The sequence below is a fragment of the Cribrihabitans neustonicus genome (genome assembly GCF_048820895.1).
Classification (GTDB): domain Bacteria; phylum Pseudomonadota; class Alphaproteobacteria; order Rhodobacterales; family Rhodobacteraceae; genus Cribrihabitans_A; species Cribrihabitans_A neustonicus.
In genome coordinates this window covers 332,745-781,278 of sequence record NZ_JBMERQ010000002.1, presented here as the reverse complement: position 1 = coordinate 781,278, position 448,534 = coordinate 332,745, and the positions used below count along the sequence as shown (strand labels likewise).

Sequence of the window (448,534 nt, the reverse complement as noted above, 5' to 3'; positions counted from 1 at the left end):
GATGCGCCCCATCCGCAAGCGACTTCACAAAGGCCAGCACCTCCTCGGTGGACTTGCCCTGAGCGATCTGGCCCACGATCGCGCTGCCCACCACGGCGCCATCCGCGACCGAGGCGATCTTCTCCGCCTTCTCCGGCGTGTTGATGCCGAAGCCCACGATGATCGGCAGATCCGTCGCCGCCTTGATCCGCGCCACTTCAGGCCCGACATCGCCGGCCTCGGCTTCCGCGGCACCGGTGATGCCGGTGATCGAGACATAGTAGACAAAGCCCGAGGTGTTCTGCAGCACCTTGGGCAGGCGCTTGTCGTCGGTGGTCGGCGTCGCCAGCCGGATGAAGTTCAGCCCCGCCTTCTGCGCCGGGATGCACAGCTCGGCATCCTCCTCCGGCGGCAGGTCGACGACGATCAGCCCGTCGATGCCTGCGGCCTTCGCGTCATCGAGGAACTTGTCGACGCCGCGGTTGTAGATCGGGTTGTAGTACCCCATCAGCACGATCGGCGTGCTGTCGTCGCCCTCGCGGAACTTGCGCGCCAGCTCCAGCGTCCGCTCCAGCGTCATGCCGGCATCCAGCGCCCGCTGCCCCGCCAGCTGGATGGTCGGCCCATCCGCCATCGGGTCGGTGAAGGGCAGGCCCAGCTCGATGATGTCCACGCCGGCGCCGGGCAGCCCCTTCACCACCTCCAGCGAGCTGTCGAAATCGGGATCGCCCGCCATCACATAGGTGACAAAGGCTTTCCGGCCGGCGGCGTTCAGTTCGGCGAATTTGGCGTCAATGCGGGTCATGTCCGGACCTTTTCGAAGTTTCCGCTCAGATGTGCCGCATGTTGGACAGGGAATCAATCCCGCCCCGCCCGCCGTGGCCCCGCGCCTCAGCCGTCGAGCGGAATATGATAACGCAGGGTCACCGTATCGACGCCAGGATTGTCGTTTGCGGTGGAGGCGTTGGATTTGTGCGACAGCGCCAGCGACAGTGCCCGCCCGTTCAGGAACCGCTTGCCCACCGCCAGCTGGCTGCGGATCTCGAAGGTAGAGCCGAGATCATTCAGATCGACGCTTTCGGAATAAACGCCCGGCATCACGCTGGCCTCGACAAACCAGTCCCGGCGCAGGTCCCAGACGCCGCTCACCCCAGCCCCGAAGAACACATCGCCGCTGTCCTGCACGTCAAAGGCGGCCCCCACCCGCGCCGACAGCACCCGCCCCTCATAGAACGGCCGGTGCATGTACTCCACACTCGCCAGGGCGCCATCCTCGGCACCCGCGCGGGAAAAATCGGAATAGCCCAGGCCCAGGATGACTTCCTGCGCCGCGGCGGGCGCGGCAAATGCGGCAGTCAGGACCGCTGCCGCTACAGCAGTGCGTTTCATTCGGCGTCCCTCGCAAAACTCTCTCTTTTACTTGCACTTATTCCAAATTTCCGCGTTTCCAAGACACGCCTGCCAAATTCCCCGTTACGGCGGCGGTGCAGCAAGGCGATTAGATCCGCTCCCCGCGCTTCGCTCCCGCCCCCCCCACAGCCGCCTTGCACCATGCGCCAATGCTGCCTAGAAGCAGCTCCCAAGTGGCATCAGGAGGCCGGAATGGGCTTTAAAATGGGAATCGTCGGCCTGCCCAACGTGGGTAAGTCGACACTGTTCAACGCGCTGACCAAGACCGCCTCGGCGCAGGCGGCCAATTTTCCGTTCTGCACGATCGAGCCGAACGTGGGCGAGGTCGCGGTGCCGGATGCGCGTCTGTACAAGCTGGCGGAGATCGCCAAGTCCAAGCAGATCATCCCGACCCGGATGACCTTCGTTGACATCGCGGGGCTGGTGAAGGGCGCTTCCAAGGGTGAAGGCCTTGGCAACCAGTTCCTCGCCAACATCCGCGAAGTGGACGCTATCGCCCATGTGCTCCGCTGCTTCGAGGATGGGGACGTGACCCATGTGGAGGGCCGGGTTGACCCGGTCGCCGACGCCGAGGTGATCGAGACCGAGCTGATGCTCGCCGACCTCGAAAGCATCGAGAAGCGCCGCGCCAACCTCGTGCGCAAGCTCAAGGGCAACGACAAGGAAGCTCAGCAGCAGGACCGCCTCCTCGCCGCCGCGCAGGCGATGCTGGAAGACGGCAAGCCCGCCCGCCTCGTCGAGGTCGGCGCCGAGGACGCCAAGGCCTGGAAGATGCTGCAGCTCCTGACCACCAAGCCGGTGCTTTACGTCTGCAACGTTGGCGAAGCGGAATCGGTCGAGGGCAACGAACATTCCGCCAAGGTCGCGGAAATGGCCGCCGCCGAGGGCAACTCCCACGTGATTATCTCCGCCCAGATCGAGGAAGAGATCAGCCAGCTCGACGCCGAAGAAGCGCAGATGTTCCTCGAGGAGATGGGCCTCAGCGAAGCCGGTCTCGACCGCCTGATCCGCGCGGGCTACGAGTTGCTGCACCTGGAGACATATTTCACCGTCGGACCGAAAGAGGCCCGCGCTTGGACCATCCGCACCGGCACCGCCGCACCGCAGGCGGCCGGCGTCATCCACGGCGACTTCGAGAAGGGCTTCATCCGGGCTGAGACCATCGCCTATGACGATTTCATCGCCTGCAACGGTGAGCAGGGCGCCAAGGAAGCCGGCAAGATGCGCGCCGAGGGCAAGAGCTACGTGGTGAAGGACGGCGACGTGCTGCACTTCCTTTTCAACACCTGAGCCAGCGCTATCTGCCATGAATCACCGCCCGCCGGCCCGCCCCGGCGGGCGGCTTGCGTCTGATATCCCTGCCTCTGTTCGCCGGCCCCGCTGCCCTGCGTCAGAAATTCCCCGCGACAGATTCGCCGCATGCGCTACTATCACAGGGGCGGCCGCTGGGTGCGGCCATTGCACAGGGACCCAGAAACAGGCAGCTTCGCGATGGAAAAAGACAGAAGCATCAACGTCCTCGGCGGACCGCTGGCCAGTTGCTCGGCTGACCCGCTCACCGGTTTTTTCCGCGACGGCCATTGCAACACCTGCGCCGAGGACATGGGCAGCCACACCATCTGCGCGGTAATGACGGCGGAATTCCTGGCCTTCTCCAAATATGTCGGCAACGACCTTTCCACCCCGCGCCCCGACCTCGGCTTTGCCGGGCTGAAACCGGGCGACCGCTGGTGCCTCTGCGCCGCGCGCTTCCTGCAGGCCGCGGACGAAGGCTGCGCGCCGCGGGTGCATCTGGAGGCCACCCACGCACGGGCCCTGGAGGTTGTGCCGCTTTCGGTGCTGCGCAGTTACGCTATGGCCAATCCGGCCTGAGACCGGCTGCGGGCAGTTATCGCCCCGCTCCACATTCTTTAGATCGCGACACGGGCTCCGCAGCCGGAAGCAACCTTGGCTGCCGCCAGCGAGATCCGCGATTTGCCCCCAAGCGCGGAACAAGGCCGAAGGCCGCCGCGCATCGCCGGCGCTCCCCCTCGCGGCGGCGACGCGCGGCTTCACGCACTCAGTGCCGGGTCACAGGCTCTTGCAACCCGGCCGCCCGCCCCCGCTCAGTCCTCGAAGGTGCGCCCTTCCTCGGTATCGGACATGTCAAAGCCGAGGTGCTTTGCCACTGTGTAGACGTCCTTGTCGCCGCGGCCGCACATGTTCATCACGATGATATGGTCCTTCGGCAGCTCCGGCGCGATCTTCATCACGTGCGCCAGCGCATGAGAGGGCTCCAACGCCGGGATGATGCCTTCCATCGCGCAGGAGAGCTGGAACGCTTCCAGTGCCTCCTTGTCGGTGATCGAGACATACTTTGCGCGGCCGGTCTCATGCAGCCAGGAATGCTCCGGCCCGATGCCCGGATAGTCGAGCCCGGCGGAAATCGAGAAGCCCTCGAGGATCTGCCCGTCTTCGTCCTGCAACAGATAGGTGCGGTTGCCATGCAGCACGCCCGGACGGCCGCCGGTGAGCGACGCACAGTGCTGCATCTTCTCGTCCACCCCCTTGCCGCCGGCCTCGACCCCGATGATATTCACCGACTTGTCGTCGAGGAAGGGGTAGAACAGCCCCATCGCGTTGGAGCCGCCGCCGATCGCCGCGATCACCGTGTCGGGCAGGCGGCCTTCGCCCTCCTGCTCCGCCAGCTGCCAGCGTACCTCCTTGCCGATCACCGACTGGAAGTCGCGCACCATCGCCGGGTAGGGATGCGGGCCCGCCACCGTGCCGATGCAGTAGAACGTGTCGCGCACGTTGGTCACCCAGTCGCGCAGCGCATCGTTCATCGCATCCTTCAGCGTGCCGCGGCCAGAGGTCACCGGGATCACCTCGGCGCCCAGAAGCCGCATGCGGAACACGTTCGGCGCCTGGCGGCGCACGTCATGCGCGCCCATGTAGACCACGCATTTCAAGCCGAACTTGGCGCAGACGGTGGCGGTGGCCACGCCGTGCTGACCCGCGCCGGTCTCCGCGATGATGCGGGTCTTGCCCATGCGCCGCGCCAGCAGGATCTGACCCAGCACGTTGTTCACCTTGTGCGCGCCGGTGTGATTGAGCTCGTCGCGCTTCAAGTAGATCTTGGCACCGCCCAAATGCTCCGTCAGCCGCTCGGCGTAGTAGAGCGGGCTGGGACGGCCGACATAATGCTTCCAGAGGTCATCCATCTCGGCCCAGAAGGACGGATCGTCCTTGGCGCGGTTGTATTCCTCTTCCAGGCTCAGGATCAGCGGCATCAGCGTTTCGGAGACGAAACGTCCGCCAAAGATGCCGAAACGGCCATTCTCGTCCGGCCCGTTCATGAAGCTGTTGAAAAGATCGTCGGCCATGGTTCTTGCCCTTCTGTCGCTCCCTCCTGTCCTAGTGCGCAAGGGCGGCAAGGGCAAGCGAGGCATTGCGGGATGTCCTGGCGGGCAGCCCCCGCCGCGGCGCGGCTAAACGGAGATTACCGGAGCAGGCCCTTGCGCCGATTTCACGAAGGCTTCAATGAGGCCTGCGTCCTTCTGCCCCGGCGCGCTTTCCACCCCCGACGAAACATCGACCTGCCGCGCGCCGGTCATCCGCACCGCCTCAGCCACATTGTCCGGGGTGAGCCCGCCCGCCAGCATCCAGGGTTTCTGCCAGTATTTGCGCCCGGCCAGCAGCCGCCAGTCGAAGGCGAGCCCGTTGCCGCCGGGCAGCGCCGCACCCTTGGGGGGCTTGGCATCGATCAGCAGCTGGTCGGCCACGGCCTCGTAAGCCGCGATCTGCTGCAGGTCGTCCGCATCCGCGATCCCCACTGCCTTCATCACCGGCAGCCCGTAACGGGCGCGCACTTCGGCCACCCGTTCGGGGCTTTCCTTGCCGTGAAGCTGCAGCATGTCGAGCGGCACCGCGGCGGTGACCGCGTCCAGTTCGGCGTCGCTGGCATTGACCGTCAGCGCCACCTTGCACAGCCCCGCGGGCGCCTCGGAGGCCAGAGCCGCGGCCTCGGCGATCTCCAGATGGCGCGGGGATTTCGGGAAAAAGACAAACCCCGCATAGGCGGCTCCGGCCGCGGCGGCGGCCGCGACATCCGCCTGCGTGCGCAAGCCGCAGATTTTGACCCTGATTGCATCCATGGCCGTCAGCGTCCGCCGCTCAGCTGGTCTCGTCCAGGAGCGCCAGAACCTCGTCCTTGCCCTCGTGCTGGCGCCGCTTCAGCTTCTTCACCTCACGCGACAGCTTCTTGGCCTCGCGCGCCTTTTGCGCCGCCTCGCGGCGGTGCTTGTGCTCGCGGATCCACTCCCAGAGGAAGCCAAGCACCAGCCCGGCCGCGACCCCGCCGAGCACAATCACGAAGATGGGCAGCGCCACCGTCATATTGAAGCCGAACAGCTCGGCCAAAGCGGCGGGCATCAGTTTCAGTTCGACGATCGCGCGGTTGGCTACCGCCACCGACACCAGCACCACGGCGAGCGCCCCCAGAATTGCATAGCGAATGTAACGCATCAGGCCTTCCCGTTCAGCCGGTCCCGCAACAGCTTGCCTGTCTTGAAGAACGGCACGTGTTTTTCCTCGACATGAACCGTCTCGCCGGTGCGCGGGTTGCGGCCCACCCGGGCATCCCGCTTCTTGACCGAAAACGCCCCGAAGCCGCGCAGCTCCACCCGGTCGCCGCGCGCCATGGCATCGGTCACTTCCTCGAACACCGTGTTGACGATCCTCTCCACATCGCGCTGATACAGGTGCGGGTTTTCATCTGCAATCTTCTGAATCAACTCAGAGCGGATCATGTGTTGTCTCCTCCGGAACACCGTTGCCACTGGCTAGTTCTCTGAGAGTATAGGGAAAATTCCCGCAAGGGGGAGAGAAAACCGGCACGGGCAGCGGCAATTTGCCCGGGCGCGGCGGATTTTTCGCCGCAAGGGCGCCATGAGACGCGGCTTTCCGGACGGCGGCAGTCGGGGTCCGCGCGGGAAAGAACGCTTGATTCGGAGGATCAGAACCACCCCCCTTCCCCGCCTCCACACCATGGGCCGCGCATCTCCGGCGCGCGCGGGGGCGATGCGGACGGGTGTGATTGGCAGTTTATGTCTGCAAAGTCCGCAGACCCTCTAAAGGAACCGCCCAGCATCAGCCAAATCGCCGCCGCGTGGGGGCGCGCCGGCCATGCGCGGCGGCCTTCGGCCTTGTTCCGCGCCGGGCGGCATGCGCCTCAGGGTCCGGGTTTTGCGCAGTGCAGAACGCCTGCGTGACGAATGCCCCCACACAAAAAAGCCCCGCAGTTTCCTGCGGGGCTTTCGATTGTCAGCCGTAAGGCCGGGGAGCTTAGTCGCCCGACTTCAGCGCGGCGCCCAGGATGTCGCCCAGCGATGCGCCGGAGTCCGAGGAGCCATACTGTTCCACAGCTTCTTTCTCTTCCGCGATCTCGCGGGCCTTGATCGACAGGCCCAGTCGGCGCGACTTGGAGTCGACGTTGGTGACGCGCACGTCGACCTTGTCGCCAACCGAGAACCGCTCGGGACGCTGCTCGGCACGGTCGCGGCTCAGGTCCGAACGGCGGATGAAGGACTTCATGCCTTCGTATTCCACCTCGATGCCGCCGTCTTCGATGGCGGTCACGTTCACGGTGATCACGGAGCCGCGCTTCACGCCGCCCACGGCTTCGGCGAACTTGTCACCGCCCAGGGCTTTGATCGACAGCGAGATACGCTCTTTCTCGACGTCCACTTCGGAGACCACGGCCTGAACCACATCGCCCTTGCGGTAGTTCTGGATCGCATCCTCGCCGCGCTCGTCCCAGGACAGGTCGGAGAGGTGAACCATGCCGTCGATGTCGCCGTCGAGGCCGATGAACAGACCGAATTCGGTGATGTTCTTGACTTCGCCTTCGACCTGGGTGCCTTCCGGGTGGGTCTCAGCAAAGACTTCCCACGGGTTGCGCATGGTCTGCTTCAGGCCCAGGGAGACGCGGCGCTTGGCGCTGTCGATCTCCAGCACCATGACGTCCACTTCCTGCGAGGTGGAGACGATCTTGCCGGGGTGCACGTTCTTCTTGGTCCAGGACATCTCGGAGACGTGGACCAGGCCTTCGACACCGGGCTCCAGCTCAACAAATGCACCGTAATCGGTGATGTTGGTGACGCGGCCCTTGTGGACCGAGGAGAGCGGGTACTTGGCGCCCACCAGATCCCACGGGTCTTCCTGCAGCTGCTTCATGCCGAGGGAGATGCGGTGGGTTTCCTTGTTGATCTTGATGACCTGAACCTTGACGGTTTCGCCGATCGACAGGATCTCGGAGGGGTGGTTCACACGGCGCCAGGCCATGTCGGTGACGTGCAGCAGGCCGTCAACGCCGCCAAGGTCAACAAACGCACCGTATTCGGTGATGTTCTTGACCACACCGTCGACCGCCTGGCCTTCGGACAGGTTGCCGATGACTTCGGCGCGCTGCTCGGCGCGGGACTCTTCGAGGATCGCACGGCGCGACACCACGATGTTGCCGCGGCGGCGGTCCATCTTCAGGATCTGGAACGGCTGCTTCAGACCCATCAGCGGGCCTGCGTCGCGCACGGGGCGCACGTCAACCTGCGAGCCGGGCAGGAAGGCCACGGCGCCGCCGAGGTCGACAGTGAAGCCGCCCTTGACGCGGCCGAAGATCGCGCCTTCGACGCGCTGATCGTCTGCGTAGGCTTTTTCCAGGCGGTCCCAGGCTTCTTCGCGGCGGGCCATCTCACGGGAGATGACGGCTTCGCCGCGGGCGTTTTCTGCCGAGCGCAGGAAGACTTCCACTTCGTCGCCGACTGCGATTTCAGCAGCTTCGCCGGGGTTTGCGAATTCTTTCAGATCAACGCGGCCTTCCATCTTGTAGCCGACGTCGATGATGGCCTGGCCGGCTTCGATCGCCAGCACTTTGCCTTTGACAACCGAACCTTCGTCCGGAGTGTCCATTTCGAAGCTTTCGTTCAGGAGGGCTTCGAATTCCTCCATCGATGCGTTTTGAGCCATGAGGTCTCAGGTTTCCTTTTCAAACGGTTTTTCTGGCCGGGCGGTTGTCTCCACCGGTCTCGATTCAGCAGTGCAGGGCGTGGCCCGGAACCCATCTGATCAAACAAACACAAAGGGCCGAGGTGTTCCCCAGCCCTGCTCAGATGCGCCATCCGGACGTTGGCCGCCCATGTACTGACAGCGCGCTGTGTAAGTGGATTCTGGGCCTGAGGCAAGCCCCTTGCGGGACCTGCACCGGGCTTGGGCGGGCTTACGCGATCTCGGTCACGAAGCTCTCGCGGGGTTTGCGGACCTTGGGCAGCGGCAGCAGCCAGTCGCCCTCTTCCTGGCGGTGGCCGAGCGGCAGGAGCAGCACCGACCGCAGGCCCTTTTCGCGCAGGTTCAGGATCTCGTCCACTTTCTCCGGATCGAAGCCCTCCATCGGGGTGCTGTCCACCTCCAGTTCCGCCGCCGCCGCCAGCGCGAAGCCAAGCGCGATATAGGCCTGGCGGGCGGCGTGATCGTGGTTCACCCGTGCATCACGCGGCAGGTACATCGCCTTGAGGTTGGCGTAGTAGTCCCACAGCATCGGGTTGTCGCCGCGCTCTTCTTCCATCTGCCGGGTGACCGCGTCGATGCGCTCTTCGCTGTAGTTGTCCCAGGCCGCAAACACCAGAAGATGCGAGCCGTCGGTGACCTGCGCCTGGTTCCAGGCCACTTTGCGGATCTCGCCGCGGATTTCCGGATTGGTGATCACGAACAGCTCGAACGGCTGCGTGCCGCTTGAGGTCGGCGCCACGCAGATCGCCTCGATGATCTGATCGACCTTCGCCTGCGGCACCGGTTTGGACGGGTCCATCTTCTTGGTGGCGTAGCGCCAGTTCAGCTTCTCGATCAGCGTGCTCTTGGTCATCCTGCGGTCCTTTCGCGGCCCTCTGCGGCCTGTCTCCGGGGGTGGTATAGTTTTGTGACCGGAGATATATTGAGAACCGAAGCCGATACAAGAAGGCACATTTCTGACCCCCGGTATCAAGGAGGGAACCATCATGTCTGAAGCGCAGTGCCCGGAGTGCGGCCGCATCAACGAGGTCCTGTCCCGCGTCGGCGACCGCTGGAGCGTGCTGGTGGTGATTTCCCTCGCGCAATACGGCGTCTTGCGCTTTAACGCGCTGAAGCGGCATCTCGGCATCTCCCAGCGGATGCTGAGCCTCACCCTGCGCGAGCTGGAGCGCGACGGGCTGGTGAGCCGCACCTACCACCCGACAATCCCGCCCAAGGTGGAATATGCGCTGACGCCGCTCGGCGAATCCTTCCGCGAGCCGGTGCGCGCGCTCGGCCTCTGGGCGCTGGAGAACCTGCCCGAAATCGACGCCGCCCGCGCCCGCTATGACGCCGCCGCGGCTGAGACAGCGTGACGCGCGGCGCCGCCGTTAGCCCTGCGGCCGCGGGTGGCGCTCCCAGATACCGGCATCGCGCGCCAGCATCGCCGCCTCCGCCGCATCCAGGCGGGCGGCGGCGGCCTCCGGATCGCGGCTGCCGCCCGCCCGGGTCCAGAGTCTCAGCGCCGAGGCCGGGCTCCACGGCAGGCAGGCCGAGGCCAGCCAGCGCCGCAGGGGCGGCGGCAGGGCATCATAGGCTTGCATTGGACTGCCCTCCCGCCGGCGGCGCTTCAGGCGCGAGTTCAGATTGCGCCGGGGCTTGCGGTCAGCCATCGCGCCGCTTTCCTGTACGGCCCGGCAAGGCGGTGACCGGCCATCCACTGTTCTTCACCCCACACCCTCAATGTTATATCATATCACTGGCTGGACGCAGAGATAGCGATGTATCCGGCAACCTGCAAGCCCGGGGACGGGCGCCCCGGGGAAGCAGCCGCCTTCGCGCCTTGCCGGGCGCGGCGGCGGCGCTATCACCGGCTTAGCGGCGAGAGTCCACCACTTCCTTGGCCTTGGCCAGCGCCGCCTCGATGCTGAGTTCGCTGGTGTCGATCAGCACCGCGTCCTCGGCCGGCCTCAGCGGCGCCTCTGCCCGGTTCATGTCGCGGTCGTCGCGCGCCTTTACGTCCGCAAGCACCTCCGCCAGCGAGATTACCCGGCCCGCCTCGCTCAGCTCTGCATGCCGCCGCTTGGCGCGCACCTCGGCGCTGGCGGTGACAAACAGCTTCACCTGCGCATAGGGGCAGATCACCGTGCCGATGTCGCGCCCGTCCAGCACCGCGCCGCCCGCGCGGCGGGCGAAGGCGCGCTGGAAATCGGTGAGTGCTGCGCGCACCGCCGCGATCACCGCCACCTTGGAGGCCGCCTGCGCCACCTCCGCGCCGCGCAGGTCAGGCCGCTCGAGGTCCTCGGGCGTGAGCCCCTCGGCCGCCGCCACCGGTGCAACCCCGTCCAGCATCTTCGCGCCGACCGCACGGTAGAGAAGCCCGGTGTCGAGGTAACTGAACCCGTAATGCGCTGCGAGCGCCCGCGACAGCGTGCCCTTGCCCGCCGCCGCAGGCCCGTCAACCGCGATGGTGAAACTCTCGCTCATGCCCGCTCTAGCTTGGCGCCCAAGCCGCCCATCAGACTCTCGAAGATCGGAAAAGAGGTTGCAATCGGGCTGCCGTCATCGACCGAAACCGGGTTCTGCGCGCCCATGCCCATCACCATGAAGGACATCGCGATCCGGTGGTCGAGGAAGCTCTCGCAGGTTGCCCCGCCCGGCACGCCGTCGATGCCGAGCCCGGTGACTTCCCACCAGTCCTCGCCCTCCTCGACGGTGACGCCGTTGGCGCGCAGCCCCTTGGCCATCGCGTCGATGCGGTCGCTCTCCTTCACCCGCAGTTCCTTCACGCCCGCCATCATGGTCTTGCCGTCCGCGAAGGCCGCGACCACCGACAGCACCGGGTATTCGTCGATCATCGAAGCGGCCCGCTCCGGCGGCACCTCGATGCCCTTCATGTCGGGGGAGAACTTCGCCCGCAGGTCCGCCACCGGCTCGCCGCCTTCCTCGCGCGGGTTCTCGAAGGTGAGATCCGCACCCATGTCCTGCAGCGTGTAGAACAGGCCCGCGCGGGTGGGGTTGAGGCCGATGCCCGGCACCAGAACGTCCGAGCCCGGGGTGATCAGCGCAGCACAGACCGGGAAGGCGGCCGAGGACGGATCGCGCGGCACCGCGATCACCTGCGGCTTCAGCTCGGGCCGGCCGGTGAGGGTGATGACCCGGCCCTCGTCGCTGTCCTCCACGGTGATCTCGGCGCCGAACCCGGCCAGCATCCGCTCGGTATGGTCCCGGGTGGCTTCCTGCTCGATCACAACCGTCTGGCCCGGCGCGTTGAGGCCCGCAAGCAGCACCGCCGATTTCACCTGCGCCGACGGCACCGGCACGGTGTAGCGCACCGGCACCGGGTCGGCGGCGCCCACGATGGTCATCGGCAGCCGCCCGCCGGTGCGCCCCACGGCCTGCGCGCCGAACAGCGCCAGGGGATCGGTCACCCGCGCCATCGGCCGCTTGTTGAGGCTCGCATCGCCGGTGAAGGTCGCAGTGATCGGCGAGGTTGCCATCGCCCCCATGATCAGCCGCACCCCGGTGCCTGAGTTTCCGCAATCAATGACATTGCCCGGTTCGGCAAAACCACCGACGCCGACGCCATGCACCGACCAGCTGCCGCCGCCGTGGTCCACCACTTCTGCGCCGAAGGCCTGCATCGCCTTGGCAGTGTCGAGCACATCCTCGCCTTCCAGCAGGCCGGAGATTTTGGTCTCGCCCACCGCCATTGCGCCCAGGATCAGCGAACGGTGCGAGATCGACTTGTCGCCCGGCACCTCGGCCACGCCGGTCAGCGGGCCGCAGCGGCGCGAGGTCATCGGGATCGGGGTGCCATGGCCGGACATGCGGGCCTCCTCTCTGTCTGCTCGAGAAAGGCTGTTAGCGCATGACGGCGCCTTCGTCCACGGCTTCCTCAGCGACGGCCGGCAACGCACTGATCACGGCCTTGTCCGAGACCCAGCGCAGCCGCAGCGCGCTCCGCCATCGGACGGCCGCGTGCAGCCACCCAGCGGTGGAGGTTTTACGCCCCGCTCCGCGGATCGCGGGGGCATAAGCTGCCGGAACCCTATCCGCGCGCGGGGAGCGCAGCGCGCCGGTCCCTGATACGGCCCCTGATACGGCCGGCGGCCTTCCCTGCACAGGCGGACCCGGGCTCCCCGGCGTTGGCCGGCAGCACTGCGAAGGTTAGCCCAGGCGGCGGAAGGTCAGGTAATGCGGCGTGCGGCCCTCGCGCAACGCCTTCTGCTCGTAGCGGGTGGAGATCCAGTCCCCCCAGGGCTTGCGCCAGTCCTGCGGGCCCTCGGCCAGCCACTCGAACCCCGCTTTCGGAACCTCCTCCAGCGTCTGGCGCACGTAGTCGGGGATGTCAGTCGCGACGCGGAAGATCGCCCCCGGTTTCAGGCAGCGCGCCAGCGGTTCGAGATGCTCCGGGGTCACAAAGCGGCGGCGGTGGTGGCGCTTTTTCGGCCAGGGATCGGGATAGAGCAGGAAGGCGCGCGAGATCGAGGCTGCCGGCAGAACATCCATCAGGTCGCGCGCATCACCGGGGTGGATCGCAATATTCTCCGCCCCCGAATTGCGGATCTTGCCCAGCAGCATCGCCACCCCGTTGATGAACGGCTCGGCGCCAATGATGCCCGCCTGCGGGTTGCCGGCCGCCTGATGAACCAGATGCTCGCCGCCTCCAAAGCCCACCTCAAGCCAGACCTCCCGGCCGCCAAACAGCGCTTCAAGGTCGAGCGGAGTGCGCTCCGGGTTCTCGTCCCAGCCAACCGCGCCGGGGCTCAGCTCGGCGAGGTCTTCGTCCAGATAGCGCTTCTGACTGTCCTTCAGGGTCTTGCCTTTGAAGCGGCCATAGAAGTTACGCCAGGGCGCGCCGCTGGCGTGTTTGCCCGCGGCATTGGCGCGGGCGGACTGGATGCCGGTCCGAGTGCCGGTCTGGGGATCTGGGCTGGGCTGGGCGCCACGGGGCTTCTGGTCGCCGGACATGCGTCTGGCCTCCTGTTCCGGTCATCTGTGCAAGGCTGGCCGCTCCTGTGCCGCAGGACGGGCGGCGGGTCAAGCCGGGAGCGGCGGCAAGGCCCCGCAGGTCAGCGGTGCCGACGCAATGTTTCGCGCACGAAACAACCGGTCAGCACCGCTGACCGGTTCCGCCGCGCCGCAAGGCGCGGCGCCCGGCCCAACCGGTGGCGGGGCGCCCGCAAGGGCGGACTGGCAGACGGGCGGGAGCCCCTTGCCTCATACGGCGAGTCGCCCGTGCCGGTTAGGCCCGGGACGCCTTCCACACCGGCCCCGAAGCCTGCCGTGCCGCCCGTTGCCCTGCATACTGCGGACCAGACAGCCTTCGCGGCGCAAATAGAAAAGGGGCGCGCCCGGCGGGCCGCCCCTTTGCGTGGATCCGGGCCGGAAACCGCCGGCTCAGACCGCCTTTTTCAGCGCCTCGACCAGGTCGGTACGCTCCCAGCTGAAGCCGCCGTCGGCCTCAGGCTCGCGGCCGAAGTGGCCGTAGGCGGCAGTGCGCTGGTAGATCGGCTTGTTCAGCTCAAGATGCGAACGGATGCCGCGCGGGGTGAGGTCCATCACCCGGTCGATCGCCTTCTCGATTGCCGCCGGAGCGACCTCGCCGGTGCCGTGGGTATCGGCGTAGATGGACAGCGGCTTGGAAACGCCGATCGCGTAGGAGAGCTGAATGGTGCATTTTTCGGCCATGCCTGCCGCCACCACGTTCTTGGCGAGATAGCGCGCGGCATAGGCCGCCGAACGGTCCACCTTTGTGGGATCCTTGCCGGAGAACGCCCCGCCGCCATGCGGAGCCGCGCCGCCATAGGTATCCACGATAATCTTGCGGCCGGTCAGGCCCGCGTCGCCATCGGGCCCGCCGATCACGAAGCGGCCGGTCGGGTTCACGTGCCACTCGGTGGCCGCGGTCAGCCAGCCCTCGGGCAGCGATTCGCGGATGTAGGGCTCCACCAGGGCGCGGATGTCGGCGCTGGTCAGGGTCTCGTCCAAATGCTGGGTCGACAGCACCACCGAGCTCACCCGCACCGGCTTGCCGTTCTCGTAGACCACCGAGAGCTGCGACTTCGCGTCCGGGCCCAGCGCCGGCTCGGTGCCGTTCTTGCGCACCTCGGCGAGGCGGCGCAGGATCGCGTGGCTGTACTGGATCGGCGCGGGCATCAGCGCCGGAGTTTCGTTAGTCGCGAAACCGAACATGATGCCCTGGTCGCCGGCGCCTTCGTCCTTGCCGTCGGCAGCATCCACGCCTTGGGCGATATGGGCCGACTGCTCGTGCAGCAGGTTGGTGATTTCGACGGTGGCGTGGTGGAACTTGTCCTGCTCGTAGCCGATGTCCTTGATGCAGGCGCGGGCGATATCCTCGATCCGGCCCATGTAGTCATGCAGCTTGTCCTGGTCGGACAGGCCCACCTCTCCCCCGATGACCACGCGGTTGGTGGTGGCAAAGGTCTCCGCCGCGACGCGGGCTTCCGGCTCTTCCGCGAGGAAGGCATCCAGCACCGCATCGGAGATGCGGTCGCAGACCTTGTCCGGGTGGCCCTCGGAAACCGATTCCGAGGTAAAAGTATAGTTCTTACGGGTCATGAAAGGTGTGCTCCATTGGTTTCTGCCGTGTCACGCCAGGAAGCCGTTGTGACAGGGATCAGGACGCAGTACGCGCAGGCACCGCGCGGGTCAATCATAATCCACCAACAGTTAACCCGCTATGAGCGCCGTGCAAGCCTCTGGCTCCCGAGCACCGTAAAAACTCCGATAACCAGGCAGAGAGTGAAGACCGGCCAGTCGCCGCTGCGGCTGTAAAGTGTGGCGGGAAGCGCAGCAGGCAGGGCCGCGTCGAAATACCCGGCCTCGCCCAGCGCAAGATGCTCGCGAAGGATTCCGTCCGGGGCGATCATTGCCGAGACCCCAGTATTGGCGGCGCGCAGCATCGGCAGGCCTTGCTCAATCGCGCGCATGCGTGCCTGCACCAAATGCTGATAGGGCCCCGACCGCGTGCCGAACCAGGCGTCATTGGTGATCTGCACCAGCATCGCGGGCCGGGCATCTGTGCGCAGATCCTGAGGGAAAACAGCCTCATAACAGATCAGCGGCAGCGCCATGCCGCCCGGCAGCGGCAAAAGCTGTGCGCCCTCTCCCGCGGCATAGCCGGCGCCCGCCTGGGTGGCGAACCCGTGGATGCCGAAGCGCGCCATCATGTCACCGAAGGGCACGTATTCGCCAAAAGGCACCAGATGCGCCTTGTCGTAGGTGCCCTGCACCGCGCCAGTCTCGTCGATCAGCACTGCGGAATTATAGTAGCGCCCCGCCTCCTCGCGCTGGATCCCGAGCAGTACCGGGCTGCCCTGGGCGGCGCCGGCAATCACCGCAAGAGTGTCACCGGCGTGGTTCAGAAGCTGCGGCACGGCGGTTTCCGGCCAGAGGATGAGGTCCGGGCGCGGACCCTCTGCAGAAAAGGCGATCATCCGGCGCACGAAGTCCCAGCGCTGTTCAGGGTGCCACTTCTCGCTCTGCGGCGCGTTGGGCTGAACGATTCGCACCGTGGTGGCGGTATCGGGCGGCAGCGCGGGCGCGGGCAGCGCCAGCACCAGCCCGCCCGCAAGGGCGCCGGGCAGCAGTGCGGCCAGCGGGCGCTGCGGCAGAAGCGCCAGCGGCAGGCAGGCGAAAAGCGTCAGCAGCGCCAGCCCGTGCGGGCCGGTCCAGGCCAGCAGGCCCGCGGCGGGCGTGTCGATCCAGAACTGGCCGAAGGCGGCCCAGGGAAAGCCGGTGAGCAGGTAGGCGCGGGCAAACTCCGCCAGCCCCCAGACCGCCGCCAGCGCCGGCAGCCGCCAGGCGCCGCGGGCAAAGCGCGCCGCGAGGCCAAACGCGAGTCCCCAGTAAAGCGCCAGCCCCGCCGCCAGCAGCACCAGGGCAAAAGGCGCCATCCAGGCGTGGCGCTCGGGGTCGATCTGGAAAGGTTCGATGATCCAGGAGAGGCCGAAACCGAAATAGCCGAGGCCAAACAGCCAGCCCGCCAGCGCCGCTGCGCGGGCCGAGGTCGCGCCAAGCGCCAGACGCCCGGCCGCGGCAAGCGCCAGGGGCACACCCCAGAGAAAATGCCAGGGCGCCAGGGCCAGCGACAGGAGCGCGCCGCCCCCAAAGGCTAGCGCAGCCGGCGCCAGGCGAAGCCGGCGGGCGGCCTGCCGCAGCCCCACTGCGGTCATGCAGCGGCGTCCGGCAGCCGCACCCGGAGCCGCTTGATGCGGCGGGCATCGGCATCCATTACTTCGAACTCGGGGCCCTCGGGATGTTCGATCACCTCACCCCGGACAGGCACCCGGCCCGACAGCATGAAGACCAGCCCGCCGAGCGTGTCGATCTCTTCCTCGTCAACGTCATCGTGGCTGGTCAGCGAGCGGCCGATTTCGGATTCGAACTCCGCCAGCGGCGTGCGCGCTTGGGCGATGTAGCAGCCGGGCTTTTCCTTGTACCAGGTCTGGTTCTCGCCGCTGTCGTGCTCATCCTCGATCTCGCCCACCACCTGTTCGATCAAATCCTCGATGGTGACGAGCCCGTCGACGCCGCCGTATTCGTCGATCACCAGGGCCATATGGCGGCGTTCGGCCTGCATCTTGGTGAGCAGGACGCCAATCGGCATCGACGGCGGCACAAAGAGGAGCGGGCGCAGCATCTGCGCGAGGTCAAACTCGCTGCCGCCGCCGTTGAAGCCGTGGGTCAGCGCGAAGTCCTTGAGGTGGGCAAAGCCAAGCGGTGTGTCCAGAGTGCCCTCGTAGACTGGCACGCGGGTGAAGCCGCTGTCACGGAAGATATCCGCAAGCTCTTCCTTGGCAGCGGTGACCGGCGCGGCAATGATCTCCGCCGAGGGGATGGCCACATCTTCTACCCTGAGCCGGCGCAGATTGCCGATGCCCGGCGGCACGTCGCCTGCCGGAGCGGGGGATGTGTCTTCCGCGGCTTCCTCTGGGGCATCCGGGCTGAGCGCGCCGATCAGCCGCGTCCAGATGCCTGTCCTTTCAGGGGGCGGCATGTCATCCTCTGCCACGCCGTCGATGCTGTGCAGCGCGCTTTGCGCCGCGTTAGAACTGCCTTCTATGTCGCCCATTGATCCTATCCAAATGCCCCGGTCAGGGGGCGTCCTATCCCTTATATGGGTCAGGGATACCCAGTTTGCCAAGTAGCAGAACCTCAAGTCCTTCCATCCGGGCTGCATCCCGGTCACGGATGTGATCGTAGCCGAGAAGATGCAACAACCCGTGAACGGTCAGATGGCGGATGTGGTCGGCCAGCGGCTTGCCCGCTTCGGCCGCTTCGCGGGCGCAGGTCTCATAAGCCAGCGCGATGTCGCCAAGCGGAATTTCGCCGGTGAAATCAGGCTCCGGCGGCAAGGGTTCGCCGCCTTCCTCTTCCGCGGCCAAGTCCTCCGCGGGCCAGCTCAGCACGTTGGTGGGCGCAGGCTTGCCGCGGAACTCGGCGTTGAGCACGGCGATTCGCGCGTCATCGCAGGCCAGCAGCGAGATCTCGCAGGCCTCCGGGTCGAGCCCGTGGTGGGTCAGCACAGCAGCAATGGCTTCCTCGGCCAGCGGCTCAAGGCCGGCATCGAGCCAGCGGTCGTCTTCGATGGTAATGTCAATCGTCATGGATCGCTTCCGGAAGCGGGGGCCGCCCCCCGCACCCCCGGAGTATTTTCGGCAAGATGACAGGCGCGCGGCGCACCGGCGGTGTCAGGCTCGGACGCGGGGCCAGGCGGGTGCGGCAGGTCAGGCCGGTTTGGCGTCGGCGTCATAGGCCTCGATGATGGCGGCGACAAGCGGGTGGCGGACCACGTCGCGGGCGGTGAAATAGTTGAAGCTGATCTTGCCGATCGGCTTCAGCAGGCGCTCGGCATCGGCCAGCCCCGACTGCGTGCCGCGCGGCAGGTCGATCTGGGTGCGGTCGCCGGTGATCACCATGCGCGAGCCTTCGCCCAGACGGGTGAGGAACATCTTCATCTGCATCGTGGTCGCATTCTGCGCCTCGTCCAGCACCACGAAGGCATTGGACAGCGTGCGCCCGCGCATGAAGGCCAGGGGGGCGATCTCGATGCGCTTTTCCTCGATCAGCTTGGCCAGCTGCTTGCCGGGCAGGAAGTCGTTCAGCGCGTCGTACAGAGGCTGCATATAGGGGTCGACCTTGTCCTTCATGTCGCCGGGCAGGTAGCCGAGCTTCTCCCCCGCTTCCACCGCCGGGCGCGAGAGGATGATGCGGTCGACATGGCCGGTAATGAACATCGAGACGCCGACGGCGACGGCGAGATAAGTCTTGCCGGTGCCCGCGGGGCCAATGCCGAAGGCGAGTTCGTGCTCGAAAAGCGATTGCACATAGGCCTTCTGCGCCTCGGTACGCGGCTCCACCAGCTTCTTGCGGGTCTTGATCTCCACCCGGCCGCCGCGGAACATCTGCAGCTGGCCGTCGGGTTCGGCGCTGTCCGCTTCCGGGCTCATGCGCAGCTCGCGGTCGATGTCGCCGGTTTCCACGCTGCGGCCGGACTCCAGCCGGTCGTAAAGCGCGGCCAGCACGCCCGCCGCCTGTTCCCGCGCTGCATCCTCCCCCATCACCGAGAGCTGGTTGCCGCGGCGCACGATCTGCACGTCCAGTTTCTGTTCGATGTCCGCCAGGTTGCGGTCGTATTCGCCGCAGAGGTCGATCAGCAAGCGGTTGTCGGGAAATTCCAGCAGCACTTCGTGGGTGGCGGTCTGGTCTTGCGCGTCATTCAGGGCACCGATGGCCAAGCTGATCTCCTCAGTCCGGGGTTATGCTTCCAGTTTGCCGCCGCCTTGGCGATAGCGCAAGCGGGGCCTGAGCAATTTTCACGATGCTGAAACAAAACGGCCGCCCGGGGTGCGGGCGGCCGTAAGCCATTGGGCAGCCAAGTGTGCTGCCCGGGCAGCGGGACCGTGCCGGATCAGATCGGGTCGGCGAAGGTGGAGCCTGCCTTGAACGGTCCTGTGGCCACGTTGCGCGGCAGGTTGCTGTTGCAGACCGGCTTGCCATCCGGCGTGCGGCGCAGGTCGGCGTAGCCTTCCAGCCCGTCGTCGATGATCCAGTGCTCGCAGCCGCGCGGATCGACCCAGATGCCCGCGGTCAGCCGCGAGAGATCCTGGGACTGGCCGTCGGCAAGGTGGCGGTCGAAGGTTTTGTCCAGCGCTGGCGAGCAAGCAGTGAGGACGGTGGCGGCGGCCAGCGCGGCGGCGGCTTTCACGGTGTTCATCTTTGCTTCCCTCTCAGCGCAGGCAGTAGATTTCGACGCGGCGGTTTTGCGCCATGTTGGCGGCACTGGTGTTCGGCACCCGCGGGTCGCGTTCGCCATAGGCGCGCACCTCGGCGATCCGGGCGCCGGTGGTGCGGGCAACCGCGGCCACCGCATCGGCGCGGCGCTGCGACAGGCGGACGTTGTATTCATCCGAGGCGCGGCTGTCGGTGTGGCCCGCGATCACGAAGGCGCGGGCATTGCCGGCCTGCGCCTTGCGGAAGAACTCCTGCAGGCGGGCGCGGCCTGCGGCGTTGATCTGGTGCCGGTCGGTGGCGAAGAACTGATCCGCGGGCATCACCCCGCAGATGCTGCCGCGGCGGCAGACCGGCTTGCCGTCCGGGGTGACATGCGGGGTCATGAAACCTTCGGAGCCGTCGTCCATCACCCAGTGCTCGCAGCCGTCGGGATCGACCCAGATGGTAGGCACGTAGCGCTCGCCCTTGATCACGCGCTTTTGCGGCTGCGCGGCCGGCTCCTGCGCCGCGGCGGGTGCGATGGCGATGCTCAGCGCCGCCGCGGCAACGGCGAAAACGGCGGCCGCCTGTTTCGCTTTGAATGTCAACAAATCCCCAATTCCTTCCCCTAAGTTCCCCGGTAGGCACAAGCCATCGAGCTGCTTGCGTTTAGGCCATCAGCGCCAAAGTAGCTGGATCTGATGGCATTTACCCGCAAAATAATGCGCATTTTCAGGGCAGATTAGACGCAGACCGGGAACAGAGGGAGAGGTCCGCGGCAATTGTCGCGGCAAGCGATGCAATACGGACCCACCCGGCTGCCGAGAGCCAGTGGCACGCCCGCCCCCGGGAAGAGAAAGCGGCGGCTCGCGGCCGGCCCGGGCCAGCCGCGGCGCCCCGGGCAGCCGCCTCAGGCGGTCAGTTCGCCCGCCAGCGAATTGGCGCCCGAGGAGACAATCCTCACCCGGCGCAGATCGCCGGCGGCCGCATCGCAATCGGCCACATGCACCGCGTGCAGGTAGTCGGATTTGCCGACCATCTGCCCGGGCAGGCGGCCCGGCTTTTCGAACAGCACGCCGACCTCGCGGCCGACCATGCTGTCCTGCACCGCGCGCTGCTGGCGGGTCAGGAGAGCTTGCAGCCGCTGCAGCCGGTCATCCGCCGCGGCCGGGTCGACCTGCGGCCGCTCCGCAGCCGGGGTGCCGGGGCGGGTGGAGTACTTGAAGGAATAGGCGGTGCCGTATTTGACCTCCTCGACCAGTGCCATCGTGGCCTGGAAATCCTCTTCGGTTTCTTCCGGGAAACCAACGATGAAGTCGCCCGAGATCAGGATGTCGGGACGGGCCGCGCGGATGCGTTCGATCAGGCGGATGTAGCTTTCCGCGGTGTGGGCGCGGTTCATCCGCTTCAGGATCTTATCCGAGCCGGACTGCACCGGCAGGTGCAGGTACGGCATCAGCTTCGAGCAGGTGCCATGCGCCTCGATCAGATCGTCCATCATGTCGTTCGGGTGCGAGGTGGTGAAGCGGATGCGCTCCAGCCCGTCGATCTTGTCGAGCTGCCAGATCAGCTGCGCCAGGGTCACGTCGCCATCCGGCCCGGCACCGTGGTAAGCGTTCACGTTCTGGCCCAAAAGCGTGATCTCACGCACGCCGCGCTCCACCAGCTCCTGCGCCTCGCGCAGGATGCGGTCCGCGGGCCGCGAGACCTCAGCGCCGCGGGTATAAGGCACGACGCAGAACGCGCAGAACTTGTCGCAGCCTTCCTGCACGGTAAGGAAGGCGGTGGGGCCGCGCTTGGCCTTGGCGCGGGCCTTCAGCGTTTCGAACTTGTCGTCCTCGGGGAAGTCGGTGTCGAGCACCTTTTCCCCTTCGCGCGCCCTGGCTTCCATCTGCGGCAGACGGTGATAGCTCTGCGGGCCGACCACCAGGTCGACCAGCGGCTGGCGCCGCATGATCTCCTCGCCCTCGGCCTGGGCGACGCAGCCTGCAACGCCGATCTTCAGGTCCGGCTTCTCCGCCTTCAGCCCCTTGAAGCGGCCGAGCTCGGAATAGACCTTCTCCGCCGCCTTTTCGCGGATGTGGCAGGTGTTGAGCAGGATCATGTCGGCGTCATCGGGCGTCTGCGTTTCCACATAGCCCTCGCCGCCCAGCGCCTCGGCCATGCGTTCGCTGTCGTAGACATTCATCTGACAGCCATAGGTCTTGATAAACAGCTTCTTCGGGGCGCTCATGGGGGTCTGCCTTCACCTGTGTGCGGATCAGCGGCCTGCCATACAGGCAAAGGGCGCCGCTTGCAATCGGCGCCGGATTACCCGATTTTGGCTGCAAAGGCCAGCGAAGGCCGGCAAATGCAGGGGCAGGCAGGCATGCGGTATCCGTCGCTCGGCGACTTCCTGAAGCGCGGCAAGGCCTTGCTGGAACGCGGCCCGGTAGCGCTGATCCTGGCCGAGGACGAGGTGGAGACCGCCTCCACCCTGCGCCACCACCTGGAGCGCGGATTTCGGACGGTGGCGGTGCTGATGCCAGAGAGTTTCGCGCTGGAGGCGGAGCTTGCCGCGCGCGTCCACCGCATCACCTTCGACAGCAGCGCGCCTGCGGCGGCGATACGGGCCGTGAACGCGGTGATCCGGGCAGCGAAGCCGGGCTGCTGGCTCTACTACTGCTATAATGCGGAATACCTGTTTTACCCGTTCTGCGAGACCCGCAGCGTGGGAGAGATGCTCGCCTTCCACAGCGAGGAGCGGCGCGATGCGATGCTCACCTACGTGGTCGACCTCTACGCGGGCGATCTCACGGCAAACCCAAGCGGTGTGTCGCTTGGGGATGCCTGCCTGGACCGCTCGGGCTATTATGCACAGTCCCGCCCCGACCCGGAGACAGGCCGGCCGCTGCCGCGGCAGATGGATTTCTTCGGCGGCGTGCGCTGGCGCTTCGAGGAGCACATCCCGAAGGCCAGCCGCAAGATCGACCGGGTAGCACTGTTCCGGGCCAGGCCGGGCCTCAGGCTTCTGGAGAACCACACCTTCAATGAACCCGAGTACAACACCTACGAATGCCCCTGGCACCACAACCTGACGGCTGCGATCTGTTCCTTCCGCACCGCCAAGGCGCTGAAGCGCAACCCAGGTTCCACCTTCGGGATCGAAACCTTCCGCTGGCACAATTCGGCGCCTTTCGAATGGCACTCCCGCCAGCTCCTGGATCTCGGGCTGATGGAGCCCGGGCAGTGGTTCTGAGCCCGGTGCGGTCTGCCTGACGCCCCTCTGCCCCGGGCGCTTTCACGCTTTCCTCACGCATCGTGACCGGCACCGCGGTTGATACAGCCCTTCCGCAAGCTAGGCTTATCGGCGAGCCAAGCCCAGCCGGGACCGGAAAAACCCAGGAAGGACGCCCGCATGCAAGATCTCTCCCCCGCCCCGCATCTGCGCTCCGCGGATGCAGAGCCCGGCGCGCAGGAGCTGCCCGATCTGCCGGACCACCCGCCCCGCTTGGCCGAGCGCCTGCTGCACCGCTTCGCCCGCTTTCTGCCGCTTGCCTTCTTCCGCCGCCCGCCCAAGATCATCATCATTGACGCCACCAACAGCTGCAACCTGCGCTGCCCGGTCTGCCCGGTGACCTTCGCGATGTCGCGCAAGCGCGGAATGATGAAGCCGCATGTGTTCCGCAAGATCATCGACGACTTCAAGGACCAGCGCGAAAAGCCCGCGATCTACTTCAGCTTCTCCGGCGAGCCGACACTGCACCGCGATCTGCCGGACTTCATCGCCTATGCCCATGACAGCGGCCACGACACGTATCTGTCGACCAACGCCACCCGCCTTACGCCGGAGATGAGCGAACGGCTGATCCGCTCCGGCCTCGGCCGGGTGAATCTCTGCATGGATGGCTTCTCCAAGGAGGCGCAGGAGGCCTACCGGGTCAACTCCGACTTCGATCAGGTCAAAACCAATATCGAAACCTTCCTGAGCCTGAAGCGCGAGATGGGCTGCAGGACGCCCATCACCGTGCTGCAGACCCTTCTCACCAGCTACTCCGAGCCGCAGATGGAAGAAATGGAGGCCTGGGCGCGCGAGGCAGGCTTTGACCGGGTTCGGTTCAAGACCTTCTCGATCGGCTCCTACACCTCCGCCGACCAAAAGCGCGAGTTCGCGCATTTCCTGCCGCGCGCGAAGGAGCTGCGCCGCCACCCCCGCCACACCAGCCACGCGCTCTGCACGGTGCCGCTGTTCCAGTCGGTGGTGTTCTGGAACGGCGACCTGGGCCTCTGCTGCATCGACTACGACCAGGTGATCCAGCTCCCGAACGTGGAGCGCGACGGCTTCCTCGCCGCCTACCGGTCGGACGAGGCCGCCCGCGCCCGCAAGCGCGGCTTCCTGAAGCAATTCAGCATCTGCAAGACCTGCTCTTTCTCCAATGCCGAGAACATGGGCATCCGCCGCGACCTCAAGACCTGATCACGCGCCCGAACCGGCCTGCCCGCTTCCTCTTGCCCAAAATATCCCGGGGGTGAGGCTCAATGGGCCGAGGGGGCAGCGCCCCCTCCCCTTGCCACGAAGCCCCGCACCCCCGATGCTTCCGGTCAATCACACTCGGACCACGGCAAGAGCGCGCATGAAAATCATCTTCTCCCGCAAGGGTTTCGACAGCTCCTCCGGCGGCGGCCCCTCGCCCATCATCGGCGGCGTGCCGGTCAGCCTGCCGATCCCGGGTGCGGCGGGGGAGCCCTATTGCTTCGGGGATCTCAGCCACCCCGCGGGCGGCCCGCTTGCCCCTCTGGCAGAGCAGCACGGCAAGGGCGGGCTCACCGCGCGCCACCCCGCGCATCACGACCCGCAGATCCCCTGGACGCCGGGCCCGGCGGTGCTCGGCCAGCAGGGGGCGGCGCAGGCGCATTTGGTGAACCAGGGTGTGGGGCCGGGGGACGTGTTTGTCTTTTTCGGGCTGTTCCGCGATTTCTCAGCCCCGCGGGAAGATCCGGACGCCCGCCCGCATCACCGGATATTCGGCATGATGCGCGTCGCAGAACTCATCCACCCAGGCGCGGAGGGTGCGCCCGGCCGGTGGCGCAGCTACGGCCTTCCCGGCCCGCATCCGCATACCGACCGGCCGCGAAGCCTCGCCAACAACGCGCTCTGGCTGGGGGAGGGCCGGCTTGCGCGCAATACCTCCCCTGACCTGCGGCTCACCGTGCCCGGCGCCAGCCCCTCGCTCTGGCAGGTGCCGGAATGGCTGGTGCGGCACGGGCTGAGCTATCACAGCAAACCGGAGCGCTGGCTGGAGGGCAACCGCTTGCAGATCGCTTCCCGCGGGCAGGAGTTTGTCTGCGATGCGGGCGATGACCCGGCGGCGGCGGATTGGGCAGCGGCGCTCTGGGCGCTTCTGGGAGAGGCGGCGAAGCCGGCCTGAACCGGCCTGTCAGCGTTGCAGCAGCAGCGGGAACCAGTCCTCGCGCAGGCGCTGGCCCGCACTCATGCCATGTCCGGGAAACGGCGGCGAGGTCGGGCCCGGGCGCTCCACATAGCGCGCATCATCACCCACCAGCCGCAACGAAAACGCCCGGCGGCGGGTGCTGCTTGTGTTGCCGCGCGCGCCGTGCAGGGTGCGGAAGTTGAAGGCCACCGCATCGCCCGGCTGCATCGCGTATTCGCGGATCTCCATGCCCTCTGCCTCCGGGTCGGGGACCGGCATGTATTGGCCCTCGTCGGCAAAGAACCCTTCTTCGGAAACCCAGCGGGTCGGCAGCACTTCCTTTTCCCAGCGGTGCGAGCCCGCGACGCAGCGCAGCGTCGCCTCCTCCACCGCATCGAGCGGCGACCAGAAGCTGATGGTCTGCTGGCCTTCGACGAAGTAATAGGGCCCGTCCTGGTGCCAGGGCGTCGGCATCGAGGTGCCGGGCTCCTTCACCAGCACGTGGTCGTGGAACATCTGCACGGTGGAGGATTGCATCAGGTCTGCCGCGACCTCCGCCGCGGGCGACGCTTCGATGGCCTGCGCGAACTCCGGGATGCGGGTCCAGTTGCAGTAATCGTCAAAGAAGCGCCCGGTCTGGCCTGCCTTTTCGTTGTTGGAGGCATAGGGCCCCGGCTGCGCCATATTGGCGGCGACCCCGTCGCGCAGCAGTTCGACCTGGCCGGCAAACAGCCCGCGGATCAGCACCACGCCGTCGCGCTGGTAATCCTCGACGTGGCTTTGGGTGATGAGGGGGTGAACCATGGGCGGCCTCCGGATGGCGATTGCTGCGAATGCGATGCGTCCTTCCTGCCCCGGCGCCAGGCATAGTTTCAAATCATATCTTTCTAATATACCCTTCTGCCCATGTTATACCTCACCCTGCGCCACTACGAATATGTCTGCGCGGTTGCGCGCCATGGCAGCCTGTCGGCGGCGGCGCATGCGCTGCATGTGAGCCAGCCTGCGCTTTCCGCCGCGCTCACGCGGATCGAGGCGCGGCTGGGCCATGCGCTGTTTTTGCGCCGCAAGGGCGCGCCGCTGGCGCTGACGCCGCAGGGGCGGGCCTTTGCCGCGCGGGCGCAGGCGCTGGTGGATGAAGCGGCGCGGCTGGAGGACCCGGCGGGTGCGGCGGAGGGGGCGCAGAAGCTCGTGCTTGCCTGTTTCAGCGATCTGGCGCCCTTCCTGCTGGCCCCGGCCTTGAAGGCGCTGCGGGAGGCGCTGCCCGGCACCGAGGTCACCTGGCGCGCCTGCGGGTTCGAGGCGCTGATCGGCGCGCTCACCCGCGGCGAGGCGGATCTGGCGCTGAGTTATGACCTGGGGCTGGATGCGGGATTCGACCGGGTGGAGCTGGAGCGTATTGCGCCGCACGCGCTGGTGCCGCCCGGGCATGCCCTGGCGGCGCAGGCAGATTTGAGCCTCGCCGAGCTGGCCGCGCATCCGCTGGTGCTCTCGCAGGAGGGGCTTTCGGTGCAGCACATGCTGGGCCTGTTCAAGGCCGAAGGTCTGGTGCCTAAGATCGCCCACCGGGCGGAGACGCTGGAGCTGTTGCGCAGCCTGGCCGCCAATGGCGAGGGCGCGGGGCTGAGCTACAGCTTGCCGCCGGGCGGAACGAGCTATGACGGGAAGCCCTTGCGGGCGGTGCCGGTGCGCGACGAAGTTGCGCGGGAGCCGGTGATTCTCGCGACCCACGCCGATCTGGCCGCCACTGCTCCGGCGCGGCAGGCCTGTGCGGTGCTGAAGCGGAGCCTGCCCAGCTTGCGCTCAGCGCTTGCGCAGGCGGATTACCACGTCGACTGAGGCGATCTCCATCCCCTCGGGCGCTTCCGGCAGCTTGTGGATCACCAGGTCCTGCGCGGGCGCGTCGCTCACCCGGTTTTCGTCTTCCCAGAAGAAGTGCGGATGGTCGTGGGTGTTGGTGTCAAAGTAACTTTTCGACCCGTCGAGCGGGATTTCCTGCAGCACGCCCGCGTCGCAGAAGGCGCGCAGCGTGTTGTAGACCGTGGCCAGGGAGACCGCGGCGCCCTTGGCCTTGGCGGCCTCGAACAGGCTTTCGGCGGTGATATGGCGGTGCTTGCCGTCGCCGACCAGCAGTTCGGCCAGCGCCACCCGCTGCCGGGTCGGGCGCAGGCCGGCTTCGGTCAGCCAGCGGGTTGCCGTATCTTCGCTGTTTGGCGTCATGAGCAGGTCCTGCCTCGCGTTGCTGACCGTATATATAGGGCCGTCGGACCCGGATTTTCAAATGAAATTCATTTGCAGCTGCCGCACGCCCGGGGCGTCAACAGTGCGCCAACCTGTCCCAGCTGCCCTTGCAGGACCCTCGGGCCGGGTGCTACAGGGAACCTGATATTCAAACCGGATCCCCGTATCCGCACCGGACCCCAGCAGGAGATGCGCCCGAATGGCCGACTACCCCAGCAGCTTTGACAAAGACGATTTGCTGAAATGCGCAAGGGGCGAACTGTTCGGACCCGGCAATGCGCAGCTTCCAGAACCGCCGATGCTGATGATGGACCGCATCACCGAGATCAGCGCCGACGGCGGCGAGCATGGCAAGGGCCATGTGATCGCCGAATTCGACATCACGCCGGACCTGTGGTTCTTCGAGTGCCACTTCCCCGGCAACCCGATCATGCCGGGCTGCCTGGGCCTGGACGGCCTGTGGCAGCTCACCGGCTTCAACCTGGGCTGGCGCGGCTGGCAGGGCCGCGGCTATGCGCTTGGCGTGGGCGAAGTGAAGCTCACCGGCATGGTGCGCCCGGACCGCAAGATGCTGACTTACCGGGTCAACTTCACCAAGGCCGTGCAGACCCGCCGCCTGACCATGGGCGTGGCCGATGGCATCGTGGAAGCTGACGGTGAGGTGATCTATCAAGTCAAGGACATGAAGGTGGCGCTGTCGGAGAGCTGACCGGCAGCTGACGGTATGCTGACTGGCCGCCGCCGCATTCACATTACAGAAAACAGGAGAGCGCACATGCGTCGCGTCGTCGTCACCGGATTGGGGATCGTCTCCTCCATCGGGAACAATGCCGAAGAGGTTCTCGCCTCTCTGAAGGCCGGCAGATCCGGCATCGAGGCCAGCCCGGAAATGGCGGAGCACGGCTTCCGCAGCCAGGTGGCCGGCACGCTCAAGATCGACGTGGCCCAGCACGTTGACAAGCGCACCCTGCGGTTCATGGGCCCGGGCGCGGCCTATGCCCATATCGCGATGAGCCAGGCAATCGCCGACGCGGGCCTTTCCGAGGATCAGGTGGTGAACGAGCGCACCGGCCTTGTGGCAGGCTCCGGCGGGCCGTCGACCTCGGCTATGTTCTCGGCGCATCAAACGGTGCTGAAATCCGGCGCCACCAAGCGCATCGGCCCCTTCGCGGTGCCCAAGTGCATGTCCTCGACCATTTCCGCGAACCTTGCGACGGCCTTCAAGATCAAGGGCATCAACTACTCGATCACCTCGGCCTGCTCGACCTCGCTGCACTGCATCGGCAACGCCGCCGAGCAGATCATGATGGGCAAGCAGGACGTGATGTTCGCGGGCGGCGGCGAGGAGCTGGACTGGACCCTGTCCTGCCTGTTCGACGCCATGGGCGCGATGTCCTCGAAGTACAATGACACGCCCGAAAAAGCCTCCCGTGCCTTCGACCGGGACCGCGACGGTTTCGTGATCTCCGGCGGCGGCGGCATCGTGGTGCTGGAAGATCTGGACCACGCGCTGGCGCGCGGCGCCAGGATCTATGCCGAGGTGACCGGCTTTGCCGCCACCTCCGACGGGCACGACATGGTGGCGCCCTCGGGCGAAGGCGGCGAGCGCGCGATGCGGCTGGCGCTGCAGAGCGTGCCGGAGGGCCGCAAGGTCTCCTACATCAACGCGCACGGCACCTCGACCCCGGTGGGCGACGTCGGCGAGATCGAAGCCGCGCGCCGCGTTTTCGGCACGGGCCAGGTGCCCCCGGTCTCCTCCACCAAGTCGATGACCGGCCATGCCCAGGGCGCGGCCGGCGCGCTGGAGGCGATCTTCTGCCTCCTGATGCTGGACCAGGACTTCATCGCCCCCTCGATCAACGTCGACACACTCGCCGAAGGCATCGAACCGGGCGAAGTTGCAACCGGGCTGGTGGAAAATGCCGGGCTCGACTCGGTGATGACCAACAGCTTCGGCTTCGGCGGCACCAACGGCTCCATGGTTTTGAGCAAGTACAAGGGATAACGCCGGATGCCAGGAATTCTCACCGGAAAACGCGGCCTGATCATGGGTGTCGCGAACGACCGCTCCATCGCCTGGGGCATTGCCAAGGCGATGCATGAGGCGGGTGCCGAGCTGGCCTTCACCTACCAGGGCGAAGCCTTCGGCAAGCGGCTGGAGCCGCTGGCGGCCAGCGTCGGCTCCGACTTCATGGTGGATGTGGACGTGACCGATGACGCCTCGCTGGATGCAGCATTCGAGCAGCTCGCGGCGCGCTGGGACAGCATCGACTTCGTGGTGCACGCGATTGCCTACTCCGACAAATCCGAGCTGACCGGGCGGTTCCTCAACACCTCCCGCGCCAACTTCAAGAATTCCATGGACATCTCGGCCTATTCCTTCATCGACGTGGCGCGCCGCGCCTACCCGCTGATGCAGGAGAAGGGCGGCAGCCTGATCACGCTCACCTACCAGGGCTCGAACCGGGTAGTGCCGAACTACAACGTGATGGGCGTGGCCAAGGCGGCGCTGGAATCGGCGACCCGCTACCTGGCGAATGACCTTGGGCCCGACGGCATCCGGGTGAACGCGATCTCCCCCGGCCCGATGAAGACCCTGGCCGGCGCCGCGATTGGCGGCGCGCGCAAGACCTTCAAGCACACCGCCCAGAACGCACCCTTGCGGGAGAACGCCACGCTCGAGGCCGTGGGCGGCACCGCGGTCTACCTCGCGTCCGACGCCGGCGCCTGCACCACGGGGGAGATCATCCGGGTCGACGGCGGTTTCCACGTGCTGGGCATGCCGCAGCAGGAGCATCTCTGAGCCGGGGCTGCCCCAAAAGCGGACGGTTTCGAAAGGGCGCCTTCGGGCGCCCTTTTTTTCGCCTCGTGAGGCGATGGGACTGCAGGAATTTACGGACATAAGAGAAACGCCGCGCCTTGCCGCGCGCGAGGGCGATCCGCTCAGATGCAGATGGCGGATTATCCCCGCCCGGTGCGCACGCTTTCCCGATCCGGTGCCAATCCCGGACCAAACCGCCGTCGCGCCGGAAACTGCCCGCGGGGAGGCGGCCTCCCAGCCTTGAGCCGCGCGGGGATGGAGACCGGCACCGGGCTTCACCCGGTCAGTGCCGGGCGCCGCTTATCCTGTTCGACTCGCCGATCCAGCCGGACGCAAAGTCCACCAGAGCGCCATAGGGGCATATCCTGCACTCCGCATGCCCCAGCGTCCCGCGGCCAACCTGGCCAGCTGCCTCGAAAGCGGCGCCGGCTGCGGGGAACAACCGCCCGAGATCGTCAGCCACGTCCGGTGTCTCGATCCACGCCGCATTGCCGGGGCCGGTCTTGAACCGGCGCAGCTTGGTCCGGCGGTACTGGGCAAGGGTTTCGGCGGTATGCAGCGCAGAGCACCTGTTCCACCCCACCCCGATCAGCAGGATCTTCATTTTCCGCCGATGCGCAAGGCGGCCAAGCGGCGTCTCCGGACCAGTAGCCCAGGCCGGGGAATGGGGCTCCGCATACGCCGCGGCATCCTTCCCGTGCAGGCAGATGGATACCGCTGGATGTGAGCTGCGCACGGTTCCCGGCCAGGTCCGGAAGGTCTCTGCAATGATCCCCATGCCGGAGGCCGGAGACCGCAGCGGGTCAAAGCCCGGCACGGCAAGTTCGATGGCGGCGATCTCACCGCGGGAGAGCGTTTCTGAATCGAAGTGCGGCGGGAGGTACGCATCGGATGAGAAGGCCGGCATCCCAAGGAGGCCATCTGGCCCAATCGTCTCCAGCAGAGCTTCGACGATACAGCGCGCGCCTCCGACCACCGGACCGATCGCCCGCGCCGAGGCATGAACAAACAGCCCGTCCCCCTGCGCGACGCCCAGGGCCCGGAGGTCGCGCGCGAGGCTTTCAGCGGAGAGGATCTGGTGCGCCATCCAGCAGAGTGTCGCAGGACCGGCCGGCCGCCGCAACGGTCCCGGCGGAAATGCGGAAATAGCCGCACACCGCCCGGTGTGACAGCTGCGGCACTTCCGGAATCAGGTCAATAACAAGGGAGGCGCCTCCGCGCCCGCGCTGATCGCCGGCCGCGGCAGGGAAATGCCGGCGTGGCCACCCCGCGGCCTGCATCCGGACCAGACCGCAGCGCGGTCTGCCGCGCTGCCCGGCCCAACGGGCGGCGGCGGCCTCCGGCAGGAGGGCGCCGTCCGCCGGACGGGAGTGCCCCGCCGATTTCATGCCGCGCGCTCCGGACGCGCGCTGTCTCAAGCGACCGAGACCAGCTCGACGTCGAAGACCAGGTCCTTGCCCGCCAGGAAGTGGTTGGCGTCCAGCGTCACGGTCTCCTCGGTGACCTCGGCCACGGTGACCGGCAGCACCTGGCCCTCGGGGCTCTGCATCTGCAGCTGGGTGCCGATCTCCAGCGGGATCTCCGCCGGGATGCCTTCGCGCGGGATGGCCTGGCGCGCGTTCGGGTCGGCCGGGCCGTAGGCGTCGGCGCAATCTATGTTCAGCGTCTTCTTTTCACCCGGCTCCATGCCCTGCAGCCCGGCGTCCATGCCCGCGATCACCTGGCCTGCGCCTACGGTGAATTCCAGCGGGTCGCGTCCCTCGGAGCTGTCAAAGACGGTGCCGTCCGTCAGTTTGCCCGTGTAGTGGATGCGCACGGTATCGCCGTTTTTTACCCCGGTCATAAGACCTCCAATCGGTTTTGCTTCGGGTTTCAAAGCAGAGCAGCCTATAGATCATAGCCCGGATGTAAACCCGATTGCCGGGAAGAGCCCGGAGGCGCGGATTGCCGCTGGTGCAGCTGCGGGCTTTTCGCTTAGCCTGCCGCAGGGAGAGCCGCGCCAGCGGAGGGCGGCAAAGAAACAGCACGCACCAGACAGGGAGTATACCGCGCATGCCCATCACCACCTGCATCTTCGACGCCTACGGCACGCTGTTCGATGTCGCCGCCGCCGCACGGCAGGCGGCCGCAGAGCCGCAGTATGCCGCATCACTGGAACGCTGGCAGGCGCTGGCGCAGCATTGGCGGCTGAAGCAGCTGCAATATACCTGGCTGCGCGCGATCACCGGCGCGCATGCGGATTTCTGGCAGGTCACGCAGGAGGGGCTTGACTGGGCGTTGGAGGCCGAGGGGCTGGATGGCGATGCTGCCCTGCGCCAGCGGCTGCTGGACCTCTACTGGCAGCTCGAGGCCTACCCCGAGGTGCCGCAGATGCTTAGGGCTCTGAAGCAGGCGGGCCTGAACACCGCGATCCTGTCGAACGGCTCCCCCGCTATGCTCGATGGCGCGGTGCAGTCGGCGGGGATCGGCGATCTCCTGGACGCTGTGCTTTCGGTCGAAAGCGTGGGGATCTTCAAGCCCGATTCGCGGGTCTACGACCTGGTCGGCCAGCACTTTGGCTGCGCAGCCGGCGAGGTGCTGTTCGTTTCCTCGAACGGCTGGGACGCGGCGGGGGCCACTGGCTACGGCTTCACCACCGCCTGGGTAAACCGCGCCGGGGAGCCCGTGGACCGCCTGCCCTGGCGGCCCGCGCATGTGCTCGAGGACCTCACCGCGATTCCGGACCTGGCAAAGGGGTAAGCGCGGCATGCCGTATTTCGAGAGCTCCGACGGGCTGCGGCTGTTCTACACCGACAGCGGCGCCGACAGCGCGGAGGCCCTGCCGCTCGTCTGTCTTGCGGGCCTCACCCGCGATAGCCGCGACTTCCGCTATTTCGCGCCCCACGCACAAGGCCTGCGGCTGATCACGCTGGACGCCCGCGGCCGCGGCGGCTCTGAGTACGCAAATGACTTCCTCACCTACAACGTGCTGCGCGAGACGCAGGATGCTGTGGAACTGCTCGACCACCTCGGCCTCGCGCAGGCCGCGGTCCTCGGCACTTCGCGCGGCGGGCTGGTGGCGATGACCCTCGCGGCCACCGCGAAGGCGCGGCTCTCGGCGGTGGTGCTGAATGACGTAGGGCCGGTGATCGCCCCCGGCGGCATCGCCCGCATCATCGACTACGTCGGCCGCAGGCCCGCCGCTAGAACCCACGCGCAGGCTGCCGCCACGCTGCAGGCGCTGATGTCCCCGGCTTTTCCGGACGTGCCCCCCGCCCGCTGGCTGGAGGAGGCGCAGGCCTTCTACGACGAAACCCCCGATGGGCTTGCCCTTCGCTACGACCCGAGGCTGCGCGACGCGCTGCTGGCCCAGGCCGAAGCCGGGCCGCCGCCGGATCTCTGGCCGCTGTTCGAGGCGCTCGACGGTCTGCCCTGCGGCGCGCTGCGCGGGGCCAATTCCGATATCCTCGATGCTGACACCTTCGCCGAGATGCAGCGCCGCCTGCCTGGCCTCAAAACCGCCGAGGTGCCGCGCCGCGGCCATGTGCCCTTCCTCGACGAGCCCGAAGCCCTCGCCCTCATCTTTTCCGTGCTGGAGACCGCCCGATGACCTCGCTTGCCATGATCGAAGCCGCCGCAAAGCGGCTCAAGGGCCACGCCCGGCAGACCCCGCTCTTGTCCTCGCCCGACCTCGACGAGATCGCGGGCCGCCGGGTGCTGGTGAAGGCGGAATGCCTGCAGCACACCGGCTCGTTCAAGTTCCGCGGCGGCTGGTCGGCGGTCTCGGCGCTGAGCGAAGAGGCACGGGCGCGCGGGGTGATCGCCTATTCGAGCGGCAACCATGCCCAGGGCGTCGCCGCGGCGGCGCGGGCGCATGGGGTGCCCGCGCTGATCGTGATGCCGGAGGACGCGCCGCGCCTGAAGATCGACAACACCCGCGCGCTGGGGGCCGAGGTGGTGCTTTACGACCGCGCCGGCGGAGAGAGCCGCGAGGCGGTGGGGGCCAGGCACGCCGAGGCGCGCGGGCTCACGCTGATCAAACCCTATGACGATCCGCAGGTGATCGCGGGCCAGGGCACCACCGGGCTGGAGATTGCCGCCCAGGCGGCGGCGGAGGGCGTGACCTCGGGCGACGTTGCCATCTGCTGCGGCGGCGGCGGGCTCTCGGCCGGGGTGGCGCTGGCGCTGGAGGCCCATGCGCCGGGGCTCAGGGTGCGCACCGTGGAGCCCGAAGGTTTCGACGACGTGGCGCGCTCTCTGGCAGCCGGCGCGGTGCAGCACAATGACCGGCCCTCCGGGTCTCTCTGCGACGCGATCCTGACGCCCGCGCCGGGCGATCTGACCTTTCCGGTGCTGCAGCGGCTCTGCGGACCGGGGCTGGCAGTCAGCGACGGGGAGGCGATGCGCGCGGTGGCGCTGGCCTTCCTGCGGCTGAAAATCGTGCTGGAACCGGGCGGCGCCGTGGCGCTGGCGGCGGCGCTGTTCCGTCCAGACGCCTTCGAGGGCGATGCGGTGATTGCCATCGCCACCGGCGGCAACGTGGATCCTGCGTTGTTTTCCGAAGCGCTCTCCCGCCTCCTCTGATCCCCCAAATCCACGAACGGGCGCGATCCGGCGCCGGAAAATTGAGAAATTTTCCGGCCAATTTTCTTGCTTCAAGAAAATTGCCGCCGCCTGCGGCCACCCCCAGGCTTTGCCTCCCGCCGGCGGTGGGGGTAGAGTGCGCGCCAAAGCAAATCAGCGAGGCCATTCATGCAGATCGCAGACCTGGGCGATGTCCGGCTCCACTACCGTACCGACGGCGACCCGGAAGGTGCGCCGCTGGTCTTTGCCAACTCCCTCGGCACCGATCTGCGGATCTGGGACGCGGTGGTGGCCGCCCTGCCCCCGGGCCTGCGCATCATCCGCTATGACCTGCGCGGCCATGGGCTGTCGGATTGCCCGCCTGCGCCGTATTCCATGGGCGCGCTGGTGCGCGATGCCGAGCGGCTGCTCGATTTCCTCTCTGTGCGCGACTGCATGTTCGCCGGGCTCTCGATCGGCGGCATGATCGCGCAGGGGCTCGCGGTGAAGCGGCTTGACCAGGTGCGTGCGCTGGTGCTCTCCAACACCGCCGCCAAGATCGGCACGCCCGCGATGTGGCAGGAGCGCATCGCGCAAGTGCAGGACGGCGGCATGGAGGCGCTGGCCGATGCGGTGATGCAGCGCTGGTTCTCCCGCGCCTTCCTGGAACGGCCCGATCTTGCTTTGTGGCGCAATATGCTGCTGCGGCAGCCGCCCGCGGGCTATGCCGGCTGCTGCGCCGCCATTGCGGGCACCGATTTCTACACACCGACCAGCGGCTTGCGCCTGCCCTGCCTTGCCATCGCAGGCAGCGAGGATGGCGCAACGCCCGCCGATCTGGTGCGCGAGACGGCCGAGCTGATCCCGGGCAGCCAGTTCCACCTGATACGCCGCGCGGGCCATCTGCCTTGCGTCGAGCAGCCGGAGGAATTTGCCGCAAGGCTCACCCGGTTCCTGAAGGAGACCGGGCACATTGGCTGACCTCCTTCTGATCCACGGCTCCTGCCACGGCGCTTGGTGCTGGCGCGAGTTGATCCCGGCGCTGGCGGCGCGCGGCCACGGCGCGCGGGCCATCGACCTGCCGGGCCACGGCGACGGGCGCGATCCGGCCTCCGTCACCCTCGCGGAAACGGCCGAGGCCGTGCGCGCGGCCTCGACGCCGAGGACCATCGTGCTGGGCCATTCCTGGGGCGGCTTCCCGATCTCCGCCGCGGCCGAGCTGGACCCGGGCGCGATGCGCGGGCTCATTTACCTCTGCGCTTATGTGCCGAAGGACGGGATGTCGCTGATCGGTATGCGCAAGGCGGGCCCGCAGCAGACCCTGGGCGGCGCGACGGTAAAGAACGCGGCGGAAACCGCCTACAGCTTCCGGGCGGAGACGGCGCCGGAACTGTTCTACCACGACTGCCTGCCCGAGGCCGTGGCCGACGCGCTGGAGCATATCTGCCCGCAGCCGATCCGGCCTCAGGACACGCCCATCGCGCTTGGCAAAAATTCTGCAAGCGTGCCCAAGGCCTACATCCGCTGCACCGGCGACCGGGTGATCCCGCCGGAATACCAGGCCCAGATGGCGGCCGGGCTGCCGCCCGCGATGGTGCATGATTTCAACACGTCGCATTCGCCATTCTTCGCGGACCCGGAGGGGCTGGCGGCACTGATCACACAGATAGTGAAGGACCTCTGATGCCAGGATCACTTTTCGACAGCCAGCTCTATGGCGGGCTTTTTGATTGCGGCGAAGCGGGGCGGCTGTTCTCGGACGCGGCGGAGCTGCGTGCCATGCTGCTGGTCGAGGGCGCGCTGGCGAAGGCGCAGGGGGCCGCCGGTGTGATCCCGCGGGAGAGCGCCGCGGCGATTGGCCGGGCGGTGATGGAGATCGCAATTGACCCCGGCGTGCTGAAGGCGCCCGCGGCGCAGAACGGCGTCCCGGTGCCCGGGCTGGTCGCCGCCCTGCGCGCCGAGATGAACGCGCCGGAACATGCGCAGTACGTGCATTGGGGCGCCACCTCGCAGGACATCATGGACAGCGCGCTGATGCTGCGGCTGCGTCAGGTGCTGGCGCTGGTGGAGGCGGACCTCTCCTCTGCCGTGCGGTCGCTGGGGGCGCTGGCAGAGTTGCACGCCAGCCTGCCGATGCCCGGGCGCACCTACGGCCAGCATGCCACTCCCACCAGCTTTGGGGCGGTGGCGGCGGGCTGGGGGACGCCGCTTCTGGCCCTGATCCAAGAGCTGCCTGCCCTGCGTGAATCCTGCCTCCTGGTGTCGCTCTCTGGGGCTGCCGGTACCGGCAACGCGCTGGGGCCGAAGGCGGCAGAGCTGCGCGCGGCGCTGGCGAAGGGGCTGAACCTCGGCGATCCCGGCCGCAGCTGGCATACCGACCGCACGCCCATCCTGCGTATCGCGGACTGGCTGGTGCGCGCAGGGCTGGCGCTCGGCAAGCTGGGCGAAGATTGCACCGCGCTGGCCCAGACGGGAATTGCCGAGGTTTCGCTGGGCGGGGCGGGGGCGTCCTCCACCATGCCGCAGAAGCAGAACCCGGTGGCGCCTGCCGTGCTCACGGCGCTGGCGCGGCAGGAGGCGGGGCTGCTGGCGACCCTGCAGGCTGCGGCGATGCAGCAGCACCAGCGCGACGGCGCCGCCTGGTTCACCGAGTGGCTGTGCCTGCCGCAGATCGTGCTCGGCACCGCTGCCGCCGCGCGCGCCGGGGCCGCGCTTTGCAAAGACCTGCAACCGCGCCCCGAGGCGATGGCCGCCGCACTGGACGGGCATCAGGGCCTGATCCATGCCGAGGCGCTGAGCTTCGCGCTCGCCGCCGCCATGCCAAGGCCGGAGGCGCAGGCCGAGGTCAAGCGCCTCTGCCAGGAGGCCGCCGCAACCGGCGCATCCCTGAAAGAGCTGGCGCAGGCGGCGCATCCTGGTCTTGATACCGAGGCGCTGTTCGACCCGGCCCGCCAGCTTGGCCTCGCGCCGCAGGAAGCCAAGGACTTCGCGGCAAAGGCGCGCGTGCTCAAGTCCGCCGGGGGCTGAGCCCCGGGGCTGCCCTGGCGCAGTCACCGCATAAACGCAGGAAAGCGCCGCAGATGCGCCGGTTTCCTGCTTGCAGCCGCGCGCCCGCCGCGCCACCCTGCCGCCAAACAGGGAGGTGTTCATGCAGACCATCAAAGCCGCCGTCTGCCGCGCGTTCGGCGCTCCGCTGGAAATCGAAGAGGTATTGCTGGCCCCGCCCGGGCCCGGCGAGGTCGAAGTGACGCTGGACGCGGTGGCGATCTGCCACAGCGACATTTCCTATGCCGAGGGTGCCTGGGGCGGGCATCTGCCAGCCGTCTACGGGCACGAGGCCGCGGGTGTTATCACCGGCCTTGGCGCAAACGTCCATGGCTTCTCCGAGGGCGACAGCGTCGTGGTCACCCTGATCCGCAGCTGCGGCAGCTGCCCCTCCTGCGCGTCCGGCCGCCCGGTGATCTGCGAGACGCCCTACGACGGGGTGAACGGCCCCTTGCAGACCGCGGACGGCGGCGCGCTGGAGCAGGCCATGGCCTGCGGCGCCTTTGCCGAGAAGGTGGTGGTGGACCAGCGCCAGATCGTGAAGATCGCTGCCGATATCCCCAAGGACGCCGCTGCGCTGATCTCCTGCGGGGTGATCACCGGCGTCGGCGCCGCGGTCAACGCTGCCGGGGTGCGCCCCGGGCAGGACGTGGTGGTGATCGGCGCGGGCGGCGTCGGGCTCAACGCGATTCAGGGCGCCCGCATTGCCGGAGCCCGCCGCATCGTCGCGGTCGACATGAGCGCGGAAAAGCTGGAAGCCGCGCGCGAGTTCGGCGCCACCCATGGCGTGCTGGCCTCGGAGGACAAACCCTGGAAGGCGGCGCAGCAGGCGCTTGGCGGCCGCGGCGCGGATGCGGTGCTGGTGACCGTCGGCGCCATCCCGGCCTATGAGCAGGCGCCGCGCTACCTCGCCCGCGGCGGCCGCGCCGTGATGATCGGCATGCCGCATTCCGGCGCCAAGGCCAGCTATGAGCCGGTGGTGCTGGCGGCCGTGGGCCAGGGGCTGATCGGCTCCAAGATGGGTGACGTGGTGATCCAGCGCGACATACCCTGGATGGTCGACCTCTACCAGCAGGGGCGGCTGAAGCTGGACGAACTGATCTCCGGCCGCTGGTCTTTGGAGCAGATCAACGAGGCGATCGCCGACACCAAGACCGGCGCGGCGCGGCGCAACGTGATCCTGTTCGGCGGGTCCGGCGCGAAGGGGGCCTGAGCCATGCTGCGCTTCCTGCTCGACCTCTTCAAGCCGGAGGCGGTGCAACCCGCCCAAGCAACCTCGGACACGTCGATGCTTTTCGCCGGGGAAGAGATCGGCCCCTTCCTGACCCGGCTCGCCAACAATCCCCGCTTTGGCCTGCCCGGAGACCTCGCGGCCTCGGTTGCCGGGGCGCTGCCGGAGCTTGCCGAACAGGAAAGCCGCCGCTGGCGCATCGACGGCGCCTTCGACGGCGCGCCGGCGGAGTTCGGCATCGAAGTGATGATGGAAAGCGGCGGCGAGGCCGATGTCGTCTTCTTCGCGCCGCAGGCCGCAGTGGATGAAATCAACAAGGAACTGGCCGTGTTCGACGCGGCATCGGAGCGATAGCGCATGAAACTGCAAGACCTCGACGTCATCGTCACCGCACCGCCCGCGCCGGGCTGGGGCGGGCGCTACTGGATCCTGGTGAAGGTGACCACCGACACCGGCATCACCGGCTGGGGCGAATGCTACGCCGCTTCGGTCGGCCCCGAAGCGATGACCCATGTGATCCGCGACGTGTTCGAGCGCCACATGGCGGGGGAAAACCCGGAGAACATCGAACTGATGTTCCGCCGCGCCTATTCCTCGGGCTTCACCCAGCGCCCCGACCTGACCGTGATGGGGGCGTTCTCGGGGCTGGAGATCGCCTGCTGGGACATCCTGGGCAAGGATCGCGGCCGCCCGGTGCATGCGCTGCTCGGCGGCCGGATGAACGGCCGCATCCGCGCCTATACCTACCTCTACCCGCTGCCGCAGCATGATATTACCGCCTTCTGGAATTCGCCCGAAATGGCGGCAGAGGCGGCGGCGCAGAAGGCGAGCGAAGGCTTCACCGCGCTGAAGTTCGACCCGGCAGGCCCCTACACGCTGCGCGGCGGCCATATGCCAGCGATGTCCGACATCACCCAGTCGGTGGCCTTCTGCAAGGCGATCCGCGAAGCGGTGGGCGACAGGGCGGACCTGCTGTTCGGCACCCATGGCCAGTTCAGCACCGCGGGCGCGATCCGGCTGGGCCAGGCGCTGGAGCCCTATTCGCCGCTCTGGTTCGAGGAGCCGACCCCGCCCGACAACATCGAGGACATGGCCCGTGTCGCCCGCAGCGTGCGCATCCCGGTGGCAACGGGCGAGCGGCTTACCACCAAGTCCGAATTCGCCACGGTGCTGCGCACGGGTGCTGCAGAGATCCTGCAACCTGCTCTGGGGCGCGCGGGCGGCATCTGGGAGATGAAGAAGGTGGCGGCGATCGCCGAGGTGTTCAACGCGCAGATGGCGCCGCATCTCTATGCCGGGCCGGTGGAATGGGCGGCGAACGTCCACCTCGCCGCCTCGATCCCAAACATCCTGCTGCTGGAAACCATCGAGACGCCTTTCCACGACCGGCTCATCAAAGGGTCGATCCGGGTGGAAGGGGGCTTCGTCACCCCGCCGGAAACCCCAGGACTTGGCATCGAGGTGGACGAGGACCTGGCCCGCGCGCATCCGTTCACCGGCAGCGGCCTGCACCTCAACATGCAGGAAGCCCCCTGCGACCACGCAAACGGTAATGCCTTCACCGGCGGCGCGCCGATCCAGACCGGCTGAGGGGCTGGCCGCTGCAGGCTGACCCGGCGCGGCGATGCAGCAGCGGGAGGCTCCCGCCTCCGCGTGAACCGCTGGGGCTGCCCGTGCACCGCTGGCGGGTTTGGGCTTCGCGCCGCGCCCATCCGCAGCGGGCAATCTCAGATTGCCGGGGCGCGGGCGGGGGCTTCCCCTGCCCGCGCCCCGGGACGGGTCAGCCCTCGGCGCGGACCTTCTGGGTCTGAACGCCCAGGCCCTCGATCTCCAGGCGCATAACGTCGCCGGGTTTAAGGTAGACCGGCTCCGGCTTCATCCCCATGCCCACCCCCGGCGGCGTTCCGGTGGCAATCACGTCGCCCGGGTGCAGCGTCATCAGCTGGCTCAGGTGGGAAATGATCTGCGCGACTGAGAACACCATGGTGCTGGTCGTGCCGGTCTGTCGCCGCTCCCCGTTCACGTCGCAGGTCAGCCACAGCGCCTGCGGGTCCGGCACCTCGTCACGGGTGACAAGCCACGGGCCGATGGGCCCGAAGGTGTCGCAGCTCTTGCCCTTGGTCCATTGCCCGGTGAGCTTGGTCTGAAAGTCGCGCTCCGAGACGTCGTTGATCACGCAGTAGCCGGCCACATGCTCGAGCGCTTCCGCATCGGTCACATATTTCGCGGCGCGGCCGATCACCACGCCGAGTTCGACTTCCCAGTCCGACGCAACCGAACCGCGCGGCAAAATCACGTCGTCATCCGGCCCCACGATGGAGGACGTCGCCTTCAGGAACAAAATCGGATGCTCCGGCACCGCCATTCCTGCCTCGGCGGCGTGGTCGGAGTAGTTAAGCCCAATACCGAGAAACTTGCCCGGATTGCCGACACAGGGCGCCAGGCCGGGGGTGCCTTCGACCCGGGGCAGCGCTTCCGGGTCCAGCGCCGCCAGCCGTGCCAGCGTCGGGCTGTCCAGCGTGGCGCCGGTGATGTCGTGCACATGCGCGGAGAGATCGCGCAGCGTGCCCGAGGCGTCCAGAAGCCCGGGGCGGACCCCATCTCCGGTACGGTATCGCAGCAATTTCATGTGCCTATTCCCTGTCCTTCTCTTGGTCTTTCATATTCCCTGCCGATCCCCGTCAGGTCGAGACATAGCCCGCCACCACCTGCAGCAGCTTGAAAGCGGTGGAGGCGTCGTTCTCGACCACCGCGAGGAACTCCTCCTCGCCGATGCGCAGGCAGCGGAGACCGGTTTCCGCCACCATGGTGAGCGAGCGCGGCTCTTGCCGGATCAGGCCCAGTTCCCCCACCAGCCGCCCCGGGCCGACCCGGGCGATCAGCCGGTCTTCCTGGCCCTCCTGGGGCAGGTAAAGCCCGGCCTCTCCCTCCAGGATCATGTAGGCGCCGTCGGTGGCGGCATCGTCCTTGTGGAAGACAACCTTTCCCGCCCCCGCCTTGTACCAGCGCGCACCAAATGCCAACAGCCGCAACTGGCGCCGGTTCAGCCCCGAGAACAGCTCGGTCTGCTCCAGTGCCCGCAGCTTGCGCGCAAGGTCCTGGCTGGCGGCGCCATCCGCAACCGCTGCCTCCTCCGGCTCGCCGCTCACCAGCCGGCCCTGGCGAAGCTCGAAGAAGGCGTCGAACACATCCGGGTCCTGGAAGCTGGAGGCAAGGTAGATCAGCGTGGTGTCCGGCAAGAGCTTGCGCAGGTTCTTGTGCACCGCGATCCGGGTCTCCAGATCGTAGCTTGCCATCGCATTGTCGAGAATCAGGATGTCCGGCCGCTTGATGGTGGCGCGGGAGAAGGCCAGCGGCTCGGCAAAGCTTGCAGGCAGCCCCTGGCCGCCCACCGCCACCGGCAGCTCAAATATCAGCTCCACCACCTGGCCGCGCAGCCCCTCGCGGATCATCAGGTCGGACACCAGCGAGCGGACATCGTCCGCCTTGGCCCCGGCGGTATCCGACAGCTTGCCGAACAGCGCGTTCTCCAGCACCGTCAGACCGGGCGCGAAACTCTCCTGGTCGAAGGGCTCGAACACCCCGCCCAGCGTCTTCAAGAGCCCCGGCGCGTACTCGCGGCGGAATTCGAGGATGCGCTCCTTCATGCTGTCCTCGAAGGCGGGGCCGATCTGCTCGGCGGAGATCGTAAATGGCACCACCAGGAGCTGCGCAAGCTCCTCGCGGGTGAGCGAGGCGGTATCGCCCGAACCGGTCCTGTCGACCAGGGCTAGCGCGTTCTCATAGGCGATCACATCAAGCCCCAGCTTGCGGAACAAGGGGTGGCCGGTACCGTCGATGCCGAAGATCTGGCGCAGCATCTCCAACACATCGCGGGTCAGCGCAATCAATGCCTGGTCCAGCCCGAGCTTCTTCAGCCGGTCGAGGAACTCCTCCTGCTCGCGGATCACCTCCTCCGTGAGCGCAGTGCGCGAAACGGCGAACAACAGGTTCTCCGCCACCGGCAGAGCCGGGTTGTAGCGCCCGGGGTCGAGAAAATGCACGTGCGCCTCCAGCCCCGCCTCACGCACTGCTTTCTGCATGGCGGGACGCAGCTCGACCAGACGCTCGGCCAATTCCTCATGTTCGGCGGGGTCGAAGCGCTGCTCCACCGCGCGGCGGAACAGCGCGGTGTCGGAACCGATCCCCTCCACCAGTTTCAGCCACCAGGCGCGCAGCTCCGCCTCGCTTTCAAACCCGGCAATCCGGGGGTCGAGCCAGGGCGCGTCCCAGGGGTCGGGGCTATTGCCCGCCTGAACAGCGGCCTGCAGCCGCGGCGCGTCGCTGCCCTCCCCTTGCGGCCTGGTGCGCACCGGCATCATCACGTTGTCGCCGAAAGATCCCTGAAACAGCACCGGACGCGAGCTCGCAAGGCCAATGCGGGCCGCCAGCACAGTCTGGTGCAGGCTGCGGATATCGTAACCCGCGATCGTCATGTCGCCGGAGGCGGGCAGGGTTTCGCGGGTCAGCAGTTCGGCCAGCGCCCTGCGGTCTTCGTCGGAAGGCGCGGCGATGCCGATCACCTTGCCGGCCGGGAAGGTCGCGGTGAGATTCTCCAGCACCAGATTGCCGTCGCCATCGCGCACCGAGACCTCCTCCAGCTCGATGTCGCCCCGAAGGCGCGGCATCTCCTCCGGCTCGCCCATCATGTGCTCTTCGTCCACCATGCCGGGCGGTGCGAAACGCTCCAGGATCACGTCCCAGCGCAGCGTCATGTCCTGGGTCTGATTGTAGTAGGTCAGAAGCTCCTTCCAGGGCGCGGCCAGGTCCTTGTAGGCCGCCAGCGCCGCCACCAGCGCCCCCAGCGAAACCTTGCCCTGCAGCACCAGGTAGCCGCCCACCGCGTAGAAGAAAAAGGGCGTGAGCTGGGTTATGAAGTTGTTGAGAAACTTCATAAAAAACTTTTTCTGGTAGATCTGGAAGCGGATATCGTAGAGCTTCCCCAGCCGCTCGGTAATCACCGCCATCCGGTAACGCCAGCCGCCGTTGGTGCGCAGGGTGGCGGCGCCGGCGGCGCTTTCGCCGATCTCGGTCGCCAGCCCGCGCACTTCCTTGATGCGCACCTTGTTGAGCTTGTTGATCTGCCGCTGCAGCATCGGGATCAGCCAGCCCTGCAGGGGGATCAGAGCAATCGCCGCAAGGCCGAACCAGACATTCTGCACAAACAGGAAGAACAGGATGGTCAGCATCTGTCCCGCCTGCAGCACCGGCTGGCTGACCATGTCTCCCATGAGCCCGCCCATCGGCTCGGACTCGGAGGTGATCATGGAGACCAGCTCGCCCTGGCTCACGCGGTGGAAATAGGGCTGAGGGAAGCGGATCACCCGGCCGATCAGCTGGTAGCGGAAACGGCGCAGCATGCGCTCGGCCAGCACCCCCTTCATGGTGTTGATGCGCATCTTCAGCAGACCGTGGCACAGCACCGAGACCAGGAAAGCCCCGCAGAGGAGCCACAGGAACGTGAGCTGATCAAAGCTGTAGCCCAGGACCGTGATCACGTCGGTCTCGGCGCCGATCGCATCGTTGATAATCCGCTTGGGCAGCTCCAGCGTCAGGTACAGAAGCGGAAACAGGCAGGCGGTCACCACCAGCAGCACCAGCTGGTCGCGCTTGGAGTATTTCCAGATGAAACGGAACAGCGAGCGTTCTATGGGAAAGCTCCAGTCTGGCAGCTGCGGGTCGGGCTGTCCCATGGGTAGCGCGCTTTAGCCATGACAGGCAATGGCTCCTGCCACCCCCTTTTGCCCGGCGGGTCCCGTAGCGGCATCTCCGGGGCGGAGCATTTGCCAGCCCGCGAAAAATCCGTAAGGTTCCAGAAAACTGCCGCTTCGGAGGTCACTAGGTTTGCCCGAATACGTCGGATCCGTTCTGCTCCTGCTCTGCCTGCTGCAGATCAAGCACATGTTTGCCGACTTCTTTCTGCAAACCCCGAAGATGCTGTCGGGGCGCTGCCGCTATGCCCATGCCGGGCGCGCCCAGCACGCGGGCGTGCACGTGATCGGATCGGCGCTGGTCTTTATCCTCTTCAGCGCGCCGGCCGTGTTCATCCTGGTGCTCGCGGTGCTGGAATGGGTTGCGCATTTTCACATCGACTTCGGCAAGGCGCGCTATTCCGAGATGAAGAAACTCACCCCGCAGCAGGCGATGTTCTGGCAGGCGATGGGCGCCGACCAGGCGCTGCACCAGTTCACCTACCTCGCGATGGCGGCGGCCTGGGTGAAATTCGCGGCCATGTGACCTGGCCGCCCGCACCGGGGGTCCAACCCGCAGACGCCCGGAGTATTTCGGGAAGGTGACAGGCGGGCGCCGCTCTTTCATCTTGCCCGAAATACTCCCGCCGGAGGCATGCGCCGCAGGCGCATTACCAGGGAACCAGCGGGCGGCCCTGCTTGATGCTGCGCAAAACCACATTGGTTTGTGCGCTGGCGACCGCGGGCAAACGGAACAGAAAGCTCTCCAGAAAGCGGTTGTAGGCTTCGAGATCCGGCGCCAGCACCCTGAGGTGGTAGTCGGCCTGCCCAGTGGTGGCGTAGCAATCCTGCACCAGCGGGCTGTTTTCCACCGCGCGGATGAACTCCACCAGCTTGTCCGGGTCGTGCCGGGTCAGGTGCACATGCACGATGGCGTGGAACTGCAATCCCAGCTCGGCCGGGTCAACCACCGCACTGTACCGCCGGATGACGCCCGCGTCCTCCAGCGCACGCACCCGGCGCCACAGCGCAGAGGGCGACATGCCCGCGGCTTCGGCCAGCTCGGCATTGGTGATGCGGCAGTCCTCCTGCAGGAGGGCGAGGATGCGGCGGTCGCGGTCGTCGAGGTCCATTTTGCGGGTGTTTTATCCAATTGAGAGGCGTGTGGCGGATAACCTAGCCACAAACCCCCGATATGCCAGCAAAATGGGGCAATTATTTCCAGCGCGCGGGGATTATCTTTCCGGCAAACCGTTATAGCACGCAAGGAGTCCCTCGCGATGACCGAGCTGAGCCACGATTTCCGCAGCTACAAGCTGGACGACCGTTACGAAATGACCAAGGGCCGGGTGTTCCTCACCGGCACTCAGGCTTTGGCCCGCATCATGCTGGACCAGGCCCGCCGCGACCGCGCGGCGGGGCTCAATACCGCGGGCTTCGTCTCCGGCTACCGCGGCTCGCCCCTGGGCGGGGTCGATCTGGAGTTCTGGCGCGCGGAAAAACGGATGCAGGAAAACCGGATCAAGTTCATGCCCGCGGTGAACGAGGATCTGGGCGCCACCGCGGTGCTCGGCGCGCAGCAGGCGGTGCTGGACCCGCAGTGCGAGGTCGAGGGCGTCTTCTCCATGTGGTACGGCAAGGGGCCGGGCGTGGACCGGTCCGGCGACGCGCTGAAGCATGGCAACGCCTATGGCTCCTCGAAGAAGGGCGGCGTGCTGGTGGTGGCGGGCGACGACCACGGCTGCGTCAGCTCCTCGATGCCGCATCAGTCGGACGTGGCCTTCATGTCCTGGTTCATGCCGGTGCTGAACCCGGCCGATGTGTCGGAATACCTGGCCTTCGGCGAATACGGCTTTGCGCTGTCGCGCTACTCGGGCACCTGGGTAGGCTTTAAGGCGGTCTCGGAAACCGTGGAAAGCGCGCGCTCGGTCGAGCTGCAGCCGGACCGCGAATTTATCTACCCCGAGCTGCCCGACTATCCCGGCGGGCTGCACATCCGCCGCGCCGACCTGCCCTCGCCGGAGATCGAGACCCGCATCCAGGCCAAGCTCGACGCGGTGCGCGCCTTTGCCGAGGCGAACCCGATCGACAGGCGCATCTACGACATCAAGGACGCGCGCTTCGGCTTTGTCTCCACCGGCAAGGGGCATCTCGACCTGATGGAGGCGCTTCGGCTCCTGGGCCTCGATGAGGCCGCCTGCCGCCGCCTTGGCATCGACATCTACAAGGTCGGCATGGTCTGGCCGCTGGACCGCTCCGACGCGCTGGAGTTCGTGAAGGGCAAGCGGGAGGTGCTGGTCGTCGAGGAGAAGCGCGGCATCATCGAGAGCCAGTTCAAGGAAAATTTCTACGACTGGCCCGGCAGCAAGCCGGAGAAGATGGTGGGCAAATACGACAGCCAGGGCGAACCGCTGATCCCCTGGACCGGCGAGCTGAGCCCGCTTCTGCTCGCGCCGATCGTGGCGGCGCGGCTCGACAAATTCTTCCCTGAGGAAAACCTGCCCGCCAAGGCGGCGGCCCTCCAAGCCGAGCCGCCGAAGGTGCTGAACGTGCCCGGCGCCACCCGCACGCCCTATTTCTGCTCGGGCTGCCCGCACAACACTTCAACCAAGCTGCCCGAGGGCTCCAAGGCGTTTTCTGGCATCGGCTGCCACGTGATGGCAAGCTGGATGGACCGCGAGACCGCGGGCTACGCGCAGATGGGCGGCGAGGGCGTGCCCTGGACCGTGGCCTCGCAGTTCAACGGCGGCAAGCATGTGTTCCAGAACCTGGGCGAAGGCACCTGGTATCACTCGGGCTCGCTGGCGATCCGCCAGGCGGTCGCGGCGGGCACCAACATCACCTACAAGATCCTGTATAACGACGCGGTAGCGATGACCGGCGGCCAGCCGGTGGACGGGCCGGTCTCCGTGCATGGCATCGCCCAGACCTGCCGCGCCGAGGGCGTGGAGCGGATCGCGCTGGTCTCCGACGAGATCGGCAAGTTCCGCCGCAGCGAGTTCCCCTCCGGCACCAGCTTCCACGACCGCGCCGATCTGGACGCGGTGCAGCGCGAACTGCGCGAGGTGAAGGGCGTTTCCGTCTTGATCTACGAGCAGACCTGCGCCACCGAGAAGCGCCGCCGCCGCAAGCGCGGCAAGATGGAAGACCCGGCCAGGTTCGCCTTCATCAACGATCTGGTCTGCGAGGGCTGCGGCGATTGCTCGGTGGAATCCAACTGCCTCAGCGTGGAACCGAAGGAGACGCCGTTCGGCCGCAAGCGCAAGATCAACCTGTCGACCTGCAACAAGGATTTTTCCTGCCTGAACGGCTTCTGCCCCAGCTTCGTCACCGTCGAGGGCGCCACGCGGCGCAAGAAGCAGCCGGGAGGGCTGGATGCGGCGAAACTCACCGCCAAGCTGCCCGCGCCTGAGCTGCCGCCGCTCAAGGAGCCGTTCGACTTGCTGGTCACCGGCGTCGGCGGCACCGGGGTTGTCACCGTGGGCGCGCTGATCACCATGGCGGCGCACCTTGAGGGCAAGGGGTCGAGCGTGCTCGACTTCACCGGCTTTGCCCAGAAGTTCGGCACCGTACTCAGCTACATCCGCCTCTCGGCGGGCCCCGAGAGCCTCAACCAGGTGCGCATCGGCGAGGCGGCGGCGGATGCGGTCATCGGCTGCGACGTGGTGGTGAGCTCGGCGCCCAAGGCCTCGGTCCATTACCGCCACGGCACCAAGGTAGTGCTGAACCGGGCCGAGATGCCCACCGGCGACCTGGTTCTGCGCCGCGATGCCGACCTGATGGCGGGCGTGCGCGAGAAGACCATCGCCGGGGCGGTGGGGCCTGAGAACCTCTCGGGCTTCAACGCCAACGAGGCGGCGGAGAAGCTGATGGGCGATGCGGTGCTCGCCAACGTGATGATGCTTGGCTTTGCCTGGCAGAAGGGACTGGTGCCGGTGAGCGCGGGCGCGCTCGACCAGGCGATCGAGCTCAATGGCGTGGCGATCGAAAAGAACCGGCTGGCCTTTGCCGTCGGGCGGGCGATGGCTGCCGACCCGAAACTGGTGGCGGAATTCTACGAGGAGGAGCCGGAGAAGACCGAGACGCTTGACGCGCTGATCGGCCGCCGCGCCACCTTCCTCACCGGCTATCAGGACATGGCCTATGCCGAGCGCTACACCGCGGCGCTGGAGCGCTTCCGCAAGGCTCTGCCCGGGGCGGCACAGGAAGAACTCACCGCGGCGGCCGCGCGGTCGCTGTTCAAGCTAATGGCCTACAAGGACGAGTACGAGGTCGCCCGGCTGCTCACCAGCGAGGCCTTCGCGCATCAGCTGGAAAGCGAATTCGAGGGCGATTTCACGGTGAAGTACCACCTCGCGCCGCCGCTGCTCAACTGGAAGAAGGACGCCCGCGGGCGGCCGAAGAAGCGCGCCTTCGGCGCCTGGCTGCGCCCCGCGCTGAACCTGATGGCCAAGGGCAAGCGCCTGCGCGGCAGCGCCTACAACATCTTCGGCTACCACGAGGAAGCGCGTCTGCACCGCGACCTGCTGGCCTGGTACGAGACAGTGCTGGAGAAGGTCGCCAAGGGCTACAGCGCACAGAAACACGACGCCTGCCTCGCAGTGCTGAGAGCGCCGATGGAGATTCGCGGCTATGGCCCGGTGCGGCTGGAGGCGGCGCGCAAGGTGCGGGCGGAAGCCGGCATGCAGCTCTCCGAGATCTGAGGCCGGTTGACGAAACGACAAAGCAAGGGGGCGCAGCACGCGCCCCCTTTTTTACCCGCTGCGGAATTCCCCCGGCGCGGAACAAGGGCGAAGCCCGCCGCGTATCGCCGGCGCGCCCCCTCGCGGCGGAGATTTGGCTGAGGCTGGGCGGCCCCCAAAGAAGTCGTACGGACTTGGCAGACATAAACTGCCAGCAACTCCCCTTCCCGATCTCCTCCGCGGGTGCCGTCAATGTACGGTTTGGCAGGAACGGTGGTGCAGCAGCGGCCCTCCCGCCAGAGAATACCCGACTGCATACCTGCCCAGCATGTCTCCGGCGCGGGACAAGGCCGAAGGCCGCCGCGCATCGCCGGCGCGCCCCCTCGCGGTGGCGATTTGGCCTCGGCCGGGCGGTGCCCTCGGAAAGTCGTACGGACTTGGCGGGCATAAATTGCCAGTCATATCCGTTGGATCGCCTCCGCGCGCGGCGGCGACGCGCGGCTTGTCATTCGCGGCAGGCGAGTACATGTTCTCCGGTCCGCCCTCCTCTCAGACGTCCCAGTAGCGGCGGGTGAACTCGGTGAATTCTTCCATCTCTTCGGGCCGTGGCGCCTGGCCGGTGAAGACCTTCAGGTATTCCGGCGTCATCTCCAGCCGGTGGGTGTAGCTCTCGTTCGGCTCCGCCATGTCGTAGCCGAGCTGCATGTAGTAGAGCACCTTGGCCCGCGTCACCGCTTCGCGCTCGGGGCAGCCGTAGCGGGCGAACATCGCTGTGAGCGCCGCCACCCGGCGGGCGTCGGAGCGGTCCATCAGGCTGCGCACCTTGCCCGAGCGCCGCGACCAGTCGCGCACCGCGAAATCCAGCGCGGTGTTGAACAGGCCTGGGTTGGCGATGCAGCGGAACACATTGAGCACCGCGCCGGTAATGGTCGCGGCCGGCGCCTCGGCCTGGGCCACCATGCCTGCGGTATTGGTCTGCTCCCAGCTTTTGAGGAGCGCATCCAGCAAATCTTGCCGTGACTTGAAGTACCAGTAGAAGGAGGACCGCGAGACCTGCATCCGCTCGGCCAGCGCCAGGACTTTCACCCGTTCCACCCCATCCGAGATCAGCACGTCCATCGCGACGTTGAGCCAGTCCTCACGGGTCACTTTGACGTTGCCGACCAGCGGCTCGGCCTCCGGATTGTCCCGGTGCAAAACAGGTTTCTGCGCCATCGGCCGCCCCTCGCCATCGGTTGCCCGTCCTTCCTACTGCCTCGGGCCGCACCGGCCAAGCCGGCAAATGCGCCGCCCCGCGGAGCCGGGAAGTTCACAGGAATGTGACGCAGGGCGCCCCCTTCTGCCAGCATTCCGGCCTCAAATTTCCCTTTCCGAACGGGCCTCTGTCCAATTGGGGTTTGACTAATGAACCCGCCCCGCGCGAAGGTGATGCAAAAATCAGGGGAGCCAACGGATTATGTGCGCCGCGCATCCGGCGGGCGGGCGGGGCTGAATGCGCCCGCTGCTGTCCGTCGAAAACCTCAGCATCGGCTTCGGCAAGGACGACCCGGTCGTCCGCGATGTGAGCTTTGCCGTGCAGCCGGGCGAGACCCTGGCGCTGGTGGGCGAGAGCGGCTCGGGCAAGACGATCTCCTGCCGCGCGGTGCTGCGCATCCTGCCGCGCACGGCGCAGATCCGTTCTGGCCGCGCGCTGCTGGAGCGGCATGGCGACTGCGTGGACCTGCTGCGGGTGGACGAGCGCCAGCTGCGCGACATCCGCGGCAACACCATCTCGATGATCTTCCAGGAGCCGATGCGCTCGCTCTCACCTCTCCACCGGATCGGCAACCAGGTGGTGGAGGTGCTGCGGCTGCACGGCGGCAAGCGCGGCGAGGCGGCGCGGAAGATAGTTCTGGAGTGTTTCGAGAGAGTCGGCTTCCCGGACCCCGAACGGACCTACAAATCCTACCCCTTCGAGCTCTCCGGCGGCATGCGGCAGCGCGCCATGATCGCGATGGCGATGGTGGCCCGCCCGGCGCTGCTGATCGCGGACGAGCCGACCACCGCGCTCGACGTGACCACCCAGGCGCAGGTGCTGGGGCTGGTGAAGGATCTGCAGCGCGAAACCGGCATGGCGATGATCCTGGTCACTCACGACCTGGGCGTCGTCGCCAACATGGCCGAACAGGTGGTGGTGATGCACAAGGGCCGGGTAATGGAGGCGGGCAGCACCAATGCGCTGCTGAGCGCGCCTGCGCATCCCTATACCAAGGCGCTGTTCGACGCCGCACCGGAGATCCCGGACGAGGCCGTGGTCGGCGTGCCGCCGGGCCGCGAGGATGTGATCCTGGAGATGAAATCGGTCTCTAAGACATATACGCTGAGAGCCGGCAGGGGCTGGCAGACGCCCGTGCGGATCCACGCCTGCCGCGGGATCGACCTGCGCCTGTCGCGCGGGGAGACGCTGGCCATCGTCGGCGAAAGCGGCTCGGGCAAGACCACCGCAGCGCGCATCGCGCTGGGGGCGGAGCCGCCGGATCCGGGCGGCGAAATCCTGTTCCGGCCACGGCCGGGTGCCGAGCCGGTGCCGGTGCACGCGATGGACCGCGCCCAGCGCACCGCCTTCCAGCGCCAGGCGCAGATGGTGTTCCAGGATCCCTATTCGTCGCTGTCGCCGCGGATGCGCATCCAGAACACGATGGTCGAGCCCCTGGAGATCCACGGCATCGGAACCCGCGCCGAACGGCGCGACAGGGCGGCCGAAATGCTGCGGCTGGTGGGGCTTCCGTCCGACATGCTGAAACGCTACCCGCACGCCTTTTCCGGCGGCCAGCGGCAGCGGCTGTCGATTGCGCGGGCGCTGATGCTGGAGCCCTCGCTGATCGTGTGCGACGAGCCCACCTCGGCCCTGGATGTATCGGTGCAGGAGCAGATCCTGCGGCTCCTGGAGGAGATCCGCGACCGGCAGAACCTCTCCTACCTTTTCATCAGCCACGACCTCGCGGTGGTGGCGCGCATTGCTGACGAGGTGGCGGTGATGCGGAGCGGGCTGATCGTCGAGCAGGCGCCGCCGGAGACGCTGTTCTACAATCCCCAGCACCCCTACACCAAGGCGCTGATCGCGGCCCAGCCCGAGCCGGACCCGGCCCGGCCCATCGACCTGAAGCTGGTCGCGCAAGGCGCAGGCGCGCCCGAATGCTGGCCCGAGCAGTTCCGTTTCACCGGTGCCAAAGCCCCGCCGCTGGTGAACCTTCGCCATCTGGAACCCGGCCACAAGGTACGCAGCCATGCTTGATTTCCCCAAGACCCTCCTGGCCAGGTTTCTGCCCATTCTGGCTGCCTGCTGCCTCACTCCGCTTGCGGCGGCGGCGGAGGGACCCACACTGCAGGAAAGCAGCTTCTGGAACACCGAGGTGAAGGCAGGCTACATGCCGCCGGTGGAGAAACGCCTGCCCGAGGAGCCGCTCGTAGTCGACCTGGAGGCCAAAGGCCGGGCGTACGGCGTGCAAGGCGGCACGCTCAACACCATGGTCACCCGCTCCAAGGACATCCGGCAGATGGTGGTCTACGGCTACGCCCGGCTCGCGGGCTATGACGAGGATTTTCAGCTCAGGCCTGACATCCTCCTGGACTACGAGAACGAAAACAACCGCCGCTTCACCCTGAAACTGCGCCCCGGCCACCGCTGGTCCGACGGCAGGCCCTTCACCTCGGCCGATTTCGAATACTGGTGGAAGGACGTTGCCAACCACCCGCTTCTGAGTCCGGTCGGCCCTCCCGACTTCCTGCGTGTGAACGGCAAGCTGCCGCAGGTGAGCTTCCCGGACGCAACCACAGTGATCTATGAGTGGGAGGACCCGAACCCCAATTTCCTGCACAGCATGGCGCAGGCCGCACCGCCCTTCATCTACCGGCCGGCGGCTTACCTGAAGCAGTTCCACGCGGACTACGCCGACGCAGAGGCGCTTGCGGAGGAGGTCGATTATGCCCGCGTCAAGAGCTGGGCGGCGCTGCACAACAAGTACGACAACATGTACAAGTTCGACAACCACGAGCTGCCCACGCTGCAGCCCTGGATCAACGCCTCGCCCGGCAAGCGCATCCGCCACAACTTCGTGCGCAACCCCTATTTCCACCGCATCGACGCCCGCGGCGTGCAGCTGCCCTATATCGACACTGTAGAGATGGAGATCGTCGCGCCCGGGCTGGTGGCGGCCAAGTCCAACGCGGGCGAGACCGACCTTCAGGCGCGCGGCCTCGGCTTCCGCGACATTCCGATCCTGCGCAAGGGGGAGACGGACGGCGCCGGTTACACCACCTACCTGTGGCGGAGCGGCGCTGCCTCGCAGATCGCGATTTATCCCAATCTCAATGCCAGAGACCCGGTCTGGCGCGAGATCCTGCGCGACGTGCGGGTGCGCCGGGCGCTGTCGCTGGCGATCAACCGCAAGGCCATCAACCGGGCCCTCTACTTCGACTTGGCAAAGCCCGGCGCGATGACCGTGCTGGAGCAAAGCGCCTTCTTCGACCCGGCCCTGCGCGACGCCTGGGCCACCTTCGACCCGGAGCAGGCCAACCGCCTGCTGGACGAGGCCGGCCTCGCCGAACGCGACGCCTACGGCATCCGCCGCCTGCCCGACGGGCGCAAGATGGAACTGATCATTGAGACCGCAGGCGAGCGCGAGGAGGTGGAGAACGCGCTGCAGATCATCACCGACGACTGGCGCGACGTCGGCGTCAAGCTGGTGATGCGGCCCTTGGACCGCGACATCCTGCGCAACCGGGTGTTCTCCGGCACCACCATGGCCTCGGCCTGGTTCGGCTGGGACAACGGGCTGCCGCAGGCCTATACTTCGCCAATCTACCTGGCGCCCACCGACCAGGTGTTCCTGTCCTGGCCGAAATGGGGCCAATACTACCAGACCGGCGGAGCCGCGGGTGAGCCGCCCGACATGGAACCGGCGCAGGAGCTGATGCGGCTGCTCGATGAGTGGAACAACGCCACAACCGACGAGACCCGCGCCGCGGTTTGGCGTCAAATGCTGCAAATTCACGCCGACCAGGTCTACGCCATCGGCATCGTCGCCGGTGCGCCGCAGCCGGTCGTGGTCAGCAACCGGCTGCGAAACGTGCCCAAGGAAGGCCTCTGGGCCTGGGACCCGGGCGCGCATTTCGGCATCTACCGGCCGGATGAGTTTTTCTTCGCGGACGGCCGGGACTGATGGAGATCCTGCGCTACACCATCTACCGCTTCGGCACCATGCTGCTGACGCTGCTGGCGGTGTCGGTGCTGGTCTTCGTCATCATCAACCTGCCGCCCGGCGACTATCTCTCGAACCAGATCGCCGAGCTGCGCGCCACCGGCCAGTCCGCGGGCATCGACAAGGCGGAATTCCTGCGCCGCGAATACTCGCTCGATAAGCCCCTGTGGCAGCAGTACATGATCTGGATGGGCTTCATGCCGGGCCCGAACGGCTTCTCCGGCATGATCCAGGGCAACTTCGGCTGGTCCTTCGAGTTCGACCGCCCGGTCGCGGAAATCGTCGGCGAGAGCCTTTGGCTCACCGTGCTGGTGAACCTCGCAGCGGTGCTGTTTGTCTACGCTGTGGCACTGCCGCTTGGGGTGATCGCGGCGGCGCGCTCGCGCACCTGGGTCGATTACACCACCGCCTTCGTCGGCTACCTGGGCCTGGCGACGCCAAACTTCCTCCTCGCGCTGATCCTGTTCTACTACGGCCACCGCTGGTTCGACCTGCCGATCGGAGGGCTGATGGACCCGCAGTTCGAAGGCATGCCAATGAACTGGGAAAAGATGAAGTCGATCCTCACCCACCTGATCGTGCCAACCTTCGTGATCGGCACCGCCGGCGCCTCGGCGATGATGCAGCGGCTGAGGGCCAACATGCTGGACGAGCTGGGAAAGCCCTACGTGGAGACCGCCATCGCCAAGGGCCTGAGCCCCTCGCGGATGCTGACGAAATACCCGCTGCGGGTGGCTTTCAATCCGTTCGTGGCCGACATCGGCAACCTGCTGCCCGCGATGATCTCCGGCTCGGTCCTGGTCTCGGTGGTGCTGGGGCTGCAGACCATCGGGCCTACCCTGCTGACCGCGCTGAAGACGCAGGACATGTTCCTGTCCGGCTTCGTGCTGATGTTCGTGGCGCTGCTGACGCTGATCGGCACGATGGTGTCGGATGTTCTGCTGATGCTGCTCGACCCGCGCATCCGCTATGAGGGGCGCAGCGCATGAGCAATCTGCCCGACGGTCGCTATGTGGACGATGCGCCCTATGATCCAGAGGCGTCGCTGCGCGAGCTGGAACGCAAGGACCTCGACGCGCCGAACTGGCTGCTGGTCTGGCGCAAGTTCCGCAGCCACCGGCTTGGCCTGATCTCCGGCATCTTCCTGCTCACATGCTACCTGCTGCTGCCGGTCGCGGGATTCATCGCGCCTTACGGCCCGAACGAGCGCCACAGCGAGCATCTGTTCTCGCCGCCGCAGTCGGTCAACTTCTTTCACGAAGGCGAATTCATCGGCCCCTACATCTACCCGATGACTTCAGAGGCGGATCTGGAGACCTTCCAGTGGGTGTTCAAACCTGACCTGGAGAACCCGCAGCGGCTCAAGTTCTTCTGCGAAGGCAGCGAGTACCAGCTCGCCGGGCTGATCCCCTCGCACACCCATCTGTTCTGCTCCCCCGACGGCAGCCCGATCTTCCTCTGGGGCTCTGACCGCCTGGGCCGCGACGTGTTCAGCCGCATTCTCTACGGCGCGCAGCTGTCGCTGACCGTGGGCCTCATAGGCATCACCGTGTCCTTCGTGCTCGGCATCTTCTTCGGCGCGCTGGCGGGCTACTTCGGCGGCAAGACCGACTGGGTGATCAACCGCGTGATCGAGATCCTGCGCTCCCTGCCCGAACTGCCGCTGTGGCTGGCGCTGTCGGCCGCGGTGCCCTCGAACTGGTCGCCGGTGGCGGTGTTTTTCATCATCTCGATCATCCTTGGCATCCTCGACTGGCCGGGGCTGGCGCGCGCGGTACGGGCCAAATTCCTGTCCCTGCGCGAAGAAGAGTTCGTGCGCGCGGCGGAGATGATGGGGGCCTCCTCGGGCCGGGTGATCCGCAAGCACCTTCTGCCCAATTTCATGAGCCACCTGATTGCTTCCGCCACCCTGTCGATCCCGGCGATGATCCTGGGCGAGACGGCTCTTTCCTTCCTCGGCCTCGGCCTGCGCGCACCGGCGGTGAGCTGGGGGGTGATGCTGAACGATGCCCAGAACCTCGCCTCAATCGAGATCTACCCTTGGACCGCGATCCCGATGCTGCCGATCGTGGTGGTGGTACTGGCGTTCAACTTCCTCGGCGACGGGCTGCGCGACAGTCTTGACCCCTACCAGCAATGACGCTGCTCCCGGCCTTGCCGGCGCCCGGCGCTTACGAGGTGACTGGCGAGGGGCATCTGCCCAGCGCCTTTGCGGTGAGCGATCTGGCGGAGCGGTCGGTGGCCGCCGTGGGGCTGGAACTCGCCCGGCTGATCGAGGCGCTGAACATGGCCCCGCGCGCGCCGGAGGTGACGGTGGACCGCCGCCTTGCCTCGCTCTGGTTCGGCTTCAGCTTTGCCCCCGAAGGCTGGCAAATGCCCGGCCCCTGGGACCCGCTCGCGGGCGTGTATCGGACCTCAGATGGCTCGATCCGCCTGCACACCAACCTGCCCGCCCATCGGGCCGCGGCGCTGCGGGTGCTGGGCTGCGCTCCTGAAAAGGCCACCGTCACGGAAGCGGCCCGTGGCTGGCAGGCGGACGCGTTAGAGGCCGCCATCTTGGAGCAAGGCGGCGCTGCCGCGGCCCTGCGCAGCCGTGCCGAATGGCTGGCTCATCCGCAAGGCAAGGCCGTCGCGGCCGAGCCGCTGATCCACCGGGTGAACCCTCGCCAGATCCGCTTGCGCCACCGCCCGGAAGCGACTGCCGCCCGGCCGCTCGCAGGTCTTAAGGTGCTCGATCTCACTCGCGTGCTGGCAGGCCCGGTCTCCACCCGCACGCTCGCAGGCTTCGGCGCGGAAGTTTTGCGCATCGACCCGCCCGGCTGGGACGAGCCCGGCGTGATCCCCGACACCTCTCTGGGCAAGCGCATGGCCGCGCTGGACCTCACCGCGCCCGCCGGCCGCGCCCGCTTCGAGGCGCTTCTGGCAGAGGCCGACGTGCTGGTGCACGGCTACCGCCCCGGCGCGCTGGAGGGGCTGGGCTACGGGGAAGACACGCGCCGCCGCATCGCGCCGGACGCGGTGGAAGTCACGCTCGACGCCTACGGCTGGACCGGCCCCTGGGCCCGCCGCCGCGGCTTCGACAGCCTGGTGCAGATGAGCTGCGGCATCGCGGATCAGGGCCGCGTCTGGGCCGGAACGGATGGCCCGGTGCCTCTGCCGGTGCAGGCGCTGGACCACGCCACCGGCTGGCTCATGGCCGCGGCGGTGCTCTCGGCCCTGACCGCTGCCGCCCGCGGCGCGCCGGTGCCAGTGGCAAAGCTCTCGCTGGCCCGCACGGCCGAGGAACTGGCGGCGCTGGACGGCAGCCATGAAAGCCCGGAGATCTCCCCGGCCGCGCCCGCGGATTATGCGGACACCGTGGAACACACCTCTTGGGGCCCCGGCCGCCGGCTCCGTCCTCCGCTCGTGCTGGCAGATACCGCTTTGCACTGGGAGCGGCCCGCCACCGCGTGCGGCAGCGCTCCGCCGGAGTGGGCAGAGTAGCGGGGGCGCTGCCCCCTTGGCCTGCGGCCAATTCCCCCGGGATATTTTCGGCAAGAGGAAGACGGCTGGGCTGCACATCCCCGCAATCATACTGCGCCGGAACGGTCAGCGCGGCAGGGGCGCCGCCCCCCTTCGCCTGCGGCCAATTCCCCCGGGATATTTTCGGCCAGAAGAAACTCGTGGTCCTTTGGTCCGCGGCCCGTGCGCCACGGGCGCCGCCGCGCGTGAGCGCGGCGCCCGGCCCAACGCCGCACGGCGCGTGCAAACGCGCTGGCGCGGGGGCGGGAGCTGTCCGGCTCAGGCCTCGCGGTCGCCGTTGCCGTCGAGGTCGAGCGCGTCCTCGTCGATCGCCGCCTGCACCGCCCCGGTGGCGAGGCGCTTCTGTTCGGGCGTCGCGTCCTCTGCCTGGTCGGCGGCCAGCCGCACCGTGACCTCGCGGTGGGCAAACTTAATGCCCTCGCGGGCAAACAGCTCGCGGATCTCCTGGTAGACCCGCTTGCGCACCAGCCATTGGTCGCCCGGCTTGGTCATGAACTTCACCCGGATGATCATCGCCGACTCCTGCATCTCGATCACCCCCTGCGACTTCAGGGGCTGAATGAAGTTGCTGCCGATCACCGGATCGTCCAGCAGCTCCTCCCCCAGTTTCTTGATCAGCTTGCGCACCTTTTCCACATCGGTGTCATAGGTGACCCTGAGCGGCAGCTTCATCATCACCCAATCGCGGGAGTAGTTGGTCAGCACCTTGATCTCGCCGAAGGGAATGGTGTGCAGCGCGCCCAGATGGTGGCGCAGCTGGAAGGAGCGGACCGAGATCTTCTCCACCGTGCCCTTGACGTCGCCGATGTCGATGTACTCGCCCTTGCGGAAGGCATCGTCGATCAGGAAGAACGCGCCGGAGAAGATGTCGCGCACCAGCGCCTGCGAGCCGAAGCCGACCGCGAGGCCGACAACGCCGGCGCCGGCGAACAGCGGGCTCACGTTGATGCCCAGCTCCAGGAGAATGATCAGCACGATCGACACCAGCACCACGGCGAGGATCGCGCCGCGGAACAGGGGCAGGAGCGTCGCCAGACGGCTGACCCCGCCGGCGCCGCCCTCGTCGCCGAGCTCGCCCGCGGGCATGTCGCCGCCCTCCTCGTCGATCTTGCTGTCGATCCAGATCCGGAACAGGTGGTAGACCGTGTAGCCGATGAACAGGATCACGGTCACGTCGATGGCGCGTTCGGCGGCGGCGGTTTCCATCCAGACGGCCTCGGGGTTCCAGACCACCAGAAGCGCATAGGCGCCGGCGACAAAGGCGAGGATGCCGGCGAGGCGGCGGGCGAGGTCTTCGTAGGTGGCAATCGGGTGCCGGGGCGGCGGCGCGCTGTCCTCCACCTCCTCCAGCCCGTCGTCCGGCGCCAGGATCTCCCCAGTGTGCCCTTCCGGCGGCTCGGCGGCGGCAGGGCGGCGGGCGAAGTAGCGCTCGATCGCGTAGCCGATCACGCCGTAAACCACCAGAATCGAGGTCAGCACCAGGTAGCTGCCCGCCATTACCGGCACCGGGACCTCGGCTTCCAGCACCAGGTCGAAGGCGAGCTTGAACCAGCCGAACACCATATAGGCCATCACCACCGGCGCCCAGGCAACGGACAGCACCCGCACCAGCCAGGCACACTCCGCAGGCGGCCGCCCGGCCCGGATCGCGTTGGAGATCGCGCGGCCGTTGACCATCACCATCAGGAGGTTGCCCAGTGTGCCGACCAGCGCGAGCAGCCCGTAGAGCAGGGCATAGACGTTGTAGTTCAGCCCGAAATCGCCGACCCAGGTGGCAAACAGCACCGCAAAGATGTCATAGGCCGCCAGCGCCGAGGCCCAGAGGTAGAGCCGCCGCGCGTCCCGGTCGGAGAACACCGGGATGCGGTATTGCGTCAGATAGGGCGACAGCACCATGCGCCACAGGTCCGACACCGTGCGGGCGAGGAAATAGGCAGTATAGACCGCCGCCACCGTCAGCTCCACCGAGCTGTCGCCGGAGGGGCCGAACAGCAGGTAGGAGAGCGCCAGCGCAAAGATCATCGCAAACAGCGTCGCTCCGACTCCCATCAGGAAGCGGAACACAAGGAAGGGCATCTTCTCGCGGTAGCCTTGCGGGTCCTCCTTGATCCGCGCGACCACATGGCGCTTGGCGATGCGTTTGCCGTAGACCTGCACCGACAGCCAGCGGCCGATGAGCAGGAACAGCACATTCCAGCCGACCACCTCGACGTAGGTCATGATGCGCCCGTCCGGGCTGGTCTCGCGCAGGATGTAGCGCATCTCGAACAGAGAATAGGGCAGCGCCTCCAGCCGGCTGGCGAGTTCGCTGCGGAAAGTGCGGATTTGCGATTGCGCCCGCATCAGCACCGAGGGCTGCTCCATCGCCCCCCCGCCTGCACTGGCTTCCGCGCTGGCGGCGGCGGGGTCCGGCTGCTGCGCCGCAATGGGTGCCTCCGGCGGCGCCGCCAGCACCCGGCCGGAGGTGTCCAGCACGATCACCCCGGTGCCGCGTGCCGCCGCCTGTTCGATCGCCTGCGCCAGGGCCTCGGCTCCGGCGGGATCATTTTCTTGTGCGCTGGCGCGAGCGCCGACACTCATGGCAAGCGCGGCGCAAAGCAGAAGCCGGAGGAGAACATGCAGCATGGGGCGCCTATGCGTTTGGAAACCTGCGCCAAATTAGACCACGCCACGGGCGTTGCGCAAATAGCGCGGGCGCAAATTCATGTGCGCTGCCGCGCAGGGGCCGGCGATTGCCAGCGCGCGGTGCAGAAGCTATACAACGCTGACCGCCGCTTTCCGGGCGCAGGCCGCCTTATCCCGCGGCCTGGGGCCCAACCGGGGCGGCAGGCAGCAGCACGACCCACCGACAGCGCCCGCGCCGATGCCCGGCCCGGGCCCGCAGACTTCGAGGCGGACCATGGCCGAGCACAGGAGCAAACGCCCGGGCGCAACCGCCGGCACAAGGCCTCCCGCCCGTTCGCAGGCCCGCGCCCTTGCCCGTCCCGTCGTGCGTAAGCTGCCCCGCACAGCCCTCTCACCCTATCAGGTTTCTTGATGACCGACACCGGCACTACCCCCCTTGCGGCCGCCCCGCGGGCGCGCGGGCCGCGCATCCTGCTGTACAGCCACGACACCTTCGGGCTGGGCCACCTGCGCCGCTCGCGGGCGCTGGCAGGCGCGATCACCGCCGCCAACCCGCATGCCTCGGCGCTGATCCTGACCGGTTCGCCCGTCGCCGGGCGCTTCTCCTTCCCCAACCGGGTCGACCACGTGCGCTTGCCGGGCGTTATCAAGCGCGCCGACGGCTCCTATGCCTCGCGCACCATGGGCATGAGCATCGAAGAGACCACCGAACTGCGCGCGGCGCTGATCCGCTCCACCGTGGAACAGTTCAGCCCGGATATGCTGATTGCTGACAAGGAGCCGACGGGCTTCCGCGGCGAGCTGATCCCGGCGCTGGAGGGGCTGAAAGCGCGCGGCCACTGCAAGACGGTGCTGGGGCTGCGCGACGTGCTGGACGACCCGGAGGTGCTGGCCGCCGAATGGGAGCGCAAAGGCGCGGTGGCGGCGACCCGCGATTTCTACAACGAGATCTGGGTCTACGGCCTGCGCGAAATCTACGACCCTGCCGCGGGGCTCCGGCTGCCGCAGGAGGTGCAGGCGCGGATGCACTGGACCGGCTACCTGCGCCGCGACCTTGCCCCCGCGGGCGAGCCGCCCGCCCAGCCCTATATCCTCGTCACTCCCGGCGGCGGCGGCGACGGTGCCATGATGGTGGACCTGGCGCTGTCGGCCTACGAGGCGGATCCTGACCTGAGCCCGCGCGCGCTGCTGGTCTACGGGCCGTTCCTGTCGGGCGAGACCCGCGAGGATTTCGAGGCCCGTGTGGCGCGGCTCGGCGGGCGGGTCACAGCGGTGGGCTTCGACTCCGAGATCGAGACGCTGTTTGCCGGCGCCCAGGGCGTGGTCTGCATGGGTGGCTACAATACGTTTTGCGAGGTGCTTTCCTTCGACAAGCCCGCGGTCATCGTGCCGCGCACCACACCGCGGCTGGAGCAGTGGATCCGCGCCAGCCGGGCCGAGGAGCTGGGGCTGAGCGCGATGCTGGACGAAAGCCGCGACGGCTGGACGCCGGACGCGATGGGCCGCGCGATCCGCGCACTCGCCCATCAGCCGCCGCCCTCGGCTGCCGGTTCCCAAGGGCTGCTGGACGGGCTCGCCTACGTGACCGGGCGGGTGGAGACGCTGCTGGCAGCGCAACAGAAGCGCGAGGCGCTGGCATGAGCGCGCCCCGCCCTCCGCTTGCGGTGGTGGTCAAGGGCTGGCCGCGCCTGTCGGAGACCTTCATCGCGCAGGAACTGGTGGCGCTGGAAGCCGCGGGCCACGCCTTCGAGATCTGGTCGCTGCGCCATCCCACCGACATCAAGCGCCACCCGCTGCACGACCGTTTGCGGGCGCGGGTGCATTATTTGCCGGAATATCTCTTTGAGGAGCCCGAGCGCGTATGGCGCGCCAGGGCCGCGGCGCAGCAACTGCCGGGATATCCCGAAGCCTACCGCATCTGGCGCGCCGACCTGCGCCGAGATCCGACCCCGAACCGCATCCGCCGCTTCGGCCAGGCGTGTGTGCTGGCCGCCGAGATGCCTGCCGAGGTGCTGGGTCTCTATGCGCATTTCCTGCACACGCCATCTTCCGTGGCGCGCTACGCCGCGATCATGCGCGGGCTGCCTTGGAGCTTCTCGGCCCATGCCAAGGACATCTGGACCTCGCCAGATTGGGAGATCCGCGAGAAGCTCTCCGCCACCCATCAGGGTGCCGCCTTCGGAGCCACCTGCACCGGTTTTGGCGCAAAGCATCTGCAGGATATGGCGGGCGATCCAAGCCGGGTGGATCTGGTCTACCACGGGCTCGATCTCTCCCGTTTCCCGGCGCCGCCTGCGCGTGCGCCCCGGCAGCCGCAGGATGCGATGCATTTCCTGTCGGTTGGCCGCTTGGTGGAGAAGAAGGGCTTCGACCGGCTGATGGCGGCGCTGGCGCTGCTGCCGCAAGGGCTGGACTGGCACTGGACCCATATCGGCGGCGGCGGGCTGGGCGATTTGCTCGAAGGCATGGCCGAGGATGCAGGCATCGCGGACCGTATCACCTGGCGCGGCGCTTGCGACCAGCCCGAGGTGATCGAAGCCATGCGCGCCGCCGATCTGTTTGTACTGCCCAGCCGGGTGGCCTCCGATGGCGACCGCGACGGGCTGCCGAACGTCCTGATGGAGGCGGCCTCGCAGCTGCTGCCGGTGCTCTCCACGCCGGTTTCCGCAATTCCTGAATTCATCAGCCATGGCGAGCAGGGCCTGCTGAGCGATGACGCACCCGAGGCGCTGGCCGAAAGCCTGCTTTACGCCGCCCGCCACCCGCGCGATCTGGACGCGATGGCCGAAGCTGCGCTGGAGCGGCTCCGCCGCGATTTTGGCATGGCCCCCGGCATCGCGCAGCTCTCGCGGCGGCTCAACGCGCTGATCGGGCAAGGCTGAGACGCCATGCCTGCCGGGGAGGGAAAGCGGGTTGCCTTCTACGCACCGATGAAGCCGCCGCATCACCCGGTGCCCTCCGGCGACCGCGAGATGGCGCGGGCGCTGATGGGCATGCTCGCCAGCAGCGGGACGGAGGCGATGCTGGCCTCGAACCTCAGGATTTACGACAAGGCGGGCGATGCCGCGCGTCAGCAGGAGCTGCGCAATCAAGCCGCGGCAGAGGTGGCGCGGCTTACCGCGGAGCTGCCCGCAACCGACCTCTGGGTCACCTACCACAACTACTACAAGGCCCCCGACCTGATCGGCCCCGCCGTCGCCCGCGCCCGCGGCATTCCTTATGTTCAGATCGAGTCGACCCGCGCGAAGAAGCGGCTGACCGGCCCCTGGGCGGAGTTCGCGAAGGCCGCGCATGATGCCGCCGATGCCGCCGCCGCGGTGTTCTACTTCACCGAACAGGACCGCTTCGCGCTGGAACGCGACCGTTGCGGCGCGCAAGCCGTGGCGCATCTGCCGCCTTTCCTGCTGCTGGACACTCTGCCCGAAGCCTCGCTCCTCAACGGCCCGATGCTGGCAGCGGGGATGATGCGGGCGGGGGACAAGCTGGCCTCCTACCGGCTGATTGCCGAAACGCTGGCGCATATCCCGGGAGACTGGCAGCTGGAGATCGCAGGCGATGGCCCCGCGCGCACCGATGCTGAGGTGCTGATGGCGCCATTCGGGAAGCGGGTGCGCTTCCTCGGCCAGCTCTCGCGCGAAGACCTTGCCGCCGCCTACACCCGCGCCAGCCTGTTCCTCTGGCCCGGCGTGAACGAAGCTTTCGGCATGGTCTACCTCGAAGCGCAAGCGCACGGGCTGCCGGTGGTGGCGCAGGACCGGCCCGGCGTGCGCGACGTGCTGCTGCCCGGCCCGTACCCCGCGCCCGAGGACGGGCCGGCGGCGCTGGCGGCAATGGCCGCGGCCCTGCTCGCGAGCGGCGAACAGCGCAGGGAGCGCGGTACCGCCGCCCGCGCATTCATCGCCAGAAGCCATCTCGCCCCGGCTGCGGCCCGCTGCTTTTGGCAGACTGTCACCCCGGTTCTGGAGACCTCCCGATGATCCGACTTGCCCTCCTGCGCCATGGCCACACCGCCTGGAACCGCGCGGGCCGTATCCAGGGCCGCAGCGACATCCCGCTGGACGAGGACGCAAAGGCGGAGCTTTCGGGCTGCGCCCTCCCCGCCCCCTGGAATACCGCCGCGCTCTGGTCCAGCCCGCTCCTGCGTGCGGCGGAAACCGCGCAGCTGATTGCAGGCCGCCCGCCGCACACGGCGCCGGAGCTGACCGAGATGAACTGGGGCCGGTGGGAGGGCCTGCACGGCGCAGACCTGAAGGCCGACCCGAACAGCGGCTTCCGCGATATCGAGGACTGGGGCTGGCACTACCGGCCCCCCGGCGGCGAGAGTCCAGCGGAGGTCTGGACCCGCATCGAACCCTGGCTTGCGGGCCTCTCGCGGGATACTGTGGCGGTCTGTCATATCGGCATTATGCGGATGATACTCGCCCGCGCTCACGGCTGGGACTTCGCCGGCCCCGCGCCGTTCCGCATCAAGCGCAACCGGCTCTTCGTAGTGGAGATCGAAGGCAGCAGTCTCACGCCGTGGGCCGTGCCGGTGCGGCTGCTGCGCAAGGAAGATGCGGCATGAAAGTTCTGATCGCGGTCACTCACCTCCTTGGCACCGGGCATCTGTCCCGCGCGCTGACCCTGGGCCGCGCCTTCGCCGCCGAAGGCCATACGGTGCGCGTCGCCTCCGGCGGTTTCCCGGCGCCGCAGCTTGACCACACCGGCGTCGATCTGGTCCAGCTGCCGCCGCTGCGTTCGGACGGGGTGGCGTTCACCCGGCTTCTCGGTGAAAGCGGTGAACTGGCCGACGGGGACTATCTCGCCCGGCGCAGCACAGCGCTTCTCGCCGCACTCCGGGACATGCAGCCCGACGTGCTGATCACCGAGCTCTACCCTTTCGGCCGCCGCTCCCTCGCATCCGAGTTCCTGGCGCTCCTGGAGGCCGCGGGCCGACTTCCGCGCCGCCCGGTGGTGCTGGCCTCGGTGCGCGACATCCTGGCGCCGCCCTCAAAGCCGCAGAAAGCCGAGGCCGCCGATGCGGTGATCGCCGCCCATTACGACGCGGTGCTGGTGCATTCCGACCCCGCTGCCACCAAGCTTGAGACAAGCTGGCCGGTCTCCCCGATGCTGGCGGAGAAGCTGCGCTACACCGGCTATGCCGCCTCCGCCCCCGCAGGCCCGCACCCCGAAGGCGCTGGCACGGGCGAAATTCTGGTCAGCGCCGGCGGCGGCGCCGTGGGCGATGCGCTGTTTGCCTGCGCGCTGGAAGCTGCCGGGATGATGCCCGAGCACCGCTGGCGCCTGCTGGTCGGCGGCAGCGATGCGGCGGCGCGGATCGCAGCGCTCAGCGAGCACCCCTCCCCTGCGATCCTGGAGCCCGCGCGACCCGATTTCCGCCAGATGCTAAGCGGCGCTGCCGCCTCGGTCAGCATGTGCGGCTACAACACCGCGCTCGACCTCTTGCAGGCGGGCACCCCCGCGGTGCTGGTGCCGTTTGATGCCGGCAGCGAGACCGAGCAGACCCTGCGCGCCGAAAGCCTCGCGCCGCTGGACGGGATCGCAGTGCTGAAATCCGCGGACCTGACCCCGCAGAACCTATGCGCTGCGCTCAGGGCTGCCATGCGGGCCCCGGAGCGGACCGCGGGCGGTTTCCGGTTTGACGGCGCCGCTTGGACGGTGGAGATTGCTGCGGGACTTCTGGGGGAGCGTGCATGACACCAGACTGGAGCGAGCTGGATAGGGAGCTGGCGCACTGGCAAGCGGCGGGGAAGACTCTGCCCCTGTGGTGGCGGGACGATGACGCGATGGCTCAATCGGCGGAGCTGGACCGGCTCGCCGCGCTGTCCGAAAAGCTGGACCTGCCCGTGCATCTGGCGGTCATTCCGCAAGGCGCCACGCCCGACCTTGCCCGCTTTACCCGTGAAAACCCGCAGCTGATCCCGGTGGTGCACGGCTGGGCGCATCAGAACCACGCTCCTGCGGGCGAGAAAAAGGCCGAGTTCGGCGCCCACCGCCCGCTGGATATGCTGCTGGAAGAGGCCGAGCGCGGGCTTGGCTGCCTGCGCGAACTGTTCGGCCCCAGCCTGCGGCCAATGTTCGTGCCGCCCTGGAACCGGATGGATGCGCGGATGCTGCCTTGGCTGGCGGGCGCGGGCTATACCGCGGTTTCCGCCTTCACCCCGCGCAGCGCCGCCAAGCCCGCGCCGGGGCTCTTGCGGGTGAACACGCATCTCGACCCCATCGCCTGGCGCGCGGGACGCAGCCTGCTGCCGCCTGCGGAGCTGATCCGCCAGGCCGCCCGCCAACTGCGCGACCGCCGCCTGGGCGAAGCCGACAGCGGCGAGCCTTACGGGATCCTCACCCACCACCTGGCGCAGGACGATGCGGTCTGGGAGTTCACCGAAGCCCTGGCCGCCCGGCTTCTGGCCGGGCCGGGCGAGGCTTGGGTCTACGACGAAAGGATGAGCGCATGAGCCGACTCGAGTCCATGCTGCGGCGGCTCACCGCCCAGCGCGACGGGCTTAACTGGGCCGCACGGGAAAGCGCCGCCATCCAGGGCGACGCGCTCGACCTAGGACTTGGCAACGGCCGCAGCTACGACCACCTGCGCCAGATCCTGCCGGAGCGCCGGATCTGGGTGATCGACCGGGTGCTGCAATGCCACCCCTCCTGCGTGCCGCCCGAGCAGGACTTTTTGCAGGGCGAAGCGCGGCCGATGCTCGAACGCCTTGCCGCCTCCGGCCACCGGATTGCGCTGGCGCATTACGACTTCGGCTTCGGCGTGAAGGAAAAGGACGTGGCCGAAGCCGCCGCGCTGTCGCCCGCAATTGCGCAGGTGATGGCACCGGGCGGGATCATCGTTTCGGGCCAGCCGCTCACGGGGTTCGAGGAAATCGCAGGCCCCGGGGGCATCCAGCCCGGCCGCTACATGTTCTACCGCGCGGGCTGAGCCCGGCGCCGCGCGCGCCTTACGCCACCCGCGCGCCGCGGCTCCAGACCCCGCGCAGGGCAGGCACCCCGCCGCACAAGCGGAAGCGGATCAGGTCGGCCCGCAGCCCCGGCGCGATGCGCCCTCGGTCCGCAAGGCCGGCCGCCTCGGCCGGCGCCCGGGTCACGGTGGCCAGACCGCGCGCCATGTCGCCCCATTGCTCGCCCAGCTGCACCGCCGCTATCAGGAGCCCGGCGGGCACATAGTCCGAGGACAGGATGTCCAAAAGCTCCAGCCCCGCCAGCTCTGCCGCTGCCACATTGCCCGAATGCGAGCTGCCGCGGATCAGGTTCGGCGCGCCCATCATTACCTTTATGCCCGCCCCATGGCACGCCCGCGCCGCTTCCACCGTGGTGGGGAACTCCGCCAGCCGGATGCCATAGCCTGCCGAAACCGCGACCTGCTCCGCGGTGGTGTCGTCGTGGCTCGCCAGCACCGCGCCGAACCGCGCCGCCGCCGCCACCGCCGCGGCTTCGTGCCGGTCGCCATTCGCCTCGCGCAGGGCCTTCAGATGTGCGACGTGCGCGGTAAAGCCCGCATCGTCAAAGCCGTGCTTCCCTTTCACATAGGCTTCCAGCTTGGAGAGGTCGCGGAACTGCCGCTGCCCCGGCGTGTGATCCATCAGGGAGACCAGCCCGACCCGGTCCTCGGGGCCGAAAGCGTCCAGCTCCTCCACCAGGGTGTCCGAGCAGACCTCGGCCCGCAGATGCAGGAAGTGGGAAATCTTCAGCGCGCCGGTGCTGCGCAGCGCCAGCAGCTCGGTGGCCAGCTTCCGGGCATAGGCGCCATAGCGGCTTTCCTTGCGGAGGATAGACCCCACACGCATGGCGTCGAACACCGTGGTGATGCCGGTGCCCGCGAGCTCCGCATCATGCGCCAGCAGCGCCGCGCCATGCGGCCAGCCGACCCCGGGGCGCGGCTGAATGTGGCGCTCCAGATTATCGGTATGCAGCTCCACCAGCCCGGGGCAGAGGAAATCGCCCTCACAGTCCACCGCGCCCGCAGGCACCGCGGCCCCGCTGTCCAGCGCGGCAATCCGTCCATGGGCAACCTTCACGCAGCCGCGGCTCAGGCCCTCGGGCAGGACCAGCGTGGCATTGGCAAGGATCAACTCTTCTGTCATCTGGGTTACACATCTTTCGAGCTATGGAAGGCCGCGCTCAGGAGGCCATTGTGACATTCACGCGATATGCGATCTATTACGCGCCGCCCCGGGCGGCGGAATGGTGCCGCTTTGCTTCGGCCTGGCTCGGCTGGGATTTGGAGGCGGGGGAGGTGCTGCCGCATCCTGAAGCCGCGGGGCTGAATGTGCCGGCGCTCAGCGCGGTGCCGCGCAGATACGGTCTGCACGCCACTGTCAAGCCGCCGATGCGCCTCGCCGAAGGAGAAACCCTTGCCGCGCTGAAAGACGCTTGCGCCACGCTCGCCGCACGCACGGCGCCGGTGACGCTCGAGGGCTTGCAGCTGGCGCGGATGGGCCGCTTCCTGGCCCTGCGCCCCGTGGGCTGCGAAGCGGCGCTGAATGCGCTGGCCGCCGAGTGGGTCACCGGGCTCGACCGCTTCCGCGCTCCCGCGTCCGAAGCCGAGGCAGCGCGCCGCCGTGCCGCCGGGCTTACGCCCGCGCAGGAGGCGAACCTCACCCGCTGGGGCTACCCTTACGTGCTGGACCAGTTCCGCTTCCACATCACTCTGACCGGCAAGCTGCCGAAGCCCGAGCTGCCCGCGGTGGAGGCCGCGCTCACGGCGCAGCTCCTGCCGCTCCTGCCCGCGCCGCTGGAAATCCGCGATCTGGCACTGGCAGGCGAGGCGCCGGACGGGCGGTTCCACCTGGTCCACCGCTACCCCCTCTCCGGCTGAAGCGCCGCGACGGCGGCGGCCACCGCATCCGCAAGGCGGCCGCTGTTGTCGATCTCGTGCACGCAGGCGAGGCCCGGTGGCAGGCGGCAGGCGGCCCGTGCAAGGCGGCCTTCCAGCGCTGCCCCCGCCTCACGGCCCCTGGCCGCGAGCCGCGCCGCCAGCACCCCGGGCGCGGCGCTGACCGAGAGCACGATGAGATTGCCGAACCGCGCCTGCGCCTCCGGCAGCACCCCGCGCGAGAGGTTCACCAGCACCCCCGCCGCGCCCATGCGCAGGTCCCCGATCTCCCGCGGGATGCCATAGTGCAGCCCATGCGCCTGCCAGTGCAGTGCAAAAGCGTCTGCTTCCGCCAATGCTGAGAATTCCGCCACGCTCACCGCCCGGTAATTCTCGCCGCCTGCCTCCGGCGCCCGGGTGATCACCCGGCGCACCCGGCGCAGCCCCGGCACCGCCTGGGAGAGCTCCAGCATCAGGCTGTCCTTGCCCGCACCGGAAGGGCCCACGACGGCAATCACCGGGGCTTCCCGGGGTGCATCCCGCGGAGGGCTCATGCCGCTGCCCCCGGCGAAAATCCCGGCACATCCACAAAGCGGGTGCAGACCCGCTCGCGGGCGCCGGCGTCGTGAAAGATGCCAAGGACCGCAGCGCCGCACTCGCGGGCGGCCCCGATCAGCTCTAGCACCGCTTCGCGGTTCCGGGCGTCGAGGCTGGCGGTCGGTTCGTCCAGCAGCAGCGCCGGATAGCCGTAGGCAAAGCCGCGCGCGATGTTCACCCGCTGCTGCTCGCCGCCCGAGAAGGTGGTCGGGCTCAGCCCCCAAAGCCGTTCGGGCACGTTGAGCCGGGCCAAAAGCGCCGCCGCCCTGTCGCGGGCCTCCGCGGCAGGCGCTCCGGCGGCCAGCAGCGGCTCCGCCACCACCTCCAGCGCCGGCACCCGCGGCACCACGCGCAGGAACTGGCTGACATAGCCCAGCGTGGTGCGGCGCAGTTCCAGGATCTCGCGCGGCTCGGCGCGGGCCACATCGACCCCGCCCACCGAAACCCGGCCCGAGGCCGCAAGGTAGTTGCCGTAGATCAGCCGCATCAGCGTCGATTTCCCTGCTCCGGAAGCACCGGTGAGGCCCACGCATTCACCGGGCGCCACACTCAGCGACGCGTCCTCCAGCACCCGGATCACCGCGCCGCCCTGGTTGTGCAAGGTGAAGCTTTTGGAGACGTTTTCCAGTTCGATCATCGGGCTGCTCCTCAGGCCTGCAGCACGCTGGAAACCAGCAGCTGGGTATAGGCGTGCTGGGGGTCGTCCAGCACCTGGTCGGTGAGACCGGTTTCCACTACCCGGCCGTCCTTCATCACCATCAGCCGGCTCGCCAGCAGGCGCACCACGGCGAGGTCATGGGTCACGATGATGGCCGAAAGCCCCATGCCGCGCACCAGCCCGCGCAGGAGATCCAGAAGCCGCGCCTGCACCGAGACATCCAGCCCGCCGGTCGGCTCGTCCATGAACACCAGCCGAGGGCCGCTCACCAGGTTGCGGGCGATCTGCAGCCGCTGCTGCATGCCGCCGGAATACTCCGACGGCCGGTCGCCAATGCGGGCCTCCGCGATCTCCACCCGTTCCAGCCAGTCCGCGGCCCGGGTGCGGATTTCGCCATAGTGGCGCGCGCCCGCGGCCATCAGGCGCTCGCCGATGTTGCCGCCTGCGCTTACCTGCATGCGCAAGCCGTCGCGGGCGTGCTGATGCACGAAGGCCCAGTCGGTGCGCCCCAGCATCCGCCGTGCAGGCTCGGCCATGGTGACTGTGTCGACCGGCCCGTCAGTGCGGGTGTCATAGATCACCTCGCCACCGTCCGGCGCAAGATGACCCGCGAGGCAGTTCAACAGCGTCGACTTGCCCGAACCGCTTTCACCGACGATCCCCATCACCTCACCGGGGTAGAGCGTAAAACTCACATCTGCGCAGCCTACGCGAGGGCCATACATCCGCGTCAGATTCCTGACGTCCAGCAAAGGTCTCATCGCGTGCCTCCCGCGCCCGGATTTTTAAGAAGATCCGGGCATAACTTCTGCAAATTCTTTGTCCCGCCCAGCATCAGCCGCCCTCCCCGGCCAGATGGCCGCGGTGCCCCTCCGCGCGGCGGCCGCGGCAATAGTCGGTGTCGGAGCAGACGAACATCCGCCCGCCCGCGTCATCCAGGATCACCTCGTCCAGGTAGCTGTCCTCCGCCGCGCAAAGCGCGCAAGCGTGCCCGGCCCGGGAGGGGTCAAAAGGGAAGTCCTCGAAATCGAGGCTCACCACTTTTGTGTAGGGCGGCAACGCGTAGATGCGCTGCTCGCGGCCCGCGCCGAACAGCTGGATCGCGGCACTTTCCAGCTTGGGGTTGTCGAACTTGGGGATCGGCGATGGGTCCATCACGTAGCGGTCCGCCGTCATCACCGGATATGCGTAAGATGTGGCGATGGCGCCGTGGCGGCTGATGTCCTCGTAAAGCTTCACGTGCATGAGCCCGTATTCCTGCAAAGCGTGCATTTTGCGGGTCTCGGTTTCGCGTGGTTCCAGGAACCTCAGGGGCTCCGGGATCGGAACCTGGTATACCAGAATCTGATCCTCCCGAAGCGGCGTCTCGGGGATGCGGTGGCGGGTCTGGATGACGCTGGCCCTGGCGGTCTCCTCCGTCGTGGCGATTGCCGCGGTTTTCTCGAAGAACCTGCGGATCGAAACCGCGTTCGTCGTGTCGTCTGCGCCCTGGTCGATCACCTTCAGCGTGTCTTCGGGCGTGAGCGTGGCGGCGGTGACCTGCACCCCGCCGGTGCCCCAGCCATAGGGCATCGGCATTTCACGGCTGGCGAATGGCACCTGATAGCCCGGCACCGCGAGCCCCTTCAGGATCGCGCGGCGGATCATCCGCTTGGTCTGCTCGTCGAGGTAGGCGAAGTTGTAGTCAGACATGGGTTGTCCCTTTTTCGGACAGGAGGCCTGCTGCAGTGGATTGCCCGGCTGCGCGCCGGGCGCCGAAGGCCGGTGCGGCGGGACGCTGGCGAATCATTCCGCTGCCTCCCCCGCCTGCATGGCGTCAGCCTCCCCGGCGCTTGTTTTGGCCCCGGCCGCGCGGCGCAGCTTGCGCAGCAGCTCCAGCTCGGCCTGGAAATCGACGTAATGCGGCAGTTTGATGTGCTCGAGAAAGCCGGTCGCCTGGATGTTGTCGGCATGGCTCAGCACGAATTCCTCACCCTGCGCGGGCGCGCCCAGGTTATCCTCGCCCAGCTCCTTCCAGCGCAGCGCCCGGTCAGTGAGCGCCATGGCGATAGCCTTGCGCTCCGATTGGCCGAAGACCAGACCGTAGCCCCGGGTGAACTGCGGCGGCTGCGATTTGGAGCCCTTGAACTGGTTCACTGTCTCGCATTCGGTGAGCTCAACCTCGCCAACCTCGATGGCGAAGCCGAGTTCGGGGATCTCCATCTCCACCGGTACTGTGCCGATGCGCAGCTCGCCCACAAAAGCGTGGCTGCGCGCATAGCCGCGCTGAGTCGAATAGGCGATGCCCAGCAGGAAGCCCTCGTCGCCGCGTGCTAGCGCCTGCAGCCGCAGGGCCCGGTCCGTCGGATACTCCATCGGCGCGCGGGTGAGATCGCCCGGTTCGGTGTCCGAGGCGGGCTCGCACTCGATCACGTCCTCATCCTGCAGGAAACTGGTGACATGCGGGGCGGTGCCCGGAGCGGCACCCGCCGGAGGTTCCGGGATGTCCGCCACCGGCGCCTCCGGCACATGGCCCCCGGCCGCCAGTTTGAAATCCAGCAGCCGGTGGGTGTAATCGAAGGTCGGCCCCAGCACCTGACCGCCCGGCGCGTCCTTGAAGATCGCCGAAATGCGCCGGTCGCAGACCATCTCCGCGGTCTCGATCGGCTCCGAGTTCCCTAGCCGCGGCAGAGTGGTGCGGTACGCGCGGATCAGGAAGATCGCCTCGATCAGGTCGCCGCGCGCCTGCTTGATCGCCAGCGCCGCCAAATCGGGATCGTAGAGCGAGCCCTCGGCCATCACCCTGTTCACCGCGAGGCTCAGCTGCCCGCGGATCTGGGCGAGGCTCAGCTCGGCCACGCCGGTGTCGCCGCGGCGCTCCTCGGCGAGCCAGGCGTGGGCGTTTTCTATCGCCCGCTCGCCGCCTTTCACTGCGACATACATCGGCTCAGTCCTCCGCCGTGATCTGCGCCGAGCGCGGCAGCGCCGCAACTTCCGCGCCGCAGGTAAAGAAGAAATCGAGCCCCAGCGGGTAGCCGCGCGCGTTCTCCTGCAGCGCGGCGATGCCGGGCAGCGCCATGCGGATGCTGTCCTTGATACCGGGACCGCGCAGGCGCGCGTTGGCGGGGGCAAAACCCGCGGTCTCGACGATCAGCGTGGCAGAACGGTCGGGATATTCCGGCGTGCCCGCGCGGTACTGCGTGAGCGGCAGCAGCGCGTCCCAGGTGCCGAGCGCAAACCCGGCCTCTGGCGCGGCCACAACCGGGGCACCAGTGTGGAACGCCAGCCAGGCGCGCAGCCCGGCACTTTCCACACCGGGGGCAAGACACACGCCTGTCTCCGGTCCTGTCAGAGTCAGCAGCAGCGCGGCGGCGGCCTGCGAAATGCCGGCGGGCGCCCTCAGTGCGGCGCCGATCTCCTGCACGTTGCCTGGCCGCGCCATGGCGGTCATTGCCGCCCGGAAGGCACAGGCAGCTTCTTCCGGCGGATGGGCGAAACCCGCGGCGCAAGCCTCGGCCGATACGGGGGCGCTCATGCGTCCTCTCCTCTTGCCATCGTGAAGAACTCCACCTTGGTGGCGGCCGCCTTGGCAGCGCGGGTGGCCTTGGCCTTCCGTTGCTCTGCCGCGAGCGGCTCCAGCACGGCGGCGCGCAAGGCTGGCGCCGCGCCGGTCTGCATCAGTGCGTCGATCTTGGCGGCGGTTTCGGCTTTCGCATGGGAACGGCCCTGGACGTAGCCGTGGCCAACCGTGCCGTCCTGCAGCCGCAGGGCGCAGCGGGTCACCGTCATTTCGCCCGCGTTGAAAGGTGCGCCGCTGCCGCCCATGCGGCCGCGCAGCATGATGCTGCCGGTCTCGGGCCGGCGCAGCCAGCCGCAGGCGGGCGCGGCGCCATAGGCCCGCCAAAGCGCCAGCAGACGCGCCTCGCTGGCAGTGGCCAGCAGGCTCATCCAGCCCTTGCGCGCTGCGGTGGCGTTTTCGTCGTTCATGATCAAAGCCCCTTGCCGGGTTGTCTATATTTACTATACAACTAGACAAATGTTAGCCGGCCTGCCCGCACCGGGGCAAGCCCTCCAGAATGAAAGTTTGATGACATGGCCCGCACACCGGTTTGGAAATCCATCGCCATTGCGCTGACGGGCGACATCGCCCAGGGGCGCTACGCCAGTGGCGGAAAGCTTCCGCCGGAAAGCCAGCTTGCCGCCCGCTTCGGGGTCAACCGCCACACCGTGCGCCGGGCGCTGGCCGGCATGGCCGAGCAGGGCCTGGTGCATGCGCGCCGCGGCGCCGGGGTGTTCGTAACCGCGGCCCCCGCCGACTACCCGATCGGCAAGCGGGTGCGCTTCCACCAGAACCTCGCGCGGGCCGGGCGCGCTCCGGCCAAGCAGGTGCTGGCGCTGGAGCGCCGCACCGCCGGGACGCGGGAAGCCGAAGCGCTGGGGTTAGAGCCCGGCGCCGAGGTCGTCGTCTATGATGGGCTGTCGCTCGCCGACGGCCGCCCCCTCGCGCTGTTCCAGAGCATCTTTCCCGCCGATCGCCTCGGCGGCATGCTGGAGGCGCTGGCGGAGCAATCCTCGGTAACCGCGGCGCTGAAAGCCTGCGGGGTGGAGGACTACACGCGGGTGGAAACGCGGATCACCGCCAAGCTTGCAACCGCGGCGCAGGCGCTGCATCTGCAGATCTCCGAGGGCAGCCCGATCCTGCGCACGACGGGTATGAATGCCGATCCCGAGGGCCGGCCGGTGGAATTCGGCCGCACCTGGTTTGCCGGTGACCGGGTGGCACTGACGGTGGGAGCTGAGGCGTAGCGCTTGAGAGGCGCTCCCGCCTGCTCAGCGGTATCGGAGATACCGCTTGCACGGTCGGGCCGGGCGCCGCGCTGACGCGCGGCGGCATTCCGGCAGCAGGCACACGCCCCCGCCGTGCGCGCGCACGGCGCGCTCCCGCCTTTTCTGCTTCGACGCTCAGCGCGCCGCGTTGAAGACGAAGAGCTGCTCGCCGCCGATCGTGTAGCCGTCGATGAGCGCTTGCGCCTTTTCAGAGACCAGCCAGGCCTCCAGCTTCAGCGCGGCATCGTGCTTCACATGGCCGTGTTTCTCCGGGTTCACCGGCAGGTACGCGTATTGATTGAACAGCACCGGGTCGCCCGCAAATAGCAGCGCGAGGCTGCCCTTGTTGCCAAAGTTCAGCCAGCTGGCCCGATCCGACATGATGTAGGCCCCCATCCCCGCCGCGGTATTGAGCGCCGCCCCCATGCCTGCGCCGACTGCGCGGTACCAGCCGCCGAAGCTCTCCGGCTCCAGCCCCGCCGCCCGCCACAGGCTCAGCTCCTTGTTGTGGGTGCCGCTGTCGTCACCGCGGCTGACAAAGGGAGCCTCCGCGGTGGCGATGCCGGACAGCGCCGCCTTCGCATCCGAGGCCCCGCCAATCCCGGCCGGGTCCGGTGCCGGGCCAATCAGGACAAAATCGTTGTACATGATCTCGCGCCGGTGGGTGCCGTGGCCTGCCGCAAGGAACTTCTCCTCCGCCGCCCGCGAATGCACCAGGATGGCATCGACATCGCCTGCCTCACCCAGCCGGATCGCCTGGCCGGTCCCGACCACCAGCAGCTGCACATCCAGCCCGGTGTCGAGGGCGATTTCCGGCAGCAGCACCCCGGCCAGGCCGGAATTGTGGAAGGAGGTGGTCACCGCCAGCTTGATCTCCTCCGCCACCGCCACCGATGCGGCCATCGTCCCGACCGCCAGCGCGGCGGCAAATCCCGCAAGAAAACGTTTCATTCGACAATATCTCCGTTCAGAAAACCCCGGGCCTCGGCTGTTGCGGGCCCCGCGAAAAACACATCCGCCGGGGCGCGCTCGTGAATGCGGCCCGCCAGCACGAAAATCACCTCATCCGCCAGCCGCCGTGCCTGTCCCATGTTATGGGTCGACATGATCAGACGCGTGCCCGAGGCAGCAGCGCGGGCGAGGATATCCTCGATCTCGCGGGTGGCGCGGCCGTCGAGCGCGGCGCAGGGCTCGTCGAGGAACAAGACCTGCGGTTCCCGAACCAGCGCGCGGGCGAGTGCCAGCTTCTGCCGCTCCCCGCCCGAGAGGTTGGTGGCCTGGCGCGCCAGGATATCGCTTAGACCGACCCGGCCCGCCCAGTCGGCGGCGCGGGCCCGGGCCTGCCTGCGGGACATGCCGGTGAGCCGCAGCGGATAGGTGATGTTGTCCAGCACAGTTCGGCGCAGCATCACCGGGGTCTGGAACACGAAGGCCTGGTGCTTCTGCGCCTCCGCCAGCGGGCAGGCCCAGTCGAGCGCGCCCCCGCCCAGCCGGACGATGCCGTGCAACATCTTCAGAAGCGTGGTCTTGCCCGCGCCGTTCGGGCCGATCACGATGGAGGTACCCTGCCCGCTCAGCTCCAGGTCAACCGGCCCGACAAGCACCTTGCCGCGGCGGCGCACCAGAGCGCCATTGGCCACCAGAGGGAACATCTGCATCACCAGCGCCCCTCGCTCTCGGTGCGGCCCAGCCAGTGGATGGCGAGGTTCACGGCAATGGCCAGCGCGATCAGCACGAAGCCGAGCCCAAGCGCCATAGCGAATTCGCCCTTGCCGGTCTCCAGCGCGATCGCCGTTGTGAGCACCCGGGTCGCGTGGTCAATGTTGCCGCCCACCACCATGATCGCGCCGACTTCGCCGATGGCGCGGCCGAACCCCGCCAGCGCCGCGGTCAGGAGCGCCCGGCGCCCGTCCCACAGCAGCGCCTGGATGCGCTGGAACTGGGTCGCGTTCATCGAGATCAGCAGGTCATGGTAATCGCTCCACAATTCACGCAGGGACTGATGCGCAATGGAGGCGATGAGCGGCACGATGATCACCACCTGCGCAGCGATCATCGCTGCCGGGGTGAACAGCAGGCCCAATACGCCCAAAGGGCCGGAGCGCGACAGGAGCACATAGACCACCAGCCCCACCACCACCGGCGGCAGACCCATCAGCGCGTTCAGCACCGCGATGGTGGCGCGGCGCAGCCGGAACCGGCGCACCGCCAGCAGCGCGGCGAGCGGCAGCGCTATGACGCAGGCAATCGCCAGCGCGCTCAGCGTCACCCGGAGCGAACGCAGGGTGATCTCCACCAGATCCGCATCCAGGCTGACCAGCAGCCAGGCGGCCCGGGTGAGCCCTGCCCATAGATCTTCCATCGCGCGCTTGTCTCTCCCGCGGCTTCCTTCGATGCCGGGTCTAACACGCCCTTGCGCCAGGCAAAATCGCGGGAGCAGACGCAGGGGGGATCAAAAACGGCACCGGTGCCGGAAATCCCCGCTCCTGAACGCCACCAGAACGCCTGCCGGAGGCGTTCCAGCCGCCACCGCGGGACCGGGCGCCACTGGACAGTCCCGTACACCTCCGCAGCGGCGCCAAATCACCGCAGATGCCGCCGTTAGCGCCGCCGTGCGCTTGCGTGCGCGTGGCGAACGTGAAACAACCCGCGTCCAAAGTGCCACCCCGGACGCAACTTTGAGGAATTGCCATGTTCGACCTGCAATCCATGCGGGATCAACTCGCCGCCCACTACGATCTGGCGCCCAACCCGGCCCTGGCCGCAGAGATGGCCGATGTCTATGCCCGCATGGAGCGGGTGGTGAACCCCGCGGACTGGGCCATTCACGCGCCCTACGTGAAGGCGATCCTCGAGCTGAAGAAGCAGCGCAACGCGGTGGTGCTCGCGCATAACTACATGACGCCCGAGATCTACCACGGCATCTCGGACGTGGTCGGCGACAGCCTGCAGCTAGCGATGGAGGCCACCCGGGTGGAGGCCGACGTGATCGTGCAGTGCGGCGTGCACTTCATGGCCGAAACCTCCAAGATCCTGAGCCCGGAAAAGACCGTGCTGATCCCCGACATGGCGGCCGGCTGCTCGCTGGCGGAGTCGATCACCGCCGAGGGCGTTGAGGAGATGCGCCGCCGCTACCCCGGCGCGCCGGTGGTCACCTACGTGAACACCACGGCCGAGGTGAAGGCCGCCTCCGACATCTGCTGCACGTCGTCAAACGCGGCGCAGATCGTCGCCGCGCTCGATGCCGAAACCATCATCATGACGCCCGACCAGTACCTGGCGCAGAACATCGCCCAGCAGGTGCCGGAGAAGAACATCGTCTGGTGGGAAGGCTCCTGCATCGTGCACGAGCAGTACACCGCCCAGGATCTGCGCGACTTCCGCGAGTGGAACCCCGGCACCCGGCTGATCGCGCATCCCGAATGCCCGCCGGACGTGGTGGCGGAGGCGGATTTCTCCGGCTCGACCAGCGGCATCCTGAAATACGTGACGGATGAGAAGCCGGAAAAGGCACTGCTGATCACCGAATGCTCGATGGCCTCGAACATCGCCGACCAGCTGCCCGAGGTCGAATTCGTCGGCCCGTGCAACATGTGCCCCTACATGAAGATGATCACGCTGGAGAAGATCCTGTGGTCGCTGCACACCATGACCGAGCCGGTCGAGGTCGACCCAGGCGTGGCCGAGAAGGCCCGCGTCGCGGTGCAGCGGATGATCGACCTCAGCCGCAAGCTGGGTCTCTGACACCGTGATCGAGACCGGCCGTATCGTCATCGCCGGCGCTGGCTTGGGCGCGCTTTACGCCGCGCTTGAACTGGCGCCGCGGCCGGTGCTGGTGATTTCTCCCGAGGCCTTGGGCGAAGGCGCAAGCTCGGCCTGGGCGCAGGGCGGCGTGGCGGCGGCGATGGCGGCAAACGACAGCCCCACCGCCCACGCGCTGGATACCGAGGTGGCGGGCGCCGGCACCGTCGACCCGGAGGTGGCCGCGATGGTCACGCGCGTCGCGCGGCGCCATATCCTCGACCTCACCGGGCTTGGCACGCCGTTCGACCGCGACGCCGAAGGCAACTACGTGCTGAACCGCGAAGCCGCCCATTCCGCCGCCCGCGTGGTGCGGGTGAAGGGCGACCAGGCGGGCCAGCGCATCATGCAGACGCTGGTCGCCGCGGTGCGCGCCGCGCCTTCGGTGCAGGTGCTGGAGCACACCCAGGCAGTGCGGCTGGAGACCGAGGGAGGAACCGTCACCGGGCTTTGGGTCGCGCGCGCGGGCGGTATGCCTTCCGCCCCGGTGCTGATCCGCACGCCGGGGGTGCTGCTGGCGGGCGGCGGCTCCGGAGGGATCTACGCCCATACCACCAACCCGCCCCGCATCCGCGGCCAGGTGATCGGCCTTGCCGCCCGCGCAGGCGCAATGATCGCCGACCCGGAGTTTGTGCAGTTCCACCCCACCGCCTTCGATATCGGCGAGGACCCGGCCCCGCTTGCCACCGAAGCCCTGCGAGGCGAGGGCGCGGTGCTGGTGAACGCGGCCGGTGCGCGCTTCATGGAAACCCAGCATCCCGACGCCGAACTTGCCCCGCGTGACATCGTCGCCCGCGCGATCTTTGCCGAGGCGCAGGCAGGCCGCCGCCCGATGCTCGACACCCGCGCGGCTTTGGGCGCCGAGGTGCTGACCCGCTTCCCAACCGTGGCCGAAACCTGCGCGCGCGCCGGCATCGACCCGGTGAAGGAGCCGATCCCGGTCGCCGTCGCCGCGCATTACCATATGGGCGGCGTGATGGCGGACATGCGGGGGCGCGCCAGCCTCGCCCGCCTCTGGGTCTGCGGCGAGGCGTCCTCCACCGGGCTGCACGGCGCCAACCGGCTCGCCTCCAACGGCCTCTTGGAAGCGCTGGTCTATGCCCGCAACGCCGCCGATGATATCGCCGCCCTGCCCGAGACCGGCGGCATGGGGGAGGTCCGCCCCGAATTCCCCGCGGGCGGGCAGGCGCTCGATCCGGAGGCGCTCGCAGCGCTGCGCGCAACGATGACTGCCCACGCGGGCGTCCGCCGCTCCGCCGGGGGCCTGCGCCAGGCGCTCGTCAGCATTTCCCGGCTGGAAGCCGGACAGGCGCGGGACGAGAACTTCGCCAACATCTGCGCCACCGCCACCCTGATCGCCGCCGCCGCGCTTCTGCGCGAGGAAAGCCGCGGCGGCCATTTCCGCGACGATTTCCCCGCCGCCGACCCGGCCTGGGCGCGGCGCACCTGCATCACCCTGGACGACGCCCTGGCCCTGCGCGCCAAGGTGCAAGAGGACCTAAGATGAGCACCCACTTCGCCACCCTCCCCGACCTGATCCTGGAACCGATGGTGCGCGCCGCGCTGATGGAAGACCTGGGCCAAAACGGCGACATCACCACCCGCGCGGTGATCCCGGCCTTGGCCCGCTACTCCGCTCGGCTGAACGCGCGCGAGGATGGCGTGGTCTCCGGCATGCAGATCGCCCGCATCGCCTTCCACCTGGTCGATGCCGGGCTGAAAGTCGAGACTCTGCTGCCGGACGGCTCGCCCTGCAAGGCAGGCGATACGCTGATGACCATCGAAGGCTCCGCCGCCTCGATCCTGTCAGGGGAGCGGGTGGCGCTGAACTTCGCAGGCCGCCTTTCGGGCATCGCGACGCTCACCGCCGCCTTCGCGGCAGAGACCCGCGGCACGGACGCGCGCATCACCTGCACCCGCAAGACCACCCCGGGCCTGCGCATCGCCGAGAAACAGGCCGTGTTGCACGGCGGCGGCTTCAGCCACCGCTTCGGCCTGTCGGACGCGATCCTGATCAAGGACAACCACATCGCCGCCGCAGGCGGCATCCGCGCCGTGCTGGAGGCCGCCAAGGCCAGTGTCAGCCACATGATGAAGGTGGAGATCGAGGTCGACACGCTGGCCCAGCTCTCCGAGGTGCTGGAGACCGGCGGCGCCGATGCGGTGCTCTTGGACAACATGGACACCGCCACCCTCGCCCGGGCAGTGGAGATGGCCCGCGGCCATCTGACGACCGAGGCCTCCGGCAACATGCGGCTGGAGCGAATCGCCGAGGTGGCCGCCACCGGCGTCGATTACATCTCCGCAGGCGCGCTCACCCATTCGGCGCGCACGCTGGACCTCGGCCTCGATTTCTGAGGCCTCGATTTCAGGGCCGCCGCGCCCGGCGGGCGCGGCAGGTCACTCCGCCGCGCGCCGCTTGCGGGCCGCCTCCAGTTTCTCTTCGCGCAGCGGCTCCGGCGGCAGCAGCAGCACTGTGACACCCTCGATTTCCCGGACAGCATACCCGGCGCCCGCATGGCCCGCGCGCAACTCCTCCGGCAAGCTTTCGCAGCGCTCGGGAGCTTCCTCGCACATGACGATCTCCCGCCCGGTCAGGTGCCCCAGCCGGAACGCCACCGCCTGCGCCTTCTGTAAGTCGCTCTCCACCGCCTCCGGCAGGCCCAGGTAGGTGCCGGTCACGTAAACCGGACCCGTGCCGCCCATCAGCTCCGCCGCCATCGCCCGGCTCAGCCGCTGCCACTCGGTGAAGGAATGGTGCAGCATCCCGGTGAAGATCGCGTAGGCCGCCGCCACGGTGAACAGCAGGTTACGCCCCAGCCGGTCTCGCCCTTCTGCCTTCAGGTGCAAAGTGAAGAGACCGAGGAAGACCGCGAGATAGATCCACAGGAACCCGCCCGACCGTACCGGCGTATCGATGCCGGTACGGATCACCTGCACGCAGATCAGCGCCACCCCAAGCCCCGCGCCCGCGAGCATGTAGAGCCCGCGCCAGCGGTCCTGCCGCAGGACGGCCGCAGTCGCGGCGGCAAACAGCGCCCCCTGCAAGAGCAGCACGAACAGGTTGTTGTAGGAACCTTTCATCGCCAGGCTGGTGAGGAAATGCCCGGCCAGCCGCGCGTTTTCCAGTGCCGAGGCAAGGTCGTGCGCGGGGCTCGGATGGCGCCATTCGGCCATCGGGACGCCGAAGACGCCATGCTCGGCATAGTTCAGCGTGTAGATCGCGAGCATCCCCAGCGCAAAGCTCGCGATAAACAGCGCCAGCAGCCCCGCCAGATCACGCGCCGAGCGCGCCACGCCCGCCCGCGTCAGGCTCAGCGCCAGGATCAGGAAGGGATAGGTAGTGTAGGCCATCAGCGCCGCCGGCACGAAGACCACCATCAGCCAGCGGCTTGCCCGCTCGCTTGTCCGCGTCGTGAACCAGGCATAAAGCGCCAGGATCGCAAGCCCCGGAATCAGCGTGTTGAACCACAGCGAAATCAGCACCCAGGGCAGGCACAGCCCGGCCACCAGCGCCACCATCGCGCGCCGCCACAGCTCCACGCCGGGGCCAAAGGCGTTGTGCACCAGGCAGCCGAGGTAGACCGCCCAGAGCAGCTGATAGGCTAGGAAGTTGAGCCAGGCCGGGGTCACCATGCCGCGCAGGTGCCAGAGGTAGTTGATCCAGCGCCCCTCGGTCAGCGTCTTGGAGTAGAACAGCGCAGGGTCCGCCCACAGCGCCGGGTAGTCGTCATGCCGCACCAACGGGTCGGGCAGCTGGAACAGGGCGGTCAGCAGCAGCCCGGCCAGCACCGCAACCACCAGAGCAGGCAGTTGCCCGGAGCGGTGCTGCGCCGCGCCGGCAGCAGCGTCAGTCTGCGCAAGCGTCATGTAGCCGCCCGCTCCAGGCGGCGGGCGCGGCGCACCAGCGCGGCGGCGCGCAGCTTGGCAATGCGGGTGACCATCGGCTGCGGCATCAGCGAGACCACCCCGCGGCGCAGGCGCCAGGCAAAGCTGCCTGCCGGGGGGACTGTCTGCCCTTGCGGGATTTCCATCTCCAGCACTGTCTCCGGCAGCCCCGCGCGGCCCGCCGCATTAACGTAAAGCACGCTGTTGTAGCGGTACCAGGGCTCCACCTCCGCATGCTCCCGCAGGTGCGGGCGGATGCAGTCGAAAGCGGTATACCCGCGCGCTGCAAACAGCTCCTGCCAGAAGCTGAGCGGCTGTTCGTTAATGTGGAACTCGCCCCCCTGCCCCGGCACCGCGGCAGAAAACAGCACCCGGTCCGAATGCGCGGTCAGGCTCTCCACTAGCGGCTCTGCGGCTGCCTTGGGCAAATGCTCGCCGACCTCCAGGCTCTGCGCCAGATCGAAGCGGCGGCCCAGGCTGAAGGGCTGCGTGAGGTCTGCGGCATGAAAACTGTCCTCCGGGATGGCCAGGCGGGACCGGTCGACATAGTCGCCGTCCACGCCCGCCACCTCCATCACTCCGGCGCGGCGCCACTCGCTGAGCCAGACGCCGCGGCCGCTGCCCAGATCCAGCACGCTGCGCGCTTGCAGGTGCGGCTGCAGAACCGAAATCAGCGCCACGGCCGAGCTGCGCGCGCCGCGGTCGATGTAGTCGTAGAACTCGTTCGAATAGACGTGGGACATGAGAACTCCGAGGATTGCGTCAGCCGGGCAGGGCGTAGACCCAGAGGCGGAAGATGATGAAATTTTGCACCGGCAGCAGCATCGCGGCGGCGGCTGCCGCGAGCCAGGGCGCGAGACCGAGCGCCGGGCCGAGCGCGCCGGTGATCAGGGCGGAGACCGCAAAGCCGGCCGCGATCGTGCAGGCGAAGCGCGCAGCCTGGCCGGGCCGCGCCAACGGGCGCCGGAAGGTCCAGCGCGTCTGCAGCACGTATTGCACCGCCACCGCCAGGACAAAAGCCGCGGCATTGGCTCCGGCCTGCGGCGCCCCCGCCGCCAGGAGCCCGGCGTAGGCCAGGACATAAAGCACCGCGACGCTGCCGCCGGCGATGCAGAAGCGGATAAGCTGGCTCCGGTCCCGCTGGCCGCCTGCCTCTGCCGTGCTCATGACGCCTTCCTCTGCGGCGGCGCCTCCTGCGCGGTTTCGGACGCGGATGCAGGCACGGGCGGGGCCGCCTGCCCGGCGGTATCCTCGGACAGGAAATACATCGGCCGCTGCTTGCTCTCCATGTAGAGCCTGCCGACGTATTCGCCGAGAATGCCCAGCGTCAGCAGCTGGATGCCCGAGAAGAAGGAGATCGCCAGCAGCATCGAGGCCCAGCCCGGCGCGGTCTGGTAAAGCGCCAGCGACAGGAACACGTAGACCGCCATCAGGAAGGTCACGTAGAGGCTGAGGAAGGCGAGCCGCGTCGCCATCTTCAGCGGCTTGGTGGAAAACCCGGTAAGCGCATCGGTGGCAAAGCGCAGCATCGCCTTGAACGGGTACTTGGTGACGCCCGCAACCCGCGGATCGCGCACGTATTCCAAGCCGATCTGGCGGAAGCCGGCCCAGGCAAACATGCCGCGGATGAATCGCGCGCGTTCGGGCATCGCCAGCACCGCATCCAGCGCGCGGCGGCTAACCAGGCGGAAATCGCCGGTGTCCTTTGGAATATCCACGTCCGACAGGGTGTTGAGAAAGCGGTAAAACAGGAAGGCGGTGGCCTTCTTGAACAGCGTCTCCCCCTGGCGCTCGGCGCGGCGGCCATAGACCACGTCATAGCCCCGGTCCATCATCATCATCATGTCGGGCAGGATCTCCGGCGGGTCCTGCAGGTCGGCGTCCAGCATGAAGACGCGCGCGCCCTGCGCCGCCGCCAGACCCGCGGTCAGCGCCACCTGGTGGCCGCGGTTGGCCGACAGCCTCAGACCGCGCACCACCGGATGCGCTGCGTGGGCGGCCTCGATCGCCGCCCAGGTCCGGTCGCTGGAGCCGTCATCGACCAGGATGATCTCGGCCTCATGCGCCCAGGGATTGATCGCCTGCACAAGCCGCTCCACCAGCAAGGGGAGGGACTCTTCTTCATTGTAGCAGGGCACGACAACGGAAAGATGCACTTTCACGCCCCCACGTCTGTTAGTTAACCGCCCGTTAACCCGGACCATGGCCGATCGCGGCCGTCCGGGGCAACGCCAGCCCGCTGGAGGGCGAGTTTGCGGGCCATTGGTTAAGGGGCTGTGTGCTTTGCGCCACGCAGTATGTCAAAAGCGAGGCAAATCGCCGGCGGCGGCCGGGCGGATGCCCCGCCGCCGCCGCGATTGGCGCCCGCCGCGGCTCTGTTACTTCGGCAGCTTCGGAGCGGTCTTCTCCAGCGCCAGCTCCGAGTCGGAGAACTTCCACGGCCCCCGCACCCCCGGCACGCCTTCGGGCGCGATCTGCATCCCGCGATGGCGGATCTGCGGATCGGCAAAGGCCTGTGCGACCGTGTTGATCGGCCCGGCGGGCACGGTGGCCGCTTCCAGCGCCGCCAGCAGCTCCGCCTGCCGCCATCCCGCCAGCACGCCCTCCAGGATCGCGGTCAGCGCCGCGCGGTTGGCGACCCTCAGCTGGTTGGTGAGGAAGCGCCCGTCCGCCTTCACCCCCGCCAGCCCCAGCACATCGCAAAGCCGCTGGAACTGGCCGTCGTTGCCAACCGCGAGGATCACATGGCCATCCCTGACGGCCATCACCTGATAAGGCGCGATATTGGGATGCGCGTTGCCCAGCCGCTCCGGGCTTTCCCCCGTCGCAAGATAGTTCATCGCCTGATTGGCCAGAAGTGCAGTGGCGCAATCCAGCAGCGACATGTCCAGATGCTGGCCGCGCCCGGTGCGGTGGCGCTGCTCCACTGCGGCGAGGATGCCGATGGTGCCGTAAAGTCCGGTCACGATATCGGTAATCGCCACCCCCACCTTCTGCGGCTGGCCGTCCGGATCGCCGGTGACCGACATCAGCCCCGACATGCCCTGCAGCAGGAAATCATAGCCCGCACGGCTGGCATACGGCCCGTCCTGCCCGAAGCCGGTGACCGAGCAGTAGATCAGCCGCGGGTTCACCCTGCCGAGGCTTTCGTAGTCCAGCCCGTATTTCTTCAGCCCCCCCACCTTGAAGTTCTCGATCAGGATGTCGGCCCCTTGCACCAGCTCCAGCACCTTGCGGCGGCCCTCTTCGGTGCGGAAATCCGCGGTCACACAGGTCTTGCCGCGGTTGGCGGCGTAGTAATAGGCGGCCGAACGGTCGCCCTCACGCTCGATAAAGGGCGGCCCCCAGCGGCGGGTATCGTCGCCATCCGGGCTTTCCACCTTCACCACCTCGGCCCCGAGATCGGCCAGCGACTGCCCAATCCAGGGTCCGGCGAGGATGCGGGCCAGTTCAACCACCTTGAGGCCGGAAAGCGGGGTCATGGGCACTTCTCCCTGTCGCACCATTTCGCAGATGCATAGCGCAAGGGGACCACGCGGGGCAAGATTTGATCAAATACACGCAGGCGCCCGCCACGCCCGCCCTTAGATTTCTTTTGCTGCGCCGCGGCAAAAAAGCGGGTAGCCAAGACGCGCCGTGGCGACTATACCGCGTATCAGACAAATGTTAGCGGTAACTTCCCCGGTTGGGGAAGACAATTCGGAGGGAATTGCATTGCAACAAGCCAGCCTGCACAATGAGTGCGCCGTGCCCCCCACAGGAACAGCGATGTAAGACCAATGGTTTCTCGCGTCATCCCCGTCCAGCCCTTCGACCTTGTCCTGTTTGGCGCCACCGGCGATCTGGCCCGGCGCAAGATCCTTCCTGCCCTGTTCCACCGCTTCCAGATCGGCCAGTTCGACAGCAACTGCCGCATCATCGGCAGCTCCCGCTCCGAGCTCGACGCGCAGGAGTTCCGCGACCTCGCAATTGGCGCGATCCGCGAATTCGGCCAGCTGGGAAAGGTCTCCCCCGCCGAGATGGAAGCCTTTGCCGCGCTTCTGGACTACGTGCCCGTCAATGCCCGCGGCGATGGCGGCTGGGACGAGCTCAGGGGGAAGCTGCGCGACGACGCCGTGCGCGCTTTCTACCTGTCAGTCGCACCCGGTCTGTTCACCGACATCGCGAGCCGCCTGAGCGAAACCGGCATCGCCACCCCCGACAGCCGGATCGTGCTGGAGAAACCCTTCGGCCACGACCTCGCATCTGCGAAGAAGCTGAATGCGGCGCTGCGCGCCCATTTCGAGGAGCGGCAGATCTACCGGATCGACCACTACCTCGGCAAGGAAACCGTGCAGAACCTGATGGCGCTGCGTTTTGCGAACTCGCTGTTCGAGCCGCTCTGGAACTCCTCCCACATCGACCACGTGCAGATCACCGTCGCCGAAAGCATCGGCGTCGAGGGGCGCGGAGAATATTATGACAAGTCCGGCGCCATGCGGGACATGGTGCAGAACCACCTGATGCAGCTTCTTTGCCTCACCGCGATGGAGCCGCCCGCCCATTTCGCCCCCAACGCAGTGCGCGGCGAGAAGGTCAAGGTGATCGAGGCGCTGCGCCCGGTGCCGCCGTCCAGCATCGCCCGCGGCCAGTACCGCGGCCGCAACGGCGGCGAGAAGGGCGACGGCTACCACGATCACGCGGACAACCCGGCAAGCCGCACGGAAAGCTATATCGCGCTTAAGGTCGAGGTAGCGAACTGGCGATGGGCCGGCACCCCCTTCTACCTGCGCACCGGCAAGCGCCTGCGCGAGCGGGTGAGCGAGATCGCGGTCTACTTCCGCGACCCGCCGCACAACATCTTCGAAGGCTCGGGCCAGGTGCATGGCAACGTGCTGGTGATCCGGCTGCAGCCTGACGAGGGCATTACGCTCAAGACCACGATCAAGGACCCGGGACCCGGCGGTATGCGCCTCACGGGCGCCAACCTCGACATGACTTTCGCCGACGAGCTGCCCGAATCGGGCCGCCCGCAAGACGCTTACGAGCGCCTGATCATGGACGTGATCCGCGGCAACCAGACGCTGTTCATGCGTGGCGACGAGGTGGAGGCCGCCTGGGCCTGGGCCGATCCGATCATCGCCGCCTGGGAGGACGCGGGCGACACCCCGCAGCCCTATGATTCGGGCAGCGCGGGACCGGACGATTCGCTCCTGCTGATCCACCGCGACGGGCGGCGATGGCGCGGTATCGGCACCTGAAACCGCCCCCGAGACAGCCATGACAGTACCCAGAAGCATCCAAGTTTGCGACAAAGGCACCCCATGACACTGCACTCCACCCTCGCCGCCGTCACCGACCGCATCATCGCCCGCAGCGAGACCACCCGCGCCGCCTATCTGGAGCGGATGCGCGCCGCCCGCGGCAAGGGGCCCGCACGGGCGCATCTGTCCTGCTCCGGCCAGGCCCACGCCTATGCCGCCACCGGCCCCGACCAGCAGGAACTGGCGCAGGGCAGCGCCGGGCACCTCGGCATCGTCACCGCCTACAACGACATGCTCTCGGCTCATCAGCCGTTCGAGACTTACCCGGCCCTGATCCGCGACGCCGTGCGCGCCGCCGGCGGCACCGCGCAAGTGGCGGGCGGGGTCCCTGCGATGTGCGACGGCGTCACCCAGGGTGAAGCAGGCATGGAACTGAGCCTGTTCTCCCGCGATACCATCGCCCTGGCGACCGGCGTCGCGATGAGCCACAACGTCTTTGACGCCGCCGTCTACCTCGGCGTCTGCGACAAGATCGTGCCCGGCCTGGTTATTGGCGCGCAGGCATTCGGCCATATCCCGGCGGTGTTCCTGCCCGCGGGCCCGATGACCAGCGGTCTGTCAAACGATGAGAAGGCCCACATCCGCCAGAAATTCGCGGCGGGCGAGATCGGCCGCGACGAGCTGCTCAAGGCCGAGATGGCCGCCTACCACGGACCCGGCACCTGCACCTTCTACGGCACCGCCAACACCAACCAGATGCTGATGGAGTTCATGGGGCTGCACCTGCCCGGCTCCTCCTTCGTCAATCCCGGCACGCCCCTGCGCGAAGCGCTGACGGTCGAGGGCGCCAAGCGCGCGCTTACGCTCAGCGCGCTCGGCAACCACTACACCCCGGTCTGCGACGTGCTGGACGAGAAGGCCTACGCCAACGGCATCGTCGGGCTGATGGCCACCGGCGGCTCCACCAACCTGCTGATCCACCTGATCGCCATGGCGCGGGCGGGCGGCATCCTGCTTGACTGGCAGGACTTCGCGGAGCTCTCCGACGCGGTGCCGCTGCTGGCGCGGGTCTATCCCAACGGGCTTGCCGACGTGAACCATTTCCACGCCGCCGGCGGGCTGGGCTACATGATCGGCGAGCTGCTCAAGGCAGGCCTTCTGCATCCCGACACCACCACCGTTGCGGGCGAAGGGCTGGAGAACTACGTGATGGAGCCCTTCCTCACCGACGAAGGGCTCACCTTCCGCCCTGGCACGGACAAGTCGCTGAACGAGGCGATCCTGCGCCCGGCCGCGGAGCCATTCCAGAAATCCGGCGGGCTCAAACGGCTGACCGGCAACCTTGGCACCGCGGTGATCAAAGTCTCCGCCGTCGCCGAGGAACACCACGTGGTCGAAGCCCCGGCCCGCGTGTTCCACGACCAGCAGGAAGCCAAGGACGCCTTCAAGGCGGGCGAGCTCACCGGCGACGTTATCGTGGTGGTGCGCTTCCAGGGCCCCAAGGCCAACGGCATGCCCGAGCTGCACAGCCTCACGCCGTTCCTCGGCATCCTGCAGGGCCGCGGCCAGAAGGTGGCGCTGGTCACCGACGGGCGCATGTCCGGGGCTTCCGGCAAGGTGCCCGCGGCGATCCACGTGGTGCCCGAGGCGCTCGACGGCGGCCCGATTGCCCGCATCCGCGACGGCGACATCGTAAGGCTCGACGCCAAGTCCGGCACGCTGGAAGTGCTGAGCGAGGGCGCGCTGGAGCGCGAGCCTGTCCAGGCCGATCTTTCCGCCTATCAGCACGGCACCGGCCGCGAGCTGTTTTCCCTGTTCCGCCGGTCGGTGGCCTCCGCCGACCAAGGCGCCAGCGTATTTGGAGTATGACCCATGCCGATAACCCCCAAGGATGCCAGTCAGCGCGCCCGTGAAATCTGCCGGTTGGCGCCGGTGATGCCGGTGCTGGTTGTCGAAGACGCCGCCCATGCCAAACCGCTGGCCAAGGCGCTGGTCGCGGGGGGGCTGCCCGCCCTGGAAGTCACCCTGCGCACTCCTGCGGCGCTCGATGCGATCCGCGCGATGGCCGAGGTCGAAGGCGGCGTGGTCGGCGCCGGCACCCTGGTCACTCCCAAGGACGCCGAGGAAGCCAAGGCCGCGGGCGCGCAGTTTGGGGTTTCTCCCGGCGCGACGGACGAGCTGCTGATCGCCTGCGAGGCAATCGGCCTGCCGCTGCTGCCCGGCGCCGCCACTGCGTCGGAGGCAATGCGGCTGCTGGCGCGCGGCTATGACATGCAGAAGTTCTTCCCGGCCGAGGCCGCGGGCGGCGCGCCGGCGCTGAAATCACTGGGCGGCCCGCTGCCGCAGATCACTTTCTGCCCCACCGGCGGCGTCAGCCCGGCGAATGCAGGCGACTACCTGAGCCTTGCCAACGTGGTCTGCGCCGGCGGCAGCTGGGTCGCCCCCGCCGATCTGGTGAAGGCCGGCGACTGGGCCGGGATCGAGAAACTCGCCCGCGAGGCCAGCCAGCTCTCCCGCGGCTGACCTCCGGCGGCGCGTACTTCACCTGCGCGGAGCAAGGCCGCAGGCCGCCGCGCATCGCCGGCGCGCCCCTACGCGGCGGCGATTTGGCTGAGGCAAAGCGGTCCCTCGGTAGGGTCTACGGACTTGGCCTACATAAACTGCCGGCCACGCCCCATCGGATCGCCCCCGCGCGCGCCGGCAATGCGCGGCTTGCGGATACCTCCGGCTCACGAAACGGTGGGAAAGCATTGCGTTTCCCTCCCGCGGCCCCCATCTGCGGCGGATACGTAAAGTACCGAAGCAGCACGCAGGGAGCCGCATCATGGACGCAGCCGCCACCAACGAACCCCTCCGCACCGATATCGTCTCGGACGTGGTCTGCCCCTGGTGCGCGGTGGGCTACAACCAGCTGGCCGAGGCCGCGCGGCGGACCGGGGTGGCGCTGGACATCCACTGGCAGCCCTTCGAGCTGAACCCGGACATGGTGTCCGAGGGCGAGGACCTGCGCGAGCATCTCACCGCCAAATACGGCAGCACGGAGGAGCAGTCGGCGCAGATCCGGGCGCAGCTCACCCAATTGGGCGAAGAGCTCGGCTTCGCCTTCCGCTTCCACGACGCCATGCGCATCTACAACACCTTCCACGCCCACCAGCTGATCGGCTGGGCCGAGGCGCAGGGCAAGGGGCACGAGGCGAAGCTGGCGCTGCTGGAAGCCTATTTCACCCACGGCAGGGATGTCTCGGACCTCGATGTGCTGGAGGAAACCGCCGCTGCCATCGGACTTGATGCCGCCGCCGCGCGGGAAGCGCTGGAACGCGGCGACGAGGCCGAAACCGTGCGCCAGCGCGAGGCCTTCTGGGTGCGCCAGGGCATCACCGGCGTGCCGGCCATCGTCTTTGAAGGCCGCCACCTCGTGACCGGCGCGCAAGGGGTGGAGACCTATGCGGCGATCCTGAAGCTGCTCACCGCACAGAGCCCGGCCGAGGCTTGATCCCGCTCACTCCGGCGCAGTTTCCCGCGGCGGCGCCTTCACCTCGCGCCGCCGCATCCGCTCGCGCTTGACGATGGCGACGGTGCGGCGGGTGATGAAGACCGCGTCGATCCAGGCGACCAGCCGGCTCTCCCGCGCGCTCAGTTCCGGCCCGTGCCGCTGCGCCGCCACCAGTGCCGCCTGCAAGCGGCTGATATAGCTCCAGAACGACTCCGGGTGGTCGGCGTATTGCGAGCCGTCTTCCTGCGCAAGGAAACTGGTGTGGGCATCCTCCACGATATAGACGCCGCCGGGCGGCAGCAGCGGGAACAGCGTCTCAAATCCGGTGATCTGGTGCGACCAGAAGTGCGATGCATCGTCCAGGATCACCGAGGGCTGGTACTGGCGGAACAGGCGTTTCAGGAACCGCGGCTTGGAGACGTCGCCGATCTCCACGTGGATGCGGTCCTCCTCGAACTCCTTGGAGACGGCACGGATGTCCACGCCCACGATCCGCGCCTGCGGAAAGAACGCCTTCCACGTGCGCAGAGACGGCGCCCGGCGACTGGGCAGGCCGACGCCCAGCTCCATGAAGGTGAAGGCGCAGGTCCGGTAGGGCGTGAGCAGGTGCTCGTAGAACCGCATGTAGTCATGCCGCTTCGAGCTCTTGTCGGTCTCCGCCGCAATCGCCAGCGCGTCCAGCTCGCCGCGCGGCAGGAGCGGCGCCACTTCCGCCGGATGCTCTGCCTCCGTGTTTGCCTCTGCCGTTTCTTTTTCGCTCGTGGTCATGCGCCCCGCCCCCTGCTCTTGCCGCCAGAATGGCGGAGCGGGGGCGGGGCGTAAACCGCTATCGGGCTGGGCTCAGGCGGGCAGCCTCTGGCCGATGGCGCTTTCCAGCTTGTCCACCACTTCTCCGATCTGCTCCCCGGTGATGATGAAGGGCGGCGCCAGCAGGATGTGGTCGCCGTTCCGCCCGTCCCGGGTGCCCGGCATCGGGTAGCAGATCAGCCCGGCCTCAAACGCCGCTTTCTTGATCTTGCCCGCCAGTCCCAGCTTCGGATCGAATGGCTGTTTGGTGGCGCGGTCCGCCACCAGCTCCAGCCCGCGGAACAGCCCGCGGCCGCGGATGTCGCCCACGTTCGGGTGCTGGCCGAAGCGCTCCTCCAGCGCCGCCTGCAGCTTCTCGCCCATCTTGGCGCTGCGCTGGACCAGCCCGCGGCCGGTGAGCGCCTTCACCACGGCAAGCCCCGCGGCGGTGGCGACCGGGTGGCCGATGTAGGTGTGGCCGTGCTGGAAGAAGCCCGAGCCCTGCTCGATCGCCTCGTAGATCGCTTTCGTGCAGAGCATCGCGCCGATCGGCTGGTAACCCGCGCCCAGCCCCTTGGCGATGCAGAGGATATCGGGCGCCACGCCATCGGCCTCGCAGGCAAACAGATGCCCGGTGCGGCCCATGCCGCACATCACCTCATCGAGGATCAAGAGCACGCCGTACTGGTCGCAGATCTCGCGGATGCGCTTGAAATAGCCCTCGACCGCCGGCACCGCGCCCGCGGTTGCGCCCACCACGGGTTCCGCCATGAAGGCCATCACCGTGTCCTCACCCAGCCGCAGGATCTCCGCCTCCAGCTCGTTGGCGACGCGCTGGCCGTATTCAAAACTGCTCTCACCCTCGGCGCGGTCGACGTATTCGTAGCAGGGCGCGATATGGGAGACGCCGATCAGCAGCGGGTCGAACTGCTGCCGCCGCCAGGCATTGCCGCCCGCCGCCAGCGCGCCCAGCGTGTTGCCGTGGTAGCTCTGCCGCCGCGCGATCAGGTGGCGGCGCTGCGGTGCGCCGCGCTCCATGTGGTACTGGCGCGCCAGCTTGATCGCGGCTTCGGTCGCTTCCGAGCCGCCGGAGACGAAATAGACCCGGTCCAGATCACCGGGTGCGTGTTCGATCAGGAGGTCCGCCAGCGCCTCCGCCGGGTCCGAGGTCATGAAGCCGGTGTGCGCGAAGGCCAGCTTTCCCGCCTGCTTCTGCACCGCGGCGATCACCTCGGCGTCGGAGTGGCCGAGGCAGGAGACCGCCGCGCCGCCCGAGCCGTCGAAGTAACGCTTGCCGTCTGCGTCGATCAGGTAGCAGCCCTCGCCCGCAACCGCGGTGGGCAGGCTGGCCTTGGTGTGGCGGGGAAAGACGTGGCTCATGACTGGCCCTCCTTGAGCGTATGGCCCGCCTCACGCGCGGCCTTCACAAATGCAGCGACGGAGGCGGCGTTGCCGTCCAGCAGCCCGCCTACCGGTGTCTCGATGTTATTCTCAAATCCGATTCGCACATCCCCTCCGGCGGCCACCGCGGCCAGCAGGCAGGCGTGCTCCTGGCGGCCAAAGGCGCAGGCAGTCCAGTTGAGGTGCATGCCGGCAGCAAATTTCAGGACCAAGTCCAAGTCCCCGGGCCGCGCCTCCACCGCCGGGCTGTACTTGCCCAGCACGAAGATCGCCTCGCGCCTGTCCGCAGGCACGGTACCGTCACGGTACCAGGCGCGCAGCTGCGCGATGCATTCAGGGCCATAGAGGATATGCTGCACCCGCGTGCCCGCTTCGGCACAAAGTTGATAGACCTTCGGGGCCAGTTCCTCATCGCGCGCGATCTCCCGCACCGCGATGGAGGCCGCCGCCGGGCGCAGTGCCTTCAGGCATGCAAGCTGGGCATCCACATCGTAGATGCCGGCGCTTTCAGTGGTGATCTGCACCGCCATGCCCGGTGCGCGCTCCTGCACCGCCGCCATCGCCTCGCGGTAGCGCGCCGGGTCGAGCGAATGCCGCCCCCCGCCATCGCGCACATGCAGATGCAGCGCCCGCGCTCCTGCCGCGTAGCAGGCCGCTGCAACCTCCGCCGTCTCCGCCGCCGTCACCGGCAGTGCTTCATGGTCCTGCCGCCCGCGCCGGGCGCCGTTCGGGGCCACCATCAGTGAATACTCCGCCATGGTTTTGCGCCGCCTCCCCATGCTGGTGACGGGCGACTCGTCCTGCCCGCCGGCGCCACCCTGACGCGCAGCACAAGCGCTCTCAACCCAGCCATTCAGAAACATTTGTTTTATATGACGCCGCGTCACTGCGCCCTCCCGCGTTTGCCGCAAGGGCGCCGGCAAGCTGGACTTAAAATAGAAACCTGCTGGACCTAACCTATTTCGCGAAACTGGCGTTTCTGGTGCAGGATAGACCCGCAGCCTTCAGGCCGGGGGCTTCCGATTCACTTCTAACGCCGAAAGGACCTGTCATGGACGGCACGTTCAACGAAAACGATCTCTCCCGCGTCGTCGAGGCCGACAAGGCCCACCTGTGGCATCACCTCCTCCAGCACAAGGCGCTGGAAACCGCCGACCCGCGTATCATCATCGAAGGCAAGGGCATGCGGGTCTGGGACCAGAACGGCAAGGAGTTCCTCGACGCGGTTTCCGGCGGGGTCTGGACGGTCAACGTCGGCTACGGCCGCGAGTCGATCTGCAAGGCGGTCTATGACCAGCTGATGAAAGTCTGCTATTTCGCCCAGTCCGCAGGCTCGATCCCCGGCTCGATGTTTGCCGAGAAGCTGATCTCCAAAATGCCGGGCATGAGCCGCGTCTACTACACCAACTCCGGCTCCGAAGCGAACGAGAAGGTGTTCAAGATGGTGCGCCAGATTGCGCACAAGCGTTACGGCGGCAAGAAGACCAAGATCCTCTACCGCGACCGCGACTACCACGGCTCCACCCTCGCCGCGATGTCGGCGGGCGGCCAGGACGAGCGCAACATGCAGTACGGCCCCTTCGCGCCGGACTTCGTCCGCGTGCCGCATTGCATGGAATACCGCAAGCACGAGCTGGGGCTCGAAGATCTTGAAGGTGAAGCCTTCGGCCAGACCGCGGCGGACGCCATCGAGGAGGTGATCCTGCGCGAGGGCCCCGACACCGTCGGCGCGCTCTGCCTGGAGCCGGTCACCGCCGGCGGCGGCGTGATCGAGCCGCCCGCGGGCTACTGGGAGCGGGTCCAGGAGATCTGCACGAAATACGACATTCTTCTGCACATCGACGAGGTCGTCTGCGGCGTCGGGCGCACCGGCACCTGGTTCGGCTACCAGCAGTACGGCGTGAAACCCGACTTCGTGACCATGGCCAAGGGCGTCGCCTCGGGCTACGCGGCGATTGCCTGCATGACCACGACCGAAGAAGTCTTCAACATGTTCAAGGACGACGCCGGCGATCCGCTGAACTACTTCCGCGACATCTCCACATTCGGCGGCTGCACCGCGGGTCCCGCCGCGGCGCTGGAGAACATGCGCATCATCGAAGACGAGAACCTCCTCGACAACTGCACGGCCATGGGCGAGCGGATGAAGGGCAACCTGCAGGCGCTGATGGAGAAGCACCGGGTGATCGGCGACGTGCGCGGCAAGGGGCTGTTCCTCGGCGCCGAGCTGGTCGCCGACCGCAAGACCAAGGAACCGGTGGACGAGAAGCTGGTGCAGCAGGTGGTCGCGGACTGCGGTGCGCAAGGGGTGATCATCGGTGCCTCCAACCGCTCGATCCCGGGCCGCAACAACACGCTTTGCTTCAGCCCGGCGCTGATCGCAACCGCCGACGATATTGACGAAATCACCGGCGCGGTGGACACTGCCCTCACCAAGATCTTCGGCTGAGCCCCGGCGGGCCTGCAAACAGAACCCCGGTTCCGCCCCGTTGGCCCGGCCCGGCCGCCACTCCGGCGGCCCCCAGAATTCCCGGTCCAGCACCTCCCCGGTGCTGGACCTTTTTCGCCAACTGGGGAGTGTTTTTTTATGTGGATTGAACCTGTCACACTGAACGGGCGGCACGTTACTCTGGTGCAGCTCACTCATGAGCATCTGAACGACCTATGCGAAGCCACCGCCGACGGCGCGCTGCACCGGCTGTGGTACACGCTGATCCCGGCGCCCGACCAGATGGCCGAGGAAATCGACCGCCGGCTCGCGCTTCAAGCCAGCGGCAGCATGGTGCCCTTTGCGGTCCTGGACCGGCAGGGCAAGGCGGTGGGCATGACCACCTACATGAACATCGACGCGCCCAACCGGCGGCTGGAGATCGGCTCCACCTGGTACCGCGCCTCGGTGCAGCGCAGCGCGATCAACAGCGAATGCAAGCTGCTGCTGATGCGCCACGCCTTCGAGGCGCGCGAGGCCATCGCGGTGGAGCTGCGGACCCATGTGATGAACTACAAGAGCCGCCAGGCGATCGAGCGGCTGGGCGCCAAGCTGGACGGCATCCTGCGCTCGCACATGATCATGCCGAACGGCACCTTGCGCGACACTGCAGTCTATTCGATCACCGCCGCGGAATGGCTCACGGTGCGCGCCAACCTGCGCTGGCAGCTGGACACCCCGCGCGACTGAGGCTGAAGAGGGGGCAACGGAGGCAGGCGCCTCCCGGCGCAACGGCGGCCACCGTCACCGCTGAGCCCATGCAGTGAAACCGGAACTTGCTCTGCGGGCGCACGCCGCGCAGGAATTGCTGTGACCGTCCCGGCCGCCCCGCCGAGGAACTGCAACAGTAGCAGTAAATCCTGCCGCGCGCAGCATGTGCGCGAGGCGGAGGCCAGGCGGGGTTGGCCGGACAAGCACCCTTCCGCGCGCATGGGCTGGCTGATCTCGATACCGGCCTGACCGGACCACACAAGGTCTTGGAATTTCGAGTAAGACCGCCGCCTTTTGATTTCCCAAAGACATGGCTTTATGTGGAGCTTGGAACGGAATGCCTGCCACGCCGGGCAGCGGCGGCGGATGCGCGGCCTTGCATGCATTCCTCGGCGTCACTGGTCCTAGCCAGACGCGGGAAAGCTGGGCTACGATCTTAAAAAAAACCAACAGGGACAGAACTGCATGAATAATCGTTTGCGCAAAATCACCATCGTGGGCGGAGGCACGGCCGGCTGGATGACCGCGCTGATCCTGGACACGCTGTTCTCGCGCACCTCGTCGCCCAAGGACCGTCCGCATCTCTGCCTGATCGAGAGCCCCAATATCTCCACCGTGGGGGTCGGCGAGGCCACAGTGCCGCGGATGCCGGGAACGCTCCGTCAGGCGGGCATTTCAGAGCGGGCTTTTTTCCGCGAGACCAACGCGTCGTTCAAGCTGGGCGTGAAGTTCTGCAATTGGAACACCGATGCCAAGGGCAATCGCATCGATTACGTGAACCCCTTTGCCCACGGCCAGGTGCTGGATGGATTGGAGGCCGCCGAATATTTCCTGCGCTTCGGCAACGGGGACCGGGATTTCACCCAGTCCATCTCGCCGCACGATGATCTCGGCCGCCTGTGCAAAGGCGCGCGGCCCCTGGGCCAGCCCGAATTCGAGCAGCGGTTCGGCTATGCGTACCATCTGGACGCCGTGAAATTTGCGGGCATGCTCACCAGGGTCTGCACCAAGCGCGGCGTGGAGCATATCCAGGACGAGGTGAAATCGGTCGAGCTGGACGAACAGGGCAACGTCAGCCACCTGATGCTGGAGCACAAAGGGCGCCATGACATCGAGATGGTCATAGACTGCACCGGATTCCGCGGGCTGATCATCAACAAGGCGCTCGGCGAGCCGTTCATGGACTACTCGGACTATCTGCCCAACGACCGTGCCATGGCGCTGCAGATCGAGCATCCGGACCCGGAGAAGATCGAAAGCCTCACACGGGCTACCGCACTTGGCGCAGGCTGGACATGGCGGGTGCCGCTCTACAACCGGGTGGGCACGGGGTACGTGTTCTCCTCCGCGCACCGGACGGATGACCAGGCTGCGGATGAATACCTTGAATGGCTGGGTGACAGCGGTAAGGGTGCGACGCCGCGCGTGATCCCCATGCGGATCGGGCGTGTGCGCAATGCCTGGGTCAAGAACTGCGTGGCGATCGGCCTGGCCGGCGGGTTTATCGAGCCGTTGGAGAGTACTGCGATCCATATGATCGATCACGCGGTGCGCTGGTTCGCGGAGCACTTGCCCACGCGGGACATCGCGCCGTCACTGCGGAACAGGTACAACCGGCAGATGAACAAGCTCTATGACGAGGTTCTGGAGTTCATCTGCCTGCACTACCGCTTGGGCAACCGCACCGACGACCAGTACTGGATCGACGCACGTACGGAAATGAAGATACCGGACCGCCTGGCCGAGAACCTGGAGCTGTGGCAGCACCGTCTGCCAATGGACCACGATATCGAGTTCGCCACGCTCTTCGACTTTCGTGTCTATCAGACGGTGCTTTTGGGCAAACAGGTCTATGACACCGGTTATGGCACGGGCATCCGGGATCGTCTGCGCCCGCTGAAGAAGCCGATTTGGTTCCAGTGGTGGAAGGGCGCGAAAGTGGACCTGGCGCAGATCCTGAAAACGATGCCGGATCACAAGACACTGCTGCGCGACATCCGGGGGGAGCTGGAGAAACCGGCCTTCGGCATGGCGGCCGCGATGAAACCCACAGTGCCGATGCCGGGCACGCCACTGGCACCCGTGACGATTCAGAACATGCCGAGCCACGCCGAAATCCAAAGCGGCGCGAAGGATCTGCAACTGTTCTAGAAAGTCTTTCCGCTCCGCGCGGCTGCAGCCCGGCGAAGACCCCGCCTCAGCTGCGGAGCCTTCTGCAGCCGCGATCGCTGCCGCGCCAAATGGCGGCAAGATCCTTCTGGCGGGCCGGCACAGTTCGCGAAGACCTCAGCGCCCAACCACCGCCTCCTCGCGCAGAGGGGGCGGTGCGTACCCGGGCGCAATGCCCGCGCCCCTCAGACCAGCTGGAACAGCAGCCCTGCCAGAACCGCGCCGCTTACGCCAAGGCCCAGGTAGGCGGCAAAGACCTGCGGCTTCACCAGCGACCAGACCGCCGCCATCGCGGGCACCGAGCTCACCGCACCGGCCACCATGAAGGCCATCGCCGCGCCCGCGGTCATGCCCTGCTCCATCAGACCGGCCAGCAGCGGCGGCGCCACGTAGGAGTTCAGATAGGCAGGCATACCCACCAGGGCGGCAAACACCACCGGCTGCACACCCTCGCCGCCGACCAGCCCGGCGATCACAGCGGCCGGCACGTAATGCACCAGCAGCGCTTCCAGGACGTAGGCGAGCGCCAGCCATTTGAGCAGGAACAGCCCGTTGGAGACCACCTCGGCCCGGAACTTCTTTCGCCGCGCCTCCTCCTGCCAGAACCGCCAGACCGGCGCCGCGTCCCGCTTGGGCGCGCCGCAGCCGCAGGGGCCGGTGGCAGGCCGCACCCGCAGCGGTTCGGCAAACACCCCGCCGCCCCGCAGCGCCTTGACGGCGAAGCCGCCGAACAGCCCCAGCGCCACCGCCGCCACCGCCTTGCCGATGGCAAAAGGCCAGCCCAGCGCGCCCGCGGTAATCAGGAGCGTCGGCGGGTCGATCAGCGGTGACGAGAGCCAGAAGGCCATCACCGCCGACAGGGGCGCACCGAGCGCCAGCAGCCCAGCGACGAAGGGGATCACCTCACAGGAGCAGAACGGCGCCAGCCCGCCGAACAGCGCAGCGAGCAGGATCATCCGCGTCTCCCGCCCCACGAAGGCCCGCGCCACCATCGCCTCGGCCCCCGATGCCTTCAGATAGGCGAGCAGCAGCACGGCAAACAGGATGTAGCGAGCGGTACTGGCAAGCGCGGTGAGCGCAAAACCCAGCACCGAGCCGAATTGCCCGGGATCGAGCAGCGCCGCCGCCGCCAGCAGGGCCGCGCTCAGCGTCCAGGGTGTCTTCAGCCAGCTGGCCAGCGCTGTTACCCGGCGGGGGCTCTGTGACAGCTCAGCCATTGTTTACCGCCTTCCCCTGGTTTGCGTCGGCGCAGCATTCGCTGAGGATGAACCCTGCCAGCGCCTCCAGCCGGGTGAAATCGGCGCGGTTGAGGGTGCTGCGGCCCTGCCGCTCCTGCACCACTACCCCGGCGCCTGCGAGGAACTTTAAGTGATGCGCGAGGGTGGATGGTGCGATCCCGGTCCGCTCCTGTATCTCTCCCACACTAATACCCGTTTCACCGGCCCGTATCAGGCAGCGCAGCACCTGCAGCCGCGCCTCCGATCCCATTGCGGCAAAACCCTGTGCGGCCTCTTCCCATAACATGATGCTGCCTCCTTATGATTCTACAAAACTAGTTTTATGGTTATATTGAGACCGAGGCAAGCCGCAGATTTCTCCCTCCGCCTGCTAAGTCCAGATTGCGCGGCACTTAAGGCCAGCCTAAGCTCCTGCACATGGGCATCTCCGTCGACACCTTCTTCCTCAACCCGGACGCGCAGGGCACGCTGCAGGCGCAGATCCAGGAGATGATTGCCGAGGGCATACTCTCGGGCCGTTTCCGGGTCGGGGAGAAGCTGCCGTCGTCGCGCAAGCTCGCTTCGCATCTGGGCCTCAGCCGGATCACCGTGACGCTGGCCTATACCGAGCTGCTGGCGAATGACTACCTCACCGCGCGCGGGCGCTCGGGCTATTTCGTATCGGAAAACGCCCCGGTGCCGCCCTCGTACACGCCGCAGCCCAAGAGCGGCGAAACGGTGGACTGGGGCCGGGCCTTTGCCCGCAAGTTCACCGGCGGCGACACCCCGCGCAAGCCGCAGGACTGGCGCAGCTACCGCTACCCTTTCATCTACGGACAGGCGGATCCGTCGCTATTCGACCACGCCAACTGGCGGCTCTGCGCGCTGCGGGCGCTGGGGCAGAAGGATTTTGCGGCGCTGACGAATGACTACTTCGACCAGGATGACCCGCTGCTGATCGAATACATCGCCCGCCACACACTGCCCCGGCGCGGCATCACCGCCCGGCCCGAGGAGATCCTGATCACGCTCGGCGCGCAGAACGCGCTCTGGCTGGTCGGTCAGCTCCTCCTCAGCAGCGGCCGCAAGGCGGCGATGGAGGACCCCGCCTATTACACCCTGCGCGACCAGCTCACCCACACCCGCTGCACGGTGGATTGCATCCCCGTTGACGAAAGCGGCCTGCCGCCGGAGCGCATCGCAGACGACACCGACGTGATCTTCTGCACCCCCAGCCATCACAGCCCGACCACCTTCACCATGCCGATGGCACGCCGCAAGCAGCTGTTGCAGCGCGCCCGCGAGATCGACGCGGTCATCGTGGAGGACGACTACGAGTTCGAGATGTCCTTCCTCGCCGCCCCCTCGCCGGCGCTGAAGTCGCTCGATGCGGACGGGCGGGTGGTCTATGCGGGCAGCTTTTCCAAATCGCTGTTTCCGGGGCTGCGGCTGGGCTATTTGGTGGGGTCCGAACCGTTCATCCGCCAGGCCCGCGCCCTGCGTGCGAGCGTGCTGCGCCACCCGCCCGGGCATATCCAGCGCACGGTGGCCTATTTCCTGTCGCTTGGCCATTACGACGCCCAGATCCGGCGCACCGCCAAGGTGCTGCACGACCGCCGCATGGTGATCGAGGACGCAATCCGCAAGCACGGGCTCACGGTGGCGGGCGTCGGCGCCTATGGCGGCTCGGCGCTGTGGATGCAGGCGCCCGAGGGCGTGGACACCGCCGAAGTGGCCGAGCGGCTGAAAGAGCAAAGCGTCATCATCGAGCCTGGCGCGCCCTTCTTTTCAGCCCCCTGCCGGCGCAGCAATTTCTACCGCCTCGGCTACTCTTCGATCCCGGCGCCACGGATCGAACCCGGCCTCGCCCTGCTGGCAAGGGCGCTCGAAGAGGGCTGAGCCTGCCCGCCGCGGCCGGGTGCCTCCCGCGCCCGCACGTGCCTCGGCTGCGCCGGTCCCCGCTGACGGCCTTGGGTCCGGCGCGGCGCCGCGGCCGGCCCCGCGCCGCTTCGCCGGCAGAATCTGCGGCACGGTCAGCCGCCTGCCCGCGCCGCACGGCACGTGCGGCGCCCGGCCCAACCGGCAAGGCGCATCCCGCGGATGCGCAGCGCCGGGCGGGAGCACGCCGCTGGCCTTAAGCCGCCGAAGGAACTGGCCCTAACCCGCCCCTGCGCGGCGCCCTAAACCGGTTCTGACACCGGCCAAACCCCGGACATCCCGCGCCCTTCTGAGGAGACCCCCGCCATGAAAATGACCACCGAGGAAGCGTTCGTAAAAACGCTGCAAATGCATGGCATCGAACATGCGTTCGGCATCATCGGCTCGGCTATGATGCCGATCTCCGACATCTTCCCCGCCGCCGGCATCACCTTCTGGGACTGCGCCCATGAGGGTTCCGGCGGCATGATGGCGGACGGCTACACCCGCGCCACAGGCAAGATGTCGATGATGATCGCCCAGAACGGCCCCGGTATCACCAACTTCGTGACCGCCGTGAAGACCGCCTACTGGAATCACACGCCGCTGCTGCTGGTAACCCCGCAGGCCGCCAACAAGACCATCGGCCAGGGCGGTTTCCAGGAGATGGAGCAGATGCGCATGTTCGCCGATTGCGTCGCCTATCAGGAAGAGGTCCGCGATCCCTCCCGCGTCGCCGAAGTGCTGAACCGGGTGATCCTGAACGCCAAGCGCGCCTCTGCGCCTGCGCAGATCAACATCCCGCGCGACATGTGGACCCAAGTGATCGACATCGAGCTGCCGGCCGTGATCGAGTTCGAGCGCCCCTCCGGCGGCGAGACCGCGGTGGCGGAAGCGGCCCGGCTGCTCTCCGAAGCCAGGAACCCGGTGATTCTCAATGGCGCCGGCGTCGTTCTGTCCAAGGGCGGCATCGAGGCTTCCAAGGATCTGGCCGAGCGTCTCGATGCCCCGGTTTGCGTCGGCTACCAGCACAATGACGCTTTTCCGGGCTCGCACCCTCTGTTTGCGGGCCCCTTAGGCTACAACGGCTCCAAGGCGGCCATGGAGCTGATCAAGGACGCCGACGTGGTGCTCTGCCTCGGCACCCGCCTGAATCCGTTTTCCACCCTGCCCGGCTATGGCATGGAATACTGGCCGGCGCAGGCGAAGATCATCCAGGTCGACATCAACCCGGACCGCATCGGCCTCACCAAGAAAGTCTCCGTCGGCATCATCGGCGATGCCGCCAAGGTGGCCGGGGGCATCCTCGGGCAGCTGAGTGAAGACGCGGGCGACAAAGGCCGCGAGGAGCGCAAGGCGCGCATTGCCGAGACCAAATCCCGCTGGGCGCAGCAACTGAGCTCTATGGATCATGAGGACGACGACCCCGGCACCACCTGGAACGAGCGTGCCCGCGCCGACAAGCCGGACTGGATGAGCCCCCGCATGGCCTGGCGCGCGATCCAGGCGGCGCTGCCGAAGGAGGCGATCATCTCCTCCGACATCGGCAACAACTGCGCTATCGGCAACGCCTACCCCTCGTTCGAGGCAGGCCGAAAGTACCTCGCCCCCGGCCTCTTCGGCCCCTGCGGCTACGGGCTTCCCGCCGTGGTCGGCGCCAAGATCGGCAACCCGGACACGCCAGTTGTCGGCTTCTCGGGTGACGGCGCCTTCGGCATTGCGGTGAACGAGCTGACCGCCATCGGCCGCAGCGAATGGCCCGCGATCACCCAGATCGTCTTCCGCAACTACCAATGGGGCGCGGAGAAGCGCAATTCGACCCTCTGGTTCGATGACAACTTCGTCGGCACCGAGCTCGACACCCAGGTCTCCTACGCAGGGATAGCCCAGGCCTGCGGGCTGAAGGGCGTGGTGGCGCGCACCATGGACGAGCTGACCGAAGCGCTGGCCCAGGCGATCGAAGACCAGAAGAACGGCAAGACCACCCTGATCGAGGCGATGATCAACCAGGAGCTGGGCGAGCCCTTCCGCCGCGACGCGATGAAGAAGCCGGTCCGGGTAGCGGGCATCGACAAGGCCGACATGCGCCCGCAGCAGGTCTGAGCCGTGGAGCTGCCCTTTGACCTCTCCATGGGCCAAGGGGCCTACTTGGCCGCCGCGCTGTTTGCGGCGGCCATGGTGCGCGGCTTTTCCGGCTTCGGCTTCTCCGCAATCTTCATCATTCTCGCGGCCCTCACCACCAACCCGCTGCCGCTGATCCCGGTGGTCTTTGCCTGCGAGATCGCGATGACCGGGCTGCAGGCGCGCGGCATCCGGGCGCATGTGGACTGGGCCCGCGCGCTGAGCCTGCTTGCCGGCGCCGCGCTCGCCACCGTGCCCGCCATCGCCCTGATGGCCCGGCTCTCCGCCGAGGACGCGCGGCTCGCGATCTCTGCACTGATCCTGGTCTTGAGCCTGCTTCTGCTCAGCGGCTGGCAGCTGAAACGTCCGGTGGGGCGGCGGGGCAGCATCGGCGCAGGGGCGGTTGCGGGCATAGCGAACAGTGCAGGCGTCGGCGGGCTGCCGGTTGCGGCCTTCCTCGCCGCGCAGCCGGTGCCGCCCGCGGTGTTCCGCGCCACCATGATCGTGTTCCTCACCGGCATCGACCTGATGGCGCTGCCGGTAATGGCCGCACACGGGCTGGTGGGGCCGCAGACGCTCACCGGAATCCTCCTCGCCTTTCCAATCCTCGCGCTTGGAGTTGCGGCGGGCACCCGCAGCTTTCCGGCGGTATCCCAAGCCCAGTTCCGCCGTGCCGTTGTGCTGATGCTGACCGCCTTCTCGCTCGTCAACATCGCCCGCCTCGCCGCCTGAAGGAGACCGCCATGCAGAACATCCTCGTCGTCAATGCCGGCTCCTCCTCGATCAAGCTGGCGGTCTTTGCCCCCGATCTTGAAATGCAACTGAGCGCGGAGGCCTCCGGCATCGGCGGCACCGGCCGGTTGCGCGTGGGAGACTCACGGCAGGAGACAGCACTCGCCACCCACGCCCTGGCGTTTGACAAGCTGCTGGAACAGCTCGCTGCACGGGGCTTCACACCCGGCAGCCTTGCGGCGGCGGGACACCGGGTGGTGCATGGCGGCGAAAGCCTCACCCGCCCGGAACTGGTGACGCCGGAGGTGCTGGCAGAGATCGGGCACTGCGCCCGCCTTGCGCCGCTGCACAACCCGCACAACGCGGCCGCCATCCGCGCCCTTGCCGATCTGATGCCGCAGCTGCCGCAGGTGGCCTGTTTCGATACCGCCTTCCACGCGGCCAACCCCGAACCCGCCCTGCGCTACGCCCTGCCCGGCCGCCCCGAGACGCAAGGCATCCGCCGTTACGGCTTCCACGGCATCAGCTACGCCGCACTGGTGCGCCGCTGGCCCGAGGTGACAGGCACTGCGCTGCCCAAACGGCTGCTGGCCATGCACCTCGGCAACGGCGCCTCGCTCTGCGCTATCCGCGAGGGCCGCTCGGTGGCAACCACCATGGGCTACTCCCCGCTTGAGGGCCTCACCATGGGCACCCGTGCCGGCAGCATCGACGGCAATGCGGTCCTCGCGCTGGCGGAAACGCTCGGGGTGGACGGCGCCCGCCGGCTGCTCAACCACGAAAGCGGGCTCCTGGGCCTCTCCGGCCTCAGCCCCGACATGCGCGCGCTGGAGGCGGCGGACACGCCCGCGGCGCGGTTTGCCATTGAGCACTTCTGCTACTGGGCGGCCCGCCACGCAGGCTCGATGATCGCGGCGATGGAGGGCATCGACGCCATCGCCTTCACCGGCGGCATCGGCGAGAACGCCGCCGCAATCCGCGCAGACATCACCAAACGGCTCGCCTGGGCCGGCCTGCCCGACGGCGCTGTAAATGTCATCCCGGCGGATGAAGAGCGCCAGATCGCATGGCACACCCGCAATACCCTCGATCTGCCCGGCACCTAGCATCTGAGACCCCCGGGGCAACGCATGGCCAGCGCCCCAGTCGGCATCGCAAGAAAAAATCTTCCGGAACGCCTTGATCGCGGAACAAATATCACCCTCTCTGGACAGAACCAGGAACAGCGTCAGCCCTATGAAAGCAACTTCAAACATGCGTTTCTCCCCCAGAGCCTTCCCCGGCCAGAGGCTGCGGATGCTGTTCCCCGGCGTTGTTCTGTCCGTGGTCGTGGCGATCACCGCCCAGTTCCTGGCCGACCACTATGCGACACCGGCCATGCTGCTGGCGCTTCTCCTGGGCATCGCGCTCAGCTTCCTGTCGGAAGAAGGCAAGGCGGTTGAGGGCATCGCCTTTTCCGCCCGCAGCCTGCTGCGGCTCGGCGTGGCGCTGCTCGGGGTGCGTATTTCTTTCGACCTGATCATGGGGCTGGGGGCGGAGCTGATCGCCCTTGTGGTGACCGGCGTCGTTGCCACCATCGGTTTCGGCCTGTTCGTCGCGCGCTTCTTCGGCCACAAGTGGCGGTTTGCCCTGCTCACCGCCGGCTCCGTGGCCATCTGCGGCGCCTCTGCGGCGATGGCAATCAGCGCCATCCTTCCCCGCGACGACCGCTCGGAGGAGCGTCTCATCTTCACCGTGATGGGCGTCACCGTGCTCTCCACCGTGGCGATGATTGCCTATCCGATCCTGGTCAGCACTCTGGGCCTGAGCGATCTGCAGGGGGGCGTGTTCCTGGGCGGCACCATTCACGACGTTGCGCAGGTGGTGGGCGCGGGCTTTTCGGTCTCGGAGCAGGCTGGCGACACAGCGACGCTGGTCAAGCTGATCCGGGTGGCGATGCTGGCCCCCATCGTGCTGGCCGCCTCGCTGCTGATCCGGCGGTTCGCGGAGGCGCCCAGGGACGGAAAGACACCGCCGCTGCTGCCCGGCTTCGTCATCGGTTTCCTGGTGCTGGCCGTGCTCAGCTCGGCCCATGCCCTGCCTCAGGTCCTGACCGATTTCGCCAGCCAGGCGTCGCGCTGGCTGCTGCTCACCGCCATCGCGGCAGTGGGCATGAAAACAAACTTAAAGCAGGTCCTCGCTGTCGGCGGCGCGGCCATTGCCCTGATCATTGTCGAAACGCTGTTCATCGCCGGGCTGATTCTGGCCGGGATCGAGCTGTTGACCTGACCGGGGGAGACCAGAAGGGAGGCCAGATGACGTTCCAGCAACCCCAGGTGAACACATCACCTGCCGTATCCGACGAGGTCCGCAAGACCACTTGCTACATGTGCGCCTGCCGCTGTGGCATCAACGTGCACATGAAGAACGGCAAGGTCGCCTATATCGAGGGCAACCGCGACCACCCGGTGAACAAGGGCGTGCTCTGCGCCAAAGGCTCGGCCGGCATCATGCAGCACAACGCCCCCTCGCGGCTCAGGAAACCCCTGAAACGCACCGGCCCCCGAGGCTCCGGCGAGTTCCGCGAGATCAGCTGGGACGAGGCGCTCAGCACCGCTGTCGGCTGGCTCAACGAGCTGCACGAAACCGCGCCGCACAAGCTCGCCTTCTTCACCGGCCGCGACCAGTCGCAAAGCTTCACCAGCTTCTGGGCGCAGAACTTCGGCACGCCGAACTACGCCGCCCACGGCGGCTTCTGCTCGGTCAACATGGCGGCGGCGGGCATCTACACCATGGGCGGCGCCTTTTGGGAATTCGGCCAGCCCGACTGGGACCACACCAAACTGTTCCTGCTGTTCGGCGTGGCCGAGGACCACGACAGCAACCCGATCAAGATCGGCCTCGGAAAGCTGAAGGCCCGCGGCGCGCGGGTGATCGGCGTGAACCCGATCCGCTCGGGCTACAATGCGGTGGCGGATGAATGGGTCGGCATCACGCCGGGCACCGACGGGCTGTTCGTGCTGTCGCTGATCCACTGCCTGATGAAGGCCGGGAAGATCGACCTCGACTACCTCGCCCGCTACACTAATGCCCCCGTTCTGGTGAACGCCACCGACGGCCCGGAAATGGGCCTGCTCTTGCGCGATGCGGACGGCAAGGAGCTGGTCATAGACCGCACCACCGGCCAGCTCACCCCCTTCGACCAGCCCGGCGTGCGCCCCGACCTCTCCGCCACCTACGAGATAGACGGTGTCACCCACCGCCCGGTGTTCCAACACATGGCGGAGCAGTACCTCAGCGCGGACTACGCCCCCGAAGCGGTGGCAGAGCGCTGCGGCATCCCCGCCACCCGCATCCGCGCCATCGCCGCCGAGATCGCCCGCGTCGCCTTCGACGAGGCCTTCGAGATCGAGCAGGAATGGACCGATTTCCGCGGCGAGACCCACAGGACGATGAAGGGCCGCCCGGTCTCCATACACGCGATGCGCGGGATCTCCGCCCATGCCAACGGCTTCCAGACCTGCCGCGCCATCCACGTGCTGCAGATCCTGCTCGGCACGGTGGAGGTGCCCGGCGGCTTCCGCTTCAAGCCGCCCTACCCGAAACCGGTCAGCGCTCATCCCACCCCGCACGGCCAGGGCCGCCCCGGCCGCCCGCTTGAAGGCCCGCACCTCGGCTTCCCGCGCGGCCCCGAAGACCTGCAAATCGGCAAGGACGGCAAGCCCCTGCGCATCGACAAAGCCTTTACCTGGGAAAACCCGATGTCGGTGCACGGGCTCATGCATATGGTGATCTCCAACGCCCACGCCGGCGATCCCTACAAGATCGACACGCTGTTCATGTACATGGCGAACATGTCGTGGAACTCATCGATGAACACCGGCGGCGTGATGGAGATGCTCACGGCGCGCAACGACGATGGCGGCTACGTGATCCCGCGGATCATCTACTCCGACGCCTACAGCTCGGAAATGGTGGCCTATGCCGACCTGATCCTGCCCGACACCACCTACCTTGAGCGGCACGACTGCATCAGCCTGCTCGACCGCCCGATCTGCGAAGCCGACGCCGCCGCCGACGCGATCCGCTGGCCTGTGGTGGAGCCCGACCGTGACGTGCGCGGCTTCCAGTCGGTGCTGGTCGAACTCGCCAACCGGATGAGCCTGCCGGGCTTCACCTATGAGGACGGCAGCCCCAAGTGGAAGGACTACGCCGACTACATCGTCAACCACGAGCGCCGCCCCGGCATCGGCCCGCTCGCAGGCTTTCGCGGCAAGGACGGGACGGACACCGGCCGCGGCGAAGTGAACCCGGAACAGCTCTCCCGCTACATCGAAAACGGCGGCTTTTTCGCGGAGCACATTCCGGACGAAGCCCTCTACTACAAGCCCTGGAACCGCGCCTACCAGGACTGGGCGGTGGGCCTCGGCCTCTACGACGCCCCGCAGCCATACCTGTTCCAGCTCTACGCCGAGCCGATGCGCCGCTTCCAGCTCGCTGCCGAAGGCGAGGGAGACCGCCAGCCCCCCGACCACCTGCGCGCCCGGCTCAAACAGGCAATGGCGCCACTGCCGATCTGGTACGAAACCGATCAGACCGGCAACGAGGGCTACACCATCCACGCCCTCACCCAGCGCCCGATGGCGATGTACCATTCCTGGGGCAGCCAGAACGCCTGGCTGCGGCAGCTGCATGGCCACAACCCGCTCTACGTCCCGTCAAAGCTGATGCGCCAGCACGGGCTTCAGGACGGCGACTGGGCCCGCGTCTCCTCTCCGCACGGGGAGATCACCGTGCCGGTGATGGAGATGGCCGCGCTCAACGAGAATACAGTGTGGACCTGGAACGCCATCGGCAAACGCAAAGGCGCCTGGGCGCTGCAAGAAAACGCGCCGGAGGCCACCAAGGGCTTCCTCCTTAACCACCTGATCCACGAGCTCCTGCCGCCCAAGGGCGACGGTCTCCGCTGGGCCAACTCCGATCCGATCACCGGCCAGGCCGCCTGGTTCGACCTCAAAGTGAAACTCGAAAAAGCCACCCCGCCGGACGGCCTGCAGGAAAGCCAACCCGCCTGCCCGCCCATCCGGTCCCCCGTCGGCACCGGTCCGGACCAGCTCGCATGGCAGGTGAAAAAATGACGCTGCAAGTTCCTCTTGCCGGAAATATCCCGGGGTCCTGGGCAGCGCCCCGGCGTGCCTCCACTGGCGGACACCATACTCAAAACCTGCCCCGCCCGTCATCTTTCCCAAAATACTCCGGGGGTGAATTGAGCCGCAGGCTCAAGAGGGGGCTGGCCCCCTGCCCCCGCCGCCACCCGGCCGGAGTCCAGACACAATGACCGAACTCCCCCCCGCCACCGACCGCAAGATGGGTCTGGTGATCGACCTCGACACCTGCGTCGGCTGCCACGCCTGCGTGATTTCCTGCAAGGGCTGGAACACCGAAAACTACGGCGCGCCGCTCAGCGACCAGGACCCCTACGGCGGTGATCCCTCCGGCACCTTCCTCAACCGCGTGCATTCCTACGAGGTGCAGCCCGCACCCTGCGAAACCCACCCCGACCCCGCGGCCCAGCTCATCCACTTCCCGAAATCCTGCCTGCACTGCGAGGACGCCCCCTGCGTCACCGTCTGCCCCACCGGCGCCAGCTACAAACGCGCCGAGGACGGCATCGTGCTGGTGAACGAGGATCACTGCATCGGCTGCGGCCTCTGCGCCTGGTCCTGCCCCTATGGCGCGCGCGAGCTGGACCTCGCGGCGGGGGTGATGAAGAAATGCACGCTCTGCATCGACCGCATTTACAATGAAAACCTGCCCGAGGAGGACCGCGTCCCCTCCTGCGTGCGCACCTGCCCGGCCGGCGCCCGCCATTTCGGAGACCTCGGCGACCCGGACAGCGAGGTGTCGCAATTGGTGGCGGCGCGCGGCGGCATGGACCTGATGCCGGAGATGGGCACCAAGCCCGTGAACAAATACCTGCCCCCGCGCCCGAAGGACCATCTTTCGGAGCAGACGGACCTGCTCGCACCGCTGCTGGCGCCGGTGGACGAGAGCCCCGGCAGCTTCCTCGGCTGGCTCGACAGGGCGCTCGGCATGCTGCCCGGAGACAGCAAACCCGGTGAAACCCCTGCTGGAGACAATACCTGATGCTTCCCGCGCCCTCCGTCATCCTCTTCACCACGCTCTCAGGCCTCGGCTTTGGTTTGCTGTTCTTCCTCGGCCTCGGGCTGCCAGCGGCGACCGGCGGGGTCGCCTTCGTCTTCTACGCCATCGCCTATGCGCTCGCAGGCGGCGGGCTCCTGGCCTCCACCTTCCACCTCGGCCGCCCAGAGCGCGCCTGGCGCGCCTTCACCCAATGGCGCACGAGCTGGCTCAGCCGCGAGGGCGTCTGCGCGGTGGCCGCGCTCTTGGTGATGGGGCTCTACGCGCTTGGTGCTGTCTTCTTCGGTACACACTGGACGCTCATCGGCTGGGCCGGTGCCGCTCTGAGCCTCGCCACCGTGTTCACCACCGCGATGATCTACACCCAGCTGAAGGCCGTGCCGCGCTGGAACATGTCCCTGACCCCGGCGCTGTTCCTCAGCCTGTCGCTGGCCGGCGGCGCGCTCCTGGCCGGGCGCGAGGCGCTGGCGCCCTGGCTGCTGGCGCTCGCGGGCGGTTTGCAACTGGCCTACTGGCTGCGCGGCGATACGGCGCTCTCCCGCTCCGGCACCACCATCGGCACCGCCACCGGGCTGGGCGAGCGCGGCGCGGTGCGCGCCTTCGAGCCGCCGCATACCGGCAGCAACTACCTCCTGCGCGAGTTCGTGCATGTGGTGGGCCGCCGCCACGCGCAGAAACTGCGGGTGATCGCCTTCACCCTTGGCTTTGCCCTGCCGATCGTTCTGATGCTGACACCCTGGTCGGGGCTCCTGGTCAAGCACTTGATGGCGGGTGCCGCGGTACTGTCGCATATGGCGGGCGTCGCCGCCTCCCGCTGGCTGTTCTTTGCCGAGGCCGAACACGTGGTCGGCCTTTACTACGGCAAGCGCTGAAGAGCCGGGGCTGCACCCAGCGTGGAACAAGGGCGAAGCCCGCCGCGCATCACCGCCGCCGCCCCACGCGGCGGCGATTTGGTTGCCGCTAGGTGGTCCCTTGATAAGGTTTACGGACTTGGCAGACATAAACTGCCATCTACTCCCCAATGGATCGCCCCCGCGCGCGCTGGCAATGCACGGCTCGTGGCCAATCCACGCGGTGCCGAAAAAACTGCCCGCTCCATGTCACAAACCCCGCCCCTGCCTCGTCCTGTTTCCGTCACACAAAGAAAAGGAACCGGACAGATGACCCAGCGTCTCGACCAATTTGCCGCCGCGGGCGATCTCTTTCAGCCGATGCTGCAGCAGGAGGAACTCCTGAAGTCCGCAGGGCTCGAGTACAGCCTGATCGAACTGGTGAAGCTGCGCGCCTCGCAGCTCAATGGCTGCGCCCTCTGCATCCATATGCACACCCATGACGCCCGCAAGCACGGCGAAAGCGAGGACCGCATGCATCTTCTGCCCGCGTGGCGGGAGAGCCCCCTTTACAGCCCCCGCGAACGCGCCGCCCTGGCCTGGACCGAGGCGCTGACGAAGGTGGCAGAGACCGGCGCACCGGATGCGGACTACGCCCCCGTGGCCGAGCAGTTCACCCCGCGCGAGCAGGTGGCGCTGACGCTGCTGATCGGGGCAATCAACAGCTGGAACCGCATTGCCATCGGCTTCCGCACGCCACATCCTGCGCCCCGGGAGGCAACTGCCGCGTGAACCATCAGGCTCCAGAGAAACGGGACGCCGAGGTGTTCCTCATGGCGCGGCCGCGGCTTTTCGCGGTCGCCTACCGCATGCTGGGCAGCGTGGCCGACGCCGAGGACATCCTGCAGGAGGCCTACCTCCGCTGGCAATCGGCGCCACGGGGCGAGGTGCGCAATGCAACCGGCTACTTGATGCGGGTGGTGACGCGGCTGTGCCTTGATGTGCTGAAATCCGCGCAGGCGCAGCGCGAGAGTTACACCGGCGCCTGGCTGCCCGAACCGCTCCTGACCGAGGACCCGCCCGAACGGCTGGACCACGATGTCTCCGTCGCGCTGCTGCTGGCGCTGGAGCGGCTAACGCCCTTAGAGCGCGCGGCTTTCCTGCTGCATGACGTCTTTGGCGGCAGTTACGGCGAGGTGGCCCAGGCGCTCGGCCGCAGCCCCGCCGCCTGCCGCCAGCTCGCCGCGCGGGCGCGCCGCCACGTTCAGGCGGATCGCCCCCGCGCGGCCCTTCAGCCCGAGGACGCCCGCGCCCTGACGGAGGCCTTCTTCCGCGCTTCCAAGACCGGCGACACCGCCGCGCTCACGCAGCTGCTGGCCGAGGACGCCGAAATGGTGAGCGACGGCGGCGGCAAGGTGATGGCCGCCTTCAACCCGATCCGCGGCCGCGACAAGGTCATGCGGCTCGCCGCGGGGCTGGCGCGCAAGTCCGGCGCCGCCCTGCCGGAGCGCTGGCGCTTCTGCACGCTGAACGGCCTGCCCGCGATCCTCAGCAAGGAGCCGGATGGGCTGGTGCAGGCGATGGCGCTGGAGATCCGCGAAGGGCGCATCCGGCGGATCTATGTGACCCGCAATCCGGACAAGACCCGGCACCTCGCGGCGGCTCTGGGGTAGAGCAGCCGGTTTGGGAGGGGCGCTGCCCCTCTTGCCCCTCTCGGGGCAATTCACCCCGGGGTATTTTGGGTCAGAAAGTAATGAAAAGGGCGGCGCTCCCGTTGGGGAGGCCGCCCTTGCTTTTGTCAGAGCCGAGACTGGGTCAGAGCAGGCCCGCGTGGGTCATTGCGGCGTCGATGGCCGCCTTGGTGCTGTCCTGTAGGGTGGTGAGCGGCAGGCGCACCTCCTCGCTGCAGAGGCCCAGCTTGGAGAGGCCGTACTTGGCCCCCGCGAGCCCCGGCTCGATGAAGATCGCCTCGTGCAGCGGCATCAGCCGGTCCTGGTATTCCAGCGCTTTCTTGTAGTCGCCCGCGAGGGTGGCTGCCTGGAACTCGGCGCAGAGCCGCGGCGCCACGTTGGCGGTGACCGAGATGCACCCCACCCCGCCATGGGCGTTGAAGCCGAGCGCGGTCGCGTCCTCGCCCGAAAGCTGCACGAAATCCGCACCGCAGGCGGCGCGCTGCTGGCTCACGCGCTCGAGCTTGCCGGTGGCGTCCTTCACCCCGATGATGCGCGGCAGCTTGGCCAGTTCGCCCATGGTGGCGGGGGTCATGTCCACCACCGAGCGCGGCGGGATGTTGTAGATGATGATCGGGATCCCGGCACAGTCATGCGCGGCGGTGAAATGGGCGACCATGCCGCGCTGGGTCGGCTTGTTGTAATAGGGGGTCACTACCAGCGCTGCATCCGCGCCGACTTTTTCAGCGAATTCGACGAAGCGAATCGTTTCTACCGTATTGTTGGAGCCCGCGCCCGCGATCACCGGCACCCGGCCCGCCGCGGCCTTGACCACTTCCTCGACCACGGTCTCGTGCTCTTCATGGGTCAGCGTCGGGCTTTCGCCGGTGGTGCCGACCGGCACCAGGGCGCTGGATCCTTCGGCAATCTGCCATTCCACCAGGCGTTTGAGCGTCTCCAGGTCCAGCGCACCGTTCTGAAACGGGGTGACGAGGGCCGGCATAGAGCCTTTGAACATGGGCACGCTCCTAAGCTTCGGGTGTGAGCGGCAATCCGCCGCCGACAAGGGGTGCGGGCCCGCGGAATCGAGTTGATACCGGCCCGCCATTCAGTAACCTTCATGCCTCTATCCCCGGACCGCTGGAAAATGCAAGAGATGACACGCATCCTGCCCTTCATTCTGCCGATTCTGCTGGCGGCCGCGCCTCTGCCCGCGCTGGCAAACGGCCTTGGCACCGCGCTCGATCTGATGCGGGCGGAGAAATGGGACGAGGCCGCCCGGGCCGCGGGCCCCGAAGACAGCGCCGCGCGCGGCGTGATCGAATGGCACCGGCTGCGCGCGGGCATGGGCTCACCCGCCGACGTGATGTCTTTCCTGGAACAGCGCGCCGACTGGCCCGGGCTCGACTACCTGCGCAAGCAGAACGAGCCGGTGATGGCAGAGACCGGGCGCAACACCGTGCAGGCCTTCTACCGCGGCGCCCGGCCGCAGACCGCCGAGGGCGCCTTGAGCCTGGGGCGTGCCTTGATCGAGGCGGGCCAGCGCGGCGAGGGCGAGGCGGAAATCGTGCTGGCCTGGCGCACCATGGCGATGGGCAGCACCGTACAGGCCGCTTACCTCCGCGATTTCGCGGACCTTTTGAAACCGCATCACGCAGCGCGGCTGGACCGGCTGTTGTGGGACGAGCACCTGGTCAGCGCCCGCCGCATGCTGGGGCTGGTGTCCGACGGGCAGCGCCAGCTCGCGGAGGCACGCATCGCGCTGCAGGAGCGCGAACCGGGCGTCGATGCCCGCATCGCCGCCGTTCCGGACGCGCTGAAGGACGCGCCGGGGCTGGCCTATGACCGTTTTGCCTGGCGCGACGGCAAGCGGCGGCAGGACGACGCAATCGCTCTTATGCTGGACCGCAGCACTTCGGCCGAGAACCTCGGCGAGCCCGGCAAGTGGCTGCGCCGCCGCCGTGACTTTGCCCGCCAGTTGATGCGCGACGGCGACAACGAACGGGCTTACCAGCTCGCCGCCTATCACTTTTCCAACCCGGAGGACGGCTACGGCTATGCCGACTGCGAGTGGCTGGCCGGTTACATCGCGCTTCAGAAGCTGCGCGACCCGGAGCTGGCGGCGGTGCATTTCACCCGCTTCCTGGAGGCGGTTGAGACGCCGATTTCGGTCGGCCGCGGCGGCTACTGGCTGGGCCGCGCCTATGCCGCGCAGGGCAAGGCAGACAAGGCGCATGAGGCCTATGCCAAGGCCGCCGACTACCAGACCTCCTTCTACGGGCTGCTCGCGGCCGAGAAGCTTGGCCGCCCCTTCGACCCGGCGCTGGCCAATCCGCCCGAGCTGCCGGACTGGCGCGAGGCACCTTTCATGCAGTCCTCGGTGCTGAAGGCGGGGCTGCTGCTGCTGAAAGCGGACGATCTCGCCCTTGCCGAGCGCTTCCTCACCCATCTTGTCGAATCGCTGCCGCCGCTGCAGGCGCGGCAGCTCGGGCAAATGGCCGTCGACATGGGCGAGCCGCATCTGGCGGTTATGATCGCCAAACGCGCCGCGGGTGACGGCATCGAGCTGGAGAGCGCCTATTACCCGCTGCATGCGGTGGCCTCGGAGAAGCTGCCGATGGCGGAGGAGATGACCCTCGCCATCGCCCGCCGCGAAAGCGAGTTCGATCATCAGGTGGTGAGCCATGCAGGCGCCCGCGGCCTGATGCAGGTGATGCCCGCCACCGCCGAACTTGTGGCACGCGAGCTGGGCATCCTGGCAGGCCACCGCACTGCCCGGCTGACTGCGGACTGGGACTACAACGCCAAGCTCGGCGCCAATTACCTGGCGCAGCTCGCGGGCAAGTTCAGCGGCAACGTGGTAATGATGGCAGCGGGCTACAACGCCGGGCCGCACCGCCCCAAAACCTGGATGGAGCGCTACGGCGACCCGCGCGACGGCACGCCGGACATCGTCGACTGGATCGAGCACATCCCCTTTAACGAGACCCGCAACTACGTGATGCGCGTCACCGAGAGCCTGCCCGCCTACCGCGCCCGGCTCGGCAAGCCGCCGCTGCCGCAGCCGTTCTCGCGCGAGCTTGCCGGCTCAACCCTTCACGCGTTCGCGCCATAGAGTGAACAGCCCCGCGGCAATGATGATCCCCGCACCGATGGCGACATTGGTGCGGAGCACCTCGCCAAATACCGACATCCCCAGGATCGCCGCCCAGATCAGGTGGAAATAGGCAAATGGCTGCACCGCGCTGGCCTCGGCCATCTCGTAGCACTTGATCAGCAGCCAGTGGCCGCTGGCGCCGGTGATGCACAACAGCCCCATCCAAAACCAGTCGCCCGGCGCCATCGGCTCCCAGAACCAGACGCCGATGGCGGTCATGAAGACCATGCCCGCAACGCCGGTCCAGAAGAAACTGGTCGCCGTGCTGTCCTCGCGCGCCACATAGCGGGTCAGCAGGCCGTAAAGCGCGAACATCAGCGCCGCGATGAAGGGGATCACCGCCGCCGGATCGAACACGCCCATGCCCGGCTGCAGGATCACCAGAACCCCGATCAGCCCCACGCCAATCGCCGCCCAGCGCCGCCAGCCGACGCTTTCCCCAAGGACCGGACCGCTTAACGCCGCCACCAGCAGCGGATAGCAGATGAACACCGCCTGGCTCTCGATCAGGCCCAAGACGGTGAAGCCGTAGACCGCAACGCAGACCTCCGCCGCCAGCAGCACCCCGCGGAACACCTGCAGGCCCAGCTGCCGCGTCTGCGCCACCTTCCGGACACCCCCGGGCGCGCGCGCTGCCAGCGCCATCACGAAAAGGGCAAAGAACCAGTAGCGCACCATCACCACCATGTAGGTGTTGTAAGTCCCCGCCAGGTGCCGCGAGATACCGTCCTGCAGGGCAAAAACAACCGTGGCGCCGATCATCAGCAGGATGCCCGCGGGCACATTGTTGCTTTGCACCTTCGGCTGGGTCAGGATCTGGCCCTGGGGGGACATGGTCATGTCAGGTTTGCCCTCGTCATATGCCGCTTGCGCCCGAACCCGGGCGCGCGGGTCACTTCAAATCCCGCCGCCTGCAGACCGCGGCGCACGAAACCCGCCGCAGCGTAAGTGGCCGCAGTGCCGCCGGGCCGCGTGCGGCGGGCCACTTGCACCAGCAGGGGTTCCTCCCACAGCTCGGGGTTCTTGGCCGGCGAAAACCCGTCCAGAAACCAGGCATCGGCCTGCCCTGTCCACTCTGGCAGCGACACGCGGGCGTCGCCTGTGACCACCTCCAGTTGCAGGCTGCCCAAGTCGCAAGTGCCGCTGCCCTGCCACTTATCCAGGAACCGCGCTGCCCAAGGGCCGACTGCCGGAAACGCCTCCAGCGCGCGGGCCATGTCCTCGGTTGCCATCGGGAAGGCCTCAAAGCTGGTGAAGCGCAAGGCGCCCTCCAGCCCCGATGCTTCCCACGCCCGCCAGGCCGCAAGCATGTTGAGGCCGGTGCCAAAGCCCAGCTCCGCAATATGGAATCCGGGCGCGAACCGTTCCGGCAGCCCGTTGCCTGCAAGGAACACGTGCTCCGTCTCCGCCAGCCCGTCATGGACCGAGAAGTAGGGATCGTCGAACTGCTCCGACACCGGCACCGTGCCATCGCGCCAGCTGAGGCGGGCCTGCTGGTCTGCCATGCTATAATCCCCTAAGTGATGCCTTGAACGGCGCGAGACTGGCGAAAGGACCGCAAAATGGCAATGGCGGATGTGACGATACGCGGCGCGGGCATCTTCGGGCTGTCGCTGGCCTGGGTCTGCGCCCGGCGCGGCGCGGCCGTGCAGGTAGTCGACCCCTATGGCGCAGGTGCCGGGGCCAGCGGCGGGCTGGTCGGCGCCCTCGCACCGCATGTGCCGGAGAACTGGAACGCCAAGAAGCAGTTCCAGCTGGAAAGCCTGCTGATGGCCGAAGGCTTCTGGGCCGAGGTCGAATCCACCGGCGGCGTCTCCCCAGGCTACGGCCGCACCGGACGGCTGCAACCGGTCAACGACGCCCGCACGCTCGAACTCGCCCATCAGCGCGAGGAAAGCGCGCGCGAGTTCTGGAAGGACGCCGCCGAATGGCGGGTCTGCCGTGCGGACAGCCTCGGCCCGTGGGTTCCGCCCAGCGCCACTGGCTACGTGATCCGCGACACGCTCAGCGCCCGCATGCACCCCCGCCGCGCCTGCGCCGCGCTGGTCGCGGCCCTTGGCGTGATGGGCATCGAGGTGCAGGCCGAGGCGCCGGATCAGGGCCACGTGGTACATGCCAAGGGCCACGCAGGGTTGCTTGAGCTGAACCGGGCCTTCGGCAAGACCGTGGGCGGCGGCGTCAAGGGACAGGCCGCCCTCCTGCGCTTTCACGAAGGCAACGTCCCGCAGCTCTACGCGGACGGCCTGCACATCATCCCCCACGCGGACGGCACGCTGGCGATCGGCTCCACCAGCGAGCGCGAGTTTGATGACGGGCAGGAGACCGACGCCCGGCTCGACGACCTGATCGACCAAGCCCGCACCGCGGTGCCGGTGCTGCACGGGGCCGAGGTGATCGAACGCTGGGCCGGCGTGCGCCCGCGCGCCAAGTCCCGCGCCCCCGTGCTCGGCCCCTGGCCCGGCCGCCCGGGCCATTTCATCGCCAACGGCGGCTTCAAGATCGGCTTCGGCATGGCCCCGAAGGTGGCCCACGTGATGGCCGGCCTGCTGCTCGACGGCCAGGACAATATCCCCGAAGGCTTCCGCGTCGAAGACAACCTCTGACCCGCGCCCCCTTCCAGCCTTTTGCCGGGTCAAGGGCGGCGAAGCCGCCGCGCGGCGCGCGCGGTCCACCCTTGACGCGGCAATGGGCGCCCCAAAGTCGGCCAGGCGCCCTGAGGGGCAGAATGCCCCCTCAAGCGCTTCTCAGTAAATCTCCCCGCCGCGCAGCGGCGGCACTTTCCTTTTCGCGCCGCGCAGCGGCGGAACTTTCCCTATCGCGCCGCGCAGCGGCGCCCGGCCCAAGCCCCTAATCTGTCCCGCGAAGGGGCAGCTTGGGGCGCGGGAGCGCTCCCCCTTACTCGTGCGGCACCGCCTCTGCCCGCATGCACTCCCGCCCGTCCGGCCCGCGCACCCAGAGCTGCCGGCCCAAGCGGCACAACTCGGCACGTTCGGTGTGCATCAACGGCGACGACGCCCGGAAAGAAAACTCCCTGAGCGGACCCAGCGCCTCCTCCGCCATCAGCATCAGATGCTGCGCCAGAAGCGGCCCGTGCACCACCAGCCCGCCGTAGCCCTCCACCTGCCGGGCGTAGTCGAGGTCATAGTGGATGCGGTGCCCGTTGAAGGTCAGCGCCGAATAGCGGAACAGCAGCGTCGAGGAGAAAGAGACCGCCCGCGCGTCATGCTCATCGACCCGCGCCTCCGGCGGCACCGGGGCGGGCGCGCCGGGCGCGGGATCCTCGCGGTAGACCAGGTCGTGCCATTCGGTGAGGCACAGCGCACCTGCCTGCCGGATCTCGTGGCGCAGGGTGACAAATCCGAGCGGTCCGCTCCGGCCCTGCTTGCGCCCGGCTTTCTCGAGCACCGAGCGTTTCTCCGCCGCGATACCCGCGCGCAAGGGCGCCTCGAACCGCAGCCGTCCGCCCGCCCACATCCGCCGCGGCAGGCCGAGGTCCGGGATCAGCCCGCCGCCGCCGACCCGCGGATGCCCGTCGCGGCCCAGGTCGGAAGGCGGCAGCGGCGTCCAGAAGTAGAGCTGGTGGAAGAAGGGCGGCAGGGTGCTGCCCGCGGCAATCTCCGGCACCAGCCCCAGCGCGGCCTGGAAGGCAGCGGCGCGGGCCGGGTCCATCACGTCGCTCACGCGGGTTTCCGGTTGCGAGGCAGGGGCGGTGTCATCCGGGCTGGTCATGGCGCCACCCTAGCGGCCTCCGCGTGTGAGGCAACCTCATCTCTCATGCGCGGCACGCAGCTTGCCCATCAGCGTGGCAAGCGTCTTCTCATAGCGCTCGCTCAGCAGCCGCCCATCGTCATCGAACTGGTTCCGGCAATCAGCCAGATGCATCTCCGGCCCGGTCAAAAGCCTCGGCTGAAAGGCCACCAGAAAGCCCCGCAGCACCATCTGGGCGCGCTCGCCGCCCGCCCGGCCCGCCGCGGCCGACATCACCGCCACCGGTTTGTCGGCCCAGGGGTTGCCCTTGATCCGGCTCACCCAGTCGAGCGCGTTCTTCAGCACGCCAGACGGACCCTTGTTGTATTCCGGGGTTGAAATCGCAACCGCATCCGCCGCCGCGATCTGGCTGTGAAGCCGTTCAGCCGCCTCCGGAATTCCGTCTGCCATCTCCGCGTCGCCATCGTAGAGCGGCAGGTTCAAATCGCCCGCCAGCACATCCGCCGGGCCGAACAGCCGCGCCGCCTCGCGCAGGAGCTTGCGGTTGCAGGAGTCGCGGCGCAAGGAGCCGGAGATTGTGAGCAAGACAGGGGTGGTCATCGGGGGGCAGTCCTTTCGCGCAGGGGGACCGGTAAGCGCCGGCGGTTTCCACCATCATGCCCGAGCCCGCCCGCCGCCGGAACCGGGCATCCCCGCGCAGTGCCTGTGCAGAGAGCCAGCCCCCGGCGCGGCCTCAACCGCCCCCAGCGCGGAACAAGGGCGCAGCCCGCCGCGCATCGCCGGCGCGCCCCCACGCGGCGGCGATTTGGCGGAGGCTGGGAATGCCTTCGAAAAGAGGTACGGACTTGGCCGGGATAAACTGCCAACAATTGCCGTTCGGATCGCCCCCGCGCGCGCCGTCAATGCACGGCTCATCTCTCAGGCAGGGGCGCGGCGGCATTGTTCAGCGCCACGGGATCAAACAGAAAAAACCCGCCCCGGAACCGGGACGGGCCTCTGTCTCTGCGGAAACCGGCAGGATCAGCGCTGCTGCGGGATCACCACCACCTCGACCCGGCGGTTCTGCGCCTTGCCGGCCGGGTTCAGGTTCGAGGCCACCGGCTGCTCCTCGCCGCGGCCGATGATGCGGAGGCGGCTGTAAGGCACGCCGCCGGCCGCGATCTGGTCGGCCACCGCCTGCGCGCGGCGCTCGGAAAGGCGCTGGTTGTAGCCCGCGTCGCCGTCGCTGTCGGTATGGCCGATCACCTGCACGGTGCTGTTGGGGAAGCGCACCAGGGTGCCCGCCACCCGGCGCAGGTCGCCCTGGACGGCAGGCGAGATCGCGTAGCTGTCGGTTGCGAATGTCAGGTCGTTCGGGAACGACAGGATCAGCCGGTCGCCGGTGTTGACGATGGTGATCTCGTCATTGGCCAGGTTCTGGCGCAGCTCGCGCTCCTGCGCGTCCAGCTGGTTGCCGATCACGCTGCCGGCAGCGGCACCGACCAGAGCACCGGTTGCAGCGCCAAGTCCGGGGTCCGAGTCATTGGCGATCGCACCGACACCCGCGCCGATGATGCCGCCGAGGATGGCGCCCGACTGGGTATTGCTGCCCGGCGTGCCGATGGTAGCGGGATCGGTACAGGCGCTCAGGCCCAGGACGGCGGCCAGCACGCCGGCGGTAGTGAGTTTCGTCTTCATCATAGAACTGCCTTCTCGCATTTCGGGCGCTTGATGCGCTTCAAATTTTTGCCGCCAAGTATATCGGGGGGCGGCCGCCGCATAACAAGGGAAAGCCGCGCTGCCTCGGCGGATTGCCGCGCAAGGAACAGCCTGCGCCCCTTAGGGGTCGAAAACATAGTCCCAGCTTTCCTGTTCCATCCACAGCTTCCGCAGGGCGCAGGCCTCATCCGCAAACCCCGCCTCCAGCAGTTCCGCCGACAGCATCCGGTCGGTGCGGAAATGCCGGAAGCCGCCGCGCAGCTCGCACCAGGCGGCCAGCAGCGTCGCTTCGATGTGGTAAATCAGCGCCAGCGGCCGCACCCGGCGGTGCGTCTGGCCGCCCGCGGCATCCAGATAGGTGAGCTCCAGCTTGCGGCTCTCGCGCACCGCCTGGCGCAGCAGCGCTTTTGGCACACAGCCTTTCTCGGGATCGTCCGGCGGGGCGCCCCAGGGCGCCACCTGGAGCCAGTCGGCAGTGGCATGCACGTCTTTGATCTTGCGGCTGACCCGGGCGGCGGCGCGCTGCAAGGCGCCGTCCCCGGTGCGGATCAGCATGGCGAGGCCCACGTGCAGCGCTTCCAGCTCCTCCTCGTCGAAGTTCAGGGGCGGCAGGTCATAGCCGCCGCGCAGCACGTAGCCGATTCCCGCCTCGCCCTCGACCGGCGTGCGCATCGCCTGCAGCGCAGCGATGTCGCGGTAGACCGTGCGCTTGGAGACCTCAAGCTGCGCCGCCAGGTCCTCGGCCCGCACCGGCGCGGAGGCGGCGCGCAGGATCTGGATGATTTCAAACAGGCGGCCGGTGCGCGGCATGGCAGGGGCTCCGGTGGCGGGCCCAGCGGGCGGGGCTCCAGTGACAGGCTGCTGACACTCTAGCACATAATGCTGACAGCATCATGTCAGCAGCGATCTGCTTTTCTCTGCATACCGCAGAAAGGAGATACCCCATGCTGTCCAACGACTGGATCGTGATGATGACCTTCGGGCTGGAGCGCTGGGACACCCGCCAGCGCGCGCCACGCGCCTACGAGATCGAACGGGAGGCAGCCCGGAAACGCTTCGAGGCAGAAGCCCGCGCCGCCGCCTGCTTGAGCAGGCGCAGCCGCCCGCCGCTCTGGCCCCGGCTCCTCAGCGCGCTGCGGAGGGCGTTGCCGCTCCGGCCGCATCGTCCTGCGCTGCCTCGAAAGCCAGCATCGCGCGCTTGACCGGCAGCCCCCAGTGGTAGCCGCCGAGCGCGCCGGACTTGCGCAGGGCACGGTGACAGGGAATCAGCCAGCTTACCGGGTTGCGCCCTACCGCCGTGCCCACCGCCCGCACCGCCTTGGGTGCGCCGATCGCCTGGGCAATCTCGGAGTACGTGGTGACGTGGCCCGAAGGGATGCGCAGCAGCGCTTCCCAGACCTTGATCTGCATCGGTGCGCCGATCAGGTGCAGCGCTGTTTCGCCCCGCTGGGCAAAGGCGGCCTCCACCAGCGGCCTCAGGGCGGCCGGCTGCTCCACGAATTCCGCCAGCGGCCAGCGCGCCCGCATGTCGGCCATCGCGGCGTCCGGTCCGGTCTCGGCGGCGAACGCCAGCCCGCAGAGTCCTTTTTCGGTGCCCATCGCCAGCGCCTCCCCGAAAGGACTGTCGAACCAGCCCCAGAAGATCCGCAAGCCGTCGCCCTTGCGGGCATATTCGCCGGGACTCATCGCCTCCCAGCGCAGGAACAGATCGTGCAGCCGCCCCGAACCCGACAGCCCCACCGCATACGCGGCATCCAGGGTGGTAAAGCGCTCGCGCAGGAGCGTCTTGGCATGGCCCAGGCGCAAGTACTGCTGATAGCGTTTGGGGGAGACGCCGACCCAGGCCGAAAACAGCCGCTGAAAATGCGCCGGGCTCATGCCCATCCGCGCGGCCAGCTGCTCCAGCGTCAGATCCTCGCCGCCTTCGTCGATCAGCTCGATCGCGCGGCGCATGACGCCGTAATGATAAGTGTTTTCGCGCGCTTCGGTATTCATCGGCCCAACCTGTTCTGACTTGCCCCAAGGTAATACGCGCAAGCCCGGCAATCGACCCGGAACTTGCGGCTTGCGCCGCCCCCATGGCCCCCGCTGAGCCCGGCAACCGCCCGTATACCGCCCATACACCGCCCATACACCGCCCATACACCGCCCCGCCGCTTTGCCGTTGCGGCGGGCGCGGCAAAGCGGCATTAAGCCATATTATGGCCAAGCAACTCGACTACCACACCCTGCGCGAGATCTTCTCGCGGTTCCAAGCTGCCGAGCCGGAGCCGAAAGGCGAACTGGAGCACGTCAACGCCTACACCCTGGTGGTGGCAGTGGCGCTGTCCGCGCAGGCCACCGACGCGGGCGTCAACAAAGCCACCCGCGAGCTTTTCAAAATAGCCGACACCCCGCAAAAGATGCTGGAATTGGGCGAAGAGGGGCTGATCGAACACATCAGGACCATCGGCCTCTACCGCAACAAGGCCAAGAACGTCATCAAGCTGTCGCGCATCCTGGTCGAGCAATACGGCGGCGAGGTGCCCAATTCCCGTGCCGCCCTGCAGTCGCTGCCCGGCGTCGGCCGAAAGACCGCCAACGTGGTGCTGAACATGTGGTGGCGCTACCCGGCGCAGGCGGTCGACACCCACATTTTCCGTGTGGGCAACCGCTCCGGCATCTGCCCGGGCAAGGACGTCGACGCCGTCGAACGCGCCATCGAAGACAACATTCCCGTGGATTTCCAGCAGCATGCCCATCACTGGCTGATCCTGCATGGCCGCTACCACTGCAAGGCGCGCAAGCCGCTGTGCGGCACCTGTCTGATCCGCGACCTGTGCCAATATGAGGACAAGAACCTATGACCACCTACCAGCTGGTCGGCATCGGCAACGCCGTCGTCGACGTCATCAGCCGTTGCGACGACAGCTTTCTCGACCACATGGGGATCGGGAAGGGCATTATGCAGCTGATCGAGCGCGAGCGCGGCGAAGTGCTCTATGCGGCGATGCAGGAGCGGGTGCAGACCCCCGGCGGCTCGGTTGCCAACACCATCGCCGGAGCCGGCGCTCTGGGGCTGAAGTCCGCCTTCATCGGGCGCGTGCATGACGACGCGCTGGGGCGGTTCTATGCCAAGGCGATGACCGATGAGGGCATCGACTTCGTGAACCCGCCGGTGCCCGGCGGCGAACTGCCGACTTCGCGCTCGATGATCTTCGTCTCGCCCGACGGCGAACGCTCGATGAACACCTACCTCGGGATTTCCACCGGGCTGACCAGCGACGATGTGCCCGAACGGGTCTCCGGCAAGGCAGAGATCATGTTCCTGGAGGGCTATCTCTTCGACCATGACGCGGGCAAGACCGCCTTCCGCGAAGCAGCCCGCGCCAGCCGCGACGGCGGCGGCAAGGCCGGCATCTCGATCTCGGACCCGTTCTGCGTCGAGCGCCACCGCGCCGATTTCCTGTCGCTGATCGAACACGATCTGGACTACGTAATCGGCAACGAGGCGGAGATCCTGTCCCTGTTCGAAACCGATGACCTGGAGCACGCCCTGGCCAGGACCGCCGCGATCTGCCCGCTGGTGGTCTGCACCCGCTCGGGCGATGGCGTCATCGTGCTGTCGGGCGATAAGCGCATCGAGGTGGGGGTCGAGAAGATCACACCCGTGGATGCCTCCGGCGCGGGCGACCAGTTTGCCGCGGGCTTCCTGTTTGGCCTGTCGACGGGGCGCGACCTGGAAACCAGCGCCCGCATCGGCTGCGTCTGCGCAGGCGAGGTGATCCGCCACATCGGCCCGCGCCCGCAGACCGACCTGAAGGCGCTGCTGCAATCCCACGGCCTGATCTGATCCGGGCCTGACATGGCCCTGAAATGGCTCTGACATGATGGCGGCGGGCACCCTCCCGCCCGTCGCCGCCGCGCCCCTGGGCGCAACAGCTCCCGTTGGGCCGGGCGCAGCGCGGCTCCGCCGCCCTGCGCGGGCGCGCGCCCTCGCAGGGGTTACGCCTTTCCGCCCGCCGCCTCGGCCGAGACCTGCGCCCTGGACAGAAGCGTCTTCAGCGTCTGCACCTCCTCCGGCGCCAGCCCCGCGATGAGCCGCGCCTGGGTTTCGACATGCTCCGTCACCGCGCGGTCGATCAACTCGCGCCCCTCCGGCGTCAGCGCGATCAGGAAACTGCGGCTGTCCTCCGGGTTCACCTCCCGCCGCACCAGCCCATCGGCGGCCAGCCGGTCGATCCGGTTGGTCATCGTGCCCGAGGCCACCATCGTCGCCTGCATCAAGGCCCCCGGCGACAGCGCATGCGGCGCGCCCGCCCGGCGCAGCGTCGCCAGCACGTCGAACTTCGCCGCGTTGAGCCCGAAGGCGGCGAAGGTCTTCTGCATCTCCTGCTGATAGGCAAGGTAAAGCCGCGCCACCCGCCCGATCACTCCCATGGCCGTGACATCGAGGTCCGGCCGCTCGCGTTCCCATTGCTGGGTAACAAAATCCACGTGGTCCATGGTCCCGGTTTACCAGATTTTATCTTGACGTCAAGATAGACGGCTACTATCTCGACATCGAGACAATGGAAGAACCGCCATGCCGACCCGAGACCTTTTGCTCACAGCACTTGCCCCCGCGATCTGGGGCAGCAGCTATATCGTGACCACCGCCTTCCTGCCCGGCCATTCGCCGCTCACCGTGGCGCTGCTGAGAGCGTTGCCCGCCGGGCTGCTGCTGATGCTGCTGGTGCGCCAGCTGCCGCCAGTCGGCTGGCTGCCGCGGCTGATGGTGCTCGGGGCGGTGAACTTCGCGCTGTTCTGGAGCCTGCTGTTCCTCTCGGCCTACCGGCTGCCGGGCGGGGTGGCAGCGACCTTGGGGGCGGTGCAGCCACTGATCGTGGTGTTCCTCTCGGCGCTGATGCTCAACAGCCATATCCGTGCCGCCGCCGTTGCCGCCGCGCTGCTCAGCATTGCGGGCGTGGCGCTTCTGGTGCTGACGCCGGCGGCGCGGCTGGATCCGGTGGGGGTGCTGGCAGGCCTCGGCGGAGCGCTGTCGATGGCGGCGGGCGTGGTGCTTACCCGCAAGTGGCAGCCGCCGGTGCCGCCGCTCACCTTCACCGCCTGGCAGCTCACCGCGGGCGGGCTGCTGCTTCTGCCGGTGACGCTCTGGCTGGTGCCGGAGATGCCCGTCTTCACCTCTGCCAATATCGCGGGGTTGGCCTACATGAGCCTGATCGGCGGCGCGCTCACCTATATCCTGTGGTTCCGCGGCCTTGCGAGGATCGAGCCCTCGGCGGCGTCGCTCCTTGGCGTGCTCAGCCCGCTCAGCGCAGTGATCCTCGGCTGGCTGATCCTCGGCGAAGGTCTGACACCGCAGCAGATGCTGGGCGCGGGTCTGGCGCTGCTCAGCCTCTGGCTCGGCCAGGCCGGGCTGCGTCTGCCGCGGCGGGCAACCGCGCAGCCCGCCGAATAAACCCCGCTAGCGCGGCATCTTGCGCTCGCACGGCCCGCCGCTGTGGCAGCTCAGCAGCGCGCGGCGGGCCTTCGGCGTGTCGGCAAAGGCAAGTCCGCCGCAGGCATTGGCGCGCACCACCAGCTCATCGCCCCGCTGTTCGGCAAAGAAGATGTGCTCTTCCCCCGGCACAATGCCGCCGCACCAGGGGCCGAGGCATTCGACCTCCAAAGTGACCGGTATATCGACGGCCTCCGAGAAATCCTCGCCCGAGAGCATTTTCCCCGACAGCTGCGCCGGAACGCGGGTCAGTCCGGGCATGTCGTTGGGATTATCGGAGTGGGACCGCGGCAGCGCGTCCTCGTCGAAAGCCAATGCGCCCGCAATCACGTTGTAGACACGCTCGGATTCCGCAGCTTCAAGATAGGCGTCCTGCACACCCCAGGGCATACAGCTGAGCGCGAAGGCGGGGCCGGCCTGCAGAACTAGCATGGCAGCCGTCAGCGCTGCCCGGCTGGATGGCCGGGCGGGGTGTTTCAAGACCCGCTTTGCAGATCCCATCTCACAAATACTCCCTGAACTCTTCCAAAACACGCAAATAGATCTCCCGCTTGAACGGCACGATCTTCTCCACCAAGCTGCCGGCCGGCATCCAGCACCAGGCCGAGAACTCGGCGTGATGCGCCTCCAGGTCGATGTCGCTGTCCTTGCCAAGGAACCGCATCAGATACCACTTCTGCTCCTGCCCGCGGTACTTGCCGCCCCAGAAATGCGGCACAACTTCGGCAGGCAGGTCATAAGGAAGCCAGCCTTCCGTCTCGGCGATGATCTCGACCAGATCGGGCCGCACACCGGTCTCCTCTTCGAGCTCGCGCAGCGCCGCCGCGCGCGGATCCTCGCCCCTGTCGATCCCGCCCTGCGGCATCTGCCACGCGTCCTTGAAACGGTCCTTGCGCTGACCGGCAAACACACCGCCGTCCGCATTGATCAGCATCACACCCACGTTGGGACGGTAGGGCAGCTTGGCAATGTCTTCCGGCGTCATCTGGCACTCCTTTGGCGGGACTTCCTTCCTTAGACCTCTTGCCGCAGGGGCACGCAAGGGGGTGACGCGGCGTTTGCCCGTGACAAGGCGCCTGCGCAGCGCAATCCTTGCGCCAACGATCAGGGAGAGCCACATGACTGCGTACCCAAACCTGCTGCGCCCGCTGGACCTCGGCTTCACCGAGCTGAAGAACCGCGTGCTGATGGGCTCGATGCACACCGGGCTGGAAGAGACCGGCGACTGGAACCGGGTGGCCGAATTCTACGCCGCCCGCGCCCGCGGCGGTGTCGCGCTGATGGTGACCGGCGGCATCGGCCCCAACCTCGAAGGCTCGGTCCTGCCCGGCGCCGCGATGATGACCAGCGCCAAGGACGTGGCCAACCATTCGGTGGTGACCCAGCGCGTGCACGAGGCGGGCGGCAAGATCGCGATGCAGATCCTGCACGCGGGCCGCTATGCCTACGGGCCGAAATGCGTGGCCCCCAGCCCGGTGAAATCGCCGATCTCCCCCTTTCCGCCGCAGGAGCTGGACGAGGAGGGCATCGAAAAGCAGATCGGCGACATCGTGAACGCCGCGCGCCTCGCCCAGGAAGCGGGCTATGACGGGGTCGAGATCATGGGGAGCGAGGGCTACTTCCTCAACCAGTTCCTGGTCACCCACACCAACAAGCGCACCGACCGCTGGGGCGGCTCCTACGAGAACCGCATGCGCCTGCCGATCGAAGTGGTGCGCCGCACCCGCGAGGCCGTGGGCCGCGACTTCATCATCATCTACCGCCTGTCGATGATCGACCTGGTGCCGAACGGCTCCACCCACGAGGAAGTGGTGCAGCTCGCCCAGGAGATCGAGAAGGCCGGCGCCACCATCCTCAATACCGGCATTGGCTGGCACGAGGCGCGCATCCCGACCATCGCCACCTCGGTGCCGCGCGCGGCCTTTGCCTGGGTCACCAAGAAGCTGATGGGCAAGGTCGGCATTCCGGTCATCACCTCGAACCGCATCAACACACCGGAAGTGGCCGAAGAGGTGCTGGCGGAGGGCTGCGCCGACATGATCTCGATGGCGCGGCCGATGCTGGCGGATGCCGATTTCGTCGCCAAGGCGGAGCGCGGCGACGCCGCCCGCATCGCGCCCTGCATTGCCTGCAACCAGGCCTGCCTCGACCACACCTTCAGCGGCAAGCTGACCTCCTGCCTGGTGAACCCGCGCGCCTGCCACGAGACCGAGCTGGTGATCGGCAAGGCCGCTGCCGCCAAGCGCGTCGCCGTTGTCGGCGCGGGCCCCGGCGGGCTTGCCACCGCGCTCACCGCAGCCGAGCGCGGCCACCAAGTGACCCTCTTCGACAAGGCCGAGGAGATCGGCGGCCAGCTCAACATGGCCAAGCAGATCCCCGGCAAGGAGGAGTTCTGGGGCCTGGTCAACTGGTACCGCACCATGGTTGCCGATGCCGACATCACGCTGGAGCTGGGCCGCGAGGTTACCGCCGATGACCTCACCGGTTTCGACGAAGTGGTGATCGCCACCGGCGTCAGCCCGCGCGACCCCGGCATCCCGGGCCAGGACGGCCCCAACGTGCTGAGCTACATCGACGTGCTGCGCCACAAGAAGCCGGTCGGAAAGCGCGTCGCCGTGATCGGCGCGGGCGGCATTGGCTTCGATGTCTCCGAGTTCCTGCTGGAGGAAGGCCACAGCCCCACCACCGACCTGCCCGCCTGGATGAAGGAATGGGGCGTCGCCGACCCGGCCGAGCACCGTTCCGGCCTCGCCCCGGAAGGCCCGCAGCCCGCCGCGCCCGAACGCGAGGTCACGCTGCTGCAGCGCAAGGCCGAGCGCCACGGCAAGCGGCTGGGCAAAACCACCGGCTGGATCCACCGCGCCACGCTCAAGATGAAGAACGTCAATTTCGTCGGCGGCGTGAACTACGAGAAGATCGACGCGGATGGCCTGCACGTCAGCTTCGGCGAGGCGCGCGAGAACCCCACCCTGATTCCCGCCGACACCATCGTGCTCTGCGCGGGCCAGGTGCCGGAGCGCTCGCTGGCCGATACGCTGGCCGCACGCGGCATCACCGCCCACGTGGTGGGCGGCGCCGACGTCGCAGCCGAGCTCGACGCCAAGCGCGCGATCAACCAGGGCACCCGGCTCGCCGCCACGTTCTGACCTGCCGCCCTGCTGCAAGCCGCCGCAAGGCATCTGGCGGCAGGGCGGCAAGCGCGCTAACCATGAGGCAACCTTCGCATCAAAGGCTGCCCCATGCCGATTTCCGCCTATGATCTCTGGAACGATGGCACCGCCCGCCCGGCGCCGGACCTCGCGCCGGCGGGCCCCGGCCAGTTCCGCTGGCTGCATTTCGACCTCGCCGACCCGGCGCTGCCGGAGTGGTGCCGCACTCACCTGCCCGGCATCCCCGGCCAGGCCCTGCTGCAAACCGAAACCCGCCCCCGCTGCGACCAATTTGGGGAAGGACTGATCATCAACCTGCGTGCGGTGAACCGTAACCCGGGCGCCGAGACGGCGGAGATGGTCTCGCTCAGGATCTGGGCCAGCAGCCGCAGCATCGTCACCGTGCGGCTGCGCAAGACCTACGCCTTCGACGCCATCCGTGCCGAATGCGCCGCGGGCCGCGGACCCGCCTCTCCCGGCGAGTTTCTCTACCGGCTGATCGGCGGTCTCGCCCATCACAGCCGCGATGCGGTGCTCGAGCTCACCGCCGAGACCGAGGCGCTGGAGGAGCTGACCGAAGAGGGCAGCCTGCCCGCCGCCGAGGCTCTGAAGACGCCCCGCCGCGACGTGCTGAAGCTGCATCGCTACCTCGCCCCGCAGGAACGCGCGCTGGTGCAATTGCAGGACAGCGGCGCCGGGCTGTTCAGCGGCGCCGAGCAGCTGCACCTGCGCGAGGCGGTGAACCTCTTCACCCTCTCGGCCGAAACGCTTAGCTCGCTGTCGCAGCGGCTGGCGGTGCTGCGCGACCACACTGATGCCGAATTGGCGCGTCAGCTGGGGCGCAACAGCTATGCGCTGTCGCTGGTGGCGGCGCTGTTCCTGCCGCTCAGCTTCCTGACCGGCCTGTTCGGCGTGAACCTTGCAGGCATCCCCGGCGCCCAGTCGCCCTGGGGCTTTACGGCGCTCTGCCTCGGCCTCCTCGTGCTCGGCGCGGGCATGCTTTTGGTGCTGCGCTGGCTCAGGCTGCTCTGAGCCCGCCCACCCGCCCGGGCGTGCCGTTTCCACACCGCAGACGATCTCCGCAAAACCTCGCAATTATCCCACCCGCGCCCCGATCTTGCCCGATTCCGCCGCCAGTCTGGCCTCAACCACCGGCGAAGGGCCGGCAGATGGAGATGCGGAACATGGATCGACTGACCGAGATGGAGGCCTTCGCGAACGTGGTGGACCAGGGCGGTTTCACCGATGCGGCGCGCAAGATGGGCATCTCCAAATCGGCCGTCTCCAAACATGTCTCCAGTTTGGAGGCCCGCCTCGGCGCGCGGCTGCTGAACCGAACCACCCGCCGCGTCTCCCCGACCGAAATCGGCCTCGCCTATTACGACCGCGCCCGCCGGGTGCTGAATGACGCGGGCGAAGCGGACGCGCTGGTAACCTCGATGCAGTCGGCACCCTCGGGCCTGCTGCGGATCTCGGTGGCGACCGATTTCGGCGTCAACCACCTGTCGCCGGTGCTCTCCGACTTCCTGCGCGACTTCCCGGACATCACCGTGAACATGGTGCTGAACAACCGCTACGTGGAGCTGATCTCCGAAGGCTTCGACATGGCGGTCCGGATCGGTGAGCTGGAGGATAGTTCCCTGCGCGCCCGCAAGCTGGCCGAGACCACCAAGCGAATGATCGCCTCGCCCGAATATCTCGGGAAATTCGGCCGCCCGCAGAAGATCGACGAGCTGAACAGCCACAAACTCCTGCACTACTCCAGCCAGTCCAGCGGCAACGTGTGGAAGATCACCGCTCCCTCGGGCGAGAAGCGCCAGGTCCGCACCTCGGGCTGGCTTTCGGTCAATGATGGCCAGTCGCTGCTCAACGCGGCGATCTCCGGGCTCGGCATCGCCTATCTGCCCAGCTATCTCTATGCGGGCGCCATGGCCGAGGGGCTGGTCGAGGACGTGATGCCGAACCTGCCGGTGGAGACACAAGGCATCTACGCGGTCTACCCGCCCGGCAAGTTCACCCAGCCCAAGGTCCGCGCCTTCATCGATTTCCTCGCCGCCGCCTTTGCCGGCCGCAGCCCCACGGACTGGACGACCTGATTCCGCCGGTCCGGACCCGGCCCCGTTTTTCCTCGCAGGCTTGCCAAAAGCCCTCCTCCCCCGCCCTCAGCGCGGGGGTTTTTTCCTGAGATGCGGGCGGCACCGCACCCCCTGGCGCCCCCCTTGGCGCGAAACAGCGCCGCAAGGCCGCCGCATATCGGCGGCGCGCCGCTCCCGCCCGGCCCCGGAGGGTCCGGCTTTGCCGGTTCAGAAAATGCGCCTATTCCGAAATCAGCACCGCCTCTACCCGGCGGTTCAGGCGGCGGCCTTCGGGCGTGAGGTTGCTGGCCACCGGGGCCATGTAGCCGGCGCCGGCAATTTCGATGCGGGCCGCATCGGCACCGTGGGCCGCCACCAGCCGGTCCCGCACCGCCGCCGCGCGCTCCTGCGAGAGCGCCCGGTTCGGCTCCAGCGCGCCCACCGTATCGGTGTGGCCCACCAGCAGGATGCGGGAGCCGGGGTTCTGCTCCAGCACCCGGGCCAGTGCCGCGAGACTCTCATAGGCACCTTCGCTGAGCTCAACCGTGCCGCTGGCGAACCGCAAATCGCGCAGCACCGCGCGGCCCTCCTGCATCAGCCGCGCCTCAAGGCCGGCGCCCCCTTCCGGCGCGGCAACCGGAGCAGCACCCGCGGGCCCCTGCACCACCGGCAGTGCGGCACCGGCTTTTTCACCGGCACCGGCGGGCGCGGCCTCGATCACCTGCAGGTAAACCGACCCGCCAGAGCGCGAGGCCAGAAGCGAGACCGCCGTCTCACCCTTCACTGCGGACAGGAAGTGGTAGTCGAAGATATCCACAATCATGTCCGGCGCGGGCACCACTTCGGTGGCAAACCGGAATCCGAAACCGCCGCATTCCGGTGCCGCGCAATCCAGCAAAACATCATAGCCCTCCGCCTCCAGCTGCGTCCGCAGGGGCGCGAGCACCTGGAGCACAGTGGCGCTGCTTTGCAACCGCCAGGTGCGGCGCAGGATGCGGCCCTCGAAGCGGCGCTCGGGCACCACCCCGTCCGCTTCCGGCCCCGCCGGCAGGCGGTAGATGCCTAGCGGCGTCTCCCGCTCCGCCAGCGCCACCGCATTCGCGGGCAGCGCCAGTTCCGCCGCCGCGGCAGGCAGCGCCAGCGCCGCCGCAAGAACAAGTGCGGCGAAGCGCGAGGTTACCGGCACTGAGCGTGGTATTCGGGGTTCGGCGCCATCGCAGTTGCGCTGGCGACCCGGTTTGTCATGTTGAAGAAACCGGCGACATTGGCGATGTCCCAGATGTCGCGGTCGCTGAACCCCGCATCCCGCAGCGCCTGCCGGTCGGCCTCCCCGACCTCGGCGCTGGCGCGGGTGAGCTTGGCGGCAAAATCCACCATCGCGCGCTGCCGCGCATCAAGCGGCGCCACGCGGTAGTTCATCACCAGCATCTCGCCCAGCTCCGGGCTGCCGGAGAGCTGCCGCACTGCCGCGCCATGCGCCACCAGGCAGTAGAAGCAGCGGTTGATGGAGGAAACCACGACCGCGATCATCTCCCGCTCCAGCTTGCTCAGCCCGCTGTCGGCCAGCATCAGCCCGTTGTACATCTGGGTGAAGGCGTCGAGCTTTTCGGGGTCGAAGGCGTAGGCCTTCAGCACGTTGGGCACAAGCCCGAGCTTCTCCTCGCAGATCGCGAAATATTTCTGCACCGCCTCGGGCAGCGGGTCCGCCATCGGCAGGTTCAGCGCAGTGGGCAGGGTTTCGTCGGTCATTCTGGCTGCGTGCCTCCCTTGAGAATACGGTAGTGGTACTGGCCCGCCTCGCGCAGGCCCAGCGCGGTATAGAGCCGGTTGGCGGCGCCGTTGGCGCGGGTGCAAAGGACGGCGAGCTCCTTGGCCCCCTGCTGTTCGGCCCAGAAGGCAGCCTGCCGCATCAGCCACTTGCCCATACCGGAGCGGCGCTGCTGCGGCACCACCTCCAGCGCGTGGACCATGGCGATGCCGTCGTGAATGGCGACAAATCCCGCCCCGGCCGGCTTGTCATTGTGCCGCCCCAAGAGCGCGGTCTTCGGCTGCGGCGCGCGCTGCATCACGGCGAAACGCTCCGGCCCTATACCGCCCGCGGCCCAGATCTCGTGCTGGATCGCCAGCGGCTCCCAGACGCAGAAGGCAGTGACGCGGGGCACCGGCACGTCGGTGAGCTGCGCCACCGGGCAGGTCCAGAGCGCCACCGGATCCTTTACTTCGTACCCCCGTGCGGCAAGCTGCGCGTCCAGCGCCGCCTCGCCCTCGCGGATCATGAACAAGCAGTCCTGCCCCATTGCGCGCATCGCGGCCTCGGCCGCGGCAATCTCCTCCTCGCTGGCGCTGCCGCCCTCCACCGTCGCCGCCGAGACCCGGCTGCCGCCGCCCTGCCCTTCGCGCAGGGTCACGGGCCCGAGCCGCCGGGTCGAGGCTGCGGGCCACGTTGCTTCGGAAACGGCATAGTAGCGGGCGGCGCCGGTCACTGGCCCAGGTCCCGGGCAAGCTCGGTCATCGCTGCGTCGACCCGCGCGCCATCGGTGCCGCGGATCACCACATTGGCGCCAAAAAAACCGTTCTTCTGGAACGGATAGCAGCCCACCGAAAGGTCACTGTAGGCTTCGGCCAGCGCCCGCAGCGGGGCCGCAATCTCGCCCTCCCCGCGCATCACCCGCAGGCTCTGCGACAGGACCGGGGCACCGCCGGTAAGCGTCGGCAGCACGCTCGCCACCATTGCCTGGAAAATCAGCGGCACGCCGGCCATCACATGCACGTTCTGCAGGGTGAAGCCCGGCGCGGCGGAGACCGGGTTCTCGATCAGCGCCGCGCCCTCCGGGATGCGCGCCATCCGAAGGCGGGCCTCGTTCAGCTCCAGCCCCTGGGTGTCATAATGCGCCTGCAGGATGGCACGCGCATCGTCGCGCACGCCGAGATTGGCGCCAAAGGCCTTGGCGATGCAATCGGCGGTGATGTCGTCATGCGTCGGCCCGATGCCGCCGCTGGTAAACACATGGTCATGGCCCGCCGCCAGCGCCTGCACCGCCTCCACGATGGCAGGTTCGTCGTCGCTGACGATGCGAACTTCCCGAAGGGTGATGCCATGCTTGGTAAGCTCTCCCGCCAGGTAGTGCATGTTGGCATCGCGGGTGCGCCCGGACAGGATCTCGTCCCCGATCACCAGCATCGCCGCGGTTGGATTTGCCATGATGTTGCTCCCTTGCACACTCCTAAAGGCAGGTATAGGCCCAGATCCATGCGCTTTGAAACCCCTCTGATACCGGCGGTGCTGATCCGCCGCTACAAACGCTTCCTCGCCGATTGCCGCCTCCCGGACGGGCGCGAGATCACCGCCCATTGCGCTAACCCCGGCTCGATGATGGGGCTGGCGGAACCGGGCACGCGGATCTGGCTGGAGCCGAACGACGATCCGAAGAAAAAGCTGAAGTACGGCTGGCGCCTGGTCGAGCATCCGGGCGGCCATTTCACCGGCGTCGACACTTCGGTGCCGAACCGGGCGCTGCGCGGCGCGCTGCTGGCGCGCGAGGTGCCGCAGCTGGCGGAATACGGGACCGTTCGGGCGGAAGTGAAATACGGGCAGAACAGCCGCATCGACTTCCTGCTGAGCGAGCCTGGCCTGCCCGACTGCTACGTGGAGGTGAAAAGCGTGACCCTGTCGCGGCAGGAGGGCCTCGCGGAGTTTCCCGACAGCGTCACGGCCCGCGGCACCAAGCACTTGGCCGAGCTTGCAGAGGTCGCCCGGGCAGGCCACCGCGCGATGATGCTCTACCTGGTGCAGCGCACCGACTGTGACCGCTTCGCGCTCGCCGCCGACATCGACCCGGCCTATGCCGCGGGGTTTGAAGCGGCTGCCGCGGCGGGGGTGGAGCGGCTGGTTCTCTGCACCCGGATCACACCCGAAAGCGTGGAGATTGCAGGCGCGTTCGCGCAATAGCGCCAAGCCGCGTTTTGCCGGCGCGCGCGGCGGCGATCCAACGGCTCGTGGCTGGCAGTCTATCCCCGCCAAGTCCGTAAACCCTCTCGAGGGGCCACCCAGCATCAGCAAAATCGCCACCGCGGAGGGGCGCGCCGGCGATGCGCGGCGGCCTTCGGCCCTGTCCCGCATAGGGGAAACTGATCACCGTATGACTGCAGGCCCGTGGCAAAAAGAAATCGGCGCGGAATTCCGCACCGTCTGGACCGCTTACTCCGCCGCTTCCGCGCGGCCCTCGCCCTCGGCCGCGGAGGGCGCCTGCACCAGGGTGCGGGTCGGGAAGGGAATGTCGACCCCGGCGGCATCCAGCGCCTCTTTCACGCGGCGCTTCATGTCGGCCTGATACTGAAAGTATTCCGCCGCATCGACCCAGACCCGCACCAGGAAATCGACCGAGGAGCTGTTGAGCGCGTTCACCTGGATGAACGGCGCCGGATCGCTGTGCGAGCGCGGATCGCCCATGATGGTCTCGCGGATCACCCGCTCGGCCACGTCGAGATCGGCGCCATAACCCACGCCAAAAGTCCACTCGGCGCGGCGGGTCGGATAAGCGGAGTAGTTGACGATGGTATTGCCCCAGACCTCGGAGTTAGGGATGATCGTCTTCACGTTCGACAGGTCCGCCAGCACCGTATTGTTGAGCGTGATCTCCTTCACAGTTCCCATCACCCCGTCGACCACGATGAAATCACCCAGCTTGAAGGGGCGGAAGATGATGATCATCACCCCCGCGGCGAGGTTCGACAGCGCGCCTTGCATAGCGAGGCCAATCGCCAGGCCCGCTGCACCGATGGCGGCGACGATGGAGGTGGTCTTGATGCCGAAGGTGTTGAGCACGAAGAGCGCCGCAAAGGCCAGAATCGTGTAGCGCGCCATATTGCCAAGGAAGTGGAACAGCGTGTTGTCCAGATGCGCGTGCCGGTCGCCCAGGTTCTCGATCCGGTTCTTGACCCAGGACGAGATGATAAAGCCGAGCGCCAGGATCAGAATGGCCGCAACAACATTGCCGAGCACTTGCGCCAGGAATTCCAGTGTCACCAGATCCGCCAGGGACGTCCCGTTGTAGATCTCGGTCTCGAGCAGCTCATTGACGCTTTCCATTGCAGCGCATTCCTCCTGGTTCCGGTTTCCGGTCTCCCTAGAGGAATTGCCCTGCCGATGCAAAAGTTCCCGGATACCCGGAACTGCCTGCCTCTGGCCCTTTCGGGGCAAACCCCTTACATACAGGGGCAACAGGCAGAGATTGGAGCCCTTCCATATGAGATCGAAAGACGGCCGCACGACCAAGGACGGCATCCGTATTCACGAGCCTGGGGACTTTGCAGGCATGCACGCGGCAGGCGCGCTGACGGCGCGGATCCTGGACGATATTGCTGCCTGCGTGTTCCCCGGCCAGACCACCGGCGAGATCGACCGCAAGATTACCGAGATGGTGGAAGAGGCCGGCGCCACCTCGGCGACCATCGGCTACAAGGGCTACCAGCACGCCAGCTGCATCTCGGTCAACCACGTGGTCTGCCACGGCATCCCCGGCGACAAAAAATTGAAGGACGGCGACATCCTCAACATCGACGTCACCGTGGTGGTCGACGGCTGGTACGGCGACAGTTCGCGCATGTATGTGGCGGGCAAGCTCAGCCGCAAGGCGGAGCGGCTGATCCAGGTCACCCATGATGCGCTGATGAAGGGGATCGAGGCGGTGAAGCCCGGCAACACCTTCGGCGACATCGGCCACGCGATCCAGACCTACGCCGAAGCCCAGCGGATGAGCATCGTGCGCGACTTCTGCGGCCACGGCCTGGGCCGCGTGTTCCACGCCCCGCCAAACGTGCTGCACTATGGCCGCGCGGGCAGCGGCCCGGTGCTGGAAGAGGGGATGTTCTTCACCATCGAGCCGATGGTGAACCTTGGCCGCCCGGAGACCAAGATCCTCGCCGACGAATGGACCGCGGTCACCCGCGACAAGTCGCTCTCGGCGCAGTTCGAGCATTCGGTGGGGGTGACCGCGGACGGGGTGGAGATCTTCACGCTGTCGCCGGCCGGGAAGTTCCATCCGACCTACGGGTAAAACGGAGACGTAAGGACCGGGGCTCTGCCCCGGACCCCGGGGTATTTCCGGTCAGAAAGTAGCTGGGGGTCTTGGGGCCTCAAGCGTCTGCGCCGCGCCGCATCAGCGTGATGTGGGTGTCGCCATACTTTCGGGTGCCGTGCAGGGTGAAGCCATCGGGCGCCGGCATCGGCGCGTTTTCCTCCCAGACCACGAGCGCGTCCTCGGCGATCCAGCCGCCTGCCAGCGCCGCGGCGAGGGCTTTTTCCCCCAGCCCCTTGCCGTAAGGCGGGTCGAGGAAGACCAGCCCGCAGGGCGCGCCCGGGTTGGGGCCCAGCTTCAAGGCGTCGCGGCGGATCAGGGTGGTTTCCGCCTCTGCCCGGCACAGCGCGATGTTCCTGCGGATCAGGCCTTGCGCCGTGCGGCCGTCGTCAGCAAAGACCACCTCCGCAGCACCGCGCGACAGGGCCTCCAGCCCCAGCGCACCAGTGCCGGCAAAGAGGTCGAGCACCTTCGCACCGGGGACCGCGCCGGTGTGCATCAGCACGTTGAACAGGCTTTCGCGCACCCGGTCGGTGGTGGGGCGCAGATGCGCGCCCGCATCGCCCTTGCCCACCGAAGCCAGCGCCCGGCCGCGGAATTTGCCGGCGATGATCCTCACGCTTTCAGGAGCGGCTTCAGGTCTGCCGCCGGATCGGCCACCACGGCCTTGTCGGCCGTTTTCCCTGCGTCGATCAGCCGTTTCGCGACCATATACGCGCGCGGATCGTTCATCGCGTCCACCGCCACCAGCTGATCGCCCTTGTAGTACCAGAAGGACACCTGCGCGCCCTCGCCCTGGCGGGTGACCACCTCGTCATAGCCGCTGTTGAGGCCCGCGATCTGCAGCTTCACATCGTACTGATCCGACCAGAACCAGGGCTGCGCCACGTAGTCCTTGCCCGCGCCCAGCATGTTCTGCGCCACGACCTCGGCCTGGTCGATGGCGTTGGGCACGCTTTCCAGCCGGATGCGGCGGCCCTGGAACGGGAAGGAGGCGCAATCGCCGGCGGCCCAGACCAACGGGTCCGAAGTGCGGCCCTGCGCGTCCGTGCGGATGCCGTTTTCGATCTCGAGCCCGGCCAGTTCCGCCAGCCCGGTGCAGGGCGTGATGCCTACGCCCACGACGACGAAATCCACCTCCAGCACCTCGCCGGAAGAAAGTACCGCGCGCGCCACCTTGCCGGTTTCGCCCTCCAGCCGCTCAAGCCCGGTGGATTCGCGGATGTCGACCCCGTGCGCACGGTGCAGCTTGCGGAAATAGTCCGATGTCTCGGGCGCCGCCACCCTTTGCAGGATGCGGTCCGCCATCTCCGCCAGCGTGACCTTCAAGCCCCGCTTGGCGCAGACCGCGGCGGCCTCCAGCCCGATGTAGCCGCCGCCGACGATCAGCGCGCGCTTGCCTTCCGCCACATGCGGCGCCATCGCGTCCACGTCGGCAAGGCCGCGCACGACAAAAACGTTCTCCAGCCCGCCGCCGATCGGCTCGGGCAGGCGGCGCGGATCGGAGCCGGTTGTGAGCGCGAGCTGGCCGTAGGGGATCACCTCATTGCCGCAGGTGACTGTCTTCGCCTGGCGGTCAATTGCGGTGACGGTGCAGCCGAGCTTCAGGGTGATACCGTTCTCGGCGTAAAAGCTCGCCGGGCGCAGGAACAGCCGCTCGGCCTCCATCTCGCCCAGGAGATATGCCTTGGAGAGCGGCGGGCGCTGATAGGGCAGCGCGTCTTCGGCGCCGATCAGGGTGATCCCTCCCTCGAAACCTTCTTTGCGCAGCTTGGCCACCAGCGAGGCGCCGGCCTGCCCCGCCCCGATCACGACGATATCGCTCATCCCGCCTCTTGCCTCCCGCAGCAGAACCCGTAACGCTTTCCACGGACCCTATATACCGGGCACCCCAAAACGCAATCACGAGAGAGAGGACCTTGCCATGATTTCTGTCGGAGACCGGCTGCCGGAGGCAACCCTGACCCAAATGGGCGAAAACGGCCCCGAAGAGGTAAAGCTGGCCGAGAAGACCAAGGGCCGCAAGGTCGCAATCTTCGCAGTGCCGGGGGCCTTTACGCCCACCTGCCACTCGGCGCATGTGCCGAGCTTCATCCGCACCAGGGACCAGCTTGCCGCCAAGGGCGTGGACGAGATCATCTGCATCGCCGGTAACGACCCCTTTGTGATGTCGGCCTGGGGCGATGCCACCGGCGCCAAGGATGCCGGGATCACCATGCTGGCCGATGCCGATTGCAGCTTCACCGAATCGATCGGCATGCGCTTCGATGCGCCGCCCGCAGGGCTGATCGGCCGCTCGCAGCGCTATGCCATGCTGGTCGAGGACGGTGAGGTGAAGGTGCTGAACCAGGAAGAGAACCCGGGCCAGTGCGATCTCTCCGGCGGCGAGGCGCTGCTGGACGCGATGGGCTGAGGCCCCCGGCGCAGCGGCGGCCGGCCGCTGCTGCGCATCGCGGCCAATGCCCCGGGATGATTCTCAAGGGGAAGCTCGAGGCCCCACACAGTCCGGCCCCTCTCCGTGGATGGTCTGACTGTCGTCGGGCGCATCCGTTCTGGAGTACATGCCGTAATCCCGGGCTACCGCGGCGATGCGCAAACGGTAGTTGGCAAAGACGTGACCGCGGCCGGCGGCTTGAACGCGGCGGTGTTCGGGCAGGTTGCGCCATTGCGCGACCGCGGCTTCGTCTCGCCAGAATGATAGGGACAGCACCTTTTCCGGGCTGGTCAGGCTCTGAAACCGCTCGATGGAAATGAACCCGTCGATCTCATCAAGCAGCGGGCGCAATTCGGAGGCCAGATCAAGGTATTCCGCCCGCGCGCTGCCGGGGACGCATGCTTCGAAAATGACCGCAATCATGAGTGCGCCCCATGCGGTTCTGAGGCCAGCTTTACGAACAAGCGGTCTTCCCGGCGGATAAAGCCCTCGCGTTTGGCGAACTCATAATTCTCGCGCCCAAGAGGATCGGCAGCCAGCCGCGCGCGGTAAGCTTCATACTCCGCCAGAGAGGGCAGGGAATAGATGCCATAGGCGGTCGAGGCCGATCCTTCATGCGGCGCGAAGTAACCGGTCAGACTGGCGCCGCAGCGGGGAATGCAATGCCCCCAATTGCGGGCGTATTCCTCGAACAGTTCCCGCCGGTTCGGATCGATCTCATAGGTGATGACGCAGGTGATCATGGTGTGGTCCTTCTTATGATAGGCCGGGTCTATCCGATTGCCGCGAAGCTTTGGTTCGATTAGCATCGAACTATGAGAGAAGGCCCCGATATCGCCCGCGTCGCCGCCCTGGTCGCCGACCCTGTCCGCAGCAGCATCCTGCTTGCCCTGATGGATGGACGCGCCCTTACGGCCACCGAACTCACAAAGGTTGGCGGCGTCACCAAACAAACCGCGAGCAGCCATCTGGCAAAACTGGTGGATGGAGAGGTGCTGACCGTCACGGCGCAGGGGCGGCATAAGTTTTTCCGCCTGGCCGGGCCGCATGTGGCAGGTCTGCTGGAAGCGCTGATGGTGTTCTCCAGCGATGCCGCGCCCCCGATCCGAACCGGCCCAAAGGACCCCGCGCTTCGCAAGGCGCGGATATGCTATGACCACTTGGCAGGGGAAATGGGGGTCCGGCTTTTTGACCGGATGCAGCAGGACGGCTGGCTGACCGGTGACTTGAACGTCACAGACCGGGGCTGGGGGAAGTTCGCTGGGATTGGCTTGGCTCAGGAGGAACTGCCAGCCAGCAACCGGCCGCTCTGCCGGTCCTGCCTTGATTGGAGCCAGCGGAGATCTCATCTCGCAGGCAGGCTCGGCAAGGCCCTGCTGGACTGCATCCTCGCCGAGGGCTGGGCACGGCGCATACCTTCGTCGCGCGTTATCAGTTTCACCCCTGAGGGCGAAAGACGCTTTGAAAACTGGCTGCGATGAGTCTCCGTTTCGCCCACGCGGCGGACCGGCGCAACGTGCGGAGGTTCTCTACAAATTTAACCGTTGTTTCGCGCGCGGAACATTGCGGCAGACTTGCTGACCCGTATTGCGGCAGAAGCGCTCAGCTGTGCGGGTCGCCATAAAGCCCGTCCATCTTGCGGGCAAGCTTGGCGTCCTGCGCGCTGATGCCGCCTACGTCATGGGTCGTCAGCACCACCGTCACCCTATTGTAGACATTGCTCCACTCGGGGTGATGGTTCCACTTCTCCGCCCAGATCGCGGCGCGGGTCATCCAGCCGAAGGCATCGGTGAAATTGCCGAACTTGAAGGTCTTTTCAATCGCGTCGCGGCCTTCCACCAGTTCCCAGCCGGTGGCGAACAGCGGTTCCAGCAGCGGGCGGCGGGCGGCGTCCGAGAGTTTCTCTGTCATTCGTGTTCCTCCACGTGCGGATTGCGGAAAGGGCCATAGCTGGTCAGGACTTCGATTTCCTCCTCGACCGCCTGGCGTTCTGCCTCCAGGTAGCGGGCGATGGCGGCGGCAAAGCCGCGGTCGGCGGCCCAGTGCAGGCTGTGGGTCTGGCTGGGCAGATAGCCGCGCGCCAGCTTGTGCTCCCCCTGCGCGCCCGCCTCTACCCGGCCGAGCCCGAGGGCGATGGCCAGATCGATGGCCTGATAGTAGCACAGTTCGAAATGCAGGCAGGGGTGGTGTTCGACACATCCCCAGTAGCGCCCGTAAAGCGTGTCGCGGCCAATGAAATTCAGCGCTCCGGCAATGGGAATGCCGTCCCGTTCGGCCAGAATCAGGGCGGCATCGCCGCGCATCGTTTCATGCGCGATGTCAAAAAACTGACGGGTCAGATAGGGCGAGCCCCACTTGCGCGCGCCGGTGTCCTGATAGAACTCCCAGAAGGCATCCCAGTGTTCGGGGCGCAGATCATCGCCGGTATAGGTGCGGATATCGCCGCCGAAGCTTCGCGCGCGGGCACGCTCCTTGCGGATCGCTTTGCGCTTGCGCGACGACAGCGCGGCAAGGAACTCCTCGAAACTGGAATAGCCTTGGTTCAGCCAGTGGAACTGCTGCGTCATCCGGTGCATCAGCCCCATCTCCTCCCCGGCGCGGGCTTCCTCCTCCGTACAGAATGTCACATGCAGCGAGGAAAGATCGTTGTCCGCCGCGATCTGCACCGCACCCTGCAGGAGTGCCGCCTGGCCCGCGGCCTCATAGCCCGGGCGGACCAGCAAGCGGCGGCCGGTCACCGGGGTGAAGGGCACGGCGATTTGCAGTTTGGGGTAATAGCGCCCGCCTGCCTGCTCGTAGGCATGGGCCCAATTGTGGTCGAAGATGTACTCGCCCTGGCTGTGGCCCTTGGCGTAAAGCGGGGCGCAGGCAATCAGCAGCCCGTTCTGGCGCGCGGTGAGATACTGCGGCTGCCATCCGGTGCCCGGGCCGACGGACCGGCTCTCCTCCAATGCCCTCAGGAAGCGGTGGGTGGTGAAAGGATCGCGCGGACGGGTGCCGTCCGCGGTTTCGGGGCAGGCGCAGGCATCCCACTCCGCCGCCGGGATCGTGGCCAGGCGGGTATGTGCCTCAATCTCGATGCGCGGGCAATCCATCCGCTAACCCCCTGTTCCGCCGCCATTCTCCGGCGCCGTTCTAATGTGGGCCGCGTGGCCCCGCGATCAAGGTGCGGCGGGCGGCAGATATCCTTCGAAGGTCACATTGTCGGCAAAGGCGCGGGCGGCGGTGTCCTCGGCCAGGCTCTTCACAGTCCAGCACAACACCGGCACCCCCTGGTCGCGCAGCTGCTGCACCCGTCGGCGGGCGAGGTCGTCGGCCTGATGGCTGATGAAGCCCGCATCCACCCTTTCGAAATCGTGAATGCCGCGCAAGTCGTCGCAGACCGCCTTGGGCAGATCCGGCCAGTCCTGCGGCTCATATGAGCTGGTGACCAGCCCGCGGGGAACTTCAGGCGCCACACGCGCCATCTCCGCCACCGCATGCGGGTTGAAGGACATCAGCGCCACCGGGCCCTCGTATCCCCTGAGGGCGTCCGCGACCGCTGCTTCAAGCGCGCCCACGCCGCCGGGGCCCATGCTGCCGTCCTGGTCCTTCAGCTCGAGCAGCAGAGGCACCTGGCCGGCGACCAGCGCGAGCACCTCGGCCAGCGACGGGATGCCCTCGCCCGCGCCGCCGGCGAGCGGGATGGCTGCGAGCTCGGCCCGGCTGCGGTCCCGCACCAGCCCCGGCTCACCGGTCATCCGGTCCAGCGTGGTGTCATGGAACACCACCGCCTGCCCGTCCGCGGAAAGCTGCAGGTCAAGCTCCACGCCATAGCCTGCCGAAAGCGCCGCGCGGACTGCCGCGCGGCTGTTCTCCGGCCTCTGGTCCGCCGCATCATGCAGCGCCCGGTGCGCGATCGGCGCCCGCAGGAAGGCGGCGGGGAGCGCGGGTCTCATCTGATCTGGAAGACGCCGTCGATCTCGACCGCGACACCGAGCGGCAGCGAGGGCGAGCTGACCGCGGAGCGCGCGTGGCGGCCCGCGTCGCCGAGTGCTGCAACGAAAAAATCTGAGGCGCCGTTCACCACTTTGGGCTGCTCGGTGAAATCGGCGGTGGAGTTCACGAAAGCGCCAAGCTTCACCACCCGCACGAGCCGGTCGAGATCGCCGCCGCACGCCGCCTTGAGCTGGGCCAGAAGTGCCACCGCGCAGCGTTTCGCCGCGGCCTGGCCCGCCTCGACGTCCATGTCGCCGCCCAGCGTGCCAGTGATCAGGGCGCCGGACTCATCGGCGGAGATCTGCCCGGAGACATATACCATGTCCCCGGCCACGACGTAGGGCACATAGTTGGCCGCAGGGGCGGGGGCGTCGGGCAGGGTGACGCCCAGTTCTTTCAGCTTGGCTTCGATGCTCATGACACGCGGTCCTCCTGTCCAATTTGCCCGCGACGCTAGCCCCGCGCGCCGCGATGCGAAAGAGCAAATGCGAACGCCCTGCCCCGGTTTTGCGGCCTCAGGTCTCGCGGAAGGCGCGGTTGAAGTAGTCCGCCAGCGGCTTGACCAGATAGGCCAGCGGCGAACGGTCGGCGGTGCGGATGTAGCTTTCCACCGGCATGCCAGGGATCAGCACCGTGTCCGGCGGCAGGCGGTCCAGCTCACCCTCGTCCAGCTCGATCTCGGCCCGGTAGTAAGATTGCCCGGTGTTGGGGTCCTCGAAGGCGTCGGCGGAGACCTGCGTGACCTGGCCGAACAGCTCCGGCGTGTTGCGCTGGTCAAGCGCGGAGAAGCGCAGTGTCACCTCCTGGCCGAGGAAAATCTGGTCCACGTCGGTGGGCGGCACCTGCACCGCGATCACCAGCGGGCGGTCCTGCGGCACCAGGTAGAGCACCGGCTCCGCCGGCCGGATCACAGAGCGCGGCGTGTGCACCTCCATACCGTAGACCACGCCCGAGACCGGCGCGGTGATGTGCAGCCGCTCCAGCCGTTCCAGCAACGAGCGGCGGTTTTCGGCGAGCTCAAGCTCCTGGTAGCGCAGGTCGCGGAGGCGGGTGATGGCCTCCTCGCGCTGGCTGGTGGCGAGCTTCAGGATTTCGATGTCGAGCTCGGTCATGCGGCCCTCAGCCTGGGCTTCGCTCGCGACCAGCTCGCCCAGCGTGCCGTCGAGATTCACCTGGGTGCGGCGCAAGTTCAGAACGGTGGTGGCCTGAGCAAGGCCGCGGTCGAGAAGCGACTGCTGATTCTTCAGTTCCTCGCTGATGAGTTCTAGCTGAACCTCGGTCGACTCCTGCTGCGCCTCGATTCCGCGGATCTGCTCCTCAATCTGGCTGCGGCGTTTCTCCAGCTGCTCGATCTCGCGCGCGGTGGTCTCCTTGCGGGCCTTAAACAGGCGGCGCTGGCCCTCTATCAGGTCCTGCACTTCGGGGCGGTTCTCCGCCGCTTCCAGCAGCACCGGGTCAAAGGTGATCTCCTCTGCCTCGTCGCGCTCGGCCTCCAGCCGGCCGCGGCGGGCCATCAGCTCGAACAGCTGGCCTTCGGTGATCACCAGCCGCGAGCGGAGGTCGTTGGGGTCGAGCCGGATCAGGGTCTGGCCCTCTTCGACGGTGTCGCCCTCGTCTACCAGGATCTCGGCAACAACGCCGCCGTCGAGATGCTGCACCACCTGGCGGTTGCGGTCGACCTCGATGCGGCCGGTGGCGACCACCGCGCCCGCGATCGAGGACATCACCGACCACGTGCCGAAGCCGCCGACCAGAATCACCAAGCTTATCAGCCCGATCATCAGCGGCCGCCGGGCGGACCATTCCTGTGCCGCGCTCATCGCACACCTCCTGTGCCAGTCGCCTGGCGGATGTTCTGGTGGTTCACGACCATTTCCTGCAGCACCTTGTCTTTCGGTCCGAAGGCGGTCTGGGTGCCGCGGTCGATCACCAGCAGCATGTCGCACTCCTGGATCGCCGCCGGGCGGTGCGCCATGATCAGCACCGAGCGCCCCTCTGCCTTAATCTGCTTGATTGCGGTGTTGAGCGCGATCGAGCCTTCGTTGTCGAGGTTGGAGTTGGGCTCGTCCAGGATCACGATGACCGGATCGTCATAGAGCGCGCGCGCCAGCCCAACCCGCTGCATCTGTCCGCCGGAGAGGCGGCCGCCGCCGGCGTTCACCTTGGTGTCATATCCATCAGGCAGCTTCAGGATCATCTCATGCGCAGCGGCCTTTCTTGCTGCCGCGACGACTTTCTCCGGATCCGGCTCGCCCGCGAGACGGGCGATGTTCTGGGCGATGGTGCCCTCGAACACCTGCACCCGCTGCGGCAGGTAGCCGATATGGGCGCCAAGCACGTCCGGATCGTATTGATCGAGCGCCGCGCCATCGAGGCGCACCGCGCCCGCGGCCGGGCGCCAGGCGCCGGTGAGCGCCCGCGCAAGCGTCGACTTGCCGGAGCCGGAAGGGCCGATCACGCCGATGGCCTGGCCCGGCTGCACCCGGAAATTCACATTGCGCAGCATCGGGCGGCTATCGCCCGGCGGCACCACCGCAAGCCCGTTCACCTCGAGAAGCGCCTTGGGCTTGGGGAGGGCGGTGCGCAGGTTCTCCGGCGGCACCTTGGAAAGCAGCTCGGCCAGGCTGTGCCAGCCCTTCAGCGCCCGCTGCACCAGGCCCCACTGTCCCAGCGCCAGTTCGATCGGGGCCAGCGCCCGGCCCATAAGGATGGAGCCGGCAATCATGGCGCCCGGCGTCATTTCGTTCTGCAGCACCAGATAGGCCCCCAGACCCAGCATCGCCGACTGCAGGAACAGCCGCAGCGTCTTGGTCAGCGTGGTGTATCCGCCGCCGGTGTCAGTGGCAGCCACGGAGTCCTTAAGCGCCTCATTGCGCGCGGCTTTCCAGCGCTGGAACGCGGCCCCGCGCATACCCATGGACTGGATCATCTCCGCCTCGGTGCGGATTTCCTCGGACATCAGGCTGGCTTTGTGGCCGGTCGCCTGCGCCTTCTGCATCGGCGCCCGGGTGAACACCTGGTTGAGCACCGCGATAAAGATCAGCACCGCCCCGCCGCCAAGCGCCAGAAGACCCAGCCAGGGGTGGAACAGGGCAATGCCGGCGAGGAACACCGGCGTCCAGGGCAAGTCGAAGGCCGCAGTCAGCACCGGAGAGGAGATCAGCCGCTGCTGCGCCTCCAGATCGGCCAGCCCGGTCTGCGCCACCGGATCCTGTGCCACCGCGGAGCGCCGGATCATCGCGTCGAACACGCGCTTGTCCAGCGCCGCCTGGAAGCGGGCGGCCGCGCGCGCCATGATCCGGCCGCGGGCAAAATCGAGGATGCCCATCATGCCGTAAAGGAACACTACCAGGAGGGACAGCGCCACCAGCGTCGCCTCAGAGCGGCTGCCGAGCACCCGGTCGTAGACCTGCATCATGTAGAGCGGCCCGGTCAGCATCAGCAGGTTCACGAAGAAACTGAATATGGCGGTGAACCAATAGAGGCCCCGGCTTTGGCGGCGCACCGCCCGCAGCTCATCATAGCCGTCTTTATATACGCTTTTATTCATGATCGGACTGCAATATCTGTTCCTGAGAGCCGGGATCGGGCGGATTCTTCAGGCGCGTGCGCGCTTCGGCCTGTTCCCAATATGTCACATGCTGGCAAGAAATTTACAACGCATCTGGTATGGCGGGGTAAGGTCACTACGTGCTGTCCCGCCGCGCCGCAGATTCTGACCGAATGGATATCTAATCGAATGACCTCTTCGTTGCGACCCCTATTCGCCGCCGGTGCGCTGATTCTAGCCGGTCTGACTGCAGGCTGCGCCACGCAATCCCCCGAATCGCGCTCTGCAGGCGAGGTGCATGATCCTTACGAACCCGCCAATCGCGCGGTGCACGGTTTCAACCGCGGGGTCGACCGGTTCGCCTTCCGCCCTGCCTCCAAGAGTTACGTGGCGATCGTGCCGGCGCCGATGGTGACGGCGTTTTCGGACTTTGCAGAGAACCTCTCGATGCCGGGGCAGATGGTGAACGCGGTGCTGCAGGGCGATTTGAAGACCGCCGGCAACGCGCTTTCGCGCTTCCTGATGAACACCACCCTCGGGCTTGCGGGCCTTGGCGACCCCGCCACCGAGTTCGGCATCCCCGAGGTCGACACCGACTTCGGCGAGACCCTGCATGTCTGGGGAGTCGCGGAAGGGCCTTACGTGGAGCTGCCGCTGTTCGGCCCCTCGACCGGGCGCGACGCGGTGGGGCTGGCGGTGGATTTCTTCACCAACCCGCTCACCTACGCCCGGCACAATCCGGCCGATGACATCAATGCCTACGCTCAGGTGGTGCGCCGGATGGGCGACCGTGGCAGGTATTCCGACACGATCGACTCGATCCTCTACGAAAGCGCCGACAGCTACGCGCAGTCGCGGCTGATCTACCTGCAGAACCGCCGCTTCGAGCTGGGCACCAGCACCGAGATCGAGGAAATTGACCCGTTCGAACTGAGCACCGAAGGATTCTGATTATGATGGACCGCCGTACCTTCCTGACCGGACTGGGCGCGACACTGCTGGCTGCCCCGCAGGCGCTCTGGGCGCTGAACGAAAACGACGCCAGCCAGCTGATCAACCGCCTGATCACTGATATCAACCAGGTGATCGGCTCGGGCAAGCCGGAGCGCGCGATGTACCGCGACTTCGAGCGCATCTTCCAGCGCTACAGCGACACCTCCTATATCTCGGCCTATGCGCTTGGCCCCGACGCCCGCCGCGCCTCGGCAGCGCAGAAGCGGGCGTTCTCGGATGCTTTCCAGGCCTATATCGCGCGCAAATACGGCCAGCGTTTCCGCGAGTTCATCGGCGGGCGGCTGGAGGTCACCGGCGTCAAGCGGGTGAAAAAGTGGTTCGAGGTGAGCACCGTGGCCTACCTCAAGGGCCAGGCGCCCTTCGAGGTGACCTTCCTGGTGTCGAACCGCTCGGGACAGAACCTGTTCTTCAACATGTACATCGAAGGCGTGAACCTGCTGCTGACCGAACGCACCGAGGTTGGCTCGATCCTGGACCGCAACAAGGGCAGTATCGACGCGCTGGTGGCCGAGCTAAAGCGGCAGAGCTGATACGGCCGGCGCGCCCGGATGAAGAGACAAGGCCCCCGGCGGATGCGCCAGGGGCCTTTTTTCGTTCCAGGCAGCGGCCCCGCCACGGCCGATCCTGCAAGCATTGGTCACCAGGCCCGCGCGAGGGAGGGGGGGGCGGGAGAGGCCCCGTAGCCGCGCCGGCCGCCGGGGCGGCGGAAGCAGGCGGGGTCAGTTGCCGAACAGGTCGCGCAGGATGCCGTTCACCGCGCGCTCCAGCTCTTTGCCGAGCTGCTCGCCCTGGCGCTTCCGGCGTTTCTTTTTCCGCTGCGGCTGCGGCTCGGGCTGGGCGACCGGCTCGGGCGCCAGCATCGGCAGCGGTTTCGGCTGCAGGCCCTCGTGCACGCGCACCATGGTCTCCTGCCAGATCTCCGCCGGCAGGCCGCCGCCCGTGACGCCGGTAAGCGGGGTGTTGTCGTCGTAGCCCATCCAGACGCCCGCCACGTAGTCCGCGGTGAAGCCGATGAACCAGGCGTCCTTGGCCGCGGAGGTCGTGCCCGACTTGCCCGCCGCCTGCCAGCCCGGGATCTGCGCCCGCTGGCCGGTACCGCCGGAGATCACCTGCTCCATCATCCAGACCAGCTGCTGCGCCGCTTCGGGGCGGATCACCCGCTCGCCGATGCCGCCGCTGGCGCCCATCAGCGGGGCACTGTCCTCGACCAGCTTCAGCTCGGTCACCCCATAGGGGGTCACCGAGGAACCGCCGTTGAGGATGCCCGCATAGGCCCCCGACATCTCCAGAAGCGAGCTCTCCGAGGCGCCGAGCGCCAGCGCGGGCCCGGCCGCGAGGTCGCTGTCGATGCCGAAGTCGCGTGCCACGCGGCTCACCTTGTCGCGGCCCACCGCCTCGGACAGCTTGACCGCCGGCACGTTCAGCGAGTCGCGCAGCGCACGGGCCAGCGTCACCTCGCCGTAGAACCGGTTGGTGTAGTTCTTCGGGCACCACTGGCCGGAACCGGGGATGTCCAGGCAGTACTGCGCATCGAGCAGCCGGTCATAGGGCGAATAGCCAAGCTCCAGCGCGGTGGCATAGACGAAGGGCTTGAAAGCGGAGCCGGTCTGCCGCTTGGCCTGGGTCGCCCGGTTGAACACGCCCGAGACCCGCGTCCTGCGCCCGCCCACCATGGCGCGCACCGCGCCGTCGGCGCTCATCACAACGATGGCGGCCTGCGCCTTGGAACCCTCGCGCACCTTGGTTTCGAATACATGCTTCAGCGCCGACTCGGCGGCGCGCTGCAGGCGCTGGTCCAGTGTGGTGCGGATCACCACGTCCTCGGTGGTCTGATCGCCGAGGAAATCGGGGATGGTGTCCATCACCCAGTCCGCGAAATACCCCCCCGCCCGCGCGGCGGCGGCTTCGCTCAGCTCCGCCGGGTTGTCCTGGTTGCGGCGCATTTCGGCAGTGGTGAGGTAACCCTGCTCCTGCATCAACCGCAGCACGGTGGCGGCGCGGTCCTGCGAGCGCTGCAGGCTGTTGGTGGGAGCCAGCGTCGACGGCGCGGTCAGCAGGCCCGCCAGCATTGCGCTCTCGGCCGGGTTCAGCTGGTTCGCCGACTTGCCGAAGTAGCGTTGCGCTGCGGCCTCCGCCCCGTAGGCGCCGCCGCCCATGTAGGCGCGGTTCATGTAGATCGAGAGGATCTCGTCCTTGCTGTATTTCGCCTCCATCGCGAGGGCAAAGATGGCCTCCCGCGCCTTGCGCCAGAGCGAGCTCTTGCGGCAGTCGGCCTCGTAGGCGCTTTCGCTCTTCCACTCGGCGGGGTCGTATTGGCGGCCCAGGCACAAAAGCTTCGCGGTCTGCTGGGTGATGGTGGAGCCGCCGTGCCCGGAGAGCGGCCCGCGCCCCTCGCTGAGGTTGATGCGCACGGCGCTGGCGATGCCGCGGGGCGAGATACCGAAGTGGCGGTAGAAGCGCTTGTCCTCGGTGGCGACAATGGCGTTCTTCAGGTGCGGCGAGACGGTATCGGCGCGCACCACGCCGCCGAACTGGTCGCCGCGCCAGGCGAAGACTTCACCGTTCCGGTCCAGGAGCGTAACCGAGCCGCGCGCGCGCCCGTCGAGATAGGCCGCGACATCGGGCAGGCGCATATACTGAAAGGCCACTGCCGCGGCCACGAGAAGGCAGACCACCATGCCGATGCGCCAGGCGAACCCCCAGGTGAGCCGCAGCGCCCAGCGCACCGGAGCGAGCAGGGTATAGAGCAGGCCGCGCCGCTTGGGAGCAGTGCGGGGGCGGGTCTTTTTGCGCGCAAACAGGCCGAACAGCCCCTTACGCGCGGGTTTGGGTTTTTGCGCCGGTTTGCGCCGCTGCGGCGGCGTGCCCTTGCCGCCTGAGCCATAACGCCTTTCTGCGACCAAGGGCTTGCGCCCGGATCCTTGAGCCATTGCCAATTCCTGCCCGGTAGTCCGTTTTGCCGGGGACCATACCGCGGCCGCCCCGCTTTGTAGAGGCGGAATCCGGGCATTCTCCTCTTCCTCAGCTGTGCGGTTTTTAAGCGGAGTGCAAGGAAGGCGCAAAATTATTGTGCATTTGCAGAAAGACGCGCGGATTCCTGCTGGCCCGGGATAGGCCCGACTCGGGACTGCGGCTTTGCTGCAGGTGCAAAGTGCGCGGGCCCCTCGGCCTGCGGTCCTGGCCCAAGGCCACAGCAGAGAGGTGCCGACATGAAGATGATCATAGCCGCCATCAAACCCTTCAAGCTCGACGAGGTCCGCGAAGCGCTGACCGGGATCGGGATTTCGGGGCTGATGGTTACCGAAATTAAGGGGTTCGGCGCGCAGGCCGGGCATACCGAAATCTACCGCGGCGCAGAGTACGAAGTGAATTTCGTGCCCAAGGTGAAGCTTGAGCTGGTGGTTCCGGCCGAGCAGGCCGATCAGGCCGTGCGCGTGATCACCGAGACCGCCCGCACCGGCAAAATCGGCGACGGCAAGATCTTTGTCCTTGATGTGGACCAGGCGGTGCGGGTGCGCACCGGCGAAACCAACCTCGAAGCGCTGTGACAGCGCCCGTTCCGGAGGAAAGACCCATGAAGAAACTGACCCTTCCCCTCGCCGCCCTGACGCTCAGCGCGCTGCCCGGGCTGGCGCTGGCGCAGGAGGCCCCGGCAACGGGTGTGAATCCCGCAACCGACACGGTGTTCATCCTGAACTCGCTGCTGTTCCTGATCGGCGGCTGCCTGGTGTTCTGGATGGCGGCGGGCTTTGCCATGCTGGAAGCGGGGCTGGTGCGGTCCAAGAACGTGACCATGCAGCTGACCAAGAATATGGCGCTGTTCTCGCTGGCGGCGCTGTTCTATTGGCTTATCGGCTACAATCTGATGTACCCGCTCGGCACCTGGGCGGTCGACGGTGTCCTGTCCGGCGTCTTCGGCCCCGGTGTGCTGGAAGCGGTGGGAATCACCGCGGATCAGGCCGATGATTATTCCTACGCCTCGACCGGCTCGGACTTCTTCTTCCAGCTGATGTTCTGTGCCGCCACTGCTTCGATCGTCTCGGGCACGCTCGCCGAGCGCATCAAGCTGTGGCCCTTCCTGATCTTCACCGTGATCCTGACCGGCCTCATCTACCCGCTGCAGGCGAGCTGGAAATGGGGCGGCGGCTTCCTCGACCAGATGGGCTTCCTGGATTTCGCAGGCTCCAGCGTGGTGCATTCGGTAGGCGGCTGGGCCGCGTTGACCGGGGCGCTGATCCTCGGCCCGCGCATCGGCAAGTACAAGGACGGCAAGACCATCCCGATGCCCGGCTCCAACCTGGCGCTTGCCACCCTTGGCACCTTCATCCTCTGGATGGGCTGGTTCGGCTTCAACGGCGGCTCGCAGCTGGCGATGGGCACCGTGGGCGACGTGGCCGACATCTCCCGCATCTTCGCCAACACCAATGCGGCCGCGGCAGCCGGTGCGGTGGCAGCGCTGGTGCTGACGCAGGTGATGTTCAAGAAGCCCGACCTCACCATGATCCTGAACGGCGCCCTGGGCGGGTTGGTGGCAATCACCGCCGAACCGCTGACGCCCTCCCTTGGCATGGCAACACTGATCGGCGCCGTGGGCGGCATCATCGTGGTCTTCGCGGTGCCGATGCTGGACAAGCTGCGCATCGACGACGTGGTCGGCGCCATTCCTGTGCATCTGGTCTGCGGCATCTGGGGCACCATCGCGGTGGTGCTGTCGAACCCGGAGGCCAGCCTGATCACGCAGCTGACCGGCATCGCGGTGATCGGCGTCTTCACCGTCGCGGCCTCCGCCGTGGTCTGGATGGTGCTGCGCGCCACCATCGGCATCCGGGTCGAGGAAGAGGACGAGGTCAACGGGCTCGACATGGCCGAACTGGGCATGGAAGCCTACCCGGAGTTCTCGCCGAGCTGAACCTTCGAGCAGCTCTGAAACGGAAGGCGGCGCCCCGCGGGGCGCCGTTTTTCTTGTTGGGCAAAGCCTGCAATCTGCCAGTCTGAAGGCTGGCGGGACCAGCCCAGCAAGTGCCAAGCCGCGCATCGGCGGCGCGCGCGGGGGCGAGCCAAAGGTTCGGGACTGGCGGTTTATCCCCGCCAAATCCGTTGACCCTTTCGAGGAACCGCCAAGCTTCAGCCAAATCGCCGCCGCGTGGGCGCGCGCCGGCGATGCGCGGCGGCCTTCGGCCTGGCTCCGCGCCTGTCACAAACCGGTACCTCTTGGGCCCCGCCACGACAAAGCGCGCCCGCTTGGGGCGCGCTTTCTTTGGTCTCGCGAGGGGTCTGGCTCAGACGCCGGCGTCGACGATTGCCTTGGCCAGAAGCGGTACGGTGCGGCTGTTCAGGCCCGCGATGTTCATGCGGCTGTCGCCCACCATGTAGATGGCGTGATCGCTGCGCATCTTCTCCACCAGCTCGGGCGTGGTGCCGAGGAGCGAAAACATGCCGCGGTGCTGCGCGAGGAAGCCGAAGCGGTCCGAGCCGGTGAGCCGCTGCAGCTCGTCCGCAAGCTGCTGGCGCAGGGCCAGCATGCCCAGACGGGTTTCCTCGAGCTCGGCCGCCCAGTCGGCACGCAGAGCGTCGTCACCCAGGATCATCGTCACAAGGCGGGCACCGTGGTCCGGCGGGAAGGAGTAGTTCTGCCGGTTCAGGAAGTTGAGCGTGCCTTGGTTCAGCGCCTGCGCGCCCTTGTCCTGGCTCACCGCCATCAGGAGGCCGGTGCGCTCGCGGTAGATGCCGAAGTTCTTGGAGCAGCTGGCCGCGATCAGCACCTCAGGGCAGCTGGAGGCCACCAGGCGCACGCCCTTGGCGTCCTCTTCCAGACCGTCGCCAAAGCCCTGGTAAGCGATGTCGATCATCGGGATCAGGCCGCGCTCGTTCATCAGCGCGATCACCTCTTTCCACTGCACCTCGTTGAGGTTGGCGCCGGTCGGGTTGTGGCAGCAGCCATGCAGCAGCACCACGTCGCCCTTCTCTGCGCCCTTCAGGTCCTCGATCATGCCGTCAAAGTTCACGCCGCGGGTTTCGCTGTCAAAATAGCGGTAGGTGACGGTTTCGATGCCGACGTATTTCAGGATCGAAACATGGTTCGGCCAGGTCGGGTCGGATACGAATACGCGGGCCTTGGGGTTGGCCATCTGGATCAACTCGAAGGCCTGGCGCACGGCGCCGGTGCCGCCGGGGGTGGCAGCGGCGGCAATGCTGTCGCGCGGGGCGGCATCGCCCAGGATCAGCTGGATCATCGCATCCGCATAGGCCGGGTCGCCGGCCAGGCCGACATAGGACTTGGTGGTCTGCTCTTCCCAGAGCTTGTGCTCGGCGGCCTTGATCGCGCGCATCACCGGGGTGACGCCCTCGGCGTTCTTGTAGACGCCGACGCCAAGGTCGATCTTCCCGGCGCGCGGGTCGTCGCGGTACATCTGCATGAGCGCCAGGATCTTGTCGGCTGGCTGGGCTTTCAGGGTCTCGAACATCAGTTCTCTCCGGTAGCAACGGGAAGGGTCGGGAAGGCGCCCCATTCCACCCAGGAGCCATCGTAGAGCGCGTGGTCGGTCTTACCGATGCGCTCCAGGGCAAGGCTGAGGACGGCGGCGGTGACACCTGACCCGCAGGTGGTGATGACGGGTTTCGAAAGGTCGGCACCGGCGGCCTCGAAGGTGGCGCGGATGCCATCTGCATCCTTCATGGTTCCGTCCTCGTTGAACAGCGTGCCGAAGGGCACGTTCTTGGCGCCCGGGATGTGGCCCGCGCGCAGGCCCGGGCGCGGCTCGGGGCTGTCGCCGCGGAAACGCTCGGCGGAGCGCGCGTCGATGATCTCGTGGTCGCCCAGCTTGGCCGCGGCGGAGACTTGGGTGACATCGCGCACGAGGTGGTTCTGCACCCGCACCGTCATGTGGCGGTCGCGGATCACCGGCGGCAAGTCCTCGACCGGGCGGCCCTCGGCCTGCCATTTGGGGAAGCCGCCGTCGAGCACCGCGATGTTCTCCTGCCCCATCAGGCGGAACAGCCACCAGACGCGGGCGGCGGAGAACAGGCCCATACCGTCATAGACCACCACCTGGTGGCCGTCGCCCACGCCCATCGCGCGCAGGCGGGACATGAACTTCTCCACCGGCGGCACCATGTGCGGCAGGTCGGAGCGGTGGTCCGAAATCTCGTCGATGTCGAAGAAGCGGGCGCCGGGGATATGCGCGGCGGCGTATTCCGCCTTGGCGTCGCGCTCCTGCTGCGGCAGGTACCAGGAGGCATCGAGCACCCTGAGGTCGGGGTCCTTCAGATGGGCTGCCAGCCACTCGGTGGAAACAAGGGTTTTCGGATCATCCTGCATCGCTGCCCTCCCGTCATGCGCTTGCGCATGGGTACTATCGCCGCGGCGGGGGCGCAAGGGAAGCCCGCCGCCGCAGCGGAGGATAATTGCGGCGGGCGGCGGGGTTCAGACCGCGATGCGCAGGCAGGGCCGGGAGGGCGCGGCCGGGGCCTCGATCCCGGCCGGGAAGCGGCGGGCAAGAGAGAGCCCGCAGCGGATCAGCCCGGCGTCCATGCGGCCCTGGGCCAGTTCGGCCACCGCCTGCCGCGCCGCCGGTGTGCGGTCGCGGCGCATGTGGTGCAGCATGCGCAGGAAGGCAGCCTCGTCGGCGGTCACGCGCTGCCGTGTGGCAGGCTCCAGCGCGTCGTGGCAGGTAAGCCCGCCGATGAGCGCATCCGCCCGACCCACCAGTGCTGCCAGCGCGTGGGCCAGCGGCAGGCCGAAGCTTTCGCCCCAGCGCTCTGCCGCGGTCTGGTAGGCGAGGTGCCAAGCCTGGCTTCCGGGCGCGCGCGGGCTGGCCGCGAAATGGCGCAGGAGCGGCAGCAGGGCGGTCTCAAAGGCGTCAAGGCCGAGGTCCGCAAGCGGGCGGGAGGCGGCGGGGAGTGGGCAGTCGGTGGAAAGCGGATGCGGCATCGGGTGTCCTGTCCTTGGCGTCTTGGCCGGTGGTTCGGAGGGTGCCGGGCTCGATTCGAGGAAGGAATCCGCTAGGGTGCCGCTTATCTGACTGAAGTGCTCAGTCATTGCAACCGGGCGCCGGAGGCAATACCGGGGATGGTATCCAAAGCTATGCGCGAGGTCATTCGTCAAATGCCAGGACCTGGCTGGCGGCGACTACTCAGAAAAACGGGAAGAGCCGCGCATTGCCGGCGCGCGCGGTGGCGATCCAGACGGGTTTGACTGGCAGTTTATCGCGGCCAAGTCCGTGGACCCTATCGAGGGACCTCCCAGCCTCAGCCAAATCGCCGCCGCGTGGGGGCGCGCCGGCGATGCGCGGCGGCCTGGCGGCCTTGTCCCGCGCTGGTGGCAATCACTACCGGCTCAGCCGTTGTCCTTCAGCAGCCGCTGCTTCTGCCGCGACCAGTCGCGCTTGGCCTGCACCTCGCGCTTGTCATGCGCCTTCTTGCCCTTGGCGATGCCGATCTTCATCTTCGCCAGGCCCTTGTGATTGAAGTAGATCACCAGCGGCACCAGCGTCAGCCCCTTGCGCTGGGTTGCGTTCCACAGGTCAGCCAGCTGCTTGCGCGACACCAAAAGCTTGCGGCGGCGGCGTTCCTCGTGCTGGAACGTCTTGGCCTGCGGGTAGGGCGGAATGTAGCTGTTCACCAGCCACAGCTCGCCATTCTCCACCGCGGCATAGCTGTCGGCGATGTTGGTGCCGTTGCCGCGCAGCGATTTCACCTCGGAGCCATGAAGCACGATGCCGCATTCGAGGTCATCCTCGATCGCGTAATCAAACCGCGCACGGCGGTTCTCGGCAATCACCTTGTAGTTCGGGTCTGATTTCTGCTTCTGGGCCATGGGCAGCAGATGTAAGGCGGCGGCGCGGCTTGCGCAAGGTGGCCCGAACCGCGGCGCTAGACGGCCCGGGCGCGGGACTTGCCGCTGCGCAGCAGGGTGAAGGCCCCACTGGTGACAATGACGGCGCTGCCGAGGAGCGTCAGCGCATCTGGCCGCTCGCCGAAGACCAGGATGCCCAGCAGCATGGCAAAGACCAGCCGGGTATAGCGGAATGGCGCGATGACCGAAATCTCGCCCGCCCGCATCGCGCCCGAAAGCGCGTTGTACGCGATCACCCCGATCACGGTTGCGGCCGCGATGTCGCGCCAGGCGCGCGGCTCCGGCCAGACGGCGCCGCCGGTCCAGCCGAGCGCGATCACGCCCGCCACCACCAGCATGGCAAAGCCGAGGAAGCCGAGCTGGCTGTTGCTCATGTCCTTGGGGGCCGCGCGGGTGGCAAGGTCGCGGCCCGCAAAGCCGAGCGTGCCCAAAACCGCAAACAGCGAGGCCGGCTCGAAGCCGCTGAGGCCGGGCCGCAGGATCAGCAGAACCCCGGCAAAGCCCGCGCCGATGGCAAGCCAGCGCCGCCAGCCGACGCGCTCGCCAAAGAACACAACCGCGCCGGCCGCCACCACCAGCGGCGTTGCCTGCAGGATCGCCGAGGCGGACGACAGGGGTGTGAGCGCAATTGCCAGGGTGAAACAGAGGCGCCCTGCGGTCTCTGCCAGGGAGCGCCACAGCATCGGGCGCGTGCCGAAACCCGGATGCCAAGGGGAGCGGCCTTGCGCACGCGCCATCAGAGCGAAAACCGCCATGCCGCCGAGCCCAAAAAGGATCAGGATCTGCCCCACAGGCAGGCTGCGGGCGGCGGATTTGATGAACATGTCCTCCAGCGCGAAGGCGGCCATCGCCAGCACCATCAGGAGGCTCCCGCGCATCGTCTCCATGCGGCGTCCCTTCAATCTCTTGAACCAATAGGGCAAGTGGTAGGTCCGCCCCGGGCCCGCCGCAAGAGCAAGAATTCACTCACGCGGCGTTAGACCTGCGGCCTTCGGGTAATAGAGCGTGTTCAGGAAGCGCGCCGGGGCGCCGCCCGTATTGCGGTAACCATGTGGTGCGTCAGCGGCGAAGCGCAGCCCCTCGCCCGGTTCCAGCCGCTGCCAGCTGCCGCCGCTGAGCACCTCGACCGCGCCTGCGGTCACGAAGACATCCTCCACCACGCCCGTGTCATGGGCTTGAGACACGTGGGACTGCCGAGGGACAAGCGTCACTTCGAAGCTTTCCGATCCGAGGCGCGGGTCGAAGGCGAAGACCGGGCGCACCGCGATGGAGCCAGGGAACTGCACCGCCTCCGGCTGCCGCGCCTCCGCCCCTGCTGCCGCACCGGGCACAAGCGGGGGCTGTTCGGCGGGGGGCACCAGCTCCTCGATGAAGGCGGTGAGCGGCAGGTGGAAGCCCTTGGCGAGCTTCCACAGCGTCGCCAGCGTCGGGCTCGATTCGCCGCGCTCGATCTGGCCGAGCATCGCCTTGCTGACCCCGGTCCGCGCCGCCGCCTGCGCAAGGCTGAGCCCCGCGCTCTGGCGCAAGCTGCGCAGATTGATACGGATTTTCTCCTCGGCCACCTGCCCCTCCCCGCTTTGGCCCGTAACGGGCCGCAAGAAATCTCTTGTGCGTTATAACGCACGCCGCCTAGGGTGGCGTGGACGCTATAACGCTCGCCACTCTACCCTGCGGGCCGGGAAAGGAAAGCCGCGATGCTGAAGGACCTGAAACTCTCCCATGCCGTCTCCGGCCTGGTGGCGGTGCTGGTGGGCTATACCGGCTCGGCCGCGATCATCTTCCAGGCGATCGAGGCGGCAGGGGCGACGCAGGCGCAGGCCAACAGCTGGATGCTGGCCTTGGGGCTGGGCATGGGGCTGACCACGCTGGGGCTGTCGCTGGCCTTCCGGATGCCGATCCTCACCGCCTGGTCGACACCGGGCGCGGCGCTTCTGGCGGGGAGCCTTGCGCGCGTGCCGATGGCGGAGGCGGTCGGCGCCTTCCTGTTCTGCGCGGTGCTGCTCACGCTCACCGGGGTGACCGGCTGGTTCGCCGGGCTGGCGCGGCTGATCCCGGACAGTCTGGCAAGCGCGATGCTGGCGGGCATCCTGTTCCAGTTCGGGCTTTCCGCCTTTGCCGCGCTGGAGAGCGACACCGCGCTGGTTGCGGTGATGGGCTGCACCTTCCTGGCCGGACGGCTGTGGTTTCCGCGCTATGCCATTCCGGGCGTTCTGCTGGCGGGGTGCCTTTGGAGTGCCGCCACAGGCGGTTTCGGCAGCACCGAAGGCCTGGCGCTGAGCCTCGCGCACCCGGAGTTCGTGGCCCCCGCCTTCTCCCTGCCGGTGCTGATCGGCATCGGCCTGCCCTTGTACGTGGTGACGATGTCTTCGCAGAACATGCCGGGCGTGGTGGCGCTGAAGGCGGCAGGCTACCAGCCGCCGGTGTCCGCGAGCCTGACGGTCACCGGAATTGCCTCGCTGCTGCTGGCGCCCTTCGGCGGCTTTGCCTTCAACCTCGCCGCCATCACCGCGGCGATCTGCGCAGGGCCTGAGGCGGGTGAGAACCCCGCGACCCGCTACCTCGCCGGGGTGATGACGGGGCTGGTCTACATCGGCGCTGGTCTGGGCGGGGCGGCGGTGATCGGGCTGTTCCTGATCGCTCCCGGCGCGCTAATAGCCACGGTAGCGGGGCTTGCACTGCTTCCGACGATCGCGAACAGCCTGTCGGCGGCGCTGGGGGAGGCGCGCGGGCGCGAGGCTGCACTGGTCACCTTCATGGTCACGGTTTCCGGCATCAGTTTCTGGGGCATCGGCGCACCGTTCTGGGCGCTGGTGCTGGGCCTCCTCGTGAACCACCTGCTGGCCCGGCCCGAGCCTGCACCCCCCGCGGAACGCCGCCCTGCGTGAGCCGTTGGCACCGTCTGATGTCCGAAATCGGCGCGGACTGCCTTGCAACCCTCTCTGCCATCGCCATTTTGAAAGAAAGCGTATAAACCCGGTCCCGATGTGTTGCCTTTATTGCGCAAATCGTGTCCCTGAGGGGCAAAGACAAGGGAACCAGCACAATGCCGATGTACCGATCCAGAACCTCCACCCATGGCCGCAACATGGCGGGCGCGCGCGGACTGTGGCGCGCGACCGGCATGAAAGACGACGACTTCGGCAAGCCGATCATTGCCATCGTCAACTCCTTCACCCAGTTCGTGCCCGGCCACGTGCACCTCAAGGACCTGGGCCAGATGGTGGCCCGCGAGGTCGAGGCGTCGGGCGGCGTGGCCAAGGAGTTCAACACCATCGCGGTGGATGACGGCATCGCCATGGGCCACGACGGCATGCTCTACTCGCTGCCCTCGCGCGAGGTGATCGCCGACAGCGTGGAATACATGGTCAACGCGCATTGCGCGGACGCGATGGTCTGCATCTCCAACTGCGACAAGATCACACCCGGCATGCTGATGGCGGCGATGCGGCTCAACATCCCGGCCATTTTTGTCTCCGGCGGGCCGATGGAAGCGGGCAAGATCGACATCGCCGACCTCGACATGAAGAAGATCGACCTGGTGGATGCCATGGTCGCCGCCGCGGATGACCGCTTCACCGACGAGCAGGTGAAGCACATTGAGGAAAACGCCTGTCCCACCTGCGGCTCCTGCTCGGGCATGTTCACCGCCAACTCGATGAACTGCCTGGCCGAGGCGCTGGGTCTGGCGCTGCCGGGCAATGGCTCGACGCTGGCCACTCACGCCGACCGCAAGGAGCTGTTCCTGGAAGCGGGCCGCAAGATCGTCGAGATCACCAAGCGCCACTACCAGGACGAGGAAAAAGGCTTCCTGCCGCGCGAGATCGCCACATTCGAGGCCTTCGAGAACGCGATGAGCCTGGACATCGCCATGGGCGGCTCCACCAACACGGTTCTGCACCTGCTGGCCATCGCCAACGAGGGCAAGGTGGATTTCACCATGGCGGACATGGACCGGCTGAGCCGCCGGGTGCCCTGCCTGTGCAAGGTCGCGCCCAACATCCACAACGTCCACATGGAGGACGTGCACCGCGCGGGCGGCATCTTCTCGATCCTGGGCGAGCTGAGCCGTGCGGGACTGCTGCACGAGGACTGCCACACCGTGCATACCCCGACCATGGGCGAGGCGATTGCCAACTGGGACATCAAGGTGACCGACAACCCCAAGGCGCTTGACCTGTTCAAGGCCGCGCCCGGCGGCGTGCGCACCACGCAGGCGTTCTCCCAGGCCAACCGCTACAAGGAGCTGGACACCGACCGCGAAGGCGGCGTGATCCGCGCCAAGGAGCATGCCTTCAGCCAGGACGGCGGGCTGGCGGTGCTGTTCGGCAATATCGCCCGCGACGGCTGCATCGTGAAAACCGCCGGCGTGGATGAGCATATCCTGAAGTTCACGGGCTCCGCTTATGTCTGCGAAAGCCAGGACCAGGCGGTGAACGACATCCTCACCGGCAAGGTCAAGGAGGGCGACGTGGTGGTGATCCGCTACGAGGGCCCGCGCGGCGGTCCGGGGATGCAGGAGATGCTCTACCCGACCTCCTACCTGAAATCGAAGGGTCTGGGCAAAGCCTGCGCGCTGCTGACCGACGGGCGTTTCTCCGGCGGCACCTCGGGCCTGTCGATCGGCCATGTCTCCCCCGAGGCGGCCGAAGGCGGAACCATCGGCCTGGTGCGTCCTGGAGATACCATCGAGATCGACATCCCCAACCGCACGATCCACCTCGCGGTCTCCGACGAGGAGCTGGCGGCGCGCCGCGAGGAGCAGGACGCCAAGGGCTGGAAACCGGTTGAGAAGCGCAAGCGCAAGGTGTCGACGGCGCTGAAGGCCTATGCGCTGCTGGCCACTTCCGCCGCCAAGGGCGCCGTGCGCGCGCTGCCGGACGAGGACTGAGGCAGGACACTCCCAGGAAAATTCCAAACCCGCCGCTCAAACGCGGCGGGTTTTCTTTTGCGTCCCGCGCCTGAGACCGCTTCTCAGTAAACGTCCTGCATCAGCCAAGCCCTCCCGCCGCCGCTTTGGCCCGCTGGCTGACGCCAGCACGCCACGCAGCGTTGGGCGTGGCGCCGTGCTGGCGCACGGCGCGCCTCCGGCGGGAGTATTTCGGCAAAGGAGAAGCCGGACGGCCAATTGCAGCACCCGCCCGCGCCGCGTCAGCGGCGCCTGGCCCAAGGCTTGGCGCTGCATCTTCGATGCTGCGTCAAAGGCGCGGGAGCCCCTGCCCCTTTTTCGCTATTCCCCCAGCTTGGCGTGGACCTCGTCGAGGTCGATCTCGCCCACCGGCATCTTGTTGGCGGGATTTTCGAAGTCGTATTTGAACAGCGCGAAGTCGCGCTTGTAGATTTCGTAGACCAGGTGCATCGAGAGGTCGTCGAAATAGTCCTCCACCGGATGCGCGCGCTTGGGGCCGTGGCCCTCGCTTTCGTTGAAGCGGGGGATCGAGGCGAGGTCGACGGCGTGCGGTGTTTCGATCGCGTCCAGCACGCCTTGCATGCCGGCGGCAAATTCCTCGGTCCAGAAGATCTTGTCGTAGCGGCCGCCGTTCTGGATGAAGGTCGACACATGGCCCGAGACCGCGGACCAGTGGATGTCGGGCTCCATCGGGCGGCGCCAGCGGATGGTGTCGCGGGCAAACAGCAGGAAGCGGCGGAAGCTTGCGATCTGGTCGAAGTCCTGCTTGCCGTCCTCGCCCCCGGCTTCGACACCGTATTGGTAGGCGAGCTGCGGCACCAGGTTGCCGCGGTAGCGCCTGCCGTTGCGCTGGATGCCGCAGATCTTGTCGAAGAAGGAGGAGAGGATGCGGGTGTAGGGGTTGCGCACGCAGGTGAAGGCGTAGGTGCTGCCCTCCTCTGCCGCGCGGGTGATCGGGCCCTGGCTGGCCTCCTGCGCCCATTTGTGCAGCCCTTCGGTGGAATCGTGGATGTCGCCGCCGAAGAAGCGGCCGTGGTCGGAGTAATAGAGGATCTGGCCGATAGTCGAGCAGGCGCATTTCGGCACCACGCGGTAGAGCACGCTTCCGCTTTCGGTCATCCAAGTGCCGGGAAATCCCATCCGCTGCCCCTCCGCCTTTGTCCTGCCTGCCGCAGTAGTTGACATCTTTCCCATGCCGGAAACAATCCGGTTTATTCGCCCGGCCCCCGCCCCTATCAAGGGTGGAAACCAGGCAGGCCGAGGCGGATGTCCCGAAAAAATGGCTAAGATTGCGTATATCCTTCTGTGCCACAAGGATCCGGCCGCAATCGAGCAGCAGGCGAGGCAGCTGACGAGGGCGGGCGACCTTGTGGCGATCCATTTCGACGGCCGCGCGCCCCGGGCTGACTACCGGACGCTGCGCGCAGCACTGGAGGGCAACCAGCGCGTCACCTTCGCGCCGCGGCGCATCCGCTGCGGCTGGGGCGAGTGGTCGCTGGTCGAGGCAACGCTGCTGACGCTGGAGGCCGCTGCCGAGGCTTTCCCCGGCGCGAGCCACTTTTACCTGCTGTCGGGCGACTGCATGGCGATCAAGACCGCCGAATACGCCCACCGGCTGCTGGATGCGCGCGACTGCGACTTCATCGAGAGCGTTGATTTCTTCGAAAGCGGCTGGATCAAGACCGGCATGCGGGAGGACCGGCTGATCTACCGCCATGTCTTTAACGAGCGCAGGAACAAGCGCCTGTTTTACGCCAGCCACGCGCTGCAGAAGCGGCTGGGCGTGAAGCGGCGCATTCCCGAAGGCCTGCAGATGCAGATCGGCAGCCAATGGTGGTGCCTCCGGCGGCGCACGGTGGAGCGGATCTTCGATTTCCTGAAACAGCGCCCGGACATCACCCGTTTCTTCCGCAGCACCTGGATCCCGGACGAAACCTTCTTCCAGACGCTTGTGCGCCACCTGGTGGCGGAAGAAGAGATCGAGAGCCGTACGCTGACTTTCCTGATGTTCAGCGACTACGGGATGCCGGTCACCTTCTACAATGATCACTACAACCTGCTGCTCAGCCAGGATTTCCTCTTTGCGCGCAAAATCAGCCCCGACGCGCAGGATCTGAAGGCGCGGCTGGGGGCGCTTTACGCGGCGGAGGGAGTGGAGTTCCCGGTCTCGAACGAGGGGCGGGCGCTGTATGACTTCCTGGTGCAGCTCGGCCGCCGCGGGCGCCGGTTTGCGCCGCGGTTCTGGGAGGCGGAAAGCACGCTTGGCCATGACCGCGAGCTTCTCCTGGTGATCTGCAAGAAGTGGCATGTAGCCAAACGCCTGCTGGCGCTGTTGCGAGATGCGGCGGAGACACCCGCCGTGGAGTACCTTTTCGACGAGGAGGACACGCCGCTGCCCAGCCTGGGCGGTATCGAAGGGGCGCTGGAAAAGCGTACCCGGCACCGGCGGGCGCTGCTGCGGATGCTGTTCGACTACTTCGGAGAGCGGCGCCTTATCCTATGCCTCGACCCGTCCGGCATGGAGCTTATGCGGGATTTCACTTCGGACCGGGCCAAGGTGCGGCTCCTGCATATTGAGTGCCGTTTTTCGGATGAGTACCTGAAGGGCCATGCCCGCCGGGTCGGGCTGGCCGGCGCGCAGACCCCGGCGGCAGCGCTGGAGCGCCTCTTGCCCGCGATCCGCAACGATATCCTGCATGAGGCGGCGCAGATCGAGGAGGCGGGGTTTGCCAGTCTCTACCGCTTGAGCGAAGGCGGCAGTCCGGAGGAGAATGCGAGCCAGCTCGCCGCTTTCCTGGGCCTGCCCCAGGAGCGGGCGGCGGCCATCGTTCAGGCGCCCGGACTGTTTGAGGACTGAACAGGACCGCACGAGGATAACCCAGGACCCGGAGGCCCTGGGTGCTTTCAGGCGCGGCTCAGATCTCCACCTCGACCTGGCCGATCGGGTTGGAGCAGCAGGCGAGGATGTAACCGGCGTCGATGTCCTCTTCCGAGATGCCGCCGTTGTGCACCATGTGCACGTCGCCCGCGGTCTTCTTCACCTTGCAGGTGCCGCAAATGCCGAAGGTGCAGCCCGAGGGGATGTTGAGACCGGAAGCCTTGGCCACTGCCAGCACCGTATCGGTTTCGGCGCAAGCGGCAGTGACCCCGGAGGCGGCGAAGCGGATTACGGCCGGGGCCGTGTCGGCGGGCACCACATCGTCGATCTCGGGCGCGTCGGCTTCGGTCTCCACCGGGGCGCCAAAGCTTTCCTGGTGGTAGTTCTCCATGTCGAAGCCGAGGCCGTTCAGCATGTCGCGCACCGCCTGCATGAAGGCATCCGGGCCGCAGCAGTAGACCTCGCGCTCCAGGTAGTCCTGGGCCATCAGGCCGAGCATGATCTGGTTGAGCTGGCCGCGGTAGCCGGTCCAGACCTGGTAGGGGTCGTCCTCCTCCACCACGAAATGAAGCTTGATGCCCGGCACCCGCGCCGCCATGCCTTCAAGCTGGCGGCGGGCGATGATCTCGCTCGGGCGCTTGGCGCAGTTTATGAAGCAGACGTCGGGCGACTGGCCGCGGTCGAACAGGTACTGGGTCATCGACAGGCTGGGCGTGATGCCGGAGCCTGCGGAGATGAACAGGAACTTGCCGTTCGGCCGCTTCGGCAGGGTGAAGAGACCCGCGGGTCCGGAGGCCTTGAGCCGCATCCCCGGACGCAGGTGGTCGAGCATCCAGCGGGTGCCGATACTGTCCGCCTGCGCCTTCACCGTGACCGAGATCGACAAGGGCCGCGAGGGCGAGGAGCTGATCGTGTAGGTGCGCCAGACGGTGCCTTCGGGCACCGGCAGCTCCAGCGTGAGGAACTGGCCGGGCTGGTACTTGAACCAGCAGCCCGAGGGCGCGCGGAAGCTGAAGGTGGCGGTGTTGGGCGCCTCCGGCACGACGGTGACGCATTCCAGCATCTCGTCGTCCTTCCACGCCAGCGTTTCGTCCAGCGTCTCGAAATTCGCAAGCAGTCCCATGCGCTTACTCCGCCGCGATCAGGTTGCGCCCGGTCAGCGCGCGCATGAGCTGCGCACCGTACCAGTTGGTGAACTGGATGACGCCGCTTTCCTGGCTCGGCGAGTACGGGCCGGGCTCGTAGGCGGGCGAGTTGATGCCGCGCTGGTTGTCCTCGACCACGATGCGGTCCTCGTCGTTGGTGGCGGTCCAGACCTCGGTCAGGCGCTTGAGGTCATAGTCCTGCCCCTCCACCGCGTCCTTGTGGACCAGCCACTTGGTAGCGACTTCGGTCTCGGTCGGGCTGATCGGGGTCACGCGGAACACGATGGAGTGATCCGGCAGGAAGTGGTTCCAGGTGGTCGGGTAGTGGAACTTCAGCAGCGTGCCCGCATCCGCGAAGGGCACCCGGCCGAGCGGCTTGGCGACCGCGGCCTTGCCGTCCATCGTGTAGCTCTCGGCGCCTTCGTTCAGCGGCATCCGCGCCAGGCGGTACTGGCCGCGGGCGTCGATCTGGAACTGCGCCGGGCAGCCCGCGCCCTCGATCCGGTCGAAATGCTTCTGCAGGTGCGGCGGGGTCTCGCCGCCTTCGACGCCGGTGACGGAAGGATCCTCGGGGAAGGTGCGGCAGAGCGCAGGGTGGTTGCCGCCGCAGTGGTAGCACTCGCGGTTGTTCTCCCAGACCAGCTTCCAGTTGCCGTTCTCGACGATGGTGCTTTCATGCGCGATCTTCGCGTTCGTGAGGTCATGCGGCGTCAGGTAGGGGCGCGCAAGTTCCGCGAAGGTGTCGAAATCGGGGGCCTGATCGGCGAGGCAGATGTAGATCAGCCCGGCAAGGTCGCGGCAGTGGACCGGTTTCAGCCCGTGTTTGGAGGCGTCGAAATCCGGACCCATGTCGCGCGCCCAGAGGAGCTTGCCGTCAAGCTCGTAGGTCCACTGGTGGTAGGGGCAGACCAGCTTGGGCGAACTGCCCTTCTTCGCCTTGCAGACCACCGAGCCGCGGTGGCGGCAGGCGTTGTGGAAGGCACGCACCTCTCCATCGCTGCCGCGCACGATGATGACGTTGTAGCTGCCGACCTGGTGGGTGACGTAATTCCCGGGCTTCGGGATTTCGCAGGCGGGGATGGCAAACAGCCACTCACGGTAGAAGATCTGGCGCAGGTCCAGATCGAAAACGCCCGGATCAGTATAAAACGCCTGTTCGAGGGAATAATTCTGCTGCCGCGCCATCAGCTTGGCCAGGATTTCGCTGTCCTGAAGCATCTGCATCTCTCCTGAAGCCGCATCCCCGCGGCCCTGTTGGCTGGGTGCGGGCATGAGCCGGGAGAGGCCGCTGGCACGCGCCCGCAACCGCCCTGCCGCTGCCCGCGGTTGACGTTTCCTGGCAAGGCTGGTTTCCGGACTTGCCCGGGGCCGCCTGCGGCGGGCATGGCACCTTCCCGAAGCGCGCGCCTCAGTGGTGATCTGCCATGCCTTGCCCGGGTTCACCGTTGCGGGGGCAGTGCCGGAATTTCACCAGCTTCCCAATTCTCCGCCCCGAAGGACGGCACCTTGCTGCGGCGGAAATTGCCCTCTTTCCACGGTCTTGACGGCGACAAATCCGACCGGCCGAAACCGGAAAAAGACATAGGGGTTCTGCGTCCCGGAGCCGGTTCAGGCGGCGGGATATCAAACCGGCACTCTGCCCTCTGTTTGCGGCAAGGCCCTGAGGACCCGCCGCTTTCCAGCGCGGCGCCCTCCGAATCGCTGCCCAGGCTAAAGGCCAGCTGCACGCCTGCACACAGACACGCTTTCCGGGTATACTTGGCGGCACGAGGCGGCAGGGGTTGAGGGAGTTTCAGATGACGACTGGCCATGTTTTCATTGCAACCAGCCTGGACGGATACGTGGCCCGGCAGGACCATTCGCTCGATTGGCTGACCCGGCAGCCAGGCACGAGCGACGAGGAAAGCGGCTTTGCCGCCTTCATGGACAGCGTCGACGGCCTTGTCATGGGGACGGGGTCTTTCCGCAACGTGCTCGGGTTCGGACAGTGGCCCTATTCAAAGCCCGTGATCGTCCTGAGCAGCAGCCTGACCAGCGGGGACGTTCCCGGGCACCTGCAGGACAAGGTCCGGCTGAGCCGCGCGTCTCCCGCCGGCCTCATGCAAGAGCTGCAGCAGGAAGGCTGGAGACGCGCCTACATTGATGGCGGCAGACTGGTGCAATCGTTCCTGCGCCAAGAGCTGATCGCCGATCTCACCATCACCACGGTACCGGTGCTGATTGGCAGCGGCATTCCGTTGTTCGGGCCTCTCGACAGCGACATCGGGCTGGAGCTGATGGCTTCGCGCCGGCTTGGCACCGGAATGGTCCAGAACACCTACCGGATCGTGTGACTGCGCGGCCGCCCCGTGGGACGGCCGCCCGTGGTCACTTCGACTTCCAGCTGTCCAGCCAGCGCCTGAACCGGCCGCCGCGTTCGGAGATCGCATCGCCCGCGGCGTAGAAGCTGTCCTCCACCTGCTCCACCATCGGGTCGATCCGGGCGCGGCGGAAGCGGCGCCAGCGCACGTAAATGGCCCAGAACAGCGCTGCCAGCAGTACCAGGATGATAATCGTGGGCCAGTTGGTGGGCTTGTCGTCAGGCCCGGCCACCGTCTTGATCGAGACCGCGTTGGGAAAGGCCGACAGGAACTCGTTGCGCCAGCCGTAATGCATCACCGCCACCCACTCGGGGTTGGCCTTGGTGGAGATCGCATCATTGGCATCGGTATAAAGGTTCGCGGTGTCGAACTTGAAATAGGGCGGCCAGTTCCAACCGGTGTCTTCGTTACGGTAGACGATGGCGCGGCCGTTGGGGCGCACCGCCTGGATGAACTGCACATCGCGGTTCTGCAGCTCGGCCGACTGATCGTCCGGTGTCGACCAGAAGATCCGGGTCCAGTCGTTAAGCTCCTGACGTTCCTCGTAAGTGTTGACGATGCGCACCACGTCATATTGCGGCAGCGTGTAATGCAGGAAGGCGCCGATCACCAGCCAGACCAGGATCAGGACGCCCCATTTGATGTATCGCATCGGCAGCACCTCACATGAAGTTAATGACGTAGACCAGGAGCGCGATCGCCCCCAGCGGAATGATGTAGACCAGCAGGATCAGACGGCGCCGGAACGAGCGGTCGTATTGTTTCAGCCCCCGCTGGATGAAGGCCGCGCGGTCGCCGGTCAAGCCCTTGTGTTTCCAGTGGCGCTTGAGCTTGGCGCGCCGCACCTCGCGCGAGTAGAGCGAGACGGCAGCATAGACCACCGTGAGCCCGACCGCGAGGAGCAGCACCAGCCGCAGGAAGCCGAACATTCAGCGCCCCCGCCCGCGTCTTACCGCGCCCCAGGGGCCGACCCGCTCCACCAGCCGCTCGGACCGGACGCTCTGGCCGCGCGGGCCCCAGGGCAGCGCCGGGGTCTTGCCCTCCATGTCTGGCTCGTGGCCAAAAAGCGCAGCCCGGGCGCCCGCCTTGTCGACGGCGTATTCACGGGCGAGGAACTCTGCCGCGTAAGTCTTCTTGGCCTCGGGCCAAGTGCTGTAGAGACGGTAGAAAGCCTGTTTGTGGCAGATGAAGAGCTGGCGGAAGTCGCGCGGGGCGAGCTCAGCCAGCAGCATGTTCACCAGCTCCGCCTCGGGCGTGTCACTCGCGCGCAGGGCATAGAAGAACGCCGGATGGCTCGGGCGCATGCTGGGGCGCGGGCCGCCGTCCTCGGCCCAGCGCAGAAGCGCCGCGAGCCCTTCGTATTCCGCGGGCAGGTCCTGCGCATGGCGCGCCACGAGCCGCCGCAAGCCGCTGCGCGGCAGGTCGGAAAGGTCCACGCCCTGCTCCGCCAAGGCGCTCACCGCGATGAAGTCCATCTTCTGCCGCGAGACCGCCGCCCCGTCGATGCCGCGGGCCTGCGCCACTGGCTCGGCCAGGCCATTAAGCTTGAGGAACTCGGCGATCTGCTGGCGGTCGTCGAGCGTGAAGACATGTTTCAGCGGCAGCTTGCCCTCGGGCCGCTCGGCGCTGGCGATCATCGCCGGGTGCGCCAGCCCCGGAAACAGGTAGAGCCCGCCGAAATGCGCGGTCCAGAAGTTCTGCTGCTCGAAGACCTCCTGGCCGAGCCGCACCGGGTTGCGGGTGACGTCGCCGGATTTCTCTGCCGTCTCGATCATCTCGGCAATCAGCGCATCGTCGAACCAGCCGTCCTCCTCGCTCTTGAAGCGCTCCACCAGTTCGGCCAGCCTGTCTGCGTGCTTAAGCGTGCCGCGGGTGGTGTCGGCCTCGATCCGCACCTGGCGGATGTCGAAGAGCTTGGCGGGGCTCGAGACCTCGAAGACCGAGTTCACCATTTCGCCCGCCACTGCGTCCGTCGCGGTGAGGGCAAAGAGCTGGCGCTCGTTCGCAGTGATGAAGCGGCGCAATATATCGCGGCTGGTGGAGAACTGCGCATTCAGGAGCGGACAGCGCTGCTGCTCGGTCGAGAGCAAAATGAACTGCCGGTTCACGCCCGCATGGTTGAGGTAGAAAATGTCATTGAGCTCATCGCCGACCTCGGGCGAATAGCCGGAGATATCGACGTGGAAATCGTTGAGCGCGGTGGTCTTGCCGGTCAGATGCATCAGCGCGCGGTTATAGCGCTCCACCAGCGCGGGCGAGGCCACGTGGAAGAGGTTGCCGAACATCAGGCCGCGGTCGATGAGGCGTTTCAACTCAACTCCTCCAGTTTTTCGTATTCACTCAGTTCGACTTTGAGTCTTTCCCACTCCATCTTTAGGTACCGATTGACCAAGTTCGTCAGGCCAAAGGCAATATCTTCTTTCTGTTCAGCATCACGCTCGTTGATGAGTTTAATCAGTGTGTTGAAAATATCTTGAGATAATTCCTCTTGCGGATTCATCCGGAGTAATACTCTTTGGACACACGCTTTTATGTCGAATATCGCGGCTTGCTGGCTTTTGTTTTGAACAGGCACTGCCGCCAGAATCGTCGCAAAATCTTTTCTAAGTTCATCAATCCATTGCTGACGGAAGTCTGCCAGTTTCATGCGTCGGGAGAGTTCGAGCTGCAGCCTTCTTTCATTTGCAGCTCGGTTTTCGGCGGCCTCACGGCTTTTGGCTGATCTAGCCTCCACTGATCGATTTACAGCAACGGTAACCCCTCCAGTAAGCAAGGGGATTGCAACTATCGTTACGAGCTCTTTGTGTGTGACCAGCCACTGGTTCCAGTCGAGAAGGAAATCGAAACTCACCCCTTCCCCTCCAGATACCGCCGCTTCGCCTCTTCCTGCCGCCCGAAATCGCGCACCATGGCCTCGATCGCGGCCTCGTCGGATTTCTCGGCATAGCGGAACTCGCTGTCGGCGTAGCGGTTGATCTCCTGGATTACCATCTCCGCCGTCACCGGGCGGCGCAGCTCGGCGATCATGGCGCATTTCTCCTCGTACCCCTTGGCCAGGAACAGCTCGGGGTTCTCCATCCATTCGTCCGGCAGCTCGAAATCCATCGCGCGGACCTTCACCGCATCGGTGATGTTCTTGATCGCGCGGCCGGTGAAGCGCGGGTCCACGGCCTGGATTGCCTTGAGGTAGGTGCCGAGCTTGGCGAGGCTGTCGAGCTCACCTGCCTGCTCCTGGACCCGCCCGAAGACCTCCAGAAGCGCGGGCTCCTGCGGGCGGTTGTGCGCGGCGAAGGAGCGGGCGACGGCGCGCTGGATCTCCTGCGCGCCGTAGAGGTCGTGATTGCCGAGCGGGATCTCGTGGCCCTTGCCCATCAGCAGCGTCAGGATGTCGATGTAATCCTCCCGCGTCTGCGGTCCGTCCACCAGGAAGCGCGCGCCGGCCCGCTGGCGCAGGGCGTCGTCGACGTTCTCGGGGTAGTTGGAGAACATTCCGAAGGTGCAGTTGCCGCGCACCACGGTGTTGGCGCCGGCAAAGGCCTCCATGAACACCGCGGTCACCTCCTGCTGGCCCGCTGAGGACTGGCGGTCGCCGCGCTTGCCCGCGATCTGGTCGATGTCGTCGATGGTGCCGAAGCCGATCACGCCAGGGTCGAGCACGTTCTGGATGAACGACTTGGCGTTCTGGCCGGATTTGCCCTGGTAGCTGTCGATATTGTCGATGCCGAAGTTCTGGTAGCGGAAGGGGTAGCCCGCGGTCTGGCAGTAGTCGTGGATGAGGCCGGCCATCATCTGGATCAGGGTGGTCTTGCCGGTGCCCGGCTTGCCGTCGCCCATGAAGGTGAAGATGAAGCCGCCCATCTCGGCGAACGGGTTGAGGCGGCGGGTGAAGTCATAGGCCATCAGCATCTTCGCCAGCCGCATCGCCTGGTACTTGGCGATGTGGTTGCCGACCACCTCATGCGGTTTCTTGAAGGCCATGGTGAGGGTTGTGGATTTCGCCTTGCTGGCGGGCTCGAAACCGCGGAGCGTGAGATCGTCCGCCTCCACCCGCCAGGACGCGCCGGTGAAGGCTTCGAGCCGCGGGGCGTTCTGCGCGCGAAGGGCGGCCTTCTCCATGAGCTGCTCGGCATAGGCTGCGGTGGCGGCGATCAGATGCGCGTCATCGTCCCCGTGCAAGGCAAGCTTCTGGTCCAGCTCCCAGAGCGCGCCATGGAGGGCAAGCGGAGCATTCTCGGTCAGGATCTCCTCGGCCTCGCCCACCTCGGCCTGCGCCTCGCTGCCGTGGGGGGCCAAAAGGAAGGCTGTGGCATTGGCAAAGACATGCAGGGCAATCAGCGCCTCTGCCGCCAGCAGCTCGGTGAACTCCCCCTTGCGGGCGGCGTCCAGCGATCCGGCGAGGTTCGCGCGCTTCAGATCCCCAAGCGGCGAGGCCTCGGCATAGGCCTCCGCCATCGCCAGCGACACGGCGAGCGCCCGGCGCAGGGCGTGCTGCAGGGTCGCCTGCAGGGGCGAGGTCAGCGGGTCGTCCCCGTCCGAGGCTTCGATGCGGGCAATCAGGTGCACGCCTTCGGGGCGCGCGGTGGCGCGCGTAACCAGCCCCGGCGTGGTGGAGCGGAAGCGGCGGCGGGTACCGATCCCGGGCGAGCGTTCCGCGGGCTGCGGCGCGGCCGCGGGTTTGGCGATGCGCGGGGTGTGGTCGAAGCCCGCCAGCAAAGCCGCCGCCGCCGGGTAGTGGCCGCGGATGTCCTCATCCCGCAGTTCCATCAGATTGCCCGTCATGCTCATCTCAGCCGCACCCTTGTTTCATCTTTCCCAAAATACTCCCGCCGGAGGCTCCTGCCGCCGCAACCCGTGAGCGCTTCAATATCTCAGCACCTGCCCCGCAGCGCTCACCACGTATTTCCGCACCCCGGCAAAACCCGGCGGGTCGAGTTCCGCGAGCACCTGGAAAGGGCGCTGCGGCAGGATGATGGCGCGCTGCGTGCGGGTGGCGCCGGTTTCCGCGCCGTGCCCGCCGAAGGGGTCGAGCGCGAAGACCTCGCGTTCCACCGTGCCGAACCAGCCCGCGCGCTCCTCGCGCACGTCTTCGCTTTCCAGCTCCTCCAGCGTCCAGGCCAGCGCCCAGTCCTGGCCCTCGGGGGCGTCCGCCTCGCCCAGCACGCGGTGGAGCGGGCCGGATTGCTCGGTATAGGCCGAGGAATACATCGGCCCGACGTGAAAGCGGCGCAGGCGCTTGGGGTGGAGGTCATCGAAGTCCTCGTCGAACCCCTTGGCGATGGTCAGCAGCTTCAGCCCGGCAAGCGCCTGCGCCATCAGGTGGGCCTGGCACTCGGGCCAGCGGCGCTCGTCCTTCGGCAGCGCCACCTTGCCGCTGTCCTCCAGCTCCATCAGGTAGATCACCGGCAGGTTCACCTGGCTGTCATAGGCCGCCCAGTGCAACAGGAAGCGCCGCCGCCGGGGGCCGAGGTTTTCCAGCCATTCGCACTCGGGGTCGTTCTGGGTCCAGAACAGATCGCCCCTCAGCAGTTCCTCGTAATAAAGCCGCTGCGAGAGCGCGAATTGCAGCCGGGCGGGTGCCTTGCGCTCGGCGATGATGCTGCGGACCATGTCGTCTTTTAGCGCTCCGGCACCCGGCATGTTGGCGAGGTGGCGCTCGGCCTGCTGCGCGTCGTTGGCCATGGTCATCAGCTCCGCCGCCACCGGAAAGCCGCTGTCGCGCCGGTCCATCGACAGATGCGCGGCAAAGCGGCCGCGGCCTGCCATCAGGTATTTCATCGACAGCGCGCGGAAGCTGAAGTTGAGCCGCATCAGGTAGCCGGTCAGCACCTTCACATCGGATTTCGTCAGCTCCCCTTCGGCCTGCATCGCCGCGGCGACCCGGGTGAGATGGCGCAGGATGGTGCCGAACTTGCGGAAGTAGCGGCGCGAGGCGAAGGTGTCGGTAAGGCCGGTATGGTCCTGGGCGGGGTCGGTCATGGCACGTCCCTTTCCGGACGTGCCGCTTGCGGCACGGACAGCGCCCGGCCGCCCCCGTCGAACCGCAGGTTTGCCTCCGGCAAAACGGCGGGCGCTACGCTCCCACCCGCGGCCGGGAGCTGCCTTCTGTAGTTAAAGGATCTCATTTCAGTCCATTTCTACTGCTTTGAAGCCTGATGCAGGTTCCCAGCCCCCAAAGGACAACCAGGGCACCTGCCGTCATGCTAAGCATTCCGAACGACTGGACACCGTGGTGAGCCAGGCGGGCCGCCAAAGTACCGGCCTTACCCCGCGGGAAAGCTGCTCCAGAAAGGAACGCCGCGAGGAAAGGCCAGACAAGCAGTCCAGCACCCACCGGCAATCCCCACCTGGCATACGTCCGCACCCTCACCCCCCATACAGGTTCTTGTCGTGCTTCTCGACAATCGCCGCGAACCGCCGGGCGAAGCGTTCGTCGGCCTTGGCCTTCTTCTCCAGCACGTCGCGGGCAAAGACCATCTGGCCCTCGTGGGCTTCCAGCATGTCGGCCATCTTCTGGTTGGTGGCGGTGCCGATCGCGGCCATCGCGGTCTGGGCTTCCTTGTCGGTCTCCACCCCGATCTCGTTGATCCTATGCGCCACGTCCTGCTGCTGCGCGGTCTTCAGCGACTTGGTGAGCGCATCGTAGAGCACCACCCGCTGGGCGGTGTCGGTCTTCAGCTTGTTGATCAGCACCATCTGCGTCGCGGCCTGGTTCTGCAGGCTGTCGACCCAGGTCTTGCCCTTCTCGATGTAGCGCTCCAGCGTCTGGGACTTGGCGAGCTTGACCTGCTCCTCCTGCACCATCGCGTTGTATTTGGTGTTAAGCTCCGCCAGCTCGGTTTCCAGCTTGGTGCGGGCGGCGGCGTCCTGTTCGACGGCGATCTTGTTCTCGAGCGCGATGATCTCCGGGTCGAGCTTGGTGATCTCGCCGCGCAAGGCCTCCAGCTCCTGCACCGTGAACTCGCGGTCGTCGAGCGTCGCGGTGAGGTTCTCCTGCACACGTTCGCGCTGCTCCTCCAGCGTCGCGAGCTGGCCTTCGAGCAGGGTCACGATCACGTCCGACTTAGCGATCAGATCCTGCAGCTTGTCGTCGATATTGGCGGTCCGGATCCGCTCCTGGCGCAGCGAGTCCGACTTTCCCTTGCTGAAGAAGCCGACAAAGCTCTCCCAGCCGGTCTTGCCCCGCATCTCGTCGAAGTCACGGGAGAACGCCGCGGTCACGTCGTCGAGCCCCATGATCAGCTCGGCGATATTGGCGTTCATCACCTCGGTATGGGCATGCACATCGTCGAGCGTCGCGTTCTCGATGTCGATGGCGGCGTCCTCGCCTGCGTCCATCTTGGCGCGCGCGGTCTCGATCCGGCTGGTCAGCGCCTCGATCCGCGCCTGCGAGTCGCGCACCTTCTCCTGGCTGTCTGCCACCATGCGGTCAAATTGCGAACGGCTCATTCCAGCAGCCCCCTCCCTTGCAAATAGCTTGTTACCGATATGGGGATGTAAAACGTATTTACATCCCCCCGGGCGCGGTAATTGCGCCGCCTTCGGAGCCACTGTTGCAGAGGTGCCGCGGAAAGGAAAGCAGGCGCGCGGATGCACGCGCCCGCGGACGCTCAGATCGTGCGGGCCTTTTCCAGCACCAGGAAGGTCATCAGCCCGAAGGGCGGCAGGCTCTCCTGCACCTCGATGCCAAGCCGGTCTTCCTTGAGCACGGTCTCCAGCGCGAAGTCGGAATGCCAGCCGATCACGTTGGCCAAGGGCGCGGAAAGCTTCTCGATCGAGGCCATCACCCCGTCTTCGCGGCGGAAGTGGTTGGTGATCACCACCTTGCCGCCGGGTTTCAGCACCCGGGCGATTTCCTGCATCACTCTTTCGGGGTCGGGAACCACCGACAGCACGTGCATCGCGGCGACCATGTCGAAGGAATTGTCCGGAAAATCGAGCTGGCGGGCATCCATCTGCCGCAGCTCCGCCACTTGTGTAAGCTCCAGCTCTGCCACCTTGCGGCGGGCCTTGGCCAGCATTTCGTGGCTGAAGTCGATGCCGCTCACCTGCAAGTGTGGGGCGTAGTGAGGCAGCGAAAGCCCGGTGCCGACACCGACCTCCAGAACCCGGCCCTCGCGGGCGTTCATGTAGCGGGCCGCGCGGCGGCGCCCTGCACTGGTCACCACTCCGAAAGTCCGGTCATAGACCGGCGCCCAGCGCGCGTATGACGATTCAACCGCTTTGATATCCAAGGTTTCCCCCCTGCTCGTTACCTTCTACCTGCCGGGCGATTTCGCGATCAGCCCCCAGATTACCATCACCACATACGCCAGGCACAGCACCACCAGGGTGGTCCAGGCGTAGGTCAGCACGGCCGCCCCTGCAAAGGCGAAACCGACCAGGAAATATTTCACGTTCTCGCGCGAGATCTTCAGCGCCTTGGGCGACCATGTCGGGATCCGGCTGATCATCAGCAGGCCGATCACCACCATGTGGAGCGAGATCAGCAGATCCGGGATCACCGGGCCATCGCCAAACGCGAAGGAGACAAACATCGGCAGCATCGCCAGCAGTGCCCCGGCGGGCGAGGGGATGCCGGTGAAATAGCCGCTGCGCGGGGCGGGCTCGTCCGATTTGGCGGAGACGTTGAAGCGTGCAAGGCGCACCACGCAGCAGACAGAGAACACCAGCACAGAGATCCAGCCGGCGCTGCGGGTGTCCTGCAGCGCCCAGAAATAGACCACCAGCGGCGCCGCCACGCCGAAGTTCAGAAAGTCGGCCAGCGAGTCCAGTTCGGCACCCATCTTGCTGTCGCTGCCGAGGGCGCGCGCCAGGCGGCCGTCGAGCCCGTCGAGGATCGCCGCCGCGAGGATCAGCAGCACCGCCAGCGTATAGCTGCCATGCACCCCGAAGCGGATTGCCGACAAGCCCGCACAGATCGCGCCGATGGTCATCATGTTCGGCAGGAGCTGGATCAGGGCGAACTCGGCCTTCTTCTTTTCCGGGGCTTCGTACATGGTTCTGGCGGGGTCCTTCCTGGCTGCTGCCATGACGTCTGCGGATGCGGCCTGCCGCTTGGCGGACAGGGCGCGGCGGCGGTATGCCTGTCCGGTTGCGCCTGCCGTTCCGGCAGGCTTTCGCCATCACACATAAAAGGTTTGTGCCCAAGCGCAAGGGGCATGCCGCCGCACAGCCGCAGCCGCAGCGGAGGAGCCGCACGTTCCCGGCGCGGCCGCGCGGGAGCGCAGCGCGCGTGCGCGCTGCGCGGCCCAACGGGGAAGGGCCGCTCAGCAGGGCGGCCCGGCGCGGGCAGGAGCACCCCGCCCGGCGAATGTCTCAGCCGACGATGTTGAAGCCGGGGCCGTAGGGGTACTTGGTGATGTTCTCGTTGCCGTCTTCCTGGATCACCAGGATATCGTGCTCCCGGTAGCCGCCCGCGCCCGGGTTGCCCTCCGCGATGGTCAGCATCGGCTCCATCGAGATCACCATGCCCGGCTCCAGCACCGTATCGATGTCCTCGCGCAGCTCCAGCCCGGCCTCGCGGCCGTAGTAGTGCGACAGCACCCCGAAGGAGTGGCCATAACCGAAGGTGCGGTATTGCAGCAGGTCCCGCTCTTCGAAGAAGGCGTTTATCTTGTGGGTGATCTCCGCACAGCTGGCCCCCGGCTGCAAGAGCGAGATGCCATATTCATGGGCCGCCACGTTGGCTTCCCAGATCGCCAGCGAGGCCGGGTCCGCCTCGCCCACGAACAGGGTCCGCTCCAGCGCGGTGTAATAGCCCGAGATCATCGGGAAGGTGTTGAGCGACAGGATGTCTCCGCGTTCAAGGCGGCGGCCGGTCACCGGGTTGTGGGCGCCATCGGTATTGATGCCGGACTGGAACCAGACCCAGGTGTCGCGGTATTCGGCATCCGGAAAGCGCTTTGCGATCTCCAGCTCCATCGCATCGCGCCCGGCCATCGCCACGTCGATCTCGCGGACGCCCTCCCTGATGGCGTCACGGATCGCGTAGCCGCCAACGTCGGCCACCGCGGCGCCCGCACGGATCAGCTCGATCTCGGCAGGCGACTTGTGCATCCGCTGGCGCATCGTCGGCTCATAAAGGTCGATGAGGCGGGAGGGCTTCAGGAAAGCCTCGAGCTTTGCCTTCTGCAGCAGGGTCAAGTGGTCGCTTTCATAGCCCACTGCTGCGCCCTCGCCCGTGACCGAGGCCACCGCGCGCCAGAAGTTGTCGCGCTGCCAGTCGGTGTAGGTGATGTTGTCGCAGAACGACCGCCGCCAGGGCTGGCCTGCGTCGATGCCGGCCGAGATGGTCACCGTCTCGGCCGCGGTCACCACCAGGCCGTAGGGGCGGCCAAAGGCGCAGTAGGTGAAGCCCGAGTAGTAGGAGATGTTGTGCATCGAGGTGAAGACCGCGGCCTCCGCGCCTTCGCGGGCCATGATCTCGCGCAGGTTGGCAATGCGCGCCTCATATTCGGCGACGGCAAATTGCAGCGGCGCCTTTTCGCCGTTGTGAAAGCGGTACATGTCAGGACGTGCAGTCATATCAGACCCTTCCTTCTTACAAGAAAGGTCCCGGCGTTCAGGACGGATTTTGGAATGTGGGGGCACCATGTATCCCATGCGGCGACGCCATCGCCTGGCCCTTGCGCGGAAGATGCGGCGGAAACGGGATTCTGGCAAGAAAAAAAGGAGCTGCCGGCAGGCTATCTCCCGCTCTGGGCCGCGGTGGACTTTGGGTGCGCGCTCCAGCGCCCTCCCGCGGGGAGGGACGGCCGCCGCCCGGCCTCCCGGCCGGACCGGAGATCAATTCACGATCAGCGCCACCAGATCGCTTTCCGGGTCGGCTAGCGGGTCGATGACGTTGAAATGGTGCTTGCCGAAGGCAATCACATGGGCGGCGTCCCAGGCCTCGACCAGCCAGATTGCCTGATCGAGGAAGGCCGGGCGCTCCTCGCCGCCGACCCAGACGGTGACCTCAGCCGGGTAGCGGCTGGTCATCTCTACCGGGCTTTCGGCTATCGCGGCCGCCGAGTCCATCTTGAACTTCTGGTTCATCGTAGTGCGCAGCAGCGGCCGCAGGTCCGCAAGCGGCGAGATCGGGATCACCGTCTTGATGCGCTCCCCCACCGAGGCAGGCACGAGCGCCGTGTCCAGCATCCTCGCCACCAGGTGGCCGCCAGCAGAATGGCCCGCGAGCGCGATCGGCCCCTCGACCTCTTCCGCGATCCGGGTCACGGCAGTGGTGATCTGCCGGGTGATGTCGGCGATCCGCACCTCGGGGCAGAGATCGTAGGACGGCATCGCAACCGCCCAGCCATGCGCCATCGCGCCCCGCGCCAGATGCGACCAGGAGCTCTTGTCGAACGCCAGCCAGTAGCCGCCGTGCACGAAGATGAACAGCCCTTTCGGCGCGCCCTCGGGCATGAACAGATCAAAGCGCTGCCGCGGGCTCTCGCCATAGGGAATGTCCAGCCGGGCGCGGTCATGCAGGCTGTTTCGGAAATCCTCGGCCGAGGCAGCCCAGCGCGGCGGGTACTTGTCGGCCCCTTGGATATAAGCGCCATTGGCGTAGGCGTCGTCCAGTTCCATGCCCGGTCTCCCCATTCATTCTGTTTTGCCGCTAGCAGACAGTGTCGCAGTGGCGATGTCAATTTTCTCCACCTCGGATTTGATCATATTCTGGACTCATGCTTCCTGCTGGACATATGCAAGGACAGCTGCTTTGCATTCATCCAGAACCGAGAGGGAGGCCCGCGATGCTTGACGATACCACAGACCTGAAATCGCTTCTGAAAGATCCCAGCCTGCTGGAGACGCGCGCCTACATCGGCGGCAAGTTCACCGAGGGGGACGGCACCTTCGATGTCACCAATCCGGCCCGCGGCGATGTGATCGCCAAAGTGGCTGACGTGAGCCGCGCGCAGGTGGCAGGCGCCATCGCCCAGGCAGAGGCGGCGCAGAAAGACTGGGCCAAGTGGACCGGCAAGGAACGCGCCCAAGTGCTGCGCAAGTGGTTCGACCTGATGATGGAGAACCAGGAGGACCTGGCGGTGATCCTCACCGCCGAGATGGGCAAGCCCTTGACGGAATCGCGCGGCGAGGTCGCCTATGGGGCCTCCTTCGTGGAGTTCTTCGCCGAGGAGGCCAAGCGCATCTATGGCGAGACCATTCCCGGCCATCAGCGCGACAAGCGCATCACCGTGATCAAGCAGCCGATCGGGGTTGCGGCCTCGATCACGCCGTGGAACTTCCCCAACGCGATGATCACCCGCAAGGCCGGCCCGGCCCTGGCGGCGGGCTGTTCCTTCGTCGCGCGCCCGGCGGCGGAGACGCCGCTCTCGGCTATCGTGCTGGCAGTGCTGGCGGAGCGCGCAGGGATCCCCGCGGGCGTGTTCAACGTGGTGCCGTCGTCGCGCTCGTCCGAGGTGGGCAAGGAATTTTGCGAGAACCCTGCGGTGCGCAAGCTCACTTTCACCGGCTCCACCGAGGTTGGCCGCATCTTGCTGAAGCAGGCCTCCGAGCAGGTGATGAAATGCTCGATGGAACTGGGCGGCAACGCGCCCTTCATCGTGTTCGACGACGCCGATCTGGATGCTGCGGTCGAAGGCGCGATCATGTGCAAGTTCCGCAACAACGGACAGACCTGCGTCTGCGCCAACCGGATCTACGTGCAGGCGGGCGTCTATGACGCCTTTGCGGAGAAGCTGAAGGCAGCGCTTGAGAAGATGAAGGTGGGCGACGGGCTGGACGAAGGCACCGATTTCGGGCCGCTGATCACCAAGGACGCGGTGGAGAAGGTCGAAGAGCACATCGCAGACGCCAAGTCCAAGGGCGGCAGCGTGATCCTCGGCGGCAACCCGTCCGAGCTTGGCGGCACCTTCTTCCAGCCCACAGTGGTCATCGGCGCGACGCAGGAGATGGCCTTTGCAACCGAGGAAACCTTCGGCCCGCTTGCGCCGCTGTTCAAGTTCGAGGACGAGGACGAGGTGATCGCGATGGCGAATGACACCATCTTCGGGCTTGCCTCCTACTTCTACGCCAAGGACCTGAGCCGGGTCTACAAAGTGGCCGAAGCACTGGAATACGGGATCGTCGGAGTGAACACCGGCATTATCTCCACCGAGGTGGCACCCTTCGGCGGCGTCAAGCAGTCGGGCCTCGGCCGGGAAGGCAGCCACCACGGCATCGAGGACTATCTGGAGATGAAGTACATCTGCATGGCCGTCTGATCCGCACGCGATAGAGGCACAAAGGGCCGCGGTTCCGTACCGCGGCTTTTTTCGTTCGATCGATGCGAGAGCAATGCTGGCCGCCGCTGCCAAGAGCCGCGCATCTCCGGCGCGCGCGGTGGCGATCCGGGCAGGCATGGTTGGCAGTTTATGTCTGCGACAGTCCGTACAACTTCTCGAGGGACCGCCTAGCCGAAACCAAATCGCCGCCGCGTTGGGGCGCGCCGGCGATGCGCGGCGGCCTGCGGCCTTGTTCCGCGCTGGGAGCAATAACCGGCCTTTACCACAGGAAAGACCGGTGCCTCCGGCGGGGGTATTTTGGGTCAGAAAGTGGCTGGTGCCGGTTTTGCCCGCGCTGGGGGAGATGTGCCGCATTGAAAGCACGAAGCCCCCCGGCGGTACCGGGGGGGGGCTGTTTCACGCGAAACACTTGGTGGCGAAGCTGCCGGATCAGTTGACCGGCTTGGCTTCCAGTTCCTTGTGCTTTGGCTGGGCCGAGGCGATCTCGATCCGGCGCGGCTTCAGCGCTTCGGGCACTTCGCGCTTCAGGTCGATGTGCAGCATGCCGTTTTCGTGGCTGGCGCCGGTCACGCGGACGTGGTCGGCCAGGGTAAAGCGGCGCTCGAACGCCCGGGTGGCGATGCCGCGGTGCAGATAGGTGCGCTCTTCTTCCTCAGAGGCCTTCTTGGCGGCGACAATCAGCGCGTTTTCGCGGACCTCGACGCTCAGGTCGGATTCGTCGAAGCCGGCCACGGCAATCGAAATGCGGTAGCTGTCGGCGTCAGTCTTCTCGATGTTGTAGGGGGGGTAGCTGGACTGCGCGACATCAGCGCTCAGCGCCCGGTCCATCAGGTCGGCAATCTGGTCAAAGCCGATGGTTGCACGGTGCAGCGGTGCAAAATCAAACGTACGCATGTTTCATCCTCATTCATGAGCGATTTGCGGTGGTGCCTTCCCGTCCGGGACAGGCGTGGAAATTCCCGGGCCCCTGTCAGAGGCGGCCCGGACCCCGCAGAGATAGGCGCTGAGACAGGCGGTTCAAGAGGTCTCAGCCGCCGGGACGGAGGAATTTGGCACCGCTGCTGCCGCGCCCCTCACCCACCCTCACGCGGCCCACGCCGGGCGGCAGGCGGCCGCCGGTCTGCACCCCGGTGAGCTGCGCCTGCAGAAGCGCCAGATCCTCCGCCAGCGAGGCCCCGAGGGAGACCCGCTGGCCATCAGCCTCGGCCTTGGCGGAAACCACCGAGACAATCCGCGGTGTGCCGCCCTCGAAGGAGAAGACCGGCGCGCCGGAGGAGCCGAAATCGACGTCGCAGGACATCACCAGAACCCCCTGCTGGCGGGCCACCACGTTGCAAACCTCCTGCAGCGAGGGTGCTTCCGAACGGTCGTGCGCGTAGGAGACCACTCCGATGCGGGCGCCCTTGCGGGGCCGGGTGTCAGTCGCGAACGGAACCACAGTGGTGTTCCGGATCGGCCGCTGCAGCTGCAGCAGAGCGATATCGTTGCGCACCCGGTCGGTCGAGATCTCGCCGCCGAAAGCGTAAGACGGATGCACCACGGCCCGGCGCACACTGCGGTAGGCGGAGGCGCGGCCGTTGCGCCAGCCCGCGAGGAACTCGATGGTTTGCGGCTCGATCGGGGCGCCGCTGCGGCTGTCGAACAGGCAATGCGCGGCAGTCAGCACCAGGTCGGGCGCTATCAGCGCGCCAGTGCAATAGCCCGTGCCGTTGACGTCGAGCCGCCCCACGGCCTCCCACTGGCGGCCAGCGTCGGTGGTATCGAGCCGTTGCAGACGGCTGTCCTGCGCGGCGGCGGCAAACGGCAGCAGCGCTGCCAGGAGCGCCGAGACCAGCGCCGGTTTCCAATGCCTCAACTGCCTCTCCTCTTTTCCGCCCGGCGTGCTTGTCGTTGCGGGAGATTACTGCGCACGTCCGGCAAAAATACGGCAAGCGGCGGGCAGATACAGCCCCGCAAAATCATTTTGCGGGGCTGGGTGCGGAATAAGTTGCGCGGTGGCTGAGACAGGGCTCAGCGCAGGCGCGGCACCGCTGGTTCCCGGACGGGGTCTGCGCTCAGTGCCGGGGGTTTGGGGCCGCCGGTCGCCCAGTCGAGAAGTTCCACCGTATGCACGATGGGCAGCGCGGTGCCGGAACCGATCTGCATCATGCAGCCGATATTTCCGGCCGCGATAAGGTCGGGCTGTTTTGCTTCCAGCGTTTTCACCTTGCGCGCCTTCAGCTCGGCGGAGATTTCCGGCTGTAAAAGGTTGTAGGTGCCCGCCGAGCCGCAGCAGAGGTGGCTGTCGGCGGGCTCCACCACGGTGAAGCCTGCGCGTTTCAGGAGCGTCTTGGGGTGGGTCTTGATCTGCTGGCCGTGCTGCAGCGAGCAGGCCGCGTGATAGGCGACGGTGAGTTCCTTGTCCGCGCCCTCGGGCAGGTCCAGCTGCATCAGCAGTTCGGAGACATCCATGGCAATGCCAGAGACCCGTGCAGCATCTTCCGCCAGCGGTTCGTTGCGGAACATGTGGCCGTAGTCCTTCACCGTGGTGCCGCAGCCCGAGGTGTTGATGACGATGGCGTCTAGCCCCTGCCCGTCCATCTCCGCCGCCCAGGCGCGGATGTTCTTTGCCGCGGCGGCGTGGCTTTCCTCCTCGCGCCCCATGTGGTGGGTGAGCGCGCCGCAGCAGCCCGCGCCCCTAGCCACCACCACCTCGCAGCCGAGCCGGGTCAGGAGGCGGATGGTGGCGTCGTTGATGTCGGTGTTGAGCGCCTTCTGCGCGCAGCCGGTCATCAGCGCCACGCGTTTTCTGCGCGGCGCCTCCGGCGCGAAGCTCTGCGGGTCGTCGTTGCGGCTGACGGGCGGGATGTGGCGCGGCGCCATGTCGAGCATTGCGCGCAGCCGCGCATCCGGCATCAGCCCCTTGAAGGGTTTGACCAGCCGCGCGCCGAACAGCGCCAGGCGGAAGCGGCCCGGGTAGGGCAGGATGCGCGACAAGAGCCAGCGCAGGGCGCGGTCGCTCCACGGCCGGTCGTAGTGCTTTTCAATATAGGCACGGGCCTGGTCGACCAGATGCATATAGTGGACGCCCGAGGGGCAGGTGGTCATGCAGGCGAGGCAGCTGAGGCATCGGTCGATGTGCTTCACGGTCTTCTCGTCCGGCACGCGCTCATTCTCGAGCATGTCTTTGATCAGGTAGATGCGCCCCCGCGGGCTGTCGAGTTCGTCGCCGAGCACCTGGTAGGTCGGGCAGGTGGCGGTGCAGAAACCGCAGTGGACGCAGGACCTCAGGATCTCGTTGGCGCGCCGGATGCCCGGGTCCTTGAGCTGTTCTTCGGTGAAATTGGTCTGCATGTGCTACCCCATCAGGCCCAGGTTGAGGATGCTTCTCGGGTCGAACTGGCGGCGCAGCCCTTCCGAGAGCGCGGCAAGCGGCCCTGGCTGCGGCTGGAACACACCCAGCTGCTGACGGGTCGCGCGGGAGGCGCGCACCAGCGTCGCATGGCCCGGCACGGTGAGGCGCGGGCGCAGATCGGTGCCTTCGGGAACCAGCGCCCAAATCAGCCCGCCGCCCCAGTCGAACTGCAGCGCCTCCGCTTCCAGCGGCGGGGCAAGCTCCACCGCGTCGCTGGGCTTCACCGAGATGCGCCAGACATCGCCCGGCCGGCCATGAAAGGCCTCCACATCCCTGATGCCGCGCCAGAGGGCGCGGCTGTCCTCGCCCTCCACGATCTCCGCCTCGCCGAAGGGCGCAAGCAACGCCGCAAGCTTGCCGCTGCGTTCGGCGACCGAGGCGGCAAAGCCTTCGAGCCGCAGGTACACCTGGAAGCTTTCGGCGTCATAGGCGGCACCGCTCACGTCATAAGGCGCGCCAAGGGCAGCCGACATCGCCTCCACCGCGGCTTCCAGTCCGAGGTTCGGCAGGCGCAGGGTGGCAGAGGCCTCGGCCCGCGGCAGCACCTTCAGCGCCACCTCGCTCAATACGCCAAGCGTGCCATGGGCGCCGCACATCAGCTTCACCAGGTCATAGCCGGTCACGTTCTTCATAACCCGGCCGCCGTTGCGCAGAATCTGGCCGGAGCCGTCTACGAAGCGCACCCCAAGCAGGTAGTCCCGCGCCGCGCCCGCCTGGATGCGCCGGGGGCCGGAGACGTTGGCGGCGAAAACTCCGCCGATGGTCGGCTCGCCCGCGCCGCCCAGAAGCCCGCGGTGATCCATCGGCTCGAACGCCAGGCGCTGGTTTTGCTCCTCCAGCAGCGCCTCCACTTCCGCCACCGGGGTGCCCGCCTGCACCACCAGCGTCAGCGCGCCGGGCTCATAAAGCGTCACGCCCGAAAGCCCGCGGGTGCTCAGCACCGTGCCCTCCACGTCCAGCCCGCGGCTGCCACCGCCCTGGATGCACAAGGGCCCTTTCGCCGCGGCGATCCCCTCGGCCAGCGCGGCCTCGCTATCAGGTGTCATCATTTCATCTTTCCCGAAATACTCTGGGGGTATGGGGGCAAAGCCCCCATGGGATTAGGGCCGCTCACTGCGCTGCCAGCGCCACGCTCCGGCGCTCCTCGGTGACCGAGAGCGGGAACACCTTGGCCGGGTTCAGCAGCCACTTAGGATCGAACACGTCCTTGACCCGCAGCTGCGCCTCCAGGTCCGCGGCCCCGTACTGCTCCAGCATCAGGTCGCGCTTCTCGATCCCCACCCCGTGCTCGCCGGTAAGGCAGCCGCCCGCCTCGACGCAGAGCTTGAGGATCGCGGCGCCGAATTCCTCGCAGGTTTCCAGGTCGCCGGGCTTGTTGGCGTCGAACAGGATCAGCGGGTGCATATTGCCGTCGCCCGCGTGGAACACATTGGCGACCTGCAGGCCGAACTCCTTGCTCATCTCGCCGATGCGGCGCAGCACGAAGGGCAGTTCGGAGACCGGGATAGTGCCGTCGAGGCACATATAGTCGTTGATCTGCCCCATGGCGCCGAAGGCGGATTTGCGGCCGAGCCAGATCCGCGCGGCCTCATCGGCGTCGGCGGCTTCGCGCAGCTCCAGCGGGTTGTGGGCGCGGGCGATCTCAGTGATCAGGCCGAGCTGGTGGGCGATCTCCGCCTCGCTGCCCTCGACCTCGATGATCAGCAGCGCCTCGCAGAGCGGGTAGCCTGCCTTGGCGAACGCTTCGCAGGCCTCGATGCAAGGGCGGTCCATGTACTCGATCGCCACCGGCAGCACGCCCGCCTTGATGATGTCCGACACGCAGGCGCCCGCGGCCTCGGCGCTGTCAAACGCGGCGAGTACCGGGCGTGCGCCCTCGGGCTGGCGAAGGATGCGCAGGGTTGCCTCGGTGACCACTCCAAGCTGGCCCTCGCTGCCGCAGATCACGCCGAGAAGGTCGAGCCCGCCCGCATCCAGATGCGCACCGCCGATCTCCACCACGGTGCCGTCCATCATCACCATGGTGACTCCAAGGAGGTTGTTGGTGGTGACGCCGTATTTCAGGCAATGCGCCCCGCCCGAGTTCATCGCGATATTGCCCGCGATGGCGCAGGCGAGCTGCGAGGAGGGGTCGGGGGCGTAGAAGAAGCCTTCCTCCGCCACGGCGCCGGTGACGGAGAGGTTGGTGCGCCCTGCCTGCACCCGGATCACGCGGTTCGGATAATCGGTCTCCAGCACCTCGTTCATCCGGGCGACGCCCAGCAGCACGCAATCGGCGGTGGGCAGCGCACCGCCCGCCAGAGAGGTTCCTGCCCCGCGCGGCACTACCGGCACGCCTTCCTCGTGGCAGATCCGCAGCACATCGGCTACTTCGCGGGTACTGCGCGGCAGAACTACCAGCATCGGCGGGCAGCGGTAGGCGGTGAGCGCGTCGCATTCGTAGGCGCGGGTTTCCGCCTCCTCGGTGATCAGCGCGTCGGCGGGCAGCACCTTGGCAAGCCGCGCGGCAAGGCTGGGCTTGCGGGCGAGAATGGCGGGCGCGGGGGCTGGCATCTGCATGGGGACCTCCAATCTGGTAAAATAATATTACCAATTTCACCTGTCTGGCAAGGCACAGATTGCCGCGCTAGGGTGGCGCCATGCTGTGGACCGAACGCCTTGCCCTGTTTTCACCCCTTGATGCCGCTGCGCTGGCGCTGCTCATGGGCGGCTGGATGTGGATCGGCTGGCGCATCGAGCACCCGCCGCGCGGGCGGCCTTCGGTGTCCTGGCTGATGGCGGATTTCCGGCGCGATTGGATGCGGCGCATGGTGGAGCGCGACCCGCGCATCTTCGACGCGCAGCTGGTGGGCAACCTGCGCCAGGGGACGGCCTTCTTCGCCTCGGCCGCGATGATCGCGATCGGCGGCGGGCTGGCGCTGATCGGCAATACCGATCCGCTCGCAGGGGTGGCGGAGGATCTGACCCAGAATACGGTGCCCGCCTTCGTGCTGGAGGTGAAGCTGCTGCTGGTGATGCTGCTCCTGAGCAATTCCTTCCTGAAATACGTCTGGTCGCACCGGCTGTTCGGCTATTGCTCGGTGCTGATGGCGGCGGTGCCCAATGACCGCACCCACGCGCTCGCCTATGAGCGTGCGGAACAGGCGGCGGAGATCAGCATCACCGCGGCGCGCAGCTTCAACCGCGGCATGCGGTCGACCTACTTCGCGCTGGCGGCGGTGGCCTGGCTGGCGGGGCCGGTGGCGCTAATCGCGGCGGCTGCAATCACTTTAGCGGTGCTCTACCGGCGCGAGTTCGCCTCGCAGTCGCGCAGGATTCTGATGCGGGTGCCGCCGGAAAGCTGCGGTGAGGCAGCGGCAAAACCCGCCGCTTCTTCTGGCTGAGAATATCCCCGCTGGAGGCCTGCGCCGCAGGCGCAGCTCCCCGCGGGCTCACTCACGGTGGTAGGGGCTTCCGGCGAGGATGGTTGCCGCGCGGTAGACCTGTTCCGCCAGCATCAGCCGCACAAGCATGTGCGGCCAGACCATCTTGCCGAAGGAGAGCGAGAAATCGGCCTCGGCCCTCAGGACCGGGTCGATGCCGTCGGCGCCGCCAATGATCAGCGCCAGATCCTGGCGGCCGGTGTCGCGCCAGCCTGCGAGCTTTTCCGCGAAAGAGGGGGAGGAGATCACCTTGCCGCGCTCGTCCAGGGTGCAGATCACAGCGCCCTTGGGCAGCGCCTTGCGCAGGAGCGCCGCCTCGGCCGCCATCCCTGCGTTCTTCTTGTCCTCAACCTCGACCACCCGCGCAGGCCCCAGGCCAAGCGCGCGGCCGGTGCGGTCGAAGCGGGTGAGGTAGTCGTCGATCAGCGTTTTTTCCGGGCCGGCGCGCAAGCGGCCGACCGCGCAGATATGCAGGCGCATGGCAGTTCCAAGGCTGGCGGGCCCGCGCCTCGGCACGGGCCGGGACGAAGTCCGGGACATCCGGCCCGGAAACGGGCCTGGATGCAGGCCGGTGTCATCCCGGCCGGGGGCTCAGCCCTCGGCCGGAGCGGCGGCGGCGCCTGCAGGCATCCACATCTTCTCGAGCTGGTAGAACTCGCGCACTTCCGGGCGGAAGATATGGACAACAACGTCACCGGTATCGATCAGCACCCAATCGCCGGTGTCCTTGCCCTCGACCTTGCTGACGAGCCCGTACTCCTGCTTGAGCCGGTCGGTCAGCTTCTCGGCCATTGCCGCGACCTGGCGGGTGGAGCGGCCGGAGGCCAGCACCATATAGTCACCGATCGAGGTCTTGCCGCGCAGGTCAATCTGCACGACATCTTCGGCCTTGTCATCGCTGAGAGAGGAGAGGATACGCTCCAGCAGCTGCTCGCTGGAGGGCTGGCTGCGGGCGGCCATCACGGCTGCCCCGCTGACAGCGGCATTTGCCGCGTGAGGTTCGAATGACAGGACATTGTCCTCCTTGCTGCGCGCCGTCCGTCCCCCGGCGCTGGGGTCGATTTTAATGTAGCAAGCACGGGGTGGATTTTCAATGAACGCCGCGCCGCTGCAAGCCCGCGCCCTTACACTTCCTGCTGCGCAGGCGCAACCCGCGCCGGTTTCGGATCCGTGAGATTGCGCACCTCGCGCTGCGGGAAGGGGATGGAAATGCCCTCAGCCTGAAAAGCGTCCCAGAGCGCCAGGTAGACGTTGCCGCGGATGTTGGTGAGCCCGCCGGTGGGGTCGCTGATCCAGAACCGCAGCACATAGTCGACGCTGCTGTCGCCAAAGCCGGTGATATGGCAGACCGGGTCGCGCCCCGGTCCGGCCAGCACCCGGCTTGAGGTCTTCGCCGCGTCGATGGCCACCTCGCGCACCCGGTGGGGATCGTCGCCGTAGCTGGTGCCGAACTTGAGGTCGAGCCGCACGTAGCGGTCGGAATGCGACCAGTTCACCACCTCGCTGGTGATGAAATCCTCGTTCGGAATCAGGTATTCCCGCCCGTCGCGGGTGACCACCGAAACATAGCGCGCGCCAAGCGCGTTGATCCAGCCGAAGGTCTCTCCCAGCGAGATCACGTCGCCCGGTTTGATCGAGCGGTCCATCAGGATGATGATGCCGGACACCAGGTTGGAGACCACCTTCTGCAAGCCAAAACCGATGCCCACACCGATGGCACCGGAGAGCACCGCCAGCCCGGTGAGGTCAAAGCCGATAGTGCGGATGGTGATCACCACCGCAAGGCTGTAGAACAGCACCTGCACCGCCTTGCCCAGCAGCACTTGCATCGAGGGCGAGATATCCTCGTTGCGGCGCAGGCCGCCGGCGGCGGTGTTGGAGCCGAGCCGGGCCAGCGTCAGGAGTGCGGCCGCCAGCACCAGCGCCTTCAGCACCATCAGAACCGACAGATGCACCTCGCCGATGTCGAGCGCAACGCTGTCGAGTATGCGCGCCGCGTCATCGTCGAGGCTGAGCGCAACCAGCGTCGCGTAGATCCACATCGCCCAGGTGAAGAGTTTGCGCAGCGTCGGATTCTGCACCAGCCGGGCGAGGAAGGCGATCACCAGCCAGGCCGTCGCTAGGGTCGCCGCCACTCCGATCAGGTAGCTGCGCGAGGGCCACGTGACCTCGCGCATGATCAGGAAGGTGGCCCAGCAAAGGATCACGAAAATGACCAGCCGCAGACGCCGCAGCATCTGCACCACCAGCCGCAGACGCCACTTCGGCCAGCCCTCGCGCGAGCGGGCCCAGCGGTCCAGCGGCGGTTCGGCTGCGAATTTCAGCGCCCAGGCCGCGGCCACCAGCCCCAGCACGATCAGCAGCTGATAGAGCCGCCAGCCCGGCATCAGGTAGATGGTGGCAAGGTTGGATGCCCAGGCCAGCGCGCCCTCCAGACTGCTCTGCAGGGAGCCGGGCAAGACGCCATCCGGCAGGATTTCACTGTCCATTCAAGACCCTCCTGCTGGCAGGATGCGCCGGGCGCCGTCTGCGGGCAAGGGGCGGTCTCGGCCGGCACCCTGCAGTGCGACAACGAATCTTGATTGCCGGCCCCGGCGGATGTATCCCACCCGCATGACCCCCGTATTGGCCCAGAAAATCGAACTGCAAGACCGCACCCGCCTGCGCGAGCGGTTCTTTGGCGCCGCCCGCACGGTGCTGGCCCGCCTATAAGGCGGATGCCCAGCCATTTGCCAGCATACCCCAATACATCACGGGAGAGGACCAATGTCCCCCAAAACACTCTACGACAAGATCTGGGATGCGCATGTCGCGCATGAAGCAGAGGACGGCACCTGCCTGCTCTACATCGACCGCCACCTGGTCCACGAGGTGACCAGCCCGCAGGCCTTCGAAGGCCTGCGCATGGCCGGCCGCACGGTGCACGCGCCGGACAAGACCATCGCGGTGCCGGACCACAACGTGCCCACCACGCTGGACCGCGCCAAGGGCATCGAGAACGAGGAAAGCCGCATTCAGGTTGAGGCGCTGGACAAGAACGCCAAGGAATTCGGCGTGCATTATTACCCGGTGGATGACATCCGCCAGGGCATCGTGCACATCGTCGGCCCCGAACAGGGCTGGACCCTGCCCGGCATGACCGTGGTCTGCGGCGACAGCCACACCGCCACCCACGGCGCCTTCGGCGCGCTGGCGCATGGCATCGGCACCTCGGAAGTGGAGCACGTTCTGGCGACCCAGACGCTGATCCAGAAGAAGTCCAAGAACATGAAGGTGGAGATCACCGGCCAGCTGAAGCCGGGCGTGACCGCCAAGGACATCACCCTGGCTGTGATCGGCAAAACCGGCACCGCCGGCGGCACCGGTTACGTGATCGAATACTGCGGCGAGGCGATCCGCTCGCTCAGCATGGAAGGCCGCATGACGGTCTGCAACATGGCGATCGAAGGCGGCGCCCGCGCAGGTCTGATCGCGCCGGACGAAACCACTTTCGAATACGTCAAGGGCCGCCCGCATGCGCCGAAGGGCGCGCAGTGGGAAGCCGCGCTGAGCTGGTGGAAGACGCTTTACACCGATGAGGGCGCGCATTTCGACAAGGTGATCACCATCGCCGCCGAGGAGATCGAGCCGGTGGTGACCTGGGGCACCTCGCCCGAGGACGTGCTGCCGATCACCGGCACCGTGCCCTTCCCCGAGGATTTCTCAGGCGGCAAGGTGGAAGCAGCCAAGCGCGCCATCGAATACATGGGGCTGACCCCGGGCCAGAAGCTCACCGATATCGAGATCGACACGGTCTTCATCGGCTCCTGCACCAACGGCCGGATCGAAGACCTGCGCGCCGTCGCCGACGTGGTGAAGGGCAAGAAGATCAAGGAAGGCCTGCGCGCGATGATCGTGCCGGGCTCGGGCCTCGTGCGCGCCCAGGCCGAGGAGGAGGGGCTGGCCGAGATCTTCCAGGAAGCCGGTTTCGAGTGGCGCCTTGCGGGGTGCTCGATGTGCCTGGCGATGAACCCCGACCAGCTGGCGCCGGGCGAGCGCTGTGCGGCTACCTCGAACCGCAACTTCGAGGGCCGGCAGGGCTATAAGGGCCGCACCCATCTGGTAAGCCCGGCCATGGCCGCCGCCGCAGCGCTGACGGGAAGGCTCACGGATGTGCGCGAGCTGATCTAAGCCGAGGGGGCCCCCATGCCGTCCAGCCCTTCCCTTCCCGCGGTGGCAAGCCTGTGGATCGGCGACCGCCTCAGCTGGCTGCACGAACTGTCTCTGGCCAGTTTCGTGCAGCGCGGCCACGAGGTGGTGCTGTTCCATACGCAGCCCGCCCCGCCGCCGGTGCCGGCAAGTGTCCGCACCTGCCCGGCGGCGGAGATCTGGGACCCTGCCGCGGCAGGGCACGGGGAAGCGCCAGCCTCGATGCTGTCCGATCTGTTCCGGCTTTACCTGCTGAAGCAGACAGACATGATCTGGATCGACACCGACGTGCTCTGCTACCGGCCGCTGCCGGAAGCGGAGTATCACGTTGGCTATGAACCAACGCGGTCGGTCAACGGCGCGGTGCTGCGGCTGCCGAAGCGCTCGGCCGCTCTGAACCAGTTGCTGGACTGGTTCGAGGACCCCGAGTGGGTCCCCTCCTGGCTTGGCCCGAAGGTCCGGAAAGAGGTGCGCAGGGCCGCGCCCGGTCAGCGGCTGTTGAAGGCCTTCGAGTTGAAGCGCCCGTCGCTTGGCCCGCGGGCGCTGGAGCACACGCTTAAGATGACCGGTGAGGCGGAGCACCTGTGCAAGCCGGATGTCTTCTACCCGCTGCGCGGCGTGCTGACCGACGTGCTCTTCAGCGGCCACTGCCGGGAAGACGGCTGGATCACGGAAAACACGCTGGCCATTCACCTCTATGCCTCGATGGTGCGGCGCTACCACCAGTCGCACCGGCCCGAACACAACAGCTTCATCGCCCGCTTCGCGGAGGAGATCGGATTTGATCTGAGCGGCCTGAAGCACCAGAAACAAGGAAACGAGTAATGGAAAAGTTCACCAAACTGCAGGGCATCGCAGCCCCGATGCCGCTCGTAAACATCGACACCGACATGATCATCCCCAAGGTGTTCCTGAAGTCCATTCAGCGCACCGGCTTTGGCGTCAACCTGTTCGACGAGATGCGCTATAACCGCGACGGCTCCGAAATTCCCGAGTTCGTGCTCAACAAACCGCAGTACCGCAACGCCGAGATCCTGGTGGCGGGCGACAACTTCGGCTGCGGTTCTTCGCGCGAGCATGCGCCCTGGGCGATCAAGGACTTCGGGATCAAATGCGTGATCTCCACCTCCTTTGCAGACATCTTCTTCAACAACTGCTTCAAGAACGGCATCCTGCCGATCGTGCTGCCGCAGGAGCAGGTCGACATCCTGATGGCCGACGCGGAAAAAGGGGCCAACGCGCGCATGACCGTGGACCTGGAAGCGCAGGAGATCACTACATCGGATGGCATCGCGATTCCGTTCGAGGTCGACGCCTTCAAGAAGCACTGCCTGCTGAACGGGCTCGATGACATCGGGCTGACGCTGGAGAAGGCGCCCGCAATCAAGTCTTACGAGGATAAGCTCGCGCAGGAACGCCCCTGGGTCTGACACCGGGTGCGGAACAACCGGAACGAGCCGTCCCTCCCGGGGCGGCTCTTTTGCGTGGCGGCGGGAGGGCAAGGGGAGCGCTGCCAGATTCCTGCCACAATTGCACTTTCCGCGGCGCGCCTTGCGCCATAGCTTCACGTCCCCCCTACATCTAGTGGCGCTTGCGCGGCGCTGATGCAATCGCGCACCACTCCTGCCACCTTCCCCCCGCTGCACCCCCTTCGGCGGCTTGAGCAGGATGCCGCCAACCGGCAAGAATAGGGCAAAAATGAGGCAGCGCCTCCCGGATCCTGCGGGCGGCACATCCGGCAGCGGAGCAGGCACAAGCCGGCCCGGCGCGGTTCGAGGGGACAGATTGACGTGATCGCACGTATTACAGGCGCGGCCTTGCGCGGCTTGCTGGTGGCCCTGATGCTGGCCGCGCCGGCACTTCTGCTGCCCGCGGGCGCTACCGCCTCGCCCGAGATCGTGGTCTTCATCGCGCTCCTGGCCGGGACGCTGACCTTCGCCGAATATTTCCCGCGGTTCCCCAGCGTCGTGGAATTCCGCGAGGCGCCGCCGTTCAACCGGATGCGCTTTGCCGCCTGCGCGGTGACCCTGGGGCTGTTGAGCCTGCTGGCGGCGCATCCGCTGGCGCCGACGGGCCTGACCGCGCTGGTACAGCAATTGGCTGCGCGGCTGGGAGCGGCGATGAATTTCGCCTATTCGCCGGTGCAGCTCGCGACGCTGATGATGCCGCCGCAAGCGGCGGCTGAGACGGTGCTGGCGGTGCGCAATGCTTCGGGGCTTGCTTCAATGGTGGCCATCGCCGCCATTGCGCTGTTTGCGCTGGTGATCCGCATCGGCCAGTGGCCAGTCGGCCAGGGCGCCTTCAACGTCTGGGTGAACCTGCCGCTGTTTGACCCGACCACCGGCGCGGATGTGGTGCAGCGCCTGCAGCGGGACGGGCGGATCAACGTGATCGCCGGCATCCTTTTGCCCTTCGCGGTTCCTGCGGCGGTGACGCTGTCGGCGGGGTTTGTGGACCCTGCCCTGCTGGCGGCGCCGCATGTGCTGGTCTGGAGCGTCACCGCCTGGGCGCTGGTGCCCGCCTCGATGATCATGCGCGGCATGGCGATGCTGCGGATTGCGGCGCTGATCGCCCAGCAGCGCCGGGCCGCGCACCGCGCCGCCGAAGCCTTGCAGACCGCATGAGGCGGCTGGCGGCGCGGCTCCTGCTGATTGCCGCCGCGGCTCTTGCCGGCGCGCCGGGCTGGGCGGAAACACTGCGGATTGCCACTTTCAACGCCGAACTTTCCCGCCGCGGCCCCGGGCTGATGCTGCGCGACATCCTGCGCGGCGAGGATGCGCAAGTGGCGGCAGTGGTGGCGATCATTGCCGAAGCCCGGCCGGATGTGCTGGTACTGCAGGGCATCGACTGGGATGCCGAGGGCCGCACGCTGGCGGCCCTGCAGCAGCGGCTGGCGGAGGCGGGCGCCGTCTATCCGCACCGTTTCCTGCGCCAGCCCAACGCCGGGCTGCCGGTGGAGCCGCCGCTGGACATGGATGGCGACGGCCGGATCGGCGATGCAGGCGATGCGCAGGGCTATGGGCGCTTCCGCGGCGATGGCGGGCTTGCGGTGCTGTCGCGCCTGCCCCTCCTGGAGACGGAAGCGCGCGATTTCTCTGCCTTGTTGTGGCGCGATCTGCCCGGGGCGGATCTGCCGCGGCACGACGACGGCCGTCCCTACCCGTCAGCCGAGGCGCAGGTGGTGCAGCGGCTGTCGTCGGTGGCGCATTGGCTGGTGCCGGTGGAGCTGCCGCGGGGCGGGTGGCTCGACGTGCTGGCCTTCCAGGCCGGAACGCCGCTGTTTGACGGGCCGGAGGACCGCAATGGCCGCCGCAACGCGGATGAGATCCGGCTTTGGCAGCACCTGCTGGATGGCGCACTGGGGCCTTCGCCCGAGGCGCCCTTCGTGATCGCGGGCGGCGCCAATCTGGACCCGGAGCACGGTGCCGGCCGCCGCGAGGCCATCCGCGCGCTCCTGGCCGACCCGCGTTTGCAGGATCCGCGGCCGGAAAGCCCGAAGGCAGGTACCGCCACCGTCGAGTGGCAGAACGCCGGCCGGATGCGGGTCGACTATGTGCTGCCTTCCGCCGGCATTACAATTTCCGGGTCCGGGGTGATCTGGCCGCAAACTCCCGACGATCCGGCCGCCATGGCAAGCCGCCACCGGCTGGTCTGGGTCGACCTCGCCCTGCCCTGAACCGCCCTGCCCGCCCCTGCGGCAAGTGCGTCCGCAGGCCGTTGTTGACCCTGCCCGCCTCTGCCGCTAGGCCCTTTGCCAGCGATTTCAAGGAGGACGCGCATGCCCAACCCATCGATTCTGATTCTGCCCGGAGACGGGATTGGCCCCGAGGTGATGGCCGAGGTGCGCAAGATCATTTCCTGGTTCGGCGACAAGCGCGGCCTGCAGTTCGATGTGAGCGAGGACCTGGTCGGCGGCGCGGCCTACGACAAACACGGCAAGCCGCTTGCCGATGAGACCATGGCCAAGGCGCAGGAAGTGGACGCGGTGCTGCTTGGCGCCGTGGGCGGGCCGAAATACGACGGCCTGGACTTTTCGGTGAAGCCCGAGCGCGGCCTTCTGCGCCTGCGCAAGGAAATGGATCTCTACTCCAACCTGCGCCCGGCGCAGTGCTTTGATGCGCTTGCCGATTTCTCCTCGCTCAAGAAAGACATCGTCGCGGGCCTCGACATCATGATCGTCCGCGAGCTGACCTCCGGCGTCTACTTCGGCGAGCCGCGCGGCATCTTCGAGGAAGGCAACGAACGCGTCGGCATTAACACCCAGCGCTATACCGAGAGCGAGATCGAGCGCGCCGCGCGGTCGGCCTTCGAGCTGGCAATGCGCCGCAACAAGAAGCTCTGCTCGATGGAGAAGGCCAACGTGATGGAATCCGGCATCCTGTGGCGCGAGGTGGTGACCCGCGTCGGCCAGGAATACCCGGAGGTCGAGCTGTCGCACATGTACGCCGACAACGGCGCAATGCAGCTGGTCCGCGCGCCCAAGCAGTTCGACGTGATCCTGACCGACAACCTGTTTGGCGACATCCTGTCCGACTGCGCCGCGATGCTGACCGGCTCGCTCGGCATGCTGCCCTCCGCCTCGCTCGGCGCGCCGATGGCGAATGGCCGCCCGAAGGCACTGTATGAACCCGTGCACGGCTCGGCGCCCGATATCGCGGGTGAGGGCAAAGCCAACCCGATTGCCTGCATCCTGAGCTTTGCCATGGCGCTGCGCTATAGCTTCGATCAGGGCGAGGAAGCTGCCCGCCTGGAAGCCGCGGTCGAGAAGGTGCTGGCCGACGGCGTGCGCACCGCTGACCTGCTGGGCGAAGAGGGCGTGGAGCCGGTCTCGACCAGCCAGATGGGCGATGCCATCGTCGCGGCGCTGGACGCGAGCCTCTGATCTGCGCCTGGTGAATTGAACGGGGCCGGAAGGATGATCTTCCGGCCCCTTTTTTGTGCGGTGCCTGCGCGAAACAGCCTTTGGGCCGCGCCCCGCAAAAAAGCCCCGCCTGCGGGCCAATCCGCTCTTGCGCGCGCCGCCCGTGCGGCGTTAGCGCTATAGGCGGGCGGTTGCGTCCGGAAGCTTTTCAGATCGTTCGGAGACGGCATGAATACCAAGGCAGCGCTCTACGCCCTCATTGCCTATGCTATTTTTTCCACCCATGACGTGGTGGTGAAGTTTATCAGCGCGGAAATGTCGGCCTTCCAGATCGTCTTCTTCTCCAGCCTTCTGTCCTTTCCGCTGCTGACGCTTTTGATGGTGCGCGATGCGACGCCCGGCACCCTGCGGCCCGTTCACCCGTGGTGGATGGCGCTCCGGTCGCTGTCGATGTCAGTGGTGCCCGCTAGCGCCTTTTACGCATTTTCCGTCCTGCCGCTGGCGCAGACCTATGCGCTGCTGTTTGCAACGCCGCTTCTGATCACGCTCTTGTCGATCCCGGTGCTGGGTGAAAAGGTCGGCCTGCCGCGGATGGCGGCGGTGCTTCTGGGCTTTGCCGGAGTGCTTGTAGTGCTTCGGCCGGGCGAGACCGAGCTTGGCCTTGGCCACGCGGCGGCCCTGCTCGCGGCCCTCGGCAGTGCATCGCAATCGGTTATCCTGCGCAAGCTGAGCAGCATCGAACGGCGCGTGGTCGTGATGCTATTCCCGATGCTGACCACCGTCGTGGTCATGGGGCTGGCGCTGCCCTTCGTCTATGTCCCGATGGAAGCGCAGGCGTTCGGGGGTCTTGCCATCATCGCGCTCTTCGGCTTCATCGCGACGCTGCTCGTGGTCAACGCCTATTCCATCGGCGAAGCGGCGATTGTCGCGCCGATGCAGTATTCGCAAATAATCTGGGCCACGGTTTTCGGCGTGATTCTGTTTGACGAGGCCGTCGATCTGCCCACGCTGATCGGTGCCGTGATAATCATTGCGAGCGGCGTTTTCATCGTTCTGCGCGAGGCCCGCGGCGGCCGCTCCGACCACACGCCCGTGCTGCAAACCCGTACCCGCACCGTGCCCAGCGGCGGTATGAATGTGTCGTTTTTCCTGAAACGGAATTCCGGCGAGAAACCTGTGGAATAGGTCTTGCCAAACCGCAAACAGCGGTATACTTCACGCGCCACGGTCGGAGCGTAGCTCAGCCTGGTAGAGCACTGTCTTCGGGAGGCAGGGGCCGGAGGTTCGAATCCTCTCGCTCCGACCAATAAAACAAGGCGCCTTCGGGCGCCTTTTGTTATTGCGGGCTGCCTTCGCCTGAACGGCGGTGCCCGGGCGGCGGCCCGCCTTCTTCCCTGCCCGGATTGCCCCATGCCCGCCTGGCCCGGGACGGCCGCTGTCAGAAAGTCCCCTGCGCCAGCATCGCATCCGCCACCTTACGCAAGCCCGCGATATTTGCGCCCTTGGAATAGTTGATGCCGTCCTTTCCCTCGCCCGCCTCGGCGCAGCGGTTATGGATCTGCTCCATAATGTCCTGCAGCGCCTCGGCCAGCTGCTCGCAGCTCATCGACCGGCGGCTCTGGTTCTGGCTGATCTCCAGCCCGGAGACCGCGACCCCGCCTGCATTGGCGGCTTTTGCCGGGCCAAAGAGAATGCCGCTGTCCGCGATCGTCTTCTTGGCGTCGGGGGTCAGCGGCATGTTGGCGCCTTCGGCCAGCGCCATACAGCCGTTCCTCACCAGCTTTTCTGCGTCATCGGCGTCGAGCTCGTTCTGGGTGGCGCAAGGCAGAGCCACATCGCATTCCACGCCCCATGGCGTGCTGCCCTCCTGCCAGCTGGCGCCGAACTCTTTGGAATAAGCCTCCAGGCTGCCGTCCTTCTCCGCCTTGAAGCCGCGCACCCAGGCAAGTTTTTCCTCGTCCAAGCCATCCTTGTCGTGGATGAAGCCGCGGCTGTCCGAAAGCGTCAGCACTTTGGCGCCCCGGCGCAGGGCCAGCTCGGCGGCGTGCGTTGCGACGTTACCCGCGCCGGAGACCGCCACGCGCTTGCCCTCCAGGTCCTTGCCGTGGCGTTCCAGCATGTGGCCAAGGAACTGCACAACACCGTCGCCCGTCGCTTCGGTCCGCATTTCCGAACCGCCGTAGCTCTCACCCTTGCCGGTGAGCGCGCCCTGGAATTCGTTGGTTATGCGGCGGTAGGCGCCGAACAGCCAGCCGATCTCCCGCGCGCCGACATTGATGTCGCCCGCCGGCACATCGGTGTTGGGGCCGATGTAGTGGTGCAGCGCCACCATGAAGGCCTGGCAGAACCGCATGATCTCGCCCGGTGAGCGGCCCGAGGGGTCGAAGTCCGCCCCGCCCTTGCCGCCGCCCATCGGCAGGCCGGTGAGCGCGTTCTTGAAGGTCTGCTCGAAGCCGAGGAACTTGAGGATCGACAAATCGACGCTGGGGTGAAAGCGAAGCCCGCCCTTATAGGGGCCGATGGCGGAGTTGAACTGCACCCGGTGGCCGCAGTTCACCTGCACGCAGTTGTCGTCATCCACCCACTCCACCCGGAAGCTGATCACCCGGTCCGGCTCCACCAGCCGCCGCAGCAAGGCGGCGTCGCGGTACTCCGGCGTATCGTTGATGACCGGCAGGATGTCCGGCACAACCTCCCCCACTGCCTGGTGGAAGGCCTCCTGTCCCGGGGTGCGGTCCTTCAGCTCCGACAGGAAGCTGTCGCAGTCGATCTTGTTGCTGCTCATCGGGAGGTTCCTTCACTTGCAGGGCGAGGTCATCTGCCCCAGCCGCTTGGTCAGTTTCATGTTTTCGCTGTAGTCCACCGGGACCGCGACCAGCGCCGGGCCATCATGGGCAAGCGCCGCGCGCAGAGAGTCCTGCACGTCTTCGGCGCGGGTGCAGAGATCGGCTTTCCAGCCGAAGCTCCGGCCCAGCTGCACCCAGTCGGGATTGGAGAACGACAGGTCCGTGTGATGGCCGAATTCCTGCTCCTGCTTCCAGGCGATGAGGCCGTAGCCCTTGTCCTCCCAGATCATCAGGGTGATATCGGCATTGAGCCGTGCCGCGGTCTCCATCTCCTGCAGGTTCATCAGGAAGTCGCCGTCTCCGGCGAGGCCCAGCACCTTGCGGTCCGGGCAGCTCAGCGCCGCGCCGATGGCGCCGGGCAGCGGCATGCCCATGGAGCAGAACCCGTTGGAGATGATGCAGCTGCCGGGTTCCTGCGCCTGATAATGGCGGGCCACCCACATCTTGTGAGCGCCCACACCGCTGATCAGGATATCACGCGGGCCGAGGCAGGCGCGCGCGTCGGCGATCAGTTTCTGCGGCTTTACCGGGCCTGCGCCAGCCTGGTCCGCATAGGCGGCAAATTCTTTTTGCATGGTTTCGCGGAGCCGCCGCTGGTCCGCGAGGTCGTAGTCCGGCACGGCGCCGCGGGCGCGCTCCTCCAGCCCGGCCAGCGCCTTCGCCGGATGGCCGATCACCTCCACCGCGGGGCTGTAGTGGCGGTCGGCCTCGGCCGGGAGGGTATCGATATGAATAATCCTCGCATTGCCGGGGCCGTTCCAGCTTTGCGGCGGGTATTCCACCATGTCATAGCCCACTGTCACGATCACGTCTGCGCTCTCTGCCACTGGCACCGGGTGATCGCGCTGGCCCATGCCGATGGTGAAAAGGCAGCGCGGGTCTTCGGGCGCCAGCGCACCCTTCGCCATGAAGGTCATCAGCGCGCCGATTCCCGTCGTTTCGCAAAACGACCGCAACGCCGGGCTGGCACCGGTGCGTATGGTGCCGTTGCCCGCGATGATCAGCGGCGAACGGGCGTTCGCAAGAATATCCCAGGCCTCGTCCAGCGCCTCCGGATCGGGCGCGGGCAAGCGCACGGGGACGCGCGGCAGCGGAGCGGCGGAGGTCTCCATCGCGGCCACGTCCTCGGGCAGTTCGAGCAGTACCGCCCCGGGCACCTCGGCTTCGGCCAGCTTCACCGCCTTGCGGACAATCTCGGGCACCGCATCCGGTGCCAGGATTGCCTGGGACCACTTGGTCACCGGGCGGAACATCGCCACAACATCAATGATCTGGTGGCTTTCTTTGTGCAGGCGGGAGGTCGCGCCCTGCCCGGTGATGACCAGCATCGGCGCGTGGTCCAGGTCTCCGTCCGCCACCCCTGTCAGCAGGTTCGAGGCTCCGGGCCCCAGGGTTCCGAGGCAGACGCCCACGGTGCCCGTCAGCCGTCCGTGCAGCGCCGCCATAAAGGCCGCGCCCTGTTCATGGCGTGTCAGGACAAATTCGATGGGGGAGCTTTCCAGCGCCAACATAACCGCGGCGTTTTCCTCGCCCGGCACGCCAAAGATACGTGTGACTCCATCGGCCTCCAGGCACCGGACCAATAACTCTGCCGCGTTTGCCATGCGCTGTCCCCTTGCCCGCTGTGATCACAGAAGAGAAACGCTGGCGAAGTTCCGCCGGTTCCCCCGCATCACGAAGGCGTTGGCCAGCGTGTGTCCCGAAGTGGAGGAAATAGGCGGAACTTTTCCCGCGGCAGCCCGGTTGGTTGGGTACAACACGCAACCACTGACGAAAGGACATGGCATGCTTTACTGGGCGCTCGTTTTTCTTGCCATCGCCATCGTCTCGGGGATCTTCGGATTCGGTGGAGTTGCGACGGCCTCGGCCGGGATCGCGCAAATCCTGTTCTTCGTGTTCCTGGTGCTGTTTGCCATCGCCCTTCTGCTCCGTCTCATGCGTGGCGGCCCGCGGCAGTAGCGAAGAAAGGCGGCGGCCGGATGCCGCCGCCGCGTCCTCCCGCCTTGTCCCAACTGCTGTGGTGCGATGCCTGGAAACATAACCGCGGACGGGCGGGAACCAGTCCAAAGGACACTGCGTTACCTCTGCAACTCTGCGAACGAAATACTGAAAGGAGCCCGTAATGACCGACGCACTTTCCACCGTACCGAGCGACAGCGATGTCAATACGGGCGTCCGCGATACCGGCGCGGTTGCCAGCGGGCTGGCTGATGTGCTCGCCGATACCTACCGTCTGGTATTCAAGACCCACGCCTACCACTGGAATGTGGAAGGTCCGGTGTTCTACTCGATGCATAAACTGACCGAAGAGCAGTACGAGAACATGTTCACCGCCGCCGATACACTGGCCGAGCGCATCCGCGCCTTGGGCCACCTGGCGCCGTCGCGGATGGACGAGATCCTGAACCGCTCGAAAATCGAGGACGCTCAGGGCGAATTGGACGCCGCCCAGATGGCGCAGGATTTGGTCAACAGCCATGAGCGCGTCGCGCGCCGGCTGCACGCCCTGGCTGAGCTGGCGGCTAAGCATAGGGACGTAGTAACCGAAGACCTCGCGGTCGCACGCTCCGCCTTCCATGAGCAGGCGGCCTGGATGCTGAGGTCCATAAAGAAGGCCTAAACCGGCTGCCACTTCTGCCGGCCTGCCCTCCTCCTCCCGTCTTGCAGGCTGGCAACTGACCCGGTCCGCGTATTGGTCCACGGACCGGGTCTATTTTTCTAGGTATTCAGCTCGTCTGGCGTACGCACAGCATCGAGCTGCCATGCGCACTCCGGCTGCCGGAGATCGTTTCACGGTGGAAGGCGGCGTTTTACGGCGCCCGGCCCGCGGTTCGGCCGGCCGCCGTATCCGCCAAATGGCCGATGTGCGCGTTCGCGCCGCCGTTGAGCGGCCCTACTTTGCTCCGGGGGCACCCGGGGGCAGGCTCTGAATTGAGGCTTGAGGCGGAATCTTACACGCCGGCCCCGGAGGGCCGGCGTGATCAGATGCTATAGCGGGCCGCTGTGCGGCCGCCACCCTGGGCGTCAGCCCACAGCCTTCAGCGTCTCTGTCGAAGAGAAGAACATCGCCTGGCTCACCGCCGAGCGCACTTGCTCTTCAGTATAGGGCTTCGAAATCAGGAAGGCCGGCTCCGGGCCTTCGCCGGTCAGCAGCCGCTCCGGGTATGCGGTAATGAAAATCACCGGGCGGTCGCCTTGCTCCGCCAGGATACCGTTCACCGCATCGATACCGCTGGAATTGTCGGCAAGCTGGATATCCGAGAGGATCAGATTGGCGGGTGCCTCGGCGGCCAGCTTGCGGGCCTGTTCCTCGGTGCGGGCGATGCCGGTGATCTGGTGGCCCATCTCAGTTACGATCGCTTCCAAATCCATTGCGATCACGGCCTCGTCCTCGATGATCATCACCTTGCCTACGGTGGCGCGCGCCATTTCCTCGTAGGCGATGGAGATCAGCTCCGACGCTTCCTGCTCGCTCACGCCCATGATCGCGCCGGTGTCGGCGGCGCTGAATTCCTCGATCGTGTGCAATAGCAGTGCCTCGCGGGTGTTCGGGGTCAGCCGCCGCAGGTGTGCCTGCGCCCTTGCCGCCAGGCCGGCTTCGTCCGCGTCGTCGCTGACATGCGCCCCCGCGGAAGTCCAGATCGCATGGAACACCCGGAAGAGTGCCGCCTTCGGAGCCAGCTCGCTGTCATATTCCCCCTCCCCCGAGAGGATCGCCTCCAACGAGGCAATTGCATATTGGTCGCCGCTGCTCTGGCTGCCGGTCAGCGCCCGAGCGTACCGGCGCAGGTATGGCAGGTTTGCCGCGATCTGGCTGGCAATCACTTCTCCCGTCTGAACGGTCATTTGTCGTTGTTCCTTTTTTTGGCATACACATGGAACTATACGCGCCGTTTGGCGTTTGGTTCCAGAAACCTCAAAAATAAACTGATGCATCACATGAAACAATCATCTCAACTACGCGCCCACGCGCGCGACAAAGCGCTGGATAGAGAGATCGACGAGAACCTGAAGAAGGCCTTCGATCAGCTTGCCAGCGAGCCGGTACCCGACAGGTTTACCGAGCTTCTGAAGCAGCTGAAGGAAAAAGGGCCTGCTGCAACCGCCAATGGGGCCGCGCAGCAGCCCGATGAGGAGGGCAAACCGAATGGGTGACCAGCCGCTTGACCCGCGCGACGATCTTGCCAACCACCTAGGTGCTCTGCGCGCCTTCGCCATCAGCCTGACCCGCAACAGCGCCACGGCTGATGACCTCGTGCAGGACACGCTGGTCAAGGCCTGGACAAACATCGACAAGTTCGAACCCGGCTCCAACATCCGCGCCTGGCTGTTCACCATCCTGCGCAACACCTATTATTCGCTGCGCCGCAAGCGCAAGCGCGAGGTCGAGGATGCAGACGGCTCGCTGGCCGCCGCGCTGTCGCAAAAGCCCGACCATGACGGCCGCCTCAACATGCGCGATTTCCATACCGCCTTCCGCCAGCTCAACGACGAGCAGCGCGAAGCGCTGACGCTGGTCGGCGCCGGCGGCTTCTCTTACGAGGAGGCGGCCGAGATGTGCGGAGTGAAGACCGGCACCATCAAGAGCCGTGTGAACCGAGCCCGTGCCCGCCTCGCAGAACTGATGCACCTGGACGAAACCGGCCAGATGGAACTCACAGATAGTGTGACCGCCGGGATCGTCAGTAATTCAAGCGCCGCATGATTCAATTCCGCCGCTCCTTCGCAGGCAGTCTGCTGGTACGGCTTGCAGGGCTGATGACGCTTGCCCTGCTGCCGCTCGGCCTGATTGCGATATATCAGACCAACGCTGTGGTTACCGAAGCCAGCCGCCTGTCGCATGCCTCGCTCCTCGACCGCACCCAGCGCGCCGCAGCGCGGGAGCGCGAGCTGCTGCAGAGGGCGGGCGGCGTGACCGAGGGACTGGCGGCCCTGATCCTGCCGTTCACCGGCGATCAGGAGGCCTGTTCGGAATTCCTGCGGGCATTCACCGAGAAGGCGAATCCCTTCACATTTGCCGCCTTCATCGGTCCCGACGGGCAAATGAACTGCACATCCACCGGGGTAACGCGGGATGTGTCCCAGGAATGGTCCTTCCTGAAGGCGCAAACCGTGGATGGGCCGAGTTTCGCCGTGGATGACAACATTTCCGGCAGCTCCACCCCGCAGCTTCTGGCGACCAGCCCGGTGCGCCAGTCCGGCACCGTCGCGGGCTATGTCTCGATCGGGGTGCCTCACAGGATGGCCAGCACAATGCCCGGCCAGCCCGGTGCGGCCAGCGGCATCCAGTTCTCCACCGTCGACAGCCAGGGCGACATCCTGTTTTCCAGCGCTCCGCCGGAGGAAGCCAATTTGACGCTGCCCTCCTCGGTGCCGCGGCGCGAGCTGCTGGACCGCACTGGCGAGACGTTTTTTGGCGATTCCCACTCTGGCAACCCGCGGTTCTTTGCAGTCAGCGCGATTATCCCCGGCCAGGTCGCGGTGGTCGGCAGCTGGCCAGTGGAGAAGGCGATGTCGATGACCGGCAACCCTGCCTCCCTGATGACGATGGCCTTTCCGGTGCTGATGTGGCTGGCAGGGATCACCGTTGCGGTCTTTGGCCTTCAGCGCTCGGTCATCCGCCACCTGAGCGCGCTGCGCACCGCGATGCGGCGCTATGCGCTGGGGGAACGCGAGGATCCGCGGCTGGAGCTCAGCCATCCGCCGCGCGAATTCGAAGAGGCGCAGCAGTCGTTCAACCGCATGGTGACGATCCTGAGCGAGGCGGAGCGCCGCCGCGAACAGGACCTGGCAGAGAAAACGGTACTCCTGCGGGAGGTGCATCACCGGGTGAAGAACAACTTGCAAATGATCGCCTCGATCATGAACATGCAGAGCCGCAGCGCCCACTCGATGGAGGCGCGCAGCATGTTGTCGCAGCTGCAGCGCCGGGTGCGCGGGCTGGCCACCATCCACCGCAGCCTGAACACCAATCCTGATGTCACCACGGTAGACAGCCGTCAGCTGCTCAACGGGCTGGTGGACGAGATCGGCTCGATCAACCCGAGCCACGGCCCCGGAGTGGAAATCGGCCGTGACGTGATCGAGGCGCATTTGTCGCAGGACCAGGCCGTGACCCTGTCGATGCTGTTTTCAGAGGCGATGACCAACGCCGTCAAATACGCAGGCAAACCTAAGAATGGCCCGGCCCGGATTACCGTCAGCCTGCACCTCGCCGAGGAAGGCACGCTGGAACTCGAAATCTGCAACACCAAGGGGGAGCGCGTCTTTGAAACCCCGGATGATGAAATGGGCACCGGAGTGGGCACGCGGCTGATGCAAGCCTTCACGACGCAGCTGGACGGCGTGGCCAGCATCCTCGATAACGAAGACTACTACTGCTACCAGCTCCGCTTCCCGGCACCGCCGGGCACCGAAGCTCCGATCACGGCCTCGCAGCCGGGGCAGGGAGAAAATGCATCAGAACCCGCAGCCTGAAGACAAATCGGCAACAGACTTTGAGGTTCTGATCACCGCCGAAGAGGCCTGGCCCGCGTTCGAGCGCGCGGTGCTGGGCGCTGAGCGGGAAATCTCCGCCAGCTTCCGCCTGTTCAACTTCGCTACCAAGCTGCTCAGCCCTGAGGCGCGTCAGATAGGCGATACATGGGCCGACCTGATCACGGATGCGCTCGTCCGGGGTGTGCGGGTGCGCTTGGTGGTCAGCGATTTCGACCCGGTAATGGCCTCGCCCCTGCATGCCGCGGCAATGAAGACACTGGCTCAGGCGGCGGCGCTGACTGCAGATCTGCACCCCGATGCTGCCGCGCGGCTGTCGGTGTCCGCTTCTCTGCACCCGGCGCGGGCGGGGATGCTGACGCGGCTGGTTTTCTCACCATTTGTGCTGAAGAAATTACGCAGCTTGCCGCGGCGGCTGCGGCCGCGCGGGGTGACCTACGGGCCGCCCAACCTTTACCCCGCGTCCCACCACCAGAAGGTGGCTGTGATTGACCGCAAGGTGCTCTACCTCGGCGGGCTGGACTTGAACCGGCGCCGCTATGACACGCCGGCGCATGACCTGCCCGCGCACGAGACTTGGGCTGATGTTCAGCTGCTGGTGCGCGGGCCCGAAGCCGAAGAGGCGGCGCGCCACCTCGACCAGTTCCTCGACGAGATCGCGCTGAAGCGGCAGGCCGAAAAGGGCGGCGCCGTGCGGCGTACCCTGTCGGGCCCACGGAAGACGCCCTGGGCGCTGTCGCCGCGCACGCTCCTGAAGGAGATAGAAGAGGATCACCTCGCCGCGTTCCAGCGCGCCGAGAAGCTGATCTATCTGGAGACCCAGTTCCTGCGCTCCAGCAAGATTGCCCGCGGGCTGGCGCGGGCAGCGCGCCGCAACCCGGACCTGTCGCTGATCCTGATCCTGCCCGCCCTGCCCGAGGATGTCGCCTTCGAAGGCAACCGCGATCTCGACGCACGCTATGGCATGGCGCTGCAGGCCGAGGCGCTGGAGAAGGTGACGGCGGCCTTTGGGGAGCGCGCCTGCATCGCGAGTCCGGTACAGCCGCGCATGGCGGCGCGGGAGACACCCGCGGTGCTGGCGGGCTCGCCCGTCATCTATCTGCACAGCAAGGTACTGATCATCGACGGCAGTTTCGGGGTGGTCGGCTCGGCCAATCTGAACGGGCGCTCGATGCGCTGGGACACTGAATCGGCGCTGCGGCTGACCCAGCCGGAGCGGGTCTCGCTCTTGTGGCACCGGCTGGCCCGGCACTGGTGGCGCGAGGATCTGCCGCCCGAAGCGCTCGGTCCTGCCAGTGCGGCAGCTTGGTGGCGGCAGGAAGTGCGCCGCAATGGCGTGCGCCGCCCCGAGGCGCGCCGCGGTCTTCTGGTGCCGCATGACCCCGAGCAGCTGGCGGATCTGCGCCAGAGCGTGCCCGGCGCGCCGGAGGATATCGTCTAAGGCGGCGCGGTCAGGCCTTGGCAGGCGGCTGCTGCGGACCTTGCGGGGGCGGCGGAGTCAGCATCCTTCCGCTCCACAGCAGAACCGGCAGCGCCACGATGGCCCCCACCGGCCCCCAAATCCACAAGCCGAAAATGATCGCGAGGAACACCCAGAGCGGGTTGAGGTGCAATTGGCGGCCGACGAAGGCGGGGGTGACGAACTGCGATTCCGTGAGGTTCAAGAGAATAAAAAGCCCAAGCGGCAGCACCGCCTGCACCCCGTTGAACTGGGTAATGCCTGCCACCGCCAACCCGCCCATGATCAGAAACGGCCCGAGATAGGGGATAAAATTCAACAGTGCCGCCGCCAGCCCCCAGGCCCAGGCGCCTGCCACGCCCAGCGCCGCAAGCCCCGCCGCCGCCGTCAGCCCGAGCCCGGCATTCACCATGGAGATCGCGGTAAAATAGCGCGCCACCGCGCGCTCGGCCCGGAATAGGCGGCTGGCGTAAGGGCCGGCTGCGGCATAGAGCTCGTTTCGGGTCAGCACGAAGAAAAACAGCGTGCCCACGAAAATCAGCATTTGCGCCCCGAAGTTCGGCGCCAGCCAGAGCGCATCCACCAGCGTCGGCAAGGCTGTCTCCTCCTCGCGGGCAACGCCAGAGCCGGACTGGCCCACGGTTTCCTCCAGCTCGCTGCTGATCGCTTCAATGCCGCGGAGCACTTCTGAAAGCATCTCCACCCAGCCGCGGATCTCAGCCTTTATCACCGGCAGCTGCGCCACAAGCGCCGAGATCAGCGGGTCAAGCGACAGCACCAGCAGTACGAGCAGCAACACAGACAGCACCAAAAGCCCGGCCGCGGTCGCAACCCGGGCGACCCCCAGCCGGTCAAGCCGGTCGGCCAGCGGCGAGATGACGATGCCCATGACCGCGGCGAAAACCACCGGGGCCAGGACCGGCTTGGCAAAGTGCAGCGCGGCGGTGACGGCGATGAGGGTGAGTATGAGGATCATTGCCCGCATCGCCCGGCCGCTCAGGAATACGGACATCAGCGCAGGATGGGCCGTTTCTTCCACAGCGGCGCCGGGGGCGGAACCAGCGGCACCGGGCCTGGCCATTTTCTGCATTCACACCCCTCCAGACGTCGATGAGCGGGCCGCGCGCTCTGGCGCCTGCCCGCCGAAAATGCGGCAGAATGTTCTGCCGCGCCGTGGCCTTGAGAACCGGGTGCGCAACGAGCCCATAGCCCGCCCGCAGCCTGCCCCCTGCCTTGTCACTTCCGGGACTTCGCGCCCGTCCGGCGGTATGCCGTCTGATGCTGCCAGAAGATCCGCACTGCCTCCAGCGCGGCGCGGGCAGCTTCGCCGAGGCGCTCCGGCATTTCGCGGGCGGCTGCCAAGGGGTGTGCTGCCTGCGGCAGGGCCACGGCCACGGCGCGCGGTTGCGGCTGGCCGGGGCGGTGGGTGGCGCCCGGCATGCGCTGATGAACGCTGGAACGGGCGGGGAACTGGGCGGGCGCGGTGGGTTTCATTTCTCTGTCTCCCGGTTAAAGGGTGGATGCCTTAAAAACGCGGGCGGAGGGCCTTTGGTTCCTGACCCCGCCGGGCGTTCGGCGGGGAACTGCCACCCCCTTTACGCGTTGAGACGGTGGGAGGCTCCGCACGCGCGGCGCCTCATTGCCGCGCGCGATACCGCGGCGGCGAACCCGGATTTCTCAGATCAAAGAGGTGAGACATGGCCCGCCAAACCGAAACCCTTGAAGACGCCAAGCAGCAGTTGTGGACCCAGTTGTCGCGCGGCCGAACGTCGATGCTGGCGGTGGCCGGAAGCGGCCAGCACCCGCAGCCGATGACGCATTTCGCAGACGAAGACGGCGGGGCGATCTGGTTCATTACCTCATCTGACACCGACCTGGCCCGTGCCATCGGCACCGGCGGGCGCGGCCAGTTGTGCTTCATGTCGAAGAACGAGGACTACTTCGCAAGCATCGAAGGCGCGCTGGAAGTGAGTCAGAATAATGCGAAGCTTGACGAGTACTGGAGCGTGGCAGCCGCCGCCTGGTTTGAGCAGGGCCGTGAGGACCCGAAGGTCACGCTGCTGAAGTTCACCCCAGCTGAGGCCGCGGTCTGGGCAAACGAAAGCAGCGCCGTGCTGGTCGGCCTGAAACTGCTGCGCGCAGGGCTTAAAGAGGGCGAGAGCAATCCCGACGTGGGGGTCCATCACGTTTTGCAGATGAACAACGGCTGACTGCCTGACCCCACGCACGTGACCCGCGCCGGGCTTCCGGCGCGGTTTTTTTATGCCTTCGCGATTGCACAAGACACGGCCCCGAGCGCAAGGGCGCGTCCCGCCAGGAAGAGCGTGGGCCAGCCGGGCAGGTAGAGGGCCTGCAAATTACCTCGCAGAAAGGGCGCGGCCGTGCGGCCCTGTGCCGCGCCGAGTGCAGGCGCCTGCGGGCAAATACTCGTCGCTAGGGCAATGCCAACAAAAAAAAAACGGCACCCCAAGGGATGCCGTCAGTTGACAGGGAGACTTAAAGGGCCCGCGCTTCAGGCCCGGCCGCGGGCGGACTTCGGACCGAACAGCAGCCAGCAGATGAAGCCGATGATCGGCAGGAGCAGCACGAACAGCACCCAAAGCACTTTGGCGCCAGTGCTGGCCTGCGAGCCGACGATTGATACAATTGCCCAGATTGACAGTACCAGGACAATGAAACCGCCAATTCCTGCATATTCGGACATGAAGACACCCCTTTTCCAAGCTGCGCGGGTTGTAGAGGCGGTGTGGCTTGCAAGCCGGGCGCCCCGGGAAAGAACGCACAGCCGTGGCGTTTGGTTCCCAGCGCAATGGCAGTCCGAAGCCCGTTCCCGCCCGCCGGGCTCTCTAGGTCCTGCAATACAGAAAAGGCCTGGCAGCCGCCCGGCCTGCCAAACCTTTTAGAGAAGCGCTAAGAATGGCGTTCAAACCTATGTGCCTCCCGGGACCTATCCAGGACTTCGTTGCCGGGGTGGGCTACGTCACGCCTGGAACCTTCGGCGGTCTCGCAGGCCGCCAGGCCTGCGAGGATCAGCAGGGAAGCAGAGGTACGACTAGCGTACCTTCTTACTTGAGCTTCGAAGCGACGTTCTCGGCAAACGCGTCAATCATCGCGTGGTAGAAGATATCGCTGTCCACCGTAACGGTCGTGACATCGGTACCTGCCGGGAAGTATGCGTTGACTTGGTCGGCGGTCACCGTCAGGTCATAGCGCAGGTCCTGCGAAGCATCCGGCATGTCGATGTCGACATCGCCCTTCAGCTTCCACTCACCCATACCCACGGACTGTTCGAAGTTGTCCGCCAGCGTGACCGAGTCGATCTGGATCTTGATCTCGGCGCCCTCTTCAGAGCCTTCCTCGGCGATCTGGGCCGCAAGCTCCTTGGCAAGGGCGGTTTCGAGGTCGGCTTCCAGGCTGCCCCAGATGCTTGCCGACTGGAAGCCGCTGATGGCAGTGAGGTCGGCCTCGACATCGATCTCCGCGACTTTAGGTCCGGCTGCAGCGGCGGTGGCCAGGGCAGCGGCAAGAACGGTAGTACGCATCAGATACGGCATTTGTTTCTCCTTTTCCACTAATCCAGTCCCTCCCAGGGATCTGCAAAGGAAACGTCTCCAGAACCGCGGCAGTTCCCTGCGAAATCTGAAATTAATCATAAAAATAAAGATCTTGGCCAATTTGCGCGGCTGGAGACAGACGTAAAAAGGCCGGGTATCCCGAAGGAAACCCGGCCCTAGCGCCGCCCTGGCAGAACGTTTGGCAGATTATTCGGCCGGTACGAGGCAGGAACCCGGCGTCAGGCAATGGCAAACGGGGCGGCTTTTGAAGGGGACGGAACGGACCCCTTCAAACCTTTGCAAATGCGGGGCTTACGTGCCCTCGTACTCAGGCAGAGCTTCCATTTGCTCTTCTGTCATCATGATGCGGACGCGCAGGTCGCCCTCGACCTCATTGATCTCGATATCGTCCATGGTCAGCTTCACGGGTTTTTCGCCGATGCCCAGGAAACCGCCGAGATCAACGACCACGCCTTCGACCTTGCCGTCGGCGGTCAGGATCACTTCGGATACTTCGCCCACGTGCTCGTCGTTCGCGTCATAGGCGCGGGTGCCCGTCAGCTCTTCAGCAGTCAGATCTTCGATGGCAATAACCTTGGCAGACGCTTCCGCGGAGGCTCCGGCGTCATCCATCATCTCCTCGGTCTCGGCCGCGGTTTCATCCATGGCCTCACCGGTTTCAGTGGCGGCTTCGTCCATGGCTTCGGAGGTCTCGCCTACCATTTCATCGGTGGCAGCCTCAGCTTCGTCCATGGCCTTTTCGGCACCGGCTTCAGCGCTCTCGGCGGCCTCTTCAGCGGCAGTCTCGGCGCTCTCAGCAGCGTCCTCAACGGCTTCGCCAGTTTCCTCCAGAGCCTGTTCGGTCTCGGTTTCCATCTCGGTTTCGACGGAGCCTTCAACTTCGGCGCCTGCCGCGGCATCGCCCTCGGTGGCCGGAATCTTGATTTCCGCCGACGCGTCGCCGGATGCATCGGTGTCCGTGCCGGCCGCAAAGGCGGGAACGGCAGAAGTAATGATCAGCAGCGAGGTAGAAAGCAAAAGATTCTTCATCGGTTCGTTCTCCTTCAGGTGCGCACCGCAGCGCGCTTGAGCTACACCGTGACAACGTGCCCCGGATGAAGTTGGTTCCGGCGGATTCAAAAATTTTTTACTGTACGAAAATTTTCCCGGCCGTGCGGAAAAGCGATCTGTTGTCAAACGCTTGTTGCCGGGACGCGGTGCCCGTCCCGGCCCGGCCCCCGCCGGACAGCTGAAATCAGACTTCCAGAGAAACCCAGAGCACCCTGGCATCCTCCTCGCTGACCGAGACGCAGCCATGGCCCATGCCGCTGTCGTAATAAACCGAGTCCCCCGCGGCCATGCGCAGGGGCCGGTAGTGTTCTGTGTAGAGGATCAGCTCGCCGCTGAGGACGAACATGAACTCCTCGCCGCGGTGGCGGACCCAGCTGTCGAAGTCACTGACGTCACGCGCCTTGATCGTGCTGATGTAGGGCACCATCCGCTTGCTGGTCAGCTCGTTGCACAACAGTTCGTGGTCGTAGGTCGCGGTTTCCTTGTGCTCCCCCTGACCGGTGCGGGTGAAATCGCGGCGGCCTGAAATGTCGCTTTGGCCGGACTGCAGGAACAGCTGCGGCGTCTCCAGCTCCAGCGTCTGCATCAGGCGGCGGATGATGTCGAAGCTCGGCCGCGTCTGGTTGTTCTCGATCTTGGACAAAGTAGAGCGCCCAATCGCCGCCGCCTTGGCCGCTTCTTCCAGCGTCAAACCCTTTTCCTTGCGGGCGTCGCGAATCATCTTGCCGAGGATTTCGCCATCCGGGGCATCCGCCATGCCGGGCGGCAGGCCTTCATCATCTGGCTGTATGGGGTCCATGCGCTTTATTTTCCTGTTGCGTGAACAGCTTAGCCGCGGGGGTGGTTTAGGTCAAAAAAATTCCGGATGCACTTCATGAGTTGATCATAGGGAAAAAGTTTCCTATAGGGAACGCACGCATGCCGTATACGAATGCATGCATGCCGTTTCCGGGCCGTCGAGGCAAAGGGAGGAGCCGATGAACGCAATTGATCCGATCCTCAGCGGCGGCAGGCCCGGCGGCTCTGCCGCAGCGGCAGGGGCCTCTAAATGACCGTCGCACTGCGCCCCCGGCATCCGGAGAAAGCCCACAGGCCCGCCAGCGAGATCGCGCGCAAGCCGCGCTGGATCCGCCGGAAGAAGATCGAAAGCGCAGAGTATTACGAGACCCGCCGCCTGATGCGGGAACACGGGCTCGCCACGGTCTGCGAAGAGGCCGCCTGCCCCAACATCGGCGAATGCTGGTCGCAGCGCCACGCCACGATGATGATCATGGGCGAGGTCTGCACCCGCGGCTGCTCCTTCTGCAATGTCGCCACCGGCCGCCCCGATGCGCTCGATGCCTTCGAGCCGGGCAAGGTCGCGGCGGCGGTGAAGAAGCTGGGTCTGCGCCACGTGGTGATCACCTCGGTCGACCGAGATGACCTGGAAGACGGCGGCGCGGCCCATATTGCCCAGACTATCCGCGCCACCCGGCACCAGAACCCGGACACCACGATCGAGGTGCTGACGCCGGATTTCCTCGGCAAGGGCGCGGCGGCGGAAGCGGTGTTTGCCGCCGCACCGGACGTCTTCAACCATAACTTGGAGACCGTGCCGCGGCTTTACCCGCAGGTGCGCCCCGGGGCGCGTTACTACACCTCCCTGCGGCTCTTGGACGATGCCAAGCGCGCCAACCCGCAGATCTTCACCAAATCCGGGCTGATGGTGGGCCTGGGCGAAACGCTGGAGGACATCCGGCAGGTGATGGACGACCTGCGCGCCGCAGCGGTCGACTTTCTGACCGTGGGCCAGTATCTGCAGCCCACACCGCAGCATCACCCGGTGGTCCGTTTCTGGACGCCGGAGGAGTTCGGGCAACTGGAGCGGATCGCCCGCGCCAAGGGCTTCCTTGGCGTCTCGGCGACCCCGCTCACGCGCTCGTCCTTCCATGCGGATGAGGATTTTGCCGCCCTGAAGCAGGCCCGCGAGCAGGCCTTGACGCAGGGCAAACGGCAGTGACGCTGCCGGGAGGGGAGCGATGGACCAAGGGAACGCGCCTTTTTACGCGCCGCCGCAGCGCCGGGCGGGCTATGCTCCCCGGCGGCGGGCACCGGTCCCTGTCCTGCCTGCCCGGCGCACCACGACACCTGAACCCAAGCGGCCGCGCGATTGCATCGTGATGGCCGCCCGGCTGACCCGGCACACCCCGAACAGGAGGCATTCCTCATGACCGACGCACCCAAACGCACTCCGCTTTATGACCTGCACGTCGAGCTTGGCGGCAAGATGGTCGATTTCGCCGGCTGGGAAATGCCGGTGCAATACCCGATGGGAATCATGGGCGAGCACAAGCAGTGCCGCGAGAAGGCGGCGCTGTTCGACGTGTCCCACATGGGCCAGGTGATCCTGCGCGGCGACAACGTCGGCGAAAAACTGGAGGCGCTCTGCCCGCAGGCCTATGCCACCCTGAAGGAAGGCAAGGCGCGCTACGGCTTCTTCACCAACGAGGCCGGCGGCATCATGGACGACCTGATCGTCTCCAACGCGGGCGATCACTACTTCGTGGTGGTGAACGCGGCTCTCCGGCACCAGGACATCCCGCACATGCAGGCCAAGCTGGACGGCGTCGAGGTGACCGAGATCTTCGACCGCGCGCTGGTCGCCGTTCAAGGGCCGAAGGCCGAGGACGTGGTCGGCTCCCTGTGCCCCGCGGCGCGCGATCTGAAGTTCATGGAAACCACCCTGGGTGAGATCAACGGCACCGAATGCCGGATCTCCCGCCTCGGCTACACCGGCGAGGACGGCTACGAGATCTCCATCCCCGAGGACAAGGCGGTGGAAATCGCCCGCGCCTTCCTCGCCCACGAGGATTGCGAACCGGCGGGCCTCGGCGCGCGCGACAGCCTGCGGCTGGAAGCGGGCCTCTGCCTCTACGGCAACGACATCGATCAGACGACCTCGCCCATCGAGGCGTCACTTGGCTGGGCGATCCAGAAACGCCGCAGGGAAGAGGGCGGCTTTCCCGGTGCTGCGCGCATCCAGAAGGAACTTGCCGAAGGCGCCGCGCGCAAGCTTGTCGGCATCAAGCCTGAAGGCCGCGCCCCTGCCCGCCAGGGCGTCGAGGTGCAATCGCTGGAGGGCGAAAGCCTCGGCAGCATCACCTCGGGCGGCTTCGGCCCCACCGTCGGCGGCCCGGTTGCGATGGGCTATGTTGCCGCCAGCCACAGCGCGCCAGGCAGCAAGGTGAACCTCATCATCCGTGGCAAGGCGCAGCCCGCCGAAGTGGTCGCCCTGCCCTTCGTCACCCAGAATTACAAACGCTAAACCATCATCAGGAGAGCGAAGATGGCCACCTATTTTTCCGAAGAGCATGAATGGATCACCGTCGAGGGCGATACCGCCACCCTCGGCATCACGCAGCACGCGGCCGAGCAGCTGGGCGAGGTTGTCTTCGTCGAGCAGAAGGAAGTCGGCGAGGAGTTTGCCAAGGGCGACGAGCTGGGCGTGATCGAGTCGGTGAAGGCGGCGTCGGAGATCTACGCCCCCGTCGATGGCGAGATCATCGAGATCAACGAAGCCCTGGCCGACAACCCCGGCGCGCTGAACGAAAGCCCCGAGGGCGACGCCTGGATCTGCAAGATCAAACTAAGCGACGCAGGCCAGCTCGAGGAGCTGATGGACCTGGACGGCTACAAGGCCCTGATCGGCTGAGCCTCAGCGGCCAGCGGGGGGGGTCTTTGCAGACCCGCCCTTTCACCTTGCTTCAAATACTCCCGCCGGAGGCTCCCTGAAGCCCGGCTGGACGTGACCTTTCCAAAGGAGCGCTGCAAATGGCCTTCAAACTGACCGACTACGAAGCCTACGACTTCGCCAACCGGCGTCACATCGGCCCCTCCCCCAAGGAGATGGCCGAGATGCTGAAGGTGATCGGCTTCAAGACTCTGGACGAGCTGATCGACGCCACCGTGCCGCCCGCCATCCGCCAGGAAGAGCCGCTGGACTGGGGCCCGGCGATGACCGAGCGCGACGCGCTGTTCCACATGCGCGAAGTGGCCGGCAAGAACAAGGTGCTGACTTCGCTGATCGGCCAGGGCTATTACGGCACCACCACGCCCGCGCCGATCCTGCGCAACATCCTGGAAAACCCGGCCTGGTATACAGCCTATACGCCCTACCAGCCGGAAATCTCCCAGGGCCGGCTGGAGGCACTGCTGAACTACCAGACCATGGTGAGTGACCTTACCGGCCTCGACATCGCCAACGCCTCGCTCCTCGATGAGGCCACCGCCGCGGCGGAAGCGATGGCGATGGCACAGCGTGGCGCGCGCTCCAAGGCGAACAACGCGGCCTTCTTCGTCGACAAGAACTGCCACCCGCAGACCATCGCGGTGATCAAGACCCGCGCCGAGCCGCTGGGCATCGACGTCAAGGTCGGCGATCCGGACGAGCTGGACGCGGGCGCGGTCTTTGGCGCGATCTTCCAGTACCCCGGCACCTTCGGCCACGTGCGCGACTTCACCAAGGAGATCGAGGCACTACACGAGCATAACGCGCTTGCCATCGTGGCAGCCGACATCCTGGCGCTGGCGCTGTTGAAATCCCCGGGCGAGATGGGCGCCGACATCGCCGTCGGCTCGACCCAGCGCTTTGGCGTGCCGATGGGATACGGCGGCCCGCACGCCGCTTATATGGCGACCACCGACAAGTTGAAGCGGGCGATGCCCGGCCGCATCATCGGCGTCTCCATCGATGCCCGCGGCAACAAGGCCTACCGCCTCGCTCTGCAGACCCGCGAGCAGCACATCCGCCGCGAGAAGGCGAACTCCAACGTCTGCACCGCGCAGGCGCTTTTGGCGGTGATGGCCTCGATGTATGCGGTCTACCACGGCCCCGACGGCATCAAGGCGATTGCTCAGTCGGTGCACCGCAAGACCTCGCGCCTCGCCGCCGGGCTGGAGGAACATGGCTTCAAGGTGGAGCCGGAGGTGTTCTTCGACACCATCACCGTCGAGGTCGGCCCGCTGCAGAAGACCGTGATGGAAGCGGCCGTCGCGCGCGGCATCAACCTGCGCAAGGTGGGCGAAACCCGCGTCGGCATCTCGCTCGACGAGCAGACCCGGCCGGAGACCATCGAAGCGGTCTGGGGCGCGTTTGGCATCGACAAGAAGGACGACAGCGTCAAGAACCGCGCCTACCGCCTGCCCGACTACGCGCTGCGCGAAAGCGCCTACATGACGCACCCGATCTTCCACAAGAACCGGGCCGAGGCCGAGATGACGCGCTACATGCGCCGGCTCGCCGACCGCGACCTGGCACTGGACCGCGCGATGATCCCGCTCGGCTCCTGCACCATGAAGCTCAATGCGACCATCGAGATGATCCCGGTTACCTGGCCGGAGTTCTCCAACCTGCACCCCTTCGCGCCCGAGGATCAGGCGCAGGGTTATCACGAGATGATCGCGGATCTGAATGACAAGCTCTGCCAGATCACCGGCTATGACGCGATATCGCAGCAGCCGAACTCCGGCGCGCAGGGCGAGTACGCAGGGCTGCTGACCATCCGCAACTACCACATCGCCCGCGGCGAGGGGCACCGCAACATCTGCCTGATCCCGACCTCGGCGCATGGCACCAATCCGGCGTCGGCGCAGATGGTGGGCTATAAAGTGGTGCCGGTGAAGGCGGACGAGAACGGCGACATCGACCTCGCCGACTTCCGGGCCAAGGCGGAGAAGCACTCGGGCGAATTGGCGGGCTGCATGATCACCTACCCCTCCACCCACGGCGTCTTCGAGACCACCGTGCAGGAGGTCTGCGCGATCACCCATGAGCACGGCGGCCAGGTCTACATCGACGGCGCCAACATGAACGCCATGGTGGGCCTGTCCCGCCCCGGCGACATCGGCGGCGACGTGAGCCACCTGAACCTGCACAAGACCTTCTGCATCCCGCACGGCGGCGGCGGCCCCGGCATGGGTCCGATCGGTGTGAAGGCGCATCTGGCCGAGCACCTGCCGGGGCATCCGGAATACGGCACGGCCGTGGGCCCGGTCTCGGCCGCGCCCTTCGGCTCACCCTCGATCCTGCCGGTGAGCTGGGCTTATGTGCTGCTGATGGGCGGCGCGGGTCTGACGCAGGCGACCAAGGTGGCGATCCTCAACGCCAACTACATCGCGGCACGGCTGAAGGATGCCTACAAGATCCTCTACACCTCGGAAACGGGCCGGGTTGCGCATGAATGCATCCTCGACACCCGCCCGCTGAACGAAGAGGGGCACATCACTGTGGATGACGTGGCCAAGCGGCTGGTGGACTCGGGCTTCCACGCGCCCACCATGTCCTGGCCGGTTGCGGGCACCCTGATGGTGGAGCCGACCGAATCCGAGCCCAAGGCTGAGCTGGACCGGTTCTGCGACGCGATGCTGTCGATCCGGGACGAAGCGCAGCACGTGATCGACGGCAAGATCGACCCCGAGAACAACCCGCTGAAGAACGCGCCGCACACGGTGCGCGACCTGGTGGGCGACTGGGACCGGCCCTACAGCCGCGAGGCAGCCTGTTTTCCGGCGGGCTCGCTCGGCGTGGACAAGTACTGGGCGCCGGTCAACCGGGTCGACAACGCCTATGGCGACCGTCACCTGATCTGCACCTGCCCGCCGATGTCGGAGTACGAGGACGCTTGAACCCCATCCGGGGCCCGCGCCTTGCGGCGCGGGCGGGCTCCTTATTCTCAAGGAAAAAAGGCGGCGGCTCCAGTGGGGCCGCCGCTGGCGTTTCTGGATCGGGCAGCGATTTTCCCGCCTGTCCGTGACTGTGGCAGGCGGGCGTTCACACCGCAGTGCCGATCAGCGCAACCCCCGCCGCCATCAGCACCGCCGCGCCGAGGCGGCGCAGCCAGTAGCCCTCGCGCAGGAAAACAAAGCCAATGAGGGCGGCAAAGATCACCGAGGTTTCGCGCAAGGCAGACACCGCGCCGATGGGCGCGAGCGTCTTGGCATAGAGCACCAGCCCGTAGGCCGTCATCGACACCAGCCCGCCCGCAAGTCCCATGAGCCAAACCCGCGGCGGCAGGGTGGCGAGCGTATCGCGGCGGATCATCCCCACGAAACCCGCGATGAAGACATGCAGGAGCGCGCCCCAGGCCCAGTAGCTGAGCGTATTGCCCGAAAGCCGCACCCCCAGCCCATCGACCACCGTGTAGACCGAGATGCAGACGCCGGTGCCAATGGCAAAGCCCAGGGCCGCCCGGCTGACCCCGGTGCTGAGCGCCCGCCAGCTGCTGAGCTGGATGCCGAAGGCAATCAGCGCGATGCCGCCCCAGGCCTGCACCGGCAGCCATTCGCCCGCAAAAAGCAGCGCCCAAAGGGCTGCAAGCGCAGGCACGATGCCGCGGGCAATCGGGTAGACCACGCTCAGATCGCCGTGCCGGTAGGCTTGCCCCAGCATGAAGTAATAGGCGAAATGCACCAGCGTCGAGAGACCGATGTAGGGGAAGCTCTCCACCGCGGGCAGCGGCAGCAGCGCCGCCATGACGGCCCCGGGCAGCACGTGGCCCAGCGCCACCAGCCCCAGCGTCGTGGTGCGGTCGGCGGCGGTCTTGACGATTGCGTTCCACACCGCGTGCAGCACCGCCGCCGTCAGGATAATGGCCGTGACAGCGGCGGTCATGCGCGGGCGTGGCCTTGGAAGGCAGGCGCGGCTGCGGCCTTCATTCGGCCTCTTCCCGCGGCATGTCCTCGATCAGGCGGGTCTCCAGCAGCTGGCCGTTGCGGTAGAGAACCGGGTAGGCCACCGCGGCGATATGGCTGTTGAATTCGCGCAGCGCACGCAGCGTCTCAAGGTGGATATCCGAGGTCTCGAAACTGCCGGGCGCGCCTTCCTGCAGGCGCCTCAGGTGGCGCTTGCGGCTGTCGCGTTCCATCCTCTTCAGCTCGGTCTTCTCCAGGCTCAGGAGCCGCGCGCTCTCCAGATCATCCGAGATCAGCACGTTGGAAGCCAGCTGCATGTTGGCGGCGATGGACTCGTGCATGCGGGTGATCTCGCTCCAGCCCTCCTTGGAGAAGCTGAGGTGTTTCTTGTGCAGGCTCGCCGCCAGCACGCTGAGGCGCCGGGCCACCACGTCACCCGCGGTTTCCAGCCGGATGGCGTATTCCATCAGGCTGCGGGCGGTCTTGCCCTCCTCCTTGGAAAAGCTATCGGCCGGCATTGCAGCGACGTATTTTCGGATACCGGAGAGGCAGGCATTCACCTCCTCGTCCATGGCCTGCACCGCCTTGATCTGCGCGTGGTCGCCTGTGCGGTAAAGGTCCAGCACCGGGCGGAACATTGCACCGACAAAATCCGACATGCGCAGGAGCTCGCGCTTGAGGCTGGAGAGCGCCTGCGCAGGCGAGCCGTAGTTGCCCTGCTCCAGTACGCTGACTGGACGGCCCGGCAGCGGGGCGTGTGCCAGCCGCGGCTCGGGGAGGAGCCGGGCGAACATCCCCTCCAGCGGCGTGCAGAGGGGCAGCGCCAGCACCAGCAGAGAGGCGTTGAAGGCGAGATGCGCGTAGACCAGCATCTGCCCGCCTTGCGGATCGCCCAGCGCGCCTGCCCGCAGCGCAGTATTTGCCGCAAACAGGCAAATCACTGCCCAGGTTCCGCGCAGGGCGAGGTTGGCAAAGGGGATGCGCCGCGCCTTCAGATTCATGCCGCGGCTGAGCCAGACCGGAATGAAGGCGGAACCGAAGTTGGCCCCCAGCACCAGCGAGAGCCCAGCGGCAAAGGGGATCGCGCCGATCTGCACCAGAGTCACGCACATCAGGATCGCCGCCACCGAAGAATGCATCACGAAGGCCAGCGCGCCGCCTACCAGGAACGCGGTGATGTAGTCGCGCGCGAGATAGCCTGCGATGGCGGGCAGAAAGGCGCTGTCGCGGATCGGGTCCATCGCCTCGCGCAGGAAGCGCAAGGAGATCAGGATGAAGGCCACCCCCATCAGGATGCGGCCCAGCTGGCGCGCCTTCTTGGCCTCGGTCTTGACGAACAGATAACCGCCCACGGCGAGGAGCACCGGCACCAGCCAGTCGAGCTTGAACGACAGGATCTGGATGATCAGCGCCGAGCCCAGATCGCCCCCCAGCACGATAGCGAGCCCGGCCGGAAAGGCCAGATATCCGCTGGCGGCAAAGCCCGACGCAAGAAGCGCCACCGCGGCGGAGCTTTGCAGCACCAGCGCCAGAAGCAACCCCATGGCACCGGCGCTCACGTGGCTCTGCCGCGCGGTCAGCAGGCGCTGGAAGGAGGCGCCATAGCTGCGTTCGATGCCCGTGCGCACCATGCGCACTGCGTAGAGCAGCAGCATGGTGGCGCCGGCCAGGCTGATGAGGAAGGTGAGAATGGCCATGTCAGTCTCCGTATGCCTCGCCGCTACTGGGGATTCTTCCCGCGACCGCCAAGGCGTTGAAAAGCATCACCTCACGCATCGCCAACTCCCGCAACTTCGGCCCGCACGCCCCAGTCCGCCAGCGCGGCTGCCAGTTTTTTGCCCGGTGCCCGTCCGCTCACGATCCGGTCCAGCAGCCGCGGTGCCGGGCCGCGGTGCGGCGCAGTCTCGCCGAACTTTGGATGCGCCATCGCCACCAGATTGACCGCGGCGCATTCGGCCACGACGGCCGCGAGCTGCGCCTCAGCGGCATTGTGGTAGAGCACCCCGTGCCGGGCTGAAAGCGCATCCGCCGACAGCACCGCCAGATCCAGCGCAAAGCGGCGGGCCTGCTGCTCGGCCACATGGCCGAAGGTGCCGCGCTCATCCCCCTGCATCTCGCCGCCCAGAAGATGAACCCGGTTGCCGTTATAGGCCGCGAGCGTCTGCGCGACGCCAATGGAATTGGTCACCACCGTCAGATGCGAGCGCTGGCGCAGCGCCTCGGCGGCAAAGGCGGTGGTGGAGCCTGCGTCCAGAAACACCGCCATGCCGTCGCGCACATGCCCCGCCACCGCGGCGGCGATGCGCTCCTTCTCGGCCCGGTGCTCGGAGATCCGCCGCACGAAGCCGGACGCCCCCTGCGGCCCGTCCAGATAGGCGCCGCCATGCACCCGCCGCACCGCGCCGGCCTTGTCCAGCGCCTTCAGCGTGCGGCGCACGGTTTCTTCGGAAACCTCCAGCATCCGCGCGAGCTCGGCATTGCGCCCAGAACCGCCCAGCCGGCGCAGCGCGTCGACAAGCTCCAGTTCGCGGTGGGATAGAGTGTGGGTTCCGGGCACGCGTTTTTTCGCAGCTTTTTGGCAATGGTTTCTTGCGACTATCTGCTTGAGGCACCGCAAGCGCAAGGTAAAAACCCACAAAATCCCACAGATGTGACCGAACTACTCCGGTCCTGCACGTTTCGGCCTAGGCAAACCCGCAGAACAGCGGTTATCTGACCCCGCCAGAAAAGGGGGCGCGGCATGGGCGGGCAGCACAGCGGACGCAGGAACATCCTGTTCATCCTGATCGACCAATTGCGGGCGGACTGCCTGTTCGGCGCGCTGGCAGAGCATGTGGCGCTGCCCAACCTGCGCCGGCTGATGGACGAGAGCGTCACCTTCGAGCAGAATTATACCGTGGTGAACCCCTGCGGCCCCTCGCGCGCCTCGATCCTGACCGGGCAATACGCGATGAACCACCGCTCGGTCCGCAACGGCACGCCGCTCAGGCACGACACGCCGACGCTGGCTTCCGAGATGCGCAAGGCGGGCTACCTGCCGATGCTGTTCGGCTATACCGACACGGCGCAGGACCCGCGGGTGTTTCACCCCAACGACCCGTCGGTGCGCAGTTACGAATACCCGATGGCCGGCTTCCAGGAGATGGTCGAGATGCGGCTGGAGACGTCCTATCCCTGGCGCGCCGACCTGTTGAACAAGGGCTATGCGTTCGACGACTACTGGGACCTCCACAAGCCGGTCTCCCCGGATGGCGGCACGCCGCGGCTGAACGATCCGGCGCCCTACCGGGCCGAGGACAGCGACACCGCCTTCCTCACCAACCGGTTCCTCGCGCTGATGCCCGGGTACCGCGATGAGAGCTGGTTTGCGCATCTGACCTACATCCGCCCGCACCCGCCGCTGGTGGCGCCCGCGCCTTACAACCTGATGTACGATCCGGCCCGCCTGCCCCTGCCTGCGCGGCTGGAGAGCCGGGAGGCGGAATGCGCGCTGCACCCGTTCTTCGGGCCGGCCACCCTGGCAACCGGGCCTGCGGACTGCGTGAAGGGGTTCCCCGACCTCGCGCCAACGGATGAGACCATCCAGACTTTGCGGGCGCTCTATCTCGGCCTCGCCTCCGAGGTCGACGCCCATATCGGCAGGGTGCTCACCTTTCTCGAAGAGAGCGGCCAGGCTGATGACACGCTGCTGGTCGTGAGCGCCGATCATGGCGAGATGCTGGGCGACCGGCATAGCTGGGGCAAGTTCTCGGTCTATGACGCGGCCTACCACACGCCACTGATCATCCGGATGCCGGGCAACCAGGGTCAGGCGGGGCGGCGGGTGCAGGCTTTCACCGAGTCGATTGACCTGGCGCCGACGATGCTGGAATGGGCGGGCCAGGAGATCCCCAACGCGATGGACGGCCGCTCGCTGCTCCCGCTCCTGCGTGGAGAGGTGCCTGCGGACTGGCGGCTGTACAGTTTCTCGGAGCTTGATTTCGGCGAGCCGGAGGGCCCGAGCCTGTGGCAGCAGATGCTGGGCACGGGGGTGAGCGAGTCATCCTTGGCGATCCTGCGTGACGGCCGCTTCACGCTGGTCGAGTTCGCCGCCGACCTGCCGCCGCTGCTGTTCGACCACGCTGGCGCCGGGGAGATGGCAAACGTGGCGGGCGATCCGGCCTTTGCCGCGGACCTTCTCCGGCTGACCCGGCAGATGCTGAAGCACCGGATGCGCAACATGGACCACACGCTGTCCCTCGACACGATCACACCGGACGGCCCGCGCCGCCAGCGACGCCACCGCTGATCCGCGTCTCCGCGCAGCCCATTGCGCCTGCCGCCAACCTTTGCGCTCCCGCCCCGTCCCCGCCCGCTAATGACCGGGGAAAAAGCGTGGGGCCACGCGCCGCGCAAGGCGCGGGGCTTGCAGTCAGCCGGTCCAGCCCAGGCCGGCGGCGATGCAGCTCATCGACTGCATCAGCGGGACCGGCACGGCGCCCGGAGGGCGTTCGCGCTCTTCGCGCAGGAGCCGCACCTGCAATCCATGAATCTCGCGCAGCATGGGTTCCACCCGGCCAAGACGCGCGCTCAGACGCGGGAAGCGGCTGGCCAGGTCCGGCGTGCCGGTGAGGAAGGCGACGGCTTCACAGGCCAGCAGATACTCGCGCCGGACCGCCCCAAAGATACGCTCGCGCACCGCGGTGTCCTGCACCAGCGTCGCGTAGTCAGCGGCGATCTCCATGTCGCTGTGCAGCAGCGCCTTTTCCACCTCGTCCACCGCCAGCCGGAACAGCGGAGCGTCCGCGAACATCTCCTGCAGCACCGTCTCACCGCGGGCACCGCGGAAGCGGCGGAAGCTCGCGACGGCGGAGCCGAAGCCGTACCAGCCGGTGATCATATGGCGGTTCTGCGACCAGGCGAAGACCCAGGGTATCGCCCGCAGATCCTGCAGCGACGCGGCCCCGAAGCGGCGCGCGGGGCGGGAGCCGATCTTCAGCATGGCGAGCTCGGCCACCGGGCTGGCCTGCTGGAAATAGTCCAGGAACCCCGGCGCATTCAGCAGGTTGGCGTAAGCCGCCTGCGACATGCCCGATAGCGCCTCGAACGCGTCGTCATGCTCGGGGTCTGCGGGCGGCACGTCCTCCTGCAGGGAATGCTGCAGCACCGAAGAAGCGATCAGTTCGAGCTGGTGCAGCGCGGTGCCGCGGTTGGCGTATTTCGCGCTCACCACCTCGCCTTGCTCGGTGATCCGCATCCGCCCGGCAATGGTGCCCGCGGGCTGCGCCGCGATGGCGCGCTCCGCCGGAGCGCCGCCGCGCGAGACCGAGCCGCCGCGGCCGTGGAAGAACACGACCTGCAGCCGGTGCGCGGCGAGCGTGCGGCTGATCCGCCGCTGCGCCTTGTCGAGCTCCCAGGTGGAGCAGAGGAAGCCGCCGTCCTTGTTGCTGTCGGAATAGCCCAGCATCACTTCGATCCGGCCGTCGCCGGATTTCAGCGAGCGGCGGGCAAAGGGGACTTCCAGCAGCCTGTCCAGAATGGCGGGAGCGGCGCGCAGATCGGCAATAGTTTCGAACAAGGGCACCACTTTCAGCGCCGCCTTTTCCGCCCCGAAGCCAGCATGGCGTGCGAGAAGGTAGACGCCGAGCAGGTCATCGGTGGAGCGGGTCATCGACAGAATGAAGGGGCCGATCGCCTGCGGGTCCTCGCCCGCTCCGGCATCGCGCATCAGCCGGAGGAGCTTCAGGAGCTCAGCACCTTGCGGGCTGAGCTCGTCCGGGGTCACGTAGTCCAGCGCAGCGCTGCCCAGGTCGCGGCGCAGCCGGGCCGACCATTCGGCGCTGCCATAATCCGGCACGCTGTCCGCACCTGCGCCGCTGCGGCCCCAGATCTCCGCCAGGACCGCGGTGGTCACGGTGGAGTTCTGGCGGATGTCGAGCGTCATGGTGCGGAAACCGAAAACTTCCGACTGCCAGCGCAGCGGGCGCAGATAGCGGGCCGCCAGCCGGGCGGCGCCGGTTTCCTCCAGCGCCTGTTCCGTGCGGAGCAGGTCAGCGGTGAAGTCATCGGCGTGGCGGTAGGCGCCCGGGAGCTCTGCGGCAGTGGCCGAGATCCGGGCCAGCATCGCGCTCAGCGCTTGCCGGAACACCTCGCCGGGGTTGCGCGCGGCCAGCTCCGCGCTGCTGGGAGCGCCGTCGATCACGCTTTGCAGACGCGCGGCGGCGCTCTCCGGCAGGGCATGGACCGCGGCCGAGATCGAGATGCGCGCGGCGCCGGTAGCCAGCGCCTCCATGTAGCGGTTGAGGATCGCGGCGCGGTTGGCGGCGAGCGCCTCGGCCGTGGCCTCTACTGTGACATTGGGGTTGCCGTCGCGGTCGCCGCCGATCCAGGAGTGGAACTTGAGGCAGGGCGTGTCCGCAGCTTCATGGCCCAGCCGCGGCGCGGCTGCGGCGATGTAGCGCTCGAAAAGCTGCGGCACCGCATCATAGAGGCTGTCGCGGAAGAATTGCAGGCCCCATTGGATTTCGTCGCGCAGCGATGGGCGGTCGCGGCGCAGATCGCCGGTCATCCACAGCAGGTCGATTTCCGACCGCAGATCGTCCAGCAGCAAGGCGCGCTCGCGCGGGGTCCAGCGCCCGGTTTCCAGCGCAACCAGCCCGCGGTAGATGCGGCGGTGGATTTCCAGCACGGTGACGCGCTTGGCCTCGGTCGGATGTGCCGTGAGCGTCGGCCCCGCCGAAAACCGGCCGGCCACCTGCCGCAGCCGCTCGGGGGTGGCGAGGCCTCCCGCGAGGTCCAGCGCGCGGGCGAAACTGCCCTCCACCCCCTCCGGCCCGTCCTGGGTCTCGGCCTGGCGGCGGCCGCGCATGGCAGCGTTTTCCTCCGCGATCTTCAGAAGCTGGAACCAGATGTTGAAAGCCTGAAGATAGGGCGTAGCAGGGGCGTCCGCGGGCAGGCGCACCGGGGCGGCGGCACTGAGCCGCGCGGCGACCCCGGGGGCGCGCTGGCGCAGCACGTCGAGCCAGAGCGCCTTCAACTCGGCGCGCAGAGCTGCAGCATAGGCGCCGTCAGCAGGATCGGCAGCGGGGGCTTCGGCGGGCTCGGCCATCAGTTCACCCGGTCGCGCGGCGCGCGTCCCTCGAACCATCAGTTCACCCGGTCGCGCGGCGCGCGTCCCTCGAAAAAGTCCTGCAAGTTGTCGAGTACGCGGAACCCCATCGCCTCGCGCGCCTCACGGGTGGCGCTGCCCAGATGCGGCAGCATTACCAGGTTGTCGCAGCCCATCAGGTCCGGGTTGATGCGCGGCTCGCCGTCGAACACGTCGAGCCCGGCGCCAGCGATAGTCTGGAACCACAGCGCACGGGACAGAGCCAGTTCATCCACCACCTCGCCGCGGGCGGTGTTGATGAGGAAGGCCTCCGGCTTCATCAGATTCAGCATCCGGGTGTTGATCAGGTGCCGGTTCTCCGCCCCACCGGGGCAGTGCAGCGAGACGAAATCGCACTGCGGCATCAGATCCTCGAGGCTGTCCGCCTGGGTGGCGTTGTAGCGGGCAAGCACATCGGGGCACACGCGGGAGCGGTTCTGCACGATAATCCTCATACCGAACCCATGATGCGCGCGCCGCGCCATCTCCTGGCCGATGCGGCCGAAGCCGACGATGCCGAGCGTCTTGCCCGAGACCTTGGTGCCGATGAGATGCGTCGGGCGCCAGCCGGTCCACTTACCCGCGCGCAGCTCGCGTTCGCCCTCGCCCGCGCGCCGCGCCGCCATCAGCAGCAGCGTCATCGCGATATCGGCAGTGCATTCGCTGAGCACGTCGGGAGTGTTGGTCACCGTCATGCCATGCCCGGCGGCGCAGCGCATGTCGATATGGGAATATCCGACCCCGTAGTTGGCAATGATGCGGGCCTGCGGCCGGGCGACATCCAGTGCCTTGGCCGAAAGCTTGTCGGTCACCGTGGGCAGCACCGCGTCGAAGCTTTGCACCGCCGCGCGCAGCTCCGCTTCGCTCAACGGCACATCGCCGGAGTTCAGCACCGTATCGAAACGCTCGGCCAAGCGGGCCTCGACAGCGGCGGGCCAGCGGCGGGTCACCAGAACCTTGGGCTTTGCCATTCTCTTATCTCCCCGAAGTGCATTCTTTTTGTCCAAAAGGCGCTCCGCCCCCGCTATTGCCCCAGCCGGGGCGGAGCGCGGCGCCTGCCCGCGAAGCGGATCAGGCGGCCGTCTGCTTCATCACGCTGGCGATCGTCTCGCCGATCACAGCGGGGTTTTCGGCCACCGTGACGCCGGCCGCGGAGAGGATTTCCACCTTTTCCGAGGCGGATTCACCAAAGGCCGAGATGATCGCGCCCGCGTGGCCCATGGTGCGCCCCTTCGGCGCGGTCAGGCCCGCCACATAGGCGACCACCGGCTTGGTGACGTGATCGCGGATGTATTCCGCGGCCTCAGCCTCCTGCGGGCCGCCGATTTCGCCGATCATCGCGATGACCTCGGTTTCGGGGTCGTTCTCGAACCACTCCAGGATGTCCTTGAAAGAGGAGCCGTTGATCGGATCGCCGCCGATTCCGACCGAGGTGGAGACGCCCAAGCCAAGCTCCTTGAGCTGTGCCGCGGCCTCGTAGCCCAGGGTGCCCGAGCGGCCGATGATGCCGACAGAGCCCTGCAAGTAGATGTGGCCGGGCATGATGCCCAGAAGCGCGTTGCCGGGCGAGATCGTGCCCGCGCAGTTCGGGCCCGTCAGGATCATCCGCTTTTCCTTGGGATAGCGGTACATGTAGCGCTTCACCCGGATCATGTCCTGCGCCGGAATGCCGTCGGTGATGCAGACGCAGTATTTGATGCCCGCATCCGCCGCTTCCATGATGGAGTCGGCAGCAAACGGCGGCGGCACGAAGACCAGCGAGGCATTGGCGCCGGTGGCCTCCACCGCTTCCTTTACGGTGTTGAAGACCGGCACGCCCTCGACGGTCTCGCCGCCCTTGCCGGGCACCACGCCGCCAACGACATTGGTGCCGTAGTCGATCATGTCCTTGGTGTGGAAGCGCGCCATCTTGCCGGTGATGCCCTGGACGATGACCTTGCTGTCGCGGTCGAGAAGAATGCTCATTGGATGGCCCTCACGCGGGTGTTTTGAGAGAGATCGTTCTTCCAGGCGCCGACGGCGCGCTCGGCGGCTTCCATCAGCGATGTGGCGCGGATCAAGGGCAGGCCGGAGCGGGCCAGGATCTTCTGGCCTTCCTCCACGTTGGTGCCTGCGAGCCGCACCACCACGGGCACGTCCACCTGCACCTCGCGCAGCGCCTGCACCACGCCTTCCGCCACCCAGTCGCAGCGGTTGATGCCGGCGAAGATGTTGACCAGCACCGCCTGCACGTTGCTGTCCGACATCACCAGGCGGAAGGCCTTGGCCACCCGTTCGGGCGTGGCGCCGCCGCCGATGTCGAGGAAGTTGGCAGGCTCGCCGCCCGCGAGCTTGATGGTGTCCATCGTTGCCATCGCAAGGCCTGCGCCATTCACGATGCAGCCGATGTTGCCGTCGAGCCCGACGTAGGAGAGGCCGCGGTCGGCAGCGCGGGCTTCGCGCGGGTCTTCCTGGCTCTTGTCGCGCAGCTCGGCGATCTGGGGGTGACGGAACAGGGCGTTGCCGTCGAAGGTCATCTTCGCGTCGAGCGCAATCACCCGGCTGTCGCCGGTGACCACCAGCGGGTTGATCTCCACCATGGTGGCGTCGAGTTCCGAAAACGCCTGGTAGCAGCCCTTGAGCGTGCGCACCATCTGCTGGGTCAGCGCCGGTTCAATGCCGAGCTTGAACGCGATTTCGCGGGCCTGGAAATCCTGCAGGCCTACGGCCGGCTCGACGGTGGAGCGGACGATGGATTCGGGGCGCTCGGCGGAGATGTCTTCAATCTCCATGCCGCCTTCAGAGGAGGCCACGATCATCACCCGCTGGCTGGAGCGGTCGAGCACGAAGCCCAGGTAGATCTCCCGCGCAATCGGCACCGCGGCCTCGACATAGACCCGGTAGATGCCCTTGCCCTCGGGACCGGTCTGATGGGTCACCAGCTTCTTGCCGAACATGTTCTCGGTCGCCTCATATATCTCGGCCTCCGAGTTGCACAGCTTGACGCCGCCCGCCTTGCCACGGCCGCCCGCATGCACCTGCGCCTTGACGATCCAGCGGTCGCCGCCCAGTTCGCGGGCGCGGTAGGCGGCTTGCTCGGGGCTGTAGGCCAGCGCGCCGGGGGGCACGGTGACGCCGAAGTTGCTCAGGACTTCCTTGGCCTGATACTCGTGAATATCCATGGTTTCCTCCCTATGGATGCATCTTGTTCCGCTGTTTGGCCTATTCCGCGGCCACGGCAGCGTCGTAATGGCGGTCGAGCAGCCGGCTGATGGCGTCGAGGTCGACGTTTGCGCCGATGTCGTTCATCGCACTGCCAAAGCGGTTGACGATGTCGGTGATGGCGGCGGGGGTGATTTGGTTGAGGATGCCGATACGGACCTGCACCGGCTCGGACAGGGTCGGCCAGATGCCGAAGCCCTTGGCGCGGCAGTTCTGCACCAGCTCCTTCTCGCGGCCCGCCAGCGCCCCGGGCAGGTTCAGCACCACCAGGCTCGTCATGTTCGAGGTGACCTTGCAACCCATCGCGGTGACGGCTTCGCGCAGCGCTTTCTCGTGGAAGGCATAGTCGCGGGCCTTCTGGGCCCGGCCGTGCTGCAGCGTGATACGCAGCGCCTCGTGGAAGGCGGCGACCGCATAGCCGGAATGCGTGCGGTGATAGGTGCCGGCAGCCACGTCCTTCCCGTCAACCACACCCCAATGGCGGGCTTCGAGGATCGGATTGTGGACGTAGGAATGGCAGCCGTTCTCGCGCACGGTCTCGATGTAGCGGTCGGAGAAGGAGACCGGCGCATAGGTCAGCGGCAGGCAAAGCACGCCCTTCTGCGGACAGGAGGCCCAGCCGGCTACGCCCGGGTAGTCGTCGATCGAGAAGTCCTCGATCCCCAGCGAAGAGACCGCATCGATCAGCCCCATCACGCCGTGCTTCCCGCAGGCATCGGAGAAGCCGCGAAGGTCGTTGATCCGCCCCGACCCGGTTTCCCAATGCGCCATGAAGGCCCATTTCGGCTTCTTCTCCGCCAGCACCTGCTCCACCAGCTGGCCCGATACGGACTCGCCGTGCGGCACGTCGATGACGGTGACAGAGGCGGGCTGCGGGCTCAGCGGATCGGCGGCGAGCTCCGCGCGGGTGGCGGCCTTCATGCGGATGGTCAGCGCGTCGATCCCCGAGAAGGTGCCGTTTTGGAAGACTACTACGCTGTCGCCGGGCAGGATCGCGTTCAGCATGCAGTCGAGGCCGGAGAAGCCGGTGCCGCCGACCCCGTAGGTGTAGGTATTCGCGGTGCCCCAGAGGCTGCGCAGCATCTGCTTGCACTCGATCATGCCGCGCAGCACGTCGGCCTGCATGTGGTCGGCCAGGCCCGTGTTGGCAAAGGCCCGCAGCACACGCGGATCGGTGTTGCCCGGCCCGGGGCCTGCAGCCAGGGTTTCCGGGATGTCCAGGCCGGGGAAGATCAGGGGGTCGCTCATCGGGGTGATACCTCGCTGCTGTCGGGTTCGCGATGCGCCGGGGATGGACCAGCTTCGCCCCCGCATCGGGGTCAGAGGAAGCTTTGTTCACCGAGGGGCAACATCTGTTAACCCAAGGAAAGCTTACCTCGACAAATCCCGCAACATTCCTATATCCTGCTTTTGGGCATCCAATTGGGTAGAGAATTTCCTACCCATAAGTCTTGAAATACCGTGGCATACCGAAACATACCCTACCCATACGGGTAGTTTTCCGGAGAAGGGCATCAAATGGCACCGATAAGCGGCATGACATCCCCGATTTCCGTCATGCTGGCGGATGCCAACCCTCTGGTGCTGTCGGCGATGTCCGAAATCTTCGACCGCGACCCGCGATTCTCTCTCGTGGCCACCTCCGCCACTGCCGAGGGGTTCCTCGGCACGGTGATGCGGGTGCCGGTGCAGGTCGGCATCATCGACTGGTCTCTGCCCGCCCTCGGCGGCGCCAAGCTGATCGAGGTGCTGCGCGACCAGGCGAACGCACCCCGGCTTGTGGTCTATGCCGACGAGGCCTCCGGCGTGCCGCGCAAGGCGATGAGCGCGGGCGCGGCGGGCTTTGCGCCGCGCTCCAGCCCGGTGGAGAATCTCCTGGAGACCTGCCTGGCGGTGGCGGCGGGCAAGATGGTGTTCCCCTTCCTCGATGTGCGCGAATTGCAGACCGACCCGATCGAACAGCTGTCGCGCCGCGAGCGCGCGATGCTGGAAGCGCTGTCCAAAGGGCTGACCAACAAGGAGCTGAGCAAGGAGCTTGGCATCACAACCAACACGGTGAAGTTCCACCTGTCGAACCTCTACGAAAAGCTCTCGGTCAAGAACCGCGCCCAGGCGATTGCGTTCTACTACGCCCAGCGGGCCGCAAAGGGCGACCTCGGGCGCGCGGAGTGATCCGCGCCCGCCCTTGCTGAGCCGATGCCTCGCGCGCGTATGCGCGTGCTCGCGCGCGCGTATGCGCCCGCCCGCGCGAATGTATTTTTAAGCAACAATTTTTCTTGACAGGAAACCCCCGCTTGCGGAATTGCTGGAGGGAGCACTTCCGCTTTCCCTCTGCCAACAGGAGCGAATCAATGTCGTTTCATCCCATCGAACAGGCCCCCGCCCGGCTCAACCGCAGCGAGCTCGCCGTGCCCGGATCGCAGCCGCAAATGTTTGAAAAGGCTGCCCAATCCGACGTCGACGTGATCTTCCTCGACCTCGAGGACGCAGTTGCCCCGGACGAGAAGGAACAGGCCCGCAGGAACATCATCAAGGCCCTGAACGAGATCGACTGGGGCAAGAAGACAATGTCCATCCGTATCAATGGCTTGGACACCCATTACATGTACCGCGACGTGGTCGACGTGGTGGAGCAGGCCGGCGAGCGGCTGGACCTGATCATGATTCCCAAGGTCGGCACCGCGGCCGACGTTTATGCCGTCGACATGATGGTGACGCAGATCGAGGACGCGAAGGGTTTGAAGAAGCGGATCGGCTTCGAGCACATCATCGAGACCGCGCTCGGCATGCAGAACGTGAGTGAAATTGCCGCAGCCTCCAGGCGCAATGAATCGCTGCATTTCGGGGTCGCCGACTACGCCGCCTCGACCCGGGCGCGCACCACCATCATCGGCGGTGTGAACCCGGACTATTCGGTGCTGACCGACCCCGATGCCGACGGCGCGCGGGCGGTGCATTGGGGCGACATGTGGCACTATGCGCTCGCCCGGATGGTGGTGGCGGCGCGGGCCAACGGCCTGCGTCCGATCGACGGCCCCTTCGGCGATTTCCAGGACCCGGAAGGCTACAAGGCCGCCGCCAAACGCGCCGCGGTGCTGGGGTGCGAGGGCAAATGGGCTATCCACCCCAGCCAGATCGCGCTTGCCAACGAGGTGATGTCGCCCTCGGACGCCGAGGTGACCAAGGCGCACCGCATCCTTCAGGCCATGGCGGAGGCCGAAGCCGCGGGCAAGGGCGCGGTCTCGCTCGACGGGCGGCTCATTGACTACGCCTCGATCCGTCAGGCAGAAGTGCTGGTGGAAAAAGCCAAGCAGATCGCCGGGCGCTGAGCCCCGCCGGTCCGCCACGGCAAGACAGGCGGCCGCCCGGGTCCGGGGCGGCCGCTGCCCGGTGCGGCAGGGAGGCGCAGATGGAAACATTGAAAGACACCGCTATCGCCATGTTCGAGGCGGCAGTCGCGCGCGCCGACCCGGCCCGTGCGCTGCGGGCGCAGCTTGAGGCGGCGCCGCTGCAGCCCCTGCCCGCGGGCGGTCGCGAAGTACTGCTGGCCGTAGGCAAGGCGGCGGTGCCGATGCTGCGCGAGGCGCTCCGCTTGCGGCCCGGCGCGGCGGCGGCCCTGGCCATCACAAACCCCGAAAACTACACCGAAATCCCCGGCGCCACGGTGCTCTGCGGCGCACACCCTGTGCCGGATGAAACCAGCGCGGCAGCGGGCCGGGCCGCCATAGATCTGGCGCAATCACTCGGCCCCAGAGACCGCCTGGTCGCGCTGATTTCCGGCGGCGGCTCCGCCCTGATGGTGGCGCCTGCACCGGGGCTGACGCTTGCGGACAAGGCGGCGGTGAACCAGCTTCTGCTCGCCTCGGGCCTTGAGATCAACGACATGAACCTGGTCCGCCAGCAGCTTTCGGACGTGAAAGGCGGCGGCCTGCTGCGCCACGCGGCACCTGCCCAGGTGCAGGCCTATATTCTGTCAGACGTGATCGGCGACGACCTGCGCGCGATAGCTTCGGGCCCAACCGTGGCGCCGATCGGCACCCGCAGCGAGGCACGGGAGATCCTGCAGCGGGCCGGTGTTTGGGAGCGCCTGCCGGAAGCCGTGCAGCGCCATTTGAGCGCCTCGGGCGCGGCTCAGGCCACCACGCCCCAGGCGACCAACTCGCTGATCGGCTCCAACCGCCACAGCCTTAAAGCCATGATCGCCGCCGCCCCGGAGTGGCAGCCGCGGCTGATCACCCACCGGCTGACCGGTGACGTCGCCGCGGCGGCGGAAACCGTTGTGGCCGCGGCCGAAGCCGCGCCCAGGGACCGGCCCGTGGCGCTAGTCTTCGGCGGCGAAACCACCGTGCAGCTCAAGGGTACAGGGCTTGGCGGGCGCAACCAGGAACTGGCCCTGCGGGTTGCTAAACTGGGTGCCGGGCGGCTCACCGGCGATTGGCTGTTCCTCTCCGGCGGCACCGACGGGCGCGACGGCCCGACAGACGCCGCGGGCGGCGTCGTCGGCGCCGCGACCTGGGCGGCGATCCGCGCCGCGGGCCAGGACCCCGAGGCCCTGCTGGCCAACAACGACAGCCACGCCGCCCTGAATGCCGCGGATGCGCTGCTCATGACCGGCGGTACCGGCACCAATGTAGCAGATGTGCAGGTCTTCCTGAGACGGCCCGGCTGAGGCTAGGGCCGGGCTGCTTCCTCTTTGAACGGGTCCTCCCGCCGATGGCTTCCGCCGCCCACGGCGCACCGGCCGTCCGCGCCGGAACAGGCTCCTGTCATCTTGCCGGAAATACTCCCGCCGGAGGCTCCCCAAGGCGGCGGCAGGCCGCGCGTTCAGGAGGACACGCGCGCCTCGCCCCACTCCCCAAGATCATTCACCAGCAACAGCGCCACCCGCCGGAATACCTGGCGCAGCCGCTCCGCATGCGGCCCCTGCAGCGCAATATCCGTGAGTGCCTGATCCATGCACTTGAGCCAGTTCTCGGCGTCCTCGGCAGTGACCGGCACATGCGCGTGCATGCTCTTCACGTCCATATGGCCGTGCTTCTCTGCGTAGTAGCGCCGCCCGCCCAGGAAGCCCGAGAGAAAGTTGAACTGCTCGATCCGCGCATGCGCCAGCCCGTGGCCGCGCTGGTGCAGCCGGGCGATCCGGGCGCCGGCCGCGCTCTCCTCGACAATATCGTAGAACCGCTCCACCAGTGCGCGCAGCACCGCCTCACCGCCGATTTGGTCGATCAGCCTCTCTGCCATGACGGAACCTCCCGGACCTGCCTCAGGACTGCGGCCGGGTCTTCTTTGGGTCGTAATGGGCAAAAGGCACGATCGTGGCAGGCAGGCGTTTCTGGTGCCCGTCGAGTTTGCCGATCTCCACCGCAGTGCCAAACTCTGAATGCGCCACGTCCACACGCGCCAGCGCGATGGTCTTGCCCAGGAGCGGCGAGCGCATGGCCGAGGTCACCTCGCCTACCTGCGCCCGGCCAATGCGCACGCAATCGCCATGGCCCACGTCGATGGCGGCATCGATGTCCAGCCCGACGAGCTTGCGGGCAGGCGTGGTCTTGCGGCGGATCAGCGCGTCGCGGCCGATAAAATCATCCTCCTTCGACTTCAGCGGCACGGTGAAGCCAATGCCCGCCTCGAACGGATCAGTCTGGTCAGAGAAATCATAGCCCGCAAATATCAGCCCGGCTTCTATCCGCACCATATCCAGCGCCTCCAGCCCCATCGGGCGGATGCCATGCGCCTGACCGGCCTCCCAGACTGCATCGAACACTTCGCCTGCATGTTTCGGGTGGCAGAAGATCTCGTACCCCAACTCGCCGGTGTAGCCTGTGCGGGAGACCACAACCGGCACGCCCTGGTCATCGCCGATGCGCGCAGGGGTGAAGCGGAACCAGCCCAGTTCCTCCAGCGTCGGATTGTGCGGCGCGGTCCAGATCACCTTCTTCAGCAGCTCCCGGCTTTCCGGGCCCTGCACCGCGATATTATGCTGCATGTCGGTCGAAGAGCGCACCAGCACCTTCAGCCCCAGCTTTTCCGCCTGCTCGCGGATCCACTCGCCGCCATAGTCCGAGCCGCCGATCCAGCGGAAGTTGTCCTTGCCGAGGCGGAACACGGTGCCGTCGTCGATCATGCCGCCATGCGGGTAGCACATTGCGGTATAGACCACCTGCCCCACCGCCAGCTTCTTGATATTGCGGGTGAAGATATACTGGCACAGCGCCTCGGCATCGGGGCCGGTAATCTCGAACTTGCGCAGGGCGGAGAGGTCCAGCAGCACGCATTTCTCGCGGCAGGCCCAATATTCCTCCAGCGGCCCGGAAGCGGCGTAGCAATTGGCCAGCCAATAGCCGTTGTACTCGACGAAATTGCGGGTGAGCTTGCTCAGGCGGTCGTGAAAACCGGTTTCCTTGGTCATCTTGGGCTCCGCTTCCGGGGTCGCGCGGAACGCGATTGCCCGCTTGAAGGTCTCTTGTCCGCTGTAGGTGCGGATGTGGATGTCGGTGGGGTTCCAGCCATTCGCGGCGCTGGTGTCGTCCGGGCAGGCGGAGCTGACACAGACCAGATCGGTGAGCGCCCTGAGCAGCACGTAATCGCCGGGCCGGGTCCAGGGCTCGTCAGCATACATCACACCATGATCGTCGAGCCCGGTGTTAAAAAAGAAGTTGATCGCCATCCAGCCGGCGCGGCCGGTGACCCCGTGCGGCGCCAGCGCGCCGTTGAAGTTGTCCGAGCAATTCACATGGCCGGGATAGCCGATATCGTCATAATATTTCGCGGCGCAGGCCAAGGCAAAGGCATCGTGGCGGCCCACGGTGTCCTGCACCACCTCGACCAGCGGCAGCATATCCTGATCATAATATTTCGCGTGCAGCCCAGGCATCGGATAGGCATGGCCCATCAGGGTCCGCGTGGTGGTCACATCCAGCGCGTGTTCGATCCCCTTGTCCAGCTTCCGCGCGGCAAAACACTGGAAGTCGGTGCACTGGCGGCCATCCACGTCAATGATCTGGATATAGTCGCCCGCCTTCACGAAATAGCTTTCCGCCGTGGCGCTGTGCACCCGCACTTCGCTCACCGGATCGGCCAGCGGGTCGGGCAGCTCGAAGCGCGCCACCTGCCTGATCACCGCGCGCTGCACCATGACAGTGAGCGGCGTGGCGGTGTCCTGCGCCTCAAAATCCATGAGGCCGCCGGGAGCCGCGATGATCACCGCGCCCGTCTGTTGGGCGGTGAAGCTCTCCTCGCTCTTGGCTGGCGCGGCAGCGGAAAACAACCGCAGCGCCCCGGCCTTCGCGAGGTCGATGCCGCGCGCTTCCATTCCCATGCGGAGGCCGCGCAGGGACTGGTCCGAGGAAGTCAGCAGAGCCTTCAGGCCGCCGGCATCCGAGTTCGCCTGCACGCCGAGCACCGCGGGCTCGATCACGCCGCGCTCTGTTGCCGCCACGATCTCGCAGGGCTGGCCGCCCTCGTCGTTGATCACGGTCAGCCGGTCGCCCGTTTCCACCGGGATCAGGATCGCGCCGCAGCCCTGCACGGAGTAGCGCTCGGTCCCCCGGGGCAGCGAAAACACCGAGGGCTGATAGAAGCTCGAGGGTTTCGGCGGCCCAGTGACCACTTCGGCAAAACCGCTTCCGGTCATCGCATGTCCTCCCGCAGCATCCGGCGCCAGAATTGCACGACCGGAATATATATTTATTGAAAAGAATAATAACATCCCCCACCCTGAGCAACAAACTTGTTGATTTCCGGCGAAAAAACCGCGGATGCCCGGGATGCGGCATATACATGCGGAGGAATGCCGCAAACGAGAGGATGACAGGCATGCAATCACTGTTTTTCGGCCTCGCCGCGGCCCTGGCCTGGGGCATTCACGACCTCTGCGTGCGCTTCGTGGCACAGCGCACCTGCATCCTGGGAGCGATTCTAACGGTGCTTGCGGCAGGGGCGATTCTGGTCGGCGCAGCGGCGGCGCTCTGGGGCGACTGGAACGCGATGACAGCCGGCGCCGCTGGGCTTGCCACTCTGTCGGGCGGCTTCTTTGCGCTCGCAACCTACGCGCTCTACCGCGCCTTTGCGCTGGGGCCGGTGAAGCTGGCGGCGCCGCTGATTGGCGCCTATCCCGTGCTGTCGCTTGGGCTCGCAGTATTGCAGGGCCAGCCGCTCGGGGCCTGGCACTGGCTGGCGGTGACGGTGGTGGTCTGCGGTGTCGGCGGCGTTGCGGTGCTGGCCCCCGGTGAAGCCCCGCAGGAGGGGGAAGACCAGGTAGCGTCCAGGACCGGCACCCTGCTCTGGGGCCTTGCCGCCGCCGCAGGCTTTGCGCTCACCTTTGCCTCGGGGCAGGCGGCCACCCGCGCAGGCGCCGAGCTGCCGGTTCTGGCGCTCACCCGCATGGCGGCGATCCTGGCGGTGCTGGCGATGGCACTGCCGCGCGGCGCGCTGCCCCGGCCGCCGCGGCAGGTGCTGCCGCTGCTCTGCCTGATGGGAGCGCTGGACGCACTGGCGCTGGGGCTGGTGATTGTCTCCGGCGGGCTCCCGCGGCCCGAGTTTGCCGCCGTGAGCTCCTCGCTGTTCGGGCTGATCACCGTGATCCTCGCCTGGCTGTTCCTGCGCGAGGGCATGACCCGCGGCCAGTGGCTTGCAGTCACCGTCACCTTTGCGGGTATCGCATGCCTCGGTCTCTGAGGCGCGCGGCGGCCCGGCTAAGCCCCCCCTTCTGTCACCTTCCCCAAATACTCCCGCCGGAGGCATCCTCCCGGAGTCCCACACGCCGCCGCCGGAGGCCGTTCCCAGCCGGCGGCAAAAAAGGGCCCGGGACATGCCCGGGCCTTAAAAAGGTCCGGGACACGCCCGGACCAGGTGGGAAGCGGTTCAGATGTCCAGCGTGTTGTCCTTTTCCCAGCGCGAGAAATGGTTGACGAAGGAGTTCCACTCCTGCTGCTTCATCTTCAGGTAGGCGGCGGAGAATTCCTCGCCCATCATCGCCTTCAGCCCGTCGTCCTTGTCGTAGAACCGCAGCGCGTCGAGCATGTTGAGCGGCAGCTTGGGGGCATCTGTGATGCTGTGGCCCTGGGCGTACATGTCGATGTCGCGGCGCGGCCCGGGGTCGGCCTTGCTGCGCACGCCGGAAAGGCCGGCCGCAATGATCACCGCCTGCAGCAGGTAGGGGTTCACCGCGCCGTCCGGCAGGCGCAGCTCGAAACGGCCGGGGCCGGGCACGCGCACCATGTGGGTGCGGTTGTTGCCCGTCCAGGTCACCGTGTTGGGCGCCCAGGTGGCGCCGGACATGGTGCGCGGCGCGTTGATGCGCTTGTAGGAGTTCACCGTGGGGTTGGTGATCGCCGCCAGGGCAGAGGCGTGTTTCATTATGCCGCCGAGAAACCAGCCGCCCTGTTCGGACAGGCCCAGCTCGGCGATCTGGCCCGCGCCCTTTTCGGCCGCGAAGACGTTGGTGCGGGCATCGCTGCCCAGGGCGTCCCAGACCGAGATATGCGCGTGGCAGCCGTTCCCGGTGAGCCCTTCGACCGGCTTCGGCATGAAGGTGGCGCGGTAGCCGTGCTTCTCTGCCACCGATTTAGTCATGAACTTGAAAAAACTGTGCTTGTCGGCAGTGGCCAGCGCGTCGTCATACTCCCAGTTCATCTCGAACTGGCCATTGGCGTCCTCGTGGTCGTTCTGGTACGGCCCCCAGCCCAGCGCCAGCATGTAATCGCAGATCTCGCGCACGACGTCGTAACGGCGCATCACCGCCTGCTGATCGTAGCAGGGCTTCTCGGCGGTATCGTAGGGATCGGAGATCTGCTCTCCGTCCGGGCTCAGCAGGAAGAACTCGGCCTCGATGCCGGTCTTGACGTGCAGGCCCTCGTCGGCGGCCTCCTTGATGAGACGGCGCAGCACGTTGCGGGGCGCCTGGGCTACATCCTTTCCCTCCATCACACAGTCGGCCGCTACCCAGGCGACCTCCGGCTTCCAGGGCAGCTGGATCACCGAAGACGGGTCCGGCACCGCCAGCATGTCCGGATGCGCGGGCGTGAGATCGAGCCAGGTGGCAAAGCCGGCAAAGCCGGCGCCATCCTCCTGCATGTCCGCGATCGCCTCCGCCGGGACCAGTTTGGCGCGCTGGCCGCCAAACAGATCGGTGAAGGAGATCATGAAGTATTTGACGCCTTTTTCCTTCGCGAAAGCGGCCAGATTCGTCGTCATGGTCCTACTTCCCTTCCCTGTTGTGTTGGTCTTGTTCGCCCAAGGGCGCGGGCCGTGACTGGCCCGCGCCCCGGTATGTTACCTTAGAAACCCGCCTTGCCGGGGTACCAATCGGTGCCCGCAAGCGGCACCCGCGCCATCGCGGCGGCCTCCATCGTCAGCGCGCAGAGGTCCTCGGGCTCGAGGTTGTGCAGGTGATTGTGGCCGCAGGCGCGGGCGATGGTCTGCGCTTCCAGCGTCATCACCTTGAGATAATTGCGCAGGCGCCGGCCGGCATCGACCGGATCGAGCCGCTTCATCAGCTCCGGATCCTGGGTGGTGATGCCCGCGGGGTCCTGGCCCTCGTGCCAGTCGTCATAGGCGCCAGTGGTGGTGCCGAGCTTCCGGTACTCGTCCTCCCACTTCGGATCGTTGTCTCCCAGCGCTACCAGCGCCGCGGTGCCGATTGCCACAGCATCCGCACCCAGTGCTAGCGCCTTGGCCACGTCCGCGCCGGTACGGATGCCGCCGGAGACCACCAGCTGCACCTCTCGGTGCACGCCGAGGTCCTGCAGCGCCTGCACCGCGGGGCGGATGCAGGCCAGAGTCGGCAGCCCGACATGCTCGATGAAAACGTCCTGGGTGGCGGCGGTGCCGCCCTGCATGCCGTCCATCACCACTACATCGGCACCCGCTTTCACCGCCAGGGCAGTGTCGAAATAGGGCCGGGTCGCGCCCACTTTCACGTAAATCGGCACCTGCCAGCCGGTGATCTCGCGCAGCTCCAGGATCTTGATCTCCAGATCGTCCGGGCCGGTCCAGTCCGGATGACGGCAGGCGGAGCGCTGGTCGATCCCTTTGGGGAGGCAGCGCATCTGCGCGACGCGGTCGGAAATCTTCTGGCCCAGCAGCATGCCGCCGCCGCCCGGCTTCGCGCCCTGGCCCACCACGATCTCGATTGCGTCGGCCTTGCGCAGGTCGTCGGGGTTCATGCCGTAGCGCGAGGGCAGGTACTGGTAGACCAGCTTGGAGGAATGGCCGCGCTCCTCCGGTGTCATGCCGCCATCGCCGGTGGTGGTGGAGGTGCCCGCTGCCGAGGCGCCGCGCCCCAGGGCCTCCTTCGCCGGACCTGACAGCGCGCCGAAGCTCATGCCCGCAATGGTGATCGGAATATCGAGCTCGATCGGCTTCTTGGCAAAGCGGGTGCCGAGGGTCACCTTGGTGTCGCATTTTTCGCGGTAGCCTTCGAGCGGGTAGCGCGAGACAGAGGCACCGAGGAACAGAAGGTCGTCGAAATGCGGCACCCGGCGTTTGGCCCCGCCGCCGCGGATGTCGTAGATGCCGGTGGCCGCGGCGCGGCGGATTTCGGCGTTAATGGGGTTCGAAAAGGTCGCCGACTGGATCGGGGCCGTGCGCGGAATGTTTTTGTTGTCCATTTTTCTGGGTCCCTGTCCTTAGTAGGCCTGCGCGTTGTCGACGTCGAAGTTGTAGAGCTTGCGGGCAGACCCGTAGCGCTTGAACTCCTCCGGCCTGGCATCGCTTCCAGCCCGCGCCAGCAGGTCCTTCAGAATGTCGATGTGCTCGGGGCGCATTTCCTTTTCGATGCAGTCGGCCCCGAGGCTCTTCACCGAACCGCGCACGAACAAGCGCGCCTCATAGAGCGAGTCACCCAGCGCATCGCCGGCGTCACCGCAGACCACCAGATTGCCGGCCTGGGCCATAAAGGCGCACATATGGCCGATGTTGCCATGCACGACGATATCGATGCCCTTCATCGAGATGCCGCAGCGGGAGCTGGCATTCCCCTTGATGACGAGGAGACCGCCGTGCCCGGTCGCGCCCGCGTACTGGCTGGCGTCGCCCTCGACAACGACCTGGCCGGACATCATGTTTTCCGCAACGCCCGGCCCGGCCGAGCCCTTCACATGGACATGCGCCTGCTGATTCATGCCCGCGCAGTAATAGCCGGTAGAGCCGTTCACGGTGACCTTGATCGGCGCATTAAGCCCCACCGCCACCGCGTGGCTGCCCTTGGGGTTTGTGACTTCCCAGCTTTCCTCGGTCAGGGTTTCGCTTTGGGCTTGCAGGGCCGCGTTCAGACCGCGCAGGCCATCTGCTTCGAGATTGTATGTCTGCATGTCAGTGGTTCCAGAAGTAAACGGTTGCGGGTTCGGGCTCCCAGACGCGGGCGTCCTCGATGCCCGGCAGGTTCACCAGCGCGCGGTATTCCGAGCCGAAGGCCACATACTGCTCGGTTTCCGCCATCACCGCGGGTTTGCAGGCGATCGGGTCGCGCACGACGCCAAAGCCGTCCTTGGTGCCGACAACGAAGTTGAAGAACCCGTCGAGATCGTCGATCGAGCTTTCCAGCGCTTCGCCGAGGGTGGCTCCGTTCTGCATCTTCCAGGTGAGGTAGGCGGCGCCGACCTCGGTATCGTTCATCGACTCGATGCGCACGCCCGCACGCTGCAGTTTGCGGCGCCAGGAGTTGTGGTTCGACAGCGAGCCGTTGTGCACCAGGCACTGGTCCGCGCCGGTCGAGAACGGATGCGCGCCCTCTGTGGTGACGGCAGATTCGGTGGCCATGCGGGTATGTCCGATGCCGTGGCTGCCGCTCATGCCGCGCAGGCCGAACCGGTCCGCGACCTCCTCCGGCAGGCCGACCTCCTTGTAGATCTCGATGCTGTCGCCCGCGCTCATGATGCGCAGTCCCGTGCGCAGTTCCGCCAGGGCGCTGCGGGCCGCCTCCGCCTGGCCTGCAGGCAGAAAGAGCACTGCGTGGGTGTCGTTCACCCGCAGCTCGACGCTGCTGCCGAGCACCTCAGCCAGCGCAGCCGCGAGGCCCTCAAAGGCTTCCGGCGTGTCCGACTGCACCGTGAGCTTGCTGCGTCCCGGGGCCTCTGCGCCGTAGATCGCGATGCCCGCACTGTCCGGGCCGCGATCGGTCATGGTGATGAGCATGTCGGTGAGCATATCCCCCAGCCGCGGCTCTAGAGTTTTGTCTTTCAGGAAAAGACCAACAATCCCGCACATTCGTGTGCCTCCTGCGTTTCGTCTCGAATCAACGCTAGCAGCTTGCGCCGGGTCGATCAACTGTCATGAAACTTATTTTCCTAAGAAGGAAGGGCGCGCCGAACTGGCGCGCCCCGGACTCTCTAATACTTGTCCAGCAAGGCATGGATTTTCTTTTGATCTCCCATACGCCTGGCCTTCTCCAGATGTTCACTTTCGCGGGCGAACTGGATGCGGTGCCAAGCAATCCAGAATATCACCCCGAGGACTACCATCAGCCCTTCGTACCCCTGGAAGGGATAGACTGCCCCTACCTCGGCCAGGTCGACGGCCCAGCTGTCGTAACCAATCGTAGACATTTCGATCTCCTTATTCTGCGGGAACGCCTCTGCCGGACAAGGCAGCCTTGTCGGCTTCGATGATCGCCGACTTGGCGTCCTCGTAGGCGTGGTGCTCGGCGTAATCGAGGCCCTGGAGTTCCACCTCAACCGGGATGCGCAGCACACCGGCCGCGGCCTGGATGCGGGCGATCACATAGCCCGGCAGCCAGCCCAGCACGCCAAACATGATGACGGCGCCCAGGGTCTGTCCCAGCGGGTTGACGGTGGCGAAGCCCTCATACGGCGAGCTCGGCGCGCCCCACAGCAGGAAGCCCGCGAGGATCAGCCCGACTATGCCGGAATAGCCGTGCACCGCGACGGCGCCAACCGCATCGTCCAGCTTGAAGCGGCGCTCCACCCAGTAGTGCAGCTTGTAGACGATGACGACGCCCACTGCGCCGACCAGCATGGCCTGGATCGGGTGGTAGAGGTCATTGCCCGCCGAAGCGGTGATGATCCCGGCGAGGCCGCCGGAGAAGGTCCAGAAAGCATCGCCTTTGGAGACCAGATAGGCCGCCATCAGCCCGCCCGACATCGACATCAGGAAGTTGAAGGTGATCGCCGACAGCGAGGTCGGGGCCAGGTAGATGTTGGTGGCGGTCCAGGTGTCGCCAGTGATCACCCCGCCGATGGCCTCGGGCGAGATCGCGGGGATGTTGCAGGCGGCGTAGAAACCCCAGAAGCCCGAGTAGATCAGGAAGATGCCGATGGTCAGCATCCAGGGGTTATGCGGCGGGATATCGCGCGGCGTGCCGTCGGCAGCAAACTTTCCGATCCGCGGCCCCAGCACCATGATCACGCCCAGTGCATAGCCGCCCGCGATCGCATGGATCACGCCGGAAGCATAGGCGTCGTGATAGCCGAGGTACTTCACCATCCAGCCTTCGGCGTGCCAGCCCCAGGCGGCGTCGATGATCCAGAACACCGAGCCGATCATTACCGCATGCACCCAGAGGGCGGAGGAGCGGATGCGCTCGATCACCGCGCCCGAGACGATCGAGGCGGCGGTCCAGGAAAACAGCAGGAAGGCGGCCCAGAACACCCCGGTGATCCGGTCCGACAGATTGGTCGCCATGTTCTCCGACCAGGGCAGGTTGGCGCTGCCCGCGTCGAGGTTCAGCCCGCCGAAAAACGGGAAGTTCGGGAACGACCAGTAGATCCACCAGCCGAAGAAGAAGAAGGTCACCGTGACCAGGGGAATGATCATGATGTTCTTCATCAGCGTGTGCATATGGTTGCGGTGCCGGCTGGCGCCGACTTCATACATGCAGAAGCCCACATGTATGAGAAACATGAACACGACGGTCACCCAGTAATAGAACTCGGTGAACACCGTGGTCAGAGCATTCAGGTTGCCATCCACGTCTAAAGCCCTCCTGTTGGCTATTTCCCGGGCATTTATTGCCTCTAGGGAATATTATTTTACGGTGATACTGCGGACGCAGGCCCCATGCTGTCAATAATGATGTGAAAATAACTTCACCGTCAGGCAATTCTTGCCGGCATGCTCCCGCCGTCCCGGATACCGCTGTACCCCGGACGACGGGCACTAACCCCATATCCTGCAACGAGGAACCGCCGCAGCAGCAGCCGCTCCGGCGCAGCGGCCCGCAAACCTGCCGGGAAACGCCAATTGCCGGAACCGGACCCACCGGTGCCCCCGGGCCGTGTGAAACTGGTCCGGACCAGAGTGATTCTCTCTCCCCGCGCGCGTCCTTTCCTATGCTTCGCGACTGGGCCCGCGCCGAACCGGCGAATTTCCCCACAAAAAAACTAAGCAGCGCCAGCCCTTTCAGCAAAATCATTTCACTAACAGGAAAAAAGATTGACAGAGAGGCGCTCCACTTGGCTAACTGGACCAGACCAAAGGAACCAAATCAAGAGTTTTGGTCCGCACCAATAGGGAGACTTCGCAAAATGACTGCATCCTGGCGCTTTTCGACCCTTGCCGACCGCCACCGGGCCCTGGGCTCGGCTCTCGAAGACTGGAGCGGCATGGGCACCGCCTGGTCTTACGACAAGGACCAGACCGAGGAATACATGGCGATCCGGACCAAGGCGGGCTTCATGGATGTTTCGGGCCTGAAAAAGGTCCATATCGTCGGGCCGCACGCTAGCCACGTGATCGACCGCGCCACCACCCGAAACGTGGAAAAGATCAAGCCCGGCCGCAGCACCTATGCCTGCATGCTGAACGACGAGGGCAAGTTCGTCGACGACTGCGTGATCTACCGGATGGGGCCGAACAGCTGGATGGTGGTGCATGGCTCGGGCCAGGGCCACGAGCAGCTTACCATGGCAGCACAGGGCCGCGACGTCGACATCCGCTTCGACGACAATCTGCACGACATCTCGCTGCAAGGGCCGCTGGCGGTGGATTTCCTGCAGGAGCAGGGCGTGCCGGGCATCCGCGATGTAGCCTATTTCAGCCATATCCACACCACGCTGTTCGACAAGCCGGTGACCATCTCCCGCACCGGCTATACCGGCGAGCGCGGCTACGAGATCTTCTGCCGCGGCCAGGACGCGCCGCACATCTGGGACAGCCTGGAGGAGAAGGGCGCGCCCTGGGGCATCATCCCGACGCGCTTCACCACGCTCGACCTCCTGCGCGCCGAAAGCTACCTGCTGTTCTTCCCCTATGACAATTCCGAAACCTACCCCTTTCCGGATGAGAAGTGCGGCGACACCTTGTGGGAACTGGGCCTCGACTTCACTGTCTCCCCCGGCAAGACCGGCTTCCGCGGCGCCGAGGAGCATTACCGGCTGAAGGGCAAGGAGCGGTTCAAGATCTACGGCGTGAAGCTGGAAGGCACCGAGCCGGCCGAAGAAGGCGCGCCGCTCCTTAAGGACGGCAAGCAGGTCGGCGTCGTCACCATCGGCATGTACTCCCCCCTGAACGAACACAATGTCGGCATCGCCCGCATGCCGGTCGACTGCGCCGAGCCGGGCGTGAAGCTGACCGTGAAGAACGCCAGCGGCGAAATTCCCTGCGTGGCCGCGGAAATGCCCTTCCACGATCCGGAAAAGAAGCGCCGCACCGCAAAAGGCTGAGCCTGCGCCCGGGCGCCCCTGACCGGGGGCGTCCGTTTTCGTTCACCGACGGCAGGAAAAGCGACCCAATGCCCAAGACCGAATTCCCACCCTCGATCCTCAGCCGCCCCGTCTACGGTGAGCTGGAAGCACGCGCCGGCAGCGGCCATCTGATGATCGCCGATGCCGAAGGCGCCGAAGCCATTCTCGCGCTGGCGAGCTCTAACGTCCCGGAGTTCTGGGCCAAGGCCCACATCATTTACATCCCCAAATCCACTGGCAGCACCTACTGCAGCCAGCTGCAGGAACTCGGCGCAGGCCAGTTCTACAGCGGGCCCTCCTACGAGGCTGCGCAGAGCCGCATCCGCCGCGCTTTGCAGGACTGCCACATGGGCACCCAGGTCTACCTCGCGGGCACCGAAAGCCTGATGGGCCAGGCCATGGCAGAAGCCACCGCGGCCGGTATCCCCCATACCGCAATCCAGACCGAACACCGCGGCTCCACCGCGCGGCGCATGCAATGCGTGCACTGCAAGGGCATCACCGAGGACGTCACCACCGACCCGTTTGAATGCAGCCACTGCGGCCTCAGCCTGTTCGTGCGCGATCACTACTCGCGCCGCCTCGCCGCCTTCCAGGGGGTGCGGGTGGACGCCGAGGACCCGGGCAACATCCCCGAGAAAGTGGAGCTGTTCAAATGAGTGCTGGCACCGCGAAACTGAATGTCACCGTGGCCGAGGTCAAACCGGTCAACGATCTGGTCACCCGCTTCAAATTCGTCCGCACCGGCGGCGGCGTCCTGCCCACCTTCTCGGGCGGCGCCCATACCGTGGTGGAGATGCAGGACGGCGATATCACCCGGCTCAACGCCTATTCGCTGATGTCCAACCCCGCGGACCGCGGCGCCTACACCATTTCGGTGCGCCGCGACGACCAAGGCCGCGGCGGCTCCAAATTCATGCACACAAAGGTGAAAGAGGGCATGGAGATGGTGATCTCCAACCCGGTGAACCTGTTCTCGCTGGATCTGCGCGCCAAGAAGCACCTGATGCTGGCCGGCGGCATCGGCATCACCCCCTTCATGGCGCAGATGCATCAGCTTTCGATGATGGGCGGGCATTTCGAGCTGCATTACTCGGTCCGAACAGCCTCTCTGGGCACCTACGCCAACGAGCTCTCCGAGCGTTATCCGGGCAAAGTCCACGTCTACCACGACGACCAGAATGAGGCGATCGGCCTCAAGACCCTGCTCGCCAACCAGCCGCTGGGCACCCATGTCTACGTCTGCGGGCCCAAGGGCATGATCAACTGGGTGCATGGCACTGCCTCAGAAATGGGCTGGCCGCGCGAGACCGTGCATTCCGAGGAATTTCTCGCGCCGGCCTCCGGCAAGCCCTTCGAGGTGAAATGCGCGGTGTCCAACAAGATCGTCCAGGTCGGCGAGCACCAATCGCTGCTGGAAGCGCTGGAAGCGGCCGGCATCGACGCCCCCTACCTCTGCCGCGGCGGTGCCTGCGGCCAGTGTGAGACCAATGTCATCGGCTATGACGGCAAGTTCCTGCATAACGACCACTGGCTGACAGACGAGCAGAAGGCCAGCGGCAAGCACATCATGCCCTGCGTGTCGCGCTTCGAAGGCAAGACACTGGTTCTGGACCGCTGAGGAAGAACGACATGACCATTCAATTCAACGACGAAACCTTCTACGGCGACTTCACCTTCAGGAACTCGGACTGGGCGATCAAACGCTTCCCCTTCCCGTTCCACGAAGACAGCTACATGTACTCCGTCAACATGGAGCCGCATAAGTCCTACCGGCCCGGCTCGGTGTTCGAACGGACCTTCGACGTGGACGAGCACTATGTCTCGGAAATGAAGGACCGCGCCCGGGTGCTGGCCGATGATCCGCTGCGGTGCCAGTCGCTGCCGCACATGACCCTGGCGGGCTGGGACCTGGTCGAGCTGATCATGGAGGCCAAGGCCGCCGAATACCCGGACCTGTTCGAACTGCACAAGGACGGAAACCGCTGGCGCTGGATCAACAAGCCGCTGGGCATCGACGACACCTTCACCTTCCTTGATGACAGCACCCTGCCCTACGGGCCGATGGAATACATCACCCGCCAGACCCAAGGCGACTTTGCGCTGCTCGACCAGCGCGACGACAACCTGTGGATGGACGCCGGCATGGTCACCACCCAGGCGGACTGGTCGCTGGATTTCGACATCGGCATGAACTTCTTCGAATGGCACGCCCCGGTGCCGAAGGCGCATGAGATGGGCATCTTCGTGCGCGCGCTGAAATTCCTCTTGAACATCCAGCAGGGCCAGCCCGCGCGGCGCCTGAACTGGACAATGACGGTCAACCCGCTGCTCGACACCTCGCCTGAGAACTATCACAAATGGGGCGAGATGAAGCAGGGGCTCACGATGGAGAACATCGGCGCCAAACAGCACCTGCGGGTCGAACTGCAGACCTTCTTCCGGCTGCCGCGGTCGAACGCGCTGGTGTTCCCGATCCGCTGCTACCTGATCAGCTTCAACGATCTGGTCAAGGTGCCGAAATGGGGCCGCCGCCTGCACCGGGTGATCCGCGATCTGCCCGAAGAGCTCGCGACCTATAAGGGTTTCATCGCAAACCGGCCGCTGATGGTGGAATGGCTGTCGCAATATGACGACGGCAGCCCGACCTCGGACGGCATCTGGCCCGACGATTGAAGCCGGCCGCCCTTGCCAGCCCCGGCCCCTTTTCCCCGGCCGGGACCTCTGACCTGCCGGTGCGCATTCCGCCACCGGCAGCTTTTTGCCGCGGGGTACAGGGTGAGGGAACGGCTCCCGCCCCGGCGGCAGACGCCAGGCTGCGCCTGCCCCCTGTGCCGGGTTGGGCCGGGCAGCGCGCTTGCGCGCACTGTGGCCGCCCGCCCGAACCCCTGCCGCAGAACGCAAGCGCGTCGCGCGCAGCGCGGCGCGCGGCCCAACCGGAGAGGGGCATTCTTAGAATGTTCCGGCCCGGGCGGGAGGAACGGGTCAGTTCGACTGCGGGTAGGAGATGACCGACAGGTAGCGGGCGGGAAGTTTCACCAGGCCTTCCGGACCGTGCGGGGCGTCGGCATCGAAGAACAGCGTATCGCCCGGCTTCAGCTTGAACACCTTGTCGCCGTGCCGGTAGTCCACTTCGCCCTCCAGCATGTAGAGCATCTCGATCCCGTCGTGCTGGAAGGTGGGGAAGATGTCCGATTCCTCTGTCAGCGTGATCATGTAAGGCTCCACCATCACGCCCGAGGCATTGGCCCCGATATGGCCGAGGAGCTGGTACTGATGCCCTGCCCGGGTGCCTGCGCGCTCGATGGCGACGCCTTCGCCCGACTTGGTGTGCACCGCCTCGCGGGATTCCTCGAAACGGCGGAAGAAGGATGTGATCGGCACGCTGAGAGCATTGGCCAGAAGCTGCAGCGTGGTCAGCGAGGGCGAGGTATTGCCGTTCTCGATCTTCGACAGCATGCCAATCGACAGGCCGGTGAGATTGGCGAGGTCGGCCACGGTTATGCCCTGCTGGCGGCGGAACGAGCGCACCTCGCGGCCGATCGCCACTTCGAGCACCTTCTCGGCGCCTTCGCGCACCCGGTGCGGGTCTTGGGAAAGCGGGTTCGCCACTGCGTCGGAGTCTTCTTTCAGTTTCGCCACGTCTATTTTTCCTTGTTTCCGGCCTGTGACAAGAGCGCTGCGGCTGATACACGGGAGCGGCTCCCGGCGCAACGATCCTCGCGAAACTTATTTTACTGCCATTACGCAAATCCCCCAACCCCTGCCGCTACGGCAGCCAGGCTGGCCGAGCAACGCCCTGCCTCTCCCATCCCCTCCTTGTGCCGCCGGCAGCCGAGCCGCGAGCGCGAAACGCCGCAGTACAGGCCCCGGGCTTCGCCGGCCCCTCTTGGACGCCGCGCTCAGCGGTCGAGGATCAGCAGGCTCGCGCCCAGAACCTTGCGGGTACCATCGAAGACCGCGGGCTTTTCGCCGCGCCAGCGGGCGGCGTGGCGGTGCGCCGGGGGCAGCGGCGCGGTGAGGCTCCGCAGGGTCTCTTCAGCTTCGGACGTAATGCGGAGAACGCGGGTACGCAGGTTGGCGTGGTAAGTGTCGCGGTGCAGCGCCTCCATCCGCAAGTGAAACAGCGAGGAACGGCTGCGCGGTGCCACTGCCATCGCTGCCACCTGATCCTCGGCCCCGCGCCAGACCGCAAGTGCCTGCGCCTGATACCGTTCGGCCCGGCCCGCCCGGCCGGCCGCCATGTGCAGGATCGCCAGATTGGCCGCGGCGGAGGCCCGGCGCAGATCATCCGGTGCAAACCCCGCGCAAGCCAGAAGATGGGCCAGCCGGAAGCGTCGGCGCGCCGCCCCTGCCGCACCACGGGCGGCGGCGGCCAAACCGGCTTCCATCAGCCGCTCCCACAGCAGGTCCCGGCGCAGCCAGCCCGCTTCACGCGCCGTGCGCATCTCTGCGTCGCGCCTAAAGCCCCAGATAGGCCGCCCGGACGTGTTCGTTTCCATGCAACTCATGCGCAGGCCCTTCCATCGCTGCGTTTCCAGTTTCCAGCACATAGGCGTAATCGGCCAGTTCCAGCGCCAGCTCGGCATTCTGCTCCACCAGCACCACCGAGAGCCCCTTGGCGTTGATCTCCTCGATGATGCGGGCGATCTCCTCGACGATTACCGGCGCCAGCCCCATCGAAGGCTCGTCCATCAGCAGGAGCCGAGGCCGGGACATCAGGGCGCGGCCAATCGCCAGCATCTGCTGCTCGCCGCCCGACATGGTCTGCGCGCGCTGGGTGCGGCGCTCGCGCAGGCGGGGGAAGCGGGTGAAGACGCCCTCGAGGTCATCCTCCACCGCCTCCCGGTCCTTGCGCAGGAATGCGCCGGTGCGCAGGTTTTCCTCCACCGTCATATCCGGGAAGATGCGGCGGCCCTCCGGCACATGGGCGATGCCATGCGCGGCCACCTTATGCGCGGGCAGATGGTCAATGCGTTTGCCTTCGAAAGTGATCTCCCCTGCGGTGATCGGCAGCATCCCCGACATTGCCCGGAGGGTAGTGGTCTTACCGGCGCCGTTGCCGCCGATGATGGTGACAATCTTGCCCTCCGGCACCGCCACTGAAATGTTCCGGATCGCGTTGATCTTGCCGTAGTTCACAGCGATGCTCTTCATCTCAAGCAACATGGCGCGCGCCTCCCAGATAGGCCTCGATTACCGCCGGATGGTTGCGGATTTCCTGCGGCCCGCCCTCGGCCAGGAACTTGCCGAAGCTCATACAGGTGATACGGTCGCACAGCCCCATGATCGCCTGCATGTCATGCTCGACCAGCAACAGTGTGATGCCGTCCGCCTTGAGCCTCAGCATCAGGTCCATCATCTGCCGGGTCTCTTCCGGGTTCATGCCGGTGAATGGCTCGTCAAGCAGGATCACATCCGGGTGGCTGGCATAAGCCACCGCCATGCCGAGCGCCCGCTGGTGGCCGTGCGACAGATCGCCCGCCCGCTCGTGCATCACGTGATCCAGGCCGAAGAACTCCAGCGCCTCCTTGGCCCGCGCCTCAGCACCGCTGCGGTCCTCCCGGTCCCAGCCGATGATCGCGGCAAAGATATTGGGGCGGAATGGCATGTGGGTTCCGACCAGCGCGTTCTCCAGCACCGTCAGCTCGGCAAAGAGCGTCGAATGCTGAAATGTCCGCACCACCCCGCGCCGGGCGACCTCGTGCATCTGCAGGCCGGAGATGTCCTCGCCCCTAAGCAGCACCTGCCCCGCGGTCGGCGTGTAGAAGCCGGATATCATGTTGAACGTCGTGGTCTTGCCCGCCCCGTTGGGGCCAATCAGCCCATGGATCGAACCATGCGCCACCTTGAAGGAAAGCCCGTCAACCGCGGTCAGCCCGCCAAATCGCATGGTAAGGCCCTTAACTTCGAGAAAATCCGTCATTCTGCCGGGCTCCGTTCCGGCGCGCCGTCTGGGGCACGTCTTGGGGTGAGTTTCTGCACGATGCTCTCCAAGCCATTGGGCAGGAACAGGATCGACAGGATCATAATGGCGCCGTAGACCAGCGGCCGCATCTGCTCGAGTCCGAGCTCACGCAGCACGATCTCGTTCAGCACCGTCAGCACCACACAGCCGAGGATAGGGCCGTAGAAGGTTGCGGTGCCGCCGACGATGGCCCAGGTCAGCACATAAACCATGAGGTCGATGTCGAAGGCGCTGGGGTTGATGGTGCCGACATAATGCGCCAGCAGCCCGCCCGAGATACCGGCAAAGCCGGAAGCGATGGCGAAGGCCAGCGTCCGGTAAGCCCGCACATTCACGCCCGAGGCCTGCGCCAGCTTGTCCTGCCAATGCACTGCGTGGAAGGTGAGACCGACGGGCGATTTCTCGATCCGCCACAGGATCCAGAGGCAGACGGCCACGACGGCGCCGGCGAAGTAGTAGTAGGACGTGGGTTCGAAGAAATCGAACTGGTAAAAGCCAAGCGAGAAGTCCGGCATCGGGTCGATCCCCTTGATCCCCTTGGCGCCGCCAAAGGGATCGCGGAAGCGCTTCCACAGGAGGCGGATGATTTCCCCCGCGGCGAAGGATCCGATCAGGAAATAAAACCCTTTCATCCGGAACAGCGGGAAGGACAGGAGCACTGCGATCAGCGCGGCGGCAGCCCCGCCGAGCAGCATCGAGACGGGAACGTAAACGCCCAGCTTCTTGGTCAGGAGCGCCGAAGTATAGGCGCCCACCCCCATGATCACCACGTGGCCCAGCGACCACTCCCCGGTGAGCGTGAGCAGCCGGTAGCTCGCCACCAAGAGCACGTTGATGGTGAGGAACACCAGGATTTCCTGCTGCGAGAAGCTCAGCCCATGCGGCAGGGCAACCAGCGCGGCGAGGGCCGCGATCCAGATCAGCAATTTAGGCACGGTCCATTCTCCCAAACAGGCCCGCCGGCTTCACGATCAGCACAACAAGCATGAGCGACAGGCCCACGATGTCAGCCAGGACGCCGTCCCAGAAGGTGGTCACGAAGGTATGCACCAGTGCATAGGCGGCGGAGGCGACGATGGCGCCCTCAAGCGAGCCGACGCCGCCGACGATGATGACGATGAAGGCGGTGACGATCACCGAATGCCCCATGTGCGGGTTGACCGACACCAAGGGCGCGGTAAGCGCCCCGGCGATCCCAGCCAGTCCGGCGCCGATGAACATCGCGATGCGCGCGGTCTGAGTGATCGAAATCCCCTGCAGCGCCGCCGCTTCCGGGTCCTGGGCGGAGGCGCGCAGGGCCCAGCCGAATTTGGTCCGCTTCAGAAAGTACCAAAGCGCCGACAGCAGCACCACGGCGGCCACGATCACGTAAAGCCGCGCCACCGGAAGCCGGACCTTGTCCGAAAACGCAATGACTTCCTGGGTGACCGGCGGGATATGCTCCATCCGCACACCAAAGCCCATCACCGCCAGCGCCTGGAGGATCATCAGAAAGCCGATTGAGGCGACCAGCCCGCCCAGCGGATTGTTCTTCAGCGGCCGGAACAGCGCGCGCTCCATCAGAAGGCCGAGGCAGCCCACGAACAGCAGCCCGGCGGCGACGGCGACGAAGAAGGGCACATTCAGATCGGCATAAAGCGCCACGACAGCGTAGGCGCCCGCCATGAACAGTTCGCCATGGGCGAAGTTGATCACCCCCATGACCCCAAAGATCAGCACAAGCCCTACGGCGACAAGGGAAATATAGCTCGCAGCATACACGGCGTTGAGGCCGGTCTGCGCCAAAAGCTCCAGCATCGGATTGTCTCTTTTGTTCTGGTGGTCCGCGGCGCGGTTTGCCCCGCGCCGCTACAGGATGCGCTGCCCGTCAGCCGCGCTGGTCCCACATCTGGTCATACGCCTTCATGTGCTTGACCAGCAGGTCGCCATGCTTGGCATACCAGTCGGGGATCGAGCGGAAGTCCTTGATCCTCGCCTTGCCCTTCTCGATCGCGACCACCGGCCAGTCGCCGACCAGCGCGTTGTCGATACCGAACAGCTCGGTGCCCCACCATTCCGCATCGCCAAAGGCGTGCTTGCCCTTGCCGTCTTTCATGGCGGCCGCCACCGCATCCGGACTGGCCGAACCGGCCTTCTCCGCCGCGGCCTTCCAGAGGTCCATAATCGAGGCATATTCCCAGCTCACCGCGCCCCACTGTCCCGGATGGCGCTTGTTGAACTCGGCATAGAAGCCGTTCGGGTCGGTGAAGTTGATATTGCCGCCGTTCAGCGCCGGGTCATCGAAATCCGGGAACTGGAAGACGAACCCTTCCATGAACTCCTCCGAAGTCTTGGCAATCATCTGGTCATAGAAATCCGCAGTGCAGGAAATGATCTGCCCCTTGAACCCCTGCTGGAACAGCTGCTCGGCGATCGGGTGCACATAGTCGCTGTAACAGGTGTCGAGGCAGACGATATCCGGATCCTTGCTGATCAGCCGTGTCACGACCGGCGCGAAATCCGTAGTAGCCGGGTCGAACAGCAGCGGCTCGTCCAGCATCTCGATGCCCGCTGCCTCGAACGCCGCCAGGTAGGTGGCAACCGAGGGCAGCCCCAGCGCGTCGTCCTGCGCGCACATCACCGCAGTCTTCAACTCCGGCTTGTTCTCGGCCAGCCATTCCACGCCGGTGACGTTGTAGATCGGATGCACCTCGGCCGGCGCGATCAGCGTATTGGTATCAGGCGACAGGTCCGAGGGCAGCAGGGTGGAGAACAGCATGCCGGTTTTGTCGGCGACCGGCTGCACTCCGGGCCAGGTGTCGCCCCCCAGCATCATGATAAAGCTCACGCCGTCCTCGCGGATCAGCTTGGTGGCGCCGGTGCGGGCCTTGGCCGGGTCGTATTCGTTGTCATAGGCAACCAGCTCGACCGGGTAGCTGCCGTCCGCCAGCCTGATGCCGCCGGCGGCGTTGACCCGCTCTGCCCAGATCTGGCAGCCGTCAAGTCCAGGCTTTCCCCAGGCCGCCACCGCGCCGGTCAGCGGCGCAAGGAAGCCAATCTTGATGGTGCCCCCGGCGGCGAGGCTGGCGCCGGGCAGCCCGGCACTAACCGCGGTGGCGGCGGTGGATTTCAGGAACATCCGCCGGCTCAGCCCCGATTTCGCAATTCTGGAAATCATTTCGTTCTCCCATGTTGAACCCGCCGTTTGCCGTGGCGGTGCGCTCTTGCAGACGGGCCGCCGCTGGCGGACGGGGGCGGTTATCGCGCCCCTTCTGAACCAATTCTCAATAATTGGCCCCATCCCGGATCAAGCTAACAGCCAATTGGTTCACCTCCAAGAAATTTTCTTTCCCATCGGCGCCGAAAGTTGCACCAATATGCCCATCGCGCAGGCAAGCGGGTAGAAGGAATGGAGTAATTCACGTATAATCAGCATGTTAGAGAGCTCTCAATTCGGCGCCAGGATGAACCAAAAAAGAACCAATTCCTGCCTGGCCGGGGCCGCAGAGCCGCAGGATACAACCCACGGCAGCAGTAATCCGGGGCCCTGCACTTGCACAGGCCCCGGTGAAACCGGTATCCAAAGGCCCTGTTGCAACGCCGTGCCCTTGGGGATTCTCCCCTGCCCCGGCCCCCGGAAAGCGGATCAATGACCCCAGCGGATGACACCACGTCGCAGATTCTCAGCTCCCATTCGGTGGGGGCCACGGTTCAAGTCGTGATCGACACTTTGTTTGCCCGCATCAAGGCTGGCACCTACCCAATCGACACCCGGCTGCCATCGGAGCGCACGCTGGCCGCGGAACTGGGGGTTGCGCGCAATACCGTGCGTGAGGCTCTGGACGTGCTTGCCGGGCAGAACGTGATCCACCGCCGCCCGGGTTCCGGCAGTTTCGTGAAATACCGCTCCGACCCCAAACCCGAGGCACCCTATTCCACGCTGGCGCGGGAGACTTCGCCCCTCGACCACCTGGTGGTGCGCGGCATCCTGGAGCCGGAAATGGTGCGGCTCGCCGTGATCAACATGACCCCGCGCCAGATCGAAGAACTGGACCAGATCCTTGCCCGGGTTGAAGCGGTGCGCACAGATCCCGGCGAATTCATCGAAGCGGAGGAGGATCTCTACCGCAAGATCGCCGAGGGCACCGGGAACCCGCTGCTGACCTCCTGCTACGAGCTGACGATCGAGGCCTGCCGCCTGTCCTACCGCACCGCGCTGCGCCGCCGCCACCTGACCCCGCAGCGCATCCAGGAGTACCAGAAGCGCTACAACACGCTGTTCAACGCGATCGCCTCGCGCGACGTGGAATCAGCGGTGGAATTCATCAAGCTGCACCTGATCGACGAGCAGAAGCTGCTGCTGCAGGACGCCTGATCACGCCACAACAGTCAGAACTGCACCGCCCGGGACCCCACCTCGCTGCCCGGCGCGCCATTCTCCAGCCGCTGATGCCAAAGCTGGCCAAGTGCCTCCATCTCGGACTTGAGCAGCGCCGAATGCTTGGCCAGCCAGCCGGGGATCGATCCGAACGCCACAATACGCGCCTTGCCCTCCTCAATGGTGACCACCGGCCAGTCGCCGACCAGCGCGTTGGAAATGCCGAAGATATCCTCCCCCCACCATTCCGCGGCGCCGAAGGCATGGGTCACGTGGCCCAGCTGCTTCATCGCCGCCAGCACCGAGGGCGGCTGCACCGAGCCCGCCTTCTCCACCGCGCTGTGCCAAATGTCGAGGATCGCCACATATTCCCAGCTCACCGCCGACCAGCTGCCGGGGAAACGGCGGTTGTACTCCTCGAAGAACACTTGCGGGCGGTTGAAGAAGAAGGCCTTCTCGCGCAGAAGCGGATCGTCGAAATCCGGGAACTGGAATAGAACGCCCTCCATAAACTCTTCCGAGGTGCGCTGCACCAGCCGTTCGTAGCCGTCCATCGTGCAGCTGAGGATCTGGCCGGTGAAGCCCTTGGCATGGGCATATTCGGTCATCGCATGCACCATCGGCGTATAGGAGGATGCCCAGCACAGGATATCCGCCCCCGAGGCCAGCATCGGATCGACCACCGGCTCCGGATCGGTGGCGGCCGGATCGTATTGCACCTCCTGCAGAATCTCGTGCCCGGCGGCCTTGAAGGCAGCGCGGTAGACCGCCTGCGCGGGCAAGCCCAGGAGGTCGGTCTGACTGCACAGCGCCACGGTTTTCAGTTCCGGCCGGTGCTCCGCCAGCCAGGCGACGCCAGTCACATTCTGGATCGGATGCGCCTCGCTCGGCGCGATCAGATAGGGGGTGTCGGGCGAAAGGTCGGTAGGCAGCAGGGTCGAAGTCAGGACCTTGTTGCGCATCAGGAAATCACGGACCGGCGCGAAGGTGTCGCCGCCCAGCATCAGCATCATAGTGACGCCGTGTTTCTGCACCAGCTCCACCGCGCCGTCGCGGGCGCGCTCGGGGTCGTAGCCGCAGTCATAGGCATGGATGCGCACCGGGTAGCGGCGCCCGCCAATCAGCAGCCCGCCTGCGCGGTTCAGCCCGTCCTCCCAGATCCGGCAGCCGTTGAGCCCGGGCCGCCCCCAGCTCTCCACCGGCCCGGATAGGGGCCCCAGAAACCCGATGTTGACCGGTTCCCGCATCCCGACGGAGAGCCGGGGCAGAGCGGCGCGCGCGGCCAGCTGATGTGCAAAGCTTGATGGTCCCATGGCGAAATCCTAGCAGCAATTTCCGCCGCTGCCAGAGCAATTGCAGGTGAAAATCTTTCCTGGAAGGAAATTCTATTGACTCACGCGGGTAGCTTTGGCCTATTTGGATCAGACCAAAAGAACCAAATGCAAACATTGGTCCATACCAATAGGGAGACAACCATGACCAAGAAACGAGTCGCCATTATCGGCGCAGGCCCTTCCGGGCTGGCGCAGCTGCGCGCCTTCCAATCCGCCGCCAGCAAGGGCGAGGAGATTCCCGAACTGGTCTGCTTCGAGAAGCAGGACAACTGGGGCGGCTTGTGGAACTACACCTGGCGCACCGGTCTCGATGAAAACGGCGAGCCGGTGCACTGCTCCATGTACCGCTACCTGTGGTCGAACGGCCCCAAGGAAGGCCTGGAGTTTGCCGACTATTCTTTCGAAGAGCATTTCGGCAAGCAGATTGCATCCTACCCGCCGCGCGCGGTTCTGTTCGACTACATCGAAGGCCGGGTGCAGAAGGCCGATGTGCGCAAATGGATCCGCTTCAACTCTGCCATCCGCTGGGTCGAATACAACGCGGACAAGGAAAATTTCACCGTCACGGTGCACGACCATTCCAAGGACAGCACCTACAAGGAAGAGTTCGACCACGTGATCTGCGCCTCAGGCCATTTCTCGACCCCGAACGTGCCGTTCTACCCCGGGTTCGACACCTTCAACGGCCGGGTGCTGCATGCCCACGACTTCCGCGACGCCCGTGAGTTCAAGGACAAGGACATTCTGATCCTCGGCGCCTCCTACTCCGCCGAAGACATCGGCTCGCAGTGCTGGAAATACGGCTGCAAATCCGTCACCTCCTCCTACCGCTCGGCGCCGATGGGCTTCAAGTGGCCGGACAACTGGGAAGAAAAACCGGCGCTGGAATCGGTCAGCGGTAACACCGCCACTTTCGTCGACGGCACCCAGAAAGAGGTCGACGCGATCATCCTTTGCACCGGCTACAAGCACTACTTCAGCTTCCTCCCGGACGATCTGCGCCTGAAGACCGCCAACCGCCTGGCCACCGCCGACCTGTATAAGGGCGTGGTCTTTGCCCATAACCCCAAGATGTTCTACCTCGGCATGCAGGACCAGTGGTTCACCTTCAATATGTTCGACGCCCAGGCCTGGTGGGTGCGCGACGCGATCATGGGCAAGATCGAGATCCCAGCGGAAAAGGAGGTTCTGCTCGCCGACGTGAAAGAACGCGAAACGCGCGAGGAAGCCTCCGGCGACGTCAAATACGCGATCAAATACCAGGGCGACTACGTGCTGGAGCTGATCGAGGAGACCGACTACCCGACCTTCGATGTCGCCGGCGCCTGCCAGGCCTTCTACGAGTGGAAGGGCCACAAGGCCGAAGACATCATGGCCTTCCGCAACAACTCCTACAAATCGGTCATCACGGGCACCATGGCGCCGGTGCACCACACGCCCTGGAAAGATGCCCTCGACGATTCTCTGGAGGCCTACCTGCAGAACTGAGCCCGCACTCCCGTGCCGCGCCCAATGCGGCACGGGGGCCGCATGACCCTGTGCAAACCCGTTTTTGCGCGCTACGATCAACAGCATGAAACGCGACCAGTCCATGACCCTTGGCTTCCTGATTTTCCCCGGCTTTCCAATGGCCTGCCTGACTTCGGCCATCGAACCTCTGCGCGCTGCCAACGAAATCGCCGGCAGTGAGACTTTCCGCTGGCGGGTGATCTCGGAAACCGGCGAAAGCGTCACTGCCTCTGCGAATGTCGCCTTCCAGCCCGACTGCGCGCTGGATGCGGCAGACGGCATCGACACGCTGTTCCTGCTCTCCGGCCCGCAGGGCAAGTTCCGGGACCCCAAGGGTTCCAACGGCAAGCTGCGCCATCTGGAGCGGCATGGCGCCACGCTGGGCGCGGTCTCGGGCGGGGTGTTCCCGCTTGCGCGCTCGGGCCTTCTGGACGGGCACAGCTGCTCGGTCCACTGGTGCTACAAGGCGGCCTTCACCTCGGAGTTTCCAACCCTGGCCACGCTGGACGACGTGATCGTGCGCGATCGCCGGCGCTACACCGTGAGCGGCGCCACCGCGATGTTCGATCTGGCGCTGATCCTGATCGAAGACGCCTTGGGCGACGCCGTAATGACAGAGGTCGCCTGCTGGTTCCAGCATCCCCTGGTGCGCTCCGAAGGGGTGCGTCAGAAGATTCCCGCCTTCAAGACCGACAGCACCGCCGACAGCCTGCCGCCGCCGGTGGCGCGCGCAGTGGAGTTGTTTGCGGCGAACCTCGAACACCCGGTGCCGATCCGCGAGGCGGCGGTGCAGATCGGCCTCTCGCCGCGGCAGCTGGAGCGCAGCTTCAAGGCCGCCACCGGGCAGAGCCCGGCGCTCTATTACCGCACCCTCAGGATGAATGCGGCGCGGCAGCTGGTGATGTATTCCCGCGACTCGATCACCGCAATCGCCAATGCGGTGGGCTACGCCACTTCCTCCACCCTGTCGCAGCACTACCGCGAAAGCTTCGGCCTCTCCCCGCAGGAGGAGCGCCGCAAGGTGAACCTGTTCCGGGTCAAGGACAACCGCCCGATCCCGTCGGTCTGACTTGCTCGCGGCGGGGGTTCTTTCGCCCGGCCCCTCTTCCTCTTGCTGAAAATATCCCCGCCGGAGGCAGCCGCCCTCGCAGCGCAGGCCGCCCGCAGGCATGGGGCACAGCCAAACGCCCGGCCGTTCAGCCGGGCGCTTCCAGTCGCGTCAGATCACCGATTTCGCCGCCGCCGCCAGCGCGTGATGCAGAGACCCGGCAGAAGAACGCGGACCGATGATCGAATACCGCTGCCCCGGCTCATGGCACAGCAGGAAGACCCCCAGATGCTCCATCACGGTGCGGGTGGCATCGCCCGGCTTGCCCGCGCGGATATCGGCGTTGCACAAACGCTCCAGGACACCGAAGCAGCGCGCGCCTTCCAGGTCGAAGCGGCACCAGCCGTCGGTCTGCTCCACCACCGAAGCCGCATCTCCTGCCGCCTGCTTCAGTTGCCGGGCGAGCAGGGCGTGGCTCGCATAGGGCGCGGAGACCATCCAGAGATCCGGCCCCATCCACCAGGCGGTGAAGACACCCGTATCGCACCAGCCTGCCGGCCCCGGCAGCGGCGCGCCCAGCACCTCCTGCGCCGCCGCACGCCCTGCCTCTTCGCCCCCCTGCCTCAGCGCGAACGAGGCCAGCGCCCGGTCTGTCACTTCGCGGATCAGCAGGCCGGTGAAGGCATCCGCCCGCGGCTCCTGCCCGCCGAGCGGGGTGATGGCTTTCAGTCTGTGTCCTGCAACCTTATCCACGAAGACGCTCCCCATCCGGATCCACAAAATGCGCGCTCACCACCTCGACCTGGATCTCCTTGCCTTCCAGCGGGCTGACGGCGCGGATGACCTCACCTTTGCGGGCATCGCCGCATCTCAAAAAACCGATCCCGATGTAGGATTTCAGCACTGGCGAATAGGCAGCCGAGGTGACATAGCCCTGGTCGGTGGCCGCGCTGACCTCGCCCGTGGCGTTCATCAGGTGCGCCCCGGCGAGGACCTGGTCGCTGGGGTGCACCGGCTTGAAACCCACCAGCTTCAGCGCGTCAGGCTCATTCAGCCCCTCGCGTTCGCTGAGCACGTTGCCGATGCAGTCCTTCTTCTTGCTGACCATCCGTCCCATGCCGAGGTTCAGCGCGGTAGTGGTGCCGTTCAGCTCGTTGCCCGCCGCATGGCCCTTCTCGATCCGCATGACGCCCAGCGCTTCCGTGCCATAGGGCACCACGCCGAACTCCTCGCCCGCCGCCATCAGCTCGCGCATCAGCGCATCGCCGTAGCGGGTAGGCACTGCGATCTCATAGGCCAATTCGCCGGAGAAGGAGATCCGGAACAGCCGCGCCCGGCAGCCGCCCGCCACGGTGATCTCGCCGCAGGCCATGAAGGGGAAGCCTTCGTTCGAAATGTCGAACTCCGGGTCCACCACCTTTTGCAGCAGCTTGCGGGCATTGGGACCGGCGACGGCGAATTGCGCCCAGGCCTCGGTGGTGGAGATCAGCTGCACGTCCAGGTCAGGGAACAGGCACTGGCGGGCAAATTCCATGTTCCGGTAGACCAGCACCGCGTTGGCGGTGGTGGTGGTGACGACGAAGTGATCCTCGGCAAAGCGTGCGGCGGTGCCGTCGTCATAGGCAATGCCGTCTTCGCGCAGCATCAGGCCGTAGCGGACCTTGCCTACCGGCAGCTTGGCGAACGCGTTGGCGTAGATCCTGTTCAGAAACTCCGCCGCATCCCTGCCCTGCACGTCGATCTTGCCCAGCGTGGTCACATCGCAGACGCCGACCGAGTTGCGGGTCTGCAGGACCTCGCGGTCCACCGACTGGCGCCAGCGGGTCTCGCCCGGCTTGGGAAACCACTGCGCCCGCAGCCACTGGCCGACCTCGACAAACACTGCGTCCTGCTCCTCAGCCCACTTGTGGCTGGGGGTCTTGCGGGTGGGGCGGAATTCTTCGCCCACCGAACGGCCTGCCATTACACCAAAAGACACCGGCGTGTAGGGCGGGCGGAACATGGTGGTGCCAACCTCGGGGATCTGCTTACCCGCAAGCTCCGCCATGATTGCGAGGCCGCCCATGTTGGAGGTCTTGCCCTGATCGGTCGCCATGCCAAGCGTGGTGTAGCGCTTCAGATGCTCGACCGAGCGGAAGTTCTCCTGATGCGCCAGCTTCACGTCCTTGACGGTGACGTCGTTCTGCTGGTCGAGCCAGGCGCGGCCCTTGCCCTCCTTCACGTACCAGAAGGGGGTCAGTTTGACAGGCGCGTCCTCGGCCTCGGGCAGCTCGGCAGCCTTGGCGGAAAAGCCCAGGTCCGCCAGCGCAGCCACCGCGCCCTCGGCACCTGTGCGCAGCGCCGCGGCGGTGGAGAGATCGCCATTGGCGGCCCCCGCCACGCGCATGCCCGGCGGCAGATCGCCCGCGGGCACGAAGGCTGCGATATCCTCGCGCCAGGCCGGGCGGCCGCGCTGGTGGCAGGTCAGATGCACGTTCGGGTTCCAGCCGCCGGACACCGCCAGCGCGCCGCAGGGAATGTCGCGGGTCGCGCCATTGGCAAGACGCACCCGCACCCACTCCAGCCCGAGCCGCCCCTTGGTGTCGATCACCTGAGCGCCGGCGAAGAGTTCGGCGCCTGCAACCTTGGGCGCGTCAGCGCGGGTGTCGATCACGGCCGAGACCTGCACGCCTTTGGCAATCAGGTCCGCCGCGGTGCGCCGGCCGTCGTCGTTGTTGGTGAAGACGGCTACTGTCTGATCCGGCGTCACCGCCCAACGGTTGGCATAGGCCCGCACCGCACCCGCCAGCATGATGCCCGGGCGGTCGTTGTTCTCGAACGCGATCGGCCGCTCGGTCGCGCCCGCCGCCAGCAGCGCCCGCTTGGAGTAAATCCGCCACAGGATCTGCCGCGGCTTGCCCGCTTCGGGCACCGCCACATGATCGGCCACGCGCTCCACCGCGCCATAGATGCCATGGTCAAAGGCGCCGATGATGGTGGTGCGCGGCATCAGCCGGACGTTGGGCAGCGCGGCGAGCTCCGCCTGCGCCTGCTCCACCCAGCCCGAGCCGGTGAGATCTCCGATACCGAAAGTTTCCGCATTCAGGCGCCCGCCGAGAAGGAAATCCTCCTCCGCCAGGATCACATGCGCGCCCGCGCGTCCCGCCGTCAGCGCCGCCATCAAACCGGAAGGCCCGGCACCGATCACCAGAAGGTCGCAATGCAGGAAGCCCTTGTCGTAGGCGTCCGGGTCCTCCTCGAGGCTGAGGCTGCCAAGCCCCGCCGCCTTGCGGATGATGGGTTCGTAGAGCTTCTCCCAGAAGGCCGCGGGCCACATGAAGGTCTTGTAGTAGAACCCCGCTGTCAGGAAGTTGGAGAACCGGTCGTTCACCGCCATGAAGTCATGCTTCAACGACGGCCAGCGGTTTTGCGAATTGGCCTCCAGACCATCGTACAGCTCAGCGGTGGTAGCACGGGTATTGGGCTCCTGCCGGCCGCCGCTGCGCAGTTCGACCAGCGCGTTGGGCTCTTCCGACCCGGAGGTCAGCACCCCCCGCGGGCGGTGGTACTTGAACGACCGCCCCATCAGCCGCACGCCGTTGGCGAGCAAGGCCGAGGCCAGCGTGTCGCCCTCCACCCCCTGATAGCGGGTGCCATCGAAGCTGAAGCTCAGCGTCCGGCCGCCATTGACCAGCCCGCCGTCGAGCCGGTTGGCCTGGCTGCCCTTGCGGGCGCCGGTTCCGCGGCCGGCCTGAAAGGCGAGGCCGCCTGCATTCATCACGGCATCAGTCATCTGCTGCGCCCCTCTGTCCGGGCCACGTCGCGGGCCAGCTCTACATTCAGGATTTCATGGGTCACCGTGTTACGGGTCACCACCAGCCAGGAGCGGTCGCCCTGCTCGTGGAACCACAACTCGCGGTGCTCGCCTGCCGGGTTGTCGCGCAGGTACAGGTAGTCGTGGAACTGCTCCGCGGCATCTTCGGCCTGCCAGTCCGGCCGGTTGATCAGGCTGGCGTCGCCCAGATAGGTAAATTCCTGCGCGTCCCGCGGCCCGAGGATCGGATGGTTGATGATCATCGCCTGTTCCTCTCCTCAATGCAGGTTCGGCTGGGCGCCCTGGCCCTTTTCGTCGATCATGCGGCCCGTGCGGAACCGGTCGAGCCGATAGGCCGCGGCCACCTTGTGCGGGGTGTCCGTGGCCAACAGATGCGCATAGCACCAGCCCGAGGCCGGGGTCGCCTTGAACCCGCCGTAGCACCAGCCGCCGTTGAAATAGAGGCCGTCGATATGGGTCTTGTCGATGAAGGGCGAACCGTCCATCGACATGTCCATGATGCCGCCCCAGCTGCGCAGCATCCGCACCCTTCCCAGCGCCGGGATGAGGGCCATGCCGCCCTCCATCACATCCTCGACCACCGGCAGGTTGCCGCGCTGAGCATAGGAGTTGTACATGTCCAGATCGCCGCCAAAGACCAGCCCGCCCTTGTCCGACTGGCTGACATAGAAGTGGCCTGCGCCAAAGGTGATCACCCCGTCCAGCACCGGTTTTAGCCCTTCCGACACAAATGCCTGCAGCACATGGCTTTCGATCGGCAGCCGCATGCCTGCCCTCTCCATCACCCGGCTGGAGGACCCGGCCACACAACTCGCCACCTTGCCCGCCCCGATGAAGCCCTTGGTGGTTTCGACGCCCAGGCATTTGCCGTTCTCGATCCTGAAGCCGGTGACTTCGCAGTTCTGGATGATGTCCACGCCGCGCAGGTCGGCGCCCCGGGCATAGCCCCAAGCAACTGCATCATGGCGCACCGTGCCGCCGCGGCGGTGCAGCAGACCGCCCTTGATCGGGAAGCGCGCGTTGCTGAAGTTCAGGAAAGGGTACATCGCCCGCACGCCGTCCGCATCCAGCAGTTCCGCGTCCGACCCGTTCAGGATCATCGCATTGCCCCGTCGGCGCGCCGCGTCGCGCTGCGCGTCCGTATGCACCAGATTCAGAATGCCGCGCTGGCTGACCATGGCGTTGTAGTTGAAGTCCTGCTCCAGCCCTTCCCACAGTTTCAGCGACAGCTCGTAAAAAGGCTCGTTGCCGTCCAGCAGGTAGTTAGAGCGGATGATGGTGGTGTTGCGGCCCACGTTGCCGCCGCCGATCCAGCCTTTTTCGATCACCGCGACATTTGTGAGCCCGTGCACTTTGGCGAGGTAGTAGGCCGTCGCCAGCCCATGCCCGCCGCCGCCGATGATCACCACATCGTAGCGCGCCTTGGGCTCCGGGTCGCGCCAGGCCGGTCGCCACCCCTTGTGCCCTGTCAGGGCCTCCTTGATCACTTTCAGGCCGGAATACCGCATGATGTCCCCTCAACTGTCCCCGCCAGCTTGGCGGTTTCCGCCGGAAAACACAGAGCGATTTCAGCCATCAACTGCGCCAAATGCGGCAATGGATCTGAATTGAGAGGCGAGCGGCGGGGGCCTATCACATGTACAACACCAGCCTGAACACCCCCTACGTCACTGATTTATAGAGATTTATTAGAATACCTCAGCAGCCGCGCACCCTTCCCATGCGCCAGTCCGTTTTGCGGCAGCCGCCACGCCATTCGCGCCACATGCGCCGGATCAGGCCCATACGGCGACTCGGCCCGCCTCACTCCGGCAGATCGATCCGGTCGAGCTCGTTTAACAGGTCCAGCAGGGCATCATAGCGCTCCGCGCCCATCTTGCGCCGGGTCTCCTCCGCGATCTCCAGCGCGGCGCCAATGTTATCAGCAATGATGCGCTCCCCGGCCGGGGAAACCCGCACCACCTGGCGGCGCCTGTCCTCGGTATCGCGTTCGCGGCTGATCAGCTGCTTGTCTTCCAGCTTCTGCAGGATCCGGGTCAGGCTGGGCAGCAGCAGGCAGGCCTCCTCGGCGATCTGGGTCGGGTCGATCGGCCCGTTTTCCTGCACCACCCGCAATACCCGCCACTGCTGCTCGGTCAGCCCCGCGTCGCTCAAAAGCGCGCGAATCGGCCCCATCACCCGCTCGCGCGCCCGCAGGAGCGCGATCGGCAGGGAGCGGCTGGTGCTTGGGATCGGTTTGCTCATGACCAAGTATCACCCCGAAGCGCTGCAAAGGCAATCGGCCCTCACGCTTGACGGGTGCCGCCGGGGTTTTCATAAACACGTTAAGAACGCGCAGGAAGGGCGCGCGCCCATCTGGACAAATCACTCGGAAAAAATCTTGCGCCTGGAGCCCGCGCCCCTTCCTCTTGCTGCAAATATCCCGGGGAGCGCGAGGGGCTGGTCCCTCGCCCCCTCACCCGCCGCGGACAGAACACCCGGGGCTGCGCCCGGCCCGGCCGAAAAGAAGGACACAACCGCATGAAATGGAACGAATTCTCCGAGTGGGGCCGCAGGGCCGCCGACTGGGCGCAGCACTACCATGAGACCGTAGGCGACCGCCCGGTGCGGGCGCAGACCGAGCCCGGCGAGGTGCTGGAGGCGCTCCCCGCCGCCCCGCCCGAGGATGGCGAGGGGATGGAGGCAATCTTCCGCGATTTTGAGAACATCGTGATGCCCGGCATCACCCATTGGCAACACCCCCGCTTCTTTGCCTATTTCGCCGCCAATGCCGCCGCGCCGTCGGTCTTGGCCGAGTTCCTGACCGCCGCCATCGCACCGCAATGCATGCTGTGGCAGACCTCCCCGGCCGCGACCGAGATGGAAACCCGGATGATGGACTGGCTGCGCCAGGCGCTGGACCTGCCCGCGGGCTTCCAGGGCGTGATCCAGGATTCGGCCTCCTCCGCCACGCTCGCGGCAGTGCTGACGATGCGGGAGAAGGCGCTGAACTGGCAGGGCAACCAACAGGGACTGTTCGGGCAGAAGGCCCTCAGGATCTATTGCTCGGCCGAGGTCCATACCTCCGTGGACCGCGCGATCTGGGTGGCGGGCATCGGCCAGGAGAACCTCGTGCGGGTGCCGGTCAAGGGCGATTGGCGCGGTATGGACCCCGACGCGCTGGAATCCGCCATTCAGGCCGACCTAGCGGCGGGTCACCAGCCTGCGGGGGTGATCCTGTGTGTCGGCGGCACGGGCACCGGTGCGACTGATCCCGTGGACCGCATCCTCGATGTGGCGCAAAAACACGGGCTCTACACCCACGTGGACGCCGCCTGGGCGGGCTCTGCAATGATCTGCCCGGAATTCCGCCACTACTGGCCGGGCGTGGAGCGCGCCGACAGCATTGTCTTCAACCCGCACAAGTGGCTGGGCGTGCAGTTCGACTGCTCGGCGCATTTCCTGAAAAACCCGGACGACCTGGTGCAGACGCTGGCGATCAGCCCGGAATACCTGAAGACCCATGGCCGCGACGGCATCATCAACTATTCCGAATGGACGGTGCCGCTGGGCCGCCGGTTCCGGGCGCTGAAGATCTGGTTCCTGATCCGCACCTACGGGCTGGAGGGGCTGCGCGCGCGGATCAGAAACCACGTCGCCTGGTCGAACCGGCTGCACGGGAAGCTCGCCGCGGAGCCGGACTTCGAGATTGTCACCCCGCCGATGTGGTCGCTCTGGACCTTCCGCTACACGCCGGAGGGGACCGGGGATCCCGACGACCTGAATCTCAGGCTGGTCAATGCGATCAACGACGACGGGCGCATCTACCTCACCCAGACCCGCGTCGATGGCAAGCTGGCGATCCGCTTCCAGGCAGGTCAGTTCGACACCACCGAAGCGGACGTGATGATGGCCTACGATGTTATTACCGAAATCGCCCGCGGGCTCGGCTGAGGCAGTCCGCTCCCGGCAGTGGACAAGCTGCGGGCACGGGCGCTAGCGTGCTTGGGAAAGCGGCTGCGGCCCGCCCGCAGCAACCAACAGGAGGTCCCGCCCATGCCCGCGCCCGAAAACACTTTCAAGGCCGCCCTTGCGCGCGGCGAGCGGCAGATCGGCTGCTGGCTGAGCTTCGGCGAGGCTGCCGCGGCGGAGATCATGGGCACCTGCGGCTTCGACTGGCTGGTAATCGATGGCGAGCACGCCCCCAACGGCATCCGCTCGATCCGCGACCAGCTGATGGCACTTGAGGCCTCGCCCAGCCATCCGGTGGTGCGGGTGCCGATCGGGGAAACCTGGCTGATCAAGCAGGTTCTGGATGCGGGTGCGCAGACCGTGCTGGTGCCGATGGTGGAAAGCGCCGCAGCTGCCCGTGACCTGGTGCGCGCCTGCCGCTACCCGCCGGAAGGTACCCGCGGCGTCGGCGCCGCCGCGGCGCGGGCCACCCGCTTTGGCACGGTGGAAGACTATATACAGACGGCGGACCGGGAAGTTTGCCTGCTGGTGCAGGTGGAAAACCGTGCAGGCTTTGCGGCGCTGGACGAAATCCTCGCGGTGGAAGGCATCTCCGGCGTCTTCATCGGCCCTGCCGACCTGTCGACCGACATGGGCCATCAGGGCAACTCCGCCCACCCCGAGGTGCGCGCCGCCATCGCCGATGCGATCGCCCGGATCAAGGCCGCGGGCATCGCTCCCGGCATCCTCGGCACGACCGGCGAGGCGGCACAGGCCTACGCGGACATGGGCGCGCAGTTTCTCGCGGTTGGCATCGACGTGCGCATCCTGACCCGCCACGCCAGGGCGCTGGCAGCCGCCTGGACCAAAAGGTAGCCGAGCGTGTAGTAAGGTCGCTTTTCTGAAACTGACCGGTTTCAAACACTTCCCCTAGCTTGTATTCCTGTACGCCAGAGCGCCCGCGGGGTGTGCGGAACAACCGCCTTCCGATCCCCGGCGCGCAGCAGGGAGAAGATACATGAAACGCGCAATCTTTGCGGGGATCGCATCCGCGTTGTCGCTGGCCTCGGCAGCGGCGGCGGACATCAGGATCGCCCATATCTATGGCAAGACCGGACCGTTCGAGGCCTATGCCAAACAGTCCCACGACGGGCTGATGCTGGGGCTGGAATACGCCACGGACGGCACCATGGAGGTGAATGGCGAGAAGATCGTTGTGATCGAGAAGGACACCCAGCTGAAGCCGGAAAACGGCCGCGCGCTGCTCGAAGAAGCCTATGGCGACGACGAGGCGGACCTGGCGATCGGCCCGGTCAGCTCGGGTGTGGCGCTGGCGATGCTGCCGGTGGCCGAGGAATACGAGAAGATCCTGATTGTCGAGCCGGCGGTTGCGGATTCGATCACCGGGTCCAACTGGAACCGCTACATCTTCCGCACCTCGCGCAACTCCAGCCAGGACGCGATTGCCAGCGCCATCGCGCTCGCCGGGGAGAACGTGCATATCGCCACCCTGGCGCAGGACTATGCCTTTGGCCGTGATGGCATCGCCGCCTTCCGCGAAGCGCTGGAAGCGCAGGGCAGTGGCATCGTGCACGAGGAATTCGCCCCCACTGACACCACCGATTTCACCGCCGCGGCAGAGCGCATCTTCAACGCGATGAAGGATCTGGAGGGCGAGAAGAAGCTGTTCATCATCTGGGCCGGCGGCGGCAACCCCTGGGCCAAGATCAATGCGCTCGACCCCGGCCGCTTCGGCATCGAGTTCGCGGGCGTCGGCAATATCCTCGCCGCGCTCAAGGGCTTCAAGGATTTCGAGGGCATGGAAGGCGGCACCTATTATTACTACGAGCTGCCCGACAATCCGGTGAACGACTGGCTGGTGGAAACCCATCAGGAGCGTTTCGGCACGCCGCCGGATTTCTTCACCGCAGGCGGCATGGCGGCGGGGATCGCCGCGGTCGAAGCGATCCGCAAGGCGGGCTCCACCGATACCGAGGCGCTGATCGCGGCGATGGAAGGCATGGAGTGGGAGACCCCCAAGGGCACCATGAAATTCCGCCCCGAGGATCACCAGGCGCTGCAGAGCATGTACCACTTCCGCCTGAAGAACGAAGACGGCGTGGAGTGGGCCGTGCCGGAACTGGTGCGCGAGCTGAAGATCGAGGACCTGCCGGTCCCGGTCCGCAACCAATAGCCCGGCCTGTCCCGCGGCCCCGGCATTTCGCCGCCCGGGCCGCGGAGCTTCCGGAGAAAGCCATGACCGATCCGATCCTCAGCACTTCCGGCCTGACCGTGCGCTTCGGCGGCCATGTCGCCGTCGACAGCGTCACTTGCGGGTTCCGCGCCGGTGAGCTGACCGCCATCGTCGGCCCCAACGGCGCGGGCAAGACAACCTACTTCAACCTGATCTCGGGCCAGATCCCTGCGACCTCGGGCCGCGTCCGCCTTCACGGACGCGACATCAGCGCGCTCTCCGTGTCCGCCCGCACCCGGGCAGGCATTGGCCGCGCCTTCCAGCTCACCAGCCTGTTCCCGGATCTGAGCGTGCTGGAAAACGTCCGGCTGGTGGTGCAGGCCAGGGCCGGGCGCGGCTTCAATCTGTGGACGATGGCGGCGCGGCATCGGGATCTGACGGAACAGGCCGAAGCGGTGCTGGCGGAGGTGCGGATGCTGGACCAGCGCCACCAGCTGGTGTCGGAGTTGCCGCACGGCAATCAGCGCAAGCTGGAGGTGGCGCTGCTCATCGCGCTCGACCCGGCCGTCTACATGTTCGACGAGCCCACCGCGGGCATGAGCGTGGACGAGGCCCCGGTGGTACTGGAGCTGATCGCCCGGCTGGCTGAGCGCCCCGGCCGAGCCATTCTGCTGGTGGAACACAAGATGGACGTGATCCGCACCCTGGCCCGCCGCATCGTCGTGCTGCACAACGGCGCCCTGGCCGCGGATGGCCCGCCAGCCGAGGTGATCGCCTCCGACGTGGTGCAGGAGGCCTACATGGGGCGCGGGCTGGAAGGGGTACTGCAGCATGGCTGATCCGGCAGCAGACGGCGGCGGCCCGGTGCTGCGGCTCGAAAGTGTCTGCACCGACATTGCGCAATACCACATCCTGCAGGGCGTCGAGCTGGCGGTGCCGCGCGGCGCAGTCACCATGCTCTTGGGCCGAAACGGGGTGGGCAAGACAACCACCCTGCGCAGCGTGATCGGCCACTGGCGCGCGCGGGCGGGGCGCATCCTGTTCGAGGGCTGCGACATCACCCGCCTGCCCACTCCTGACATCGCCCGCATGGGCATCGGCTATGTCCCGGAGGATATGGGCATTTTCGCGGGTCTGACGGTGGCAGAAAACATGCGGCTTGCCGCTCTCTCCGGTCCGCTGGACCCGGCCCGGCTCGACTGGATCTTCACCGCCTTCCCGCCGCTCGAGACCTTCTGGAACTCCGAGGCCGGCACGCTTTCGGGCGGGCAGAAGCAGATGCTGTCGATCGCCCGCGCCATGGCCGAGGAGCGCAAGCTCTATCTGATCGACGAACCCACCAAGGGGCTGGCCCCCGCGATCGTCGCCACCATGGCCAGGGCGCTGCAGGACTTGAAACGCCAAGGCGCGTCAATCCTGCTGGTGGAACAGAACTACGCCGTCGCCCGGGCGCTCGGCGACACTGCCGCGGTGATGGACGGCGGGCGGGTGATCTGGAACGGTGCAATGGCCGAGCTTGCGGGGGACGAGGCACTGCAGGCGCGGCTGATGGGGCTGAGCCTGGAGGCGCAGGCATGAGGGATGGACGGGCACAGCTTGGAGATTTCGATCAATCGCGGTGGCTGCTTGCGGCGGGTGAGACAGGAGCGGTTAGCCGCGCATTGCCGGCGCGCGTGGTGGCGATCCGGACGGTTGTGGCTGGCAGTTTATGCCGGCCAAGTCCCTACGCCTTTTTCAGGGACCGCCAAGCGGCAGCCAAATCGCCGCCGCGTGGGGGCGCGCCGGCGATGCGCGGCGGCCTGCGGCCTTGTTCCGCGCGGGGTGTGTTTGGCGCGGGACCTAACTTGCTCAAGACGAACCGCAGCCGCACGTCGTACCGGTGCTCCTTGAGGCTTAATGCCTCCGGCAGGGATATTTTTTTGGCCAGAAGAACAAGGGAGTGCGCGCATGACCGCTGCGCCTGAACATGCGCCGGTGATGGCGCGGGTCCCGGTCCGGGACCGTATCGCGCCGCATCTGCCGCTCTTGCTGGTGCCCTTGCTGGCGGCGGCGGGCTTTGCCGCGATTCAAAACCCGGCAAGCTGGCTGACGCTCACCGTCTCGGGGCTCGCCATGGGGATGATGATTTTTCTGATGGCCTCCGGCCTCACGCTGGTTTTCGGCCTGATGGACGTGATCAACTTCGGCCACGGCGCCTTTGTCTCGGCGGGCGCCTTTGTTGGGGTCTCGGTGCTCTTGACGCTCGGCCACTGGACCGGCGCGCCTTCGCTGATGCTGAACCTCGCTGCCGTACTTGCTGCGGTTCTGGCAGCGATGGCGGCGACCGGCCTTTTGGGATGGGGCTTCGAGAAGATCATCGTCGAGCCGGTCTACGGAAGCCATCTGAGCCAGATCCTCGTCACCATGGGCGGGCTGATCGTGGCGGAGCAGCTGATCATCGTGTTCTGGGGGCCGGAGGAGATCTATTTCACCCGCCCCGAGGCGCTGAAGGGCGCGCTCACTTTCGCGGGGGCCGCGATCGAGAAATACCGGCTGGTGGCGGTTGGTGTGGGCCTGCTGGTGTTCCTCGCAATGCGCTGGGTGCTGCGGCGCACGCGGGTGGGATTGATCGTGCGCGCAGGAGTCGAGAACCCGGAGATGGTGATGGCGCTTGGCTACCGCTTGCGGCTGGTCTTTGCCGGGGTGTTCATCGCAGGCTCGGCGCTCGCGGGGCTTGGCGGAGTGATGTGGGCGCTCTACCAGGAGGTCATCACCGCGCATATGGGCAACGAGGCGATGATCCTGATCTTCATCGTAGTGATCATCGGCGGGCTCGGCTCGGTCGAGGGCTGTTTTATCGGCGCGCTGCTGGTCGGGCTTTTGCAGAACTACGTCGCCTTCCTGGAGCCCAAAGCGGCGCTGGTCTCCAACATCGCCCTGATGGCGGCGGTGCTGATGTGGCGCCCGATGGGCATGATTCCGGTGGTGAAGGCAAAATGATACGCACGCTTCTGTCGGGCGACACGCCCCGTTCGCTGCCGCTGGCGCTGCTGCTTGCCGCGGTTCTGATCTGCCTGGCGCTGGCACCCTTCCTGTTTCCCGGCGTGCGCACGGTGGATACCGCGGCGCGGATCTGCGTGTTTCTGGTTCTGGCGGCGAGTTTCGACCTGATGCTCGGCTATGCGGGTATCGTGAGCTTTGCCCATACGATGTTCTTCGGCATCGGTGCGTACGGCGTGGCGCTGGCGTCGCTGCACATGGGACGCGGCTTCGGCGCGCTGGCGCTGGGGGCGGCGGGCGGCGCGCTTGCGGCAGCGGCGCTGGCGCTTGTGATCGGGCTGTTTTCGCTGCGGGTCAGGGCGATCTTTTTTGCCATGATTACCCTCGCCGTCGCCTCCGCGTTTGCGGTGCTGGTGAGCCAGTTGTCGCATCTGACCGGCGGCGAGGACGGGCTCACCTTCCGCACCCCGCGCGAGCTCGGGCCCGCCTTCCGCTTTGGCAAGGAGACCTTCGGGGGTGAGATCCTGGGCGTGAAGCTCAACGGCAAGCTGCTCGCCTATTACCTCGTCTTCTTAGGCGCACTGCTCCTGTTTCTCGGGCTTTTGCGGGTGGTGAACTCACCCTTCGGCCGGGTGCTGCAAGCGATCCGCGAGAATGACTTCCGGGCCGAGGCGATCGGCTACCGGGTGGTCTATTACCGGGTGGCGGTGACCTGCCTTTCCGCGGCTGCTGCGGCGCTTGCGGGGGCGCTTTACGCGGTCTGGCTGCGCTACGTGGGGCCGGACACGGTGCTGTCGCTGGGGATCATGATCGACATCCTCCTGATGGTGGTGATCGGCGGCATGGGCACGATGTACGGGGCGGTAATCGGGGCAGCGCTGCTCGTGCTGGCGCAGAACTACCTGCAGGCGCTGATGGGCCGCGCGGCCGGGATCACCGAAGGGCTGCCGCTGCTGCCGGAAATGCTGAACGCGGACCGCTGGCTGTTGTGGCTGGGGGTGCTGTTCATCCTCAGCGTCTATTTCTTCCCGGCCGGCGTAGTGGGGCGGCTGCGCCGGCGCTGACCGGCGGGAGTAATAGGAAAAGGGACCGATCCAGCGCCCGCCGGCGCCCCTGGCGGCCTTGGCCTGCGGCGACCCCTGATCGCCGGCGACGGGCGGGAGGGCGCCGCTGCAGGTTCGATATGGTGCCGCTAGGGCAGGCAGGCGGCCGTTTCCCTGCTTGGCAAGGAACGGTAAACCAGCGCCCGATGCCCGCCGGTCACTGCCGCGGGGCCGCCGGGCCGAAGCGCGCCTCCAGCTCTGCGGTCGGGTGGCCGAGCGCGCGGCAGGGGCAGATCTCCACGTGGCTGCGGGCGTCATGCAGCCGCAACTGGCCGCCGCCGTGGCGCTTGAGGTAGAATCCCTTGCGGCGCAGGCTGCGGCAAAGGGTGAACCAATCCTCAGCGGCAGCAAAATCACTCTGCAGGATCAAGCGCAGCTGCATCTCCATTTCGCTGTCCATCCGGCCGCTGGCGCGGGCCGTGGCCCAGCCGGACTGCTGCAGGTCGTCGCGCTGTACCGGGGTGGCCGTCTCGAAGTCTTGCAAGGCGAACATGCTGTTATCTCCTGTCTGGCTTATCTCCTCTTCAAGGTACCCCGGTCCGGAGCTGCGCGGCAGCCGTGCAAAGGAAAGGGGGCCGCCTCTTCCGAAGCAGCCCCCTATCCGAAAGGCGATTGTTGCTCAGCCCTTCTTCAGGACCTCACGCCCCAGAAGCTCGGCGATCTGCACCGCGTTAAGCGCCGCGCCCTTGCGCAGGTTGTCGCTGACGCACCACAGGTTCAGCCCGTTCTCCAGCGTTGAATCCTGGCGGATGCGGCTGATGAAAGTGGCGAAATCGCCGACGCATTCCTTCGGCGTCACGTAGCCGCCGTCCTCGCGCTTGTCGATCACCATGATGCCCGGGGCCTCGCGCAGGATGTCGCGGGCCTCATCCTCGTCGAGGAAGTCCTCGAACTCGATGTTGATCGCCTCGGAGTGGCCGACAAACACCGGCACCCGCACGCAGGTCGCGGTGAGCTTGATCGCGGGGTCCACGATCTTCTTGGTTTCCGCCACCATCTTCCACTCTTCCTTGGTGGAGCCGTCATCCAGGAAGACGTCAATGTGCGGAATCACGTTAAAGGCGATGTCCTTGGGGTAGACCTTGCGCTGGTAGTCGTCGGTCGGGTTGTAGTGCGCCTTGGTCTGGTCCCACAGCTCATCGATGGCGTCCTTGCCGGAGCCGGAGACCGACTGGTAGGTCGAGACCACTACGCGCTTAATGCGGGCGCGGTCGTGCAATGGCTTCAGCGCCACCACCATCTGTGCGGTGGAGCAGTTGGGGTTGGCGATGATATTCTTCTTGGCATAGCCGTGCACCGCCTCGGGGTTCACTTCCGGCACGATCAGCGGGATGTCCGGGTCGTAGCGGTAGAGCGAGGAGTTGTCGATCACCACACAGCCGGCCGCCGCCGCCTTGGGCGCGTATTTCTTGGTCGCGTCCGAGCCGATTGCAAACAGCGCCATGTCCCATCCGCTGAAATCGAAAGTGTCGAGATCCTGGGTTTTGAGAGTCTTGTCGCCGAAAGTGACTTCGGTGCCCAGCGAACGGCGGGATGCCAGAACGGCAACCTCATCCACCGGGAACTGGCGCTCTGCCAGGATGTTCAGCATTTCGCGGCCCACGTTCCCCGTGGCGCCGGCGACAACGACGCGATAACCCATATTGTTTCTCCAATCTTGCCCGGTCTCATGACCGGCGCCGGTGTCATAAAGGTTTCGCGGCAAAGATTAAAGGGGCCGGCTCAGTCCATGCTGTCGCGGCTGAAAAGATAGAGGCCGCAGCCCAGCGCCAAAGCGGCAAGGAAGAAGGCGAATATGGCGGTGTAGGGCAAGGCGGAGGCCGGTCCGCCGGCGAGGCCCGCATGCAGGCGGCCGGTGGCGAACTGCATGATCCCCACCCCGCCGATGCCAAAGAAATTCAGCAGCGTCACCCCCCGTCCCGCCAGGTGCGGCGGCACGAAGGCGCGGCCGTGGGCGATGATCACCGGGAAGGAGGCGCCGAAGAAGCCCACCGCCGCCATCAGCGCCACCGGCACCCAGACCGGCGCGCCCGCCGCCATGATCAGTCCCGCCAGCGCCAGGCAGGCCAGCGCATTGCCGGTAAAAATCACCCATTTGCGCGTGCCCAGCACCCGGTCCAGCGGCCCGTAGGCAAAGGTGCCCGCGATCATCGCCATGCCCATCGCCAGCGTCGCAAGGCCCACCCCCTGCGTGCTGAGCCCGTAGAGATCGCCGAGATACGGGCCGATCCACAGCCCCCTCAGTGCGCCCGAGGGCGCGTAGGCGACCAGCATCAGCGGAAAGATGGTCCATAAAACCGGCATGCGGAGCAGATCCAGGACCGAACCCTTGTGCTCCCCGTCCGGTTTTGCGGGGTCGGAGACGGTGAGAAAGATCCCCGCCGCCACCGCGGCAGACACCACCGCCAGCCCCGCCAGTGTGCCGCGCCAGCCGAACAGCTCCACCGCCAGCGCCGTCGGATAGGAGGCCACGAGATTGCCGGCCGAGCCCACTCCCAGCATCAGCGCCGCCAATGTGGCGAAACGCGCGGGCGGGTACTGGCGGGCGAAGATATAGTAGGAGGCCATCAGCACCGGAGAGCAGCCGATGCCGATCAGGAACATCGCTATGCTCACATGCAGCGGCGCCGTGGCAGCGGCAAACAGAGCAGCCCCGCCGCCGCCGCCCAGGAGCAAAAGCACCCCGGCCGTGCGCCGCGGTCCGGCATGGTCCAGTGCCCAGCCCACCGGCAGCTGCATCGCCGCAAAGGATAAAAACCACATGCCCGACGCAAACGCGAGGTCATCGGGCGCGGCACCGATGTCGCGGCCAAGCGCCGCGGTCAGCACCGCCAGAAAGGCGCGGAAGAACTGGCTCAGCACATACGCCAGGCATAAAACGATCAATCCGGCCTGCATACCGCCCCCTCTTTTGCCACGCCTCCGGGCCGCGCCTGGCGGCCGCCTCCGCGGTCTTGGCGCACAGGTTGCATGTTTGGCCCGGCGGTACAATTTGTTTAACGTGAACGGCGCAGGCAACCGGGTGCGGACTGGATGCAGGCATGATCCAGTCAAGGCGCGAGACAGCATGAGCACGGATGATTTCTACGACGGCCTCCCCAAGCTGCGCAGCTTTCGCGACCTCGCCGCGCCGGAAGCCTTCACGCCGCTGCCGCGGGACTGGTATCTGTGCTGCACCGATATCGTCGATTCCACTTCCCTGATCGCCGCGGGCCGCTACAAGACCGTGAACATGATCGGCGCCTCGGTGATCGCGGCGATGCGCAATGCGCTGGAGGGCGCCGCCTTTCCCTATGTCTTCGGCGGCGACGGCGCTGCCTTTGCGGTGGCGGAGCGGCACCAGGCATCCGCGCAGCGGGTGCTTGCCGGACTGCGCGTCTGGGCCGAGGAGGAATTCGGCGTCACCCTGCGTGCGGCGATGCTGCCGGTCGCCTGGATCCGGGCCGAGCGGCTGGATGTGCGGGTCGCGCGCCACGCGGTCTCCGAGCATGCGGATTACGCGATGTTCTCGGGCGGAGGGCTGGCATGGGCCGAAGCGCAGATGAAGGCCGGCGCATTCGCGGTGCCGCCGGACCCTGACTATCTGCCGCCGGATCTCACCGGCCTCTCTTGCCGCTGGAGCAGCACGCCGGCACAGAACGGGCTGATTCTCTCCCTCGTGGTGCGCCCCGGTCCAAAGGCCACGCCCGAGGCCTTTGCCACCGTCGCTGCCAGTCTTACCACCCTTGCGGACACGCTGCACCGCAACGGCCACCCGGTGCCCGAGTCCGGCCCGAGACTGCGTTTCCCACCTGAGGGCCTGGATGCGGAGGCGCGCAGCTGGAACAGCAAGTTGCCGCTGTTATTACGCAAGCTTTTCCTGCTTGCCGAAACCGCCTTCGCCGCCCTGATTCTCATACGAAAGAAGCCCGCGGGCCGTTTCGATCCGGTGCATTACCTGTCGGTTCTGAGCAGAAACAGCGATTTCCGCAAGTTCGACGACGGGCTGAAAATGACGCTCGACTGCACGCCTGGAGTGCAGGAGCAGATTCGCCAGGCGCTCAACGAAGCGGCAGAGGGGGGGCTGGTGCGCTACGGGATGCACGCGCAAGAGTCGGTGCTGGTGACCTGCATCGTGCCTTCGGTGCTGGAGGACGGGCACGTGCATTTCGTCGATGGTGCCGCGGGCGGATACACGCAGGCGGCCGCCAACCTGGCCGCCGCCTGCGCTGTACACGAGACTGCAAAGTAGACCCGGCCTTGGGGCCGGCCCGCTTGCCGCCGCTTTCGGATCAGACCTCGGCGAACTTGCCGGTCTTGGGGTCGTAACACTCCAGCCCGCCCTCGCCGATGTCGGTCCACAGGCCGTGCAGGCTGAGCGATCCGGCCTTCACCGCATCCGCTATGAAGGGGAAGGTCATCAGGTTTTCCAGCGAGGCGACCACCGCCTGGCGCTCGAACTGGCGGGCCTGGGCTTCGGCGTCCTCGATCGCCTCCACCTGTTCGAACTTGGGCTTGAGGATCTCCATCCAGCGGCCGACAAAGCTGGTCTTCTCCTCCAGATGCGGCGCCTGGCCCTTGCACATGTCGATGCAGCCCTGAACGCCGCCGCATTGCGAATGACCGAGCACGATCAGATGCGCCACCTTCAGCGCGGTCACCGCATATTCCACCGCCGCCGAGGTGCCGTGGTGATCGCCATCCGGCGCGAAGGGCGGCACCAGATTCGCGATGTTGCGGTGGATGAAAAACTCGCCCTGGTCGGCGCCGAAAATCGAAGTCACGTGCACCCGGCTGTCGCAGCAGGAAATCACCATCGCGCGCGGGCGCTGGCCTTCCTTAGCGAGACGGCGGTACCAGCCCTGGTTTTCCTCGTAAGACGTGGCTTTCCAGCCATGGTAGCGGGTCACCAGATAGTTTGGGAGAGGTTTGGCATATTCCACGTATTGTTCCTCCGGTCGTGAGCATTTCAGCCCTATTAGCCTGCATTCACTGCAAATTCGAGCAATTTGAACCGGGCCGCGGAAACCTTTTGAAAACTTGTGGGGCTCACATTAGCAGGCGTGCCGTGGGGGCATGAAGAACTTGGGTGAACGTGGTGGCAAATATACTAACAGTAATGCACTCCGAAAAAGTGCGCCTGGATCCTGGCAAGCTGGCCGAGCTCTACGACCAGCTGGGGGAAACAGGCGCCGAAGACGTTGTCTGCCGTGCGATCGAGGAAATGGCAGTGCGGCTGACGCATTGCGAACGGCTCTGGCGGCAGAACGACATGGCGAATCTGCGCAAGAGCGCGCGCTCGCTGATCGCGATCTCCGACCAAATCGGGATGACGGCCATGGCCGCGATCGCGCGCGACGTAATGGTGGCAGTGGACGCCAATGATGTCCCGGCCATCGCCGCGACCCTGTTCCGGCTGATGCGGGTCGGTGAACGCTCGCTGACCGCTGTCTGGGACCAGCAGGACCTTTCGGTCTGAGCAGCCCGGCCGGCTGGCGGGACTTGCGGGCCGCGCTCTGGCGGCTACTCTGGCGGCCGGAACCGCCTTGCTACCGGAGTTTTCATGATGCCGCCCGTCTTTGCCGCGCCCAGCCCGGACGCCCGCCCTCTGCATATCCTCGACAAGGATCAATGCCGCAGCTGGCTTGAGAGCCAGCCCGCCCGGGTACAGGCCTGGGCCGAAGCGCAGGGGTTCACCGGAGCCTGCGGGCAGGCGCTCACGGTGCCGGATGAGGACGGCCGGATCAGCCTGGCGCTGGCTGGCTACGGCACCCCGGCAGAACGCGTGCGCCGCCGTTTCGTGCTGGCCGAAGCTGCCGCCAAACTGCCGAAGGGCACCTATGAAATCGCGTCGGGCCTGCCGGAGAACGCTGACGCCGAATGCCTCGGCTGGCTGCTCGAAAGCTACCGGTTCGACCGCTACAAACCCGCCAAACAGGGCGGCGGCGCGGCCCTTGTTGCTCCCGAGGGCATCGACGCCGCAGCCATAGAATCGCTTGCGGCAGCGGAGGTGCTGACCCGCGGCCTGATCGACACCCCGGCCAGCGACTTAGGCCCCCAGGAGCTGCAGGAGGCCTGCGCGGCGCTTGCCTCGGAGTTTGGTGCGGAGCTTTCGGTGATCGTGGGCGGGGATCTGCTCGCACAGAATTTTCCGATGATCCACGCAGTTGGCCGCGCCTCGGACCGCGCGCCGCGGCTCATCGACATGCGCTGGGGCACCGCGGGCCCGCGGCTCACCCTGGTGGGCAAGGGCGTCTGCTTCGACACCGGCGGGCTGAACCTGAAACCCGGGGTCAGCATGGGGCTGATGAAGAAGGACATGGGCGGCGCGGCCAACGTGCTGGGTCTGGCGCGGATGATCATGGCCGCCGGGCTCAAGGTTCAGCTTCGGGTGCTGATCCCGGCGGTGGAGAACGCCGTCTCCGGCCCCGCCTTCCGACCTGGCGACATACTGACCGCGCGCAACGGGCTGACGGTGGAAGTGAACAACACCGACGCCGAGGGCCGTCTGGTTCTAGCCGACGCGCTGGCGCTGGCCACAGAGGAAGAGCCGGACCTGCTGATCTCCATGGCGACACTCACCGGCGCGGCGCGGGTGGCCCTGGGGCCGGACATTTCGCCCTTCTACACCGATCACGAGGCCGACGCCGCCGCGCTCGCCGCCGCGGCCCCGGCCGCCGCCGACCCGGTCTGGCGCTTGCCCTTCCATACGCCATACGAGACGATGATCGAGCCAGGCATTGCCGATCTCGACAACGCGCCCGCCGGTGGGTTTGCGGGCTCGATCACAGCGGCGCTGTTCCTGCGCCGCTTCGCTGGCGCCGCCCGCTACATGCATTTCGACATCTACGGCTGGACCCCCAGCAGCGCGCCGGGCCGCGCCAAGGGCGGCACGGGCCAAGGCGCGCGGGCGCTGTTTGCAGCGCTGCCCGGGATGCTGAAACTGTGAGCGGCGCGGAGCTGACCGCCGGCGCCCAGGCCCGCGTTGCCCTGCCCGTGGCCGACCTGCACGGCGCCCCGGGCGGCGCACGCACGCGTCAGGTGCTCTGCGGCGAGCGGGTGGAGATCCTCGAGGAAGACGGCCGCTGGCGCCGCATCCGGGCGGCCAAGGACGGCTATATCGGCTACCTGCGCACCAGTGACCTCGCCCCGCCCCTGCCCGCCAGCCATTGGGTCAGCGCCGCCGCGACCCATGCCTACACCGAGGCCGAGTTCAAATCGCCCGAGCGCTGCGGCCTGAGCCATGGCGCCCGGGTGCAGGTCACCGGCAGCCATGGAAGGTTCCTGGCGACCGATCAGGGCTTCATCCCGGCGGGCCACCTCTCGCCCCTCGGGACCTGGGCTTCGGACCCGGTCAAGGTGGCGGAGCTGTTCCTCGGCACGCCCTACCTCTGGGGCGGCAACAGCCGCTGGGGGATCGATTGCTCGGGCCTGGTGCAGGCCGCGCTGGTGGCCTGCGGCCTGCCCTGCCCCGGCGACAGCGGCCCGCAGGAGGCCGGCCTGGGCCGGGCGCTGCCGCGCGGGACAGACCGGCAGCGCGGCGATCTGCTGTTCTGGGAAGGCCATGTTGCGCTGGTGCGGGATGCGGACACGCTGATCCACGCCAACGCCCATCACATGGCGGTGGCGCTGGAACCCCTGGAGGCCGCCATTGCCCGCATCGCGGCTCAGGGCGACGGGCCGGTCACCGCACACAAACGGCTGGAGTGATCCGCAACGGCGGCGGCAGGGAGACAAGTCTTAGAAGTTTATGCCGGAGAACTTGAGCGTTCCGCCGTCCGCCGCCAGCGTCACCCGTCAGGCCGCGGTTCAATCCACCGGGCGGATCAGCTTGCGTTCCAATACCCGCAGCACCGTCTTCAGATCGCCGCCGCGTTTCAGGATCTGCCCGTCCATGCCAACCACCGAATACTGGCCCTGGCGGCTGCGCAGCTTGGGGCGCTTTTCGATCCGGTAGAGCGGATGCTCGGCCGTGCGCCGGAACACCGCGAAGACCGCCAGCTCGCGCAGCGAGGAAATGCCGTAGTCGCGCCACTCTCCGGCGGCAACCATGCGCCCATAGAGCGACAGGATGACTGACAGTTCGCGCCGGTCGAAAGCGACTTGCTGGGGAGGGGAAGAACCGGGAAAGGGCTGCACCTGATCAAAGCTCATAGGTAAAAGGTTGCGGCAAAAGCGCCATAAATCAAGCTTATTCGCATTTCCGCCGCTTCACGGGGGCGGCATCTGCCCCCGGCCCTTGGCGCCTGCCCCGCCGCTTTACCGGGACCTGATCCGGCCCGCTTCAGTCAAAGCTGCCGTGGCAGAACCAGCCCGGCGACAGCGCCCCGCCATGGGCGTAGAACAGCCACAGCCGCTCGCCGCTCTGCGCCGTCACCACCCAGTAGTCACGCACGCCGCTGCGCCAGCCGGGATCTTCCAGCCACCATTCCGGGGCGATGCGCTCGGGGCCTTCTGCCGCCGCCAGCTGCCAGTTGCGGCCGCGCCAGCGGAACTGTCCGGGCACCGCGGGTACTTCGGGGGCAGAGACCAGCTCGGGCGGCCAGATCAGCAGCGGGCGCGGGCGGGGCGGCGGCGGCCAGTTCCCGGCGGCGGGCTCCGACCAGGCCGCGGCCAGCATGGCGGCGGTCTTCTCGGGGATGTGGCTGTCGGCCGGGTGATAGCGGGTGATTGCTTCCAGCCCCAGCCGCGCGCCCAGACGGCCGATCAGATCCTCCACGCCCGCACCTGCCTCCGCCGCCTGACGCCGCGCGCGCGCCGCCGCGCCTGCCTCCAGGTGCCCCGCCGCCGTGCCCGCGTGCAGTGCCTCCACCTGCAGGGCCTCCAGCCGCAGCATGTCGATGCCGAAGCCCGCGTCGATCTGTTCCAGCTTCATCTCCAAAAGCGGGCGGATGCGGGCCGGCTCGCGGCTGGCGCGTGCCAGCCCCACCGTCACTGCCTCCATCTCCTGGTCGCAGCGGTGCGCCTCCAGCCGCAGCGCGCGCAGCCCCTTGCCGCGCGCCTCCAGCCGGGCGCAGAGCCGCGGCAGCATCCGGTCCACCGCCGCCAGCAGATCCTCCATCAGGCCGATCGGGTCGGGCAGGGTCAGCCGCACCGCGAAGTGATCCGGGCTGCGCGCGGGCGAGACCGGCTCCGGCGCGCTGCCCATCGCCTGATCCAGCCGCTCCACCAGGCCGCGGCCGAAGCGGCGCGCGAGGCTGGCGCGGGGCTGGCCCAGAAGGTCGCCGATGCGGCGCAGGCCAAGCCGGTTCAGCTGTGCCATCGTGGTACTGTCGAGCCGCAGCGCCGCCACCGGCAGCGGGCTGAGCGCGCCGAAGGCCTGGCCGGGCGGCGCAATCCGCCCGGCGCCCGCGGGCGGCTGCGGCGGCAGAGCAGAGGCAGTGGCCAGGCGCCGCTTGCCCGCCCGCGAGCGGGTGGCGCGGGCTTCCTGGTCGATGGCATCGCCGGAGCGGTCCGGTGCCGCCTCCGCCCCGCCATAGCGCGCCAGCGCCCACGCCGCGCCCAGGGTATCGGCCAGCCCGGTCTGCACGCTCAGCCCCATCTGCGCGCAATCAGAGGCGGCGCGCTCCAGGAGCGCCTCCTCGCCGCCGAAGAGATGCGCGCAGCCGGTCAGGTCCACCGTCAGCCCGTCGCGGCCCGCCTCCGCCACCCAGGGGCTGAACTTCCCCGCCCAGCGCCGCAGAACCGCCAGAAAGGCCGCCTCGGCGGCCGGGTTGCGGGGGCGCACGGTGAGATGGCCGCACATCGCATAGGCATCGCGCAGCGGCTGGCCCGTCTGCAGCCCCTCCGCCGCGGCGGCGGCGTTTAACGCGGAAATAACCTGTGTGTTGGAGACTTCCTCCACAACGGCAAGCGGCCCGGCCAGGCCGCCCTCCCGCCCGCGCATCAGGCGCTCCGCACCAAGGCGCGGAAACCACAGCGATAAGATGCGTCGGCGGGGCATGGGCAGCAGCAGGGTCGCAAAGAGGTGACGGCAGGATCACGGGGCCGGTCGGGGCCGGGCCATGGGAGACAAACTTTATGTTCTTATTTTGTTCTCATCAACCGATTCGTCTCCGCCGTGTCCCTGCGGGCCAGCGGACGGCTGCCACCGAAGCGGCGGCGGCCCGATGACCCGGCAGGCGGTCCGCAGGACGGGCCACGCGCTGCGCCACAGCGCCGTGCTGGCCCTGCTGCTCCTGGCGGTGGCCTGCGGCGGCACCGGTCTCAATCCCGGAGACCACGTCACTAGCAAGCATGTCTCCAGCCGCCTCGCGCTGATGGCCGGGCAGAAGGCGGAGATAGAGGCGCTGATTGCCATGACCTCCGGGCGCACCGCTTTCGACCGCGCCCGGGCCAAGGCCGCGCGGGGGCACCTGATCCGCTCTACCGGCACCATCCGCAAGCGGTTCAGAAAGCCAAGGCTGGACCGGCGCTCCCATGCGCGGGTGCTGATCTGGCAATCATGGGACGACTTCAAGGACCGCGCCGCCGCCGCGGAGGCCGCGGCGAAGGCGCTCAACACCCGCAACCTCAAGGGTCTGCGGCGCACGCTGCCGGGGCTGATGCAGCGTTGCCAGAGCTGCCACGAAACCTACCGCGACACTCCAAACACCTTCATCACCCATTGAGACGGGGGGGGGCTGGCGGTCATTACGCCTGCCTGCGGTGCGCCCTTCTCAATGGGGTCCGAGACTGCAGGCGTAAGCAGGCGAGGGAAGCCGTCAGAGGAAGCCGGTTCCAATCCCTCAGGCGCCGTAACGCGCCATGAAAGTCTCCACCGCCCCGGCCACAACCCGCTCGCGCTCAGCTGCGGAGAACTCGGTGTCGATGTTGAACAGAAAGCGCACGAAGAGATCGGCATGGCACAGCTCGATGAACTGGTCGGCGGCCAAGTCGAAATCCTCGATCTTCAGCTCGCCCCGTTCCGCCGCCTCCTGCAGGTAGCTGCGGATCTGCTCTTGCACCACCTTCGGCCCGCTTTCGAAGAACTGCGGCCCCAGTTCGGGGAAGCGGTCGGCTTCGGCGACGCAGATACGGAACATGCGCAGGCTGAAGTCAGAGAGGATCACAGCGAGAATATGCTCCGCCGCGGCGCGCAGCACCTGATGCGGCCCGCAGACGGGCGACGCCAGGTCCAGCGCCGAATCCGCCTGCTGCATGCAGCAGGAGCGCACCACCTCCATGAACAGCAGCCGCTTGTCGGGGAAATAACTGTAGAGCGTCGCCTTGGACACGCCGGCCGCCTTGGCAATGCTGTCGACACTCGCGCCTTCGAAGCCGTCCGCCATGAAGACCTGGCGCGCGCCCTCGATCACCTGGCCGAATTTCCGGCCTGTGCGCAGAACGCCGGCTTGCTGATTCATACGAGTTCCTCTGGGTAGGGCTAACGGGCCGCGATACAGGAGCGGGCTTTGGGGACGTACACCTAATGTAGTCGTCCGGACCGCGGGCAACAACTCCCGCCCCGAAACCTGCAACTGCCCGCAGCGCGCAGAACGGAGAGGCAGAGGGCGTCTTGCGGCGGCCCGGCGGGGAGGTATATTAGAATAATTCTAATTCGAGGGCCGATGATGCGTTTCCTGTCCTTCCGCAAGCAATTTTCCGATCTGAGCGAACAGGAGATCCTGGCTCTGGCGATCTCCTCTGAAGAGGACGATGCACGGATCTACCGCAGTTTTGCCGCACAGCTGCGCCAGGACTATCCGGAGAGCGCGGCCATGCTCGACGGCATGGCCGCGGAGGAGGACGAACACAGGGCCGGTCTGATCAACCTGCATGAATCACGGTTCGGCCCGGCGATCCCGCTGATCCGGCGCGAGCATGTGGCCGGTCACTACGCCCGCCGCCCGGTCTGGCTGACGCGCAACCTCGGGCCCGAACGGATACGGGAGGAGGCGAAGGCAATGGAACGCCAGGCCGAGCGTTTCTACACCGCCGCCGCCGCCCGCAGCCGTGATGCCGCCACCCGCAAGCTGCTGGGCGATCTCGCCGCCGCCGAAGGCCGGCACGAAGCCGTCGCAGCCAATCTGGAAGACGCGCATTTGCCCGCCGCGAAGCGCTCGGACGAAGCCGCCGCCGCGCACCGCCAGTTCCTGCTTACCTGGGTGCAGCCGGGGCTGGCCGGGCTGATGGACGGCTCGGTCTCCACACTGGCGCCAATTTTTGCCACTGCCTTTGCCACACAGGACACCTGGACGACGTTCCTGGTCGGGCTGGCGGCCTCGGTTGGGGCGGGGATCTCGATGGGGTTCACCGAAGCCGCCTCGGACGACGGTCAGCTGTCAGGCCGCGGCTCGCCAGTGAAGCGCGGGATTGCCTCCGGTGTGATGACAACGCTGGGCGGGCTTGGCCATGCGCTGCCCTACCTGATCCCGGAGTTCTGGACCGCCACAGTGGTGGCCCTGACGGTGGTGTTTCTCGAGCTCTGGGCGATTGCCTGGATCCAGAACCGCTTTATGGAGACGCCCTTCTGGCGCGCGACGCTGCAGGTGGTTCTGGGCGGCAGCCTGGTGCTTGCGGCCGGCATGCTGATCGGCAGCGGCTAGGGCGCGGCGGCGAAGCGGCAAGGACGGCGCCCGCCCGTTCCGGAGGCAGTGCCACCCCATTACAGCGGCAGCGCAATGCCGCCGGGCCCCTGCCCTGCCCGCGGCCAGGACGATCCACAAACCCCTTTGCCAATTGGTCAAATCAAGTTACCAATCCGCGAATGGCCGAGATCTTTTTCCGCACCCTCCCCTTCTTTGCGATCATCGCGCTCGGCTACGGTGCCGGGCGCAGCCGGTTTTTCACCGAAGAGGCCACCGCCTATCTTACCAAGTTCGTCTTCTTCTTCCCGCTCTCGGCGATGATCTTCCGCTTTGCCGCCAACCTCTCCTTTGCCGAAATCTTCGACCCTCGGCTGGCGCTGGGTTATCTGGCGGGCACGCTGGCGGTCTACCTGCTGGCGACACTGGTGGCCTTGCTGCGGCGGCTCGACATGCAGACCGCGGCGGTAGAGGCGCAGTGCGCGGCGATCGGCAATGTCGGCTTTCTCGGCCTGCCGATGATGGCGGTGCTGTTCGGGGAGGCTTCGGCAGGGCCGATGATGCTGGTCTTGAGCGTCGATCTGGTGGTGTTTTCCTCGCTGATCGTGATCCTGATCAACGCAGGCCGCGGCGAGGGGCTGAGCCTTCAGACCTTCAAGCTCGCCGGGCTGGGGCTCTTGAAGAACCCGATGATCCTGTCGATCTGCGCAGGTCTTGCCTGGTCGGCCTCGGCGCTGCCGATCCCGGTGCCGGTGAACGACTTCCTCTCCGTGCTCGGCGGCGCGGCCACGCCCGGCGCACTGTTTGCCATCGGCGCGTCGCTGGCAACAAAGACGGCCGAGCGGGTGCAGATCGCGGGCTGGCTCAGCTTTGCCAAGCTGGTGCTGCACCCGGCCCTTGTCGCCATCGCGGTGCTGTGGCTGATCCCGGCTGATCCCTATGCCGCGAGCATTGCGATCTCCGCCGCGGCGCTGCCGGTGGCGGGCAATGTCTACATGCTGGCGCAGCATTACGGTGTGGCTCCGCACCGCGCCTCGGCCGCGATCTTCATTTCCACCGTGCTGTCGATTCTGACGGTTCCGGCGGCAATTGCCTGGATCTCCGCCGCCTGAACCCCGCCCGCCGCCCCGGCCCGGCGGATTTGCCGCAAAAACCGCCGCCGCCGCCGCCCCCTCACTGGACCCTGCGCCCGCCAGCCGCTAGCGATAGGGCAGCAGAACAAGGAGCCTCATGATGGAAACCGTCTCGGAAAACAGAGCATTCGGCGGCGTGCAGGGTGTCTACCGCCACGCCAGCAGCGCCACCGGGGGCGACATGACCTTCGGCCTGTTCCTGCCGGAAGAAGCGAAGGACGGCCCGGTGCCGCTCTTGTGGTACCTCTCGGGGCTGACCTGTACCCATGAAAACGCGATGACCAAGGCGGGCGCGCAGGGGTGGTGTGCCGAGCAGGGCATCGCAATCGTTTTTCCCGACACCAGTCCGCGCGGCGACAACGTCGCTGACGATGCGGCCTACGACCTGGGCCAGGGCGCGGGCTTCTACGTCAATGCCACCCAGGACCCCTGGGCGCCGCATTACCGCATGTGGGACTACGTCGCCGAGGAGCTGCCCGCCTTCCTGGGCGAGCATTTCGCCGTCGACCTGGAGCGCCAGTCGATCACCGGCCATTCCATGGGCGGCCATGGCGCGCTGACGCTGGCGATGAACCTGCCGGGCCGCTTCAAGTCGGTCTCCGCCTTTGCGCCGATCGCCAATCCCACCGCGTCGGACTGGGGCCGCAAACAGCTCAGCGCCTACCTGGGCGCCGATGAAGCTGCCTGGGCCAAACACGACGCCACCCTGCTGATGGGGGAAAAGGGCTTTGACGGCCCGGTCCTCACCGACACCGGCACCGCCGACCAGTTCATCGACCTCCTGAAACCCGAAGCGCTGGCACAAGCCGTGGCCGAGCGCCGCCAAGAGGCCACCCTGCGGCTGCAGAAGGGCTACGACCACAGCTATTTCTTCGTATCGACCTTCATGGAGGAGCACGTCGCCTTCCACGCCGATGCGCTCTACCAGGACTGAGGCCGGGGGCACAGCGATGCGCAACACATACGATTATGACCTGATCATCATCGGTTCCGGCCCCTCCGGCCGCGCCGCGGCGATCCAGGCAGGCAAGCTCAAGCGCAAGGTGCTGGTGATCGACCGCAAGGACCGCCTCGGCGGGGTTTCGGTGCATACCGGCACTATCCCCTCGAAAACCCTGCGCGAGACGGTGCTGAATCTCTCCGGCTGGCGTGAGCGCTCGTTCTACGGCCGCTCCTACCGGGTCAAGGACGAGATCCGCGCCGACGACCTGAAGGCCCGGCTGCACATGACCCTCGATTACGAAGTGGACGTGCTGGAGCACCAGTTTAACCGCAACCATGTCGACACTCTGCACGGGCTGGCCAAATTCATCGGCCCGCACGAAATCGAAGTGGCGACCGAGGCGGGCGAAACCACCCGGCTCACCGGCGAGAAGTTCCTGATCTCCACCGGCACCAAGACCTACCGCCCGGAATACGTGCCCTTCAACGGCAAGACCGTGGTCGATGGCGACGAGTTTCTTGAGATGGCCGAGATCCCGCGCTCGCTGATCGTGATCGGCGCCGGGGTGATCGGAGTGGAATATGCCACCATGTTCTCCGCGCTCGACGTGCGGGTGACTCTGATCGAGCCGCGCGAGACCTTCCTCGACTTCATCGACAAGACCCTGATCCAGGACTTCACCCACCAGATCCGCGAGAACGGCGTCGACCTGCGGCTGGGTTCGGCCGTGGACAGCATCGAGGACCGCGGCGAGCATATCGAAGTGAGCATGGCCAACGGCCGCCATGTGCGGGCCGAGATGCTGCTGTTTGCCGCCGGGCGCATGGGGGCGACCGCGGCGCTGAACCTAGAGGCGGTGGGGCTTGAGACCGACCACCGCGGCCGGATCAGCGTCGACCGCAAGACCTACCAGACCGCGGTGCCGCATATCTACGCCGCGGGCGACGTGATCGGCCACCCCTCGCTTGCCTCCACCTCGCTGCAGCAGGGCCGGGTCGCCGCCTGCCACGCGCTGGAAACTCCGACGCTGCCGGAAAGCCCGTGGTATCCTTACGGCATCTACTCGGTGCCCGAGATCTCCACCTGCGGCATGTCCGAGGAGGAGTTGCAGGAGCGTGGCATTCCATATGAGGTCGGCGTCGCCCGCTTCCGCGAGACCTCGCGCGGGCACATCATGGGGCTGGAACACGGCATGCTGAAGATGCTGTTTTCGCTCAAGACCCGCCGGGTGCTTGGCGTGCAGATCGTCGGTGAGGGCGCGACCGAACTGATCCACATCGCCCAGGCGGTGCTGAACCTGAAGGGCACGGTGGATTATTTCGTGCAAAACACCTTCAACTACCCGACGCTGGCCGAAGCCTACAAGATCGCCGGGCTGGATGCGTTCAACCGGATGCCAATTCCGGAGGAGTTCAAGGTGAAGAAGCCGGGCCAGCCGCCAAAGGAGGGCACGGCGGCCGCCAAGCCCAAGCCTGCCCCCGCAAGCAAGAAGGCAGCGGAGTGAGCGCGCTCTATATCGATGCCGACGCCTGCCCGGTGAAGCAGGAGGCCGAACGCGTGGCCTCCCGCCATCGCGTACGCATGTTTGTGGTGTCAAATGGCGGGCTCAGGCCGTCGCAGAACCCGCTGGTGGAGACGGTGATCGTCGCAGCAGGCGCGGACGAGGCCGACATGTGGATCGCCGAGCGCTGCGGGCCGGGCGACGTGGTGGTTACCGGGGACATCCCGCTCGCCGCCAAATGCATCGAGGCCGGCGCCCGCGTGCTGCGCCACAACGGCGAGCGCTTCACTGAGGCAAACATCGGCCAGCAGCTGGCGATGCGCGACCTGATGGCGGACCTGCGCGCCGCCAATCCGCTGGGGGCGCAGGGCGGCGGCAAGGGTTTCACCAAGGCCGACCGCTCCCGCTTCCTCGACGCGCTGGAACGCGAACTCAGGGCGGCGAAACAGGGCTGATACCGGGACAAGGCCCCGCACCGGCGGACCGCGCGCACGCGCGGCTTGGCCCGGAGGCGGGCTCATGCGGCCCCAGACTTGTGCAGGCGCGGCCAGGGCAAACCTGCCCCTGAACCGCACCTCAGCAATCCTTAAATGCCCTCCGCCACTCCTGTCCTCCCGTTCTGCGGCCAAAATTCCGGCGCGGAATTTTGGCCGGAAAATTTGCAATTTTCCGTGCCGCGCCCCATTGCCCCCCGCCCGCATCCGCGCCACTGATTGGCCGGTCCCGCTATAAGCAAGCCAAGGAGCGCAAATGAGCAGCCAGACGCAGGTCAGCATTCCCGGCCTGCTGGCCGCCGCAGGGGCCGCCGTCGCCTTCTCGATCATCGACGTGATCTTCAAGTTCCTCTCCGGCGGCTACCCGCTTTACGAGGTCGTGCTGTTCCGCTCCCTTACCGGTCTTGCCCTGCTGCTCGCCATCATCATGCCGCTGGAAGGCGGCTACCACCTGCTGCGCACCCACCAGCCGCGGCTGCATGCACTGCGCTGCATGGCGGTGCTGTTTGCCAACATCTGCTTCTTCACCGGCCTGGCCATCCTGCCGCTGGCCGAAGCGGTCGCCATCGCCTTTGCCACGCCGCTGATCGTCACCACGCTGTCGGCGCTGTTCCTCGGCGAACGCCCCGGTCCGTGGCGCTGGGGCGCGGTCTTTGCAGGCTTCCTCGGTGTGCTGATCATCATGCGCCCCGGCCCCGGCAGCTTCCAGCCCGCCGCGATCCTGCCCGTCCTAGGTGCCTGCGGCTACGCCACGCTGCACGTGCTGACCCGCCGGGCCGGCGGCAGCGAGCGCGCCGCCACCCTCGCCTTCTACCCGATGCTGGGTTTCCTGATCGTCAGCGCCCTTGCGGGCCTCGCCTTCGGCGACGGCCGCTTCGACACCGGCGACAGCCCCGCGCTCGGCTTCCTGCTGCGTGCCTGGGTCTGGCCCGCGCCCGAAGACTGGCCGCTGCTCGCAGGGGCAGGCATCGCGGGCTCCCTGGGCGGCTATCTGGTGAGCCAGGCTTACCGGTTGAACGAAGCCGCGCTCGCCGCGCCTTTCGAATACATCGCGATGCCGATGTCAGTATTCTGGGGCGTTATGGTGTTCAGCGAATGGCCCGATCCGCCAGTCTGGGCCGGAAGCAGCTTGATCATTGGCGCGGGGCTTGTTTCTGTATGGCGCGAGACCCGCCGCAACCGCCCCGCCCCCAGGCCGCGCCCGCGTGCGGCGGGATAGAAACAAGGACCCGCTCATGCCCGCAGACGCTGTAGTATTCGACATTGGCCGCGTTCTGATCACCTGGGAGCCTGAGCGTTTCTACGACAGCCGCATCGGCGCAGACCGCCGCAGGCGCATGTTCAAAGAGGTGCCGCTGCACGCGGTGAACCTCGAGATCGACCGCGGCGCCCCCTTCCGCGACACGGTCTATGGCCTGGCGGAAAAGCACCCCGCCTGGCAGGAGGAAATCCGCTGGTGGCACGATTGCTGGCTGCAGATGGTTCCCGAAGCAATCCCCCATACCGTCCGCCTCAAACAAGCGCTGCAGGCGCGGGGCGTCCCGGTATTCGCCCTCAGCAACTTCGGTGCAGAGACCTTCGAAATTGCCTGCCAGACATATCCTTTCCTGCAGGGTTTCGACCGCACCTTCGTCTCCGCGCATCTGAACATCATCAAGCCGGAACCGGAAATATACGCTATTCTGGAACGTGAAACCGGGGTGGCGCCGGACCGGCTCCTGTTCACCGACGATCTTCCCGAAAACATCGGGGCCGCGCAGGCGCGCGGCTGGCAAACCCATCTGTTCACCGCGCCCGGCCCCTTCGCAGAGCGGCTGGTGCAGGAGGGGCTGCTGAGCAAGGAGGAGGCCGCCTGAGGCGGCCCGCAAACCGAACGGCACGAGGCGCTCATGACCATTCCCTACATCACCTTCGAGCAGGGCGAAGCGCTCCTGGATTGGACCCGCTTTGCCGAGGCGCTGGCAGAAGGCCACAGGCTGCCTAAGGCGGAGATCGGCGATACCTTCCTCTACCGCGGCGAGGATACCCTGCTGAGCCGCGCCGCCTGGATCGACGGGCTGGGGCTCGCGGTGAAATCCGCCACCATTTTCCCCGGCAACCCGGCCAAGGGCAAGCCGATGGTGAACGGCGCGGTCTGCCTCTACTCCGACACCGACGGCACGCCGGAAGCGCTGGTGGATTTCCACCTGGTCACCAAATGGAAGACTGCCGGAGACAGCCTGCTCGGCGCGCTGCGGCTCGCCAACCCGGAGAGCCGCGAGATCCTGATCGCAGGCGCCGGCACCGTCGCCGCCTCGCTGATCGAGGCCTTCGGTGCTGCCTACCCCAAGGCGCAGATCCGGGTCTGGAACCGCACCGCCGCCAAGGCGGAGGCGCTCGCCGCACAATACCCAGGCACCAAACACGCTCCGGAGCTGGAACCGGCCGCGCGCGCGGCAGACATCATCGTGACCTGCACCATGTCCTCCACCCCGGTGATCGAGGGCGCGTGGCTGAGGCCCGGCCAGCACCTCAACCTGATCGGTGCCTACCGCCCGGACATGCGCGAGACCGACGACACCGCGCTCGCCCGCGCGCAGATCTACTGCGACAGCTTTGACACCACGCTCGACCACATCGGCGAGTTCAAGATCCCGCTGGAAGCCGGCACCCTCAAGCGCAGTGACGTGCTGGCGGACTTCTACGCGCTGGACCGCTTCCCTGCCTATGACCCGGAACAGATCACCCTGTTCAAGAACGGCGGCGGCGCGCATCTGGACCTGATCGCCAGCCGCCACATCCTCGGCCTCTGGCAGGCCCGGCAATAAACGCGCCGAAACGGGGCGGGCTGCGAGTTCATCCGCCCCTTTGCCGCTTTCAGGCCTCCAGTTCCCAGCGGACCACGGGCGCTGCCAAACGCCGTCCGCCGCTCCGGTTCAGGCCACCGCAGCCCGCAGCGGACGTTCCCGCACCGGCAGATGCACGATGGCACTGAAGGCCCCGACGGCGACGCCGATCCACCACACGAAGGTGTAATCGCCGTAGATGTCATACATCCGCCCGCCCAGCCACACGCCCAGGAAGCTGCCAAGCTGGTGGCTGAAGATGACGATGCCGTAAAGCGTGCCCATGTAGCGCAAGCCATAGATATGCGCGACAAGGCCGGAGGTGAGCGGCACCGTCGCCAGCCACAGCGCGCCCATCACCACCGAGAAGACGATCACGCTAACGGGCGTGATCGGCACCAGGATAAAGACCGCCGCCGCCAGCGTCCGTCCGGTGTAGATCGCCGCGAGCAGGTATTTCTTGGAGTAGCGCTTGCCCAGCCAGCCCGCGAACAGCGTTCCGCCAATATTGGCCAGGCCGATCAGCGAAATCGCCACCGCCCCCAGCGCCGAGGTCGAGGTGATGCCGATATTGTAAAGTGCGCCGCCCGGCATGATCGGACCGCACATCTCGGTGACAAATGCGGGAAAATGCGCGGTGACGAAGGCGAGCTGGTAGCCGCAGCTGAAGAACCCGAGGAAAATCAGCGCATAAGACGGATCGCGGAAGGCCTTCATCAGGATCGCGCCCATGCTTTCCTCCAGCTCATGGCGCGAAGCCGGTTCCGGTGCGCGCATCAGCGGCAGCGTGAGCAGGAGCGACAGGACAACCCCGGCAAATACCAGGAACACGCTCTGCCAGCTGAGGAAGGACAGCATCCACTCCGCGGCAGGCGCGCCAAAGACCTGCCCCGCGGAGCCCGCCGCGGTGACGATGGCCAGCGACATCGAGCGGTTCTCGTCCGAGCTGGCGCGCCCCACCACTGCCAGCACAACGCCAAAGCCCGTGCCCGCGATGCCAAAGCCGACCAGCCACTCGTAGGCCTGCATCTCGAACGGCGTAGTGGCGCCCGCGCTCAGGACCAGCCCCAGAGCGTATGTAAGCGCGCCGAGAATGATTGCCTTGCGGTCGCCGATCTTCTCGGCGATGGCGCCGAAAATCGGCTGGCCGATGCCCCAGGCCAGGTTCTGGATCGCGATGGCGAGGGAGAACTCGGAACGCAGCCAGTGAAATTCTTCGGCAATCGGGATCTGGAACACCCCGAAGGAAGCGCGGACCGCGAAGCTCACCATGATGATGATGCAGCCGACGATCAGGACGGGGGTGAAAAGCGGCGCCTGGCGGTCCATTTTATGTCTCCTTGCCGGGCCAGTCCCGGCCCCCGGTGACCCTACGGATATTCCCGCATCCGTCAAATCAGGATAATTGCGCCGCGGCTTAAGAGAATTTGATCCATCGCCTCAGCTCCCTGCGCCGATGCTGCCGCAAGCGGCGCTTTTCTTCGCGATTCCGCCGCGCTATGGCTGGGCGCATGACGCATCTCAGCACGCTTTACCAGCAGAAGATCAGCGCAGGCGGCCTGCGCCCGGATACCGCCCAGGAGGCGGTGCTGCCGGAGTTTGACCGGATCGCCGCAGGGCTCATGGCGCCGCCGGTGAAACGCGGGCTGTTCCGCAAGGCGGCCTACCAGGAGGTGCGCGGGCTCTACCTCTGGGGCGGGGTCGGGCGCGGCAAGTCGATGCTGATGGATCTCTTCGTGGACAGCCTCGACGGCGTGCCCTCCCGCCGGGTGCATTTCCACGCCTTCATGCAGGAAATCCACGCCAAGCTGCACGAGGAGCGCGGCAATGGCACCGAGGACGCGCTGGCGCCGGTTGCGGCGGAGGTTGCGGGGAGCGTGCGGCTCCTGGCCTTCGACGAGATGCAGATCACCGACATCACCGACGCGATGATCGTCGGCCGCCTGTTCGAAGCGCTGTTTGCAGCGGGCGTGACTGTGGTCACCACCTCGAACCGGCACCCGGATGATCTCTACAAGGACGGGCTGAACCGGCAGCTGTTCCTGCCCTTCATCGATCTGATCAAGGCGCAGATGGTGGTCTGGGAGATGGATAGCGCCACGGACTACCGGCAGGACCGGCTGACCGGGGCGCAGGTTTACTTCTCCCCGGCGGATGCCGCGGCGCGCGCGCAGATCCGCGCCATCTGGGAAGACCTTGCGGGCGGTCCCGCGCAGCCGCTGGTGCTGGAAGTGAAGGGCCGCGAGGTGATACTCCCCGCCTTCCGCAACGGCGTGGCGCGGGCAAGCTTCTACGACCTTTGCGGCAAGATGCTTGGACCAGGAGACTATCTGGCGATTGCCCAGGAAGTGAAAGTGCTGGTTCTGGAGGATATTCCCCGGCTGTCGCGCAGCAACTTCAACGAGGCCAAGCGCTTCGTCACCCTGATCGACGCGCTTTATGAGGCAAAGGTCCGGCTGATCTGTTCTGCCGCAGCGGAGCCGGAATATCTCTATGTCGAGGGCGACGGCGCCTTCGAGTTCGAGCGCACGGCATCGCGGCTGCGGGAGATGCAGGACAAGGATTGGGGGCAGATCCCTGGCAGGAAGTAGGGGGCGCTGCCCCCTCGGCCCTCCGGGCCTCACCCCCGGGGTATTTGCGGTCAGAAAGTGGCTCGTACGGGATTTCCTCAGCCGTTTTCGCGCAGGATGTGGCCCGCGAGATAGAGCGAGCCGCAGATCAGCACGCGGGCCTTTGGGTCGCGGGCGATAATCTCCCTGAGCGCGGCGAGCGTGCTGTCGGCGGTGCTGGCGGGGATGCCCGCAGATTTGGCCGCGGCGGCAGTGTCTTCGGCTGGAAGCGTGTTCACCTCATCCGGGATCGAGATCGCCGTGAGGCTTTCGCAGCGGACGGCAAGCGGGCGCATGTAGCCGCTCACGTCCTTGGTATTGAGCATGCCGCAGATCAGATGCGTGGGGCGGGCCGGTAGCTTGGCCAGCACATCGGCCAGCGCGATGCCCGCGGCAGCGTTGTGGCCTCCGTCGAGCCACAGCTCGGCCTCGGGCGCGGCCTCCGCCAGCGGGCCGGTCTTCAGGCGCTGCATGCGGGCAGGCCATTCGGCATTGACCATTGCCGCCTCGCAGGCGGCCTCATCCGCGCCGAGATGGCGCAGCGCGGCCAGGGCGGCGCCCGCGTTTTGCACTTGATGGGCCCCGAGGAGCGCGGGCAGCGGCAGATCCAGAAGGCCGTTTTCGTCCTGGAACACCAGGCGGCCGCGCTCCTCCCAGACATGCCAGTGCTGGCCATGGGCAATGAGCGGCGCGCCGAGCCGGGCGGCGGTGGCCTCGATCACTTCCATCGCTTCCTCGGGCTGTGGGCCTACGACGACCGGGATGCCACGCTTGATAATGCCAGCCTTCTCACCTGCGATCTTCGCCAGCGTGTTGCCGAGAAACTGCTCGTGGTCGATCGACACCGGCGTGATAATACTGAGGGCCGGTGCGTCCACCACGTTGGTCGCATCGAGCCGCCCGCCCAGGCCCACTTCCAGCAGCGTGTAGTCGGCAGGCGTGCGGGCAAAGGCGAGGAGCGCGGCGCAGGTGGTGATCTCGAAGTAGGTGATGTTTTCGCCACCGTTGGCCGCGTAGCATTCGTCGAGGATTTCGGTGAGGTGGGCTTCGGAGATCAGCGCCCCGGCCAACCGGATGCGCTCGTGGAAGCGGGCGAGATGCGGCGAGGTATATGCATGCACCGACTTGCCCGCACCTTCCAGCCCTGCCCGGATCATCGCCTGGGTCGAGCCCTTGCCGTTGGTGCCCGCGATATGCACCACCGGCGGCAGGTTGTCCTGCGGGTTGCCGAGCGCCTCCAGCAGGCGCCAGACCCGGTCCAGCGTCAGGTCGATGATCTTGGGATGCAGCGCCATCATGCGGGCGAGGATCGCATCGGAGCTTTTGGCGGAAGTCTGGGGGGCGGTCTGGGGCATCAGCCAAGTCCTGTCGGGCGGCCGGTCCGCAGGCTGGCCAGGCTGAGGCGAGGCGCAACGCCCGGACCGGGGGAAACAAGCAAATCGCCCGGAGCCCGGGCGCGGGTGGTGCTGCCCGGCCAGAGCGGCCGGACAAGGCTATTTACACCGGCTTACTCGGCCGCTTCATCGCGCGCAGCGTCATTGCCTTGCGCATTTGCGGCCTCGGGCGCCTGTTCCTGCGCCTGCGGTGCAGGCAGATCCCCCACCACCTGCGGCGGCAGCCCCATCAGCATCCGGGTGATGGTGATCAGCTCTTCGCGCAGCTCGGTGCGCGGGGTGACGCGGTCCAGCATCCCGTGGTCGAGCAAGTACTCGGCGCGCTGGAAGCCGTCGGGCAGCTTCTCGCGGATGGTCTGCTCGATCACCCGGGGACCCGCAAAACAGATCAGCGCATTGGGTTCGGCGATATGCACATCGCCCAGCATCGCGTAGGACGCGGTGACGCCGCCGGTGGTCGGATGGGTGAGCACCACGATGTATGGAAGACCGGCTTCCTTCAGCATCTCCACCGCCACGGTCGTCCGCGGCATCTGCATCAGCGACAGGATGCCTTCCTGCATGCGGGCGCCGCCGGCCGCCGAGAACAGCACCAGCGGCCGCTTCAGCTTCACCGCTTCCTGGGCGGCGGCGATGATGGCGTTGCCTACATACATCCCCATCGAGCCGCCCATGAAGGAGAAGTCCTGCGCCGCAGCGATGATCGGCGTGCGGCCGATCTCACCGGCGGCGACCAGCATGGCTTCCTTTTCGCCGGCCTTGCGCTTGGCGTCTTTCATGCGGTCGGGGTATTTCTTCTGGTCGCGGAACTTCAGCGGATCGGCCAGCGGCTCGGGCACCGCGACCTCGGTGAAAACACCGCCGTCGAACAGCGCCCTGAAGCGGTCGCGCGGGGCAATCTGCATGTGGTGGCCGCAGTTCGTGCAGACGTTCAGATTGTCGCTCAGCTCGCGGTGAAACAGCATCGTGCCGCATTCATCGCATTTGCGCCACAGGTTCTCGGGGACTTCGCGGCGCGAGAAGATCGAGTTGATCCGCGGCCGGACGTAGTTAGTGATCCAGTTCATCAGTGATGCCTCTCCAGGGGGCGGTTTGCCTCCAGATAAGGCCCTCCGCGCCCAATTGCAATCAACGCCTGATGGCCAGCCGCGCCACCAGCCAGCTGATGAGCATCAGCGCGAAATCCACCGCCATCCAGGGCCTCAGGCCTTCGGTATCGGCCATGCTGAAGGGAACGAGGTAGAGCGCCAGCCCATTCAGGCTGGTGGGGGAGGCAAAAAGCAGAAGCGCGGCGGCGTTGTTGAAGAAGTGCACTGCCATGGCTGGTCCCAGGGTGCCGGCGCGGGCAGTGAGGTCGGCCATAAGCACCCCGAAGGCACCGGCCCAAGCGGCGATCAGCAGCGCGTTTTCCCCCGCCTCAGCCGGCAGGTAGTGGCCCAGTGCAAACAGCGCCGATGGGCCGAGCAGCCAGACCACGCGGCTGCGGAATCGCGCGGCCAGCGCTTGCTGGGCGTAGCCGCGGAACAGGATCTCCTCGGCGCTGGTCTGCACCAGCACCGCCAGCACCGAGAGCGGCAGAAGCCCAATCCAGAGCTGCAGCGGCAGGTTCGGCGTCATCGGCGCGCCCATGCCGTAGGGCGGCAGCAGCATCAGCACCGCGCCGAGGCCCATAAGGTACAGGCTGACCCGCCCGAACTGTGCCGCGAGGGGCCTGAGGGCGCCGGTCACTGTTGCAAAGCTGCGCCGGTGCAGCAGCCGCACCGCTGCTGCGACCCCCACCACCAGGAAGCCGAAACTGCTGAGCAGCACCAGCATCGCGGCCGGATTGCTTCCATCCGCCAGACCGTCGAGCCAGGGGCCGGGGAACAGCTCCGTCACCACGGCCTGCAACGCCAGCGTCATCCCAAAACTGACCAGCGCCACCAGCAGCAGCCCGAGCATTAAGCGCCACAGCTGGGGCTTCGCCCGCGCGGCACTGACCAGCGCTTCGTGAGCTCTGTAGCTATGCGTATGCGGCATGCGTGTCTCCCAGCGGTTTCTGCTCTTAGCCCGGCCCCGCGGCCCGCCCGGTGCCGGGGCGGACAGCGCTGCAACGCCGCCTCCGGGCTGCCTTGGGCCGGTGAATGCGGGCTTGTCCTGCCAGCGGGGCGCTTTTATTCCTGCAGCCAATATAGGAACATCTGCCGGGAGGGGGCAGACGTGAGCAAGACAAATACCCGCAATTCCGGGATTTTCCGAAAAACCGGCATAAACCGGCCGCTTGCCCTGCGCCGCGCCCTTCCCGGCGCGGCAGCGCTGGGGCTCGTGCTGGAGCTGGCTGGCTGCAGCCCTCTGGACGGGCCGGGCGGCGCTCAGGTGATGCAGATGGCCGGCGGCAGCCTGCGGCTGGCAGCGCCGGAAGGGTTCTGCATCGAGCCCCGCAGCAGCAGTGCCACCGCGAGCGGCGGCTTTGCCCTCCTGGTACCCTGCGGGCACAGCTGGCAGCCGGGCCGCAAGGGTGCGGTGCTGACCGCCGCCGCAGGCCCCGCCGCAGCGGGGACCGCGACGCCGTCGGCAAGCGACATTGCCGCAATGTTCCCGGGAGCCGAACTTCAGGAGAGCCGGACCGGCGGCCCGCTGCCGCTGGTGCGGCTGAAGCATGCCGGTTATACCGCCAAGGGCGCGAGCCCTGTGCATTGGCGCGGCGCCTTCGTGCTGGAGGGCCATCTGGTAGCCTTGGCGCTCTACGCGCCAGAAGGCAGCCGCGCGCTGGGTTCGCATGGAGCCCGCTTGCTGGAACAGCTCACCCGCGCCACGCTGGCGGCCAGCGCGGAACCGGAGCCCCAAGGCAATGACAAAGCAGTGGCAGCACCTGAAGAACCCCCGCAGCAAACCGCCAATCTGCTGCGGCCACGGGCGCATCCGCGCCGGCTTGGACCCGCTGCCGCGGCCCCCTCCGCCGGCTTCGCAGCGCGGATTGCCGCTTGGTTTCGCTAACCCCTCCCCGCTAGACTGCCGCAAACGCGCCCGGGCAGGCAGGAACTCAGAGAGCAGGACAAACCACCATGGCCAGGATATTGGACCAACTGCTGCATACGCGATGCCTGCGGCACTGGCGCAGAGCCGCATCCGGGACTGCCGCCGCCCCTTTGGGAGAGCTGCGCCGCCAGCGCGGCCAGGCCCGTGCGCTGCGCGCTCAGCTTGATGACTTCCTGCGCGGCGCCGAGGCCCGGCTGGCGCTTCCGAAGATGGGCTCGCAGGCCTTCCCGCGCGAGCAGGGAACCGATTGGGGCTGGCGGCCGGATCTCTGGTGCCGCCCCCTGGCGGAACGCGGCATCGCCTCCGCTGCGCCCGCTACCCGGCTCAATGGCGGCGTGCAGCTGTTCCACGACTGCCCCCGCGCCGAGCTGAGCCTGCGCCAGCTGCGCAACACCCGCCCCGAAGACCTTGCTCCCTTCGGCCTGCGCATGGATGTGTTCGAATTCGACGGCTCCTTCCTGTCGCTGAGCATCGACCTGCCGGCCGGCGCAGCTGACGGTCTGACCCGCGGCCATCTGGTGCAGCTGGGCTGCGCGCTGGAAGCCGAGCATCCGCTGGACATCTTCGCCCGGCTGAACATCGAGCACGGGCCCAATACCGAACAGATCGTGCGTGAGCTGCCGCAGCCGGGCCAGACGCAATCCGCCCTGGTGGAATTCGATCTCGCCTACTCCCGGCTGAACGAGAAACGCACCGGCAAGATCTGGCTGGACCTGATCTTCGAGGCGCCGGAGATGAATCAGATCGTCCTGCGGGACCTGACCCTCGCGCGGCTGCGGCGTGCGGCAATCTGATGGAGACAGGCATGGCGGATCTGACACTGACAAAAGTCCGTTTTCGCAACGGCATCTGGGAGGGGCGGCTCAGCAATGCCCGGAGCCGGCCCGAGATCACCGTAATGCACCGCGACCACCCGCTGGAGGGTATCGCGCTGGCGGAGGGCGAACGCGGCGAGTGGCACCTGTCGGTGCCGGTTCCTGCGGATGCGCTGGGGGACGGAACGCAGACCTTTGTGATCTTCGATTCCGGAAATGCCGCCCGCTTGGGCGCATTTACTGTGACCGGCAGCAGCACCGAGGACGCGGGTCTGCGGGCCGAGGTGGAGCTTTTGCGGGCCGAGCTGGACATGCTGAAACGCGCTTTCCGCCGCCACTGCCGGGACACCGCCTGAGGCGCGGCCTTGACAGGCTGAACGTTCAGGCGGTCAGCCGGGCGCGATACTGTGCCTCAATCGCGATCAGCCGCTCCTTGCGCCAGAGCCCGCCGCCATAGCCGGTCAGCGATCCGTCCGCACCAATGACCCGATGGCAGGGGACGATCAGCGCCAGCTGATTGGCACCATTGGCCCGCGCCACTGCCCGCACTGAGGATGGCCTGCCGATGGCATGGGCCATCTGCCCGTAGCTGCGGGTCTCCCCCGCCGGGATTTTTTGCAAGGCACGCCAGACCTCGCGCTCGAACGGGGTGCCGTGCAGCGCCAGGGGCGTTTGGAAATCCGCCCCCTCGCCTGCAAAGAAGCGGCGCAGCTCCGCCGCAACCTGCGCCGTCGGCGGCGGCGTGCCAAAGCCCAACCCGCCGGGCTGCGCCGCTTGCAGACGGGCCACCTCACGCGGCAGCGCCTTGCGGTCCGCAAACTCCAGCAGGTGCAGCCGGTGTTCGCAGCTCACCGCGATCATTGCCCCAAGCGGCGTGTCGATCCAATCCGCCAGCAGCAGCGCGTCCTTGCGGAAGCTGCCTGGCGCCTGCCCCGCGAGCCGGGCAAAGGCCGCGCGGAAGGCGCTGGCGGACTCGAACCCGGCCTCAAGCTGCGCCGCGATCACCGGTTCCCCCGCTTTGAGCGCCGTAAAGCCCTCTCGCAGGCGCCGCTGCCGGGCCATGGCGAGGAAGGTCATCCCGAACTGCCGCTTGAAGGCGCGCCGGACGGTGGAGGGATCGAAACCCAGTACGGTCAGATCGCCCTCGCCCCAGCGGTGCAGGGGGCGGTCTTCCAAGAGCGTGAGCAGCCGCTGCACGACGGGATCGTTTCCTGCCGCAGCCTCCAGCGGCCTGCAGCGCTTGCAGGCGCGGAAGCCCGCTTCGATGCAGGCGCCGGGGGTTTCGAAGAACTGGCAGTTGGCGAACTTGGGCTTGCGCGCCGGGCAGGTCAGCCGGCAGAAGATGCCGGTTGAGCTGACCCCAACATAGGCGCGCCCCTCGTAGGACGCATCGCGCGCCAGGAGGGCCTGGTAAAGGGTTTCGGAATCGGGCAGGTCGAACATCATGGCGCCACCATAGCGCAAGCCGCAGGGCCTGTGCGCCGGAGATCGGGCGTCTATTTGTCTCCACTGCTGCACGTACAAAAAAAGGGCCGCATCTTCGTGGCGCGGCCCTTGAAAAATTCTTGACGATCAAAGACTTACTGCGGCCCCAGCGCCACCAGACCCTTCAGGATATCGATGGCATAGGCAAGCTGGTAGTCCTCCTCGCGCAGTTCGGCAGCCTTTTCGGCCTTCTCGCGCTCGGCCTCGATCTGGCGGACCTCATCCTCGGAAAGGCTGTCGTTGTTGAGGCTGCCTCGCAGGTCCGCTTCCGAGCGCGAGCGGCGGGTCGGCCCCTGCTCCTCGTCTTCGGCTTCCGGGTTGCGGCGCGGCTGCGCCACCACGATGTCGGGGCTGACGCCCAGAGCCTGGATCGAGCGGCCCGAAGGCGTGTAGTAGCGAGCTGTGGTCAGACGCATCGCACCCTCGCCCTTCAGAGGCATCACCGTTTGCACCGCCCCCTTGCCGAAGGACTTCGTGCCGACCACGATGGCGCGGCGGTGGTCCTGCAGGGCACCCGCGACGATCTCCGACGCCGAGGCGGAGCCGCCGTTGATCAGCACCACGATGGGCTTGCCCTGGGCCAGGTCGCCGGGGGTGGCGTTGAAACGCTCGCCGTCTTCCGGGTTGCGGCCGCGGGTGGAGACAATCTCGCCCGAATCCAGGAAGCCATCGGCCACCTTGATCGCCTGGGTCAGCAGGCCGCCGGGGTTGTTGCGCAGGTCCAGCACGATACCGTTGATCGCGTCGATGCCGCCGGCTTCCTCAATCTGCTCCTTCAGGTTCTCTTCCAGGTTCGGCATGGTCTGGTCGTTGAAGGTGGTGATCCGCATCACCACTGTCTCACCCTCGGTGCGGGCACGCACGGCGGTGAGCTTGATGGTGTCGCGGATGATCGACACGTCGAAGGGCTCGGCCTCGCCCTCGCGCACCACTGTAATCACGATTTCCGAGCCGACCGGTCCGCGCATCAGGTCCACCGCCTCGTCCAGCGACAGTCCAAGCACGCTCTCGCCATCGACATGAGTGATGAAGTCGCCCGCTTCCATGCCTGCGGCGTCGGCCGGGGTGCCGTCGATGGGGGAGACCACCTTGACGAAGCCTTCCTCCTGGGTGACCTCGATGCCGAGACCGCCGAACTCGCCCCGGGTCTGCACCCGCATCTTCAGCGCGTCATCCGGCGACAGGTAGCTGGAGTGCGGATCGAGCGAGGAAAGCATGCCGCCGATCGCGGCCTCGATCAGCTCCTTCTCGTCCACTTCCTCCACGTATTGGGCGCGGATGCGTTCGAAGATATCGCCGAACAGGTCGAGCTGCTCATAGACATTGGCCTCGCGCGCACCCTCCTGGGCCAGCAGGGGGCCAGCCACATGGGTTGTCGCCAGAATGCCTGCCAGCGTGCCGCCGATGGCGGCCATCGCAAATTTTCTCATGTAGCCTTCATCCACTTTTCCCCGTGCGGAACCATGTCGCAGGGTCCACCGGGCTGTTGTCCATTCTAACTTCTATATAGAGCGTTTCTGTCCGGTCAGTTCCACCCCCTTCACCGCTTGTTGACAGAATTGCCTCAGGCGCGGGATCGCCGCCGCCCATCAGCCCCACCGGGCTGCCCGCAGGGATCACCTCGCCCGCTTCCCCATAGACCTCGGCCAGCCCCGACAGCACGAACAGCGTGCCCGGCTGGGGCTCCAGAATCATCACATTGCCGAGGTCCAGAAGCGGGCCGCGGTAGCGGATGGTGGCCGCGGTGGGAGAGGTGACCAGCGCCCGCGGCCGCGCCGCAACCAGCAGGCCTGCGCGCGCAACCCCCGCGGCGTCGCGCTCGCCATAGCCGCGCAGCACGAGCCCCTCGACCGGCAGCGGCAGGCCGCCGCGCTCGGCGCTGATGTCGGCCTCCGAGGGCCGGATCTCACCGCCCGCGATCTCCGAGAGCCCGTCGGCAAAGCCCGCCAGCGTCTCGGTCGAGGAGATCAGGATGGCCGTGCGCACCGGGTCCTCGGTGAAGCGGCGCGGCAAGCCGGTGCGGTCAGCGATGGCGGTCGAAAGCTGCACCCGCGCCTGCTGCACCCCCAGAAGGCCATCTTCCAGCGTGCGGGCGGCGCTCTGCTGCAGCAGGCGGAGCGCACGGACCTCTTCCAGATCCTGCTTCAAGGCCTGGGCACGGGCGTGCAGCGCCGGGGTGACCTCTGCCAGCATCATCGCCGAGCGCGCCGCTCCCAGCGGGCCTGCCGGGTGCGACAGGAGCACCGGCGGCGGCGCCGTCTCAATGGCCTGGATCGCGCCCAGAAGGCCCGCCGTCTCGCGCTTGCGGGCGGCGAACTGTGCCGAGAGCTGCGCCTCGCGCCGGGCCACACGGCGCAAGCCGTCGCGCATCGCCGCAAGCCCGGCCTCATAGGCCTGCACCGCACTGGTCAGCGCCTTCACCCGGTCGCGCGCGCCCTCGGCCTTCTGCAGGCGCACCGAGGCCGCCTCCAATTCCGCCGCGGCCTCTCTGGCGGCCGCAGCAGGCTCCGCCGCCGCGGCCAGAGGCGTCAGCACCAGCCACAGGCCTGCAAGCGCTGCGCGCAATCTCATGACAGCAGGCTCTCCCCGGTCATCTCGGCCGGTTTTTCCAGCCCCATCAGATCCAGCAGCGTCGGCGCCAGATCGGCAAGCCGCCCGTCGCGCAGTTTGGCACCCTCCGGCCCGCCGACCAGCGCCACCGGCACCAGGTTCAGCGTATGCGCGGTATGGGCGCCGCCGGTTTCGGGGTCCACCATCACCTCGCAGTTGCCGTGGTCGGCGGTAACCAGCATGGCGCCGCCCGCCTTCTTGAGCGCCGCGACCACCTTGGCCAGCCCCTGGTCCACTGCCTCGCAGGCCTTGATCGCGGCTTTCAGGTCTCCGGTATGGCCGACCATGTCGGGGTTGGCGTAGTTGGTGACAATAAGGTCATAGCCCGCCCCGATCGCCTCGACGAATTTCTCCGTCACCTCCGGCGCGCTCATCTCGGGCTGGAGGTCATAGGTTGCGACCTTGGGCGATTTCGGCATGAAGCGGTCCTCGCCCTCCTCCGGCTCTTCCTTGCCGCCGTTGAGGAAGAAGGTCACATGCGGGTATTTCTCGGTCTCGGCGAGGCGGAACTGGCGCAGGCCCTGCTTCGCCACCCATTCGCCCAGCGTGTTGACGATGGCCTCCTTGGGGTAGCAGGTGGTCATGTAATCGTTGTGCGCGGCGGAATATTCCACCATGCCCAGAAGGCCCGCCAGCCTGGGCCGCTCGCCGGTGTCGAACTCGGCAAAACCCGGCTCGCCGATGGCGCGGAGGATTTCGCGGGCGCGGTCGGCGCGGAAATTGAGGCAGAAGAACCCGTCGCCGTCCTTCAGCCCCTCGTAACCCGCTATCACGCTCGCGCCGATGAACTCGTCGTTCTCAGACTGGTTGTACGCGTGGTCGATGGCATCATGGGCGTCGCGCACAGGGCGGCCCTCGGCCTTGACCATCGCGTCATAGGCTTCCTGCACCCGCTCCCAGCGGTTGTCGCGGTCCATCGCGTAGTAGCGCCCAATGACGGTGGCGATGCGGGCGCCATCGGGGAGCTTGTCCTTCAGCTCCTCGAAATAGCCGTAGGCCGACCTCGGCGCCACGTCGCGGCCGTCGGTGACCGCGTGCAGCCAGACCGGCACGCCCGCATCGGAGATCGCCTTCACCGCGGCGAGGATATGGGTGATGTGCCCGTGCACGCCCCCGTCCGAGACCAGCCCCATCAGATGCGCGGCCCCGCCCGTGTCCTTCAGCTCGGCGATGAAATCTTGCAAGGCGCTGTTGTCAAAGAAGGAACCATCCTCGATCGCCAGGTCGATCTGGCCCAGGTCCATCGCCACCACCCGGCCCGCACCGATGTTGGTGTGGCCGACTTCCGAGTTGCCCATCTGTCCGCTCGGCAGGCCCACGTCGGGGCCGTGAGTGATCAGCTTCGCGGTGGGGCCTTCGGCCATGATCGCGTCGAAGGCGGGGGTTTCAGCGAGGTAAGGCGCGTTGGCGGGTCCGGGCTCGGCACTGCCCCAGCCATCAAGGATGCACAGGACGACAGGTTTGGGTCTGGTCATGAGAGGGCTCCGGCACTGCTGTGGTTGAGGCTCTTCTACAGGCTCGCCCCGCAATGGGAAACCGCCGATAGCGCCGCATGGGGCGGCCATGGCACGCGGAGGGCCGGGCGCGGCACGGGCTTGCAGCCCGCGCCAAGGGCGGCTGATCTCCACCGGAGTTTCCGTGTTGCAAGCCTTCGCTCTTTCATCTTTCCCAAAATACTCAATCCCCAGCCGCGCCACCCGCGCTGCCGCCCGCGTCCTGCGGTGTCAGCAGATGCCGGATCAGCGCCACCGGATGCGCCTTGAGGCTGAGCCGCATGGCGACGTAATCCTCCACCACCTCCTCACCCAGCGCCATCTTCGGCAGATCCGCCTGCGGCTCGTAGATGCCCTCGCCCTCCAGCTCGCGGGCAAACAGCGGCAGCGGCTTGCGGGCGGTGATCGCCTTGGCGGCCCAGAGCGCCTCGCGCCGGGTGAGGCCGAGGGCGGCAAAGGCATCGGCCTCGGCCAGCCGTTCGATCACCGCGGGCATCAGCCCGGCCTTGCGCCAGACGTCCTCCACCTCCATGTAGCCGTTGCCGCGCGCCGCGGTGAGCCAGCTCGCGTCCTCCTCGCGCAGCCCCCGGATCTGGCGCAGCCCCAGCCGCAGCGCCAGCCCGCCACGCCCGTCGGGTTCCATCGCGTTGTCCCAGTAGCTCGCGTTGATGCAAACGGGGCGCACCTCAACCCCGTGTTCGCGCGCGTCCCGCACGATCTGCGCGGGCGCGTAGAACCCCATCGGCTGTGAGTTCAGAAGCGCGCAGGCAAAGATGCCCGGGTGGTGGCACTTGATCCAGGCCGAGGCATAGACCAGCAGCGCAAAGCTCGCCGCGTGGCTTTCCGGGAAGCCATAAGAACCGAAGCCCTCGATCTGGGAAAAGCAGCGCTCGGAGAATTCCGCATCATAGCCGTTCTTCGCCATGCCGTGCAGGAACAGGCTGCGGAACTCGCTGACGTTGCCGTGTTTCTTGAAGGTGGCGAGCGAGCGGCGCAGGCGGTCGGCCTGCTCCGGCGTAAAGCCCGCGCCGACGATGGCGATCTGCATCGCCTGCTCCTGAAACAGCGGCACGCCGAGCGTCTTGCCCAGCACCTCGCCCAGTGCGTCGGAGGGGAACTCCACCGTTTCCTCGCCATTGCGGCGGCGGATGTAGGGGTGCACCATGTCGCCCTGGATCGGCCCGGGCCGGATGATCGCCACCTCGATCACCAGGTCGTAGAAGCAGCGCGGCCGCATCCGCGGCAGGAAGTTCATCTGCGCCCGGCTTTCCACCTGAAAGACGCCGATGCTGTCGGCCCGGCACAGCATGGTGTAGACCTCCGGGTCCTCCTGCGGCAGCGTCGCCAGCGTGTAGTCCTGCTGGTGGTGCTGGCGCATGAGGTCAAAGGCCTTGCGGATGCAGGTGAGCATGCCAAGGCTCAGCACGTCGACCTTGAGGATACCCAGCGCGTCGATATCGTCCTTGTCCCAGCAGATCACCGTACGCCCCTCCATCGTGGCGTTCTCAATCGGGACTAGCTCGTCCAGGCGGCCTTCGGTGATGATGAAGCCGCCGACATGCTGGCTCAGATGCCGCGGGAAGCCGATGATCTGCTCCACCAGTTCCATCGTCAGCTGCAGGCGGCGGGCGGTGGGGTCGAGCCCGATCTCGCGCATCCGCTCCGCCTCCAGCCCCTTGGCTCCGAAGAAGCCCCAAAGCTGGGAGGACAGTGCCGAAATGGTGTCCTCGGTCAGCCCCATGGCCCGGCCGACCTCGCGGATGGCGCGCTTGCCGCGGTAGTGGATCACCGTGGCGCAAAGCCCTGCGCGGTGGCGGCCGTAGCGCTCGTAGATCCATTGGATCACCTCCTCGCGGCGCTCGTGCTCGAAGTCGACGTCGATGTCGGGCGGCTCGTCGCGGGCTTCCGAGACGAAGCGCTCGAATACCATGGTGCCGAGCTCCGGGCTCACCGAGGTCACGCCCAGGCAGTAGCAGACCACCGAGTTCGCCGCCGAGCCGCGGCCCTGGCAGAGGATGCCGCGGGAGCGGGCAAAGGCGACGATGTCCCGCACGGTGAGGAAATAGGGCTCGTAGTTCAGCTTGCCGATGAGGACCAGCTCATGCTCCAGCATGCCCCGCACCCGCTCCGGCGCGCCGCCCGGGTAGCGCCAGCGCAGGCCTTCTTCGGACAGCCGCCGCAGCCGCTGCGCTGGGGTCTCGCCGCCCTCGGCCTCGTCCGGGTAGTCATAGCGCAGCTCGTCGAGCGAGAACGCGAGCCGGGCAGCAAGGCGGCCTGCGTTCTCCACCGCGTGCTCATGGCCGCGGAACAGGCGGCGCATCTCCGCTTCCGAGCGCAGGCGCTGCTCGCCATTGGCCATGGCGGCGCGGCCCAAGGCTTCGACCTTGCAGCGCAGGCGGATGGCGGTCAGCACGTCGCCCAGACGGCGGCGGGCGCCATGGTGCATGCGCGGCGCGGCGCTGGCGAGCGGCGGCAGGTTCAGCCGTGCCGCCAGCTGCGCCAGCGCCGCCAGCCGGGGGCCGTCGCTGCCGTCATAGGCCGGCGCCATCAAAAGGTGCATCCGCCCGCCAAAGCGGCGCGTCAGCGCGTCCATATGCGGCCCCCATCCGCCCGCGCCGCCGGGCAAGCGGTCCGCCTGCGGCACCAGAGCCAAGTGGAGACCGTCCGCGAACTCCAAGAGGTCGGAGAGGTGGAGAGTGCAGCTCCCTTTCTCCGCCCGGAGCCGCCCGGTGGAGATCAGCCGGCACAGGCTGCGCCAGCCCGCGCGGCTCTGCGGCAGGGCGATGACCTCCGGCGCATCGGTAAACATAAGCCGCGCCGCCGGGATCAGCCGCGGCACATCGTAGAGCGGGAAGGAGGGCGGCGGCGCGATGCCGTCAGGACGCGGCGGGCCGATCGGGCCGTGCGCCCGGTCCCAGGCCTGCCGCTCGCGCACCCTTCGGGCAATGTCGCGGCATTCCGCATGCGCCCGCACGATGCCCGCGACCGAATTTTCATCGGCAATGGCGATAGCCTCGATGCCCAGCTCCAGCGCGCGCGTCACATATTCCTCCGGGTGGGAGGCCCCGGTGAGGAAGGTGAAATTGGAAAGACAGGCGAACTCGGCAAACATGGCCTGCAGTATATTCCTGTTTTGTTCTCATTTCGAGTCCCTCCCCGGCGTCGCCCGGTCCTTGCCGGTCCCTAGCCCCGGCGGAAAAGCGCCGCGCCCGGCTCAACAGGCGCAAGCCGCATCTCCATTACGCGCAACGCCGGCGGGAGCCCTTCCGGCCTGCCCGGCCCCGCCCCGGTGGCGGGATGCGCAGCTTCCGGGTCGCCTGGAGGACGCCGCCGCGGCAGGCTGGCGCCGAGCTGACAGGAGGTTCCAATGCCCACAATCCAGGCCCTGCCCACCGAAACCGTCCGCGCCCTGCAGGCAGGCGGCCCCGACGCTTACGGCCAGCCGCCCGAACGCAAGCTTTCGGACGGCGGCGGCAACCCCTGCCGCCACTGCCTGCGCTATATCGCCGAAGGCGCGGAGATGCTGGTGCTGGCCCACCGTCCCTTCCCCGCGCTGCAGCCCTACGCGGAGACCGGGCCGATCTTCCTCTGCGCCGAACCTTGCGCGCGGCACGAAGGCCCCGCCCTGCCCGAGATTTTCAGCCGCGGGCCGGACTATCTGATCAAGGGCTATGGCGCGGACGACCGCATCGTCTATGGCACCGGACAGGTGGTAGCGCGGGAGGCAATGATGTCGAAGGCGGAGGTGATCCTGGCGGATCCGAATGTGGCCTATGTTCACATCCGCTCGGCCCGCAACAACTGCTACCAGGCGCGGATCGAGCGGGGGTGAGGCACGGTTACAGCCCCTTCGACATGGCGTAGTTATGGATCATCACGCCGTGGCGCTCAAAGTCGCGGCGGCCCTCATCCGCGAACCCTTGGCGCAGAAAGAACCTCCGTGCGGCTTCGCTGGCCTCGACATAAAGGGACGCGAGGCCGGCCTCGCGGGCTTCAGCCTCAAGCCCGGCGTAAAGCGCCGCGCCCACACCAGAGCCCGCCACCGCGGGCGTCAGGTAGAAACAATCGATATGGCCATCTGCCTCGAGTTCAATGAACCCCTGCACTACGCCGGCCTCATCCACCGCGACCCAGATCCTGCGGCCGTCCCCGGTGTGCGCCAGGACCGCTGCCTCCGGTAGCGGCGCCGGGCTCCAGGCAGCGCATTGTTCGGCACTGTAGTCCCGCGCGCCGGTCTGATGCACCGCATCATGGAAGATCCGCGCCCAAGCGGCGGCATCGCGGGGTTCAAACGGGCGTATCCGCACGGCGGCTCAGCGGGATGTGGTCAGCGCCAGGAAGACGTCCTCGAGATCCGCCTCCTCGGTCTTCACGTCGCGGATCGAGATCCCGGCCGCGCGCACCGCCGCCAGCACCTCCTCGGCGCTGGTCTGCTGGCTGTGGTAGCGCAGCACCACGGCGCCGTCGCCGCGCAGTTCGGCTTCGATGCCGTTGCCCGCGGGCAGGTCCGAGACCTCGGCTGCCGGATGCACCACCATCGCCCGCGCGTCGAGCCGTCCCAGGAGGTTCGCGGTGGTGTCGCGCGCCACCAGCTCGCCCTGGTTGATGATGGCGATCTCGTCGCACATCTCCTCGGCTTCCTCCAGGTAATGGGTGGTGAGGATGATGGTCATGCCTTGCGCGTTGAGCTTGCGGATGTTCTCCCAGAGCATCTGGCGCAGTTCGATGTCGACGCCCGCTGTCGGCTCGTCCAGCACCAGAACGGAGGGCCGGTGCACAAGCGCCTTGCCCAGGAGAAGCCGCCGCCGCATGCCGCCCGAGAGCGTGCGGGCATAGGCCTCGGCCTTGTCCTCCAGCCCGATCATCCGCAGGATCTCGCCGCTGTAGCGCTCGGACTTCGGCACGCCGTAGAGCCCCGCCTGAACCTCCAGCGCGCCGCGCGGGGTGAAGAAGGGATCGAGGTTCAGCTCCTGCGGCATCACCCCGATGGCGGCGCGGCTCTGGCGCGGGTTCTCGTCCTGGTCGAAACCCCAGATGGAGACCTCGCCCGAAGTTTTGCGCACCAGGCCTGCGAGGATGTTGATCATCGTCGACTTGCCTGCACCGTTCGGCCCAAGCAGGCCAAAGACCGAGCCGCGCGGCACGTCGAGGTCGACACCCTTCAGCGCGTGTTTTTCGGGCTGGCCCTTGCCGCCGGCATAGGTTTTGCGCAACGCCCTGATGCGGATCGCCTCGTCACTCATCGCCGCTCTTGCCCCCGGTTTTGCCTTGGCTCATAACAGCGCCTAACCGAAATCACGGAGGATCGCCAGCGATGAGCATCGACGCGCCGGAAACCAAGATCGTGGACAGCTACCGCGTTGCCTGCGACGGCAGCGAGGGCGCCCTGGGCCACCCCCGTGTCTACCTGCGCATCCCCGACGACGAGGGTTTCGTGGAATGCCCCTATTGCGATTGCAAGTTCGTGCACAAGGACTTCCAGGCTAAACCCGCCTAATCCCGAAACGCCGTCACGCCGCCGGCCGCGGGGGCCGCAAAGTTTCAACTTTACGGCCGGATTTCCCGCAGTCGCTTGCCGCTGCCCTGGGGATCAGCGGCGGCGCTCAGAGCTCGACCCGCACCTCGTGCATCCATAGCTTGGGCGGGCGCGACAGCATGAAGACCACCACATCGGCAAGGTCGTCCGGCTCGGTGAAGATCTCGTTCGGCACATCTTCGCCTGCTTTCGCGAACATGCCGGTGTTGGTGCCGCTCTGGTAGAGCCCAGCTACCCGCACGCCGGTTTCCGCCTCGTCCACCTTCAAGACGTCCGTAAAGCCGCGCACGCCGTATTTGGTGGCGGTGTAGACAGACTGGCCCGCCTGCGCCACGACTCCGGATTTCGAGGCCACGTTCAGGATCGCCGCCTCATCGCGATCACGCAGGCTCGGCAGCAGGTGGCGGGTGAGCTGCATCAGCGCGGTGAGGTTGGTCTGCACGGTCTGCACCAGCATCTCTGCCGGGATGCTGTCGAGCGGGCCGGTCTTGTGCCAGACCCCTGCGTTGTTGATGAGGATGTCCACGCCGCCGAAATCTGCCGCCGCATCCGCGGCCGCCCGTTCCAGCGCCGCCGCATCGGTGAGGTCGAAGGCATAGGCGCGCGCCTCGGGCGCGCCCTGTGCGCGGGCCTCTTCCGCCACCGCATCCAGCCGCTCCCGGTTGCGGCCGAAGATGGCCAGCCGGCAGCCCTCGGCCGCCAGCTTCAGGCAGATGTGCCTGCCGATCCCGTCACTGCCGCCGGTCACCACCGCGGTCTTGCCCTTGAGCTGCATGATATCGCTCCTTCGCTGAACTGAGGCCGCCTCCCTATCACAACCTGCAGCCTGCGCAAATCGCCGCCCGCGGCTGGCGGCGCGCGCCCTGCCGGGCGAGGTTCGGATTGCCCTTGCCCGGCAGATCACCGATAACCCGGGGAAACGGAACACGAACGGGTCCCAAGGAGTGCCAAGGCCATGAGCAACACGCAATTCGGCAAGGGCTGCCACCTGCATCTGATTGACGGCTCGGCCTTCATCTTCCGCGCCTACCACGCGCTGCCGCCGCTCACCCGCAAGTCCGACGGTCTGCCGGTGGGCGCCGTCGCGGGCTTCTGCAACATGCTGCAGAAATACGTCGAGGACAGCACCGGGCCCGAGGCGCCGACCCATGCGGCGGTGATCTTCGACCATTCGGGCGAAAGCTTCCGCAATGCGCTTTACGACCAGTACAAGGCCAACCGCCCGCCCGCACCCGAAGACCTGGTGCCGCAGTTCCCGCTGACCCGCGAAGCCACCCGCGCCTTCAACATCGCCTGCAAGGAGATCGAGGGTTACGAGGCGGACGACATCATCGCAACCCTTGCTTGCCAGGCGCGCGAAGCCGGCGGGCGGGTCACCATCATCTCCTCCGACAAGGACCTGATGCAGCTGGTCGGAAACGGCGTCGAGATGCTCGACGCGATGAAGAACAAGCGCATCGATGCTGAGGGCGTCGCCGAGAAGTTCGGCGTCGGCCCCGACCGGGTGGTGGATGTGCAGGCGCTGGCTGGCGACAGCGTTGACAATGTGCCCGGCGCGCCCGGCATCGGCATCAAGACAGCGGCGCTGCTGATCAATGAATTCGGCTCGCTGGAGGCGCTCCTGGACCGCGCCGGAGAGATCAAACAGCCCAAGCGCCGCCAGACCCTGATCGAGAAGCGCCAGCAGATCGAGCTGAGCAAAACGCTGGTGCAGCTCGACTGCAACATGGAGCTCGACTTCACGCTCGATGATCTGGAGGTGCAGCACCCGGACCCGGAGCTGCTGCTCGACTTCCTGTCCCGGATGGAGTTCCGCACCCTGACCAAGCGGATTGCCGACCGGCTGGGTGCTGAACCCCCGGCAATCCCCGAGCCCCCCGCCCCGGCCAAGGCCCCCGCAGGCGATGCCCCGGCCGCGCCCGAGGCGGTGCCGTTTGATGCGGAGAAATACGAATGCGTCCGCGATGCCGCGGCGCTGGAGAAATGGATAGCCGCGATCCGCGAGCGGGGCTATGTGGCGGTCGACACCGAAACGACCGGGCTGGATGAGATGGTGGCGGAGCTGGTCGGCATCTCGCTCTGCGTGGAAGCGGGCGAGGCGTGTTACATCCCGCTGGCTCACAAGGCGGGCGGCGGCGACGGGCTCTTTGCCACGGACGCGCTGGCGGAGGGCCAGATGGACCGCGAGGGCGCGCTTGCCCTGCTGCGCCCGGTGCTGGAGGATCCGGCGGTCCTGAAGATCGGCCAGAACATGAAATACGACGCCAAGATCTTCCACCGCTATGGCGTGAAGGTCGCGCCGATCGACGACACCATGCTGATGTCCTACGCGCTGCACGCGGGCCTGCACGGCCACGGCATGGACACGCTGTCCGAACGCTACCTCGACCACAGCCCGATTCCGATCAAACCGCTCCTGGGCAGCGGCAAATCGGCGATCACCTTCGACAAAGTTGCGATCGGGGACGCGGTTCCTTACGCGGCCGAAGACGCCGACATCACCCTGCGCCTGTGGCAGCTATTCAAGCCGCAGCTGCACCAGCATCGGGTGACCACGGTCTACGAGACGCTGGAACGGCCGCTGGTGCCGGTGCTGGCTGACATGGAGCGCAATGGCATAAAAGTGTACCGCGACACGCTCAGCCGCATGTCGAACGCCTTTGCCCAAAAGATGGCCGCGCTGGAAGCCGAGATCCACGAGCTCGCGGGCGAGACATTCAACGTGGGCTCCCCCAAGCAGCTGGGCGAGATCCTCTTCGGCAAGATGGGGCTCGAAGGCGGCAAGAAGGGCAAGACCGGCGCCTATGCCACCGGCGCGGATATCCTCGAAGACCTTGCAACCGAGCACGCGCTGCCCGCCCGGATCTTGGACTGGCGCCAGCTTTCCAAGCTGAAGTCGACCTACACCGACGCGCTGCAGGATCACATCAACCCGGAAACCGGCCGGGTGCACACCTCCTACGCCCAGACCGGGGCGAGCACCGGCCGCATGGCGTCGACCGACCCGAACCTGCAGAACATCCCGATCCGCTCCGAAGAGGGCCGCCGTATCCGCGAGGCTTTCGTCGCCGAAGAAGGCAACGTGCTCTTGGCGCTGGACTACAGCCAGATCGAGCTCAGGATCCTCGCCCATATCGCCGGGATCGACACCCTGAAGCAGGCCTTTGCCGACGGGCTCGACATCCACGCGATGACCGCGTCGGAGATGTTCGGCGTGCCGCTGGAGGAGATGACGCCCGAGATCCGCCGCCAGGCCAAGGCGATCAACTTCGGGGTGATCTACGGCATTTCCGGCTTCGGGCTTGCCCGCAACCTGCGCATTCCGCGCAAGGACGCGCAGGGCTTCATCGACCGCTACTTCGAGCGCTTCCCCGGCATCCGCAAGTACATGGACCGGACGGTGGAGTTCGCCAAGGAGCACGGCTACGTGCAGACCCTGTTCGGGCGGAAGATTCATACGCCGGAGATCGGCGCCAAGGGGCCGAAGGCGGGCTTTGCCAAGCGCGCAGCGATCAACGCCCCGATCCAGGGCACTGCGGCCGACGTGATCCGCCGCGCGATGGTGCGGATGCCCGAGGCAATCGCTCACCTGCCCGCCCGGATGCTGCTGCAAGTGCACGACGAACTGTTGTTCGAAGTGCCGGAATCGGCCGCCGAAGAAACCATCGCCGCCGCCCGGGCAGTGATGGAAGACGCCGCCAGCCCAGCGGTGCATCTGGACGTGAAGCTGGCGGTGGACGCAGGCACGGGCCGCAACTGGGCCGAAGCGCACTGACCAGGCCGCACCCCGCAGGCCGGCTTCTCCCGCCCGCCGGAAGCCGCATCAAAGATGCGGCCGCGGCCGTTGGGCCGCGCGCCGCTGGCGCGGCGTCGGAAGGGCAGTTGGCCGGGGCGGCCAGCCTCAAACAGGCGCGTTCCTGCGCCGTCCCCGGCAATGCCGGGCGGCCGACGGCAGCGCCCTGACCCACTTTGCTTCGGCGAAAAAGGGAACGCGCAATCCTGTAACCGGCTATGTCGCTGATCGCGCTCGTCCGCAGGGGCGGTTAGCGGCACCGAAATGCCCGGCCGGACTTCCTTCACCAAGGCCACCCCAGAAGTTTCCCGCGCCGCGACAGCGGCGCTCGGCCTAGCTGCGAATGCGCATTCCCCGAAGGCGCTTGGAGCGGGCGGGAGCACGTGCGGCCGGGCGGGGCGGTGAGGCGAGACGGTCAGGCGGCGCGCATCCAGCCGAGACTGTCCTCGGTGCGCTTGGTGGAGGGGGTATATTCCGCGCTGATCCAGCCGTCGTAGCCGCTGGCGTCGATGGCAGCGAAGAGCGCCTGGAAATCCACCGGCCCGGTGCCCGGCTCACAGCGGCCCGGCGCTGCGCCGATTTGCACATGCACCGCGTGACGGCCGAAATTCTCCCAGACTTTGGCGGCATCGCCGTGAATCAGCTGGGCGTGATAAGCATCGTATTGCAGGCCCACGTTGGGCCGGTCCACGGCCTCCAGCACCTCGACCGCCAAATTGTAGTCGTCGAGGAAATAGCCGGGCTGGTCGCCTGCATTCAGAGGCTCGATGGTGAACTGCTGGCGCGGGGCGAAATCCGCCGCCCACTGCAGGTTCCGCACGAAAGTCTCCCGCGCCGCCTCTCCCTTGGCATAGCCCGCCATCACGTGGATGCGGCCGGCTTTCAGCACCTCCGCGTAGCGCAGCACCCGGCGGATGTCGCGCTGGAAGCGGTCCACGCCCTCGGGCAGCGCGGCATAGCCAGGGGAGCCGCCAGTGTAATTCGGCGGCGGCGCGTTGATCAGCAACAGCTCCAGCCCGTTGGCCAAGAGCGCCCGCTGGGTCTCCTTGGCGGCGAGTTCATAAGGAAAAAGGATCTCCACCGCCTCGAAGCCGGCGGCAGCTGCGGCCGGGAAGCGCTCCAGGTAGGGCAGCTCGGCGAAGAGCATGGAAATATTGGCCGCAAACCTGGGCATGGGGCGTCTCCTCTTTCTGCTGATCTAACGCTGAGCCAGCAGGTGTCCAAGGCGGGAAAACAGCAGATTTTTCCTATTAAACTTTCGTTAACTTCCGCCTTGCTAGCCGGGACAGCGCAGCCCGCTCCCGCCGCCCCATCATGCCCGCGGGGGCGGTAATGGGAAGGTGCAGGGGACAAACCGCAGCCCGGCGCCCGCGCGACCGGCGGAATGCCGCCTGCCGTTGCTTCAATCACGCGGTCCCGCCGCCCTCTTCAAGGACGAAAAACGCACCGGACGACCAGACGCCAAAGCGCCCCTCGTGCCAGGTGCCGAGATCGGCCAGCCGGTAGAAGCTCTTGCGGTCGATCAGCGCCTCCAGCCCCGCGCGCACCATCACGTAGGGCGCAGGCTCGCCGGTCTCAGGGTCATGCGCGACGCGGACCGGATGCTCCGGCCCCGCCGCCACGCTGTCGCCGACATGGGTGGTGAAGGTCAGAACCTGCGCGGCGCCTTCGCCGGAAGCGGAAAAATCTACCGCGACGAAGGGTGCATCCTCCACCGTGATGCCCACCTTCTCCGCCGGGGTGACGAGGTAATACTTTCCGTCTTCCAGCTTCAGGATCGAGGAGAACAGCTTCACCAGCGCAAAGCGGTTGATCGGCGTGCCGAGGTAGTACCAGGTGCCATCTCGGGCGATGCGCATGTCGAGGTCGCCGCAGAACGGCGGGTTCCACAGGTGCACCGGCGGCAGGCCGCGCCCCTTGCCCGCGCGTTTCGCGGCGGCGGCGAGCCCTTCGGCGTCGGGTTTGCCACGGAGTGTTTTCGCGGGCGTTGCGGGCGGTGTCACGGGGTTTTGTCCGCTCATTGCTTTTGCCATTTCCTTCCAGCGCGATAGAGTAGCAGCATATATCCGCGGAAAGAGGAATGTCATGTCCGAACCCGACGATCTCTTGGCCGGCATCGAAGCGCTGGAAGCCAAGCTGCAACAGGCGCGCGAGTCGATCACGCGGCGGTTCATCGGCCAGGAGCGGGTGGTGGACCTCACCCTCTCGGTGCTTCTCTGCGGCGGCCACGGGCTGCTGATCGGCCTGCCCGGGCTGGGCAAGACCCGGCTGGTAGAGACCCTGGCGACCGTGATGGGGCTCCACGGCAACCGCATCCAGTTCACGCCTGACCTGATGCCCGCCGACATCCTCGGCTCCGAGGTGCTGGAAACGGCCTCGGACGGCAGCCGTGCCTTCCGCTTCGTGCCCGGGCCGGTGTTCTGCCAGCTCCTGATGGCGGATGAGATCAACCGCGCGAGCCCGCGCACCCAGTCGGCGCTGCTGCAGGCGATGCAGGAGCGCATGGTGACCGTCGCGGGCGAGGACCGGAAGCTTGAGCCTCCCTTCCACGTGCTCGCCACCCAGAACCCGATCGAGCAGGAGGGCACCTATCCGCTGCCGGAGGCGCAGCTCGACCGGTTCCTGCTGCAAATCGACGTGAATTACCCCGACCGCGGCACCGAGCGCGACATCCTGATGGCGACAACCGGGGTGGAGGAAGCCGCCGCCTACCCGGTGTTCTCGGCGGCGGAGCTGATCGCGGCGCAGACGCTCCTGCGGCGGATGCCGGTGGGCGAGTCGGTGGTGGAGATGATCCTCGACCTGGTGCGCGCCTTCCGCCCGGACGAGCCGGAGGCGGGCGAGCGCGTGGCGCAAACTGTTGCCTGGGGGCCGGGGCCGCGGGCGGCGCAGGCGCTGATGCTCGCGGTGCGGGCGCGGGCGCTTTTGCAAGGGCGGCTGGCGCCCAACGCCGAAGACGTGCTCGACATGGCGCAGCCGGTGCTGAGCCACCGGATGCAGCTCACCTTCGCGGCGCGGGCGCGCGGCGACAGCCTGCCGGACCTGATTGCCGAAACCGCTGACGGCATGGCCCGGAGCGGAGCCGCCGCGTGATCCAAGCCGCCGCCTCCAGCGCTGCCGCCGGGCTGCGCCACCGCGCGGAGGCCGAAGCCAGCGCCCTGCCGCCCCTGCTGGTGCAGGCGCGGCAGCTCGCGGGTTCAGTGCTGATGGGCGAACACGGGCGGCGGCGCGCGGGCAGCGGCGATGACTTCTGGCAGTACCGCCCGGCCCAGCCCGGCGACAGCCGCCGCATGATTGACCACCGCCGCTCCGCCCGCGGCGACGTGCAGTACGTGCGCGAGCGCGAGTGGCAGATCGCCCAGACCGTGCATATCTGGGCCGACCTCGGCGCCTCCATGCGCTTTGCCTCAACGTCCAAGCTGCCGCAGAAGATCGACCACGCGCGGCTGCTCGCGCTTTCCGCCGCGGTGCTGATGATCCGCGCGGGCGAGCGGGTCGGCCTCACCGGCGGGACGCTTCCGCCACGGCGCGGCAGCGTGCAGATCCTGCGCCTGGCCGAAGCGCTCGCCGCGCAGGAAGAAGCCGATTACGCCCCTCCCGGCCACCGGGCGCTGATCCCGCAAGCCCGCGCGCTCTATATCTCCGATTTCCTCGGCCCGTTTGAACCGCTGGAGGAAGCGCTTTCCAAGGCCGCCGCCCGCGGCGTGCGGGGTGTGCTTTTGCAGGTGCTGGACCCGGCCGAGGAGGCCTTCCCCTTTGCCGGCCGGACCCGGTTCGAGAGTATCGAGGGCGGCATCAGCCATGAAACCCTGAAGGCTTCCGCCCTGCAGGCGCGCTACCTTGAACGGCTGGCAGAACGCCGTGACGCGCTGGCGCAGCTCTGCCGCAGCGCGGGCTGGCGTATGGGGCAGCATCACACCGGCCACCCGGCGCAGAGCGCGCTGATGTGGATCTACCACGCGCTGGAAAGAACAGGGCCATGACCATATTCGCGGGCATCGGTTTCACTGCGCCCTGGCTGCTCCTAGGCCTGCTGGCGCTGCCGGTACTATGGCTCCTGCTGCGCGCGGTGCCGCCGGCGCCGCGGCGCCAGCCGTTTCCGGCGGTCACGCTGCTCCTGGGTTTGAAGGACGACGAAAGCCTCTCCGACCGTACGCCCTGGTGGCTCTTGCTCCTGCGGATGCTGGCGGTGGCAGCGGCGGTAATTGGCCTTGCGGGCCCGGTTCTCAACCCCTCGCGCGGGGAGGTGGCGGGCAGCGGCCCGCTGCTGGTGGTGATGGACGCCAGCTGGGCCGGCGCTGCCGACTGGCGCGAGACCAGCGGCCAGATTGCAGCGCAGCTCGAAGAGGCCGGCCGCGCGGGCCGCACGGTCGCCATGCTGCGGCTCACCGCACCGGAGCCGCTGCAGTTCCGCGCCGCCAGCGACTGGCAGCGGGAACTCGCCGGTCTGGTGCCGGAACCCTGGCAGCCCGGGCCTGCGCAACTGCAGGAGGCGGCGGCCGTGCTCGAAGCCGCGATGGGCGGCTTTGACACCCTGTGGTTCAGCGACGGGCTCGCCTACCCCGGCCGGCTGGATATCCTGCAGGCGCTCGGCCGCCGCGGCGACATCGAGGTCTTCGAACGCCCTGCCCCGGTGCTCGGGCTGATGCCCGCCAGCTACAAGGACGGGCTGATCCAGGTTACCGTCCAGCGCAGCCGCCCTGGCCCGATGCAGGAAGTCACGGTTCTCGCCCAGGGCCGCGACCCAGGCGGCACCCCGCGCAGCCTTGCGGCTCTGCCCCTGCGGCTGGCCGACGGCGCCACCAGCGCCAGCGCCGGGCTCTCACTTCCAGCCGAGCTGCGCGGCCGCCTCACCCGCTTTGAACTGCAAGGGGAGCGCTCGGCCGGTGCTGTAGCGCTCACCGACGACAGCCTGCGCCGGCGCGAAGTGGCGCTGATTTCCTCGGCCAGTGCGGATGAGGGCCTCGCGCTCCTGTCGCCGCTGCACTACCTGCGCCAGGCGCTGCAACCCTCGGCCGAGCTGCTCGAAGGCCCGCTGGCGGATTTGCTGCCCGCCAACCCGGACGTGATCGTGCTGGCCGATGTGGCGCGCCTTGCGCCGGATCAGGAGACGGCGGTGATCGAGTGGGTGGAGAACGGCGGGCTGCTGCTGCGCTTCGCCGGGCCGCGGCTCGCGGCCAGCGACACCGCCCGCGACAGCGAGGAACCGCTGATGCCGGTACGGCTGCGCGCGGGGGGCCGCAGCATCGGCGGAGCGATGAGCTGGGGCGAGCCGAAAACGCTGGCGCCCTTCGCCGGGGGCTCGCCCTTCCACGGGCTGCCGGTGCCGGACGAGGTCACGGTCGGCTCGCAGGTCGTCGCGCAGCCCGATCCCGATCTCGCGGACCGGGTCGTTGCAGAGCTGGCCGATGGCACCCCGCTGGTCACCCGCAAGCCGCTGGGTCAAGGCCAGGTTGTGCTGTTCCATGTCACCGCCAACGCTGAGTGGAGCAGCCTGCCGCTGTCGGGCTTGTTCGTCTCGATGCTGGAGCGGCTCGCCGTGTCCTCGGCCGCGGCGGCGCCCTCGGCAGAGGACCTGGAGGGCACCACCTGGACCCCGGTCAAGGTTCTGGACGGCTTCGGCCGCTTGCAGGAAGCTGCTGCACTTCCCGGCGTCAAGGGGCCGGATCTCGCGGCAGCCCCTGCGGGACCGGAGCTGCGCCCCGGTCTCTACAGCGGCGGCCGCCGGATGCTTGCCCGCAACGTGCTGCGCGCAGGCGATGCGCTGGCCCCAGCCCGCTGGCCCGCCTCAATCCCGGTCAGCGGTTACGAGGAGCCGCAGGAACGGCCGCTGGGCGGTGCCCTCCTGACGCTGGCCCTGGGGCTCCTGGCGCTGGATGTGCTGGCGACGCTCGCCGTCTCCGGCCTCATTCTGCGCGGCCGGGCGGCGGCGCTGGTCCTGGCGCTCGGGCTCTCGGCCTTGACCGCGCCGGAGGCAGCCCGCGCGCAGGGCCAGCCTTTGCCGGACCCGGCCGAGCTTGCCTCGGAGTTAGTGCTTGCCCACGTGCTGACCGGCGATGCCGAGACCGACCGAATCGCCGCAGCCGGCCTGCGCGGCCTTTCCGACACGCTGTTCTTCCGCACCTCGGTAGAGCCAGCCAACCCCGCCGGGGTGGATCTGGAACGCGATGAGCTTGCCTTTTTCCCGTTGCTCTACTGGCCGGTCACCCGCGACCAGCCGCAGCCATCGGGAGAGGCCTACGCCCGGCTCAACGCCTACCTGAGGGCGGGCGGCATGATCCTGTTCGACACGCGTGATGCCGACCTTGCAGCGGCTGGCGCCGGCAGCCCTGAGGCCCGCCGCCTGCAGCAACTGGCGCGGGCGCTCGACATTCCGCCGCTGGAGCCCCTGCCCGCCGACCACGTGCTGACCCGCGCCTTTTACCTGCTGCAGGACTTCCCCGGCCGCCACACCCGCGGGCAAATCTGGGTCGAAGCTGCACCGCCGGATGCCGAACAGGCCGAAGGCATTCCCTTCCGCAATCTCAACGACGGGGTAACGCCGGTGGTGATCGGCGGCAACGACTGGGCGGCGGCTTGGGCCGTGGATGCAAACGGGCGGCCCCTGCTGCCGGTCGGCCGCGGCTACGCAGGCGAACGCCAGCGCGAGCTGGCGTTCCGCTTCGGCATCAACCTGGTGATGCACGTGCTGACCGGCAACTACAAATCCGACCAGGTGCACGTGCCGGCCCTGCTCGACCGGCTGGGCCAATAGGGAGAGGACGCGCGAGATGATCCAGACCATCCTCTTCGACCCGCTGGTGCCCTGGCCCGTGCTTTGGACCGCCGCTGTACTGACCCTTGCGGCGCTGGCTCTGGCGCTGTGGAAGGGGCTGTCAGGCTGGGGGCTCAGGGCGCTGGCGGCGCTGGTGCTGCTGGCAGCGCTCGCAGGCCCCGTGCATCAGAGCGAGGAGCGCGCGCCGCTCAACGACATCGTGATCGTCGCCGAGGACCGCAGCGCCAGCCAAAGCCTGCGCGGCCGCCCTGATCAGTTGGAGGCGGCCCGCGCCGAACTTCGCCGGATGCTTGCAGCCCGGCCCGGCACCGATCTGCGCCTGATCACAGTTCCGGATGGCGAGGGCGATGCGGGCACGCGGCTCATGTCCGCTTTCACCGATGCGCTGGCCGATGTGCCGCGGGCGCGGGTGGCGGGGCTGATCGCGCTTTCCGACGGCCAGGTGCACGACGCCGCCCGCGCCCCCGGCCTGCCCGCGCCGCTGCACCTCCTGCTTACTGGCCGCAAGGACGACTGGGACCGCCGCCTGGTGGTGAAGAACGCCCCCGGCTTTGCCATTATAGGCGAGCCGGTGACGCTGACCCTGCGCATCGAGGACCAGGGCGCCGCCCCGGCGGAGGGCGGCTTTGCCGATCTCGACGTCTCCGTCGACGGCGGCGCGCCGCAGCGCTACACACTGCCGGTCGGCGTCTCTTTCGAACTGCCCATCACCCTGCAGCACGGCGGCCGCAACGTGATCCGCTTCAGCGTGCCCGAGGCGGAGGGCGAGCTGACCACCCGCAACAACGCCGCGCTGGTGCAGATCAACGGCGTGCGCGACAGGCTGCGGGTGCTCTTGGTCTCGGGTGAGCCGCATGCGGGCGGGCGCACCTGGCGCAACCTGCTGAAGTCCGACAGCGCGGTGGACCTCGTGCATTTCACCATCCTGCGGCCGCCGGAAAAGCAGGACGGGGTGCCGGTGGAGGAACTGTCGCTGATCGCCTTCCCCACCCGGGAGCTGTTCCTGGAGAAGGTGGAGGACTTCGACCTCATCATCTTCGACCGTTACAAGCGGCGCGGTATCCTGCCTGCGATCTACCTCGACAACGTGGCGAACTATGCGCTCGGCGGCGGCGCGGTGCTGGTGGCGGCGGGGCCGGATTTTGCCAGCGCCGACAGCATCTACCGCTCGCCGCTCGCGGCGATCCTGCCAGCCGAGCCTTCGGCGCGGGTGCTGGAAGAACCTTACCGCCCCGCGATCTCCGATCTTGGCAGCCGCCATCCCGTTACTGCCGGACTGGAGGGCGCGGGCACCTGGGGCCGCTGGCTGCGCCAGATCGAGCTGCGCCGCCCCGAAGGCCACGTGCTGATGACCGGCGCGGGCGAGCGGCCGCTTTTGGTGCTGGACCGGGCCGGCGAAGGGCGGGTCGCGCTGCTGGCCTCGGACCACGCCTGGCTGTGGAGCCGCGGCTACGAAGGGGGCGGGCCGCAGCTGGAGCTGCTGCGCAGGCTGGCGCACTGGATGATGAAGGAGCCGGAGCTGGAAGAGGAGGCGCTCTGGGCCGAGACCACGGGCCAGCAGATGCGCATTCTGCGCCGCACTCTGGCGGAGCGCGCGGGACCGGTCACCGTCACCAGCCCCGATGGCAGCATGACGGAGCTGGCCTTGCGCGAAACTGCACCAGGACTTTGGGAGACCCGTTACCAGGGGCCGGAACCCGGGCTCTACCGGCTCGCCGAGGGCGGGCGCACGGCGGTGGCTGGGCTGGGGCCTGCGGCCCCGCGCGAGTTCGAGGAGACGATTGCCACCGGCGCCATTCTCGAGCCGGTGATCGCGCCCTTGCGCGGTGGCATCCTGCGGCTTGAAGACGGCCTGCCCTCCTTGCGCAACGTGCGCGCCGGGCGGCCTGCCGCGGGCCGGGGCTGGATCGGCCTCACCCCGCGCGAGGCCTATGAGACGCTCTCCGTCGCGCAGGCGCCGTTGCTGCCCGCCTGGCTTGCGCTGCTCTTGGCAGCCGGGTTCATCGTGACCGGCTGGCTGCGCGAAGGCCGCCGCTGAACGGCACCCTCACGGCGCGGCGCGAAGGAGGCCGCTCACGCCCGGCGCCAGGCCTCCTGACGGAGGCTGCACCCGTTTGGCCGCGCGCCGCTTGCGGCACGGGGCAAGGGTACCACCTGGAATCCGGGCGGCAGGCGCGGACCGCCTCCCGGGAAATTTGTATTTGCATAGGATTGCCGGCGAAAATCCATCCTGTCCCGCGATTGCCCCGCCCATGCGGGCAAAAGCCCGAAAACTTGCGGAAAATGCCCCCAAAACCGGGCCGCCCGGCGGCTTTGCCTGCACATGAACCCCCATGCGCATGCCGCGCATTTAACGCCATGGCAAGATTCCCTTGCGTACCAAGGGTCCCGGGAGCCCCGGATCCGCCAGTGAGCGGAGCCTCCGGTGCACCTGATTGTTTGATTGATACTGGAGTCTGCAAGGATGAGCCTTGCCAGCAAGTTAGCGGAGGAACGGCGCGCCCGTCTGGCGGCGGAGCGCCTGCTTGAGCTCAAGCAGGCCGAACTGTCTGCCGCCAACCGCAAGCTGGGCCGCCATGCGCTGGCGCTCACCAAGCAGATCGGCCAGAAACAGGCCGAAGTTGCCACTGTCAGGGACGAGAACGAAAAGGTCAAATCCGACCTCAATACCGCGAACGAGAAGATCGAGACGGCGGAGCGGCGGCTGTGGCACTCGATCCAGGCCTTCCAGGACGGATTTGCTTTCTTTGACGCTGACAGCAAGCTGATTGGCGCCAATACCGCCTACCTCAATATCTTCGACGGGTTAGAGGAGGTCACCCCCGGGGTCTCCTACGTGCGCATCCTGCAACTGCTTACTGACGAGGGGCTGATCAATACCGGCGACATGCGCCCGGAAGCCTGGCGCGCAATGATGAACGAGCGCTGGCTGTCGCCCTCGCCCGATCCGGTGGTGCTGGAGCTGTGGGACGGCCGCTTCCTGCGCCTGCTCGACCAGCGCGGCCACGGCGGCGACATGGTGAGCCTGGCACTCGATATCACCTCCACCGTCCGCTACGAGGAGGAGCTGCGCGCCGCGCGCGAACGGGCGGAAGCGGCGAATCGGGCCAAATCTGCCTTCCTCGCCAACATGAGCCACGAGATCCGCACCCCGATGAACGGGGTGGTCGGCATGGCCGAGCTGCTCAACGACACTGAGCTGACCGACGAGCAGCGGCTTTATGCCAATACTATCAAGAATTCCGGCGAAGCGCTGCTCGTGATCATCAACGACGTGCTCGACTATTCCAAGATCGAGGCCGAAAAGCTGGAGCTGCACCCCGAGCCCTTCGACCTCGAGCGCAGCCTGCACGAGGTGGTGATGCTGCTGCAGCCCATTGCCCGCGAGAAGGGCGTGGCGCTCCTGGTGGATTACGACCTGTTCATGCCGACCCGATTTGTTGGCGACCCGGGTCGGATCCGCCAGGTGCTGACCAACCTCGCCGGCAACGCGGTGAAGTTTACCCGGGAGGGACATGTCACCATTCGGGTCACCGGCATCGCCTCGCCGGAGGATGAGACATGCGCCGTGCATTTCTCGATCGAGGATACCGGCATCGGCATCCCTTCCGAAAAGCTTGAGCATATCTTCGGGGAATTCAACCAGGTCGAGAACGAGCGCAATCGCAAGTTCGAGGGCACCGGGCTGGGCCTGGCCATCTCCAAGCGCCTGATCGAGCTGATGGGTGGCGAGATCTGGGCCGAAAGCGAGGAGGGGCGCGGTTCGTGTTTCGGCTTCCGCCTTCCGCTGCGCTTGGCCGAGGATGCGCACAAGCCCCGGCCGCAGCTGCCCGATACCCTGCGCCGGGTGCTGATTGCCGACGACATGCCGCTGAACTGCGAGATCCTGCAGAAACACCTGCTGATGATGGGAATAGAGACCGTCACGGCGGCCAGCGCGGCCGAGGCATTGGAGCGGGTCGATGACAGCATCGACGTAGTGATAAGCGGCCACAATCCACCCGAGCTGGACGGGGTGCAACTGGCGCGTGCCCTGCGTGGTGGCGCATTTTCCGGGGTGCCGGTGCTTTTGCAAAGCGTCAGCCCGCAGCTTACCCACGACCCGGCCCTCGGCGGGCTGGTGCAAGGCGTTCTGCAGAATCCGGTCCCGCGGGAGGACCTGTTTTCGCAGCTCGCGCGGCTGGCCGGGCCGCAGGCTGCCGGGGATTCGGAGGCCGCTGCCGGGGGCGCCCTTAACCCGCCGGTGCCCGGCCCAGGTAACGCCGCGCGTGCCGCACCCAAACCGCCGCCACAGCCCGCCTCCGCCAGCGGGCTGCGCCGGATGCGGGTGCTGGCGGCGGAGGACAACAAGACCAACCAGCTGGTGTTCCGCAAGATGGTGAAGGATCTCGACATTGAGCTGCGCTTTGCTGCCAATGGAATCGAGGCAGTCGCCGCATGGACCGAGTTTCAGCCGGACCTCCTGTTCATGGACATCTCCATGCCGGTAATGGACGGCAAGGAAGCGACCGCGAGAATCCGCGCCGCCGAAACCGAGGCAGGCAGCGGCCCCCATGTGCCGATTGTCGCCCTGACAGCGCATGCGATGACCGGCGATTCCGAAGGCATCCTGGCCGCCGGGCTCGACCACTACCTGACCAAGCCGCTGCGCAAGGCGCTGATCCACGAACAGATCCGCTGCCACGCCCCGCCGGACGCCCGCCACCCCTTCCCCGAAGATCCTGCCGCGGCGCGGGCGTCCTGACCGCAGCCCAACTGCGAGTGAAGGATGGCTCAGACAAGCCAGTACGGGCTCCGGACGGAAAGCCGGTCTCCGGGCGGCCGCCGGGCGGAGGGCAGGCACGCGCCCGCCACCATTGTTCCGGCCTTGGCAGACAGCGTGCCCGTCTCACAAAGCACAGGCTTGCGCATGTGATCGCCGGGCTGGCGAGTTTTTTTGCGGAGGCGCGCGGCGCGAGACATGCAAACAATGAAGCCCACTGCCGGCCGGCGGTACAGACTTGTCGGGTGCGCCGATCCGCTGATGACACCGCCTTGGCCGGCCAACGGCGGGAAACCGGATTTCTCTCCCGGTGACCTGTAAGAAGACCGGGATACAGGAGAACGAAGAAGGTTCGGCTCTCCTGCGCACTTCGCGCTACTGGCTCCGGCCGCCTGACCTTTGAATGGCCGGGATCCGGGGCATCGGTGTGCCCCAATACCCCCTCAGTTACGCCGGAAACGCCGCTGCATGTGCCGCAGCGCAGCCCCGCCCCGGCAGACAGCCCGCATGACGTGACGCGCCAGATAACTCAATTTTGGCAGCCCGGCGCTGCCCCAGCGGGCAATGATAGACCGCCGGGGAAAGCCCCGCGGTTCCGCTACCAAACTTCAGGCGCGAAACTGGCCATCCGGACAGCAGGTTGGATGCGCACCGCAGCGCTCCCTGCCCGCGGGAGAAAAGAACTGATCGCGGCCCGGAGCTGACCCGGCAGCCTGGGGACCGCCGGAAAGACACCCGTCGTTCTGGTACTGCCCTGACCGGCAACCGGCTCGGCTGTGCAGCAGCGCTGCTTTGCGGACGGAGCCCTCCCGCTCCCGCAGGCGCGCCCCGGCCGCGCCGAAACACCAGTGTGCGGCCTCGGGCGTGGCGCCGCCCCTTGCCCTCAGCCGCGGCGCAGGAAGACGGGGGCTTCGGGAGTGGATAGCGCGGGCTGATAGGCATAGCCGCCCGCGTTGAAATCCTTCAGGCCTTCGGCCTCGCACAGACGGTGCTGGATGATGTAGCGCGCCATCGCACCGCGGGCGCGCTTGGCATAAAAGCTCACCACCTTCGGAGTACCGTTTTTGTCTTCCATGAAGACCGGCGTCACCACCGCGGGCTTCAGCGTTTTGAGGTCCACCGCACCAAAATATTCCTGGCTCGCGCAGTTCACCAGCACCTCCGCCTGCACTGCTTCGGCCTGGGTGTTCAACGCTTCCGCGATGCGGCTGCCCCAGTAATCGTAGAGGTTCCGGCCGCGCGCCGTCTTCAGCCGCGAGCCCATCTCCAGCCGGTAGGGCTGCATCGCATCGAGCGGCCGCAGCAGGCCATAAAGCCCCGACAGAATGCGGTAATGGTCTTGCGCCCAAGCCATTTCATCGGCATCGAGCGAGGCCGCCTCCAGCCCCTGATAGGTATCACCGGCAAAGGCCAGCGCGGCCGGGCGCAGGTCCGCCGCGGCGGGGTCTGCGGCAAAGTCGCGGAAACGGGTGTGGTTCAGCTTCGCGAGATCCTCGCTGATCTTCATAAGCTTCATCAGCTCCGCCACGGTGAGTTCCCGCGCCACCCCGGCCAGCGCCACCGCGTCATCGTGGAAGGCCGGCCAGGTCAGCTCCGCGTCCCGTTCCGTCCAGTCCAGCTTCTTGGCCGGAGAGGTCACTACCAACATCACTACCCCCTTGGTTCCTGTCACACGGCCCGCGGCGGGCCCGATTTATTCTGGGCGCGGCTTATCCCGCGCCGCGCAATACGTCCAGAAACGCCGCAGCGAAACGTTCCGCGCGGCGCTCCCCCAGGAGCCGGGCAAGGCCCGCCTCATCGGTGCTGCGCATCTGCGCCACCTGCGCCAGCTGCGAGGCCGAGCAGCTGAGCGGCTTCAGTGTGCCGCACTCCCCGCGCGCCAGCTGCGCCTGCGCCTCCAGCAGGGCGTCATAGGTGGAACCCGCCCCGCTTGCCGCAAGCTTGCGGCGCACCGGGTGGAGCTGTTCGGAGGCGCCAGTGATCACCGAAAGGAAATCATCCCCATAACGTTCCAGCTTCTTTGCACCGACGCCGCTGATCCGGGCCATCTGGTCCAGAGTTTCGGGGCGGCGCTCGGCCATCTCGATCAGCGTGCGGTCGGGGAAGATCACATAGGCCGGCACTTTCTGCGCCTCCGCCAGTGCGCGCCGCTTGGCCTTCAGCGCCGACAGCAGCGGCGCGTCTTCTTCCGAGACAAGCATCTTTGCCGCCGGGCGGCGCTCGGCCGACTTGATGGTGTCCTTGCGCAGTTCGATGTCCGCCTCGCCGCGCAGGATCGGCAGCGCCGCTTCGGTCATCCGCAGCGCGCCGTGGCGTTCCGGGTCGGGGCGCACCAGGTCGTGGCCCATCATCTGCCGGAACACCGCCTGCCACTGGCGCTTGCCGTATTCCTTGCCGCAGGCATAAACCGACAGCTCATCATGCCGCTTGGCACGGATGCGGTCGGTTTCGGTTCCCGTGAGAATGTCGATCAGATGGCCCGAGCCGTAGGTTTCCTGCGTGCGCAGGATGGCCGAAAGCGCCTTGCGCACGGCGGTGGTGCCGTCGAAGATCTCCGCCGGGCGGTCGCATAGGTCGCAGTTGCCGCAAGGTTCCGCCTCCTCCCCGAAATAGGCGAGCAGCTTCTGGCGGCGGCAGCGAAGTGCTTCGGCCAGGCCAAGGAGCGCGTTCAGCCGGGCGTGGTCGGCGGCGCGGCGTTCCGGCGGGGCGAGGCCTTCGTCCACCTGCGAGCGGCGCAAGCGGATGTCGTCGGGGCCGAACAGCGTCATCGTCTCGGCCGGGGCGCCGTCTCGGCCCGCGCGGCCGATTTCCTGGTAGTAGGCCTCGATGCTTTTCGGCAGGTCGGCATGCGCAACCCAGCGGATATCCGGCTTGTCGATGCCCATGCCGAAGGCGACGGTCGCCACCACGATCAGCCCGTCCTCGCGGGCAAAGCGGGTCTCCACGATGCGGCGGTCCTCGGCCTCCATACCGCCGTGGTAGAAACAGGCGGCGTGACCCGAGGCCTCCAGCGCGCGGGCGATGTCCTCGGTCTTGGCACGGGTGCCGCAATAGACGATGCCGGACTGGCCGCGCCGCGCGTCGGCAAAGTCGAGGATCTGCTTGCGCGGGCTGTCCTTGGCGGCAAAGGCGAGGTGGATGTTGGGCCGGTCGAACCCGCGCAGGAAGCTGCGGGGGGCAGCGCCGCCGAACAGCTTCTGGACGATCTCCTCGCGGGTTTCCTGGTCGGCGGTGGCGGTGAAGGCCGCGAGCGGCACGTCCAGCGCCTCGCGCAGCTCGCCGATGCGCAGGTAGTCGGGGCGGAAGTCGTGGCCCCACTGGCTGACGCAATGCGCCTCGTCCACCGCGATCAGGCTCACGCCGATGCGGCGCAGCATGCCCATCGCCGCCCCCGAAGCCAGACGCTCCGGCGCCATGTAGAGCAGCTTCAGCTCCCCCGCCTCGATCGCGGCCCAGACCGCTTCGGTCTCCTCTTCGGTGTTGCCGGAGGTGAGCGCGCCCGCGGCAACGCCCGCCTCCTGCAGCGCCCGCACCTGGTCGCGCATCAGCGCGATCAGCGGCGAGATCACCACGGTGACGCCATCGCGCAATAGCGCGGGCAGCTGGAAGCACAGCGACTTGCCGCCGCCGGTGGGCATGATCGCCAGCACGTTTTCCCCGGCCGTGACGGCCTCCACGATCTCCTCCTGCCCGGGGCGGAAGGCATCGTAGCCAAAAATGTCACGCAACAGCGGGAGGGCGCCGGACGGGTTTGCCGTACCCGTCATCGGGGCCGAAAGGGTGTCCGTCATGGGGCGGAGGGCCTCGCGGATGATGTCTGCTCGATGTGGCGGGCACATTCCCACAGGCAGCCGCGGGCGGCAAGGGGCCGGGCGGAAATCCCCCCGCCGCAGGCAGGCGTTTTCACCCGCGCCTCACGGCGGGGGCACAGCCCGGCGCGTACGGCCGGAGGAAAGTGCGGATCAGTAGAAGGCCGAGACGTTGTTCACCAGCACAATACGCAGCGCATAGACCGCGACCAGCACAACCAGCGGCGCCAGATCGATGCCGCCCATATTAGGCATCAGGCGGCGCACTGGTGCGTAAAGCGGCTCAAGAATGCGGTTCAGCCCGTACCAGATCTGCCCGACAAACTGCTGATGCAGGTTCAGCACCTGGAAATTGATCAGCCAGCTCATGATCACATGGGCAATGATGAAGAACCAGACGATATCCAGGATCAGCATCAGGATTTGGAACAGCGAGACCATCTCTATTTCCCTTCTTCGAACAGCCACACAGGTAAGCAGCCGCAGGGAAATAGGCAAGGCTTCCGCAAGGTTGCAGTTGACGCGCTGTAAACGGGTGGCATCACGGGCACAACGCCAAGGAGACCTGCCGCAATGTTCCCTATTGTCCGACTGCTGAAAGACGTGGCCCTCGCCGGCCGGATGGCGCCGCTGGATCTGACCGAGACACATGTCTCGAACCACATCTGCTGGCCCTGGGACATCGACATCTGGATGGAGCTGAACAACGGCCGCGCGATGACGCTCTATGACCTAGGCCGCACCATGCTGGCCCGCCGCGTCGGCCTGATCGGGGTGCTCAAAAACAAGCGCTGGGGGCTCACCGTCGCGGGCACGACGGTCCGCTTCCGCCGCCGCATCCGCGCCTTCGAACGCTTTGAAATGAAGACCCGCACCGTCGCCTGGGACGACCGCTTCATCTACCTGGAGCAGTCGATGTGGAAGACGAACGGCGAATGCGCGAGCCACGTGATGCTGCGGACTGCGGTGACCGACCGCAACGGCATCGTGGCGCCCGAAAAGGTGCTGGCCGCGCTTGGCCGGGAGCAGAGCGCCTCGCCCGAGATGCCGGGCTGGATCGCCGCCTGGTGCGAGGCGGATAGCGGCCGGCCCTGGCCGCCGATGCAGGACGGGGTTGCCTAGCCGCCCGCGCCCCTGTCATACCTGACCTCAAGTAACAAGTGATACGGGCAGGGCAGGCGTGCAGAAGATCACCACGGGGGCAGGCATGCGGCAGGTAACCAGCCGCCAGCGCATCTGGGGCTGGTGGTTCTTCGATTGGGCCAGCCAGCCCTACCACACGCTGCTCGTCACCTTCATCTTCGGCCCCTTCTTTGCCGCGGTGGCGGCGGAGCTTTTCCTCGGCCAGGGCCTGAGCGAGACCGCCGCGCGTGCCGAAGCGCAGACGCTGTGGTCCATGTGCCTCACCGTGACCGGGCTGATCATCGGCTTCGGCGCGCCCCTGCTGGGCGCGATGGCGGACATCAGCGGGCGGCGGCGGCCGTGGATCGCGGTGTTTTCCCTGATGTACGTGCTGGGCGCAGCGGGCCTCTGGTTCATGGACCCGGGCGGCAGCAACCTGTGGTGGATGCTTTTGAGCTTCGGCCTCGGCTTCATCGGCGCCGAGTTTGCGCTGATCTTCGTCAACGCGCAGCTGCCCTCGCTCACCGGGCGCGAGGATGCGGGCCGGGTCTCCGGCTCCGGCTTTGCCTTCGGCTACCTCGGCGGGGTGGTGGCGCTGTTCATCATGCTCCTGCTGTTTGTCGAGCAGTCCAGCGGCAGGACCCTGATCGGCCTCGCCCCCGCCTTCGGCCTTGATCCCGAGGCGCGCGAGGGCACCCGTGCGGTGGGGCCCTTCACCGCGCTGTGGTTTGCCGTCTTCATGATCCCCTACGCGCTCTGGGTGCGCGACCAGGACGCCACCGGCCGCCGCGCGCATGTGGGCGACGCCTGGCACCGGGTGGTTGAGCTGGTCAAGGGGCTGCGCCGGCGCGGGAGCCTTGCGGCCTATCTCGGCTCCTCGATGCTCTACCGCGATGCGCTGAACGGGCTTTATGGCTTTGGCGGCGTCTATGCCAAGCTGGTGCTGGGCTGGGAGCTCACCCTGATTGGTGTCTTCGGCATCGTCGCTGCGCTGGCCGCCACCGTGTTCTGCTGGCTCGGCGGCAAGGCGGACAAACGCTTCGGCCCGAAACCGGTGATCATCACCTCAATCCTGGTGCTGTCCCTGGTCTGCCTCACCATCGTGAACATGTCGCGCACGCATCTGTTTGGCATGGCCCTGCCCGAAGGCTCCACCCTGCCCGACGCCATCTTCTTTGGCTGCGGCGTTCTGATCGGCGGTTTCGGCGGCATCCTGCAGGCGGCAAGCCGCACGCTGATGGTGCGCCACACAGGGCCGGAGAGCGCGACCGAAAGCTTCGGCCTCTACGGCCTCTCGGGCCGCGCCACCGCCTTCCTGGCGCCCGCCCTGATCGGGCTGGCCACCACGCTCACCGGCAGCGCGCGGCTGGGGATCACCCCGGTGATCGGGCTGTTCCTGCTGGGGCTTATCTTGTTGTACTGGGTTAAAGCAGAAGGAGACCACGGTTGAACTACCTCCTTGCATTCTTCCTCGCGGTCGCGTCCCTGGCGGCCGCGGCGGCACCCGCCGCGGCGCAGACCCCGGCCAAGGTGCTGTTCGGCGCCAAGCCCACAGGATCGCCGCACCGCCCGGCGCCCTTCGGCTCTTACAGCAAAGGCTGTGTCGCGGGTGCCGTGCAGCTGCCCGAGACCGGCCCCACCTGGCAGGCTATGCGGCTCAGCCGCAACCGCAACTGGGCCCACCCCGAGGCGGTGGATTTTGTCCAGGACCTCAGCCGGTTTGCCGCCCGCCAGCCGGGCTGGAAGGGCCTCTACATCGGCGACATGAGCCAGCCCCGCGGCGGGCCGATGCTGACCGGCCACCGCAGCCACCAGACCGGGCTCGACATCGACATCTGGATGCGCCCCGCGGACCGGCTCGACCTCAGCCGCAGCGCGCGGGAGAACATTTCCTCGATCTCGATGCGCCGTGCCAAGGGCGCCTATGTGAACGCCGCCTGGACCCGCGCCCATCACGAGCTCCTGAAGGCCGCCGCCAAGGACAAGCGCGTGGCGCGGATCTTCGTCTTTCCCGGCGCCAAGGTGCAGATGTGCAAGGACGAGAAGGGCAGCCGCCGCTGGCTGCGCAAGATCCGGCCCTGGGACGGGCATCACTACCACTTCCACGTGCGGCTTGCCTGCCCGCGCGGCGCACGCGGCTGCACCGATCAGTCCCCGCCGCCCAAGGGCGACGGTTGCGCCGAGGCGCAGGAATGGGTGAATGATATCCTGCACCCCAAACCCGCCAAGCCGGCTGACCCCAAGGCGCCCAAGCCCCAGCCGCGGCGCGACTACACTCTCGCGGACCTGCCCCAGCAATGCGCTACCGTCCTGCACGCAAACTGAGCCTGGCCCTCGCTGCCGCTGCCGCCCTCGCCGCGGCCGTTGCCGCCTGCGCCGCCAGCCGCCCCGGGGACCCGCCGGACCAGGCGCGCTACCTCGGCAGCTACACTTGGAAGAACGGCAGCCGCTGGTTCGGCGGCCTGTCAGCTCTTGAGGTGAGCGGCGGCGGCACCAGCCTCACCGTGCTCAGCGACCGGGCGCATCTGGCATCGGCGCAGGTGGAGCGCGGAGCGGCCGGAGCAATCACCGGCGTTACCCTCACCGGGGTGCACCGACTGCGGGGTGCCTCCGGCGACCCGCTCGGCCGCGGCGCCCTCGACAGCGAGGGTCTGGCGCTGGACCCCGGCGGCGGATTTTACGTGTCCTTCGAAGGCCGCGCCCGGGTCGCCCGCTACGATGACGAGGCCAGCCCTGCCAAACCGCTTCCACGGCCCCGCGAATTCCGCCGCATGCCGCGCAACAAGGCGCTGGAAGCGCTGGCGATCAGCCCCGAGGGCCATCTTTACACGATGCCCGAACGCGCGCTTGACAAAGACCGGCAGATTCCGGTCTGGCGCTGGGACGGCAGGCGCTGGAGCCAGCCCTTCAGCCTGCCGCCCCGCGATGGCTTCCTGCCGGTGGGGGCCGACTTCGGCCCCGACGGACGCTTCTACCTGCTGGAGCGCGACTTCGCCTACTTCGGTTTCCGCAGCCGGCTGCGGCGCTGGGATATCACGGCGCAGGGGCCCGAAAACGAAACCGTGCTGCTGCAGACCGGGACCGGCACCCATGACAACCTCGAAGGACTGGCGGTCTGGCGCGCCGCAGACGGGAGCCTGCGCGCTACGATGATTTCGGACGATAACTTCACCGCCCTGCAGCGCACCGAACTGGTGGAATACGCCCTGCCCCCCTGAGCCCCGGCCGCGCCGCGCCAGCGGCACCCGGCGCAACCACGCCTGGCGCATTTCCCGCGGGAGTTCCCGGCCCTCCCCTCCGCCAGACATGCGCAGCGGCTGAACCTTGCTTAGAGGCACCGCGCGGTTTATGGACGGCGGTCTTCCGCCGCTGCGGAACAAGTCTCCGCGACCTTGCTAAAAACGGATCAAATATGAACCGCTCTCATCTTCCTGGCATTCTTGCCATGGCCGCCGTGGTGGTGGCTTCCAACATCCTGGTGCAGTTCCTGTTCGGCCAGTGGCTGACCTGGGGCGCCTTCACCTATCCCGTCGCCTTCCTCGTCACCGATGTGATGAATCGCGTCTATGGCGGCGCCGCTGCCCGCAAGGTGGTCATGGCCGGCTTCATCGTGGGCGTGGCCTGCTCGCTGGCCGGCACGCAGGTGATGCTTCAGGGCGACGGCTTCACCTATCCTGCTGTGACCTTCCGCATCGCGCTTGCCTCCGGCCTCGCCTTCCTGACCGCCCAGATGCTGGACGTCGCGGTCTTCTCTGCCCTGCGCGAGGGCCGCTGGTGGCGCGCGCCCCTGGCCTCGACCCTGATCGGCTCCTCCGTGGATACCGCGATCTTCTTCACCCTTGCTTTCTCCGCGGGCCTCACTGCGCTGGAGCCTTCCAACGATGTCTCTTGGGCCAACGAGATGCTGCCGCTCCTCGGAACCGGGCCGGTCGCACCGCTCTGGGTGTCGCTCGCAGTGGCCGACTGGATGGTGAAACTCTCCCTCGCCCTGCTCGCCCTTGTGCCTTTCCGCATCATCGTGCGTACTCTCACCCAAGCCGCCACATGATTTTGTTTTGACATTAACCGAATCTGTGGCAGGCTGAAGTCACACGAAACATTCAGAAAGGAGGTGCCCATTGTCTAGAGAAGCTATGGAGAGCAGTGCCGGAACAGTTCAGAAGGAGTGCGGCCGAGGCAGCCCTTGGCGCGTTTGAACTCTGAATTGGTGCTCGCCTAACCGGTGCACCTCCTATCATCTCGAAGGGCTGTTTCCACGTCAGGGGGCAGCCCTTTCGAATTTTGCGAAGCCCCGCCTGAAAGCCCCTGGTCCGCCCGTCCCGCCATGCTCCATATCACCGACAAGATTGCCCTGCAGGACTGGGAACTGACTGAAAGCTTCATCCGAGCCTCCGGACCGGGCGGGCAAAACGTGAACAAGGTCGCCACCGCGGTTGAGCTGCGCTTTGAGGCTGCCCGCTCCCCCGCGCTCACGCCCGCCGTCAAGTCCCGGCTCAAGCGCCTCGCCGGCCGGCGCTGGACCAAGGAGGGAGCGATCGTCCTGCAGTGTGACGAGACCCGCTCGCAGCAAAGAAACCGTGACATCGCCCGCGAACGCCTGGCCGAGCTGGTGCGCGAGGCTCTGGTGGTCCCCAAGCGCCGCATTGCCACCAAGCCCACCCGCGGCTCGGTCAAGCGGCGGCTGGAGGCCAAGAAGCAGCGCAGTGCGGTGAAGGCGGCGCGCGGAAAAATCGACCCCGACTGATCCGCTGACTTGCCCCCGCGCCGCGCCGCCCTCAAGGTAGCGCCAAAACAAGCGGGAGGAGGATACATGCGGCTCACAGGAAAAACAGCGCTGGTGACCGGCGGCGCGTCGGGATTTGGCGAGGGCATCGTGCGCAAGTTCGTTGCCGAAGGTGCCCGGGTGATGATCGCCGATATCAACGGCGCAGCGGCTGAGGAACTCGCAGCGGAACTCGGCAGAACCGCAATCGCTCAGCAGGCCGATGTCGCCTCCGCGGCCTCTGTGGACACAATGGCCGGGGCTGTGCTTGCCGCCTTCGGCCATCTCGACATTCTGGTCAACAACGCAGGCGTGACCCACCTGCCGCAACCGCTGGAAGAGGTCTCCGAGGAGGATTTCGACCGCGTCTTCCAGGTCAACATGAAAGCCGTCTACCTGACAGCCCGCGCTCTGGTGCCGCATATGAAAGCGCGCAAGTCCGGCGTCATGCTCAACGTGGCCTCCACCGCCGGAGTCTCGCCCCGGCCCAACCTCAACTGGTACAATGCCTCCAAGGGCTGGATGATCACTGCCACGAAAACGATGGCGGTCGAACTCGCCCCTCACGGTGTGAGGGTGAATGCGATCAACCCGGTGGCCGGGGAAACCCCGCTTCTCAAATCCTTTATGGGCGAAGACACTCCCGAGATGCGCGCAAAGTTTCTCTCCACCATTCCCCTCGGCCGCTTCTCCACCCCCGAGGACATGGGCAACGCCGCCTGTTTCCTTTGCTCCGATGAGGCCAGCATGGTGACCGGCGTTGCGATGGAAGTGGACGGCGGCCGCTGCATCTGAATCCGGCGCCCCTTTCTGGCCCCAAATACCCCCGCCGGAGGCTGCCCGCACCAGCGGGCGTCCCGATAATCCCAGGAAAGAAATAGGCATGCATCCCGGAGCGAAGAATCTGATCACCGACGTGCCCGGCATTCTGGTCGGCAATGCTGAGGACGACGCGCTGAAATCCGGCACCACTGTGCTGACCGCGGACGCCCCCTTCACCGCGGCGGTGCAGGTGATGGGCGGCGCGCCGGGGACGCGGGAGACTGATCTCCTGGCGCCCGACAAATCGGTGGCGCAAATCGACGCTCTGGTGCTCTCCGGCGGTTCGGCCTTCGGGCTTGATGCCTGCTCCGGGGTGATGGAGGGGCTGCGGGCGGCGGGGCGCGGCTACCCTGTGGGACCGGCACGGGTGCCGCTCGTGCCCGGCGCCATCCTGTTCGATCTGCTGAACGGCGGCGCCAAGGATTGGGCGGAAAACCCGTACCGCGCCCTTGGCCGCGCCGCCTTCGAGGCAGCTGGCGCGGACTTCGGCCTTGGCACCGCCGGTGCAGGCACCGGGGCGCTGACGGCACGGCTCAAGGGCGGCCTGGGCTCGGCCTCGCTGGTGCTGGACAGCGGCGCCACTGTCGGGGCACTGGTCGCGGCCAACCCGATGGGTGCGGCGACAACTCCGGGGGACCGCCACTTCTGGTCCGCGCCCTTCGAAATCGGCGGCGAATTCGGCGGACTGGGCCCGGACCCGGACGCGGGGCTTGGACGCCGCCTCGAAAGCCGCAAGCTGGCCGCGATGCAGGCGCTGGCGGCGGGGGTGCCAATCCCGCCGGAGGGCGCCAATACCACCATTGCCATTGTCGCCACCGACGCCGCGCTGAGCAAGTCGGAATGCCAGCGTCTTGCCACTGCCGCGCATGACGGCATCGGCCGTGCCATTGTGCCCGCTCATGCACCGGGCGACGGCGATCTGGTCTTTGCTGCCAGCACCGGCGCCCGCCCCATGGACGAAGGCGAGCTTGGCGATCTCTGCCACGCTGCCGCACTCTGCCTCTCCCGCGCCATCGCGCGCGCGGTCTGCCTCGCCCGCCCCGCGCCCGGCGATCTGCTCCCCTGCTGGTCCCCCGATTGATCTGGCTAAAGCCGCAGCGCCCTCCATCCCCTTGTCCTGGGGCACCCCAACCGCTGCGCGTCAAACTGTCCGTTGACTATCCGGACGGATCGCCCACATGTCTGATTGCCAACTCATAAACCGGAGCAAGCAATATGAAACCTCTCTTTTCAGCCGCCATTCTCGGTCTTCTCGCCACGCCGGTCCTCGCCGAAGGCGACCCGGCCGAGGGTGAAAAGGGGTTCAACAAATGCAAGGCGTGCCACACGATCACCTCCGATAGCGGTGACGTGATCGTTAAGGGCGGCAAGACCGGGCCCAATCTCTGGGGCGTGGCTGGCCGCACTGCGGGCACCGTCGAGGGCTTCAAATACGGCGACGATCTTGTCGCCGCAGGCGAATCCGGTCTGACCTGGACCGAGGAAAATTTCGTTGCCTACACCGCCGATCCGCGCGCTTTCCTGCGCGAGTACACCGGAGACTCCAAGGCCAAGTCAAAAATGTCCTTCCGCCTGAACAAGGGCGCAGAAGACATCTACGCCTTCCTCGCCGGCCACGGCCCGGCCCCGGAAGAGGGCGGCGAAGCTGCTGGCGAAAGCGAAGCTGAGGCCACGAACTGAACAGGGGACTGCTGCGTTTCCTCAAAGCCGCGGCAAAAGCGCCGCGGCTTTTCGTGTAATTGCTTTCGCGGCCCCGTAACGCTAGCCCTAAAAAGCACCCGCGCGGCCGTCTGAAGCCTGCCGCCGCGTCTGAACCGTCATGGGTAGAACATGAGCCATTTGATCCCGGCCTGGGTGAACGGCGATTTGACACCGGTAGACAAGCTTGCCGCGCATGAGCGGGGGCTGAAGCACAAGGCGGTTTCGGTCTTTGTGGTGAAAGGTGTTGAGATCCTGCTGCAGCGCCGCGCCATGGGCAAGTACCACACCCCCGGACTCTGGGCGAACACCTGCTGCACCCACCCGATGTGGCAGGAGCAGCCCGCCGCCTGTGCGGTGCGCCGGATGCGCGAGGAGCTTGGCATCACCGGGCTTTACCCGGAGTTCCGGCACCACCTGGAATACCGCGCCGATGTCGGCAACGGCCTGGTCGAGCACGAGGCGGTCGATGTCTTCCTCGCCCACGCCCACCGGCCGCTGCGGCTGGCCCCTGACCCGGAGGAGGTGATGGACACCCGCTGGGTGGACTACCACGACCTTCTGGCCGAGGTGCAACGCCATCCTGAGCGGTTCACCCCCTGGCTCAAGATCTACCTGCGCAGCTATGCCGACGTGATTTTCGGCCCCGACCTCATCATCGCCGGCCGCCGCTGAGCGGACCGCCGCCTTTCTCCCCGCTCGCGGACGGCTGCGGTCCGTTCGCTCTCGGCGCTTGCCCCGGGAAAGGGTCTGTGCTGTTCTTCGGCCGCAAAAAGGGAGGCACGCTTATCATGACCATTCTGATCGCCGGCGGCGGCATCGCCGGGCTTAGCCTCGGCCTCACCCTGCACCAGATCGGCGTGCCCTTTCATATCTACGAGGCCGCCGCGGAGCTGCGGCCGATGGGCGTGGGCATCAATCTGCAGCCCAATGCGGTGCGGGAGCTGTTCGACCTTGGCCTGGAGGCAGAGCTGGATGCCATCGGTGTCCGCACCCGGCAGCTCGGCTTCTACAGCAAGCGCGGCAAGACGATCTGGGAAGAACCGCGGGGTATGGATGCGGGCTATTCCTGGCCGCAGTTCTCCGTGCACCGGGGCGCCCTGCAAATGATGCTCTACCGTACCCTGCTGGACCGGGCCGGTCCCGGCTGCATCACCACCGGGGCGCGGGCGAGCGGGTTCGGGACCAGCGCGGAAGGTGCCGCTCTGGTCCTGCAGGACGGCCGCCGCGCCGAAGGCCGCCTGGTCGTGGCCGCCGACGGCATCCACTCGGCCTTGCGCGCGCAGATGCAGCCGGATGAGGGCGCCCCGATCTGGAACGGCCGCATCCTCTGGCGCGCCACCACCTGGGCGCCCGCCTTCTTCGGCGGCGGCGCGATGGCGATGATCGGGCACGATCACCTGCGGCTGGTCGCCTACCCGATCTCGCAAGCGGACGAGGAGGGCCGCGCGACGATCAACTGGATCGCGGAAAAGAGCTTCGACCCCGCCACGCCCTGGCAGCGCGAGGACTGGAACCGCCCGGCGGACATCACGGATTTCGCGGGCGATTTCGAGGACTGGCGCTTCTCCTGGATCGACGTGCCCGCGCTGATCCGCGGGGCGGAGACGGTTTTCGAGTACCCGATGGTGGACCGCGACCCGCTCGCGCACTGGACCCGGGGCAATGTCACCCTGATGGGCGATGCGGCGCATCCGACTTATCCGGTCGGTTCCAACGGCGCGAGCCAGGCGATCGTCGATGCCAGGGTGCTGGGGGCAAAGCTGCTGGAGCACGGGATTTCTTCGGCGGCGTTCGAGGCGTACGAGGCGGAAGTCCGCCCGCTCACCACTGCGGTCGGCCTCGCCAACCGCGCCGGCGGCGGTCCGGATGCGGTGCTGCAAAAAGTCGAGGATCTTTGCGGCGGTGAATTCGGCGACATCGGCACGGTGATCCCGCACGAGGAGCTGGCTGCGCACGCCGCCCGGTACAAATCTATCGCGGGGTTCTCGATTGCCGAGCTCAACGCCCGTCCCCGCACCATCCCGGAAGGTGCACGCCTCGGCTGACCGGGGCGCTCCCGCCGCCGGCATCAATGATGCCGGCACATGCCTCGGGCCGCCGCCTCAGCCGGGTCAGACACCGATCACCGCCTGCACGGCGCGCTGCCAGCGGGCATAGGCGGCTTCGCGGGCCTCCGCATCGAGCTGCGGCTTGAACTCGCGGTCCAGCCGCCAGGTTTCGGCAAAGCCCGCCTGGTCCGGATAGATCCCAGCCCGCATCCCCGCAAGCCAGGCGGCACCGAGCGCGGTAGTCTCTTGCATCACCGGGCGGTCCACCGCGGCGCCGAGCAAGTCGGCGAGGCTCTGCATCGCCCAGTCGCTGGCGCTCATGCCGCCGTCGACCCTGAGCGTCACCGTGTTGTGACTGTCGTCCTCCCAGTCGGCGCGCATCGCCTCGTAGAGGTCGCGGGTCTGGTAGGCAACGCTCTGCAGCGCCGCGCGGGCGAACTCGGCCGGGCCGGAGCTGCGGGTGAGGCCGAACATGCCGCCGCGGCAGTCCGGCTGCCAGTAGGGCGCGCCAAGGCCGGTGAAGGCGGGCACCAGGATCACGTCCTGGTTCGGATCGGCCTTCTCCGCCAAGACGCCGCTTTCGCTGGCCTTGCCGATGATCCCCAGCCCGTCGCGCAGCCATTGCACCGCGGCGCCGGCGATGAAGATCGAGCCTTCCAGCGCGTAGGTCGGCTTGCCGTCCAGCTGATAGGCGATGGTGGTGAGCATCCGGCTTTTTGAAACCACCGGTTCGTCCCCGGTATTCAAGAGCGCAAAACAGCCGGTGCCATAGGTGGATTTCATCATGCCGGGCGTGAAACAGGCCTGGCCGATGGTGGCCGCCTGCTGGTCGCCGGCGACGCCCAGGATCGGCACCGCGCCGCCCAGGATATCCGCGTCGGTGGTGCCGAAGTCGGCGGCGCAGTCCTTCACTTCGGGCAGCATGTCCATCGGCACGTCCAGGAGGCCGCAGATGGTGCTGCTCCAGCGGCCCTTGCGGATATCGTACATCAGCGTGCGGGCGGCGTTGGTGGCATCGGTCACATGCGCGGCCCCGCCGGTGAGACGCCAGATCAGGAAGCTGTCGACGGTGCCGAACATCAGCTCCCCCGCCGCGGCCTTCTCGCGCGCGCCGGGCACCTCGTCGAGGATCCACTTCACCTTGGTGCCGGAGAAATACGGATCCAAGAGCAGCCCGGTGCGGTCCGCAACCACTTCCTCGTGGCCCGCCTCGCGCAGGGCTTCGCAGATCTTCGCGGTGCGGCGGTCCTGCCAGACGATCGCGTTATGCACCGCTTTGCCGCTCTCGCGCTCCCAGACCACGGTAGTTTCGCGCTGGTTGGTGATGCCGATGCTGGCCAGATCGGCGGCCTCGACGCCCTTCTCCGCCATCACCTCTCGGCAGACCTCCACGGTGGAGGACCAGATCTCCTCCGGGTCATGCTCGACCCAGCCCGCCTTCGGGTAGTGCTGGGTGAATTCCTTCTGCGCCACGCCCGCCACCTGCATCCTGTCGTCAAACAGGATTGCCCGGGTCGAGGTGGTGCCCTGATCGATCGCCAGAATATAGGTCATGCGTTGCCCTCCAGTCTCCTCTGACTGGGGACAATAAACGCAAAACTGTTATCGCTGCCAGTCCCTACTAAGAATTTAGTTGAGGAACTTCGATATTGTCGATCAACCGCACCCCGTCGAGCCAGGCGGCGGCGAACAGGCGGGCGGGACGGGCGGGCGCGTCGAGCGCTTCCAGCGTGGCGGCGCAGCGCAGGTCGAAATACTCCACCTCCCCAAATCCCGCCGCTTCCAGCGCCTGCCGCGCGGCGGCTTCCAACGGCGCCCACCTCTGGCCTCGAGCTGCGCCCTTCGCGGCCTCCGTCATCGCGGCATGAAGTGCTGCGGCGCGGGTGAGCGCTTCCGGCACAAGCCGCAGGTTGCGGGAGGACATCGCCAGCCCGGACGGCTCGCGTACGGTTTCGCAGCCCACCACCTCGATCGGGATGTCGAGATCGCGCGCCATCCGCCGCACCACCATCAGCTGCTGGTAGTCCTTCTGGCCGAAATAGGCCTTGTCCGCGCCGGTTTGCAGGAACAGCTTGGCGACCACCGTCGCCACGCCGTCGAAATGGCCCGGCCGGTTGGGGCCTTCCATCACACCGGTGACGCTGCCGGAGACCGAAACGTTGGTGGCGTAGCCCTCCGGGTAGATCTGGTCCGGGTCGGGCACGTAGATGAGGTCGACGCCATAGGGGGCGAGCTTCTCCGCGTCCTGGTTTTCGGTGCGGGGGTAGTTCGCCAGGTCTTCCGGGCTGTTGAACTGGCGCGGGTTCACGAAGATGGTCACGATCACCCGGTCGCAGGCGGCCTTTGCGGCCTCCACCAGCGACAGGTGGCCCGCATGCAGCGCGCCCATGGTGGGGACGAGGCCGATGGTTTCGCCCGCCCGGTGCCACTGGGCGGTCGCCGCGCGCAGATCGCTGAGGCGGCGCAGGATCGGGGCGGTCATGCCGGCACTCATCCCTTGGCCGGGGCCTGGTCGGCAAAGACATGCTCTGCCGCGGGGAAGCTGCGGGCGCGCACCTCGGCGGCGTATTCGGCAATCGCGGCCTCCGCGGCGGGGCCGAGGTCGGCGTAGCGCTTCACAAACTTCGGCTTGAAGGCGGTGAAGAAGCCCAGCATGTCATCCACCACCAGGATCTGCCCGTCGCAGCCCGCGCTGGCGCCGATGCCGATGGTGGGGATCGCCACCTCCGCGGTGATCCGGTCGGCGAGCCCCTGCGGCACCTTCTCCAGCACCACCGCAAAGGCACCGGCGTCTGCCACCGCGCGGGCATCCGCCAGCACCGCCTCGGCCTGGGTGTCGCGGCCCTGCACCTTGTAGCCGCCGAGCGTATTGATCGACTGCGGTGTCAGGCCGATATGCGCCATTACCGGGATGCCCCGTTTGACCAGAAAGCGGATGGTTTCGGCCATTTCCACCCCGCCTTCGAGCTTCACCGCGCCAGCGCCGGTCTCCGCCATCAGCCGGGCGGCGTTGCGGAACGCCTGGGCCGGGCCCTCCTCGTAGCTGGCGAAGGGCATGTCGATCACCATCATCGCGCGGCTCAAGCCCCGCGCCACCGCCTGGCCGTGCAGGATCATCATCTCCATCGTCACGCCAAGCGTCGAGGCCAGGCCGTGCAGCACCATGCCGACGCTGTCGCCGACGAGCACGAAATCGCAATGCTTGTCCATCACCTGCGCCATCGGCGTGGTATAGGCGGTGAGGCTCACCAAGGGCTCCCCGCCCTTGCGGGCTCGGATGTCTTCGGCGTTGGGCGCCTGTTTCCTGGCTGTCGCGCTCATGTCGGTCCTGCTCCCGGTTCGGATTGCGCACGGGAGTATCAATTAACGCGGCGCGCTTCCAGTGCGCGAAATGTCCTCCCGGCCTTGATTACGCATGGGAAAACGGGAAACTCGTTTCCAATCGGCCCCGGCACGGGACCGGGCCCGGCAGAAAACAGCATTCAGGGAGATTGTTTTATGGCCTTCAGATCCTTCGTTTTGGCAGCCAGTTCGGCGCTGGCCCTGATCGCGGGCACCGCCGCGGCCAAGGACAGCGTCACCATCGCGATGCAGCTTGAGCCGCCGCATCTGGACCCGACCAGCGCGGCCGCGCAGGCCATCGACTCGGTGGTCTACACCAACATCTTCGAAGGGCTGACCCGCTTCATGGGCGATGGCTCGGTGGTGCCAGGGCTGGCGGAAAGCTGGGAAATCTCCGCGGACGGGACCGAATACACCTTCACCCTGCGCGAGGGCGTCACCTTCCACGACGGCAGCGCGATGGATGCGGAGGACGTGAAGTTCTCGCTCGACCGTGCCCGCGCGGAGTACAGCACCAACGCGCAGAAGGCGCTGTTCGAAGGCATCACCGGCGTCGAGGTGCTGGACCCGCGGACGGTGAAACTGACGCTGGACAAGCCCGACGGCAGCCTGCTCTTCAACCTCGCTTGGGGCGATGCGGTGATCGTCGCGCCCGAAAGCATCGAGGGCATCAAATCGAACCCGGTCGGCACCGGCGCTTATTCGCTCCAGGAATGGGTGCAGGGCGACCGCATCACGCTGGCGCGCAACCCGGACTACTGGGGCGAGGCGCCTGCGCTGGCATCCGCCACCTTCAAGTTCATCTCCGACCCCACCGCCGCCTTTGCCGCGATGATGGCCGGCGACATTGACGCCTTCGACAACTTCCCCGCGCCCGAGAACCTGCCCCAGTTCGAGGCAGATCCCCGCTTCCAGGTGCTCGTCGGCTCCACCGAGGGCGAGACGATCCTGTCGACCAACAACAAGAAGCCGCCGTTCGACGACCTCCGCGTGCGCCAGGCGATGGCCCATGCGATCGACCGGCAAGCGATCATCGACGGCGCGATGTTCGGCTACGGCACGCCCATCGGCACCCATTTCGCGCCGCACCACCCGGCCTATGTGGACCTGACCGGCCAGTCCACGCGTGACCTTGAGAAAGCCAAGGCGCTCCTGGCCGAGGCAGGCTTTGCCGAGGGCTTCGAGACCACGCTGCACCTGCCGCCGCCATCTTATGCCCGCCGCGGCGGGGAGATCATCGCCGCACAGCTTGCCGAGGTTGGCATCAAGGCGGAGATCATCAACGTCGAATGGGCGCAGTGGCTGGAAACCGTGTTCCGCGGCAAGGACTTCGGCCTCACCATCGTGAGCCACACCGAGCCGATGGACATCGGCATCTATGCCCGGCCGGACTACTACTTCCAGTACGACAGCCAGCCGTTCCAGGAGCTGATGGCCCGGCTCAACGCCACCACCGCGCCGGATGAGCGCGACGCCCTGCTGCGCGAGGCGCAGGAGATGCTCGCCAAGGACTACGTGAACGGCTACCTGTTCCAGCTCGCCAAGCTGGGCGTCGCCAAGGCCGGGCTCGAAGGCCTGTGGGAGAACGCCCCCACCGCCGCCATCGACCTCACCGCGATCCGCTGGGCGGAGTAAATTGTAACTGCCACTAAGGGCAGCGCCCGGCCCGGCTGAAGGCCGGGCGGGGAGAAGGCTCAAATCACGCGCCGCTTCCGCAGATACGCCACCCGCTCCCGGATCACGTCCCGCACCTCCGCGGGGCGCGGCGCGTCGCGCAGGGTGGTGAACCAGTGCTCCGGCGGGTTTCGGCCGAGGCTGTGGCCCTTGAACTCCAGGGCGCGCAGCACCGCTTCCGCCTCCTGAGGAAGCCGTTCGGGCAGCTCAAACCCGCTGAGCGCGGCCCAGACCCCGGCCCAGAGCCGCCCCACCGTCCAGGGGTTGTAGCCCCCGCCGCCCAGCACAAGGTAGCGCTGCGCCATACCCTTCAGCGCCTTCACCACCGTCCAATGCGCATTATTGGTCAGGTCAAGATGCGCCAGCGGGTCGTCCCGCACCGCATCCGCCCCGCATTGCAGCACCACCGCATCCGGCGCAAAGGCCTCCACCGCGGGCAGGATCAGCTCTTCCCGCACATACCCCATCTCCGCATCGCTGAATCCGCGCGGCACCGGCAGGTTCAGCGCCGAGCCGTCCGCGTCCTCCTCCAGCTTGCCGGTCTTGGGCCACAGGTTTTCCTCATGCACCGAGATCATCAGCACGTCTGCGTCCCCCGAAAACCCGTGCTCGACCCCGTCCGCGTGATGCGCGTCGATGTCGACATAGGCAATGCGGCGCGCGCCGTGATGGCGCAGGGACAGCATCGCCAGCACCGGGTCGTTCAGGTAGCAGAACCCGTTGGCGCGGTCCGGCAGCCCGTGATGGGTGCCGCCCGCCGGGTTGTAAACAATGCCCCCCCGCGCCAGAAGCTCCCCCGCCAGGATCGAGCCGCCCGCAGCCGTGGCCGGGCGGCGGAAGACTTCAGGGAAGACCGGGTTCGAGAGGGTGCCGATGCGATGGCGCGCCCGCACCTCCGCGCTCACGTCTTGCTTCGCCTCCGCCGCCTGCAGGGCCGCGATATACCCCGGCGTGTGCCAGATGGTGAGCGCAGCAGGCTTGGCGCGCGGGGAGTTCACGTAAACCTCCCCCGGCAGCCAGCCCAGCGCGCGCGACAGATCCATCACGGTGGAGACCCGCGGCACCCGCAGCGGATGGCGCGCACCATAGGATGAGCCGCGGTAGATTTCCGAACCGATGAAAAGGGGCCGTTCCAGCATGCACCAGAAATAGCCCGCACGGCGCGGGCGATCAAAGACTTCGCCCGGAACACGCCGCGGGCGGCGGGCGAGGCCGTGCGCGCCATACGGCCAGGCACGGCACAACCTTTTGATCCGTTGACTTTTTTGACCGCCGCAGAGCGATTCCACGCGCCGCCCTCTGGACCGGCGCTTTGCGGGCTCCTAACGTGGCGGCATGTTGCGCTATGCCCTGAAACGCCTCATGTCGCTGCTGCTCAGCCTGGCCGTTGCCTCGCTGGTGATTTTCTTCGTGATCGAGGTGGCCCCGGGCGATCCCGCGTCCTTCATGCTGGGGGTGAATGCGCAGCCGGACACGGTGGCCGCGCTGAAGGCCGAACTGGGATTGGACCAGGGCAAGCTCAACCGCTACCTCGCCTGGGCAGGCGGTATGCTGAGCGGCGATTTCGGCACCTCCTACACCTACCGCACCCCGGTGGCAGGGATGATTGCCGACCGGCTCTGGGTGTCGCTGCCGCTGGCGCTCTATGCGCTGCTGCTGTCGACGCTGATCGCCTTTCCCGCGGGCATTTACGCCGCTGCCCGCCGTGGAAAGGCCGGTGACATGGCGGTGATGGGGGCAACCCAGCTGGGCGTCGCGGTGCCGAACTTCTGGTTTGCGATGATGCTGGTGCTGATTTTCGCGATCAACCTGCGCTGGTTCGGCGCGGGCGGCTTTCCGGGCTGGGAGGCCGGGCTCTGGGCCGGGCTGCACGCGCTCACCCTGCCCGCCATCGCTCTGGCACTGCCGCAGGCGGCCATCCTCGCGCGGGTGATGCGCTCGGCACTTCTGGACATCCTGGGGGAGGATTTCATGCGCACCGCCCGCGCCAAAGGGCTGACCCGGCGTCAGGCGCTCTGGCGGCACGGGGTGCGCAACGCACTGATCCCGGTGCTGACGATCATCGGACTGCAGTTTTCCTTCCTGCTCGCGGGCGCCATCATCATCGAGCAGGTCTTTTACCTGCCCGGCCTCGGGCGGCTGGTGTTCCAGGCGATCTCGGCGCGTGATCTGATCGTGGTGGAATCAGTGGTGATGCTCTTGGTCTTTGCGGTGATCGCGGTGAATTTCCTGGTCGACCTCGCCTATGCGCTGGTCGATCCGCGGCTGAGGAGCCGGACATGAGAACAAGCGCAACCGCCCGCATCTGCCGCAAAGGGCCGCGCCCGAGCCTGGGTGGGCGCAACGCGCCCTCCCGTGGGGAGGCTCGGGCGCGGCCCGGCCTGATGGCCGGGCGAACCATCGCGGGGAGCCTTTGGACATGACCCGCCCCCTGCTCCTTGGCGGCGCCCTGTCGGCGCTGGTGCTGCTCGCAGCCCTCCTGTCCTTTGCCTGGACCCCCTACGGCCACGCGGCGATGAACATTCCGGCAAAGCTGCAGACGCCCAACGCAGAGCACTGGCTTGGCACCGATCACTTCGGCCGCGACATCCTGTCGATGCTGATGGTGGGGGCGCGCACCTCGCTGGCGGTGGCGCTGGCGGCGGTGGGGATCGGCATGGGCGCGGGCGTGCCCCTGGGCCTTGCCGCCGCCGCCCGCCGCGGCAGCTGGCTGGACGAGCTGATCATGCGCGGCAACGACCTGGTATTCGCCTTCCCCTCGCTGGTGATCGCGATCCTGATCACCGCCGTGCTCGGTCCCAGCGCGTTCAATGCAATCCTCGCCATCGGCATCTTCAACATCCCCGTCTTCGCCCGCATCACCCGCGGCGCGGCGCTGTCCCTGTGGGAGCGCGAGTTCATCCTCGCCGCCCGGGTTGCAGGCAAGGGCGCGGCGCGGATCTCGGCCGAGCACATCCTGCCCAACGTGATGAACCTGCTGATCGTTCAGGGCACCATCCAGTTTTCGCTCGGCATCCTGGCCGAGGCCGGGCTCTCCTATGTCGGCCTCGGCGCGCAGCCGCCGACGCCGAGCTGGGGGCGAATGCTGGCCGATGCGCAGACCATGGTGAGCTTTGCACCGCATCTGGCGCTGATCCCCGGCACTGCGATCATTCTCACCGTGCTGGGGCTGAACCTCCTGGGCGACGGCTTGCGCGACCACCTCGACCCGCGGCTCAGAGAGGTGCGGACGTGAGCCTTCTCGATATCACCCGCCTTTCGGTGTCCATCGGCGCGCTGCCGGTGCTGCGCGATGTGACCTTCCACGTCGAGCCGTGCGAGATCGTCGCGGTCACCGGCGAAAGCGGCTCCGGCAAGTCGATGACCGCGCTGGCGGTGATGGGGCTGCTGCCGGAGCGGGCGCGCGTGCAGGGGGATATTCACCTTGGAGAAACGCCGCTGCTCCAGCAGAGCGAGACCCAGATGTGCGGCCTGCGCGGCCAGTCGATCGGCATGGTCTTCCAGGAGCCGATGACCGCGCTCAATCCGGTAAAGACCATCGGCGCCCAGGTGATGGAGACCATCCTGACCCACAAGGCGATGCCCCGCGACGCCGCCGAGGCCCGCGCCCGCGAGGTGCTGGACCGGGTGGGCCTGCCCGCGGACCGCTTTCCGCTGAGCCGCTATCCGCATGAGCTGTCCGGCGGACAGCGCCAGCGGGTGGTGATCGCCATGGCCATCGCGCTGCGCCCGAACCTTCTGATCGCCGACGAGCCGACCACCGCGCTTGACGTGACCACCCAGGCGCAGATCCTGAAGCTGCTGAAAGGGCTGGTGCAGGAGGAGGGCATGGGCCTCCTGATCATCACCCACGACCTCGCGGTGGTCGCGGATCTCGCCGACCGCATCGTGGTGATGAAAAACGGCGAGGTGGTGGAGACCGGCCATACCGCGCAGCTCTTCCGCGACATGCGCCACCCCTATACCCGGAAGCTCTTTGCCGCCTCCCGCCACCAGGTCGCGCTGCCGCCCGCGCCTGCGCCCCGCCCGCTGCTGGAGGTAAAGGGCGCGGTCCGCGACTACCCGTTGCCGCGCAGATCGCTCTTCGCCAGACCGGGCCGCCACCGCGCCGTGGATAACGTCTCCTTCACCCTCCACCGCGGCGAGCGGCTGGGGCTGGTGGGCGAATCGGGCTGCGGGAAATCGACCCTGACCCGGGCTATTCTGGGCCTGGAGCCGCTGCAAGGCGGCGAAATCCGCCTTGACGGTTCACCGGTCACCACAAGACCGGGGGCGGAGATCCGGCGCAACATGCAGGTGGTATTCCAAGACCCCTACGGCAGCTTCAACCCGCGCCACCGGGTCGAGCGGCTGATCACCGAACCCTTCCACACGCTCAACACGCCGCCCGCCGGCCGCGCCCGTTCGGAGCGGGTGGCCGAGACCCTCACCGCCGTCGGCCTGCACCCGGATGATGCGCGGAAATACATCCACCAGTTCTCCGGCGGCCAGCGCCAGCGCATCGCGATTGCCCGCGCGCTGATTACCCGTCCCGCGCTGATCATCTTTGACGAGGCGGTCTCGGCGCTGGATGTCTCTGTGCGGGCCCGCATCCTCGACCTGCTGGCGGAGCTCTGCGCGGCCTACCAGCTCACCTATCTGTTCATCAGCCACGACCTCAGCGTGGTGCGCAGCGTGACCGACCGCTGCCTGGTGATGCAGAACGGACGGATCGTCGAACAGGGCGAGACCGGCGCGCTGTTCAGCAATCCGCAGCACGCTTACACCCGCCAGCTCATCGCCGCCGCCCCGGTGCTGCCGGAGCCGGCGGAGGGGGCGGCATGAATCTGACGCTCTCCCTGATCCTGCCGCGGGAGGCAGCGCTGCTGACCGCCGCCCTCGCCCCCTATTTTGCCGAGGTCGCCCCGGCGGCCGGGATCGACCCTGCCGAACGTGCGCGCCAGATGCTGCACCGCCGGGACGTCACCGCCTTCTGGATCCGCGGCGGCGGTGTGCGCATCGGCTTTGCCGCGGTGCTGAACCTGCCCGACGACCGGCGTGAGCTCTCCGAGCTGTGCATCCTGCCGCAGCACCGCCGCCAGGGCTGGGGGCAGCAGGCGGCGCAGGCGATCCTCGGCGAATTTCCCGGCCGCTGGCGCATGGGCATCTCCGCCACTTCGCGCGAGGCTGTGGCCTTCTGGGGCACCTGCCTCAGCCTGATGCCCGGCATCCGCGACTTACGCGAAGGCGCGCCGTTCACCATCCATCAAGCCAAGAGCTACACATTCGACATTGCAGGAGCGCATGATGACTGACCCCTCCCCCATCTGGTTCGACCCCGCCCTGTGCCTGATCGGCGGCTGCTGGCAACCGCCCGCGGACGGCGGCACCCTTCCGCTGGTGAACCCCTCGGACGGGGCGGAGATCTGCCAGATCGCCCGCGGGACCGCGGCGGACATCGACGCCGCCGTCACCGCGGCGCAGGTCGCGCGCGACGGCACATGGGGCCGGATGAGCGCGCTGGAGCGCGGCCGCGTCCTGACCCGCATCGGTCAGTTCGTGCTGGAACGGGTGGACCAGCTGGCCGCGCTGGAGGCGCTGGACGTGGGCAAGCCGCTCACCCAGGCACGCGCCGATGCGGCGGCGCTGGCGCGCTACTGCGAGTTCTACGGCGGCGCAGCGGACAAGGTGATGGGGGAGACCATTCCCTACCTCGACGGCTACACCGTCTACACCCTTCGCGAGCCGCATGGCGTGACCGGCCATATCGTGCCCTGGAACTACCCGATGCAGATTATCGGCCGCTCGGTCGGTGCGGCACTGGCGATGGGCAATGCCTGCGTGCTGAAACCGGCCGAGGAAGCCTGCCTCACAGCACTGGCCTTTGCCAATATCGCGATAGAGGCCGGGCTGCCCGCGGGCGCGCTGAACGTGGTGCCGGGGCTCGGCGCCGAGGCCGGGGCGGCGCTGGCCGGGCATCCGGGAGTGCAGCATATCTCCTTCACCGGCTCGGTTCGCACCGGCGCGCTGGTGCAGCAGGCGGCGGGCGCGAACGTGGTGCCGGTGACGCTTGAACTGGGCGGCAAGTCCCCGCAGCTGGTGTTCGACGACGCCGACCTGGACGCCGCCCTGCCCTTCCTGGTGAACGCGGGCATCCAGAACGCAGGCCAGACCTGCTCCGCCTCCTCGCGCATCCTCGTGCAGCGCGGGGTCTACGACGCGGTGAAGGCGCGCATGGCGGAGGCCTATGGCGCGCTGACCGCGGGGCCCGCAAGGGACGACCTCAGCCTCGGCCCGCTGATCTCCGCCCGGCAGAAAGCGATTGTAGAAGGTTACATCGCCAAGGGCGCGGATCTGACCGTGGCCGCCCAAGGCCGCATCGCGGACGGAGCGCCGGGGGAAGGCGCCTACGTCCGTCCCACCCTCTTTGCCGACGTGCCGCCCGCCCACGCGCTGGCGCAGGAGGAGATCTTCGGCCCCGTGCAAGTGCTGATCCCCTTTGAGACGGAAGCCGAGGCGGTGGAGATCGCCAACAGTACACCCTACGGGCTGGTGGCCGGTGTCTGGACCCGCGACGGCGGCCGCCAGATGCGGCTGGCCAAGTCCTTGCGCGCCGGGCAGGTCTTCCTCAACAACTACGGCGCGGGCGGCGGGGTCGAGCTGCCCTTCGGCGGCAGCGGCCAGTCGGGACACGGCCGCGAGAAGGGCTTCGAGGCGCTCTACGGGTTTTCCCAGCTCAAAACGGTGGCCGCCCGCCACGGCTGACGGCGGTCGAAGGGCGGTTCAGGACTGCGGAAGGCCGAGGCACATGCCGGCCCGGTAGACCTCGGTGATCAGCATGCTGGAGGTGGCTTCGATCTCCAGCACGTAGCTGCGCGCCGCCGCCGGGTCCGGCACGCCCGCCCGCTGCCACAGCCGCGTCAGCACCGCCTCCGGGCAGGTAACCGGCCGTTTGCGGGTGCGCTTCACGTCGAAGATATAGCCGATCGGCGAAAGACCCTGCTCCAGATGCCGCCGCACCTCCGGATCAAGCCGTTCCAGTGCCACATAGCTGAGATTGTCCATCATCACCTGACCCGCATGCGACATGCACACCTGCCGCTCGATGAAGGCGCTGCCCGGCAGATGCGCCCGCACCTGGCGCGGCACGCTGGTGGTCACTTTCTGGTGCACGACCTCCAGCTGCACGGGCCCGTCTGCAATTGTCTCGCAAAGCAGCGTGGCGGAGCCGTCCTGCACCAAGAGCATCCTGAGCCAGGCCTCGGCCCAGGCTGCCGCGCTGCTGCCCGCGGCAATCCCCGATCCGAAACGCTGCCGCACGGGAGGCGAATTCGGCCCAGCAGCCGCAGCAGCCAGCCGCTTCTCCTGCACTGCGTCAGACTCCGCCATAACCGTATTCTCCCGGGAAATCGCACGCCACTCTCATAGCCCGGCGCCCTCCGGGGTGAAAGCCCGGACCCACCCAGCGGATTTAGCGGAAATATGGCGACCCCGGCAGGATTCGAACCTGCAACCTGCCCCTTAGGAGGGGGCTGCTCTATCCAGTTGAGCCACGGGGCCGCGTGCGCCCCGGCGATAGCAAATCCTGCCTGGCTTCACAATGCCATGCACGCAGTAAAGTACGCGGCCATGCGCGCACGAAGGCTCCGAATAGCCGCTGCGCGCCATTGTGCAGCAGCCGATGTCTGCGCTAACCTCGCAGCCAGCAGCAATCAAGAAGGCACACACACGTGACCACGGACAACAAGCGCCCGCTGACCCTCCGCGATGTCTCCGAAGCGACCGGAGTTTCCGAAATGACCGTCAGCCGCGTGCTGCGAAACCGCGGCGACGTGTCGGAACGGACCCGCGCCAAGGTGCTGAGCGCTGCCAAGGAGCTGGGCTACGTGCCCAACAAGATCGCAGGCGCGCTGGCCTCGAACCGGGTGAACCTGGTGGCGGTCATCATCCCGTCCTTGTCGAACATGGTGTTCCCGGAGGTGCTGACCGGCATCAACAAAGTGCTGGAAAACACCGACCTGCAGCCGGTCGTGGGCGTCACCGACTACCAGCCCGAGAAAGAGGAGAAAGTCCTCTACGAGATGCTGTCCTGGCGGCCCTCCGGCGTGATCATCGCAGGGCTCGAGCACACCGAACCGGCGCGCGCCATGCTTGCGGCCTCCGGCATCCCGGTGGTGGAGATCATGGACACCGACGGCAAGCCGGTCGACGCGATGGTCGGCATCTCGCACCGCCGCGCGGGCCGGGAGATGGCCAAGGCGATCCTCAAGGCAGGCTACAGCCACATCGGTTTCATGGGCACCAAGATGCCGCTAGACCATCGCGCCCGCAAACGCTTCGAGGGCTTCACCGAGGCGCTGGCCAAGGAAGGCATTGAGATCGAGGACCGCGCCTTCTATTCCGGCGGCTCGGCGCTGGCCAAGGGGCGAGAGATGACGCAGGAGATGCTGGAGCGCACGCCGGAGCTGGATTTCCTCTATTACTCCAACGACATGATCGGCGCGGGCGGGCTGTTGTACCTGCTCGACCAGGGCATCGACGTGCCCGGCCAGATCGGCCTCGCCGGCTTCAACGGGGTGGAGCTCCTGCAAGGGCTGCCGCGCAAGCTCGCCACCATGGACGCCTGCCGCCAGGAGATCGGCCGCAAGGCTGCGGAGATCATCGCGGCCCAGCTCGAAGACCCGGACGCGCCGATTGAAAAGCACGTGACGCTGTCCCCCACGATCACCTACGGCGACACGCTCAAGCGGCGCTGATGGCGCTTGAGCGGCTGGACAACGGCAGCGCGCGGCGGCTGTTCCTCGATCGCCACGCGCTCCTGGAGCCGCCCTCGGGGACTGCCAGGGGCACGGCCCTGCTGGAGCTGATCGAACGGCTGGGTTTCGTTCAGATCGACAGCATCAACACGGTGGCGCGGGCGCACGACATGATCCTCTACAGCCGCCGCCCCAGCTACCGTGCGCCCGCGCTCAAGCGGCTCTATGAACGCGACCGCGCCCTGTTCGAACACTGGACGCATGATGCCTCGGTGATCCCGATGGCCTTTTACCCGCACTGGCGCCTGCGGTTCCGCCGCGATGCCGCGCGGCTTAAGAGCCGCTGGCGCAACTGGCGCCGCGACGGATTCGAGGCGCGGTTCGAAACGGTAATGCAGCACATCCGCGACCACGGCCCGGTCAGCTCAGCGGACGTCGGGAGGGACGAACCCAAGCGCTCCGGAGGCTGGTGGGACTGGCACCCGTCAAAGACGGCCCTGGAATACCTGTGGCGCGCTGGCGCGCTCACGGTGATCGGGCGCAACGGCTTCCAGAAACGCTATGACCTGACCGAGCGGGTGATCGAAGACCACCTGCGCGCGGGAGGCGTGGATGAGACCGCCACCATCGGCTGGCTCTGCGACGCGGCGCTGGACCGGCTCGGCTTTGCCACCGCGGGCGAAATCGCCGCCTTCTGGGACACCGCGACCCCGGCGGAGGCGCGGGAGTGGTGTGCCACGGGTCTGCGTGAGGGCAGCTTGCAGGAGATCGAGGTGGAGCAGGCCGACGGCAGGCCCCGCCGCGTCTTTGCCCGCCCGGGCGCGGAGGAGGAGGCGCGGGAGCTCGGCCCGGCACCAGGGCGCATCCGCGTGCTCAGCCCCTTCGACCCGGCGCTCCGCGACCGCAAGCGGGCCGAGCGGCTGTTCGGCTTCCACTACCGGATCGAGGTCTTCACTCCCGCCGACAAGCGCCGCTACGGCTATTACGTATTCCCGCTGCTGGAGGGCAGCCGCCTGATCGGACGGATCGACATGAAGGCCCTGCGCGACGCGGACAGCCTGCACGTCAGCGCGCTCTGGCCCGAGCCGGGCCTCAGGTGGAGCAATGCCCGCACCGGGCGGCTGGAGGCGGAACTGCAGAGGGTTGCAAGGTTTGCGGGCCTCGCGCGGATCACTTTCGCCGATCATTGGCTGTGCGATCCTGCCTGAGACGGGGCCGGAGAAAACCAATATGTTCGGGCCGGAATAATTCATTGGTTCCAGCACCCGTGGCGCGCGCAGCCCCCCGCGGACCGGGGCGCCTATTACTCCGGGCGCAGCTGCGCTTCGATCACTGAGCGGTAGTCAGGTGGGGCGGACCGGGCGGTGAAATTTTCCGGATTGATGAAAACGCAGACAAACCTGCCTTCGAAACACAGAACCCCGTCCTGCCGCGCCGCCACCCGGAAGGTGACCGATTTGCTCCCCAGCGCCGCAGGCCAGACTTCGCAGCGCAGCCGGTGGCGGGGGGTGACCGGCGCACGGAAGTCGATGCTCATGTGCACGAAGGGCGTGCCGGTGCCGCGGTCCAGCTCCATCTGATACCACCCGTCGCCGCCAAGGTGATGCTCCCACCAGGCATCTATCGCCTCCAGCGCGAAGGCTTGCAGGCGGCCGGTATAGGCGATCTTCGCCGGATCGCAGTCGCCCCAGCCGACCCGGATTTCATGCTCGAAGCCGCGCGGGCCTTCGCTTGCGCTTTCTGCCATAGTCGTGTCTTCCTTATTGCATCAGCATCAGCGGAAAGAGCGTGATCACCGGGAAGGCAACCAGGATGATCACGCGGATGATGTCGGAGGCGACGAAGAACATCACCGCCTTGTAGGTGTCGATCATCTTCGTCTTTCGGTCCATCGCGTTGATGATGAAGAGGTTCATCCCCACCGGCGGGGTGATCAGCCCGACCTCGACCACGATCAGCACCAGGATGCCGAACCAGATCGCCACGTATTCCGCCTCGATCCGGTTTACCCGGCCTTCGGTCACCCGGATGCCCAGCTCGCGCATCTGCTCGCGGGTGAGCTCGGCGCCGCTGGCGATAGCCTCGCGGATCGAGGCCAGCATCTCCGCCCCCATGCCCTCGGGCACACCCGCGTTCAGCACCTCCATCGCCGCCTCCGCCTGCATTGCGGGCAGCGACAGGAGGCCGAAATCCATTACCGAGATCACCGGAAAGAAGATCGGGATCGTCAGCAGGATCATCGACAGCGAATCCATAAGGCAGCCGAACACCAGGTAGAAGGCGAGGATCAGCGCCAGCACCACCCAAGGGCTGAGGCCCTGACTCACCACGAAATCGGCAAGCTCCTGCGGCACTTTGGTGAGCGCGAGGAAACCGTTGTAGAACCCCGCGCCCAGCACGATGAAGAAGATCATTGCGGTCGAGCGCGCGGTGACCAGGAAGCTGTCGGCGAGCGTGGCGCGCGTCAGCCCGCCGTTCATCCAGGCGATGAAGCCGGTGCCGAAGGCGCCCACCGCGGCGCCCTCGGTCGGGGTGAACCAGCCGAGGTAGATGCCGCCAACCACCAGCGCAAAGACCAGTAGCACCGGCCAGACATGGATCAACGCCTCGAACCGCTGCCGCATCGGCACCGGCGGCCGCGTGCCCGCGCTGGCCGGATAGAGCCGCACATAGATCGAAATCGCGATCACGTATCCGAGCGCCGCCAGAAGCCCGGGGATGAAGGCAGAAAGGAACAGCTTGGCGATGTTCTGCTCGGTCAGGATGGCATAAATCACCAGCACCACCGAAGGCGGGATCAGGATGCCGAGCGTGCCGCCCGCCGCGAGCGTCGCGGTGGAGAACCCGCCGGCATAGCCGTATTGCCTAAGCTCTGGCAGCGCGACCCGGCCCATGGTGGCGGCGGTGGCCAGCGAGGAGCCGCAGATCGCGCCAAAGCCCGCGCAGGCCCCGATCGAGGCCATCGCCACCCCGCCCTTGCGGTGCCCGAGAAAGCCCTCGGCGGCCTTGAACAGCGCCGTCGACATGCCACCGAGGGTCGCGAAATGCCCCATCAGCAGGAACATCGGCACGATGGTCAGCGAATAAGAGGAGAACGTCGTGTAGGTCTCGCTCTTGAGCCGCCCGAAGGCGACCTGGGTGCCATCGGTAACCCAGATCAGCCCGACAAGCCCCACAAGGAACATCGAAAGCCCGATCGGCACGCGCAGGAAGATCAGCAGCATCAGCACCGGGAAGGATGCGATGCCAATTTCAAGAGCTGTCACTATTCGCCCTCCACGCCGTCCCAGACCAGGATGCGGCCGGTAAAGAATTCATACGTGCGCACCACGCCCATGTAGAGCCCGACCACCGCCGCCACCAGCGCCGCTGCCAGAGCGGCGCTGTAGGCCCACCAGACCGGGAACTCGAGCAGGAAGGAGGTTTCGCCGTTCTGGTACTTGCCAAGGGTGCCATCGGCCAGCCGCCAGGCGATCAGCACCAGCACCGCGGCAAACAGCACTTCGGTCACCATCCGCAGGAAGTATTTCACCCGGCGCGGAAAGGAATTGGCCAGCACGTCAACGCAGGCATGGCCGGAGGTGATCTGGCACAGCGGCAGGAAGGCGAAGATGGCAAAGGCCACGCCGGCCTCCACGATCTCGAAATCGCCGTTCACCGGCCCGGTCCAGCCGATCATCCAGTCGGAGAAGCCGGGGGCCAGACCTTGCATCAGGCCGCTGTGGAACAGGCCGTTGAGCTGCCGTCCGATGATCGACACACAGGTCAGGATGATGAGGAGCGACAGCACCGCACCGCCCAGATATGCCATCGCCCGGGCCAGTCCCAGCATCAGCTTGTGCATGGTCGAGATTGCCTTTTCGTCCTTCGCGAAGGGCCGCAACCGGCCCTCCGCCTGTTAGCAGACGCCTTATTCGTACTGCGGCGTGTATTTCTCGATCAGGGCCGAGGCTTCCTCGATCAGCGCGGCGCCGTCGATGCCTTTTTCCTGCATGTCAGCCGTCCACTTGTCGTAGATCGGCTGGGCGCGCTCACGCCACACCGCGGTCTGCTCTTCGTCGAGCGTGATCACGTTGTTGCCCATGTCCAGCGCCAGTTCACGTGAGGGGCCGTCGGAATCGGCCTGGGTGCCGCCGGCAAAGACCGAGAACTCGAGCCCGGAATTGTCGTCGATCGCCTTCTTCAGATCATCCGGCAGGCTTTCGTACTTCTCCTTGTTCATCGCCAGCACGAAGGTCAGCGTATACAGCGCCTTGCCCGCGAACTCGGTATGGTTTTCCACCAGCTCCGGCACCTTCAGGGCAGCGGTCACCTCCCACGGGATAGTGGTGCCGTCGATCACGCCTTTGGAAAGCCCCTCGGGGATTGCCGGGACCGGCATGCCTACCGGTGTCGCGCCCAGCTCTTCCAGCAGCGCGTTCACCGAGCGCCCGCCGCCGCGGATCTTCATGCCGCGCAGGTCGTCCGGCGTTTCCACCGGGTCGGAGGTGTGGATCAGGCCGGGGCCATGCACCCAGGTGCCGAGGATCTTCACATCCTTGAACTCGGTGTCTTTCATGTGCTTCTCGAACATCTCCCAATAAGCGTGCGAGGCGGCGCGCGCATTGGTCATCATGAAGGGCAGTTCGAACACTTCGGTGGAGGGGTAGCGGCCGGGGGTGTAGCCGACCACGGTCCAGACGATGTCAGCGACGCCGTCGATGGCCTGGTCCATCAGCTCCGGCGGCTTGCCGCCCAGCTGCATCGACGGGTAGCGGTCGATCTTGATGCGCCCGCCCGAGGATTCCTCCACGTTGTCGGCCCAGACGTCCAGGATCAGTTTCGGCACGTTGGCCTGCGCCGGCAGGAACTGGTGCAGCTTCAGCGTCACCTCCTGCGCAAGCGCCGGCGCTGCGGCGAATACTGCAAGCGCTGCCGCCCCTGCCGCCGACAATAGCTTTCTGCGAGTGGTCATGTTTGTCCTCCCTTTGACCAGTCTTCCCCCGGAGCGCCCGCCGCGGTCACAATGCTGCGGCGGCCGGCCGGTTTGTCCCCAGATCCGCCGCCTGGATACCCCGGACGTTCGTAAAACGAACTGATCGCCCAGTGCTATTGGGTGCGTTTGTAACCATCAACAGCGGATCATGCATTTTCAAGTCATTAAAACCCCTGCCCCCCGCGAATGCGGAAGAAACGGCTGCTCCGACGCGTTACAGCTCCTGTGCACCTTCGCCATCAGCGATACACATTGCACGGCTGCGCTGGCAACAACAATCCTGCGCGCTGGCAGCGCCAAAGCTTGCGTCATTGCGCAGCAGGCCAGACGAAAGCCAGATCATTCCGCCGCAGTGAGCGCCAGCTCCACCGGTTCAAGACCGTCGATGCCGCCGCGCAGGCGGTCCCCGGCCGCCACCGGCCCGACCCCGGCTGGGGTGCCCGTCAGCACCAGATCACCCGGCCGCAGGTGATAGAATCCTGAGAGGTGGCTTAGCAGGTGCGCCACCGGCCAGACCATCTCGGACAGGTGCGCGTCCTGGCGGGTCTCGCCGTTCACCTCCAGCCAGATGCGCTGCGCCCCCGGCCCGCCCCAGTCGGCGGCGCGGGTGATTGGGCCGAGCACGGTGCCCGCCTCCACGTCCTTGCCCAGATCCCACGGCCGCTGCTTCTGGCGCTCGCGCTGCTGCAGGTCGCGCCGGGTCATGTCGAGCGCGCAAGCATAGCCGAAGACTGCCGCCATAGCCGTCTCCGGCGGAGCCCGGAACAGCGGCGCGCCGACCGCCACCGCGAGTTCCATCTCGTGATGGAAGTTCTCCGTGCCGGGAGGATAGGGCACTTCTGCCCCGGCCAGGACCGCGTTGGCGGCGGACTTGGTGAAATAAAAGGGCGCCTCCCGGTCGACTTCGTTGCCCATCTCCGCCGCGTGGGCGGCATAGTTGCGGCCGACGCAGAAGATCCGCCCGCAGGGATAGCCCGCCCGCGCCCCCTTCACCGCGATCACCGGTGCCGCCGGCAATTTGAAAAGCGTATCGGCCATTGCCCATCCCCTGTTTGCTATTGGCGCGCAGCCTGCCGTGAAGCGGCGCCCCCCGCAAGTGCGGCCGGTCGGCAAGGATAAAGATACCGTGCAAATGCATAAAATCGGCGGCGTATCGCCTTGGCGTCTTGTGAACTTGTTAACCCCGCGCATGAGACGGAGTTTGCGGAAATTTTGCGATTGGGGCGCCCGAAGCATGTACCGAGTCATCGACTGCCTGACCAATGAACACAGTCTCGCCTTGGTGGGAGCGGCGGCCGTCGTCTGCATCATCGGTTCCTGGCTGTCGGTGCAGCTGGGCCAGCGGCTCCTGGACGCGCAAGGGCGGCGGCGGCTGGTGCAGCTGGGGCTGAACAGCCTAATCGCGGGCGCCACTATCTGGTCCACCCATTTCATTGCCATGCTCGCCTATGAGCCAGGCTACCCGGACGGCTACGAGCCGGTGGCCACCGGCCTTTCGTTGGGGGTGGCGGTGATCGGCATGGCGCTGGCCAACAGCATCCTTGGCTTTGCCCCCCGCCGCATTGCGGGCGGCCTGGCGGGTGCGGTCTTCGGCCTGTCGGTCTCCGCGATGCACTACACCGGGATGTCGGCCTATCTGCTGCCCGGGAAGATCCTTTGGTCGCCCGGGCTGCTCGCGGCCTCGGTTCTGCTCGGTCTCCTCCTCGGAGCGGCGTCTTGGCTGTGCCTGCCCATCCCCGGGCTGCGCTACCGGCGGGTGAAGGCCGCGGCGCTGATGGTGGCAGCAATCTGTGCCATGCATTTCACCGGCATGAGCGCCATCCGCATCGAGCTCTCGCCGGCTGTTTCCGTGCCAGCGCAGGTGATCTCCGATGCCACCCTGGCGATGCTGATCTTTGCGGTGATGGGGCTGATCCTGCTGGTCGGTTTCGCCGCCACCAGCATCGAGGAAAACCTGGAAAACGAAGCGCGCGGCCAGCTCCGGCACGCCGCGCTGCATGATCCGCTTACGGGAATGAAGAACCGCATGTGGCTGAACCGCAAACTGGCCGAACTTACTCCCCGGCTGGAGCGCGGCGGCAGTGAGGCGGTGGCCCTCCTGACCATCGATCTCAACCTGTTCAAGGAAGTGAACGATCTCTATGGCCATGCTGTCGGCGACGAGGTTCTGAAGACCGCCGCCAGCCGCATCGGCGCCGCGCTGGAGCGCGATGAATTTGCCGCCCGCGCCGGCGGGGACGAATTTGTGGCCATGAAACGCGGCTTCCGCCATATCGAGGAAGTGGCTGCCTTCGCTGAACGCCTGCACGCCGCGATCATCGAGCCGGTCGATCTGGAAGACGCCTCGGTCCGGGTCGGCGCTGCGATCGGCGCCGCCACCAGCCTGCATGACGGCACGGTGCCGCGCGACCTCCTGCACAAGTCCGACCTTGCCATGTACCGCGCAAAAACTGACGACGAGCACCACATCTGCTTCTACAACGAGGACATGGACCGTCAGAGCCGTGACAAGCTCTTACTGATTCACGACCTGCGCCAGGCCTGCGCGGAGGACCAGTTCGAGCTGGTCTATCAGCTGCAGAACGACCTCACCTCGCTTGAGCCGGTGGGCTTTGAGGTGCTCCTGCGCTGGAACCACCCGGAGCGCGGCCTGATCGGCCCCGACGAATTCATCCCGGTCGCCGAGGAGACCGGCCTGATCCGCGAGATCGGCCATTGGGTGCTGCGCACCGCCTGCCGTGAGGCGGCCAGCTGGCCCCGCTCCTACAGCGTCGCCGTCAACGTGGCGCCGCAGCAGCTGGTGCAGCCCTCCTTCATCGAAATGGTGATGGACATTCTGATGGAAACCGGTTTGGCCCCCGAACGGCTGGAGCTGGAGATCACCGAGGCCAGCATCATCGACGACCAGACCCATACGCTGCGGGTGATGCACAAGCTGAAGAGCCTGGGCATCCGCATCGCGATGGACGATTTCGGCACCGGCTATTCGTCGCTCGCGATGCTGCAGACCTTCCCCTTCGACAAGATCAAGATCGACCGCAGCTTCGTCCAGGACGTCCACAAGGACGAGCAGCGCGCCGCCATCGTGCGCTCGACCCTGCTCCTGGGCGCCGCGCTCAACATCCCGGTGCTGGCCGAAGGCGTCGAGGTGCAGGACGAGCTGGATTTCCTAAGGACCGAGAAGTGCAATTCGGTGCAAGGGTTCTACTTCGGCAAGCCGATGAGCCGCGCAGAAATGCTGCAACTGATCGCCCGGCACATACCTGAGGACGTGCCGGACACAGGGCCGGACACCTTCCGCAGCGCAGTTTCCTGAGTTCTTCCGCCCAGCTGCGCCGCTCCGTGCCGGAATTAGAGCGGGATTGATCCCAGGTGGTCCTCGCCGCGCTCACGGGCCAGCTGCATCTGCTTCTGGCGCTCACGGAACCGGGCTTTGTCCTCTTCCGAAGTCTCGTCGATGCACTGGTGGCAGCTCACCCCCTGCTCGAACCCGGGCCGGGCCTTGTCTTCTAGCAGGATCGGCCGGCGGCAGCCGTGGCACAACTCGTGCGGCCCCTCGACCAGCCCGTGGCCGACCGAGACCCGGTTGTCGAAGACAAAGCATTCGCCCTTCCAGCTGCTGTCCGCCTCCGGCACCTCCTCCAGGTAGCGCAGGATGCCGCCCTTGAGGTGATAAACGTCCTGCACCCCCTGCCCAAGCAGATAGTTGGTCGATTTCTCGCAGCGGATGCCGCCGGTGCAGAACATCGCGACGCGCTTGTTGTGGAAGCGGTCCTTGTTGGCCTCCCACCAAGCGGGGAAGTCGCGGAAGCTTTCGGTCCTGGGGTCGACCGCGCCCTCAAAGGTGCCGATCGCCACCTCGTAATCGTTGCGGGTGTCGATCACCACCACATCGTCCTGCCGGATCAGGTCGTTCCAGTCCTTCGGCTCGACGTAATGCCCGACCGAGGCGCGCGGGTCGACGTCCGGCTGGCCCATGGTGACGATCTCGCGCTTCAGGCGTACCTTCATCTTGCCGAAGGGCGGCTCGGAAGCAGTGGCTTCCTTCCACTCCAAATCCGCACAGCCCGGCAGCGCGCGGATATGCGCCAGCACCGTATCGATCCCGGCCCGCGGGCCCGCGATGGTGCCGTTGATCCCTTCCTGCGCCAGTAGCAGCGATCCTTTCACGCCTTGCGCCTGGCACAGCTCCAGAAGCGCGGGCCGGATCGCGGAGGGGTCGGGGAAACGGGTGAAGTGGTAGAGGGCGGCAATCGTGTACATACCGCCGCCCTTAGTCCCAACCGCGGCATTTTTCAAGCCCAAGCAGCTGCGCCCCAGCCCAGCAAAACAAGGGTTTTTGCTGCATCTTTGCCGCCCTCCGCAATCGCCGCCGCAGATGCGGCCGTTCCCATTCCACCGCCATCCGGCTAACTATGGAGAAGCAGCAAAGGAGCCCGCCATGTCTGACGCCCTGATTGTGATCGACGTGCAGAACGATTTCTGCCCCGGCGGAGCCCTCGCCGTTCCGGGCGGCGACGAGGTTGTCGCCCCCATCAACGCGATGATGGACCGATTTGAAACCGTGCTCCTGACCCAGGACTGGCACCCGGCCGGGCATTCCTCGTTTGCCTCCTCCCACCCCGGCAAGGCCGCATTCGAAACGGTAAAGATGCCCTATGGCTCCCAAGTACTCTGGCCCGACCACTGCGTGCAGGGAAGCCGAGGCGCCGCTTTCCACAAGGACTTGCGCACCGATGGCGACCTCATCCTGCGCAAGGGGTTCCGCGCCGCGGTGGACAGCTATTCCGGCTTTTTCGAGAACGATCAGACCACTCCTACCGGACTCGACGGCTACCTGCGCAGCCGCGGCATCACCCGGCTGACGCTGGCCGGACTGGCCACCGATTTCTGCGTCGCCTTCACTGCGCTGGATGCGCGGCGGCTGGGATTCGAGGTCACGGTGGCGCTGCCCGCCTGCCGGGCCATCGACCTCGACGGATCGCTGCAAACGGCCCTGCAGCGAATGCGGGACGCCGGCGCGGAGTTACTCCGATAGACTGAATAAGCAAATTCTTAACGCGCGTCTGCCTAACCTCACCCTGCGTTATCGAGTGGCAAGGTTTTCGGATGCAGCACATGGAAAGCCCCTCGGGCGGCCCTATGGCCAGTTTTCAGCACAGATACGGCGCGCAGGAGCTTCTGCTGCGCTACGCCCGCCGCCGGGTCCAGCAGTTCCGCAGCCGCCTGCTGCTCACTTTTGTGGCTTGCCTGCTGATGCTGATGGCGGTGCCGCCGCAGGTGGCGGCCGCGGCCTTCGCACTTGCGGTGACGGGGGATTCCGCAGATTGCCTGCTGCTTAGACGGGCGGAGGCGCTGCTGCAGCGCGGCCTGCCGCTGCCCTGGCTGCGGCGGTTCACAGCGGCCTCGTCTTGGGTGCAAGCGCTGACGTTCTCGGCCGGAGTGGCGCTCAGCTACTACGCGGTCCCCTCCCGCCCGCACGGAGAGGCTCTCAGCGAGCCGTTATTCGCGACCGGGCTGCTGTTCGGCGCCGCCATTAACGTCTGCTTCCTGCTGCCCTACCACCGCTCCGCCATCACGCTGAAGCTGCTGACCTACGGGGCGCTGCCCGCGGCTTTACTGGCCGAAGAAATCCTGCACGGCGCCGGCACTGCGCATTCGACGGAATTGCACATTGCGGGGCTTGGGCTGATCTATGCCTCCCTGCTATGGCTCCTGGCCTACGCGAGCCGGAATTTCGAGCAGACCCGCAGCCAGATGCTGGCCCACGCCGCCCATCAGGAGGAGTTGGAGGCCGCCTACACAAGGCTCTCCGAGCAGCAGAAGGAGGCGCGCCAGCTGGCTTTGGTTGCCCGTCATGCTAACGACAGCGTGATCCTGATGGACCGCGAGGGCAGGATCACCTGGGTCAACGACAGCTTCACCCGCATCACCGGCTACAGCTTCGAGGAGGCGCTCGGCGAAAGGGCCGGTGACCTGCTGAACAGCGGAGACACCGATCCCGCCACCATCCGTACGCTGCGCGACTGTGTGGAGCTCGCAAAACCTGCACGGGTGGAGATCCGCAACCGCCGCAAGGACGGCCGCCTGATCTGGATCGAGACCAGCCAGGTGCCGATGCTCGACAGCGACGGCCGTCTGGAAACGCTGATCGCGGTGGAACGCGACATCACCAGCGCCAAAGACTACGCCGAGACGCTGCTGCAGGCCCGCCGTACCGCCGAGGATGGCGCCCGCGTCAAAGAAGAGTTCCTCGCCACCATGAGCCACGAAATCCGCACGCCGATGAACGGCGTGATCGGCATGGCCCAGCTTCTTCGCGACAGCCCGCTGGACGAAGATCAAAAGCTTTACATCGACACAATCCTCAGCTCCGCCGACACGCTGCTGGTGCTGATCAATGACGTGCTGGATTTCTCCAAGATGGAATCCGGCCAGATTACCCTCAGCGGAACTGAATTTGACCCGCGCATCTGTTTCGAAGAAACCATCCGCCTGCTGCACGGACAAGCCGCGAACAAAGGCTTGGAACTGGTGCTTGACATCGGGGACAGTGTGCCTGCCCGGCTGCATGGCGACGACCGCAGAATCCGGCAGATCCTGATGAACCTGGCCGGCAACGCCATCAAGTTTACCGAGCGCGGCCGGGTTCTGGTCACGCTCGACGCGGAGCCGGAAGAGGAGGGATGCGGGCTGGTCTGCACCGTCTCCGACACCGGCATAGGCATTCCCCGCGATATGCAGGACGAGATCTTCGAACGTTTCTCCCAAGCCGACGCCGCGATCAGCCGCCGCTTCGGCGGCACCGGGCTGGGTCTGGCGATCTCGCGCCGTCTGGCCGAGATGATGGGCGGCACTATCACCGTGGCCTCGGAACTGGGCGTCGGCTCATGCTTCACAGTACGGCTGATGCTGGATCAAGCCGGCACGCCGCAATCCGCCCCAGCGCTGGACCCCGCGCCGGATCCTTCCGCGCCCTGCGCCGCCGCGGCCACCGCCGGCGAGCCCGGTCCCGCCCCGGCGGCGCCAGCCGCCGTGGCGGCAGCGCCCCGCAGTGCACCGGGGATCTCCGGCGCGGTTTCCGCCCTGACCGGGCTGCGGGTTCTGATCGCGGAGGACAACCAGATCAACCGGGTGCTGCTGGAAAAATTTCTCGAGAACACGCCGGTCACGCTCAGCTTTGCCCACGACGGCGGCGAAGCGGTGCAGAAGTTCTGCGAAACCGCTCCCGACATCATCCTGATGGACATGTCGATGCCGGTGATGGACGGGCTGGAGGCGACCCGCACGATCCGCAGCCAGGCCCGGCCGCAGCCCGCCATCGTGGCGCTCACCGCCAACGCTTTCGACAGCGACCGCGACGCCTGCATCGCGGCCGGGATGGATGAATTCCTGACCAAGCCCATTGACAAAGCAAGCCTGCTTGCGGTGCTCGCCCAAATGGCGCCGCGGGCGCAGGCGCGGCGGGCCGGCTGATTTCCTTTGCCCCCAAACGCAGGCTATCCTATCAACCGATGACCCAATCTGCAGAGGCCGCCGGTGGATATTGCAACCCGTGTCTACAATCACAAATGGAAGATCGACCCGATCGTCCGCTCCCTGATCGACACCGATTTCTACAAGCTGCTGATGTGCCAGTCGGTGTTCCGCAACAAGCCGGACACCACGGTGACCTTTTCGCTCATCAACCGTTCGGCCCATGTGCCGCTGGCCCGGCTGATCGACGAAGGCGAACTGCGCGAGCAGCTAGATCATATCCGCTCGCTTTCGCTCAGCCGCGGCGAGAGCACTTGGCTGCGCGGCAACACTTTCTACGGCAAGCGCCAAATGTTCCGCCCGGATTTCATGGAATGGTTCGAGGGGCTGCGCCTGCCGCCATACCACCTGGAACGCAAGGGCGACCAGTACGAGCTGACGTTCGAGGGCAAATGGCCCGAGGTGATGATGTGGGAAATCCCCGCCCTCGCCGTGCTGATGGAGCTGCGGTCGCGCGCGGTGATCAACAGCATGGGCCGCTTCGAGCTGCAGGTGCTCTACGCCCGGGCGATGACAAGGGTGTGGGAGAAAATCGAGCGCCTGCGCCAGTGCGCTGGCCTTACCATCGCCGATTTCGGCACCCGCCGCCGCCACTCCTTCCTTTGGCAGGACTGGTGCGTGCAGGCGATGATCGAGGGGCTGGGGGAGAAATTCACCGGCACCTCCAACTGCCTGATCGCGATGCGCCGGGAAGTGGAGGCAATTGGCACCAACGCGCATGAGCTGCCGATGGTCTATTCCGCGCTCGCCGAAAGTGACGCCGAACTGGCCCAGGCGCCCTACGACGTCCTGTCGGACTGGCATGACGAGCACGAGGGCAACCTGCGAATCATCCTGCCCGACACCTATGGCAGCAAGGGCTTTCTGGATAATGCCCCGGACTGGCTGGCCGGCTGGACCGGCATCCGCATCGACAGCGGCGACCCGGTGAAAGGCGCCGAAACTGCGATCAACTGGTGGCGCGAGCGCGGCGAGGACCCGGCGCAGAAACGGGTGATCTTCTCCGACGGGCTCGACGTGGAGCAGATCCTTGCACTGCACGGCCAGTTCTCGGACCGCACCAAGGTTTCTTTCGGCTGGGGCACACTGCTGACCAACGATTTTCGCGGCCTCGTGCCGAACAATGCGCTGGCGCCGTTTTCGCTGGTGTGCAAGGCGGTTGCGGCGAACGGCCGGCCAACGGTGAAACTCTCCGACAACCCGGAGAAGGCGATGGGCCCGAAGGACGAGATTGAACGCTACAAACGCGTCTTTGGCGTCGGCGAGCAGGAGCGCCAGGAGGTCATCGTCTGATCCGGACCGGCAGCCAGCAGCTGCCGCGGCCAGCGGCAGCGGCGCCCCGGCGCCGCCCGCAGCCAGCACCGGCCATGAACAGCAGCCTGAAGGCTGCGTTCCGCTGGCGCACATTGTCCGGGGGAGGAAGTGGTGAGCCGTGCAGGATTCGAACCTGCGACCCACTGATTAAAAGTCAGTTGCTCTACCAACTGAGCTAACGGCCCACTTCTTCGTCGCGGTCTAAGCGTTTTTCCCAAGAGGTTCAAGCGCTTATTTCGCTTCGGGCTGGCTTGGCAGCGTGTGCCGCGCTGTCCCGATAGGCGGCGTATCTAGGGGGAGTAGCGCAGGGGGTCAACCCCTTTTTTTCAACTTTCTCGCAGCAAGGCTGGATTCATCTTTGGCACGGGTCTATATGCCCGCCATGAGCACTCCGGCAGATACCGCTTTCCCTTTCATGAAGATGCACGGGCTGGGCAATGACTTTGTCATTGTCGACGCGCGCGCCCGCGCGGTGGAGATTACCCCGGCGCTGGCCAGGGGCATCGCGCACCGGCAGTTCGGCGTGGGATTCGACCAGCTTACGGTGATTGCGCCGGGCGAGGGCGGGGCGGATGCGCATCTGGTTTTCTACAACGCCGACGGCTCCACGTCGGCTGCATGCGGCAACGCCACCCGCTGCGTCGCGCGCCATCTGATGGACGAAAGCGGCAAGACCGAGCTGCGTCTCACCACTGGCCGCGGCTCCCTGACCGCGCGCGATGCCGGGGATGGGCTCACCTCCGTCAACATGGGCTTGCCGCAGCTCGATTGGCGGGACATCCCGCTGGCCGAGGACGCGGACACGCTTGAGCTGCCTATCGAGGGCGGCCCGACGGCTACCGGTATGGGCAACCCGCATTGCACCTTTTTCGTGGAAGATGCCGAGGTGATCCCGCTGGAGGAATTCGGCCCCCGCTACGAGCACCACCCGCTCTACCCGGAGCGCGCCAACGTGCAGGTGGCGGAAGTGACGGGCAGGGACCGGCTCCGCATGCGGGTCTGGGAGCGCGGTGTGGGCGTGACGCTGGCGTCGGGGTCCTCCTCCTGCGCCGCCGCAGTCGCGGCTGCGCGCCGTGGCCTGACGGGGCGTAGGGTTCAGGTCGACCTGGACGGCGGCACGCTGTGGATCGACTGGCGCGAGGACGGCGTCTGGATGACCGGCCCCACCGTCCACGTCTTCACCGGCAGCCTCACCGCTGCCTTCCTGGAGAGCCTGGCATGAGCGCGCCCAAGTTCACCACCCTCGGCTGCCGGCTGAACGCCTACGAGACCGAGGCAATGAAGGAGCTGAGCAAGCACGCGGGCCTCACCGGCGCCGTGGTGGTCAACACCTGCGCGGTGACGGCTGAAGCTGTACGCAAGGCGCGCCAGGAAATCCGCCGCCTGCGCCGGGAAAACCCCGAAGCGCCGATTATCGTTACCGGCTGCGCCGCCCAGACCGAGCCCGAGACCTTCGCCGCGATGGAAGAGGTCACCCGCGTCATCGGCAACACCGAGAAGATGCAGGCCGACACCTGGGAACAGATCGCCAAGGGTCCGGATTTCATCGGCCGGACGGAGAAGGTGCAGGTCGACGACATCATGTCGGTGAAAGAGACTGCAGGCCACCTGATCGACGGCTTCGGCACCCGCTCGCGCGCCTACGTGCAGGTACAGAACGGCTGCGACCACCGCTGCACCTTCTGCATCATCCCCTACGGCCGCGGCAACTCCCGCTCGGTGCCCGCAGGCGTGGTGATCGACCAGATCAAGCGGCTGGTGGACAAGGGCTACAACGAGGTGGTGCTGACCGGCGTGGACCTCACCTCCTGGGGCGCCGACCTGCCGGCGCAGCCGCGGCTGGGCGATCTGGTGATGCGGATCCTGAAGCTGGTGCCGGACCTGCCGCGGCTGCGGATCTCTTCCATCGATTCGATCGAGGCGGACGAGAACCTGATGCAGGCGATTGCCACCGAACCGCGGCTGATGCCGCATCTGCACTTGTCCCTGCAGCACGGCGACGACCTGATCCTCAAGCGCATGGCGCGCCGCCACCTGCGCGACGATGCCATTGCCTTCTGCGAGGAAGCCCGCCGCCTGCGCCCCGAAATGACCTTCGGCGCCGACATCATCGCGGGTTTTCCGACCGAGACCGAGGCGCATTTCGAGAACTCGCTGAAGCTGGTCACCGATTGCGGCCTGACCTGGCTGCACGTCTTCCCCTACTCCAAACGCGAGGGCACCCCGGCGGCGAAAATCCCGAAACAGGTGAACGGCAAGGTCATCAAGGAGCGCGCCGCCCGCCTGCGCGCCGCCGGCGATGCCCAAGTCGCACGCCACCTCTCGGAGCAGGTGGGCCGGACCCACCATATCCTGATGGAAAACCCGCACATGGGCCGCACCGAGCAGTTCACCGAGGTGGCCTTCGCCGCCCCCCAGCAGGAAGGCGCGATCGTCACCGCCACCATCCGCGGTGTGGCCGGCACGCAACTCGCGGCCTGAAGCGCTCGCCCGGGCTTGAGAGCGCGCCCGCTTGGCTTTAGGATCGTTCGCGGGTGCCGGATACCCGCCGCTCGCGGCCTGTGGCCATGGTGAAATCCGGGAGTGACATTCAGCTGACGCCCGCGCGCAGGCCGGGATAGCAAGGCGAGCCCTATCCGCAATGGCACCGCGCGCCAGACGCGAAAGGCTCTCCCATGAAGTCACCCTCCGCCCTCCCATCTCTCCAGCAGCTCAAGACCGAAGCCCGCCTGCTGCGCAGAGAAGCAGCGAAAAACGGCCCTCCGATCCCCCACGCGACCGCGCTGGAGCGCATTGCGCATTACTACGGTTACCGGGACTGGAACACATTGCGCGCCCGCGCTTCCCGTACACCCGGGTTCCAGATCGGCATGCGAGTCGAAGGCCGCTACCTCGGCCAGCGCTTCACTGGTGAAATCCTCAGCCTTTCTGCCCTTGGCTGCCAGGGCCACCGGCGCATTACCCTGAAGTTCGACAGCCCCGTCGATGTGGTGCGCTTTGGCAGCTTCTCCAACCTGCGCCAGCGGGTTTCGGCCACCATAGACGGCAGTGGCCGCTCACCGCAGAAAGCCTCCGGCGGCATACCACACCTGTTGATCGACACCCTGCACTGAAACCGGAGGCGCCTGAAGGCCCGGCGCCACTTTCTGACCCGAAATACCCCGGGGTGAATGCGCGCCTGGCGTGCAGAGGGGCAGCGCCCCTTCCCCGCAGGGAAAGCAAAAACCCCCGCGCCTTTCGGAGCGGGGGTTTCACTTTCACGGCTGAGCAATTGATCAGCTCAGGTGTTTGCCCTTGTGCGGCGCCCAGATGCGCTTGTTGGTGAGATACAGCAGCACCGACAGCAGCGTCAGGAACAGCACGCCGACAAAGCCTGCCTGCTTGCGTGCCATCATCTTGGGCTCAGCGGTCCACATCAGGAAAGCTGAAACGTCCTTCGACATCGCCTCGACATCGTTGGCGTGGCCGTCGGCAAATTCGACCTGTTCGTCCGACAGCGGCGGCGCCATCGAGATCCAGCCGCCCGGGAAGGCGGTGTTCTCGTAAAGCGTGACGCCCGCTTCGGTCTTGCTCTCGCCGGTATAGCCGGTCAGCAGCGACGCGATGTATTCCGCACCGCCCATGCCTTTGAACATCTGGTTCAGGCCGAGGCCATAGGGGCCGTGGAAACCTGCCCGCGCCTTGGCCATCATGCTGAGGTCCGGCGCACCGGCGTTGTTGTTTTCCGGGAAGTGATCGACCGGCTTGGCCGGGCGGTCCTCATCCAGAACCGGATCGTAGACGGTGAAATACTCCTCTGCATACGCACGCACCTGATCCTCGGGCAGCTGCGGGCCGCCTTCGTCGGACAGGGTGCGGATCGGCACCTGCTTCAGCCCGTGGCAGGCCGCGCAGACCTCGGTGTAGACCTGCAGGCCGCGCTGAAGCTGGTTGCGGTCATAGGCGCCAAACGGCCCCTCGAACGAGAAGTCATAGTCGGTGATATGCTGTTCGCCGCCGCCTGCTGCGAAAGACGCAGCAGGGATCAGGGCCAGAGCGAAGGCGGCACCGGTTGCCAGTTTCTTGAACATAGTCAGGTGTTCCTTCTTTTTACTCGGCGGGAGTGGCTTCAGCACCGGACTTCTTGGCCTTCTTGGCTTCGAAATCCTCTTCGATGGTGGCGGGCTGCGGCTCCGGTTTCTCGATCACGCCGAGCAGCGGCAGGATCACCAGGAAGTAGGCGAACCAGTAGGCCGACGCGATCAGCGAGAAGGAGGCGTAGGGCTCCTCCGCGGGCATTGCGCCCAGCCACATCAGGGCGAAGAAGTCGACGACCAGCAGCGCGAACCACCATTTGAACATCGGCCGGTAGCGGCCCGAACGGACCCGCGAAGTGTCCAGCCAGGGCGCCAGCGCCATTGCCAGGATAGCGCCGAACATCGCCATCACGCCGAAGAACTTCGCGTCGATGATGCCGCCGGTGACGAAGGAGGCAAACTGCACAACCCAAACCTCGGAGGTGAAGGCGCGCAGGATCGCATAGAACGGCAGGAAGTACCATTCCGGCACGATGTGCGCGGGCGTCACCAGCGGGTTGGCTTCGATGTAGTTGTCGGGGTGGCCGAGGTAGTTCGGCATGAAGCCGACGATCGCCCAGAACACCACCAGCACCACAGCCAGGGCAAACAGGTCCTTGATCACGAAATACGGCCAGAATGGCAGCGTGTCCTTCTCGGCCTCGGCCTTCGAGCCGCGGCGGACTTCAACACCGGTGGGGTTGTTGTTGCCGGTGGTGTGGAAAGCCCAGATGTGCACGATCACCAGGCCCGCGATGACGAAGGGCAGCAGGTAGTGCAGCGAGAAGAAGCGGTTCAGCGTGGCATTGTCCACGGCAGGCCCGCCCAGCAGCCAGGTCTGGATCGGCTCGCCGATGAAGGGGATGGCGCCGAACAGGCCGGTGATCACGGTCGCGCCCCAGAAGGACATCTGGCCCCAGGGCAGCACGTAGCCCATGAAGGCGGTGCCCATCATCAGCAGGTAGATCAGCATCCCGATGATCCAGGTGATCTCGCGCGGGGCCTTGTAGGACCCGTAGTAAAGACCGCGGAAGATATGCGCATAGACCGCAACGAAGAACAGCGAGGCGCCGTTCATGTGCAGGTAGCGGATCATGTGGCCGCCGTTCACGTTGCGCATGATGTGCTCGATCGAGGCAAAAGCCATGTCAACATGCGGCGTGTAGTGCATCACCAGCACGATGCCGGTGACGATTTGCAGGGCTAGGCAGAAGGTCAGAACGATACCCCAGATCCACATCCAGTTCAGGTTCTTGGGCGTGGGGATCATGATGGTGTCATAGAGCAGGCCGACAATGGGCAGGCGGCTGTGCAGCCACTTTTCGGCACCGGTCTTGGGCTCGTAATGGTCGTGCGGAATACCCGACATAAGTGCCTCCGTTATCCGAGTCTGAGGGTGGTTTCGTCGACGAACTCGGCGACGGGAATATGCAGGTTCTCCGGTGCCGGGCCTTTGCGGATGCGGCCGGCGGTGTCGTAATGCGACCCGTGGCAGGGGCAGAACCAGCCGTTGAAGTCGCCCGCGCCGTCACCCAGCGGAACGCAGCCCAGGTGGGTGCAGACGCCCATCATCACCAGCCATTCGCCGGCTTCGTCCAGCGTGCGGTTCTCGTCGGTGGCCGGAACGCCCGGCTTGTTGGCGTTCTCCGCCAGCGGGTCGATCAGCTCGCTGATGTCCACCTGGCGGGCTTCTTCGATCTCTTCCGGGGTGCGGCGGCGGATGAACACCGGCTTGCCCAGGAACATCACGGAGATCTGCGTGCCTACTTCCACGCCGCTGACATCGACCAGGATCGAGGACAGCGCCTTCACGTCAGCCGAGGGGTTCATCTGGTTGACCAGGGGCCAAATGGCGGCGCCCGCGGTCACTGCCCCGGCGCCGGCAGTGGCGTAGTAGAGGAAATCTCTCCGGGTTCCTTCGTGGTCTTCTGCGTGGGACACGAGGTTTTCTCCAATTCCAGCGCCCGTTTAGGGCAAACATGCGCATGCACCGCGATCGCTCGCGGTGGCTCTGGCGCGGTATCTAGCGGGGAGAACGGCTTTCGTCCAGCGCTCAAAGGCGCGCACAAAGACGCAGCCCTCGGATTGTGCTGCGTCTTTGTGACAGTTTCACCCCATGTTGGCCCAGGCGCCGCGGAATTCAAGGGCCGGGTGCTGCATTGCTCAGGCCGCGGGAGGTTTCGTCGCCTGCATGGAGGGGCGCGATTCGAACCCGTCGAGCCAGCCGGCCAGCGCGCCGCAGCGCCGCCGCCAGCCGGTTTCGGGGTGGCGGAAGTCCAGATATGCCAGCGCGCAGGCGATAGCGATCTGGCCGATGTCCAGCTTGCCCTGCAGGTGGCTCATACAGCGTGCCTCCAGTGCCGCGCAAGCGTCCAGCACTTTCGCCTGCTGGCCCTGCAGCCACTCGTCCCAGCGCTTGTCCTCGGGGCGCAGCCGTTTTTCGTACGACATCAGCACGGCCGCATCCATGATGCCGTCGGCCGTAGCCTCCAGGACCTTGCTGTCCCAGCCCCGGCTGTAGAGGCCGCCGCTGCCGCGCGCATCCAGGTACGCGCAGATCACCCGGCTGTCATATAGCGCAGGCCCATCGTCGCGTTCGAGCACCGGGATCTTGCCCAGCGGATTGGCCGCGCGCACATCCGGGCTCGGCGCCACCGGCGTCGTCGCTGCCGGCTCTAGGGTCACGTCCTGAAGCTGGCCGGTCTCATGCAGCAAAACCAGCACTTTGCGCACGAAGGGCGAGGTCTGCGAGTAGATCAGTTTCAACGGGTGTCCTCCTTGGTGTTCCTTTATGTGTATACGGCCGCGGCCGGGTATTTCAGCTCCGGGCGGCGCGCATGAGAACGACGAGTTCCGCCAGACCCGCGCCCGGCCCGTCTTGGACCGACGCAGCGGCCCGCATCCGGACCTCTGCCGGCTTATTCTGGCTGAGTTTCCAGGTCCCCTCCACCGCACGGACCCGCATCCGCGCCGGCACGATCATCCGCATCATCCGCGCCAGCGCCTCCGGGGCCATCTTCGCGGCGCTCCACGCCGGTTTCGGCGCCAGACGCGCTTCGTAGAACGCCGACTGGCGGTCCAGCAGGCCGCGCAACTCCGCCTGCGGCCGCAGCTCCAGCTCGCCGCTCAGATGCACCGCCACGTAGTTCCAGGTCGGCACCTGATCGTCCAGCCCGTACCAGTCGGGGGAGATGTAGCCGTCCGGCCCGCTCACCGCGAGCCTGGCCGGACGCGGCGTCTTCAACCCGCGCGCGATCGGGTTGGAGCGCATAAGGTGCATTTCGGCCCAGGTACCGTCCTTCGACAGCAGGAAGGGCACATGACCCAGCATCGGCGTCTCCGCCGCGCCGCCGGACACCGCCAGGACGCCAAAGGCCCGCTCCCTGGCGAAGGCCAGGTTCGCTGCGTCATCCGCATCGTGGAAAACCGGATTCGGGTGCATTGGCGGACCTCCTTTGGCGTAACTCTTGAAATCTCCCCGCTCCCTTGGCAAGGTCCATTCCGTTCTCAGGGCGGGGCGGAATTCCCCACCGGCGGTATGCGGGCACGGTCCCGCGAGCCCGCGAGCGGCTTCCGATGTCCGGGATTTCCGGGTCCGGAAGTGTCAGCAGATCTGGTGAGAGGCCAGAGCCGACGGTTACAGTCCGGATGGAAGAGAACGTGCGAAGCGCCACGCCCCGCGTGCGCGCCTTCGCTCGTGATCGCCTTGGGTGACGTGTCAGAACCAAAGGAGAGATCACGATGACACACACCCGCTATGCCTTTATCAAGGCCAACTGGCATTCCGATATCGTGGACCGCGCGCTGGACGGCTTCCTCGAACGCATCCCGGCGGAGCAGGTCGATGTCTTCGACGTGCCTGGCGCGTTCGAGATGCCCTTGCTGGCGCAAGACCTGGCCCGCACCGGCCGCTACGCCGCGGTGGCCTGCGCCGCCTTCGTGGTGGATGGCGGCATCTACCGGCATGATTTCGTGGCCCAGGCCGTGGTCGACGGGCTGATGCGCGCTGGGATGAAAACCGGGGTGCCGGTGCTTTCAGTCTCGCTCACTCCGCACCAGTACCAGGAGACGGAGCATCACAACGCCATCTACCGCGCCCATTTCGTGGAGAAGGGGCGCGAGGCGGCCAATGCCGCACTGGTGATCACCCGGGCGCGGGAGAAGGCGCTGGACATGGCTGATGCCGCGGGCGAGGCCGCCTGATCGCTGCTCGGGCTGGCTTCAGCCCAGATACGCCTTCAATGCCGGCGGCGGGTTGTCCAGCAGCGCCGCCGCCGGTTCCGGCGCATGAGCCACGCCCTCTGCCACCACCACCACCTGATCCGCAATCCGGCGCGCATCGCCCGGGTCGTGGCTGACCATCAGCACCGTTGCGCCGCTTTCGCGGGCCAGCTCCGCCACCAGGTCCAGCATCTCCGCCTTGAGCGCGGGTCCCAGCGCCGCGAAGGGCTCGTCCAAAAGCAGGATGTCCCGTCCCTGCACCAAGACCCGCGCCAGCGCCACCCGGCTCTGCTGCCCGCCGGAGAGCGCCGCAGGCTTGCGCGCGCCCATGCCCTCCAGCCCGACCCGTGCCAAAGCGGCCTCGACCCGCTGCCAGTCCCCGCTCGTGAGCCTGAGCCCCGCACTGATCCCCAGGCCTACGTTCTGCGCCACGGTCAGATGCGGAAACAGGTTGCCGTCCTGAAACAGCATCGCCACCGGCCGCTTGCCGGGCGGCACCTGGCTGAGGTCGCCGCCCCGCCACAGGATGCGCCCGCGGATGAGCGGCAGGAAGCCCGCCACCGCCTCTACCAAAGTGGACTTTCCCGCACCCGACGGCCCGATCACCGCAACGCAAGCGCCCGGTTCGACGTCGAAGTCGGCATCCACCGTGTAGCTGCCGTTCAGGATGCGGCAGTGCTCAAGCTTCAGCATGCCAGCGCCCTCCGCGGTCCATGATCCAGAACAGCGCCATTGACAGCAGGAGCAGCAGGAGTGCCGCTCCGGAGGCCGCCTCCATCCGGTAGGCCGCCATCAGCCGGTAGATTTGCAAGGGCAGCGTGGCGAACTCCGGATCGGCAAACAGCGCCACCACGCCCAGGTCCCCCATCGACAGCGCCGCGGCCAGCCCCGCGGCAAATCCGGTCTGCGCCCGCATCCGCGGCAGGTAGACCCGGCGGACAAAATCCCAGCCGCGCAGATCCAGCGACAGCGACAGCCGGCCGTAGCGCGCCAGCACCTCCCGCGCCCGCGGCACCAGGATGCGCAGCGCAAAGGGCAGCGCCATCACCGCATTGACCAGGGCTGTCACCGGCAGCGCCAGCGCAAAGGGGTCGGCCACCGGATAAATCAGCACGAACAGCCCGGTGCCGATTACCAGCGGCGAGGCCGCAAGCCCCAGAATGCCCGCCAGTTCGCTCACGCCGCCGCGCCCGAGTGCCGCCGCCGCCGCCATCGGCAAGGCCAGCATCAAGAGCACCCCGGTGCTCAGTGCCGCCACCAGAAGCGAGGTGCCCGCCGCCTGCCACACTACCGGCGGCAGGCCTGCAAGCGCCGGCAGCCCCGCGAGCACGATCGCCGCAAGCGGCAGCAGCAAAAAGGCTGCCGCCAGCCCGATCCAAACACCGTCGTGCAGGCGCGCCAGCAGCGTTTGCCCGTCCCAGCGCCGCAGGCTTCGATCCAGCCCGCTGCCGAACCCCTCGCCCGCCGCCGTGCGCAGCGCAAGAAGCGCCGCCGCGCCCGTCAGAACCAGCTGGATCGCCGACAACAGCGCCGCCCGGCCCAGATCGAAGTCGAAGCGGAACGCCTGGTAGATCGCCAGCTCCACGGTCGTCGCCCGCGGCCCGCCGCCCAGCGTCAGCGCGACGGCAAAGCTCGACAGGCAAATGGCAAAAACCACCGCCAGCGCGCCCGGCACCACGCCGCGCAGCATCGGCGCCTCCAGCAGCCGCCACATCGCCCGCGGCCCGGCATCCAGCTGCGCAGCAAGGCGGAAGCGCTCGGCCGGGATCTCCTGCCAGGCCTGCAGGATCAGCCGTGTCGCCAGCGGCAGGTTGAAGAAGACATGCGCGAGAACCACTCCGTGCAGCCCGTAGATCTGCACCGGCTCCAGCCCGAAAACACCCAGCATGGCGCTCAGCCACCCGGCCCGGCCAAAGACCGCGAGCAGCCCCAGGACCGCAACAATCACCGGCAGAATGAAAGGCGCGCCCAGCAGCGCCACCAGAATCCTGCGCCCGGCAAAACGCCGCCGCGCCAGCGCGCGTGCCACCGGCACCGCCAGCGCAACACTCAGGAGGGCCGACAGCGCCGCCTGCGTGACCGTGAACCGCAGCGCCGCCCAGTCGGCCGCCCCCAGCCCGCGCCCGGCCTCGGCCCGGAGCGCCACCGCCGCCAGCGTGCCCAGGATCAGCGCGGCCACCAGGGCAGCCGCGCCAAGGCCCGGAACCGCGCTTACTGGCTGAGCGCGCTCAGCCATTCGTCCAGCGCCGCATCGCGCAGCGCCGCGGCCTCGTCCTCATCCAGCAGGAGCGCCTTGCCGGGCTCGATCAGCGTGTCGAAGCCCTCGGGCAGCCCCGCCTCCGGCATCACCGCCGGGTACATCCAGTTGGTGGTGGGAATGACCGACTGGAAGGCATCCGACACCATGAACTCCAGGAACTGATCCGCCAGCTCCGGCTGATCGCTTGCCGCCAGTTTGCCCGCGACTTCGACCTGCAGGTAGTGGCCCTCGCCAAAGGCCGCCGCCGCCTTGGAGCCATCCTCCTCCGCAATCAGGTGATAGGCGGGCGAGGTGGTGTAGGACAGCACCATGTCCGCCTCCCCTTCGAGGAACATGCCATAGGCCTCGGACCAGCCCTTGGTGACGGTCACGATGTTGTCCGCAAGCGCCTCCCAGACCTGCGGCGCCTCGTCGCCATAAGCGGCCTTCACCCACATCAGGAGCCCCAGCCCCGGAGTGGAGGAGCGCGGGTCCTGGATCACGATCTTCTTGTCGCTCGCGGCCAACGCGCGGAAGTCGGCGGGCGCCTCGGCATCTGCTTGATGCACGAATGCGAAATAGCCCCAGTCATAAGGCACGAAGGTCTGATCCTCCCAGGTGACCGGCAGCGTGTAGTCCGCACTGACGGAATGCTCCGCAAACAGCCCGCTCGCCTTCGCCGCCGCGGTGAGGTTGGTGTCGAGACCAAGCACCACATCGGCGTCCGAACGCTTGCCTTCCAGCTTCACCCGCGCCAGCAGCGCCGCGCCATCGCCCGCGCCGACAAATTTAAGATCGCAGGCGCAGGTCTCCTCAAAGGCCTTCTCGACCTGAGGCCCAGGGCCCCAGTCGGAGACAAAGCTGTCATAGGTGTAGACGACGAGTTCGGGCGTCTCGGCAAAAGCCGCCGACGCGCCAAGCAGTCCCGCAGCAAAAACAAGATGTTTCATGGCATCCTCCTTTGCGGCATCGGGCAAGGGTGGAATGCGTCCAGGACCTTCCCTCCGCCGGTGTGAGCCGGTTCAGGTTCAACGGGTGTGATCTCAGCGCTGCCGCGCACCCCGAGGTGGCGCAGACCCTAGGCGCGTGCGCAGGTAAAGACAAGCGGAACCCTCTCTCTCATCTTGCCGCAAATACTCCGGGGGAGCTGCCGAAGGCGGCGGGGGCAGCGCCCCCATCCCGCCCGGCCTTCCTGCCGCAGCCATGCGATTGCGCTTGAGCCATGCGGCCCCCGCCGCTAAGCCTGCCCGCAAAGGAGACCCACCCCGATGCCGATGAACAGCTTTGGACACCTCTTCCGCGTCACCACCTGGGGCGAAAGCCACGGGCCGGCACTTGGCGCCACCGTCGACGGCTGCCCGCCGAACGTGCCGCTGGAGGAGGCGATGCTGCAGCACTGGCTCGACAAACGCCGGCCGGGCCAGAGCAAGCACACGACCCAGCGCAAGGAGCCGGACGCGGTGAAGATCCTCTCGGGCGTATTCGAGGGCAAGTCCACCGGCATGCCGATCCAGCTGATGATCGAGAACACCGACCAGCGCTCCAAGGACTACGGCGACATTGCCCAAACCTTCCGCCCGGGTCATGCCGACATCACCTACTATCAGAAATACGGCAACCGCGATTACCGCGGCGGCGGCCGCTCCTCGGCGCGGGAAACCGCGGCGCGTGTTGCCGCGGGCGGTGTTGCACGTGAAGCAATCAGGACGCTGGTGCCCCATGTGGAGATCACCGGCTACATGATCCGTATGGGCGAGCTGGAGATCGACCGCAGCCGCTTTGACTGGAACGCGATTGGCCAGAACGACTTCTGGATTCCCGATGCCGCGGCGGTGCCGGAGTGGGAGAACTACCTGCAGGCGCTGCGCAAGGCACATGACTCGGTCGGTGCAGTGGTCGAGGTGGTCGCCCGCGGCGTGCCCGCAGGCCTAGGCGCGCCGGTCTACGGCAAGCTCGACACCGATCTGGCGGCAGCGATGATGTCGATCAACGCGGTGAAGGGTGTGGAGATCGGTGAGGGCATGAACGCGGCCCGCCTCAAGGGCTCGGAGAACGCCGACGAGATCTTCATGGGCGAAAACGGGCCGGAGTATTCCTCCAATCACGCAGGCGGCATCCTCGGCGGCATTTCCACCGGTCAGGACCTGGTGGTGCGCTTTGCGGTGAAACCAACGTCGTCGATCCTCACCCCGCGAAAGTCGATCCGTAAGGACGGCACCGCGACCGAGGTCGTCACCAAGGGCCGCCACGACCCCTGCGTCGGAATCCGCGCTGTCCCGGTAGCGGAGGCGATGATGGCCTGCGTGATCCTCGACCACCTGCTGCTGCACCGCGGCCAGGTCGGCGAAAACCAGGGCCGTATCGGTTGACTATCAGGCTCTGAAAAGAGCCGGCGCGGACCGCTACCTTACTCGGGCGGTCGTTCCGGCGCCGCTCATTTGTGCTCGCTCTCGCATTGGCTGTGGTCGCCCAGCGCCGTCAGAACCTTGCACTCGCCGCCGTGGCCGCCGTCGCAAAGATGGCTGATCCGCTCCAGCTCCGCTGCCAGCCGCTCCAGCCGGGCGATGCGCTGGCGCACGCTGGCGAGCTGACTGCGGGCGATGCGGTCGGCCTCGGCGCAATCGGTGCCCAGATGCCCGTCGAGCCCCATCAGCACCTTGATGTCCTCCAGCGCAAAGCCGAGCTCGCGGGCGTGCTTGATGAAGCCCAGCGCCTCCAGACCTTCCTGCCCGTAGCGGCGCTGGTTGCCGGCATTCCGCTCCGCCGCGGGCAGGAGGCCGATTTCCTCGTAATAACGGATGGTCGGCACCTTCACGCCGGTGGCTTTCGACAGCTGGCCGATGGAAAACATCGCAAGCACCCCTTGACGCTCTAGTGACTAGAGCACGTACCTTGATCCCGAATCAGGAATAGGGACAAGAGACCAATGGCAGGATGCTGCAACCACGAGGCCCGCTTTGACGGGGTATCGCCGGCGTACAAGCGCAGGCTCTGGCTGGTGATCGCGATCAACGCGGGCATGTTCGCGGTGGAGATGGGCGCGGGCCAGCTTGCGGGCAGCCAGGCGCTCAAGGCGGACGCGCTGGATTTCCTCGGTGATGCGCTTACCTACGGAATTTCGCTGGCCGTGATCGGCGCCAGCCTGCGCACAAGGGCGCTGGCGGCGCTTGGCAAGGGCGTGAGCCTGTTGCTGATGGGGCTCTGGGTCTTTGGCTCGACGCTCTATCAGGTGTTTTACGTTGGCGTACCGGCAGCGCATGTGATGGGGGCCATCGGGTTCCTCGCGCTGGCGGCCAACCTGATCTCGGTGCTGCTGCTTGCGGCCTACAAGGACGGAGATGCCAATGTCCGCTCGGTCTGGCTGTGCTCGCGCAATGACGCGATTGGCAATGTGGCGGTGATGATTGCCGCGCTTGGCGTCTGGGGCACCGCCACCGGCTGGCCGGACCTGATTGTGGCCGGCATCATGGGCGGGCTTTTCCTCAGCTCCGCCTTCCAGATCCTCGTGCAGGCGCTGCGGGAGTGGCGCGAGGAAGAGGCGCACCGGCTTGCGCATCAGAACTGATGCAGCAAATGCGCTTTCCCTTGGGCACATTTTCCTGATGTAGCCGGAAGGACAAGCAACGCTTCAACAAAAATGCCCGTGCCGCTTGCGGCTCGGGCAGCGCCCGACCCTCCCGTCAAACCAAAGGTTTGCCTCTGGCAAAACGAGAGGGCGCTTCACGCCCACCCAGGCTCGGGCGCTGCCCTCTGTTGGTTACCCGAACAACCCCTCATACTCCTCCCGCAGGGCTTTCTTCTGCACCTTGCCCATCGTATTGCGCGGCAAGGCCTTGAGCAGGATCACCTCCTTGGGCTGCTTGAACTTGGCCAAATGCCCGGACAGGGCCATCTTGATGGTCTCAGTGCTGGAGCCCTCACCCTCGGGCACGACAACCGCCACCACGGCCTCGCCGAAATCGGGATGCGGCACGCCGATCACCGCGCTCTCCAACACGCCCGGGAGGTCGTCGATCAGGCTCTCCACCTCCTTGGGGTAGACGTTGAAGCCGCCGGTGATGATCAGGTCCTTCTCCCGTCCCACGATGGTCACGTAGCCATCCGCGCTAATCTTCGCGAGGTCGCCGGTGATGAACCAGCCATCGGGCAGGAGCTCCTCCGCGGTCTTCTCCGGCATCTGCCAGTAGCCCTGGAACACGTTCGGGCCGCGCACGTGCAACACGCCGATCTCCTCCGGGGCGGCCTCGGCACCGTCCTTCACCACCCGGGCCTCCACTCCCGGCAGCGGCAGTCCCACGGTGCCCGCGCGGCGTTCGCCATCGTAGGGGTTAGAGGTGCTCATGTTGGTTTCTGTCATCCCGTAACGCTCCAGGATGCGATGGCCGGTGCGGGCCTCCCATTGCTCATGCGTGTCCACCAGCAAAGGCGCGGAGCCGGAGATGAACAGGCGCATGTTCGCCGCCCGCTCGCGGGTCAGCCGCTCCTGCGCCAGCAGCCGGGTGTAGAAGGTCGGCACCCCCATCAGCGCTGTCGCCCGCGGCATCGCATCGAGGATGGCACCCGCATCGAACCCCGGCAGGAACACCACCCGGCAGCCCGCCAGCAGCGCCACGTTGGTGGCCACGAACAGCCCGTGGGTGTGGAAGATCGGCAGCGCGTGGATCAGCACGTCCTCTTGGGTGAACCGCCAGTGCTCCCGCAGTGTCAGCGAGTTGGAGGCGAGGTTTGCATGGCTCAGCATCGCCCCCTTGGAGCGCCCGGTGGTGCCCGAGGTATAGAGGATCGCGGCCAGATCGTCCGGGGCGCGGGCAACCGCTTCGAACCCCTCTTCGGCCTCTGCCAGATCCCGCAGCGTGCCCTGCCCTGCGCTATCCAAGGTCAGCACCTTGGCGGCGCCCGCAACGGCTCGCGTCTCCGCCAGACGGCCGGGATCGCAAACCACAACGCGGGGCGTGGCATCTCCGATGAAATAGGCCACCTCCGGCGCGGTATAGGCGGTGTTGAGCGGCAGGAAGACCGCCCCCGCCATCACCGTGCCAAGGTAGAGCTGGATCGCTTCAATCGTCTTGTCCACCTGCACCGCGACCCGGTCCCCTGGCGCGACGCCCTGGGCAACCAGCGCCGCCGCCATCCGCTCGGCGCCCTCAAACAGCGCACCGAACGTGACGGTGCCGCCCGCGGGCAGTTCTGCAAAAACCTCTTCCTCACGCGCGAGGGAAGCGGCACGCAATTCGCGGATCAGCGGGTTGGCGTCATACATCGGCAGTCTCCTGTCTGAAGCGGCGCCATTTGCGCCCGCCACTGCCGTGAAATCAAGCCATTGATCTTTCCCGCGCACGGGCGCAGGGTCGCGGCATGGCAAAACCGTTAACATCGCATCGGCCGGTACTCGCCGTCCTGCTCAAAGTGAGCGCAGTGGCGCTGTTCACCGTGCTGGCCGCGCTGATCAAGGCCACCTCGGACGATGTGCCCGCGGGCGAGGCGGTGTTCTTCCGCTCCTTCTTTGCAATCCCGGTGATCGTGATCTGGCTCGCCATTCGCGGCGATCTGCGGCATGGGCTGATCGCGCGCAACCCGATGGTGCATGTCTGGCGCGGGCTGGTCGGAACCTCGGCGATGGGGATGACCTTCATGGGGCTTGCGCTCCTGCCGCTGCCCGAGGTCACCGCGATCGGCTATGCCACTCCGATTTTCACCCTGATCCTCGCGGCCCTGTTCCTGGGCGAGACCATCCGCATCGTGCGCATCACCGCGGTGGCGGTGGGGCTGCTCGGCGTGATGATCATGATCTGGCCGCGGCTCGGCGGGCTGAGCGGCGGCGGTGAGGGTCTCAGCAATGGCGCCACCCTTGGTGTAATCCTGGTGCTCGCCGCCACGGTTGCGCGCGGCTTTGTGCAGATCCACATCCGCCGCATGGTGCAAAGCGAGCATACCGCTGCCATCGTCTTCTACTTCTCGCTCACCGCGTCCGGCCTGGCACTGCTGACCGCGCCCTTCGGCTGGGTGATGCCGCCGCCGCAGGCGCTGGCGCTCCTGATCGGCGCGGGGCTGATCGGAGGCGTGGCACAGATCCTCGTCACTTCCTCCTACCGCTTTGCGCCCGCGTCGATGCTGGCGCCCTACGACTATGCCTCGATGGTCTTCGCGATCCTTATCGGCTACTTGTGGTTCGACGAGTGGCCGACGCTGGTGATGCTGGCAGGCGCCCTCCTGGTGATTGCTGCCAACGCCGTGGTAATCTGGCGAGAAAGCCGGCTCGGCGTGCAGCGCGGCAAGGCGCGGCCGATGATGGATTTCAAGGGCGGCTGACCGGGACGGCGCCTTGCGCCGCCCCAAATGCCTCAGACCGAACGGGTCAGCCCGCCGTCGAAGCGGATGTTCTGCCCGGTGGTATAAGCCGCCGCATCGGAGGCGAGGCAGGCCACCAGCGCCGAGACCTCGCGCGCGGTGCCGCAGCGCACCATCGGGATGCACGCCATGCGGTCTTCAGTTTCCGGAAGGCTGTCGATGAAACCGGCAGCATGTTGTTCTCCGTACCCCCTGGGCCGCCAACTGGTTTGCGAACAGCTAGGTGAAGCTGATCCAAGACGGCCACCGCCACTGGGACCGGCTGCTGCACGCCGCGGGCCTTCTGCCGCGAGCGCGCGTGCTGCAATTCAACCAGACCGCTCTGGCGATGGATGCCGCCGTGAACGGCCAGGGCTTTGCTCTAGTACTGCGGCCGTTTCTGAGCCGCCAGCCGCTGAAAGCCGTCTGGCAGGCGCCGGAAGCGGGAGACCCTGCCGCCGAGCAGGGCTTCCACGTGCTCTGGCCCGCCCGCAACGGCGCGGCACCCGCCGTCGCCCGATGGCTGCTCAGCCAGTAACCCTGGCACTCAGCCATCCATGTCCGGCCGGTCCTCGCTGCCGCGGCTGCTCATGATGCGGCTCATTGCCAGGATTGCCGCGGTCGCGGCCGCGGCAATAACCGCATGCACGTAGAATCCCAGCCCCGACGCCATCCCGACAGATCCCGCGACCCAAAGGCTCGCGGCCGTCGCCATGCCGCCCACCCGCCTGTCGCCCTGGATGATCGCCCCTGCGCCCAGAAACCCGATCGCCCCGATCAGCCCCTGCATCAACCGGGTCGGATCGGCATTCAGCTCAAGCTCCACTGCCTGCAGCGACATCTCCATCGTCACCAGCGCAAAGCTCGCCGCCCCGAGCGACACGATCATATAAGTGCGAATGCCCACCTTGCGGTGCCTGAGCTCCCGGTCGAGGCCGAGAAGCGCACCAGCCGCCGCCGCACAAAGCAGCCGCAGGCACAGCTCCATCAGCCCGACATAGGCAAATTCCAGTTCCATCCCGTCCTCCTGCCGCCTGACAGCCACGGTAGCGGAAACGGGCGGCGCACCAAACACTTGCTGCGCCCCTTGGTCCGATATTCCCTGGCGCGGATCTTCGGTGCAGGGCCAGCCCTTTGCGGCAAACGGACGAAGTGAGCTTTCCCTGCGGCTGCACCGATGCCGGTTCAGCGCGAATTCAGAAACGCGTTGCTCAATTTGCCGCCACCATGCTCAAGCCAATGCCGTTCCTCTTCGCTGAGGAGGTCAGTCATTCGAGCGTTGTAGGCGGCCAGATCTGTGTCCGTGAGGACGCCGAGCCACTTTTGAGAAGTGCCGCTGTCGAAAAAATCCGAGTCCTTCCGCCAAAAACCCTCGCGTGCTGAAACCGCGAACCGCTCGGCGTTGTCCTTCATGTTCCCGAACCTTGCCGCCTCGATCAATTCATCCATCAAAGCACGCGGATGCAGGATGGAAACGTGTTCTGCAATCTGATGGACGGCAGCGTTCAGATCGCGGATCATGTCTGCGTAGTGCAAGCACAAAAAGTTCTTTTGGCCAGCCAACCCCAGTGCGCTGCGAAAATGGTCGACGATAGATACAAGACTCGCACCGTCTCGATGATCGCCTTCGAGAAAGATGCGGAATCCTTCATGAATGTCGTGCGGATAGATATCGCCCAGCACATCCTGTCTCATGTTGTTGACGTGCCGCCTAAAGGAAAAATGCACGTCGATAGGATGACGGAAAACGGAAATGTAGCTGAGATCAGGCCAAAGGGGGATACCGTCAAGAGGCGTGTGAGTCTTTATCTGGCGGCGGCCCGTCTGAGCATTGAGCGCTGCAATTATCTCGTCCTGCTCGGGTGCTGCGATGTCTATCCAGGGTGCATTCCGGGAGATCGCGGCATCTACGTTGGGATCGCCGGATATAAGCATTGCCAGAATACCCTGCGTCCATGTCGTTCCGGACTTCGGCGGCGTTGAAACCACAATGTCACCCGGCCTCGGCTCCAAGCTGTGCCAGCGCTCAGGATCGGCAATTTTGCCGGTGTAACGGCGGCGAGGTGGCTGAGGACGGCGAAGCATGCCCGCCTGATACACGTTTTGGGCGAACAGCGATAGCCAGCGCAGAGGGAAATCGCGGACCTCAGCCATTTCCGCGTCACCGGGTGATGGGGGGCACCGCGCACCGCTTGGCTGCAATCTTGCATGGTCCCAAAGAAAAACCCCCGCCAAGGGCGGGGGCTGGTTTCGTGCCGCGGCAAGCCGTGCTTACGACCGCACTAGCTTCTCGTAATCTTCCGCTATCTCGCGGGTCAGCGCGCCGACCTCGAACTTGTAGGGGCCGATCTCGCCCACCGGGGTCACCTCGGCGGCGGTGCCGGTCAGCCAGCACTGCTCGAAGCCTTCCATCTCCTCCGGTTTGATGTGGCGCTCGTGGACGGTGATGCCCTTGTCCTTCAGCATCCCGATCACAGTCTGCCGGGTGATGCCGTTGAGGAAGCAGTCCGGCTGTGGCGTATGTACCTCGCCGTCCTTCACGAAGAAGATATTGGCGCCGGTCGCCTCCGCCACGTAGCCGCGATAGTCCATGAACAGCGCATCCGAGCAGCCCTTGGCCTCCGCCTTGTGCTTGGAGATGGTGCAGATCATATAAAGACCCGCAGCCTTGGCATGAACCGGGATGGTCTCCGGGCTTGGCCGCTTCCACTCTGCGATGTCGAGCTTGGCACCCTGCATCTTGGCATCGCCGTAATAGGCGCCCCAGCCCCAGACCGCGATCGCCATCCGCACCGGGTTGCGCGCCGAAGCGACACCCATGTCCTCACCCGCGCCGCGCCAGACCAGCGCCCGCACATAGGCGTCCTTCAGGCCGGAAGCCTTCAGCGTCTCTTCCTTCGCGGCCTCGATCTCATCCACCGTGTAGGGCATCGGCATGTCCAGCGCCCTGGCCGAGGCGATCAGCCGCTCGGAATGCTCGCGGCTCTTGAAAATCTTACCGTTATAGGCGCGCTCGCCCTCGAAGACGGAGGAGGCATAATGCATCGCATGGGTCAGGATATGCACCTTGGCATCCCGCCAGTCGATCAGCTCGCCATCCATCCAGATCAAACCGTCGCGGTCCTCATATCCCGCCATGTGGTACCTCCTCACCCTCAGGGTGTTTGCATTAGTTGCGCCCGAAATGGCCGATGCGGACATAATATTGCGCCAAAGCTTCGATTCGATACATCTTCGGACTTGGAATGTCAACAAGGCTGACTTAAACTGGAAGCAAGACGAAGAAGGGGACACCAATGCCGGAAGGGCGGACAGGGCAGGGATTTGGCAGTGAAAGCCTGCTGTTTCTGACAGATGAGCAGCTGCGCCAGGGGATCGAGGCGATGTTTTTCGCCTACCGGGGCTTCACCGCCGATCCGGACCGGATCCTGGCGGAAATGTCCTATGGCCGCGCGCATCACCGCGCCATCCACTTCGTCAACCGGGCTCCGGGCACCACGGTCAACAACCTGCTGTCGATCCTCGGCGTCACCAAGCAGTCGCTGAACCGGGTGCTGCGCACGCTGATCGGCGACGGGCTGGTGGAAAGCCGGGTCGGCCAGCTCGATAAGCGCGAACGCCACCTCTACCTGACCGAGGCGGGCGCGGCGCTGGAGGCGACACTCTCGGACGCCCAGCGCGCCCGCATGCGCGCCGCCTACAAGGAGGCAGGACCGGACGCGGTGCAGGGCTTCAAGAAGGTGCTGGAGGCAATGATGGACGCCGACATGCGCCGCGCCTACGCCAAGCTCAGGGACAGCGGCCCATGAATGCGGCCGACGCCCACCTGCTGATCGTTGACGACGACGAGCGGATCCGCGGGCTTTTGCGCAAGTTCCTGATCCGCGCGGGTTTCCTGGTGACTGCCGCGCGCGACGCCGCCCACGCCCGCCGCCTGCTGGCAGGGCTGGACTTCGACCTTATCATCCTCGACGTGATGATGCCGGGGGAAGATGGCATCAGCCTCACCCGCGACCTGCGCAGCCGTATGGCAACCCCGGTGCTGCTGCTTACCGCCAAGGGTGAGACCGGCGACCGCATCGCCGGGCTGGAAGCAGGCGCCGACGATTATCTCGCCAAGCCTTTCGAGCCCAAGGAGCTGCTGCTGCGGGTCAATGCCATTCTGCGGCGGATGCCGGACACCGCAGCGCAGGACAGTGCTCCCAAAGTTCTGCACCTGGGTGCGATCCGCTATGACATCGAACGCGGAGAGATGTGGCAGGGCGATGAGCTGATCCGCCTCACCGGCACCGAAAGCCAGCTGATGAAGATCTTTTCGGCGCAGCCCGGCGAACCCGTCTCGCGCAGCAAACTGGTCGAAGACCTCGGCCGCGACCGCGGCCAGGCCCAGGAACGCGCGGTGGACGTGCAGATCACCCGGCTGCGCCGCAAGATCGAGCCGAACCCCAAGCAGCCGCAATACCTGCAAACCGTTCGCGGCGCAGGCTATATGCTGGCGCCCGACTGACCCCCCACGCAGCGCGGCGCCGCAGCGGGCCGGCACGCACCCTCCCTCCCGTCCCTTTCCGGCCCGGAATACTCAGATCCCAGACCCGGCCGCCGGCCCGCCGATTCTGATCCGCACCCCCCGCGCCACTTTCTGACCCGAAATACCCCGGGGTCCGGGGCAGCGCCCCGGCTCTGCCCCCTCCAGTTCCCTCTTGCCCCGCTCCTGCCGCGGCCCCTACCCTCGCGGCAATCCCGGATGCAGGAGGACCACTCGCCGATGACCGCCGCCCTCAGAACCGCCCTCATCACCCACGCCGATTGCCTGCAGCACATAACTCCCGATGGCCACCCCGAGCGAGTGGCGCGGCTGGAGCACGTGCTGCACGCGCTGGAACCGCTCGACCTCACCCGTGTCACCGCGCCGATGGCGGCGGAGGACGACATCCTGCGTATCCATCCCGCAGCCTACCTGGCGGAGCTGCGCGATACCCTGCCAACCGAGGGCTTTGCCCAGATCGACGGCGACACCTTCATGTCACCCGGCTCTCTCGATGCCGCCTTCCGTGCCGCGGGGGCGGCACTCCGCGCCGTGGACATGGTGCTTGGCGGCGAGGTGCAGAACGCCTTTGCCGCGGTGCGCCCGCCGGGCCACCATGCCGAAACCGAGACCGCGATGGGTTTCTGCCTGTTCGGCAACGCGGCGCTTGCGGCAAAACACGCGCTCGACCACCACGGGCTGGCCCGGGTGGCGGTGGTGGATTTCGACGTGCACCACGGCAACGGCACCCAGGACCTTTTGTGGGACGAGCCGCGCGCGCTGTTCATCTCCAGTCAGCAGATGCCGCTCTGGCCCGGCACCGGCCGGCCAGAGGAGGACGGCGCCCATGGCCAGATCCTCAACCTGCCGCTCGCGCCCGGCACCGATGGCCCGCACATGCGTGCGGCCTATGTCGATCAGGCCTTCCCGCGTCTGCGCGCCTTCAAGCCGGAGATGATCATCATCTCCGCCGGCTTCGACGCGCATCAGGACGATCCGCTTGCGAACCTCAACTGGAGCACCGGTGATTTCGCCTGGCTCACTGCCGAACTCTGCGCCTTGGCTGGCGAGCTCTGCGGGGGCCGTATCGTCTCGACTCTGGAGGGCGGATATGATCTGAACGCGCTGGCCGCGTCGGCGCGCGCGCATGTGGAAGAATTGATAAGGGCAGCATCATGACCGAGACCCCCGTCGAACAGATGAGCTTTGAACAGGCGATGCGCGAATTGGAAGGCGTGGTCGACCAGCTGGAGCGCGGCGACGTGGCGCTGGATGCCTCGATCGCGCTGTACGAGCGCGGTGCCGCACTAAAGAAACGCTGCGAGGACGAACTGAAGCGCGCCGAGGAAAAGGTCGCGGCCATTACGCTCGACGCTAACGGCGCTCCCACTGGAACCACCCCGCTGGACTCAGACTGAACATGATACGCGTGCAGGAGGCAGGTGCCCGCCCCTTTGCGGCCGCTCTCGCGGACGCCCAGGCCTGTATATCCGCCCATGCGGAGGCGCGGCTGGCGGGCGGCGACGATCTGCACGCGGCAATGCGCTATGCGCTCGCGGGCGGCAAGATGCTGCGCGGCTTTCTGGTGCTGGAGAGCGCCCGGCTGCATGGCGTTGCCGAGGGCGCCGCGCTGGAGGCGGCGCTGGCGATCGAATGCATCCACGCCTACTCGCTGGTGCACGACGACCTGCCCTGCATGGATGACGACGACCTGCGCCGCGGCCAGCCCACGCTGCACCGCAAGTGGGACGAGGCCACTGCTGTCCTTGCGGGTGACAGCCTGCAAAGCTTCGCTTTCGAACTGCTCGCTGCCCCCGCAACTGGGCCAAACGCGCTCCCCCTGATCCGCGGCCTGGCGCACGCCTCCGGCAAGGATGGCATGGTTTCGGGCCAGATGCTGGACATCTCGGCGGAGACCGCGGGCACGCCCCTGACGCTCGAAGAAATCACCCGGTTGCAAGGCCGCAAAACCGGCTGCCTGATCGAATGGTCCGCCACCGCAGGCCCGGTGCTGGCGGGCGCCGATCCGGCACCGCTGCGGCAATATGCAACCGCGCTTGGCCTTGCCTTCCAGATCGCCGACGACATTCTTGACGTGGAGGGTGACGCCGCCAAGGTCGGCAAGCGGGTGCGCAAGGATGCAGAGGCGGGCAAGGCGACATTCGTTTCGCTGCTTGGCCTGGAGGCCGCCAAGGACCGCGCCCGGCAGCTTTCCGCCGAGGCCTGCGCGGCGCTTGCCCCCTATGGGTCCGCGGCCGCAACCTTGAAGCAGGCTGCGCGTTTCGTTATTGCCCGCGACAGTTAACCCCGCGCGCCCCGCCCCGCATTTTGCCCGGCGCAGCCCAAGGAGATACCATGTCCGACCGGCCCAAGACTCCGCTTCTGGACCAGATCACCCGCCCGGCGGATTTGAAGGGGCTGAGCGACCGGCAGCTTGACCAGCTGGCACATGAGCTGCGGCAGGAAACCATTTCGGCCGTCTCCGTCACTGGCGGCCACCTGGGCGCAGGGCTTGGCGTGGTAGAGCTGACCGTGGCGCTGCACGCGGTGTTTGACACGCCGCGCGACAAGGTAATCTGGGACGTCTCCCACCAGTGCTACCCGCACAAAATCCTGACCGGCCGCCGCGACCGCATCCGCACTCTGCGCATGAAAGACGGGCTCTCGGGCTTTACCAAGCGCAGCGAGTCCCCCTACGATCCCTTCGGTGCCGCGCACAGCTCCACTTCCATCAGCGCCGCGCTTGGCTTTGCCACCGCGCGCGACCTGGGCGGCGTGGTGCCCGAGGGGCTGGGCGATGCCATCGCGGTGATCGGCGACGGCTCGATGTCGGCGGGCATGGCGTTTGAGGCGATGAACAATGCAGGCCACCTCGGCAAGCGGCTGATCGTGATCCTGAACGACAATGAGATGTCCATCGCCCCGCCGGTGGGCGCGCTTTCGTCCTACCTGTCGCGGCTCTACGCAGGCGAGCCCTTCCAGGAGCTGAAGGCCGCCGCCAAGGGCGCGGTCTCACTGCTGCCCGGCCCCTTCCGCGAGGGCGCCAAACGCGCCAAGGACATGCTGAAAGGCATGGCAGTGGGCGGCACCCTGTTTGAAGCGCTCGGGTTTTCCTACCTGGGCCCCATCGACGGCCATGACCTCGATCAGCTGCTGCCGGTGCTGCGCACGGTGAAATCCCGCGCGACGGGGCCGATCCTGATCCACGTGCTCACCAAGAAGGGCAAGGGTTATGGCCCGGCCGAGGCCGCCCGCGACAAGGGCCACGCCACCGCCAAGTTCGACATGGTGACCGGCGAGCAGAAGAAGGCGCCTTCCAACGCGCCCTCCTACACGTCCGTGTTCGGCAACACGCTGGTGAAGCTCGCTGCAGAGGACGACAAGATCTGCGCGGTGACCGCCGCGATGCCCGATGGCACGGGGTTGAACCTGATGGCCGAGCGCTACCCCTCACGCACCTTCGACGTGGGCATCGCCGAGCAGCACGGCGTCACTTTCTCCGCAGCGCTTGCAGCAGGCGGGATGAAGCCCTTCTGCGCGATGTATTCCACCTTCCTGCAACGCGGTTACGACCAGGTCGTGCATGACGTGGCGATCCAGCGCCTGCCGGTGCGCTTTGCCATCGACCGCGCCGGTCTGGTGGGCGCGGATGGGGCGACGCACGCGGGCTCCTTCGACATCGCCTACATGGCGAACCTGCCGGGCATGGTGGTGATGGCCGCCGCCGACGAGGCCGAGCTGGTTCACATGGTCGCCACCGCCGCCGCGCATGACGGCGGCCCCATCGCCTTCCGCTACCCCCGCGGGGAGGGCGAGGGCGTCGAGATGCCGGAGGCGCCGGAAGTGCTGGAGATCGGCAAGGGCCGGATGATCCAGAAGGGCAAGCGCGTCGCCATCCTCTCCTTCGGCACCCGCCTGGGCGAGGTGAAGAACGCAGCCGAGGCGCTCGCCGCCAAAGGTATCAACCCGACCATTGCCGACGCCCGCTTTGCCAAGCCGCTGGACCGCGGCCTGATCCTTCAGCTTGCGGCGGACCACGAGGCTCTGATCACCATCGAGGAAGGCGCCGTCGGCGGCTTCGGCTCCCACGTGGCGCAGCTCCTGGCGGACGAGGGCGTCTTTGACGAAGGCCTCAAGTACCGCTCCATGGTGCTGCCCGACACTTTCATCGACCAGGCCAGCCCCAAGGACATGTACGAAATCGCCGCGATGAACGCGCCGCAGATCGAAGCCAAGGTGCTCGAGGTCCTGGGCGTCGCCCGGATTGGCGAGAAGCGGGCCTAAAGCAATAGGGCAAACGGCTTCCGGGCGCCAGCGGCCGGCGCCTGGATTTCAAACCCCCGGCGGCTCCGACGGCGGCACGAAGCTCTCCATGTCCTCCGCCGCCAGCACCGCTCGCAGCCCCTCGCGGTAGGTCGGGTAGAGCAGCTTCACCCCCAGTTCGTCCCTGGTGCGGTTGTTCCGCACCCGCTTGTTCTCGCCGTAGAAACTGCGCGCCATGGCGCTCATCCCGGCTTCCTCGAAGGGCACTTCGGGCGGCACAGGCAGGCCAAGGAGCTCCGCCGCATAGCCAAGCACATCCTGCGGCGGGGCGGGATCGTTGTCGCACACGTTGTAAACCGCGCCCGGGCTGGGCCGCGCGATGGAGGCCGCCAGCACCTGCGCGATGTCGTCAACGTGAATGCGCGAGAACACCTGCCCCGGCTTCACGATCCGCCGCGCGCGTCCCGCCATCAGCTTGGCAAAGGGGCCGCGGCCGGGGCCGTAAATGCCCGCGAGCCGGAAGATGTGCAGCGGAAGTCCGGGGATCGCCTGCCATTCCGCCTCCGCCCGTGCCCGCCATTCGCCGCGGAGGCTGGACGGGGTAAGGGGCGTAGCCTCATCCACCCAGCCGCCATCGTGATGGCCATAGACCGCGGTGGTCGACAGGTAGCCCGCCCACTCCAGGTCCGGCGCCGCGGCGATCTTGTCTCCCATAGCGGCCAGCACCGGGTCGCCCGCTTCCTCCGGCGCGATCGAGCTCAACATATGCGTCACGCCCTCAAGCGGAACCGCTTCGCCCGGCCAGGTGATCATTTCAACGCCGTCAAACGCCACCGCCTCCCGCGAGGTGCCGATGATGCGCCAGCCCTCAGCAAGCAGGCGCGGCGCCAGCGCCCGCGCGGTATAGCCAAATCCAAGACACAGAAGCGTTTTTGTCATGCCCCCTTAGATGCGGCGGCGGCTGCGGCAGTGCAAGGCTTGATTCGAATCTCCCGCCGCCCTTTCATGCCTGCCATGAGCGATGACAAACCGGACCTGTCCAAGGCCTATGCCCTGCAATCCGCGGCCGGCGCCAAGCGGCTCTATGGCGAATGGGCCGGGACCTATGATGCGCAGTTTGCGGCCGGCAAGGGCTATATCCTGCCGGCCCAAACCGCCAAGGCCTTTGCCGCGGCGGGCGGGCGCGGGCCGGTTTTGGACGTGGGCGCGGGTACCGGCCTCTGCGGCGAGGCGCTGCGGGCGCTTGGCACCGGTCCCATCGACGCCACCGACATCAGTCCCGAAATGCTGCGCGAGGCGCTGCGCAAGGACGTCTACCGCGACGTGATCGAGGCCGACCTGCGGCTTGGCATCCCGGTGCCGCGCAACGCCTACCGCGGGGTGATCTCCTGCGGAACCTTCACCCACGGCCATCTCGGCCCCGAGGTGCTGCCCGCGCTGTTGCGGGTAGCGGCTCCGAATGCGCAGTTTGCACTGTCGATAAACACGAAATTCTACAGCAAGGCCGGCTTCGCCGGGGCCTTCGACCGGCTCTTGCGCGGGCAATGGATCAAGACGCTCACGCTCTGCGAGGTGCCGATCTACGACGTCACGGCCAATGGCGCCGCGGCTGGCGAGCACGCGAAGGACACCGCACTGATCGCCCTGTTCCGCCGGATCTGATCCCCGCCGGCGCGGGCGCCTGGCCCAACCGCCGGGTCTTGGATGCCCCCGCCCGGCGGGCGGAGCACCCCGCCTGCCGTCTCCGCCGCTGCCGGCCGCTACTTGCCCTTCCAGACCGGATCGCGTTTCTCGGCAAAGGCGCGCGCGCCTTCCAGCTGATCCTCCGAGCGGTAGAGCCGCTCCACCGTGGCCAGCTGGCTTTTGGTGATCCGGTTCATCGCATCCTGGAACTTGCTGTCCTCGGCGTCCCGCACGATCTCCTTGATCGCCGCATAGACCAGCGGCGGCCCCGAAGCCAAGAGCCGCGCCAGCTCCCAGGCGCGGTCCGTCAGGCGATCTGCTGCCACGATCTCGTTCACCAGACCCCAGCGGTGCGCTTCCTCGGCGTCGAACCAGCGCCCGGTCAGCAATAGCTCCATCGCGATATGATAGGGGATGCGCTTGGGCAGCTTGACCGAAGCCGCATCCGCCACCGTGCCGGAACGGATTTCCGGCAGTGCAAATGTGGCATGCTCCGCGGCGAGGATAATGTCGGCGGAGATCGCCAGCTCCAGCCCGCCGCCGCAGGCAATGCCGTTCACCGCCGCGATCACCGGCTTGTTCATGTCCCGCATTTCCTGCAACCCGCCAAAGCCGCCCACGCCGTAATCGCCATCCACCGCATCGCCATCGGCCGCGGCCTTCAGGTCCCAGCCTGGGCAGAAGAACTTCTCGCCGCCGCCAGTCAGGATCGCGACCCGCAGCTGCGGGTCATCGCGAAAGTCCCGGAACACCTCGCCCATCAGCCGCGAGGTCTTGAGATCGATGGCATTGGCCTTGGGCCGGTCCAGCGTCACTTCCAGGATGGCGCCCTCGCGGCGCGTCTTCACGGGGCTATCGCTCATCTTCTCTCCCTTCCGGCACCGCAGAGGGCGCCGCTTTCATGCATTAAGGCAAGCAGGGCTCAAAGCCTGCTGCCGGTTCCGCGCCGCGCGCTTTCAGTACTTGCGCCGCATCAGCGCATCCGCGGCAACCGCATCGTCCGGCGTGCAGAGCAGCGGATTGATCTCGATCTCTTCCAGCCCCGGCGCATTCTCCATCACGTAGAGCTCCACCGCCCGCACCGCGCGCAGGATCGCCTCGCGGTCCGCAGGCGGCGCGCCGCGGTAACCGTTCAGCAAGGGCGCAATGCGCAGGCTCTCGAGCGCCGCTTCGATCTCCGCCTCCGAGGCCGGCAGCAGGAGCGAGGCGCTGTCCTGCATCACCTCGGTCAGTGTGCCGCCCGCGGCGAGCGTCAGGACGAAGCCATGCGCCGGATCCTTCACCACGCCGACCAGCAGCTCGGCCACGGCACCCGTTACCATCTCCTCCACCAGGAAGCGCCGGGCGGGCATGCGGAAAGCGGCATCGCTCACCTCCTGCCCCGAGCCGAGATTCAGCACCACCGCTCCGGCCTCAGTCTTGTGGGCCACGCCCTCGCCTTTCAGCACCACCGGGAAGCCGATGTCCACCGCGACCGCCCGCGCCGTCCCGGCCGAAGCGGCGCGCTTGGACCGCGGCACCCGCAGGCCGTAGGCGGCAAGCTGGCGCTTCGCCTCGGCTTCGGGGATCAGGTCCGGCTCCACCACCGGCGTCGGCAGCAGCAGCGGCGCGGGCTCCGGCGGCAGCGGCAGGCTGGCAGCGGCGCAGGCGGCGATGGCTTCACGCAGCCCGCAAAGCGGTACCACCCCGTCCGCCATAAGCCGCGCCGCCACGTCCTCGGGCAGCAGCTCCGGCAGGGTCGCCACCATCGCCACCGGGCGGCCGCTCTGCTGGCGCGCGCCGATCGCGGCCTCGATGGTGCACTCCCAGTCCGCGGCATCGCAGCGGTCGGCGCGCGGGAAGTCCACGATCAGCAGGGTGATCGCCAGCTCCGGATCGGCCATCGCCGCAAAGGCGCGGGTCATCGCGTGCGTGTCACGCCAGATATAAGTGTGATAGTCCAGCGGGTTGGCGAGCGCCACCATCGGCCCCAGCGCGCCGCGCAAGTCCGCTTCCTGGCGCGCGTTGAGCGGCGGAAACACCACACCCCGGCCAATTGCAGTATCCGCCGCGAGGCTCGCCTCGCCCCCCGAACAGCTGATCGAGGCGATCCGGTTCGACGGCAGCCGCCCGGCCACATGCAAAAGCTTCAGCGTCTCGAGGAAGGCAGGCAAATCGTCCAGTCGGGGAATGCCGAGCCGCGCTAGCAGCGCTCCCGCCCCGGCATCGCCGCCCGCAAGGGACGCCGTGTGCGACACGGTTGCCGCCCGCGCCTCGGCCGATTTCCCGACTTTCAAGGCGACAATCGGCTTGCCCAGCGCCCGCGCCCGCGCCGCCAGCGCCTCGAAGGCGCGCAAATCGCCGAACCCCTCGATATGCAGCCCCAGGGCGGTGACGCGGTCGTCTTCCAGAAGCGCTGCGCCAATCTCCGCTATCCCCGACTGCGCCTGGTTGCCCGCGGTTACCACATAGGCCAGCGGCACTGCGCGGCGCTGCATGGTGAGATTGATCGCGATGTTCGAGCTCTGCGTGACCAGCGCCACGCCACGCTCCGCCCGGGCACCGCCATGCTGGTCCGGCCACAAAAGCGCACCGTCAAGGTAGTTGATGAAGCCATAGCAGTTGGGCCCGAGGAAGGGCATGTCCCCTGCCGCGTCCAGCAGCTGGGTCTGCAGATCCGCGCCCTCAGCGTCCTCTGCCGCCGCTTCCAGAAAACCCGATGCAAAACAAACCGCCCCGCCCGCGCCCCGCGCCGCCAGTGCCCGGACCACCTCGATGGTGGCAAAGCGGTTGACCCCGATGAAGGCCGCATCCGGCGCCGCGGGCAGGCTCTCCGCGTCGCGGAAGGCCGGCAGGCCCGCCACTTCATCCGCTTTGGGATGCACCGGCCAGATGTCGCCCGCAAAGCCCATCTTGCGGCATTGATCGATCACCAGCCGGCACCAGGCGCCGCCGCCGATTACGGCAATGGACTGTGGCCGGAACAGCCGGGAAAGGTCGCGTGTCATGTCAGAAACGGTCCGCTGCTTGAGAGTTGAGGAGCCTCCGGCGGGGATATTTCCAGCAAGAGGAAGTAGGGCTTCAGTAACCGGAATCGGGAAAGCTGGCGGAGCGGTACAGGCGGGGACGCCGATGCCCGCGCAAGGGGAAGAGAGCTGATCTCTTCACCGGGGCGGCTTGTCCGGGCCGCCCCTTTTCCTCTTGCCGTAAATATCCCCGCCGGAGGCATCCCAGACTATCCCCCTGCGCCGCGGTCGAGATGGCCGAGGTCCCGGTCCGGCGCAATGCGGTCGCGCAGGCGCTGCTTCAGCTCTTTTGCATCGGGAAAGCCGCCGTCGCGCTTGCGCTCCCAGATCAGCTCGCCATCGGCGCGGATCTCGAAAATGCCGCCGGTTTCACCGGGCACCAGGGTGACGCCGCCGAGGCTGTCCTGGAAGGTCTGCAGCAGTTCCTGCGCCATCCAGCCCGCCCGCAGCAGCCAGTTGCAGCCGGTGCAATAGGTGATTGTCACCAAAGGCTTCGGAGCGGCTTCACCGCTGGGTTCTGCAGCGGCTGGCGGGGGGCGGTTCATCGGTCATCCTCCAAGCGGGCGCAGCATCTCGCGGCTGATGATGTGCCGCTGGATTTCACTGGTGCCCTCCCAGATACGCTCCACCCGCGCGTCGCGCCAGATGCGTTCCAGCGGCAGTTCGTCCATCAGCCCCATGCCGCCGTGGATCTGGATTGCCTCGTCGGCCACGAAGGCCAGCATCTCGGTCGCCTTCAGCTTGGCCATCGACATGTCGCTCTCGGTCACCGTGCCCCGGTCGAACTTCCACCCTGCCTCCCAGGTCAGGAGGTTCGCCGCCTTCAATTCCAGCGCCATGTCGGCCAGCTTGAAGGAGATGCCCTGGAACTTGCCGATCTGCTGGCCGAACTGGCGGCGCTCTGCGGCGTATTCGACCGAGTGCTGCAGCGCGCGTTCGGCCCGGCCAAGGCAGGTGGCCGCGACTTGCAGCCTGGTGGCGCCGAGCCAGGTGTTTGCCACCTCGAAGCCCTTGTCCACCTCGCCCAGCACTGCCGAGGCCGGCAGGCGGCAGTCGTCGAATTCCAGCACCGCGTTGGTGTAGCCGCGGTGGCTCACGTTGCGGTAGCCGTCGCGCACGGTGAAGCCCGGCGTGCCCTTGTCGGCGAAGAAGGCGGTGATTTTCTTCTTTACCCCGCGCGGCGTCTCTTCCTCCCCCGTCGCCATGAAGACGATTGCGAAGTCGGCGATATCTGCGTGGCTGATGAAATGCTTGGTGCCGTTCAGGATCCAGTCATCTCCATCCTTTCGCGCGCTCGCCTTCATGCCGCGCAGGTCCGAGCCCGCATCCGGCTCGGTCATCGCTAGGCAGTCCCATTTCTCGCCCTTGATGCAAGGGAACAGATACTTCTCTTTCTGCTCCTCCGTGCCCGCGAGCAGGATGTTGGAGGGCCGCGCAACACCGGTCCAGTGCAGCGCGTAGTTGGCACGGCCAAGCTCCTTTTCGTACATCAGCCAGGTCAGCGTATCGAGCCCGGCGCCGCCCACCTCCTCGGGCATGTTGGCGGCGTAGAGCCCTGCCTCCATCGCCTTCTTCTGCACCTCGCGGATCACCTCCATGTCCAGATGGCCCGTGCGCTCGATCGCCGCCTCATGCGGGTAGAGCTCCTTTTCCACGAAGGCGCGGGTGGTCTCGACGATCATCGATTGTTCTTCGGTCATCCCGAACTGCATGGCGGATCTCCCCGGTCTGTCTGCTGTCCGGCAGAATAGGCAGCTTGCGGCGGCCGATCATGCAGAGTTAGACTGAATCATGCACTCTTGGGTAAAAGATCACGCCGCACTGCAGCAGGTGGACGTGCTGCTGTTCGATGCCTTCTCGGCCCATTGCCTGGCCAATACGGTGGAGCCGATGCGCGCCGCAAACAGCCTGGCGGGGCGGCAGGCCTATGCCTGGCGGTTTCTTACGCTGGGGGGAGGGCCTGCAGTCTCCTCTTCGGGGATGGAGGTGCGGGCGCATGGGCGGCTCTCGGACTGCGGCGGCGGCATGCTGATCGTGATGCCGTCCTACGACTTCCTGGGCCATGCAACCCCACAGGCGGCCCGCGCCCTGAGGGCCGCGGCGCGGCGTTACAAAGTGATGGCGGGATTCGACACCGGGGCTTGGCTCCTGGCTGATGCCGGGCTTCTGGATGGGCGGCGGGCGACCATACACTGGCAGGAGCTGACCCGCTTCAGCGAAGCGTTTCCGGCCGTCCTGGCCGAGCGCGTGCGCCATGTGGCGGACCAGGGCCGGATCACCTGCACCGGGGCGCTTGCGGCGTTTGACACCATGATGGAACTGATCGGCACCCGCCATGGCGCGGCCCTGCGGCTGGAGGTGGCGGCGCTGTTCATGAGCCCCGAAGCCACCGGCAGCCAGGACCCGATCCTCGCCCGCAGCAAGCCGGTGGCACGGGCGGTGGCAATGATGCAGGCCAATCTGGAGACGCCCCTGCCGATTGCCGCCATCGCCCGCGCCGCGGGGCGCAGCCAGAAGGAGCTGGAAGCGCGGATGAGAACTGAGCTGGGCGCAACCCCGCAGGCGGTCTACCGGCGGCTGCGGCTGATCGAGGCACGCCGGCTGGTGCTGGAAACCCGCCTCGGCGTCGCCGAGATCGCGCTGCGCTGCGGCTACGAGGACCCGAGCGCCCTGACCCGCGCCTTCCGGGCAGAATTCGCCACCACCCCGCGCCAGCTGCGCGCACAGACCTGAAAATCGCAGGCCTCAGTTGTGCCCGGTTTCCGCGAAGGCCGCCAAAGCCCTTGCACTCTCCGCGGCAATAATAACAATTGGGCCATGTCAGATAACAAATTCCCGAGCTGGCCCGACTCCGCCCAGAAACTGATCGACACCGCCGCCGGCCGCACCCCGGCCGAGATGGTGATCCGCCAGGGCAAATGGGTCAATGTCCACACCCGCGAGGTCCTCGAGGGCCACGATATTGCCATCACCGCAGGCCGGATCGCCTATGTCGGCCCCGACGCCTCCTATTGCACCGGCCCCGATACCCAGGTGGTTGAGGCGGAGGGCCGCTACATGATCCCGGGCCTGTGCGATGCGCATATGCACATCGAGAGCGGCATGCTGACACCCGCGGAATTTGCCCGCGCGGTGATCCCGCACGGCACCACCTCGATGTTCACCGACCCGCATGAAATTGCCAACGTGATGGGGCTTGAAGGCGTGCGGCTGATGCATGACGAGGCGCTGCTGCAGCCGGTCAATATCTTCACCCAGATGCCCTCCTGCGCGCCTTCCGCGCCGGGGCTGGAGACCACCGGGTTCGAGATCACCGCCGAAGACGTGGCTGAGGCGATGGACTGGCCCGGCATCATTGGCCTCGGTGAGATGATGAACTTCCCCGGCGTGGCAAACGCCGACCCCAAGATGCTGGCCGAAATCGCCGCCACCCAGCGCGCGGGCAAGACCGTGGGCGGGCATTATGCTTCCCCCGACCTCGGCCCCGATTTCGCGGCCTATGTGGCGGGCGGCCCGGCGGATGACCACGAGGGCACCTGCGAGGCCGACGCGATCGCCCGCGTCCGCCAGGGGATGCGCTCGATGATGCGGCTGGGCTCGGCCTGGTATGACGTGGAAAGCCAGATCACCGCGGTGACTGAAAAGGGTCTGGACCCGCGCAACTTCATCCTCTGCACCGATGACTGCCACTCCGGCACGCTGGTCAACGACGGCCACATGAACCGCGTGGTGCGCCACGCGATTGCCTGCGGCTGCGATCCCGTTATCGCGCTGCAGATGGCGACGATCAACACCGCCACCCATTTCGGGCTGGAGCGCGAAATCGGCTCGATCACCCCGGGCCGCCGCGCCGACGTGATCCTGACCTCCGACCTCACCGAACTGCCGATCGAGCTGGTGATCGCCCGCGGCCAGGTGGTCGCGGAACAGGGCGAAATCAAAGTGGACTGCCCGCATCTGGACTGGCCCGCCCATGCCCGCGGCACAGTGCACCTGGGCCATGAACTGAGCGCCAGGGACTTCGAGGTGAAAGCCCCCGAAGGCGCCAATGCCGTCACCGCAAATGTGATCGGCGTGGTGGAAAACCAGGCCCCGACCAAAGCGCTCAAGGCCGAGCTGTCGGTCCGCGACGGGCTGGTCGAGGCGGAAGGCGAGGTCTGCCAGATCGCGCTGGTCGAGCGCCACCGCGGCACCGGCGGCGTCACCAACGCCTTTGTGTCAGGCTTCGGCTACAGCGGCAAAATGGCGATGGCCTCGACGGTGGCGCACGACAGCCACCATATGATCGTCGTCGGCACCGACCGCGACCAGATGGCGCTGGCCGCCAACCGCCTGGCCGAAGTCGGCGGCGGCATCACCCTCTACCGCGACGGCAAGGAGCTCGCGCTGGTGGAGCTGCCAATTGCCGGCCTGATGTCCGACAGCCCCGCCACCGAGGTCGCCGCCAAGGCGCAAGGGCTCGTCGAGGCGATGCAAGCCTGCGGCTGCGCCCTCAACAATGCCTACATGCAGCATTCGCTTCTGGCGCTTGTGGTGATCCCTGAACTCAGGATCTCCGATCTTGGCCTGGTCGATGTGCGCACCTTCAAGAAAATTCCAGTAGTCGAGCCTGTTGCATGATAACCACCAAACACCCCGGCCACCCGGACACCGAAAGCTTCACCGACGCCGCCGAGGCGGTGGACCGGCTGCAGCTGCTTTATGCCCAGGCCACCGGCTTCCTGTGTGACGAATTCATGCGGGCGATGGCGGACGGCGCGCCGGACAACCAGCGCATCCGCGCCTACTACCCGGAGATCCGCTTCACCACCTCGACCTACGCGCAGGTGGACAGCCGCCTCAGCTTCGGCCATGTCTCCGCCCCCGGCACCTATGCCACCACGGTGACCCGGCCGGACCTGTTCCGAAACTACCTGATCCAGCAGATCGGCCTGCTGATCCGCAACCACGGCCAGCCGGTCACCATCGGAGTTTCCGGCACGCCGATCCCGGTGCATTTTGCGGTCGCTTCCCGCCCCGACCTTACGGTCCCGCAGGAGGGTGCCGCGGGCTTCACCCTGCGCGACGTCTTCGATGTGCCGGACCTGTCGACCACCAATGACGACATCGTCAACGGCACCTTCCAGCCCGCCAACGGCACCGGCCCGCTGTCGCTGTTCACCGCCCAGCGCATCGATTACTCGCTGGCAAGGCTCAGCCACTATACCGCCACCAGCGCCGAACATTTCCAGAACCACGTTCTGTTCACGAACTACCAGTTCTACGTCTCCGAGTTCGAAACTTTTGCCCGCAGCCAGCTCGCGGATCCGGCTTCGGGCTATACCAGCTTCGTCAGCACCGGCGATTATGAGATCACCGACCCGGAAGCCGAGATCCCGCTCAGCTTAAAGCTGCCGCAGATGCCGACCTACCACCTCAAGCGCGAGGACGGGAACGGCATCACCCTTGTCAACATCGGTGTCGGCCCCTCGAACGCCAAGACCGCCACCGACCACATCGCCGTGCTGCGCCCGCATGCCTGGCTGATGGTGGGCCATTGCGCGGGGCTCAGGAACACCCAGGCGCTGGGGGACTTCGTGCTCGCCCATGCTTACCTGCGCGAGGACCACGTGCTCGACGACGATCTGCCGATCTGGACCCCGATCCCGGCGCTGGCGGAAATCCAGGTCGCGCTGGAGGAGGCAGTGGAAGAAGTGACCGAATTCGAGGGCTACGACCTCAAGCGGATCATGCGCACCGGCACCGTCGCCACCATTGACAACCGCAACTGGGAGCTCCGGGACCAGTCCGGCCCGGTGCAGCGGCTGAGCCAGTCCCGCGCCATTGCGCTCGACATGGAAAGCGCCACCATCGCCGCCAACGGCTACCGCTTCCGGGTGCCATACGGCACGCTGCTGTGCGTTTCGGACAAACCGCTGCACGGAGAACTGAAGCTGCCGGGCATGGCGTCGGATTTCTACCGAACCCAGGTTGCGCGCCATTTGCAGATCGGCATAAGGGCAATGGAGCGGCTGCGCGGCATGCCGCTGGAGCGTCTGCACAGCCGCAAATTGCGCTCCTTCGACGAAACCGCCTTCCTCTAAAGGCAGATTTTCGCGAATTTCCGGGGAAATTTGCCTTATTTCGTCTTCACGGGCGACACAACAAGTTGTGTTACCCCACCACATAACGATAGAGTCTCGCATTGAGGCCCCACAGTTCGGGCAGTTTTAAGGAGAGCTAAGAATGTCCAAACCGATGACCAAAACCCAGCTCGTCGCAGCGCTGGCTGAGGAAATGGGCAGCGATAAGAAGACCGCAGGCGCCGCTCTGGAAGCCGTCTGCGCGCTGATCACCCGCGAAGTGTCCAACGGCGGCGCCGTGACCCTGCCGGGCGTCGGCAAGATCTACTGCCGCGAGCGCCCCGAGCGCGAGGTGCGCAACCCTGCCACCGGCGAGAAGTTCACCAAAGAAGCCGACAAGGTGGTGAAGATGACCATCGCCAAGGCGCTGAAGGACAGCGTGAACGGCTGATCCGGCTTTCCCGCCGTATCCCAGTCAGGGCTGCCTGCCGGGCGGCCCTTTTCTTTTGCGGCGGGCCGGAACATTACGCCCCTCCCAGTTATTGGCGGCGGCCGGCCTCGCAGCTAATTCATCCGCCCGGCTTGCGCCCGCCCCCGGTTTCCCCGATGCTCCGCCCGCCACGATACGGCAGCAGGCGGGAGAGACAGCATGGACATGCGCGCAGTTGCGATGGGGCTGGCCTTTGCCCTGATGTGGTCCTCCGCCTTCACCTCGGCGCGGATCATCGTGCAGGACGCCTCGCCGCTGTTCTCGCTGGCGGTGCGCTTCCTGATTTCCGGCCTGATCGGCGTCGCGATTGCCCGCGCCCTGGGCCAAAGCTGGCGGCTGACCCCCGGCCAATGGCGCGCCACGGTGATCTTCGGGATCTGCCAGAACGCGCTCTACCTCGGCCTGAACTTCGTGGCGATGCAGTGGATCGAGGCCTCGCTCGCCGCCATCATCGCCTCCACTATGCCGCTGCTGGTGGCACTGGCAAGCTGGCTCATGTTCGGCGAGCGCCTGCGGCCCCTGGGCATCGCGGGGCTGATGGCCGGCACGGCCGGGGTGGCGCTGATCATGGGCACCCGGCTCGGTGCCGGCGCGGACCTTCTGGGCGTCGCGCTCTGCGGCATCGGGGTACTGGCGCTGGCGGCGGCGACCCTTGCCCTGCGCGGCGCTACCTCCGGCGGGAATTACATGATGGTGGTGGGGCTGCAGATGCTGATCGGCTCCGCGCTGCTGTTCGCCGCCGCCCCCCTCGCGGAAGACATCTTCATCCGCCCCAGCCTGCGCCTTGCGGCCGCCTTCACCTACACCACGCTGGTGCCGGGGCTGCTTGCGACTTTCATCTGGGTGCTGCTCCTGAACCGCATCGGGCCGGTACGCGCCGCCACGTTCCACTTCCTGAACCCTGTGTTCGGTGTGGCCATCGCGGCGCTGCTGCTGGGCGAGCGGCTGGGCCTTCTGGACATGCTGGGGGTGGCGGTGGTGACCGCGGGCATCCTCGCGGTGCAGCTCTCGCGCCAGCCCAGACCGGGAAAACCGCCGGCAGCGCCCTCCGCCGCGGCGGAAGCGGGCTGACGCGCATGCCTGGCGGCGTGCGACCCATTGCGCAGCCCATGCGATCCGCCCTACCCTGCCCGTGAAGACCCGGCAGGAGACCCAGAGAGATGAGCGCGCAACTGACCCAGGTGCTGGAAGCGATCGACGCTGCCAATGCCAAGGACCCCAACTTGGAAGACGGCCAGCCCGCGGCCCTGCTTTATGGCCGCCGGATGAGCGAGGAACAGGCGCGGCTCTCTCCCGCAGCCTCCGAGCCGCTGCAGATCGCCGCCCGCGGCCAGCATGTGGAACGCTGGAAGCTGGCCCGCGAGGCCTTCCCCGAGGGCCGCGCCGGCTACCTCGCCTGGCGCCAGGCCGAGGCCCGCCACCACGCCGAACTGGTCACCGGCCTGATGCGCGATGCAGGCTACGGCGCGGAAGAGCAGCAGGCCGCCGCCCGCATGCTGCGCAAGGAAGGCATCAAGCGCGACCCCGAGGTGCAGGCGCTTGAGGACATTGCCTGTTTTACCTTCCTCAAATGGTATTTCGCCCCCTTCGCTGCCAAACACCCCGAGGACAAGGTGCAGCGCATCGTCGCCAAGACCGCCCGCAAGATGTCGCCCGGGGCGCGCGCCCGGGTGCTTGAAGAGTTCCAGCTGGCCGAGCCCCTCGCTGCCGCCTTCCGGATGTAAGCAGGCTTAGCCACGGCTCCGCGAGCACCCTGAACCGGGCGTTGCAATTGCGCCGAGGCGCCCCATCTTCTGCACATGCGCGAACAGGCGGGAGGACACCATGCCGAAATACACCAAAAACCCGGACGTCATCGCCACCCTCTCCGAGGAAGAATACCACGTCACCCAGAACGCGGGCACCGAACGCCCTGGCACCGGCAAGCTGCTTTACAACAAGGAACCTGGCATCTACGTCGACATCGTTTCGGGCGAGCCGCTGTTTGCCTCTTCGGACAAATACGAATCGGGCTGCGGCTGGCCCAGTTTCACAAAGCCGATCGAAGCCGCCCATATCCAGGAACTGGAGGACCGCAGCCTTGGCATGATCCGGACCGAGGTCCGCTCCACCCATGGCGACAGCCACCTCGGCCACGTCTTCCCCGACGGCCCGGCGGACCGCGGCGGCCTGCGCTACTGCATCAATTCCGCGTCACTGCGCTTCGTGCATCTGGACGACATGGAGGCGGAGGGCTATGGCGCCTACAAGGACCAAGTGGAGACCGTGAAATGAGCAAGACCGAACGCGCCGTCCTGGCAGGCGGCTGTTTCTGGGGCATGCAGGAGCTCATCCGCAAGCGCCCCGGCGTGATCAGCACCCGCGTCGGCTACACCGGCGGAGACGTCCGCGACGCCACCTACAGGAACCACGGCAGCCATGCCGAGGCGATCGAGATCATCTACGATCCCGCGGTCACCTCCTTCCGGGAGATGCTGGAGTTCTTCTTCCAGATCCACGACCCGACCACACCGAACCGTCAGGGCAATGACATCGGCGAAAGCTACCGCTCCGCCATCTTTTACGTGGACGAGACCCAGAAAAAGGTGGCCGAGGACACCATCGCCGATGTCGAGGCCTCCGGCCTGTGGCCCGGCAAGGTAGTGACCGAGCTGGCCCCCGCGGGCGACTTCTGGGAGGCCGAGGCAGAGCATCAGGACTACCTGCAGCGCCTGCCGAACGGCTACACCTGCCACTTCCCGCGCCCCGACTGGGTGCTCCCCAAACGCGGCGCCGCGGCGGAATAACTTGGCTGAAACCCACGAAGTCCTGCCCTCACCGGCGGGGCTTTTGCGTTCCCGTCCCGGCGGCCGCCAGCACCACGCCGCCGGGCCCGCGGGACTTCATGCCACTTTCCGACCGCAAATACCCGCGCCGGAGGCCCCGGTTTTCCAAGGGAAATCCCGGCCACCAAACAGCCTTTGGGTTCAGCCCAAGGCCACCCTCGGCCGCCCGCTCGCCTCCACCGTCAGCGCCGCCTCGACGAAGACCTCCCGCGCCTCCACCTGGGCCACCCGGATATCGCGCTCCACGTGCAGGTGGATGTCGTCGGCGCCCGCCGCCTCCGCCGCCGCGCGGGCCTCCCCCGACAAAGCCGCTTCCAGCGCTGCCAGCGCATCTTCGGCGGCGGTGAAATCCTCCGGCCCGCTCTCCAGATGCACCCGGAAACGGCCTTCGGCAGGTGCGGTGACCGACCCGCTGCGCCGCATGGTGACCCGGCCCACCACCGCACCGATGGCATTGGCGACGCCTGCGTGCTCCGGCAGGATCATCCTGCAATGCAGCCGCTTGCCCACCGCCGGGTAATAGCTCGGAGCCGAGGCCCCCAACCCCACCACATCGGCGTTCAGCGCCGCATCCAGAGCCAGCAGTCCGCGATGCCTGGCGAGCCCCTTCTGCAGCAGCACGTGCCGTGCCAGCTGCTCCGGCGGCAGGCCAAACGCCCCGCCCTCCTCGGCGAAGGCGGCCTCCAGCAGGGTGAGCGCGGTCTGTTCGGTGAGCTGGTCGACAATCATCTGAGCAAGTGCTGCGGCATCCGCCGCTACCCGTTCGCCACTGCCGACCCGGCGGCGGGCAAACAGCGACAGCGCCTTTTCCGCTGCGCCCGCGTCCCAGGCCGAGACCCGGCCCAGCACATGGCTCGCATCCGAGGGCGTGACCCCTGCCACCTGAACCAGCCCGCGGTCGACCAGCCGGGCCAGCGCGCCCTGCTCCATCCGCGTGCGCAGGATCTCTCCCAACGGGTGCACATGCATGCCGATCCGCGCCAGCAGCGCCGCCTCCCGCTCGCTCAGCCCCGCCACCGGCAGGCCGGGTACAGCGCGCACGAAGCGGCCGTCGTATTCGCCCGGCGCGGTGGCACTTAGCTGCGCGTCGAGCGCGCCATGCACCACCTCCGGCGCGTCCATCGCCACCAGCGAGACCGGCACCAGCCGCCGCGGCCCCAGCCGCAGCCCGCCCTCCAGCCCGCTGGTGTTCAGGTGCACCTCGCTGTCGCCGCCAAGGCCGGTGGTGCGCATCGCCACGGCCTCCACCATAGTGCGGAAGCCGCCGACCTGCGCGCCGCCCGGATCAATCGCGGGTTTGCCGCCGCGGATCAGCGCCACATCGGTTGTGGTGCCGCCAATGTCGCTGACCAATGCCTCCTCCGCGCCGGTCATCCAGCGCGCGCCCACGATCGAAGCGGCAGGCCCCGATAGAATGGTCTCGATCGGCCGCTCCCGCGCCTGGCTTGCGCTCATCAGCGCGCCGTCGCCGCGCACTACCATCATCGGCGCCGCAATCCCGAGGTCGCGCAGCGTGTCCTGCGCCCGCCCGATCAGCCGGTCGATCATCCCGATCAGCCGCGCGTTCAGCACCGCGGTCAGCGCCCGTTTCGGCCCGTTCAGCTTGGCCGAGAGCTGATGCGAGCAGGTGACCGGCGCGCCGGTCATCTCGTGGATGATCCGCGCTGCCTCCATCTCATGCGCCGGATTGCGGGTGGCAAAGACCCCGGCAACGGCAAAACCGGACACTCCCGGCCCCTCGATGCGCAGGAAGGCTTCCAGCGCCGCCGCGTCCAGCGGTGCCGCTTCACTGCCCGCGTGAGTATGCCCGCCCGCCAGCACCAGGGCCGGATCGCCCTTCAAGGCCTCGCGCAGACCGTGCCGGTCAAGGTCCGCCTCGGCAAACCCGATATAGATCAGCGCCACCCGGCCGCCCTGGCCCTCGACCAGCGCATTGGTCGCAAGCGTGGTCGACAGCGCCGCCAGCGACACATCTGCGGGCGCCGCGCCCGACTGCTCCAGCACCGCCCGGATCGCCCCGCCGACGCCGACCGCCAGATCGCCCCGCGTGGTCAGCGCCTTGGCCGAAGCAACAACTTCCTTCTCGTCCCGGATCAGCACCGCATCCGTATAGGTTCCGCCCGTATCCACCCCCAGCAAAAGCGCCATGCCCGTCCCTTCTCAGCTCTGTCCGCAGATCCGGTCTAACGCCTCCGCCGCGCCCGTCCATCCCGTTTGCGTCACGAAAGCCTGCGAACCGCCCAAGCCGCGGCCTCGGCCACGGTGGGATCGGGGTCGCCAACCAGCGCCTCCGCCGCCGGGCGCAAGCCGGGATCGCCCGAATTGCCGATGGCATACAGCACGTTGCGCACAAAACGGTCGCGCCCGATCCGCTTGATCGGCGAGCCGGAGAACCTCTCGCGGAACCCGGCATCATCCAGCGCCGCCAGATCTGCCAGCCTCGGCGCCTCCAGCCCGGCGCGCGCGGCGTAGCGCATGTCGCTCGCCGCCACCGCGAACTTGTTCCAGGGGCAGGCCGCGAGGCAATCGTCGCAGCCATAGATCCGGTTGCCCATCTTCTCGCGCAGCTCTTCCGCCACCGGCCCCTTGTGCTCGATGGTGAGGTAGGAGATGCAGCGCCGCGCATCGACCTGGTAGGGCGCGGGGAAAGCGTCGGTCGGGCAGCTGTCGAGGCACGCCCGGCAGGAGCCGCAACGGTCGCGCTCCGGCTGGTCCGCGGGCAGCTCCAGCGTTGTGAAGATCGAGCCGAGGAAAGCCCAGTTGCCCCAGTCGCGGCTCACCAGGTTGCTGTGCTTGCCCTGCCAGCCGAGCCCTGCCGCCTGGCCCAGCGCTTTCTCCGGAACGGGGGCGGTATCGACAAAGACCTTGACCTCGGCATTCTGATCCGCGGCCTCCGCCATCAGCCAGCGCGCCAGCCGCTTCAGCCGCTTCTTGACCAGATCGTGATAATCCTTGCCGCGCGCATAGACCGAGACCGCGCCGCGGCCGGCCCGGCCGACCACCGCCATCGGATCCTCGTCCGGCGTGTAGCTCTCCGCCAGCATGATGACCGAGCGTGCCTCGGGCCACAGCGCGGACGGGTCGCCGCGCCAATGGCTCCGCTCCTCAAGCCAGCCCATCTGCCCGTGGTATCCCGCTTCCAGGAAGGTTTGCAGCCGCGCGGGCACCTCCGGCACGTCCCAGGGCCGGCATATCCGGCAGGACACGAAGCCCTCGGCCAGGGCCTGCTGCACCAGCCTGTTTTTCAGCGCGGCATTCATCGTCTTCCAGCTACTTTCTGACCCGAAATACCCCGGGGTGAATTGGGCCAAGGGCCCAAGAGGGGCAGCGCCCCTTCCCCCGTTCTATCAGAAATCGAGGTCGGCGTAATGCGGGGGCGGGCGGAAGCCCGGCACCTGGTCGGCAAGGATGGAGCGGAAGGCCGGGCGCGACTTGATCTTGGCGTACCAGTCCTTCACCACCGCCGAGCGGTTCCAGTCCACATCCGAAATGTAATCCAGCGATGACAGGTGCGCGGCAGCGGCAAAATCGGCCAGCGTCATCTGGTCGCCCGCCAGCCAGCGGCGGTGATCGAGGAGCCAGGCCATGTAGTCCAGGTGGTACTTGATCGCCTTGGCGCCGGCCTTCACGTTGCGGCTGTCGGGGTAGCCCTGGCCGGTGATCTTCTTATTGACCCGCTCATAAAGCAGGTTCGCGGTCACTTCGTGGTGGAACTTGTCATCGAACCAGCTCACCAGCCGGCGCACCTCGTAGCGGCCCTCGGCATCGCGCGGCATCAGCGGCGGCTCGGGGCGGGTTTCCTCGAGGTATTCGCAGATCGCCGCGCTTTCGGCCATCATCTTGCCGTCCAGCCGCACCACCGGAATTTTCGCGGCCGGGTTGCGGCGCAGGAAATCGGCGTCCTGCTCCCAGTAGCGCTCCTCGACCAGCTCCACCTCGATCTTCTTTTCCGCGAGCGACAAACGCACCTTGCGGCAGAAAGGCGAAAGCGGGACGTGATACAGGCGGGCCATGGGCGTCTGAAGTCTCCTGAAAACGGGTTGCGGGACGGGTTGCGGCGGATGCTCCAGCAATGCCCTGCGGCGGGCAAAACTTCAATCCTCGAAACAGGCCGCGCGCCCGTCTGCGCGGATGGTGGCCGCCCCGTCCATGATCTGCGCGGCGCGCCGTTGGGTAAAACCGCCGGGCCTGCGCGCCGAGCGGTCCTTGGGGTCAGGCAGCACCGCCGCAATCAGCGCCGCCTGCCGCGCGGTGAGCGCCTCCGGGCCGACCCCGAAGTAGCGCCGCGCCGCGGCCTCGGCACCAAACACGCCTTCATCCATCTCTGCCACGTTCAGATAGACTTCGAGGATGCGGCGCTTGCTCCAGACCGCCTCCACCAGCGGCGTGAGCAGAGTCTCCAGCACCTTGCGCGGCCAGCTGCGGCCCTGCCAGAGGAAGACGTTCTTCACCACCTGCTGGGAGATGGTGGAACCGCCGCGCCGCCCGCCCGCGGCAATCGCCGCCTGGATCGCCGCCGCATCAAAGCCCCAGTGCTGGCAGAACCGTGCATCCTCCGCGGCGACCACCGATCGCGCGAGCACCGGCGCCATCTCCTCCAGCGGCACCCACATCCGGTCGACCTCGCCCAGGCGGCGCTGCTCGGCCCAGATGGTATGGGTGATCGGCGGGTTCACCACGGAAAACAGCAGCACCAGCGCTACGAATAGCGCCGCCACCGCCAGCACCGCCCTGAAGAGCCAGCGCTTCAGCCGCTGCAGCACGTTGCCGCCCGCTTTTGCCTTGCCCTTGGGACTGCCCTTGGTCCCGCCTTGGGATTTATTCTTCTTTGCGCCTGCCTTAGCCATGCCCCTCTATAAGACGGAGGTGGTCCGTGCACAAAGGGTCAGTTGCCCCGCTGCCGCAATCCGCCGAATCCATACAGACGTGACGGGGTAAAGCAGAGAGGGCGCTGCCCCTCTTGGGCTTTTGACCGAATTCACCCCAGGGTACATGGGGTCAGAAAGCGCGCGGGGGGTGTGACGCAGAAAAACCCCGCGGGCGGTGGCCTGCGGGGTTTTCCGTGCAGAGGAAGGCGCGGAGTTATTCCGCGGGCACCGCGGTCTCTTCCAGCGCCACCGGATGTTCCAGCTTGTCGAGCATTTCCTTCGGGCAGACCTGCACGAAGTTCAGCCGTTCGGCTTCCCAGTGCTGCAGGATTTCTGCCGCCTTGCGGCTGCCGGTTTCCTGCAGGTGGCGTTCGATCAGGCCTTTCAGCTGCGCTTCCCAATGCGCCACCGTCACCGGGCAGGTAACCAGCGATTCGCGGTTCAGCAGCGTCTCCGATTTGCCCTCCGGATCATAGAGGTACGCCATGCCGCCGGTCATGCCCGCGCCGAAGTTGGCGCCGATCGAGCCGAGGATGACCGCCACCCCGCCGGTCATGTATTCGCAGCCGCAGGCGCCGCAGCCCTCGACCACCACCGAGGCGCCGGAGTTCCGCACCGCAAAGCGCTCGCCCGCGCGGCCCGCGGCAAACAGGTAGCCCGCGGTGGCGCCGTAGAGCACAGTGTTGCCGATGATGGTGTTTTCGGACGCGGTGAGCGGGCTCACCTGCGGCGGGCGCACCACGATGGTGCCGCCGGACAGCCCCTTGCCGACATAGTCGTTGGCATCGCCCGAGACCTCCAGCTTCAGCCCCGGCGCGGCAAAGGCGCCCAGCGACTGGCCGGCCGAGCCCTGCAGCTTCACCGTCAGGTGGTCCGGCAGGAACGAGTTGCGCATGCCGAAGTTGCGCACGATATGGCTCGAGGTGCGGGTGCCCACGGTGCGGTGGGTGTTCTGCACCGCGTAGGACAGCTGCATCTTCTCGCCGTCCTGCAGGAAGCGGGCGGCATCGCGCACGATCTCTGCATCCAGCGTATCGGGCACCGCGTTGCGCGCCTTGTCGCGGTTATAGACGATGCTGTCGGCGCCATCGACAGTGATCAGCAGCGGGTTCAGGTCGAGATCATCCAGATGCGCAGAGCCGCGGGAGACCTGTGCCAGCAGATCGGCCCGGCCAATCACCTCGTCCAGCGAGCGCGCGCCGATGTTGGCGAGAATCTCGCGCACTTCCTGAGCGTAGAAGGTGATCAGGTTCACCACCTTGTCGGCGTTGCCGGTGAACTTGGCGCGCAGGCTCTCGTCCTGGGTGCAGACCCCCACCGGGCAGGTGTTGGACTGGCACTGGCGCACCATGATGCAGCCCATGGCGATCAGGGCCGCAGTGCCGATGCCGTATTCCTCGGCCCCCATCATCGCTGCCATCACGATGTCGCGCCCTGTGCGGAGGCCGCCGTCGGTGCGCAGGGTCACCCGGCCGCGCAGGTTGTTCATCGCCAGCACCTGATGCGCCTCTGTGAGTCCCATCTCCCACGGCAGGCCCGCGTATTTGATCGAGGTCGCGGGCGACGCCCCGGTGCCGCCGTTGTGGCCCGAGATCAGGATGATGTCGGCCTTGGCCTTCGCGACGCCTGCGGCGATGGTGCCGACGCCCGAGGACGCCACCAGCTTCACCGTCACCTTGCAGCGCGGGTTGATCTGTTTCAGGTCATAGATCAGCTGCGCCAGATCCTCGATCGAGTAGATGTCGTGGTGCGGCGGCGGCGAGATCAGGGTCACGCCCTTGGTCGAGTGGCGCAGGCGGGCAATCAGGTCGGTGACCTTCATTCCCGGCAGCTGGCCGCCCTCGCCGGGCTTCGCACCCTGGGCCACCTTGATTTCCAGCTCTTCGCACTGGTTGAGGTATTCCGCGGTCACCCCGAACCGGCCCGAGGCGACCTGCTTGATCTTCGCCGACGGGTTGTCGCCGTTCGGCTCCGGCACGAAGTGTGCCGGGTCTTCGCCGCCCTCGCCCGAGTCGGATTTGGCACCGATGCGGTTCATTGCCACGTTCAGCGTCTTGTGCGCTTCGGGGCTGAGCGCGCCCAGCGACATGCCGGGGGTCACGAAGCGCTTGCGGATCGAGGTGATCGATTCGACTTCTTCAATCGGCACCGGCTTGCCCAGCGGCTTGATGTCCAGAAGGTCGCGCAGGTGGATCGGCGGGTTGCCCTGCATCTTCGCGGAGTACTGCTTCCACAGCTCATAGGACGCGCGGTTGCAGGCCATCTGCATCATGTGCATAGAGGTCGCTTCCCAGGCGTGGGTCTCGCCGGTCTTGCGCGCCTTATAGAAGCCGCCGATCGGCAGCACGCCCTCGGGGGATTTCCAGGCCTTGGCGTGAATTTCCTCCGCCTTCACCTGGATGCCGTTCACGCCGATGCCGGAGATTCGGCTGGTCATGCCGGGGAAATACTCCGCGCACATGGCGCGGGAAAGGCCCACGGCCTCGAAGTTCAGCCCGCCCCGGTAGGAGGAAACCACCGAGATGCCCATCTTGGCCATGATCTTCAGCAGGCCCTGGTCGATGGCTTCGCGGTAGCGGGCGACGTTTTCGGTGAGGGTGCCGTCCAGCAGGCCGCGCTCGATACGGTCGGCCAGCGAGTCTTCCGCCAGGTAGGCGTTCACTACGGTGGCGCCGCAGCCGATCAGCACCGCGAAGTAATGCGGGTCGATGCATTCGGCGGAGCGCACGTTGAGCGAGCAGAAGGTGCGCAGGCCCTTGCGGGTCAGATGCGAATGCACGGCGGAGGTCGCGAGGATCATCGGCATCGCAACCTTCTCAGGACCGGAGAACTGATCGCTCAGAACCAGGTGGCCTGCGCCCGAGCGCACGGCTTCCTCTGCCTCGGCGCGGATGCGCGCAAGCGCGGCGCTCAGTGCGCCCTTGCCGGGGGTGAAGGTACAGTCGATCTCCGCCAGCGGCGCGTTGAACTGCTCGACCAGCTTGTCCCATTGGGCGTTGCCGACGAAGGGGCTCTCCAGCACGATGATCTCGGTCTGGGAGCTGTCCTCGTCCAGCACGTTCTTGAGATTGCCGAAGCGGGTCTTGAGCGACATCACCCGGAATTCGCGCAAGCTGTCGATCGGCGGGTTGGTCACCTGGGAGAAGTTCTGCCGGAAGAAGTGGCTCAGCGGCCGGTACTGCTTGGACAGCACCGCGGAGGGCGTGTCATCGCCCATCGAGGCGAGCGCTTCCTTACCGTCCTCGGCCATCGGCGCGAGGATCTGCTCCAGCTCCTCCACCGAGTAGCCGGCCGCGATCTGCCGCTTGCGCAGCTCCGCTCCGGAAAACAGCGCCTTCTCCTGTACGCCCGCCAGAACGGGGTCCACATCGTTGATCTTCTGCACCCAGTCGCCGAAGGGCAGCGCGCGGGAGAGTTTGTTCTTGATCTCGGTGTCGTGGTAGAGCAGGCCCTTTTCCATGTCCACGGCCAGCATCTGGCCCGGGCCGAGCGCGCCCTTCTCCACCACGGTGGCCTCGTCGATCGGCACCATGCCTGCCTCGGAACCCGCGATCACCAGCCCGTCACCCGTCACCACGTAACGCATCGGGCGCAAGCCGTTGCGGTCGAGACCAGCGCAGACCCAGCGGCCGTCGGTCATTGCAAGTGCCGCCGGGCCGTCCCAGGGCTCCATCACCGAGTTGCAGTAGGAGTACATGTCGCGCCAGGCCTGCGGCAGCTCGACCGCCTGCTTGGACCAGCTTTCCGGCACCAGCATGGTCTTGGCCATCGGCGCCGAGCGGCCGGCGCGCACCAGCACCTCGAAGACCGAATCCAGCGCAGCGGAGTCCGAAGAGCCGCCCGGCACGATCGGTTTGATGTCCTCGGCGTAGTCGCCAAACGTCGAGGAGGCCATGCGGATCTCATGGCTCTTCATCCAGTTCAGGTTGCCCTTCAGCGTGTTGATCTCGCCGTTGTGGGCCAGCATGCGGAACGGCTGCGCCAGCCACCATTGCGGGAAGGTGTTGGTGGAATAGCGCTGGTGATAGATCGCAAAAGCGCTTTCAAAGCGCAGGTCGTTGAGGTCGGGGTAGAACACCGCAACCTGCTCGGCGAGCATCATGCCCTTGTAGATGATCGAGCGGCAGCTGAGCGAGGCAATGTAGAGCCCGGCAATGCCAGCCGCGGCGGCGGCCTTCTCGATGCGGCGGCGGATCACGTAGAGCTCGCGCTCGAAGGTCTCCTCGTCCACGCCCTTGGCGTTGGAGATCAGGATCTGCTCGATCTCGGGACGGGTCGCATTGGCCTTTTCGCCCAGGCAGTTCACATCCACCGGCACGTGGCGCCAGCCGTAGATGTAGTAGCCCATGCGCAGCACTTCGCTTTCCACGATGGTGCGGCAGCGCTCCTGCGCGCCGAAGTCGGTGCGCGGCAGGAACACCTGGCCAACTGCCATCAGCTGGTCCTCGCGCGGCTCGTGGCCGGTGCGGCGGATCTGATCGTGGAAGAAGGGCACAGGGATCTGCACGTGGATGCCGGCGCCGTCGCCGGTCATGCCGTCGGCATCCACCGCGCCGCGGTGCCAGATCGCCTTCAGCGCGTTGATGCCCGCCTGCACCACCTTGCGGCTTTTCTTGCCGTCGACCGAAACCACCAGGCCGACGCCGCAGGAAGAATGCTCCTCCTCCTCGGAATACAGGCCGTTTTCAGCCATCCACTTGCGCTTGGCTTCCTCGGCGCGCACCCAATCGGCATCATACTTGGTCATTGGCTGTTTCCTTCTCCGGAAGGGGCAAACATTTCGATCATCTCGGCACCGGTCAGTTTCCGGCAGCTGCTGTCGAACGCATAGCCCGCTGGCTTTTGGTCGATGTAGAGTTCCAGGCGCAGCTCGCTGCCGCCTGCGTTGTCAAAAAGGCCCGCCGCGATCTGCGTCTGGCCCTGATTTTTCCCTGCGGTCATGCGGTACCACAGCGCAGAGCCGCAGCTGGCGCAGAAGGCGCGTTCGGCCCAGCCCGAGGACTGAAAGGTCTGCACCGGCCCCAGCGCAGCAAAGCCCGGCGCGGCCTGAAAGCTGAGGAACGGCCCGCCGGCCCAGCGCTGGCACATCTTGCAGTGGCAAGCCGACAGCGCAGCGCGCGCAGGCGTCGCGGACACCTTCACCGCACCGCACATGCATTGCCCGTTCAACTCCCCCATCGCTTCTGTCCTCTTGCTGGCCGCTCGGGCCTTTTGGCTGGATAGGTCAATATTTTTGACCTTTTTGGGCTGTGTGGTCCCCGGTGCCGCTTATTCGGCCGCCACTGCGGCGCGGCTGCCCAGGCGCTCCAGGATCGCGGCGGCGCAGTCGCGGCCGTCGCGGATTGCCCAGACCACCAGCGAGGCGCCGCGCACGATGTCGCCAACCGCATAGACCCCGTCGAGCGCGGTGGCGCCGGTCTGGAACTCCGCCTTGATTGTGCCCCAGCGGGTCACCGGCAGCTCCGGCTGGCCCCAAAGCGACGGCAGATCCTCCGGCTCGAAACCCAGCGCTTTGATCACCAGGTCGGCCTCCTCCACATAGTCCGCGCCCTCGATCACCTCCGGTGCCTGGCGGCCCGAGGCATCCGGCTGGCCCAGGCGCATCTTCTGCACCATCACCCCCGCGACCTTGCCGCCATTGTCAGTGAAGCCCTTCGGCGCCGACAGCCACTCGAAGATCACGCCCTCTTCCTCGGCGTTCTGGGTCTCGCGCTGGGAGCCCGGCATGTTGGCCCGATCACGGCGGTAGAGGCACTTCACACTGGTTGCGCCCTGGCGGATCGAGGTGCGCACGCAGTCCATTGCGGTATCGCCGCCGCCGATCACCACGACCTTCTTGCCCGCCGCGTTAAGCGCGCCGCTCTCGAACTCAGGCACCACGTCGCCAAAGCCTCGCTTGTTGGACGCGGTGAGGAAGTCGATCGCCTTCACGATGCCTTCGGCGCCGCTGCCGGGCATAGACAGATCGCGCGATTTGTAGACGCCAGTGGCAATAATCACCGCGTCATGCTTGGCGCGGATCTCCTCGAAGGCGATGTCCTCGCCCACGTTGCAGTTGAGGACGAAAGTAACGCCGCCGTCAGCGAGCAGCTTGTTGCGGCGCTCCACCACGTCCTTTTCCAGCTTGAAGCCGGGAATGCCATACATCAGCAGCCCGCCGGCCCGGTCATAGCGGTCATAGACGGTGACCTGCACGCCCGCCTTGCGCAGCATGTCCGCCGCCGCCAGCCCGCCGGGGCCCGCGCCGATAATGCCGACGCTCTCGCTGCGTTCGGCGGCCGGGGCAGCGGGCTTCACCCACCCCTTCTCCCATGCGGTGTCGGTGATGTATTTTTCGACCGAGCCGATGGTGACGGTGCCGTGGCCGGACTGCTCGATCACGCAGTTGCCTTCGCACAGGCGGTCCTGCGGGCAAATCCGGCCGCAAATCTCGGGGAAGGTGTTGGTCGCCTGGCTGACCTCATAGGCCTCTTCCAGGCGGCCGGTCGCGGTCAGCCGCAGCCAGTCGGGGATGTTGTTGTGCAGCGGGCAGTGGCTCTGACAGTAAGGAACGCCACACTGGCTGCAGCGGCTGGCCTGCTCTTCGGCCTTGGCGGCGGCGAACTCCGCGTAGATCTCGTTGAAGTCTTCCTTGCGCAGGCTGGCATCACGCTTCTCCGGCATGTCGCGTTCGATCTGCACAAATTTCAGCATCGGTTGCTTGGCCACGGGTTGGACTCCATTATTTGCCTGGCTGCGAGACCGCCTGTCCAGGCACTGCCCCGCTTTATGTCAACTATGCTGACCTATTTTGCCAGCGACTGTCCTCTGATAGCGACTCTCGGGTAAAAGTACAGTATTTTTAGGTCCTAATCGGACCTATTTACCTTCTTCCATCCCATTCACTGGAATTATACATATGTATGTAAGGCTACGAGCGGCTCACAACAAAAACAGGACCATCGGCAGATGCCACTATTCCAGTTGTTTCTGGTTGCACTGATTCAAGGGGTTACCGAATTCCTGCCCGTGTCCTCTTCGGGCCACCTGATTCTGCTGCCCGGGGTGACTGGACTGAGCGACCAAGGCCAGGTTATCGACGTGGCCGTTCACGTGGGAACGCTGGCCGCTGTGCTGCTGTATTTCTGGAGCGATGTGAAGGAAGGGCTGGCCGGCATGCCGCGGGCGCTCGCGGGCCGCACGGACACCCATGGGGCCAAGCTCGCCATGGGGCTGATTATTGCGACCATTCCCACCGTAATTCTGGGCGCCGTGCTGCATTTCACCGGCTTAAGCCAAGCACTGCGCTCGATGGAGGTGATCGGCTGGACCATGCTGAGCTTTGGCCTGATACTCTATTGGGCAGACCAGAGAGGCGCCACCGTCAAGCGGGCAAACGATTGGTGTGTGCGCGATGCGCTGATCATGGGGCTGTGGCAGGCGCTGGCGCTGATTCCCGGGACCTCCCGCTCCGGCATCACCATCACCAGCGCCCGGCAGCTCGGCTACACCCGCGAAGACGGCGCCCGGATCGCCATGCTGATGTCGATACCGGCAATCATGGCCTCAGGAATCCTGCTGGGCACCGAAGTGGCCGTTGACGCGAATCTGGCCCTGCTGCGCGACGCCGCCTTCGCCGCCGCGCTTGCCATGCTTGCCGCGCTTGCCGCCCTCAGCATAATGATGCGAATGCTGCGCTCGGTCAGTTTCACGCCCTACGTGATTTACCGGGTGGTTCTTGGCGTGGTGCTGCTGTCCGTCGCTTACAGCAGCTGACCCAGCGAACAATGAAGCGCGGGGCTCCCCCGCGCTTTCAGTTTCCCTCGCCTGCCGGCAGATCAGGCGCCATTCTTGCGCAGATTGCGGGCCGATCGGGTCATTTCGTCATACTGCCCCGACGGGCGGAACTTCCACAGGTAGTCCGGCAGAACTGCCTCCAGGCTGACCGGGCTGATGCCGAGATCGGCAAAGCTCTTGGCGCCCGCGGAAACCACGTTGTCCCGCCTCAGGTTCTTCAGCTGGTCGCGGGTCAGCATCTTGTTCTCCAGAATCTGGAAGCTCGCCTTCTGCAGCATATCAAAGCCAAAGGCGATCATCGCCGCCACGAAACCCGGCAGCGGCAGGATCAGGCGGCGGCGGTGGATCACCTTCAGCATCTGCTGCATCAGTTCGCGGAAGCTCTTCACCTCCGGCCCGCCGAGCTCGTAGATGCCGGGCGCGGCTTTGCCCTTGGCCGCCTTCACGGCCGCCTTGGCGACATCGTCCACGTAAACCGGCTGGAACTTCGTGCCGGCGCCCGCAATCGGCAGCAATGGCGACAGCCGGGTCATGCCGGCAAACCGGTTGAAAAAGTTATCCTCGGGCCCGAAGATCACCGACGGCCGCAGGATCACGGCGTTAGGGAAGTTGCGCAGCACTGCTTCCTCGCCCGCGGCCTTGGTGCGGGCATAAGCGCTTGCACCGGTGGCATCGGCGCCAATGGCCGAGATCTGGACCAAATGGGAGACACCCTGCGCCGCCGCGATCCGGGCAACCCGGGCCGCCCCTTCGGCATGCACCTGCGCAAACGTGTTCTTGCCGACCTCGTTCAGCACCCCAACGCAGTTCACCACCGCATCCGCGCCCTGCATCACCGCCGCTACCGAGGCATCGTCGCGAATGTTGCAGAACACCGGCTCCACCTGGCCCGGCACGCCGTAGGGCTTCACATGCATGGCCTCATTGGGGCGGCGCACGGCTACCCGCACCCGCCAGCCCGCCTTGGCCATGCGCCGCGCGATATAGCGGCCGACGAAACCGGACCCGCCGTAGATCGTGACCAGTTTGGACATCTCTTGGCTCCTGAAGTTAGCTGCCCCTATGCTCTAGCGCCGCCAAAGGCGTCAAACAAGGCGCAAATGACCGCGTTTCGGGGCCAAACCACGGCGCAGCCTGCCTTTTTAACGCCCTTCCCGCGGTTGCGGCGCAGCCTCGCGGTAAAGGGGTGAAGTTCAGGCGCCTGCGCGGGATGCGTGCTGTCCGGGATGCAGCGAACCCTGCCGGGAGAAGGCATTCTCCGGATGAGCGCAGCCGGGTTCCACACGGCTGCCCGGCATCCACGCTCAGGAGGCGCGGCTGTAGCGCACTCCGTCCAGCTTATGAGCGTCAAAGGTGCTCGCGATGATGCGGGTGAGCGGGCGGCCTTCGGGCAGGATCTCCAGCGCCGCGCCCGTCAGCCGCACAAGATCGCCGAACCGGGAGGCGACTCCGTCGACCTCGGCATCCAGCACCGCGGCCTCTTCGCCGAAACGCTGCCGCAGCGCGCGCCGGTCGAGACGGAAATCGCACATCAGCATCTCGATCGCCCGGCCCCGCAGAAAATCCTCCCCGCTCAGCATATGGCCACGCACGCCCGCCAGCTCCCCGGCCTCGACCCGCTGCACGTAAGCCGGAGTGGCCGCCGCGTTCTGGATGTAGCCGCCGGCAAAGCGCGAAATTGACGATGCACCAAAACCGATCAGCGTGGGGCAGCTGTCGTCCGTGTAGCCTTGAAAGTTGCGCCGCAGGCGGCCGCTGCGCGCCGCCGCTTCCAGCCCGTCACCGGGGAGCGCAAAATGGTCGATGCCGATGGCGGCAAATCCGGCGTCCCGGAACCACTTCGCCGCCCGCCCCGCCAGATGGTAGCGCGCCAGATCGTCCGGCAGCGCCTCTTCCCTGATCAGCTGCTGCCGCTTCGCCACCCAGGGCACATGCGCATAACCGAAGAGCGCCAGCCGCTCGGGCTCAAGGCGCAGCACCTTTTCCAGCGTGTCTTCCATCCGCGCCTGCGTCTGATGCGGCAGACCGTAGACCAGATCGGCGTTGAGCGAGGTGATCCCAGCCTGGCGCAGCTCCACAACACAGTCCTGCGTCACCTCAAACGGCTGCTCGCGGCCAATCGCCGCCTGCACCAGCGGGTCGAAGTCCTGGATACCTATGCTCGCACGGTTCATGCCCTCCGCCGCCAGCGCTGCGATCTTCTCCGCATCCACCAGGGTCGGGTCGATCTCGACCGAGAACTCCCAGCCCTCCGCCGGTGCAAACACCGCTTTCACCGCCTGCGCTAGTCGGCGGATCAGCGCGGGCGGCAGGATGGTGGGCGTGCCGCCGCCCCAATGCATCCGCCCCATCCGCACGCCCTTGGGCAGAAGCGGTGCCACCAGCGCTAACTCCTGCTCCAGCGTGCCGATGTAGCTTTCCACTGGGCTCAGCGTCCGGGTGCCTTGGGTGCGGCAGGCGCAGAACCAGCAGAGCCGCTCGCAGAAGGGAACATGCAAGTAGACCGAAACCGGCTGTTCCGGATCCAGCGCCTGCAGCGCGCGGGCCTGATCCGCAGCGCCCACGGCGGCGGAGAACACCGGCGCGGTCGGATAGGAGGTGTAGCGGGGCACCCGGCTGTCGAACAGCCCAAGGGCTTGGAGGCGGTCAATCTGTGTCATGATGGCCCTATGCCCCGTCTGCGCCGCCACCACTTTGCGCAAGATCAAACGCCCCGTCCCGTGCCCCCCGCCGCGGCCCAGGCACAAACGTGTCAACGCTCTGGTTTCACTTGAGAAAACGTCTGCAAGACGAACGTCAAAGAAATTCCGGCACCACGCGCATTTTCCGTTTGACCCTGCCCGCGACTCCGCTTATACGCCCTCCTCACGACACCGGCCCAGGTGGCGGAATTGGTAGACGCGCTAGCTTCAGGTGCTAGTGTCCGTATGGACGTGGAGGTTCGAGTCCTCTCCTGGGCACCATCCCCCCCTTTACTCGAAAATCTGCCCGCCGCCTTTCCGGCGGCCTCGCATAAGTCGCGCCCGCCGTGTTCGGCAGGCGCTTGAGGCATCCTTCAGGCCGCCTGATACTGCGGGGCTGTCGCCAGGAAGCGGCCGTAGGCGCCGGCATCGGGCGGGGCGAATTGCTCCACAAGCGGGTTCGGCCGTTTCCATTGCGTCGCACCCATATCCCTTAAAAGCTCATCAAAGTGCTTGAAATGAAACGGCGCCGAGCACAGGCCGCCGTAAATCTGCGCCGCCGGGCGCTCCTTCCGGCGCCAGTCGAGCATCATTTGGATGTTCGCCTCCATTTCCGCCCGCGAGGGCTGACGCGCCAGCTGCCCGTCGGCGTAGCGCACCAGCCAGTTCGCCACCATTTCCGCCGAGAGGATGGTGCAGAAGCTGGAGTTGAAGCCGACAAATCCCATTTCCGGCAGATCCGGGTTCACCGCGAGCCGGTAGGTGCGGTACTGCCCGTCCGGCTCGATCAGCTTGTCCAGATAGCGCTGCGCCAGATAAGGGATTCCCAGCTTCCAGCCGACCGCCGAGACCACCAGGTCGGCGCCGATGCGCGCACCGTTCTCCAGCACGATCTCATCGCCCTCGTACCGCTCGAAGGTGGAGCGGACCGGGATAATGGAGCCGTCCTTGAAGCCCTCGAACAGCCCCGGCGTCACGATCGGCACCGAGCAGGAGACGTCCTTCTCGATCGGCACATCCGGCACCATGTCCCATTTCTTCAGGCCAAGCTGCAGCTTCAGCAGCGCCTCCAGCCCGCGGAAATTGGCCCAGATCAGGGGCTTGGCCATGCCGTAAAGCGCCTTATGCAGCCAGCTGCGGCCCCAGCCATTGAACTGCACCTCCTGCGCGCGCATGTACAGCAGCCGCTTGAAATTGATGCCGCCGACAAAATAGGGCACCCGCCAGACGTTCTGCCGGTAAACCAGATGAACCCGCCTGGCGCCGTTCTGCGCCGCGTTCACCGCCACGTCGGTGGCGGACTTCGAGCCACCCAGCACCACCACGCGCTTGCCGCGGGCCTGTGTCGGGTCGAGGTATTCCGAGGAATGCATCACTTCGCCGCCCCGGGCTATGAACGCCTCCTGGCCCGGATGGGTGAGGATGTTCTTCTCCGAGAACTGCCCACTACAGACCACGGCAAAGTCCACGTCCACAGTGCGGGCTTCTCCCGCCGCCTCCACCACCAACCGCCAGCCGGGCTGCCCGTCCGGGCGCCGGTCCATCTCCAGCACGTTGGTATTGAGCTGGAACAGACGGTGCAGATCGTGCTTCTCCGCGTAGGAATGCAGATAGGCATGCACCTGCGGTCCCTTGGGCCACTCGGGATAGTCCGCGGGCATCGGGTGATCGGTGTAGCAATACAGATCCTTGGGCGACTGCGTCTGCACGCCGGGATAGGAGCGCGACGGCTCCCACACGCCGCCCAGATCCTCGCTGCGCTCGAAGCCCAGCACCTCGTGGCCCTTTTCGGCAAACGCCTTGGCTGCGGCCAAACCGCTGACCCCGCCGCCGATGACGGCGACCTTCTTCCGTCTCACCATGTGCGCCTCCCTTATTCGGACGGTGGCGGCAGGAACTCGACCTCATGCAGCGCCGACAGCCGCACCAGCTCCTCAGGGTCGGTCACCCCGTCGAGCGCGCCGAACAGATCATAGAGCTTGCGCGAAGGCGCGACGCCAAACACGCAGGTGGCCTCTTCGCCGGAGCGGTTGAAGATGCCATGCGCCACGCCCATTGGCATGCGGATGATGTCCCCCGGACCTGCCTTGTGGACGTCCCCGCCGAATTCGACTTCCAGCTCCCCCGCCAGCATGTTGATCCATTCGTCCTGTGTGGGGTGCACATGCGGCGGCACGAAGGTACCGTCCGGAATCACCGCGTGCCAGATGAAGGCGTTTTCGCTGTGCAGCTTTGGCGTGTAGGTGTGCCCGACGACGTTCCACGCCGTGCCATTGAGCCCTTCGGCCGCCCTTGTTACTCCCTGATCCAGAGCCATGCTGTCCTCCCTTGTCAGCTCGTGATCTCAAGCTTAGGGCCAGATCGGCAAAGCCATTATCCGGAATGCGCAACAAAGCGCAAAAGCTGGCACCATACGCGCAAGTTCCGTGCTAGCCTGCCGCAATGGACGCGCGATACCCCACATCCACTGCCGAACCGCTGCGGGTCTGGCGGCGGTTTCACAGCCGCGACATCGGCGAGGCGCGCGCGATGGTCGCGCGCAAGTTCTGCGACCATGCGCTGATCCCCGCAGGCCGCGGCGCCGGGTTCGACACCCGTCACAACCACGCGCCGGGACGCAGTCTATCGCTCAACTTCCTCAGCTACGGCGCGGAGGTGCAGATCGCGCCGGAAGAACTGCGCGATTTCTACCTGGTGCAGCTGCCGATCGCGGGCCATGCGGAAGTGGCCAACGGCAGCGCCGCGGTTGCCTCCCGGCGGCGCATCGGCACGGTGCTGAACCCGGACCGGAAATCGCGGATGACCTGGCACGCGGATTGCCGGATGCTGCTTTTGCAGATCAGCCGCAAAGCCCTGCACCACACCGCCGAACGCGCCGCGGGCATGGAGCTGCCCGAAGCGGTGGCCTTCGACACTGCGGTGCCGGTGGCGGGCGGGCTGCAAGACTGGGTGCGCCAGTTCGCCGCGTGCGTGACCGCCACCAGCCAGCAGGAAGGATTCGGCGCTTGGTCCGCCCTGCAACAGCACGCGATCGAGGAGCAGCTCATGCTCGGCTTTCTCAGCCGCCAGATGAGCAATATCCGCCACCTCCTCGACCGCCCCGCGCCGCAGGCAGGCAACGCCCAGATCCGCCGCGCGCAGGAGTTTATCCACGCGCATCTTGCCGATCCGATCAGCCTCTCCGCCATCGCCTCCGCCGCGGGCTGCAGCCTGCGCTCCCTGCAAACGGGGTTCCGCGGCAGCTTCGGCCTCAGCCCGATGCAATACCTGCGCGACCGGAGGCTCGACATGGCGCACTATCTGCTGCTGTCGCGTCCGGCGGGTGGCAAGGCTTGCGGCAACGCAGGTGGAAGCGTCGGCAGCATCGCCCATGATTGCGGCTTTGCTCACATGGGCCGCTTTGCCCAGCTCTACCGCGCCCGCTTCGGCCAGCCGCCCAGCGCCACCGCCCGCGCGCAGGGCCAGCCCCGCGATGTCTCCACCGGCACGCCGGAAAGCGCGGGCAGCGGTGCATTTTCCGTTTGACGCCGCCGCGAAGCACTTTTATACGCCCCCTACTGCCTCCGTGCCCAGATGGCGGAATTGGTAGACGCGCTAGCTTCAGGTGCTAGTGTCCGTATGGACGTGGAGGTTCGAGTCCTCTTCTGGGCACCACAGCCGTCCCCCACCTCAATTTAAATCGTGATCGGGCTTCTTATGAGGCCGCTTGAGCCCGCGCGCCCGGCTCCAGCGAGGTCAACGCACGGTATCGCCATTGTGCCGTTGTCTTTTACTTAAAGTTGAGTAAGTTCTTTGTACCCGCTTCGCGCTGTGGCTCCCTCCCGCAGGCAGCGGCTTTATTTTTAATGTTTTTCAGCCACTTGGATCATGAATTTATTACCCATGAACGATCATGCCGGATGCTCCCCCCTCTCGCAATTTAACGAAAAGGCCGCAGCGGCCCTGCTTGAGACCGCCGACGCGGCAGCCGGGCCCTGGACCAGCTACGACCTCGGCAGCGGCGGCAGCTGCCGCGGCGCGCTGAGCCGCCCCGGCGACCGCGACTGGGTGGGCATCACACTGGAGGCTGGCGCCACCTACAGCTTCACCTTGAAAGGCAGTGCCAGCGGCCACGGCAGCCTTGGCGATCCACTGCTGCGGCTGCATGATAGCAGCGGCCGCGAACTGCGGATGGATGATGACAGCGGTACGGGACTCAACTCCGAGATGACTTTCACTGCTCCTGCTTCCGGCACCTACTACCTCGCCGCGGGCAGCTTTGCCGATCACAGCACCGGCAGTTACCTGCTCGAAACCACCCGCCAGGCGCCTCCGCAACCCGCCACCCTGAACCAGCTGGCGGACTACCTGACCGATGGCTACTGGCGGGACCACGGCCTGCGCAGCCACAGTTTCGAAACCTCCCGCGACAATGTCATCACGGTCGACGTGACCGGCCTGACCGCCGAAGGCCGCCAGCTCGCCCGCTGGGCTTTCGAGGCCTGGGAGATGGCAGCAGACATCGAGTTCCGCGAAACAGGAAGCGGCGCCGACATAACCTTTGATGACAACGGCAGCGGGGCGTACTCCAACTCCGACGCTTACAATGGCAGGACCGTGCGCGCGTTCGTTAATGTCTCGCTGTCCTGGCTGGAGCATTTCGGCACCAGTCCCGACAGCTATTCCTATCAGGTCTACCTGCATGAGATCGGCCACGCACTGGGGCTGGGGCATCAGGGCAATTACAACGGCAGCGCAACCTTCGGCATCGACAACGAATTCGCCAACGACAGCTGGCAGCTTTCGGTGATGTCCTATTTCTCGCAGAACGAGAACACGCTGACCGACGCCAGCGAGGCGCTGCTGCTGACACCGATGATGGCAGATGTCATCGCGATCCAGAACCTTTATGGGGCCCCTGATACCGACAGTGCAACCGCCGGCAACACGGTCTGGGGACCGGGAACACGCCTGCCCGGTGTACTGGGCGATCTATTCAACGATCAGAACCACTACCGGGGTTACGATGTCGCCTTCACCATCTACGACCGCAGCGGCACAGATACGCTGGACGTCAGCGGTTTCTCCGCCGGCAGCCGGATCGACCTGCGCGGCGGGCATTTTTCGGATATTGACGGCCTCACCGGCAATGTCGGCATTGCGCGCGGGACCGTGGTGGAGAACACGCTCACCGGCAGCGGCAACGACACCGTCACCGGCAACGCCGCGGACAACATAATCCGCGGCGGTGGCGGTTCGGACCGGCTGCGCGGCCATGGCGGCGAGGATCTTCTGGCGGGCGGCGGCGGCGGCGACCGGCTTTTTGGACACAACGGCGACGACCGGCTGCGCGGCCACAACGGGGAGGACGAGCTCCGGGGCGGCAGCGGCCGCGACGCACTCGCCGGAGGCGGCGGCGATGACCGGCTTGACGGCGGCCGGGGCAACGACCGGCTCACCGGCGGCAGTGGCGCGGATGTGTTTGTATTTACTGCCGGTCACGGCCGTGACGTGGTGCGGGACTTCAGCACCGCGCAGGGAGACCGGCTGGACTTCTCCGGGCTTGACGGTTTCGGCGGCTTCGCCAGCATCCTTGCCGAAGCGCAGGACAGCAGCGCCGGCCTTCGCATCGTCACGGGCGCTGACAGCGCGGTGCTGCTCAAGGGCGTGAGCCTGGAAAGCCTCGCTGCGGATGACTTCCTGTTCTGAGACCCCGCCAGGCGGCGCCGGCAGTTGAGTTCGGCGCCCGGAGCGCCTATTTCCCTTGCAACCGCGCCGCGCGGCGGCAAGCAAAAGGGAACTCCAGTGGCCAACCACCTGTACAAGAACGACCTGCCCGACGGTCTCGACCTCGGGCCCGTTGTTGCCATCGACTGCGAAACCATGGGGCTCAACCCGCATCGCGACCGGCTCTGCGTGATCCAGATGTCCGGCGGCGACGGCGACGCCCATATCGTGCAGGTGGAAAAGGGCCAGACCGCGGCCCCCAACCTGTGCCGGATGCTGGAAGATCCGAACGTGCTGAAGCTGTTCCATTTCGGCCGCTTCGATATTGCCGCCATGCACAACGCCTTTGGCGCTCTTGCGGCCCCCGTTTACTGCACCAAGGTCGCCAGCCGCCTGGTCCGCACCTACACCGACCGGCACGGGCTGAAGAACCTGACCCAGGAGTTGCTGGGCATCGACATTTCCAAGCAGCAGCAAATGAGCGACTGGGGGGCGGAGGAGCTGACCGACGCGCAGCTCGAATACGCCGCCTCCGACGTGCTGCACCTGCACAAGCTGCGCGAGGCGCTGGACGCCCGGTTGGCCCGTGAAGGCCGCACCGAGATGGCCCAGGCCTGCTTCGACTTCCTGCCCATGCGCGCCAAGCTGGACCTGGCCGGCTGGCCCGAAACCGACATCTTTGCCCACTCATGACCGACGCAGACAAATTCCTCCTCACCGCACGGCAGGTGATCACCGATGAGGCCGAGGCGCTGAACAGCCTGGCGGAGAGCCTGGACGGGCGCTTTGCAGAAGCGGCCGACCTGATCCTCAAGGCCGAGGGCCGCATCATCGTGAGCGGCATCGGCAAGTCCGGCCATATCGGCCACAAGATCGCCGCCACCCTCGCCTCCACCGGCACGCCTGCCTATTTCGTGCATCCGGCCGAGGCCAGCCACGGCGATCTCGGCATGCTGTCGGGCGGCGACGTTGTGCTGGCAATCTCCAACTCGGGCGAGGCGCCGGAGCTTGCCAACCTCCTCGCCTTCACCCGCCGCTTCGGCATTCCGCTCATCGGGCTCTCCAGCAAGATGGACAGCACCCTGATGAAACAGGCGGACGTGCACCTGCAAATCCCCTCGCTCGGGGAGGCCTGCGGCTTTGGCATGGTGCCCTCGATTTCCACCACGCTGACTTTGGCGATGGGCGATGCGCTGGCCATCGCGCTGATGAAGCACCGCGACTTCCGCCCCGAGAATTTCCGCGACTTCCATCCGGGCGGCAAGCTCGGCGCGCGGCTGAGCAAGGTGCGCGACCTGATGCATGCAGGCGGCGCCCTGCCGCTGGTGAGCGAGGACACCCCGATGGCCGACGCGCTGATCGAAATCAGCCAGAAGGGGTTTGGCGTCGCAGGCGTCACCGCCCCGGACGGCACACTGGCAGGCATCATCACCGATGGCGACCTGCGCCGCCACATGGAAGGGCTGCTGGAGAAAACCGCCGCCCAAGTGATGACAGCCTCCCCTGCCACCATCGCCCCCGGCGCCATGGCCGAGGAAGCGGTGGCGCTGATGAACCAGCGCAAGATTACCTGCCTCTTTGTGGTCGACCCGGATAACGGCCGCAAGGCGGAGGGGCTGCTGCACATCCACGACTGCCTGCGCGCGGGCCTCGGCTGAGCCGCGGAAGGACAAGGATATGGACAGGCATTCCCGCGCCGTCGCCTACCTGAAGGTGCTGCTGCCGCTCACTGCGCTGGTGCTGCTGTCCACTCTCTTTATGGTCTCGCGCGGTTCCGACATCGAGGCGGTGATCCCCTTCGCTGAGAAGGAGATCGAGGACCGGCTGCGGGGCCAGCAGGTGACCGGCCCCTATTTCTCCGGCACCACCTCAAGCGGCGACGAAATCATGGTGACCGCGAGCCTCGCCCGCCCGGGCGGCGCCGGAGCGCCCGCGGTGGCAGTCAATCTCGAGGCCGAGATCCGCATGGCCCAGGGCGGCCGGATCGCACTGTCCTCCGAAACCGGCGCGGTTTACCCGGACCGGGACCGCGCGGAATTTGCGGGCAGCGTTACTATCACCTCGGCCGACGGGCTGACGGTGGAGACCGAGACCCTGAACACCGCGCTGAGCGGGCTGGAGGCGGAAAGCCCCGGCCCGGTGCGCGCTCATGGTGCCATCGGCAATCTTACCGCCGGGAACATGCGGATTCGCTCCAAAACCGAAGGCGGCCCGGTTCATATGCTGTTCAAGGACGGGGTGAAGCTGATATACGATCCCCAAAAACCGGAAAGATAGACCGTGCCCCACCTTCGCGCCCTGCTGTTCTGCCTGCCGCTGGCCTTCGCCGCCCTGGTCCCCGTCCTTGCAACGGCGCAGGAGGCTTCGGTGGCCTTCGGTGCGGTCAAGGCCGATCCCAGCCTGCCGGTTGAGGTGACCGCCGATGAGCTGGCGGTAAATCAGGCGGACGGCTCGGCTGAATTCGCCGGCAACGTGCTGATCGTGCAGGGAGCGATGCGTCTTTCTGCCGATGAGGTTCTGGTGATCTACCAGACCGGCGGCGAGGACGGCAGCGCCAAGGGTATCGAACGGCTCGAAGCCGCCGGCAACGTGCTCCTGGTCAACGGCCCCGATGCCGCCGAGGCCGAGCGGGCCGAATATACAATCGGCACTGGCACCGTGGTGATGACCGGAAACGTGCTGCTCAGCCAGCAGGGCAACACCCTTGCCTCGGAGCGGCTGGAGGTGAACCTGACTTCCGGCACCGCCCGCATGGCTGGCCGCGTCAAGACCATCCTCAACCCGGAGGGCGGCAGCAACTGATGGCAATACCTGACCTTACAGTGACCGAAGGCTCCTCCGGTCTGCGGATCGAACGGCTGCGCAAATCCTACCGCAAGAAAGTTGTGATCCGCGATGTCAGCATGTCGCTGAACCGCGGTGAGGTGGTGGCGCTTCTGGGGCCCAACGGCTCCGGCAAGACCACCAGCTTCTATGCCATTGCGGGGCTGGTGTTTCCCGAGGCTGGGGTGGTGTCGATAGATGGGCAGAACGTGACCGGCCTGCCGATGTACCGCCGCGCCCGGCTCGGCATCGGCTACCTGCCGCAAGAGATGTCGATTTTCCGCGGCCTTTCGGTGGAAGACAACATCTCCGCCGTGCTCGACATCTCCCAGAAGCACGAGCACAAGCGCCGCGAGCGGCTGGAAGAGCTCTTGTCGGATTTCTCCATCGAGCACCTGCGCCGTGCGCCTGCGCTGGCGCTGTCCGGCGGGGAGCGCCGCCGGGTGGAAATCGCCCGCTGCCTGGCTGCCGATCCAAAGTACCTCTTGCTGGACGAGCCCTTCGCAGGCGTCGATCCGATCTCGGTCGGCGATATCCGCCATCTGGTTGCAGACTTGAAGAAACGCGGCATCGGCGTGCTGATCACCGACCACAACGTGCGCGAGACGCTGGAGATCGTTGACCGCGCCTATATTCTGCACGACGGCCAGGTCCTGATGTCGGGCAGCCCCGAAGAAGTGGTGGAAAACGAAAACGTCCGCCGCGTCTACCTGGGCGATAACTTCCGCATTTCCTGATCGCGCTGCGGCCTCCGGAGGGGGAACGAACCCCGTTTTGAAGGTCCCTCGCCGGCAGCCGTTTTACCCCCGTTTCCGCCGCATTTGCCGGACCCTCAGGGCCGGGCGGAAACCCGCGTGCCAGCGCTAACGGTGCGGTGCCGAATTTGCGCGATATCCATTGACTCTGTTGCTGACATGCCGTCGAATTACCCCATGGCATATGTGCAATCCGATGCAAACCGCGCACCGGCCTTGGCAACAGGGTCCGGGCGGCTGCTCCCGGATGCCAGGCCTGACCCCCGGCGCCGGACCTGACACCAGGCCGCCAAGGATTGCCTTGGCGGCAGGCCCGGCACCATATTCGTGAAGGAGATCACATGCGTTACAAAATCAGCGGTAAACAGATCGACATTGGCGAAGCTCTGCAAACCCACGTGCAAACCGAGCTGGGTACGGTCGTTCAGAAATATGCCGAACGCCCGACCGACGCGACCGTGGTCTTTTCCCGTTCGGCGCATGAATACGTGTGCGAAACCACGGTGCACCTGTCCACCGGGCTGACCGCCCAGGCCAAGGCGCATGCCACCGAAATCTATGCCTCATTCGAGGGCTGCTGCGAGAAAATGGAAAAGCAGCTGCGCCGATATAAGCGCCGCCTCAAGGACCACCACCGCGACCGCAGCGAACCGGTTGAACATCTCGGCGCCAACTCCTATATCCTCGCCTCTGAAGATACCGGCGGCGAGCCGGACTCGCTGCAGCCGATCATCGTGGCGGAGATGGAGACCCGCATTCCCTCCCTGTCGGTGGGCGAAGCGGTAATGCAGATGGAACTGGCCGGCGCGCCGGTCCTGGTCTTCCGCAACGAGGGCAAGGACGGGCTCAACGTGGTCTACCGCCGCGAAGACGGCAACATCGGGTGGATCGACCCGTAAACACCTAAGCAGCGCCCCGTTGCGGGGCGCCGGAACGGAGCAGACACATGCAGATTTCCAGCATTCTGAAGCCAGAAGCGGTCCGGGTGATCGGATCCGCTTCCAGCAAGAAGCGCTTGTTTCAGGAAATCTCCGATGTGGCCAGCACCGCCTACGGGCTCGACGCCCAGACCGCGGTCGAGGCTCTCCTCGACCGCGAGAGCCTTGGCCCCACCGGGGTCGGGCACGGCGTGGCCCTGCCCCACGCCCGGCTTGATGAACTGGACGAGATCTGCGGTGTCTTCCTGGTGCTGGAAAAGCCCTTGGACTTCGGCGCCGTGGACCGCCAGCCGGTCGACATCGCCTTTGCCCTCTTCGCGCCCGAAGACGCAGGGGTGGAGCACCTGAAAGCGCTGGCGCTGGTCTCGCGCACCTTGCGGGAGCAGAGCTTCTGCACCAAGCTGCGCGCCAACCACGACCCGGCGACGCTCTATACCATCCTGACCGAAGACCACTCTGTAAAGGCCGCCTGAAGCCTGAACCGTGCCGCAGCCGGGGCGCTTATAGCATGCCGCCCGGCTTCTGCCCTGTCCAAAAACGCGTGGATACGGCGAGCCTGCCGTTGCGCGATGACGGAACGGCCTTCTTTTTGCGACTCCGCCGAGGGGACTCTCCCGCCCGCCGCCGGCCTCGCGGCGGAAGCGAACAGGCACATTTTCCTGCTCACCCGCGCCTAGAGCACCTATTGCTGAATTTTGGCCCGCAAACGGCCTGCCGGCCTGCGCGCACCGCTTTGCCCAAGACAGTTCCGGCAAGCCGGGCACTGCCCGGGCGGCCGGCCAGCCCGGATGCACCACCACGCCCAGCGCCCGGCACGGCGGTTCACTGCGGCTGCCAGGAACCGAACCCGAAGTTCACGTAGTCGCGCTGGTAGACCGAAGCGATCAGCTCCTCCAGCTCCTCGTCGTAGATATCCGCCAGCGGAATCGGCGTGTCTGGCTTGGCCGGCGCGGGCACAGGTGCGCCGGTGCACCCAAGACGCTCTGCCAGCGCGGGCAGCGCCACGGCAGCTTCCTCCTCGCGCACCACCAGGTCGGGCACGCCCAGCTCGGCAAAACCCGCCAGCGCCTGCGCCTGGCTTGCCCATTCGGCATCAACCCGCACCGACGTCTGCCCGGCGAGGTTCGCCTGCACGAAGCCCAGGTAGGCGGCAAAGGCGGCCCTGTGCTCGGCCGGGCCATAGTCCGAGCCGGGTTCGCCTTCGGGCAGCGGCACCTTGAACTGACGCCGCAGAGTGCTGCGGATGGCGCCGTAGCAGCCCGGGCCGGTCTGAAGGATACGCCGGCAGAAAACCGCATGCGCCCGCGCTGCCGGGTGGCGCAGCACAGTGAAGCTGCGGAAGCCCTTGTTCCTGCGCTTCCACTGCCGCAACTGCTTCTGGGTCATACCCTGCTGCAGGGCCTCAGGCGCGAGATCTTCCACATTGGCCATCCACTGCACCACTTCCGCGTCCGGGCCGCCGCGCACAGGCAGATACAGGAGCCGCGACTCCCGCCCCGCCACGTATCCGGGCACCGCTGGACCGCGGCGCGGCTCGAAATTCGGGGTGCGGGAGAGGTTGAACCGGTCAAGCGCAGCGATCCCGGCAGGGACATCGCCGGGATTGGCGATCTTCTCCAGAACTCCGCCCGGGTTCTGCCGCTTCAGCTTGCTGTCCAGTGCCTCAAGCCGCCCCGGCACCCCGAGCCAGCGCGCGAGCCCGTTCATCACTTCGAGGTTCTGCAGGTCGTCATAGGCCACATAAAATGCCGTCTGCCCACTGGCCTGCAGCCGGTTCATCAGCTTAACCTGGAACGCCTGCAGCTCCGCCGCATGGGATGCGAACTCGATGCCGTCGAACTCCACCTGAGCTGTCTTACGGCGCTTCACGTCGGTCAGCTTCCACTGGTTCGTCGCGCGGGCGATCTTCAGAGAGACGTAGCTTTCCAGCGGATTACGCGTCAGCACGATCTTGGCGCAGCGCGGATCCTCCAGCATCAGGTCCAGCACCCGAGGGTCATGGTTGTGGAAATAACGGAAGCCCCCGAGCACGCCCGGCTGTTCCCGGACGCGCGCGATGAGGGCGGCAGGATCGGCCTCGCGCTGATCGAGCGTCATGCCCAGAAGTTCAGTCTTGTTCAGGTAACCCATGAAGGCGGGATTGAAGGCCTCGCCATAGCAGGCTGCCCCCTCCAGCGCGTTAAGATTGCTCTCCAGGAAGTTGGAGCCTGTGCGCATCTCGGCAAAGACGACGAAATAGTCAAAGAAAGCGGTCATCGGGATCTATCGCACCAAGTAGGGTTTGCGCTTGGGTTCGGCCCTGCGGACGGGTGCGGGCACCGCCGGGAAATCCCCCAGCAAGTAGGGATGCATGCCATCGTCCTTCAGCCGTTGCAGGAAGGCGCCCACCCCGTCGAGCGGCGCCAGTTCCGGAGGCTCCGGCAGAATGCGGCCCGGGGCCAGGCCTGCGCCCGCGACAGCGGTCTGCAAGTGCTCCTCGGGCGCTTCAAGAAATTCCGCCAGGCTCCAAATGCGCACCTGCGCCTGAACACCGTGCGCGCGCAAGATTTCGAGCTGCGCGGCCTCCGCCTGCTGCAGCCGCGCGGCCTCCCGCCGCAGCTCGGCAAAAGTACGGGCGGAGCGGAACAGCGGCAGTGCCCACGCGCCCGTGATCAATGCAATTCGTGCATTCGGATCGCGGGCCATGAGCCAGTTTGCCCCTTGGCTGTCGCGGGGCCCATATTGGAAATACTGGCGCGCGCCGCGGGTGTTCCACAGGAAATTGGTGAGAAACCGCTCGCAATCATAGTCCCGCGCCACCGGATCCGCACTCAGCGCGCCTGCGATCATGTCATCCCCGCCTGCAAATTCTGCACCTTCGGGGGCAAACAGATGGCCATGCACCCGCGCACCGGTGGCCCAAGAGAGCCAATCCTCGAAATTTTCGAACAAATCGGTAAAACCCTGGAACACAGCGTACGGCCCCGGGGTGATGCCGTGCTCCCGGCCGCGCCGGGGAAACCGGCTCTGCATATAGAGCCCGGACCGGCCGCGGTTCAGCCGGCCGGCCGCGGTGTCGAACAGCCGGGAGATCTTGCCGGGGTCAGGTTCGGCCTCACGCAGGGGGCCGTCTGCTGCGGCCGGGAAGGCGTTATAGAGCGTGTGGGCCTCGGGCCAGATCTTGCGCGCCACGAAGCACTGCGACCGGCGCAGAAGCGGCAAGTGGTCGTCGTAGAACACGTAGGGCCGGCCGTGCGGGTCGAACTTCGCCAGTGTCAGGGAGCGGCTTTCAATTCGGGTGGAATGCAGCCGCGCGAGGCTCTGGAAATAGCTTTCATCCGGGATCCAGACCCGGCGGAAGTAGGCGTCATATTCCCCTCTGCGCGGGTCATTCAGGATAGCCGCGAGGGTCTGCCGGGTCAGGCACCACCACTGGCTGCCCATGTGCGGAACCAGCCCTTCGGGTATCCTGCGGCGCGTGCCAAGGCGGCGCTGCAGGCTGACGTAGCCGTCGAACAGCCGCCGCTGCCGCTTCCAGGAGAAGGGAAACCGCAAGGTGAAACGCTCAAAGCCCAGCCCGCCGGTGATCCAGGGCACATCCGCGGTTGTGGCGCTTTCGATGAAATCGGTCCCGGGCCGCGCAGCGAGGTACGCTGCCAGATCCTGCACCGGTCGCACCGGCAGGCAGGAGCCGGAGGCGAGGTAGACGTGCCGCACGGCGGGAAAATCGGCGAGCAGGAGCCCGGCGGCGTCCTGGGTTGCAGCGACGATACCCCAGGTGCCCCATTCGCAGCGGTGGCGGGGGGAGAAACGGATCAGCGGATCGCCCTCCATATCCGCCTGAAACCCTGCAACCGCCGAAGCACGCACGCTCTTGTCCACGTGGATCACCACCGGGCAGCCCGCGGCGCTCCAGTGCCGCGCCGCCTCCGCCGCGCGCGCCAGCGCGGTATGCACCAGCATCACCACCCCCAGCGCGCTCACGCCCAACCGCCTTTAGACATCAGGCCGAGGATCTCCAGCTGGCGCCAGTTGATGTAGTTCTCGCTCCACCGGCACCACAGCTCGGGGTGTTTCGCGAGCTGGCCGGCATAGGCCATGTATTCCAGCGAATCGGCGTAATGCTGGCGCCGGGCCAGCTCCTCCGAGGCCTTGGCGGTGAATGTGTCGAGAAACTTCGCATGCAGCAGCGCGCCGCTCGCCCGCTCGCCGCCGCCCTGGGCATAGACCTGATTCAGCCCGCGCGGCAGGAGCGCATGGGTTGAGCTCACATAGGCGTAGCGCCGGTGCCACTTGACCAGCGGGATCTTGTTCAGCGCGGGCGCGCGGTGGGGGGCATCGGCAAAGAACACCCGCGCCCGCGGCCCGCCCTGAATCCACAGGTTGCCGTACTCCGGGTTGCGGCTGATCGTGTAGTTACCGCTGTCGAACCAATGGGCGATCTCCAGCGGATCCTGCCCGGCGCGGTAGGGCACCGCATCAAGCGGCCCTTTCGGGTAGAGGTCGAGCAGCATCGCCGGAAAGCTGCGCGCCCCGCAATCGTCCAGCCAGCCGGTCAGGGCCTGGATCGGGCGGCTGTCGCAGAAGGGATAGATGAAAAACTCGTCGGGATCAGCGACCAGCACCCAATGGCCATGCGCATAACGCCGCTTTAACCCGTTCATCCAGTCGATCCCGAAGCCCGCCTGCTTATAGCTCGCATCCGTGTGCCAAAGCGAGACGTCCTCCATGCCGCGCAGATATTCCGCGGTGCCGTCGGTGGAGCCGTTGTCGACCAGGAGGAAATGCCCCACCCCGATGCCGCGGTAGTAATCGAGGAAGTAGGGCAGCCGGATCTGCTCATTGCGCATGGTGCTGACAAGAAGCACGTCGTCCCGGCGGATGGCGCTGGTATTGTCCTGCACCGCCGTCAGCTCGCCCCCCTTACGCAGGGCCCGGATAAGCCGGCGCTTCCGCCGCAGCCGCATCCGGTAAGAATCCCAAAGCCCCACGTCCACTCCATCGCTTAAATACAGGGAGCGCGCTCACCTGCCGGGAAAATGCCCGGCCCTGCCTCTCTCGCTTCGTGGCAATATGTCATGGACCCGCCAGCCGGACAACGGATTTGCACCCGGGCCGTATTTGCCCTGTCAGTTCCAGCCTCCGCGCGTCATCAGGCCCAGCGCTTCCAGCTGCTGCCAGCCCTCGTAGCGCAGCGCGCCCGGATGCCAGAGATCCGGCCCCGCGATAATGCGCTCGTAGTACAGGTCAAAGTCCTCGGGCTGCGAGAAATGCTGCCCGCGCAGCCTTTCTGTTTCCGACCTGGAAACGACCTCCGGCAGAAACTTGGTGTGCAGCAGCACGCCGGACGGCCCCGGACCGCCTGGGCCGCAGTAGAATGCGTTAAGCCGAGGCGGCAGCAGGGAATGCGTCGAATTCAGGTAGACATAGCGCCGGTTCCATTTCACCAGAGGGATCTTGTTCAGGGTCGGGGAACGCGCGGGTTCGTCTTGGAAGAACACCCGCTCCCGCGCCCCACCCTGCAGCCAGAGGTTTCCTGCCGGATGCTGCCGTACCGCGTGGAAAGGGCCAGCGTCGAACCATTGCAGCACCTCGCAAGGGTGCTGGCCAGGAGTGTAGTCCCCCTGGCCCAGCGGGCCTTTGGGGTACATGTCCAGCATCAGCGCGCCGAAGGCCGGCACGCCTTCGCGGTCAAGCCACCCGGTCAGGTCGCGCAGCGAGCGGCTGTCCGCATGCGGGTAGGTCAGGATCTCGTCGGCATCCGCAGTCAGGCACCATTTGCCATGGCCGTAGCGGATCTGCAGCCAAGTCAGCCAATCCACCCCGAAACGGCTGCCGCGGTAGCTGGCGGTTGTCTGCCAGAGCGAGACATCGGGGTGCTCCAGCAGCAGGTCTGCGGTCCCGTCCTCGCTGCCATTGTCGACAAAGAGGAAATGCCCTACGCCGGCGCGGCGGTAGTGGTCGAGGTAGAAGGGCAGGCGGGCGGCCTCGTTCCTCACGACCGAGAAGCACAGGAGCGGCGCGGCCTCGATCAGCCCGGTGTGCCTTGCGCGGCAGGCCAGCTGGTGCCGCGCCCGCAGCGCCCGCCACAACAGCCGCCGCCGCTTCCAGCGCAGACGGTAGGCCGCCACCGCCCCGGTTGGCCTGGCACGCGCAGCGCCGGGGGCAGCGGCGGCCGGCACCTCAGCGTGCGTAATGGCCTGTCTGGTGCCACTTCCAGGCATCGGCGATCATCAGCTCCAGCGTCGAGCGGCGCGGCTCCCAGCCAAGTTCGGTAACTGCCCGGGTCGAGCCGGAAACCAGCTTGGTGCAATCCCCTGCCCGCCGCGGTCCGGTAGTGCAGGGCACCTTCCGACCGGTCACCGCTTCGGCCTTGTCCATCACCTCGCGCACCGAAAAGCCCGAACCGGTGCCAAGGTTGAAAACCTGGGCGCCCTTGCCCGCTTCCAGCCACTTCAGCCCCAGCACATGCGCATCCACCAGATCGCAGACATGCACGTAATCGCGAATGCAGGTGCCGTCCGGTGTGTCATAATCGGTGCCGAAAATGGTGAGCGCATCGCGCTTGCCCGAGATCGCGTCCAGCACCAGCGGGACCAGATGAGTTTCGGGGCGGTGGAACTCGCCCACCTCGGCCTCCGGGTCGGCGCCGGCCACGTTGAAATAGCGGAAGATTACCGCGTTCAGCCCGTGCGCGGCACCGAAATCCTTGAGGATATCCTCCACCGCGCGCTTGGACGCGCCGTACGCGTTGAGCGGCAGCTGCGGGGTGTTTTCGTCCAGCACCACGTTGTCATGCTCGCCATAGGTCGCGCAGGTCGAGGAAAACACGAAGTTCAGGCAGCCCGCCGCGACGGCGGCTTCCACCAGGTTTAGCGATCCGCCCGTATTGTTGGCCCAGTAACGACCCGGCTCGCTCATTGCTTCGCCCACCTGGCTCAGCGCCGCGAAATGCATCACCGCCGCCGGCTTGTACTTGGCAAAGACCTCGTCCAGCCGGGCGCGGTCGTTCAGATCACCCTGCTCGAAGGGGCCGAACTTGACTGCCTCCTGCCAGCCGGTAGCGAGGTTGTCATAGGTCACAGGGGTGTAGCCTGCGTGTTTCAGGGCCTTGCAGGCATGGGACCCGATATAGCCGGCGCCGCCGGTAACCAGAATGTTCGTCACTGTCGCTGCTCTTCTCTGCGGCCGCCCCGGCATTCGCGGGCGGGGCTTGCCCGGTTCCGTTTCATCCGCCTTACTGCGCGGCCTTGCTCATCTGTGAAATCTCAGTGATATAGTTCATCAGATCGTCGCGCAGATCGTCCCGGGCCAGCGCAAAGGCCACAGTAGCCTGCAGGAAACCCGACTTGGAGCCGCAATCAAAGCGCTGCCCGTTGAAGCGGTAGCCGTAGACCGGCACGTTCTTGGCAATATCCTCTGCGATGGCATCGGTCAGCTGAATCTCACCGCCCGCGCCATGCTTGCGCTTGTTGAGGTTCTTCAGGACCGAGGGCGCCAGGATATAGCGGCCGATCACCGCCAGATTTGAGGGGGCATCCCCGGCCTTGGGCTTTTCTACCATGCCGTTGGCGGAGACGACCCGGCCCATGTCTTCTTTCACGTCGAGCACTCCGTATGATGACGTTTTCTCCGGCGCGACCTCCATCGCGGCCACCATGTTGCCTCCGGTTTCCTCGTAGGCTTCGACCATCTGCTGGAGGCAGGGCTTTTCTGCCGCGATCACATCGTCGGGCAGGATCACCGCGAAAGGCTCGTTGGCAATCAGGCGCCGCGCACACCAGACCGCGTGGCCCAGACCCAGGGCCTTGTGCTGGCGGATATAGGCGATGGCGCCGCTTTCCATGTTGGTGCTCTGCAGCACCTCCAGAAGCTCCTCCTTGCCCTTCTTGCGCAATTCCTGCTCGAGAACCGGAGAGTGGTCGAAGTAGTCCTCCAGCGCGCCCTTGCCGCGGGAGGTCACGAAGATGAACTCCTTGATGCCAGCCGCACGCGCCTCATCAATGGCGTATTGCACCAGCGGCCGGTCAACCAGCGTCATGATTTCCTTCGGTACCGATTTTGTGGCCGGCAGGAAGCGTGTCCCCAGACCTGCGACCGGGAAAATGGCTTTTGTGACTTTTTTGCGCATGGCGTTCTCTCAAAACATGAATGCCCGGGGGTGCGGCGTGCCGGTTGTTCTTCACCGGCTGGTTCAGCGCGACATTGCCCGGAAGTTCCCAACAATACATGAAGCCCTAGCACACTGGAGCCGCTGCGTCATGCGGTGGCGCAGAGCCCTTGCGGGCCGGTTCTGCAGTAATCCCCTCTACCCGCTCACTCTTGCCCCATCTTCCTCATCATAGCCTCCAGACGTGAAACGTCCTCAGGGTTGTTCAGTTCCCAGAACTCCCGCCCGCGGGCCTCGACCTCGACGCAGAGCACCTTGCGGCCGTTCTCCAGGAACCGCAGCTGCTCCAGGCCCTCCAGCCTCTCCAGCGGCCCCGCCGCCCAGCCAGAATAGGCTGCCAGCGCCTCAGGCCGGTAGGCATAAACACCGACATGATGAAAAACCGGCGTCTTTTCGCCTTCGGAAAAGGTCTGCGCACAAAACGGTATCACTTCTTTGGAGAAGTAGAGCGCACTGTGGTCCGAGGCAAACACCGCTGTGGTGCCGCCAACCCGCCCGGCCTTGCGGTCCGCCAGCAGGCTGTTGAGCGCCGCGCCATCACAGCGCAGCACCGGGGTGGCCAGCTCCATTTGCGGCGCCGCGCGCAGGCCCTCCACCAAATCCTCGACAAACCAATGGGGGGTCAGCGGCGCGTCACCCTGCAGGTTCACGACAACTTCGTACCCGCCGCCCAGCGCCGCATGCGCTTCGGCACAGCGCTCCGTGCCATTGGCGCACTCGGACGCGGTCATCACCACCTCCGCGCCGAAGCCTTCGGCCGCCTGGCGGATGCGATCATCATCCGTCGCCACAACCACCCGGTCCGCGCCAGCCACGGAGATGGCCGCGCGCCAGGAGCGTTCGATCAGTGTCCGCTTCTCCCCGGTGGCGCCGGTCAACCCGACCAGCGGCTTGCCCGGATAGCGAGTGGAAGCATAGCGGGCGGGGATGACGATCAGCACAGACATCAGGCTTCCTTCAGTTCCACACCAGGTGCGTAAGCGATGAAGAAGGGGTTCGCAAAGCCTTCCTTGCCGTAAACCAGCGGGGAGTGATCGTCGAACCGGGCCACTTTGCCGCCGGCACCCGCCAGCACCGCGTGGCCGGCCGCGGTGTCCCACTCCATAGTGCGGCCGACGCGCGGGTAGAGATCGGCTTCGCCGGTGGCAACCAGGCAGAACTTCAGCGAGGAGCCCGCGCTCTTCATGTCCTTCACGCTGTACTTGCCGATGTAGTCGTCGGTGGCCTGGTCCCGGTGCGATTTTGACGCCACAACCATCAGAGCGGAGTTGTCGCTGTCGGCCACCCGGATCGGATTTGCGGGCCCGGGGGTTTCGGGATCAAAAGCGCCTGTCTCCTCTACCGCAGTACCATCGGCGAGTGTGTAGAACATCCGCTCCTTTGCGGGCGCATAAACGACGCCGCGGGTGGGCGTACCGTTCTCCACCAGCGCAATGTTCACGGTGAAATCGCCGCGGCGGTGGATGAACTCCTTTGTGCCGTCGAGCGGGTCGACGATCAGGAAGGTGTCGCCGCGCGCCGTGTGAGAAGCCGCTTGCTCCT

General features: G+C 66.7%; 412 protein-coding genes, 5 tRNA genes and 4 riboswitches (2 of these 421 only partly in view). Of the genes, 199 read left to right on the top strand and 218 right to left on the bottom strand.

What is annotated here, in order from left to right:
• A protein-coding gene (gene trpA / locus ACOHWE_RS08800) for a tryptophan synthase subunit alpha (protein ID WP_420665731.1) crosses the window boundary here: on the bottom strand, positions 1-784 show its 5' portion. The gene continues 8 nt to the left of window position 1, outside the view; only the first 784 of its 792 coding nucleotides appear in the window; the start codon lies at positions 782-784; its stop codon lies off the left edge, out of view.
• Between the two features lie 86 nt (positions 785-870).
• The gene (locus ACOHWE_RS08795) at positions 871-1,368 is read right to left on the bottom strand and encodes an acyloxyacyl hydrolase (RefSeq protein ID WP_420665730.1); all 498 of its coding nucleotides are present in this window, start codon (positions 1,366-1,368) and stop codon (positions 871-873) included.
• Between the two features lie 213 nt (positions 1,369-1,581).
• On the opposite strand from ACOHWE_RS08795, the gene ychF reads away from it, so the two are divergent.
• Both ychF and ACOHWE_RS08785 read left to right on the top strand, forming a co-directional pair.
• Positions 1,582-2,679: a redox-regulated ATPase YchF gene (ychF, locus tag ACOHWE_RS08790; protein WP_420665729.1), complete on the top strand. Its 1,098-nt coding sequence runs from the start codon at positions 1,582-1,584 to the stop codon at positions 2,677-2,679.
• A 201-nt stretch (positions 2,680-2,880) separates the two neighbouring features.
• Complete coding sequence (locus tag ACOHWE_RS08785; protein ID WP_420665727.1) at positions 2,881-3,261, top strand: DUF2237 family protein; 381 nt, start codon at positions 2,881-2,883, stop codon at positions 3,259-3,261.
• Positions 3,262-3,494: 233 nt separating this feature from the next.
• Here the strand turns inward: ACOHWE_RS08785 and trpB are convergent, their stop codons facing one another.
• The 6 genes from trpB to ACOHWE_RS08755 form a co-directional block, all read right to left on the bottom strand.
• Positions 3,495-4,754, bottom strand: a complete 1,260-nt coding sequence (gene trpB, locus ACOHWE_RS08780; protein ID WP_420665726.1) for a tryptophan synthase subunit beta — start codon at positions 4,752-4,754, stop codon at positions 3,495-3,497.
• Between the two features lie 105 nt (positions 4,755-4,859).
• Positions 4,860-5,525: a phosphoribosylanthranilate isomerase gene (locus ACOHWE_RS08775; RefSeq protein WP_420665724.1), complete on the bottom strand. Its 666-nt coding sequence runs from the start codon at positions 5,523-5,525 to the stop codon at positions 4,860-4,862.
• A 19-nt stretch (positions 5,526-5,544) separates the two neighbouring features.
• Positions 5,545-5,895: a LapA family protein gene (locus ACOHWE_RS08770; RefSeq protein WP_420665722.1), complete on the bottom strand. Its 351-nt coding sequence runs from the start codon at positions 5,893-5,895 to the stop codon at positions 5,545-5,547.
• The gene (ihfB, locus tag ACOHWE_RS08765) at positions 5,895-6,179 is read right to left on the bottom strand and encodes an integration host factor subunit beta (RefSeq protein ID WP_065272335.1); all 285 of its coding nucleotides are present in this window, start codon (positions 6,177-6,179) and stop codon (positions 5,895-5,897) included. Before ihfB ends, ACOHWE_RS08770 begins: the two co-directional genes overlap by 1 nt.
• A gap of 535 nt (positions 6,180-6,714) precedes the next feature.
• Positions 6,715-8,394 (bottom strand): 30S ribosomal protein S1, encoded by a 1,680-nt coding sequence (rpsA, locus tag ACOHWE_RS08760; RefSeq protein WP_420665720.1) that lies wholly within the window; start codon positions 8,392-8,394, stop codon positions 6,715-6,717.
• Positions 8,395-8,644: 250 nt separating this feature from the next.
• The gene (locus ACOHWE_RS08755; RefSeq protein ID WP_420665719.1) at positions 8,645-9,286 is read right to left on the bottom strand and encodes an NAD(P)H-dependent oxidoreductase; all 642 of its coding nucleotides are present in this window, start codon (positions 9,284-9,286) and stop codon (positions 8,645-8,647) included.
• Positions 9,287-9,419: 133 nt separating this feature from the next.
• On the opposite strand from ACOHWE_RS08755, the gene ACOHWE_RS08750 reads away from it, so the two are divergent.
• Positions 9,420-9,788 (top strand): winged helix-turn-helix transcriptional regulator, encoded by a 369-nt coding sequence (locus ACOHWE_RS08750; RefSeq protein ID WP_420665718.1) that lies wholly within the window; start codon positions 9,420-9,422, stop codon positions 9,786-9,788.
• Between the two features lie 15 nt (positions 9,789-9,803).
• On the opposite strand, the gene ACOHWE_RS08745 is transcribed toward ACOHWE_RS08750, so the two are convergent.
• The 12 genes from ACOHWE_RS08745 to miaB form a co-directional block, all read right to left on the bottom strand.
• Positions 9,804-10,085 (bottom strand): DUF6525 family protein, encoded by a 282-nt coding sequence (locus tag ACOHWE_RS08745; RefSeq protein ID WP_420665717.1) that lies wholly within the window; start codon positions 10,083-10,085, stop codon positions 9,804-9,806.
• A 202-nt stretch (positions 10,086-10,287) separates the two neighbouring features.
• Positions 10,288-10,899 (bottom strand): (d)CMP kinase, encoded by a 612-nt coding sequence (locus ACOHWE_RS08740; protein ID WP_420665715.1) that lies wholly within the window; start codon positions 10,897-10,899, stop codon positions 10,288-10,290.
• Positions 10,896-12,242, bottom strand: coding sequence for a 3-phosphoshikimate 1-carboxyvinyltransferase (gene aroA, locus ACOHWE_RS08735; RefSeq protein WP_420665714.1), 1,347 nt, complete (start codon positions 12,240-12,242; stop codon positions 10,896-10,898). Before aroA ends, ACOHWE_RS08740 begins: the two co-directional genes overlap by 4 nt.
• Before the next feature lie 340 nt (positions 12,243-12,582).
• The gene (gene trmB / locus ACOHWE_RS08730; RefSeq protein ID WP_420665713.1) at positions 12,583-13,386 is read right to left on the bottom strand and encodes a tRNA (guanine(46)-N(7))-methyltransferase TrmB; all 804 of its coding nucleotides are present in this window, start codon (positions 13,384-13,386) and stop codon (positions 12,583-12,585) included.
• Between the two features lie 429 nt (positions 13,387-13,815).
• On the bottom strand, positions 13,816-14,997 hold the full coding sequence (metK, locus tag ACOHWE_RS08725; protein WP_420665712.1) for a methionine adenosyltransferase: 1,182 nt from the start codon (positions 14,995-14,997) through the stop codon (positions 13,816-13,818).
• An 8-nt stretch (positions 14,998-15,005) separates the two neighbouring features.
• Positions 15,006-15,055: riboswitch (SAM-SAH riboswitch) on the bottom strand.
• A gap of 61 nt (positions 15,056-15,116) precedes the next feature.
• Positions 15,117-16,613, bottom strand: coding sequence for an apolipoprotein N-acyltransferase (lnt, locus tag ACOHWE_RS08720; protein ID WP_420665710.1), 1,497 nt, complete (start codon positions 16,611-16,613; stop codon positions 15,117-15,119).
• Positions 16,610-17,512: a hemolysin family protein gene (locus tag ACOHWE_RS08715; protein ID WP_420665708.1), complete on the bottom strand. Its 903-nt coding sequence runs from the start codon at positions 17,510-17,512 to the stop codon at positions 16,610-16,612. Before ACOHWE_RS08715 ends, lnt begins: the two co-directional genes overlap by 4 nt.
• 34 nt (positions 17,513-17,546) lie before the next feature.
• On the bottom strand, positions 17,547-18,047 hold the full coding sequence (gene ybeY, locus ACOHWE_RS08710; RefSeq protein ID WP_420665707.1) for an rRNA maturation RNase YbeY: 501 nt from the start codon (positions 18,045-18,047) through the stop codon (positions 17,547-17,549).
• A 120-nt stretch (positions 18,048-18,167) separates the two neighbouring features.
• Complete coding sequence (locus ACOHWE_RS08705; protein WP_420665706.1) at positions 18,168-19,178, bottom strand: PhoH family protein; 1,011 nt, start codon at positions 19,176-19,178, stop codon at positions 18,168-18,170.
• Between the two features lie 173 nt (positions 19,179-19,351).
• Positions 19,352-19,657 carry a hypothetical protein gene (locus ACOHWE_RS08700; protein WP_420665704.1) on the bottom strand — a complete coding sequence of 102 codons (306 nt, stop codon included), beginning with the start codon at positions 19,655-19,657 and terminating at the stop codon, positions 19,352-19,354.
• A gap of 13 nt (positions 19,658-19,670) precedes the next feature.
• A complete protein-coding gene (locus tag ACOHWE_RS08695) occupies positions 19,671-20,261 on the bottom strand; it encodes an OmpA family protein (protein ID WP_420665929.1) in 591 nt (196 codons plus the stop codon).
• 302 nt (positions 20,262-20,563) lie between these two features.
• Positions 20,564-21,886 (bottom strand): tRNA (N6-isopentenyl adenosine(37)-C2)-methylthiotransferase MiaB, encoded by a 1,323-nt coding sequence (miaB, locus tag ACOHWE_RS08690; RefSeq protein ID WP_420665703.1) that lies wholly within the window; start codon positions 21,884-21,886, stop codon positions 20,564-20,566.
• 135 nt (positions 21,887-22,021) lie between these two features.
• Here miaB and ACOHWE_RS08685 point away from each other — a divergent pair, with 135 nt between their 5' ends.
• The 3 genes from ACOHWE_RS08685 to ACOHWE_RS08675 all read left to right on the top strand — a co-directional run bounded on the left by ACOHWE_RS08685 (position 22,022) and on the right by ACOHWE_RS08675 (position 25,061).
• Positions 22,022-22,891, top strand: coding sequence for a glycosyltransferase family 2 protein (locus ACOHWE_RS08685; protein WP_420665702.1), 870 nt, complete (start codon positions 22,022-22,024; stop codon positions 22,889-22,891).
• 159 nt (positions 22,892-23,050) lie between these two features.
• On the top strand, positions 23,051-24,109 hold the full coding sequence (locus ACOHWE_RS08680; protein WP_420665701.1) for a radical SAM/SPASM domain-containing protein: 1,059 nt from the start codon (positions 23,051-23,053) through the stop codon (positions 24,107-24,109).
• 157 nt (positions 24,110-24,266) lie between these two features.
• On the top strand, positions 24,267-25,061 hold the full coding sequence (locus ACOHWE_RS08675) for an Nmad3 family putative nucleotide modification protein (RefSeq protein ID WP_420665700.1): 795 nt from the start codon (positions 24,267-24,269) through the stop codon (positions 25,059-25,061).
• 9 nt (positions 25,062-25,070) lie between these two features.
• Here the strand turns inward: ACOHWE_RS08675 and ACOHWE_RS08670 are convergent, their stop codons facing one another.
• A complete protein-coding gene (locus tag ACOHWE_RS08670) occupies positions 25,071-25,868 on the bottom strand; it encodes a phytanoyl-CoA dioxygenase family protein (RefSeq protein ID WP_420665699.1) in 798 nt (265 codons plus the stop codon).
• A gap of 102 nt (positions 25,869-25,970) precedes the next feature.
• Between ACOHWE_RS08670 and ACOHWE_RS08665 the strand changes: the two genes are divergently transcribed.
• On the top strand, positions 25,971-26,903 hold the full coding sequence (locus ACOHWE_RS08665) for a LysR family transcriptional regulator (protein ID WP_420665698.1): 933 nt from the start codon (positions 25,971-25,973) through the stop codon (positions 26,901-26,903).
• On the opposite strand, the gene irrA is transcribed toward ACOHWE_RS08665, so the two are convergent.
• Complete coding sequence (gene irrA / locus ACOHWE_RS08660; RefSeq protein ID WP_420665697.1) at positions 26,868-27,284, bottom strand: iron response transcriptional regulator IrrA; 417 nt, start codon at positions 27,282-27,284, stop codon at positions 26,868-26,870. The genes ACOHWE_RS08665 and irrA overlap by 36 nt on opposite strands.
• Positions 27,285-27,504: 220 nt before the next feature.
• Here irrA and fabA point away from each other — a divergent pair, with 220 nt between their 5' ends.
• The 3 genes from fabA to ACOHWE_RS08645 all read left to right on the top strand — a co-directional run bounded on the left by fabA (position 27,505) and on the right by ACOHWE_RS08645 (position 30,108).
• On the top strand, positions 27,505-28,014 hold the full coding sequence (fabA, locus tag ACOHWE_RS08655; protein WP_420665696.1) for a bifunctional 3-hydroxydecanoyl-ACP dehydratase/trans-2-decenoyl-ACP isomerase: 510 nt from the start codon (positions 27,505-27,507) through the stop codon (positions 28,012-28,014).
• A 66-nt stretch (positions 28,015-28,080) separates the two neighbouring features.
• Positions 28,081-29,310: a beta-ketoacyl-ACP synthase I gene (gene fabB / locus ACOHWE_RS08650; RefSeq protein WP_420665695.1), complete on the top strand. Its 1,230-nt coding sequence runs from the start codon at positions 28,081-28,083 to the stop codon at positions 29,308-29,310.
• 6 nt (positions 29,311-29,316) lie between these two features.
• The gene (locus ACOHWE_RS08645; RefSeq protein ID WP_420665694.1) at positions 29,317-30,108 is read left to right on the top strand and encodes an enoyl-ACP reductase FabI; all 792 of its coding nucleotides are present in this window, start codon (positions 29,317-29,319) and stop codon (positions 30,106-30,108) included.
• Between the two features lie 301 nt (positions 30,109-30,409).
• Here ACOHWE_RS08645 and ACOHWE_RS08640 read toward each other — a convergent pair whose 3' ends face one another.
• On the bottom strand, positions 30,410-31,213 hold the full coding sequence (locus ACOHWE_RS08640) for an AAC(3) family N-acetyltransferase (RefSeq protein WP_420665692.1): 804 nt from the start codon (positions 31,211-31,213) through the stop codon (positions 30,410-30,412).
• Positions 31,214-31,540: 327 nt separating this feature from the next.
• Positions 31,541-31,969, bottom strand: a complete 429-nt coding sequence (locus ACOHWE_RS08635) for an FKBP-type peptidyl-prolyl cis-trans isomerase (protein ID WP_420665690.1) — start codon at positions 31,967-31,969, stop codon at positions 31,541-31,543.
• A 209-nt stretch (positions 31,970-32,178) separates the two neighbouring features.
• On the opposite strand from ACOHWE_RS08635, the gene ACOHWE_RS08630 reads away from it, so the two are divergent.
• The 9 genes from ACOHWE_RS08630 to ACOHWE_RS08590 all read left to right on the top strand — a co-directional run bounded on the left by ACOHWE_RS08630 (position 32,179) and on the right by ACOHWE_RS08590 (position 40,534).
• Complete coding sequence (locus ACOHWE_RS08630; protein ID WP_420665689.1) at positions 32,179-32,865, top strand: haloacid dehalogenase type II; 687 nt, start codon at positions 32,179-32,181, stop codon at positions 32,863-32,865.
• 7 nt (positions 32,866-32,872) lie between these two features.
• On the top strand, positions 32,873-33,715 hold the full coding sequence (locus tag ACOHWE_RS08625; RefSeq protein ID WP_420665688.1) for an alpha/beta fold hydrolase: 843 nt from the start codon (positions 32,873-32,875) through the stop codon (positions 33,713-33,715).
• The gene (locus tag ACOHWE_RS08620) at positions 33,712-34,689 is read left to right on the top strand and encodes a threonine ammonia-lyase (protein ID WP_420665686.1); all 978 of its coding nucleotides are present in this window, start codon (positions 33,712-33,714) and stop codon (positions 34,687-34,689) included. Before ACOHWE_RS08625 ends, ACOHWE_RS08620 begins: the two co-directional genes overlap by 4 nt.
• 168 nt (positions 34,690-34,857) lie before the next feature.
• The gene (gene pcaD / locus ACOHWE_RS08615; protein WP_420665685.1) at positions 34,858-35,649 is read left to right on the top strand and encodes a 3-oxoadipate enol-lactonase; all 792 of its coding nucleotides are present in this window, start codon (positions 34,858-34,860) and stop codon (positions 35,647-35,649) included.
• Positions 35,642-36,352 (top strand): alpha/beta fold hydrolase, encoded by a 711-nt coding sequence (locus ACOHWE_RS08610; protein ID WP_420665683.1) that lies wholly within the window; start codon positions 35,642-35,644, stop codon positions 36,350-36,352. Before pcaD ends, ACOHWE_RS08610 begins: the two co-directional genes overlap by 8 nt.
• Positions 36,352-37,695 carry a class-II fumarase/aspartase family protein gene (locus ACOHWE_RS08605; protein WP_420665681.1) on the top strand — a complete coding sequence of 448 codons (1,344 nt, stop codon included), beginning with the start codon at positions 36,352-36,354 and terminating at the stop codon, positions 37,693-37,695. Before ACOHWE_RS08610 ends, ACOHWE_RS08605 begins: the two co-directional genes overlap by 1 nt.
• A gap of 121 nt (positions 37,696-37,816) precedes the next feature.
• A complete protein-coding gene (locus tag ACOHWE_RS08600; RefSeq protein WP_420665680.1) occupies positions 37,817-38,926 on the top strand; it encodes a Zn-dependent alcohol dehydrogenase in 1,110 nt (369 codons plus the stop codon).
• 3 nt (positions 38,927-38,929) lie between these two features.
• The gene (locus ACOHWE_RS08595; protein ID WP_420665678.1) at positions 38,930-39,298 is read left to right on the top strand and encodes a hypothetical protein; all 369 of its coding nucleotides are present in this window, start codon (positions 38,930-38,932) and stop codon (positions 39,296-39,298) included.
• Positions 39,299-39,301: 3 nt separating this feature from the next.
• A complete protein-coding gene (locus ACOHWE_RS08590; protein ID WP_420665676.1) occupies positions 39,302-40,534 on the top strand; it encodes a mandelate racemase/muconate lactonizing enzyme family protein in 1,233 nt (410 codons plus the stop codon).
• A gap of 190 nt (positions 40,535-40,724) precedes the next feature.
• On the opposite strand, the gene ACOHWE_RS08585 is transcribed toward ACOHWE_RS08590, so the two are convergent.
• On the bottom strand, positions 40,725-41,573 hold the full coding sequence (locus tag ACOHWE_RS08585) for a fumarylacetoacetate hydrolase family protein (protein WP_420665675.1): 849 nt from the start codon (positions 41,571-41,573) through the stop codon (positions 40,725-40,727).
• 52 nt (positions 41,574-41,625) lie between these two features.
• Positions 41,626-44,676, bottom strand: coding sequence for a cyclic nucleotide-binding domain-containing protein (locus tag ACOHWE_RS08580; RefSeq protein ID WP_420665673.1), 3,051 nt, complete (start codon positions 44,674-44,676; stop codon positions 41,626-41,628).
• A gap of 151 nt (positions 44,677-44,827) precedes the next feature.
• On the opposite strand from ACOHWE_RS08580, the gene ACOHWE_RS08575 reads away from it, so the two are divergent.
• Positions 44,828-45,220, top strand: coding sequence for a DUF3307 domain-containing protein (locus tag ACOHWE_RS08575; RefSeq protein WP_420665672.1), 393 nt, complete (start codon positions 44,828-44,830; stop codon positions 45,218-45,220).
• Positions 45,221-45,344: 124 nt separating this feature from the next.
• Here the strand turns inward: ACOHWE_RS08575 and ACOHWE_RS08570 are convergent, their stop codons facing one another.
• Complete coding sequence (locus ACOHWE_RS08570; RefSeq protein WP_420665671.1) at positions 45,345-45,806, bottom strand: Lrp/AsnC family transcriptional regulator; 462 nt, start codon at positions 45,804-45,806, stop codon at positions 45,345-45,347.
• Positions 45,807-45,953: 147 nt separating this feature from the next.
• Here ACOHWE_RS08570 and ACOHWE_RS08565 point away from each other — a divergent pair, with 147 nt between their 5' ends.
• Positions 45,954-49,376, top strand: a complete 3,423-nt coding sequence (locus ACOHWE_RS08565; protein WP_420665670.1) for an indolepyruvate ferredoxin oxidoreductase family protein — start codon at positions 45,954-45,956, stop codon at positions 49,374-49,376.
• 528 nt (positions 49,377-49,904) lie between these two features.
• Here ACOHWE_RS08565 and ACOHWE_RS08560 read toward each other — a convergent pair.
• Complete coding sequence (locus ACOHWE_RS08560; protein WP_420665668.1) at positions 49,905-50,570, bottom strand: TetR/AcrR family transcriptional regulator; 666 nt, start codon at positions 50,568-50,570, stop codon at positions 49,905-49,907.
• Positions 50,571-50,847: 277 nt separating this feature from the next.
• On the opposite strand from ACOHWE_RS08560, the gene ACOHWE_RS08555 reads away from it, so the two are divergent.
• Genes ACOHWE_RS08555 through ACOHWE_RS08535 form a run of 5 tightly spaced genes read left to right on the top strand, consistent with a single transcriptional unit; the run spans position 50,848 to position 58,078 of the window.
• Positions 50,848-52,629 (top strand): ABC transporter ATP-binding protein, encoded by a 1,782-nt coding sequence (locus ACOHWE_RS08555; protein ID WP_420665667.1) that lies wholly within the window; start codon positions 50,848-50,850, stop codon positions 52,627-52,629.
• Positions 52,622-54,556: an ABC transporter substrate-binding protein gene (locus ACOHWE_RS08550; protein ID WP_420665666.1), complete on the top strand. Its 1,935-nt coding sequence runs from the start codon at positions 52,622-52,624 to the stop codon at positions 54,554-54,556. Before ACOHWE_RS08555 ends, ACOHWE_RS08550 begins: the two co-directional genes overlap by 8 nt.
• Positions 54,556-55,584 (top strand): ABC transporter permease, encoded by a 1,029-nt coding sequence (locus ACOHWE_RS08545; RefSeq protein ID WP_420665664.1) that lies wholly within the window; start codon positions 54,556-54,558, stop codon positions 55,582-55,584. Before ACOHWE_RS08550 ends, ACOHWE_RS08545 begins: the two co-directional genes overlap by 1 nt.
• Entirely contained in the window at positions 55,581-56,735 is a 1,155-nt protein-coding gene (locus ACOHWE_RS08540) for an ABC transporter permease (RefSeq protein ID WP_420665662.1), read from the top strand. The genes ACOHWE_RS08545 and ACOHWE_RS08540 overlap by 4 nt, the downstream gene beginning before the upstream one ends.
• Positions 56,732-58,078 carry a CoA transferase gene (locus tag ACOHWE_RS08535; RefSeq protein WP_420665661.1) on the top strand — a complete coding sequence of 449 codons (1,347 nt, stop codon included), beginning with the start codon at positions 56,732-56,734 and terminating at the stop codon, positions 58,076-58,078. Before ACOHWE_RS08540 ends, ACOHWE_RS08535 begins: the two co-directional genes overlap by 4 nt.
• Before the next feature lie 297 nt (positions 58,079-58,375).
• On the opposite strand, the gene ACOHWE_RS08530 is transcribed toward ACOHWE_RS08535, so the two are convergent.
• The gene (locus ACOHWE_RS08530) at positions 58,376-60,742 is read right to left on the bottom strand and encodes a mechanosensitive ion channel family protein (protein ID WP_420665659.1); all 2,367 of its coding nucleotides are present in this window, start codon (positions 60,740-60,742) and stop codon (positions 58,376-58,378) included.
• A 411-nt stretch (positions 60,743-61,153) separates the two neighbouring features.
• Between ACOHWE_RS08530 and ACOHWE_RS08525 the strand changes: the two genes are divergently transcribed.
• Genes ACOHWE_RS08525 through ACOHWE_RS08495 form a run of 7 tightly spaced genes read left to right on the top strand, consistent with a single transcriptional unit; the run spans position 61,154 to position 67,673 of the window.
• Complete coding sequence (locus ACOHWE_RS08525) at positions 61,154-62,383, top strand: glycosyltransferase family protein (RefSeq protein WP_420665657.1); 1,230 nt, start codon at positions 61,154-61,156, stop codon at positions 62,381-62,383.
• On the top strand, positions 62,380-63,624 hold the full coding sequence (locus ACOHWE_RS08520) for a glycosyltransferase (protein ID WP_420665656.1): 1,245 nt from the start codon (positions 62,380-62,382) through the stop codon (positions 63,622-63,624). Before ACOHWE_RS08525 ends, ACOHWE_RS08520 begins: the two co-directional genes overlap by 4 nt.
• 6 nt (positions 63,625-63,630) lie before the next feature.
• Entirely contained in the window at positions 63,631-64,719 is a 1,089-nt protein-coding gene (locus tag ACOHWE_RS08515) for a glycosyltransferase family 4 protein (RefSeq protein WP_420665655.1), read from the top strand.
• Positions 64,716-65,306: a histidine phosphatase family protein gene (locus ACOHWE_RS08510; RefSeq protein ID WP_420665654.1), complete on the top strand. Its 591-nt coding sequence runs from the start codon at positions 64,716-64,718 to the stop codon at positions 65,304-65,306. The genes ACOHWE_RS08515 and ACOHWE_RS08510 overlap by 4 nt, the downstream gene beginning before the upstream one ends.
• Positions 65,303-66,439, top strand: a complete 1,137-nt coding sequence (locus ACOHWE_RS08505) for a glycosyltransferase family protein (protein WP_420665652.1) — start codon at positions 65,303-65,305, stop codon at positions 66,437-66,439. The genes ACOHWE_RS08510 and ACOHWE_RS08505 overlap by 4 nt, the downstream gene beginning before the upstream one ends.
• Entirely contained in the window at positions 66,436-67,197 is a 762-nt protein-coding gene (locus ACOHWE_RS08500) for a polysaccharide deacetylase family protein (RefSeq protein WP_420665650.1), read from the top strand. The genes ACOHWE_RS08505 and ACOHWE_RS08500 overlap by 4 nt, the downstream gene beginning before the upstream one ends.
• Positions 67,194-67,673: a class I SAM-dependent methyltransferase gene (locus ACOHWE_RS08495; protein WP_420665648.1), complete on the top strand. Its 480-nt coding sequence runs from the start codon at positions 67,194-67,196 to the stop codon at positions 67,671-67,673. Before ACOHWE_RS08500 ends, ACOHWE_RS08495 begins: the two co-directional genes overlap by 4 nt.
• 19 nt (positions 67,674-67,692) lie before the next feature.
• On the opposite strand, the gene ACOHWE_RS08490 is transcribed toward ACOHWE_RS08495, so the two are convergent.
• On the bottom strand, positions 67,693-68,835 hold the full coding sequence (locus ACOHWE_RS08490; RefSeq protein WP_420665647.1) for an alpha-D-ribose 1-methylphosphonate 5-triphosphate diphosphatase: 1,143 nt from the start codon (positions 68,833-68,835) through the stop codon (positions 67,693-67,695).
• Between the two features lie 50 nt (positions 68,836-68,885).
• Here ACOHWE_RS08490 and ACOHWE_RS08485 point away from each other — a divergent pair, with 50 nt between their 5' ends.
• Entirely contained in the window at positions 68,886-69,569 is a 684-nt protein-coding gene (locus ACOHWE_RS08485; protein WP_420665645.1) for a DUF1045 domain-containing protein, read from the top strand.
• Here the strand turns inward: ACOHWE_RS08485 and phnN are convergent.
• From phnN to phnG, 7 genes are all read right to left on the bottom strand, one after another.
• A complete protein-coding gene (gene phnN / locus ACOHWE_RS08480) occupies positions 69,551-70,120 on the bottom strand; it encodes a phosphonate metabolism protein/1,5-bisphosphokinase (PRPP-forming) PhnN (RefSeq protein ID WP_420665644.1) in 570 nt (189 codons plus the stop codon). The genes ACOHWE_RS08485 and phnN overlap by 19 nt on opposite strands.
• A complete protein-coding gene (gene phnL / locus ACOHWE_RS08475) occupies positions 70,117-70,800 on the bottom strand; it encodes a phosphonate C-P lyase system protein PhnL (protein ID WP_420665643.1) in 684 nt (227 codons plus the stop codon). Before phnL ends, phnN begins: the two co-directional genes overlap by 4 nt.
• Positions 70,801-70,811: 11 nt before the next feature.
• Positions 70,812-71,582, bottom strand: a complete 771-nt coding sequence (phnK, locus tag ACOHWE_RS08470; RefSeq protein WP_420665641.1) for a phosphonate C-P lyase system protein PhnK — start codon at positions 71,580-71,582, stop codon at positions 70,812-70,814.
• A gap of 73 nt (positions 71,583-71,655) precedes the next feature.
• Complete coding sequence (locus ACOHWE_RS08465) at positions 71,656-72,513, bottom strand: alpha-D-ribose 1-methylphosphonate 5-phosphate C-P-lyase PhnJ (RefSeq protein WP_420665640.1); 858 nt, start codon at positions 72,511-72,513, stop codon at positions 71,656-71,658.
• Positions 72,514-72,606: 93 nt separating this feature from the next.
• The gene (locus ACOHWE_RS08460) at positions 72,607-73,743 is read right to left on the bottom strand and encodes a carbon-phosphorus lyase complex subunit (protein ID WP_420665639.1); all 1,137 of its coding nucleotides are present in this window, start codon (positions 73,741-73,743) and stop codon (positions 72,607-72,609) included.
• Between the two features lie 4 nt (positions 73,744-73,747).
• Positions 73,748-74,335 (bottom strand): phosphonate C-P lyase system protein PhnH, encoded by a 588-nt coding sequence (gene phnH, locus ACOHWE_RS08455; RefSeq protein WP_420665638.1) that lies wholly within the window; start codon positions 74,333-74,335, stop codon positions 73,748-73,750.
• Entirely contained in the window at positions 74,332-74,787 is a 456-nt protein-coding gene (phnG, locus tag ACOHWE_RS08450) for a phosphonate C-P lyase system protein PhnG (RefSeq protein WP_420665636.1), read from the bottom strand. The genes phnH and phnG overlap by 4 nt, the downstream gene beginning before the upstream one ends.
• Positions 74,788-74,892: 105 nt before the next feature.
• On the opposite strand from phnG, the gene phnF reads away from it, so the two are divergent.
• On the top strand, positions 74,893-75,606 hold the full coding sequence (gene phnF, locus ACOHWE_RS08445) for a phosphonate metabolism transcriptional regulator PhnF (RefSeq protein ID WP_420665635.1): 714 nt from the start codon (positions 74,893-74,895) through the stop codon (positions 75,604-75,606).
• A gap of 156 nt (positions 75,607-75,762) precedes the next feature.
• On the opposite strand, the gene ACOHWE_RS08440 is transcribed toward phnF, so the two are convergent.
• From ACOHWE_RS08440 to ACOHWE_RS08430, 3 genes are read right to left on the bottom strand one after another with little or no spacing between them, the layout of a single operon-like run.
• Positions 75,763-76,578 carry an ABC transporter substrate-binding protein gene (locus ACOHWE_RS08440; RefSeq protein WP_420665633.1) on the bottom strand — a complete coding sequence of 272 codons (816 nt, stop codon included), beginning with the start codon at positions 76,576-76,578 and terminating at the stop codon, positions 75,763-75,765.
• Positions 76,575-77,285: an ATP-binding cassette domain-containing protein gene (locus ACOHWE_RS08435; protein ID WP_420665631.1), complete on the bottom strand. Its 711-nt coding sequence runs from the start codon at positions 77,283-77,285 to the stop codon at positions 76,575-76,577. The genes ACOHWE_RS08440 and ACOHWE_RS08435 overlap by 4 nt, the downstream gene beginning before the upstream one ends.
• Complete coding sequence (locus ACOHWE_RS08430; RefSeq protein WP_420665629.1) at positions 77,285-77,989, bottom strand: ABC transporter permease; 705 nt, start codon at positions 77,987-77,989, stop codon at positions 77,285-77,287. The genes ACOHWE_RS08435 and ACOHWE_RS08430 overlap by 1 nt, the downstream gene beginning before the upstream one ends.
• Before the next feature lie 329 nt (positions 77,990-78,318).
• On the opposite strand from ACOHWE_RS08430, the gene nadA reads away from it, so the two are divergent.
• The 3 genes from nadA to nadC are packed head-to-tail and all read left to right on the top strand — an operon-like array spanning position 78,319 to position 81,786.
• On the top strand, positions 78,319-79,371 hold the full coding sequence (gene nadA, locus ACOHWE_RS08425) for a quinolinate synthase NadA (RefSeq protein ID WP_420665627.1): 1,053 nt from the start codon (positions 78,319-78,321) through the stop codon (positions 79,369-79,371).
• Positions 79,372-79,375: 4 nt separating this feature from the next.
• Complete coding sequence (locus ACOHWE_RS08420) at positions 79,376-80,935, top strand: L-aspartate oxidase (RefSeq protein ID WP_420665625.1); 1,560 nt, start codon at positions 79,376-79,378, stop codon at positions 80,933-80,935.
• Entirely contained in the window at positions 80,932-81,786 is an 855-nt protein-coding gene (gene nadC / locus ACOHWE_RS08415; RefSeq protein ID WP_420665623.1) for a carboxylating nicotinate-nucleotide diphosphorylase, read from the top strand. The genes ACOHWE_RS08420 and nadC overlap by 4 nt, the downstream gene beginning before the upstream one ends.
• Positions 81,787-81,828: 42 nt before the next feature.
• On the opposite strand, the gene ACOHWE_RS08410 is transcribed toward nadC, so the two are convergent.
• From ACOHWE_RS08410 to ACOHWE_RS08390, 5 genes are all read right to left on the bottom strand, one after another.
• Positions 81,829-83,298: a hypothetical protein gene (locus tag ACOHWE_RS08410; RefSeq protein ID WP_420665621.1), complete on the bottom strand. Its 1,470-nt coding sequence runs from the start codon at positions 83,296-83,298 to the stop codon at positions 81,829-81,831.
• The gene (locus ACOHWE_RS08405; RefSeq protein ID WP_420665619.1) at positions 83,295-84,059 is read right to left on the bottom strand and encodes a methyltransferase domain-containing protein; all 765 of its coding nucleotides are present in this window, start codon (positions 84,057-84,059) and stop codon (positions 83,295-83,297) included. Before ACOHWE_RS08405 ends, ACOHWE_RS08410 begins: the two co-directional genes overlap by 4 nt.
• Positions 84,060-84,078: 19 nt before the next feature.
• Complete coding sequence (locus ACOHWE_RS08400; protein WP_420665618.1) at positions 84,079-84,483, bottom strand: GtrA family protein; 405 nt, start codon at positions 84,481-84,483, stop codon at positions 84,079-84,081.
• Positions 84,480-85,472, bottom strand: a complete 993-nt coding sequence (locus ACOHWE_RS08395; protein WP_420665928.1) for a glycosyltransferase family 2 protein — start codon at positions 85,470-85,472, stop codon at positions 84,480-84,482. The genes ACOHWE_RS08400 and ACOHWE_RS08395 overlap by 4 nt, the downstream gene beginning before the upstream one ends.
• A 222-nt stretch (positions 85,473-85,694) precedes the next feature.
• A complete protein-coding gene (locus ACOHWE_RS08390) occupies positions 85,695-86,798 on the bottom strand; it encodes a CaiB/BaiF CoA transferase family protein (RefSeq protein WP_420665617.1) in 1,104 nt (367 codons plus the stop codon).
• Positions 86,799-87,095: 297 nt separating this feature from the next.
• On the opposite strand from ACOHWE_RS08390, the gene zwf reads away from it, so the two are divergent.
• The 4 genes from zwf to ACOHWE_RS08370 all read left to right on the top strand — a co-directional run bounded on the left by zwf (position 87,096) and on the right by ACOHWE_RS08370 (position 92,052).
• Complete coding sequence (zwf, locus tag ACOHWE_RS08385; protein ID WP_420665616.1) at positions 87,096-88,556, top strand: glucose-6-phosphate dehydrogenase; 1,461 nt, start codon at positions 87,096-87,098, stop codon at positions 88,554-88,556.
• A 63-nt stretch (positions 88,557-88,619) separates the two neighbouring features.
• Entirely contained in the window at positions 88,620-90,428 is a 1,809-nt protein-coding gene (gene edd, locus ACOHWE_RS08380; RefSeq protein ID WP_420665614.1) for a phosphogluconate dehydratase, read from the top strand.
• Positions 90,429-90,431: 3 nt separating this feature from the next.
• Positions 90,432-91,082, top strand: a complete 651-nt coding sequence (gene eda / locus ACOHWE_RS08375; RefSeq protein WP_420665612.1) for a bifunctional 4-hydroxy-2-oxoglutarate aldolase/2-dehydro-3-deoxy-phosphogluconate aldolase — start codon at positions 90,432-90,434, stop codon at positions 91,080-91,082.
• Between the two features lie 301 nt (positions 91,083-91,383).
• On the top strand, positions 91,384-92,052 hold the full coding sequence (locus ACOHWE_RS08370; protein WP_420665611.1) for a DsbA family oxidoreductase: 669 nt from the start codon (positions 91,384-91,386) through the stop codon (positions 92,050-92,052).
• Positions 92,053-92,058: 6 nt separating this feature from the next.
• Here ACOHWE_RS08370 and ACOHWE_RS08365 read toward each other — a convergent pair whose 3' ends face one another.
• The 3 genes from ACOHWE_RS08365 to ACOHWE_RS08355 form a co-directional block, all read right to left on the bottom strand.
• Positions 92,059-92,820 (bottom strand): hypothetical protein, encoded by a 762-nt coding sequence (locus ACOHWE_RS08365; protein ID WP_420665608.1) that lies wholly within the window; start codon positions 92,818-92,820, stop codon positions 92,059-92,061.
• Between the two features lie 72 nt (positions 92,821-92,892).
• The gene (locus ACOHWE_RS08360) at positions 92,893-94,218 is read right to left on the bottom strand and encodes an aspartate aminotransferase family protein (RefSeq protein WP_420665607.1); all 1,326 of its coding nucleotides are present in this window, start codon (positions 94,216-94,218) and stop codon (positions 92,893-92,895) included.
• Positions 94,215-94,997: a 3-keto-5-aminohexanoate cleavage protein gene (locus ACOHWE_RS08355; protein WP_420665606.1), complete on the bottom strand. Its 783-nt coding sequence runs from the start codon at positions 94,995-94,997 to the stop codon at positions 94,215-94,217. Before ACOHWE_RS08355 ends, ACOHWE_RS08360 begins: the two co-directional genes overlap by 4 nt.
• A gap of 293 nt (positions 94,998-95,290) precedes the next feature.
• On the opposite strand from ACOHWE_RS08355, the gene ACOHWE_RS08350 reads away from it, so the two are divergent.
• The 3 genes from ACOHWE_RS08350 (at position 95,291) to ACOHWE_RS08340 (ending at position 99,589) form a co-directional block, all read left to right on the top strand.
• Positions 95,291-96,688 (top strand): aminotransferase family protein, encoded by a 1,398-nt coding sequence (locus tag ACOHWE_RS08350; RefSeq protein ID WP_420665604.1) that lies wholly within the window; start codon positions 95,291-95,293, stop codon positions 96,686-96,688.
• A gap of 138 nt (positions 96,689-96,826) precedes the next feature.
• Positions 96,827-97,417, top strand: coding sequence for a GNAT family N-acetyltransferase (locus ACOHWE_RS08345; protein WP_420665603.1), 591 nt, complete (start codon positions 96,827-96,829; stop codon positions 97,415-97,417).
• Positions 97,418-97,903: 486 nt separating this feature from the next.
• Entirely contained in the window at positions 97,904-99,589 is a 1,686-nt protein-coding gene (locus ACOHWE_RS08340; protein WP_420665602.1) for a tryptophan halogenase family protein, read from the top strand.
• 203 nt (positions 99,590-99,792) lie between these two features.
• Here ACOHWE_RS08340 and ACOHWE_RS08335 read toward each other — a convergent pair whose 3' ends face one another.
• Both ACOHWE_RS08335 and ACOHWE_RS08330 read right to left on the bottom strand, forming a co-directional pair.
• Positions 99,793-100,824 (bottom strand): permease, encoded by a 1,032-nt coding sequence (locus ACOHWE_RS08335; protein ID WP_420665599.1) that lies wholly within the window; start codon positions 100,822-100,824, stop codon positions 99,793-99,795.
• Positions 100,817-101,131: an ArsR/SmtB family transcription factor gene (locus ACOHWE_RS08330; RefSeq protein ID WP_420665597.1), complete on the bottom strand. Its 315-nt coding sequence runs from the start codon at positions 101,129-101,131 to the stop codon at positions 100,817-100,819. The genes ACOHWE_RS08335 and ACOHWE_RS08330 overlap by 8 nt, the downstream gene beginning before the upstream one ends.
• 131 nt (positions 101,132-101,262) lie before the next feature.
• Between ACOHWE_RS08330 and pdxR the strand changes: the two genes are divergently transcribed.
• The 10 genes from pdxR (at position 101,263) to ACOHWE_RS08280 (ending at position 114,238) form a co-directional block, all read left to right on the top strand.
• Positions 101,263-102,723, top strand: a complete 1,461-nt coding sequence (pdxR, locus tag ACOHWE_RS08325; protein WP_420665595.1) for a MocR-like pyridoxine biosynthesis transcription factor PdxR — start codon at positions 101,263-101,265, stop codon at positions 102,721-102,723.
• Between the two features lie 345 nt (positions 102,724-103,068).
• On the top strand, positions 103,069-104,844 hold the full coding sequence (gene xsc, locus ACOHWE_RS08320; RefSeq protein ID WP_420665594.1) for a sulfoacetaldehyde acetyltransferase: 1,776 nt from the start codon (positions 103,069-103,071) through the stop codon (positions 104,842-104,844).
• A 3-nt stretch (positions 104,845-104,847) separates the two neighbouring features.
• Positions 104,848-105,594: a TSUP family transporter gene (locus tag ACOHWE_RS08315; protein WP_420665592.1), complete on the top strand. Its 747-nt coding sequence runs from the start codon at positions 104,848-104,850 to the stop codon at positions 105,592-105,594.
• Positions 105,595-105,605: 11 nt separating this feature from the next.
• Positions 105,606-106,700 (top strand): acetate/propionate family kinase, encoded by a 1,095-nt coding sequence (locus ACOHWE_RS08310; protein WP_420665589.1) that lies wholly within the window; start codon positions 105,606-105,608, stop codon positions 106,698-106,700.
• 148 nt (positions 106,701-106,848) lie between these two features.
• Entirely contained in the window at positions 106,849-107,862 is a 1,014-nt protein-coding gene (locus tag ACOHWE_RS08305; RefSeq protein ID WP_420665927.1) for a YeiH family protein, read from the top strand.
• Between the two features lie 26 nt (positions 107,863-107,888).
• Positions 107,889-110,711: a molybdopterin oxidoreductase family protein gene (locus tag ACOHWE_RS08300; protein ID WP_420665586.1), complete on the top strand. Its 2,823-nt coding sequence runs from the start codon at positions 107,889-107,891 to the stop codon at positions 110,709-110,711.
• A 196-nt stretch (positions 110,712-110,907) separates the two neighbouring features.
• Entirely contained in the window at positions 110,908-111,720 is an 813-nt protein-coding gene (locus ACOHWE_RS08295; RefSeq protein WP_420665585.1) for a 4Fe-4S dicluster domain-containing protein, read from the top strand.
• Positions 111,720-112,607, top strand: a complete 888-nt coding sequence (locus tag ACOHWE_RS08290; protein WP_420665583.1) for a dimethyl sulfoxide reductase anchor subunit family protein — start codon at positions 111,720-111,722, stop codon at positions 112,605-112,607. The genes ACOHWE_RS08295 and ACOHWE_RS08290 overlap by 1 nt, the downstream gene beginning before the upstream one ends.
• A 288-nt stretch (positions 112,608-112,895) precedes the next feature.
• Positions 112,896-113,357, top strand: coding sequence for a carboxymuconolactone decarboxylase family protein (locus ACOHWE_RS08285; protein WP_420665582.1), 462 nt, complete (start codon positions 112,896-112,898; stop codon positions 113,355-113,357).
• The gene (locus ACOHWE_RS08280) at positions 113,354-114,238 is read left to right on the top strand and encodes a sigma-70 family RNA polymerase sigma factor (protein WP_420665581.1); all 885 of its coding nucleotides are present in this window, start codon (positions 113,354-113,356) and stop codon (positions 114,236-114,238) included. The genes ACOHWE_RS08285 and ACOHWE_RS08280 overlap by 4 nt, the downstream gene beginning before the upstream one ends.
• A gap of 142 nt (positions 114,239-114,380) precedes the next feature.
• Here the strand turns inward: ACOHWE_RS08280 and dapA are convergent, their stop codons facing one another.
• On the bottom strand, positions 114,381-115,253 hold the full coding sequence (dapA, locus tag ACOHWE_RS08275; protein ID WP_420665580.1) for a 4-hydroxy-tetrahydrodipicolinate synthase: 873 nt from the start codon (positions 115,251-115,253) through the stop codon (positions 114,381-114,383).
• Between the two features lie 138 nt (positions 115,254-115,391).
• Between dapA and ACOHWE_RS08270 the strand changes: the two genes are divergently transcribed.
• Positions 115,392-117,350, top strand: a complete 1,959-nt coding sequence (locus tag ACOHWE_RS08270; RefSeq protein ID WP_420665579.1) for a lytic transglycosylase domain-containing protein — start codon at positions 115,392-115,394, stop codon at positions 117,348-117,350.
• On the opposite strand, the gene ACOHWE_RS08265 is transcribed toward ACOHWE_RS08270, so the two are convergent.
• Together ACOHWE_RS08265 and mnmC2 are read right to left on the bottom strand one after the other, a co-directional pair.
• Positions 117,324-118,232 (bottom strand): DMT family transporter, encoded by a 909-nt coding sequence (locus tag ACOHWE_RS08265; RefSeq protein ID WP_420665577.1) that lies wholly within the window; start codon positions 118,230-118,232, stop codon positions 117,324-117,326. The two genes, ACOHWE_RS08270 and ACOHWE_RS08265, sit on opposite strands and share 27 nt — an antisense overlap.
• A complete protein-coding gene (mnmC2, locus tag ACOHWE_RS08260; protein WP_420665576.1) occupies positions 118,229-118,897 on the bottom strand; it encodes a tRNA (5-methylaminomethyl-2-thiouridine)(34)-methyltransferase MnmC2 in 669 nt (222 codons plus the stop codon). Before mnmC2 ends, ACOHWE_RS08265 begins: the two co-directional genes overlap by 4 nt.
• Positions 118,898-118,954: 57 nt before the next feature.
• Between mnmC2 and ACOHWE_RS08255 the strand changes: the two genes are divergently transcribed.
• Positions 118,955-119,995, top strand: coding sequence for an NAD(P)/FAD-dependent oxidoreductase (locus ACOHWE_RS08255; RefSeq protein WP_420665575.1), 1,041 nt, complete (start codon positions 118,955-118,957; stop codon positions 119,993-119,995).
• 292 nt (positions 119,996-120,287) lie between these two features.
• On the opposite strand, the gene ACOHWE_RS08250 is transcribed toward ACOHWE_RS08255, so the two are convergent.
• From ACOHWE_RS08250 to ACOHWE_RS08230, 5 genes are all read right to left on the bottom strand, one after another.
• Entirely contained in the window at positions 120,288-121,121 is an 834-nt protein-coding gene (locus ACOHWE_RS08250; protein ID WP_420665574.1) for an HTD2 family dehydratase, read from the bottom strand.
• Between the two features lie 36 nt (positions 121,122-121,157).
• On the bottom strand, positions 121,158-121,700 hold the full coding sequence (locus ACOHWE_RS08245) for an NADPH-dependent FMN reductase (RefSeq protein ID WP_420665573.1): 543 nt from the start codon (positions 121,698-121,700) through the stop codon (positions 121,158-121,160).
• A gap of 420 nt (positions 121,701-122,120) precedes the next feature.
• A complete protein-coding gene (locus ACOHWE_RS08240; RefSeq protein WP_420665572.1) occupies positions 122,121-122,780 on the bottom strand; it encodes a YiaD family glycine zipper/OmpA-like lipoprotein in 660 nt (219 codons plus the stop codon).
• A 138-nt stretch (positions 122,781-122,918) separates the two neighbouring features.
• The gene (locus ACOHWE_RS08235; protein WP_420665570.1) at positions 122,919-123,608 is read right to left on the bottom strand and encodes a helix-turn-helix transcriptional regulator; all 690 of its coding nucleotides are present in this window, start codon (positions 123,606-123,608) and stop codon (positions 122,919-122,921) included.
• A 315-nt stretch (positions 123,609-123,923) separates the two neighbouring features.
• Positions 123,924-124,793 carry a methylated-DNA--[protein]-cysteine S-methyltransferase gene (locus ACOHWE_RS08230; protein WP_420665568.1) on the bottom strand — a complete coding sequence of 290 codons (870 nt, stop codon included), beginning with the start codon at positions 124,791-124,793 and terminating at the stop codon, positions 123,924-123,926.
• 206 nt (positions 124,794-124,999) lie between these two features.
• Here ACOHWE_RS08230 and nth point away from each other — a divergent pair, with 206 nt between their 5' ends.
• On the top strand, positions 125,000-125,644 hold the full coding sequence (gene nth, locus ACOHWE_RS08225; protein ID WP_420665567.1) for an endonuclease III: 645 nt from the start codon (positions 125,000-125,002) through the stop codon (positions 125,642-125,644).
• Positions 125,641-126,630 (top strand): adenosine kinase, encoded by a 990-nt coding sequence (locus tag ACOHWE_RS08220; RefSeq protein ID WP_420665565.1) that lies wholly within the window; start codon positions 125,641-125,643, stop codon positions 126,628-126,630. The genes nth and ACOHWE_RS08220 overlap by 4 nt, the downstream gene beginning before the upstream one ends.
• Positions 126,631-126,782: 152 nt before the next feature.
• Here ACOHWE_RS08220 and ACOHWE_RS08215 read toward each other — a convergent pair whose 3' ends face one another.
• Complete coding sequence (locus ACOHWE_RS08215) at positions 126,783-127,283, bottom strand: MarR family winged helix-turn-helix transcriptional regulator (RefSeq protein ID WP_420665563.1); 501 nt, start codon at positions 127,281-127,283, stop codon at positions 126,783-126,785.
• A 79-nt stretch (positions 127,284-127,362) separates the two neighbouring features.
• Here ACOHWE_RS08215 and ACOHWE_RS08210 point away from each other — a divergent pair, with 79 nt between their 5' ends.
• Positions 127,363-128,238 carry an EamA family transporter gene (locus tag ACOHWE_RS08210; RefSeq protein ID WP_420665561.1) on the top strand — a complete coding sequence of 292 codons (876 nt, stop codon included), beginning with the start codon at positions 127,363-127,365 and terminating at the stop codon, positions 128,236-128,238.
• A 6-nt stretch (positions 128,239-128,244) separates the two neighbouring features.
• On the opposite strand, the gene ACOHWE_RS08205 is transcribed toward ACOHWE_RS08210, so the two are convergent.
• Entirely contained in the window at positions 128,245-128,709 is a 465-nt protein-coding gene (locus tag ACOHWE_RS08205) for a hypothetical protein (RefSeq protein WP_420665560.1), read from the bottom strand.
• A 70-nt stretch (positions 128,710-128,779) separates the two neighbouring features.
• Positions 128,780-129,262 (bottom strand): RNA pyrophosphohydrolase, encoded by a 483-nt coding sequence (locus ACOHWE_RS08200; protein WP_420665559.1) that lies wholly within the window; start codon positions 129,260-129,262, stop codon positions 128,780-128,782.
• Between the two features lie 133 nt (positions 129,263-129,395).
• Here ACOHWE_RS08200 and ACOHWE_RS08195 point away from each other — a divergent pair, with 133 nt between their 5' ends.
• The 3 genes from ACOHWE_RS08195 (at position 129,396) to ACOHWE_RS08185 (ending at position 133,522) form a co-directional block, all read left to right on the top strand.
• Positions 129,396-131,423, top strand: coding sequence for an FAD-dependent oxidoreductase (locus ACOHWE_RS08195; protein ID WP_420665557.1), 2,028 nt, complete (start codon positions 129,396-129,398; stop codon positions 131,421-131,423).
• Between the two features lie 93 nt (positions 131,424-131,516).
• Positions 131,517-132,458, top strand: coding sequence for a CorA family divalent cation transporter (locus tag ACOHWE_RS08190; protein WP_420665555.1), 942 nt, complete (start codon positions 131,517-131,519; stop codon positions 132,456-132,458).
• A 152-nt stretch (positions 132,459-132,610) separates the two neighbouring features.
• Positions 132,611-133,522, top strand: coding sequence for a LysR family transcriptional regulator (locus ACOHWE_RS08185; RefSeq protein WP_420665553.1), 912 nt, complete (start codon positions 132,611-132,613; stop codon positions 133,520-133,522).
• A 220-nt stretch (positions 133,523-133,742) separates the two neighbouring features.
• Here ACOHWE_RS08185 and ACOHWE_RS08180 read toward each other — a convergent pair whose 3' ends face one another.
• The 4 genes from ACOHWE_RS08180 to ACOHWE_RS08165 are packed head-to-tail and all read right to left on the bottom strand — an operon-like array spanning position 133,743 to position 136,703.
• The gene (locus ACOHWE_RS08180) at positions 133,743-134,687 is read right to left on the bottom strand and encodes an OmpA family protein (RefSeq protein ID WP_420665551.1); all 945 of its coding nucleotides are present in this window, start codon (positions 134,685-134,687) and stop codon (positions 133,743-133,745) included.
• A complete protein-coding gene (locus ACOHWE_RS08175) occupies positions 134,678-135,250 on the bottom strand; it encodes a peroxidase-related enzyme (protein WP_420665549.1) in 573 nt (190 codons plus the stop codon). Before ACOHWE_RS08175 ends, ACOHWE_RS08180 begins: the two co-directional genes overlap by 10 nt.
• Complete coding sequence (locus ACOHWE_RS08170) at positions 135,247-135,984, bottom strand: GNAT family N-acetyltransferase (protein ID WP_420665548.1); 738 nt, start codon at positions 135,982-135,984, stop codon at positions 135,247-135,249. The genes ACOHWE_RS08175 and ACOHWE_RS08170 overlap by 4 nt, the downstream gene beginning before the upstream one ends.
• Positions 135,981-136,703, bottom strand: a complete 723-nt coding sequence (locus ACOHWE_RS08165; protein ID WP_420665545.1) for a competence/damage-inducible protein A — start codon at positions 136,701-136,703, stop codon at positions 135,981-135,983. The genes ACOHWE_RS08170 and ACOHWE_RS08165 overlap by 4 nt, the downstream gene beginning before the upstream one ends.
• 48 nt (positions 136,704-136,751) lie before the next feature.
• Between ACOHWE_RS08165 and sfsA the strand changes: the two genes are divergently transcribed.
• Positions 136,752-137,450: a DNA/RNA nuclease SfsA gene (gene sfsA / locus ACOHWE_RS08160; RefSeq protein WP_420665544.1), complete on the top strand. Its 699-nt coding sequence runs from the start codon at positions 136,752-136,754 to the stop codon at positions 137,448-137,450.
• A 249-nt stretch (positions 137,451-137,699) separates the two neighbouring features.
• Here the strand turns inward: sfsA and ACOHWE_RS08155 are convergent, their stop codons facing one another.
• Positions 137,700-138,590, bottom strand: coding sequence for a mechanosensitive ion channel family protein (locus ACOHWE_RS08155; protein ID WP_420665543.1), 891 nt, complete (start codon positions 138,588-138,590; stop codon positions 137,700-137,702).
• A 157-nt stretch (positions 138,591-138,747) separates the two neighbouring features.
• Here ACOHWE_RS08155 and map point away from each other — a divergent pair, with 157 nt between their 5' ends.
• Complete coding sequence (gene map / locus ACOHWE_RS08150; RefSeq protein ID WP_420665541.1) at positions 138,748-139,557, top strand: type I methionyl aminopeptidase; 810 nt, start codon at positions 138,748-138,750, stop codon at positions 139,555-139,557.
• 79 nt (positions 139,558-139,636) lie between these two features.
• Here map and rsmD read toward each other — a convergent pair whose 3' ends face one another.
• The gene (gene rsmD, locus ACOHWE_RS08145; protein WP_420665539.1) at positions 139,637-140,197 is read right to left on the bottom strand and encodes a 16S rRNA (guanine(966)-N(2))-methyltransferase RsmD; all 561 of its coding nucleotides are present in this window, start codon (positions 140,195-140,197) and stop codon (positions 139,637-139,639) included.
• Entirely contained in the window at positions 140,194-141,405 is a 1,212-nt protein-coding gene (locus tag ACOHWE_RS08140; RefSeq protein WP_420665538.1) for an NAD(P)/FAD-dependent oxidoreductase, read from the bottom strand. The genes rsmD and ACOHWE_RS08140 overlap by 4 nt, the downstream gene beginning before the upstream one ends.
• A gap of 97 nt (positions 141,406-141,502) precedes the next feature.
• On the opposite strand from ACOHWE_RS08140, the gene ACOHWE_RS08135 reads away from it, so the two are divergent.
• Positions 141,503-141,991: a peroxiredoxin gene (locus ACOHWE_RS08135; protein WP_420665536.1), complete on the top strand. Its 489-nt coding sequence runs from the start codon at positions 141,503-141,505 to the stop codon at positions 141,989-141,991.
• A 63-nt stretch (positions 141,992-142,054) separates the two neighbouring features.
• Here the strand turns inward: ACOHWE_RS08135 and ACOHWE_RS08130 are convergent, their stop codons facing one another.
• Together ACOHWE_RS08130 and ACOHWE_RS08125 are read right to left on the bottom strand one after the other, a co-directional pair.
• Positions 142,055-142,435 (bottom strand): antibiotic biosynthesis monooxygenase family protein, encoded by a 381-nt coding sequence (locus ACOHWE_RS08130; RefSeq protein WP_420665534.1) that lies wholly within the window; start codon positions 142,433-142,435, stop codon positions 142,055-142,057.
• On the bottom strand, positions 142,432-142,755 hold the full coding sequence (locus tag ACOHWE_RS08125; RefSeq protein ID WP_420665531.1) for an NIPSNAP family protein: 324 nt from the start codon (positions 142,753-142,755) through the stop codon (positions 142,432-142,434). Before ACOHWE_RS08125 ends, ACOHWE_RS08130 begins: the two co-directional genes overlap by 4 nt.
• Positions 142,756-142,827: 72 nt before the next feature.
• Between ACOHWE_RS08125 and ACOHWE_RS08120 the strand changes: the two genes are divergently transcribed.
• The gene (locus ACOHWE_RS08120; RefSeq protein WP_420665529.1) at positions 142,828-143,493 is read left to right on the top strand and encodes an ArsR/SmtB family transcription factor; all 666 of its coding nucleotides are present in this window, start codon (positions 142,828-142,830) and stop codon (positions 143,491-143,493) included.
• Positions 143,494-143,614: 121 nt separating this feature from the next.
• Here ACOHWE_RS08120 and ACOHWE_RS08115 read toward each other — a convergent pair whose 3' ends face one another.
• From ACOHWE_RS08115 to ACOHWE_RS08090, 6 genes are all read right to left on the bottom strand, one after another.
• Positions 143,615-143,923, bottom strand: a complete 309-nt coding sequence (locus tag ACOHWE_RS08115) for a 4a-hydroxytetrahydrobiopterin dehydratase (RefSeq protein WP_420665528.1) — start codon at positions 143,921-143,923, stop codon at positions 143,615-143,617.
• Positions 143,920-145,107: a GNAT family N-acetyltransferase gene (locus ACOHWE_RS08110; protein WP_420665526.1), complete on the bottom strand. Its 1,188-nt coding sequence runs from the start codon at positions 145,105-145,107 to the stop codon at positions 143,920-143,922. The genes ACOHWE_RS08115 and ACOHWE_RS08110 overlap by 4 nt, the downstream gene beginning before the upstream one ends.
• A gap of 66 nt (positions 145,108-145,173) precedes the next feature.
• Positions 145,174-145,950 carry a glycerophosphodiester phosphodiesterase family protein gene (locus ACOHWE_RS08105; protein ID WP_420665524.1) on the bottom strand — a complete coding sequence of 259 codons (777 nt, stop codon included), beginning with the start codon at positions 145,948-145,950 and terminating at the stop codon, positions 145,174-145,176.
• Entirely contained in the window at positions 145,947-146,408 is a 462-nt protein-coding gene (locus ACOHWE_RS08100) for a RidA family protein (protein WP_420665522.1), read from the bottom strand. The genes ACOHWE_RS08105 and ACOHWE_RS08100 overlap by 4 nt, the downstream gene beginning before the upstream one ends.
• 97 nt (positions 146,409-146,505) lie before the next feature.
• Positions 146,506-147,810 (bottom strand): HlyD family type I secretion periplasmic adaptor subunit, encoded by a 1,305-nt coding sequence (locus ACOHWE_RS08095; RefSeq protein WP_420665521.1) that lies wholly within the window; start codon positions 147,808-147,810, stop codon positions 146,506-146,508.
• Positions 147,807-149,540, bottom strand: coding sequence for a type I secretion system permease/ATPase (locus ACOHWE_RS08090; protein WP_420665519.1), 1,734 nt, complete (start codon positions 149,538-149,540; stop codon positions 147,807-147,809). The genes ACOHWE_RS08095 and ACOHWE_RS08090 overlap by 4 nt, the downstream gene beginning before the upstream one ends.
• A 189-nt stretch (positions 149,541-149,729) precedes the next feature.
• Between ACOHWE_RS08090 and ACOHWE_RS08085 the strand changes: the two genes are divergently transcribed.
• Positions 149,730-150,491, top strand: coding sequence for an MlaA family lipoprotein (locus ACOHWE_RS08085; RefSeq protein WP_420665518.1), 762 nt, complete (start codon positions 149,730-149,732; stop codon positions 150,489-150,491).
• A gap of 5 nt (positions 150,492-150,496) precedes the next feature.
• Positions 150,497-151,084, top strand: coding sequence for an MlaC/ttg2D family ABC transporter substrate-binding protein (locus ACOHWE_RS08080; protein ID WP_420665926.1), 588 nt, complete (start codon positions 150,497-150,499; stop codon positions 151,082-151,084).
• Positions 151,085-151,273: 189 nt separating this feature from the next.
• Here ACOHWE_RS08080 and ACOHWE_RS08075 read toward each other — a convergent pair whose 3' ends face one another.
• Positions 151,274-153,484, bottom strand: coding sequence for a transglycosylase domain-containing protein (locus ACOHWE_RS08075; RefSeq protein ID WP_420665517.1), 2,211 nt, complete (start codon positions 153,482-153,484; stop codon positions 151,274-151,276).
• Positions 153,485-153,763: 279 nt separating this feature from the next.
• On the opposite strand from ACOHWE_RS08075, the gene ACOHWE_RS08070 reads away from it, so the two are divergent.
• Positions 153,764-154,102 carry a P-II family nitrogen regulator gene (locus tag ACOHWE_RS08070; protein ID WP_420665516.1) on the top strand — a complete coding sequence of 113 codons (339 nt, stop codon included), beginning with the start codon at positions 153,764-153,766 and terminating at the stop codon, positions 154,100-154,102.
• 26 nt (positions 154,103-154,128) lie between these two features.
• The gene (locus ACOHWE_RS08065) at positions 154,129-155,463 is read left to right on the top strand and encodes an ammonium transporter (RefSeq protein ID WP_420665515.1); all 1,335 of its coding nucleotides are present in this window, start codon (positions 154,129-154,131) and stop codon (positions 155,461-155,463) included.
• A gap of 370 nt (positions 155,464-155,833) precedes the next feature.
• On the opposite strand, the gene ACOHWE_RS08060 is transcribed toward ACOHWE_RS08065, so the two are convergent.
• The 6 genes from ACOHWE_RS08060 to ACOHWE_RS08035 all read right to left on the bottom strand — a co-directional run bounded on the left by ACOHWE_RS08060 (position 155,834) and on the right by ACOHWE_RS08035 (position 160,970).
• Positions 155,834-157,018, bottom strand: coding sequence for an amino acid aminotransferase (locus ACOHWE_RS08060; protein WP_420665513.1), 1,185 nt, complete (start codon positions 157,016-157,018; stop codon positions 155,834-155,836).
• A complete protein-coding gene (gene sseA / locus ACOHWE_RS08055; protein WP_420665512.1) occupies positions 157,018-157,872 on the bottom strand; it encodes a 3-mercaptopyruvate sulfurtransferase in 855 nt (284 codons plus the stop codon). The genes ACOHWE_RS08060 and sseA overlap by 1 nt, the downstream gene beginning before the upstream one ends.
• Before the next feature lie 105 nt (positions 157,873-157,977).
• Positions 157,978-158,484, bottom strand: a complete 507-nt coding sequence (locus ACOHWE_RS08050; RefSeq protein ID WP_420665511.1) for a hypothetical protein — start codon at positions 158,482-158,484, stop codon at positions 157,978-157,980.
• A 405-nt stretch (positions 158,485-158,889) separates the two neighbouring features.
• Complete coding sequence (gene smpB, locus ACOHWE_RS08045; protein ID WP_420665509.1) at positions 158,890-159,369, bottom strand: SsrA-binding protein SmpB; 480 nt, start codon at positions 159,367-159,369, stop codon at positions 158,890-158,892.
• Between the two features lie 56 nt (positions 159,370-159,425).
• Positions 159,426-160,295 (bottom strand): DMT family transporter, encoded by an 870-nt coding sequence (locus tag ACOHWE_RS08040; protein ID WP_420665507.1) that lies wholly within the window; start codon positions 160,293-160,295, stop codon positions 159,426-159,428.
• Between the two features lie 75 nt (positions 160,296-160,370).
• Positions 160,371-160,970, bottom strand: a complete 600-nt coding sequence (locus ACOHWE_RS08035) for a helix-turn-helix domain-containing protein (RefSeq protein WP_420665505.1) — start codon at positions 160,968-160,970, stop codon at positions 160,371-160,373.
• Positions 160,971-161,102: 132 nt separating this feature from the next.
• On the opposite strand from ACOHWE_RS08035, the gene ACOHWE_RS08030 reads away from it, so the two are divergent.
• Together ACOHWE_RS08030 and ilvD are read left to right on the top strand one after the other, a co-directional pair.
• Positions 161,103-162,293 carry a benzoate/H(+) symporter BenE family transporter gene (locus ACOHWE_RS08030; RefSeq protein WP_420665504.1) on the top strand — a complete coding sequence of 397 codons (1,191 nt, stop codon included), beginning with the start codon at positions 161,103-161,105 and terminating at the stop codon, positions 162,291-162,293.
• A gap of 158 nt (positions 162,294-162,451) precedes the next feature.
• Positions 162,452-164,296, top strand: coding sequence for a dihydroxy-acid dehydratase (gene ilvD, locus ACOHWE_RS08025; protein ID WP_420665503.1), 1,845 nt, complete (start codon positions 162,452-162,454; stop codon positions 164,294-164,296).
• Positions 164,297-164,635: 339 nt separating this feature from the next.
• Here ilvD and ACOHWE_RS08020 read toward each other — a convergent pair whose 3' ends face one another.
• On the bottom strand, positions 164,636-165,454 hold the full coding sequence (locus ACOHWE_RS08020) for a sulfotransferase family protein (protein ID WP_420665502.1): 819 nt from the start codon (positions 165,452-165,454) through the stop codon (positions 164,636-164,638).
• Between the two features lie 139 nt (positions 165,455-165,593).
• Between ACOHWE_RS08020 and ACOHWE_RS08015 the strand changes: the two genes are divergently transcribed.
• On the top strand, positions 165,594-167,171 hold the full coding sequence (locus tag ACOHWE_RS08015; protein ID WP_420665501.1) for a DUF5928 domain-containing protein: 1,578 nt from the start codon (positions 165,594-165,596) through the stop codon (positions 167,169-167,171).
• 58 nt (positions 167,172-167,229) lie between these two features.
• On the opposite strand, the gene ACOHWE_RS08010 is transcribed toward ACOHWE_RS08015, so the two are convergent.
• Together ACOHWE_RS08010 and ACOHWE_RS08005 are read right to left on the bottom strand one after the other, a co-directional pair.
• Complete coding sequence (locus tag ACOHWE_RS08010) at positions 167,230-168,315, bottom strand: FAD-binding oxidoreductase (RefSeq protein WP_420665500.1); 1,086 nt, start codon at positions 168,313-168,315, stop codon at positions 167,230-167,232.
• Positions 168,316-168,319: 4 nt separating this feature from the next.
• Complete coding sequence (locus ACOHWE_RS08005) at positions 168,320-169,555, bottom strand: aromatic ring-hydroxylating oxygenase subunit alpha (RefSeq protein ID WP_420665925.1); 1,236 nt, start codon at positions 169,553-169,555, stop codon at positions 168,320-168,322.
• 108 nt (positions 169,556-169,663) lie between these two features.
• Positions 169,664-169,861: riboswitch (cobalamin riboswitch) on the bottom strand.
• A 272-nt stretch (positions 169,862-170,133) separates the two neighbouring features.
• Between ACOHWE_RS08005 and ACOHWE_RS08000 the strand changes: the two genes are divergently transcribed.
• Positions 170,134-170,670, top strand: coding sequence for a dihydrofolate reductase family protein (locus ACOHWE_RS08000; RefSeq protein ID WP_420665499.1), 537 nt, complete (start codon positions 170,134-170,136; stop codon positions 170,668-170,670).
• 34 nt (positions 170,671-170,704) lie between these two features.
• Here the strand turns inward: ACOHWE_RS08000 and ACOHWE_RS07995 are convergent, their stop codons facing one another.
• From ACOHWE_RS07995 to ACOHWE_RS07945, 11 genes are all read right to left on the bottom strand, one after another.
• Positions 170,705-171,349 (bottom strand): DUF1523 family protein, encoded by a 645-nt coding sequence (locus ACOHWE_RS07995; protein ID WP_420665498.1) that lies wholly within the window; start codon positions 171,347-171,349, stop codon positions 170,705-170,707.
• A 10-nt stretch (positions 171,350-171,359) separates the two neighbouring features.
• A complete protein-coding gene (locus tag ACOHWE_RS07990) occupies positions 171,360-171,626 on the bottom strand; it encodes a hypothetical protein (protein WP_420665497.1) in 267 nt (88 codons plus the stop codon).
• Positions 171,627-173,009, bottom strand: coding sequence for a DUF6638 family protein (locus tag ACOHWE_RS07985; RefSeq protein WP_420665496.1), 1,383 nt, complete (start codon positions 173,007-173,009; stop codon positions 171,627-171,629). It abuts the gene before it with no gap.
• A complete protein-coding gene (locus ACOHWE_RS07980) occupies positions 173,006-173,548 on the bottom strand; it encodes a hypothetical protein (protein WP_420665494.1) in 543 nt (180 codons plus the stop codon). Before ACOHWE_RS07980 ends, ACOHWE_RS07985 begins: the two co-directional genes overlap by 4 nt.
• Positions 173,545-175,482 (bottom strand): AAA family ATPase, encoded by a 1,938-nt coding sequence (locus ACOHWE_RS07975; RefSeq protein ID WP_420665493.1) that lies wholly within the window; start codon positions 175,480-175,482, stop codon positions 173,545-173,547. The genes ACOHWE_RS07980 and ACOHWE_RS07975 overlap by 4 nt, the downstream gene beginning before the upstream one ends.
• Positions 175,483-175,557: 75 nt before the next feature.
• Positions 175,558-176,673: a hypothetical protein gene (locus ACOHWE_RS07970; protein ID WP_420665492.1), complete on the bottom strand. Its 1,116-nt coding sequence runs from the start codon at positions 176,671-176,673 to the stop codon at positions 175,558-175,560.
• A gap of 387 nt (positions 176,674-177,060) precedes the next feature.
• A complete protein-coding gene (locus tag ACOHWE_RS07965; RefSeq protein ID WP_420665491.1) occupies positions 177,061-178,143 on the bottom strand; it encodes a coiled-coil domain-containing protein in 1,083 nt (360 codons plus the stop codon).
• A gap of 161 nt (positions 178,144-178,304) precedes the next feature.
• Entirely contained in the window at positions 178,305-178,928 is a 624-nt protein-coding gene (locus ACOHWE_RS07960) for a class I SAM-dependent methyltransferase (RefSeq protein WP_420665490.1), read from the bottom strand.
• Positions 178,929-178,952: 24 nt separating this feature from the next.
• Positions 178,953-179,693 (bottom strand): CDP-diacylglycerol--serine O-phosphatidyltransferase, encoded by a 741-nt coding sequence (gene pssA, locus ACOHWE_RS07955; RefSeq protein ID WP_420665923.1) that lies wholly within the window; start codon positions 179,691-179,693, stop codon positions 178,953-178,955.
• Positions 179,694-180,012: 319 nt separating this feature from the next.
• Positions 180,013-181,221, bottom strand: coding sequence for an aminopeptidase P family protein (locus tag ACOHWE_RS07950; RefSeq protein ID WP_420665489.1), 1,209 nt, complete (start codon positions 181,219-181,221; stop codon positions 180,013-180,015).
• Between the two features lie 261 nt (positions 181,222-181,482).
• Entirely contained in the window at positions 181,483-182,268 is a 786-nt protein-coding gene (locus tag ACOHWE_RS07945) for an alpha/beta hydrolase (protein ID WP_420665487.1), read from the bottom strand.
• Positions 182,269-182,435: 167 nt separating this feature from the next.
• On the opposite strand from ACOHWE_RS07945, the gene ACOHWE_RS07940 reads away from it, so the two are divergent.
• Complete coding sequence (locus ACOHWE_RS07940) at positions 182,436-183,908, top strand: NAD-dependent succinate-semialdehyde dehydrogenase (RefSeq protein WP_420665486.1); 1,473 nt, start codon at positions 182,436-182,438, stop codon at positions 183,906-183,908.
• Positions 183,909-184,358: 450 nt separating this feature from the next.
• Here the strand turns inward: ACOHWE_RS07940 and ACOHWE_RS07935 are convergent, their stop codons facing one another.
• The 5 genes from ACOHWE_RS07935 to ACOHWE_RS07915 all read right to left on the bottom strand — a co-directional run bounded on the left by ACOHWE_RS07935 (position 184,359) and on the right by ACOHWE_RS07915 (position 189,882).
• The gene (locus ACOHWE_RS07935; RefSeq protein WP_420665485.1) at positions 184,359-184,823 is read right to left on the bottom strand and encodes an Hsp20 family protein; all 465 of its coding nucleotides are present in this window, start codon (positions 184,821-184,823) and stop codon (positions 184,359-184,361) included.
• 133 nt (positions 184,824-184,956) lie between these two features.
• Positions 184,957-185,784, bottom strand: coding sequence for a trypsin-like serine peptidase (locus ACOHWE_RS07930; protein ID WP_420665484.1), 828 nt, complete (start codon positions 185,782-185,784; stop codon positions 184,957-184,959).
• A gap of 155 nt (positions 185,785-185,939) precedes the next feature.
• Positions 185,940-187,262 carry a glycolate oxidase subunit GlcF gene (gene glcF / locus ACOHWE_RS07925; protein ID WP_420665482.1) on the bottom strand — a complete coding sequence of 441 codons (1,323 nt, stop codon included), beginning with the start codon at positions 187,260-187,262 and terminating at the stop codon, positions 185,940-185,942.
• A 3-nt stretch (positions 187,263-187,265) separates the two neighbouring features.
• Entirely contained in the window at positions 187,266-188,369 is a 1,104-nt protein-coding gene (locus tag ACOHWE_RS07920) for an FAD-binding protein (protein ID WP_420665922.1), read from the bottom strand.
• Positions 188,370-188,433: 64 nt separating this feature from the next.
• Positions 188,434-189,882 carry an FAD-linked oxidase C-terminal domain-containing protein gene (locus ACOHWE_RS07915; RefSeq protein WP_420665480.1) on the bottom strand — a complete coding sequence of 483 codons (1,449 nt, stop codon included), beginning with the start codon at positions 189,880-189,882 and terminating at the stop codon, positions 188,434-188,436.
• Positions 189,883-189,962: 80 nt separating this feature from the next.
• Between ACOHWE_RS07915 and ACOHWE_RS07910 the strand changes: the two genes are divergently transcribed.
• The gene (locus ACOHWE_RS07910; protein WP_420665479.1) at positions 189,963-190,706 is read left to right on the top strand and encodes a DUF599 domain-containing protein; all 744 of its coding nucleotides are present in this window, start codon (positions 189,963-189,965) and stop codon (positions 190,704-190,706) included.
• 48 nt (positions 190,707-190,754) lie between these two features.
• Here ACOHWE_RS07910 and rlmH read toward each other — a convergent pair whose 3' ends face one another.
• The 3 genes from rlmH to ACOHWE_RS07895 all read right to left on the bottom strand — a co-directional run bounded on the left by rlmH (position 190,755) and on the right by ACOHWE_RS07895 (position 193,234).
• Positions 190,755-191,225, bottom strand: coding sequence for a 23S rRNA (pseudouridine(1915)-N(3))-methyltransferase RlmH (rlmH, locus tag ACOHWE_RS07905; protein WP_420665477.1), 471 nt, complete (start codon positions 191,223-191,225; stop codon positions 190,755-190,757).
• Positions 191,226-191,336: 111 nt separating this feature from the next.
• A complete protein-coding gene (rsfS, locus tag ACOHWE_RS07900) occupies positions 191,337-191,705 on the bottom strand; it encodes a ribosome silencing factor (protein ID WP_420665476.1) in 369 nt (122 codons plus the stop codon).
• Positions 191,706-191,869: 164 nt separating this feature from the next.
• Positions 191,870-193,234 carry a mechanosensitive ion channel family protein gene (locus tag ACOHWE_RS07895; protein WP_420665475.1) on the bottom strand — a complete coding sequence of 455 codons (1,365 nt, stop codon included), beginning with the start codon at positions 193,232-193,234 and terminating at the stop codon, positions 191,870-191,872.
• 124 nt (positions 193,235-193,358) lie between these two features.
• Here ACOHWE_RS07895 and ACOHWE_RS07890 point away from each other — a divergent pair, with 124 nt between their 5' ends.
• The 9 genes from ACOHWE_RS07890 (at position 193,359) to ACOHWE_RS07850 (ending at position 201,100) form a co-directional block, all read left to right on the top strand.
• Complete coding sequence (locus ACOHWE_RS07890) at positions 193,359-193,457, top strand: isopropylmalate isomerase (RefSeq protein WP_420665474.1); 99 nt, start codon at positions 193,359-193,361, stop codon at positions 193,455-193,457.
• Positions 193,458-193,511: 54 nt separating this feature from the next.
• Positions 193,512-194,915 carry a 3-isopropylmalate dehydratase large subunit gene (leuC, locus tag ACOHWE_RS07885; protein ID WP_420665472.1) on the top strand — a complete coding sequence of 468 codons (1,404 nt, stop codon included), beginning with the start codon at positions 193,512-193,514 and terminating at the stop codon, positions 194,913-194,915.
• A gap of 15 nt (positions 194,916-194,930) precedes the next feature.
• Entirely contained in the window at positions 194,931-195,758 is an 828-nt protein-coding gene (locus tag ACOHWE_RS07880) for a glycosyltransferase family 32 protein (protein WP_420665470.1), read from the top strand.
• Complete coding sequence (leuD, locus tag ACOHWE_RS07875; RefSeq protein WP_420665469.1) at positions 195,758-196,363, top strand: 3-isopropylmalate dehydratase small subunit; 606 nt, start codon at positions 195,758-195,760, stop codon at positions 196,361-196,363. The genes ACOHWE_RS07880 and leuD overlap by 1 nt, the downstream gene beginning before the upstream one ends.
• A 360-nt stretch (positions 196,364-196,723) precedes the next feature.
• The gene (locus ACOHWE_RS07870; protein ID WP_420665468.1) at positions 196,724-197,557 is read left to right on the top strand and encodes a hypothetical protein; all 834 of its coding nucleotides are present in this window, start codon (positions 196,724-196,726) and stop codon (positions 197,555-197,557) included.
• Positions 197,554-198,609 (top strand): endonuclease/exonuclease/phosphatase family protein, encoded by a 1,056-nt coding sequence (locus tag ACOHWE_RS07865; RefSeq protein WP_420665466.1) that lies wholly within the window; start codon positions 197,554-197,556, stop codon positions 198,607-198,609. The genes ACOHWE_RS07870 and ACOHWE_RS07865 overlap by 4 nt, the downstream gene beginning before the upstream one ends.
• A 102-nt stretch (positions 198,610-198,711) precedes the next feature.
• Positions 198,712-199,815, top strand: coding sequence for a 3-isopropylmalate dehydrogenase (gene leuB / locus ACOHWE_RS07860; RefSeq protein ID WP_420665465.1), 1,104 nt, complete (start codon positions 198,712-198,714; stop codon positions 199,813-199,815).
• Between the two features lie 207 nt (positions 199,816-200,022).
• Positions 200,023-200,979 carry a DMT family transporter gene (locus ACOHWE_RS07855; RefSeq protein WP_420665463.1) on the top strand — a complete coding sequence of 319 codons (957 nt, stop codon included), beginning with the start codon at positions 200,023-200,025 and terminating at the stop codon, positions 200,977-200,979.
• 44 nt (positions 200,980-201,023) lie between these two features.
• Positions 201,024-201,100 (top strand) — tRNA-Pro (locus ACOHWE_RS07850).
• Positions 201,101-201,232: 132 nt separating this feature from the next.
• On the opposite strand, the gene gdhA is transcribed toward ACOHWE_RS07850, so the two are convergent.
• Together gdhA and ACOHWE_RS07840 are read right to left on the bottom strand one after the other, a co-directional pair.
• Positions 201,233-202,579 carry an NADP-specific glutamate dehydrogenase gene (gene gdhA, locus ACOHWE_RS07845; RefSeq protein ID WP_420665462.1) on the bottom strand — a complete coding sequence of 449 codons (1,347 nt, stop codon included), beginning with the start codon at positions 202,577-202,579 and terminating at the stop codon, positions 201,233-201,235.
• A gap of 12 nt (positions 202,580-202,591) precedes the next feature.
• Positions 202,592-204,244, bottom strand: coding sequence for an acetolactate synthase large subunit (locus ACOHWE_RS07840; RefSeq protein ID WP_420665460.1), 1,653 nt, complete (start codon positions 204,242-204,244; stop codon positions 202,592-202,594).
• A gap of 181 nt (positions 204,245-204,425) precedes the next feature.
• On the opposite strand from ACOHWE_RS07840, the gene ACOHWE_RS07835 reads away from it, so the two are divergent.
• Positions 204,426-204,599, top strand: coding sequence for a DUF1328 domain-containing protein (locus tag ACOHWE_RS07835; protein ID WP_420665459.1), 174 nt, complete (start codon positions 204,426-204,428; stop codon positions 204,597-204,599).
• A gap of 163 nt (positions 204,600-204,762) precedes the next feature.
• Positions 204,763-205,260, top strand: a complete 498-nt coding sequence (locus ACOHWE_RS07830) for a Dps family protein (protein WP_420665457.1) — start codon at positions 204,763-204,765, stop codon at positions 205,258-205,260.
• Positions 205,261-205,664: 404 nt separating this feature from the next.
• On the opposite strand, the gene ACOHWE_RS07825 is transcribed toward ACOHWE_RS07830, so the two are convergent.
• Positions 205,665-206,486 carry a response regulator gene (locus ACOHWE_RS07825; protein WP_420665456.1) on the bottom strand — a complete coding sequence of 274 codons (822 nt, stop codon included), beginning with the start codon at positions 206,484-206,486 and terminating at the stop codon, positions 205,665-205,667.
• Between the two features lie 93 nt (positions 206,487-206,579).
• Between ACOHWE_RS07825 and ACOHWE_RS07820 the strand changes: the two genes are divergently transcribed.
• From ACOHWE_RS07820 to ACOHWE_RS07805, 4 genes are read left to right on the top strand one after another with little or no spacing between them, the layout of a single operon-like run.
• Positions 206,580-206,795, top strand: coding sequence for a NepR family anti-sigma factor (locus ACOHWE_RS07820; RefSeq protein WP_420665455.1), 216 nt, complete (start codon positions 206,580-206,582; stop codon positions 206,793-206,795).
• Positions 206,788-207,345, top strand: a complete 558-nt coding sequence (locus ACOHWE_RS07815) for an RNA polymerase sigma factor (protein ID WP_420665454.1) — start codon at positions 206,788-206,790, stop codon at positions 207,343-207,345. Before ACOHWE_RS07820 ends, ACOHWE_RS07815 begins: the two co-directional genes overlap by 8 nt.
• Positions 207,342-209,117, top strand: a complete 1,776-nt coding sequence (locus ACOHWE_RS07810; protein ID WP_420665452.1) for a sensor histidine kinase — start codon at positions 207,342-207,344, stop codon at positions 209,115-209,117. Before ACOHWE_RS07815 ends, ACOHWE_RS07810 begins: the two co-directional genes overlap by 4 nt.
• On the top strand, positions 209,095-210,576 hold the full coding sequence (locus tag ACOHWE_RS07805; protein ID WP_420665451.1) for a phospholipase D-like domain-containing protein: 1,482 nt from the start codon (positions 209,095-209,097) through the stop codon (positions 210,574-210,576). Before ACOHWE_RS07810 ends, ACOHWE_RS07805 begins: the two co-directional genes overlap by 23 nt.
• A 10-nt stretch (positions 210,577-210,586) precedes the next feature.
• Here ACOHWE_RS07805 and ACOHWE_RS07800 read toward each other — a convergent pair whose 3' ends face one another.
• Both ACOHWE_RS07800 and ACOHWE_RS07795 read right to left on the bottom strand, forming a co-directional pair.
• Positions 210,587-211,606: an AI-2E family transporter gene (locus ACOHWE_RS07800; RefSeq protein ID WP_420665449.1), complete on the bottom strand. Its 1,020-nt coding sequence runs from the start codon at positions 211,604-211,606 to the stop codon at positions 210,587-210,589.
• A gap of 224 nt (positions 211,607-211,830) precedes the next feature.
• Positions 211,831-212,088 (bottom strand): hypothetical protein, encoded by a 258-nt coding sequence (locus ACOHWE_RS07795; protein WP_420665447.1) that lies wholly within the window; start codon positions 212,086-212,088, stop codon positions 211,831-211,833.
• Positions 212,089-212,291: 203 nt separating this feature from the next.
• On the opposite strand from ACOHWE_RS07795, the gene ACOHWE_RS07790 reads away from it, so the two are divergent.
• Positions 212,292-212,804: a pyridoxamine 5'-phosphate oxidase family protein gene (locus ACOHWE_RS07790; protein WP_420665446.1), complete on the top strand. Its 513-nt coding sequence runs from the start codon at positions 212,292-212,294 to the stop codon at positions 212,802-212,804.
• A gap of 302 nt (positions 212,805-213,106) precedes the next feature.
• Here ACOHWE_RS07790 and ACOHWE_RS07785 read toward each other — a convergent pair whose 3' ends face one another.
• The 4 genes from ACOHWE_RS07785 to ACOHWE_RS07770 all read right to left on the bottom strand — a co-directional run bounded on the left by ACOHWE_RS07785 (position 213,107) and on the right by ACOHWE_RS07770 (position 216,018).
• Complete coding sequence (locus ACOHWE_RS07785; RefSeq protein ID WP_420665444.1) at positions 213,107-213,298, bottom strand: PLDc N-terminal domain-containing protein; 192 nt, start codon at positions 213,296-213,298, stop codon at positions 213,107-213,109.
• Between the two features lie 361 nt (positions 213,299-213,659).
• Positions 213,660-214,148 carry a hypothetical protein gene (locus tag ACOHWE_RS07780; protein WP_420665443.1) on the bottom strand — a complete coding sequence of 163 codons (489 nt, stop codon included), beginning with the start codon at positions 214,146-214,148 and terminating at the stop codon, positions 213,660-213,662.
• Between the two features lie 312 nt (positions 214,149-214,460).
• Positions 214,461-215,198: a PRC-barrel domain-containing protein gene (locus tag ACOHWE_RS07775; RefSeq protein ID WP_420665442.1), complete on the bottom strand. Its 738-nt coding sequence runs from the start codon at positions 215,196-215,198 to the stop codon at positions 214,461-214,463.
• Positions 215,199-215,403: 205 nt separating this feature from the next.
• A complete protein-coding gene (locus ACOHWE_RS07770) occupies positions 215,404-216,018 on the bottom strand; it encodes a helix-turn-helix domain-containing protein (protein WP_420665440.1) in 615 nt (204 codons plus the stop codon).
• A 249-nt stretch (positions 216,019-216,267) separates the two neighbouring features.
• Between ACOHWE_RS07770 and lipA the strand changes: the two genes are divergently transcribed.
• The 4 genes from lipA (at position 216,268) to gcvP (ending at position 221,882) form a co-directional block, all read left to right on the top strand.
• Positions 216,268-217,218, top strand: coding sequence for a lipoyl synthase (gene lipA, locus ACOHWE_RS07765; RefSeq protein ID WP_420665439.1), 951 nt, complete (start codon positions 216,268-216,270; stop codon positions 217,216-217,218).
• Positions 217,219-217,425: 207 nt separating this feature from the next.
• Positions 217,426-218,523, top strand: coding sequence for a glycine cleavage system aminomethyltransferase GcvT (gcvT, locus tag ACOHWE_RS07760; protein WP_420665437.1), 1,098 nt, complete (start codon positions 217,426-217,428; stop codon positions 218,521-218,523).
• 21 nt (positions 218,524-218,544) lie between these two features.
• The gene (gcvH, locus tag ACOHWE_RS07755) at positions 218,545-218,910 is read left to right on the top strand and encodes a glycine cleavage system protein GcvH (protein WP_420665436.1); all 366 of its coding nucleotides are present in this window, start codon (positions 218,545-218,547) and stop codon (positions 218,908-218,910) included.
• Positions 218,911-219,029: 119 nt separating this feature from the next.
• Entirely contained in the window at positions 219,030-221,882 is a 2,853-nt protein-coding gene (gcvP, locus tag ACOHWE_RS07750; RefSeq protein WP_420665434.1) for an aminomethyl-transferring glycine dehydrogenase, read from the top strand.
• Positions 221,883-222,027: 145 nt separating this feature from the next.
• On the opposite strand, the gene ACOHWE_RS07745 is transcribed toward gcvP, so the two are convergent.
• The 3 genes from ACOHWE_RS07745 to ACOHWE_RS07735 form a co-directional block, all read right to left on the bottom strand.
• Positions 222,028-222,867 carry an EamA family transporter gene (locus ACOHWE_RS07745; RefSeq protein WP_420665433.1) on the bottom strand — a complete coding sequence of 280 codons (840 nt, stop codon included), beginning with the start codon at positions 222,865-222,867 and terminating at the stop codon, positions 222,028-222,030.
• A gap of 40 nt (positions 222,868-222,907) precedes the next feature.
• Positions 222,908-224,584, bottom strand: a complete 1,677-nt coding sequence (locus ACOHWE_RS07740; protein ID WP_420665431.1) for a Na/Pi cotransporter family protein — start codon at positions 224,582-224,584, stop codon at positions 222,908-222,910.
• 71 nt (positions 224,585-224,655) lie between these two features.
• Positions 224,656-225,444, bottom strand: coding sequence for a DeoR/GlpR family DNA-binding transcription regulator (locus ACOHWE_RS07735; protein WP_420665429.1), 789 nt, complete (start codon positions 225,442-225,444; stop codon positions 224,656-224,658).
• 183 nt (positions 225,445-225,627) lie between these two features.
• On the opposite strand from ACOHWE_RS07735, the gene ACOHWE_RS07730 reads away from it, so the two are divergent.
• Positions 225,628-227,175 (top strand): sulfatase-like hydrolase/transferase, encoded by a 1,548-nt coding sequence (locus ACOHWE_RS07730; protein ID WP_420665427.1) that lies wholly within the window; start codon positions 225,628-225,630, stop codon positions 227,173-227,175.
• Positions 227,176-227,298: 123 nt separating this feature from the next.
• Here the strand turns inward: ACOHWE_RS07730 and ACOHWE_RS07725 are convergent, their stop codons facing one another.
• From ACOHWE_RS07725 to ACOHWE_RS07705, 5 genes are all read right to left on the bottom strand, one after another.
• On the bottom strand, positions 227,299-229,974 hold the full coding sequence (locus tag ACOHWE_RS07725; RefSeq protein WP_420665426.1) for a phosphoenolpyruvate carboxylase: 2,676 nt from the start codon (positions 229,972-229,974) through the stop codon (positions 227,299-227,301).
• 38 nt (positions 229,975-230,012) lie between these two features.
• Entirely contained in the window at positions 230,013-230,984 is a 972-nt protein-coding gene (locus ACOHWE_RS07720; protein WP_420665424.1) for a 2-hydroxyacid dehydrogenase, read from the bottom strand.
• A 100-nt stretch (positions 230,985-231,084) separates the two neighbouring features.
• Complete coding sequence (gene sucD, locus ACOHWE_RS07715) at positions 231,085-231,978, bottom strand: succinate--CoA ligase subunit alpha (protein ID WP_420665422.1); 894 nt, start codon at positions 231,976-231,978, stop codon at positions 231,085-231,087.
• Complete coding sequence (locus ACOHWE_RS07710) at positions 231,975-233,174, bottom strand: malate--CoA ligase subunit beta (protein WP_420665420.1); 1,200 nt, start codon at positions 233,172-233,174, stop codon at positions 231,975-231,977. The genes sucD and ACOHWE_RS07710 overlap by 4 nt, the downstream gene beginning before the upstream one ends.
• A gap of 40 nt (positions 233,175-233,214) precedes the next feature.
• Positions 233,215-234,462 (bottom strand): pyridoxal-phosphate-dependent aminotransferase family protein, encoded by a 1,248-nt coding sequence (locus tag ACOHWE_RS07705; protein WP_420665419.1) that lies wholly within the window; start codon positions 234,460-234,462, stop codon positions 233,215-233,217.
• Between the two features lie 309 nt (positions 234,463-234,771).
• Here ACOHWE_RS07705 and ACOHWE_RS07700 point away from each other — a divergent pair, with 309 nt between their 5' ends.
• The 3 genes from ACOHWE_RS07700 to ACOHWE_RS07690 all read left to right on the top strand — a co-directional run bounded on the left by ACOHWE_RS07700 (position 234,772) and on the right by ACOHWE_RS07690 (position 237,883).
• On the top strand, positions 234,772-235,386 hold the full coding sequence (locus tag ACOHWE_RS07700) for a LuxR C-terminal-related transcriptional regulator (RefSeq protein WP_420665921.1): 615 nt from the start codon (positions 234,772-234,774) through the stop codon (positions 235,384-235,386).
• Between the two features lie 179 nt (positions 235,387-235,565).
• Positions 235,566-236,543, top strand: coding sequence for an HpcH/HpaI aldolase/citrate lyase family protein (locus ACOHWE_RS07695; protein ID WP_420665417.1), 978 nt, complete (start codon positions 235,566-235,568; stop codon positions 236,541-236,543).
• A gap of 80 nt (positions 236,544-236,623) precedes the next feature.
• On the top strand, positions 236,624-237,883 hold the full coding sequence (locus ACOHWE_RS07690) for a glycerate kinase type-2 family protein (protein WP_420665415.1): 1,260 nt from the start codon (positions 236,624-236,626) through the stop codon (positions 237,881-237,883).
• 155 nt (positions 237,884-238,038) lie between these two features.
• Here ACOHWE_RS07690 and ACOHWE_RS07685 read toward each other — a convergent pair whose 3' ends face one another.
• Both ACOHWE_RS07685 and tdm read right to left on the bottom strand, forming a co-directional pair.
• A complete protein-coding gene (locus ACOHWE_RS07685) occupies positions 238,039-238,455 on the bottom strand; it encodes a group II truncated hemoglobin (RefSeq protein ID WP_420665414.1) in 417 nt (138 codons plus the stop codon).
• A gap of 22 nt (positions 238,456-238,477) precedes the next feature.
• Positions 238,478-240,847, bottom strand: a complete 2,370-nt coding sequence (gene tdm, locus ACOHWE_RS07680; protein WP_420665412.1) for a trimethylamine N-oxide demethylase — start codon at positions 240,845-240,847, stop codon at positions 238,478-238,480.
• A gap of 182 nt (positions 240,848-241,029) precedes the next feature.
• Between tdm and ACOHWE_RS07675 the strand changes: the two genes are divergently transcribed.
• Positions 241,030-241,890 (top strand): EamA family transporter, encoded by an 861-nt coding sequence (locus tag ACOHWE_RS07675; RefSeq protein ID WP_420665410.1) that lies wholly within the window; start codon positions 241,030-241,032, stop codon positions 241,888-241,890.
• A gap of 186 nt (positions 241,891-242,076) precedes the next feature.
• On the opposite strand, the gene glnT is transcribed toward ACOHWE_RS07675, so the two are convergent.
• From glnT to ACOHWE_RS07645, 6 genes are all read right to left on the bottom strand, one after another.
• Positions 242,077-243,408, bottom strand: coding sequence for a type III glutamate--ammonia ligase (gene glnT / locus ACOHWE_RS07670; protein WP_420665409.1), 1,332 nt, complete (start codon positions 243,406-243,408; stop codon positions 242,077-242,079).
• 83 nt (positions 243,409-243,491) lie between these two features.
• The gene (locus tag ACOHWE_RS07665; protein ID WP_420665407.1) at positions 243,492-244,823 is read right to left on the bottom strand and encodes an FMN-binding glutamate synthase family protein; all 1,332 of its coding nucleotides are present in this window, start codon (positions 244,821-244,823) and stop codon (positions 243,492-243,494) included.
• An 18-nt stretch (positions 244,824-244,841) separates the two neighbouring features.
• Complete coding sequence (locus tag ACOHWE_RS07660) at positions 244,842-245,525, bottom strand: GltB/FmdC/FwdC-like GXGXG domain-containing protein (RefSeq protein ID WP_420665406.1); 684 nt, start codon at positions 245,523-245,525, stop codon at positions 244,842-244,844.
• Between the two features lies 1 nt (position 245,526).
• Positions 245,527-246,420 (bottom strand): class II glutamine amidotransferase, encoded by an 894-nt coding sequence (locus ACOHWE_RS07655; protein ID WP_420665404.1) that lies wholly within the window; start codon positions 246,418-246,420, stop codon positions 245,527-245,529.
• Positions 246,421-246,542: 122 nt separating this feature from the next.
• Positions 246,543-246,758 carry a hypothetical protein gene (locus ACOHWE_RS07650; protein ID WP_420665402.1) on the bottom strand — a complete coding sequence of 72 codons (216 nt, stop codon included), beginning with the start codon at positions 246,756-246,758 and terminating at the stop codon, positions 246,543-246,545.
• 10 nt (positions 246,759-246,768) lie between these two features.
• The gene (locus ACOHWE_RS07645) at positions 246,769-248,142 is read right to left on the bottom strand and encodes an ammonium transporter (protein WP_420665400.1); all 1,374 of its coding nucleotides are present in this window, start codon (positions 248,140-248,142) and stop codon (positions 246,769-246,771) included.
• A 554-nt stretch (positions 248,143-248,696) separates the two neighbouring features.
• Here ACOHWE_RS07645 and ACOHWE_RS07640 point away from each other — a divergent pair.
• The 4 genes from ACOHWE_RS07640 (at position 248,697) to ACOHWE_RS07625 (ending at position 252,530) form a co-directional block, all read left to right on the top strand.
• Entirely contained in the window at positions 248,697-249,833 is a 1,137-nt protein-coding gene (locus ACOHWE_RS07640; RefSeq protein ID WP_420665399.1) for an aminomethyl transferase family protein, read from the top strand.
• Positions 249,834-249,901: 68 nt separating this feature from the next.
• Complete coding sequence (locus ACOHWE_RS07635; RefSeq protein WP_420665397.1) at positions 249,902-250,513, top strand: dimethylamine monooxygenase subunit DmmA family protein; 612 nt, start codon at positions 249,902-249,904, stop codon at positions 250,511-250,513.
• Positions 250,510-251,475: a PDR/VanB family oxidoreductase gene (locus ACOHWE_RS07630; RefSeq protein WP_420665396.1), complete on the top strand. Its 966-nt coding sequence runs from the start codon at positions 250,510-250,512 to the stop codon at positions 251,473-251,475. The genes ACOHWE_RS07635 and ACOHWE_RS07630 overlap by 4 nt, the downstream gene beginning before the upstream one ends.
• A gap of 11 nt (positions 251,476-251,486) precedes the next feature.
• Positions 251,487-252,530 (top strand): heme-dependent oxidative N-demethylase family protein, encoded by a 1,044-nt coding sequence (locus ACOHWE_RS07625; RefSeq protein WP_420665395.1) that lies wholly within the window; start codon positions 251,487-251,489, stop codon positions 252,528-252,530.
• Positions 252,531-252,839: 309 nt separating this feature from the next.
• Here the strand turns inward: ACOHWE_RS07625 and ACOHWE_RS07620 are convergent, their stop codons facing one another.
• From ACOHWE_RS07620 to ACOHWE_RS07590, 7 genes are all read right to left on the bottom strand, one after another.
• The gene (locus tag ACOHWE_RS07620; protein WP_420665394.1) at positions 252,840-253,496 is read right to left on the bottom strand and encodes a helix-turn-helix domain-containing protein; all 657 of its coding nucleotides are present in this window, start codon (positions 253,494-253,496) and stop codon (positions 252,840-252,842) included.
• Between the two features lie 260 nt (positions 253,497-253,756).
• The gene (locus ACOHWE_RS07615) at positions 253,757-254,302 is read right to left on the bottom strand and encodes a tetratricopeptide repeat-containing protein (RefSeq protein WP_420665392.1); all 546 of its coding nucleotides are present in this window, start codon (positions 254,300-254,302) and stop codon (positions 253,757-253,759) included.
• A 13-nt stretch (positions 254,303-254,315) separates the two neighbouring features.
• A complete protein-coding gene (locus ACOHWE_RS07610; protein ID WP_420665390.1) occupies positions 254,316-255,023 on the bottom strand; it encodes an ABC transporter ATP-binding protein in 708 nt (235 codons plus the stop codon).
• Complete coding sequence (locus ACOHWE_RS07605; protein ID WP_420665389.1) at positions 255,013-255,780, bottom strand: ABC transporter ATP-binding protein; 768 nt, start codon at positions 255,778-255,780, stop codon at positions 255,013-255,015. The genes ACOHWE_RS07610 and ACOHWE_RS07605 overlap by 11 nt, the downstream gene beginning before the upstream one ends.
• The gene (locus ACOHWE_RS07600) at positions 255,777-256,757 is read right to left on the bottom strand and encodes a branched-chain amino acid ABC transporter permease (RefSeq protein ID WP_420665388.1); all 981 of its coding nucleotides are present in this window, start codon (positions 256,755-256,757) and stop codon (positions 255,777-255,779) included. The genes ACOHWE_RS07605 and ACOHWE_RS07600 overlap by 4 nt, the downstream gene beginning before the upstream one ends.
• A complete protein-coding gene (locus ACOHWE_RS07595; RefSeq protein WP_420665386.1) occupies positions 256,750-257,619 on the bottom strand; it encodes a branched-chain amino acid ABC transporter permease in 870 nt (289 codons plus the stop codon). Before ACOHWE_RS07595 ends, ACOHWE_RS07600 begins: the two co-directional genes overlap by 8 nt.
• 70 nt (positions 257,620-257,689) lie before the next feature.
• Positions 257,690-258,979 (bottom strand): ABC transporter substrate-binding protein, encoded by a 1,290-nt coding sequence (locus ACOHWE_RS07590; protein WP_420665385.1) that lies wholly within the window; start codon positions 258,977-258,979, stop codon positions 257,690-257,692.
• A 471-nt stretch (positions 258,980-259,450) separates the two neighbouring features.
• On the opposite strand from ACOHWE_RS07590, the gene ACOHWE_RS07585 reads away from it, so the two are divergent.
• Positions 259,451-260,176 carry a FadR/GntR family transcriptional regulator gene (locus ACOHWE_RS07585; RefSeq protein WP_420665384.1) on the top strand — a complete coding sequence of 242 codons (726 nt, stop codon included), beginning with the start codon at positions 259,451-259,453 and terminating at the stop codon, positions 260,174-260,176.
• Between the two features lie 14 nt (positions 260,177-260,190).
• Here ACOHWE_RS07585 and ACOHWE_RS07580 read toward each other — a convergent pair whose 3' ends face one another.
• A complete protein-coding gene (locus ACOHWE_RS07580; protein ID WP_420665383.1) occupies positions 260,191-261,492 on the bottom strand; it encodes an ABC transporter substrate-binding protein in 1,302 nt (433 codons plus the stop codon).
• 162 nt (positions 261,493-261,654) lie between these two features.
• Here ACOHWE_RS07580 and ACOHWE_RS07575 point away from each other — a divergent pair, with 162 nt between their 5' ends.
• Together ACOHWE_RS07575 and ACOHWE_RS07570 are read left to right on the top strand one after the other, a co-directional pair.
• Positions 261,655-263,001, top strand: a complete 1,347-nt coding sequence (locus tag ACOHWE_RS07575) for an NAD(P)-binding domain-containing protein (protein ID WP_420665381.1) — start codon at positions 261,655-261,657, stop codon at positions 262,999-263,001.
• Positions 263,002-263,086: 85 nt separating this feature from the next.
• Positions 263,087-264,091: a GlxA family transcriptional regulator gene (locus ACOHWE_RS07570; protein WP_420665380.1), complete on the top strand. Its 1,005-nt coding sequence runs from the start codon at positions 263,087-263,089 to the stop codon at positions 264,089-264,091.
• 150 nt (positions 264,092-264,241) lie between these two features.
• Here ACOHWE_RS07570 and ACOHWE_RS07565 read toward each other — a convergent pair whose 3' ends face one another.
• The 5 genes from ACOHWE_RS07565 to hpaR form a co-directional block, all read right to left on the bottom strand.
• Positions 264,242-264,823, bottom strand: coding sequence for a sarcosine oxidase subunit gamma (locus tag ACOHWE_RS07565; protein ID WP_420665379.1), 582 nt, complete (start codon positions 264,821-264,823; stop codon positions 264,242-264,244).
• On the bottom strand, positions 264,816-267,827 hold the full coding sequence (locus ACOHWE_RS07560; RefSeq protein ID WP_420665920.1) for a sarcosine oxidase subunit alpha family protein: 3,012 nt from the start codon (positions 267,825-267,827) through the stop codon (positions 264,816-264,818). Before ACOHWE_RS07560 ends, ACOHWE_RS07565 begins: the two co-directional genes overlap by 8 nt.
• Before the next feature lie 11 nt (positions 267,828-267,838).
• On the bottom strand, positions 267,839-268,126 hold the full coding sequence (locus tag ACOHWE_RS07555; RefSeq protein WP_420665378.1) for a sarcosine oxidase subunit delta: 288 nt from the start codon (positions 268,124-268,126) through the stop codon (positions 267,839-267,841).
• Positions 268,127-268,141: 15 nt separating this feature from the next.
• Positions 268,142-269,392, bottom strand: coding sequence for a sarcosine oxidase subunit beta family protein (locus ACOHWE_RS07550; protein WP_420665377.1), 1,251 nt, complete (start codon positions 269,390-269,392; stop codon positions 268,142-268,144).
• 295 nt (positions 269,393-269,687) lie between these two features.
• Positions 269,688-270,128: a homoprotocatechuate degradation operon regulator HpaR gene (gene hpaR, locus ACOHWE_RS07545; protein WP_420665376.1), complete on the bottom strand. Its 441-nt coding sequence runs from the start codon at positions 270,126-270,128 to the stop codon at positions 269,688-269,690.
• Between the two features lie 276 nt (positions 270,129-270,404).
• On the opposite strand from hpaR, the gene ACOHWE_RS07540 reads away from it, so the two are divergent.
• The 7 genes from ACOHWE_RS07540 to ACOHWE_RS07510 all read left to right on the top strand — a co-directional run bounded on the left by ACOHWE_RS07540 (position 270,405) and on the right by ACOHWE_RS07510 (position 278,051).
• The gene (locus ACOHWE_RS07540) at positions 270,405-271,817 is read left to right on the top strand and encodes a pyridoxal phosphate-dependent decarboxylase family protein (RefSeq protein ID WP_420665375.1); all 1,413 of its coding nucleotides are present in this window, start codon (positions 270,405-270,407) and stop codon (positions 271,815-271,817) included.
• 102 nt (positions 271,818-271,919) lie between these two features.
• Positions 271,920-272,690 (top strand): HpcH/HpaI aldolase family protein, encoded by a 771-nt coding sequence (locus tag ACOHWE_RS07535; protein ID WP_420665374.1) that lies wholly within the window; start codon positions 271,920-271,922, stop codon positions 272,688-272,690.
• Positions 272,691-272,832: 142 nt separating this feature from the next.
• Positions 272,833-274,008, top strand: coding sequence for a substrate-binding domain-containing protein (locus ACOHWE_RS07530; protein WP_420665373.1), 1,176 nt, complete (start codon positions 272,833-272,835; stop codon positions 274,006-274,008).
• Between the two features lie 62 nt (positions 274,009-274,070).
• On the top strand, positions 274,071-274,847 hold the full coding sequence (locus tag ACOHWE_RS07525) for an ABC transporter ATP-binding protein (protein WP_420665372.1): 777 nt from the start codon (positions 274,071-274,073) through the stop codon (positions 274,845-274,847).
• Positions 274,840-275,586 carry an ABC transporter ATP-binding protein gene (locus ACOHWE_RS07520; RefSeq protein WP_420665371.1) on the top strand — a complete coding sequence of 249 codons (747 nt, stop codon included), beginning with the start codon at positions 274,840-274,842 and terminating at the stop codon, positions 275,584-275,586. The genes ACOHWE_RS07525 and ACOHWE_RS07520 overlap by 8 nt, the downstream gene beginning before the upstream one ends.
• A gap of 369 nt (positions 275,587-275,955) precedes the next feature.
• Entirely contained in the window at positions 275,956-276,987 is a 1,032-nt protein-coding gene (locus ACOHWE_RS07515) for a branched-chain amino acid ABC transporter permease (RefSeq protein ID WP_420665370.1), read from the top strand.
• Positions 276,984-278,051, top strand: coding sequence for a branched-chain amino acid ABC transporter permease (locus ACOHWE_RS07510; protein ID WP_420665368.1), 1,068 nt, complete (start codon positions 276,984-276,986; stop codon positions 278,049-278,051). The genes ACOHWE_RS07515 and ACOHWE_RS07510 overlap by 4 nt, the downstream gene beginning before the upstream one ends.
• A gap of 196 nt (positions 278,052-278,247) precedes the next feature.
• Here ACOHWE_RS07510 and ACOHWE_RS07505 read toward each other — a convergent pair whose 3' ends face one another.
• The 3 genes from ACOHWE_RS07505 to ACOHWE_RS07495 form a co-directional block, all read right to left on the bottom strand.
• Positions 278,248-278,583: a hypothetical protein gene (locus ACOHWE_RS07505; RefSeq protein ID WP_420665367.1), complete on the bottom strand. Its 336-nt coding sequence runs from the start codon at positions 278,581-278,583 to the stop codon at positions 278,248-278,250.
• Between the two features lie 126 nt (positions 278,584-278,709).
• Positions 278,710-279,732 (bottom strand): aspartate-semialdehyde dehydrogenase, encoded by a 1,023-nt coding sequence (locus ACOHWE_RS07500; protein WP_420665366.1) that lies wholly within the window; start codon positions 279,730-279,732, stop codon positions 278,710-278,712.
• 80 nt (positions 279,733-279,812) lie between these two features.
• A complete protein-coding gene (locus tag ACOHWE_RS07495; protein WP_420665365.1) occupies positions 279,813-280,988 on the bottom strand; it encodes an MFS transporter in 1,176 nt (391 codons plus the stop codon).
• A 169-nt stretch (positions 280,989-281,157) separates the two neighbouring features.
• Here ACOHWE_RS07495 and ACOHWE_RS07490 point away from each other — a divergent pair, with 169 nt between their 5' ends.
• On the top strand, positions 281,158-282,321 hold the full coding sequence (locus ACOHWE_RS07490; protein WP_420665363.1) for a DUF3095 domain-containing protein: 1,164 nt from the start codon (positions 281,158-281,160) through the stop codon (positions 282,319-282,321).
• A 40-nt stretch (positions 282,322-282,361) separates the two neighbouring features.
• Here the strand turns inward: ACOHWE_RS07490 and ACOHWE_RS07485 are convergent, their stop codons facing one another.
• Positions 282,362-283,012, bottom strand: a complete 651-nt coding sequence (locus ACOHWE_RS07485; protein WP_420665362.1) for a carbonic anhydrase — start codon at positions 283,010-283,012, stop codon at positions 282,362-282,364.
• 176 nt (positions 283,013-283,188) lie between these two features.
• On the opposite strand from ACOHWE_RS07485, the gene ACOHWE_RS07480 reads away from it, so the two are divergent.
• From ACOHWE_RS07480 to ACOHWE_RS07470, 3 genes are all read left to right on the top strand, one after another.
• Complete coding sequence (locus ACOHWE_RS07480; RefSeq protein ID WP_420665361.1) at positions 283,189-283,548, top strand: hypothetical protein; 360 nt, start codon at positions 283,189-283,191, stop codon at positions 283,546-283,548.
• Between the two features lie 87 nt (positions 283,549-283,635).
• The gene (locus ACOHWE_RS07475; protein WP_420665919.1) at positions 283,636-285,018 is read left to right on the top strand and encodes a leucyl aminopeptidase family protein; all 1,383 of its coding nucleotides are present in this window, start codon (positions 283,636-283,638) and stop codon (positions 285,016-285,018) included.
• Positions 285,015-285,779, top strand: coding sequence for a C40 family peptidase (locus tag ACOHWE_RS07470; protein ID WP_420665359.1), 765 nt, complete (start codon positions 285,015-285,017; stop codon positions 285,777-285,779). Before ACOHWE_RS07475 ends, ACOHWE_RS07470 begins: the two co-directional genes overlap by 4 nt.
• A gap of 99 nt (positions 285,780-285,878) precedes the next feature.
• Here the strand turns inward: ACOHWE_RS07470 and ACOHWE_RS07465 are convergent, their stop codons facing one another.
• Positions 285,879-286,223 (bottom strand): DUF2794 domain-containing protein, encoded by a 345-nt coding sequence (locus ACOHWE_RS07465; protein WP_420665358.1) that lies wholly within the window; start codon positions 286,221-286,223, stop codon positions 285,879-285,881.
• Between the two features lie 130 nt (positions 286,224-286,353).
• Positions 286,354-288,012: a Y-family DNA polymerase gene (locus ACOHWE_RS07460; RefSeq protein WP_420665357.1), complete on the bottom strand. Its 1,659-nt coding sequence runs from the start codon at positions 288,010-288,012 to the stop codon at positions 286,354-286,356.
• 166 nt (positions 288,013-288,178) lie between these two features.
• On the opposite strand from ACOHWE_RS07460, the gene ACOHWE_RS07455 reads away from it, so the two are divergent.
• Positions 288,179-288,679, top strand: coding sequence for a cytochrome c (locus ACOHWE_RS07455; RefSeq protein WP_420665355.1), 501 nt, complete (start codon positions 288,179-288,181; stop codon positions 288,677-288,679).
• A gap of 117 nt (positions 288,680-288,796) precedes the next feature.
• Here ACOHWE_RS07455 and ACOHWE_RS07450 read toward each other — a convergent pair whose 3' ends face one another.
• Positions 288,797-289,414, bottom strand: coding sequence for a TetR/AcrR family transcriptional regulator (locus ACOHWE_RS07450; protein WP_420665354.1), 618 nt, complete (start codon positions 289,412-289,414; stop codon positions 288,797-288,799).
• A 207-nt stretch (positions 289,415-289,621) separates the two neighbouring features.
• Between ACOHWE_RS07450 and mbfA the strand changes: the two genes are divergently transcribed.
• The 8 genes from mbfA to ACOHWE_RS07410 all read left to right on the top strand — a co-directional run bounded on the left by mbfA (position 289,622) and on the right by ACOHWE_RS07410 (position 297,453).
• Positions 289,622-290,596, top strand: coding sequence for an iron exporter MbfA (mbfA, locus tag ACOHWE_RS07445; protein WP_420665917.1), 975 nt, complete (start codon positions 289,622-289,624; stop codon positions 290,594-290,596).
• Positions 290,597-290,757: 161 nt separating this feature from the next.
• Complete coding sequence (locus tag ACOHWE_RS07440) at positions 290,758-291,687, top strand: AEC family transporter (protein ID WP_420665352.1); 930 nt, start codon at positions 290,758-290,760, stop codon at positions 291,685-291,687.
• A 121-nt stretch (positions 291,688-291,808) separates the two neighbouring features.
• Positions 291,809-292,642 (top strand): S-formylglutathione hydrolase, encoded by an 834-nt coding sequence (gene fghA, locus ACOHWE_RS07435; protein ID WP_420665351.1) that lies wholly within the window; start codon positions 291,809-291,811, stop codon positions 292,640-292,642.
• Between the two features lie 16 nt (positions 292,643-292,658).
• Positions 292,659-294,155 (top strand): Si-specific NAD(P)(+) transhydrogenase, encoded by a 1,497-nt coding sequence (sthA, locus tag ACOHWE_RS07430; protein WP_420665350.1) that lies wholly within the window; start codon positions 292,659-292,661, stop codon positions 294,153-294,155.
• Positions 294,152-294,607 carry a YaiI/YqxD family protein gene (locus tag ACOHWE_RS07425; protein ID WP_420665349.1) on the top strand — a complete coding sequence of 152 codons (456 nt, stop codon included), beginning with the start codon at positions 294,152-294,154 and terminating at the stop codon, positions 294,605-294,607. Before sthA ends, ACOHWE_RS07425 begins: the two co-directional genes overlap by 4 nt.
• A gap of 295 nt (positions 294,608-294,902) precedes the next feature.
• Positions 294,903-295,865: a DMT family transporter gene (locus tag ACOHWE_RS07420; RefSeq protein WP_420665348.1), complete on the top strand. Its 963-nt coding sequence runs from the start codon at positions 294,903-294,905 to the stop codon at positions 295,863-295,865.
• 16 nt (positions 295,866-295,881) lie between these two features.
• On the top strand, positions 295,882-296,502 hold the full coding sequence (locus tag ACOHWE_RS07415) for an HAD family hydrolase (RefSeq protein ID WP_420665347.1): 621 nt from the start codon (positions 295,882-295,884) through the stop codon (positions 296,500-296,502).
• 33 nt (positions 296,503-296,535) lie between these two features.
• Positions 296,536-297,453, top strand: a complete 918-nt coding sequence (locus tag ACOHWE_RS07410) for an ornithine cyclodeaminase family protein (RefSeq protein WP_420665345.1) — start codon at positions 296,536-296,538, stop codon at positions 297,451-297,453.
• 108 nt (positions 297,454-297,561) lie between these two features.
• On the opposite strand, the gene ACOHWE_RS07405 is transcribed toward ACOHWE_RS07410, so the two are convergent.
• Positions 297,562-298,800, bottom strand: coding sequence for an MFS transporter (locus tag ACOHWE_RS07405; protein ID WP_420665344.1), 1,239 nt, complete (start codon positions 298,798-298,800; stop codon positions 297,562-297,564).
• 182 nt (positions 298,801-298,982) lie between these two features.
• Between ACOHWE_RS07405 and zapE the strand changes: the two genes are divergently transcribed.
• Complete coding sequence (gene zapE, locus ACOHWE_RS07400; protein WP_420665343.1) at positions 298,983-300,062, top strand: cell division protein ZapE; 1,080 nt, start codon at positions 298,983-298,985, stop codon at positions 300,060-300,062.
• Between the two features lie 77 nt (positions 300,063-300,139).
• Here the strand turns inward: zapE and ACOHWE_RS07395 are convergent, their stop codons facing one another.
• From ACOHWE_RS07395 to ACOHWE_RS07385, 3 genes are all read right to left on the bottom strand, one after another.
• The gene (locus tag ACOHWE_RS07395) at positions 300,140-301,435 is read right to left on the bottom strand and encodes a bifunctional folylpolyglutamate synthase/dihydrofolate synthase (protein ID WP_420665341.1); all 1,296 of its coding nucleotides are present in this window, start codon (positions 301,433-301,435) and stop codon (positions 300,140-300,142) included.
• Positions 301,436-301,587: 152 nt separating this feature from the next.
• Positions 301,588-302,541 (bottom strand): acetyl-CoA carboxylase, carboxyltransferase subunit beta, encoded by a 954-nt coding sequence (accD, locus tag ACOHWE_RS07390; RefSeq protein ID WP_420665339.1) that lies wholly within the window; start codon positions 302,539-302,541, stop codon positions 301,588-301,590.
• 61 nt (positions 302,542-302,602) lie between these two features.
• Positions 302,603-303,493: a CPBP family intramembrane glutamic endopeptidase gene (locus ACOHWE_RS07385; RefSeq protein WP_420665338.1), complete on the bottom strand. Its 891-nt coding sequence runs from the start codon at positions 303,491-303,493 to the stop codon at positions 302,603-302,605.
• A 180-nt stretch (positions 303,494-303,673) separates the two neighbouring features.
• Here ACOHWE_RS07385 and ACOHWE_RS07380 point away from each other — a divergent pair, with 180 nt between their 5' ends.
• The 3 genes from ACOHWE_RS07380 (at position 303,674) to ACOHWE_RS07370 (ending at position 305,663) form a co-directional block, all read left to right on the top strand.
• Positions 303,674-304,450 (top strand): hypothetical protein, encoded by a 777-nt coding sequence (locus ACOHWE_RS07380; RefSeq protein ID WP_420665336.1) that lies wholly within the window; start codon positions 303,674-303,676, stop codon positions 304,448-304,450.
• Positions 304,451-304,518: 68 nt separating this feature from the next.
• Entirely contained in the window at positions 304,519-305,286 is a 768-nt protein-coding gene (locus ACOHWE_RS07375) for a DUF6478 family protein (protein ID WP_420665335.1), read from the top strand.
• Between the two features lie 11 nt (positions 305,287-305,297).
• The gene (locus ACOHWE_RS07370) at positions 305,298-305,663 is read left to right on the top strand and encodes a hypothetical protein (RefSeq protein WP_420665333.1); all 366 of its coding nucleotides are present in this window, start codon (positions 305,298-305,300) and stop codon (positions 305,661-305,663) included.
• Positions 305,664-305,688: 25 nt separating this feature from the next.
• Here the strand turns inward: ACOHWE_RS07370 and ACOHWE_RS07365 are convergent, their stop codons facing one another.
• The 5 genes from ACOHWE_RS07365 to ACOHWE_RS07345 all read right to left on the bottom strand — a co-directional run bounded on the left by ACOHWE_RS07365 (position 305,689) and on the right by ACOHWE_RS07345 (position 314,007).
• Complete coding sequence (locus ACOHWE_RS07365; RefSeq protein ID WP_420665916.1) at positions 305,689-306,753, bottom strand: bifunctional transcriptional activator/DNA repair enzyme AdaA; 1,065 nt, start codon at positions 306,751-306,753, stop codon at positions 305,689-305,691.
• A 134-nt stretch (positions 306,754-306,887) separates the two neighbouring features.
• Positions 306,888-308,222: a S41 family peptidase gene (locus ACOHWE_RS07360; protein ID WP_420665331.1), complete on the bottom strand. Its 1,335-nt coding sequence runs from the start codon at positions 308,220-308,222 to the stop codon at positions 306,888-306,890.
• A 7-nt stretch (positions 308,223-308,229) separates the two neighbouring features.
• Positions 308,230-309,363 (bottom strand): murein hydrolase activator EnvC family protein, encoded by a 1,134-nt coding sequence (locus ACOHWE_RS07355; RefSeq protein WP_420665329.1) that lies wholly within the window; start codon positions 309,361-309,363, stop codon positions 308,230-308,232.
• Positions 309,360-310,877, bottom strand: coding sequence for a 2,3-bisphosphoglycerate-independent phosphoglycerate mutase (gene gpmI / locus ACOHWE_RS07350; RefSeq protein WP_420665328.1), 1,518 nt, complete (start codon positions 310,875-310,877; stop codon positions 309,360-309,362). The genes ACOHWE_RS07355 and gpmI overlap by 4 nt, the downstream gene beginning before the upstream one ends.
• Positions 310,878-311,079: 202 nt before the next feature.
• Positions 311,080-314,007: an error-prone DNA polymerase gene (locus ACOHWE_RS07345; RefSeq protein WP_420665327.1), complete on the bottom strand. Its 2,928-nt coding sequence runs from the start codon at positions 314,005-314,007 to the stop codon at positions 311,080-311,082.
• A gap of 255 nt (positions 314,008-314,262) precedes the next feature.
• Between ACOHWE_RS07345 and ACOHWE_RS07340 the strand changes: the two genes are divergently transcribed.
• Complete coding sequence (locus ACOHWE_RS07340) at positions 314,263-314,727, top strand: DUF1203 domain-containing protein (protein ID WP_420665326.1); 465 nt, start codon at positions 314,263-314,265, stop codon at positions 314,725-314,727.
• A 7-nt stretch (positions 314,728-314,734) separates the two neighbouring features.
• On the opposite strand, the gene ACOHWE_RS07335 is transcribed toward ACOHWE_RS07340, so the two are convergent.
• Complete coding sequence (locus tag ACOHWE_RS07335) at positions 314,735-315,202, bottom strand: GNAT family N-acetyltransferase (RefSeq protein ID WP_420665325.1); 468 nt, start codon at positions 315,200-315,202, stop codon at positions 314,735-314,737.
• A gap of 6 nt (positions 315,203-315,208) precedes the next feature.
• Positions 315,209-316,138: an ATP-binding cassette domain-containing protein gene (locus tag ACOHWE_RS07330; RefSeq protein ID WP_420665324.1), complete on the bottom strand. Its 930-nt coding sequence runs from the start codon at positions 316,136-316,138 to the stop codon at positions 315,209-315,211.
• A 71-nt stretch (positions 316,139-316,209) separates the two neighbouring features.
• Between ACOHWE_RS07330 and ACOHWE_RS07325 the strand changes: the two genes are divergently transcribed.
• Positions 316,210-316,392, top strand: a complete 183-nt coding sequence (locus tag ACOHWE_RS07325; protein WP_420665322.1) for a zinc-finger domain-containing protein — start codon at positions 316,210-316,212, stop codon at positions 316,390-316,392.
• A 106-nt stretch (positions 316,393-316,498) separates the two neighbouring features.
• Here ACOHWE_RS07325 and ACOHWE_RS07320 read toward each other — a convergent pair whose 3' ends face one another.
• On the bottom strand, positions 316,499-317,206 hold the full coding sequence (locus tag ACOHWE_RS07320; RefSeq protein ID WP_420665321.1) for an SDR family NAD(P)-dependent oxidoreductase: 708 nt from the start codon (positions 317,204-317,206) through the stop codon (positions 316,499-316,501).
• Positions 317,207-317,386: 180 nt separating this feature from the next.
• Here ACOHWE_RS07320 and polA point away from each other — a divergent pair, with 180 nt between their 5' ends.
• Positions 317,387-320,206 (top strand): DNA polymerase I, encoded by a 2,820-nt coding sequence (gene polA / locus ACOHWE_RS07315; protein WP_420665319.1) that lies wholly within the window; start codon positions 317,387-317,389, stop codon positions 320,204-320,206.
• 433 nt (positions 320,207-320,639) lie between these two features.
• On the opposite strand, the gene ACOHWE_RS07310 is transcribed toward polA, so the two are convergent.
• Positions 320,640-321,398 (bottom strand): hydroxypyruvate isomerase family protein, encoded by a 759-nt coding sequence (locus ACOHWE_RS07310; protein WP_420665317.1) that lies wholly within the window; start codon positions 321,396-321,398, stop codon positions 320,640-320,642.
• Positions 321,399-321,630: 232 nt separating this feature from the next.
• On the bottom strand, positions 321,631-322,245 hold the full coding sequence (locus tag ACOHWE_RS07305) for a DUF1285 domain-containing protein (RefSeq protein WP_420665316.1): 615 nt from the start codon (positions 322,243-322,245) through the stop codon (positions 321,631-321,633).
• 64 nt (positions 322,246-322,309) lie between these two features.
• On the opposite strand from ACOHWE_RS07305, the gene ACOHWE_RS07300 reads away from it, so the two are divergent.
• The 5 genes from ACOHWE_RS07300 to ACOHWE_RS07280 all read left to right on the top strand — a co-directional run bounded on the left by ACOHWE_RS07300 (position 322,310) and on the right by ACOHWE_RS07280 (position 331,743).
• Positions 322,310-323,317, top strand: a complete 1,008-nt coding sequence (locus ACOHWE_RS07300) for an AAA family ATPase (RefSeq protein WP_420665314.1) — start codon at positions 322,310-322,312, stop codon at positions 323,315-323,317.
• Positions 323,314-324,207, top strand: coding sequence for a DUF58 domain-containing protein (locus ACOHWE_RS07295; RefSeq protein ID WP_420665312.1), 894 nt, complete (start codon positions 323,314-323,316; stop codon positions 324,205-324,207). The genes ACOHWE_RS07300 and ACOHWE_RS07295 overlap by 4 nt, the downstream gene beginning before the upstream one ends.
• A complete protein-coding gene (locus ACOHWE_RS07290) occupies positions 324,204-326,978 on the top strand; it encodes a DUF4159 domain-containing protein (RefSeq protein ID WP_420665310.1) in 2,775 nt (924 codons plus the stop codon). The genes ACOHWE_RS07295 and ACOHWE_RS07290 overlap by 4 nt, the downstream gene beginning before the upstream one ends.
• 16 nt (positions 326,979-326,994) lie before the next feature.
• Positions 326,995-329,037: a hypothetical protein gene (locus tag ACOHWE_RS07285; RefSeq protein ID WP_420665308.1), complete on the top strand. Its 2,043-nt coding sequence runs from the start codon at positions 326,995-326,997 to the stop codon at positions 329,035-329,037.
• A gap of 426 nt (positions 329,038-329,463) precedes the next feature.
• A complete protein-coding gene (locus ACOHWE_RS07280; RefSeq protein ID WP_420665307.1) occupies positions 329,464-331,743 on the top strand; it encodes an ATP-binding protein in 2,280 nt (759 codons plus the stop codon).
• Positions 331,744-332,644: 901 nt separating this feature from the next.
• Here ACOHWE_RS07280 and yaaA read toward each other — a convergent pair.
• The 3 genes from yaaA to ACOHWE_RS07265 form a co-directional block, all read right to left on the bottom strand.
• Positions 332,645-333,409, bottom strand: coding sequence for a peroxide stress protein YaaA (gene yaaA, locus ACOHWE_RS07275; protein ID WP_420665306.1), 765 nt, complete (start codon positions 333,407-333,409; stop codon positions 332,645-332,647).
• Positions 333,410-333,470: 61 nt separating this feature from the next.
• A complete protein-coding gene (recQ, locus tag ACOHWE_RS07270; protein ID WP_420665305.1) occupies positions 333,471-335,552 on the bottom strand; it encodes a DNA helicase RecQ in 2,082 nt (693 codons plus the stop codon).
• Between the two features lie 171 nt (positions 335,553-335,723).
• On the bottom strand, positions 335,724-336,011 hold the full coding sequence (locus ACOHWE_RS07265; protein WP_420665304.1) for a YggT family protein: 288 nt from the start codon (positions 336,009-336,011) through the stop codon (positions 335,724-335,726).
• A gap of 132 nt (positions 336,012-336,143) precedes the next feature.
• Here ACOHWE_RS07265 and ACOHWE_RS07260 point away from each other — a divergent pair, with 132 nt between their 5' ends.
• The 11 genes from ACOHWE_RS07260 to ACOHWE_RS07210 all read left to right on the top strand — a co-directional run bounded on the left by ACOHWE_RS07260 (position 336,144) and on the right by ACOHWE_RS07210 (position 346,022).
• A complete protein-coding gene (locus ACOHWE_RS07260; RefSeq protein WP_420665303.1) occupies positions 336,144-336,692 on the top strand; it encodes an acyl-CoA thioesterase in 549 nt (182 codons plus the stop codon).
• An 85-nt stretch (positions 336,693-336,777) separates the two neighbouring features.
• Complete coding sequence (locus ACOHWE_RS07255; protein WP_420665914.1) at positions 336,778-338,142, top strand: MFS transporter; 1,365 nt, start codon at positions 336,778-336,780, stop codon at positions 338,140-338,142.
• Positions 338,139-339,017 carry a penicillin-insensitive murein endopeptidase gene (mepA, locus tag ACOHWE_RS07250; RefSeq protein WP_420665302.1) on the top strand — a complete coding sequence of 293 codons (879 nt, stop codon included), beginning with the start codon at positions 338,139-338,141 and terminating at the stop codon, positions 339,015-339,017. The genes ACOHWE_RS07255 and mepA overlap by 4 nt, the downstream gene beginning before the upstream one ends.
• On the top strand, positions 338,990-339,910 hold the full coding sequence (locus tag ACOHWE_RS07245) for an esterase-like activity of phytase family protein (RefSeq protein WP_420665300.1): 921 nt from the start codon (positions 338,990-338,992) through the stop codon (positions 339,908-339,910). The genes mepA and ACOHWE_RS07245 overlap by 28 nt, the downstream gene beginning before the upstream one ends.
• Before the next feature lie 194 nt (positions 339,911-340,104).
• On the top strand, positions 340,105-340,740 hold the full coding sequence (locus ACOHWE_RS07240) for a queuosine precursor transporter (protein ID WP_420665298.1): 636 nt from the start codon (positions 340,105-340,107) through the stop codon (positions 340,738-340,740).
• 276 nt (positions 340,741-341,016) lie between these two features.
• Complete coding sequence (arfB, locus tag ACOHWE_RS07235) at positions 341,017-341,436, top strand: alternative ribosome rescue aminoacyl-tRNA hydrolase ArfB (RefSeq protein WP_420665296.1); 420 nt, start codon at positions 341,017-341,019, stop codon at positions 341,434-341,436.
• A gap of 66 nt (positions 341,437-341,502) precedes the next feature.
• A complete protein-coding gene (locus ACOHWE_RS07230) occupies positions 341,503-342,249 on the top strand; it encodes an SDR family oxidoreductase (protein WP_420665294.1) in 747 nt (248 codons plus the stop codon).
• A gap of 88 nt (positions 342,250-342,337) precedes the next feature.
• Positions 342,338-343,357, top strand: coding sequence for a P1 family peptidase (locus ACOHWE_RS07225; protein ID WP_420665293.1), 1,020 nt, complete (start codon positions 342,338-342,340; stop codon positions 343,355-343,357).
• A 134-nt stretch (positions 343,358-343,491) separates the two neighbouring features.
• Positions 343,492-343,956: a c-type cytochrome gene (locus ACOHWE_RS07220; RefSeq protein WP_420665291.1), complete on the top strand. Its 465-nt coding sequence runs from the start codon at positions 343,492-343,494 to the stop codon at positions 343,954-343,956.
• Between the two features lie 150 nt (positions 343,957-344,106).
• Positions 344,107-344,649 (top strand): isopentenyl-diphosphate Delta-isomerase, encoded by a 543-nt coding sequence (gene idi, locus ACOHWE_RS07215; protein ID WP_420665290.1) that lies wholly within the window; start codon positions 344,107-344,109, stop codon positions 344,647-344,649.
• A 116-nt stretch (positions 344,650-344,765) separates the two neighbouring features.
• Positions 344,766-346,022, top strand: coding sequence for a flavin-dependent oxidoreductase (locus ACOHWE_RS07210; RefSeq protein WP_420665288.1), 1,257 nt, complete (start codon positions 344,766-344,768; stop codon positions 346,020-346,022).
• A 66-nt stretch (positions 346,023-346,088) separates the two neighbouring features.
• On the opposite strand, the gene glpK is transcribed toward ACOHWE_RS07210, so the two are convergent.
• The 3 genes from glpK to panB all read right to left on the bottom strand — a co-directional run bounded on the left by glpK (position 346,089) and on the right by panB (position 349,346).
• Positions 346,089-347,579: a glycerol kinase GlpK gene (gene glpK / locus ACOHWE_RS07205; RefSeq protein WP_420665287.1), complete on the bottom strand. Its 1,491-nt coding sequence runs from the start codon at positions 347,577-347,579 to the stop codon at positions 346,089-346,091.
• Between the two features lie 67 nt (positions 347,580-347,646).
• The gene (panC, locus tag ACOHWE_RS07200) at positions 347,647-348,507 is read right to left on the bottom strand and encodes a pantoate--beta-alanine ligase (protein WP_420665285.1); all 861 of its coding nucleotides are present in this window, start codon (positions 348,505-348,507) and stop codon (positions 347,647-347,649) included.
• Between the two features lie 8 nt (positions 348,508-348,515).
• On the bottom strand, positions 348,516-349,346 hold the full coding sequence (gene panB / locus ACOHWE_RS07195; protein WP_420665283.1) for a 3-methyl-2-oxobutanoate hydroxymethyltransferase: 831 nt from the start codon (positions 349,344-349,346) through the stop codon (positions 348,516-348,518).
• 177 nt (positions 349,347-349,523) lie between these two features.
• Between panB and ACOHWE_RS07190 the strand changes: the two genes are divergently transcribed.
• Positions 349,524-351,002, top strand: a complete 1,479-nt coding sequence (locus ACOHWE_RS07190; protein WP_420665281.1) for an ABC transporter substrate-binding protein — start codon at positions 349,524-349,526, stop codon at positions 351,000-351,002.
• 59 nt (positions 351,003-351,061) lie between these two features.
• Here the strand turns inward: ACOHWE_RS07190 and ACOHWE_RS07185 are convergent, their stop codons facing one another.
• Positions 351,062-352,180, bottom strand: a complete 1,119-nt coding sequence (locus ACOHWE_RS07185) for an acetoin utilization protein AcuC (RefSeq protein WP_420665280.1) — start codon at positions 352,178-352,180, stop codon at positions 351,062-351,064.
• Between the two features lie 196 nt (positions 352,181-352,376).
• Here ACOHWE_RS07185 and ACOHWE_RS07180 point away from each other — a divergent pair, with 196 nt between their 5' ends.
• The 5 genes from ACOHWE_RS07180 to ACOHWE_RS07160 all read left to right on the top strand — a co-directional run bounded on the left by ACOHWE_RS07180 (position 352,377) and on the right by ACOHWE_RS07160 (position 357,785).
• On the top strand, positions 352,377-353,324 hold the full coding sequence (locus tag ACOHWE_RS07180) for an ABC transporter permease (RefSeq protein ID WP_420665279.1): 948 nt from the start codon (positions 352,377-352,379) through the stop codon (positions 353,322-353,324).
• A gap of 136 nt (positions 353,325-353,460) precedes the next feature.
• Positions 353,461-354,276, top strand: coding sequence for an ABC transporter permease (locus tag ACOHWE_RS07175; RefSeq protein WP_420665278.1), 816 nt, complete (start codon positions 353,461-353,463; stop codon positions 354,274-354,276).
• The gene (locus tag ACOHWE_RS07170; protein WP_420665277.1) at positions 354,273-355,865 is read left to right on the top strand and encodes an ABC transporter ATP-binding protein; all 1,593 of its coding nucleotides are present in this window, start codon (positions 354,273-354,275) and stop codon (positions 355,863-355,865) included. The genes ACOHWE_RS07175 and ACOHWE_RS07170 overlap by 4 nt, the downstream gene beginning before the upstream one ends.
• Positions 355,862-356,335, top strand: coding sequence for a GNAT family N-acetyltransferase (locus ACOHWE_RS07165; protein WP_420665276.1), 474 nt, complete (start codon positions 355,862-355,864; stop codon positions 356,333-356,335). Before ACOHWE_RS07170 ends, ACOHWE_RS07165 begins: the two co-directional genes overlap by 4 nt.
• On the top strand, positions 356,328-357,785 hold the full coding sequence (locus ACOHWE_RS07160) for an aldehyde dehydrogenase family protein (protein WP_420665274.1): 1,458 nt from the start codon (positions 356,328-356,330) through the stop codon (positions 357,783-357,785). The genes ACOHWE_RS07165 and ACOHWE_RS07160 overlap by 8 nt, the downstream gene beginning before the upstream one ends.
• An 18-nt stretch (positions 357,786-357,803) precedes the next feature.
• On the opposite strand, the gene ACOHWE_RS07155 is transcribed toward ACOHWE_RS07160, so the two are convergent.
• Together ACOHWE_RS07155 and ACOHWE_RS07150 are read right to left on the bottom strand one after the other, a co-directional pair.
• A complete protein-coding gene (locus ACOHWE_RS07155) occupies positions 357,804-358,409 on the bottom strand; it encodes a chorismate--pyruvate lyase family protein (protein WP_420665272.1) in 606 nt (201 codons plus the stop codon).
• A 94-nt stretch (positions 358,410-358,503) separates the two neighbouring features.
• Positions 358,504-358,580, bottom strand: a tRNA-Arg gene (locus tag ACOHWE_RS07150).
• 170 nt (positions 358,581-358,750) lie between these two features.
• On the opposite strand from ACOHWE_RS07150, the gene ACOHWE_RS07145 reads away from it, so the two are divergent.
• Both ACOHWE_RS07145 and ACOHWE_RS07140 read left to right on the top strand, forming a co-directional pair.
• Positions 358,751-359,776: a LacI family DNA-binding transcriptional regulator gene (locus ACOHWE_RS07145; RefSeq protein ID WP_420665271.1), complete on the top strand. Its 1,026-nt coding sequence runs from the start codon at positions 358,751-358,753 to the stop codon at positions 359,774-359,776.
• Positions 359,776-360,984 (top strand): winged helix-turn-helix domain-containing protein, encoded by a 1,209-nt coding sequence (locus tag ACOHWE_RS07140; protein WP_420665270.1) that lies wholly within the window; start codon positions 359,776-359,778, stop codon positions 360,982-360,984. Before ACOHWE_RS07145 ends, ACOHWE_RS07140 begins: the two co-directional genes overlap by 1 nt.
• A 95-nt stretch (positions 360,985-361,079) precedes the next feature.
• Here ACOHWE_RS07140 and ACOHWE_RS07135 read toward each other — a convergent pair whose 3' ends face one another.
• From ACOHWE_RS07135 to ACOHWE_RS07115, 5 genes are all read right to left on the bottom strand, one after another.
• Positions 361,080-361,523 carry an acyl-CoA thioesterase gene (locus ACOHWE_RS07135; protein ID WP_420665268.1) on the bottom strand — a complete coding sequence of 148 codons (444 nt, stop codon included), beginning with the start codon at positions 361,521-361,523 and terminating at the stop codon, positions 361,080-361,082.
• A 13-nt stretch (positions 361,524-361,536) separates the two neighbouring features.
• Positions 361,537-363,042 (bottom strand): TRAP transporter large permease, encoded by a 1,506-nt coding sequence (locus ACOHWE_RS07130; protein ID WP_420665266.1) that lies wholly within the window; start codon positions 363,040-363,042, stop codon positions 361,537-361,539.
• Positions 363,042-363,620, bottom strand: a complete 579-nt coding sequence (locus ACOHWE_RS07125) for a TRAP transporter small permease (RefSeq protein ID WP_420665912.1) — start codon at positions 363,618-363,620, stop codon at positions 363,042-363,044. Before ACOHWE_RS07125 ends, ACOHWE_RS07130 begins: the two co-directional genes overlap by 1 nt.
• A 66-nt stretch (positions 363,621-363,686) precedes the next feature.
• Positions 363,687-364,730, bottom strand: coding sequence for a TRAP transporter substrate-binding protein (locus ACOHWE_RS07120; protein WP_420665265.1), 1,044 nt, complete (start codon positions 364,728-364,730; stop codon positions 363,687-363,689).
• Positions 364,731-365,090: 360 nt separating this feature from the next.
• Positions 365,091-365,789: a fumarylacetoacetate hydrolase family protein gene (locus ACOHWE_RS07115; protein WP_420665263.1), complete on the bottom strand. Its 699-nt coding sequence runs from the start codon at positions 365,787-365,789 to the stop codon at positions 365,091-365,093.
• 196 nt (positions 365,790-365,985) lie between these two features.
• Here ACOHWE_RS07115 and ACOHWE_RS07110 point away from each other — a divergent pair, with 196 nt between their 5' ends.
• Positions 365,986-368,067, top strand: coding sequence for a putative bifunctional diguanylate cyclase/phosphodiesterase (locus tag ACOHWE_RS07110; RefSeq protein WP_420665261.1), 2,082 nt, complete (start codon positions 365,986-365,988; stop codon positions 368,065-368,067).
• A gap of 35 nt (positions 368,068-368,102) precedes the next feature.
• Here the strand turns inward: ACOHWE_RS07110 and trhO are convergent, their stop codons facing one another.
• Complete coding sequence (gene trhO, locus ACOHWE_RS07105) at positions 368,103-369,014, bottom strand: oxygen-dependent tRNA uridine(34) hydroxylase TrhO (protein WP_420665260.1); 912 nt, start codon at positions 369,012-369,014, stop codon at positions 368,103-368,105.
• A gap of 178 nt (positions 369,015-369,192) precedes the next feature.
• Here trhO and pncA point away from each other — a divergent pair, with 178 nt between their 5' ends.
• The 3 genes from pncA to pncB all read left to right on the top strand — a co-directional run bounded on the left by pncA (position 369,193) and on the right by pncB (position 373,580).
• Positions 369,193-369,789 carry a bifunctional nicotinamidase/pyrazinamidase gene (gene pncA / locus ACOHWE_RS07100; protein WP_420665259.1) on the top strand — a complete coding sequence of 199 codons (597 nt, stop codon included), beginning with the start codon at positions 369,193-369,195 and terminating at the stop codon, positions 369,787-369,789.
• Between the two features lie 104 nt (positions 369,790-369,893).
• Positions 369,894-372,227 (top strand): ATP-binding protein, encoded by a 2,334-nt coding sequence (locus tag ACOHWE_RS07095; RefSeq protein ID WP_420665258.1) that lies wholly within the window; start codon positions 369,894-369,896, stop codon positions 372,225-372,227.
• Positions 372,228-372,290: 63 nt separating this feature from the next.
• Positions 372,291-373,580, top strand: a complete 1,290-nt coding sequence (pncB, locus tag ACOHWE_RS07090) for a nicotinate phosphoribosyltransferase (RefSeq protein WP_420665256.1) — start codon at positions 372,291-372,293, stop codon at positions 373,578-373,580.
• Between the two features lie 130 nt (positions 373,581-373,710).
• On the opposite strand, the gene ACOHWE_RS07085 is transcribed toward pncB, so the two are convergent.
• A tRNA-Lys gene (locus ACOHWE_RS07085) sits at positions 373,711-373,786 on the bottom strand.
• Between the two features lie 188 nt (positions 373,787-373,974).
• Between ACOHWE_RS07085 and dapF the strand changes: the two genes are divergently transcribed.
• The 3 genes from dapF to ACOHWE_RS07070 all read left to right on the top strand — a co-directional run bounded on the left by dapF (position 373,975) and on the right by ACOHWE_RS07070 (position 376,714).
• On the top strand, positions 373,975-374,823 hold the full coding sequence (gene dapF, locus ACOHWE_RS07080; RefSeq protein WP_420665255.1) for a diaminopimelate epimerase: 849 nt from the start codon (positions 373,975-373,977) through the stop codon (positions 374,821-374,823).
• Complete coding sequence (gene mtaB / locus ACOHWE_RS07075) at positions 374,820-376,082, top strand: tRNA (N(6)-L-threonylcarbamoyladenosine(37)-C(2))-methylthiotransferase MtaB (RefSeq protein WP_420665253.1); 1,263 nt, start codon at positions 374,820-374,822, stop codon at positions 376,080-376,082. The genes dapF and mtaB overlap by 4 nt, the downstream gene beginning before the upstream one ends.
• Positions 376,083-376,276: 194 nt before the next feature.
• Positions 376,277-376,714 carry a glyoxalase superfamily protein gene (locus tag ACOHWE_RS07070; RefSeq protein WP_420665252.1) on the top strand — a complete coding sequence of 146 codons (438 nt, stop codon included), beginning with the start codon at positions 376,277-376,279 and terminating at the stop codon, positions 376,712-376,714.
• A gap of 162 nt (positions 376,715-376,876) precedes the next feature.
• On the opposite strand, the gene ACOHWE_RS07065 is transcribed toward ACOHWE_RS07070, so the two are convergent.
• From ACOHWE_RS07065 to ACOHWE_RS07045, 5 genes are all read right to left on the bottom strand, one after another.
• Positions 376,877-377,671, bottom strand: a complete 795-nt coding sequence (locus ACOHWE_RS07065; RefSeq protein ID WP_420665250.1) for a cytochrome c1 — start codon at positions 377,669-377,671, stop codon at positions 376,877-376,879.
• Positions 377,672-377,690: 19 nt separating this feature from the next.
• Entirely contained in the window at positions 377,691-379,025 is a 1,335-nt protein-coding gene (petB, locus tag ACOHWE_RS07060; RefSeq protein ID WP_420665249.1) for a cytochrome b, read from the bottom strand.
• Positions 379,026-379,036: 11 nt separating this feature from the next.
• Complete coding sequence (gene petA, locus ACOHWE_RS07055; protein WP_420665247.1) at positions 379,037-379,597, bottom strand: ubiquinol-cytochrome c reductase iron-sulfur subunit; 561 nt, start codon at positions 379,595-379,597, stop codon at positions 379,037-379,039.
• A 222-nt stretch (positions 379,598-379,819) separates the two neighbouring features.
• Positions 379,820-380,422, bottom strand: a complete 603-nt coding sequence (locus ACOHWE_RS07050; protein ID WP_420665245.1) for a glutathione S-transferase — start codon at positions 380,420-380,422, stop codon at positions 379,820-379,822.
• A 52-nt stretch (positions 380,423-380,474) separates the two neighbouring features.
• A complete protein-coding gene (locus ACOHWE_RS07045; protein WP_420665244.1) occupies positions 380,475-381,098 on the bottom strand; it encodes an FMN-binding negative transcriptional regulator in 624 nt (207 codons plus the stop codon).
• A gap of 57 nt (positions 381,099-381,155) precedes the next feature.
• Positions 381,156-381,320, top strand: a riboswitch (FMN riboswitch).
• 77 nt (positions 381,321-381,397) lie between these two features.
• Here ACOHWE_RS07045 and ACOHWE_RS07040 point away from each other — a divergent pair.
• Entirely contained in the window at positions 381,398-381,859 is a 462-nt protein-coding gene (locus ACOHWE_RS07040; protein ID WP_420665242.1) for a 6,7-dimethyl-8-ribityllumazine synthase, read from the top strand.
• Between the two features lie 18 nt (positions 381,860-381,877).
• On the opposite strand, the gene ACOHWE_RS07035 is transcribed toward ACOHWE_RS07040, so the two are convergent.
• Genes ACOHWE_RS07035 through thiB form a run of 3 tightly spaced genes read right to left on the bottom strand, consistent with a single transcriptional unit; the run spans position 381,878 to position 385,066 of the window.
• Positions 381,878-382,570 carry a thiamine ABC transporter ATP-binding protein gene (locus tag ACOHWE_RS07035; RefSeq protein WP_420665241.1) on the bottom strand — a complete coding sequence of 231 codons (693 nt, stop codon included), beginning with the start codon at positions 382,568-382,570 and terminating at the stop codon, positions 381,878-381,880.
• The gene (locus tag ACOHWE_RS07030) at positions 382,557-384,113 is read right to left on the bottom strand and encodes an ABC transporter permease family protein (protein WP_420665239.1); all 1,557 of its coding nucleotides are present in this window, start codon (positions 384,111-384,113) and stop codon (positions 382,557-382,559) included. Before ACOHWE_RS07030 ends, ACOHWE_RS07035 begins: the two co-directional genes overlap by 14 nt.
• Entirely contained in the window at positions 384,089-385,066 is a 978-nt protein-coding gene (gene thiB / locus ACOHWE_RS07025; protein ID WP_420665237.1) for a thiamine ABC transporter substrate binding subunit, read from the bottom strand. The genes ACOHWE_RS07030 and thiB overlap by 25 nt, the downstream gene beginning before the upstream one ends.
• A gap of 32 nt (positions 385,067-385,098) precedes the next feature.
• A riboswitch (TPP riboswitch) is annotated at positions 385,099-385,190 on the bottom strand.
• Positions 385,191-385,384: 194 nt separating this feature from the next.
• Between thiB and aroC the strand changes: the two genes are divergently transcribed.
• Complete coding sequence (gene aroC, locus ACOHWE_RS07020) at positions 385,385-386,485, top strand: chorismate synthase (RefSeq protein ID WP_420665235.1); 1,101 nt, start codon at positions 385,385-385,387, stop codon at positions 386,483-386,485.
• Between the two features lie 65 nt (positions 386,486-386,550).
• Here aroC and ACOHWE_RS07015 read toward each other — a convergent pair whose 3' ends face one another.
• Positions 386,551-386,967 (bottom strand): MerR family transcriptional regulator, encoded by a 417-nt coding sequence (locus tag ACOHWE_RS07015; protein ID WP_420665234.1) that lies wholly within the window; start codon positions 386,965-386,967, stop codon positions 386,551-386,553.
• Between the two features lie 75 nt (positions 386,968-387,042).
• Here ACOHWE_RS07015 and ACOHWE_RS07010 point away from each other — a divergent pair, with 75 nt between their 5' ends.
• On the top strand, positions 387,043-387,681 hold the full coding sequence (locus ACOHWE_RS07010; protein ID WP_420665232.1) for a cation efflux transmembrane domain-containing protein: 639 nt from the start codon (positions 387,043-387,045) through the stop codon (positions 387,679-387,681).
• Positions 387,682-387,873: 192 nt separating this feature from the next.
• Here ACOHWE_RS07010 and ACOHWE_RS07005 read toward each other — a convergent pair whose 3' ends face one another.
• On the bottom strand, positions 387,874-389,376 hold the full coding sequence (locus tag ACOHWE_RS07005; protein WP_420665231.1) for a malonate--CoA ligase: 1,503 nt from the start codon (positions 389,374-389,376) through the stop codon (positions 387,874-387,876).
• A 95-nt stretch (positions 389,377-389,471) separates the two neighbouring features.
• On the opposite strand from ACOHWE_RS07005, the gene ACOHWE_RS07000 reads away from it, so the two are divergent.
• Positions 389,472-390,425, top strand: a complete 954-nt coding sequence (locus ACOHWE_RS07000; protein WP_420665229.1) for a DMT family transporter — start codon at positions 389,472-389,474, stop codon at positions 390,423-390,425.
• A gap of 32 nt (positions 390,426-390,457) precedes the next feature.
• Here the strand turns inward: ACOHWE_RS07000 and ACOHWE_RS06995 are convergent, their stop codons facing one another.
• Positions 390,458-390,595, bottom strand: a complete 138-nt coding sequence (locus ACOHWE_RS06995) for an SDR family oxidoreductase (RefSeq protein ID WP_420665228.1) — start codon at positions 390,593-390,595, stop codon at positions 390,458-390,460.
• A gap of 92 nt (positions 390,596-390,687) precedes the next feature.
• On the opposite strand from ACOHWE_RS06995, the gene ACOHWE_RS06990 reads away from it, so the two are divergent.
• Complete coding sequence (locus ACOHWE_RS06990) at positions 390,688-390,981, top strand: LysR substrate-binding domain-containing protein (RefSeq protein WP_420665227.1); 294 nt, start codon at positions 390,688-390,690, stop codon at positions 390,979-390,981.
• A 9-nt stretch (positions 390,982-390,990) separates the two neighbouring features.
• Here ACOHWE_RS06990 and ACOHWE_RS06985 read toward each other — a convergent pair whose 3' ends face one another.
• The 3 genes from ACOHWE_RS06985 to ACOHWE_RS06975 all read right to left on the bottom strand — a co-directional run bounded on the left by ACOHWE_RS06985 (position 390,991) and on the right by ACOHWE_RS06975 (position 393,581).
• On the bottom strand, positions 390,991-391,461 hold the full coding sequence (locus ACOHWE_RS06985; RefSeq protein ID WP_420665225.1) for an MgtC/SapB family protein: 471 nt from the start codon (positions 391,459-391,461) through the stop codon (positions 390,991-390,993).
• A gap of 167 nt (positions 391,462-391,628) precedes the next feature.
• A complete protein-coding gene (locus tag ACOHWE_RS06980; RefSeq protein ID WP_420665224.1) occupies positions 391,629-392,597 on the bottom strand; it encodes a sulfotransferase domain-containing protein in 969 nt (322 codons plus the stop codon).
• A 117-nt stretch (positions 392,598-392,714) separates the two neighbouring features.
• A complete protein-coding gene (locus tag ACOHWE_RS06975; RefSeq protein ID WP_420665222.1) occupies positions 392,715-393,581 on the bottom strand; it encodes a branched-chain amino acid aminotransferase in 867 nt (288 codons plus the stop codon).
• A gap of 158 nt (positions 393,582-393,739) precedes the next feature.
• Between ACOHWE_RS06975 and ACOHWE_RS06970 the strand changes: the two genes are divergently transcribed.
• From ACOHWE_RS06970 to dxs, 6 genes are all read left to right on the top strand, one after another.
• Positions 393,740-394,252 (top strand): MarR family winged helix-turn-helix transcriptional regulator, encoded by a 513-nt coding sequence (locus ACOHWE_RS06970; RefSeq protein WP_420665220.1) that lies wholly within the window; start codon positions 393,740-393,742, stop codon positions 394,250-394,252.
• A complete protein-coding gene (locus ACOHWE_RS06965; protein ID WP_420665219.1) occupies positions 394,249-394,950 on the top strand; it encodes a response regulator in 702 nt (233 codons plus the stop codon). Before ACOHWE_RS06970 ends, ACOHWE_RS06965 begins: the two co-directional genes overlap by 4 nt.
• A 258-nt stretch (positions 394,951-395,208) precedes the next feature.
• A complete protein-coding gene (locus tag ACOHWE_RS06960; protein ID WP_420665218.1) occupies positions 395,209-396,147 on the top strand; it encodes a histone deacetylase family protein in 939 nt (312 codons plus the stop codon).
• Entirely contained in the window at positions 396,144-396,386 is a 243-nt protein-coding gene (locus ACOHWE_RS06955; RefSeq protein ID WP_420665217.1) for an exodeoxyribonuclease VII small subunit, read from the top strand. Before ACOHWE_RS06960 ends, ACOHWE_RS06955 begins: the two co-directional genes overlap by 4 nt.
• 2 nt (positions 396,387-396,388) lie before the next feature.
• Complete coding sequence (locus ACOHWE_RS06950) at positions 396,389-397,273, top strand: polyprenyl synthetase family protein (RefSeq protein WP_420665216.1); 885 nt, start codon at positions 396,389-396,391, stop codon at positions 397,271-397,273.
• Positions 397,274-397,323: 50 nt separating this feature from the next.
• Entirely contained in the window at positions 397,324-399,252 is a 1,929-nt protein-coding gene (gene dxs / locus ACOHWE_RS06945; RefSeq protein WP_420665215.1) for a 1-deoxy-D-xylulose-5-phosphate synthase, read from the top strand.
• A gap of 48 nt (positions 399,253-399,300) precedes the next feature.
• Here dxs and ACOHWE_RS06940 read toward each other — a convergent pair whose 3' ends face one another.
• On the bottom strand, positions 399,301-400,170 hold the full coding sequence (locus ACOHWE_RS06940; RefSeq protein WP_420665214.1) for an SDR family oxidoreductase: 870 nt from the start codon (positions 400,168-400,170) through the stop codon (positions 399,301-399,303).
• Positions 400,171-400,245: 75 nt separating this feature from the next.
• On the opposite strand from ACOHWE_RS06940, the gene ACOHWE_RS06935 reads away from it, so the two are divergent.
• A complete protein-coding gene (locus ACOHWE_RS06935) occupies positions 400,246-400,893 on the top strand; it encodes a class I SAM-dependent DNA methyltransferase (RefSeq protein ID WP_420665213.1) in 648 nt (215 codons plus the stop codon).
• A 98-nt stretch (positions 400,894-400,991) separates the two neighbouring features.
• On the opposite strand, the gene ACOHWE_RS06930 is transcribed toward ACOHWE_RS06935, so the two are convergent.
• The 4 genes from ACOHWE_RS06930 to ACOHWE_RS06915 all read right to left on the bottom strand — a co-directional run bounded on the left by ACOHWE_RS06930 (position 400,992) and on the right by ACOHWE_RS06915 (position 405,631).
• Complete coding sequence (locus tag ACOHWE_RS06930; protein ID WP_420665212.1) at positions 400,992-401,777, bottom strand: carnitinyl-CoA dehydratase; 786 nt, start codon at positions 401,775-401,777, stop codon at positions 400,992-400,994.
• A gap of 93 nt (positions 401,778-401,870) precedes the next feature.
• Positions 401,871-403,901 (bottom strand): acetate--CoA ligase family protein, encoded by a 2,031-nt coding sequence (locus tag ACOHWE_RS06925; protein ID WP_420665211.1) that lies wholly within the window; start codon positions 403,899-403,901, stop codon positions 401,871-401,873.
• Between the two features lie 227 nt (positions 403,902-404,128).
• Positions 404,129-404,464, bottom strand: a complete 336-nt coding sequence (locus ACOHWE_RS06920) for an Rdx family protein (protein WP_420665209.1) — start codon at positions 404,462-404,464, stop codon at positions 404,129-404,131.
• 3 nt (positions 404,465-404,467) lie between these two features.
• Positions 404,468-405,631, bottom strand: a complete 1,164-nt coding sequence (locus ACOHWE_RS06915; RefSeq protein ID WP_420665207.1) for an acyl-CoA dehydrogenase family protein — start codon at positions 405,629-405,631, stop codon at positions 404,468-404,470.
• A 79-nt stretch (positions 405,632-405,710) separates the two neighbouring features.
• On the opposite strand from ACOHWE_RS06915, the gene ACOHWE_RS06910 reads away from it, so the two are divergent.
• The 8 genes from ACOHWE_RS06910 to msrA all read left to right on the top strand — a co-directional run bounded on the left by ACOHWE_RS06910 (position 405,711) and on the right by msrA (position 413,257).
• The gene (locus ACOHWE_RS06910; RefSeq protein WP_420665206.1) at positions 405,711-406,652 is read left to right on the top strand and encodes a GlxA family transcriptional regulator; all 942 of its coding nucleotides are present in this window, start codon (positions 405,711-405,713) and stop codon (positions 406,650-406,652) included.
• 84 nt (positions 406,653-406,736) lie between these two features.
• Positions 406,737-408,539, top strand: a complete 1,803-nt coding sequence (gene ade, locus ACOHWE_RS06905) for an adenine deaminase (RefSeq protein ID WP_420665205.1) — start codon at positions 406,737-406,739, stop codon at positions 408,537-408,539.
• Positions 408,536-410,002, top strand: coding sequence for an AMP nucleosidase (locus ACOHWE_RS06900; RefSeq protein WP_420665203.1), 1,467 nt, complete (start codon positions 408,536-408,538; stop codon positions 410,000-410,002). The genes ade and ACOHWE_RS06900 overlap by 4 nt, the downstream gene beginning before the upstream one ends.
• Before the next feature lie 142 nt (positions 410,003-410,144).
• Positions 410,145-410,432 carry an HU family DNA-binding protein gene (locus tag ACOHWE_RS06895; RefSeq protein WP_420665202.1) on the top strand — a complete coding sequence of 96 codons (288 nt, stop codon included), beginning with the start codon at positions 410,145-410,147 and terminating at the stop codon, positions 410,430-410,432.
• Positions 410,433-410,630: 198 nt separating this feature from the next.
• Positions 410,631-411,542 carry a DMT family transporter gene (locus ACOHWE_RS06890; RefSeq protein WP_420665201.1) on the top strand — a complete coding sequence of 304 codons (912 nt, stop codon included), beginning with the start codon at positions 410,631-410,633 and terminating at the stop codon, positions 411,540-411,542.
• A gap of 89 nt (positions 411,543-411,631) precedes the next feature.
• Positions 411,632-412,195: a DUF4202 domain-containing protein gene (locus tag ACOHWE_RS06885; protein ID WP_420665200.1), complete on the top strand. Its 564-nt coding sequence runs from the start codon at positions 411,632-411,634 to the stop codon at positions 412,193-412,195.
• Between the two features lie 100 nt (positions 412,196-412,295).
• On the top strand, positions 412,296-412,745 hold the full coding sequence (msrB, locus tag ACOHWE_RS06880; protein ID WP_420665199.1) for a peptide-methionine (R)-S-oxide reductase MsrB: 450 nt from the start codon (positions 412,296-412,298) through the stop codon (positions 412,743-412,745).
• Complete coding sequence (msrA, locus tag ACOHWE_RS06875) at positions 412,742-413,257, top strand: peptide-methionine (S)-S-oxide reductase MsrA (RefSeq protein WP_420665198.1); 516 nt, start codon at positions 412,742-412,744, stop codon at positions 413,255-413,257. Before msrB ends, msrA begins: the two co-directional genes overlap by 4 nt.
• Before the next feature lie 180 nt (positions 413,258-413,437).
• On the opposite strand, the gene ACOHWE_RS06870 is transcribed toward msrA, so the two are convergent.
• From ACOHWE_RS06870 to ACOHWE_RS06840, 7 genes are all read right to left on the bottom strand, one after another.
• Entirely contained in the window at positions 413,438-415,444 is a 2,007-nt protein-coding gene (locus ACOHWE_RS06870) for a hydantoinase/oxoprolinase N-terminal domain-containing protein (protein ID WP_420665196.1), read from the bottom strand.
• A 71-nt stretch (positions 415,445-415,515) separates the two neighbouring features.
• Positions 415,516-416,556, bottom strand: coding sequence for a tRNA epoxyqueuosine(34) reductase QueG (gene queG, locus ACOHWE_RS06865; RefSeq protein WP_420665195.1), 1,041 nt, complete (start codon positions 416,554-416,556; stop codon positions 415,516-415,518).
• 87 nt (positions 416,557-416,643) lie between these two features.
• On the bottom strand, positions 416,644-417,309 hold the full coding sequence (gene fzlA, locus ACOHWE_RS06860) for an FtsZ-binding protein FzlA (RefSeq protein WP_420665194.1): 666 nt from the start codon (positions 417,307-417,309) through the stop codon (positions 416,644-416,646).
• Positions 417,310-417,390: 81 nt separating this feature from the next.
• Positions 417,391-418,143 carry a monofunctional biosynthetic peptidoglycan transglycosylase gene (mtgA, locus tag ACOHWE_RS06855; protein ID WP_420665193.1) on the bottom strand — a complete coding sequence of 251 codons (753 nt, stop codon included), beginning with the start codon at positions 418,141-418,143 and terminating at the stop codon, positions 417,391-417,393.
• 235 nt (positions 418,144-418,378) lie between these two features.
• Positions 418,379-422,911, bottom strand: coding sequence for a glutamate synthase large subunit (gene gltB / locus ACOHWE_RS06850; protein WP_420665192.1), 4,533 nt, complete (start codon positions 422,909-422,911; stop codon positions 418,379-418,381).
• Positions 422,908-423,342, bottom strand: coding sequence for a GFA family protein (locus tag ACOHWE_RS06845; protein WP_420665191.1), 435 nt, complete (start codon positions 423,340-423,342; stop codon positions 422,908-422,910). The genes gltB and ACOHWE_RS06845 overlap by 4 nt, the downstream gene beginning before the upstream one ends.
• Before the next feature lie 90 nt (positions 423,343-423,432).
• Complete coding sequence (locus tag ACOHWE_RS06840) at positions 423,433-424,872, bottom strand: NAD(P)-dependent oxidoreductase (protein ID WP_420665190.1); 1,440 nt, start codon at positions 424,870-424,872, stop codon at positions 423,433-423,435.
• A gap of 240 nt (positions 424,873-425,112) precedes the next feature.
• Between ACOHWE_RS06840 and ACOHWE_RS06835 the strand changes: the two genes are divergently transcribed.
• Entirely contained in the window at positions 425,113-425,919 is an 807-nt protein-coding gene (locus ACOHWE_RS06835) for an undecaprenyl-diphosphate phosphatase (RefSeq protein WP_420665189.1), read from the top strand.
• 62 nt (positions 425,920-425,981) lie between these two features.
• Here the strand turns inward: ACOHWE_RS06835 and ACOHWE_RS06830 are convergent, their stop codons facing one another.
• Together ACOHWE_RS06830 and hemN are read right to left on the bottom strand one after the other, a co-directional pair.
• The gene (locus tag ACOHWE_RS06830; RefSeq protein ID WP_420665188.1) at positions 425,982-426,974 is read right to left on the bottom strand and encodes a complex I NDUFA9 subunit family protein; all 993 of its coding nucleotides are present in this window, start codon (positions 426,972-426,974) and stop codon (positions 425,982-425,984) included.
• 270 nt (positions 426,975-427,244) lie between these two features.
• Entirely contained in the window at positions 427,245-428,600 is a 1,356-nt protein-coding gene (gene hemN / locus ACOHWE_RS06825; RefSeq protein ID WP_420665187.1) for an oxygen-independent coproporphyrinogen III oxidase, read from the bottom strand.
• 216 nt (positions 428,601-428,816) lie between these two features.
• On the opposite strand from hemN, the gene ACOHWE_RS06820 reads away from it, so the two are divergent.
• Positions 428,817-428,903: transfer RNA gene (locus ACOHWE_RS06820), tRNA-Leu, on the top strand.
• Between the two features lie 92 nt (positions 428,904-428,995).
• Here the strand turns inward: ACOHWE_RS06820 and ACOHWE_RS06815 are convergent.
• Together ACOHWE_RS06815 and ACOHWE_RS06810 are read right to left on the bottom strand one after the other, a co-directional pair.
• A complete protein-coding gene (locus ACOHWE_RS06815; RefSeq protein ID WP_420665186.1) occupies positions 428,996-430,483 on the bottom strand; it encodes a flavin-containing monooxygenase in 1,488 nt (495 codons plus the stop codon).
• Between the two features lie 11 nt (positions 430,484-430,494).
• Complete coding sequence (locus ACOHWE_RS06810; RefSeq protein ID WP_420665185.1) at positions 430,495-430,938, bottom strand: cupin domain-containing protein; 444 nt, start codon at positions 430,936-430,938, stop codon at positions 430,495-430,497.
• Between the two features lie 125 nt (positions 430,939-431,063).
• Here ACOHWE_RS06810 and ACOHWE_RS06805 point away from each other — a divergent pair, with 125 nt between their 5' ends.
• The 10 genes from ACOHWE_RS06805 to ACOHWE_RS06760 all read left to right on the top strand — a co-directional run bounded on the left by ACOHWE_RS06805 (position 431,064) and on the right by ACOHWE_RS06760 (position 439,316).
• Positions 431,064-432,146 carry an AraC-like ligand-binding domain-containing protein gene (locus ACOHWE_RS06805; protein ID WP_420665184.1) on the top strand — a complete coding sequence of 361 codons (1,083 nt, stop codon included), beginning with the start codon at positions 431,064-431,066 and terminating at the stop codon, positions 432,144-432,146.
• A 42-nt stretch (positions 432,147-432,188) separates the two neighbouring features.
• A tRNA-Leu gene (locus tag ACOHWE_RS06800) sits at positions 432,189-432,275 on the top strand.
• A 228-nt stretch (positions 432,276-432,503) separates the two neighbouring features.
• On the top strand, positions 432,504-434,309 hold the full coding sequence (locus ACOHWE_RS06795; RefSeq protein ID WP_420665183.1) for a M10 family metallopeptidase: 1,806 nt from the start codon (positions 432,504-432,506) through the stop codon (positions 434,307-434,309).
• A gap of 96 nt (positions 434,310-434,405) precedes the next feature.
• On the top strand, positions 434,406-435,020 hold the full coding sequence (locus ACOHWE_RS06790; RefSeq protein WP_420665181.1) for a ribonuclease D: 615 nt from the start codon (positions 434,406-434,408) through the stop codon (positions 435,018-435,020).
• A complete protein-coding gene (locus ACOHWE_RS06785; protein WP_420665179.1) occupies positions 435,017-435,985 on the top strand; it encodes a KpsF/GutQ family sugar-phosphate isomerase in 969 nt (322 codons plus the stop codon). The genes ACOHWE_RS06790 and ACOHWE_RS06785 overlap by 4 nt, the downstream gene beginning before the upstream one ends.
• Positions 435,986-436,004: 19 nt before the next feature.
• Positions 436,005-436,604, top strand: coding sequence for an LPS export ABC transporter periplasmic protein LptC (gene lptC / locus ACOHWE_RS06780; RefSeq protein WP_420665178.1), 600 nt, complete (start codon positions 436,005-436,007; stop codon positions 436,602-436,604).
• Positions 436,605-436,607: 3 nt separating this feature from the next.
• The gene (locus ACOHWE_RS06775; protein ID WP_420665177.1) at positions 436,608-437,129 is read left to right on the top strand and encodes an LptA/OstA family protein; all 522 of its coding nucleotides are present in this window, start codon (positions 436,608-436,610) and stop codon (positions 437,127-437,129) included.
• Positions 437,129-437,887 carry an LPS export ABC transporter ATP-binding protein gene (gene lptB, locus ACOHWE_RS06770; protein WP_420665176.1) on the top strand — a complete coding sequence of 253 codons (759 nt, stop codon included), beginning with the start codon at positions 437,129-437,131 and terminating at the stop codon, positions 437,885-437,887. The genes ACOHWE_RS06775 and lptB overlap by 1 nt, the downstream gene beginning before the upstream one ends.
• Positions 437,888-438,246: 359 nt before the next feature.
• The gene (hpf, locus tag ACOHWE_RS06765) at positions 438,247-438,804 is read left to right on the top strand and encodes a ribosome hibernation-promoting factor, HPF/YfiA family (protein ID WP_420665174.1); all 558 of its coding nucleotides are present in this window, start codon (positions 438,247-438,249) and stop codon (positions 438,802-438,804) included.
• Positions 438,805-438,851: 47 nt separating this feature from the next.
• Positions 438,852-439,316: a PTS sugar transporter subunit IIA gene (locus tag ACOHWE_RS06760; protein ID WP_420665172.1), complete on the top strand. Its 465-nt coding sequence runs from the start codon at positions 438,852-438,854 to the stop codon at positions 439,314-439,316.
• Positions 439,317-439,665: 349 nt separating this feature from the next.
• Here ACOHWE_RS06760 and ACOHWE_RS06755 read toward each other — a convergent pair whose 3' ends face one another.
• The 8 genes from ACOHWE_RS06755 to cysQ form a co-directional block, all read right to left on the bottom strand.
• Positions 439,666-441,099 carry a nodulation protein NodH gene (locus ACOHWE_RS06755; RefSeq protein ID WP_420665170.1) on the bottom strand — a complete coding sequence of 478 codons (1,434 nt, stop codon included), beginning with the start codon at positions 441,097-441,099 and terminating at the stop codon, positions 439,666-439,668.
• A 6-nt stretch (positions 441,100-441,105) separates the two neighbouring features.
• Complete coding sequence (locus ACOHWE_RS06750; protein ID WP_420665168.1) at positions 441,106-442,806, bottom strand: DUF5927 domain-containing protein; 1,701 nt, start codon at positions 442,804-442,806, stop codon at positions 441,106-441,108.
• Positions 442,803-443,789, bottom strand: a complete 987-nt coding sequence (locus ACOHWE_RS06745; protein WP_420665911.1) for a glycosyltransferase family 2 protein — start codon at positions 443,787-443,789, stop codon at positions 442,803-442,805. The genes ACOHWE_RS06750 and ACOHWE_RS06745 overlap by 4 nt, the downstream gene beginning before the upstream one ends.
• Positions 443,790-443,951: 162 nt before the next feature.
• Positions 443,952-444,953, bottom strand: a complete 1,002-nt coding sequence (locus ACOHWE_RS06740; protein ID WP_420665166.1) for a glycosyltransferase family 2 protein — start codon at positions 444,951-444,953, stop codon at positions 443,952-443,954.
• Positions 444,954-445,005: 52 nt separating this feature from the next.
• Entirely contained in the window at positions 445,006-445,989 is a 984-nt protein-coding gene (gene galE, locus ACOHWE_RS06735) for a UDP-glucose 4-epimerase GalE (protein ID WP_420665165.1), read from the bottom strand.
• A 70-nt stretch (positions 445,990-446,059) separates the two neighbouring features.
• The gene (gene galU / locus ACOHWE_RS06730) at positions 446,060-446,953 is read right to left on the bottom strand and encodes a UTP--glucose-1-phosphate uridylyltransferase GalU (protein WP_420665164.1); all 894 of its coding nucleotides are present in this window, start codon (positions 446,951-446,953) and stop codon (positions 446,060-446,062) included.
• A gap of 185 nt (positions 446,954-447,138) precedes the next feature.
• Entirely contained in the window at positions 447,139-447,939 is an 801-nt protein-coding gene (locus ACOHWE_RS06725; RefSeq protein ID WP_420665162.1) for a 3-deoxy-manno-octulosonate cytidylyltransferase, read from the bottom strand.
• Positions 447,939-448,534, bottom strand: the 3' portion of a protein-coding gene (gene cysQ, locus ACOHWE_RS06720; protein ID WP_420665910.1) for a 3'(2'),5'-bisphosphate nucleotidase CysQ. 202 nt of this gene lie beyond the right edge of the window; the window shows 596 of its 798 coding nt (coding positions 203-798); its start codon lies off the right edge, out of view; the stop codon is at positions 447,939-447,941. The genes ACOHWE_RS06725 and cysQ overlap by 1 nt, the downstream gene beginning before the upstream one ends.

Coding starts and splice junctions, on each gene's coding strand:
- ACOHWE_RS08795 (WP_420665730.1), bottom strand. CDS start 1,368: ATGAAACGCACTGCTGTAGCGGCAGCGGTCCTGACTGCCGCATTTGCC.
- ychF (WP_420665729.1), top strand. CDS start 1,582: ATGGGCTTTAAAATGGGAATCGTCGGCCTGCCCAACGTGGGTAAGTCG.
- ACOHWE_RS08785 (WP_420665727.1), top strand. CDS start 2,881: ATGGAAAAAGACAGAAGCATCAACGTCCTCGGCGGACCGCTGGCCAGT.
- trpB (WP_420665726.1), bottom strand. CDS start 4,754: ATGGCCGACGATCTTTTCAACAGCTTCATGAACGGGCCGGACGAGAAT.
- ACOHWE_RS08775 (WP_420665724.1), bottom strand. CDS start 5,525: ATGGATGCAATCAGGGTCAAAATCTGCGGCTTGCGCACGCAGGCGGAT.
- ACOHWE_RS08770 (WP_420665722.1), bottom strand. CDS start 5,895: ATGCGTTACATTCGCTATGCAATTCTGGGGGCGCTCGCCGTGGTGCTG.
- ihfB (WP_065272335.1), bottom strand. CDS start 6,179: ATGATCCGCTCTGAGTTGATTCAGAAGATTGCAGATGAAAACCCGCAC.
- rpsA (WP_420665720.1), bottom strand. CDS start 8,394: ATGGCTCAAAACGCATCGATGGAGGAATTCGAAGCCCTCCTGAACGAA.
- ACOHWE_RS08755 (WP_420665719.1), bottom strand. CDS start 9,286: ATGACCAAGAGCACGCTGATCGAGAAGCTGAACTGGCGCTACGCCACC.
- ACOHWE_RS08750 (WP_420665718.1), top strand. CDS start 9,420: ATGTCTGAAGCGCAGTGCCCGGAGTGCGGCCGCATCAACGAGGTCCTG.
- ACOHWE_RS08745 (WP_420665717.1), bottom strand. CDS start 10,085: ATGGCTGACCGCAAGCCCCGGCGCAATCTGAACTCGCGCCTGAAGCGC.
- ACOHWE_RS08740 (WP_420665715.1), bottom strand. CDS start 10,899: ATGAGCGAGAGTTTCACCATCGCGGTTGACGGGCCTGCGGCGGCGGGC.
- aroA (WP_420665714.1), bottom strand. CDS start 12,242: ATGTCCGGCCATGGCACCCCGATCCCGATGACCTCGCGCCGCTGCGGC.
- trmB (WP_420665713.1), bottom strand. CDS start 13,386: ATGTCCGGCGACCAGAAGCCCCGTGGCGCCCAGCCCAGCCCAGATCCC.
- metK (WP_420665712.1), bottom strand. CDS start 14,997: ATGACCCGTAAGAACTATACTTTTACCTCGGAATCGGTTTCCGAGGGC.
- lnt (WP_420665710.1), bottom strand. CDS start 16,613: ATGACCGCAGTGGGGCTGCGGCAGGCCGCCCGCCGGCTTCGCCTGGCG.
- ACOHWE_RS08715 (WP_420665708.1), bottom strand. CDS start 17,512: ATGGGCGACATAGAAGGCAGTTCTAACGCGGCGCAAAGCGCGCTGCAC.
- ybeY (WP_420665707.1), bottom strand. CDS start 18,047: ATGACGATTGACATTACCATCGAAGACGACCGCTGGCTCGATGCCGGC.
- ACOHWE_RS08700 (WP_420665704.1), bottom strand. CDS start 19,657: ATGAACACCGTGAAAGCCGCCGCCGCGCTGGCCGCCGCCACCGTCCTC.
- miaB (WP_420665703.1), bottom strand. CDS start 21,886: ATGAGCGCCCCGAAGAAGCTGTTTATCAAGACCTATGGCTGTCAGATG.
- ACOHWE_RS08685 (WP_420665702.1), top strand. CDS start 22,022: ATGCGGTATCCGTCGCTCGGCGACTTCCTGAAGCGCGGCAAGGCCTTG.
- ACOHWE_RS08680 (WP_420665701.1), top strand. CDS start 23,051: ATGCAAGATCTCTCCCCCGCCCCGCATCTGCGCTCCGCGGATGCAGAG.
- ACOHWE_RS08675 (WP_420665700.1), top strand. CDS start 24,267: ATGAAAATCATCTTCTCCCGCAAGGGTTTCGACAGCTCCTCCGGCGGC.
- ACOHWE_RS08670 (WP_420665699.1), bottom strand. CDS start 25,868: ATGGTTCACCCCCTCATCACCCAAAGCCACGTCGAGGATTACCAGCGC.
- ACOHWE_RS08665 (WP_420665698.1), top strand. CDS start 25,971: ATGTTATACCTCACCCTGCGCCACTACGAATATGTCTGCGCGGTTGCG.
- irrA (WP_420665697.1), bottom strand. CDS start 27,284: ATGACGCCAAACAGCGAAGATACGGCAACCCGCTGGCTGACCGAAGCC.
- fabA (WP_420665696.1), top strand. CDS start 27,505: ATGGCCGACTACCCCAGCAGCTTTGACAAAGACGATTTGCTGAAATGC.
- fabB (WP_420665695.1), top strand. CDS start 28,081: ATGCGTCGCGTCGTCGTCACCGGATTGGGGATCGTCTCCTCCATCGGG.
- ACOHWE_RS08645 (WP_420665694.1), top strand. CDS start 29,317: ATGCCAGGAATTCTCACCGGAAAACGCGGCCTGATCATGGGTGTCGCG.
- ACOHWE_RS08640 (WP_420665692.1), bottom strand. CDS start 31,213: ATGGCGCACCAGATCCTCTCCGCTGAAAGCCTCGCGCGCGACCTCCGG.
- ACOHWE_RS08635 (WP_420665690.1), bottom strand. CDS start 31,969: ATGACCGGGGTAAAAAACGGCGATACCGTGCGCATCCACTACACGGGC.
- ACOHWE_RS08630 (WP_420665689.1), top strand. CDS start 32,179: ATGCCCATCACCACCTGCATCTTCGACGCCTACGGCACGCTGTTCGAT.
- ACOHWE_RS08625 (WP_420665688.1), top strand. CDS start 32,873: ATGCCGTATTTCGAGAGCTCCGACGGGCTGCGGCTGTTCTACACCGAC.
- ACOHWE_RS08620 (WP_420665686.1), top strand. CDS start 33,712: ATGACCTCGCTTGCCATGATCGAAGCCGCCGCAAAGCGGCTCAAGGGC.
- pcaD (WP_420665685.1), top strand. CDS start 34,858: ATGCAGATCGCAGACCTGGGCGATGTCCGGCTCCACTACCGTACCGAC.
- ACOHWE_RS08605 (WP_420665681.1), top strand. CDS start 36,352: ATGCCAGGATCACTTTTCGACAGCCAGCTCTATGGCGGGCTTTTTGAT.
- ACOHWE_RS08600 (WP_420665680.1), top strand. CDS start 37,817: ATGCAGACCATCAAAGCCGCCGTCTGCCGCGCGTTCGGCGCTCCGCTG.
- ACOHWE_RS08595 (WP_420665678.1), top strand. CDS start 38,930: ATGCTGCGCTTCCTGCTCGACCTCTTCAAGCCGGAGGCGGTGCAACCC.
- ACOHWE_RS08590 (WP_420665676.1), top strand. CDS start 39,302: ATGAAACTGCAAGACCTCGACGTCATCGTCACCGCACCGCCCGCGCCG.
- ACOHWE_RS08585 (WP_420665675.1), bottom strand. CDS start 41,573: ATGAAATTGCTGCGATACCGTACCGGAGATGGGGTCCGCCCCGGGCTT.
- ACOHWE_RS08580 (WP_420665673.1), bottom strand. CDS start 44,676: ATGGGACAGCCCGACCCGCAGCTGCCAGACTGGAGCTTTCCCATAGAA.
- ACOHWE_RS08570 (WP_420665671.1), bottom strand. CDS start 45,806: ATGGACCTCGACGACCGCGACCGCCGCATCCTCGCCCTCCTGCAGGAG.
- ACOHWE_RS08565 (WP_420665670.1), top strand. CDS start 45,954: ATGACCGAGCTGAGCCACGATTTCCGCAGCTACAAGCTGGACGACCGT.
- ACOHWE_RS08560 (WP_420665668.1), bottom strand. CDS start 50,570: ATGGCGCAGAAACCTGTTTTGCACCGGGACAATCCGGAGGCCGAGCCG.
- ACOHWE_RS08555 (WP_420665667.1), top strand. CDS start 50,848: ATGCGCCCGCTGCTGTCCGTCGAAAACCTCAGCATCGGCTTCGGCAAG.
- ACOHWE_RS08550 (WP_420665666.1), top strand. CDS start 52,622: ATGCTTGATTTCCCCAAGACCCTCCTGGCCAGGTTTCTGCCCATTCTG.
- ACOHWE_RS08545 (WP_420665664.1), top strand. CDS start 54,556: ATGGAGATCCTGCGCTACACCATCTACCGCTTCGGCACCATGCTGCTG.
- ACOHWE_RS08540 (WP_420665662.1), top strand. CDS start 55,581: ATGAGCAATCTGCCCGACGGTCGCTATGTGGACGATGCGCCCTATGAT.
- ACOHWE_RS08535 (WP_420665661.1), top strand. CDS start 56,732: ATGACGCTGCTCCCGGCCTTGCCGGCGCCCGGCGCTTACGAGGTGACT.
- ACOHWE_RS08530 (WP_420665659.1), bottom strand. CDS start 60,742: ATGCTGCATGTTCTCCTCCGGCTTCTGCTTTGCGCCGCGCTTGCCATG.
- ACOHWE_RS08525 (WP_420665657.1), top strand. CDS start 61,154: ATGACCGACACCGGCACTACCCCCCTTGCGGCCGCCCCGCGGGCGCGC.
- ACOHWE_RS08520 (WP_420665656.1), top strand. CDS start 62,380: ATGAGCGCGCCCCGCCCTCCGCTTGCGGTGGTGGTCAAGGGCTGGCCG.
- ACOHWE_RS08515 (WP_420665655.1), top strand. CDS start 63,631: ATGCCTGCCGGGGAGGGAAAGCGGGTTGCCTTCTACGCACCGATGAAG.
- ACOHWE_RS08510 (WP_420665654.1), top strand. CDS start 64,716: ATGATCCGACTTGCCCTCCTGCGCCATGGCCACACCGCCTGGAACCGC.
- ACOHWE_RS08505 (WP_420665652.1), top strand. CDS start 65,303: ATGAAAGTTCTGATCGCGGTCACTCACCTCCTTGGCACCGGGCATCTG.
- ACOHWE_RS08500 (WP_420665650.1), top strand. CDS start 66,436: ATGACACCAGACTGGAGCGAGCTGGATAGGGAGCTGGCGCACTGGCAA.
- ACOHWE_RS08495 (WP_420665648.1), top strand. CDS start 67,194: ATGAGCCGACTCGAGTCCATGCTGCGGCGGCTCACCGCCCAGCGCGAC.
- ACOHWE_RS08490 (WP_420665647.1), bottom strand. CDS start 68,835: ATGACAGAAGAGTTGATCCTTGCCAATGCCACGCTGGTCCTGCCCGAG.
- phnN (WP_420665644.1), bottom strand. CDS start 70,120: ATGAGCCCTCCGCGGGATGCACCCCGGGAAGCCCCGGTGATTGCCGTC.
- phnL (WP_420665643.1), bottom strand. CDS start 70,800: ATGATCGAACTGGAAAACGTCTCCAAAAGCTTCACCTTGCACAACCAG.
- phnK (WP_420665641.1), bottom strand. CDS start 71,582: ATGAGACCTTTGCTGGACGTCAGGAATCTGACGCGGATGTATGGCCCT.
- ACOHWE_RS08465 (WP_420665640.1), bottom strand. CDS start 72,513: ATGTCTGACTACAACTTCGCCTACCTCGACGAGCAGACCAAGCGGATG.
- ACOHWE_RS08460 (WP_420665639.1), bottom strand. CDS start 73,743: ATGTATGTCGCAGTGAAAGGCGGCGAGCGGGCGATAGAAAACGCCCAC.
- phnH (WP_420665638.1), bottom strand. CDS start 74,335: ATGAGCGCCCCCGTATCGGCCGAGGCTTGCGCCGCGGGTTTCGCCCAT.
- phnG (WP_420665636.1), bottom strand. CDS start 74,787: ATGAACGACGAAAACGCCACCGCAGCGCGCAAGGGCTGGATGAGCCTG.
- phnF (WP_420665635.1), top strand. CDS start 74,893: ATGGCCCGCACACCGGTTTGGAAATCCATCGCCATTGCGCTGACGGGC.
- ACOHWE_RS08440 (WP_420665633.1), bottom strand. CDS start 76,578: ATGAAACGTTTTCTTGCGGGATTTGCCGCCGCGCTGGCGGTCGGGACG.
- ACOHWE_RS08435 (WP_420665631.1), bottom strand. CDS start 77,285: ATGCAGATGTTCCCTCTGGTGGCCAATGGCGCTCTGGTGCGCCGCCGC.
- ACOHWE_RS08430 (WP_420665629.1), bottom strand. CDS start 77,989: ATGGAAGATCTATGGGCAGGGCTCACCCGGGCCGCCTGGCTGCTGGTC.
- nadA (WP_420665627.1), top strand. CDS start 78,319: ATGTTCGACCTGCAATCCATGCGGGATCAACTCGCCGCCCACTACGAT.
- nadC (WP_420665623.1), top strand. CDS start 80,932: ATGAGCACCCACTTCGCCACCCTCCCCGACCTGATCCTGGAACCGATG.
- ACOHWE_RS08410 (WP_420665621.1), bottom strand. CDS start 83,298: ATGACGCTTGCGCAGACTGACGCTGCTGCCGGCGCGGCGCAGCACCGC.
- ACOHWE_RS08405 (WP_420665619.1), bottom strand. CDS start 84,059: ATGTCCCACGTCTATTCGAACGAGTTCTACGACTACATCGACCGCGGC.
- ACOHWE_RS08400 (WP_420665618.1), bottom strand. CDS start 84,483: ATGAGCACGGCAGAGGCAGGCGGCCAGCGGGACCGGAGCCAGCTTATC.
- ACOHWE_RS08390 (WP_420665617.1), bottom strand. CDS start 86,798: ATGACCCCGCTTTCCGGCCTCAAGGTGGTTGAACTGGCCCGCATCCTC.
- zwf (WP_420665616.1), top strand. CDS start 87,096: ATGGTTTCTCGCGTCATCCCCGTCCAGCCCTTCGACCTTGTCCTGTTT.
- edd (WP_420665614.1), top strand. CDS start 88,620: ATGACACTGCACTCCACCCTCGCCGCCGTCACCGACCGCATCATCGCC.
- eda (WP_420665612.1), top strand. CDS start 90,432: ATGCCGATAACCCCCAAGGATGCCAGTCAGCGCGCCCGTGAAATCTGC.
- ACOHWE_RS08370 (WP_420665611.1), top strand. CDS start 91,384: ATGGACGCAGCCGCCACCAACGAACCCCTCCGCACCGATATCGTCTCG.
- ACOHWE_RS08365 (WP_420665608.1), bottom strand. CDS start 92,820: ATGACCACGAGCGAAAAAGAAACGGCAGAGGCAAACACGGAGGCAGAG.
- ACOHWE_RS08360 (WP_420665607.1), bottom strand. CDS start 94,218: ATGAGCCACGTCTTTCCCCGCCACACCAAGGCCAGCCTGCCCACCGCG.
- ACOHWE_RS08355 (WP_420665606.1), bottom strand. CDS start 94,997: ATGGCGGAGTATTCACTGATGGTGGCCCCGAACGGCGCCCGGCGCGGG.
- ACOHWE_RS08350 (WP_420665604.1), top strand. CDS start 95,291: ATGGACGGCACGTTCAACGAAAACGATCTCTCCCGCGTCGTCGAGGCC.
- ACOHWE_RS08345 (WP_420665603.1), top strand. CDS start 96,827: ATGTGGATTGAACCTGTCACACTGAACGGGCGGCACGTTACTCTGGTG.
- ACOHWE_RS08340 (WP_420665602.1), top strand. CDS start 97,904: ATGAATAATCGTTTGCGCAAAATCACCATCGTGGGCGGAGGCACGGCC.
- ACOHWE_RS08335 (WP_420665599.1), bottom strand. CDS start 100,824: ATGGCTGAGCTGTCACAGAGCCCCCGCCGGGTAACAGCGCTGGCCAGC.
- ACOHWE_RS08330 (WP_420665597.1), bottom strand. CDS start 101,131: ATGTTATGGGAAGAGGCCGCACAGGGTTTTGCCGCAATGGGATCGGAG.
- pdxR (WP_420665595.1), top strand. CDS start 101,263: ATGGGCATCTCCGTCGACACCTTCTTCCTCAACCCGGACGCGCAGGGC.
- xsc (WP_420665594.1), top strand. CDS start 103,069: ATGAAAATGACCACCGAGGAAGCGTTCGTAAAAACGCTGCAAATGCAT.
- ACOHWE_RS08310 (WP_420665589.1), top strand. CDS start 105,606: ATGCAGAACATCCTCGTCGTCAATGCCGGCTCCTCCTCGATCAAGCTG.
- ACOHWE_RS08305 (WP_420665927.1), top strand. CDS start 106,849: ATGCGTTTCTCCCCCAGAGCCTTCCCCGGCCAGAGGCTGCGGATGCTG.
- ACOHWE_RS08300 (WP_420665586.1), top strand. CDS start 107,889: ATGACGTTCCAGCAACCCCAGGTGAACACATCACCTGCCGTATCCGAC.
- ACOHWE_RS08295 (WP_420665585.1), top strand. CDS start 110,908: ATGACCGAACTCCCCCCCGCCACCGACCGCAAGATGGGTCTGGTGATC.
- ACOHWE_RS08290 (WP_420665583.1), top strand. CDS start 111,720: ATGCTTCCCGCGCCCTCCGTCATCCTCTTCACCACGCTCTCAGGCCTC.
- ACOHWE_RS08285 (WP_420665582.1), top strand. CDS start 112,896: ATGACCCAGCGTCTCGACCAATTTGCCGCCGCGGGCGATCTCTTTCAG.
- dapA (WP_420665580.1), bottom strand. CDS start 115,253: ATGTTCAAAGGCTCTATGCCGGCCCTCGTCACCCCGTTTCAGAACGGT.
- ACOHWE_RS08270 (WP_420665579.1), top strand. CDS start 115,392: ATGACACGCATCCTGCCCTTCATTCTGCCGATTCTGCTGGCGGCCGCG.
- ACOHWE_RS08265 (WP_420665577.1), bottom strand. CDS start 118,232: ATGACCATGTCCCCCCAGGGCCAGATCCTGACCCAGCCGAAGGTGCAA.
- mnmC2 (WP_420665576.1), bottom strand. CDS start 118,897: ATGGCAGACCAGCAGGCCCGCCTCAGCTGGCGCGATGGCACGGTGCCG.
- ACOHWE_RS08255 (WP_420665575.1), top strand. CDS start 118,955: ATGGCAATGGCGGATGTGACGATACGCGGCGCGGGCATCTTCGGGCTG.
- ACOHWE_RS08250 (WP_420665574.1), bottom strand. CDS start 121,121: ATGACCAGCCCGGATGACACCGCCCCTGCCTCGCAACCGGAAACCCGC.
- ACOHWE_RS08245 (WP_420665573.1), bottom strand. CDS start 121,700: ATGACCACCCCTGTCTTGCTCACAATCTCCGGCTCCTTGCGCCGCGAC.
- ACOHWE_RS08240 (WP_420665572.1), bottom strand. CDS start 122,780: ATGATGAAGACGAAACTCACTACCGCCGGCGTGCTGGCCGCCGTCCTG.
- ACOHWE_RS08235 (WP_420665570.1), bottom strand. CDS start 123,608: ATGCCGCGCACCGGCCGCCTGTTTGAAATCATCCAGATCCTGCGCGCC.
- ACOHWE_RS08230 (WP_420665568.1), bottom strand. CDS start 124,793: ATGAATACCGAAGCGCGCGAAAACACTTATCATTACGGCGTCATGCGC.
- nth (WP_420665567.1), top strand. CDS start 125,000: ATGGCCAAGCAACTCGACTACCACACCCTGCGCGAGATCTTCTCGCGG.
- ACOHWE_RS08220 (WP_420665565.1), top strand. CDS start 125,641: ATGACCACCTACCAGCTGGTCGGCATCGGCAACGCCGTCGTCGACGTC.
- ACOHWE_RS08215 (WP_420665563.1), bottom strand. CDS start 127,283: ATGGACCACGTGGATTTTGTTACCCAGCAATGGGAACGCGAGCGGCCG.
- ACOHWE_RS08210 (WP_420665561.1), top strand. CDS start 127,363: ATGCCGACCCGAGACCTTTTGCTCACAGCACTTGCCCCCGCGATCTGG.
- ACOHWE_RS08205 (WP_420665560.1), bottom strand. CDS start 128,709: ATGCTAGTTCTGCAGGCCGGCCCCGCCTTCGCGCTCAGCTGTATGCCC.
- ACOHWE_RS08200 (WP_420665559.1), bottom strand. CDS start 129,262: ATGACGCCGGAAGACATTGCCAAGCTGCCCTACCGTCCCAACGTGGGT.
- ACOHWE_RS08195 (WP_420665557.1), top strand. CDS start 129,396: ATGACTGCGTACCCAAACCTGCTGCGCCCGCTGGACCTCGGCTTCACC.
- ACOHWE_RS08190 (WP_420665555.1), top strand. CDS start 131,517: ATGCCGATTTCCGCCTATGATCTCTGGAACGATGGCACCGCCCGCCCG.
- ACOHWE_RS08185 (WP_420665553.1), top strand. CDS start 132,611: ATGGATCGACTGACCGAGATGGAGGCCTTCGCGAACGTGGTGGACCAG.
- ACOHWE_RS08175 (WP_420665549.1), bottom strand. CDS start 135,250: ATGACCGACGAAACCCTGCCCACTGCGCTGAACCTGCCGATGGCGGAC.
- ACOHWE_RS08165 (WP_420665545.1), bottom strand. CDS start 136,703: ATGGCAAATCCAACCGCGGCGATGCTGGTGATCGGGGACGAGATCCTG.
- sfsA (WP_420665544.1), top strand. CDS start 136,752: ATGCGCTTTGAAACCCCTCTGATACCGGCGGTGCTGATCCGCCGCTAC.
- ACOHWE_RS08155 (WP_420665543.1), bottom strand. CDS start 138,590: ATGGAAAGCGTCAATGAGCTGCTCGAGACCGAGATCTACAACGGGACG.
- map (WP_420665541.1), top strand. CDS start 138,748: ATGAGATCGAAAGACGGCCGCACGACCAAGGACGGCATCCGTATTCAC.
- ACOHWE_RS08140 (WP_420665538.1), bottom strand. CDS start 141,405: ATGAGCGATATCGTCGTGATCGGGGCGGGGCAGGCCGGCGCCTCGCTG.
- ACOHWE_RS08135 (WP_420665536.1), top strand. CDS start 141,503: ATGATTTCTGTCGGAGACCGGCTGCCGGAGGCAACCCTGACCCAAATG.
- ACOHWE_RS08130 (WP_420665534.1), bottom strand. CDS start 142,435: ATGATTGCGGTCATTTTCGAAGCATGCGTCCCCGGCAGCGCGCGGGCG.
- ACOHWE_RS08125 (WP_420665531.1), bottom strand. CDS start 142,755: ATGATCACCTGCGTCATCACCTATGAGATCGATCCGAACCGGCGGGAA.
- ACOHWE_RS08120 (WP_420665529.1), top strand. CDS start 142,828: ATGAGAGAAGGCCCCGATATCGCCCGCGTCGCCGCCCTGGTCGCCGAC.
- ACOHWE_RS08115 (WP_420665528.1), bottom strand. CDS start 143,923: ATGACAGAGAAACTCTCGGACGCCGCCCGCCGCCCGCTGCTGGAACCG.
- ACOHWE_RS08110 (WP_420665526.1), bottom strand. CDS start 145,107: ATGGATTGCCCGCGCATCGAGATTGAGGCACATACCCGCCTGGCCACG.
- ACOHWE_RS08105 (WP_420665524.1), bottom strand. CDS start 145,950: ATGAGACCCGCGCTCCCCGCCGCCTTCCTGCGGGCGCCGATCGCGCAC.
- ACOHWE_RS08100 (WP_420665522.1), bottom strand. CDS start 146,408: ATGAGCATCGAAGCCAAGCTGAAAGAACTGGGCGTCACCCTGCCCGAC.
- ACOHWE_RS08095 (WP_420665521.1), bottom strand. CDS start 147,810: ATGAGCGCGGCACAGGAATGGTCCGCCCGGCGGCCGCTGATGATCGGG.
- ACOHWE_RS08090 (WP_420665519.1), bottom strand. CDS start 149,540: ATGAATAAAAGCGTATATAAAGACGGCTATGATGAGCTGCGGGCGGTG.
- ACOHWE_RS08085 (WP_420665518.1), top strand. CDS start 149,730: ATGACCTCTTCGTTGCGACCCCTATTCGCCGCCGGTGCGCTGATTCTA.
- ACOHWE_RS08080 (WP_420665926.1), top strand. CDS start 150,497: ATGGACCGCCGTACCTTCCTGACCGGACTGGGCGCGACACTGCTGGCT.
- ACOHWE_RS08075 (WP_420665517.1), bottom strand. CDS start 153,484: ATGGCTCAAGGATCCGGGCGCAAGCCCTTGGTCGCAGAAAGGCGTTAT.
- ACOHWE_RS08070 (WP_420665516.1), top strand. CDS start 153,764: ATGAAGATGATCATAGCCGCCATCAAACCCTTCAAGCTCGACGAGGTC.
- ACOHWE_RS08065 (WP_420665515.1), top strand. CDS start 154,129: ATGAAGAAACTGACCCTTCCCCTCGCCGCCCTGACGCTCAGCGCGCTG.
- ACOHWE_RS08060 (WP_420665513.1), bottom strand. CDS start 157,018: ATGTTCGAGACCCTGAAAGCCCAGCCAGCCGACAAGATCCTGGCGCTC.
- sseA (WP_420665512.1), bottom strand. CDS start 157,872: ATGCAGGATGATCCGAAAACCCTTGTTTCCACCGAGTGGCTGGCAGCC.
- ACOHWE_RS08050 (WP_420665511.1), bottom strand. CDS start 158,484: ATGCCGCATCCGCTTTCCACCGACTGCCCACTCCCCGCCGCCTCCCGC.
- smpB (WP_420665509.1), bottom strand. CDS start 159,369: ATGGCCCAGAAGCAGAAATCAGACCCGAACTACAAGGTGATTGCCGAG.
- ACOHWE_RS08040 (WP_420665507.1), bottom strand. CDS start 160,295: ATGGAGACGATGCGCGGGAGCCTCCTGATGGTGCTGGCGATGGCCGCC.
- ACOHWE_RS08030 (WP_420665504.1), top strand. CDS start 161,103: ATGCTGAAGGACCTGAAACTCTCCCATGCCGTCTCCGGCCTGGTGGCG.
- ilvD (WP_420665503.1), top strand. CDS start 162,452: ATGCCGATGTACCGATCCAGAACCTCCACCCATGGCCGCAACATGGCG.
- ACOHWE_RS08020 (WP_420665502.1), bottom strand. CDS start 165,454: ATGGGATTTCCCGGCACTTGGATGACCGAAAGCGGAAGCGTGCTCTAC.
- ACOHWE_RS08015 (WP_420665501.1), top strand. CDS start 165,594: ATGGCTAAGATTGCGTATATCCTTCTGTGCCACAAGGATCCGGCCGCA.
- ACOHWE_RS08010 (WP_420665500.1), bottom strand. CDS start 168,315: ATGGGACTGCTTGCGAATTTCGAGACGCTGGACGAAACGCTGGCGTGG.
- ACOHWE_RS08005 (WP_420665925.1), bottom strand. CDS start 169,555: ATGCTTCAGGACAGCGAAATCCTGGCCAAGCTGATGGCGCGGCAGCAG.
- ACOHWE_RS08000 (WP_420665499.1), top strand. CDS start 170,134: ATGACGACTGGCCATGTTTTCATTGCAACCAGCCTGGACGGATACGTG.
- ACOHWE_RS07995 (WP_420665498.1), bottom strand. CDS start 171,349: ATGCGATACATCAAATGGGGCGTCCTGATCCTGGTCTGGCTGGTGATC.
- ACOHWE_RS07990 (WP_420665497.1), bottom strand. CDS start 171,626: ATGTTCGGCTTCCTGCGGCTGGTGCTGCTCCTCGCGGTCGGGCTCACG.
- ACOHWE_RS07975 (WP_420665493.1), bottom strand. CDS start 175,482: ATGAGCATGACGGGCAATCTGATGGAACTGCGGGATGAGGACATCCGC.
- ACOHWE_RS07970 (WP_420665492.1), bottom strand. CDS start 176,673: ATGACCGACCCCGCCCAGGACCATACCGGCCTTACCGACACCTTCGCC.
- ACOHWE_RS07965 (WP_420665491.1), bottom strand. CDS start 178,143: ATGAGCCGTTCGCAATTTGACCGCATGGTGGCAGACAGCCAGGAGAAG.
- pssA (WP_420665923.1), bottom strand. CDS start 179,693: ATGTACGAAGCCCCGGAAAAGAAGAAGGCCGAGTTCGCCCTGATCCAG.
- ACOHWE_RS07950 (WP_420665489.1), bottom strand. CDS start 181,221: ATGACTGCACGTCCTGACATGTACCGCTTTCACAACGGCGAAAAGGCG.
- ACOHWE_RS07945 (WP_420665487.1), bottom strand. CDS start 182,268: ATGGAACTGGACGACGCCTACGCCAATGGCGCTTATATCCAAGGGGCC.
- ACOHWE_RS07940 (WP_420665486.1), top strand. CDS start 182,436: ATGCTTGACGATACCACAGACCTGAAATCGCTTCTGAAAGATCCCAGC.
- ACOHWE_RS07935 (WP_420665485.1), bottom strand. CDS start 184,823: ATGCGTACGTTTGATTTTGCACCGCTGCACCGTGCAACCATCGGCTTT.
- glcF (WP_420665482.1), bottom strand. CDS start 187,262: ATGCAGACCAATTTCACCGAAGAACAGCTCAAGGACCCGGGCATCCGG.
- ACOHWE_RS07920 (WP_420665922.1), bottom strand. CDS start 188,369: ATGACACCTGATAGCGAGGCCGCGCTGGCCGAGGGGATCGCCGCGGCG.
- ACOHWE_RS07915 (WP_420665480.1), bottom strand. CDS start 189,882: ATGCAGATGCCAGCCCCCGCGCCCGCCATTCTCGCCCGCAAGCCCAGC.
- ACOHWE_RS07910 (WP_420665479.1), top strand. CDS start 189,963: ATGCTGTGGACCGAACGCCTTGCCCTGTTTTCACCCCTTGATGCCGCT.
- rlmH (WP_420665477.1), bottom strand. CDS start 191,225: ATGCGCCTGCATATCTGCGCGGTCGGCCGCTTGCGCGCCGGCCCGGAA.
- rsfS (WP_420665476.1), bottom strand. CDS start 191,705: ATGGCCGCCCGCAGCCAGCCCTCCAGCGAGCAGCTGCTGGAGCGTATC.
- ACOHWE_RS07895 (WP_420665475.1), bottom strand. CDS start 193,234: ATGGACAGTGAAATCCTGCCGGATGGCGTCTTGCCCGGCTCCCTGCAG.
- ACOHWE_RS07890 (WP_420665474.1), top strand. CDS start 193,359: ATGACCCCCGTATTGGCCCAGAAAATCGAACTGCAAGACCGCACCCGC.
- leuC (WP_420665472.1), top strand. CDS start 193,512: ATGTCCCCCAAAACACTCTACGACAAGATCTGGGATGCGCATGTCGCG.
- ACOHWE_RS07880 (WP_420665470.1), top strand. CDS start 194,931: ATGCCGTCCAGCCCTTCCCTTCCCGCGGTGGCAAGCCTGTGGATCGGC.
- leuD (WP_420665469.1), top strand. CDS start 195,758: ATGGAAAAGTTCACCAAACTGCAGGGCATCGCAGCCCCGATGCCGCTC.
- ACOHWE_RS07865 (WP_420665466.1), top strand. CDS start 197,554: ATGAGGCGGCTGGCGGCGCGGCTCCTGCTGATTGCCGCCGCGGCTCTT.
- leuB (WP_420665465.1), top strand. CDS start 198,712: ATGCCCAACCCATCGATTCTGATTCTGCCCGGAGACGGGATTGGCCCC.
- ACOHWE_RS07855 (WP_420665463.1), top strand. CDS start 200,023: ATGAATACCAAGGCAGCGCTCTACGCCCTCATTGCCTATGCTATTTTT.
- gdhA (WP_420665462.1), bottom strand. CDS start 202,579: ATGAGCAGCAACAAGATCGACTGCGACAGCTTCCTGTCGGAGCTGAAG.
- ACOHWE_RS07840 (WP_420665460.1), bottom strand. CDS start 204,244: ATGGCAAACGCGGCAGAGTTATTGGTCCGGTGCCTGGAGGCCGATGGA.
- ACOHWE_RS07835 (WP_420665459.1), top strand. CDS start 204,426: ATGCTTTACTGGGCGCTCGTTTTTCTTGCCATCGCCATCGTCTCGGGG.
- ACOHWE_RS07830 (WP_420665457.1), top strand. CDS start 204,763: ATGACCGACGCACTTTCCACCGTACCGAGCGACAGCGATGTCAATACG.
- ACOHWE_RS07825 (WP_420665456.1), bottom strand. CDS start 206,486: ATGACCGTTCAGACGGGAGAAGTGATTGCCAGCCAGATCGCGGCAAAC.
- ACOHWE_RS07820 (WP_420665455.1), top strand. CDS start 206,580: ATGAAACAATCATCTCAACTACGCGCCCACGCGCGCGACAAAGCGCTG.
- ACOHWE_RS07815 (WP_420665454.1), top strand. CDS start 206,788: ATGGGTGACCAGCCGCTTGACCCGCGCGACGATCTTGCCAACCACCTA.
- ACOHWE_RS07810 (WP_420665452.1), top strand. CDS start 207,342: ATGATTCAATTCCGCCGCTCCTTCGCAGGCAGTCTGCTGGTACGGCTT.
- ACOHWE_RS07805 (WP_420665451.1), top strand. CDS start 209,095: ATGCATCAGAACCCGCAGCCTGAAGACAAATCGGCAACAGACTTTGAG.
- ACOHWE_RS07800 (WP_420665449.1), bottom strand. CDS start 211,606: ATGTCCGTATTCCTGAGCGGCCGGGCGATGCGGGCAATGATCCTCATA.
- ACOHWE_RS07795 (WP_420665447.1), bottom strand. CDS start 212,088: ATGAAACCCACCGCGCCCGCCCAGTTCCCCGCCCGTTCCAGCGTTCAT.
- ACOHWE_RS07790 (WP_420665446.1), top strand. CDS start 212,292: ATGGCCCGCCAAACCGAAACCCTTGAAGACGCCAAGCAGCAGTTGTGG.
- ACOHWE_RS07785 (WP_420665444.1), bottom strand. CDS start 213,298: ATGTCCGAATATGCAGGAATTGGCGGTTTCATTGTCCTGGTACTGTCA.
- ACOHWE_RS07780 (WP_420665443.1), bottom strand. CDS start 214,148: ATGCCGTATCTGATGCGTACTACCGTTCTTGCCGCTGCCCTGGCCACC.
- ACOHWE_RS07775 (WP_420665442.1), bottom strand. CDS start 215,198: ATGAAGAATCTTTTGCTTTCTACCTCGCTGCTGATCATTACTTCTGCC.
- ACOHWE_RS07770 (WP_420665440.1), bottom strand. CDS start 216,018: ATGGACCCCATACAGCCAGATGATGAAGGCCTGCCGCCCGGCATGGCG.
- lipA (WP_420665439.1), top strand. CDS start 216,268: ATGACCGTCGCACTGCGCCCCCGGCATCCGGAGAAAGCCCACAGGCCC.
- gcvT (WP_420665437.1), top strand. CDS start 217,426: ATGACCGACGCACCCAAACGCACTCCGCTTTATGACCTGCACGTCGAG.
- gcvH (WP_420665436.1), top strand. CDS start 218,545: ATGGCCACCTATTTTTCCGAAGAGCATGAATGGATCACCGTCGAGGGC.
- gcvP (WP_420665434.1), top strand. CDS start 219,030: ATGGCCTTCAAACTGACCGACTACGAAGCCTACGACTTCGCCAACCGG.
- ACOHWE_RS07745 (WP_420665433.1), bottom strand. CDS start 222,867: ATGACCGCCGCTGTCACGGCCATTATCCTGACGGCGGCGGTGCTGCAC.
- ACOHWE_RS07740 (WP_420665431.1), bottom strand. CDS start 224,584: ATGGCCATTCTCACCTTCCTCATCAGCCTGGCCGGCGCCACCATGCTG.
- ACOHWE_RS07730 (WP_420665427.1), top strand. CDS start 225,628: ATGGGCGGGCAGCACAGCGGACGCAGGAACATCCTGTTCATCCTGATC.
- ACOHWE_RS07725 (WP_420665426.1), bottom strand. CDS start 229,974: ATGGCCGAGCCCGCCGAAGCCCCCGCTGCCGATCCTGCTGACGGCGCC.
- ACOHWE_RS07720 (WP_420665424.1), bottom strand. CDS start 230,984: ATGGCAAAGCCCAAGGTTCTGGTGACCCGCCGCTGGCCCGCCGCTGTC.
- sucD (WP_420665422.1), bottom strand. CDS start 231,978: ATGAGCATTCTTCTCGACCGCGACAGCAAGGTCATCGTCCAGGGCATC.
- ACOHWE_RS07710 (WP_420665420.1), bottom strand. CDS start 233,174: ATGGATATTCACGAGTATCAGGCCAAGGAAGTCCTGAGCAACTTCGGC.
- ACOHWE_RS07705 (WP_420665419.1), bottom strand. CDS start 234,462: ATGAGCGACCCCCTGATCTTCCCCGGCCTGGACATCCCGGAAACCCTG.
- ACOHWE_RS07700 (WP_420665921.1), top strand. CDS start 234,772: ATGCTGGCGGATGCCAACCCTCTGGTGCTGTCGGCGATGTCCGAAATC.
- ACOHWE_RS07695 (WP_420665417.1), top strand. CDS start 235,566: ATGTCGTTTCATCCCATCGAACAGGCCCCCGCCCGGCTCAACCGCAGC.
- ACOHWE_RS07690 (WP_420665415.1), top strand. CDS start 236,624: ATGGAAACATTGAAAGACACCGCTATCGCCATGTTCGAGGCGGCAGTC.
- ACOHWE_RS07685 (WP_420665414.1), bottom strand. CDS start 238,455: ATGGCAGAGAGGCTGATCGACCAAATCGGCGGTGAGGCGGTGCTGCGC.
- tdm (WP_420665412.1), bottom strand. CDS start 240,847: ATGACCGGAAGCGGTTTTGCCGAAGTGGTCACTGGGCCGCCGAAACCC.
- ACOHWE_RS07675 (WP_420665410.1), top strand. CDS start 241,030: ATGCAATCACTGTTTTTCGGCCTCGCCGCGGCCCTGGCCTGGGGCATT.
- glnT (WP_420665409.1), bottom strand. CDS start 243,408: ATGACGACGAATCTGGCCGCTTTCGCGAAGGAAAAAGGCGTCAAATAC.
- ACOHWE_RS07665 (WP_420665407.1), bottom strand. CDS start 244,823: ATGGACAACAAAAACATTCCGCGCACGGCCCCGATCCAGTCGGCGACC.
- ACOHWE_RS07660 (WP_420665406.1), bottom strand. CDS start 245,525: ATGCAGACATACAATCTCGAAGCAGATGGCCTGCGCGGTCTGAACGCG.
- ACOHWE_RS07655 (WP_420665404.1), bottom strand. CDS start 246,420: ATGTGCGGGATTGTTGGTCTTTTCCTGAAAGACAAAACTCTAGAGCCG.
- ACOHWE_RS07650 (WP_420665402.1), bottom strand. CDS start 246,758: ATGTCTACGATTGGTTACGACAGCTGGGCCGTCGACCTGGCCGAGGTA.
- ACOHWE_RS07640 (WP_420665399.1), top strand. CDS start 248,697: ATGACTGCATCCTGGCGCTTTTCGACCCTTGCCGACCGCCACCGGGCC.
- ACOHWE_RS07635 (WP_420665397.1), top strand. CDS start 249,902: ATGCCCAAGACCGAATTCCCACCCTCGATCCTCAGCCGCCCCGTCTAC.
- ACOHWE_RS07630 (WP_420665396.1), top strand. CDS start 250,510: ATGAGTGCTGGCACCGCGAAACTGAATGTCACCGTGGCCGAGGTCAAA.
- ACOHWE_RS07625 (WP_420665395.1), top strand. CDS start 251,487: ATGACCATTCAATTCAACGACGAAACCTTCTACGGCGACTTCACCTTC.
- ACOHWE_RS07615 (WP_420665392.1), bottom strand. CDS start 254,302: ATGCGCACGGCGCGTGAAGCGGGCTGGCTGCGCCGGGACCTGCTGTGG.
- ACOHWE_RS07610 (WP_420665390.1), bottom strand. CDS start 255,023: ATGTTGCTTGAGATGAAGAGCATCGCTGTGAACTACGGCAAGATCAAC.
- ACOHWE_RS07605 (WP_420665389.1), bottom strand. CDS start 255,780: ATGACGGATTTTCTCGAAGTTAAGGGCCTTACCATGCGATTTGGCGGG.
- ACOHWE_RS07595 (WP_420665386.1), bottom strand. CDS start 257,619: ATGCTGGAGCTTTTGGCGCAGACCGGCCTCAACGCCGTGTATGCTGCG.
- ACOHWE_RS07590 (WP_420665385.1), bottom strand. CDS start 258,979: ATGATTTCCAGAATTGCGAAATCGGGGCTGAGCCGGCGGATGTTCCTG.
- ACOHWE_RS07585 (WP_420665384.1), top strand. CDS start 259,451: ATGACCCCAGCGGATGACACCACGTCGCAGATTCTCAGCTCCCATTCG.
- ACOHWE_RS07580 (WP_420665383.1), bottom strand. CDS start 261,492: ATGGGACCATCAAGCTTTGCACATCAGCTGGCCGCGCGCGCCGCTCTG.
- ACOHWE_RS07575 (WP_420665381.1), top strand. CDS start 261,655: ATGACCAAGAAACGAGTCGCCATTATCGGCGCAGGCCCTTCCGGGCTG.
- ACOHWE_RS07570 (WP_420665380.1), top strand. CDS start 263,087: ATGAAACGCGACCAGTCCATGACCCTTGGCTTCCTGATTTTCCCCGGC.
- ACOHWE_RS07560 (WP_420665920.1), bottom strand. CDS start 267,827: ATGAATGCAGGCGGCCTCGCCTTTCAGGCCGGCCGCGGAACCGGCGCC.
- ACOHWE_RS07555 (WP_420665378.1), bottom strand. CDS start 268,126: ATGATCATCAACCATCCGATCCTCGGGCCGCGGGACGCGCAGGAATTT.
- ACOHWE_RS07550 (WP_420665377.1), bottom strand. CDS start 269,392: ATGCGGTATTCCGGCCTGAAAGTGATCAAGGAGGCCCTGACAGGGCAC.
- hpaR (WP_420665376.1), bottom strand. CDS start 270,128: ATGAGCAAACCGATCCCAAGCACCAGCCGCTCCCTGCCGATCGCGCTC.
- ACOHWE_RS07540 (WP_420665375.1), top strand. CDS start 270,405: ATGAAATGGAACGAATTCTCCGAGTGGGGCCGCAGGGCCGCCGACTGG.
- ACOHWE_RS07535 (WP_420665374.1), top strand. CDS start 271,920: ATGCCCGCGCCCGAAAACACTTTCAAGGCCGCCCTTGCGCGCGGCGAG.
- ACOHWE_RS07530 (WP_420665373.1), top strand. CDS start 272,833: ATGAAACGCGCAATCTTTGCGGGGATCGCATCCGCGTTGTCGCTGGCC.
- ACOHWE_RS07525 (WP_420665372.1), top strand. CDS start 274,071: ATGACCGATCCGATCCTCAGCACTTCCGGCCTGACCGTGCGCTTCGGC.
- ACOHWE_RS07520 (WP_420665371.1), top strand. CDS start 274,840: ATGGCTGATCCGGCAGCAGACGGCGGCGGCCCGGTGCTGCGGCTCGAA.
- ACOHWE_RS07515 (WP_420665370.1), top strand. CDS start 275,956: ATGACCGCTGCGCCTGAACATGCGCCGGTGATGGCGCGGGTCCCGGTC.
- ACOHWE_RS07510 (WP_420665368.1), top strand. CDS start 276,984: ATGATACGCACGCTTCTGTCGGGCGACACGCCCCGTTCGCTGCCGCTG.
- ACOHWE_RS07505 (WP_420665367.1), bottom strand. CDS start 278,583: ATGTTCGCCTTGCAAGACTTCGAGACGGCCACCCCGGTACAGCGCGAC.
- ACOHWE_RS07500 (WP_420665366.1), bottom strand. CDS start 279,732: ATGGGTTATCGCGTCGTTGTCGCCGGCGCCACGGGGAACGTGGGCCGC.
- ACOHWE_RS07495 (WP_420665365.1), bottom strand. CDS start 280,988: ATGCAGGCCGGATTGATCGTTTTATGCCTGGCGTATGTGCTGAGCCAG.
- ACOHWE_RS07490 (WP_420665363.1), top strand. CDS start 281,158: ATGAGCACGGATGATTTCTACGACGGCCTCCCCAAGCTGCGCAGCTTT.
- ACOHWE_RS07480 (WP_420665361.1), top strand. CDS start 283,189: ATGCACTCCGAAAAAGTGCGCCTGGATCCTGGCAAGCTGGCCGAGCTC.
- ACOHWE_RS07475 (WP_420665919.1), top strand. CDS start 283,636: ATGCCGCCCGTCTTTGCCGCGCCCAGCCCGGACGCCCGCCCTCTGCAT.
- ACOHWE_RS07465 (WP_420665358.1), bottom strand. CDS start 286,223: ATGAGCTTTGATCAGGTGCAGCCCTTTCCCGGTTCTTCCCCTCCCCAG.
- ACOHWE_RS07460 (WP_420665357.1), bottom strand. CDS start 288,012: ATGCCCCGCCGACGCATCTTATCGCTGTGGTTTCCGCGCCTTGGTGCG.
- ACOHWE_RS07455 (WP_420665355.1), top strand. CDS start 288,179: ATGACCCGGCAGGCGGTCCGCAGGACGGGCCACGCGCTGCGCCACAGC.
- ACOHWE_RS07450 (WP_420665354.1), bottom strand. CDS start 289,414: ATGAATCAGCAAGCCGGCGTTCTGCGCACAGGCCGGAAATTCGGCCAG.
- mbfA (WP_420665917.1), top strand. CDS start 289,622: ATGCGTTTCCTGTCCTTCCGCAAGCAATTTTCCGATCTGAGCGAACAG.
- ACOHWE_RS07440 (WP_420665352.1), top strand. CDS start 290,758: ATGGCCGAGATCTTTTTCCGCACCCTCCCCTTCTTTGCGATCATCGCG.
- fghA (WP_420665351.1), top strand. CDS start 291,809: ATGGAAACCGTCTCGGAAAACAGAGCATTCGGCGGCGTGCAGGGTGTC.
- sthA (WP_420665350.1), top strand. CDS start 292,659: ATGCGCAACACATACGATTATGACCTGATCATCATCGGTTCCGGCCCC.
- ACOHWE_RS07420 (WP_420665348.1), top strand. CDS start 294,903: ATGAGCAGCCAGACGCAGGTCAGCATTCCCGGCCTGCTGGCCGCCGCA.
- ACOHWE_RS07415 (WP_420665347.1), top strand. CDS start 295,882: ATGCCCGCAGACGCTGTAGTATTCGACATTGGCCGCGTTCTGATCACC.
- ACOHWE_RS07410 (WP_420665345.1), top strand. CDS start 296,536: ATGACCATTCCCTACATCACCTTCGAGCAGGGCGAAGCGCTCCTGGAT.
- ACOHWE_RS07405 (WP_420665344.1), bottom strand. CDS start 298,800: ATGGACCGCCAGGCGCCGCTTTTCACCCCCGTCCTGATCGTCGGCTGC.
- zapE (WP_420665343.1), top strand. CDS start 298,983: ATGACGCATCTCAGCACGCTTTACCAGCAGAAGATCAGCGCAGGCGGC.
- ACOHWE_RS07395 (WP_420665341.1), bottom strand. CDS start 301,435: ATGCCCCAGACCGCCCCCCAGACTTCCGCCAAAAGCTCCGATGCGATC.
- accD (WP_420665339.1), bottom strand. CDS start 302,541: ATGAACTGGATCACTAACTACGTCCGGCCGCGGATCAACTCGATCTTC.
- ACOHWE_RS07385 (WP_420665338.1), bottom strand. CDS start 303,493: ATGCCGCATACGCATAGCTACAGAGCTCACGAAGCGCTGGTCAGTGCC.
- ACOHWE_RS07375 (WP_420665335.1), top strand. CDS start 304,519: ATGGCCAGGATATTGGACCAACTGCTGCATACGCGATGCCTGCGGCAC.
- ACOHWE_RS07370 (WP_420665333.1), top strand. CDS start 305,298: ATGGCGGATCTGACACTGACAAAAGTCCGTTTTCGCAACGGCATCTGG.
- ACOHWE_RS07365 (WP_420665916.1), bottom strand. CDS start 306,753: ATGATGTTCGACCTGCCCGATTCCGAAACCCTTTACCAGGCCCTCCTG.
- ACOHWE_RS07360 (WP_420665331.1), bottom strand. CDS start 308,222: ATGAGAAAATTTGCGATGGCCGCCATCGGCGGCACGCTGGCAGGCATT.
- ACOHWE_RS07355 (WP_420665329.1), bottom strand. CDS start 309,363: ATGAGATTGCGCGCAGCGCTTGCAGGCCTGTGGCTGGTGCTGACGCCT.
- gpmI (WP_420665328.1), bottom strand. CDS start 310,877: ATGACCAGACCCAAACCTGTCGTCCTGTGCATCCTTGATGGCTGGGGC.
- ACOHWE_RS07345 (WP_420665327.1), bottom strand. CDS start 314,007: ATGTTTGCCGAGTTCGCCTGTCTTTCCAATTTCACCTTCCTCACCGGG.
- ACOHWE_RS07340 (WP_420665326.1), top strand. CDS start 314,263: ATGCCCACAATCCAGGCCCTGCCCACCGAAACCGTCCGCGCCCTGCAG.
- ACOHWE_RS07330 (WP_420665324.1), bottom strand. CDS start 316,138: ATGAGTGACGAGGCGATCCGCATCAGGGCGTTGCGCAAAACCTATGCC.
- ACOHWE_RS07325 (WP_420665322.1), top strand. CDS start 316,210: ATGAGCATCGACGCGCCGGAAACCAAGATCGTGGACAGCTACCGCGTT.
- ACOHWE_RS07320 (WP_420665321.1), bottom strand. CDS start 317,206: ATGCAGCTCAAGGGCAAGACCGCGGTGGTGACCGGCGGCAGTGACGGG.
- polA (WP_420665319.1), top strand. CDS start 317,387: ATGAGCAACACGCAATTCGGCAAGGGCTGCCACCTGCATCTGATTGAC.
- ACOHWE_RS07310 (WP_420665317.1), bottom strand. CDS start 321,398: ATGCCCAGGTTTGCGGCCAATATTTCCATGCTCTTCGCCGAGCTGCCC.
- ACOHWE_RS07305 (WP_420665316.1), bottom strand. CDS start 322,245: ATGAGCGGACAAAACCCCGTGACACCGCCCGCAACGCCCGCGAAAACA.
- ACOHWE_RS07300 (WP_420665314.1), top strand. CDS start 322,310: ATGTCCGAACCCGACGATCTCTTGGCCGGCATCGAAGCGCTGGAAGCC.
- ACOHWE_RS07290 (WP_420665310.1), top strand. CDS start 324,204: ATGACCATATTCGCGGGCATCGGTTTCACTGCGCCCTGGCTGCTCCTA.
- ACOHWE_RS07285 (WP_420665308.1), top strand. CDS start 326,995: ATGATCCAGACCATCCTCTTCGACCCGCTGGTGCCCTGGCCCGTGCTT.
- ACOHWE_RS07280 (WP_420665307.1), top strand. CDS start 329,464: ATGAGCCTTGCCAGCAAGTTAGCGGAGGAACGGCGCGCCCGTCTGGCG.
- yaaA (WP_420665306.1), bottom strand. CDS start 333,409: ATGTTGGTAGTGACCTCTCCGGCCAAGAAGCTGGACTGGACGGAACGG.
- recQ (WP_420665305.1), bottom strand. CDS start 335,552: ATGACGGACACCCTTTCGGCCCCGATGACGGGTACGGCAAACCCGTCC.
- ACOHWE_RS07265 (WP_420665304.1), bottom strand. CDS start 336,011: ATGGTCTCGCTGTTCCAAATCCTGATGCTGATCCTGGATATCGTCTGG.
- ACOHWE_RS07260 (WP_420665303.1), top strand. CDS start 336,144: ATGTTCCCTATTGTCCGACTGCTGAAAGACGTGGCCCTCGCCGGCCGG.
- ACOHWE_RS07255 (WP_420665914.1), top strand. CDS start 336,778: ATGCGGCAGGTAACCAGCCGCCAGCGCATCTGGGGCTGGTGGTTCTTC.
- ACOHWE_RS07245 (WP_420665300.1), top strand. CDS start 338,990: ATGCGCTACCGTCCTGCACGCAAACTGAGCCTGGCCCTCGCTGCCGCT.
- ACOHWE_RS07240 (WP_420665298.1), top strand. CDS start 340,105: ATGAACCGCTCTCATCTTCCTGGCATTCTTGCCATGGCCGCCGTGGTG.
- arfB (WP_420665296.1), top strand. CDS start 341,017: ATGCTCCATATCACCGACAAGATTGCCCTGCAGGACTGGGAACTGACT.
- ACOHWE_RS07230 (WP_420665294.1), top strand. CDS start 341,503: ATGCGGCTCACAGGAAAAACAGCGCTGGTGACCGGCGGCGCGTCGGGA.
- ACOHWE_RS07225 (WP_420665293.1), top strand. CDS start 342,338: ATGCATCCCGGAGCGAAGAATCTGATCACCGACGTGCCCGGCATTCTG.
- ACOHWE_RS07220 (WP_420665291.1), top strand. CDS start 343,492: ATGAAACCTCTCTTTTCAGCCGCCATTCTCGGTCTTCTCGCCACGCCG.
- idi (WP_420665290.1), top strand. CDS start 344,107: ATGAGCCATTTGATCCCGGCCTGGGTGAACGGCGATTTGACACCGGTA.
- ACOHWE_RS07210 (WP_420665288.1), top strand. CDS start 344,766: ATGACCATTCTGATCGCCGGCGGCGGCATCGCCGGGCTTAGCCTCGGC.
- glpK (WP_420665287.1), bottom strand. CDS start 347,579: ATGACCTATATTCTGGCGATCGATCAGGGCACCACCTCGACCCGGGCA.
- panC (WP_420665285.1), bottom strand. CDS start 348,507: ATGACCGCCCCGATCCTGCGCCGCCTCAGCGATCTGCGCGCGGCGACC.
- panB (WP_420665283.1), bottom strand. CDS start 349,346: ATGAGCGCGACAGCCAGGAAACAGGCGCCCAACGCCGAAGACATCCGA.
- ACOHWE_RS07190 (WP_420665281.1), top strand. CDS start 349,524: ATGGCCTTCAGATCCTTCGTTTTGGCAGCCAGTTCGGCGCTGGCCCTG.
- ACOHWE_RS07185 (WP_420665280.1), bottom strand. CDS start 352,180: ATGCTGGAACGGCCCCTTTTCATCGGTTCGGAAATCTACCGCGGCTCA.
- ACOHWE_RS07180 (WP_420665279.1), top strand. CDS start 352,377: ATGTTGCGCTATGCCCTGAAACGCCTCATGTCGCTGCTGCTCAGCCTG.
- ACOHWE_RS07175 (WP_420665278.1), top strand. CDS start 353,461: ATGACCCGCCCCCTGCTCCTTGGCGGCGCCCTGTCGGCGCTGGTGCTG.
- ACOHWE_RS07165 (WP_420665276.1), top strand. CDS start 355,862: ATGAATCTGACGCTCTCCCTGATCCTGCCGCGGGAGGCAGCGCTGCTG.
- ACOHWE_RS07160 (WP_420665274.1), top strand. CDS start 356,328: ATGACTGACCCCTCCCCCATCTGGTTCGACCCCGCCCTGTGCCTGATC.
- ACOHWE_RS07155 (WP_420665272.1), bottom strand. CDS start 358,409: ATGGCGGAGTCTGACGCAGTGCAGGAGAAGCGGCTGGCTGCTGCGGCT.
- ACOHWE_RS07140 (WP_420665270.1), top strand. CDS start 359,776: ATGGCGCTTGAGCGGCTGGACAACGGCAGCGCGCGGCGGCTGTTCCTC.
- ACOHWE_RS07135 (WP_420665268.1), bottom strand. CDS start 361,523: ATGGCAGAAAGCGCAAGCGAAGGCCCGCGCGGCTTCGAGCATGAAATC.
- ACOHWE_RS07125 (WP_420665912.1), bottom strand. CDS start 363,620: ATGCACAAGCTGATGCTGGGACTGGCCCGGGCGATGGCATATCTGGGC.
- ACOHWE_RS07120 (WP_420665265.1), bottom strand. CDS start 364,730: ATGACCACTCGCAGAAAGCTATTGTCGGCGGCAGGGGCGGCAGCGCTT.
- ACOHWE_RS07115 (WP_420665263.1), bottom strand. CDS start 365,789: ATGGCCGATACGCTTTTCAAATTGCCGGCGGCACCGGTGATCGCGGTG.
- ACOHWE_RS07110 (WP_420665261.1), top strand. CDS start 365,986: ATGTACCGAGTCATCGACTGCCTGACCAATGAACACAGTCTCGCCTTG.
- trhO (WP_420665260.1), bottom strand. CDS start 369,014: ATGTACACGATTGCCGCCCTCTACCACTTCACCCGTTTCCCCGACCCC.
- pncA (WP_420665259.1), top strand. CDS start 369,193: ATGTCTGACGCCCTGATTGTGATCGACGTGCAGAACGATTTCTGCCCC.
- ACOHWE_RS07095 (WP_420665258.1), top strand. CDS start 369,894: ATGGCCAGTTTTCAGCACAGATACGGCGCGCAGGAGCTTCTGCTGCGC.
- dapF (WP_420665255.1), top strand. CDS start 373,975: ATGCCCGCCATGAGCACTCCGGCAGATACCGCTTTCCCTTTCATGAAG.
- mtaB (WP_420665253.1), top strand. CDS start 374,820: ATGAGCGCGCCCAAGTTCACCACCCTCGGCTGCCGGCTGAACGCCTAC.
- ACOHWE_RS07070 (WP_420665252.1), top strand. CDS start 376,277: ATGAAGTCACCCTCCGCCCTCCCATCTCTCCAGCAGCTCAAGACCGAA.
- ACOHWE_RS07065 (WP_420665250.1), bottom strand. CDS start 377,671: ATGTTCAAGAAACTGGCAACCGGTGCCGCCTTCGCTCTGGCCCTGATC.
- petB (WP_420665249.1), bottom strand. CDS start 379,025: ATGTCGGGTATTCCGCACGACCATTACGAGCCCAAGACCGGTGCCGAA.
- ACOHWE_RS07045 (WP_420665244.1), bottom strand. CDS start 381,098: ATGCACCCGAATCCGGTTTTCCACGATGCGGATGACGCAGCGAACCTG.
- ACOHWE_RS07040 (WP_420665242.1), top strand. CDS start 381,398: ATGACACACACCCGCTATGCCTTTATCAAGGCCAACTGGCATTCCGAT.
- ACOHWE_RS07035 (WP_420665241.1), bottom strand. CDS start 382,570: ATGCTGAAGCTTGAGCACTGCCGCATCCTGAACGGCAGCTACACGGTG.
- ACOHWE_RS07030 (WP_420665239.1), bottom strand. CDS start 384,113: ATGGCTGAGCGCGCTCAGCCAGTAAGCGCGGTTCCGGGCCTTGGCGCG.
- thiB (WP_420665237.1), bottom strand. CDS start 385,066: ATGAAACATCTTGTTTTTGCTGCGGGACTGCTTGGCGCGTCGGCGGCT.
- aroC (WP_420665235.1), top strand. CDS start 385,385: ATGCCGATGAACAGCTTTGGACACCTCTTCCGCGTCACCACCTGGGGC.
- ACOHWE_RS07015 (WP_420665234.1), bottom strand. CDS start 386,967: ATGTTTTCCATCGGCCAGCTGTCGAAAGCCACCGGCGTGAAGGTGCCG.
- ACOHWE_RS07010 (WP_420665232.1), top strand. CDS start 387,043: ATGGCAGGATGCTGCAACCACGAGGCCCGCTTTGACGGGGTATCGCCG.
- ACOHWE_RS07005 (WP_420665231.1), bottom strand. CDS start 389,376: ATGTATGACGCCAACCCGCTGATCCGCGAATTGCGTGCCGCTTCCCTC.
- ACOHWE_RS07000 (WP_420665229.1), top strand. CDS start 389,472: ATGGCAAAACCGTTAACATCGCATCGGCCGGTACTCGCCGTCCTGCTC.
- ACOHWE_RS06995 (WP_420665228.1), bottom strand. CDS start 390,595: ATGGCGTGCATCCCGATGGTGCGCTGCGGCACCGCGCGCGAGGTCTCG.
- ACOHWE_RS06985 (WP_420665225.1), bottom strand. CDS start 391,461: ATGGAACTGGAATTTGCCTATGTCGGGCTGATGGAGCTGTGCCTGCGG.
- ACOHWE_RS06980 (WP_420665224.1), bottom strand. CDS start 392,597: ATGGCTGAGGTCCGCGATTTCCCTCTGCGCTGGCTATCGCTGTTCGCC.
- ACOHWE_RS06975 (WP_420665222.1), bottom strand. CDS start 393,581: ATGGCGGGATATGAGGACCGCGACGGTTTGATCTGGATGGATGGCGAG.
- ACOHWE_RS06970 (WP_420665220.1), top strand. CDS start 393,740: ATGCCGGAAGGGCGGACAGGGCAGGGATTTGGCAGTGAAAGCCTGCTG.
- ACOHWE_RS06965 (WP_420665219.1), top strand. CDS start 394,249: ATGAATGCGGCCGACGCCCACCTGCTGATCGTTGACGACGACGAGCGG.
- ACOHWE_RS06960 (WP_420665218.1), top strand. CDS start 395,209: ATGACCGCCGCCCTCAGAACCGCCCTCATCACCCACGCCGATTGCCTG.
- ACOHWE_RS06955 (WP_420665217.1), top strand. CDS start 396,144: ATGACCGAGACCCCCGTCGAACAGATGAGCTTTGAACAGGCGATGCGC.
- ACOHWE_RS06950 (WP_420665216.1), top strand. CDS start 396,389: ATGATACGCGTGCAGGAGGCAGGTGCCCGCCCCTTTGCGGCCGCTCTC.
- dxs (WP_420665215.1), top strand. CDS start 397,324: ATGTCCGACCGGCCCAAGACTCCGCTTCTGGACCAGATCACCCGCCCG.
- ACOHWE_RS06940 (WP_420665214.1), bottom strand. CDS start 400,170: ATGACAAAAACGCTTCTGTGTCTTGGATTTGGCTATACCGCGCGGGCG.
- ACOHWE_RS06935 (WP_420665213.1), top strand. CDS start 400,246: ATGAGCGATGACAAACCGGACCTGTCCAAGGCCTATGCCCTGCAATCC.
- ACOHWE_RS06930 (WP_420665212.1), bottom strand. CDS start 401,777: ATGAGCGATAGCCCCGTGAAGACGCGCCGCGAGGGCGCCATCCTGGAA.
- ACOHWE_RS06925 (WP_420665211.1), bottom strand. CDS start 403,901: ATGACACGCGACCTTTCCCGGCTGTTCCGGCCACAGTCCATTGCCGTA.
- ACOHWE_RS06920 (WP_420665209.1), bottom strand. CDS start 404,464: ATGAACCGCCCCCCGCCAGCCGCTGCAGAACCCAGCGGTGAAGCCGCT.
- ACOHWE_RS06915 (WP_420665207.1), bottom strand. CDS start 405,631: ATGCAGTTCGGGATGACCGAAGAACAATCGATGATCGTCGAGACCACC.
- ACOHWE_RS06910 (WP_420665206.1), top strand. CDS start 405,711: ATGCACTCTTGGGTAAAAGATCACGCCGCACTGCAGCAGGTGGACGTG.
- ade (WP_420665205.1), top strand. CDS start 406,737: ATGTCAGATAACAAATTCCCGAGCTGGCCCGACTCCGCCCAGAAACTG.
- ACOHWE_RS06900 (WP_420665203.1), top strand. CDS start 408,536: ATGATAACCACCAAACACCCCGGCCACCCGGACACCGAAAGCTTCACC.
- ACOHWE_RS06895 (WP_420665202.1), top strand. CDS start 410,145: ATGTCCAAACCGATGACCAAAACCCAGCTCGTCGCAGCGCTGGCTGAG.
- ACOHWE_RS06890 (WP_420665201.1), top strand. CDS start 410,631: ATGGACATGCGCGCAGTTGCGATGGGGCTGGCCTTTGCCCTGATGTGG.
- ACOHWE_RS06885 (WP_420665200.1), top strand. CDS start 411,632: ATGAGCGCGCAACTGACCCAGGTGCTGGAAGCGATCGACGCTGCCAAT.
- msrB (WP_420665199.1), top strand. CDS start 412,296: ATGCCGAAATACACCAAAAACCCGGACGTCATCGCCACCCTCTCCGAG.
- msrA (WP_420665198.1), top strand. CDS start 412,742: ATGAGCAAGACCGAACGCGCCGTCCTGGCAGGCGGCTGTTTCTGGGGC.
- ACOHWE_RS06870 (WP_420665196.1), bottom strand. CDS start 415,444: ATGGCGCTTTTGCTGGGGGTGGATACGGGCGGAACCTATACGGATGCG.
- queG (WP_420665195.1), bottom strand. CDS start 416,556: ATGAATGCCGCGCTGAAAAACAGGCTGGTGCAGCAGGCCCTGGCCGAG.
- fzlA (WP_420665194.1), bottom strand. CDS start 417,309: ATGGCCCGCCTGTATCACGTCCCGCTTTCGCCTTTCTGCCGCAAGGTG.
- mtgA (WP_420665193.1), bottom strand. CDS start 418,143: ATGGCTAAGGCAGGCGCAAAGAAGAATAAATCCCAAGGCGGGACCAAG.
- gltB (WP_420665192.1), bottom strand. CDS start 422,911: ATGACCAAGTATGATGCCGATTGGGTGCGCGCCGAGGAAGCCAAGCGC.
- ACOHWE_RS06845 (WP_420665191.1), bottom strand. CDS start 423,342: ATGGGGGAGTTGAACGGGCAATGCATGTGCGGTGCGGTGAAGGTGTCC.
- ACOHWE_RS06835 (WP_420665189.1), top strand. CDS start 425,113: ATGCCACTATTCCAGTTGTTTCTGGTTGCACTGATTCAAGGGGTTACC.
- ACOHWE_RS06830 (WP_420665188.1), bottom strand. CDS start 426,974: ATGTCCAAACTGGTCACGATCTACGGCGGGTCCGGTTTCGTCGGCCGC.
- hemN (WP_420665187.1), bottom strand. CDS start 428,600: ATGACACAGATTGACCGCCTCCAAGCCCTTGGGCTGTTCGACAGCCGG.
- ACOHWE_RS06815 (WP_420665186.1), bottom strand. CDS start 430,483: ATGGTGAGACGGAAGAAGGTCGCCGTCATCGGCGGCGGGGTCAGCGGT.
- ACOHWE_RS06810 (WP_420665185.1), bottom strand. CDS start 430,938: ATGGCTCTGGATCAGGGAGTAACAAGGGCGGCCGAAGGGCTCAATGGC.
- ACOHWE_RS06805 (WP_420665184.1), top strand. CDS start 431,064: ATGGACGCGCGATACCCCACATCCACTGCCGAACCGCTGCGGGTCTGG.
- ACOHWE_RS06795 (WP_420665183.1), top strand. CDS start 432,504: ATGAACGATCATGCCGGATGCTCCCCCCTCTCGCAATTTAACGAAAAG.
- ACOHWE_RS06785 (WP_420665179.1), top strand. CDS start 435,017: ATGACCGACGCAGACAAATTCCTCCTCACCGCACGGCAGGTGATCACC.
- lptC (WP_420665178.1), top strand. CDS start 436,005: ATGGACAGGCATTCCCGCGCCGTCGCCTACCTGAAGGTGCTGCTGCCG.
- lptB (WP_420665176.1), top strand. CDS start 437,129: ATGGCAATACCTGACCTTACAGTGACCGAAGGCTCCTCCGGTCTGCGG.
- hpf (WP_420665174.1), top strand. CDS start 438,247: ATGCGTTACAAAATCAGCGGTAAACAGATCGACATTGGCGAAGCTCTG.
- ACOHWE_RS06760 (WP_420665172.1), top strand. CDS start 438,852: ATGCAGATTTCCAGCATTCTGAAGCCAGAAGCGGTCCGGGTGATCGGA.
- ACOHWE_RS06755 (WP_420665170.1), bottom strand. CDS start 441,099: ATGACCGCTTTCTTTGACTATTTCGTCGTCTTTGCCGAGATGCGCACA.
- ACOHWE_RS06745 (WP_420665911.1), bottom strand. CDS start 443,789: ATGCGGCTGCGGCGGAAGCGCCGGCTTATCCGGGCCCTGCGTAAGGGG.
- galU (WP_420665164.1), bottom strand. CDS start 446,953: ATGCGCAAAAAAGTCACAAAAGCCATTTTCCCGGTCGCAGGTCTGGGG.
- ACOHWE_RS06725 (WP_420665162.1), bottom strand. CDS start 447,939: ATGTCTGTGCTGATCGTCATCCCCGCCCGCTATGCTTCCACTCGCTAT.